Source organism: [Pantoea] beijingensis, from assembly GCF_022647505.1.
GTDB classification, from domain to species: Bacteria; Pseudomonadota; Gammaproteobacteria; order Enterobacterales; family Enterobacteriaceae; genus Erwinia; species Erwinia beijingensis.
The window spans coordinates 2,129,744-2,591,116 of the sequence record NZ_CP071409.1; the positions used below are offsets into that span (position 1 = coordinate 2,129,744).

411 protein-coding genes, 9 tRNA genes, 13 pseudogenes and 1 other annotated feature (2 of these 434 only partly in view) are annotated in these 461,373 nt (G+C 50.4%); of the genes and pseudogenes, 168 read left to right on the plus strand and 265 right to left on the minus strand.

The annotated features are described in order from the left end of the window. A protein-coding gene (locus J1C60_RS09550) for a fimbria/pilus outer membrane usher protein (RefSeq protein WP_259393833.1) crosses the window boundary here: on the plus strand, positions 1-2,044 show its 3' portion. The gene continues 149 nt to the left of window position 1, outside the view; 2,044 of the gene's 2,193 nt are visible here — the last part of the coding sequence; the start codon falls outside the window, past its left edge; it ends in the stop codon at positions 2,042-2,044. Between the two features lie 37 nt (positions 2,045-2,081). On the opposite strand, the gene pdxY is transcribed toward J1C60_RS09550, so the two are convergent. From pdxY to anmK, 5 genes are all read right to left on the minus strand, one after another. After that, positions 2,082-2,942, minus strand: coding sequence for a pyridoxal kinase PdxY (gene pdxY / locus J1C60_RS09555; RefSeq protein WP_128174344.1), 861 nt, complete (start codon positions 2,940-2,942; stop codon positions 2,082-2,084). A 123-nt stretch (positions 2,943-3,065) separates the two neighbouring features. Continuing rightward, the gene (gene tyrS, locus J1C60_RS09560) at positions 3,066-4,340 is read right to left on the minus strand and encodes a tyrosine--tRNA ligase (RefSeq protein ID WP_128174342.1); all 1,275 of its coding nucleotides are present in this window, start codon (positions 4,338-4,340) and stop codon (positions 3,066-3,068) included. A gap of 250 nt (positions 4,341-4,590) precedes the next feature. Then, a complete protein-coding gene (gene pdxH, locus J1C60_RS09565; protein ID WP_128174340.1) occupies positions 4,591-5,247 on the minus strand; it encodes a pyridoxamine 5'-phosphate oxidase in 657 nt (218 codons plus the stop codon). 69 nt (positions 5,248-5,316) lie between these two features. Continuing rightward, entirely contained in the window at positions 5,317-5,637 is a 321-nt protein-coding gene (locus tag J1C60_RS09570; protein ID WP_128174338.1) for an MliC family protein, read from the minus strand. A gap of 36 nt (positions 5,638-5,673) precedes the next feature. Beyond that, the gene (gene anmK / locus J1C60_RS09575) at positions 5,674-6,786 is read right to left on the minus strand and encodes an anhydro-N-acetylmuramic acid kinase (protein ID WP_128174336.1); all 1,113 of its coding nucleotides are present in this window, start codon (positions 6,784-6,786) and stop codon (positions 5,674-5,676) included. Between the two features lie 396 nt (positions 6,787-7,182). Here anmK and J1C60_RS09580 point away from each other — a divergent pair, with 396 nt between their 5' ends. After that, positions 7,183-7,650: an outer membrane lipoprotein gene (locus J1C60_RS09580; protein WP_128174335.1), complete on the plus strand. Its 468-nt coding sequence runs from the start codon at positions 7,183-7,185 to the stop codon at positions 7,648-7,650. 60 nt (positions 7,651-7,710) lie between these two features. Here J1C60_RS09580 and slyA read toward each other — a convergent pair whose 3' ends face one another. After that, on the minus strand, positions 7,711-8,154 hold the full coding sequence (gene slyA, locus J1C60_RS09585; protein ID WP_164877252.1) for a transcriptional regulator SlyA: 444 nt from the start codon (positions 8,152-8,154) through the stop codon (positions 7,711-7,713). 149 nt (positions 8,155-8,303) lie between these two features. Between slyA and J1C60_RS09590 the strand changes: the two genes are divergently transcribed. Genes J1C60_RS09590 through J1C60_RS09600 form a run of 3 tightly spaced genes read left to right on the plus strand, consistent with a single transcriptional unit; the run spans position 8,304 to position 11,432 of the window. Further along, positions 8,304-8,540, plus strand: coding sequence for a DUF1656 domain-containing protein (locus J1C60_RS09590; protein ID WP_128174331.1), 237 nt, complete (start codon positions 8,304-8,306; stop codon positions 8,538-8,540). Positions 8,541-8,544: 4 nt separating this feature from the next. Further along, positions 8,545-9,402 carry an efflux RND transporter periplasmic adaptor subunit gene (locus tag J1C60_RS09595; protein ID WP_128174329.1) on the plus strand — a complete coding sequence of 286 codons (858 nt, stop codon included), beginning with the start codon at positions 8,545-8,547 and terminating at the stop codon, positions 9,400-9,402. A gap of 8 nt (positions 9,403-9,410) precedes the next feature. Further along, positions 9,411-11,432, plus strand: coding sequence for an FUSC family protein (locus tag J1C60_RS09600; protein ID WP_128174328.1), 2,022 nt, complete (start codon positions 9,411-9,413; stop codon positions 11,430-11,432). 4 nt (positions 11,433-11,436) lie between these two features. Here the strand turns inward: J1C60_RS09600 and sodC are convergent, their stop codons facing one another. The 3 genes from sodC to J1C60_RS09615 form a co-directional block, all read right to left on the minus strand. Next, the gene (gene sodC, locus J1C60_RS09605; protein ID WP_128174326.1) at positions 11,437-11,958 is read right to left on the minus strand and encodes a superoxide dismutase family protein; all 522 of its coding nucleotides are present in this window, start codon (positions 11,956-11,958) and stop codon (positions 11,437-11,439) included. A 315-nt stretch (positions 11,959-12,273) separates the two neighbouring features. Beyond that, complete coding sequence (locus tag J1C60_RS09610) at positions 12,274-13,170, minus strand: aldo/keto reductase (RefSeq protein ID WP_128174324.1); 897 nt, start codon at positions 13,168-13,170, stop codon at positions 12,274-12,276. 73 nt (positions 13,171-13,243) lie between these two features. Further along, positions 13,244-13,483, minus strand: a complete 240-nt coding sequence (locus J1C60_RS09615; RefSeq protein ID WP_128174322.1) for a DUF1289 domain-containing protein — start codon at positions 13,481-13,483, stop codon at positions 13,244-13,246. A 271-nt stretch (positions 13,484-13,754) separates the two neighbouring features. Between J1C60_RS09615 and eptA the strand changes: the two genes are divergently transcribed. The 5 genes from eptA (at position 13,755) to rnt (ending at position 18,644) form a co-directional block, all read left to right on the plus strand. Next, positions 13,755-15,386 carry a phosphoethanolamine transferase EptA gene (gene eptA / locus J1C60_RS09620; RefSeq protein WP_128174320.1) on the plus strand — a complete coding sequence of 544 codons (1,632 nt, stop codon included), beginning with the start codon at positions 13,755-13,757 and terminating at the stop codon, positions 15,384-15,386. A 46-nt stretch (positions 15,387-15,432) separates the two neighbouring features. Continuing rightward, positions 15,433-16,026: a TetR/AcrR family transcriptional regulator gene (locus tag J1C60_RS09625; RefSeq protein WP_128174318.1), complete on the plus strand. Its 594-nt coding sequence runs from the start codon at positions 15,433-15,435 to the stop codon at positions 16,024-16,026. 57 nt (positions 16,027-16,083) lie between these two features. Further along, the gene (gene nemA / locus J1C60_RS09630) at positions 16,084-17,184 is read left to right on the plus strand and encodes an alkene reductase (protein WP_128174316.1); all 1,101 of its coding nucleotides are present in this window, start codon (positions 16,084-16,086) and stop codon (positions 17,182-17,184) included. Between the two features lie 261 nt (positions 17,185-17,445). After that, positions 17,446-17,853, plus strand: coding sequence for a lactoylglutathione lyase (gene gloA, locus J1C60_RS09635; RefSeq protein WP_128174314.1), 408 nt, complete (start codon positions 17,446-17,448; stop codon positions 17,851-17,853). A 125-nt stretch (positions 17,854-17,978) separates the two neighbouring features. Further along, a complete protein-coding gene (rnt, locus tag J1C60_RS09640; protein WP_182611398.1) occupies positions 17,979-18,644 on the plus strand; it encodes a ribonuclease T in 666 nt (221 codons plus the stop codon). Positions 18,645-18,690: 46 nt separating this feature from the next. Here the strand turns inward: rnt and J1C60_RS09645 are convergent, their stop codons facing one another. Continuing rightward, positions 18,691-19,029 carry a Grx4 family monothiol glutaredoxin gene (locus J1C60_RS09645; protein WP_128174313.1) on the minus strand — a complete coding sequence of 113 codons (339 nt, stop codon included), beginning with the start codon at positions 19,027-19,029 and terminating at the stop codon, positions 18,691-18,693. Positions 19,030-19,491: 462 nt separating this feature from the next. On the opposite strand from J1C60_RS09645, the gene J1C60_RS09650 reads away from it, so the two are divergent. After that, positions 19,492-20,271: a C40 family peptidase gene (locus J1C60_RS09650; RefSeq protein WP_128174311.1), complete on the plus strand. Its 780-nt coding sequence runs from the start codon at positions 19,492-19,494 to the stop codon at positions 20,269-20,271. A 142-nt stretch (positions 20,272-20,413) separates the two neighbouring features. Here the strand turns inward: J1C60_RS09650 and cydH are convergent, their stop codons facing one another. After that, the gene (gene cydH, locus J1C60_RS09655) at positions 20,414-20,503 is read right to left on the minus strand and encodes a cytochrome bd-I oxidase subunit CydH (protein ID WP_128174309.1); all 90 of its coding nucleotides are present in this window, start codon (positions 20,501-20,503) and stop codon (positions 20,414-20,416) included. A 358-nt stretch (positions 20,504-20,861) separates the two neighbouring features. Between cydH and purR the strand changes: the two genes are divergently transcribed. Then, positions 20,862-21,887 (plus strand): HTH-type transcriptional repressor PurR, encoded by a 1,026-nt coding sequence (purR, locus tag J1C60_RS09660; protein WP_128174307.1) that lies wholly within the window; start codon positions 20,862-20,864, stop codon positions 21,885-21,887. Between the two features lie 35 nt (positions 21,888-21,922). Here the strand turns inward: purR and punR are convergent, their stop codons facing one another. Then, positions 21,923-22,828 (minus strand): DNA-binding transcriptional activator PunR, encoded by a 906-nt coding sequence (gene punR / locus J1C60_RS09665; RefSeq protein WP_128174306.1) that lies wholly within the window; start codon positions 22,826-22,828, stop codon positions 21,923-21,925. A gap of 117 nt (positions 22,829-22,945) precedes the next feature. On the opposite strand from punR, the gene punC reads away from it, so the two are divergent. Next, positions 22,946-24,154: a purine nucleoside transporter PunC gene (gene punC / locus J1C60_RS09670; protein WP_128174304.1), complete on the plus strand. Its 1,209-nt coding sequence runs from the start codon at positions 22,946-22,948 to the stop codon at positions 24,152-24,154. 404 nt (positions 24,155-24,558) lie between these two features. Beyond that, a complete protein-coding gene (gene cfa, locus J1C60_RS09675; protein ID WP_128174302.1) occupies positions 24,559-25,707 on the plus strand; it encodes a cyclopropane fatty acyl phospholipid synthase in 1,149 nt (382 codons plus the stop codon). Positions 25,708-25,836: 129 nt separating this feature from the next. Here the strand turns inward: cfa and J1C60_RS09680 are convergent, their stop codons facing one another. Next, entirely contained in the window at positions 25,837-26,487 is a 651-nt protein-coding gene (locus J1C60_RS09680) for a riboflavin synthase subunit alpha (protein WP_128174300.1), read from the minus strand. A 325-nt stretch (positions 26,488-26,812) separates the two neighbouring features. On the opposite strand from J1C60_RS09680, the gene J1C60_RS09685 reads away from it, so the two are divergent. The 6 genes from J1C60_RS09685 (at position 26,813) to J1C60_RS09710 (ending at position 30,921) form a co-directional block, all read left to right on the plus strand. After that, positions 26,813-28,186 carry an MATE family efflux transporter gene (locus J1C60_RS09685; protein WP_128174298.1) on the plus strand — a complete coding sequence of 458 codons (1,374 nt, stop codon included), beginning with the start codon at positions 26,813-26,815 and terminating at the stop codon, positions 28,184-28,186. A 147-nt stretch (positions 28,187-28,333) separates the two neighbouring features. Beyond that, positions 28,334-28,410: transfer RNA gene (locus J1C60_RS09690), tRNA-Val, on the plus strand. 4 nt (positions 28,411-28,414) lie between these two features. Next, positions 28,415-28,491, plus strand: a tRNA-Val gene (locus J1C60_RS09695). A gap of 10 nt (positions 28,492-28,501) precedes the next feature. Beyond that, positions 28,502-28,578 (plus strand) — tRNA-Val (locus J1C60_RS09700). A gap of 391 nt (positions 28,579-28,969) precedes the next feature. Next, on the plus strand, positions 28,970-30,382 hold the full coding sequence (pykF, locus tag J1C60_RS09705) for a pyruvate kinase PykF (protein WP_128174296.1): 1,413 nt from the start codon (positions 28,970-28,972) through the stop codon (positions 30,380-30,382). A 302-nt stretch (positions 30,383-30,684) separates the two neighbouring features. Next, positions 30,685-30,921: a major outer membrane lipoprotein gene (locus J1C60_RS09710; RefSeq protein ID WP_128174295.1), complete on the plus strand. Its 237-nt coding sequence runs from the start codon at positions 30,685-30,687 to the stop codon at positions 30,919-30,921. A 155-nt stretch (positions 30,922-31,076) separates the two neighbouring features. On the opposite strand, the gene J1C60_RS09715 is transcribed toward J1C60_RS09710, so the two are convergent. The 7 genes from J1C60_RS09715 to sufA all read right to left on the minus strand — a co-directional run bounded on the left by J1C60_RS09715 (position 31,077) and on the right by sufA (position 37,858). Next, the gene (locus tag J1C60_RS09715) at positions 31,077-32,069 is read right to left on the minus strand and encodes a L,D-transpeptidase family protein (RefSeq protein WP_128174293.1); all 993 of its coding nucleotides are present in this window, start codon (positions 32,067-32,069) and stop codon (positions 31,077-31,079) included. A 190-nt stretch (positions 32,070-32,259) separates the two neighbouring features. Then, on the minus strand, positions 32,260-32,676 hold the full coding sequence (gene sufE, locus J1C60_RS09720) for a cysteine desulfuration protein SufE (RefSeq protein ID WP_128174291.1): 417 nt from the start codon (positions 32,674-32,676) through the stop codon (positions 32,260-32,262). Positions 32,677-32,703: 27 nt separating this feature from the next. Then, complete coding sequence (gene sufS / locus J1C60_RS09725) at positions 32,704-33,927, minus strand: cysteine desulfurase SufS (RefSeq protein ID WP_128174289.1); 1,224 nt, start codon at positions 33,925-33,927, stop codon at positions 32,704-32,706. Next, on the minus strand, positions 33,924-35,207 hold the full coding sequence (gene sufD, locus J1C60_RS09730) for a Fe-S cluster assembly protein SufD (RefSeq protein ID WP_128174288.1): 1,284 nt from the start codon (positions 35,205-35,207) through the stop codon (positions 33,924-33,926). The genes sufS and sufD overlap by 4 nt, the downstream gene beginning before the upstream one ends. Next, positions 35,182-35,928 carry a Fe-S cluster assembly ATPase SufC gene (sufC, locus tag J1C60_RS09735; RefSeq protein WP_128174286.1) on the minus strand — a complete coding sequence of 249 codons (747 nt, stop codon included), beginning with the start codon at positions 35,926-35,928 and terminating at the stop codon, positions 35,182-35,184. The genes sufD and sufC overlap by 26 nt, the downstream gene beginning before the upstream one ends. A 50-nt stretch (positions 35,929-35,978) precedes the next feature. Beyond that, a complete protein-coding gene (gene sufB / locus J1C60_RS09740; RefSeq protein ID WP_128174284.1) occupies positions 35,979-37,475 on the minus strand; it encodes a Fe-S cluster assembly protein SufB in 1,497 nt (498 codons plus the stop codon). Positions 37,476-37,483: 8 nt separating this feature from the next. Continuing rightward, the gene (gene sufA / locus J1C60_RS09745; RefSeq protein WP_128174282.1) at positions 37,484-37,858 is read right to left on the minus strand and encodes a Fe-S cluster assembly scaffold SufA; all 375 of its coding nucleotides are present in this window, start codon (positions 37,856-37,858) and stop codon (positions 37,484-37,486) included. Positions 37,859-38,248: 390 nt separating this feature from the next. Here sufA and J1C60_RS09750 point away from each other — a divergent pair, with 390 nt between their 5' ends. Continuing rightward, the gene (locus J1C60_RS09750; RefSeq protein WP_128174280.1) at positions 38,249-38,653 is read left to right on the plus strand and encodes a hypothetical protein; all 405 of its coding nucleotides are present in this window, start codon (positions 38,249-38,251) and stop codon (positions 38,651-38,653) included. Positions 38,654-38,746: 93 nt separating this feature from the next. Here the strand turns inward: J1C60_RS09750 and J1C60_RS09755 are convergent, their stop codons facing one another. Both J1C60_RS09755 and ydiJ read right to left on the minus strand, forming a co-directional pair. Further along, a complete protein-coding gene (locus J1C60_RS09755) occupies positions 38,747-39,172 on the minus strand; it encodes a hotdog fold thioesterase (RefSeq protein ID WP_128174278.1) in 426 nt (141 codons plus the stop codon). After that, positions 39,172-42,225, minus strand: coding sequence for a D-2-hydroxyglutarate dehydrogenase YdiJ (ydiJ, locus tag J1C60_RS09760; protein WP_128174276.1), 3,054 nt, complete (start codon positions 42,223-42,225; stop codon positions 39,172-39,174). Before ydiJ ends, J1C60_RS09755 begins: the two co-directional genes overlap by 1 nt. A 373-nt stretch (positions 42,226-42,598) precedes the next feature. On the opposite strand from ydiJ, the gene ydiK reads away from it, so the two are divergent. Beyond that, a complete protein-coding gene (gene ydiK / locus J1C60_RS09765) occupies positions 42,599-43,723 on the plus strand; it encodes an AI-2E family transporter YdiK (RefSeq protein ID WP_128174275.1) in 1,125 nt (374 codons plus the stop codon). Positions 43,724-44,127: 404 nt separating this feature from the next. Here the strand turns inward: ydiK and ppsA are convergent, their stop codons facing one another. After that, positions 44,128-46,503, minus strand: coding sequence for a phosphoenolpyruvate synthase (ppsA, locus tag J1C60_RS09770; protein WP_128174273.1), 2,376 nt, complete (start codon positions 46,501-46,503; stop codon positions 44,128-44,130). A 521-nt stretch (positions 46,504-47,024) separates the two neighbouring features. Between ppsA and ppsR the strand changes: the two genes are divergently transcribed. Both ppsR and J1C60_RS09780 read left to right on the plus strand, forming a co-directional pair. After that, positions 47,025-47,858 (plus strand): posphoenolpyruvate synthetase regulatory kinase/phosphorylase PpsR, encoded by an 834-nt coding sequence (gene ppsR, locus J1C60_RS09775; protein WP_128174271.1) that lies wholly within the window; start codon positions 47,025-47,027, stop codon positions 47,856-47,858. Positions 47,859-48,025: 167 nt separating this feature from the next. Continuing rightward, a complete protein-coding gene (locus J1C60_RS09780; RefSeq protein WP_128174269.1) occupies positions 48,026-49,072 on the plus strand; it encodes a 3-deoxy-7-phosphoheptulonate synthase in 1,047 nt (348 codons plus the stop codon). A gap of 95 nt (positions 49,073-49,167) precedes the next feature. Here J1C60_RS09780 and J1C60_RS09785 read toward each other — a convergent pair whose 3' ends face one another. The 17 genes from J1C60_RS09785 to J1C60_RS09865 all read right to left on the minus strand — a co-directional run bounded on the left by J1C60_RS09785 (position 49,168) and on the right by J1C60_RS09865 (position 64,543). Further along, positions 49,168-50,607 carry a protein adenylyltransferase SelO gene (locus J1C60_RS09785; protein ID WP_128174267.1) on the minus strand — a complete coding sequence of 480 codons (1,440 nt, stop codon included), beginning with the start codon at positions 50,605-50,607 and terminating at the stop codon, positions 49,168-49,170. 124 nt (positions 50,608-50,731) lie between these two features. Further along, complete coding sequence (locus J1C60_RS09790) at positions 50,732-51,511, minus strand: EAL domain-containing protein (protein WP_229655737.1); 780 nt, start codon at positions 51,509-51,511, stop codon at positions 50,732-50,734. Between the two features lie 317 nt (positions 51,512-51,828). Further along, positions 51,829-52,287, minus strand: a complete 459-nt coding sequence (locus J1C60_RS09795) for a C40 family peptidase (protein WP_128174265.1) — start codon at positions 52,285-52,287, stop codon at positions 51,829-51,831. 75 nt (positions 52,288-52,362) lie between these two features. Further along, the gene (btuD, locus tag J1C60_RS09800) at positions 52,363-53,112 is read right to left on the minus strand and encodes a vitamin B12 ABC transporter ATP-binding protein BtuD (RefSeq protein WP_128174263.1); all 750 of its coding nucleotides are present in this window, start codon (positions 53,110-53,112) and stop codon (positions 52,363-52,365) included. After that, entirely contained in the window at positions 53,113-53,658 is a 546-nt protein-coding gene (locus J1C60_RS09805; RefSeq protein WP_128174261.1) for a glutathione peroxidase, read from the minus strand. Positions 53,659-53,697: 39 nt separating this feature from the next. Beyond that, on the minus strand, positions 53,698-54,681 hold the full coding sequence (gene btuC / locus J1C60_RS09810; protein WP_128174259.1) for a vitamin B12 ABC transporter permease BtuC: 984 nt from the start codon (positions 54,679-54,681) through the stop codon (positions 53,698-53,700). Positions 54,682-54,800: 119 nt separating this feature from the next. Then, positions 54,801-55,121 (minus strand): multidrug/spermidine efflux SMR transporter subunit MdtI, encoded by a 321-nt coding sequence (gene mdtI / locus J1C60_RS09815; RefSeq protein WP_128174257.1) that lies wholly within the window; start codon positions 55,119-55,121, stop codon positions 54,801-54,803. Further along, on the minus strand, positions 55,111-55,461 hold the full coding sequence (gene mdtJ / locus J1C60_RS09820) for a multidrug/spermidine efflux SMR transporter subunit MdtJ (protein ID WP_128174255.1): 351 nt from the start codon (positions 55,459-55,461) through the stop codon (positions 55,111-55,113). Before mdtJ ends, mdtI begins: the two co-directional genes overlap by 11 nt. Positions 55,462-56,076: 615 nt before the next feature. Further along, a complete protein-coding gene (gene ihfA / locus J1C60_RS09825) occupies positions 56,077-56,376 on the minus strand; it encodes an integration host factor subunit alpha (RefSeq protein WP_017802142.1) in 300 nt (99 codons plus the stop codon). A gap of 4 nt (positions 56,377-56,380) precedes the next feature. After that, positions 56,381-58,768, minus strand: coding sequence for a phenylalanine--tRNA ligase subunit beta (gene pheT / locus J1C60_RS09830; protein WP_128174253.1), 2,388 nt, complete (start codon positions 58,766-58,768; stop codon positions 56,381-56,383). Between the two features lie 15 nt (positions 58,769-58,783). Beyond that, positions 58,784-59,767, minus strand: a complete 984-nt coding sequence (gene pheS, locus J1C60_RS09835; protein ID WP_128174251.1) for a phenylalanine--tRNA ligase subunit alpha — start codon at positions 59,765-59,767, stop codon at positions 58,784-58,786. Positions 59,768-59,962: 195 nt separating this feature from the next. After that, positions 59,963-60,086: a sequence feature (Phe leader region), on the minus strand. Beyond that, on the minus strand, positions 60,037-60,081 hold the full coding sequence (pheM, locus tag J1C60_RS09840) for a pheST operon leader peptide PheM (RefSeq protein WP_106120997.1): 45 nt from the start codon (positions 60,079-60,081) through the stop codon (positions 60,037-60,039). Its footprint overlaps the feature before it by 45 nt. A gap of 120 nt (positions 60,087-60,206) precedes the next feature. Further along, complete coding sequence (rplT, locus tag J1C60_RS09845) at positions 60,207-60,563, minus strand: 50S ribosomal protein L20 (RefSeq protein WP_128174250.1); 357 nt, start codon at positions 60,561-60,563, stop codon at positions 60,207-60,209. A gap of 100 nt (positions 60,564-60,663) precedes the next feature. Next, entirely contained in the window at positions 60,664-60,861 is a 198-nt protein-coding gene (gene rpmI, locus J1C60_RS09850) for a 50S ribosomal protein L35 (RefSeq protein WP_004157374.1), read from the minus strand. Positions 60,862-60,956: 95 nt separating this feature from the next. Beyond that, positions 60,957-61,508 (minus strand): translation initiation factor IF-3, encoded by a 552-nt coding sequence (gene infC / locus J1C60_RS09855; RefSeq protein ID WP_040462415.1) that lies wholly within the window; start codon positions 61,506-61,508, stop codon positions 60,957-60,959. Between the two features lie 3 nt (positions 61,509-61,511). Beyond that, entirely contained in the window at positions 61,512-63,440 is a 1,929-nt protein-coding gene (gene thrS / locus J1C60_RS09860) for a threonine--tRNA ligase (RefSeq protein WP_128174248.1), read from the minus strand. A gap of 347 nt (positions 63,441-63,787) precedes the next feature. Then, positions 63,788-64,543, minus strand: coding sequence for a DUF481 domain-containing protein (locus tag J1C60_RS09865; RefSeq protein WP_128174247.1), 756 nt, complete (start codon positions 64,541-64,543; stop codon positions 63,788-63,790). Between the two features lie 488 nt (positions 64,544-65,031). Here J1C60_RS09865 and ghoS point away from each other — a divergent pair, with 488 nt between their 5' ends. Continuing rightward, positions 65,032-65,322, plus strand: a complete 291-nt coding sequence (gene ghoS, locus J1C60_RS09870) for a type V toxin-antitoxin system endoribonuclease antitoxin GhoS (RefSeq protein ID WP_128174245.1) — start codon at positions 65,032-65,034, stop codon at positions 65,320-65,322. Between the two features lie 104 nt (positions 65,323-65,426). Further along, positions 65,427-66,320 (plus strand): fructosamine kinase family protein, encoded by an 894-nt coding sequence (locus tag J1C60_RS09875; RefSeq protein ID WP_128174243.1) that lies wholly within the window; start codon positions 65,427-65,429, stop codon positions 66,318-66,320. A gap of 22 nt (positions 66,321-66,342) precedes the next feature. Here J1C60_RS09875 and J1C60_RS09880 read toward each other — a convergent pair whose 3' ends face one another. Beyond that, positions 66,343-66,882 (minus strand): YniB family protein, encoded by a 540-nt coding sequence (locus tag J1C60_RS09880; protein ID WP_128174241.1) that lies wholly within the window; start codon positions 66,880-66,882, stop codon positions 66,343-66,345. Between the two features lie 219 nt (positions 66,883-67,101). Between J1C60_RS09880 and hxpB the strand changes: the two genes are divergently transcribed. The 6 genes from hxpB (at position 67,102) to katE (ending at position 74,443) form a co-directional block, all read left to right on the plus strand. Beyond that, entirely contained in the window at positions 67,102-67,770 is a 669-nt protein-coding gene (gene hxpB, locus J1C60_RS09885) for a hexitol phosphatase HxpB (RefSeq protein ID WP_128174239.1), read from the plus strand. A gap of 193 nt (positions 67,771-67,963) precedes the next feature. Then, a complete protein-coding gene (gene kduI / locus J1C60_RS09890; protein WP_128174237.1) occupies positions 67,964-68,800 on the plus strand; it encodes a 5-dehydro-4-deoxy-D-glucuronate isomerase in 837 nt (278 codons plus the stop codon). Between the two features lie 52 nt (positions 68,801-68,852). After that, a complete protein-coding gene (kduD, locus tag J1C60_RS09895; RefSeq protein WP_128174235.1) occupies positions 68,853-69,614 on the plus strand; it encodes a 2-dehydro-3-deoxy-D-gluconate 5-dehydrogenase KduD in 762 nt (253 codons plus the stop codon). A gap of 206 nt (positions 69,615-69,820) precedes the next feature. Next, positions 69,821-70,411: a metal-dependent hydrolase gene (locus J1C60_RS09900; RefSeq protein WP_128174233.1), complete on the plus strand. Its 591-nt coding sequence runs from the start codon at positions 69,821-69,823 to the stop codon at positions 70,409-70,411. A 177-nt stretch (positions 70,412-70,588) separates the two neighbouring features. Beyond that, on the plus strand, positions 70,589-71,980 hold the full coding sequence (locus J1C60_RS09905) for an L-cystine transporter (protein WP_128174231.1): 1,392 nt from the start codon (positions 70,589-70,591) through the stop codon (positions 71,978-71,980). A 198-nt stretch (positions 71,981-72,178) separates the two neighbouring features. Further along, positions 72,179-74,443 carry a catalase HPII gene (gene katE / locus J1C60_RS09910; RefSeq protein WP_128174229.1) on the plus strand — a complete coding sequence of 755 codons (2,265 nt, stop codon included), beginning with the start codon at positions 72,179-72,181 and terminating at the stop codon, positions 74,441-74,443. 199 nt (positions 74,444-74,642) lie between these two features. On the opposite strand, the gene osmE is transcribed toward katE, so the two are convergent. Beyond that, the gene (gene osmE, locus J1C60_RS09915) at positions 74,643-74,981 is read right to left on the minus strand and encodes an osmotically-inducible lipoprotein OsmE (protein WP_128174227.1); all 339 of its coding nucleotides are present in this window, start codon (positions 74,979-74,981) and stop codon (positions 74,643-74,645) included. Between the two features lie 380 nt (positions 74,982-75,361). Here osmE and nadE point away from each other — a divergent pair, with 380 nt between their 5' ends. Both nadE and cho read left to right on the plus strand, forming a co-directional pair. Next, a complete protein-coding gene (gene nadE / locus J1C60_RS09920; protein ID WP_128174225.1) occupies positions 75,362-76,189 on the plus strand; it encodes an ammonia-dependent NAD(+) synthetase in 828 nt (275 codons plus the stop codon). 119 nt (positions 76,190-76,308) lie between these two features. Then, on the plus strand, positions 76,309-77,178 hold the full coding sequence (cho, locus tag J1C60_RS09925) for an excinuclease Cho (RefSeq protein ID WP_128174224.1): 870 nt from the start codon (positions 76,309-76,311) through the stop codon (positions 77,176-77,178). Between the two features lie 102 nt (positions 77,179-77,280). Here the strand turns inward: cho and spy are convergent, their stop codons facing one another. The 6 genes from spy to J1C60_RS09955 all read right to left on the minus strand — a co-directional run bounded on the left by spy (position 77,281) and on the right by J1C60_RS09955 (position 84,216). Next, positions 77,281-77,769, minus strand: a complete 489-nt coding sequence (gene spy / locus J1C60_RS09930) for an ATP-independent periplasmic protein-refolding chaperone Spy (RefSeq protein ID WP_128174222.1) — start codon at positions 77,767-77,769, stop codon at positions 77,281-77,283. Between the two features lie 308 nt (positions 77,770-78,077). Beyond that, a complete protein-coding gene (gene astE / locus J1C60_RS09935) occupies positions 78,078-79,070 on the minus strand; it encodes a succinylglutamate desuccinylase (RefSeq protein WP_128174220.1) in 993 nt (330 codons plus the stop codon). A 103-nt stretch (positions 79,071-79,173) separates the two neighbouring features. Beyond that, entirely contained in the window at positions 79,174-80,502 is a 1,329-nt protein-coding gene (gene astB, locus J1C60_RS09940) for an N-succinylarginine dihydrolase (protein WP_128174218.1), read from the minus strand. Beyond that, the gene (gene astD / locus J1C60_RS09945; RefSeq protein ID WP_128174216.1) at positions 80,499-81,965 is read right to left on the minus strand and encodes a succinylglutamate-semialdehyde dehydrogenase; all 1,467 of its coding nucleotides are present in this window, start codon (positions 81,963-81,965) and stop codon (positions 80,499-80,501) included. Before astD ends, astB begins: the two co-directional genes overlap by 4 nt. Next, a complete protein-coding gene (gene astA, locus J1C60_RS09950; RefSeq protein WP_128174214.1) occupies positions 81,962-82,999 on the minus strand; it encodes an arginine N-succinyltransferase in 1,038 nt (345 codons plus the stop codon). The genes astD and astA overlap by 4 nt, the downstream gene beginning before the upstream one ends. Then, positions 82,996-84,216, minus strand: a complete 1,221-nt coding sequence (locus J1C60_RS09955; protein ID WP_128174213.1) for an aspartate aminotransferase family protein — start codon at positions 84,214-84,216, stop codon at positions 82,996-82,998. The genes astA and J1C60_RS09955 overlap by 4 nt, the downstream gene beginning before the upstream one ends. 656 nt (positions 84,217-84,872) lie before the next feature. Here J1C60_RS09955 and J1C60_RS09960 point away from each other — a divergent pair. Genes J1C60_RS09960 through J1C60_RS09970 form a run of 3 tightly spaced genes read left to right on the plus strand, consistent with a single transcriptional unit; the run spans position 84,873 to position 87,474 of the window. Continuing rightward, on the plus strand, positions 84,873-86,291 hold the full coding sequence (locus J1C60_RS09960) for a cytochrome ubiquinol oxidase subunit I (RefSeq protein ID WP_128174211.1): 1,419 nt from the start codon (positions 84,873-84,875) through the stop codon (positions 86,289-86,291). Next, complete coding sequence (gene cydB / locus J1C60_RS09965) at positions 86,291-87,301, plus strand: cytochrome d ubiquinol oxidase subunit II (RefSeq protein ID WP_128174209.1); 1,011 nt, start codon at positions 86,291-86,293, stop codon at positions 87,299-87,301. Before J1C60_RS09960 ends, cydB begins: the two co-directional genes overlap by 1 nt. A gap of 11 nt (positions 87,302-87,312) precedes the next feature. Continuing rightward, positions 87,313-87,474: a DUF2474 domain-containing protein gene (locus J1C60_RS09970; protein ID WP_128174207.1), complete on the plus strand. Its 162-nt coding sequence runs from the start codon at positions 87,313-87,315 to the stop codon at positions 87,472-87,474. Between the two features lie 105 nt (positions 87,475-87,579). Here J1C60_RS09970 and J1C60_RS09975 read toward each other — a convergent pair whose 3' ends face one another. Next, positions 87,580-88,485: a bestrophin family protein gene (locus tag J1C60_RS09975; protein ID WP_128174205.1), complete on the minus strand. Its 906-nt coding sequence runs from the start codon at positions 88,483-88,485 to the stop codon at positions 87,580-87,582. 117 nt (positions 88,486-88,602) lie between these two features. Beyond that, positions 88,603-89,988, minus strand: coding sequence for a YchO/YchP family invasin (locus J1C60_RS09980; protein WP_128175027.1), 1,386 nt, complete (start codon positions 89,986-89,988; stop codon positions 88,603-88,605). 395 nt (positions 89,989-90,383) lie between these two features. Between J1C60_RS09980 and J1C60_RS09985 the strand changes: the two genes are divergently transcribed. The 9 genes from J1C60_RS09985 (at position 90,384) to J1C60_RS10025 (ending at position 100,464) form a co-directional block, all read left to right on the plus strand. Next, entirely contained in the window at positions 90,384-90,926 is a 543-nt protein-coding gene (locus tag J1C60_RS09985) for a YbhB/YbcL family Raf kinase inhibitor-like protein (protein ID WP_128175025.1), read from the plus strand. 481 nt (positions 90,927-91,407) lie between these two features. After that, a complete protein-coding gene (locus J1C60_RS09990; RefSeq protein WP_220485547.1) occupies positions 91,408-91,920 on the plus strand; it encodes an SH3 domain-containing protein in 513 nt (170 codons plus the stop codon). A 95-nt stretch (positions 91,921-92,015) separates the two neighbouring features. Then, positions 92,016-93,236, plus strand: coding sequence for a type IVB secretion system protein IcmH/DotU (gene icmH, locus J1C60_RS09995; RefSeq protein WP_128174201.1), 1,221 nt, complete (start codon positions 92,016-92,018; stop codon positions 93,234-93,236). Then, a complete protein-coding gene (tssM, locus tag J1C60_RS10000) occupies positions 93,236-95,248 on the plus strand; it encodes a type VI secretion system membrane subunit TssM (protein ID WP_128175024.1) in 2,013 nt (670 codons plus the stop codon). Before icmH ends, tssM begins: the two co-directional genes overlap by 1 nt. 101 nt (positions 95,249-95,349) lie before the next feature. Continuing rightward, entirely contained in the window at positions 95,350-96,039 is a 690-nt protein-coding gene (gene tagF / locus J1C60_RS10005; RefSeq protein WP_128174199.1) for a type VI secretion system-associated protein TagF, read from the plus strand. Between the two features lie 37 nt (positions 96,040-96,076). Beyond that, positions 96,077-97,246, plus strand: a complete 1,170-nt coding sequence (gene tagH, locus J1C60_RS10010) for a type VI secretion system-associated FHA domain protein TagH (RefSeq protein ID WP_128174197.1) — start codon at positions 96,077-96,079, stop codon at positions 97,244-97,246. Then, positions 97,243-98,019, plus strand: coding sequence for a PP2C family protein-serine/threonine phosphatase (locus tag J1C60_RS10015; protein ID WP_128174195.1), 777 nt, complete (start codon positions 97,243-97,245; stop codon positions 98,017-98,019). The genes tagH and J1C60_RS10015 overlap by 4 nt, the downstream gene beginning before the upstream one ends. Before the next feature lie 14 nt (positions 98,020-98,033). Then, entirely contained in the window at positions 98,034-98,984 is a 951-nt protein-coding gene (locus J1C60_RS10020; RefSeq protein WP_128174193.1) for a hypothetical protein, read from the plus strand. 61 nt (positions 98,985-99,045) lie between these two features. Continuing rightward, entirely contained in the window at positions 99,046-100,464 is a 1,419-nt protein-coding gene (locus tag J1C60_RS10025; protein WP_128174191.1) for a serine/threonine protein kinase, read from the plus strand. Positions 100,465-100,502: 38 nt separating this feature from the next. Here the strand turns inward: J1C60_RS10025 and J1C60_RS10030 are convergent, their stop codons facing one another. Together J1C60_RS10030 and chaB are read right to left on the minus strand one after the other, a co-directional pair. Then, positions 100,503-101,180: a gamma-glutamylcyclotransferase gene (locus tag J1C60_RS10030; RefSeq protein ID WP_128174189.1), complete on the minus strand. Its 678-nt coding sequence runs from the start codon at positions 101,178-101,180 to the stop codon at positions 100,503-100,505. 357 nt (positions 101,181-101,537) lie between these two features. Beyond that, complete coding sequence (chaB, locus tag J1C60_RS10035) at positions 101,538-101,765, minus strand: putative cation transport regulator ChaB (RefSeq protein WP_128174187.1); 228 nt, start codon at positions 101,763-101,765, stop codon at positions 101,538-101,540. Between the two features lie 444 nt (positions 101,766-102,209). On the opposite strand from chaB, the gene chaA reads away from it, so the two are divergent. Then, on the plus strand, positions 102,210-103,301 hold the full coding sequence (chaA, locus tag J1C60_RS10040; protein WP_128174185.1) for a sodium-potassium/proton antiporter ChaA: 1,092 nt from the start codon (positions 102,210-102,212) through the stop codon (positions 103,299-103,301). A gap of 235 nt (positions 103,302-103,536) precedes the next feature. Here chaA and kdsA read toward each other — a convergent pair whose 3' ends face one another. The 6 genes from kdsA to hemA form a co-directional block, all read right to left on the minus strand. After that, complete coding sequence (kdsA, locus tag J1C60_RS10045; RefSeq protein ID WP_128174183.1) at positions 103,537-104,391, minus strand: 3-deoxy-8-phosphooctulonate synthase; 855 nt, start codon at positions 104,389-104,391, stop codon at positions 103,537-103,539. Between the two features lie 90 nt (positions 104,392-104,481). Continuing rightward, on the minus strand, positions 104,482-105,291 hold the full coding sequence (sirB1, locus tag J1C60_RS10050) for an invasion regulator SirB1 (protein WP_128174181.1): 810 nt from the start codon (positions 105,289-105,291) through the stop codon (positions 104,482-104,484). Then, positions 105,288-105,686, minus strand: coding sequence for a SirB2 family protein (locus J1C60_RS10055; RefSeq protein WP_128174179.1), 399 nt, complete (start codon positions 105,684-105,686; stop codon positions 105,288-105,290). The genes sirB1 and J1C60_RS10055 overlap by 4 nt, the downstream gene beginning before the upstream one ends. Positions 105,687-105,699: 13 nt before the next feature. Next, entirely contained in the window at positions 105,700-106,536 is an 837-nt protein-coding gene (gene prmC / locus J1C60_RS10060; RefSeq protein WP_128174177.1) for a peptide chain release factor N(5)-glutamine methyltransferase, read from the minus strand. Further along, on the minus strand, positions 106,536-107,618 hold the full coding sequence (prfA, locus tag J1C60_RS10065) for a peptide chain release factor 1 (RefSeq protein WP_128174175.1): 1,083 nt from the start codon (positions 107,616-107,618) through the stop codon (positions 106,536-106,538). The genes prmC and prfA overlap by 1 nt, the downstream gene beginning before the upstream one ends. Before the next feature lie 45 nt (positions 107,619-107,663). Next, positions 107,664-108,920 (minus strand): glutamyl-tRNA reductase, encoded by a 1,257-nt coding sequence (hemA, locus tag J1C60_RS10070; RefSeq protein WP_128174173.1) that lies wholly within the window; start codon positions 108,918-108,920, stop codon positions 107,664-107,666. Between the two features lie 320 nt (positions 108,921-109,240). Between hemA and lolB the strand changes: the two genes are divergently transcribed. The 3 genes from lolB to prs all read left to right on the plus strand — a co-directional run bounded on the left by lolB (position 109,241) and on the right by prs (position 111,823). Then, positions 109,241-109,879: a lipoprotein insertase outer membrane protein LolB gene (lolB, locus tag J1C60_RS10075; protein ID WP_128174171.1), complete on the plus strand. Its 639-nt coding sequence runs from the start codon at positions 109,241-109,243 to the stop codon at positions 109,877-109,879. Next, positions 109,876-110,745 (plus strand): 4-(cytidine 5'-diphospho)-2-C-methyl-D-erythritol kinase, encoded by an 870-nt coding sequence (gene ispE / locus J1C60_RS10080; protein ID WP_128174169.1) that lies wholly within the window; start codon positions 109,876-109,878, stop codon positions 110,743-110,745. Before lolB ends, ispE begins: the two co-directional genes overlap by 4 nt. A gap of 130 nt (positions 110,746-110,875) precedes the next feature. Further along, positions 110,876-111,823, plus strand: coding sequence for a ribose-phosphate diphosphokinase (gene prs / locus J1C60_RS10085; RefSeq protein ID WP_013201847.1), 948 nt, complete (start codon positions 110,876-110,878; stop codon positions 111,821-111,823). 134 nt (positions 111,824-111,957) lie between these two features. Here prs and ychH read toward each other — a convergent pair whose 3' ends face one another. Next, positions 111,958-112,239, minus strand: coding sequence for a stress-induced protein YchH (ychH, locus tag J1C60_RS10090; RefSeq protein WP_128174168.1), 282 nt, complete (start codon positions 112,237-112,239; stop codon positions 111,958-111,960). A gap of 278 nt (positions 112,240-112,517) precedes the next feature. Here ychH and pth point away from each other — a divergent pair, with 278 nt between their 5' ends. Further along, a complete protein-coding gene (pth, locus tag J1C60_RS10095; protein WP_128174166.1) occupies positions 112,518-113,111 on the plus strand; it encodes an aminoacyl-tRNA hydrolase in 594 nt (197 codons plus the stop codon). An 83-nt stretch (positions 113,112-113,194) separates the two neighbouring features. Here the strand turns inward: pth and J1C60_RS10100 are convergent, their stop codons facing one another. Then, a complete protein-coding gene (locus J1C60_RS10100) occupies positions 113,195-114,676 on the minus strand; it encodes a SulP family inorganic anion transporter (RefSeq protein ID WP_128174164.1) in 1,482 nt (493 codons plus the stop codon). 343 nt (positions 114,677-115,019) lie between these two features. Between J1C60_RS10100 and ychF the strand changes: the two genes are divergently transcribed. Both ychF and J1C60_RS10110 read left to right on the plus strand, forming a co-directional pair. Beyond that, positions 115,020-116,111 (plus strand): redox-regulated ATPase YchF, encoded by a 1,092-nt coding sequence (gene ychF / locus J1C60_RS10105; RefSeq protein ID WP_128174162.1) that lies wholly within the window; start codon positions 115,020-115,022, stop codon positions 116,109-116,111. A 212-nt stretch (positions 116,112-116,323) separates the two neighbouring features. Then, positions 116,324-117,213, plus strand: a pseudogene (locus tag J1C60_RS10110) (tyrosine-type recombinase/integrase); the annotation flags it as partial. Between the two features lie 192 nt (positions 117,214-117,405). Here J1C60_RS10110 and J1C60_RS10115 read toward each other — a convergent pair. Beyond that, positions 117,406-117,516, minus strand: a pseudogene (locus J1C60_RS10115) (hypothetical protein); the annotation flags it as partial. Positions 117,517-117,820: 304 nt separating this feature from the next. Between J1C60_RS10115 and J1C60_RS10120 the strand changes: the two are divergent. Beyond that, positions 117,821-118,693, plus strand: a complete 873-nt coding sequence (locus J1C60_RS10120) for a cycle-inhibiting factor (protein ID WP_128174158.1) — start codon at positions 117,821-117,823, stop codon at positions 118,691-118,693. A gap of 322 nt (positions 118,694-119,015) precedes the next feature. Further along, a complete protein-coding gene (gene yajD / locus J1C60_RS10125) occupies positions 119,016-119,360 on the plus strand; it encodes an HNH nuclease YajD (protein ID WP_128174156.1) in 345 nt (114 codons plus the stop codon). 106 nt (positions 119,361-119,466) lie between these two features. Here the strand turns inward: yajD and J1C60_RS10130 are convergent. Together J1C60_RS10130 and J1C60_RS18765 are read right to left on the minus strand one after the other, a co-directional pair. Beyond that, a pseudogene (locus J1C60_RS10130) lies at positions 119,467-119,622 on the minus strand (IS3 family transposase); the annotation flags it as partial. A 532-nt stretch (positions 119,623-120,154) separates the two neighbouring features. After that, positions 120,155-120,235 (minus strand): annotated as a pseudogene (locus J1C60_RS18765) (integrase core domain-containing protein); the annotation flags it as partial. Positions 120,236-120,354: 119 nt separating this feature from the next. Between J1C60_RS18765 and J1C60_RS10140 the strand changes: the two are divergent. Then, complete coding sequence (locus J1C60_RS10140) at positions 120,355-120,837, plus strand: cold-shock protein (RefSeq protein WP_128174154.1); 483 nt, start codon at positions 120,355-120,357, stop codon at positions 120,835-120,837. 241 nt (positions 120,838-121,078) lie between these two features. Then, positions 121,079-121,429 carry a DUF1304 domain-containing protein gene (locus J1C60_RS10145; RefSeq protein WP_128174152.1) on the plus strand — a complete coding sequence of 117 codons (351 nt, stop codon included), beginning with the start codon at positions 121,079-121,081 and terminating at the stop codon, positions 121,427-121,429. Positions 121,430-121,508: 79 nt separating this feature from the next. Here J1C60_RS10145 and J1C60_RS10150 read toward each other — a convergent pair whose 3' ends face one another. Continuing rightward, positions 121,509-122,609 carry a mandelate racemase/muconate lactonizing enzyme family protein gene (locus tag J1C60_RS10150; RefSeq protein ID WP_164877251.1) on the minus strand — a complete coding sequence of 367 codons (1,101 nt, stop codon included), beginning with the start codon at positions 122,607-122,609 and terminating at the stop codon, positions 121,509-121,511. 359 nt (positions 122,610-122,968) lie between these two features. Here J1C60_RS10150 and J1C60_RS10155 point away from each other — a divergent pair, with 359 nt between their 5' ends. Next, on the plus strand, positions 122,969-123,433 hold the full coding sequence (locus J1C60_RS10155; RefSeq protein WP_128174148.1) for an RcnB family protein: 465 nt from the start codon (positions 122,969-122,971) through the stop codon (positions 123,431-123,433). Between the two features lie 91 nt (positions 123,434-123,524). Here the strand turns inward: J1C60_RS10155 and J1C60_RS10160 are convergent, their stop codons facing one another. Further along, positions 123,525-123,815: a hypothetical protein gene (locus J1C60_RS10160; RefSeq protein ID WP_128174146.1), complete on the minus strand. Its 291-nt coding sequence runs from the start codon at positions 123,813-123,815 to the stop codon at positions 123,525-123,527. Positions 123,816-123,973: 158 nt separating this feature from the next. Here J1C60_RS10160 and J1C60_RS10165 point away from each other — a divergent pair, with 158 nt between their 5' ends. Both J1C60_RS10165 and J1C60_RS10170 read left to right on the plus strand, forming a co-directional pair. After that, complete coding sequence (locus J1C60_RS10165) at positions 123,974-124,696, plus strand: response regulator transcription factor (protein WP_128174144.1); 723 nt, start codon at positions 123,974-123,976, stop codon at positions 124,694-124,696. A gap of 10 nt (positions 124,697-124,706) precedes the next feature. Next, positions 124,707-126,209, plus strand: a complete 1,503-nt coding sequence (locus J1C60_RS10170; RefSeq protein WP_128174142.1) for a sensor histidine kinase — start codon at positions 124,707-124,709, stop codon at positions 126,207-126,209. Between the two features lie 82 nt (positions 126,210-126,291). Here the strand turns inward: J1C60_RS10170 and msrA are convergent, their stop codons facing one another. The 7 genes from msrA to J1C60_RS10205 all read right to left on the minus strand — a co-directional run bounded on the left by msrA (position 126,292) and on the right by J1C60_RS10205 (position 134,368). Continuing rightward, positions 126,292-127,011: a peptide-methionine (S)-S-oxide reductase MsrA gene (gene msrA / locus J1C60_RS10175; RefSeq protein ID WP_128175022.1), complete on the minus strand. Its 720-nt coding sequence runs from the start codon at positions 127,009-127,011 to the stop codon at positions 126,292-126,294. 17 nt (positions 127,012-127,028) lie between these two features. After that, the gene (locus tag J1C60_RS10180) at positions 127,029-128,777 is read right to left on the minus strand and encodes a cytochrome c biogenesis protein DipZ (protein ID WP_128174140.1); all 1,749 of its coding nucleotides are present in this window, start codon (positions 128,775-128,777) and stop codon (positions 127,029-127,031) included. A gap of 101 nt (positions 128,778-128,878) precedes the next feature. Further along, positions 128,879-129,397: a peptide-methionine (R)-S-oxide reductase MsrB gene (msrB, locus tag J1C60_RS10185; protein ID WP_128174138.1), complete on the minus strand. Its 519-nt coding sequence runs from the start codon at positions 129,395-129,397 to the stop codon at positions 128,879-128,881. Positions 129,398-129,521: 124 nt separating this feature from the next. Then, on the minus strand, positions 129,522-130,214 hold the full coding sequence (locus J1C60_RS10190; RefSeq protein WP_128174136.1) for a hypothetical protein: 693 nt from the start codon (positions 130,212-130,214) through the stop codon (positions 129,522-129,524). A gap of 131 nt (positions 130,215-130,345) precedes the next feature. Continuing rightward, a complete protein-coding gene (locus J1C60_RS10195) occupies positions 130,346-130,876 on the minus strand; it encodes a fimbrial protein (protein WP_128174134.1) in 531 nt (176 codons plus the stop codon). Positions 130,877-130,930: 54 nt separating this feature from the next. Beyond that, entirely contained in the window at positions 130,931-133,612 is a 2,682-nt protein-coding gene (locus J1C60_RS10200) for a fimbria/pilus outer membrane usher protein (protein ID WP_128174132.1), read from the minus strand. After that, positions 133,613-134,368, minus strand: a complete 756-nt coding sequence (locus tag J1C60_RS10205; protein WP_128174131.1) for a fimbrial biogenesis chaperone — start codon at positions 134,366-134,368, stop codon at positions 133,613-133,615. It lies immediately after the preceding gene. 1,215 nt (positions 134,369-135,583) lie between these two features. Here J1C60_RS10205 and J1C60_RS10210 point away from each other — a divergent pair. The 6 genes from J1C60_RS10210 to J1C60_RS10235 all read left to right on the plus strand — a co-directional run bounded on the left by J1C60_RS10210 (position 135,584) and on the right by J1C60_RS10235 (position 141,799). Continuing rightward, positions 135,584-135,811, plus strand: a complete 228-nt coding sequence (locus tag J1C60_RS10210) for a putative hemolysin (RefSeq protein WP_128174129.1) — start codon at positions 135,584-135,586, stop codon at positions 135,809-135,811. Positions 135,812-136,089: 278 nt separating this feature from the next. Further along, positions 136,090-137,118 carry an ABC transporter substrate-binding protein gene (locus J1C60_RS10215; protein ID WP_128174127.1) on the plus strand — a complete coding sequence of 343 codons (1,029 nt, stop codon included), beginning with the start codon at positions 136,090-136,092 and terminating at the stop codon, positions 137,116-137,118. Beyond that, a complete protein-coding gene (locus J1C60_RS10220; protein WP_128174125.1) occupies positions 137,115-138,107 on the plus strand; it encodes a FecCD family ABC transporter permease in 993 nt (330 codons plus the stop codon). The genes J1C60_RS10215 and J1C60_RS10220 overlap by 4 nt, the downstream gene beginning before the upstream one ends. Further along, on the plus strand, positions 138,104-138,865 hold the full coding sequence (locus tag J1C60_RS10225; RefSeq protein WP_128174124.1) for an ABC transporter ATP-binding protein: 762 nt from the start codon (positions 138,104-138,106) through the stop codon (positions 138,863-138,865). Before J1C60_RS10220 ends, J1C60_RS10225 begins: the two co-directional genes overlap by 4 nt. Positions 138,866-138,867: 2 nt before the next feature. After that, a complete protein-coding gene (locus J1C60_RS10230) occupies positions 138,868-139,686 on the plus strand; it encodes a class I SAM-dependent methyltransferase (RefSeq protein WP_128174122.1) in 819 nt (272 codons plus the stop codon). Positions 139,687-139,846: 160 nt separating this feature from the next. Beyond that, positions 139,847-141,799, plus strand: a complete 1,953-nt coding sequence (locus J1C60_RS10235) for a TonB-dependent receptor plug domain-containing protein (RefSeq protein ID WP_235859139.1) — start codon at positions 139,847-139,849, stop codon at positions 141,797-141,799. 83 nt (positions 141,800-141,882) lie between these two features. Here J1C60_RS10235 and J1C60_RS10240 read toward each other — a convergent pair whose 3' ends face one another. From J1C60_RS10240 to J1C60_RS10255, 4 genes are all read right to left on the minus strand, one after another. Next, positions 141,883-143,064, minus strand: a complete 1,182-nt coding sequence (locus J1C60_RS10240) for an amidohydrolase family protein (protein ID WP_128174118.1) — start codon at positions 143,062-143,064, stop codon at positions 141,883-141,885. A gap of 354 nt (positions 143,065-143,418) precedes the next feature. Next, complete coding sequence (locus J1C60_RS10245; protein ID WP_128174116.1) at positions 143,419-143,859, minus strand: thiol-disulfide oxidoreductase DCC family protein; 441 nt, start codon at positions 143,857-143,859, stop codon at positions 143,419-143,421. A gap of 171 nt (positions 143,860-144,030) precedes the next feature. After that, positions 144,031-145,551 carry an acetaldehyde dehydrogenase ExaC gene (exaC, locus tag J1C60_RS10250; protein ID WP_128174114.1) on the minus strand — a complete coding sequence of 507 codons (1,521 nt, stop codon included), beginning with the start codon at positions 145,549-145,551 and terminating at the stop codon, positions 144,031-144,033. Between the two features lie 159 nt (positions 145,552-145,710). Next, positions 145,711-146,421, minus strand: a complete 711-nt coding sequence (locus J1C60_RS10255; RefSeq protein ID WP_128174112.1) for a glutamine amidotransferase — start codon at positions 146,419-146,421, stop codon at positions 145,711-145,713. A 341-nt stretch (positions 146,422-146,762) separates the two neighbouring features. Here J1C60_RS10255 and J1C60_RS10260 point away from each other — a divergent pair, with 341 nt between their 5' ends. Further along, entirely contained in the window at positions 146,763-147,653 is an 891-nt protein-coding gene (locus tag J1C60_RS10260; RefSeq protein WP_128174110.1) for a DMT family transporter, read from the plus strand. A 67-nt stretch (positions 147,654-147,720) separates the two neighbouring features. Here the strand turns inward: J1C60_RS10260 and J1C60_RS10265 are convergent, their stop codons facing one another. From J1C60_RS10265 to J1C60_RS10280, 4 genes are all read right to left on the minus strand, one after another. Beyond that, entirely contained in the window at positions 147,721-148,284 is a 564-nt protein-coding gene (locus J1C60_RS10265; protein WP_128174108.1) for a TorD/DmsD family molecular chaperone, read from the minus strand. Between the two features lie 35 nt (positions 148,285-148,319). Beyond that, positions 148,320-149,057, minus strand: coding sequence for a phosphatase (locus tag J1C60_RS10270; RefSeq protein WP_128174106.1), 738 nt, complete (start codon positions 149,055-149,057; stop codon positions 148,320-148,322). A 76-nt stretch (positions 149,058-149,133) separates the two neighbouring features. Then, complete coding sequence (gene ghrA / locus J1C60_RS10275) at positions 149,134-150,075, minus strand: glyoxylate/hydroxypyruvate reductase GhrA (RefSeq protein ID WP_128174104.1); 942 nt, start codon at positions 150,073-150,075, stop codon at positions 149,134-149,136. 61 nt (positions 150,076-150,136) lie between these two features. Next, positions 150,137-151,606 carry a peptide MFS transporter gene (locus J1C60_RS10280; protein WP_128174102.1) on the minus strand — a complete coding sequence of 490 codons (1,470 nt, stop codon included), beginning with the start codon at positions 151,604-151,606 and terminating at the stop codon, positions 150,137-150,139. Positions 151,607-151,839: 233 nt separating this feature from the next. Here J1C60_RS10280 and J1C60_RS10285 point away from each other — a divergent pair. From J1C60_RS10285 to J1C60_RS10295, 3 genes are all read left to right on the plus strand, one after another. Further along, a tRNA-Ser gene (locus J1C60_RS10285) sits at positions 151,840-151,927 on the plus strand. 495 nt (positions 151,928-152,422) lie between these two features. Continuing rightward, positions 152,423-153,331, plus strand: coding sequence for an acetamidase/formamidase family protein (locus J1C60_RS10290; RefSeq protein WP_128174100.1), 909 nt, complete (start codon positions 152,423-152,425; stop codon positions 153,329-153,331). After that, positions 153,328-154,671 (plus strand): APC family permease, encoded by a 1,344-nt coding sequence (locus J1C60_RS10295; protein ID WP_128174098.1) that lies wholly within the window; start codon positions 153,328-153,330, stop codon positions 154,669-154,671. Before J1C60_RS10290 ends, J1C60_RS10295 begins: the two co-directional genes overlap by 4 nt. Before the next feature lie 265 nt (positions 154,672-154,936). Here the strand turns inward: J1C60_RS10295 and J1C60_RS10300 are convergent, their stop codons facing one another. The 5 genes from J1C60_RS10300 to J1C60_RS10320 all read right to left on the minus strand — a co-directional run bounded on the left by J1C60_RS10300 (position 154,937) and on the right by J1C60_RS10320 (position 158,251). Beyond that, complete coding sequence (locus tag J1C60_RS10300; RefSeq protein WP_128174096.1) at positions 154,937-155,485, minus strand: hypothetical protein; 549 nt, start codon at positions 155,483-155,485, stop codon at positions 154,937-154,939. Between the two features lie 63 nt (positions 155,486-155,548). Continuing rightward, a complete protein-coding gene (locus J1C60_RS10305) occupies positions 155,549-156,055 on the minus strand; it encodes a surface-adhesin E family protein (RefSeq protein ID WP_235859138.1) in 507 nt (168 codons plus the stop codon). Then, on the minus strand, positions 156,055-156,651 hold the full coding sequence (locus J1C60_RS10310; protein ID WP_128174094.1) for a hypothetical protein: 597 nt from the start codon (positions 156,649-156,651) through the stop codon (positions 156,055-156,057). Before J1C60_RS10310 ends, J1C60_RS10305 begins: the two co-directional genes overlap by 1 nt. 123 nt (positions 156,652-156,774) lie before the next feature. Next, complete coding sequence (locus J1C60_RS10315; RefSeq protein WP_235859137.1) at positions 156,775-157,518, minus strand: hypothetical protein; 744 nt, start codon at positions 157,516-157,518, stop codon at positions 156,775-156,777. Between the two features lie 238 nt (positions 157,519-157,756). After that, entirely contained in the window at positions 157,757-158,251 is a 495-nt protein-coding gene (locus tag J1C60_RS10320; RefSeq protein WP_128174092.1) for a DUF2569 domain-containing protein, read from the minus strand. Positions 158,252-158,909: 658 nt separating this feature from the next. On the opposite strand from J1C60_RS10320, the gene J1C60_RS10325 reads away from it, so the two are divergent. Both J1C60_RS10325 and J1C60_RS10330 read left to right on the plus strand, forming a co-directional pair. After that, the gene (locus J1C60_RS10325; protein ID WP_128174090.1) at positions 158,910-159,188 is read left to right on the plus strand and encodes a SymE family type I addiction module toxin; all 279 of its coding nucleotides are present in this window, start codon (positions 158,910-158,912) and stop codon (positions 159,186-159,188) included. A gap of 30 nt (positions 159,189-159,218) precedes the next feature. Next, a protein-coding gene (locus tag J1C60_RS10330) for an IS3 family transposase (RefSeq protein WP_445684478.1) occupies positions 159,219-160,732 on the plus strand; the annotation gives its coding sequence in 2 pieces (ribosomal slippage) (positions 159,219-159,669 and positions 159,669-160,732; 1,515 coding nt in all). Positions 160,733-161,028: 296 nt separating this feature from the next. Here the strand turns inward: J1C60_RS10330 and J1C60_RS10335 are convergent. The 7 genes and pseudogenes from J1C60_RS10335 to J1C60_RS18700 form a co-directional block, all read right to left on the minus strand. Then, on the minus strand, positions 161,029-161,298 hold the full coding sequence (locus J1C60_RS10335) for a contact-dependent growth inhibition system immunity protein (RefSeq protein WP_277925157.1): 270 nt from the start codon (positions 161,296-161,298) through the stop codon (positions 161,029-161,031). After that, positions 161,295-161,683 (minus strand): annotated as a pseudogene (locus tag J1C60_RS10340) (VENN motif pre-toxin domain-containing protein); the annotation flags it as partial. The pseudogene J1C60_RS10340 and the gene J1C60_RS10335, both read right to left, overlap by 4 nt. 464 nt (positions 161,684-162,147) lie before the next feature. Further along, on the minus strand, positions 162,148-162,453 hold the full coding sequence (locus J1C60_RS10345) for a type II toxin-antitoxin system RelE/ParE family toxin (protein ID WP_128176612.1): 306 nt from the start codon (positions 162,451-162,453) through the stop codon (positions 162,148-162,150). Beyond that, the gene (locus J1C60_RS10350; protein ID WP_128176614.1) at positions 162,450-162,734 is read right to left on the minus strand and encodes a damage-inducible protein J; all 285 of its coding nucleotides are present in this window, start codon (positions 162,732-162,734) and stop codon (positions 162,450-162,452) included. Before J1C60_RS10350 ends, J1C60_RS10345 begins: the two co-directional genes overlap by 4 nt. Next, positions 162,706-162,975, minus strand: a pseudogene (locus J1C60_RS10355) (tyrosine-type recombinase/integrase); the annotation flags it as partial. The gene J1C60_RS10350 and the pseudogene J1C60_RS10355, both read right to left, overlap by 29 nt. A 407-nt stretch (positions 162,976-163,382) precedes the next feature. Beyond that, positions 163,383-163,748, minus strand: a complete 366-nt coding sequence (locus J1C60_RS18695; protein WP_375139795.1) for a transposase — start codon at positions 163,746-163,748, stop codon at positions 163,383-163,385. A gap of 153 nt (positions 163,749-163,901) precedes the next feature. Beyond that, positions 163,902-164,150: a transposase gene (locus J1C60_RS18700; RefSeq protein ID WP_413081138.1), complete on the minus strand. Its 249-nt coding sequence runs from the start codon at positions 164,148-164,150 to the stop codon at positions 163,902-163,904. Positions 164,151-164,244: 94 nt separating this feature from the next. Here J1C60_RS18700 and J1C60_RS10365 point away from each other — a divergent pair. Further along, a pseudogene (locus J1C60_RS10365) lies at positions 164,245-164,394 on the plus strand (transposase); the annotation flags it as partial. Positions 164,395-164,450: 56 nt separating this feature from the next. Here J1C60_RS10365 and J1C60_RS10370 read toward each other — a convergent pair. The 4 genes and pseudogenes from J1C60_RS10370 to J1C60_RS10385 form a co-directional block, all read right to left on the minus strand. After that, a pseudogene (locus tag J1C60_RS10370) lies at positions 164,451-164,648 on the minus strand (type II toxin-antitoxin system RelE/ParE family toxin); the annotation flags it as partial. Continuing rightward, positions 164,645-164,908, minus strand: a complete 264-nt coding sequence (locus J1C60_RS10375) for a type II toxin-antitoxin system ParD family antitoxin (protein ID WP_061770818.1) — start codon at positions 164,906-164,908, stop codon at positions 164,645-164,647. The gene J1C60_RS10375 and the pseudogene J1C60_RS10370, both read right to left, overlap by 4 nt. Before the next feature lie 125 nt (positions 164,909-165,033). Next, positions 165,034-165,256: pseudogene (locus J1C60_RS10380) on the minus strand (transposase); the annotation flags it as partial. A gap of 65 nt (positions 165,257-165,321) precedes the next feature. Further along, the gene (locus J1C60_RS10385) at positions 165,322-165,513 is read right to left on the minus strand and encodes a hypothetical protein (protein WP_128176616.1); all 192 of its coding nucleotides are present in this window, start codon (positions 165,511-165,513) and stop codon (positions 165,322-165,324) included. On the opposite strand from J1C60_RS10385, the gene J1C60_RS10390 reads away from it, so the two are divergent. Continuing rightward, positions 165,505-165,870, plus strand: a complete 366-nt coding sequence (locus J1C60_RS10390) for a SymE family type I addiction module toxin (protein ID WP_375139793.1) — start codon at positions 165,505-165,507, stop codon at positions 165,868-165,870. The genes J1C60_RS10385 and J1C60_RS10390 overlap by 9 nt on opposite strands. A gap of 58 nt (positions 165,871-165,928) precedes the next feature. On the opposite strand, the gene J1C60_RS10395 is transcribed toward J1C60_RS10390, so the two are convergent. The 3 genes and pseudogenes from J1C60_RS10395 to J1C60_RS18710 form a co-directional block, all read right to left on the minus strand. Next, positions 165,929-166,333, minus strand: coding sequence for a DUF6911 family protein (locus J1C60_RS10395; RefSeq protein ID WP_128176618.1), 405 nt, complete (start codon positions 166,331-166,333; stop codon positions 165,929-165,931). After that, positions 166,333-167,121 (minus strand): cytidine deaminase-like fold-containing protein, encoded by a 789-nt coding sequence (locus J1C60_RS18705; protein WP_422645788.1) that lies wholly within the window; start codon positions 167,119-167,121, stop codon positions 166,333-166,335. Before J1C60_RS18705 ends, J1C60_RS10395 begins: the two co-directional genes overlap by 1 nt. Positions 167,122-167,229: 108 nt before the next feature. Further along, positions 167,230-168,195: pseudogene (locus tag J1C60_RS18710) on the minus strand (VENN motif pre-toxin domain-containing protein); the annotation flags it as partial. A 149-nt stretch (positions 168,196-168,344) separates the two neighbouring features. On the opposite strand from J1C60_RS18710, the gene J1C60_RS10405 reads away from it, so the two are divergent. Next, positions 168,345-168,551, plus strand: coding sequence for a SymE family type I addiction module toxin (locus J1C60_RS10405; RefSeq protein WP_235859168.1), 207 nt, complete (start codon positions 168,345-168,347; stop codon positions 168,549-168,551). Between the two features lie 58 nt (positions 168,552-168,609). Here the strand turns inward: J1C60_RS10405 and J1C60_RS10410 are convergent, their stop codons facing one another. Together J1C60_RS10410 and J1C60_RS10415 are read right to left on the minus strand one after the other, a co-directional pair. After that, on the minus strand, positions 168,610-169,005 hold the full coding sequence (locus J1C60_RS10410) for a DUF6911 family protein (protein WP_128177356.1): 396 nt from the start codon (positions 169,003-169,005) through the stop codon (positions 168,610-168,612). Further along, a pseudogene (locus J1C60_RS10415) lies at positions 169,002-171,278 on the minus strand (cytidine deaminase-like fold-containing protein); the annotation flags it as partial. The pseudogene J1C60_RS10415 and the gene J1C60_RS10410, both read right to left, overlap by 4 nt. Between J1C60_RS10415 and J1C60_RS10420 the strand changes: the two are divergent. Continuing rightward, positions 171,276-171,653, plus strand: coding sequence for a SymE family type I addiction module toxin (locus tag J1C60_RS10420; RefSeq protein WP_375139796.1), 378 nt, complete (start codon positions 171,276-171,278; stop codon positions 171,651-171,653). The pseudogene J1C60_RS10415 and the gene J1C60_RS10420 sit on opposite strands and share 3 nt — an antisense overlap. 54 nt (positions 171,654-171,707) lie before the next feature. Here J1C60_RS10420 and J1C60_RS10425 read toward each other — a convergent pair whose 3' ends face one another. From J1C60_RS10425 to J1C60_RS10455, 7 genes are all read right to left on the minus strand, one after another. Next, positions 171,708-172,211, minus strand: a complete 504-nt coding sequence (locus tag J1C60_RS10425) for a contact-dependent growth inhibition system immunity protein (RefSeq protein ID WP_128177352.1) — start codon at positions 172,209-172,211, stop codon at positions 171,708-171,710. Next, positions 172,211-181,906: a hemagglutinin repeat-containing protein gene (locus J1C60_RS10430; protein ID WP_242080461.1), complete on the minus strand. Its 9,696-nt coding sequence runs from the start codon at positions 181,904-181,906 to the stop codon at positions 172,211-172,213. Before J1C60_RS10430 ends, J1C60_RS10425 begins: the two co-directional genes overlap by 1 nt. A gap of 45 nt (positions 181,907-181,951) precedes the next feature. Then, on the minus strand, positions 181,952-183,664 hold the full coding sequence (locus J1C60_RS10435) for a ShlB/FhaC/HecB family hemolysin secretion/activation protein (RefSeq protein ID WP_128177359.1): 1,713 nt from the start codon (positions 183,662-183,664) through the stop codon (positions 181,952-181,954). A 288-nt stretch (positions 183,665-183,952) separates the two neighbouring features. After that, the gene (locus J1C60_RS10440) at positions 183,953-185,269 is read right to left on the minus strand and encodes an MFS transporter (RefSeq protein WP_128177361.1); all 1,317 of its coding nucleotides are present in this window, start codon (positions 185,267-185,269) and stop codon (positions 183,953-183,955) included. Beyond that, positions 185,266-185,901, minus strand: coding sequence for a DUF4286 family protein (locus J1C60_RS10445; protein ID WP_128177363.1), 636 nt, complete (start codon positions 185,899-185,901; stop codon positions 185,266-185,268). Before J1C60_RS10445 ends, J1C60_RS10440 begins: the two co-directional genes overlap by 4 nt. A 35-nt stretch (positions 185,902-185,936) precedes the next feature. Next, entirely contained in the window at positions 185,937-187,286 is a 1,350-nt protein-coding gene (locus J1C60_RS10450; RefSeq protein ID WP_128177364.1) for an amidase, read from the minus strand. Between the two features lie 10 nt (positions 187,287-187,296). Beyond that, positions 187,297-187,980 carry a DUF2848 domain-containing protein gene (locus J1C60_RS10455; RefSeq protein ID WP_128177366.1) on the minus strand — a complete coding sequence of 228 codons (684 nt, stop codon included), beginning with the start codon at positions 187,978-187,980 and terminating at the stop codon, positions 187,297-187,299. Between the two features lie 114 nt (positions 187,981-188,094). On the opposite strand from J1C60_RS10455, the gene J1C60_RS10460 reads away from it, so the two are divergent. The 3 genes from J1C60_RS10460 to J1C60_RS10470 all read left to right on the plus strand — a co-directional run bounded on the left by J1C60_RS10460 (position 188,095) and on the right by J1C60_RS10470 (position 193,017). After that, a complete protein-coding gene (locus J1C60_RS10460; RefSeq protein ID WP_128177367.1) occupies positions 188,095-188,772 on the plus strand; it encodes a GntR family transcriptional regulator in 678 nt (225 codons plus the stop codon). A gap of 173 nt (positions 188,773-188,945) precedes the next feature. After that, positions 188,946-190,619 carry an alpha,alpha-trehalase TreA gene (gene treA, locus J1C60_RS10465; protein ID WP_128177369.1) on the plus strand — a complete coding sequence of 558 codons (1,674 nt, stop codon included), beginning with the start codon at positions 188,946-188,948 and terminating at the stop codon, positions 190,617-190,619. A gap of 298 nt (positions 190,620-190,917) precedes the next feature. After that, the gene (locus J1C60_RS10470; protein WP_128177371.1) at positions 190,918-193,017 is read left to right on the plus strand and encodes a TonB-dependent siderophore receptor; all 2,100 of its coding nucleotides are present in this window, start codon (positions 190,918-190,920) and stop codon (positions 193,015-193,017) included. Positions 193,018-193,086: 69 nt separating this feature from the next. On the opposite strand, the gene J1C60_RS10475 is transcribed toward J1C60_RS10470, so the two are convergent. The 7 genes from J1C60_RS10475 to J1C60_RS10505 all read right to left on the minus strand — a co-directional run bounded on the left by J1C60_RS10475 (position 193,087) and on the right by J1C60_RS10505 (position 198,744). Then, positions 193,087-193,335, minus strand: a complete 249-nt coding sequence (locus J1C60_RS10475) for a GlsB/YeaQ/YmgE family stress response membrane protein (RefSeq protein ID WP_128177373.1) — start codon at positions 193,333-193,335, stop codon at positions 193,087-193,089. 12 nt (positions 193,336-193,347) lie between these two features. Then, positions 193,348-193,545, minus strand: a complete 198-nt coding sequence (locus tag J1C60_RS10480; RefSeq protein WP_128177375.1) for an ElaB/YgaM/YqjD family protein — start codon at positions 193,543-193,545, stop codon at positions 193,348-193,350. Positions 193,546-193,833: 288 nt separating this feature from the next. Continuing rightward, on the minus strand, positions 193,834-195,294 hold the full coding sequence (locus tag J1C60_RS10485) for a 6-phospho-beta-glucosidase (protein WP_128177377.1): 1,461 nt from the start codon (positions 195,292-195,294) through the stop codon (positions 193,834-193,836). Between the two features lie 50 nt (positions 195,295-195,344). Continuing rightward, the gene (locus J1C60_RS10490) at positions 195,345-196,772 is read right to left on the minus strand and encodes a glycoside hydrolase family 1 protein (protein ID WP_128177379.1); all 1,428 of its coding nucleotides are present in this window, start codon (positions 196,770-196,772) and stop codon (positions 195,345-195,347) included. Between the two features lie 15 nt (positions 196,773-196,787). Beyond that, the gene (locus tag J1C60_RS10495) at positions 196,788-197,111 is read right to left on the minus strand and encodes a PTS lactose/cellobiose transporter subunit IIA (protein ID WP_128177381.1); all 324 of its coding nucleotides are present in this window, start codon (positions 197,109-197,111) and stop codon (positions 196,788-196,790) included. Beyond that, positions 197,111-198,424, minus strand: a complete 1,314-nt coding sequence (locus J1C60_RS10500) for a PTS sugar transporter subunit IIC (RefSeq protein ID WP_128177383.1) — start codon at positions 198,422-198,424, stop codon at positions 197,111-197,113. Before J1C60_RS10500 ends, J1C60_RS10495 begins: the two co-directional genes overlap by 1 nt. A 2-nt stretch (positions 198,425-198,426) precedes the next feature. Continuing rightward, complete coding sequence (locus J1C60_RS10505; RefSeq protein ID WP_128177385.1) at positions 198,427-198,744, minus strand: PTS sugar transporter subunit IIB; 318 nt, start codon at positions 198,742-198,744, stop codon at positions 198,427-198,429. Between the two features lie 334 nt (positions 198,745-199,078). Between J1C60_RS10505 and J1C60_RS10510 the strand changes: the two genes are divergently transcribed. Then, on the plus strand, positions 199,079-200,095 hold the full coding sequence (locus J1C60_RS10510; protein ID WP_128177387.1) for a LacI family DNA-binding transcriptional regulator: 1,017 nt from the start codon (positions 199,079-199,081) through the stop codon (positions 200,093-200,095). Between the two features lie 79 nt (positions 200,096-200,174). Here the strand turns inward: J1C60_RS10510 and emtA are convergent, their stop codons facing one another. Further along, positions 200,175-200,804 carry a membrane-bound lytic murein transglycosylase EmtA gene (emtA, locus tag J1C60_RS10515; protein ID WP_128177389.1) on the minus strand — a complete coding sequence of 210 codons (630 nt, stop codon included), beginning with the start codon at positions 200,802-200,804 and terminating at the stop codon, positions 200,175-200,177. 258 nt (positions 200,805-201,062) lie between these two features. Here emtA and J1C60_RS10520 point away from each other — a divergent pair, with 258 nt between their 5' ends. Together J1C60_RS10520 and ldcA are read left to right on the plus strand one after the other, a co-directional pair. Further along, positions 201,063-201,482, plus strand: coding sequence for an ASCH domain-containing protein (locus tag J1C60_RS10520; protein WP_128177390.1), 420 nt, complete (start codon positions 201,063-201,065; stop codon positions 201,480-201,482). 5 nt (positions 201,483-201,487) lie between these two features. Then, entirely contained in the window at positions 201,488-202,405 is a 918-nt protein-coding gene (ldcA, locus tag J1C60_RS10525) for a muramoyltetrapeptide carboxypeptidase (protein WP_128177392.1), read from the plus strand. A 91-nt stretch (positions 202,406-202,496) separates the two neighbouring features. On the opposite strand, the gene J1C60_RS10530 is transcribed toward ldcA, so the two are convergent. Next, positions 202,497-202,721, minus strand: a complete 225-nt coding sequence (locus tag J1C60_RS10530) for a YgdI/YgdR family lipoprotein (RefSeq protein WP_128177394.1) — start codon at positions 202,719-202,721, stop codon at positions 202,497-202,499. Between the two features lie 277 nt (positions 202,722-202,998). Beyond that, positions 202,999-203,178, minus strand: a complete 180-nt coding sequence (locus tag J1C60_RS10535; RefSeq protein WP_128177396.1) for a hypothetical protein — start codon at positions 203,176-203,178, stop codon at positions 202,999-203,001. 282 nt (positions 203,179-203,460) lie between these two features. Between J1C60_RS10535 and J1C60_RS10540 the strand changes: the two genes are divergently transcribed. Then, the gene (locus tag J1C60_RS10540) at positions 203,461-203,796 is read left to right on the plus strand and encodes a hypothetical protein (RefSeq protein ID WP_128177397.1); all 336 of its coding nucleotides are present in this window, start codon (positions 203,461-203,463) and stop codon (positions 203,794-203,796) included. Positions 203,797-203,931: 135 nt separating this feature from the next. Next, positions 203,932-204,228: a hypothetical protein gene (locus J1C60_RS10545; protein ID WP_128177399.1), complete on the plus strand. Its 297-nt coding sequence runs from the start codon at positions 203,932-203,934 to the stop codon at positions 204,226-204,228. Positions 204,229-204,248: 20 nt separating this feature from the next. Here J1C60_RS10545 and ymcF read toward each other — a convergent pair whose 3' ends face one another. The 5 genes from ymcF to icd form a co-directional block, all read right to left on the minus strand. After that, positions 204,249-204,437 (minus strand): cold shock small protein YmcF, encoded by a 189-nt coding sequence (ymcF, locus tag J1C60_RS10550; protein WP_422645789.1) that lies wholly within the window; start codon positions 204,435-204,437, stop codon positions 204,249-204,251. A gap of 77 nt (positions 204,438-204,514) precedes the next feature. After that, positions 204,515-205,240, minus strand: a complete 726-nt coding sequence (locus tag J1C60_RS10555) for a YoaK family protein (protein WP_128177401.1) — start codon at positions 205,238-205,240, stop codon at positions 204,515-204,517. A gap of 351 nt (positions 205,241-205,591) precedes the next feature. Beyond that, the gene (locus J1C60_RS10560; RefSeq protein WP_128177403.1) at positions 205,592-206,011 is read right to left on the minus strand and encodes a DUF1090 family protein; all 420 of its coding nucleotides are present in this window, start codon (positions 206,009-206,011) and stop codon (positions 205,592-205,594) included. Between the two features lie 457 nt (positions 206,012-206,468). Beyond that, a complete protein-coding gene (locus J1C60_RS10565; RefSeq protein ID WP_375139777.1) occupies positions 206,469-206,999 on the minus strand; it encodes a YagU family protein in 531 nt (176 codons plus the stop codon). 227 nt (positions 207,000-207,226) lie between these two features. Further along, complete coding sequence (gene icd, locus J1C60_RS10570) at positions 207,227-208,477, minus strand: NADP-dependent isocitrate dehydrogenase (RefSeq protein ID WP_128177407.1); 1,251 nt, start codon at positions 208,475-208,477, stop codon at positions 207,227-207,229. 102 nt (positions 208,478-208,579) lie between these two features. Here icd and rluE point away from each other — a divergent pair, with 102 nt between their 5' ends. After that, positions 208,580-209,230: a 23S rRNA pseudouridine(2457) synthase RluE gene (gene rluE, locus J1C60_RS10575; RefSeq protein ID WP_128177409.1), complete on the plus strand. Its 651-nt coding sequence runs from the start codon at positions 208,580-208,582 to the stop codon at positions 209,228-209,230. Between the two features lie 106 nt (positions 209,231-209,336). Continuing rightward, on the plus strand, positions 209,337-209,771 hold the full coding sequence (locus tag J1C60_RS10580; protein ID WP_128177411.1) for an NUDIX domain-containing protein: 435 nt from the start codon (positions 209,337-209,339) through the stop codon (positions 209,769-209,771). A 61-nt stretch (positions 209,772-209,832) separates the two neighbouring features. Here the strand turns inward: J1C60_RS10580 and J1C60_RS10585 are convergent, their stop codons facing one another. After that, positions 209,833-211,371, minus strand: coding sequence for a patatin-like phospholipase family protein (locus tag J1C60_RS10585; RefSeq protein WP_229655830.1), 1,539 nt, complete (start codon positions 211,369-211,371; stop codon positions 209,833-209,835). Between the two features lie 634 nt (positions 211,372-212,005). Here J1C60_RS10585 and mnmA point away from each other — a divergent pair. The 6 genes from mnmA to J1C60_RS10615 all read left to right on the plus strand — a co-directional run bounded on the left by mnmA (position 212,006) and on the right by J1C60_RS10615 (position 218,788). Then, positions 212,006-213,118 (plus strand): tRNA 2-thiouridine(34) synthase MnmA, encoded by a 1,113-nt coding sequence (mnmA, locus tag J1C60_RS10590; protein ID WP_128177415.1) that lies wholly within the window; start codon positions 212,006-212,008, stop codon positions 213,116-213,118. A 39-nt stretch (positions 213,119-213,157) separates the two neighbouring features. Then, positions 213,158-213,799 carry a high frequency lysogenization protein HflD gene (hflD, locus tag J1C60_RS10595; protein WP_128177417.1) on the plus strand — a complete coding sequence of 214 codons (642 nt, stop codon included), beginning with the start codon at positions 213,158-213,160 and terminating at the stop codon, positions 213,797-213,799. Between the two features lie 49 nt (positions 213,800-213,848). After that, entirely contained in the window at positions 213,849-215,219 is a 1,371-nt protein-coding gene (gene purB / locus J1C60_RS10600; RefSeq protein WP_128177418.1) for an adenylosuccinate lyase, read from the plus strand. Positions 215,220-215,340: 121 nt separating this feature from the next. Next, entirely contained in the window at positions 215,341-216,009 is a 669-nt protein-coding gene (gene phoP, locus J1C60_RS10605; RefSeq protein WP_128177420.1) for a two-component system response regulator PhoP, read from the plus strand. Positions 216,010-216,012: 3 nt separating this feature from the next. After that, positions 216,013-217,473, plus strand: coding sequence for a two-component system sensor histidine kinase PhoQ (gene phoQ / locus J1C60_RS10610; protein ID WP_128177422.1), 1,461 nt, complete (start codon positions 216,013-216,015; stop codon positions 217,471-217,473). Between the two features lie 190 nt (positions 217,474-217,663). Continuing rightward, the gene (locus J1C60_RS10615) at positions 217,664-218,788 is read left to right on the plus strand and encodes a ribosomal protein uL16 3-hydroxylase (RefSeq protein WP_128177424.1); all 1,125 of its coding nucleotides are present in this window, start codon (positions 217,664-217,666) and stop codon (positions 218,786-218,788) included. Between the two features lie 82 nt (positions 218,789-218,870). Here J1C60_RS10615 and pepT read toward each other — a convergent pair whose 3' ends face one another. The 6 genes from pepT to lolC all read right to left on the minus strand — a co-directional run bounded on the left by pepT (position 218,871) and on the right by lolC (position 225,470). Then, positions 218,871-220,097: a peptidase T gene (gene pepT / locus J1C60_RS10620; RefSeq protein WP_128177426.1), complete on the minus strand. Its 1,227-nt coding sequence runs from the start codon at positions 220,095-220,097 to the stop codon at positions 218,871-218,873. Positions 220,098-220,555: 458 nt separating this feature from the next. Then, on the minus strand, positions 220,556-221,389 hold the full coding sequence (gene cobB, locus J1C60_RS10625; RefSeq protein ID WP_128177428.1) for a Sir2 family NAD+-dependent deacetylase: 834 nt from the start codon (positions 221,387-221,389) through the stop codon (positions 220,556-220,558). A 10-nt stretch (positions 221,390-221,399) separates the two neighbouring features. Then, positions 221,400-222,308, minus strand: a complete 909-nt coding sequence (nagK, locus tag J1C60_RS10630) for an N-acetylglucosamine kinase (protein ID WP_128177429.1) — start codon at positions 222,306-222,308, stop codon at positions 221,400-221,402. A gap of 21 nt (positions 222,309-222,329) precedes the next feature. Next, complete coding sequence (lolE, locus tag J1C60_RS10635; RefSeq protein WP_128177431.1) at positions 222,330-223,574, minus strand: lipoprotein-releasing ABC transporter permease subunit LolE; 1,245 nt, start codon at positions 223,572-223,574, stop codon at positions 222,330-222,332. After that, positions 223,574-224,278, minus strand: coding sequence for a lipoprotein-releasing ABC transporter ATP-binding protein LolD (gene lolD, locus J1C60_RS10640; RefSeq protein ID WP_128177433.1), 705 nt, complete (start codon positions 224,276-224,278; stop codon positions 223,574-223,576). The genes lolE and lolD overlap by 1 nt, the downstream gene beginning before the upstream one ends. Next, on the minus strand, positions 224,271-225,470 hold the full coding sequence (lolC, locus tag J1C60_RS10645; RefSeq protein WP_128177435.1) for a lipoprotein-releasing ABC transporter permease subunit LolC: 1,200 nt from the start codon (positions 225,468-225,470) through the stop codon (positions 224,271-224,273). The genes lolD and lolC overlap by 8 nt, the downstream gene beginning before the upstream one ends. 276 nt (positions 225,471-225,746) lie before the next feature. On the opposite strand from lolC, the gene mfd reads away from it, so the two are divergent. Beyond that, positions 225,747-229,190, plus strand: a complete 3,444-nt coding sequence (gene mfd, locus J1C60_RS10650) for a transcription-repair coupling factor (protein ID WP_128177437.1) — start codon at positions 225,747-225,749, stop codon at positions 229,188-229,190. A 116-nt stretch (positions 229,191-229,306) separates the two neighbouring features. Here the strand turns inward: mfd and J1C60_RS10655 are convergent, their stop codons facing one another. From J1C60_RS10655 to yceD, 22 genes are all read right to left on the minus strand, one after another. Then, positions 229,307-229,843 carry a glycine zipper 2TM domain-containing protein gene (locus J1C60_RS10655; RefSeq protein WP_128177439.1) on the minus strand — a complete coding sequence of 179 codons (537 nt, stop codon included), beginning with the start codon at positions 229,841-229,843 and terminating at the stop codon, positions 229,307-229,309. A 318-nt stretch (positions 229,844-230,161) separates the two neighbouring features. After that, positions 230,162-231,466 (minus strand): NAD(P)/FAD-dependent oxidoreductase, encoded by a 1,305-nt coding sequence (locus J1C60_RS10660; protein WP_128177441.1) that lies wholly within the window; start codon positions 231,464-231,466, stop codon positions 230,162-230,164. 244 nt (positions 231,467-231,710) lie between these two features. Beyond that, the gene (ycfP, locus tag J1C60_RS10665) at positions 231,711-232,253 is read right to left on the minus strand and encodes an alpha/beta hydrolase YcfP (RefSeq protein WP_128177443.1); all 543 of its coding nucleotides are present in this window, start codon (positions 232,251-232,253) and stop codon (positions 231,711-231,713) included. 56 nt (positions 232,254-232,309) lie between these two features. Further along, on the minus strand, positions 232,310-233,365 hold the full coding sequence (nagZ, locus tag J1C60_RS10670; RefSeq protein WP_128177445.1) for a beta-N-acetylhexosaminidase: 1,056 nt from the start codon (positions 233,363-233,365) through the stop codon (positions 232,310-232,312). Between the two features lie 104 nt (positions 233,366-233,469). Beyond that, on the minus strand, positions 233,470-234,297 hold the full coding sequence (gene thiK, locus J1C60_RS10675) for a thiamine kinase (protein ID WP_229655747.1): 828 nt from the start codon (positions 234,295-234,297) through the stop codon (positions 233,470-233,472). After that, positions 234,281-234,880: a penicillin-binding protein activator LpoB gene (lpoB, locus tag J1C60_RS10680; RefSeq protein WP_128177447.1), complete on the minus strand. Its 600-nt coding sequence runs from the start codon at positions 234,878-234,880 to the stop codon at positions 234,281-234,283. Before lpoB ends, thiK begins: the two co-directional genes overlap by 17 nt. Positions 234,881-234,895: 15 nt before the next feature. After that, positions 234,896-235,261: a YcfL family putative periplasmic lipoprotein gene (locus tag J1C60_RS10685; RefSeq protein ID WP_128177449.1), complete on the minus strand. Its 366-nt coding sequence runs from the start codon at positions 235,259-235,261 to the stop codon at positions 234,896-234,898. Positions 235,262-235,281: 20 nt separating this feature from the next. Beyond that, complete coding sequence (gene hinT, locus J1C60_RS10690; protein WP_128177451.1) at positions 235,282-235,632, minus strand: purine nucleoside phosphoramidase; 351 nt, start codon at positions 235,630-235,632, stop codon at positions 235,282-235,284. Between the two features lie 250 nt (positions 235,633-235,882). Next, the gene (ptsG, locus tag J1C60_RS10695; protein ID WP_128177453.1) at positions 235,883-237,316 is read right to left on the minus strand and encodes a PTS glucose transporter subunit IIBC; all 1,434 of its coding nucleotides are present in this window, start codon (positions 237,314-237,316) and stop codon (positions 235,883-235,885) included. Positions 237,317-237,618: 302 nt separating this feature from the next. Further along, a complete protein-coding gene (locus J1C60_RS10700) occupies positions 237,619-238,410 on the minus strand; it encodes a metal-dependent hydrolase (protein ID WP_128177455.1) in 792 nt (263 codons plus the stop codon). 21 nt (positions 238,411-238,431) lie between these two features. Beyond that, positions 238,432-239,421, minus strand: a complete 990-nt coding sequence (holB, locus tag J1C60_RS10705) for a DNA polymerase III subunit delta' (RefSeq protein WP_128177982.1) — start codon at positions 239,419-239,421, stop codon at positions 238,432-238,434. Beyond that, complete coding sequence (gene tmk / locus J1C60_RS10710; protein WP_128177457.1) at positions 239,421-240,053, minus strand: dTMP kinase; 633 nt, start codon at positions 240,051-240,053, stop codon at positions 239,421-239,423. The genes holB and tmk overlap by 1 nt, the downstream gene beginning before the upstream one ends. Beyond that, positions 240,043-241,065, minus strand: a complete 1,023-nt coding sequence (yceG, locus tag J1C60_RS10715) for a cell division protein YceG (RefSeq protein ID WP_128177459.1) — start codon at positions 241,063-241,065, stop codon at positions 240,043-240,045. Before yceG ends, tmk begins: the two co-directional genes overlap by 11 nt. A 15-nt stretch (positions 241,066-241,080) precedes the next feature. Continuing rightward, positions 241,081-241,878: an aminodeoxychorismate lyase gene (gene pabC, locus J1C60_RS10720; RefSeq protein WP_128177461.1), complete on the minus strand. Its 798-nt coding sequence runs from the start codon at positions 241,876-241,878 to the stop codon at positions 241,081-241,083. 192 nt (positions 241,879-242,070) lie between these two features. Then, positions 242,071-243,312 (minus strand): beta-ketoacyl-ACP synthase II, encoded by a 1,242-nt coding sequence (gene fabF / locus J1C60_RS10725; protein WP_128177462.1) that lies wholly within the window; start codon positions 243,310-243,312, stop codon positions 242,071-242,073. Positions 243,313-243,401: 89 nt separating this feature from the next. Further along, complete coding sequence (acpP, locus tag J1C60_RS10730; RefSeq protein WP_013201680.1) at positions 243,402-243,638, minus strand: acyl carrier protein; 237 nt, start codon at positions 243,636-243,638, stop codon at positions 243,402-243,404. 154 nt (positions 243,639-243,792) lie between these two features. After that, complete coding sequence (fabG, locus tag J1C60_RS10735) at positions 243,793-244,527, minus strand: 3-oxoacyl-ACP reductase FabG (RefSeq protein ID WP_128177464.1); 735 nt, start codon at positions 244,525-244,527, stop codon at positions 243,793-243,795. Position 244,528: 1 nt separating this feature from the next. Continuing rightward, positions 244,529-245,458 (minus strand): ACP S-malonyltransferase, encoded by a 930-nt coding sequence (gene fabD / locus J1C60_RS10740; protein WP_128177466.1) that lies wholly within the window; start codon positions 245,456-245,458, stop codon positions 244,529-244,531. 16 nt (positions 245,459-245,474) lie between these two features. After that, complete coding sequence (locus tag J1C60_RS10745; RefSeq protein WP_128177468.1) at positions 245,475-246,428, minus strand: beta-ketoacyl-ACP synthase III; 954 nt, start codon at positions 246,426-246,428, stop codon at positions 245,475-245,477. Positions 246,429-246,434: 6 nt separating this feature from the next. Beyond that, entirely contained in the window at positions 246,435-247,469 is a 1,035-nt protein-coding gene (gene plsX / locus J1C60_RS10750) for a phosphate acyltransferase PlsX (RefSeq protein ID WP_128177470.1), read from the minus strand. A gap of 27 nt (positions 247,470-247,496) precedes the next feature. Continuing rightward, positions 247,497-247,667: a 50S ribosomal protein L32 gene (gene rpmF / locus J1C60_RS10755; protein WP_034939285.1), complete on the minus strand. Its 171-nt coding sequence runs from the start codon at positions 247,665-247,667 to the stop codon at positions 247,497-247,499. A gap of 14 nt (positions 247,668-247,681) precedes the next feature. After that, positions 247,682-248,203 (minus strand): 23S rRNA accumulation protein YceD, encoded by a 522-nt coding sequence (gene yceD, locus J1C60_RS10760; protein ID WP_128177471.1) that lies wholly within the window; start codon positions 248,201-248,203, stop codon positions 247,682-247,684. Positions 248,204-248,345: 142 nt separating this feature from the next. Here yceD and J1C60_RS10765 point away from each other — a divergent pair, with 142 nt between their 5' ends. Beyond that, positions 248,346-248,930: a Maf family protein gene (locus J1C60_RS10765; protein ID WP_128177473.1), complete on the plus strand. Its 585-nt coding sequence runs from the start codon at positions 248,346-248,348 to the stop codon at positions 248,928-248,930. A 159-nt stretch (positions 248,931-249,089) separates the two neighbouring features. Here the strand turns inward: J1C60_RS10765 and rluC are convergent, their stop codons facing one another. Beyond that, positions 249,090-250,040 carry a 23S rRNA pseudouridine(955/2504/2580) synthase RluC gene (gene rluC, locus J1C60_RS10770; protein ID WP_164877291.1) on the minus strand — a complete coding sequence of 317 codons (951 nt, stop codon included), beginning with the start codon at positions 250,038-250,040 and terminating at the stop codon, positions 249,090-249,092. A 574-nt stretch (positions 250,041-250,614) separates the two neighbouring features. On the opposite strand from rluC, the gene rne reads away from it, so the two are divergent. Further along, positions 250,615-253,998, plus strand: coding sequence for a ribonuclease E (gene rne / locus J1C60_RS10775; protein WP_128177479.1), 3,384 nt, complete (start codon positions 250,615-250,617; stop codon positions 253,996-253,998). 228 nt (positions 253,999-254,226) lie between these two features. On the opposite strand, the gene flgL is transcribed toward rne, so the two are convergent. The 11 genes from flgL to flgB all read right to left on the minus strand — a co-directional run bounded on the left by flgL (position 254,227) and on the right by flgB (position 264,144). Next, positions 254,227-255,195 carry a flagellar hook-associated protein FlgL gene (flgL, locus tag J1C60_RS10780; protein ID WP_128177481.1) on the minus strand — a complete coding sequence of 323 codons (969 nt, stop codon included), beginning with the start codon at positions 255,193-255,195 and terminating at the stop codon, positions 254,227-254,229. Positions 255,196-255,220: 25 nt separating this feature from the next. Next, positions 255,221-256,858 carry a flagellar hook-associated protein FlgK gene (gene flgK / locus J1C60_RS10785; protein WP_128177483.1) on the minus strand — a complete coding sequence of 546 codons (1,638 nt, stop codon included), beginning with the start codon at positions 256,856-256,858 and terminating at the stop codon, positions 255,221-255,223. 124 nt (positions 256,859-256,982) lie between these two features. Next, positions 256,983-257,927: a flagellar assembly peptidoglycan hydrolase FlgJ gene (flgJ, locus tag J1C60_RS10790; RefSeq protein ID WP_128177485.1), complete on the minus strand. Its 945-nt coding sequence runs from the start codon at positions 257,925-257,927 to the stop codon at positions 256,983-256,985. Beyond that, a complete protein-coding gene (locus J1C60_RS10795) occupies positions 257,927-259,036 on the minus strand; it encodes a flagellar basal body P-ring protein FlgI (RefSeq protein WP_128177487.1) in 1,110 nt (369 codons plus the stop codon). Before J1C60_RS10795 ends, flgJ begins: the two co-directional genes overlap by 1 nt. 9 nt (positions 259,037-259,045) lie before the next feature. After that, the gene (locus J1C60_RS10800; RefSeq protein WP_220485668.1) at positions 259,046-259,768 is read right to left on the minus strand and encodes a flagellar basal body L-ring protein FlgH; all 723 of its coding nucleotides are present in this window, start codon (positions 259,766-259,768) and stop codon (positions 259,046-259,048) included. Positions 259,769-259,823: 55 nt separating this feature from the next. Further along, a complete protein-coding gene (flgG, locus tag J1C60_RS10805; protein ID WP_128177488.1) occupies positions 259,824-260,606 on the minus strand; it encodes a flagellar basal-body rod protein FlgG in 783 nt (260 codons plus the stop codon). A gap of 17 nt (positions 260,607-260,623) precedes the next feature. Continuing rightward, complete coding sequence (locus J1C60_RS10810; RefSeq protein ID WP_128177490.1) at positions 260,624-261,382, minus strand: flagellar basal body rod protein FlgF; 759 nt, start codon at positions 261,380-261,382, stop codon at positions 260,624-260,626. Positions 261,383-261,402: 20 nt separating this feature from the next. Then, positions 261,403-262,608, minus strand: a complete 1,206-nt coding sequence (flgE, locus tag J1C60_RS10815) for a flagellar hook protein FlgE (RefSeq protein WP_128177492.1) — start codon at positions 262,606-262,608, stop codon at positions 261,403-261,405. A gap of 30 nt (positions 262,609-262,638) precedes the next feature. Beyond that, complete coding sequence (gene flgD / locus J1C60_RS10820) at positions 262,639-263,310, minus strand: flagellar hook assembly protein FlgD (RefSeq protein ID WP_128177493.1); 672 nt, start codon at positions 263,308-263,310, stop codon at positions 262,639-262,641. Between the two features lie 12 nt (positions 263,311-263,322). After that, positions 263,323-263,727 carry a flagellar basal body rod protein FlgC gene (gene flgC, locus J1C60_RS10825; protein ID WP_128177495.1) on the minus strand — a complete coding sequence of 135 codons (405 nt, stop codon included), beginning with the start codon at positions 263,725-263,727 and terminating at the stop codon, positions 263,323-263,325. A 3-nt stretch (positions 263,728-263,730) separates the two neighbouring features. Further along, entirely contained in the window at positions 263,731-264,144 is a 414-nt protein-coding gene (flgB, locus tag J1C60_RS10830; protein ID WP_128177497.1) for a flagellar basal body rod protein FlgB, read from the minus strand. Positions 264,145-264,299: 155 nt separating this feature from the next. Between flgB and flgA the strand changes: the two genes are divergently transcribed. The 3 genes from flgA (at position 264,300) to flgN (ending at position 265,883) form a co-directional block, all read left to right on the plus strand. After that, the gene (flgA, locus tag J1C60_RS10835; RefSeq protein WP_128177499.1) at positions 264,300-264,950 is read left to right on the plus strand and encodes a flagellar basal body P-ring formation chaperone FlgA; all 651 of its coding nucleotides are present in this window, start codon (positions 264,300-264,302) and stop codon (positions 264,948-264,950) included. Positions 264,951-265,146: 196 nt separating this feature from the next. Next, positions 265,147-265,455 carry a flagellar biosynthesis anti-sigma factor FlgM gene (gene flgM / locus J1C60_RS10840; RefSeq protein ID WP_128177501.1) on the plus strand — a complete coding sequence of 103 codons (309 nt, stop codon included), beginning with the start codon at positions 265,147-265,149 and terminating at the stop codon, positions 265,453-265,455. Then, positions 265,452-265,883 (plus strand): flagellar export chaperone FlgN, encoded by a 432-nt coding sequence (flgN, locus tag J1C60_RS10845; RefSeq protein ID WP_128177503.1) that lies wholly within the window; start codon positions 265,452-265,454, stop codon positions 265,881-265,883. The genes flgM and flgN overlap by 4 nt, the downstream gene beginning before the upstream one ends. A 34-nt stretch (positions 265,884-265,917) precedes the next feature. Here the strand turns inward: flgN and murJ are convergent, their stop codons facing one another. The 4 genes from murJ to rimJ form a co-directional block, all read right to left on the minus strand. Continuing rightward, on the minus strand, positions 265,918-267,456 hold the full coding sequence (gene murJ / locus J1C60_RS10850; RefSeq protein WP_128177505.1) for a murein biosynthesis integral membrane protein MurJ: 1,539 nt from the start codon (positions 267,454-267,456) through the stop codon (positions 265,918-265,920). 242 nt (positions 267,457-267,698) lie between these two features. Then, positions 267,699-268,622, minus strand: coding sequence for a Gfo/Idh/MocA family protein (locus J1C60_RS10855; protein ID WP_128177507.1), 924 nt, complete (start codon positions 268,620-268,622; stop codon positions 267,699-267,701). 1 nt (position 268,623) lies between these two features. Then, on the minus strand, positions 268,624-269,274 hold the full coding sequence (locus J1C60_RS10860; RefSeq protein WP_128177509.1) for a DUF480 domain-containing protein: 651 nt from the start codon (positions 269,272-269,274) through the stop codon (positions 268,624-268,626). 24 nt (positions 269,275-269,298) lie between these two features. Beyond that, on the minus strand, positions 269,299-269,889 hold the full coding sequence (gene rimJ / locus J1C60_RS10865; protein WP_128177511.1) for a ribosomal protein S5-alanine N-acetyltransferase: 591 nt from the start codon (positions 269,887-269,889) through the stop codon (positions 269,299-269,301). 308 nt (positions 269,890-270,197) lie between these two features. Between rimJ and mdtH the strand changes: the two genes are divergently transcribed. From mdtH to J1C60_RS10910, 9 genes are all read left to right on the plus strand, one after another. Beyond that, entirely contained in the window at positions 270,198-271,403 is a 1,206-nt protein-coding gene (gene mdtH, locus J1C60_RS10870) for a multidrug efflux MFS transporter MdtH (protein WP_128177513.1), read from the plus strand. Positions 271,404-271,606: 203 nt separating this feature from the next. Further along, positions 271,607-272,170 (plus strand): lipoprotein, encoded by a 564-nt coding sequence (locus J1C60_RS10875; RefSeq protein WP_128177514.1) that lies wholly within the window; start codon positions 271,607-271,609, stop codon positions 272,168-272,170. Between the two features lie 147 nt (positions 272,171-272,317). Further along, positions 272,318-273,364 (plus strand): dihydroorotase, encoded by a 1,047-nt coding sequence (gene pyrC, locus J1C60_RS10880; RefSeq protein ID WP_128177516.1) that lies wholly within the window; start codon positions 272,318-272,320, stop codon positions 273,362-273,364. 189 nt (positions 273,365-273,553) lie between these two features. Next, positions 273,554-273,799, plus strand: a complete 246-nt coding sequence (gene dinI, locus J1C60_RS10885; RefSeq protein WP_128177518.1) for a DNA damage-inducible protein I — start codon at positions 273,554-273,556, stop codon at positions 273,797-273,799. 265 nt (positions 273,800-274,064) lie between these two features. Then, positions 274,065-274,343 (plus strand): hypothetical protein, encoded by a 279-nt coding sequence (locus J1C60_RS10890; protein ID WP_128177520.1) that lies wholly within the window; start codon positions 274,065-274,067, stop codon positions 274,341-274,343. Between the two features lie 208 nt (positions 274,344-274,551). Continuing rightward, positions 274,552-274,806 carry a biofilm formation regulator BssS gene (gene bssS / locus J1C60_RS10895; RefSeq protein WP_128177522.1) on the plus strand — a complete coding sequence of 85 codons (255 nt, stop codon included), beginning with the start codon at positions 274,552-274,554 and terminating at the stop codon, positions 274,804-274,806. A gap of 234 nt (positions 274,807-275,040) precedes the next feature. Continuing rightward, a complete protein-coding gene (gene solA, locus J1C60_RS10900; RefSeq protein WP_128177524.1) occupies positions 275,041-276,156 on the plus strand; it encodes an N-methyl-L-tryptophan oxidase in 1,116 nt (371 codons plus the stop codon). Between the two features lie 480 nt (positions 276,157-276,636). Continuing rightward, positions 276,637-277,191: a cytochrome b gene (locus tag J1C60_RS10905; RefSeq protein WP_128177526.1), complete on the plus strand. Its 555-nt coding sequence runs from the start codon at positions 276,637-276,639 to the stop codon at positions 277,189-277,191. Positions 277,192-277,210: 19 nt separating this feature from the next. After that, a complete protein-coding gene (locus J1C60_RS10910) occupies positions 277,211-277,786 on the plus strand; it encodes a YceI family protein (protein WP_128177527.1) in 576 nt (191 codons plus the stop codon). Between the two features lie 184 nt (positions 277,787-277,970). On the opposite strand, the gene trhO is transcribed toward J1C60_RS10910, so the two are convergent. Next, a complete protein-coding gene (trhO, locus tag J1C60_RS10915) occupies positions 277,971-279,029 on the minus strand; it encodes an oxygen-dependent tRNA uridine(34) hydroxylase TrhO (RefSeq protein ID WP_128177531.1) in 1,059 nt (352 codons plus the stop codon). A 215-nt stretch (positions 279,030-279,244) separates the two neighbouring features. On the opposite strand from trhO, the gene J1C60_RS10920 reads away from it, so the two are divergent. The 3 genes from J1C60_RS10920 to J1C60_RS10930 all read left to right on the plus strand — a co-directional run bounded on the left by J1C60_RS10920 (position 279,245) and on the right by J1C60_RS10930 (position 282,202). Then, positions 279,245-280,339 carry an NADH:flavin oxidoreductase/NADH oxidase gene (locus tag J1C60_RS10920; RefSeq protein ID WP_128177533.1) on the plus strand — a complete coding sequence of 365 codons (1,095 nt, stop codon included), beginning with the start codon at positions 279,245-279,247 and terminating at the stop codon, positions 280,337-280,339. A 185-nt stretch (positions 280,340-280,524) separates the two neighbouring features. Further along, positions 280,525-281,445 carry a Kdo(2)-lipid IV(A) acyltransferase gene (locus tag J1C60_RS10925; RefSeq protein ID WP_128177535.1) on the plus strand — a complete coding sequence of 307 codons (921 nt, stop codon included), beginning with the start codon at positions 280,525-280,527 and terminating at the stop codon, positions 281,443-281,445. A 361-nt stretch (positions 281,446-281,806) separates the two neighbouring features. Beyond that, positions 281,807-282,202, plus strand: coding sequence for a MysB family protein (locus J1C60_RS10930; RefSeq protein ID WP_128177537.1), 396 nt, complete (start codon positions 281,807-281,809; stop codon positions 282,200-282,202). A 9-nt stretch (positions 282,203-282,211) separates the two neighbouring features. On the opposite strand, the gene J1C60_RS10935 is transcribed toward J1C60_RS10930, so the two are convergent. The 3 genes from J1C60_RS10935 to mdoG all read right to left on the minus strand — a co-directional run bounded on the left by J1C60_RS10935 (position 282,212) and on the right by mdoG (position 286,690). Beyond that, a complete protein-coding gene (locus J1C60_RS10935; RefSeq protein WP_128177539.1) occupies positions 282,212-282,454 on the minus strand; it encodes a YceK/YidQ family lipoprotein in 243 nt (80 codons plus the stop codon). A 143-nt stretch (positions 282,455-282,597) separates the two neighbouring features. Next, positions 282,598-285,162, minus strand: a complete 2,565-nt coding sequence (gene mdoH, locus J1C60_RS10940) for a glucans biosynthesis glucosyltransferase MdoH (protein ID WP_128177541.1) — start codon at positions 285,160-285,162, stop codon at positions 282,598-282,600. Beyond that, complete coding sequence (mdoG, locus tag J1C60_RS10945; protein ID WP_182611433.1) at positions 285,155-286,690, minus strand: glucans biosynthesis protein MdoG; 1,536 nt, start codon at positions 286,688-286,690, stop codon at positions 285,155-285,157. Before mdoG ends, mdoH begins: the two co-directional genes overlap by 8 nt. A gap of 273 nt (positions 286,691-286,963) precedes the next feature. Between mdoG and mdoC the strand changes: the two genes are divergently transcribed. Next, positions 286,964-288,109, plus strand: a complete 1,146-nt coding sequence (gene mdoC / locus J1C60_RS10950) for a glucans biosynthesis protein MdoC (RefSeq protein WP_128177545.1) — start codon at positions 286,964-286,966, stop codon at positions 288,107-288,109. Between the two features lie 87 nt (positions 288,110-288,196). On the opposite strand, the gene J1C60_RS10955 is transcribed toward mdoC, so the two are convergent. The 6 genes from J1C60_RS10955 to J1C60_RS10980 form a co-directional block, all read right to left on the minus strand. Further along, a complete protein-coding gene (locus J1C60_RS10955) occupies positions 288,197-289,657 on the minus strand; it encodes a phospholipase D family protein (protein ID WP_128177547.1) in 1,461 nt (486 codons plus the stop codon). Between the two features lie 131 nt (positions 289,658-289,788). Further along, positions 289,789-289,962: a hypothetical protein gene (locus J1C60_RS10960; RefSeq protein ID WP_164877290.1), complete on the minus strand. Its 174-nt coding sequence runs from the start codon at positions 289,960-289,962 to the stop codon at positions 289,789-289,791. 576 nt (positions 289,963-290,538) lie between these two features. Beyond that, the gene (locus J1C60_RS10965) at positions 290,539-290,787 is read right to left on the minus strand and encodes an acyl carrier protein (protein WP_128177549.1); all 249 of its coding nucleotides are present in this window, start codon (positions 290,785-290,787) and stop codon (positions 290,539-290,541) included. Positions 290,788-290,915: 128 nt separating this feature from the next. Then, a complete protein-coding gene (locus J1C60_RS10970) occupies positions 290,916-292,292 on the minus strand; it encodes an efflux transporter outer membrane subunit (RefSeq protein ID WP_182611431.1) in 1,377 nt (458 codons plus the stop codon). Further along, positions 292,292-293,383 carry an HlyD family secretion protein gene (locus tag J1C60_RS10975; protein ID WP_128177551.1) on the minus strand — a complete coding sequence of 364 codons (1,092 nt, stop codon included), beginning with the start codon at positions 293,381-293,383 and terminating at the stop codon, positions 292,292-292,294. Before J1C60_RS10975 ends, J1C60_RS10970 begins: the two co-directional genes overlap by 1 nt. Continuing rightward, entirely contained in the window at positions 293,380-295,071 is a 1,692-nt protein-coding gene (locus tag J1C60_RS10980) for an MFS transporter (RefSeq protein ID WP_128177553.1), read from the minus strand. The genes J1C60_RS10975 and J1C60_RS10980 overlap by 4 nt, the downstream gene beginning before the upstream one ends. A 592-nt stretch (positions 295,072-295,663) precedes the next feature. On the opposite strand from J1C60_RS10980, the gene J1C60_RS10985 reads away from it, so the two are divergent. The 3 genes from J1C60_RS10985 to J1C60_RS10995 all read left to right on the plus strand — a co-directional run bounded on the left by J1C60_RS10985 (position 295,664) and on the right by J1C60_RS10995 (position 299,195). Further along, positions 295,664-296,518 carry a LysR family transcriptional regulator gene (locus J1C60_RS10985; RefSeq protein ID WP_128177554.1) on the plus strand — a complete coding sequence of 285 codons (855 nt, stop codon included), beginning with the start codon at positions 295,664-295,666 and terminating at the stop codon, positions 296,516-296,518. Between the two features lie 182 nt (positions 296,519-296,700). After that, the gene (locus J1C60_RS10990; RefSeq protein ID WP_182611430.1) at positions 296,701-298,098 is read left to right on the plus strand and encodes an amidohydrolase family protein; all 1,398 of its coding nucleotides are present in this window, start codon (positions 296,701-296,703) and stop codon (positions 298,096-298,098) included. Positions 298,099-298,262: 164 nt separating this feature from the next. Next, complete coding sequence (locus J1C60_RS10995) at positions 298,263-299,195, plus strand: nucleoside recognition domain-containing protein (protein WP_128177558.1); 933 nt, start codon at positions 298,263-298,265, stop codon at positions 299,193-299,195. Positions 299,196-299,444: 249 nt separating this feature from the next. On the opposite strand, the gene J1C60_RS11000 is transcribed toward J1C60_RS10995, so the two are convergent. The 6 genes from J1C60_RS11000 to uvrY form a co-directional block, all read right to left on the minus strand. Continuing rightward, positions 299,445-299,531: transfer RNA gene (locus J1C60_RS11000), tRNA-Leu, on the minus strand. An 11-nt stretch (positions 299,532-299,542) separates the two neighbouring features. Next, positions 299,543-299,616: transfer RNA gene (locus J1C60_RS11005), tRNA-Cys, on the minus strand. 55 nt (positions 299,617-299,671) lie between these two features. Then, a tRNA-Gly gene (locus J1C60_RS11010) sits at positions 299,672-299,747 on the minus strand. Positions 299,748-299,898: 151 nt separating this feature from the next. Next, complete coding sequence (pgsA, locus tag J1C60_RS11015) at positions 299,899-300,447, minus strand: CDP-diacylglycerol--glycerol-3-phosphate 3-phosphatidyltransferase (RefSeq protein WP_128177560.1); 549 nt, start codon at positions 300,445-300,447, stop codon at positions 299,899-299,901. A gap of 71 nt (positions 300,448-300,518) precedes the next feature. Then, positions 300,519-302,351 (minus strand): excinuclease ABC subunit UvrC, encoded by a 1,833-nt coding sequence (gene uvrC / locus J1C60_RS11020; protein WP_128177562.1) that lies wholly within the window; start codon positions 302,349-302,351, stop codon positions 300,519-300,521. Further along, on the minus strand, positions 302,344-303,003 hold the full coding sequence (uvrY, locus tag J1C60_RS11025) for a UvrY/SirA/GacA family response regulator transcription factor (RefSeq protein ID WP_128177564.1): 660 nt from the start codon (positions 303,001-303,003) through the stop codon (positions 302,344-302,346). Before uvrY ends, uvrC begins: the two co-directional genes overlap by 8 nt. A gap of 785 nt (positions 303,004-303,788) precedes the next feature. Between uvrY and J1C60_RS11030 the strand changes: the two genes are divergently transcribed. Then, complete coding sequence (locus J1C60_RS11030) at positions 303,789-304,013, plus strand: DUF2594 family protein (RefSeq protein WP_128177566.1); 225 nt, start codon at positions 303,789-303,791, stop codon at positions 304,011-304,013. 87 nt (positions 304,014-304,100) lie between these two features. On the opposite strand, the gene J1C60_RS11035 is transcribed toward J1C60_RS11030, so the two are convergent. The 3 genes from J1C60_RS11035 to J1C60_RS11045 all read right to left on the minus strand — a co-directional run bounded on the left by J1C60_RS11035 (position 304,101) and on the right by J1C60_RS11045 (position 306,693). After that, positions 304,101-304,697: an acyl-homoserine-lactone synthase gene (locus J1C60_RS11035; protein ID WP_128177568.1), complete on the minus strand. Its 597-nt coding sequence runs from the start codon at positions 304,695-304,697 to the stop codon at positions 304,101-304,103. A gap of 127 nt (positions 304,698-304,824) precedes the next feature. After that, positions 304,825-305,547: an autoinducer binding domain-containing protein gene (sdiA, locus tag J1C60_RS11040; protein WP_128177569.1), complete on the minus strand. Its 723-nt coding sequence runs from the start codon at positions 305,545-305,547 to the stop codon at positions 304,825-304,827. A 447-nt stretch (positions 305,548-305,994) separates the two neighbouring features. After that, on the minus strand, positions 305,995-306,693 hold the full coding sequence (locus tag J1C60_RS11045; protein WP_128177571.1) for an extensin-like domain-containing protein: 699 nt from the start codon (positions 306,691-306,693) through the stop codon (positions 305,995-305,997). 374 nt (positions 306,694-307,067) lie between these two features. Here J1C60_RS11045 and cycA point away from each other — a divergent pair, with 374 nt between their 5' ends. Next, entirely contained in the window at positions 307,068-308,468 is a 1,401-nt protein-coding gene (gene cycA / locus J1C60_RS11050) for a D-serine/D-alanine/glycine transporter (RefSeq protein ID WP_128177573.1), read from the plus strand. A gap of 32 nt (positions 308,469-308,500) precedes the next feature. Here cycA and J1C60_RS11055 read toward each other — a convergent pair whose 3' ends face one another. From J1C60_RS11055 to J1C60_RS11070, 4 genes are all read right to left on the minus strand, one after another. Beyond that, entirely contained in the window at positions 308,501-309,481 is a 981-nt protein-coding gene (locus J1C60_RS11055) for a metal-dependent hydrolase (RefSeq protein WP_128177575.1), read from the minus strand. 76 nt (positions 309,482-309,557) lie between these two features. Continuing rightward, positions 309,558-310,193 (minus strand): HTH-type transcriptional regulator RutR, encoded by a 636-nt coding sequence (gene rutR, locus J1C60_RS11060; protein ID WP_128177577.1) that lies wholly within the window; start codon positions 310,191-310,193, stop codon positions 309,558-309,560. Further along, entirely contained in the window at positions 310,190-311,152 is a 963-nt protein-coding gene (locus J1C60_RS11065) for a DMT family transporter (protein ID WP_128177579.1), read from the minus strand. Before J1C60_RS11065 ends, rutR begins: the two co-directional genes overlap by 4 nt. Before the next feature lie 149 nt (positions 311,153-311,301). Continuing rightward, positions 311,302-311,466, minus strand: coding sequence for a con-10 family general stress protein (locus tag J1C60_RS11070; RefSeq protein WP_128177580.1), 165 nt, complete (start codon positions 311,464-311,466; stop codon positions 311,302-311,304). A gap of 506 nt (positions 311,467-311,972) precedes the next feature. On the opposite strand from J1C60_RS11070, the gene wrbA reads away from it, so the two are divergent. The 3 genes from wrbA (at position 311,973) to J1C60_RS11085 (ending at position 314,271) form a co-directional block, all read left to right on the plus strand. Then, entirely contained in the window at positions 311,973-312,572 is a 600-nt protein-coding gene (gene wrbA, locus J1C60_RS11075; RefSeq protein ID WP_128177582.1) for an NAD(P)H:quinone oxidoreductase, read from the plus strand. Positions 312,573-312,590: 18 nt separating this feature from the next. Beyond that, complete coding sequence (locus tag J1C60_RS11080; protein WP_128177584.1) at positions 312,591-312,821, plus strand: YccJ family protein; 231 nt, start codon at positions 312,591-312,593, stop codon at positions 312,819-312,821. Positions 312,822-312,894: 73 nt separating this feature from the next. Then, positions 312,895-314,271: an NAD-dependent succinate-semialdehyde dehydrogenase gene (locus J1C60_RS11085; protein WP_128177586.1), complete on the plus strand. Its 1,377-nt coding sequence runs from the start codon at positions 312,895-312,897 to the stop codon at positions 314,269-314,271. A gap of 67 nt (positions 314,272-314,338) precedes the next feature. Here the strand turns inward: J1C60_RS11085 and agp are convergent, their stop codons facing one another. The 3 genes from agp to J1C60_RS11100 form a co-directional block, all read right to left on the minus strand. Further along, the gene (agp, locus tag J1C60_RS11090; RefSeq protein WP_182611429.1) at positions 314,339-315,901 is read right to left on the minus strand and encodes a bifunctional glucose-1-phosphatase/inositol phosphatase; all 1,563 of its coding nucleotides are present in this window, start codon (positions 315,899-315,901) and stop codon (positions 314,339-314,341) included. 407 nt (positions 315,902-316,308) lie between these two features. Further along, positions 316,309-316,396 (minus strand) — tRNA-Ser (locus tag J1C60_RS11095). Positions 316,397-316,614: 218 nt separating this feature from the next. Continuing rightward, positions 316,615-316,702 (minus strand) — tRNA-Ser (locus J1C60_RS11100). A 288-nt stretch (positions 316,703-316,990) separates the two neighbouring features. Here J1C60_RS11100 and yccA point away from each other — a divergent pair. Together yccA and tusE are read left to right on the plus strand one after the other, a co-directional pair. Beyond that, positions 316,991-317,647: an FtsH protease modulator YccA gene (gene yccA / locus J1C60_RS11105; protein ID WP_128177590.1), complete on the plus strand. Its 657-nt coding sequence runs from the start codon at positions 316,991-316,993 to the stop codon at positions 317,645-317,647. Between the two features lie 231 nt (positions 317,648-317,878). Then, a complete protein-coding gene (gene tusE, locus J1C60_RS11110; RefSeq protein ID WP_128177591.1) occupies positions 317,879-318,205 on the plus strand; it encodes a sulfurtransferase TusE in 327 nt (108 codons plus the stop codon). A gap of 2 nt (positions 318,206-318,207) precedes the next feature. Here the strand turns inward: tusE and yccX are convergent, their stop codons facing one another. Next, positions 318,208-318,501 (minus strand): acylphosphatase, encoded by a 294-nt coding sequence (gene yccX, locus J1C60_RS11115; protein WP_128177593.1) that lies wholly within the window; start codon positions 318,499-318,501, stop codon positions 318,208-318,210. Between the two features lie 161 nt (positions 318,502-318,662). Here yccX and rlmI point away from each other — a divergent pair, with 161 nt between their 5' ends. Next, positions 318,663-319,853, plus strand: coding sequence for a 23S rRNA (cytosine(1962)-C(5))-methyltransferase RlmI (rlmI, locus tag J1C60_RS11120; protein WP_128177595.1), 1,191 nt, complete (start codon positions 318,663-318,665; stop codon positions 319,851-319,853). A 61-nt stretch (positions 319,854-319,914) separates the two neighbouring features. Then, entirely contained in the window at positions 319,915-320,232 is a 318-nt protein-coding gene (gene hspQ / locus J1C60_RS11125) for a heat shock protein HspQ (RefSeq protein ID WP_128177597.1), read from the plus strand. A 109-nt stretch (positions 320,233-320,341) separates the two neighbouring features. On the opposite strand, the gene J1C60_RS11130 is transcribed toward hspQ, so the two are convergent. Continuing rightward, positions 320,342-320,758: a CoA-binding protein gene (locus J1C60_RS11130; protein ID WP_128177598.1), complete on the minus strand. Its 417-nt coding sequence runs from the start codon at positions 320,756-320,758 to the stop codon at positions 320,342-320,344. A 328-nt stretch (positions 320,759-321,086) separates the two neighbouring features. Between J1C60_RS11130 and J1C60_RS11135 the strand changes: the two genes are divergently transcribed. Together J1C60_RS11135 and J1C60_RS11140 are read left to right on the plus strand one after the other, a co-directional pair. Continuing rightward, positions 321,087-321,731 carry a DUF2057 family protein gene (locus J1C60_RS11135; protein ID WP_128177987.1) on the plus strand — a complete coding sequence of 215 codons (645 nt, stop codon included), beginning with the start codon at positions 321,087-321,089 and terminating at the stop codon, positions 321,729-321,731. A gap of 89 nt (positions 321,732-321,820) precedes the next feature. Continuing rightward, complete coding sequence (locus tag J1C60_RS11140) at positions 321,821-322,282, plus strand: methylglyoxal synthase (protein ID WP_128177600.1); 462 nt, start codon at positions 321,821-321,823, stop codon at positions 322,280-322,282. 106 nt (positions 322,283-322,388) lie between these two features. Here the strand turns inward: J1C60_RS11140 and helD are convergent, their stop codons facing one another. After that, positions 322,389-324,443 carry a DNA helicase IV gene (gene helD, locus J1C60_RS11145; RefSeq protein WP_128177601.1) on the minus strand — a complete coding sequence of 685 codons (2,055 nt, stop codon included), beginning with the start codon at positions 324,441-324,443 and terminating at the stop codon, positions 322,389-322,391. A 144-nt stretch (positions 324,444-324,587) separates the two neighbouring features. Between helD and J1C60_RS11150 the strand changes: the two genes are divergently transcribed. Both J1C60_RS11150 and yccS read left to right on the plus strand, forming a co-directional pair. Beyond that, positions 324,588-325,034 (plus strand): YccF domain-containing protein, encoded by a 447-nt coding sequence (locus tag J1C60_RS11150; protein ID WP_128177603.1) that lies wholly within the window; start codon positions 324,588-324,590, stop codon positions 325,032-325,034. A gap of 14 nt (positions 325,035-325,048) precedes the next feature. Beyond that, the gene (yccS, locus tag J1C60_RS11155) at positions 325,049-327,187 is read left to right on the plus strand and encodes a YccS family putative transporter (RefSeq protein ID WP_128177605.1); all 2,139 of its coding nucleotides are present in this window, start codon (positions 325,049-325,051) and stop codon (positions 327,185-327,187) included. Here yccS and J1C60_RS11160 read toward each other — a convergent pair. Then, a complete protein-coding gene (locus tag J1C60_RS11160) occupies positions 327,179-327,811 on the minus strand; it encodes a TfoX/Sxy family DNA transformation protein (protein WP_128177607.1) in 633 nt (210 codons plus the stop codon). The two genes, yccS and J1C60_RS11160, sit on opposite strands and share 9 nt — an antisense overlap. A gap of 209 nt (positions 327,812-328,020) precedes the next feature. Here J1C60_RS11160 and sulA point away from each other — a divergent pair, with 209 nt between their 5' ends. Beyond that, entirely contained in the window at positions 328,021-328,527 is a 507-nt protein-coding gene (gene sulA / locus J1C60_RS11165; RefSeq protein ID WP_128177609.1) for an SOS-induced cell division inhibitor SulA, read from the plus strand. A 348-nt stretch (positions 328,528-328,875) separates the two neighbouring features. Then, positions 328,876-329,943: a porin OmpA gene (gene ompA / locus J1C60_RS11170; protein WP_128177611.1), complete on the plus strand. Its 1,068-nt coding sequence runs from the start codon at positions 328,876-328,878 to the stop codon at positions 329,941-329,943. Between the two features lie 79 nt (positions 329,944-330,022). On the opposite strand, the gene matP is transcribed toward ompA, so the two are convergent. Next, positions 330,023-330,481, minus strand: coding sequence for a macrodomain Ter protein MatP (gene matP / locus J1C60_RS11175; RefSeq protein ID WP_128177613.1), 459 nt, complete (start codon positions 330,479-330,481; stop codon positions 330,023-330,025). Positions 330,482-330,666: 185 nt separating this feature from the next. Here matP and J1C60_RS11180 point away from each other — a divergent pair, with 185 nt between their 5' ends. Together J1C60_RS11180 and fabA are read left to right on the plus strand one after the other, a co-directional pair. Beyond that, entirely contained in the window at positions 330,667-332,418 is a 1,752-nt protein-coding gene (locus J1C60_RS11180; RefSeq protein ID WP_128177615.1) for an AAA family ATPase, read from the plus strand. 67 nt (positions 332,419-332,485) lie between these two features. Next, entirely contained in the window at positions 332,486-333,004 is a 519-nt protein-coding gene (gene fabA, locus J1C60_RS11185) for a bifunctional 3-hydroxydecanoyl-ACP dehydratase/trans-2-decenoyl-ACP isomerase (protein ID WP_128177617.1), read from the plus strand. Between the two features lie 63 nt (positions 333,005-333,067). Here the strand turns inward: fabA and rmf are convergent, their stop codons facing one another. From rmf to rlmKL, 6 genes are all read right to left on the minus strand, one after another. Continuing rightward, positions 333,068-333,235: a ribosome modulation factor gene (gene rmf, locus J1C60_RS11190; RefSeq protein WP_128177989.1), complete on the minus strand. Its 168-nt coding sequence runs from the start codon at positions 333,233-333,235 to the stop codon at positions 333,068-333,070. 281 nt (positions 333,236-333,516) lie between these two features. Further along, complete coding sequence (pqiC, locus tag J1C60_RS11195; protein WP_128177619.1) at positions 333,517-334,095, minus strand: membrane integrity-associated transporter subunit PqiC; 579 nt, start codon at positions 334,093-334,095, stop codon at positions 333,517-333,519. Continuing rightward, on the minus strand, positions 334,095-335,735 hold the full coding sequence (gene pqiB, locus J1C60_RS11200) for an intermembrane transport protein PqiB (RefSeq protein WP_128177621.1): 1,641 nt from the start codon (positions 335,733-335,735) through the stop codon (positions 334,095-334,097). The genes pqiC and pqiB overlap by 1 nt, the downstream gene beginning before the upstream one ends. After that, the gene (pqiA, locus tag J1C60_RS11205) at positions 335,722-336,990 is read right to left on the minus strand and encodes a membrane integrity-associated transporter subunit PqiA (protein WP_128177623.1); all 1,269 of its coding nucleotides are present in this window, start codon (positions 336,988-336,990) and stop codon (positions 335,722-335,724) included. The genes pqiB and pqiA overlap by 14 nt, the downstream gene beginning before the upstream one ends. 19 nt (positions 336,991-337,009) lie before the next feature. Beyond that, complete coding sequence (locus J1C60_RS11210) at positions 337,010-338,920, minus strand: ABC transporter ATP-binding protein (protein ID WP_128177625.1); 1,911 nt, start codon at positions 338,918-338,920, stop codon at positions 337,010-337,012. A 5-nt stretch (positions 338,921-338,925) separates the two neighbouring features. Continuing rightward, complete coding sequence (gene rlmKL, locus J1C60_RS11215; RefSeq protein ID WP_128177627.1) at positions 338,926-341,040, minus strand: bifunctional 23S rRNA (guanine(2069)-N(7))-methyltransferase RlmK/23S rRNA (guanine(2445)-N(2))-methyltransferase RlmL; 2,115 nt, start codon at positions 341,038-341,040, stop codon at positions 338,926-338,928. Positions 341,041-341,184: 144 nt separating this feature from the next. Here rlmKL and J1C60_RS11220 point away from each other — a divergent pair, with 144 nt between their 5' ends. Further along, positions 341,185-342,294 carry a YcbX family protein gene (locus J1C60_RS11220; protein ID WP_128177628.1) on the plus strand — a complete coding sequence of 370 codons (1,110 nt, stop codon included), beginning with the start codon at positions 341,185-341,187 and terminating at the stop codon, positions 342,292-342,294. A gap of 35 nt (positions 342,295-342,329) precedes the next feature. Here the strand turns inward: J1C60_RS11220 and J1C60_RS11225 are convergent, their stop codons facing one another. The 3 genes from J1C60_RS11225 to pepN form a co-directional block, all read right to left on the minus strand. Then, positions 342,330-342,875, minus strand: a complete 546-nt coding sequence (locus J1C60_RS11225) for a cell division protein ZapC (RefSeq protein WP_128177630.1) — start codon at positions 342,873-342,875, stop codon at positions 342,330-342,332. A 524-nt stretch (positions 342,876-343,399) separates the two neighbouring features. Continuing rightward, positions 343,400-344,410 carry a quinone-dependent dihydroorotate dehydrogenase gene (gene pyrD, locus J1C60_RS11230; RefSeq protein WP_128177632.1) on the minus strand — a complete coding sequence of 337 codons (1,011 nt, stop codon included), beginning with the start codon at positions 344,408-344,410 and terminating at the stop codon, positions 343,400-343,402. A 261-nt stretch (positions 344,411-344,671) separates the two neighbouring features. After that, a complete protein-coding gene (gene pepN / locus J1C60_RS11235; RefSeq protein ID WP_128177634.1) occupies positions 344,672-347,287 on the minus strand; it encodes an aminopeptidase N in 2,616 nt (871 codons plus the stop codon). A 373-nt stretch (positions 347,288-347,660) separates the two neighbouring features. Here pepN and pncB point away from each other — a divergent pair, with 373 nt between their 5' ends. The 4 genes from pncB to J1C60_RS11255 all read left to right on the plus strand — a co-directional run bounded on the left by pncB (position 347,661) and on the right by J1C60_RS11255 (position 353,239). Further along, positions 347,661-348,881 carry a nicotinate phosphoribosyltransferase gene (gene pncB, locus J1C60_RS11240; protein WP_128177636.1) on the plus strand — a complete coding sequence of 407 codons (1,221 nt, stop codon included), beginning with the start codon at positions 347,661-347,663 and terminating at the stop codon, positions 348,879-348,881. A 191-nt stretch (positions 348,882-349,072) separates the two neighbouring features. Continuing rightward, a complete protein-coding gene (asnS, locus tag J1C60_RS11245) occupies positions 349,073-350,473 on the plus strand; it encodes an asparagine--tRNA ligase (RefSeq protein ID WP_128177638.1) in 1,401 nt (466 codons plus the stop codon). A gap of 301 nt (positions 350,474-350,774) precedes the next feature. Beyond that, entirely contained in the window at positions 350,775-351,860 is a 1,086-nt protein-coding gene (ompF, locus tag J1C60_RS11250; protein WP_277925158.1) for a porin OmpF, read from the plus strand. A 188-nt stretch (positions 351,861-352,048) separates the two neighbouring features. Then, on the plus strand, positions 352,049-353,239 hold the full coding sequence (locus tag J1C60_RS11255) for an amino acid aminotransferase (protein WP_128177640.1): 1,191 nt from the start codon (positions 352,049-352,051) through the stop codon (positions 353,237-353,239). A 50-nt stretch (positions 353,240-353,289) separates the two neighbouring features. Here the strand turns inward: J1C60_RS11255 and J1C60_RS11260 are convergent, their stop codons facing one another. From J1C60_RS11260 to cmoM, 7 genes and pseudogenes are all read right to left on the minus strand, one after another. Further along, positions 353,290-353,919 (minus strand): MBL fold metallo-hydrolase, encoded by a 630-nt coding sequence (locus J1C60_RS11260; RefSeq protein WP_128177641.1) that lies wholly within the window; start codon positions 353,917-353,919, stop codon positions 353,290-353,292. A gap of 44 nt (positions 353,920-353,963) precedes the next feature. Beyond that, the gene (mepK, locus tag J1C60_RS11265) at positions 353,964-354,512 is read right to left on the minus strand and encodes a peptidoglycan L,D-endopeptidase MepK (protein WP_128177642.1); all 549 of its coding nucleotides are present in this window, start codon (positions 354,510-354,512) and stop codon (positions 353,964-353,966) included. A 185-nt stretch (positions 354,513-354,697) separates the two neighbouring features. Continuing rightward, positions 354,698-356,362 (minus strand): annotated as a pseudogene (gene ldtD, locus J1C60_RS11270) (L,D-transpeptidase); the annotation flags it as partial. 283 nt (positions 356,363-356,645) lie between these two features. After that, the gene (gene mukB, locus J1C60_RS11275; protein ID WP_128177644.1) at positions 356,646-361,133 is read right to left on the minus strand and encodes a chromosome partition protein MukB; all 4,488 of its coding nucleotides are present in this window, start codon (positions 361,131-361,133) and stop codon (positions 356,646-356,648) included. Beyond that, complete coding sequence (mukE, locus tag J1C60_RS11280; protein WP_128177646.1) at positions 361,130-361,861, minus strand: chromosome partition protein MukE; 732 nt, start codon at positions 361,859-361,861, stop codon at positions 361,130-361,132. Before mukE ends, mukB begins: the two co-directional genes overlap by 4 nt. Continuing rightward, on the minus strand, positions 361,842-363,164 hold the full coding sequence (gene mukF / locus J1C60_RS11285; RefSeq protein WP_128177648.1) for a chromosome partition protein MukF: 1,323 nt from the start codon (positions 363,162-363,164) through the stop codon (positions 361,842-361,844). Before mukF ends, mukE begins: the two co-directional genes overlap by 20 nt. Then, entirely contained in the window at positions 363,161-363,946 is a 786-nt protein-coding gene (gene cmoM, locus J1C60_RS11290; protein ID WP_128177650.1) for a tRNA uridine 5-oxyacetic acid(34) methyltransferase CmoM, read from the minus strand. The genes mukF and cmoM overlap by 4 nt, the downstream gene beginning before the upstream one ends. A gap of 127 nt (positions 363,947-364,073) precedes the next feature. Here cmoM and elyC point away from each other — a divergent pair, with 127 nt between their 5' ends. After that, positions 364,074-364,859, plus strand: a complete 786-nt coding sequence (gene elyC / locus J1C60_RS11295) for an envelope biogenesis factor ElyC (RefSeq protein ID WP_128177651.1) — start codon at positions 364,074-364,076, stop codon at positions 364,857-364,859. Here the strand turns inward: elyC and J1C60_RS11300 are convergent. The 12 genes from J1C60_RS11300 to serC all read right to left on the minus strand — a co-directional run bounded on the left by J1C60_RS11300 (position 364,839) and on the right by serC (position 379,082). After that, entirely contained in the window at positions 364,839-365,732 is an 894-nt protein-coding gene (locus J1C60_RS11300; RefSeq protein WP_128177995.1) for a YcbJ family phosphotransferase, read from the minus strand. The two genes, elyC and J1C60_RS11300, sit on opposite strands and share 21 nt — an antisense overlap. Before the next feature lie 152 nt (positions 365,733-365,884). Next, complete coding sequence (gene kdsB / locus J1C60_RS11305; protein ID WP_128177652.1) at positions 365,885-366,631, minus strand: 3-deoxy-manno-octulosonate cytidylyltransferase; 747 nt, start codon at positions 366,629-366,631, stop codon at positions 365,885-365,887. After that, a complete protein-coding gene (locus tag J1C60_RS11310; RefSeq protein ID WP_128177653.1) occupies positions 366,628-366,810 on the minus strand; it encodes a Trm112 family protein in 183 nt (60 codons plus the stop codon). Before J1C60_RS11310 ends, kdsB begins: the two co-directional genes overlap by 4 nt. A 103-nt stretch (positions 366,811-366,913) precedes the next feature. Continuing rightward, positions 366,914-368,140: a winged helix-turn-helix domain-containing protein gene (locus J1C60_RS11315; RefSeq protein WP_128177654.1), complete on the minus strand. Its 1,227-nt coding sequence runs from the start codon at positions 368,138-368,140 to the stop codon at positions 366,914-366,916. Between the two features lie 141 nt (positions 368,141-368,281). After that, on the minus strand, positions 368,282-369,259 hold the full coding sequence (gene lpxK, locus J1C60_RS11320; protein ID WP_128177655.1) for a tetraacyldisaccharide 4'-kinase: 978 nt from the start codon (positions 369,257-369,259) through the stop codon (positions 368,282-368,284). Then, a complete protein-coding gene (msbA, locus tag J1C60_RS11325; RefSeq protein ID WP_128177657.1) occupies positions 369,256-371,004 on the minus strand; it encodes a lipid A ABC transporter ATP-binding protein/permease MsbA in 1,749 nt (582 codons plus the stop codon). Before msbA ends, lpxK begins: the two co-directional genes overlap by 4 nt. 35 nt (positions 371,005-371,039) lie before the next feature. Then, complete coding sequence (locus J1C60_RS11330) at positions 371,040-373,301, minus strand: ComEC family protein (RefSeq protein ID WP_128177659.1); 2,262 nt, start codon at positions 373,299-373,301, stop codon at positions 371,040-371,042. A 195-nt stretch (positions 373,302-373,496) separates the two neighbouring features. After that, a complete protein-coding gene (ihfB, locus tag J1C60_RS11335) occupies positions 373,497-373,781 on the minus strand; it encodes an integration host factor subunit beta (RefSeq protein WP_128177661.1) in 285 nt (94 codons plus the stop codon). A gap of 86 nt (positions 373,782-373,867) precedes the next feature. Further along, positions 373,868-375,544: a 30S ribosomal protein S1 gene (gene rpsA, locus J1C60_RS11340; protein ID WP_128177662.1), complete on the minus strand. Its 1,677-nt coding sequence runs from the start codon at positions 375,542-375,544 to the stop codon at positions 373,868-373,870. Between the two features lie 111 nt (positions 375,545-375,655). Continuing rightward, positions 375,656-376,345: a (d)CMP kinase gene (gene cmk, locus J1C60_RS11345; protein ID WP_128177664.1), complete on the minus strand. Its 690-nt coding sequence runs from the start codon at positions 376,343-376,345 to the stop codon at positions 375,656-375,658. Between the two features lie 210 nt (positions 376,346-376,555). Then, positions 376,556-377,842, minus strand: a complete 1,287-nt coding sequence (gene aroA, locus J1C60_RS11350; protein ID WP_128177997.1) for a 3-phosphoshikimate 1-carboxyvinyltransferase — start codon at positions 377,840-377,842, stop codon at positions 376,556-376,558. Positions 377,843-377,996: 154 nt separating this feature from the next. Next, positions 377,997-379,082: a 3-phosphoserine/phosphohydroxythreonine transaminase gene (gene serC / locus J1C60_RS11355; RefSeq protein ID WP_128177665.1), complete on the minus strand. Its 1,086-nt coding sequence runs from the start codon at positions 379,080-379,082 to the stop codon at positions 377,997-377,999. A gap of 503 nt (positions 379,083-379,585) precedes the next feature. Between serC and ycaO the strand changes: the two genes are divergently transcribed. The 4 genes from ycaO (at position 379,586) to pflA (ending at position 385,974) form a co-directional block, all read left to right on the plus strand. After that, positions 379,586-381,343: a 30S ribosomal protein S12 methylthiotransferase accessory factor YcaO gene (gene ycaO / locus J1C60_RS11360; protein WP_128177667.1), complete on the plus strand. Its 1,758-nt coding sequence runs from the start codon at positions 379,586-379,588 to the stop codon at positions 381,341-381,343. A gap of 411 nt (positions 381,344-381,754) precedes the next feature. Next, complete coding sequence (gene focA / locus J1C60_RS11365) at positions 381,755-382,612, plus strand: formate transporter FocA (RefSeq protein WP_128177669.1); 858 nt, start codon at positions 381,755-381,757, stop codon at positions 382,610-382,612. A 93-nt stretch (positions 382,613-382,705) separates the two neighbouring features. Next, positions 382,706-384,988: a formate C-acetyltransferase gene (gene pflB / locus J1C60_RS11370; protein ID WP_128177671.1), complete on the plus strand. Its 2,283-nt coding sequence runs from the start codon at positions 382,706-382,708 to the stop codon at positions 384,986-384,988. A 245-nt stretch (positions 384,989-385,233) separates the two neighbouring features. After that, the gene (pflA, locus tag J1C60_RS11375; protein ID WP_128177673.1) at positions 385,234-385,974 is read left to right on the plus strand and encodes a pyruvate formate lyase 1-activating protein; all 741 of its coding nucleotides are present in this window, start codon (positions 385,234-385,236) and stop codon (positions 385,972-385,974) included. A 55-nt stretch (positions 385,975-386,029) separates the two neighbouring features. Here the strand turns inward: pflA and J1C60_RS11380 are convergent, their stop codons facing one another. The 6 genes from J1C60_RS11380 to lrp form a co-directional block, all read right to left on the minus strand. Further along, positions 386,030-387,181: an MFS transporter gene (locus tag J1C60_RS11380; RefSeq protein WP_128177674.1), complete on the minus strand. Its 1,152-nt coding sequence runs from the start codon at positions 387,179-387,181 to the stop codon at positions 386,030-386,032. 369 nt (positions 387,182-387,550) lie between these two features. Next, positions 387,551-388,840 carry a serine--tRNA ligase gene (gene serS / locus J1C60_RS11385; protein WP_128177676.1) on the minus strand — a complete coding sequence of 430 codons (1,290 nt, stop codon included), beginning with the start codon at positions 388,838-388,840 and terminating at the stop codon, positions 387,551-387,553. Between the two features lie 103 nt (positions 388,841-388,943). After that, positions 388,944-390,287, minus strand: coding sequence for a replication-associated recombination protein A (locus J1C60_RS11390; RefSeq protein WP_128177678.1), 1,344 nt, complete (start codon positions 390,285-390,287; stop codon positions 388,944-388,946). A gap of 7 nt (positions 390,288-390,294) precedes the next feature. Then, positions 390,295-390,906 carry an outer membrane lipoprotein periplasmic chaperone LolA gene (gene lolA / locus J1C60_RS11395; protein ID WP_128177680.1) on the minus strand — a complete coding sequence of 204 codons (612 nt, stop codon included), beginning with the start codon at positions 390,904-390,906 and terminating at the stop codon, positions 390,295-390,297. A gap of 208 nt (positions 390,907-391,114) precedes the next feature. Continuing rightward, positions 391,115-394,549, minus strand: coding sequence for a DNA translocase FtsK 4TM domain-containing protein (locus J1C60_RS11400; protein WP_128177682.1), 3,435 nt, complete (start codon positions 394,547-394,549; stop codon positions 391,115-391,117). Positions 394,550-394,668: 119 nt separating this feature from the next. Next, positions 394,669-395,163: a leucine-responsive transcriptional regulator Lrp gene (lrp, locus tag J1C60_RS11405; RefSeq protein ID WP_006118610.1), complete on the minus strand. Its 495-nt coding sequence runs from the start codon at positions 395,161-395,163 to the stop codon at positions 394,669-394,671. Positions 395,164-395,680: 517 nt separating this feature from the next. On the opposite strand from lrp, the gene trxB reads away from it, so the two are divergent. The 5 genes from trxB (at position 395,681) to infA (ending at position 401,699) form a co-directional block, all read left to right on the plus strand. After that, positions 395,681-396,649 (plus strand): thioredoxin-disulfide reductase, encoded by a 969-nt coding sequence (trxB, locus tag J1C60_RS11410; RefSeq protein WP_128177684.1) that lies wholly within the window; start codon positions 395,681-395,683, stop codon positions 396,647-396,649. A 157-nt stretch (positions 396,650-396,806) separates the two neighbouring features. Continuing rightward, positions 396,807-398,573, plus strand: coding sequence for a heme ABC transporter permease/ATP-binding protein CydD (cydD, locus tag J1C60_RS11415; protein ID WP_128177686.1), 1,767 nt, complete (start codon positions 396,807-396,809; stop codon positions 398,571-398,573). After that, a complete protein-coding gene (gene cydC / locus J1C60_RS11420; protein ID WP_128177688.1) occupies positions 398,573-400,303 on the plus strand; it encodes a heme ABC transporter ATP-binding protein/permease CydC in 1,731 nt (576 codons plus the stop codon). The genes cydD and cydC overlap by 1 nt, the downstream gene beginning before the upstream one ends. Positions 400,304-400,401: 98 nt before the next feature. Then, on the plus strand, positions 400,402-401,094 hold the full coding sequence (gene aat / locus J1C60_RS11425; RefSeq protein ID WP_128177689.1) for a leucyl/phenylalanyl-tRNA--protein transferase: 693 nt from the start codon (positions 400,402-400,404) through the stop codon (positions 401,092-401,094). A 386-nt stretch (positions 401,095-401,480) separates the two neighbouring features. Continuing rightward, the gene (gene infA / locus J1C60_RS11430) at positions 401,481-401,699 is read left to right on the plus strand and encodes a translation initiation factor IF-1 (protein ID WP_002211347.1); all 219 of its coding nucleotides are present in this window, start codon (positions 401,481-401,483) and stop codon (positions 401,697-401,699) included. A gap of 188 nt (positions 401,700-401,887) precedes the next feature. Here the strand turns inward: infA and clpA are convergent, their stop codons facing one another. Further along, the gene (clpA, locus tag J1C60_RS11435) at positions 401,888-404,164 is read right to left on the minus strand and encodes an ATP-dependent Clp protease ATP-binding subunit ClpA (RefSeq protein WP_128177691.1); all 2,277 of its coding nucleotides are present in this window, start codon (positions 404,162-404,164) and stop codon (positions 401,888-401,890) included. Positions 404,165-404,222: 58 nt separating this feature from the next. Continuing rightward, positions 404,223-404,543: an ATP-dependent Clp protease adapter ClpS gene (gene clpS / locus J1C60_RS11440; protein WP_128177693.1), complete on the minus strand. Its 321-nt coding sequence runs from the start codon at positions 404,541-404,543 to the stop codon at positions 404,223-404,225. Positions 404,544-404,868: 325 nt separating this feature from the next. Between clpS and cspD the strand changes: the two genes are divergently transcribed. Further along, complete coding sequence (gene cspD / locus J1C60_RS11445) at positions 404,869-405,096, plus strand: cold shock-like protein CspD (protein WP_128177695.1); 228 nt, start codon at positions 404,869-404,871, stop codon at positions 405,094-405,096. Positions 405,097-405,223: 127 nt separating this feature from the next. On the opposite strand, the gene J1C60_RS11450 is transcribed toward cspD, so the two are convergent. After that, complete coding sequence (locus J1C60_RS11450) at positions 405,224-406,894, minus strand: ATP-dependent nuclease (RefSeq protein ID WP_128177696.1); 1,671 nt, start codon at positions 406,892-406,894, stop codon at positions 405,224-405,226. Positions 406,895-407,033: 139 nt separating this feature from the next. Here J1C60_RS11450 and J1C60_RS11455 point away from each other — a divergent pair, with 139 nt between their 5' ends. The 5 genes from J1C60_RS11455 (at position 407,034) to ltaE (ending at position 413,745) form a co-directional block, all read left to right on the plus strand. Beyond that, on the plus strand, positions 407,034-407,933 hold the full coding sequence (locus tag J1C60_RS11455) for a LysO family transporter (RefSeq protein ID WP_128177698.1): 900 nt from the start codon (positions 407,034-407,036) through the stop codon (positions 407,931-407,933). 116 nt (positions 407,934-408,049) lie between these two features. Further along, positions 408,050-409,696 (plus strand): hydroxylamine reductase, encoded by a 1,647-nt coding sequence (hcp, locus tag J1C60_RS11460; RefSeq protein WP_128177699.1) that lies wholly within the window; start codon positions 408,050-408,052, stop codon positions 409,694-409,696. A gap of 10 nt (positions 409,697-409,706) precedes the next feature. After that, positions 409,707-410,693 carry an NADH oxidoreductase gene (gene hcr, locus J1C60_RS11465; protein ID WP_235859169.1) on the plus strand — a complete coding sequence of 329 codons (987 nt, stop codon included), beginning with the start codon at positions 409,707-409,709 and terminating at the stop codon, positions 410,691-410,693. Positions 410,694-410,902: 209 nt separating this feature from the next. Further along, entirely contained in the window at positions 410,903-412,624 is a 1,722-nt protein-coding gene (poxB, locus tag J1C60_RS11470) for a ubiquinone-dependent pyruvate dehydrogenase (RefSeq protein WP_128177701.1), read from the plus strand. A gap of 119 nt (positions 412,625-412,743) precedes the next feature. Next, complete coding sequence (ltaE, locus tag J1C60_RS11475; protein WP_128177703.1) at positions 412,744-413,745, plus strand: low-specificity L-threonine aldolase; 1,002 nt, start codon at positions 412,744-412,746, stop codon at positions 413,743-413,745. A gap of 31 nt (positions 413,746-413,776) precedes the next feature. Here ltaE and J1C60_RS11480 read toward each other — a convergent pair whose 3' ends face one another. Together J1C60_RS11480 and J1C60_RS11485 are read right to left on the minus strand one after the other, a co-directional pair. Further along, positions 413,777-414,604 (minus strand): N-acetylmuramoyl-L-alanine amidase, encoded by an 828-nt coding sequence (locus J1C60_RS11480; protein WP_128177705.1) that lies wholly within the window; start codon positions 414,602-414,604, stop codon positions 413,777-413,779. Next, positions 414,604-414,924: a heavy metal-binding domain-containing protein gene (locus J1C60_RS11485; RefSeq protein ID WP_128177707.1), complete on the minus strand. Its 321-nt coding sequence runs from the start codon at positions 414,922-414,924 to the stop codon at positions 414,604-414,606. The genes J1C60_RS11480 and J1C60_RS11485 overlap by 1 nt, the downstream gene beginning before the upstream one ends. A gap of 374 nt (positions 414,925-415,298) precedes the next feature. Here J1C60_RS11485 and J1C60_RS11490 point away from each other — a divergent pair, with 374 nt between their 5' ends. From J1C60_RS11490 to artM, 5 genes are all read left to right on the plus strand, one after another. Beyond that, positions 415,299-415,841 (plus strand): lipoprotein, encoded by a 543-nt coding sequence (locus tag J1C60_RS11490; protein ID WP_128177709.1) that lies wholly within the window; start codon positions 415,299-415,301, stop codon positions 415,839-415,841. 206 nt (positions 415,842-416,047) lie between these two features. Next, complete coding sequence (gene artP, locus J1C60_RS11495) at positions 416,048-416,776, plus strand: arginine ABC transporter ATP-binding protein ArtP (protein WP_128177711.1); 729 nt, start codon at positions 416,048-416,050, stop codon at positions 416,774-416,776. 14 nt (positions 416,777-416,790) lie between these two features. Further along, positions 416,791-417,522, plus strand: a complete 732-nt coding sequence (artJ, locus tag J1C60_RS11500; protein WP_128178001.1) for an arginine ABC transporter substrate-binding protein — start codon at positions 416,791-416,793, stop codon at positions 417,520-417,522. Between the two features lie 7 nt (positions 417,523-417,529). Beyond that, positions 417,530-418,246 (plus strand): arginine ABC transporter permease ArtQ, encoded by a 717-nt coding sequence (gene artQ, locus J1C60_RS11505; RefSeq protein ID WP_128177713.1) that lies wholly within the window; start codon positions 417,530-417,532, stop codon positions 418,244-418,246. Then, on the plus strand, positions 418,246-418,914 hold the full coding sequence (artM, locus tag J1C60_RS11510) for an arginine ABC transporter permease ArtM (protein WP_128177715.1): 669 nt from the start codon (positions 418,246-418,248) through the stop codon (positions 418,912-418,914). The genes artQ and artM overlap by 1 nt, the downstream gene beginning before the upstream one ends. A gap of 82 nt (positions 418,915-418,996) precedes the next feature. On the opposite strand, the gene rlmC is transcribed toward artM, so the two are convergent. From rlmC to potF, 6 genes are all read right to left on the minus strand, one after another. Continuing rightward, entirely contained in the window at positions 418,997-420,124 is a 1,128-nt protein-coding gene (gene rlmC, locus J1C60_RS11515; protein ID WP_128177717.1) for a 23S rRNA (uracil(747)-C(5))-methyltransferase RlmC, read from the minus strand. A 59-nt stretch (positions 420,125-420,183) separates the two neighbouring features. Beyond that, a complete protein-coding gene (locus J1C60_RS11520; RefSeq protein ID WP_128177719.1) occupies positions 420,184-420,624 on the minus strand; it encodes a YbjO family protein in 441 nt (146 codons plus the stop codon). A 13-nt stretch (positions 420,625-420,637) separates the two neighbouring features. Beyond that, positions 420,638-421,483, minus strand: coding sequence for a putrescine ABC transporter permease PotI (potI, locus tag J1C60_RS11525; RefSeq protein ID WP_128177721.1), 846 nt, complete (start codon positions 421,481-421,483; stop codon positions 420,638-420,640). Further along, a complete protein-coding gene (potH, locus tag J1C60_RS11530; protein WP_128177723.1) occupies positions 421,480-422,436 on the minus strand; it encodes a putrescine ABC transporter permease PotH in 957 nt (318 codons plus the stop codon). The genes potI and potH overlap by 4 nt, the downstream gene beginning before the upstream one ends. A gap of 12 nt (positions 422,437-422,448) precedes the next feature. Then, positions 422,449-423,582: a putrescine ABC transporter ATP-binding subunit PotG gene (gene potG / locus J1C60_RS11535; protein WP_128177725.1), complete on the minus strand. Its 1,134-nt coding sequence runs from the start codon at positions 423,580-423,582 to the stop codon at positions 422,449-422,451. 166 nt (positions 423,583-423,748) lie between these two features. Beyond that, positions 423,749-424,858 (minus strand): spermidine/putrescine ABC transporter substrate-binding protein PotF, encoded by a 1,110-nt coding sequence (potF, locus tag J1C60_RS11540; protein WP_128177727.1) that lies wholly within the window; start codon positions 424,856-424,858, stop codon positions 423,749-423,751. A gap of 774 nt (positions 424,859-425,632) precedes the next feature. Between potF and J1C60_RS11545 the strand changes: the two genes are divergently transcribed. Beyond that, on the plus strand, positions 425,633-426,349 hold the full coding sequence (locus tag J1C60_RS11545; protein WP_128177729.1) for an SDR family oxidoreductase: 717 nt from the start codon (positions 425,633-425,635) through the stop codon (positions 426,347-426,349). A 124-nt stretch (positions 426,350-426,473) separates the two neighbouring features. On the opposite strand, the gene J1C60_RS11550 is transcribed toward J1C60_RS11545, so the two are convergent. The 4 genes from J1C60_RS11550 to J1C60_RS11565 form a co-directional block, all read right to left on the minus strand. Next, a complete protein-coding gene (locus J1C60_RS11550; protein ID WP_128177731.1) occupies positions 426,474-426,953 on the minus strand; it encodes a YbjN domain-containing protein in 480 nt (159 codons plus the stop codon). Positions 426,954-427,041: 88 nt separating this feature from the next. After that, a complete protein-coding gene (gene rimK, locus J1C60_RS11555) occupies positions 427,042-427,944 on the minus strand; it encodes a 30S ribosomal protein S6--L-glutamate ligase (protein WP_128177733.1) in 903 nt (300 codons plus the stop codon). A gap of 23 nt (positions 427,945-427,967) precedes the next feature. Continuing rightward, a complete protein-coding gene (gene nfsA / locus J1C60_RS11560; RefSeq protein WP_128177735.1) occupies positions 427,968-428,690 on the minus strand; it encodes an oxygen-insensitive NADPH nitroreductase in 723 nt (240 codons plus the stop codon). Next, positions 428,674-428,964, minus strand: coding sequence for a YbjC family protein (locus tag J1C60_RS11565; RefSeq protein WP_128177737.1), 291 nt, complete (start codon positions 428,962-428,964; stop codon positions 428,674-428,676). The genes nfsA and J1C60_RS11565 overlap by 17 nt, the downstream gene beginning before the upstream one ends. A 217-nt stretch (positions 428,965-429,181) precedes the next feature. Between J1C60_RS11565 and J1C60_RS11570 the strand changes: the two genes are divergently transcribed. Next, positions 429,182-429,445, plus strand: a complete 264-nt coding sequence (locus tag J1C60_RS11570; protein WP_128177739.1) for a GrxA family glutaredoxin — start codon at positions 429,182-429,184, stop codon at positions 429,443-429,445. Between the two features lie 83 nt (positions 429,446-429,528). Here the strand turns inward: J1C60_RS11570 and ybjM are convergent, their stop codons facing one another. Next, positions 429,529-429,891: an inner membrane protein YbjM gene (ybjM, locus tag J1C60_RS11575; RefSeq protein ID WP_128177741.1), complete on the minus strand. Its 363-nt coding sequence runs from the start codon at positions 429,889-429,891 to the stop codon at positions 429,529-429,531. A 344-nt stretch (positions 429,892-430,235) separates the two neighbouring features. Here ybjM and J1C60_RS11580 point away from each other — a divergent pair, with 344 nt between their 5' ends. The 4 genes and pseudogenes from J1C60_RS11580 (at position 430,236) to J1C60_RS11595 (ending at position 435,426) form a co-directional block, all read left to right on the plus strand. Beyond that, positions 430,236-431,924, plus strand: coding sequence for an aspartate:alanine antiporter (locus J1C60_RS11580; protein ID WP_128177743.1), 1,689 nt, complete (start codon positions 430,236-430,238; stop codon positions 431,922-431,924). 397 nt (positions 431,925-432,321) lie between these two features. Then, positions 432,322-433,062 (plus strand): annotated as a pseudogene (locus tag J1C60_RS11585) (phosphatase PAP2 family protein). Then, entirely contained in the window at positions 433,062-433,667 is a 606-nt protein-coding gene (gene ybjG / locus J1C60_RS11590) for an undecaprenyl-diphosphate phosphatase (RefSeq protein ID WP_128178003.1), read from the plus strand. The pseudogene J1C60_RS11585 and the gene ybjG overlap by 1 nt, the downstream one beginning before the upstream one ends. A 472-nt stretch (positions 433,668-434,139) precedes the next feature. Then, positions 434,140-435,426: an HAAAP family serine/threonine permease gene (locus J1C60_RS11595; RefSeq protein ID WP_128177745.1), complete on the plus strand. Its 1,287-nt coding sequence runs from the start codon at positions 434,140-434,142 to the stop codon at positions 435,424-435,426. Between the two features lie 63 nt (positions 435,427-435,489). Here J1C60_RS11595 and J1C60_RS11600 read toward each other — a convergent pair whose 3' ends face one another. Next, entirely contained in the window at positions 435,490-436,695 is a 1,206-nt protein-coding gene (locus J1C60_RS11600) for a serine hydrolase (protein WP_128177754.1), read from the minus strand. Positions 436,696-436,977: 282 nt separating this feature from the next. Here J1C60_RS11600 and J1C60_RS11605 point away from each other — a divergent pair, with 282 nt between their 5' ends. Continuing rightward, positions 436,978-437,634 carry an HAD family hydrolase gene (locus tag J1C60_RS11605; protein ID WP_128177756.1) on the plus strand — a complete coding sequence of 219 codons (657 nt, stop codon included), beginning with the start codon at positions 436,978-436,980 and terminating at the stop codon, positions 437,632-437,634. A 33-nt stretch (positions 437,635-437,667) separates the two neighbouring features. Here the strand turns inward: J1C60_RS11605 and J1C60_RS11610 are convergent, their stop codons facing one another. Next, on the minus strand, positions 437,668-438,780 hold the full coding sequence (locus J1C60_RS11610; RefSeq protein ID WP_128177758.1) for a PQQ-dependent sugar dehydrogenase: 1,113 nt from the start codon (positions 438,778-438,780) through the stop codon (positions 437,668-437,670). 428 nt (positions 438,781-439,208) lie between these two features. Between J1C60_RS11610 and rimO the strand changes: the two genes are divergently transcribed. After that, entirely contained in the window at positions 439,209-440,537 is a 1,329-nt protein-coding gene (rimO, locus tag J1C60_RS11615) for a 30S ribosomal protein S12 methylthiotransferase RimO (protein ID WP_128177760.1), read from the plus strand. A 41-nt stretch (positions 440,538-440,578) separates the two neighbouring features. Here rimO and gsiD read toward each other — a convergent pair whose 3' ends face one another. Genes gsiD through J1C60_RS11640 form a run of 5 tightly spaced genes read right to left on the minus strand, consistent with a single transcriptional unit; the run spans position 440,579 to position 446,880 of the window. Continuing rightward, on the minus strand, positions 440,579-441,484 hold the full coding sequence (gsiD, locus tag J1C60_RS11620; protein ID WP_128177762.1) for a glutathione ABC transporter permease GsiD: 906 nt from the start codon (positions 441,482-441,484) through the stop codon (positions 440,579-440,581). A 9-nt stretch (positions 441,485-441,493) separates the two neighbouring features. After that, positions 441,494-442,414, minus strand: coding sequence for a glutathione ABC transporter permease GsiC (gene gsiC / locus J1C60_RS11625; RefSeq protein ID WP_128177764.1), 921 nt, complete (start codon positions 442,412-442,414; stop codon positions 441,494-441,496). A gap of 54 nt (positions 442,415-442,468) precedes the next feature. Then, positions 442,469-444,007 carry a glutathione ABC transporter substrate-binding protein GsiB gene (gsiB, locus tag J1C60_RS11630; RefSeq protein WP_128177766.1) on the minus strand — a complete coding sequence of 513 codons (1,539 nt, stop codon included), beginning with the start codon at positions 444,005-444,007 and terminating at the stop codon, positions 442,469-442,471. Between the two features lie 32 nt (positions 444,008-444,039). Further along, positions 444,040-445,908, minus strand: coding sequence for a glutathione ABC transporter ATP-binding protein GsiA (gsiA, locus tag J1C60_RS11635; protein ID WP_128177768.1), 1,869 nt, complete (start codon positions 445,906-445,908; stop codon positions 444,040-444,042). 9 nt (positions 445,909-445,917) lie between these two features. Then, positions 445,918-446,880 (minus strand): isoaspartyl peptidase/L-asparaginase, encoded by a 963-nt coding sequence (locus tag J1C60_RS11640; RefSeq protein WP_128177770.1) that lies wholly within the window; start codon positions 446,878-446,880, stop codon positions 445,918-445,920. Positions 446,881-447,235: 355 nt separating this feature from the next. Between J1C60_RS11640 and moeA the strand changes: the two genes are divergently transcribed. Together moeA and moeB are read left to right on the plus strand one after the other, a co-directional pair. Continuing rightward, a complete protein-coding gene (gene moeA, locus J1C60_RS11645) occupies positions 447,236-448,483 on the plus strand; it encodes a molybdopterin molybdotransferase MoeA (protein ID WP_128177772.1) in 1,248 nt (415 codons plus the stop codon). After that, positions 448,473-449,234 carry a molybdopterin-synthase adenylyltransferase MoeB gene (gene moeB / locus J1C60_RS11650; RefSeq protein ID WP_128177773.1) on the plus strand — a complete coding sequence of 254 codons (762 nt, stop codon included), beginning with the start codon at positions 448,473-448,475 and terminating at the stop codon, positions 449,232-449,234. The genes moeA and moeB overlap by 11 nt, the downstream gene beginning before the upstream one ends. A 42-nt stretch (positions 449,235-449,276) precedes the next feature. Here the strand turns inward: moeB and J1C60_RS11655 are convergent, their stop codons facing one another. The 6 genes from J1C60_RS11655 to J1C60_RS11680 are packed head-to-tail and all read right to left on the minus strand — an operon-like array spanning position 449,277 to position 456,242. After that, on the minus strand, positions 449,277-450,920 hold the full coding sequence (locus J1C60_RS11655) for a dipeptide ABC transporter ATP-binding protein (RefSeq protein WP_128177775.1): 1,644 nt from the start codon (positions 450,918-450,920) through the stop codon (positions 449,277-449,279). Then, complete coding sequence (locus J1C60_RS11660) at positions 450,920-451,738, minus strand: ABC transporter permease (protein WP_128177777.1); 819 nt, start codon at positions 451,736-451,738, stop codon at positions 450,920-450,922. The genes J1C60_RS11655 and J1C60_RS11660 overlap by 1 nt, the downstream gene beginning before the upstream one ends. Beyond that, the gene (locus J1C60_RS11665) at positions 451,735-452,679 is read right to left on the minus strand and encodes an ABC transporter permease (RefSeq protein WP_128177779.1); all 945 of its coding nucleotides are present in this window, start codon (positions 452,677-452,679) and stop codon (positions 451,735-451,737) included. The genes J1C60_RS11660 and J1C60_RS11665 overlap by 4 nt, the downstream gene beginning before the upstream one ends. 15 nt (positions 452,680-452,694) lie before the next feature. Beyond that, positions 452,695-454,251 (minus strand): ABC transporter substrate-binding protein, encoded by a 1,557-nt coding sequence (locus J1C60_RS11670; RefSeq protein ID WP_128177781.1) that lies wholly within the window; start codon positions 454,249-454,251, stop codon positions 452,695-452,697. Continuing rightward, positions 454,248-455,372: a C45 family autoproteolytic acyltransferase/hydrolase gene (locus tag J1C60_RS11675; RefSeq protein ID WP_128177783.1), complete on the minus strand. Its 1,125-nt coding sequence runs from the start codon at positions 455,370-455,372 to the stop codon at positions 454,248-454,250. The genes J1C60_RS11670 and J1C60_RS11675 overlap by 4 nt, the downstream gene beginning before the upstream one ends. A gap of 21 nt (positions 455,373-455,393) precedes the next feature. Further along, positions 455,394-456,242 (minus strand): alpha/beta hydrolase, encoded by an 849-nt coding sequence (locus J1C60_RS11680; RefSeq protein WP_128177785.1) that lies wholly within the window; start codon positions 456,240-456,242, stop codon positions 455,394-455,396. A 289-nt stretch (positions 456,243-456,531) separates the two neighbouring features. On the opposite strand from J1C60_RS11680, the gene J1C60_RS11685 reads away from it, so the two are divergent. Continuing rightward, positions 456,532-457,200, plus strand: a complete 669-nt coding sequence (locus tag J1C60_RS11685) for a GntR family transcriptional regulator (RefSeq protein ID WP_128177787.1) — start codon at positions 456,532-456,534, stop codon at positions 457,198-457,200. A gap of 49 nt (positions 457,201-457,249) precedes the next feature. Here J1C60_RS11685 and J1C60_RS11690 read toward each other — a convergent pair whose 3' ends face one another. The 3 genes from J1C60_RS11690 to J1C60_RS11700 all read right to left on the minus strand — a co-directional run. Beyond that, positions 457,250-458,842: an ABC-F family ATPase gene (locus J1C60_RS11690; protein ID WP_128177789.1), complete on the minus strand. Its 1,593-nt coding sequence runs from the start codon at positions 458,840-458,842 to the stop codon at positions 457,250-457,252. Positions 458,843-459,034: 192 nt separating this feature from the next. After that, on the minus strand, positions 459,035-460,582 hold the full coding sequence (locus tag J1C60_RS11695; protein ID WP_128177791.1) for an efflux transporter outer membrane subunit: 1,548 nt from the start codon (positions 460,580-460,582) through the stop codon (positions 459,035-459,037). 1 nt (position 460,583) lies between these two features. Then, positions 460,584-461,373, minus strand: the 3' portion of a protein-coding gene (locus J1C60_RS11700; RefSeq protein ID WP_128177793.1) for a DHA2 family efflux MFS transporter permease subunit. The gene runs 779 nt beyond the window's last position; 790 of the gene's 1,569 nt are visible here — the last part of the coding sequence; the start codon falls outside the window, past its right edge — the gene reads right to left on this strand; it ends in the stop codon at positions 460,584-460,586.

Here is a 461,373-nt window from a genome sequence, read left to right on the forward strand (position 1 = left end):
GCCGCTGCTGGAAGAATGGGGGGTGCGAGCCGAAGCCACAGAAAAAATGACGTGGGATGAGAAAGGTTGCCTGAGTGCCGAAACGCTAAAGCAGCAAAATATTCGTTACTTTTATGATGACAAGGCGCGCATTGTTACCTTGTTATTTCCGCCCGCGTTTATTTCAGCAAAACAAAACGGTATCAGCACCAGCCGCTGGGATGACGGTATCAACGCTGCGTTTATCAATTACCATATGAACTATACCAATCAACAAGGCGCGAGATACGCTTATAACGACAATAATGAGAGCGCCTTTGCTGATTTTGATTCCGGTGCAAACTGGGGCCCCTGGCGCCTGCGTTATCAAAATAGTTTCTGGAAAGATAACTTCGGGCAACACGGCTCTTACACGCGCAATGGCTATCTGATGCGCGATATTCGGCGCCTGCGCGGACGTTTGACGCTTGGCTACGCAGATTCACCCTCAACCCTTTTCGATAGCGTTCCATTTCGTGGCGTCATGCTGGCAACGGATGATGGGATGTTACCTGATACCTGGCGCAATTTTTCGCCCTTGATTAAAGGCGTGGCACACAGCAATGCCGAAGTGACGTTACGTCAAGCCGGGATTGTAATTTACCAAACATTCGTTGCCCCGGGTCCATTCGAGTTAAAAGAGATTTATCCTCCCTCAGCCAACGGCGATTTAGAGATCACCGTCAAAGAGAGTGACGGCAGTGAAACCACTCGTCTGTTGCCTTATGCATCCATGCCGAACCTGACGCATCAGGGCCACTATAGCTATCAGATACTCACCGGTAAATATCGTGCTGACCGTAATACCACACAGGATGAGCCAAGCTTTGGTCAGGCTACGCTAACTTATGGTTTTCCCGCCGGTATTTCGCTCTATGCCGGAGGGATCAATGCCGATCCTTACCGAGGTTATGCACTCGGTATGGGCAAAAACCTCAATAATTGGGGTGCACTCTCTCTGGATGTGACACATTCACAGGCCAGCAATCCGCGTCACACGGTTCCCGATCGTGGTGAAATGTATCGCCTGCGTTATGCGAAAGCCTTTATCGGCACCAATACCAATGTTAATTTTCAGTTACGCTATTTCCCGGCAAAACAACGCTACCGCACGCTGAGAGAGACGATTCAACAACAAAAAATTTGGGCGTGGGATTTTGATGATGAGGGGCAATTCATTGGTGATGAGGACGCGGAAAAACGTTTGCGCTGGGAGCTCAACCTTAATCAAAATTTGTCGGATAATGCCAGTCTGTTTATCAACGCCGCTCAACAGCGCTACCGTCAGCATGGCGGTCTTGAGAATAACTTTCAATTAGGTTATCAGGATACGCGTAACGACATTGATTATAATATTTATCTCAGCCACAGCCGTTATCCAGGCGATGCTGCTCAGACTTCACTCAATTTTTCATTGAGTATACCCTTCTCGACGTTCACCGAGTCGAGTTTTCGTCATCTGAAACTCGATATCGATCAGACGCTGGCTAAAAACGATGTGAACTCGCGCACGGCATCGATCAGCGGAACCGCTCTGGAGGACTACAGCCTGAGCTATCAGGTAAGTGGCATACACAGTTCACAGAATAGCGATGAACTGGACGCAACGCTGGGATATAGCTATAACGCTGGTGAAATAGCGCTGGGCGTGGCGAAAGGGGCTACCGTGCAGCAATACAATGCGGATATCAGTGGCAGCGTGCTAATTCATAGTGACGGTGTCACGTTTGGCCAGCAGTTAGGCGAAACCATGGCGCTTGTGGAGCTTCCCAATATGCCCAATGTGGGTATTGATAATCAGTTTGGGGTAACTACGGATAAACGCGGATTTGCGCTGGTCAGCTATTTAACGCCGTACCGTGTTAATCATTTGACACTTGATACTTACTCTTTACCTGAAGACATTATGCTTCCTCAGCCAGAAGCCGAAGTCGTCCCCACGCGTGGTGCCATTGTTTTCGCCCGTTTCCTGCCACCAGAGCCCGTAGCCGAACAGGAAACAACAGATAAACCAAATGACTTTTAGCCGTATCCCTTACGAGCGACGGCTCCCAAAACCATTCTTATAACTTGATCGCTTGAAAATGATGCAAAGGCTGAGCAATTTCATTTTGCGCTGCCACCAGTTGCAGTTCGTACTCGCCCATTTGATGCGTTTTTAACATCACTTCATATACTGCTGCGGTAACGTGCTCAAGCGCGTGCTGCAGGGATGCACCATGCAACAGGTTCACCAGCAGTAAACCGCTGGTCAGATCGCCCACGCCAACCGGTTGACGCACGCCAAAATCCACCAGCGGGCGACTGATGTGAAATGCCTCATCGGCAGTAACCAGCAGCATTTCAAAACGATCGCTGCGGTAACCCGCACGCGCCAGGTGTTTTACCAGTACCACTTTCGGCCCACGCGCAATCAATTCACGTGCTGCAATAACCGCGTCATCAACACTACCCAGCGTTTTGCCACTTAGCATCTCCAGCTCAAGCAAGTTTGGGGCAATAATATCGCTGGCTGGTAATGCTGACTCACAATGAAATGTCGCAACGCCCGGCGCCACAATGCAGCCTTTTTCCGGATGCCCCATAACAGGATCGCAGAAATACCATGCATCAGGGTTTGCCGTTTTTACCTGTTTGACAATCTCCAGAATGTGTTCTCCCTGCTCGGCCGAGCCCAGGTAACCACTCAAGACAGCATCACAGGTTTTCAGACGATCGATATCAGCAATCCCTTTAACAATATCAGTGAGATGCGAAGCTGGCATCACCGCGCCGGTCCAGTGCCCATACTGTGTATGATTTGAGAACTGAACGGTATTAAGCGGCCACACATTTGCCCCCATTCGGCGCATAGGAAATTCTGACGCACTGTTACCGGCATGGCCAAACACAACGTGGGACTGAATAGAAAGAATATTTTTCATGGTGATGGGACCTGCTGCACCTGACTACCAATAAAATGGGCCGGTAAACCGGCCCTGAGTTGCCCGTATTATCTGAGCGTAAATCACCGCAGTGCATTTCTTACCGCGTAAATACCGTTGCCGTTATTTCCAGCACGCCAGACAGTAGTGTTTTTTACCGCGGCGAAGTAGCGTGAAACGGCCAAATAGTTTGTCAACTTGATTAAAACGATATTCGGCATCAGATTGTTTTTCGCCATTCACGGTGACCGCATTCGAGCCAATCATGGTGCGCGCCTGCCCGCGAGACGGGACCAACTCCGCGTTGACCAGCGCCTGTTGCAGGTCGTCTTCCGCTGTCAGCATAATGGTCGGCATACCGTCCTGCGCCAGCTGCTCGAAGTCTGCCTCAGTCATATCGGTCAATGAACCAGAAAACAGGCTCTGTGTGATGCGTTTAGCTGCCGTCAGGCCGTTCTCGCCATGCACCAACTTTGTGACCTGTTCAGCCAGCACGTATTGCGCACGTGGAGCCTTACCGCTGGTTTTGTCTTCCTCTTCCAGTGCAGCGATCTCTTCAACGCTCATAAAAGTGAAAAACTTCAGGAAACGATATACATCCGCATCAGCGGTATTAATCCAGAACTGGTAAAATTTGTATGGGCTGGTTTTCTTCGCATCCAGCCACACCGCACCGCCTTCGGTTTTGCCGAACTTCGTCCCATCAGATTTGGTGATTAACGGTACGGTCAAACCAAAGACTTGATTTTGATGCAAACGGCGGGTTAAGTCGATGCCGGACGTGATGTTGCCCCACTGGTCGGAACCCCCAATCTGCAACACAACATCATGGCGCTCATTGAGGCAGGCAAAGTCATAGCCTTGCAGCAGGTTATAAGAGAATTCGGTAAAAGAGATGCCCTGATCGTCACGGTTCAGACGTTGCTTCACCGCCTCTTTATTAATCATTTGATTAACAGAGAAATGCTTACCAATATCACGCAGGAAGGTCAGAACGTTCATGCTGCCAAACCAGTCGTAGTTATTGGCGGCAATCGCGCTGTTGCTGCCGCAATCAAAATCAAGGAACGGTGCAACTTGCTTACGGATTTTATCAACCCATTCGTTTACCGTTTCTGCGGTATTCAGCTTACGTTCGGCTGCTTTGAAGCTAGGATCGCCAATCATTCCCGTCGCACCACCAACCAGTGCAACCGGCTTGTGGCCGGCATCCTGAAAACGCTTCAGGCAAAGCAATGGCACCAGATGGCCCAAATGCAAGCTGTCGGCAGTCGGATCGAAACCGCAATAGAGACCGATTGGCCCCTGCGCCAGTCGTGCTGCTAACGCGTCTTCATCCGTTACCTGGGCAACTAAGCCCCGCTCTTGCAATTGTTGAATCAGGTTACTGCTGGCCATCAAAGACTCCATGTAGAAACGTCTGCACCTGGGCCGGTACACAGCTTTCCGCTTTGGTGCGGAGAAAAATAAGGGATCACCCCGGGTTTATTCGAGTTGCGGGACGCAGCCAACACCATCCGGCTCCGGAAGTTCTCTGCAGAGCCGGGTTGCAAACTGGAACCCACTTAAACGCAACCGGAAATAAACGGCGTATAGAATAAAACGCCGACGCATTCAGTGCCAGCGCTTAAGGGGATATTTCATCCATTCAGGGCGCTAACCGGTCGATTTTCCAACCTTCAGCTAAACGCTGGTAAAAGAAACGGTCATGCAAGCGGTGCTCACCACCTTGCCAAAACTCCATCGAGTCGATTTTCACACGAAAGCCCCCCCAAAAACTGGGCAACGGCACCTCACCCTGCTGAAATTTTTGCTTAAGTTCGAGAAATTTACTCTCCAGTACGCCTCGTGCTGAAATACGGCTCGATTGTTTCGAAACCCAGGCACCAATCTGGCTATCGCGTGGGCGACTGTGAAAATAGCGCAGGACTTCCAATGTCGATAATTTTTCTACACTACCGGCAACCATGACCTGACGCTCCAGCATATGCCATGGAAATAGCAGGCTGATGCGGGGATTGTTTTCTAACTGCCGAGCCTTACGGCTGCCAAGATTGGTATAAAATACCATTCCTTTTTCATCGTAGTGCTTAAGCAGCACAATACGCTGCCACGGCTGCCCGTTTTCATCAACGGTCGCAACGGACATAGCGGTAGGATCGGGCAACTGCGCGTCGCACGCCTGACGTAACCAACGCTCAAAGAGCGACAGCGGTTCATCAGGAAGATCGTTACGCCGCAACCCACCCCGCGTATATTCACGGCGCAGATGGGCAATTTGTTGCAAATTATCGCTTTCGGTCATGGGGCTGACTTCTGAAAAAAATAATAAGGTGACACCATTGTGCGCCTCACCCTGATGAACTTCAATGACTTAACCGGCTGATTGTCGCTGACAATCATTAACGATAATTTTGTCATTACGCTGAATAAAAGCGGCATCCCCTTTAGACCAGAATACATAGTTGCCATCGGTATAGCGGCTACCGGAAGCGGCAACGACCTGTTTAAGCTTCAACGGTGTGCCATCCATAATAAAACTAACCTGCTGGCGGCTATTGTCCTGAGTCACCGTCAGGGGCATTGTGCCGCAGAGATAATGCAACGTCTGAACCTCTTCGTGCGATTGGGATGACATCAATCCACAGCCCGAAAGAGTAAGCACCACCGCGCCAATCGCCAGTTGTTTCTTCATTCTGTGCTCCTTATTGGTTTCCCCGCCAGAAGACGCTCAGCTTCGACTTGCAGGATAAATTGCACCCAATACACTTGCGCACCGGGCACCGGTTACCGAAGGCAAATTACCGGGTTGCCCGGAGAGTGTACGATAAGCCAGCCATGCGAAGGCCAGCGCCTCCATATCATCACCGCTGATGCCGACCTGATCGGTCATCATCACTTCGGTGCCAGCTAAGTGCGTGGAAAGGCGTGCCATTAACACCGGGTTACGCCGCCCTCCACCACAGACCAGCAGACGTTCGCATCCTCCGCTTAGCATCACCTGTTCGGCAACCGATATCGCTGTCAGTTCCACCAGTGTCGTCTGGACATCCTGTGGCGATAGCCCAGGAAAACGCTGTAACTGTTTTTCGACCCAGCTAAGATTGAAATACTCGCGCCCCGTACTTTTCGGTGCCGGCAGCGAAAACCATGGGTCGGCCAGCATCGAGTGTAATAGGGGCAAAACCACACTGCCGCCGCTGGCCCATTCGCCATCATTATCGTATGTTTTGCCCTGCTGACGCCAAATCCAGGCATCCACCAGCATGTTGCCAGGTCCGGTGTCATAGCCCCGAACAGGCGTCCCCGGAATGAGCAGCGATAAATTGGCGATACCGCCAATATTCAGGACCATCCGCCGTTCATCCGGATGCATCAGCAGCGCATGATGGAATGCCGGAACCAGTGGTGCGCCCTGCCCGCCTAGTGCCATATCACGGCGTCGGAAATCACCGACGACGGTAATACCACTGGCAGCAGCGATCTGGTTGTTATCTCCAATTTGCAGGGTGTTCGGCGCATCACTTTGCGGTTCATGCCAGACAGTTTGCCCGTGACAGCCTATCGCCGTAACGTCATCAGGCTCCAGCCTGTGTTGACTCAGCATCGCTAATACAGCTTCAGCAAAAAGCTTACCCAATCGCGTATCCAACTGGCCTAGCTGAGAAAGCGTGAGGTTTTGTCCCTGGCAAATCGCCAGGATCGCCTGCCGAATATCGAGGGGGATAGGATGGCAGTAACTTGCCTGCTGCACGACCATTTCTTCATTAATTGCTGCCAAAACCACATCAATACCATCGAGGCTCGTACCGGACATCACACCTATATAACGCCCTGATTTCATTTGATTGCCTTACTTCCATCTTGGAAGGGAGAGATGATTCCCTTCAGCCTGGCAAAATTACTCCTGTAATTCTATGATTAATTGCTATTTTTGACCTGTCCAACACTTTTCATCACAGCCGATTTTTATGGGACGATTGAATTATTGTTTACTTCAGATGGTCTATGCTGCGTCATTGTCTGTTTTCGACTAGAATCGGAAACAGACCGATGCCACTTATGCAGAAATAACTTGATGTTATAGCCGGCGGATGTGTCCCAATGTGCTGACTGATATCAGCACGTTGGGTAAAATGGATGCGGCTAACACCGCTGCAATCTTAAGTAAGCAGGGTATAATGAAGTTATCGACGGCTGCACCTTCTGCGCAGCACAAGCAATTAAAGGAGCTTCAACAATGATTAAGCATTTACTTATCGTGGCATTAGCGGGGATGACGCTGGCAGGATGTACCAATACCGACACGCTTTCCGGTGATGTTTATAGCGCGAATGAAGCTAAACAGGTACAAAGCGTCACTTACGGTACGCTCGTTTCCGTCCGTCCGGTTAAAATCCAGGGCGGCGATGAAAGCAATGTCATCGGCGCTATTGGTGGTGCAGTGCTGGGTGGATTCCTCGGGAATACCATCGGTGGTGGTGCCGGACGCAGTCTGGCCACTGCGGGTGGCGCTGTGCTTGGTGGTGTAGCAGGCCAGGGCGTACAAGGTGCGATAAACAAAGCCGATGGCGTTGAGCTTGAAATCCGCAAAGACGACGGCAATACCATTCTGGTCGTGCAGAAACAGGCGGCAAGCCGCTATGCGGTTGGCCAGCGTGTAATGATGGCTTCAAACGGCAGCCAGGTGACCGTCTCCCCTCGCTAATACCCTCCGTTACCTTTTAAAACCGGCAGCATTCCGTGCTAGCCGGTTTTTTTATGGCATTCATTCGTCTTTATTTTGTAGTTCAAGGATGTTTTTCTCAAGGCGAGCGATCAATGTCACCAACTGTTTGACTTCCTGATCGGAAATTCCCGATAAGATATCATCACGGGTTGCGTCAATAACGTGCTCAACTTCACTGATGATAGGTTCAGACTCTTTGGTCAATTTGATACGTTTAGCACGTCGGTCATTGGTACAAATACAACGGGTAATCAACCCCTTCTCTTCCAACTGATCCAGCGTGCGTACCAACGACGGTTGTTCAATACCAATCGCCTTAGCCAGCTGGATCTGCGACTGCTCTGGCGGCAACTGATGGATGTTATGCAGCGTAACCCAGTGAGTTTGCGTCAATTCCAGCGGTTTAAGCCGCTGATCTATCAAAGCGCGCCAAATGCGCACTAAACGTGCCAGATCCGTTCCTAGTGGCGTGTCCAATTTCATCTCCTTATAATTAGCTTGCTACCTATCAAGCTTGATTCTAGACTATATTGCGAGTTTACAGGACAAAATACAAATTCATGAGACATGATTCTTAAGAAGATGTATTTACTTTCGGGTATGATTTAACCCGCAATAAAGGATGATGATTCGTGGCAACAACGCTAATAAGCTCCGCTGCTCCCCTCACCGACTTAGTTTTTGGCGCATCGCTGTTTTTTCCTCCCATTTTTAAAGCGGTACTGCTGGGATTCTTTATCTGGCTATTGTTGCATCCTCTCCTACGAGGTTGGCTCTACTCCGGTGAAATCTGGCATCCTACATTAATGGATCTTTCTCTGTTTGTGCTTTGTGTCAGTGTCTCCTTGTGGTGGATTAGTCGCGGATAAATTTATGAGACTGAATAGCTTAAAATATTTTTCTACCGTGATTGTTTTCGCTGCTGCGCTGTGTGCTGGCTGGTGGTTGTGGAATTACTATATGCAATCACCGTGGACGCGTGATGGTAAGGTCAGGGCTGAACTGGTCGATATTACGTCTCAGGTTTCGGGGCGAATTACTCAGTTGCAGGTTAAAGATAATCAATTCGTACGAAAAGGTAGCCTGCTCTTCACCCTTGACGACGAGCCATACCGCATTGCCTTGCTTAATGCACAGGCGCAGCTCAGCAAAGCACAGGCAGACCTGGCCAAAGCTCAGCATGAGGCCGCGCGTCGGCGCGGTTTGCCGCATAACGTTATCTCCGCCGAGGATTTGGACGCCGCTAACCTGAACGCCAATTCAATGGCTGCCTCTGAAAAAGCGGCACAGGCAATGCTGGAACAGGCGCAGTGGAATCTACAACAAACACATGTCTATGCGCCTGTTGACGGCTGGATAACCAATCTATCCCTGCGTCCTGGTAACTACGCAACCAGCGGTTCACCAGTTTTTGCGTTGGTTGATAGCCATTCCTTTTATATTGTTGGTTACTTTGAAGAGACCAAACTACGGCATATTCGTCAGGGTGCCAGAGCAGATATCGTCTTGTACAGCAACGACCGGCGACTGGAAGGGAAAGTGGAAAGCATTGGTCGTGCAATTTACGATCAAAGTGTAGAAACGGACAGCGGTCTGGTCCCTGATATCAAACCGAATGTTCCGTGGGTTCGCCTGGCCCAACGCGTACCGGTACGCATTGCATTGACGCAGGTACCTGAGGCTGTGCCGCTGGTTGCAGGTACAACAGCCACCGTCACTATCCTGCCGTAGTCGCGCCGATGAATCTCAACTGGCTGGAATGGAAGCAGCTCCCCTGGTTCAAAGCGACCGGGGGCCAATGGCGTTATGCCCTTCGTAACACGATTGCCATGTGCCTGGCATTAAGTATCGCCTACGCGCTCGATCTGGATGAGCCCTACTGGGCAATGACCTCCGCGGCGGTTGTTAGCTTTCCTACAGTAGGTGGTGTGATAGGCAAGAGTCTGGGGCGGATTGCCGGGAGCTTACTGGGCGCGGGCGCGGCGTTATTGATTGCCGGACACACGCTCAATGAACCCTGGTTATTCACCCTGACTATCGCCGGGTGGCTGGCGCTGTGTACCTGGATTTCAAATCACTATCAAAATAATGTGGCTTACGCTTTCTCGCTTTCCGGTTATACCGCTGCCATTATCGCTTTCAGCATGGTTAACGTCACGGATATTGGCAGCCTGTGGGAAATTACTCAGGCGCGCGTTTGCGAAGTCATTTCGGGGATTCTTTGCGGTGGCTTTATGATGATGGTGCTACCAAGCACCTCAGATGGTGAGACGCTGATCGCCTCGCTGAACGATATGCACGGGAAAATTCTGCAGCACGCCAGTTTGTTACTGCAAAAGGAGACGACCGAGAATATTCGCACGGCGCACGAAAAGGTCATTAGCCAGATTCTGACGATGAACCTACTGCGTATTCAGGCCTTCTGGAGCCACTACCGATTCCGACGGCAGAACAATGTGCTTAATTATATCCTGCATCAACAATTGCGATTGACCAGCGTTATATCCAGCCTGCGCCGGATGCTTGTGAACTGGCCTGACCCGCCTGAAGTTCTGTTCAGCGCCCTGCAACAGTTGCTGATCGAGTTGTCACGCAGCGATTGTGATAAGTATCGTCTGGCGCGTATCTTACAAAATGCCGCGCCGGGCGTGGAGGGTGACTACCGCCATCGCGCATTTTGGCATCGCCTGCGTTATTTTTGCTGGATGTACCTTAATTTGAGTCGCTGGCTACGTCAGTTTTCCCGGGCTGATGCCACTGTGCGTCTTTCGCCACCGCCGGTCGCCGCGCTGGCTCGCCACACCGATAGCGCAGAGGCCAGTTGGAGTGCGCTTCGTACTTTTTGCGTCATTGTCCTGGGCTGTACCTTCTGGATTAACACCCAGTGGGATGCAGGCAGCTCCGCACTTACCCTCACTGCCATCAGCTGTGTGCTTTACTCTTCAGCACCCTCGCCAACTAGCAGTACAACGCTACTATTAAAAACGCTTCTGCTGCTTTCAGTTTTTAGTTTTATGATGAAATTCGGCGTGATGGTTCAAATCGATCGGCTATGGCAGTTTTTAATCCTGCTCTTTCCGCTGTTAATCACGCTACAGCTGTTTAAGTTGCAGCAAAAAGCGCGGGCGGGCCTGTGGGGACAGTTTATTGTATTTATGGGCTCATTTCTGGCTGTGACCAACCCTCCGGTCTATGACTATCAGAGTTTCCTGAATGATAATCTGGCGAAGGTCTGTGGCGTTTTGCTCGCCTGGCTGGCGTTTCAAATTCTGCGCCCCAGTTCAGATAAGCGTAAAAGTCGACGCAATATCCGCGCGCTACGTCGCGAGTTTCTTGACCAGCTCGGACGCCGACCACAGCTTAGCGAAAGCCGATTTGAGTCAAAGATTTATCACCGAATTAGTCAGTTAAATAACAGCCGGGATGAGCACGCCCGCGTTTGGCTCCTGCGCTGGGGGGTGGTATTGCTTAACTGCTCACATATCGTCTGGCAGTTGCGTGACTGGCACGCTACGTCGCCAGCGTTGGCAAATATCCGTGATGCCAGCCTGCGAGGACTGCACCAGATTATCAGCGAGCGCGGCGTCCATCATTCATCACTTGATGAAACGCTTGATGCGCTACAAAGCATGATTGACGCCCTGCTCGCCGGACACGATAGCGGTGCCCAGGAGCTGGCAGGCATACTATGGCGTCTGTTCTGCTCATTATCACAATTAAAGCAGGCGCTGCCAGCAAGCGCGCAAGCCAGCAGTACTTAAGTCGTTATTTGATAACCCCGCAGGCGAAGCGCGCACCGCCACCGCCAAGAGGCTTGGGGTGATCGGCGTGATTATCACCACCCGCATGCACCATTAACGCTTTATTGGAGATTTCAGACAGTTTTTTGATGCGCGGAGCCAGTAGTGGATAGGTTGCCATTCCATCTGAGGTCACAAATAGTGCGGGAAGATCGCCTGCATGGCCATCCTGATAGGGGCCAAGATGCTTACCACTATTTTGTGGGTCGAAATGTCCTCCCGCCGCCCCTGCTGCCGTCATGTTGCCGTCGGTCATCGCGGGTTCGCAACTCCCTTTCGCATGGACGTGAAACCCATGAATGCCGGGGGGAAGCGAATTAAGATGCGGAGTAAACATCAGGCCATACTCGGTTTCATCAATCCTGACGCTACCGAGAGACTGCCCGATACCCTGTTCGGTTACACTATGTAATTCAACGATTTGACTCGCGGCCTGCGCGGAGCCCCATACCAGCAATGCAGCGGCTGCTAAACCATAACCTTTCATCCCAACTCCTTTGAATGCTATCGAAATCGTTTACGTAGAGCCTACCCGCCGAAAGTCTTTATTACTGGCAATGTGCACGCGGACAGCGCGTAATAAACTAAAGCACAAAGCAAGCACGGCGGTTTCGCACTATCCGACGGCAGAAGAGCTAATAAAATAGCGGATAGAAGCGACTTTAAGCCTGGACGTAATGTCGACGCCCTGCTGGATAAAAGGTTAGTTTTGCGTTAAAGCTCACTTTTTAGGTTTAAAAGCGGTTATTCGCGGGTACCTGCCGTCCCTGGCCGCAGACCACAACCGTGTTATTGCAGAGTATCAGGGGACATCATAACCAAGGGCTGCTTTACGGATGCGAAACCATTGCTGCCGCGATAGGCTGATTTCCGTTGAGCGCAATGCCGCACGGACGCGTTCAATTTTGCCGGAGCCGATAATGGGTAGCGGCTGGGAAGGCAGGCGCATGACCCACGCATAGACTACCTGTTCAATATTGTCCGCTCCCGTCTCCTGCATTACCGCGCTAAGTTCGTCACGCAGCGGCTGGTAAGCATCATCGCTAAAAAGCCGACCTCCGCCAAGGCAGGACCACGCCATCGGCTTAATACGTGCCTGTTGGCACTGATCGAGCGTACCATCCAGTATTAGCGGCTGATGCAGTGGAGAAATTTCCAGTTGATTCGTCACCAGGCCAAACGGTAACCGTGATTGCAGTAGTGAAAACTGCCCCGGTGTAAAATTAGACACACCCAGGTGCTTAACTTTGCCACTCTGATGTAGCTCAATAAAGGCTTCCGCCACGTCATCCGCATCCATCAGCGGGTCGGGACGGTGGATCAGTAAAAGATCGAGATAATCTGTATTAAAATAACGCAGGGAATTTTCAGCGCTGGCGATGATATGTGATTTTTCGGTAATGTAATGACCAATTTTGTTCTCAGGGTTGGCTTTGGTCGCGATACCGCATTTCGTTACGAGCTCAAGCCGCTGGCGCAACGCTGGCGCAAGACGCAACGCTTTGCCAAACTCGGCTTCACACTGGTAATCACCATAAATGTCAGCATGATCGACGGTCGTTACACCCAGCTCAAGATGCTGTTCAATAAAGGTCACCAGTTGTTGCGGCGTCATGCCCCACTCCATCAAACGCCAATAACCCATAATCAGTCGCGAGAACATGGGGCCCTGCGGCGCAATTGATAAACGTTGTAACATGTTTTTATTCTCCATATCGGCCATAAGCCGTTGAACAAGAATCTATTATTGAGGGTACGTTGCAGATTTGATATCAGAATAGTGAGGGTTGGTCCGGATCATCCTGCACGGCGTTTTTGCCACCGCGCTGAAGACGCTGAAAACGTTGACGACACAAACGCAAAACCTCACGTTTTTGTGCATCACTGAATTTGATCCAGTTAAAGCGCTCATCGCGACTGCGCATGCAACCGCGGCAATAGCCACGCTCGTCAGACTGGCATATCCCCCGGCACGGACTGGGAACCGGGAAAAACTCAAGCTGTTCGGCCACCGGATTTCCTCAAACACATCAACAGGCTTTATTGAATAGTGCTTATTCCCTGGCCGCAACCCCTGATGCAGCAATTTTGTGAAAATAGCCACGTCAACTCTTCATTATCTGCGTATTTCCCAGAAAGCGAGCGTCATTGATAGGTTTTGCTGTAGGCGACCTCTCGCTGGTTACTCTCACTATTAACAGGCGCACGGTGTTTAATCCAGATTAAGGTTTAGCTAAGCTTTTTTCATTATGCTGACGTCCACTCCATCACCCTGCCTGGTTTATGACATCCTTGATTAAATTACGCTGTAACGAAAAGACATTCACGCTAGGGACTGCTCTTTTTTTCGCTCTCGTCTCAAACGGTATTTTTATTATTCATGCATGGAAAGTCATTCTCTTTCGCAATCTGCATGATTATCTGTTTGCCGCCACCGTACCACTGGTTCTTTTTTGCGCGTTTATCATCATCGTTAGTGTTTTATCGCTGCCATGGTTGCGTAAACCGCTGTTGGTTCTCTTGCTACTGGCCAGCGCGGCGGCGAACTATTTCATGTTCAGTTTTGGTGCCGTCATTGACGCCAATATGATGCAAAACGTCTTCGAAACCAATATGCAGGAAGCCGCGTCGCTCTTCAGCTACCGCTATCTTTTGTGGATGCTGATCATGGGCATCATTCCTGCCCTCATTGTGTCATTAGTGAATATTGCGCACCCTCAAAAATGGCTATTTCGGCTGGTGTCGCGAGCCCTGTACACCGTTTGTGCGATCTCCGTGGCGCTGTTGATAGCCGCTTGTTTTTATAAAGATTATGCCTCAATGATTCGGAATAACCGCGGGCTGGTAAAGATGATTACACCGGTTAACGTAGTCAGTGGCACAGGGCATTATATAAATACGCGTTGGTTGGCGGGCGATCAAGCCTTAATTCCCATTGGTCTCGATGCTAAAAAAGGGGCTCTGGCAGTCGCGGAAAAGAAAAAAACGCTGGTGATCTTTGTACTGGGTGAAACCGGGCGAGCAGAGAACTTTTCGTTAGGCGGCTATTCACGTGAAACCAATCCGCAATTAAAAGAACAAGGGGTGATCTATTACAAAAATGCCACCTCTTGTGGTACAGAAACTGCTGTTTCTGTGCCCTGCATGTTCTCAAATATGTCACGCAATGATTATAACGCCAACCTTGCGCTTCATCAGGAAGGGGTCCTTGATATCCTTTCACACGCGGGCATTAACGTGCTGTGGCGAGAGAATGACAGCGGCTGTAAAGGTGCCTGCGACCGTATCCCGCACACGGATATGACGCAGTGGCAGGCCAATGCATTTTGTCAAAAGGGATATTGTCAGGACGGCATGCTGCTGTATCGATTGCCCGAATATATCGATAGCGTAAAGCAAGATACCCTCATCGTTCTACATCAAATGGGCAGCCACGGCCCGGCTTATTATTTGCGCTATCCTCCAGACATGCGCAAATTTACCCCCACCTGTGACACGAATCAGATCCAGGATTGCACGCCTCAGGCATTGGTAAATACTTATGATAACTCATTGCTGTATACCGATTCGATGCTGAGCGACACCATCAAGATGTTGAAAGCTTATAGCGATAGATTTAACGTTGCGTTGGTGTATCTCTCCGATCATGGTGAGTCTCTGGGTGAACATGGCATCTATCTGCACGGTACGCCATACGTCTTCGCCCCCAGCCAGCAAACACATATTCCTTTTTTATTCTGGATGTCGCCTGATTATACCCGTACGTATCGCGTTAACACGGCGTGTTTACGCCAAAAAGCGGAGCATGACAATGTTTCTCAGGACAACCTTTTTCATACGTTACTGGGAATGCTGAATGTGGAGACAAAAGAATATCAGCCAGGGCTGGATATGATGAAGACCTGCCGGTCATAGAATAACAGGGGTTGCATTAGACTGACTGGTCTATTACGCTGGGCACATGAATAAAACGACACGCCATGATACCTGTGAGCATCTGCTACTAACCGCCGAGCAACTTTGTCTGCAGCGTGGTTTTAACGGCATGGGATTAAGCGAACTACTGGGCGTGGCCGGTGTGCCGAAAGGGTCGTTTTATCATTACTACCGTTCTAAAGAAGCCTTTGGCGTTGCCATGCTGGAGCACTATTTCGCACATTATCTTCAGTCAATACGTGCATTTCTCGAAGAAGATATGGCTAATCCGCGCCAGCGCATCATCACTTATTATCAGCGAGCACATGACTCCTTCGGCGAAAACAACTGTGCGGATGCCTGTCTTTCCGCCAAATTGTCCGCAGAAGTTTGCGATCTGTCCGAATCTATGCGCGTAGCACTCGATAAAGGTTCCAGAGCGATCATTGCTGTGTTATCAGTGACGCTGCATCGAGCAGTTAAAGAACAGCAAGTTCCGCTATTTTCTTCGCCTGAAAACTGTGCCGAAATGCTTTATATACTCTGGCTCGGCGCCAGTCTGCAGGCTAAAATTCGCCGCGATAACACGCCACTGAAACAGGCTATTACGGTAATTCAACAAATGTTGCCTGACGTCTGATTCAAAAAAAACACATTAACTAGTCGACCGGTCTACTACGGTATCATTAAGGTTATTATGAAAATTACTCAGCTTTTCACCCCACTTAAAGTGGGCGCGATCACCGTTCCAAACCGAATTTTTATGGCCCCGCTGACACGATTGCGTAGCATTGAACCCGGTGATATCCCTACGCCATTAATGGGCGAGTATTATCGTCAGCGTGCTACCGCAGGCTTGATTATTACCGAAGCGACCCAAATCTCTTTCCAGGCTAAAGGTTATGCCGGTGCGCCAGGCTTGCATACCCCAGAGCAGATTGCTGCGTGGAAGCACATTAACGCCGGTATTCATCAGGCTGGCGGGCGCAGTTGTGTTCAGCTATGGCATACCGGCCGCATTTCCCACAGCAGCCTGCAACCCGAAGGTAAAGCCCCTGTTGCCCCTTCAGCCGTTCTCTCAGCAGATACCCGAACTTCCCTGCGGGATGAAAATGGTCTTACCATTCGTGTATCCACCTCCTCGCCTCGGGCACTGGATAAAGCAGAAATTGCGGAAATTGTGAAAGACTTTGGACAGTCAGCAATTAATGCACGTGAAGCCAATTTTGATTTGATGGAGCTACACTCAGCGCACGGCTATCTGGTTCATCAATTCTTATCGCCGTCAACTAACCAACGTGACGACGAATACGGTGGCAGCATCGAAAACCGCACACGTTTTGCACTTGAAGTGCTTGATGCTGCCATTGCTGGCTGGACCGCCGAGCGAATTGGCATCCGTATATCCCCTCTGGGTCCATTCAATGGTCTGGACAACGGTGAAGATCAGGAAGGGGCTGCGCTGTATTACATTGCCGAGCTGGCCAAACGCAACCTCGCCTATCTACACATTTCTGAACCTGACTGGATGGGAGGCCCGGCCTATACGGAGTCATTCCGCAAAGCTATCAGGGCGGTTTATCCCGGGGTAATTGTGGGTTCAGGTGCCTATACGGCAGACAAGGCAGAAACATTGATTCAACAAGGTCTGATCGATGCCGTGGCTTTTGGCCGTAACTTTATCTCTAACCCGGACCTGGTTGAACGTCTGAGGCAAAATGCGCCATTAAACACCCCCAAACCAGAAACTTTTCATGGCGGCGGTGCGGAAGGCTATACCGATTACCCCACCTTATAAGCGTGGGATAATCGTACTCGACGGCAGTAAATTAGCGCTGCCGGATGTCACATGATTATTCCTGTGACATCCGCTCAGTAAACTTTCGAACGTAAGTCAAACGCGAACGATAGGACAACCTGAGTAAAAGGTAATGGCGTGACTTGCAAAATATCTGTCTGCACCCGGAAGCGGTGCGCCCTGCTCTTTGAATATTTTGGGTATATACTGAGTACGTTTTTTCTGCTGTCTGATGACAGCTCTTAACTGGATGAGGAATTTATGCGCTTACTTCACACCATGCTACGTGTTGGCGATCTGCAACGTTCAATCGATTTTTATACCAAGGTACTGGGAATGAGGCTGCTGCGTACCAGTGAAAACACCGAATATAAATATACGCTGGCTTTTGTTGGATTCACTGATGAGAGCGAAGGTGCCGTCCTTGAGCTGACGTATAACTGGGGCGTTAATGAATATGATCTCGGTAACGCCTATGGACATATTGCGTTAGGCGTTGATGATGTTGCCGCAACCTGCGAGCGTATTCGTAAAGATGGCGGCACGGTTTCTCGCGAAGCAGGTCCGGTAAAAGGCGGCACAACCATTATCGCGTTCGTTGAAGATCCTGACGGCTATAAAATTGAGCTGATTGAAAATAAACAGGCAGACCACGGCCTCGGTAATTAATTGCCGCAGGGGGGTGTGTGAGAGTGCCTGTATGTGTATGGCGCTCTCTTGAACATCTCCCCGGCTGCATCCCTCCCTGAAATTTGCCATACTATGCGCTGCATTTTCCCGTCGACGAGATCCTGATGTCTGAATTGAAAGAATTGAATACCCTGAGCGATCGCTTTCGCGGTTTTTATCCGGTAGTTATTGATGTTGAAACCGCAGGTTTTAATGCAAAAACAGATGCGCTATTGGAAATTGCTGCCGTCACTTTAAAAATGGATGAAAACGGCTGGCTGGAGAAAGATGAGACGCTCCATTTCCACGTAGCGCCATTTGAGGGAGCAATTCTTCAACCGGAGGCACTCGCCTTCAACGGCATTGATCCCCATAACCCATTGCGCGGTGCGGTGAGTGAATATGAGGCACTGCACGCTATTTTCAAACTGGTGCGCAAAGGGATTAAGGATAAAGGCTGCAATCGCGCCATTATGGTGGCGCATAACGCGACATTCGATCTTAGTTTTATGAATGCCGCCGCAGAACGGGCCAGCCTGAAACGTAATCCTTTCCACCCATTTGTCACTTTTGATACTGCCGCACTTAGCGGGCTGGTTGTTGGTCAAACAGTGTTGGCAAAAGCATGTATCGCCGCGGGGATCTCTTTCGATAGCACCCAGGCACACTCTGCACTTTATGACACGCAGCAAACGGCCGATCTTTTTTGTGAGCTGGTCAATCGCTGGAAACGCTTAGGGGGTTGGCCTTTAGTGCCCGCAGAGGCGCACGATCAGGAAGTCGATAGCTAACACAGATGTGTAAATAAGGGCGGGAATCCGCCCTTATTCTCAGTGATTAGTTTTCTTCAGCGGGATATTTAGCCGCTGTTTCTTTAATCAGCTGCTGTAATTCCCCCGCCTGATACATCTGAATGACGATATCGCAGCCACCAACTAACTCGCCATCAACCCACAGTTGTGGGAACGTTGGCCAGTTAGCATACTTTGGCAGCTCGGCGCGGATGTCCGGATTTTGCAGGATATCCACGTAGGCAAAGCGTTCGCCACAGGCAGAGAGAGCCTGAACCGTCTGCGCAGAGAACCCACAGCTTGGCAGCTTTGGCGAGCCTTTCATGTAAAGCAGGATTGGGTTTTCTGCGATCTGGCGCTGAATTTTTTCAACAGTACTCATAATTGCCTTCCTTAATACGTTACTTCGTGTCTATTTATTGTAGCGATACTCGGCATCACCTGAAAACGACATTTTCATCATAATTGCCCAGTTTGAGCCCATTATGCCAAAAACATAGACTAGAATAACAACTGTGCCCAAATAATCACTGGTAGATAAGGCTATATCTTAAATCTTTATCGCGTGCTGTTACCTTCGCGAGAATGTAAACGGCTAACAATCCGGCTGGCGGAATGCACGGTTGACCGTTTTTTAAGTAGTAACATTTCGTCATAATAGTGGCGAGATAAGCGACTGATAATGTTTATTTATAAACCGGATTGCGCTAATCCACGTTTTAAGCAAAAAAGACCTTACCTTTTATAAATCAATTAGATTAGAATCTTTCATCGGCGCTGCTTTTGTTGGGCAGAATTTTATTAAGCCGCTCTCTGATGCGACGAGAGCATAACCTGTTGCGGGATCATGCGTTTACTCATCACACTCTTTATGCTGGCATTTGCACAGTTGTTCTTTAATATGGCGCACGCATCGCCACATGCTTCTGTTACCGCAAATCAGCATAAAAAAGTGGATAAAAGCAGCCCGCGTGAAGATGAGCGGCGCAAAAGACGCCAGGTTAAAACGTCGCCTAAAAAAGCACGTACAGCCTCGATTCAGAAAGTAAAGCTAAAGAAAAAGCCTTCGCTACAAACTGCAGCCGTTGCCACGCCCCACGTCATCTCCGGTAAGAAGCCACTGATAAGGCATTATGGTAAACAACGCAAAATCGCATCCAAAGCACCAACTCTGACAGAGAATGGCTCATTGACTCTCAGTACCGCTCACCGGGTGCGCTATCAGAAAGCGCGTGAAACCGCGATGAATAAATTAATGGGTCAGCTCGGGAAGCCCTATCTTTGGGGAGGTACATCGCCCCATACCGGTTTTGATTGCAGCGGTTTAGTCTGGTATGCCTATAAAGACCTGGTGAAGTTTAAAATTCCACGCACCGCTAATGAAATGTACCACTTACGTGACGCTGCAACGATAAATCGCGAAGCGTTGGAAAAAGGCGATTTAGTCTTTTTTCGGATTAATAATCGTGGGGCAGCGGATCACGTTGGAGTTTATCTCGGTAACGGCAAGTTTATCCAGTCTCCGCGCACCGGCAAAGACATACAGATAAGCGCGCTTGGCGATGATTACTGGCAACGACATTATGTAGGGGCCAGGCGCGTGATGACGCCCAAAACTATCCGTTAACGTGGTGTGTCTTACGTCTTGAACCGCAGTAGTAATGTCCACCAGTGTTGCGCAACTTTCCGAATCGAGCAATAACCAGAGAAAGAGAGGCCATCAGCATTTTCCGTTGTCTCCCCCCTTCCTCATACTTATGCATCTGTGATTAATGCATTACCGCCACCAGGCTAAACGCAATAATCATCAGCAATGCGCCAACGGTGGTCATCAGCGATAACTTCAGGTTAGTACACATATTACACCTCCTTAAATAAGATTCTGTCGATAAACTAACTGGCAACACGATCTGAATGTCAGAGACATCCTATCTCACAACATGAATTATGACGACAACCAATAGCGGTGAACAGATTTTCCTGACATGGCAGGTAAAAATCTCGTTTTCTGTTCACAGCCTTGATAGAATTCCTTTTTTTCGTTGCGCAACGACTGCAACGTCGCATCACTGGCCGTATCTCAAGACGTCAATTACCTTCCCGACGTCATTCAGACAGCAATGAATAAACGACTGCCGTCGGTAATGGTGATGCGGACGCAAACGTTTAACATCAAGCTTATCAACAAATTATGATAAGCGCAGGGGTAGCATTTTAATGGCAACAATTAAAGATGTGGCAAAGCGTGCGGGAGTCTCCACCACCACGGTTTCTCATGTCATCAACAAAACACGCTTTGTCGCGGAAGACACGCGGGAAGCAGTATGGGCAGCAATCAAAGCGTTACACTATTCTCCTAGTGCCGTTGCACGCAGCCTCAAGGTTAATCACACCAAATCAATTGGACTGTTGGCAACCTCTAGTGAAGCGCCCTATTTTGCTGAAATTATCGAAGCTGTAGAAAATTGCTGTTTTGATAAAGGCTATACGCTGATTTTAGGCAATGCGCATAACAACTTGCAGAAACAGCGCGCCTATCTTTCCATGATGGCGCAAAAGCGCGTGGATGGACTGCTGGTCATGTGCTCAGAATATCCCGATGATTTGCTGAAGATGCTGGAAGAGAATCGCAACATTCCGATGGTCGTTATGGATTGGGGAATGTCACGCGGCGACTTTACCGACACAGTCGTCGATAACGCCTTTTCCGGAGGTTATCTGGCAGGACGCTATCTGATTGACCGGGGACATCGGGACATCGGAGCCATTCCAGGCCAGTTGGAGCGCAATACCGGCGGCGGTCGGCACGCAGGATTCCTGAAGGCGCTGGCTGAAGCCAATATTACCGTCCGCGAGGAGTGGATCGTTCAGGGAGATTTTGAGCCTGAATCCGGATACCGTGCAATGCAGCAAATTTTATCGCAAAAGAACCGACCAACTGCCATATTCTGTGGCGGTGATATTATGGCAATGGGCGCGATTTGTGCCGCCGATGAGATGGGGCTGCGGGTTCCGCAGGATATTTCGGTGATCGGGTATGATAACGTGCGTAACGCTCGCTACTTCACCCCTGCGCTAACTACCGTTCACCAGCCGAAGGTGCAGCTTGGTGAAACTGCCTTTGAAATGCTACTGGACCGAATTACCAGTAAACGCGAAGAGCCGCAGACAATTGAAGTCCATCCTTCTCTGATAGAACGTCGTTCGGTAATCGATGGTCCTTTCAGAGATTACCGCCGCTAAGAGTTTGTGAATGCAGGTCCGGGCAACGCCCGGTATCACTCGCGTAGCCACTCTTCATTCATCGTTTCACTGCTTCCCAGATAATCCAGTAGCCAGCTTAATGCCGGCGACATACTCTGCTCAGCCCAACTCACGCAGCAAGGGCTGTCAGGGAAGCTTTCCGGCAGCGATAATTCACTTAGTGCTCCAGATGCTATTAACGGCGCGGCAAAATGCCCTGGCACCATACCCACACAGAATCCCGCCAGCAAACAATCAAAAGCAGTTTCCCAGTCGGGCGTAACCAGTCGTCGCTGATTGTCCAGCGTCCAGGTCGTCCGTTTTGGTAACGCACGGGAAGTGTCTTCCAGTACCAACGATGGCCACTCTCGTATCCGGTCATCCTCAACGGCACCTGAATGCCGCGTCAGCGGATGTCCTGCTTTTACAACGCAGCGCCAGTTCACCGCCCCCATGTCGCGAAAAGCAAATCGCCCACCCACGGGAATCGCCTGCGTCGCGCCAATAGCGACGTCGACGCGGCCATCCGCTAACGCATCCCACACGCCATTGAACACTTCAGACGAAACGTGCAACTCCATATCTGGAAAAAAACGGTAAAAATCAAGGACCAACTGCCGGGTTCGTTGCGGTTTAACAATACGGTCGACCGCAATACTCAACTGCCCCCGCCAACCATTAGCGACCTGTTGGCACTGTCTGCGGGTGGCAAGCATTTTTTTGATAACACCTCGCCCTTCATGAATAAAAAGACGACCAGCATCCGTCAGAATAACATCGCGGTGACGGCGCTCAAAAAGGCTAACCGCCAGCCACTCTTCCAACTGACGCACGGTATAGCTTACCGCTGAAGGTACACGGTGTAGCTCATTCGCTGCTGCACTAAAACTGCCGGTGCGCGCTACAGCGTCGACCACTTCAAGGGAATGTTCAGACCACACAATTTGCCTTCAATTATTTTGATAACAAGACGCAAATATTAGCGTTTCACAACGTGTATGGCACGCGTTTACACTCAGCCGCGTTAAAATCACCTGCTATATAAAAAGAGCTGTTTAATGATCAAGTCGAAAGGTTTCCTTATTTACCTGGCCGTGCTGAGCATGCTGGGATTTCTTGCTACCGATATGTACCTTCCCGCCTTTGGCGCCATGCAACAAGATCTCCAGACCAATCCGGGGGCTATTAGCGCCAGCCTGAGTATATTTCTGGCCGGTTTTGCCTGTGCTCAGTTGGTGTGGGGGCCCTTATCGGACCGTATTGGGCGTAAGCCAGTATTGTTAATGGGCCTGAGCCTGTTTGCGGTCGGCTGCGCGGGCATGTTGTGGGTTGAAAGCGCGCCACTGTTATTAGCGCTGCGTTTTGTTCAAGCGATAGGTGTTTGTTCGGCCGCAGTGAGCTGGCAAGCACTGGTTGTTGATCGCTATAGCGGCACTCAGGCAAATCGCGTTTTTGCTACGATTATGCCGCTGGTCGCCCTTTCTCCAGCACTGGCACCCTTGTTGGGTGCATGGCTTTTGAACCATTTTAGCTGGCGCGCTATTTTTGTTGCCCTGTTCGTCATTGCGATAGCGTTATTCATTCCAACACTACGTCTGCAAACCAAAACCGCCAGTACAGTACATAATAATGCTCAGGAGAAGGTCAGTTTCTTCACACTATTACAGTCTCGTCCTTACAGCGGCAATGTGCTGATTTATGCCGCCTGCTCTGCCAGTTTTTTTGCCTGGCTAACAGGGTCGCCATTTATTTTGGCCAATCTTGGCCTGACACCGGGCGATATTGGCCTGAGTTACGTTCCGCAAACGATCGCATTTCTGATTGGTGGATTTGGCTGTCGCACACTGCTTAATCATGTTGACGGGAAAACCATCCTGCCCTGGTTACTGCTGGGTTATGCTATCAGTATTACGGCAATTTTTTTGGTCGCGCTATCCGGCATCGTTACGTTGAGCGCACTCTTAATTCCTTTTTGTGGGATGGCGATGGCAAATGGTGCTATTTACCCGATCGTAGTCGCCAACGCCCTATTACCTTTTCCAAAGGCAACCGGTAAAGCAGCAGCCTTGCAAAATATGCTGCAACTGGGACTGTGTTTCTTTGCAAGCCTCGCGGTTTCATCACTTATTTCACAAGTATTGATAGTAACCACCGCCGTAATGTTGTTCACAATTTTTCTGGCCTTCATTGGTTTTGCACTACAATTTCAAGGGTGGCCAAAGAAATTACGCGACGGTGAAGTCGCCACACTGGGTAGACATTCCTGAGAAAAACGATTTAGTTAGCACCCTAACAATTTACCATTGAATATTGCCTCACGTGAGCATATACTCTTTTTGAGGCAATTTTTTACAACAAATTAGCAACATTTTTTTATTTTAGCCTGACAGGGTTGTCGTGGTGTTTTACGGCGTGGCATTCGTTGCGCTTCTCTGCAGGAAATACCCAACGTAAACGACGCCGTAGTGACTTGAGTTGGCATCTGTACGATCGTCCCTCAGGAATAAGTACCACTGTTGCGTTCTTAAGAAAGGTATATTCATTCAATTTCAATCCTCTGTTTAACGTCGGATATCTGACGCACGGATTTTTCCGTGGGTTTTCTCATAATACTGTAGAAATTGACTATTCTATTTCTCAGGTTCTAATCACAGAAGGTGATGGAGAAGCTATGAGTTCATCGTGTATAGAAGAAGTGAGCCTGGAAGAAAACCATTGGTACCGCATTGTCCATGAAATGCTCAATATTGCTGATATTGAGATTAATGGTTCGCGCCCGTGGGATATTCAGGTTAAAAATCCGGAGTTTTTTAAACGGGTTATCCAGGACGGCTCACTGGGGCTGGGTGAAAGTTACATGGACGGCTGGTGGGATTGTGAACGCCTCGATATTCTTTTTCAGCGCGTATTAATACATAAACTCGACCAGAAACTCCCTCACCACTTTAAAGATACGCTGCGCGTCGCGGCTGCGCGTCTCACCAATTTGCAATCCAAAAAACGCGCGTGGATCGTTGGTAAAGAACATTACGATCTGGGTAACGATCTCTTTTCGTTGATGCTGGACCCGCATATGCAGTACTCCTGCGGATACTGGAAAGAAGCCTATACGCTTGAGCAAGCACAAAATGCTAAGCTGAAAATGATTTGTGAAAAACTACAGCTTCAGCCCGGCATGTCCTTGCTGGATATTGGCTGCGGCTGGGGTGGATTGGCCGAGTATGCGGCCCGCCACTATGGCGTGAGTGTTTACGGTGTCACTATTTCTGCCGAACAACAGAAATTAGCACAGGCACGCTGTGAAGGTCTGGACGTCACTATCCTGCTACAGGATTACCGCGACCTTAATCAGCAATACGATCGTATTGTTTCCGTCGGCATGTTTGAACATGTGGGGCCTAAAAATTACGCCACCTACTTTGACGTGGTTAATCGTAACTTGAAGCCCGACGGTATTTTCCTGTTGCATACCATCGGTGCAATTAAAACCGATGTGAATGTAGATCCCTGGATCAATAAATATATATTCCCTAACGGCTGCCTCCCCTCAGTACGTCATATCGCTGACGCCAGCGAGCCCCACTTTGTTATGGAGGACTGGCATAATTTCGGCGCAGATTACGATACAACGTTAATGGCGTGGTATGCGCGTTTTAATGATGCCTGGCCACAGTTGGAAGAAAAGTACGGGGAACGTTTTAAACGTATGTTTAGTTATTACCTTAACGCATGCGCGGGTGCGTTCAGATCGCGCAGTATTCAGCTTTGGCAGGTCGTGTTTAGTCGTGGTGTAGAAGGTGGGTTACGCGTCCCACACTAAATGGTCAACCGCCGTTTCAGTAGATTACGCAGGAAACAGCAAGGGATAACGACAACGTACTGAGTATACTGCTCAACCCTATAGAAATATCACCAAACTCAAGGGTCGCAAGCGACCCTTTTACTTTACTCACGACTCTTCAGCCCGTTCAGCCGCCGTCAATAACGCGGCTTCACGCTGTGCTAACACCCGCTCGACCGTTTCGACAATGGCCTGAGTGTGGGGATCGATCTCGATATTGACACGTTGTCCCAACTTCTTCGTGCCCAGCGTAGTGCGAGCCAGCGTCTCAGGGATTAAATGCACACAGAACTTTGTTTTGTTAACATCCCCTACCGTCAAACTGATGCCATCAATGCCGATAAAACCTTTGTGCAGAATGTATTTCATCTGCTCTACGTCCCGAGGTTTAAACCAAATTTCGCGATTATTCTCTGAATTAATGATCTTACAAATTTCGGCCGTAGTCATAATGTGGCCAGACATCAAGTGCCCACCAATCTCATCACTGAATTTCGCAGCTCGCTCAACGTTTATCTTATCGCCCGGCTGAAGCTCACCCAAGTTAGTGATACGTAATGTCTCTTTCACCAAATCAAAACTCACGCGATCATTATTGATTTCCGTGACGGTTAGACAGCACCCGTTATGCGCAACTGATGCCCCCAACTCCAGGCCTGGCAAGAGTTCCGCTGGAAGTTTAACTATATGGGTACGGAAGTTGGTTTTTTCTTCGATAGACAGCACCTCTGCGGTGCCCTGCACAATACCGGTAAACATGCTTAAACCTCAGTCTGTTTTTTGGCAATATTACCATAGTCTGCCGATTTCCAGCATTGGGGCATGATCATCCCCTACCGGTTTAATGATCGTTGGATTAACGTATATCGTCCCGCTACACTAGTCCTGCGGTCCTGGAATTCATTGGCAAAAAAAAGCTGGATGATGATATCGGACCTCAATCCGTCACCCCAGTCCGATACTACCGGTGAGCAAAGCGGTGGTCTGTGCCGCTAACAGTTCCAGATACGCCAATAATGACGACGACGATATAGTCCGATGATCACGCGTTAAGGGATAAATATAATTAAAAAGGATATATTACGTGCAAAAATATATGACTGAGGCGCGACAATTACTCGCCCTCGCCATTCCCGTCATTCTTGCGCAAATTGCGCAAACTTCGATGGGGTTCGTCGATACCATTATGGCGGGTTCTGTGAGTGCAACGGATATGGCGGCTGTCGCGGTCGGGACGTCAATCTGGCTCCCCAGTATTCTATTCGGTCATGGCTTAATTCTGGCCTTAACGCCAATTGTTGCGCAACTTAATGGTTCGGGTCGTCGCGAGCGCATAGCACATCAAGTTCGTCAGGCTTACTGGCTTGCGGCCTTCGTTTCGGTATTAATTATGGTGGTGCTATTTAATGCGGGCCATGTTATTGGCGCGATGAAAAATGTCGATCACGATCTTGCTGATAAGGCGATTCGCTATCTGCGTGCTTTACTGTGGGGCACCCCAGGCTACCTGTTTTTTCAGGTTGCACGTAGCCAATGTGAGGGATTATCCAAAACGAAACCCGGGATGGTGATGGGATTTATCGGCCTGCTGGTCAATATCCCGGTAAATTATATTTTCATTTACGGGCACTTTGGCATGCCCGCCTTGGGCGGTGTGGGCTGCGGTGTGGCAACAGCCGCAGTTTACTGGGTTATGTTTATTGCCATGAAAATTTGGGTAAATCGCGCGGGATCGCTGCGGGATATCATAAATGCTACCCGATTCAGCACGCCTGATTGGCCAGTATTATGGCGAATTACTACGCTTGGACTGCCAGTTGCCCTGGCACTCTTCTTTGAAGTAACGCTCTTTGCCGTCGTAGCACTGCTGGTTTCCCCTATGGGCATCGTCAAAGTCGCGGGTCATCAGATCGCGCTGAACTTTAGCTCTCTCATGTTTGTACTGCCGCTTGCTTTAGGAGTGGCCGCCACGATTAGAGTGGGTTACCGGCTTGGCCAGGGCTCGGCTGAAAATGCACGGATTGCAGCATGGACGGCACAGGGGGTTGGGATCTGTATGGCTGCGATCACCGCAACCTTTACCGTCATCTTTCGTGAACAGATTGCCTTATTGTATAACGATAATCCTGAGGTAGTGATGCTGGCCGCACAGCTGATGTTTCTGGCTGCTATCTACCAATTCTCTGACGCTATTCAGGTAATTGGAAGCGGCATCCTACGCGGATACAAAGACACACGCTCGATCTTCTTTATCACATTTATCGCTTACTGGGTTCTGGGCCTCCCCAGCGGTTATATTCTGGCGATGACTCATTGGGTGGTGCCGGCTCTCGGCCCGGCAGGGTTCTGGTATGGGTTTATTATTGGCTTAACCTCATCAGCCGTTATGATGATCTGGCGAATTTGCCGGTTACAACGTTTACCGGCAGACGTTATTCTCGCCAGGGCTGCTCGTTAATCTATGGGCCTTTCGGGCCCATTACGTTTAAAAAAACGGCGGGTCGCACAGTTGCTCAGCAGTCGGTAACAAAAATCACGCTTTCCGCTTGCCAGCCGAGTAAGCTGCCGTTAATATTCGTCCCCGCTATCAGCTTAATAGCAAAATGCGTTCTTAGCTCAGTTGGTTAGAGCACCACCTTGACATGGTGGGGGTCGGAGGTTCGAGTCCTCTAGAACGCACCAAAGTGCGTCCGTAGCTCAGTTGGTTAGAGCACCACCTTGACATGGTGGGGGTCGGTGGTTCGAGTCCACTCGGACGCACCAATCGTTTTTTGCGTTCTTAGCTCAGTTGGTTAGAGCACCACCTTGACATGGTGGGGGTCGGAGGTTCGAGTCCTCTAGAACGCACCACATCCAGTACCCCCCGTTTATTCGTTACTTATACTGAACTCCCCTGTTTGCGCAACTTCACCTTTTATTGATCTGACACCTCTCCAAACTGTGCTTTTTAATTGGTTTTCTAGCACTTAGCGACTATAATAATCAACGTTGTTTTACTTGAATGGTTTCAGCCAATTGACGAGCCCCGACCTGCAACAACTACAGCTTGCGCAACACATCCCGGCGGCCATGCTGGACCATCCGCATAACTTCTTCTGCACGCTTTGTATCTGTCTCCTATTATTATTCAGTATTGTCACCCTTTATACCGTCCGTCTGATACACACAAATTTTCCCTTCGGTGCATTGCTCATCGAAAATACGCCTTAATCCTCCATCACAACTTATAGATAACTTGCTCATGAAAAAGACCAAGATCGTTTGTACTATCGGCCCTAAAACCGAATCCGAAGAGATGCTAACCCACCTGCTTGATGCAGGTATGAATGTGATGCGTCTCAATTTCTCCCATGGCGATTACGAAGAACACGGCCAGCGCATTACCAATTTGCGTGCAGTGATGAGTAAAACCGGGCATCAGGCCGCCATCCTACTGGATACTAAAGGTCCGGAAATCCGCACCATGAAGCTGGAAGGCGGCAATGATGCTTCCCTCAAAGCGGGTCAGACCTTTACCTTTACGACCGATCAGTCGGTGATTGGCAACGCAGAGCGTGTTGCAGTCACCTATCCAGGTTTCGCTGCCGATTTGAAAATTGGCAACACCGTGCTGGTAGACGATGGTCTGATCGGTATGGAAGTTATCGAAGTAACGGAAGACAGCGTCATCTGCAAAGTGCTGAACAACGGCGATTTGGGTGAGAACAAAGGCGTTAACCTGCCGGGTGTCTCTATTCAGTTACCGGCACTGGCTGAAAAAGATAAGCGTGACCTGATTTTCGGCTGTGAACAAGGCGTTGACTTCGTCGCCGCTTCTTTTATCCGTAAACGGTCAGATGTATTGGAAATTCGCGAACATCTGAAACAGCACGGCGGCGAGCATATTCAGATCATCTCCAAAATTGAGAACCAGGAAGGTCTGAACAACTTTGATGAAATCCTTGATGCCTCCGACGGTATTATGGTTGCTCGCGGTGACCTCGGCGTTGAAATTCCGGTTGAAGAAGTCATCTTCGCGCAGAAAATGATGATCAAAAAATGTAACCGCGCACGTAAAGTGGTCATTACCGCCACCCAGATGCTCGATTCGATGATCAAAAATCCTCGCCCTACCCGCGCTGAAGCTGGCGACGTCGCGAATGCCATTCTTGATGGTACTGATGCCGTAATGCTCTCAGGTGAGAGTGCAAAAGGGAAATACCCGCTGGAGTCGGTCACCATTATGGCAACGATCTGTGAACGTACAGACCGCGTAATGAAGAGCCGCATCGACTCTCAGCAAGATAACCGTAAAATGCGCATTACTGAAGCCGTTTGCCGTGGCGCGGTTGAAACCGCCGAGAAACTGGAAGCACCGTTGATCGTGGTAGCGACCGAAGGGGGTAAGTCAGCGAAATCCGTGCGTAAGTATTTCCCGAACGCGACCATACTGGCTTTGACCACCAATGAGCAGACCGCACGTCAGCTTATTCTGAGCAAAGGTATCGTGACGCACATCGTGAAAGAGATCGCTTCAACTGATGATTTCTACCGCATCGGTAAAGATGCAGCACTGGAAAGCGGCTATGCGCTAAAAGGCGATGTCGTGGTGATGGTTTCTGGCGCACTGGTACCAAGCGGCACCACAAACACAGCATCAGTTCATGTCCTGTAATTAAGAATGGCATTCTGTGCTAAAAAAGGCGCCTAAGGGCGCTTTTTTATTTTTTAATAAAAGAGGTTCAGAAAAACACCAATCGAAAAAAACTATTTAATCCGCAGAAATTCGAAGATTCGTCCGATTAAAACTGCCTGTTTTCTTTTATTTTTCTCTCATTTACCCCCTGACAGATGCTTCTTTGAGCGAACGATCAAATTTAAGCATGTTCTCATCAAAAATTTATTCTCATTGGAAAAAGCTTTGTGTAATACTTGTAACGCTACATGGAGATTAACTCAATCTAGAGGGTATAAATAATGAATCGTACTAAACTGGTACTGGGCGCGGTAATTCTGGGTTCTACTCTGCTGGCAGGCTGTTCTGGCAATGCTAAAATTGACCAGCTGTCTACCGATGTTCAGACTCTGAACGCTAAAGTTGATCAGCTGAGCAACGACGTGAACGCAATCCGTTCTGACGTTCAAGCGGCTAAAGACGACGCAGCACGTGCTAACCAGCGTCTGGACAACCAGGCTCGCTCTTACCGTAAGTAAGAGTTCTGGTAGTAAAAATGGCGCACATTGTGCGCCATTTTTTTGCCCTGATGTTCCCGTTATCCCCGATTTATTATTTCTAAACGTCCCTGTCGCGCTGTACGCATCCCTGCTGGCTTGGCGTTAATATCCTGACGAGGGCCAGCCGAACGCGTCTACTGTTGCTCTGCGTCGCCCTGCTGCTGCTGGATAGCCGAAAGCGGATTACCGTCCTCACCAATATCTTCGCCTCTACTGACTAATATCGGCATACCGGAGCGACGGACGATGGCCTGTTCAGACAGGCGCGTATCACTATCCTTACTGTTAATAAACGCAGATGCCGCTTTGCTCAACGGAATCTTCATCGTCTGTGGGTCGTCTTTTTCTGTATGTGATAGAGGCTGATGCACCTCAATGTAGCGCTTCCCATCGGGTTCCACTGCATATTTAATCGGTTGGTTAATTACCTGCACACGCGTTCCTTGCGGTACGTGGTTAAACAACGCCTCAATATCATCAGGGCGCAGGCGAATACAACCAGAGCTTACGCGCATACCGATACCAAAGTTAGCATTGGTGCCGTGTATCAGATATTGTCCCGTTCCTCGTGCCAGCCGTAGCGCAAACAGCCCCATTGGGTTGTCCGGCCCGGCGGGTATAACCGCAGGCAGCGTTACGCCTTCTTTGGCATAGCGTTTGCGGATATTTACCGTAGGTGTCCAGGTAGGATTAGGGATTTTCTGGCTAATGCGAGTCACCATTGTAGGCGTATTAGCCCCCAATTGGCCTATCCCAATGGGATAAACAATCACTTTATTCTCGCCCTTCGGATAGTAGTAAAGACGCAGTTCGGCAATATTGACGATAATACCTTCTCGTTTGGTATCGGGCAGTAGCATTTGGGTGGGGATCGTCAGTTCAGTACCAGCTTTGGGTAGCCAGGGATCGGTGCCGGGATTAGCTTCAAGCATGCCTAACAGGCCCACTTTATAGTTGGCCGCGACATCTTCCAGCGGCCGATTGCCGGCCGGCACGGTAAACGTGGTGTTCTCGCCAATCAGCCGGCTATTATCGGGGGGAAGCGGATACTCAGTGGCACTGGCAACACGCGTCCCGGCAATAAAACTTAGCAGTAAAAATCCAGCGAGGTTTAACACAGGTTTCATGCGGGGTTCTCTTATTGTGGACAGAAGTGATTCCCACGCTAAGTATATACCCGCCGTACGTCAAGTCGCAGGACACTGGCCATCGCGGCTAACCGGCTACGGCAAACGCCATTGTAGAGCGCTTGTTGCTCCTGACAGTGCGGCGGGTGCCAGGAGCAAAAACGGAGACAGGATCTTATAAATTAATGCGTTAACTCAGTGTTTGTGCTTTAAGACGAATTGCGCGAATCATCGCTTCAAGCCCCTGAGAACGGGATGGGGTAAGATGTTGTGTCAGCGCGAGCTGTTCAAACACAGGGCGTATATCGTAATCCAGAATCTCCCGTGCGGTCATCTGCTGATAAATAATAAAAACTATTGCTATCAATCCCTTAACTATCGCAGCGTCGCTATCGCCCTGCAGGTGTATAGTGCCATCCCCTCCCTGATTCATGACTATCCAGACCTGGCTCTGGCAGCCCGAAATGGTATTTTCGGGTTGATGCAACGAATCGGACAATTCTGGCAAGCGACCGCCTAATTCAATCACATACAGATACTTCTCTTCCCAGTTGGCGCAGCGGTTAAAATTACGCACCAGTCTCTCTTTGTCCGGCAGTGTTGCCATCAGTTCCTCCCTTGTCTGCCAGTAGAGTTAACCCCCCAGCAAACGATGAATACGTATCAGACCTGCAACCAGCCGATCTGCCTCTTCTTCACTATTATACAGAGCAAATGAGGCCCGGCACATTGCCGGAACAGCATAATGGCTCATCAGTGGCATGGCACAATGATGTCCGGTGCGGATCGCAATGCCATATTGGTCGAGAAAACTGCCCACATCATAGGCGTGATGGTTTCCGAGATTAAAGGCGATCACTCCGGCACGTCGCTGCGGCCCATATACAATCAGGTCGGGGACGGAGGCAAGTTTATCCAGCGCATAACGCATCAGCATCTGTTCGCGCTGCTGAATGTTATCCAGACCCAGTGTTTCAACCCAAGTCAGGGCCGCGCCGAGGCCAATAATTCCGCCGGTATTAGGCGAACCCGCTTCAAAGCGCCACGGCGCTGAATTAAACGTAGTGCCTTCAGGCAGCACGACATTGGCAATCATTGAGCCGCCGCCTTCCCAGGGTGGCATCTGCTCCTGTAAGGCTTTACGCGCATAAAGAACGCCGATCCCCGTTGGACCGTAGAGCTTGTGACCTGAGAAGACATAGAAATCACAATCGATATCCTGCACATCAACTTTATGGTGCATGACTGCCTGTGCGCCATCAATCAGCGTCACTATCCCCGCCGCTTTGGCCTGCGCCACTAGCGCTTTCACTGGATTGATAGTACCCAACACATTGGAAACCTGGGTAACCGCAAATAACCGCGTGCGATCATCAATTAGCGAAGCAAGTTGCCCGGTGTCAAGTTCGCCGTCTGTCGTCAACGGCAACACGCGGATTTCAGCCCCCACCCGTTGTGCAAGCATCTGCCACGGAACGATGTTGGCATGGTGCTCCATCTGAGTAATGACGATGTTATCACCGGCTTTGAGCTGGCTGCTGCCCCAACTATTGGCGACGAGATTGATCCCCTCCGTGGTGCCCTTAACAAAGATAATCTCGTCCTGTGAGGCAGCATTGAGAAAACGCGCGGCCTGATTGCGCACGTTTTCCATATCAGTGGTCGCCTCGGCGCTCAGGGTATGAATACCGCGATGTACTGCCGCATAGCCATGCTGATAGAAATGGCTTTCCGCCTGAATGACGGAAAGTGGTTTCTGGGCGCTGGCCGCGCTATCCAGATAGGCCAACGGCTGTCCGTTGACCTCCCGTGACAGGATAGGAAACTCCGCGCGGACGCGAGCCAGATCAAAATTCATTTGATGCCTCCGGGAAAGCGTTGAGCAATGCGTTGTAGCACGACCGTCTTCAACGTTTCATCTTCAATTGCCTCGGTCAATTCAGCAGCAAAAGCATAGATAATCATGCGCTGTGCCGATTCCTCATCAATGCCACGCGAACGCAGATAAAACATCTGCTCATCGTCAATACGGCCAATGGTGGCACCATGGCTGCACTTCACGTCATCCGCGTAGATTTCCAGTTGAGGTTTAGTATCGACTTCGGCCAGACGCCCCAATAACAGGTTATTATTGGTCATTTGTCCATCAGTTTTTAACGCATGCTTTGCCACTTTAATCATGCCATTGAAAACTGCGCGTGCGCGATCGCGGACAATGGTTTTATGGAGTTGTCGACTCTGACAATAGCCTTTGTTATGTTCCAGATAAGTCCGGGTATCACACACTTCTTTATCAATCGGCAATACCAGGCTATTGATATTCAACGTGGTATTTTCACCATTAAGCTGTGCGCTGGTGTTATGGCGCGTCAGACCTGCCCCTAACAGAAAGCTCTGGCTGATAACATTCGCGTCACGCCCTGAAGTAATGTCGTTGTGAGCAAAGTGGTAGCTGCCAACATTCTCAAATGCCAACTTAATATGATTCAGACGTGCATTATCGCCCACCGCCATCGTCAGGCGAGAACCGGTAAAGTGAACCGCATCGTGAAGACTGACGTAATGTTCAATAATTTGCGCTTCCGCGCCCTCTTCAACCTGAAGATGGTGCCGATAGTGCGAGGTGTTCATCTGCTCGCTACCACTACCGCTACTGATATGCAGCAAATAAAGCGGGCGTTGCGTCGCGCTGCCACGCGTGACCTGTAATGTGATCGCTTCTTCAGCCAGACTTTCGGTCAAATGCAGGAACATCTCGGCCTGAACAGGGGCGTCAAATGCCCGGCGCTCAGCAGCCTGTGAAACCTGTACGCCGTAGCCATCAAAAGTTTGATCACTGAGCTCAGCATTGAATTTGCCATCAATAAAGATCAGGCGCACCGCATCAATATTCAGCGCAATTTGAGCAATATCCTGCGCGGTAACGCGACTATTTTCCGGTAGCACAAAACTCTGGCTAAACAGGGATTCCAGCGGCGTATACTTCCAGTTCTCTTGCTTACGGGTTGGCAACCCTAAACGCATCAGTTGCTGCCAGTGCTGCTGTGCCTGCAGCGAGCGGCTTTTTCCACGCGATTCAAACAGGTGGTGCCACTGTTGCAGTGCATTATCACTACTCTTCGTCGGTAAGCCAGCCATAGCCTTGCTCCTCCAACTGTTTCACTAACGTAAAATCACCGGATTTCACAATTTTTCCCTGGTAAAGAACATGGACATAATCCGGCTTAATGTAATCAAGTATACGCTGGTAGTGGGTAACAATGATGAACGAACGCTTGCCGTCGCGCAGCGTATTAACGCCGTTTGCCACAATTTTTAATGCGTCAATGTCCAGACCCGAGTCGGTCTCATCAAGAATGCAGAGCTCTGGCTCCAGTGCCGCCATTTGCAGGATATCGTTGCGCTTCTTTTCGCCACCGGAAAAGCCAACGTTAACCGAACGCGTCAGCAAATCTTCCGGCATTTTTAGCAACTGGATTTTATCTTCAATGAAATCCTGAAAATCAAAGCGATCAAGCGGTTCATTATCGCGATATTTGCGCACTGCGTTTACGGCCGTTTGCAGGAAAAACTGATTGCTGACGCCGGGAATTTCAACCGGATACTGAAACGCCATAAAAATACCTTCACCAGCGCGATCTTCCGGTGATAACTCAAGCAGGTCTTTCCCCTTGAAGGTGACGGAACCACCAACGACATCATACTCTTCACGTCCGGCCAGCGTAGCGGAGAGCGTGCTTTTCCCTGAACCATTCGGTCCCATAATCGCATGAACTTCGCCGGGTTTAATCTCCAGGTCCAGTCCCCGCAGAATGGCTTTATCCTCAATACTGACCTGTAAATTTTTAATACTTAACATAGAATTTCCTTCGCATTGCTTTCCGGCAACGGTGTTCATCGCGACGCGGTTTAACCCACGCTGTGTTCCAGGCTAATCGCCAGCAGCTTTTGCGCCTCAACGGCGAATTCCAGGGGGAGCTCGGAGAAGACGTCTTTACAGAAGCCATTTACAATCATTGAAATCGCATCATCCTCGCTGATGCCGCGTTGCAGGCAATAGAAAAGTTGATCTTCACCAATACGCGATGTTGTCGCCTCATGTTCAAGCTGGGCGGTGTTATTGCGCGCTTCGACATACGGGAAAGTATGAGCACCGCAATCAGGGCCAATGAGCATGGAGTCACACTGCGTGAAGTTACGGGCATTGGTCGCGGTCGGCATAATTTTGACCAGGCCTCGATAAGTATTCTGGCTTTTACCTGCCGAGATGCCTTTCGAAATGATCGTCGATTTGGTGTTTTTACCAATATGGATCATCTTGGTACCCGTGTCGGCCTGCTGATGACCGCTGGTCAGCGCAACCGAGAAGAACTCACCAATCGAGTTATCCCCACGTAGAATCACGCTAGGGTACTTCCAGGTGATAGCTGAACCGGTTTCAGACTGTGTCCAGGACATTTTACTGTGTTCACCTTCGCACAACGCACGCTTCGTTACGAAGTTTAAAATACCGCCCTCAGCCTCACCACCGGCGAACCAGTTCTGCACCGTAGAGTATTTCACTTCCGCATTTTTGTGGATGATGACTTCCACCACCGCAGCATGCAGCTGATAACTGTCGCGCACCGGCGCCGAGCAGCCCTCAATGTAGCTAACGTAACTGTCTTCATCAGCGATCAGAATAGTACGCTCGAACTGACCGGTTTTTGCCGCATTGATACGAAAATAGGTAGACAACTCCATCGGACAGCGCACGCCTTTCGGAATGTAAACAAACGTTCCATCCGAGGCGACAGCCGAGTTTAGCGCAGCAAAAAAGTTATCATTGGCCGGAACCACCGTGCCCAGATATTTTTTTACCAGCTCCGGATGATCGTGAATCGCTTCGCTGAATGAGCAGAAAATAATGCCCTGTTCAGCCAGTTTATGCCTATAGGTTGTCGCGACCGACACGGAGTCAAAAATTGCATCCACCGCCACTTCCTGTCCTTCACGAACCGGCACACCCAACTGCTTAAAAGCGTTTTCCACTTCCTGAGTGAGATAGTTACTGGCGGGCTGGCCACCCGAAGCCTGCAAAGCGCCCGGTTCGGAAGCACAGCTGTCATCGCAGTGACCGCAGGACGGCGCGGAGTAATAGCTGTAATCCTGATAGTCCAGTGATTTGTAATTGGCTTTTAACCAGTGTGGCTCTTCCATCTGTAGCCAGGCTTCATAGGCTTTCAGACGAAACTCCAGCATCCATTCGGGTTCATTGCGCTTGGCCGAAATGGCTCGCACCACATCTTCATTGATGCCGTGAGCCATTTCGTCGGTTTGCAACTGGGTAAAGAAGCCCTCTTTATACTTTTGCTGGCCGCCTTCCCAAACCTGTACATCATCAGATGCGTCTGTTTGTCGTGACATAACGTGGGTTACTCTACGCCAAAGCTTTCACCACAGCCGCAGGCGTGTTGAGCTTTAGGGTTATTAAATTTAAAGATCTGATTCAGGCCTTCACGGACGAAATCAACTTCGGTACCGTCAACAAAGGGCATTGCCTGAAGCGGAACGAACAGCGTAGCGCCCTGATGACTATAGAGGAGATCGTCATCCGCCGGTTCTTTAACCAGATCCATAACGTAGCCGAACCCCGCGCAGCCGGACTGCTTCACACCAAGCCTTAATCCCTTAACATGCGGATCTTTAGCCGATAGCGCGATAATTTGCTGCGCGGCGCTATCCGTAAGCGTGAGCCCCTTCCAGACGAAATCGTCAGGAGAAAATGATGCAGGATTTGCAGTTTGCATATCAGTACCTCGCGATGCGATAGCCCGTGGGCTAATACCCCTATGTTAGTGATAACGATTATCACTTCAACCTCTTGTTTTACAGGGATAAGCGTAAAAGGGCTTTTTTCATACCTGTTTACTAAGGATAGACCCTGTGAAACGGATTGCGATCGTCACGGATGGGTAACGAGTCGAAGAGATAACCTTTTGAAAAAAATCATTAATATTTAAATGCATTTGGGAAAGGCGTAATGATTATTATTTTACGCCTTTGTGAATAGTGCACTATCGTTTAAACCAATTTAATTAACAGGCAGCATTAATCGATAAATTTGCTGCGGAATTTCATTGAAGATTTCGGACTTTATAATATGATAATGATTATCATTAGCGCAGCTGGGTAATCGAATGAACGTCTCAATGAGTGCATGGTTGCAGTATAAAATTGATGAATACAAGTTTTCCGTACGTGATGTTACCGTCGATTTTTATATGGCGCAGGCAAAGCTTAACCGCCCCGAATGCTCAGTCGAACAGCTGAGAAAATTTAACGATACCTGTTTAGATATGGCCGAATTGTGTCAACTCAATGGCGATGACCAAAGCTATCTCCACGCACTGGGTAAATTACATCACCGATTATTGCTTGAGATGAGTGACAGCCGGCGTGAACGTCTTTTTCGCATGCAGGCATGGCAACTGGCACGACATTCGCTGACCCTACTGTGTCATCAATTTGCGAACAATGGCGACTGGGATAAGGCAACGGCATTGCAAAGTGATTTCGTCAGACACGCCAGTTGGAACTTCTGAACGCCCCGCGCCGCAAAGAGGGTTACACGCCGCAACGCGGTAACCCTGCTTGCTTGTCATTCCATGCACAAATAGCGGTATTTCACTGAAGATTCAGGAAGAAGTCTGCATGACAGCCGTTGTAAGCCGCGAAGTACAACATAAGCGATTTTGCGCATCCATAACGTCGATTTGCCACACCTGATGAGTCCGCCCAAGATGAATTGCACGACAAACTCCCCGAACCTCGCCTTCACGCACGCTACGTATGTGATTAGCATTGATTTCAAGCCCAACAATATAGCTATCTCCTTCGGTACAAAGATAACCCGCCATCGATCCCAGCGTTTCTGCCAGTACTGCCGAGGCACCGCCATGCAACAACCCAAAAGGCTGCCGGGTACGGTGGTCAACCGACATCAACGCTTCAATCGCATCATCATGCAATGCAATAAACCGGATCCCAAGATGCTCAACCAGCGTTCCTGCGCTATGCTGGTTAAGCATGTCAAGCGTGGCATCTCGCGTCCAGATAGGCATCAAATCAGCTCCAACAGTACCTGCAAGGGATGACGCATCCCATTGCCTTCAATACGCTTGACCTGACTCCGGCAGGAGTAGCCCGTTGCCAGACAGCGCTGCCGTGGCAATTTCTGCAAGGCCTGGTGCCAGGACAGTTCATAAATTCCCAAAGAGTTATCCAGATTTTTGGTTTCATGCCCGTATGTCCCGGCCATGCCGCAACATCCTACACTGACATTTTCCAGCCTGGCACCAAAGCGGGCGAAAATATTGGCCCACTGGTTTGGTGTTGATGGCAACGCCGTGACCTCAGTACAGTGCCCAAAAAGGTACCACGCCTCCCCCGTTTGTGCAGGAGACTCCCGACGGTCAAGGGCCTGCTGCAGCCATTCGTGCACCAACTGGACGTGGAATTCCCCGCGTTTATCAGCGAGTACCTGCTGATATTCATCGCGATAACAGAGCACGAGCGCCGGATCGACCCCAACCATCGGCATGCCTAATTTCGCCACGCGATTGAGGAAATCAGCGGTTTTCTGCGCCGTCCGCGCGAAACGCTGTAGAAAACCTTTAATATGCTGAGCCTTACCATTCGGTGAAAAAGGTAACAGTACAGCACGATAGCCAAGCTTCTCAATCAACTGGACAAAGTCCGCCACCAACTGCGCTTCATAATAGCTGGTGAACGGATCCTGAACCACCAGCACCGTATTCTGCCGCTGCTCCGACGTTAGCGTTTCCAGATCTTCCAATGTCATACCCGCCGCACTGTGCCCCGCCAACTGTTGCTTTAGCGTCGGCGATGAGAGTAGCGGCAGATCGACCATACCGATATGTTTTTTGCTCAGCTCACGCAGCCATGGCTGACGCAGGAAAAAGTTGAAGGTTTTTGGTGCTCGGGCCATTAAAGGAGCATAGTTTTCCACGCCAGCAACCAAATGATCGCTTACTGGTCGCAGATAACGCGTGTGGTAAAGTTGCAAGAAGCGAGAGCGAAAACCCGGCACATCAATTTTAATCGGGCATTGCGTTGAGCAGGCTTTACAAGCCAGGCAGCCAGACATCGCCTCTTTTACTTCGTGCGAGAAGTCATATTCCCCTTTTCTTGCATGCCAGCTATTGCGGGTTCGTTCGATTAAACCACGTAAGCTAATGCCTGAAGCTGGCAGTTGCTTTTCCAATACCAGCGGATCAACCCCTTTATCAGCCAACAGACGCAACCATTCTCGCGTTAAGGTAGCCCGACCTTTTGGCGAGTGGATACGGTTGCCGGTGATTTTCATGGAAGGGCACATGGGGCTGCGCGCGTCAAAGTTAAAACACAGGCCGTTGCCATTACACTCCATCGCACCACGCCAGTCGGTGCGAACATTGACGGGGATCTGGCGGTCAAACGCTCCTCGCTTTTCAGCATCGACACGCATCATTGGCCGCTCAGCACCTTCTGGTGCACAGATTTTACCGGGATTGAGCCGGTTTGCGGGATCGAATGCCGCTTTGATGCGACGGAGTTCATTGTAGAGTACATCACCAAAAAATGCCGGACTGTATTCTGCACGAAAACCTTTACCGTGCTCACCCCAAAGCAAACCACCATAGCGCGCGGTCAGCGCCACAACCTCATCAGATATCTGTTTCATCAGCATTTCCTGCTGCGGATCGCACATGTCCAGAGCCGGTCTGACATGAAGCACGCCGGCATCAACATGCCCGAACATACCGTAACTGAGGTTGTGGCTATCCAGCAGAGCACGAAACTCAACGATATAGTCAGCCAGGTGCTGAGGTGGCACTGCGGTATCTTCAACAAAGGGAATCGGTTTCGCGCTACCTTTCGCGTTGCCCAATAGCCCAACGGCTTTTTTGCGCATCGCATAAATACGTTCAATCCCCGTAAGATCGTCACAAAGTTGGTAACCGATAACTCCGCCCTGTCGTTCCGCCATTAACATATCAAGACGCTGACACAGCGCCTCAACCTGGCCATCGATCAGTGCTTTATCATCGCCAGCGAACTCAACTATGTTCAGGCCCAGCATCTCACGATCGGGAACATCGGTAATCAGTTCCCGAACCGAATGCCACACAATGTCTTCTCGTGCCAGGTTTAATACTTTTGAATCGACGGTTTCCACCGATAATGCCTGCGCTTCCACCATAAAAGGCGCATTGCGTAGCGCCGAATCGAAAGCGTCATATTTAATATTCACTAGCCGGCGAACCTTCGGCAACGGCGTAATGTCCAGTTTTGCTTCGGCAATAAATGCCAGCGTTCCTTCCGCACCGCAGAGAATACGCGTTAAATCTACATGCTGTAGATCGTCACTCAGCACATGGCGCAAATCATAGCCGGTTAGAAAGCGGTTCAGTTTGGGGAATTTTTCGAGGATCAGCGAACGCTGTTCGCGGCAGCTCGCCAGCACAGTACGATAAATCCGGCCTTCCGCCGTAGTGTCCTGCGCCAGTTGTTCCGCAAGCGCTACCGGAATTTCACGCGTGTCAAGGATATCTCCGCCCAGCAAAACCGCGCGTAGTCCCAGCACATGGTCGGACGTTTTGCCATAAACCAGCGAGCCCTGACCAGAAGCATCGGTATTAATCATTCCCCCCAGCGTGGCACGGTTACTGGTGGAAAGCTCTGGCGAGAAAAAATAACCGAACGGCTTAAGGTAGGCATTAAGCTGATCTTTGATCACTCCCGCTTCAACTCTTACCCATCCCTGTTCTGGATTAATTTCCAGGATACGATTCATATGCCGCGACAGATCGACCACAATGCCCTGGTTAAGCGACTGTCCGTTCGTACCGGTGCCACCACCTCGTGGCGTAAACACCAGGCTGGTAAAACGTGACTCGCCGGCGATACGCGCGATGAGCGCGACGTCCGCAGTGGAACGTGGAAATATCACCGCATCCGGCAGCAACTGATAAATGCTGTTATCCGTTGACATGGTAAGACGATCGGCATAGCTGGTGGCGATATCGCCGGTGAAGCCCTGCTGCTCTAACGCTTGCAAAAAAGTGAGCACCAGTTGAACAAGACCAGGCGCCTGGGAAATCTGTGGGATCATTATCGGGTGACCAGTAAGTTATGTTAATCGTTTGCGTCGCGCTATAAGCGCATTATTCGTTTTATCATATTTTTTTATTACCTGCCTTTTTTTCAGGAAGACGGATAGCAGAATGCCAATATGCACTGTTGAAAAGCAAAAAAATGCACCATTATTAACAAGGTGCGCGATGCTTAACGGGTGAGGCTTCATCCTGCGCCATTTTATGGCTTAAACATTTTGTGTACGCGCGGATATAGCACGAATTTTATTTCCGCATCGATGGTTTCTGCCTGCGCCAATCAGCCGGTATACACTCGCCGACAACACGATTTAACACCGCTATTTAAGTGCGAAAAACAATGAAGGATTTATTTGAAGGATTAATGTTCATATGAAAAACCTGCAACGGGACGTGGATTTACCGCAGATTATCTTCACCTTGATGTTTGTCATCATCATGATCGTGGCCTGCTTTTGGATCGTGCAACCTTTTATTCTCGGATTCGCCTGGGCCAGCATGGTGGTTATTGCTACATGGCCACTGATGATTGCGCTGCAAGGTTGGCTATGGGGACGTCGTTCGCTGGCCGTGATTGTAATGACCCTGCTGCTGGTTTTGCTCTTTGTGATCCCGGTTGCGCTGCTGGTCAATAGCCTGATCGATAACAGTGGACCACTAATCAACTGGGCAAAATCGGGACGTTTGGTCATCCCCCAATTGCTCTGGTTACAGGACCTGCCTATGGTTGGCAATAAACTCTATAGCAGTTATCAAACGCTGATCGAAGGCGGCGGTGGCGCAGTGATGGCCAAATTACAGCCCTACGTTGGCCGTACTACCGGCTTCTTTGTCTCACAGGCCGGACACTTTGGTCGTTTTATGATCCATCTTGGTCTGATGCTGTTATTCAGCGTGCTGCTTTATTGGCGTGGAGAGCAAGTGGGCAACGGTATTCGTCATTTTGCCTTCCGCCTCGCATCTCACCGCGGAGACGCGGCGGTGCTGCTGGCAGGCCAGGCTGTTCGCGCTGTTGCCCTAGGTGTCGTCGTAACGGCACTGGTACAAGGTGTACTGGGGGGGATTGGGTTGGTCGTCACCGGTATCCCTTACGCAACGCTGCTAACGGTATTGATGATCTTATGCTGTCTGGTACAGCTTGGGCCATTACTTGTGCTGGTCCCGGCAATTATCTGGCTTTACTGGAGCGGCGACACCACCTGGGGAACGGTGCTTTTGGTCTGGAGTTGTGTGGTCGGCACACTGGATAACGTCTTGCGTCCGATGCTCATCCGTATGGGGGCTGATTTACCCATGATTCTGATTCTCTCCGGCGTTATCGGCGGACTCATCGCTTTTGGGATGATCGGATTATTTATCGGGCCAGTGGTATTGGCCGTCTCTTATCGACTGGTTTCCGTCTGGATGCACGAGGCCCCGGAACCAACAAACGCACCCGAGGGTGTTATTGGGACGCCGGCTGAATCACAGAGTGAGATTTCAACTCAACAAAAATAACCCCCATGACCATTGAGACAGTCGAAAGGAGTTGACTGTCTTATCAACCCAGCAATTTCATTAGCATTATTTATTAGTAACCCCCCTTTTTTCCTCCTGACAGTGCAAAAGCCTGGTCATTTCCCTCTTTCTCGTCGCTATTTTGGTAATTAATACATTTTTTGCGTCAAAAAAGATTATGAGCCTTAAACTATTAAGAGGATTCCTAATGACGAATGAATCGATGCTGCATACTATGAACGCCATGTTTAGAGTCACCTTTGATTTCAAAACACCCTGCTCCCTCAGATATCAGAATTGCTGTGTGTAGTCTTTGCCCATCCCAAGCGATGGGCTTTTTTTTTGCCCGCAAACTAAAAAAGGCCAGATAAACTGACCTTTTACTGAATATTAATAAAATGATGTTAGCTAATTTTTGCCAGGCTCAACCAGGTTTGAACTACGGTATCAGGATTAAGCGAAAGGCTATCAATGCCTTCCTGCATCAACCAGGCGGCAAAATCTTCATGATCGGACGGCCCCTGGCCGCAGATTCCGACATACTTACCCTGTTTCTTCGCTGCACGGATTGCCATTGATAGCAGTGCTTTTACTGCGTCGTTACGTTCATCAAACAGTTCTGAAACTACGCCCGAATCACGATCCAGACCTAATGCCAGTTGTGTCATATCGTTTGACCCAATGGAGAAACCATCAAAGTATTCGAGGAACTGCTCAGCCAGCAGCGCATTTGATGGAATTTCGCACATCATGATCAGTTTCAGACCGTTTTCACCGCGCTTTAGCCCCTGACGTTCGAGCTCTTCCACCACCGCTTTTGCCTGCGCTACGGTGCGTACAAACGGCACCATAATTTCAACATTTGTAAGCCCCATATCGTTGCGCACGCGCTTAACCGCCTCACACTCCAGCGCGAAACAGTCTCTGAAACGATCGGAAACGTAACGCCCTGCACCACGGAAGCCCAGCATCGGGTTCTCTTCTTCAGGCTCGTAACGTTCCCCGCCCACCAGATTGGCATACTCATTCGATTTAAAGTCCGACAACCGCACAATCACACGTTTTGGCGCAAATGCGGCGCCCAGTGTGGCAATCCCTTCGGTCAGGCGTCCGATATAAAATTCAACGGGATCGTCAAAACCTTTCATCAGGCCAGTAATTTGTTGCTGCAACTCGGGCGTTTGCTGATCGAATTCCAGTAACGCCTTAGGGTGCACACCGATCATACGGTTAATAATAAACTCCAGACGGGCCAGCCCAACACCTTCATTTGGCAAACAGGCAAAATCAAAGGCACGGTCAGGATTACCCACGTTCATCATTATTTTCAGTGGCAGCGTCGGCATCTCTTCTATTTGTGAACTGGTCACGTCAAAGTCGAGCAGTTCATCATACACATAGCCAGTATCACCTTCAGCACAGGAAACGGTAACCTGATGTCCCTCTTTTAACTTCTCGGTTGCATCTCCGCAGCCCACAACGGCAGGTATCCCCAGCTCGCGCGCGATGATCGCAGCATGACAGGTGCGTCCCCCCCGATTCGTGACAATAGCTGAAGCTTTTTTCATGATCGGCTCCCAGTCGGGATCGGTCATATCAGTAACCAGCACGTCGCCTTTTTCAATGCGGTTCATCTCACTGATATCATGGATGACCTTCACCGCACCGGCGCCAATACGGTGACCGATGGCACGCCCTTCAATAACCACTTTTCCGGTCCCCTGCAGGGAGTAACGTTCCATTACCTGACCGTTTGAGCGAACCGTTTCCGGACGTGCCTGCACAATAAACAGCTTGCCAGTATGGCCATCTTTCGCCCATTCGATATCCATAGGACGCTTATAATGCTTCTCAATTTCTACCGCCTGGTGAGCCAGCGCCTGTACCTCATCATCCGTCAGGCAAAAACGATCGCGATCCTGTTCCGGCACATCCTCGATTCGTACCTGTTCGCCATGCGTTTGTGAATCGGCATAGACCATACGAATTTTTTTCGAACCCATATTGCGACGGACAATAGCTGGACGATTTGCTGCCAGCGTTGGCTTGTGCACATAGAATTCGTCAGGGTTTACGGCACCCTGTACCACCATTTCCCCCAGCCCCAGCGCGGCGGTAATAAAGACGACCTGATCAAAACCCGATTCGGTATCAATGGTAAACATGACGCCGGAGGAGGCAAGGTCCGAGCGCACCATCCGCTGAACACCCGCAGACAATGCAACGCCGCGATGATCGTAACCTTGATGAACGCGATAGGAAATCGCACGGTCGTTAAATAAAGAGGCATACACATGCTTGACGGCAACCATCACCGCATCAATACCCTGCACGTTTAAAAAGGTTTCCTGCTGTCCGGCGAAAGAGGCATCGGGCATATCTTCCGCCGTCGCGGATGAACGAACGGCAAATGAAGCCTCGGCATCGTCAGACGAGAGTTGGGTATAAGCCTCAAGGATAGCTTTTTCCAGTTCAGGCTGGAACGGTGTGTCGACAATCCACTGGCGGATCTGTTTACCGGCTTTTGCTAACTCGTCAACATCGTCAATATCGGTTTTATCCAGCAGATCGTAGATACGCTGATTAACGCCACTTTGATCGAGAAATTGATTGAAGGCATCTGACGTTGTCGCAAAGCCGTTCGGGACGGATACGCCCAGCGAGGACAAATTAGTAATCATTTCACCCAGAGAGGCATTTTTGCCTCCCACCCGATCAACATCATGCATGCCAAGCTGGTTGTACCAGAGCACTAGCGGCAGTTCGCCTTTATTGGACATTGAAACAATCCTTTTAAGATAATTGGGGCACAAGGAAACATACTTTACATCGGGCATCGCCCCGACTGGTTAAAAACCAGCGAAGCATGCAGTATTACGCACCCTGAGCCTGGCACATTCGTTTGATAATAAGGAAGAGGTGAATCGTTCAAGCAGCTAAAAAAAAGGCTTTTTAAGAAAACTCCGCCAATAAATCCCCCGTTGCGCAACAACACGACATTTCAATAACACATTTATTTTCATAAAGATAAGTGATAACACCTCGAAAGCTGGCATTTTTGATTGCGCAACAGCGTGTGGGGGGAAATTAACCTTTACGTTGTGACTCAGATACGATATTTGACGCAATAAAAAAGAAACGCCATTTCACTTAGTTGTACTTTTAATTACAGCGCATTCCGGAAAAATAAAAAATTCCGTTTTTTATTCTAAGATTTTTTATAGGCTATGGTGCAGTCAATGCAAATTATGACGCGTTTTTTGACGCCGTCAGTAATCCCCCAAAGTTAGCAGGAGATAAAATGGACGTAGCGGGTGAAAGAAGTGTTTTCTTTATTTCTGATGGCACGGCAATCACCGCGGAAGTGGTAGGACACGCCGCGATGTCACAATTCCCGGTCGGGATAAATAGCGTAACCCTTCCTTTTGTTGAAAATGTACAGCGCGCTCAGGCCGTAAAAGGGCAAATTAACGCGCTCTTTCAAAAGAGCGGCGTTCGGCCACTGGTCTTTTTCTCGATCGTCACGCCTGACGTACGTGAAATTATCATGCAAAGTGAGGGCTTCTGCCAGGATATCGTTCAATCGTTGGTGGCTCCACTTCAGGAAGAGCTCGGCATTGCACCCGCGCCCGTTGCTCATCGGACTCACGGTCTTACCGCAAGCAATCTCGGTAAATACGATGCTCGCATCGCGGCGATTGATTACACCCTGGCGCATGATGACGGTATTTCATTGCGCGGACTTGAGGACGCACAGGTCATCTTGCTGGGCGTCTCCCGTTGCGGCAAAACACCGACCAGTCTTTATCTTGCGATGCAATTTGGTATTCGTGCGGCTAATTATCCTTTTATCGCTGATGATATGGATAATCTGAAGCTACCTCCCGCGCTTAAAGCACATCAGCATAAGCTTTTTGGTCTGACTATTGACCCGGAACGCCTGGCTGCAATCCGGCAAGAGCGCGCGGAAAATACCCGTTATGCTTCAATGCGGCAATGTCGGATGGAAGTGGGTGAAGTGGAGGCATTGTTTCGCACGCACCAAATTCACTACCTCAACAGTACCAATTATTCAGTCGAAGAGATCGCCGCTAAGATTCTCGATATTATGGGGCTTAATCGCCGAATGTACTGATCGATACCGTGCACAGACATAAAAAACCTGATGCAATGCCTTAGCGTCAGGTTAATCGTCCACTTTTATCGGTTTTTCGGTTGAATTCATGATGATTTGGTTTATTGTGATCGCCATCACTTCCCGGCACTACGGCCGTCGCGAAGAACACTTTTCAGAGAAAAGACATGAATAAAACAGATGAACTGCGGACCGCGCGCATCGAAAGCCTTATAACGCCTGCTGAGTTGGCGCAACGGCATCCGATAGGCGCCACCATTGCAGAAAACGTGACAGCGTCACGAAAACGTATCGCTCGCATCCTTGCCGGTGAGGATAAACGGCTACTGGTTGTTATAGGCCCCTGCTCACTACACGATCCTATAGCCGCAGTGGAATACGCACATAAGCTCAATACGTTACGTATCAAACATCAGGCACACCTGGAAATAGTGATGCGGACCTATTTTGAAAAGCCGCGAACCGTCGTCGGCTGGAAAGGATTGATTTCCGATCCCGATCTTGACGGCAGTTACCGCGTCAACCACGGCCTGGATGTGGCGCGAAAACTGCTACTGGATATCAACGCTCTCGGGATGCCTACCGCTACTGAATTTCTGGATATGGTTATCGGCCAGTTTCTCGCCGACCTGATCAGTTGGGGCGCCATCGGCGCACGCACCACAGAAAGCCAAATCCACCGTGAAATGGCCTCGGCGCTTTCATGCCCGGTGGGTTTTAAAAATGGTACAGATGGCAACATTCAGATCGCCGTTGATGCCATTCGCGCCGCACGCGCCAGCCATATGTTCTTATCATCAGATAAACTGGGGCAGATGACCATTTATCAGACCAGTGGAAATCCTTCAGGCCATATAATCATGCGCGGCGGCAAGCAGCCTAATTATCACGCTGAAGATATTGCCGCCGCTGCCGCCAGCCTGCGCGCTTGTCATTTACCGGAACAGCTCGTCATTGATTTTAGCCATGGTAACTGCATGAAGCAGCATCGGCGCCAGTGCGACGTGGCGGAATCGGTTGCCAGACAGATTCGTGAGGGGACCAATGCGATTGCCGGAGTGATGATTGAAAGCTTCTTACAGGAAGGTGCTCAAAAAGTTGTTGCCGACCGTCCGCTGGTCTATGGTCAGTCGATCACTGATCCTTGCCTGGGTTGGGACGACAGCGAAGCCGTACTGGCGTTGTTAGCCGACGCCACAGCAAGCCGTTTCTGAATTAAGGTTGGATTCCAGACCCGCTGCATGTTGATGGATACGGGCTGATACCCACGGGTATCAGCCACGCTGTACGCCCCAATGCCAATAACAGATTAACTTGAGCAACTTACCGTTATCTTTTTGCTCCAGTCTGGTGGCCGCTGCATGAAATCAGCAAATTCCGGCAGCGCCTCGAAAGGCCGCGATAACGCTTGGTGCAGGCGAGCCAATACGCTGATGTCATCCTTTTCCGCCCGCTCAATGGCTTCCTGCGCCAGGTAATTACGCAATACAATTGCCGGATTCGCCGATAGCATATGCTGCTGACGTTCAACGTCGCTTTTTTCATCCCGAAGCAAACGCTGGCGCCAACTCTCATACCAGCGGTCAAAGGCTGTACGATCTATAAACTCATCCCGCACAGGCGAACGCAACTGATGCTGCTCCGAATGGCTCAACAAACGGAAAGTTCGCGTATAATCGCTCCCTTCCTGAGCCATCAGCGCTAACAATTCCGTCAGGATATCGTTATCGCCTTTCTCCTGAGTCATCAACCCCAGTTTTGCTCGCATGTGTTCGCCCCAGGCACGCATTAGCTCCGGCTCATAATGCGACAACGCAGCCTTAAGTTGTTCAGTGCTCATTAACCCTGAGAGCGCGTGCGCCAACCGATTCAAATTCCATAAGCCAACGACTGGCTGATTATCAAATGCATAGCGCCCCTGATAATCAGAATGATTACAGATATAGCCAGGTTGATAGTCATCAAGAAAGCCAAAGGGGCCATAATCCAGAGTAATGCCCAGAATAGACATGTTATCGGTATTCATTACACCATGGGCAAACCCAACGCTCTGCCAATGGGCAATTAACCTTGCGGTACGTTTAACCACGTCGATAAACCATAGCGCGTAACGGTCAGTTGCATCAATCAGATGAGGCCAGTGATGACGAATAACATAATCAGCTAACTGCTGCAGTTTGTCAGGCTGCCCGTTATAGAAAAAATGTTCAAAGTGCCCAAATCGAACATGACTCTCAGCTACACGCAGTAGCATAGCGCCCTGTTCTGTGGTTTCACGGTATACAGGTTCATCGCTGGTCACTACTGTCAGCGCGCGTGATGTTGGGATCCCCAGGCTGTGCATCGCCTCTGAGGCAAGAAATTCGCGCAGCGTCGAACGCAATACCGCACGCCCATCGCCCATTCGGGAATACGGGGTTAATCCCGCACCTTTAAGGTGCCAGTCAAACTTGCGTCCATCGGGTAGCCGCTGCTCGCCGAGCATGATACCGCGACCATCGCCCAACTGCCCGGCCCACACCCCAAACTGATGACCGCTGTAAACCTGTGCCAACGGCTGCATGCCTGGCAATAGTTCAGCACCGCTCCACAGTGCAACCTGCTGGTGACTAAACCAGCGTTCATCGAGTCCCAGCTCCTGCGCCAGCGCTGTGCTGTGATACAGCAAACGTGGATTTTTAAGCGGCGTCGGTGACAGTGCGGTATAGAATCCTTCAAGCTCGTTAAACCAACTGTTATCAAACTGCATAGCAACTCCTGAAAAATGAGGCATGGCTGATAACATTCAGACTACTGTGTCTACGTCGCCCCAACCTGCTAAGTGTAAACCCAGGCCGAGGCAATAAACAGTCACCGAGGGTAAGGTTATTTATTTACCCACCGAAGAATTCCTGAGGAGGATAAATCAGGGCAGGCAACGACTCTTCGCCAACCGGTCTGAAGAGTGAGCTTTGGATACCGGAGAAACCCAAGGGTCGTACTTTTTCCATCATGGGTAAATCATCGATACCCTGCACGATGATTTGCTGGCAATGCGGAGATATATTGTTCAGTATTGCATTCATAAATGGAAAAAAAGAGGGGCGAGTAATATTATGCTGAATAAAACCTTTATCCAATTTAATTCGATAAAAGAGATTATCGTACACCGCTTTTGCGGGTGCTTTTCCGGCACCGAAATTACCGAGACTTAAAAAAAAGCGTTCACTTAGCTCAGCCAGCAGTGGATTATTTCTTCCAAGAGAAAAGTCGGCAAGACTTTCACTTAGCTCCAGTTCAAGATACGTAAATGTCCCCATTTTATGTAACAGGAATTCACTTTCAAGAATAGCCCACGCAAGCTGTTCATCAATCTTAATACCCACATGAAGTTGATGATGGATAAAAAAATCATGATATTTTTCGATAACATTGATTTGATTTTTCAAAAGCGTAAGTTGCTGCTCAAATGTCATTTGGGGAAACAGTATTTCCTGAGGAATAGCAACATTCGCGCTTTTATGCATATAGTGCGTCATGACCTCTACAGCAAGCAAATGCCCGCTAAAGCTGTATACCGGGTAAAATGCTGTAAGGCTGTGATAGTCTTCAGCTATATCTATTTTCATTTTTTTATAGCCGTTATATGAGTGGCAATTTTCGCGCCCTGCCAAGCATGCGCTGCCGACGTCCTGGTAAACAGGCCGAACGATTGAGCGAAGTAAATGACCGGACACGTCAGATTACCGCCGCACCCCGCGTTCACATTCCTTAAGGTATCTTTTAATTGTGGCCTGCCCGCTGTAACAGACCTGTATAGGAAGGCTTTTCGTTAAAATGAATAATTCTACAAAAAATTATTCAGGTGCGTGCTAAAAACGCACACTTTCAAAAATCAAGAAAACAATGCCAGATAATTATTTTTCCATACTTCCCATCAAGTTTAAATAAGTATTTTCTTAATTTTATCTAAGATATTACCCGGCATCAATTAAATACGTCGCGCTTGCCAAAATACTTTTCGCCAGTAAACATTATCCAGTGAAGAACGAATCACTCCCTGGCTGGTGGACGCATGAATGAACTGATTGTCAGTATCATAAATGCCGACGTGAAGACCATTCTCCCCTCTGCCGGTTTTAAAAAACACCAGATCGCCGGGCTGCAAATCGTCTTTATCGATTCGTGTCCCAATATCTGTTTGGGCAGCAGTCGTGCGTGGTAGTTGCATATCAAACCGATCGCGAAAAGTGAGATAAACAAAACCGGAACAATCTACGCCGCGCCGATTCATTCCACCATAACGGTATGGCGTGCCGTGCCACTGCCCGAGTTGTTCATTAAGTTGAGCGATAACGGTGATGGAGTCTGACAGGCGACCATCAGGGGATGGCGCATGGCGGCTACAGCCTGCGAGAATCATAACCACGAAGAAAAGCCACAACCGCATGCGAAAGCTTCCTGAACATGAATTTATATCGACATTTACTGTAGTCATAAACCGTTGATTTTGACAACGGCAATATTACGCCAGAGTGACCAGCATTTCGTGATCGCCAACGGCAAACTTATGAAAAGCAATTCCATATACCTGCTCCAGCACATCCGGCTGCATTACCTGCAGCGTATTTCCCTGCCGGATGACTTCTCCTGCTTGCAATAACCAAACCTGCTGAGCATAACGCAGGCTATGATTCAGATCGTGACCGCTCATTATCACCGTTACGCCTGACTGGCAAAGTGCGGTTAAGAGATTATCCAGCGCGGCCTGCTGCGCAACATCCAATCCTGCCATCGGCTCATCCAGCAGCAGCAGTTTACCGTGTACGTTGATCTCCGGCGATACTTGCGCAAGTACGCCAGCCAGACGCACACGCTGCCATTCCCCACCAGAAAGTTGATTTATCGGACGTGCCAGCTTATCGCGCAACAGTAATGCGTTAACAATTCGGGTCAGTGCCGGGTCTACAGCCTCTGTGGCATACAGCAGATGCTGCTGCAGGAAGTGAAATACCGTCAGCTGACCACAAGGAAGTTGTTGCTGATGCAGCCAGGCGCGATGGCGGGCAAGTGCAGCCCCTTCCCAGTGCTCAAGGGGTTTCCCCAGAAACGCAATCCGCCCATTGCCGGCGAGTAATCCGGAAAGTCGGGCAAGCAATGAGCTTTTACCCGCACCATTGGGCCCCAGCAGATGAATCAGCTCCCCCGCTCCCACTTGAGCACTAAAAGGCGCGAGCCGTCCCGCAACAGCCGCGCCGTCAATAGCTAACAACATCTATTTTGTCAGTGCCTGCTTAATGCTGTCGATCACGATAGCATTATCCGGTGTCATATCCGGCGAGAAGCGCTGAACAACCTTTCCGTCTCTGGCGATCAGGAATTTTTCGAAATTCCACAGTATATCGCCAGGCTGCTTCGGCGCCCGTCCCTTGCTGCTCATACGTTCAAAAAAACCGCTCTCTGCCGGCTCAATAGCCTTCGGCTGCGCTGCAACTAACTGTGTATACAGTGGATGGCGCTTTTCACCATTGACGTCAATTTTACTAAACATCGGAAAGGTGACACCGTAGGTAGTACGACAAAAAGTTTTAATTTCCTCGTTGCTGCCGGGCTCCTGTTCAAGGAAAGCATTACAAGGAAAACCTAATACATTGAATCCCTGCGCATGAAAGGTCTTTTGTAGTGCTTCAAGTTGCTCATATTGCGGTGTTAAACCACATTTGGATGCCACGTTGACCACCAGTAAAACATCCCCTTGCCAGTGGGCCAGGGTCGTATGTTCGCCTTCCAGCGTTTCCAGTTGTGTGTCAAATATACTCATATGTAGTTCCTGTTTTAGTAGCAGATTTGCCAGCAACCGCTAGCGACGATTATTCAGTAACAACCAGATGAAGACCGGTGCGCCAAGCGTGGCGGTGACCACACCGATTGGCAACTCGGCAGAAGTCAGTACGACTCTTGCCACAATATCAGCAATGAGTAATATACAGCCACCGGCCAGCGCACAACCAGGTAACAGTATGCGGTGATCGGTCAGACCATTCAGACGCAAAATGTGCGGAATAACCAACCCTACAAAGCCGATAGTCCCAGCCAGTGCAACGCTTACGCCGATCAACCAGCCGATGGCCATAACCAGCAAATTCCGCCACAGCACCAACGATAAACCAAGCTGGCGTGCCGAAGTTTCACCGAGGGCCAACAGATTAAGCGGACGCCACTGGCACACAAGCCATATCAGTACCGGTAATAAAGCAAGCATCAACCAGCGGTAATGCCAGTCAATACCGCTAAAGCCGCCCATCATCCAGTACATTAACTGTCGTAGATCGAGCGAGGTACTGAAATAAACCGCCCACGTCATCACCGCACTGCAGATAATTCCCAGTGCAATACCTGCCAGTAGCAATCGACTACTCGAAAGGTGTTTGCGCGCAAAACGCAGCAAGATGACGGTCACAAATAATGCACCGATAATTGACGAGAGACTTAACGTTAACGGGTGAGCACTTCCGAGCATCACGCTCATGACCACCCCCACGCCGGCGCCATTCGATACGCCCAGCAGACCGGGCTCAGCCAGCGGATTCTCAAATAACGCCTGCATTATCGCCCCGGCTACAGCGAGAGAAGCGCCAACCAACAACACTGCCAGCATGCGCGGCAAACGTAGCTGCCAGACAAATATCTCATTCTGTTGGCTGAACCATTTCGTTGGCGCGATCCAACTGTCACCTGCACAAAGACTGACGATGGCTGTAATCAGAGTCAAAAGCAAGAGTCCGATCAACCAGTGTCTGGCCCGACGTTCAGCACGCTGCGACAATTCGGATAGCAGGGACATCAGAGGCTCTTTATGAGATAAAACAGACGGTTGATTGTAGTCACTCTCACAGAAAAAGAAAGCATGGCTTCACGTATTACGCGTTTCGCCGCCTACCCTGGCCTGCGCTCATATTCCTGTCAGGCAAGCTTTAATAAAACCAGTCCAGCTAAGAGCAGCATCAAGCCAATCCATCCCTTTTTATTGAGTCGCTGGTTGAATAAAATCCAGCCAGCAGCAACCGTTGCAGCGATACCGAAACCACCCCATAGCGCATAGGCGACAGCTAAATCTATGCCCTTCACAGCCTGGGCCAGCGCACTGAACGCCCCTAATACAGCCAGCAGAGAAAGTATTCCCGGTAATCGCTTTCTAAAGCCATCAGATTTTTTTAGTAAAATATTGGCGATAATTTCCAGCATGACGGCAAGCGCGAGATAAAGCAGATGTTCAAACAGCATGCTTCACCTCACGTTGTGGCATTACCGTGCCGGACTTAACCAGAGCGATACCCGCTAATAACAGCAGCAGAGCCACTATTTTCTGAGGTGAGAGCGATTCACTAAATAGCAGGACGCTTAGCAGCGTAATAATAATGATACCTGCCCCTTCCCATAACGCATAGGCAACCCCTAACGCGATACGCTTTATCGCAACGGAGAGCAAAATATAAGAAGTAGCAATTAACAGATACATGGCAATGTGGCCAGCAACGCCCCCGTTTACGGTTGCGTATTTCATTGCCAGAGTGCCAAGGATTTCACAAACGATAGCAACAGATAAAAATATCCAATAAATCATGGGAGCCTCACAAAACAAAAAACGAGCAATGCCGTCGCTCATGTCAAAGCAGAGCGAAAGTAACAACAATTTGTTTTGTCAGGACGCTAGAGTTCGCTGCACCATGCCAGAACGCTGGCCATGACGGCAGTGATAAAGAATTGAGCAGTAGAGAGTGTTACAACCATTCCTTTGGCGAAAATCATCAAGTTTATGTTTTCGGCGGCAACCGTGCCAACCTCACATCCTTACGTGGCTAAGAAGAGACCATATTACCATTGATGCAGTATGCTACGCCAGAGCAGCCGATAATCACCATCTTTTTATCGGTTACAGGCGAAAGCAGCAGCGTTTTTCACCATACTCCCCACCATTCTCCCTCAGGAAGTAATACCTCAGACATGAAAAAGGCCGCATCCGCGACCTTTTGTTTGTTACCCGAGTAAGCTGAAGCTACCCGTATAGGGATTCTGATGGTGACTCCGGCCCCTCCGTGGGCAATACTCATTCGGGTTTACCGCAAGCCGTATGCATATTTGGTTCAAAACGCTCTGTCATCCCGGACGACCAGGCAAACCAGACCTGCCGGAATTTGCGCCTCCTGGCGTAATACAACTTCAATGTGTGTACAAAAACTTAGTCTTCTTTCGGCGAAGCATTTTCAACACGACTTTTGAGCTTTTGCCCAGGACGGAACGTGACCACACGGCGAGCAGTAATCGGAATATCCTCGCCTGTTTTAGGGTTACGTCCCGGACGTTGATTTTTGTCGCGAAGGTCAAAGTTGCCAAATCCGGACAGCTTAACCTGCTCACCATTTTCCAAAGCACGTCTGACTTCTTCGAAAAATAGCTCGACCAGTTCTTTGGCATCCCGTTTGCTCAGCCCCAGCTTCTCAAACAGGTATTCTGACATTTCAGCTTTTGTTAGCGCCATAGGTTCAATCCCTCAAGGTTGCCTGGAATCGCTCTTTTAACGCCGCAACACATGTGGCAACGGTCGCGGCAATCTCCTCTTCTTCGAGTGTCCGGGCGGTATCTTGCAAAATCAGGCTGATAGCGAGGCTCTTGAAACCTTCATTTACGCCCTTACCGCGGTACACGTCAAACAAGTTTACGCCAACTACCTGATTTACGCCAACTTTCTTACACTCCGCGATAATATCCGCAGCGGGAACGTTTTCGGCAACCACAACCGCGATATCACGACGGTTTGCCGGGAAGCGTGAAACCTCGCGCGCCGCAGGTAAAATGCGGTCCGCCACCTTATCCCACAGCAGTTCAAAGACTAACGTACGGCCATTAAGATCAAGCTTGCGTTCTAACTCCGGATGAACGACGCCAATAAACCCGATGCACTCATTGTGCAAATAAATTCCAGCACTCTGACCAGGATGCAGCGCCGGAATCACTTCTGCACGGAATTCAATTGCATCAAGTTTACCTGTCAAATCCAACACCGATTCAACATCGCCTTTCAAATCATAGAAGTCGACACTTTGGCGCGCCAGATCCCAGTGTTCTTCGTAGCGATTGCCACTCAACACACCGCCCAGCATAAGGTCCTGCCGAATCCCCAGATTTGCCTGCGTATCCGGGACAAAACGTAAACCACTTTCAAACAGGCGCACACGGCTCTGTTGGCGATTCTGGTTATACACCACTGCGGACAACAGCCCCGGCAGCAGGGACAGGCGCATAGCGGACATGTCTAGCGAAATGGGGCTTGGCAGTACCAGATTCTCTTCGCCAGGATGCAGCAATGCCTGAATCTTAGGATCGACAAAACTATAGGTAATGGCTTCCTGATAGCCTTTATCAACCAGCATGGCCTTCACACGCTTCAGAGAAAGATTGGCTTCGCGATGTTGAGTCATCACCAGGCTAGCTTGTACCGGCACGTCTGGAATATTGTTATAGCCATAAATGCGCGCAACTTCTTCAACCAGATCTTCTTCGATCTCGATATCAAAACGCCAACTGGGTGCTGTCGCTTGCCACTCATCCTGGCCCACAACCACATCACACCCCAGGCTTTGTAAAATTTCCGTCACACGCTCGTCAGCAACCACATGCCCAATCAGTCGATCAAGCTTTTCGCGATGCAGCGTAATGCGATGACGTGTTGGCAGAGAAGCCTCATGAGTCACATCAATAATCGGTCCCGCTTCGCCGCCGCAGATATCCAGCAGTAAGCGTGTAGCGCGCTCAATAGCCTTAAACTGCAGTTGCGGATCAACGCCGCGCTCATAGCGGTGAGATGCATCGGTATGCAGACCATGGCGTCGTGCACGACCCGTAATTGAAAGTGGACTAAAAAACGCGCACTCAAAGAGTACATTTTGCGTTTCTTCGTTAACACCGGAATGTGCTCCACCAAAGATCCCGCCCATTGCCAGTGCCTTATGATGATCGGCAATGACCAGCGTATCACTGTGCAGTTTTGCTTCAGTGCCATCCAGCAGCGTAAGCGTTTCACCCTCTTCGGCCATACGCACCACAATACCGCCGTCAATGCGGTCGAGGTCAAACGCATGCATTGGCTGGCCCAGTTCCAGCAATACATAGTTGGTAATGTCCACTACCGGATCAATAGAGCGAATACCGCAGCGGCGCAGCTTCTCTTTCATCCACAGCGGTGTCGCCGCTTTCACGTTTATTCCCTTCACCACTCGCCCCAGATAGCGTGGGCAAGCGTCAGCTGCATCTACGCGGATCGGGAAGGTTGCATCAATCGTCGCGGCCACCGCGCTAATTTCCGGCTGACTAAGCGGTAACTGATTCAGGACGGCAACATCGCGTGCCACGCCGATAATCCCAAGGCAATCAGCACGATTAGGCGTCACGCTGATTTCAATGGTATTGTCATCCAACTGTAGATACTCGCGGATATCGGTGCCCGGCTGTGCATCAGCTGGCAGCTCAATAATTCCACTATGATCGTCGGCAATCCCCAATTCAGAAAAAGAGCACAGCATCCCCTCTGACGGTTCGCCTCGCAGCTTGGCTGCTTTGATTTTAAAATCACCAGGCAGTACGGCGCCGATAGTTGCTACCGCAACTTTCAGCCCCTGACGACAATTTGGCGCACCGCAAACAATATCCAGCAGGCGATCGCCGCCCACATTAATTTTTGTCACGCGTAATTTATCAGCATTAGGGTGTTGGCCACACTCAACGACTTCACCTACCACGACGCCGTGAAATAGACCCGCTACGGCGTCAACGCCGTCCACTTCCAGACCAGCCATGGTGATTTGTTCGGCTAACGCTTCGCTATTAATCGCTGGGTTTACCCATTCGCGTAACCAGAGTTCACTGAATTTCATCGGTCAAACCCGCCTTTATTTAAACTGTTTGAGGAAACGTAAATCATTTTCAAAGAATGCACGTAAATCGGTCACGCCATAACGCAGCATAGTGAGGCGCTCCATACCCATGCCGAAAGCGAAACCAGAATAGACTTCAGGATCGATGCCGACATTCCGAAGCACATTCGGATGAACCATGCCGCATCCTAACACTTCCAGCCACTTACCGTTTTTTCCCATCACATCCACTTCCGCAGAAGGTTCGGTAAAAGGAAAGTAAGAGGGGCGGAAGCGGATCTGCAAATCTTCCTCAAAGAAATTGCGCAAGAACTCATGTAGCGTGCCTTTCAGATTGGTAAAACTGATGTTTTTATCTACGATCAGTCCTTCCATCTGGTGAAACATTGGCGTATGCGTTTGATCGTAATCATTACGATAAACACGCCCTGGCGCAATGATACGAATAGGGGGTTGCTGGTTTTTCATCGTGCGAATCTGCACGCCAGAGGTTTGCGTACGGAGCAGGCGCGTTGCATCAAACCAAAAGGTGTCATGATCGGCACGAGCAGGATGGTGTCCGGGAATATTGAGCGCGTCGAAGTTATGATAATCATCTTCAATTTCCGGGCCGGTCGCGACTTCAAAGCCCAGCTCACCGAAGAAAGTTTCGATGCGGTCGATGGTGCGCGTAACTGGATGCAGGCCACCGTTTTCGATACGACGTCCGGGCAATGAAACATCGATAGTTTCATCGGCCAGTCGGGCATTAAGCGCGGCAGATTCAAGGTGATCTTTGCGTGCGTTTAACGCTTCCTGCACCTGCTGTTTTGCTTCATTAATTACCGCACCCGCCGCTGGACGCTCTTCCGCTGGCAGTTCGCGAAGTGAGGTCATCTGGAGCGTGAGATGCCCTTTCTTACCTAAATATTCGACGCGTACCAGATCTAACGCGGCGACATCATGGGCATCATCAATGGCAGCCTTTGCACTGGCAACCAGTTCTGCGAGATGTGGCATTGTTTCCTCTTCTTCCAGCCCGAGAGGCTGGTCTGATTTATTGGGACAATAAGTCCGGGTGTCATGTCGCTATACACAAAATCATTCAGGATGCGTCACGCTGGCAAGTACATAAATCCCCGGCAGCCTAGTAAATCACTGACCGAAGAGGTGCACACAGCCAACAATGCGCAGCCTAAAGGATGATGGGTATAAAATAAAAAAGCCTCCACGAGGGAGGCTTTCAGCGCGATTTTTCGTTTCTCTTCTTATTGCGCAAAGCCCCCGATTCAGGCGCTAAAGTAAAAAAAGAAACGGAAAATAGCAGCATTCATGCTTGCGTTACCTTGTCATCTTAAAGAATTCTGCATGATGGACCGATCAGCAGCTATAGATATCAATATGTTGGAGAAGCTTACATAAAATAAAAGAGGGAGACAAGCTCCCTCTTTCATCTGACTTACGCCAGAGCTGATTTCGCTTTTTCGACCAGGGCAGAGAATGCCACTTTATCGAATACAGCGATGTCAGCCAGGATCTTACGGTCGATCTCAATAGACGCTTTTTTCAGGCCATTGATGAAACGGCTATAAGAGAGGCCGTTCTGACGAGCTGCTGCGTTAATACGCGCAATCCACAGCTGACGGAACTGACGCTTACGTTGACGACGGTCACGGTATGCGTACTGACCTGCTTTGATAACAGCCTGGAAGGCAACACGGTAAACACGTGAACGTGCACCATAGTAACCTTTAGCTTGTTTTAAGATTTTCTTGTGACGTGCGCGAGCAACTACACCACGTTTTACACGAGCCATTTAGCTCTCCTGTTTACTATTCTGATTGATACCCGATCTCCTTCTCACTTCCACGCAATGCGTAATAAGGGAAAAACGACCAGGCAGGGAAAAAATTAACTTATGCGTATGGCAGACAGGCAATAACTAAGCCCAGATCGCCTTTAGACACCATGCCTTTAGGGCGCAGGTGACGTTTACGTTTAGTCGATTTTTTGGTCAGAATATGACGCAGGTTTGCGTGCTTACGCTTGAAGCCGCCAGAAGCGGTCTTCTTGAAGCGCTTTGCCGCGCCACGTACAGTTTTAATCTTTGGCATTTAAAAAATATCCACTTCGCATTGTTAATAAAATGAACCAGACAGGTGAATCTGTCCGCATCGACCAGGCCGCTACGGACAGGTTACTTGATAACCTACTGTTTCTTCTTGGGAGCGAGCACCATGATCATCTGGCGGCCTTCGATCTTCGAAGGGAAGGATTCGACAATGGCCAAATCCAGATCTTCACACAAATCTTTACGGACGCGGTTAAGCACTTCCATACCGATCTGCTGGTGCGCCATCTCACGGCCACGAAAACGTAGCGTGATTTTAGCTTTATCGCCATCTTCCAGAAAGCGAATCAGGTTGCGTAGTTTGACCTGATAGTCGCCATCATCGGTACCAGGACGGAATTTAATTTCCTTAACCTGGATAACTTTTTGCTTCTTCTTCTGTTCTTTAGAAGATTTGCTTTTTTCGTAGAGGAACTTGCCGTAATCCATAATACGACATACAGGCGGTTCGGCGTTAGGGCTGATCTCAACTAAATCAACGCCTGCTTCTTCAGCTTTCTCGATAGCTTCACGCAGACTAACAATACCCAGCTGCTCGCCTTCGATGCCTGTCAGACGCACCTCTGTTGCACGGATTTCACCGTTAATTTTATTTGGTCGCGTCGGTAGAACTCGTTTTCCGCCTTTAATACTTTATTCCTCCAATTGATGAAGATTTCGGCTGCGAATCTCTTGCTGCAGCTTTTCGATAACATTATCTACGTCCATGCTTCCAAGGTCTTTACCACGGCGGGTGCGAACGGCAACTTTGCCTGCTTCCACCTCTTTATCACCACAGACCAGCATGTAAGGGACACGACGTAAAGTGTGCTCGCGGATTTTAAAGCCAATCTTCTCGTTTCTCAAGTCCGCTTTTACACGAATTCCCGCATTCTGCAGTTTACGGGTCAATTCTGTGACATATTCGGACTGACCGTCGGTGATATTCATAATCACCACTTGCACCGGAGCGAGCCAGGTTGGGAAGAAACCGGCATACTCTTCGGTAAGAATACCGATAAAGCGCTCCATGGAACCCAGAATTGCACGGTGAATCATCACCGGCACCTGACGTTCATTATTTTCACCCACATACGAAGCGCTTAAACGCCCCGGTAGTGAAAAGTCGAGTTGAACAGTACCACATTGCCATGCACGATCCAGACAATCATGCAGAGTAAATTCAATCTTAGGACCGTAGAATGCACCCTCACCCGGCTGATACTCAAACTCAATGCCATTTTCTTTCAGCGCTTCCGCCAGATCGAGTTCAGCGCGGTCCCACATTTCGTCGCTACCAATACGTTTTTCAGGACGCGTTGACAATTTTACCACGATCTTCTGGAAACCGAAGGTGCTGTACATGTCGTACACCATCTTAATACAGCTATTTACTTCCTCACGAATTTGCTCTTCGGTACAGAAGACATGCGCATCATCCTGAGTAAAGCCCCGCACACGCATCAATCCGTGCAATGCACCGGATGGCTCATTACGGTGACAGCTACCGAACTCCGCCATACGTAATGGCAAGTCGCGGTAAGATTTTAGCCCCTGATTGAAAATTTGCACATGGCCTGGGCAGTTCATCGGTTTAATGCAGTATTCGCGGTTTTCCGATGACGTAGTAAACATAGCCTCTTTGTAGTTTTCCCAGTGGCCTGTTTTTTCCCACAGCACGCGGTCCATCATAAACGGACCTTTCACTTCCTGATACTGATACTCTTTGAGCTTGCTGCGGACAAATACTTCCAGTTCGCGGAAGATGGTCCAGCCGTCGTTGTGCCAGAACACCATACCCGGTGCCTCTTCCTGCATATGATACAGGTCGAGTTGCTTTCCGATTTTCCGGTGGTCGCGCTTCGCGGCTTCTTCCAGACGGAGAAGGTAGGCCGCCAGCTGTTTTTTATCTGCCCATGCGGTGCCATAAATACGCTGCAGCATTTTGTTGCTGCTATCGCCGCGCCAGTACGCGCCGGACGTTTTCTGCAGTTTAAAATGGTGACAGAAACGCATATTTGGCACATGTGGACCGCGGCACATATCAACATATTCTTCATGATGATACAGGCCGGGACGATCATCATGGCTGATATTTTCGTCAAGAATCGTAGTTTTATAGCTTTCGCCGCGGGCGGCAAAAACGTCACGCGCTTCCTGCCAACTCGCTTTTTTCTTGATAACGTCGTAATTTTTCTCTGCCAGCTCGTGCATCCGCTTTTCGAGCAGTTCGAGATCTTCCTGGGTTAACGTATGGTCAAGATCAACATCATAATAAAAACCGTTGTCGATCACCGGACCAATCGCCATTTGGGTATCTGGCCACAATTGCTTAATGGCATGACCTAACAGGTGCGCGCAAGAGTGACGGATAATTTCCAGACCGGCTTCATCCTTCGCGGTAATAATAGCAACGCTTGCATCTTCGGTAATCGGATCGACTGCATCGACTAATTCACCATTAACGCGACCAGCAATACAGGCTTTCGCAAGGCCAGGACCGATATCCTGCGCGATATCCATCACGCTGACAGCATGGTCAAAAGAGCGTTGGCTTCCATCAGGAAGAGTAATAACGGGCATTTTACATCCTTAATTGCAGTGGTAACCCACACGAAAGATTACATGCAAATCATAGTTTATTTATATACAACAGGCGCTTGAGACTTGAAACCAACTTACATGTGTCAGTTTGGTACCCGGCCTGGTACACATATTCAAAAGTGTGCGTGAGCAAAAAACTTTTGACGGGGGAACATCTTACACGTCGGGTACAAGAAATGCACGGATTGGGCGACAAACGAAGCGTTCGCCGCTCGGTAAAAGCCACTTCCTTTACCGCTGATCTAACGATTCCGATGGCCTAAAGAGGACTCAATGCGCGAGACGTGTGAAAAGCATCAGGGCCGGAAAACCCGGCCCTGTGAAAATCACATTGCGTAGGACAATTGAATGGAGGTTTTGGTATCAGTTTTATCCGGCGCAGACTCTGGCGGATTCTGGTTCCAGGTGACGTTGTAAGCCAGTTTTAACGAGAAATGATCGTTAATGGCAACCTGCAAACCGGTTTCGGAGTTGACGGTCGTGTCGTCACTTCCCAGCACCGAAACACCCTGAATAAAGCGTGTAGTATCCGTCAACTGCCACTGGTAGCTCAGTGCACCATAAGCCAGCGCCTGAGTATCATGCCCCCCTTCGTGGAAGTCGTCGTAGCGCACACCCGGACCGGCTTCAATACGCAGTGAATGGATAGGTCCGTTCAGAATTTGACGACCATAACCTGCGGCGAAAATAGAACGTCCGTCATAACCGTTAAGGCGGTCACTTAACCAACTCGCCTGACCGAACAGGTAATCGTAATCAGTCATATTGTAACGGCTACGCGCGCCCACTTGATACGTTTCTGACGACCGCTCGTCGTTAGAAGAGGTATTTGATGCATTACCCCACAAGCTGTAAGCGGTTCTGGTTTGGTACCATGTCATATTCGTCGCAGCAGCCAGAGAAGAACTTTTTGTATTTCCCGTTTGCGCCAAATAGCCCGCAGACGCGCTACCTTCAAAAGGCTTTTTTGCCGTAGAAGGATCGTCCATGGAGGTAAAGACGGAGTTATCAGCCAGTGCCTGGTGACAGAATGTCCCCGCAGAGAGCAAAAGAACCGCAGACAGTTTATTAAGCGCTTTCATTGAATATATGACCCGTACGACAGTTTAAAAAAAGGTAGTCTGACGAAATTTAGAGCGTGTTCAACGTCATTTACGCCAGATATTGTAAATAAGTATTAATTCGCTTTTTTTGCCAGGCATCGTGCCCGTATCGCTTGCTGATTGGGATGATTCCCATTACTGGCGCGCATTATAGAGTGTAATGCACGCTTTCACATCCGCTTTTACAGAAGATTTTTCTGCCGACAACATGCCCGTTGGATCCACTACGCGGTATATTTTTAGGTGCCCGTGAATACATCTCTTTTTGCTTTCAGGCGTTGTCGTACTCCAGGCAATACCGCACGCCGATAATAGCCAGCCCCCCTTCGACAAGCGGTGGTGGACAGATAAAGGGGCAAACCGCAATCGCGCGCTCGTTCCCTTAACCGCGTAACGTTACGCGATCGCTCCTCTTTTCCTGCGGATGTACTATGCTAAAAATACTTTCGATAACAATGAGGTAAATCATGAGCTCAACGTCATTAACACGTTATGTCGTGACCTTTCATTATCAGGAAAATAGCTTGGGTGATATTAACAAACTCACCAGTACCCTGACTGAAGCTGGTTTTTCGGCCACGCTCAACGATGATGAAGGAAAAGTACATGAGTTGGGAACCAACAGTTTTGGTATCGTCAGTACCCTGGAGGATCGGGAAATCAGGGAAATGGCTGAAGGATTTGGTCAAATCGCCCTTGGTGACCGGCCTGAAGTCGAAGTACTGCAATGGGAAGCGTATCGGCAACGCGACAAATGAGTGTCTGATTGTGTAAAGAGGAGACTAACCCGTGCATGGACACTGGTTTTGGTTAATATTTAAGCGTTAGAATTAACTTCACGCAGCGAAATGAGGAAAGCCCGATGTGGTCAGCCATTAGTCGTCTGTTGAGTGAGCAGTTAGGAAACGCAGAGATTCACCAGCGTATCGAGCTGGCTGGCGGAGAAGTTCATTCCGCCTGGCATATTCGTTATGGTGAACATGATATTTTCGTTAAGTGTAACAGCCGGGATAGGCTCGCTCTTTTCACCTGGGAGGCCGATCAACTGGCGCTGCTATCACGAAGCCAAACGGTCCGGGTACCTAAGGTTTACGGTGTTGGCAGTGACCGTGATTACAGCTTTCTGCTACTCGAATATCTACCGGTTAAAGCGCTGGATGCACACAGTGCCCGGCAGTTAGGTCAACAATTGGCGCGCCTACACCAATGGAGCGAACAGCCGCAGTTTGGGCTCGATTTTGATAACAATATCACCACATCACCGCAGCCTAATAGCTGGTTGCGTCGCTGGTCAGTTTTTTTCGCTGAACAGCGTATTGGCTGGCAGCTCCAGTTAGCAGCAGAGAAAGGCATCCAGTACGGTAATGTCGAGCTAATCGTCAATTGCGTACAAAATGCACTGGCATCACATCATCCCCAACCTTCCCTGCTACATGGCGATCTCTGGCCAGCCAACTGTGCCGGAAGCCAGAATGGCCCATGGATTTTCGATCCCGCCTGTTACTGGGGCGATCGCGAATGCGATCTGGCAATGCTCTCCTGGTATGATGCGTTACCGCCGCAGATTTACGAAGGCTACCAGTCCGTTTGGCCGCTACCTACGGATTTTATGCAGCGCCAACCCATCTATCAACTCTACTATTTACTCAACCGGGCTAATGTCTTTGGCGGCGGTTGGTTAGGAGAAGCTCAGCGGGCAATAGGTCAGTTACTGGATGCCGATGAGCAGGGAAAAATCCAGGCAAGGCCAGCCTGATGCCCACGGCATCAGGCCAGAATCACTGAATAAAACCAAGGAGTTTAAGAATGAAATAGCCAGCAATCGCGATCGCAACGGGCAAAATATAGAGCGGGAATATTTGTAAAAAAATCGTATTGCGTGGTACCACGATCTTCTCTTCCAACTGCTGACGGCTCCGCCCTTCGCTGCCTTTCGCATTTTCCATAATCATCTGATCTTCGAGCCCCTCTTTAATATGACGCGACTGACGCCACATTCGCGCCCCGGAGGCCTGCAAAGCAATACCGACAAAAATCAGGATATAGATACACCAGAACAGCAGATTAGTGCTCCCGGAAAAATCCGGCACTGGCGAGTTTTTCCAGAACACACCAAGAAACGGTGTATTAAAGCGGATCATATCCACCATCACATGAACAAAATCCAGCATAACGGCATCAATGCCGGGACGTTTCTCGCTGTGCTGGAACATAAAGCTCAGCAGAGAAATGAGGGTGGACAGCAATGCCGGTATAAAGATAATCCAGCCAGCAAGGCGTTTAATGATGGCGACTCTGCCAGCTTGTTGATAAGTCATGGTTTCTCCTTCCCCTGTATTTGGCTGTAAGTCTACCCGTTGATGCACAAAACTGCCTGCAAAAAATAAACGCTAAATGCAATGCCACGTCATCCCTGTACGCTATCAAGCTAAAATCACGGTAGCAATGTCCCGCCAGACCAGCGTATTCCAGCCATATACCCTAAATAATTCGGCTTCATGCTAGAGTATGCCCAACCTGTTAAACGGAGCCGCTGTATGTCTTACAAACGACCTGTGCTTGCCGCAATTTTTGATATGGATGGTCTGCTGATTGATTCTGAGCCGCTATGGAATCGCGCTGAATTAGATATTTTTGCCACCCTGAACATTGACTTAACTCGTCGGAGTGAACTGCCGGATACGCTTGGTTTGCGCATCGATCAGGTGGTTCGCATGTGGTACGAAACCCTGCCGTGGAACGGGCCGGACCAGGCCGAAGTTACCCGGAGAATTATTTCCCGCGCGTTAAACTTAATTGAAGAGCTGCGTCCTATACTGCCCGGCGTTGAACACGCGCTGACACTATGCCGTACGCAAGGTTTAAAAATTGGCCTCGCATCTGCCTCACCGCGTCATATGCTTGAACGCGTATTGGAATTGTTTAACCTGCGTGATTACTTTGATGTAGTGGTATCCGCTGAGGCATTGCCTTACAGCAAACCGCACCCACAGGTTTATCTGGATGCGGCGGCACAATTAGGAATTGACCCGCTTAACTGTGTCACGCTGGAAGATTCATTTAACGGGATGATTGCCACTAAAGCCGCCCGCATGCGCTCGATCGTCGTTCCTGATGCTGAGCTGCGCGCCGACCCGCGCTGGACGTTGGCCAATGTCCAACTTGATTCTCTGCAATTGCTGACGCGTGAACATCTTTTGGGATAATCTCACTTTCAGGCCACGTCATATGGCCTGAAATTTTTTCTGCGGATGCAAATAATTGATCCGTGCTACAGAATAAATAAAACACCATTTCATTTTTATTGAATTAACATCCCATCCTGCCTATCATCTGCCTATCAGCCCGCGCTATCTGTCCGGGTATCTTGTTAACTGCAGACATGAGAGAGGCACCGACATGCAAGTCCGTCAAAGCATTCATAGCGACCACGCAAAATTGCTGGATACCAACGCATTACGCCGTGAGTTCCTCATCGAGACGATTTTTGACGCCGATAACTACACCATGACCTACAGCCACATTGATCGTATTATTGTGGGCGGCGTTATGCCGGTAGTAAAAAGCGTGACCATCGGCGCCGAAGTAGGCAAGCAGTTAGGCGTAAGTTATTTTCTGGAGCGCCGCGAGCTGGGCATTATCAATATCGGTGGCCCCGGCGTGATTGATGTCGATGGTAAAACCTGGGAAATCGATAACGAGCAGGCGCTGTATATCGGTATGGGCGCAAAATCCGTTATCTTTAAAAGCATTGATGCCAGCCATCCTGCCAAATTTTATTACAACAGCGCACCAGCACATACGCGCTATCCCGATAAAAAAATCACGCTGGAAGAGGCCTCTTCCTCGACGCTTGGCGATCCGTCCACCAGCAACCGTCGCACTATCAACAAATTTATCGTGCCGGATGTCTTACCAACCTGCCAGCTCACCATGGGGCTGACCAAGCTGGATGAGGGCTGCTTATGGAATACCATGCCGTGCCACACTCATGAACGCCGAATGGAAGTTTACTTTTATTTCGACATGGATGAGGAAACCGCCGTTTTTCATATGATGGGCCAGCCGCAGGAAACCCGACATTTACTGGTGCATAACGAGCAGGCGGTCATCTCCCCCAGTTGGTCAATACATTCGGGCGTAGGCACCAAGCGCTACACCTTCATTTGGGGAATGGTCGGCGAGAACCAGGTCTTTGACGACATGGATCACGTAAAAGTCAGCGAAATCCGCTAATTTTATTCGGCCAGTTCTGCTCTGGCTACACGTTGGAATAAGAGAGTAAAGAATGATTCTGAATGCATTTAACCTTGCAGGCAAAGTAGCTCTGGTCACTGGCTGCAATACGGGCCTCGGACAAGGGATGGCTATCGGCTTAGCGGAAGCGGGCTGTGACATCATTGGCGTTAACCGCTCCGGTCCTGATGATACGCAGGCACGTGTTGAAGCGATAGGCCGCCGCTTTTACGGAATTGATGCTGACCTTATCGACACCCAGTGTGTTCCTCAAGTCATTGAGGACGCCATTGCGGCCTTTGGTCGTATCGATATCCTGGTTAACAATGCGGGAATAATTCGTCGTGAAGATGCCATCGATTTCAGTGAACAGGACTGGGACGATGTGATGAACATCAACAGTAAAACGGTATTTTTCCTTTCACAAGCGGTTGCCCGTCAATTCATCAAGCAAGGCAGCGGCGGTAAGATCATTAATATTGCTTCAATGCTCTCTTTTCAGGGTGGCATTCGGGTTCCCTCTTATACCGCGTCGAAAAGCGCAGTGATGGGATTAACGCGCTTAATGGCCAATGAGTGGGCGCGCCACAACATTAACGTCAATGCTATCGCACCGGGTTATATGGCCACCAATAATACCGAGCAATTGCGTAACGATGAGGATCGTAGCCAGGAGATCCTTGGCCGCATCCCCGCGGGTCGTTGGGGCAAACCGGAAGATATGATGGGCGCTGTTGTTTTCCTCGCCTCGGCGGCATCAGACTACATCAGCGGTTATACCCTGGCCGTAGACGGTGGCTGGCTGGCGCGGTAAACCGCCCTTGACGCATCCGAATCATTAATCGTGACGGTTAGTGATTCGGTCAGCTCCCGCTTACGTGCAATGAGATTGCCAGGTTCTGCACCAGGCGTTTCACGGTGGGGTATTTTTTAAATATTGTTACAGCGTCACTCGTTCATTTTACTGGATATATCCCCTATACTGGATGCATTGACAGTTATTGCAGCCAGGTTACTCCCATGACGGCCGAAGGCCACCTTATTTTTGCCATTGCCAGTGCTATATTTGCGAAACGCGCCGAACTGACGCCAGAGTTGGCAAACGGCGACTGGTGGCACGTTATCCCGGCAGCTTTATTAACCTGTCTGTTACCGGATATCGATCACCCTAAATCTTTGCTGGGCCAGCGCCTGAAATGGATATCTCAGCCCATTGCGCGCGCTTTTGGCCATCGTGGCTTTACCCATAGCTTACTGGCAATTATCGCGGGGCTCGCCCTATTTCAGATCAATATCCCGCGCGGCTGGTTAGTCCCTGCAGATGCTCTGCAAGGACTGGTACTGGGCTATCTCAGTCATATTGTGGCCGATATGCTAACCCCCGCCGGCGTGCCACTACTTTGGCCATGCCGCTGGCGTTTTCGCCTTCCTTTGCTTAATAGTCAAAAAAGTAATCAGTTGGAGCGCGTATTGTGTCTCGCGTTGGTGGGTTACGCCATTTGGTTCCCGCCGGGAATGACACCTTTTGGTCCATCTGGTTGGCCCACACAGGTGATTAATACCGTACAGGGAAATCTCGATAGATTAATAAACAAACATATTGAACATTAATCACGCTAATTAATGCAAAAAGTAATAAACAATTCTATTTGAATATAATGGTGCACCATAACGAGCTGCTACCATGCACCAACATGGCGCGTCTGGAAACTTATTCCGCGCTGGTAATGACACAGCTTAAAAGCCGACGAGTTATAATACGAACGGCTGTTTTATGGAGAAATAAGGATGAACATACCGCTCATTCTCAATATTGTGGCATTTATTGCCCTGATATTACTTTTGGCAAAAACGGGGCAAACCCAGTGGAGTTTGTCTAAAAAAGTCCTCGCTGGTTTGGTTATGGGTGTCGCATTTGGACTGGTGCTGCAACTGGTCTATGGCGAAGACGCCCCGGTACTGCAAGAGTCTATCAATTGGTTCAATATCGTCGGTAATGGCTACGTGCAATTACTGCAAATGATTGTGATGCCATTGGTATTCGCCTCAATCCTTAGCGCGGTCGCGCGCCTGCACAACGCCTCTTCGCTGGGCAAGATTAGCGTATTGACCATCGGCGTACTGCTGTTCACAACGGCGATTGCATCGCTGGTTGGGGTGTTCGTCACACATCTGTTTGGTCTGAGCGCGGAAGGTCTGGTGCAGGGGGCGCAGGAAAATGCGCGTCTGGCTGCGCTACAGAACAACTACGTCGGCAAAGTCGCCGATTTGACCGTCCCACAATTGCTACTCTCCTTTGTACCCAAAAATCCGTTTGCCGACCTGACAGGTGCCAAACCAACGTCAATCATCAGTGTCGTTATTTTCGCCGCTTTCCTCGGCGTGGCGGCGTTACAGTTGCTGAAAGATGATGAAGTGAAAGGCCAGCGCGTCTTAACCGCGATTGACACATTGCAATCCTGGGTGATGAAACTGGTACGTCAGGTTATGAAGCTGACGCCTTATGGCGTTCTGGCTCTGATGACCAAAGTAGTGGCGGGATCAAGCCTGCAGGATATCATCAAGCTTGGCGGCTTCGTGGTAGCATCCTACCTCGGACTGGCGATCATGTTTGCGGTTCACGGACTGTTGCTTTCGGTAAATGGCATCAATCCAATGCGCTTTTTCCGCAAAGTATGGCCGGTGATTACCTTCGCCTTTACCAGCCGTTCAAGCGCGGCCAGTATTCCGCTGAGTGTTGAAGCACAAACACGTCGCTTAGGCATCCCGGAATCCATTGCCAGCTTCTCCGCCTCTTTCGGCGCGACAATTGGTCAAAACGGTTGTGCCGGGCTTTATCCGACCATGCTGGCGGTAATGGTGGCACCCACTGTAGGCATCAATCCGTTTGATCCACTGTGGATCGCGACGCTGGTCGGTATTGTGACGCTGAGTTCTGCCGGCGTCGCTGGCGTGGGCGGCGGTGCAACGTTCGCCGCACTGATAGTTTTGCCTGCGATGGGCCTCCCCGTGACTCTGGTCGCTCTGCTGATTTCCATCGAGCCCCTGATTGACATGGGCCGTACGGCGCTGAACGTCAACGGCTCTATGACAGCAGGTACGCTAACCAGCCAGTGGCTGAAGCAAACGGATAAAAGTATTATGGACAGCGACGAAAAGTCTGAGCTGGCACATCGATAAACGTCAGGGTCGGGCATCACCCGGCCCTTATCGTTCCGTGAAACAATTTTTTACCGCCTTTTATCGCCCTCATTTTCATGTCTGTCACCGCCATAATGTAATTTATCTGCCTTAATCCCTGCCCTTCACAGGCGTATAGCTGCGGGTGTTCTATAGTTAGGGATGTCTAAATGCGACATCAACAGGAGCACATGCATAATGTCGAAAGAAACCGATAACAAGGAACTCAGCCATAATGCACCAGCGACAGGCCCCGAATCTGCAAAGCCAGGCCTTGACTCGCTGGCACCCGCAGATGGGTCACATCAACCTGCGCAGCACCCTTCTGCACCCGGCAAGCAACCCACTGCACCGGGCAGCTTTAAGACACCGGATACGCATAATGCGAAAATCGATCAGTTGGAGAAAAACCGTAAAGGCGGCGAAAATTTCCCGCTAACCACTAATCAGGGAACACGCATCGCCAACGATCAGAACGCATTGCGTGCGGGTACCCGTGGCCCTACGCTACTGGAAGACTTCATTCTGCGTGAGAAAATTACGCACTTCGACCACGAGCGTATTCCTGAGCGCATCGTTCATGCACGCGGCTCTGCCGCGCACGGTTACTTTCAGCCTTACCGTTCACTCACCGATATCACTAAAGCGGATTTTCTGCGCGATCCCGATGAAATCACGCCGGTTTTTGTACGCTTTTCTACGGTACAAGGCGGTGCCGGTTCCGCTGATACCGTGCGGGATATTCGTGGTTTCGCCACCAAATTCTACACGCAGGAAGGCGTATTCGATCTGGTTGGCAACAACACACCGGTATTTTTTATTCAGGATGCGCATAAATTCCCGGATTTTGTTCATGCCGTTAAACCTGAGCCTCATAATGAAATGCCGCAGGGCCAAAGTGCCCACGACACCTTTTGGGATTATGTCTCGCTGCAACCCGAGACATTGCATAATGTGATTTGGGCGATGTCAGATCGCGGCATCCCACGTAGCTATCGCACCATGGAAGGTTTCGGTATTCATACTTTTCGCATGATCAATGCTGAAGGAAAAGCCACGTTCGTGCGATTCCACTGGAAACCTGTGGCGGGTAAAGCATCGCTGCTTTGGGATGAATCACAAAAACTCACGGGGCGAGATCCCGATTTCCATCGCCGCGACCTGTGGGAAGCGATTGAAGCCGGTGATTTTCCCGAATATGAATTGGGCGTACAACTTATCCCTGAAGAGGACGAGTTCAAATTCGACTTTGACCTGCTGGATGCAACAAAACTCATTCCAGAGGAGTTAGTGCCGGTTGATTTGATCGGCAAAATGGTTCTGAATCGTAACCCGGATAATTTCTTTGCTGAAACCGAGCAGGTCGCTTTCCACCCCGGGCATATTGTTCCCGGCCTTGATTTCTCCAACGACCCGCTGCTGCAGGGACGCCTTTTTTCCTATACCGATACCCAAATCAGCCGGCTCGGCGGCCCCAACTTCCATGAAATTCCGATTAACCGACCAGTATGTCCCTATCACAATTTTCAACGTGGTGGCATGCATCGGCAAGACATCGATACGAATCCGGCCAACTACGAACCGAACTCTATTAACGATAACTGGCCGCGTGAAACACCGCCCGGCCCGCATCGCGGTGGATTCGAAAGCTATCAGGAGAGAATTGAAGGCCACAAGGTTCGTGATCGTAGCCCGTCATTCGGCGAATATTATTCGCAACCGCGCCTGTTCTGGCACAGTCAGACGCCGATTGAGCAACAACACATTATTGACGCATTTTCCTTCGAATTAGGAAAGCTCTCTCGCCCTTATATCCGCGAACGCGTCGTCGATCATCTGGTGCGGATAGATATCTCGCTGGCACATGCCGTGGCAGAAAATTTAGGGATCGCGCTTTCGGATGAAAAATTGCACACCGCCCCCCCCAAAGACGTAAACGGGCTAAAAAAAGATGCCAGCCTCAGTCTGTACGCGGTACCAAGTGGAAATATCAAGGGACGCCAGGTCGCGCTTTTGGTGAGTGACGGCGTGAAGGCGGCCGATGTGCTGGAGATCCTGCAATCTCTCAAAGATAACGGTGTACACACGAAGCTACTGGCAGCGCATATGGGACAGATCCGTGCAGATGACGGTTCAGTGTTGCCGATTGATGCGACCTTTAGCGGACTACCATCGCTCACTTTTGATGCAGTCATTGTACCTGATGGCAATATTGATGCGCTGTTGCTCAGTGGCGATGCGCGTTATTACCTGCTGGAGGCATATAAGCATTTAAAAGTCATCGGCTTCAGTGGAGATGCCCGTCGTTTCAAGGCACAGTTCGGCCTTGCAGAGGGGGAGTTGGAGGAAGGGATCGTGGAAGATGACAAGGCAGAAGGTGTCTTTATCAGTGAATTTCTTTCCTTCCTTGCCGCACATCGAATCTGGTCACGCAGCCAGAAGGCATTAAGCGTGCCCGCTTGACGGACTTTTTCACGGCGGGCAAAGGATTCGCTCGCCGTTTAAATCCCTCTGCGCGGACGCTTTTCCGGACTTGCATGCAAAAAACAGCAGCATCACCCATAAAAAAAGCGACCATACACATGGTCGCGGAGCTTGATAATAACGGTATCGAAAAGCAGACCGGCATCACCCGGCCAATCTCGATAAGCGTGTCAGTCGCTTACTGCTGAGGCGCTTGTGGATCGGTATCATACTCTTTACAGCTCTGGAAACCGTAGTTCATCACGCGCCCCGTATCGCTGTAACTTACAAAATACGTTTGCGGCTGACCATCACGCTCGCCCAGTACATAAGTCTGGCAGGTACCGCGTGCGTGCGTCATCGTAATCTCAGTAGAAGGTGCACCCGCCACTTCACGCACCTGCTCGCGGGTCATGCCCTTTTTGACATCCTTCACCACCGGTTTTGTGACGTAACTTTCTGCACGATCATAGGCCGAACAGCCAGACAACACAGCCAGAGCCACTGCAGCACCAATAAATCCCGTTACTTTAATCATCTTTTTGTACCTCATTTATTATCCATGTAACTATAAGCCTGGAATATAAATGCTGATTTTTCAAATTTATGGCGCATTATAATGGCTTTTTAAGAGTCCGCCGATGTCGCCACAATCCTCAACTGGGTGCGCGTACTACACATTTACCACTGTGCCATCCACGCAGGAAGGCGGTTAAGACCACAGTCTCCTCTCTCAGAACGTCGCGCCAACCTTTTTTCTTCCCTGCCCTGAAGCCATTAGCGGTTGAACTGACTGATTTAGCAGCAGATGACCGCTAGCGCAGCAGATTGTTTCTTGTCGTTTTATCCGATGCGCGTTAGCTTAACGGTAATACTATTCGCAACGGCCCATCAGGCAACTGACGTGAGGAGAGGTTCATGGCACTGCAACAGAAAATTATTGAAGCACTTGGCGTTAAGCCAGTGATTGATGTCAAACAGGAGATTCGTACCAGCGTTGAGTTTCTTAAATCCTATCTGAAAACCTATCCTTTTATTAAAACGCTAGTGTTGGGTATCAGTGGCGGTCAGGACTCCACCCTGACCGGGAAACTGGCGCAAACGGCCATCAGTGAATTACGTGAAGAAACGGCGAATCCGGAGTACACCTTTATTGCCGTTCGCCTACCGTATGGCGTCCAGGCCGATGAGCAGGATTGCCAGGATGCCATCAATTTTATCCAGCCGGACCGCGTGCTGACCGTCAATATTAAAGAAGCTGTGCTTGCGAGTGAGAAAGCTCTGAAAGAGGCGGGAATTACTCTGTCAGATTATATTCGCGGTAATGAAAAGGCACGCGAACGCATGAAAGCGCAATACAGCATTGCCGGAATGAACGCGGGTGTTGTGGTCGGTACCGATCACGCGGCAGAAGCCATTACCGGTTTTTTTACCAAATACGGCGATGGCGGCACCGATATCAACCCTATTTTCCGGTTACATAAAGGCCAGGGAAAGATGCTACTGAAAGCGCTGGGCTGCCCGGAACACCTCTATCTGAAACAACCTACCGCCGATCTGGAAGACGATCGTCCGGGCCTGCAGGATGAAGTGGCTTTAGGCGTAACCTACGCACAAATTGATGCCTATCTTGAGGGGCAATCGATTGATCCCGCAGCCGCCAGGATTATAGAGGGATGGTATCAGAAAACCGAGCATAAGCGCCGTCCGCCAATTACCGTGTTTGATGAATTTTGGAAAAAATAGTGCTGCAGGGCGACCATACGTCGCCTTTTTACTTTTCGTTCGACCTTTTTCCCTCAGCCTCTTTTTTCAGCATACCTTGCCTGATACACTGTATAAAAACACAGCATCAGGATGAGTAAGTGGCAAAGCGAGTAGCAACCCACCGGCTGGAATTTGAACCCGCCGCGATTTATGAATATCCGGAACATCTTCGCCAGTATCTGGCGGATCTTCCAAACCTGCCCGGTGTCTATATTTTTCATGGTGAAAGCGAAGTAATGCCGCTCTATATTGGCAAAAGCGTCAATATTCGCAGCCGCGTAATGTCGCATTTTCGTACACCTGCCGAAGCAAAAATGCTGCGGCAGACAAAACACATCAGTTGGGTCACCACGGCAGGAGAACTTGGCGCGCTGTTACTGGAAGCACAGATGATTAAAAATCAGCAGCCACTTTTTAATAAGCGACTGCGTAAAAATCGTCAACTCTGTTCCTTGTGGTTGAACGACCAGCGGCCCGCGGTAGTGTACGCCAAGGAACTGGATTTCTCCTCGTCCCCTAACCTGTTTGGCCTGTTTGCTCACCGCCGTGCAGCTCAGGACACGCTGAAAAAAATCGCCGATGAACAGCAACTGTGTTACGGGGTACTTGGACTGGAGAGCGTTGGCGCTCATCGCGCCTGCTTCCGCGCCAGCCTTGGACGCTGCGCCGGAGCCTGCTGTGGTAAAGAAAGCCTTGAAGCACACCATCAACGTCTGCTCGCCGCGCTGGACAGGCTCCGCGTGGTTTGCTGGCCCTATGATGGCGCGATAGGTTTAGTCGAGCAAGGGCCAATGGAAACGCAGATCCATATTATTCATAGTTGGTTTTGGCTGGGTTCGGTCACGGAGATTGCCGATGCCCCAACGCTCGTTCGCACGCCAAAAGGGTTTGATAGCGACGGCTATAAGATTCTGTGCCGCCCGGTACTCAGTGGCAAATACCCCATCATCCCCCTACCGACACTATAAAACCGCCGGCGCTAACCACAACCTTAACAGGCAATATGGGTAACGTCGGCGGTCTCAATTTCACTGTGTCAGTGTCTGCGGACGATAAGGGTCACGCCGCCATTAGCCTGCCGCTGGCAGCATCTTTTTGCCCTGATGCTGTGGTTTTGCCGTCAGTTGCTTCTCGAAGTTGTCGTTGTACTGTTTTTTCTGTTCCGGCGTCAGCACGTTATACAACTTGTTTTGCGTCTCAAGCATCGCTACCGCATTCTCTTTAGCATTCGCTGTCAGCTTGTCTGCCTGCGCTTCCGCCTTCGCTTGATCAAAGCTATCCGCGGCAATAATCGCATGATTAGCGCGCCGATCGTCCAGCGACGGACGCTGCATTTTTTTATGGGACGCTTTCATGATGCTGTGCATCTGTTCTTTTTGCGCATCCGTCAAATTCAGACCGCTAAACAAGGTTTGCATATTCCGATGCATTGGCATTTTATGCTGGCTCTTTTCGCCTGCAGCCGGAGGAGGTGTCAGGTTATCAGCTGCAGCATGAACGATATTAGCCGCGCCCAGAGCCAACGTTGAAGCAACTAAGAGGGATGTTAATTTACGCATAATATTGTCCTTACTTTTCAGTTTTATAACGACAGACCGTGTCGCGAGTTCGACATCAATTGTAAAGCGCCGAACGTCAATTACTCAGAGCCAGAGTAAAACCCTGAAAGTATAAAACTCATAAAGAGAACAATCATGGAGAGAATGAGAAGAATATAAGGAGGTATAAGAAAAGATGTATCGCGATTGGATGAAACGGCGACAATAGTGCAGAAATTAAGGTGGAGTGTACCGCGTAGGGTCCAATCTAAAAAGTACCCATTTCTCTTTTAACTAAGTCACGGGAGCACATCGCGCCCGTTGTGGCCTCAGCCCAATACATCATTATGCGCATTATCCTCTACCAGCAGCAGCCCGGCGCGGAGCCCTGGCGCCACATTGGGATTGGGAAACAGCACATATTCTCGCGCCTGCTTAACGTAGTAGCGCGTATCTCCGTCCTCGGCCAACAGGGTTCCCTGTGGAAATGCGGTGAAGTTCAACGTGTCCGTATCCATATGCAGTTGAAATGCATTTGATGTCCGCGTGATCTGCTGTGACACGCGATAGCGGCGTGGAGCATGTTTACCCGCGGGTAACGCTTCGCCAAAGAGCAGTGATGCCAGCGCCTGTTTTGCCTCACTGAACTGGGTTAAATCATTTTCACCAAACGGTTGCGCCTTCCCCAGCTCCAGCGTGCAGCTGGATGCGCCGAAGTGTTCGCAACTATAATGCGTGAATGTGCCGCCAGGTGCGCGATGAAACACTAAAGCTTCCAGCCCTGCAGCGGTTAACCATTGCATAAACGCTTCAGGCCATGCGCGTTCATTGAGGGGTAATACGCCAAAGCGAGGATGATATGAGCCACGGATCGCAGTATGCAGATCGAGGTGCCACCCTATTTCTACGTTATTTCCCGCCTGCCAGAACGTTTCCAGCGCCTGTTCAAGGCGCCAGGCACGGCGTGCCTCCGGACAATCCTCATACTGTTGCCAGCGGCCGCCAAAAAGACGGTTAAGATCGCAACGTAAATAGCGCTTATTAGCCCTCAATGCCGCAGGATTACCCAATATCACCAGCAAACGCGGCACCAGCATCTTTTCGCCCTGCAGTAACAGGGTGACTAACTGATTCAGGATCTCAACCGGAGCGGTTTCATTACCATGAATACCGGCAGAAATAACAATCGCCTGCCGCGTTGGCTGATGAGGCGTTAACTCCAAAATCCCTTCGTCCAGCCACTGCCAGCGTAACTGATCGTTTTCCCCCGCCGAGGGATACGGTTTTTCGCCTGAAAGCGTATGCTTAAGAAAGTCCTGCATTCATGCCCCATATAGTTAACTGCACCGGGTAAGCGCCTGATGATAGCAGACGCACATTATCACTGTCTTACCTCTCAAAATGAGATCCCAGCGCCGATGCTTTTTACTGCTGAAAAGGATAGACGTTACCTAAGTCTAGCAGACGCGTTAACGCATCAAGGGCTTCGTGTCCTTCTATTAGAAGTTGCGGGTCGGCTAAGTCGTGTTGTGAAAGACGATCGCGGTAATAACGGTCAACCCAGCAATTCAGTTTAGTGAACAGCGTATCATTCATCATTACGGCTGGATTCACCGCAGCCTGCTCTTGCGCAGTCATCGCGACCCGCAAACGTAAACATGCCGGCCCCCCACCGTTGCACATACTTTCACGCAAGTCGAACACCTTCAGTTCGGCAATCGGCCCTCCGCTTTCCACCAGCTCGCTCAGATAATGCCATACGCCCGGATGCTGACGCGCCTCTTCCGGCAATACCAACAGCATTTTTCCATCATCGCGGCTAAGCAGTTGGCTGTTAAACAGATATGTCTCCACCGCATCACTTACCGATATCCGATGATCAGGCACTTCAATCGGGATAAAGCCTGAGACTTTCTCTTTAAGCAACGTCAGTAATTGTGCCTGCTGCATGAAAGCGTGCTGGTGGCAAAACAACACCTGCTGATTGCTGACAGCGATCACATCATTATGAAAAACGCCGCGATCGATCACTGCCGGGTTCTGTTGAGCAAACACCGTACGCGCGTCATCTAACTGGTGCAAACGCGCCACGGCTTCACTTGCCTCGCGGGTCTGGCGTGCCGGATAGCGCGACGGCCCCCGTGCGGTATCAGCACCTTCACGTCCGTAGATAAATAACTGAACGCCTGGATCGCCGTAATCACTGCCTAAACGGTTGTGGTTAGCGGCACCTTCATCGCCAAAAAGCGCCACCTGTGGCAACGCATCATGCACGGTAAAGTGCCGAGCATCGCGGAAAATGGCACGTAAGAGTGCCGCAGTTGTCGGCGCTTCTATCGCCCGGTGAAACTTGTTATTAAGATTTGCTACCGTCAAATGGACGCGTCCGTCAGCGCTGTCCGCCGATGGCGAAACCGTCGCGGCGTTTGCGACCCACATCGCAGAAGCGGAGCTGACAGCAGAAAGCAACTGCGGTGCCTGTCTGGCGACCTTTGCCAGTACCTGGGCATCACTGCCGCTAAAACCAAGCTGGCGTAACGCCGCGGTATCAGGACGTTCATGGGGTGGGATCACCGCCTGCGCAAATCCCCTATCAGCCAGCGCTTTCATTTTTAGCAATCCCTGTTGAGCGGCCAGTTTGGGATTGGATTGCTGATGCCGGTTGCGCGTGGAGGCTTCATTGCCAAAAGAGAGCCCGGCATAATGATGGGTTAACCCCACCAGCCCATCGAAGTTCACTTCACGCGCCGTCATGACCGATCTCCTGTATGAAAATCAAGCCCCGGCGAGAGTGTGGCGGGCAGCGATAGCGTTGGACTCTCCAGCGACGCCATCGGCCAGGCGCAGTAATCTGCTGCATACCATGCGCTGGCACGGTGGTTGCCGGAAGCCCCAATACCGCCAAACGGCGCACTACTGGAGGCACCGGTCAGCGGTTTATTCCAGTTGACAATGCCGGCGCGGGCTTCAAGCAACAGGTGATCGAACTTCTCACGATCGGGCGAAATCAGCCCGCAGGACAAGCCATAACGGGTATCATTAGCAATGTCGACCGCTTGCTGGAAATCGTCATAGCGAATTACGCTGAGCAGCGGACCAAACACCTCTTCGTCTGCCAGCGCCTTCAGGTTGGTAACGTCAATGATCCCCGGAGTAAGTAGCGCACGACTGCGGTCGGGCCAACACATCGTCAACAACGCCTCACCACCCGCCGCAACGCGCGCCTGCCATTCATCAAAAATACGTTCCGCCGCCTGCGGGGAGATAACACTTCCCATAAAAGGCTGTGGCTCATCATCCCAGCGGCCAATGCGTAACGTACGGCTGACCTCAACCAGACGCGCCAGAAAAGCATCCCCTGCCGCGCCGCGCTTCACCAGCATACGACGAGCACAGGTGCAGCGCTGTCCCGCGGTAATGAATGCCGACTGAACGGCGATATGTACGGCAGCATCAATATCCGCAGGATCTTCGACAATCAACGCATTATTCCCCCCCATTTCCAGCGCCAGCATTTTTTCTGGCTGACCAGCAAACTGCCGATGCAGTTGGTAACCCGTCGCGGCGCTACCGGTAAATAAAAGACCGTCAATTTGCCGATCCTGAGCCAGCGCCTGTCCGGTATCCCGACCACCCTGTAGCAGGTTTAATACACCGTCAGGAATACCCGCACGCAACCACAGATGCATGACTTTTTCCGCGGTAACCGGCGTCAGCTCACTTGGCTTAAACACCACTGTGTTACCCGCTAACAGTGCGGGTACAATATGCCCGTTAGGCAAATGCCCCGGGAAATTATAAGGGCCAAAAACTGCCATCACGCCGTGTGGACGATGACGCAGCGAACTTTCTCCTTCATTTTGCTCCCCGGTCCGGGCATGAAAGGCCTTTACCGAAATGGCAACTTTGCCAATCATCGCCTGCACTTCGGTCTGGGCTTCCCACCGTGGTTTTCCCGTTTCCTGTGCGATGGAAGCAGCCAGATCCTGTTTATGTTCTTCCAGCAGACGAGCAAAGGCTTCGGCAATAACCTGACGCTCGGTAAAAGGACGTCGTGCCCAGCCGGGAAAAGCAGAACGCGCGGCGTTGCAAGCAGCCATGACCTGCGACGCATCAGCAGCATTACCCTGCCAAAGTTTCTCTGCAGTAACCGGATCTGTGCGGGTAAAAGGGGCTCCGCTACCTGCAAGCCAGTGTCCATTGATACAGTGCGTCATGCTTTTTTCTCCTCAACACAAAGTTTTACCACCCGCAGATTTTCACCCTGCTGACATTTCATCTCTTCGGCCACCGCCGGGCTAATACCAATGCTTTCCGCTTTCGGATCCGCATGCAGCAGCATCACGCGGAACTGGCGATAATCGGTATTGGCGACCAGACAGAGTGGTTGTGATGCATCCGGTGGACCATCATTAATCTCAACGCGCAGTAAATGGCTTTTCCGAATCGCCCGTACGCGGTCAATGTCGCACTCCAGCGTCGGCCCACCATCAAAAATATCTACGTAGTTTTGATAGCAGAAACCTTCCGATTCCAGCACGGCACGTGCGGGTGCGGTTTGTGGATGAACTTGACCGATCACCGCCTGCGCCTCAGCAGACAAATAATCAATATAGAGCGGATGTTTCGGCATTAACTCGGCGATAAACGCTTTTTGTCCTGTACCACTCAGAAAATCTGCCGTGGAGAAATCCATGGAAAAAAAGCGGCTGCCCACGCTGTCCCAAAACGGGGAACGCCCTTGCTCATCGCTGATGCCACGCATTTCAGCGACCACTTTATCCATAAAGCGATCGCGAAATTCCGCCATAAACAGAAAGCGCGACTTCGATAATAAATAACCGTTTTTTCCATCACGATAATCCGGGTCAAGAAATAACGTACAGAGCTCGCTGCTGCCGGTGTGATCGTTACTGAGTGACAGCGTCGGCAGGTTATTGTAAACACTGAGTTCTTTTGAGGCATGAACCTGCGTTCCGACGCGAAAGTTATACCAGGGATCCTGTAACCCTACCGCGACCTCAATCGCACAGATCCCAACGGCCTTGCCCGTCTCGCTATCGGCCAGAACAAAAACATATCCCTGTTCCGCACGAGGCAAAGCATCCTGCCAGGTTTGGATTGAGCGTTCGATCCTCGCCGATAGCGTATTGCTATCGGCTGGCAGCGACGTCAGGCCACCGCCGGTTTTCCCCGCCAGCGCTAAAAGCTGCGGTAAATCGTCACGCTCAACGGGACGAATAAACATCATACGCGCGCTCCTTTTATTACCGCTTCGCAGGCACGTTCAAAGCGAACCAGCCCCTCTTTTACTTCCTGCTCGCCGATCACCAGAGACGGCGCGAAACGCAACACATTTGCCCCGGCAATTAATATCATCACCCCTTCTTCGGCTGCGGCCAGGTTGAATTGTTTGGCTTTACCGCTGTAATCAGTATTCAGTACACAGCCAATCAACAGACCCAATCCGCGAATCTCCTGAAAAATATGTAGCCGCTGATTGATCGCATTAAGACCATCAATAAACCAGCGGTGGCGCAGCCCCACACCATCCATGACATCAGGACGGTTAATCAGCTCGATCACCTTCCCTGCTACCGCGCCCGCTAGCGGATTGCCACCGTAGGTGGTGCCATGCGAGCCAACCACCATCACCGCTGCCAGCCGTTCCGTAGTCAGCATAGCCCCGATAGGGAAACCACCACCAAGCGCTTTAGCGGTAGTGAGCACATCCGGCGTGACACCATAATGCATATAGGCATATAGCGAACCGGTGCGACCTACGCCCGTTTGCACCTCATCAAAAATCAGCAACGCATTATGCTGGTCGCATAGCGCACGCAAACCGCGTAAAAACGCCGGTTCCGCCGGAACAACACCGCCTTCGCCCTGAATAGGCTCAACGATAACCGCGCAGGTTTCGTCGTTGATGAGCGCCGCTGCGGATGAAAGATCATTAAAGACTGCATGGTCGATACCGCCAGGCAATGGGGCAAAATCTTTTGAATATGCGGGCTGGCCGCCTGCTGAAACGGTAAACAGCGTACGGCCATGAAAGGCATTGTTGAACGCGACAATGCCGCTTTTTGCCGGACTAAATTTATCGTGGGCATATTTGCGTGCAAGCTTCAGCGCAGCCTCATTAGCTTCTGCACCTGAATTACAGAAAAATACCCGTTCGGCAAAGGTGGCATCAATCAGCTGTTTCGCCAGTCGTAATATGGGTTCATTGGTATAACCATTTCCGGTATGCCACAGGCGAGCGGCCTGCTGCTGTAGGGCCTGCTGCAGTTCAGGATGTGCGTGGCCTAAAGCGTTTACTGCAATGCCGCCAGCAAAATCGATATAGTCTTTATCGTTCTGATCCCACAGTGTGGAGCCTTCCGCACGTACCGGAATAAAATTAGCGGGTACATAGGTGGGAACAATCCATTGATCATAATTTTCACGCGATATTGACTGTTGCATAGCGTCCTCACTGGTTCACGGCGACATGGTGAATAAAAAGTTTAAATAATGTTAATGAAATGAATCATTGCAGCTCTACTCTAGATTGCAGCCTTCGTGCCAGCCAGCATTAAAAATGCATATAACGCACACATAAACGTAATATCAATAAGTTACAGCAGGTGGATATTCACAATAAATGCATAAAAAGTGAATAATAATACGATTCACGCGTGAAATCCGAATATAAAACAGAAAAATTATTCATATACAAAATAAAATGTTGCTTTTGTGATCTGTGGTGAAATTTGGTTTTATTTCAACGCCTTTTATGCCCAAACGCAGGGCATAATGCACCAATAAGAAGCATTACGCTGCCTGCCTGTTATAGGTCAAAATTAATTAACTGTGTCTGTTATAGATAGCGGTTCTATGTTTGACTGTCCCTCTCAGGGTGTCTGAATACTCCGGCCGCTCAACGCAGTGGGTTCCGCGGATAGCCAGCGGCTTCCGGCAGTGTTCAGAATAGAGGTATCGACTTATTCAGATAATTTACCGGAATGGGCAGATGAGGCAGCAGCTTGCTGCATCAAGGTTTACACTTGTACAGGCTGGTCAGCTGGTCATCCCAGTCTGGTTCTTAATGGAAGCATCGTAATGACAATAATGAGGTGGCTATGTTCGGTTTAGATGCATTCGAACTGGCAAGGATACAATTCGCGTTCACGGTCTCTTTCCATATTATTTTCCCCGCCATTACTATCGGTCTTGCAAGTTTTCTGATGGTGCTGGAGGGGCTATGGCTGAAAACTAAAAATGAAACCTGGCGCGATCTTTATCATTTCTGGTTGAAAATTTTCGCGGTTAACTTTGGTATGGGCGTGGTGTCCGGGCTGGTAATGGCTTATCAGTTTGGTACGAACTGGAGCGGTTTTTCAGCGTTTGCCGGCAGTATTTCCGGTCCGTTGCTGACCTATGAAGTATTAACGGCATTCTTCCTTGAGGCAGGTTTCCTCGGGGTTATGATGTTTGGCTGGAACCGCGTTGGACCAGGACTCCATTTCTTCTCCACTTGTATGGTCGCGTTGGGTACGCTGATGTCCACCTTCTGGATCCTGGCGTCCAATAGCTTTATGCAGACGCCCCAAGGATACGAAATCGTCAATAATCAGCTGATCCCCGTCGACTGGCTTAAAGTGGTCTTTAATCCCTCTTTCCCTTACCGCCTGTTGCATATGGCCACAGCATCATTCCTTGCAACCGCCTTTTTTGTCGGTGCCTCCGGTGCCTGGCATCTCCTCAAGGGGAACAAAACGCCAGCCGTGAAAAGAATGTTCTCAATGGCAATGTGGATGGCGCTGATCGTTGCGCCTATTCAGGCAGGAATTGGTGATGCACACGGCCTGAATACGCTGGAGCACCAGCCGGCTAAGATTGCCGCAATTGAAGGACACTGGGAGAATAAAGGCAGTGAGCCCACGCCACTGATCCTGTTTGGTTTACCGGATATGCAGGCAGAACAGACAAAATATGCGGTGGAGATCCCTTATCTGGGGAGCCTTATTCTGACCCACAGTCTCGAAAAACAGATCCCGGCACTAAAAAGCTTTGCGCCCGAAGATCGACCAAATTCGACTATCGTTTTCTGGTCATTTCGTATCATGGTCGGCCTGGGGTTACTGATGATAGCGGCGGGTCTCTGGAGTCTGTTATTGCGTTTTCGTCATCGCCTGTACGAACAACGCCTGTTTCATCGATTTGTATTGCTACTGGGGCCCTCCGGCCTGCTGGCCATTCTTGCTGGATGGTTTACAACTGAAGTGGGTCGCCAGCCGTGGGTTGTGTATGGTCTGCTACGGACGCGTGATGCGGTTTCTGCCCACGGGACTCTGCATATGTCGCTGAGCCTGCTGGCATTTATCCTGGTCTATGGTTCGGTATTTGGTGTTGGCGTAGTTTATCTACTGAAACTGATCAGTAAAGGGCCACAACCCTATGTCGAACACGCTGCGACAGGTGGGCCCGGTACACCGCGCACCGCCTCTCGACCACTTTCCGCGGCGGATGAGCCCCTTGACGATCGGAGAAACCACTGATGGGTATCGATCTTGCTTTGATCTGGTTCATTATTATCGTCTTTAGCATCCTGATGTATGTTGTCATGGACGGCTTTGATCTGGGTATCGGTTTGCTGTATCCCATGATGCGTAAAACCGCAGATCGCGATGTCATGATGAATACCGTCGCCCCGGTATGGGACGGTAACGAAACCTGGCTGGTCATGGGCGGAGCTGCCCTGTTTGGCGCCTTCCCTCTCGCATACTCGGTTATACTGGATGCGCTGGCGATACCTCTGATGGTGATGCTTATCGGCCTGATCTTCCGTGGTGTTGCCTTTGAGTTTCGCTTCAAAGCGACCCCTGCACACCGACCGTTTTGGGACAAGGCATTTATCGCAGGTTCATTTGTGGCCACCTTTGCGCAAGGTGTAGTACTGGGTGCTTTTTTGAATGGGTTCCCGGTTGATGGACGTCGCTGGTCAGGCGACGTGTTCGACTGGTTTACCCCCTTCAGCCTGTTTTGCGGCGTGGGACTACTGGTGGCCTACGCGCTGCTGGGATGCAGTTGGCTGATTATTAAAACGGAAGGCGAACTGTTAATCGCTATGCGTAAACTGGCACGTCCGCTGCTGCTGGCCCTGCTGGTGATCCTGGCTATCGTCAGTGGCTGGACACCACTTACACATGTGGCCATTGCTGAACGGTGGTTTACCTTGCCGAATCTGTTCTTCTTCCTGCCCGTACCAATTCTGGTGCTGCTGGTATCATGGGGATTGTGGCGTTGCGCGTGGGATCCGAATGCGCACTATGCTCCTTTTATCCTGACGCTGGTGCTGGTGTTCCTCGGTTTTAGCGGGCTGGGAATCAGCATCTGGCCAAATTTGATCCCTCCGGCAATCAACTTCAGAGACGCCGCCGCGCCGCCGCAAAGTTTGGGCTTTATGTTAGTCGGTGCTCTGTTCATTATCCCGCTGATTCTGGTGTACACCTTTTGGAGCTATTACGTTTTCCGCGGCAAAATTAAACCTGAACACGGCTATCATTGAGGAACGGTATAATGACCCTGATTCAACGGATGACGCGCAAGAGTGAGAAACAACCGCTTTGGAAAAGGCTCGGCTGGATGCTGCTAATTTGGACCAGCAGTGTGTTAGCGTTATTTCTGGTCGCCGCGCTGTTCCGGGCACTGATGACTGCCGCAGGCCTAAAACTTCACTGATCGTGAATGCGGATTTCCCCATTTGCTCTTCATAATGCAGAAACGCACTCCCTTGAAGCGGCGAATCCTCGCCGCTTTTTTATGAATGATCCGCAGCATAGGCCATCAGGTTAACCGGAAACGCACATCGGGGTGCATCGCCTCCGGCAAATCACGTTCCTGATTCATTTCACGCAGGTTAATTTCAATGTTGTTACACATCGCATCCATCGGCAGATGGTTTTTCGCATAGCCAAAAGGCGTTTCCAGCTCTTCCGCCAGCGTGTCCAGGGAAAGAAACGTGTACGAAATAAATACGGAAACAACTGGCGTCATATAGTGCAAATCAGGCACCAGGGCAAATGGCAGCAGCGTACAAAAAAGGTAAACCGTGCGGTGCAGCAATAAACCATAGGCAAAGGGCACGGGCATACTGGCAAGACGCTCGCAACCGCCCAAAACCTGGGTCAATTGGTTAAGATTCTGGTCCATATTGGTGTAGAGAATATCGGAGATCTGGCCATTACGCCGCTGCTCAGCCAGCCATTGCGATAACTGTAACTCAATAAAGTTAGTTGGCGCCCGGCGATGCAAAATTTTCTCGGCATTTTCACCCAGGAAGCGGGTGAGATCATGACGTGCGTCGGTGCCACGTAGCTGGTGCTTCATGCTGTAGCAAAATGCCAGCAGCAGCGATGTCACTTGCTGTGCTTCATGTGGACAAATGGCCAATGCCTGTCGCTGAATATTACGGCAGGCAATCAGCAAATTTCCCCACATCTGTCGTGCTTCGGTATAACGCGCATAACATACGCTGTTACGAAAACCGAGAAATATTGCAATGGAAACACCTAACAGGCTGAATGGGGCGAGCGTTAATTTGATGCCCAGAGACTCATACCAGCCCAGGCAAAAAATAGCGATAAGGGACATCGCCAGATTAAGACCGAGCCGAAACAGAATGCCTGGCAGCACTGAGCCCTGCCAGGCAAAGAGGCGGATAAACCAATGACAATTGGGACGAATGATCATGATATGCAGGTGATAATGATTTTCGCTGATTGTGGCAAAAACCTTATCACCTGCCTAGCTAATTTTGAGAGATTGATCACATTTATTTGCCGTATGAAATCGGGCACGAAACGCGTCTTACGGTGACATAATATTGAGTGAGTCCGCAGCAGGATGTTGCTGCAGCGATATAGGCGGTGCAAGTTTTAACGTGATCCAGTTTGAGGTTACGCGTTGTTGCTTGCTGTCTTCCAGCGTTACCGATAGACGATATTCATTGCTGGCTTCAGGAGCACTGTCCCACACGGGCATAATGACTGACCATCCCTGCGGGTCATTATTGTTCTCAGGTGGCGTCAAACTCAGCGCCTGCGTATCACCCTGCCAGCTTACGCGGATAATTTTATTCGCGGCACGGATCTGCAGCTTAAGTGGCAGATACTCGCCGGGCTGGACCTGCCACGGAGGCGTCGCAAGGAAAACACCCAGCGTTTTCCGCTGGCGAAACTCCAGCACTGGCGTGTTGCTACGTTCGACGCTGTTATAACGACTCCCGCGCAGCGAGTGGGCTTCAGCCACGTTATCGGCAGACAGTTGTTTGCTCAGGGCTACACCCGGCCGGTAGTTCAGCCGTAACCCGAGCTGATCCTGCGAGACACCGCCTTCCCCTTCTTTATGCGACGCCGTCAAGGTGATCAGCGGTACTGGTGTGTAATTAACGCCCAACTTAACTGCGACCGGATTATTATATCCACTGCCGTTATTAAACAGATCGACGCTGTTCCCAAGGTACTGCTCATACGTTACGGATAGACCTAACTGGCGATAAAAAGGGAGATAGCCTTGGGTTGTAATGTCGTAGCCGCGTGCCATCCTCTGTTGAGCACGGGCAGAGCTATTACGCCAACCTGAAAGCGGCGAATAGTAATTGGCGGAAAAGCGTAGGTAATCTCCCCATGCTTCAGTACCAACCGACGCTCGTTGTAATCCACTCTCTAAAAGACGATCGACAAAAGCGTTGTAGCCTAATAACCATTTCCCTGCGATCACGCGTTGACCCAGACCCGCATTCCCTACCGTGCCATCATCAGTCTGCTCAATGCCCAACTGGGTAAACGTCAGATATTGATACTTATCCTGCCAGGGCGTAAAAAGCTGCACACCACTGCCATTCAGATTACCGTCCATATCCACGTTAAGCGCCAGGCTGGCAGTGCCGTAAGGTGAAAGCAACGATTGCCCGGTGTTAGCAACCCGTTCAGCAATTTCATCACGAAAGTGATTAAACGCCCAGCGGCTTGCCTGCAGGCGCAATGAGTCATCACTGTTATGATTCATGCTGGCTTCACCGATACTTTTCGCAACCGTTGCCAGTTGTCTGGAGAACGCCTCGCTGTCGCTGACGTTTCCAAGCTCGGGCAGCGTGCTCTGCATGTCAGTAAAACGAGAAGGATTATCGAAAGGGTAGGCTTCAACCGTGGAGTCCACCTGCAGCGCATATGCTGCAGGGAAAACGTTACTCATGCATCCCAGCACCAATAGCACGACGTGCTTTTCTTTGGCGAATGACTTAACTGCACAGTTCATACTTAACATGGACAAACTATACCCTTAAACATTCAGGTCGCAGAGCAACGGCAAGGTCCGGGGACACGAGCCGAGACGTTGACCGAAGGATAAAGCAAGCAGCCAACTTACCTGCACTCTGCAACAGAACGTATGTTTTTAAGAATTTTATGATCCAGTTAACAGATTTTCATAAAAGAGTAATGGCTATCGTAACATATTGCCAGGTGGAAAATAAAAAACCGCTGAAATAGCCATATTCCCCAGCGGGTTATTGACCTGCACGGTGGCAATGTTCCCAATTACAGACCAGGCTTGAGTATATTTATCAACCATAAGAGTCTTTACCTATGATGCGAAAATGGCTTAGCAGTGCCCTGTTACTTGGCTGTTTCTCGGCCAGCGCTCAGGATATTTTTACGCTCAGTTCGCCTGACTTCACTGATAATGCAATGCTGGAGGTGAAATTTGCAGGTAATACGGCGAGTAATGCCAGTTGTACAGGTGAGAATGTCTCCCCGGCCTTAAGCTGGTATTACGCACCCGACGGGACAAAAAGTTTCGCACTCATATTGTTCGATCATGAAGGAGCCAGGGGGTTAGGCGTAACGCATCTTGTCGCCTACAACATCCCCTTTCAGCGCAGCAGTTTTGTACAAGGAGAATTAACCGAAGGCAAGGGTTACACTGGCGGTAAAAATACCCACGGCACGCTGCGCTACTCTGGTCCATGCCCGCCAGCAGGCAGCGGCGCACACCATTATGTCTTCACCTTAATTGCTACCGACCTGCAGGCTAACGCACTGCCAACAGGGCTCACGCACGGCGCGCTGTTAACCCAACTGAAAGGTCATACCCTTGGCGCAGTGAGCCTTATTGGTCGTTACGGTAATTAAACCTGACTATCTGGTATTCATTACGGACTCTCTGCTCAGGCACGCGTCGTACAGAAGGAAATGTGATCGATACGACGTTGTGCCCACTCAGTGATAAAAAATATGCGACTGTTAATCGTGTTTATTCATGGATAATGGTAAATTTATCTTATGTAAAAAAACACCACCTGTAATCAGGAGTACTGCATCGCCCTCGTCCTTCATTTCACTTATCGTCCTAAGTATAAATTCACTTAAACAGAAAGCCACTAAGCCAAGTCTGAAGCGGGTTTTGCCCTGCTCGTCATTTGCATTTAACACGATCATGTTTATCATGCAATGGTTTAAAATCCCAAAAGTGTCATGTAGACTGACCGCAACTTTATGTTTATGTAAAACTGAGTAATTTTTGAAGCAGGTACATTATGATCGCACCGAATAAAGCAACCTTCATTTCGGGCATATGTACGAAAACACGGCCTGAAATAGTTCAGGCTCACTGATGACATTCACGAGGAATATTGTGAAAACTGGTATCGCGTTAACATTGTTAGCTGTGCTTACCGTGGCCGGATGTAAGGCCCCGCCGCCACCGATGACGGATGAGACTATGGTGACCAGCGTTGTTAATGGCGTCACGTTGACCCATCGTAATGCGGTAAAAGCACCACTGGCGTTTACCCCGGTAAATCAAACCTATCGTGCTTTATATAACGCATCGGTTATGACCCTGCCGGATTATGGCGGGAACGTGGTGGAACACCTGGAGAATGGCAAACCTTTCACCGTTCTGGGTGAGGTCGAGAATCACTGGCTTGCCATTGCCAGAACCGATGACACACGTCTGATCGGTTATGTGCCATTCAAGGCAGGAGTCATCAGCGATCGGTATGAAGCAACGATCCGTAGCGATCGCCCACGACCACGTAAGTCAACCAAACAGGTTTGCGTCGACGTGGGGGGGACCAGCAAAGCGTGCCGGAAGAACAATACCGCAACCTGGATCCTCGAATAGCCCAGATCTCAGAGGGGCATCGAACCCTCTGATACCGTGCATTCCCTTTACATACTCTGATGGATCAGATGTTTCACCAGGATTTATAACATTCGATGACGCTTGAAACTTCTGCACATGATGAAAGTCCTGCAGGTTCAGAAAACCCATTGCTCAGTGCGGCTGCACCGCTGCTGAACGCAATTGTACAAATTCGTCTTGCCGCCACTCATGACGATCCGGCGGGGTTGCGCCATCAGCTTATTGAAGAAATCCGTCAGTTCGAAACGCGCTGCAAGAAAATGGCATTGCCCTTCGAGACGATCATCGGGACCCGCTACTGCTTATGCAGCGTACTGGACGAGGCTGCTGCACAAACCCCCTGGGGAACGCGTGGCGTATGGTCAGGTAATGGCTTGCTGGCGACATTTCATAATGAAAGCTGGGGTGGCGAGAAATTTTTCCAGTTGCTTTCGCGGATTTCGCAATCTCCCCATCAACATTTATGGCTGCTTGAAGTCATCCATTATTGTTTATTGCTCGGCTATGAAGGACGCTATCGGGGTGTCGAACACGGCCGGACGCAGCGCGACCTGATTCGCTCCCGGCTGGCACAGCTTATTGAAACCACTCGCGGTGTGTCGCACTACCAGCTTGATACACAAATTGTCGTGCGTCCATCACAGCAAAGCTTGTGGCGTCCCCCTATTCCCTTATGGGCATGCATTACGGTAATAGCCTTTCTCGGGTGTTTGATCTATACCGGGCTCAACTGGCGTCTGGGTAATGCAGCCGAACCCCTGTTGCGTGCTATTTATCAGACGCCGCTGCCCGACATGTCTACCAACCGGCGCGCCTCTCCCGCGCAGGCTTTGTTGGATCTGCATAACCGTCTGAATGATTTGGTTTCCACCGGACAAGCCGAGGTAAGCGATGGGCCTTTTGGCAGCCGTGTCATTTTATCCAGTGACAGGCTGTTTAACGACGGTGCGACCACCCTGAATACGCCAGGCCGCGCGTTAATCGCACGCGTGGCCTTCTCAATGAGAGATGTCAAAGGAATGGTCCTGGTGACTGCGTATACCGATAATGTCTTGCCCGGCAGTAGTCGCTTTGCCTCGAATTATGAATATTCGCTGGCGCTGGCCAACAGTGTGGCTTCCCAGTTAGACCAGCAACTGTCTCCGGGACATCGCGTTAAGCCCGAAGGCCGCGGGGACAGTAACCCAATCGCAACGAATGATAATCAGCAAGATCGTGCACGTAATCGTCGTATCGAAATTACACTGTTTGCCATGCCTACGGCCGGCAAACCGACTCAACAGGGAATAAGGTGATGTGTAGTAACCCCTTCTTTTCACTGCTCAATAGCCGCCTGTTTTGGGGTTTTATTGGGATCACCGCCCTGTGCAGCCTTATCTGGATGTTGGGGCCGTTGCTAACAATCAATGCCACGCAACCGCTGGATTCTCCATTTAATCGTCAGGCCCTGATTGGCCTCTGCTATTTTTGTTGGATACTGTTCCAACTTATTCCAAAGCTTTATAGTGCCTGGTTTAATGGCAAACTGTTAGATAACTTGCAGTACAAGACCGGCGATAATTCAGATTCCGCAGCAACCGAAGCGCTGCTGGCTGCTCGCTTTAGCGAAGCTGTCGCGATGCTAAAGAAAGCGCATTTCTATCAAAAATCGTCCTCCGCATGGTTTGATCGCTACAGCGCCCAATATCTGTATCAACTGCCCTGGTATATGATAATCGGTGCCCCCGGTGCTGGGAAAACCACGGCCTTAATTAACTCTGGCCTCAATTTTCCGCTAAGCGATAATCTGGGTAAACGTGCGGTACGTGGCGTAGGGGGAACACGTCATTGCGACTGGTGGTTTACCGATCGTGCCGTATTGCTCGATACAGCCGGACGTTACACGTTGCAGGAGAGCATTCGTGCACGTGATGCCGCTGAATGGCAAAGCTTTATTAAACTGTTGAAATATTATCGTGCCCGCCAGCCGATCAATGGTGTGATCATAACCATTAGCGTTGCTGACTTACTCAGTGATTCAGTTGAGGCTCGTTTTACACAGGCCTGCGCGTTACGCCAGCGTCTGAAAGAGCTTCATCGCCAAACCGGCATCCATTTCCCGGTCTATATTATGGTGACGAAAACTGACTTACTTAAAGGGTTTATGAGCTATTTTTCCGCTCTGGATAAACAGCAGCGCGATAAAACTTGGGGTTTCACCTTTCCCTGGGAGCCAAACCGCGTCAGCGAACATGCACTTAATGCACTTTTTGATCGACAGTTTCATCGGCTTTCATTACAGATATCAAATAATCTCGCCGAAAAAATGGCGCAGGAAACGGATTTAATCCAGCGGGCAGACTGCTTTCTCTTCCCCCAGGAGTTCGCCTCACTGCGCCCATTACTGGCCGAATATCTCGACATTATTTTTTCACCGGACGAGGAAGATGTTGCCTGGTCCGCGCGCGGACTGTTTTTTACCAGCGGCACGCAGGAAGGACTGCCTTTCGATCGCGTAATGGGCGCACTCACGCGTAAACTGCAGTTACCGCAGGCAAAAAACCATTCGATTGCAGCGTGGGATAGCGTAACCCGCACTGCCCCTATTCCCGCCAGCAAAGGCCAGAGTTTTTTTATCCATGACCTGCTCACAACCGTAGTGTTTAGAGAGTGTGGGCTGGCTGGCAGCAACCGGGCCTGGGAGTATCGTAACCGCCTGTTTCATTGGCTGGTCTATAGTCTGTTAGCCATTACGTTATGCGTCACCTCTGGCTATTGGGGGCTGAGTTATTATCAGAATAAGCGTTACCTGCAACAGATCGAAGCAAGAATGCCGGATATTTATACTCAAGGTAAAAAATTTGCCACCGGCAAACCTGAAAATATGCTCAGCCTGTTACCTTTTTTAAATGAGCTTGCTGCCCTGCCGCAACCGGACTATTTTTCACTTGATACGCCTCCGCTTAGTATGCGCGTGGGGCTTTATCGGGGTGACCAGGTCAGGGATGCTGCAGCAGTACTTTATCAGAATGCCCTGAAAACCCTGCTGTTGCCGTGCATCGCCGAGCAAATTACCGCGACGCTGCGAAATAACAACGGCGTTGATAGCGAATTCAGTCGTAATGCCCAGCGGGCTTATCAAATGCTGTATCAACCCCGCAGCTACGATGGTGAGTTTTTACATGGTTGGGTAATGCAGAATTTACAGCGGACACTGCCACCTAATGTGACCGCGCGCGATCTACAGCAGCTTGATGAACATTTGAGGCAATTACTCGACCGCCAGATTCAAAGCTCACCGTATGCGCGCGATAATACGCTTAATTAGCAAGCCGATGTCACGGTAGCTCAATGCCGGATTCGCTAACCATAGAACACCGACACCGGCAATATGGCATCCCGACAACTCAGGCTTTAAGGATTAAGGTTATGCCAGAAAAATGTAGCCCCGGCTGGTATGGGAAACTTCCCGTTACCGGGGACTTTCTTCAGCAACGGCTCACGGAACATATTGTTACCGGTTGGGCAAACTGGTTTCAGCAGGGGCTGACCCACTGGCATCACCATACAGCTGCCTCAACGACGGAATTCTTACGGGCACCGGTATGGAATTTTATTCTGCCATTAACCCCCGGCGTTCAGCGTGTTCAGATGGGCTGTTTATTACCCTCTTGCGATCGAATTGGGCGCGCCTGGCCCCTACTGGCACTCTGTAGCTTCCCCCTGGCCGACTGGTTTCCCGGTCAGCTCGCACTTTCAGGCGACTGGTATCAAAAGTTGGGCGGCATACTGCTAAAAGGCGTGCGTGAGAGACAGTCGCCGACGGAACTTGAGGCTAATCTGATCGCCCTGACGCCCCTTCCAACACGGGAAAATCAGCAATCCATGATTGTGGGGTATGATGATTTGCCCATTAGCCTGAGCTGGCGTGGCGTGGCCGATCATTTTGATCCACAGAAATCCATCAGCTACTGGTGGAGTAACCGCAGCGATGGTTATCCGCACGCAACACATAAACACAGCGGAACGCTGACGGCGGAGCTCTTTTCTCTATTATTTAATCCGGCGGCGGGGGCGCAGCCGGGGCGTAACGGGCTCTATCCGCCCATGTTTGAATAGCGTTATGCCATTACGGCCTTCTATTGCAGGAAAATTCATGCGATTTACCCTTATTCAAAACTACACAGAGATGCCGCTAACCACTGTTGATTTCTCACCTCCGGGGGGCACAATCGGTCGCAGCCTTGATAACGATCTGGTTCTGCCGGATGAAGAACGGGTTATTTCACGCCTGCAGGCACTGGTGCACGTTGCGAATAACGGAGAGTGTCGTCTCACCAACCTGGGTAGCGTAACGGCGGTTGTGCTGAATGGCACGCCGCTGGAACGTGGCCGTCAGGTCGCGTTACAGCACGCCGATCGGCTCGGTATTGGCGATTATACTCTTGAAGTTAGCGACCCCAACATCCCGGTATCACCGCAGGAAGATCCTTGCGACCCCTTGGTCCTTTTTGGCCAGCAGGAGGACTCGACGCTCGATCCTCTCGGAATTCTGCGACCTGCAGAACCGCCGGCCCATCCACCGATCGGTGACGAACCCGCCTCAGAGTTGCCTCCCGTTCGCAGCGCTAAAACCGGCGGTGCACGGTTAGATATCGATCCGTTACCGCACGAGGCCATTGGACGTAGCGGAGATGAAGACTGTACCGGCGATACGTTATTAGTTGAAGCGCTTCTTGAAGGCATGGGACTGGATCGTAACCAAAGCGCCATGCAGCTTACGGAAGAACAGATGCGGATGACGGGCCGAATGCTGAGTTTGTTTTCCCAGGGAACGGTCGCGTTGCTCTCTTCCCGCTCGATCCTGAAGCGCGGCGTAAAAGCAGAGATGACCATGATCCTCAATGAGGCAAACAACCCGTTTAAAATTTTGCCGTCCGGAAAAACCGTACTGATGCAAATGTATCAGAGCCAAATGCCCGGCTTTATGCAGCCTGAACAGGCAGTACGGGATGCGCTGGTTGATTTACAGGCGCATCAGTTGGGTATGATTTCAGGCATCCGCGCTATTATTGCCGCCATGCTGCAATCTTTTAATCCGCAACATTTAGAAGAAGAAGCAAAACGCAGCGGCGCACTACCGAAAATGGCCCTCTCCGCTTCACGTAAAGCGGCACTGTGGGACTATTTTATGCGCAATTATTGCCATACCGCTGGCGAGATAGAAGATGATTTCCATACGCTCTTTGGTGAAGCCTTTTTGCATGCGTATGACGTTGAAGTTAATCAGTATAAAGACTCACAAACGAAAGCGGATGACGAATGAATATCGCCTTTGCATCAACGTCACAAACCGGTGCCAGAGAGAGTAATCAGGATCAAATTGGAACTATGCTGGGAGAAAACAGCGCCTGTTTTATCGTCTGCGATGGCGTCGCGGGTTCACCTGGCGGCGGCGAAGCGGCAAAAATAGCGTGCCATACATTGTTGAGGACGCTGCAGGATAACAAACATTTTACCGCCGAGGATACCCGACTGGCGGTGGAAAAAAGTGCAAGAACCCTTCGGGAAGCACAAGGGATTAATCCGAAACTTCAGCACATGAGCACCACGCTGGCTGCCCTGTTTATCGATCGTGATTATTCGCTCTCATGGTGGGCGCACGCAGGCGACAGCCGCATTTACCACTTCCGACGGGGCTATATCAATCGCGTCACAAGTGACCATAGTCTGGCCCAACAGATGAAGGAAGCCGGTTATGAAAATACCGGAATTAACAGCAATTTACTTTATAATGCGCTGGGCGTTGATACCGCAGGTTATGTGGCCTTTAGTGAGATGCTTACGCTTGAAGATGGCGATGCTTTTTTAGTCTGTAGTGACGGATTTTGGCTGAGTCTGCAGGCAGAAGAGATGGAACTGGCATTACGGATGGTGAACTCACCCGATGAGTGGCTGACCCTGATGCTAAAAGCCATCGACCGGGGTGCCGCCAGCGATAACTTAAGCGCTATTGCGGTATGGGTTGGCTCCCCGCAGGAAACGACGTTGTTATATTCACTGGCTGATTCGGCGCGCTTGATGCCGCCACGCGATTAACACCAAGGAACGATATGAAATATTGGTTACCCGGGGTTGCCATGCTGTTGATGGCTTTTACTACCCACGCGGAAAATTATCGCGTTGTCTATTCACCCAATCTGTCGCTTGAGGTGTTTATTGATAACGTTGAGAGCAATGCGTTGCAGGACTGGTGTCAAAAATCCCTGCATCTGCGTATTGTTTCCGGTGCGCGTAATGAATCACAGATATTGGATAACTTTCTTCCCCGCGTCGGTAAGCTATTAACCAGTCAGTGCAGTAAATTGACCAATCTGTCATGGCAAATGACCAACCGGCAGGGTACGGCTCTGGCCAGCGGGACAGCGGATAATACCAACGACTGGAAACCGGTAGTGACCGCGGATGCCACGGCAACAGCGAATGCATCCAATGCGGCGCCATTAGATCTCTCCCGCCCGGCAAACAGCGCATCACTGCCACAATTTGAACTGCCCGGTGGTTGCCGTTTCAGGACCTGGTGGGATGAAAACAGTCAGTCAATATTTATACCCGACGATCGAGCCCTGACCTGTTCATCTGAAGGCTGGCTTGAAGGAAGTAGCCAGATTACGCGCGCGCACGGAGATAAAACGACGACAACCGTAGTCGACTTTTACCAGGGCTATCCGCTGGTCAATATACACGCGGCCAAGAACAGCATGAACGTTGTGACAGTCAACAATCAGCGGATGGTCGTTGCCGCTCAGGACGCTCCCGATAGCTGGCTGGTATTACCATTTAATCCTGCGTTGCATGCTTGGTCTTTCGGCGGCACGCTACTGGTGAAAATGGATAAAAGTCAGGCTGATGATGTTGCCCGTGTCAAAGCCCATGTCGATGCCCTCAAAAAAACCTGGACACCCCTGGTCGCTTCCGAAGTTAAGATGACCGTGTTACTGGTTGACGATCTTCATGCCGACCTCGCCGATCCGGCCATTGGGGCATACCGTACCGTTAATTAATTGCAGGCGTACCGCCTGCGACGATCAGGTTGCTAGCATTAACGCTCAGAGAGTGTCAAATATGTCGGGAAATGAAAATCAGAAAAACGTGCCTAATGCATTACCTGCCGGGTATCGTTTTAATGAGTTTGAGATTAAAGAAGTAATTGGTGGCGGCGGATTTGGCATTGTTTATCGTGCGTGGGACCATTTGCTTGAACGCTCTATTGCCATCAAAGAGTATATGCCGGTATCGCTGGCCATGCGAAACGATGACCTGAGCCTGACGCTGCGGGGTGAACGTCATCATAAAATTTTCACTGCTGGCCTAAATAGTTTTATTCATGAGGCGCGCCTGCTGGCCCGCTTTAATCATCCTGGCCTGCTGCACGTATTACGTTTTTGGGAAGAGAATGGCACCGCCTATATGGGCACGCTCTACTATAGCGGCATAACGTTAAAGGAGTGGCAGCAGAACAGCCCTGAACGCATTAATGAAGCATGGATAAGGCGACTACTGCCCCCACTTTTTAGCGCCATTAACACCATCCACCTCGCCGGTTACCTGCACCGGGATATCTCACTGGATAATATTCAGATCCAGGATAACCAATTGCCAGTTTTGCTGGATTTCGGTTCAGCCCGTAAGGAAATAGGCAACCTCTCCGATGAAACCGAAATCATGCTTAAACCCGGTTTCGCCCCTATCGAACAGTACAATGAAGGATGCGATAGCGAACAAGGACCCTGGACCGATATTTACGCTCTTGGCGCGGTATTACACGCACTGGTCACCGGTGCGCCACCACCAATCAGCGTCGTGCGCTGTATTGAAGATAATTATCAACCTCTGGTTGAACGTTGTCCCGATGGTTATTCACTGCCGCTACTGCACGCAATTGATCGGGCGCTGGCCCTGCAAGCTGATGAGCGCCCCCGCACCATAGATGAATTCGCCGCCCTGATTAATCTGCCAGTAAGCGATGTCCAACAATTGGTCACCGCGGTGGCGCCGCTCGTCAGTCTTGATGACAAGCCCGAGGTCGCCGAAGCCGTCGAGCCTGTTATTCTGGCCGTGAATCCGGCGGCAGGTGCGGCAGAAAATGTAGTCACTGGAAGCACACGCCGTCTGTCGCGTCCGCTGATAGCATTAAGCGCGCTTGCCGTCGTCATGGTTATTGGTCTGATCTGGTTGCTTGATAGTGGCAATGCACCGCAGCAGGAAGTCGGGCAAGCGGCTCTTTCGGAGGGTTCAACGCCATCCCATTCTGACGCAGCCGCATCACCAGCCCTCGCCACCGTCTATCTACAATTAAAAAACGGTGAGAACGTGCGCCTGAATGGCACCAGAGTCACCCCCCAACCCGCCAATCGCGGCTATGCCTCACTGCATCTGGCAGCAGGGGAATACACCCTTGAGATTGAACGTCAGGACGGCGCGCACTCACAGCAGTTGAAGATCGATCGGGCGGGTACCTGGCTGATTAACCCTGGCTTATAACGGCATTTACGCTATCCCCACGATGCTGGGGATAGGTATCATCCTGCCGATGACTGCTTGCAGGTTTGTAGCGCACGCACCCGCTGCACTAAATCTTTCAGGCAGTCGTCCTGCATACCCCGTTTAATTAACTCTTGTTCCAGCGAAAACAGATATTGTGCATTGGTCCCCAGTGGGCCACTGGCGTGCGCAATTAGGGGAGCAATAGTGCCCGGGCAAGAATCCGCTTCATAATGTGGATGACGCGGATCCATCACAAACACCATCGCCGTAACTTTACGCCCATCCTCAAGCGTTAGCTCACACCAGGTTGGCAAATAGCACCCGGTCACCATTTCGCGTTTCCACAACAGCGTCAACTCTTCGTGCAGCATCTCTTCCGGCAAACGAAACGCCAACCCGCTGGTTTTTCCCCCTGCTTTCAGGGCCAACATACGGCCCGGCTGAAGCGATGTGCCCCGCCCTGCAGTTAAGCGCAGGCAAAAGGCGCGGTGCCAACCCTCAAGGGTTCCGCTCGCCACCTCATCCGATTCAAAAACAGGATTCCACATCAGTGAGCCGTAGCCAAATATCCACACCGGACTATTATCAGGCCGGCATGCCAACGTCGCGGCCAAAGATGCAGCGCGTTGTTCACTACTCCACAGCAGCGATTCCTCAATAGTGCCATAAGCAGTTTTACAGTCTGCTTTCACCAGGAAATCACGCGTCAACATTTGAACCTCCTGCGCCACTGCTCTATTTCCCTGTAATAGATGGCCACTTTTATCATTGGAATAACATTATCTCACTTGCCATCACGTCAACCCGCCAATTATTCGGGCTGTAACGCAGCAACAAGTCGGTAAAGCTTACTCAGGTTATTTTGCCTATGTGCTCAGCCACAGCCAACAATGCTGTAACCTGTCGTAGGATGAGTATAAGAACTTATTCATTTATTCCGACACAATCAAGCCAGATTGTGACAACACAGGAAAAAATCTTAGTACCGCAAATAATTAGCGAATAAAGGACCTGTTCGCGATAACGTCGACAATGCAGACAGGACTCAGATACTCGCTGAAGCGGACTACTCACTTCTTATGCCATTTATCATCATCGCCTTTTTGATATTGATGTTTCACCGCAGACCAGGCAACTTTATGCGCGGTTTCCTCGCGCGAGTCATCACCTCGCCGGTCCTGCTTTTCTTTATATTCATCCCACGCGTGATTATACGCCTCTTTATAAATATCCTGAGCATGGTCGGGCAGAACGCGCTTTACGCTATCCGGTAACGCATTTTTCGTTTTATACGGCATTTCTCTCTCCTGAAGATTACATCCGCATTGCATGGCAGTGCCTAACAGCGCATGTGAGAAAAATTACGGTTATATCAGTGTGGCCTATCGTCACTAAAGTGCAAGCCGACATTTAAAGACAACTAAAGCAGAAAAATAAAAATAGACGCTATTTATCCATATAATCATAGCGATTTATCATTTTTATTAAGCAGTAATATCACTTTATAAAGATGCTAATCGCCTTAAAGATAGAATATTATTTCAGTTAACACGCAGTAATAGCCATTATTATGGTATTTAACAGTTAATCAGTAAAATAGCGTAAACAGAGAATCAATTTTTGTCACAACGTTCTATACTCTTTTGCTTGTAATATCGATGAAGCACAATAATGATGATAAGCCTGCTGCAGGTATATGCTGATTTAGGTGTTCAGGACACGTTAAAAGGAGAAAACCGCCTATGGGGGCACATGAAGGCTCGAAAACTCGCCACACAGAATATTCACTCATTCTTCCCGTCGCAGCATTAATTATTCTTGCTCTGTGGGGTTCAACTCAATCATTCCCGGTAGTCGTTAGCATTAACCTGCTCGCGCTGGTTGCCATTCTCAGCAGTGCTTTTAGTGTCGTGCGTCACGCTGACGTTCTCGCGCATCGTTTGGGCGAACCTTTTGGCTCGTTGATCCTGAGTCTTTCCGTAGTAATTCTTGAAGTGAGTTTGATCTCCGCACTAATGGCAACAGGTGATGCTGCACCTGCGTTAATGCGCGATACGCTTTACTCCATTATCATGATCGTCACCGCCGGGCTGGTCGGATTCTCTCTGCTACTCGGTGGACGTAAATTCGCCACGCAATACCTTAATCTGGCAGGTGTGAAGCAGTATATGATCGCCATTTTTCCGTTGGCTATCCTGGTACTGATTTTTCCGAACGCGCTGCCCGGCGGCAATTTCACCACTGGCCAGGCATTGTTAATTGCTGCCATTTCGGCCGCCATGTATGGCGTGTTTTTGCTTATCCAGACGAAGACTCACCAGAGCCTGTTTGTTTATGAGCACGAAGACGATGGAGACGATCCGCATCACGGTAAACCTTCTGCGCATAGCAGTCTACGGCATACGCTTTGGCTGATCGTGCATCTTATCGCAGTGATTAGCGTCACCAAGATGAATGCCAATCCGCTGGAGTTTTTGCTGACCGAACTGAATGCACCTAAGCAGTTTACCGGGTTCCTGGTCGCGCTGTTGATTCTATCCCCCGAGGGGTTAGGGGCAATACGTGCCGTACTGGCAAATCAGGTACAGCGCGCAATGAATCTGTTTTTCGGTTCAGTACTGGCGACCATCTCCCTCACGGTACCAGCAGTCGCTATTATTGCCACCCTCACCGATCAGCAACTGGTTTACGGGCTGGAGCCTCCGCAGATGGTGATGATGTCAGCCGTATTAATTCTTTGCCACATTTCGTTCTCTACCGGACGTACCAATGTGCTGAACGGCGCAGCGCATCTGGCACTGTTTATCGGTTACTTAATGACCATTATGTTATAAACAGGGACCGGATTACAGGCTCCTGCTGTGCGGCCATAAGAACAGATGTATGGCCGCTCTCTGCCAGATTCAATCAATTCGTGACATTGTCACATAGTCTCGCTTTGGCGTTCTGCCATTCCGCGGTCCTGTAACCGCGCTGTGTATCACAAACATCTTTGCAATAATGCTAAAGGCGCCCTGAGGCGCCTTTAGCATGTCTCTCCCCCAACATCCTTCAAACAGGGTGGTGAGATCAGTTACTGGTATCCAATTCGGGAAAGCTTTTCACCAAATCGTCAATCGCTTTCATTTGCTTCAGGAAAGGTTCCAGTTTATCCAGCGGTAACGCCGAAGGTCCATCACATTTAGCATTGGCCGGGTCCGGGTGGGCCTCAATAAACAAACCGGCCAGACCTACAGCCATTCCTGAACGCGCCAGTTCGGTCACCTGTCCACGACGGCCACCGGAAGCCGAGCCAAAGGGATCACGACACTGCAGCGCATGTGTCACGTCAAAAATCACCGGGCTTCCTTTTGAAGCCTGTTTCATCACGTTGAAACCCAGCATATCCACAACCAGGTTGTCGTAGCCAAAGTTTGCACCACGATCGCACAGGATAACTTTCTCGTTACCGCCTTCAGCGAATTTCTCAACGATATTCCCCATCTGTCCCGGGCTGACAAACTGGGGTTTCTTCACGTTAATGACCGCACCGGTTTTCGCCATGGCTTCCACCAGGTCGGTCTGGCGCGCCAGGAAAGCGGGTAGCTGAATCACATCAACAACATCTGCAACGGGCTGCGCCTGGCTTGCCTCATGGACATCGGTGATCACCTTTACGCCGAAAGTCTGTTTTAACTCCTGGAAAATCTTCATTCCCTCTTCAAGACCCGGGCCACGGTAAGAGTGAATTGAGGAGCGATTTGCTTTATCAAACGACGCTTTAAAGACGTAAGGAATGCCCAGTTTTTCCGTAACGGTGACGTAGTGTTCGCAAATCCGCATGGCTAAATCGCGAGATTCCAGTACGTTCATGCCGCCAAAAAGCACAAATGGCAGGTCATTCGCAACATTGATATCACCAATACTCACAACTTTCTGTTTCATGCCTTAATCTTCCTGTCTTAGGGGTCACATCGCGCTCATCAGAGCGAATTTATGTCTTTTGCTTCAGAGCGGGGTAAACATACCCGCCAGTTAATGCAGCGTGACGCGTTTATGCTGTATCGAATGGATTTGCACTTTAATCATCTCAATGATCGGATCTTCCGGACATTGCTCAACAAAATAAATGAGATCGTTTAATGCAATATGCTCACACTCAAGCTGCGCATAAATCAGCCCGCGATCGCGAATTTCATAAGGATCGTCAGGATCGATCTGCAGCAGCACATGGCTGACATTCAATGCCATTTCCATGCGTTTTTCTTCCATCAGCGCCGCTTTTAACGTATCAAGCATTTTACGGATCACCGTTGTCGGCTCCGCTTCGTCCAAGTCATCGTCATAGAGCTCTGCCGTTGGGCTAATATTGCCTTTTAACCACACTTCCAGCGTATGCTCGTCAAGCGTATCGCCGTTAAAGGGGTCGATCAGCCACATTTCGCCGTCCAGCCAGTCCGCCCGCAGAATGAGTTGCGTGGGAAAAATAACCGGCATCAGCGGGATCTCAAGCTCCCCGGCAACATGTAACAGGATCACGCCCAGCGACACCGCAGTTCCCTGGCGCGTTCTGAGTACGTTATCAAGCCAGAGCGTGTCTGAAAGGTTATAAATACCGCTCGCGTTACCGAATCCCCACTGGTGATAAAACAACTCCAGCAGTTTCTCCAGTCGCAGATCGATATTGTCCTCAGAGGCAACATATTCACGCGCTTCCTCAACCAAAGACTGCAGTTGAGATCCGACATATTCCGTTGGAAAATCATCGCGAATCGCCCGCGATGCGGCAATCACCGATGCAGAAAGCGGTGATTCAGTAAAATCAAATTTAGCTACGGCCGTCATACAATCCCCAACAGTGGCATTTTACTTATGGCCAGTTTAATGATCAGACAGACCACTATTATCGCGGCGAGGAAGGCGATCCAGCGTACCTTGCAGGAACGTGGACGGCGGCCAAGCGCGATAAAACCCAGCACGATATAGATAATAACGCCAAACAGCTTCTCAGTCAGCCAGCTACCTTGCGGTGTAAATGGATAAAAATGAGATATCCAGACCAACAGAATACCGGAAATGAGCAGCAGGGTATCGTTGATATGCGGAACAATGCGAACCCAGCGGCATTGTAAATGCAGGGAACGCTTCTGTAGCCAGTAAAATCGCAGGACAAACATCGCGATAGAGATCGCGACAGTCAGAAAATGAAACGCTTTAATTACGGGATACCAGGTTGCCATCGTGCTTCCTTGATTATGACTTAGCCTTCTGACCGAGCGTCACTCGATCATTACCGCCATAATCCTGACAGCTTTCAACACAAAGAAAATTGTTCTCACGCAAAATAGCCTGAACGGCCTGCGCTTGTTGCCAGCCATGTTCCAGCAGTAACCAGCCTTCAGATTGCAGATAATGCTGCGCCTGCGCCGCAATCTGCCGGATATCTGCCAGCCCATGCTCTTCCGCGACAAGGGCGCTTAAGGGTTCAAAGCGCACGTCTCCCTGAAACAGATGACAATCATTAGCATCAATATAGGGCGGGTTGCTGACGATAAGCGCAAAACGCTGTCCGTCAAGCGCCGAAAACCAGTCGCTTTGCCGGAAGGCCGCATTGCCGATCTGCAATTTATCGGCATTGTGTTGCGCAAGGGCTACGGCACCCGCAATACGGTCAACGCCGATCACCTGGCAATCAGGGCGTTCACTAGCCAGCGCCAGGGCGACAGCCCCGGTACCTGTGCCCAAATCAAGCAGCCTCGACGCCTCTGCAGGAATGCGTACCAGCGCTTGCTCAACCAGGATCTCCGTATCGGGACGCGGTATCAAGGTTTCGGGAGAGACGGTAAGCGGCAGTGACCAAAACTCACGCTCCCCCGTCAGATGAGCGACGGGTTCACCGCTGGCACGACGCGCGATCAGCACATCAAGTTGCTGTAACTGATCATCAGTCAACGCTGTTTCATCAAACGCGATTAACCAACTACGTGGCCGTTTTAACACCCAGCCCAGCAGAATTTCGGCATCTCGTTTGGGACTCTCACTTTCAGCAAGCGCCCCGATAGCCCCTTTTAACCAACGGCGGATTTCCACTAATCCTGCTCTGACAACGCGGCGAGCTGGTCGGCCTGATATTCCTGCACAATCGGCTCTATTAATGAATCCAGTTTGCCTTCCATCACTTCATCCAGACGATAAATCGTCAGGTTAATACGATGGTCGGTCACGCGACCTTGTGGAAAATTGTAGGTCCGGTTACGATCTGAACGATCGCCGCTGCCCAGCAAATTACGCCGCGTTGAGGCTTCTTCTGCCTGGCGTTTAGCCATTTCCGCGGCACGAATACGCGAGCCTAACACCGCCAGTGCTTTAGCCTTGTTTTTATGCTGCGAACGCTCATCCTGGCACTCCACCACAATCCCGGTCGGTAAATGGGTAATACGAATCGCAGAGTCGGTGGTGTTTACGTGCTGACCGCCCGCACCGGATGAACGGAAAGTATCGATTTTCAGATCGGAAGGGTTAATATCCGGTAATTCTGCCTCTGGCAATTCTGGCATGATAGCGACTGTGCATGCTGAAGTATGAATACGCCCCTGTGATTCGGTTTCCGGCACGCGCTGTACGCGATGCCCGCCAGATTCAAACTTCAGACGCCCGTATGCGCCCTCACCGATAACTTTGGCAATAACCTCTTTATAACCGCCATGCTCGCCATCATTTGCGCTCATGACTTCGACTCGCCAGCGGCGCATTTCCGCATAACGGCTATACATGCGGAACAGATCACCGGCAAAAATAGCCGCTTCATCTCCCCCTGTACCGGCACGGACTTCAATATAGCAATTACGCTCGTCGTCAGGATCTTTCGGCAGCAACAGTACCTGCAGCTGCTGCTCCAGCGTTTCGCTACGCTCACGCGCCTCTTGTAACTCTTCCTGCGCCATATCACGCATTTCGACATCGCTCAGCATCAGCTCAGCGGTTTCAATATCTTCCTGCACCTGCTGCCATTGGCGAAAACACTGGCTGACATCGGTTAACTGCGCATATTCACGCGACAGCGCCCGGAAACGTTCTTGATCGGCGATCACTCCCGCGTCACCGAGCATCGCCTCCACTTCTTCGTGGCGCTCCTGCAAGGCTTCCAGTTTGGCAACAATAGAAGTCTTCATGTGGTGTTTTTTACCTTGTAAATAATGGAGTTCAGATAAGAGTAGCTAGTCCAGTCCCAGGCTATCGCGCAGGATCTGCAGGCGTTCTTCGTCGCCATCGCGAGCGGCCTGCTGTAGGGATTTGGTGGGGGCATGTATAAGACGGTTGGTTAACTTATGCGCCATATCGCGCAGCACGTCCTGCGCATTTGCACCCTGCTGTAAAGCAGCCAGCGCACGGGCTTCCAGTTCGGCACGCACTTGATCGGCCTGCGAACGATAATCACGAATGGTTTCTACGGCGCTTTGTGCCCGAAGCCAGGCCATGAACTCACCGCTCTCCTGCACGACGATGCTTTCTGCCTGAATAGCTGCCGCCTGGCGCTGTGCCATATTTTTTTCAATAATCGCCTGCAAATCGTCAACACTGTACAAATAAGCGTTAGCCAGCTTGCCTACTTCCGGTTCAACATCGCGCGGCACGGCGATATCTACCAGCAGCATCGGTTGATTACGGCGGGCTTTCAACGCCCTCTCCACCATACCTTTACCAATAATTGGCAATGGGCTGGCGGTTGAACTGATAATAATGTCTGCTTCGGCCAGGCGCGCATCAATCTCGGCCAGGCCGATCACTTCAGCGCCGACTTCATCAGCCAGCGCCTGCGCACGCTCACGCGTACGATTGGCGATAATCAGTTTTTTGACGTCATGCTGACGCAGGTGGCGGGCAGCCAGTTCAATGGTTTCACCCGCGCCAACCAGCAATACGTTCACGGTCGAAAGGGATTCAAAGATTTGGCGCGCCAGCGTACAGGCGGCAAAGGCGACGGAGACCGCGCTGGCACCGATATCGGTTTCAGTGCGGACGCGTTTAGCAACGGAAAAGGTTTTCTGGAACATCCGCTCCAGCTCGCTGGACAGCGAGTGACCGCGCTGCGAATCCGCAAACGCTTTTTTCACCTGCCCCAGGATTTGCGGCTCGCCTAACACCAGTGAATCAAGGCCACTGGCTACGCGCATAAGATGACTCACTGCATCATTGTCATGGTGCCAGTAAAGACTTTTTTCCACATCATCTGCGCTGAGCTTATGATAGTCACAAAGCCAGCGAACCAGCTCTTCATGCAGATTCTCTTGCTGCTCCACACTAAGATAGAGCTCAGTGCGGTTACAGGTAGACAGAACGACGCCGCCTTGCACAAGTGGCTGTGCCAGCAGGCTATTTAGCGCCTGATCCAGCGTGTCCGGCGCGAAGGTCACACGTTCGCGCAGAGCAACAGGTGCTGTTTTGTGATTGATTCCCAGGGCAAGCAGCGTCATGGTAGTAAAGTCTGGTTATCCCACTGATGATAGGGTTTTATGAGGCGCATTCTACAAGATGCGCGAGATCAATTAAAGTCATACCGCGCATATGCCTGTAATAGGTAATGCCGCACTTACAATCGGTATTCTCGTCATTCCCCATTAACCTGATAAGATGCAGGTGCCGCACAGCGTAAACGATATTCACCACTAACTTATAGCTGAAGCGCGGTAAATAAGACAATTTGAGCATTGACGGCTTAAACGCGGATGGTTAGCGTTTAAAGGTTAACTGTGGGCAAGCATGCCCTGATTGTGTCTGAGGAGATGACCACGCAATGTATTCACCGTCCCTATCTCGTACTACCCGCCGTCTGATACGACTTCTCCCCGTTGCCAGCGTGCTGCTCGCTGCCTGTACGATCAATCAACCTCAGGAACCCGGTCAAAGCCCTGATTCAGCACAGTGGAAACAGCACCAACAGCGTGTCGCACAGATTAGCCAATATCAGACGCGCGGTGCTTTTGCCTATCTTTCGGATAAGCAAAAAGTGTATGCGCGCTTTAACTGGCAGCAAACGGCGGCAGACCGCTATCGCCTGCTGTTAACCAATCCATTGGGCAGTACTGAGCTACAGCTGGACGCACAGGGTTCCGTCGTACAGTTGGTTGATAACAAAGGTAAACGCTACGTCAGCGATGATGCAGAGAAAATGGTGTCACAGCTGACAGGCATGGATATCCCATTAAACAGTCTGCGTCAGTGGATGATGGGCTTACCGGGTGAGGCCACCGATTACACGCTGGATAGCCACTATTTATTGAAATCGCTGAATTATCGTCACAATGGTCAACAGTGGAAACTGACCTATCAGGGGTATGATAGCAAAGTTACCCCCCCGCTGCCGTCTAACCTGGAGCTGCAGGCAGGCGACCAGCGAATTAAACTCAGAATGGATAACTGGACCGTTAAATGATCGCAACCTGGCCCTCCCCGGCAAAGCTGAACCTTTTTCTCTATATCACTGGTCAGCGTGAAGATGGTTATCACAATCTGCAAACGCTGTTTCAGTTTCTGGATTATGGCGATAGTCTGACCATCACCCCCACGCGAAGCGGTGACATTATTTTACTGACGCCGATTGAGGGCGTACCGGACGAGGAAAACCTGATTGTCCGTGCCGCACGCTTACTGATGCAGCACGCGTCTGCGCGCCATACCTTACCCACAGGCGCAGGTGCAAATATCGCAGTAACAAAACGTTTGCCGATGGGCGGCGGATTAGGTGGTGGATCGTCCAACGCTGCGACGGTGCTGGTTGCGTTAAATCAGCTATGGCAAACCGGTTTTACGCTGGACGAGCTTGCTGCCATTGGTCTGACGCTGGGTGCCGATGTGCCGGTCTTCGTACAAGGCTATGCCGCTTTTGCCGAAGGCGTAGGCGAACGACTACGCCCCGTTAGCCCGCCGGAAAAGTGGTATCTGGTGGCACATCCCGGCGTAAATATTGCTACGCCCCAGATATTTAACGATCCCGAGCTAAAACGCGACTCGCCAGTGAGGGATATTTCCACCCTTTTGCAGGGTTCTTTCAGCAATGATTGTGAAGCAGTAGTAAGAAAACGTTTTCGTGAGGTTGAAGAGCTTGTTTCCTGGCTGCTAGAATACGCGCCGTCGCGCCTAACAGGAACCGGCGCTTGTGTGTTTGCCGAATTCGACACCGAGTCCGCTGCTCGTCAGGTGCTTGAGCTGGCCCCGAAGGGGTTGCGTGGATTTGTTGCACGAGGCAGTAATGTCTCATCGCTGCATCGCGCTCTTTCAGGGCACAAAGCGATTACGTGACAGGGTCACCCGTTCCTGATGCTGCACGTGGCGCATTAACACACCCGTATGAAACAGTCGTAATGGTATAGCGCCCATTGCCATTTACGATTATGTTCATTCTCTGGACGCAAAGCCTGAGGTTCTTCTCGTGCCTGATATGAAGCTTTTTGCTGGTAACGCTACGCCGGAACTAGCACAACGTATTGCCAACCGCCTTTACACCAGCCTGGGCGACGCCGCCGTCGGTCGTTTCAGTGATGGTGAAGTCAGCGTACAAATTAACGAAAATGTACGCGGTGGTGATATTTTCATCATCCAGTCCACCTGTGCCCCAACCAACGATAACCTGATGGAATTGGTTGTTATGGTTGACGCCCTGCGTCGTGCTTCCGCTGGTCGTATTACTGCCGTTATTCCTTACTTTGGCTACGCGCGTCAGGATCGACGTGTTCGCTCTGCACGCGTACCTATTACCGCAAAAGTGGTTGCGGATTTTCTTTCCAGCGTTGGCGTAGATCGCGTGTTAACGGTGGACCTGCACGCAGAACAGATTCAGGGCTTCTTTGATGTCCCGGTTGATAACGTATTCGGTAGCCCCATTCTGCTGGAAGATATGCTGCAGATTGGTCTTGAGAATCCGATCGTGGTTTCTCCAGATATCGGTGGCGTGGTCCGTGCTCGCGCTATCGCTAAGCTGCTTAACGATACCGACATGGCTATCATCGATAAGCGTCGTCCGCGCGCTAACGTTTCGCAGGTGATGCATATCATCGGTGACGTTGCGGGCCGCGACTGCGTATTGGTTGATGACATGATTGATACCGGTGGCACCCTGTGTAAGGCAGCGGAAGCCTTAAAAGAACGCGGTGCGAAGCGTGTTTTTGCTTATGCAACGCATCCAATCTTCTCTGGCAATGCAGTGGAAAACTTGCGCAACTCGGTGATCGACGAAGTTGTCGTCTGCGACACTATTCCATTACCGGAAGAGATCAAAGCACTGCCAAACGTACGTACGTTGACGCTCTCTGGCATGCTGGCTGAAGCCATTCGCCGCATCAGTAATGAAGAATCAATCTCTGCGATGTTCGAACACTAATCGACAGGTTCAGAGAATCGAAGCCGGGCTTGCCCGGCTTTTTTCATTTGGGCGGCAATACGCCTTCTGAGTAATATCTTACCTATAAAAAAGCCTCCGCAGAGGCTTTACAACAGATGGCAGGGCTGTTTACTTCAGCTATGGTGATGATGCGACTGGCGGCGGCAGCGTTGATCCCCGCAGTGACGCAGCCAATAATAACGATCGGCGATCTTTTCACGGCCACTGATACGCGCGCCCACCAACCACAGAAGCGCCCCCAGAAAGATGCTGAAAATCGCGCCGTGTGCCATATATTGAGGTAACTGCAACTGCGGCAGTTGATTAAGCACTGAATATCCGACGCCAGCAACCATGGTAAGCAACCCGAATCCCATCAGGATATTACCCGCAACATTCGCGTGTCTACGTTTCATATCTCACCTCCTTTCAAGCCGCTCAGACTGGCAATACAGGTATTGCCTTGTGTCATAAGTTTAGATAATGGCAAGCAACTTCATTGCGTGATAGATCACACAATTTGCTAAATTTTGACATTTCTTTACTTTTTAAGCGCCTGAATTTAGATAAAAAACATATTATTTCGGCAATGAATTATCGCTCTTATTTACTACCACGTCGGTGCTTTTGTATTCTCGTCCACGGCACAGTAAACTAGCGCTCTTTAATTCAGCTATTTCAGGAAAAAGAGCGCGTGAGTAGCATCAAACTGATCGTAGGTCTTGCCAATCCTGGCGCCGAATACGCCGCGACTCGCCACAATGCAGGGGCCTGGTATCTGGACCTGCTGGCAGAGCGCCATAATCAGTCGTTAAAGGAAGAGAGCAAATTCTACGGCTACACTGCCCGCCTGGCGATTGCTGGCGAGGACGTTCGCTTACTGGTTCCTACCACCTTTATGAACCTCAGTGGTAAAGCCGTGGCGGCGATGGCCACATTTTATCGCATCTCACCGGAAGAAATTCTGGTTGCGCACGATGAGCTGGATTTACCGCCTGGCGTAGCGAAATTTAAGCAAGGCGGTGGCCACGGCGGGCACAATGGCCTGAAAGATATCATCAGTAAGTTAGGCAATAACGTTAACTTTCACCGCTTGCGCATTGGTATCGGGCATCCCGGCGATCGCAATAAAGTGGTGGGATTTGTCCTGGGAAAACCACAAGCTAATGAGCAATCCTTGATCGATGATGCTATAGATGAAGCGGCACGCTGCACGGAAATCTGGCTGAAAGACGATCGCTTAAAAGCGATGAATCGGCTGCACAGCTATAAAGCTGGCACGTTATAATTATCGCGCATTAAAACGATATCCTATCGTAATGCGGCAGGGTTTATCCGCCCTGCCGCTCTGTTCATCGACGACTTTCCACCTCAAACATCATCTGCGGCGACCTTGTAATCGGGGTCATCCAGCTCATGCAGGCACCAGGGGCCTGCCTGTTTCAGCAAACTAATGCAATCCTCACTCAGATGACGCAGCAACAGGATTTTCCCTGCTTCCTGATAGCGCGTGCTGAGTTTATCTATGGCCTCAACGCCACTTGAATCCATCACCCGAGTACGGGCAAAATCAATCACCACCCGCTGCGGATCGCTGGCGGGCGTAAACAGCTCAGCAAAACCGGCAGCCGAACCAAAGAACAGCGGCCCTTCAAGCTGGTAGGTTTTTTCATTATCCTGTTCGGTTTGTTTCACAATGGTGATACGCGCATGTTGCCAGGCGAATACCAACGCCGAAATAATTACGCCAAAAATCACTGCCATGGCTAAATCGGTATAAATCGTCACCAGCGTAACCGCAATCATAATCACTGCATCGGCCTTTGGCATGCGTTTCAGGCGGCGGATCGAGCTCCATTCAAAAGTGCGAATGCACACCACAAACATAATCCCTGCCAGCGCCGCAACGGGCAGAAGCGCAATCCAGGATGACAGGCTGATAACAAACAGGATCAGCAGCAACGCACCTACGGCATTCGATATCCGCCCGCGCCCGCCGGAGGTAAAGTTGATGATCGATTGTCCAATCATCGCACATCCGGCAAAGCTGCCAAAGAAACCGCAAAGCGTGTTACCCAGCCCCTGAGCGACACACTCTTTATTCCCTGCCCCTTTTTTACTGCCCATTTCATCAAGTACCGCCATGGTCAATAGCGACTCAATTAATCCCACCAGCGCAATGACTACCGAATACGGCAGCACAATCTTCAGCGTTTGCAGGCTAAACGGCGCATCCGGCAGATGAAACATCGGCAAGTCACCGGCAATATCCGCAAGATCGCCTACCCGCTTGGTATCAAGATGAAAACCAATAGCAATGGCGCTAATCACAATCAGCGCGGCCAGCGAACCGGGTATCACTTTCGTAAATTTTGGGAATAGCCAGACGATCAGCATCGCCAGTGCCACTAGCCCGTACATCAGCGGCCCCTGGTTTTTAATCATCGGGATTTGCGCCAGGGCGATAACAATGGCCAGGCCGTTAACAAACCCGAATATTGCCGGCTGAGGAACTAAACGTATAAATTTGCCCAGCCGCAACACACCTATCGCGATCTGAATCAAACCGGCCAGAATAGTTGCCAGCAGTACATACTCGTAACCGTGCTGGTTAATCAAACTGATCAGGACCACGATAATTGAACCGGCTGCACCAGAAATCATGCCCGGCTTTCCGCCAAAAAATGCGGTAACCAGCCCCAACATAAAAGCAGTGTGTAGGCCAATTATCGGCGACAGACCCGCAAGTAAAGAGAATGCTGTGGCTTCCGGTATCAGCGCCACAGCAACAACAGAGCCAGCCAGCACATCATTTTTGACGTCCCGCGCCCTGAAGTGACTCAGGTTAAACATATCTATTCACTTATTTGGTTATAGTAGAAACTACTGCGCCGCCGAAAGGATCGGGAGCAGTCATGCCGTCAGAGCGACAGCCTGCGCAACTGGCGTTGCGTACTGGGGGGAAACTCAGGGTGGCGTAAGCTTCACGTTATTCATCCGCAGGCTACTCCGCTGATTAAAAGTCCGGGTAGTATCGGAAAATAAGATAGCGATCACAAGTATTAACACACCTCTGAAGGTGAAATCCGCGCCATAACGGCGAAGATTACGTGTATAATGCTGAAAGTTTTTTTCTACGACATCATTAAGGCATTTTTTAATGTCTTAATATTCAAGCAATTAAGGTGATTCAAACATGGGATTCAAATGCGGTATTGTGGGCCTGCCTAACGTGGGTAAATCCACCTTGTTCAATGCGTTGACGAAAGCGGGGATTGAAGCTGCGAACTTCCCTTTCTGTACCATTGAGCCGAATACCGGCGTGGTGCCAATGCCTGATTCACGTCTTGATCAGCTGGCAGCCATTGTTAAGCCACAGCGTATTCTGCCGACCACCATGGAGTTTGTTGATATCGCCGGTTTGGTGAAAGGTGCATCAAAAGGTGAAGGCCTGGGCAACCAGTTTCTGACCAACATCCGTGAAACCGAGGCCATTGGCCACGTCGTGCGCTGTTTTGAGAATGACAATATCATTCATGTTTCAGGCAAAGTGAACCCGGCAGAAGACATTGATGTAATCAATACCGAGCTGGCCCTGTCTGACCTTGAAACCTGCGAACGTGCACTACAGCGCGTGCAGAAGAAGGCCAAAGGCGGCGATAAAGACGCGAAAGCAGAACAAGCTGCACTGGAAAAATGCCTGCCACACCTCGAAAATGCCGGGATGTTACGTTCGCTGAAGCTGGATGAAGAAGAGAAAGCGGCTATTCGTTATCTGAGCTTCCTGACCCTGAAGCCAACCATGTACATCGCAAACGTCAATGAAGACGGCTTTGAAAATAACCCCTATCTTGACCAGGTGCGCGCAATTGCTGACGCAGAAGGTTCCGTGGTGGTACCGGTTTGCGCCGCGGTAGAATCTGATATTGCCGAGCTGGATGATGCCGATCGGGACGAATTTATGGCCGAGATGGGTATTGAAGAACCAGGCCTGAACCGCGTGATCCGTGCTGGCTATGCCCTGCTCAACCTGCAAACTTACTTCACCGCAGGCGTGAAAGAAGTTCGCGCATGGACGATTCCCGTCGGCGCAACCGCCCCGCAGGCTGCGGGTAAGATCCATACTGACTTTGAAAAAGGATTTATCCGCGCACAGACTATCGCCTTTGATGACTTCATAACCTACAAAGGCGAACAAGGCGCGAAAGAAGCCGGAAAAATGCGTTCAGAAGGTAAAGAATATATCGTTAAAGACGGTGATGTCATGAACTTCCTGTTCAACGTCTAAATAAAATTTGTCGTCTCATGAGGTTTTACTGAATCTCAGAATAACGTAAAACTCTATAAAATCCACGCCATTGCGTGGATTTTTCATTTCATAAAGTCTCAACTTATCTCGTAACAACGTAGTCAAAAATGAGGGCATGGAAGAGTACAGCATTCTTCCATCTTTATTTTAAGTGAGCACAATAACGGTATAAGAAATAAACAAGGCCCGTTATGCTCACTGATACGCAATGCCGCACAGCAAAAGCGAAAGAAAAGCTCTACCGCCTCAACAATTTCAATGGCTTATACCTTGAAGTCAAACCTAGCGGCAAGAAGACGTGGTGTTATCGATTTAAGCTTAACGGCAAATCAAGCATGTTTGCATTTGGTGAGTACCCAGCGGTAAAACTTCGTTGAAACGAGGGAGAAATGCGAGCAAGCGCGTAAGCAAGTCGCAGATGGAGTTAGTCCGACACAGGCCCGTCAGTTAGATAAGATCCGCAAGATTAACGACGCATCGAATACTTTTGAGCTGATCGCCAAAGAGTGGTTGCAGATGAAAGACTGGGCCGAAATCACCAAAACGCGGCGACTGGATATGCTTGAACGTGTGGTTTTCCCGCAATTGGTAAGCTCCCGGTCAGAGAGATCACTCCACACCATATACTTAAAATTCTTCAGGAAACGGCTAAGCGCGGCGCTCCGACCGTTGCCGCTGAAACCCGCCGCACCGTTTCATCCGCTTTTGAGCTGGCAGTTGCGACGCTTAGAGCTGATAGCGATCCTGTATGGCCTGTGCGTATGGCCCTCCCCACCAATAAGACACAGCACAAACAGGCACTGAATCCGCAGCAAATCGGGAAGCTATTAAGCTGTTTTGACAATAGTCGTGGCTCATATCAGGTTAACTATTGCATGTGGCTTATGTGGTGGACATTGGCGCGTCCTGCAGAAGCCACCGAAGCAGAATGGACAGAATTCGATCTTGATAACGCCCTATGGACCATTCCGGCAGCTCAAATGAAAGCCGAAGAGAATACGTTATTCCCCTACCCTTTCAAGCTGTCAGAATGCTACAAGGATTAACCGGGCAAACGCTGATTATTAAAGATTATTTTCCACAATAATATAACAACCACATTTTGACCTGAAATTATGTAACATTATGATTTTATGAACATTGTTTACTATATTCATTCAGCGTTATAATCCCTCTGTTTTCCATCCCTCTAATAACACAGGGCATCTCCATAAGCCGATACCATGTATCCAGTAGTGAAGGACAGTATGAGAAAGACTCTGGCGAGCAGATTTTGGCAAAGCGCGGTTCTGCCGGCATTCCCCCTTATTTCGGTTTCGATGGCATACAGTTCACCGATGCGTATTAGCGCTTCTTCCATCAGAGCAGACGGTGTCCGGACATGACTCACTTAGTCCCGTGTCTATTATTGATGGGTAAGATCACATCTTGCGTTAGAATATACTCACGGAAAAAATAGCTGCCGAAAAATAATGCGGACGGCAGTATTTAATTATAAAAACTACGCTTACAATTGCTGTTGACGACGGCATAGCGCCTGTTTTGAATTCAAGCCAGACGGTTTAGAATATCAGAACCCGACTTAGACCTGTACCTACATTATGCTGGTAAGATTAAATAACTTCTTGAGATTTTCGTGGTTATTTATTCGCCACTCAATCGTATTACAACATGTGGAACGTAGTAGCATGAGAAACACAATTAGCGCTTTCTATTCAACACAACCAGACCCGCATATGCAAATCGGAGGAAACCAGCAAAATAGGATTCAAAAAATTGAAGTGTCTACTCCACATCGTGTAAACAATCCGTCGACTTTGGCAGTGCAAGATTTTGCAAACCTGAGTGCTCGAAATTTGAAGGCTAACGTGTTGCTTAATAGCGATGACGACGAACAACCAATCCATCAAAAAAATCCCACAGCTTTACTTAAGGCTATTGATGATAACGTCACGCAGACGGCAATCGCATGGGGTCGCTCAAAGAAAGATGTCGAAGATATGATTGGGAGCAGTACACGTATTATGGATCCGGTCTGTGGCGTGTCAGCGAACAATTTAATGAAGTTGTTCCTCGATTCCGATCATTCAAGTTATGTCTATGCAAAGGCGCATCCGATATCTCTTTCTCAGCTTCAGCAGCAATTTGCTCATTTACCTGCAGATAAAAATTTCATCCTGCGTGTTAAGGATTCAGGGCTTGGGCACGCGTATGTAATTGATCTTCCAGCTAGTGCGAAATCTAAACGTGATGCATTTATTTATCAGTCTGATCTAGGAGAAGGAGCGGCTCGGCCCCTACGCCTGGAGGATTGGATGAATAAAAAAGCATCTTATCCGGTTTCACTGAATGATCTTGAAAACCATTTCATCAATATGTCGAACGGAAACATAGACCCAGAACACATAGCAAAATTGTTTGATATTGATAGTAACCCGAAAATGCTGCGCCCCGAACGACTTGATCTACGTAAAAATAAAGGATTCAATTTTCAACTAGCTGAATACGATCTGGGAAATCTCGAAAGAAATATCAATGCTGTTAAGGCGAACTGCATTTAAAGATACTTATCTTTAGCAATAGGTATCCTACGGCATACCCAAAGGTTTTCCTGATGTGCCTGTAAAGTTCTGCTACTAACAGGCACAGTGATCCTACCGCGTAATGTAGACAGGGTCTAAACCCTGATATCCGCTGCCCGCTCATAGCAACGCCGGTATTTTTATACACTGCCTGCATGATACGGGCCCGGAAGGGTCTGGATTATCTGCGGTGATTCAGCATCAACCAAAAAGTGTCCACTTTCAGTTCTCGTTCAGTTTCATTACGGGATATATTAGGAGCACTATCGTAAAATGATTTTTCATAACAGGTAACATCGCAATGGCACTGGTCCCCAAAAACTATACGCGTCTGGAAAGCGGCTATCGTGAGAAAGCATTAAAAATTTATCCCTGGGTATGCGGCCGCTGCTCCCGGGAGTTCGTGTATTCAAATCTACGCGAATTGACCGTCCACCATATCGATCACGACCATACCAATAACCCGGAAGATGGCAGTAACTGGGAACTATTGTGTCTGTATTGCCATGATCATGAGCACTCAAAATACACTGAAGCCGAGCAATACGGCACAACCGTTGTGGCGGGTGAGGATATACAAAAAGATGTCGCCGCCGCAACCTACAATCCCTTTGCCGATTTGAAGTCGATGCTTAATAAAAAGTAATAATATCATTTTGTTAGGTTATGAAATCTGGCAGAGCCACTAAAATTGCCTGCATACTGCCACACATTATTCATCGGATTTAAAAACCAAGATGACAAAACCCACCTTACAAGAGCAGATGCTCAATGGACTGACGCCGGGCCCGGTTGTAGAACACTTCAATGTAATCGAAGATATCCGCCCGGGCCAGATCCCGGGTTTTGTATATTCTCTTCCTGATGCGTTCTTTTTTCAGTGAACTGAAGAACATTTGACGGACGGCTTCTTCCTTAAATTCAGGTGTAAATCGTAGTTGCGCTCGAAAGACAGTTGCTATGCTCAAACTATAGAGCAGGATCGTTTACCTGAGCGGGGTCAGTCCACTTTGTGCCAAAAGCAGAAATTGGAGTGTCAGGGACTCTTTAAACGTGAATGGTTCATTTTACAGGGATACTTACAGTGGCAAAGATAAGAATGGGGGGCCGTAATAATTACAGAAGAGAATATAAATGAGTTACTTGAACAATCAATATTGCTAAGTGAGAAATTGTACTCTAGTTTGAATAAGGCTGTAGATGAAAAAACTGGCAGCATCGAAAGCGAATTTTGAAATAAAATCCTTTCAAATGGTGACCTGCCCTCAGGATTAGATACAACGCTCAGTAAGTAATGTCGGATCCTTCACTCTCAGCAGACCTTCAGCGCCACGTGCTTGCCCGCGCTGTGCCAGAAGCAAGCATTAAACCAATAAATAAGCTGTCCCCTTTTCCGCTTTGGCGAAGATCATTCCCCGCATGAACAACAGCGCTGAACTACCGCTCACTCAGGCTCTCGTCGATCAAGCACCCACTAAAATTTTCAATAAATCCGTTCTGCATCGGCTTGCCTGGTTGGACAGGTAACGCTGCCCGGCATTTATCGTTCCAATTTTAGCCAAAGACGTAGTGCGCGCAGGCATTGTGTTTTACACTGCGCGCTGCAAAAATTGAGTCGCTAAATGATTAGGTAAATGGTAATGGCAATGAACGGAACGATCACAACCTGGTTTCAGGATAAAGGTTTTGGATTTATCAAAGATGAAAACGGCGATAACCGTTATTTCCATGTGATTAAGGTCGCCAACCCTGAGCTGATTAAAAAAAATGCGTCGGTGACTTTCGAGCCTACAACGAATAGTAAGGGATTGTCCGCCTATGCGGTGAAAGTCGCCCAGGAAAGCAAATACATCTATATCGCAGGTGAGCGTCTTAAGCTCACGTCCATCAAGTCTTATCTGGTTTACAGCGAAGAAGTGCCTGCCGATACCCGTATCGATAAAGAAAATACGTTGCTGTCTGTAGGCGTACTGATGAGTAGTATCAGGCCAAAATCAACCGCCAAACCAGGTGAAATGCGCCCGTTGAAAAAACTGGCGATCACCACTTTCCAGGGAACGACGTTAATTTTCTCGGAAGATGAAATAGACATTGATACGACGGTAAAGCTGCTTAAAGTCTGAGATAACTCGGATGAACCCTGTGCCGAAGTCCTGCAACATGTATAAGCGCGATTTCGGCATCGCTCACCACGCCATCATCTATCTCGCTTTCCCAATACCTCAAAGTCTGCCACATGCAGATAAATGTCCCCCTTAAAAGTGAGCGATGCGTAAAATTCGGGTTTTATCATCCGAACATGCTGCTCTGCCCATCGTAATTATCTATACTCCCCTTATCCGTCTTCATTGAATAAGGCCTCCCGTGTTAGCCAATATTCTTGTCGTTGTTGTTGCCGTTATACATATTTATATCCTTGTTCTTGAAATGTTTTTGTGGAATACGCAAACAGGGCGCAAGGCATTTAATCTCAGTGCTGATTTTGCACGCGAAACCCGAGTACTGGCTGCGAACCAGGGATTGTATAACGGCTTTCTGGCGGCAGGTTTGCTTTGGGGATTATGGCTGGGGACAGGCGGAATCCAGGTTACCTGCTTTTTTCTGATCTGTGTGTTCGTGGCCGGAATTTTTGGCGCAGCCACGGCCAGTCGTAAAATACTTTATATTCAGTCTGTTCCAGCATTGGCCGCGTTGATTGCACTGCTGGTTCGCTAAAGGTGAAAAGATGTTGACCTGATGATGTCCCCCGGGTGCGCCCTGCAGAGGGGCACTAGGGGATATCATGCCACAAGCCCTACCTATCCTGGCGATAATAATTAAGCTTATGTTCATCAATATGTATGCCCATGCCAATGCTATCTGTCGGGATACGCATTTTACCCTCTTTAATTTCGAGAGCGTCAGCCTGTAAGTCATCGCGAATTTCAAGAAAGTTCGTTAGCTCTGCTGGTTTTTCACATGCATGTTTGAAGGCAGCACCGAAGTGCAAACTGTTTAATGTCCCGATTTGGGTATCGCCCTGATTCCCCACGTAGACGGGAACAGATAGACCTTCGCATAAATGCAGTATTTTAGTGGATTCGGTGATGCCAGTTCTGGCCATTTTTATACATATCATCGACGATATTCCATCAAAAATTTCCCGACTAACATCAGCTAAAGAAATACAACTTTCATCGCCGCAAACGGGAATCGCCATCTCCTTATTCAGTCGATGCCTGCCGATTCGATCGGCAGCAGGTGACGGCTCTTCAAAAAAAGCGAAGTCTAACTCTCGTATCGCGTGGTAGACGGAAATGGCCTGGTCTGCGCGCCAGCCATGATTGGCGTCAAGGTATAACGTAGCGTCCGGCAAGCATTTTCTTATTTCTGTACAGGCCTTAATATCCTTTCTATAGTCCTTACCCGTTTTAACCTTGAAACTGTTTATCCCGTATTGTTGACGCATCGCTAACGCCTGCTCAGCCATTTTTTCCGGTGAGTCATACCCAATCATATGGCTGACGGTTAATTGATTGCTCATGCCGCCGAACAACTGATGGCAGCTCATCTGTAGATACTTTCCCATCGCATCGTGAATCGCGAGATCGATAGCCGCTTTCGCGGTGTAATTTCCCACAACCCACGCCATCTTCTGGGCTATTTTCTCTTTATCAAAAATACGGAGATCTTTAATAGAGGGAAAAAGCCATTCATTGATAGCCGTAATGATCGATTGCTGAGATTCGCCGTAAATATAAGGACGTGAAGGCGCTTCCGCCTCCCCCATCACGCCGTCGGTAGTCCAGAGTCGGATCAGAACGTTTTCAACGTTATCAATACGTCCCGTAGCGAACGCCAATGGTGTGATATAGGGAATTTTATAAGGGATGGTTTCTATGCGTGCAATGTTCATGGTGAGGTCTCTTATAGAGGACGTAAACGTCATCGGGCAATTATTCTCCCGTTACCTAACTCGAATACTGCAAAATGTGCTGAGAGATGTTGGTCTGCAAATCGGAAAAGTTCAACGCTAAGGCTGTGTTGTCTCGCAATGGCTGCCGTGCCAAATCATCAGGTCCCGTTTCTCCGCCTGTCTGAATCTTTCGTTTCAATAAAGAAACCAAAATTCGGTTGTGCATCCGCTCTACATGGGTAAGATCACTAGCGTGTTGGCACAGCGTTGTGTGCAAGAAAGTAAAAACAGAATGAATAGACTTTTGTAGAATTGAGTGTGTACGCCTCATCGCTGACGGTGTCCAATAAGGAGAAATAATGAGTAAGACGATCGTATTTTTATCAGCAGTATTATTGAGTGCCTTGCCAGCGATATCGACTGCATATGCTGAAGGCCAGGAACCGCTCGTACAAAATTCACCCGACGCCACCGCTCAGGCAGACATCGATGCGCAGAATCAGGGCGTGACCTCCTCCGGCCAAACGCCTGATGTGCAAACACCTGCGGAACACGATCAGGATGATGAAGGAAAACCAGACCCCGCTCATCCGTATGCGGTTAAAACCTTCTTCGCTGATTTTCAGCGCTTCAGCATTGGCAGCATCGTCCCGGACCGCTATCGCACCAGGCAATATCAAGTCGTTGACTGGAAAACTCGCAATCTGCCACAGCCCACTGATGGAACACACTGGACTTATATGGGTGGCAACTATGTGTTGATCACCGAGGCCGAGGGTAAAATCGTACAGGCAGAATCAGGCGAAATTTTTTACCAGCAATAAGAAAAGTCACGGAAGCCTGCGTGCTTCCGTGACTGATTTCCCCGACTGCCGGCGTCACCTCAGCAAATCATTGATGGGGTAAACAACGGCATTACTGCCCTGTATCCGCTTTTTGTGTATCACTCTTTTTCATCATCATGGAACCCGGGCGTGGTTCGCTCTGCATCATCATCATTGAACCTGAATGACCAGCCGATTTCATCATCATACCCTGCGGCGCGCGTTCTTTGTCCCCGGCGCATTTGTTCATCCCCTCTTTTTGCAGGCAACCTTTCGAAGTCGCGCCAGATGACGTTTGCGGTACCGTAACTGCCGCATAGCTGATTCCCACCAGCCCCAATAAGCAGGCTGCCGACACGGCCAGCATCGCGTATTTATTCATTGCCGATCCCTATATTGTTGTCGAGATATCATTACGAGTGTTCAGCAAATTTGTTCCCCAAGGCTTCACCTGGAATTAAACAAAATGTGATATCTCAACGGCGGCGGATGGGGTTGTGTAAACTGCAAAAAAGCGAATGAGAAGAATAGAGGTGCAGCATGACAGGGGAAAAATTAAAAAAAATCCTGATTGTGGAAGATGATGGCGATATTGCCGATCTGCTTACCCTACACCTTCACGATGAAGGATATGACATTACCCATGCCAGCGACGGCAACCAGGGCGTCGAGCTACTGGCAAGGGATGACTGGGATGCGCTGATCCTGGATGTGATGCTACCCGGTATTGACGGGCTGGAGATCTGCCGTCGGGCACGCATGAAAACACGCTATACGCCAATCATCATTATCAGCGCGCGTTCCAGCGAGTTGCATCGCGTGCTCGGGCTTGAGCTAGGCGCCGATGACTATCTGGCAAAACCATTTTCAATGCTGGAGCTGGTCGCTCGGGTAAAAGCACTGTTTCGCCGCCAGGAAGCCATGCTTCACAATATGAAAATTGATGCGGGCACGCTGCGACTTTCCGGTCTGGTGATTGATCCCATAGCACGCGAGGTACACCTGGATAAAAAGCGGGTCGTCCTGACTCCACGCGAATTTGATTTGCTCTATTTTTTCGCCAAAAATCCCGGCAAAGTCTTTTCACGCATCAGCCTGCTTAACCAGGTGTGGGGCTACCAGCACGAAGGTTACGAGCATACCGTCAATACGCACATTAACCGACTACGGCTGAAAATAGAACGTAACCCGTCGGAGCCCGAGCGTCTGCTAACCGTGTGGGGTTTGGGCTATAAATTCGCTTCCACGGCCAAAGACGCATAAGAAGTCTGTTATGAAAAATATCACATTATCCCGGCGCCTGATGCTGGCTTTTACCGCGCTACTGCTGGCCTGCTGTGTGATCTCCGGTTATTTGCAGGTACGCACAGCCAATGAATACAGCCAGGGCGTCATTCAGCGCCTGTCGGCCAATCTGGCGGAGCAGATCGCCAGCCACAATCCATTACTCAGCCAGAATGGTCTGAATCAGGCCTCCGTCCATTCGCTCTTTGGGCAATTGATGTCGGTGAATCCCAGCGTTGAAGTCTATCTGCTGGACAAAGAAGGCAATATTATTAGCAGTGCGGCACCTGCGGGGAAAATCCTTAAGAAACGTATCGACTTAAAACCTCTTCAGGCACTCCTCCATGGCGCACCCATGCCAATTTATGGAGATAATCCGCGTGACCCACAAACGCGTCAGGTATTCAGTGTTGCACCGTTAAGAATGGGCAATACCGTCAAGGGCTATGTCTATATCGTGCTGCTCGGCGAACACTACACTATGTTGTCAAGCCAGGCGCAGTACCTCTCTGCTCTGTGGATAACGCTGCGCTCAATGGTGCTTGTTATCATTTTCGGCGGACTGGCTGGAATACTGGCGTTTCGCTGGATCACCAAACCGATGCGCCAGTTGACGGCACAAATCGCCAAGCTCGACAGCGGCGGAATGAGCGCCATTCAGGCGCTGGCGCAAAGTAAGTCCCCGACCGGTACGGCGCGTGACGAAGTGGCTCAATTGCAGCAGGCATTTATTAGCCTCGCTCAGCGCATTGACCAACAGTGGCAAAGTCTGAAAACCCAGGATCAGCTGCGCAGGGAATTTATTGCCAATATCTCGCACGATCTGCGCACGCCCCTCACTTCGCTGCATGGCTATCTGGAAACGCTATCGGTGAAGTCCACCAGTCTGGGTGAAGAAGAACGCCAGCGCTACCTGAATATCGCACTGAATCAAAGTCGCAAAGTCAGCCGACTGGCGCAGGAGCTATTTGAGCTGGCACGGCTGGAATACGGTGTCGTTAAAGCCAATAAAGAGCCCTTCTCGCTTAGTGAACTCCTGCAAGATGTGTTTCAAAAGTTTGAACTCACTACCGAGCCTCGCCAGCAAAGGTTGGTCGCCTCGATCGCGCCCGGACTTCCGCTGGTGAACGCCGACCTGGGGATGATTGAACGGGTGTTGACTAATCTGCTGGATAATGCAATCCGTCATACACCAGAAAACGGGCAAATAGACGTCCACCTCTGGCAACAACAGGATAATGTCGTGGTACGCCTGAAAGATTCTGGCCCGGGTATTGCTGATGAACTGAAAGGCAGTTTATTCGAACGTCCCTCAATTCTCAGTCAACAGAAATACCGACCCGGAGGGCTTGGGTTGATGATTGTGCGTCGGATTTTACAACTGCATGAAAGTGATATTACGCTGGTTGAGCACGAGGAAGGCGGGGCCTGTTTTGAATTCGCTGTCCCGGCGTCAAGCGGCAGGCCTGACCAGACACACGGACAAACGTAACTCACCTTGCGAACATACACTTAAACGCGAGATAAAATACCGCCGGATGGCGGCAATATAACCCGCGCATCGTTTAAAAACTTTACCCTTTAACCCGCGTTGGCTCGCTTTGCCACAGGGCCGGGAAAAGCGTTTTCAACTGCTCCACTTTTGGCAAATCATTGATAACAATGTAAGGGTAGTCTGGGTTGTCATTCAGGAAATTCTGGTGGTATTTCTCCGCCGGATAAAAATGGGCATTCTCCTCCACCGTAGTCACCAGCGGCGCGCTAAAGCGGTGGCTGTTGTTCAACTGGGCGATATAGGCTTTTGCCACGTTTTCCTGAGATTCACTCATCGGGAATAGGGTGGAACGGTACTGCGGACCATAATCCGGCCCCTGGCGATTCAGCTCGGTCGGATTGTGCACCACTGAGAAAAAAATTTGCAACAGTTGACCGTACGTGACCTTGTGCGGATCGAAGATCACCTCCACTGACTCCGCATGTCCGGTCATCCCCATGCTAACGGTAGGATAATTGGCGGTGCGAGCTTTACCACCGGTATAACCCGATGTCGCACTGGTGACACCCTTAACATGCTGAAAAACACCCTGCACACCCCAGAAACAGCCTCCGGCAAACACGGCGGTTTCCAGATGCGCCTTGCCTGGCACCTCATCCTCCTGCGGTGCGGGAATCACGATCGCCGTTTCGGTATCAGGCCAGGCGACGTTCTGGCATGCCATCGCGACAATCACTAACAGCGGTGCGCCAATCAACCAGACACGACCAGAAGCAAAAGAACGAGCACGTTGTTTCATCATGATAATCGCCTTTATTAACCAAATGTGAAGGCATATGCGTTCACGCCCGCATCTTCAAACTCAATGCTGAAGGTGTGTTCACCGTCGCCGCCGGACTGACGAATTAACTGGTACAAGCGCTGTTCGGTCACTGCACCGCGACCATCAGGTGCGACATCCGCGCCGTGCATTCCTCCCGGAGCCTTGCCATCAAGCAAGACGTGAAAGCGAACAGGTTTGCCATTTCCACCTGGCCCCATAACAAGATGCAGATCGCGGGCATGGAACCGATAAATAATTCGTCCTTTTTCCGCATTTAACGTGATGTGCTCTCCGCCTATGGTCCAGCGCCCTTCCAGCCCCCAACTGTTCAGCGGTAAGGCCAACGGCTGAAGGTAATTGGCCGGGCTATCACCGGTAGCCTTACCTGAAGCAAAGTTTTCCGCCCGCATATAGCCAAGGTATGCTTCGGGTGAAATATCGTCCTGCCCGCTGGCCGCTTGCTCAACGCCCGTTGCCGAAACCGTACTAATGCTGTCATTGACGTTTTTCGCCCCCGCTTGCTGCAAGAGTTGCTGGATCACCCGCTCAGACTGGTCATACTCACCCTCGCCAAAATGCTGGTAGCGAATATGTCCTTTCGCATCAATAAAGTAGTGTGCTGGCCAGTACTGATTGTTAAATGCCCGCCAGATACGATAATCATTATCGATCGCGATTGGGTAAGTTACACCCAACTTTTTCGCCTCTTTGGTTACATTATCGATATCACGTTCAAAGGCGAACTCCGGGGCATGAACGCCAATAACCACCAGACCCCGATCGCGATACTTCTCCGCCCAGGCTTTAACATAAGGCAGCGCGCGCAAACAGTTGATACAGGAGTAGGTCCAGAAATCCACCAAAACCACTTTGCCCCGTAACGACTCGGTGGTTAACGGCGATGAATTCAACCACTGCACGGCGCCGCTAAGCGGCGGCATCATGCCTTCATCGGTGAGTTGAGGTAGATCCCTGCTCCCGGAAGATGCGGTGACGGCAGCCGGTGTTTTTTTCGCACTGTCTGGCGACAGTTTTTGGATCAGCCTTTGTTCAATACCGCCCGTTGATGCAATCGACAAGCGCGCCAGTACACCGGTATCCAGGCCAAAGGTAATGGCGACCACACCCAGCAGCATACCCGCCCCCAGAATACGGCGAATCCACTCTCCAACCCCCAGCGAGCGCCTCATCGCGCTGAAAACTTTACCGCCAATCAGCAGCGCCAACGCCAGTGAGGTCATCGCACCGGCAGCGTAAGCCAGCAGTAAAAGAGAAGCGCCTATGCTTGCGCCCTGCAATGCGGCACCGGTCAGCACCAGTCCCAAAATCGGTCCCGCGCAGGGGGCCCACAATAGTCCGGTGGCAATGCCTAACAGCAACGAACTCCCCACACTGTTGGACTGTCCCACCGCAATGCGATTTGACAGTGAATTACCGGCAGAGACCAGCGGATGCATCACACGCTCCGCCAGATGCGGAAATAGCAGTGTGATACCAAATAGCGCCATTAGCACCAGCGCCACATCCCGTCCATATTGGTTGGTTGCCACAGCCCAACCGCCACCAACAGCAGCCAGCGTCGCGAATAGCGTGAACGTCAATGCCATCCCGGCCAGCAGCGGCAGGCTGGTACGGGTAAAAGATCGATCGGCGCGTGAAAAAACAAAAGGGAGCACGGGTAAGATACAGGGGCTGGCAATGGTCAACACCCCCCCCAAATAAGCAAGAATGATCACCAGCATAGTAAAAACCCTTCTTCCATCAGGAAAACCACCTGATATCGCCCGATAGTCTGCGTTGATGCATGACGCCTGCGGTCATATTTTGCGCGTGATAAGTCATGTTATAGTTTGTCCGGCCTGAACAGCATCGCTGCGCCATTCATGCAGTAACGCAGCCCGGTTGGCGGCGGGCCATCATCAAAGACATGCCCTAAATGACCGCCGCAGCGGCGGCAATGTACTTCCTGACGTACCACACCAAATGTGATATCACGCCGTTTCACTACCGCTTTTTCCAGCGGCTGCCAGAAACTGGGCCAGCCCGTGTGACTGTCAAATTTCGTCAGCGAGGAAAAAACCGGAAGGTCGCACCCCGCACAGAAAAAAATACCCTGCCGATGTTCGTTATTTAGCGGGCTGGAGTAGGGAATTTCGGTGCCTGCTTCACGCAGGATGAAATACTGCCCGGCCGTCAGTTGCTCGCGCCACTGTCTTTCGGTATGGGTAATGTCAAACTTTTCCACATCCGGCATCGTGGCGGGCGCAGTATTAGCGGCAAACAACGAGGGCATGTGCCCTGCCACCCACCCCACGGCGACGATACCCCCACTGCTCAACAAAAACTGTCGTCTGTTTAACATCACCGCCTCACAGGCCGTAAAGAGATAATGTCAATCTAATAAGAGAATGCTTACCAAATCCTCCCGAAATATTCACAAATTCGTGACAGCTTCCCAGTGATAGAGAGCTCGCACGTTCATCCGCTCACTCCAGCTCTAAACGCAGTTCCACGGAAGTATTCACGATGCCTGCTTTCAGACCGGTTACCCACAGAGAGCCATGCTCCACAGCGATGTTTGCAATACCGCCGCCATCGATCGATATGAGACTCGCGCTACTGGAAACGCCGTTAATGAACAGATCGCTGCCCGCAGGCGGAGCGGAGAATCCCGTAAAGCGTTTTGTTTCACCCACGCGTAGTACACCAAAATCGATCACGTCCCGATACTGATAGCTATTCCTGTCCCATCCGTGACGTGTCGCATAGTTACTGACTATGAGCGGAATCGTTATGTGGAGATTACCGGACTTCGGTGTGAAAGCGTCAAACGCCCCCGATACTGGCGGAGTATTAGACTGACATATAACCATGCCTGTCCCTGAAATCTGGAATATGGTGTCTGGGTGGAGCTCATAAGAGTGATTCTTACGGCTATCTTGAATCGACTGCTTGCCAGTGAAACCACTGGCTGAGAAGTGAGTATAACGCAAAGAACATATTTTTCCCTCTGCGTCTCTGACGAGGAAAGTAAACCGGTTCATTTCCGTCGGTGACAGCTCTACACTAAAGCTGAATGCTCCCCCATTTGTTTGACCTATCTCAATCTGTCCACAACTCCCGGCTGTGGAAAAAATCAGCAGCCACATCCCGGCACAGCTTCTTAAAAAAAGTGACATGCTCTCTCCTGTTGACTATTTACCGGACGCTATCGGTTAGGCTCTACCGTATACAGGCCGTTCACCTTCGGCATCCTGCGCTGCCGCCCGAACACGCGATCCACTGTGTTTGACGGCAGGCACTTTGACGATTACGGATATGTGATATCGAGGTCGATAGCAGACTCAAATCTTCCTGATTTGAACGTGTTCATATCCATTCTTAATGCAGGAGCCAGCACAATCGTGTTGAGTTTACCTTCTTTTTTTAGAGTAATGGCATCACTTTCCTGATTCATCACTAGCTCTTTATTGCCATTGAACAGTACCACCTCAACGCCGACAGCGGCCTCCGAACTATTAGCACTGTTGTTGCCAATGTTCCTCACCACGACTTTGACATTTTTTGCTTCTGTTCCACACTTCTCTAGCGTGATGACCTTTTGTTCCTTGGCCTTGTATAGGGCTGCCCTAAACTGAAGCTGGTTGATAGCACCCAAATCTATCGATTCGCCGTTAGCAATTTCACAGGTGTTTGCAAGTATCGTTCCCTTAATGGTAACTCTTGCCTTGCTGGTATCAGCCTGCGCCAACAGCGGTAAAGCTGACAGGGCAATAGTCAGCACGGCCGATTTAGCGATGTGACGCACGGCAGTCGTTTTCCGGGTAGTTGTCATTAACATTTTTTTGTTCTCCGTATCGTATTAAGTCAGTTGATATATTGATAAGCGCCGCCTTTAGCGGCAGTTTTCCGTTAGTTGCACAACGCTCACTTTGGCATGCGTTGGTAACTGATAAGTGACCGAGCACTGCTCTGCCGAGGTTCGGCCCCACTTTGCCTTCAGTTCACCAGCAGGAGGGAGGCCAGATAGATACACCTGCCCGTCATCCCCGGTAATACCGCTGGCGGTCCCGCCGGTAACCACGGTACCGAATGGCAAATATTTTCCGTTATGCAGCAGTGTCATAAGTACCCGCACACCCTGCTTTGTCATAAATTCCGTCCGGACAACCGCGCCCCGGGACGGTATAACCGTTTGTGATGCACCGTCAGAATCAAGATCGTCCGGCATACTGGTCACATCCAACGACAGACTGTTTTCCCGGTACGGCATGACCCAGGGAACCAGGGCGTATCCTCGTTTATCCAGCTTTACTCCAGATGTGTTGCTCACTTTCGTCCCTTTGCCGCCTTTAGCGGCAACCAACGCGGCACCGTCGTAAAACGATTGTCCCAGCGTCAACCCACCACCGTGCAGTATTGCTCCGCCATTAAAGCCGACGTCCATACTGTGGTAATGATCGCTATAGCTATATCCCATGTTGGCCGTCCCCTTTCCTCCGCGATATGTCAGGCTAACGTTTCCGCTCTCGCGGCCAGCGCGGCTATGTCCCTGTGACAAACTCCAGCCCAGTCGTTGTTCCTCAAGAGCCGTCCCGTTCAATCCAGTCTGTTGGCTAACACTCCCACTGTTATCCTCATTCAGGCTGAAACTGGCATTTAACATGCCGCCCGTTGCTCTGCGTTGGCCAGAAAAGAGCCCCTCCAGCGGAACAGAAAGAAAAAGCGAAGCCGATTTATCCGCATGGGGATGTTGATCCGACTGCTGGTAGCGTCCCCCCAGGTTGTAACTGATGCGGCCAACGTAACCACTGATTCCCGCCTGCCATGAGGCCGATGCGTTGCGCCCACTCCAGTAGTTCTCCCGCACACCGGTAAGATACAAGGACCCGAGCCTGCTTATTTTTTGCGTCACCGTCGCTTCCAGACGTCCTTTCCTGGCGCTGTACAAATTGTAATAGTCGTTATATGAAGAGCTAACGGGACGTGATCCGCCATCCTGACGATCATCGGCGTAGAGCCAGCCACGCATCCCTTTCAACGCCGTTTCATCCAGCGTGTGAAACCCTTGAGTGGAGTAGCGATAACCAACCAGGTTAAACGTGGTATCGGTCGCCTTCAGACGCCAGGAGTATAAAAAACGGGCCGACTGCCCCCGATGATGGCTACCGTCTGCCAGCATACTGTCGGCATGAGTCACATCAGCGGAAACCGCACCAACCTGAGCCAAATTGATCCCGACTCCCGCCGCCGCCGCCTGATAACGTGCCGATAGCTGCATACCGCCATAGGCCGTCACGCCTCCCGTTAGCCCCCACTTCAGTTCTCCCTGAACGAACAGCGGCGTCTGATAGTGCTCGCTGCTGCTACGTAGTTGTCCCACGGTCAGGCCATATTTCTTATATCCTTCACGAACCAGTACCGGTAAGGTGGAATAAGGGACGGTAAACACTTTACGGCTCCCGTCTGCTTCCTTTACCGTGACCTCAAGGTCGCCGGAGGTGCCGATTGCCCAGAGATCGCGGATGACAAAGGGCCCCGCCGGCACCGGTGTCTGATACACCACATATCCCCCTTGTCGAACGGTCACCTCCGCGCTGGAGTTGGCCATTCCCCGGATCACCGGGGCGAATCCGTGCAGACTGTCCGGAAACATCTCTTCATCCGTCGCAAGGCGTGCTCCACGAAACCCCAGCGAATCAAATACATCGTTTTCAGTTCGGCTATCACCGAGCGTCAGATTACTGCGGAAAGGGGGAATGGCCCGTTCCAGATAAGTATTGCTGTGCTGCCACTCGCTGACGTGATAACGCCGGCTATTCTGGTAACTCAGGGTCCGACCATCCCGTAAGCGCCAGGCTTCAATATTCAGCCCACTATCAAGATGCAGAATGTAGTCGCTGCTTCTGCCATAGCGCCCGGTACGTTCTCCCCCGCTCACGCTGTAATTCAACAGGGCTGCATTAATACCGTTATCCCAGCGGTCCGGAGAAATGTCCCCCCGAGCCCGCGCCGATAAATCCGCCTGAGGTATGCTGATATTCAAACGCATTTGTCCAAAATCAAACTCGGTAAAGGCATCGGGGATCTCATTACCCGGGACGAGGCATGCCCCTTGCGACACCGCTGCCAGTACCGGAAATTTTTCCAGCCTGAGGCCAAAATCCTGCATGTCCTGGCGGGTGAGACAGGGAACCAGCCCGGTGTTATCACGTATGGCCCCGGCATGCGGCGCGACAAACGGAGTTTTCCTCCCTGTTGGAAGCGGCGCCTCGTCCGTTGTAACAGCGTTTTTTGCAGGCATAAACGCGATATCTCTGTTACCGATAACCTCCCCGTTCAGGTAGATCGCCACAGCATATGTGCCGGGTAGTTGCCCTTCGGAGACATTAAAGGCTGAAAGATCGGCCAGATTTTCGTTAGCAATTACCCCTTCCGGTACCCAGAGTTCGCTTCTGGCGACGCCAGAAAGGAAACACAGCGTTACCACACCGAGCACTATCTTTACTTTTCGTATGGTTGAAGGAGTCCGGTGTCGTGATGAAAATGCAGCACGTTGCGAAACTATCCTGCTCATTTATGGTCCCTGTTTCACCGTCGCAGTAATATCTTCAGACTGCCCACCAAAATCATTAATCACGCTATATGTCACGCCTGCCGCGGCTTCTGGTGCAATAGCCATTCGGCTAAAGGGGGCGATCATCAAGTTCGTTACGGGTTTTCCGCCTGCCCGGATGTTGGTGAGCGTCAGGTAATATGGCGTCGGGTTTTCCGCGATCAGGTGATTTTTTTCGGCATAAAACTGTAATTTTTTTGCAGCCTCTCCGAAGGAGAGCGATAAGCCTTTTGGGCGCACAAACAGTTTTATCTTCGTATTGACCGTCACCAGAAGCGCGTTTTTGCCCTCCATCTCTTTTCTGTCAATAGCTGGAATACTTTTCACATTCAGGTAATAAAGTTGCTCACGATCGGGCCGCCCAACGGGACGCGTAGCGATAATTTTTAGCTGATTCTGGCTACCTGGCGCGCTGTTATATAACGGCGGCGTAACGATAATATCGGTCGTTTTATTCCCTGATTCATTTTCCACCCAAGACTGAATCAAATAACGCTTCGCTGTTGATGAATTTAAAACAGAAAGACTCTCACCCTTAGACTCAGCTGGATAAATAACCCGAGTACTGCCGAGAGAAATACCCCCCTCACCGGCCCATGACGATAGTGAAAATAACAGGAATACAATAAAAATCCCGATTATAGATTTGTTAACCTGGCTCAGAATACAATAAAGACCATATAGTTTAATTTTGAATACATTCATTTCTTTACCCATAAAATGGAGTGAAGGTATGGTGTTTAATAATCAATGCCGCTGAAAATAACACCCCTGTACATTAAATTTTAATTGAAAAAGCACTGATACTCATTCAATGCTCTCGCCACCCACGTTCATTTATGGGCGTTGACCTGCGAGCAGTGGAGAGAAAACACGACCCGGGCAAACCGTAAATCACGTCATCTGATGGTCAGACGCGCAATTCCACCGTTGAAATTAAGGCCATCTTCCGGCTAATAAAAGTAACGTTAAATATGTCACCACGACAATTCGAACCTCAGTTTTATCTGGTCCTGTTTTTCATGAAACAAGGCAATAAATAATATGGATGGATTTTTATATTCCTGCCACCGCGTCACATCCAGAATTGTTGGTCACTTCATCCCGCACAATGCACAAAAGGATATTATTAAATTACACCTGACGAAGATTATATAACTTTACCCGGCATCAATTTTCTTGAGACGCGAAATTTCACCTCACCACGCAATCAGATTAATTTTAAATCGTGATGATTTCGTAAAATATTATATATGCCCTGCTGTCGATGGGGTGCATTATCCATGCAAAGATCCTGGCGTCAATTACGTTTATTTTAACATTTATGAAACATTTGACATGAAATCCCCTCATCATTTAGAAGATTAAAAATGCAAACCGTAATTTTCTTTTCACCATTTCCCTTTGAAATAAAAAAAGTTATCGCCATTCATACTGCATTGCTTTTTTGTTAAAAAAAATTTAAATAAGTGTTAAAAATGAAATTTCACAACAAAAAATAAAGAAAGTTTCGTTGAGATATCATTTATATTAGCAATCGATAATTAAACAATAAACACCACAATCATTAACAATAAATCAACAAAACCAGATTAAAAAACAGCCAAAATTGATCTAAATCATATAAATCTTAGTCTTTATTAAGACACTTCTTAAGATTTGAGACACGTCTTAGGACTCAAAATAAATGTTAATTCGCGTGAATTATAAAAGGAAAGTGGAAAAGATCGCCTTAAAGGCTGCCTGTTTGTCGATAACATCGGGCACGTCATGCTGGCTAACGCATTCAAACCTGTGCGATGGCTTTGCCCTGCCCTCAACGTCAATTGCCTGAAGAGCCGACAACCACTCTGCTGCCGTTCAGATTTTTAGGGAGCCCCCTTGCAGCCTGGCAAACAACCGTTATAGTCAGCAGGTAAAAAGGAGCTATTTATGAAAGCAATCTCATTATTCATCGCAGCGATCACTCTGACTGCCTGCGCATCAGAAGCGCCCCAAAAAAACCCTATCGGTATGGCAAACCCCGCCTCGGTCTACTGTGAGCAACAGGGCGGTAAGCTTGATATGGCAGATACGGAGACAGGAACAGCGGGTTATTGCACCCTTCCTTCCGGTGAAAAAGTGGAAGAGTGGGCGCTATACCACCGCGACCACCGCTAAAAAAGTGCGTAGTTAGCGCGTGCTAATAATGACAGATACCGATGGTGGATTACCCGGCTGCAATATGAGCGATTGCGCACGCATACTAAGCCCGGCCGTTCAACGTGCCGGGAGTATCCTCTCCCCCTATCAGACTGACTTTTCGACAAATAAGTAGTAACGCCTTCTCCTTGTCAGAAATATTGATCGACATCAACGAGCTGGTGAATCGTTATGTACAAAATTATATAACGATTAATTAATCACCACCTCGTTTCATACGCTGACCGGGAAATCGCATGTTATTAACACGGAGAGTTTTTATACAGGCACTTGTCGCCGGCTTAGCCGCCGCGAGGCTGCCTGCCATGGCGGATGAGAATCCCACAATAATGACAATCGGTACCCTTCCTGCAGCCTCAGATATTACCCGCGTACTAAGTGCTGGCCCGCCTGCCGATATACTGATGCTCGCGGTGGCACCGGAAAAGCTTATCGGCTTTTCATCTTTTGATTTTTCCGGCAACGGCTGTGCGTGGTTGGGTCAGCCATACTGTCAATTGCCAAAACTGGGCCGTCTGGCCGGTCGAGCCAGCACGCTCCCGCTGGAAAAATTACTCCTCCTTGATCCCGAGCTAATCATTGATTGCGGCAATGTTGATGACACCTGGATATCTCAGGCGCGTCGCGTTTATCAGCAAACCGGGATCCCGTGGTTGCTCATCAAAGGCGAGTTAAAAAACACCGATCGCCAACTACAGGCTGCGGGGAACAGACTCGGTATGCCTGCAAGAGCGGCATTACAGGCGCAGCTGGCGCAGCGATTTCTGACAGAAGCACAGGCTTTTGCCCGGCGGCTCTCTTCACCGATCCGTTTCTACGCCGCCAGAGGAGCTCGGGGGCTGGAAACCGGGCTCAGGGGCTCGCTGCATACGGAAGCAGCAGAGCAACTCGGGCTGGAAAATGTGGCTGTCGTCGACGGGCGCAGCGGTATTGTTCAGGTATCAATGGAACATCTGCTGCTATGGCAGCCCGATATTATCCTGGTTCAGGATCGCGTGACGTTACATGCAATGATGACCGACCCACTCTGGCAACGCATTCGGGCGATTGCCCGGCAGCAAATTCTGCTGTTTAGCGGGCTCCCTTTTGGCTGGATGGATGCACCACCGGGCATCAATCGCTTACTTGGGATGCGCAAATTACAGGCCCATTTCGATCCCGCAGTGGCAGCCACCCTGAAGCAGGATATCGCCTTGTTTTTTAAGACCTTCTGGCATACGGCGCTGACGGCATCCCAGTGCAATACTGCAGGAGATCTTGCATGAAATCTCCCGTGTTATTCGGGCTGTTGTTGCTTACCACACTCATCTGTATCGGACTGGCCATGCTCGCCGGCCCCTATCCTTTTCCCTTCGCTCAGCTGTTTGCTGCATGGGCCCATCATGACAACGCTGCGGTACCTCCTCAGGCCGCGCTACTCTTTTGGCATATCCGGCTCCCGCGGATCCTTGCCGCCCTGTTGATTGGCGGCGCGCTATCTCTGGCCGGAGCAACTTTTCAGGGTATGTTTCGCAATCCTCTGGTGTCGCCTGATATTTTAGGGGTATCTGCCGGTGCTGGCCTCGGCGCCTGTTTTGCTATCTGGTTAGGCCTGCCGATAGTGATGATTCAGGCCAGTGCCTTTTGCGGTGGCGTCCTTGTGGTAACAAGCGTGTGGTTCATGACACGTAAAGCCCGCCGCCACGATCCGCTCCTGACTCTGATTCTGGTAGGTATCGCGCTGGGAACACTTTGCGGTGCAGGTATTTCATTAATCAAAGTGCTCGCCGATCCCTACACTCAGCTTCCAACCGTCACGTTTTGGTTACTGGGTGGGCTCTCCAGTCTGACGCTTGCCGACCTCGTGACTATCACCCCGCTTATTATTGTCGGGGCTGCCCCCATCCTGCTGCTGCGCTGGCGCGTTAACGTACTGAGTCTCTCTGATGATGAAGCGCTATCCATGGGCATCAATGTTACCCGTTTACGGTTGATTTTAATTCTCAGCGCAACGTTAGTGACCGCCAGTGCCGTTTCGGTTGCCGGAATGATCGGCTGGATTGGCCTCGCTGTCCCCCATATTGGTCGGCTACTTGTCGGCTGCAACCACCAGCGTTTGCTGCCTGTCGCCGCCGCACTAGGCGCAATCTTACTGCTTCTTACGGATACGCTGGCACGTTCCATCGCCAGTACGGAAATTCCGTTGGGTATTCTGACCGCCTTTATCGGTGCGCCCATTTTTCTGGTGTTGCTGCTCCGGGGCCGCAGAGTATGAACTTACAATTCACACATGTTTCGCTGGGCTACCCCGGACATTCCGTGCTGCATGACGCCTCATTTACTCTCGACTCCGGGACATTGACCTGCCTGGTGGGCGCGAATGGGTGCGGCAAAACAACCCTGATGCGGAGCATTCTTGGCGTACTCCCCGTGGAGAATGGCGAAATCCTGTTGAATGGCATTCCCATTGATCGGTTGTCGCCCGCCACGCGCGCAAAAAATATCGCCTGGGTGCCTCAGGCGCACGACGGGGCTTTTGCTTTTCGAGTGAGTGAGATGGTAATGATGGGCCTCACGCCATATTTGTCCGCGTTTACAACACCAGGGCACCGCGAGCAGGCACTGGCGTATCAGAAACTTGACGACATGGGCATTCGGCATCTGGCAGAAAGACGCTGGACCGCGTTAAGTGGAGGGGAAAAGCAACTGGTATTAATTGCTCGCGCGCTGGTACAACAACCGCAACTGCTGCTGATGGACGAACCCGCGTCCAGTCTGGATTTCGGTCATCAAATCAGGTTACTGGATACGGTAAGAACTCTCCGCTCACAAGGCATAACGATACTCATGTCGACGCATCATCCTCTGCATGCCCGCGCTGTCGCCGACAGCATTCTTTGCATCCAGCCCAACGGGGCAATAAACCAGGGTAGCGCTGTCGCACTGCTCGCTAACGACGCACTGGCGGTGCTTTATGGCGTATCACCCGGACAAATCGGCCGGCACCTCGGCCAAAATCATTCAGGAGAATAGTCATGCTAATTGATGATATTGATTTCGCGGCACTGTATCGCCAGCAGCTTCGTCTGGCGAGGCGTACCGAGAAAACCCCGGCGCATTGGGACAAACGAGCTAAAGCAATGGCTGAACGAGCGTCCCTCCCCCAAGACGGCTATCTGCAACAGCTGTTGGGTAAAATCGATTTACACGGTGCCCGGACCTTCTTCGATATGGGCTGCGGGCCCGGCAACCTTGTGCTGGCTGTGTCACCCCGGTTAGAACAGGTTTACGGTATTGACTACAGCCCGGGCATGCTGGCCGTCGCCACTCGGCAGGCCCAACGGCTAGGCGTCGCTAATGCGCACTGGATAGAACGCAGTTGGGACGAAACATGGGACGATTTGCCGGTATGTGATATTGCCGTCGCCTCCCGGTCCACGCTGCCAGCAGACCTGAAAGCAGCCATGCGGCGTTTAAACCGACAGGCGCGACTGCGGGTGTACACCACACATATCGTCGATCCTCTGTTTATGCCAGCGGCTATCCAGCGTGCTCTTGGCCGCGATGTTGTCGAGCTCCCTACCTATATCTACGCCATCAATATTCTCTATCAAATGGGGATAAAGGCACGACTGGATTTTATTCGCGGCAGTAATTATCAGGGTGATAACAGCACATTTGAACGTTTTTGCAATAACGTCACCTGGAGCAGCGGATCATTAAACGACGTAGAGAAAAAACGCTTATTGGTCTGGTATCAGCAGAAGATTAGCAATGGTGAACCTATCGTGACGCCGACACGCGACTGGGCGCTAATCTCATGGACAAGCGTTCCTGATGCGACGTTATCATGACGCGATTGATACGACCGATCGCTCAATGATGCGCCAGAGATATTCAGCGCGACAGCCAGCTACGCAATAAACATTCAGTGAAAAGTAAATCCGCCATATCACACCAGACGAGGTTAATAACAACCTTAATATATTATTCTCATTATATATGGATATAAAAATGAAGAAATATACGTTTTCTTTGACACTGCTACTTTCTGTCGGATGTTCCGCCTTTGCCGCAGAAGACAGTATGACGATTTGGTCCAGTCCCGTTTCCGCCACCAGCAATATTCTTGAAAAAGACACAATAAATAACCTGGATAAAAAAAGTGTTGCCAGTGCACTCTCATTAATACCTGGCGTGACATTACAAAAATCAGGTAGCCGTAACGAATTACAGGTTCGCGTAAGGGGCTTTAATAGTCGGCAGGTGCCGATATTTTTTGATGGGGTGCCGATTTACGTCCCCTACGATGGTAATCTCGATCTTGGCCGTTTTTCCACGTCAGATATTAGCTCACTGGAGGTTTCAAAAGGCTACAGCTCTTTATTACAGGGGCCGAACCAAATGGGAGGAGCCATTAATATCACCACGCCGAAACCCACCGCACCATTGGCCGGTAACATTGGCTTCCGTCAGGGCTGGGTTCGCAATCGTGATAACGTCTGGGATGCGCATGCTGCGTTAGCCATCCGCAACGATCTGGGTTATCTGCAACTCAATGGTAGCCGATTAAAACAGGATTTTCTCGGGTTACCTTACGGCTCGAATAATCGTGCCGGTCAACACGGTAAAATGAGCAACTCATCTACCGATGATAAGCGCGGCATTATAAAGCTGGGGTTTACCCCCCGCATAAACGATGAGTATATATTTACCTGGATAAGCCAGGATGGTGCAAAAAACGATCCCCCTTATAGCGGAACGGGTAGTCAAAACGCGCGTTACTGGCAATGGCCTGAATACAATAAACAGAGCTATTATTACCAGGGGACAACCCACCTCAATGGCGGTTTTACATTAAAAAGCCGTGCGTATCGTGATGAATTTGATAACACGCTGTTTATGTATAATTCTCTGAAAGATTTCCAGAACAAGCGTGGTAATTATAGCCATTATGCTGATTATACTAATGGTGCAGGCTTACAGCTTTCAGCAGATATTCGGGAAAGCGATTTACTCTCTTTCGCGATTAACTGGAAAGACGATGTGCACAGAGAAAAAGGCACGTTTAATGCCCCTTATAACCGCTACAAGGACAGAACCTGGTCTCTGGCCAGCGAATATCAGTGGGATGCTCTGGAGAACCTGGCGATCGTTACCGGCATCAGCTATGACTGGCGCGACAGCTTGCAGGGGATGAAATATGAAAAAACGGGGATCGTAAGGCACTTTGACAGTAACAGCCAGTCGGCCTTCAACTGGGAGATAATGGCGAAATATACCTTCGCCAGCCAGGACACGCTGTCTTTCTCCCTTTCAGAACGCTCCCGCTTTCCTACCCTGAAAGAGCGCTATACCACCGTTAAACCCGCTCACAACAAAACGTCCATAATTAACCCGTGGCTGAAGCCGGAACGCGCAGACAGCATTGACCTCACCTATTCCGGCACCGTCAGCCAACATTGGGGCTACGAAGCCAGCATCTATTACAACCGCATCAGCGATGCCATCTTATCTTATGACATTGATGCCAGTACCACTCAAAACAGGAACAGTGGGCGGGTGGATTACGCTGGGTTCGATCTGGGGATAAAAGGGAAAATACTCGACAGCGTTGATACGGGACTGAGTTACGGGCTGATTCACAGCGCTCCCAAAAACAATACCTCCGGTAAAATAACGGATACACCCATCCAGACCCTGAATGCGTGGATTAACGTTACGCCATGGAAGCCGTTGACCCTTACGATTTCGGAAGAAGCCCGATCGTCCACTTACAGTAATAGCCGTGGAACACAAAAGGCCGCAGGTTTCGCCACCACGCATGTGCGCGCCGACTATGATGTCGGATATGGACTGAGCCTGAATGCCTCAGTGCATAATCTCTTTGATACCGTCTATTATTACAGTGAAGGATTTATCGAGGAAGGGCGTAATTATTGGGCTGGCATCGAGTATAAATTCTGATCACCCCTCATGCCCGGCAAATACCGGGCATGAGGCAGAAAAAGATAACGTGGGATTTCAAACTGCGGTTAACGTTTGCATCCTTAATGACGGCGCATGCCCTTAATGGCCTGTCCGCGACGATAAACCTCACGTTCAACGGGCACGGTAACCACAGCCGCTGCCGCATTCGGTGCGTCGAGTACAACAAAATTTGCCTCGCTGCCCACCTGAATACCGTAATCGCGAATACCGAGCACCGCAGCCCCGGCATAAGTTGCCATATCCAACGCAATGCCCAGCTCTTCATCGGTATTAAAGCCACTGCGATAGCCAACCAGCATCGCGCGCTGTAACATGTCGCCGTTACCGTACGGCCACCAAGCGTCCCGGATATTATCATTACCGGAAAATACCCTGACGCCCGCAGCACGTAATGCCAGCACCGGCGGGAAAGCATGATCGCCTGGCGCATTCGTTAATATCGCTACGCCCGCCTCTGCCAGCGCATGCGCGGTTGTTTCAACCTGCGTCGCTGATACATCCCCCAGGGCATAGGCATGGCTTACGGTCACCCGGCCATTCAGCCCCAACGCCCGGGTGCGGTCAGCAATGCGCAACAACTGTGCAATACCTGTCTGGTCCGGCTCGTGCAGATGAATATCGACTTTTACCCCATAGCGCTCCGCCAGGCCAAACAGCGTATTTAGCTGTGCATCGGCATCACCGTCCAGCGTAGTCGGGTCGATCCCACCGATTACCTCGACGCCCTCTTTGAGCGCGGCTTCCAGCACAGCCGCGCTGCCCGGGCAAGAAATCACCCCCGCCTGAGGGAAGGCCACCAGCTCAATATCAATGATATCGCGCCATTTCTCGCGTGCGGCCATGACCGCATGCAAGTTATCAAGATGGGTCGTTGCATCCACGTCAACATGGCTGCGCATGGCCAGCGTTCCCCAGGATACCGCCTGCTCAATCAATGTATTGGCGCGGTCTTCAACCGCCCCCACCTGCGACAGCAATTTTTTTTCAATCGCTAACCGTTCACGCAGGCTGGAAACGGGAACATGTGGCTGCCAGCGCTCACCCAGAAAACTTTTATCCAGGTGGATATGTCCGTCAACAAATGACGGCAGCACTAAGCGTCCCTGTAAATCAATAACTTCCGCATGCGGCCGATTCAACGCTTGCCCGGGCTCAATCGCAATAAAACGGCCTTCACGGACATGCAGGTTCAGGGCGCTGCCATTGGCGGCCACGCCATTAATGAAAAGACGATCGCTCATGTGATTACCTTTGCTGAACGGAAAATATCACGTCAGGCAGGTTTGCGCTGGCGTAAAAAAACCACTATATAAACGCCATCCCTGAGTTCACCAATTAAATCTGGTGATAGTGACTATTGCCGCCGACAATACTCTTTTGTGCCCCGCGTTCAGCGCAGCGTTACCGTGTAGCTGGCTGCGCAGGCCATCGCCCTGGATCTGTCACTCATCACCCATATCACGACGTTGCACCGCACATTTATTAGCGTTAACAAAAACAGCAAAAACTGAGCGAAGGGTTTCAGGAAGTGGTAACAAAAATCTCAGACAAGCAATAATGGTTCCCGGATACGAGGAGAAAGCCGTAAGCCATGTTCAAGGCGGTGTTTTCTTTGACTGGATAACGCGTTGGGGATGGTCAGCTTCAAGACATCTACAGCTATCGTACCGGCCAAACAGACGATAACGATTAAGCGCAATCAAATCGTAGCAGCGGTTACTGAGTGCCGCAGGCAAAAAACGCAGCACACCCAGTACACGCCACGGCCAGGGTAATCCTTTCATCACCCGGAAAATCGCCTCGGCGCGTAGAAAAACCCGGCCATCGTCAATCAACACAATCGTTTTGACATTATTTGCAGCTAACCCCGCCCAGTTTAGTAGCGCCTCGCCCTCCACGGATTGCACGGCGGCCAGCCTGACGCTGTGATAGCGGTCGTGGCGAATAAGGAAATTCACCCAGCCATTACATAGCCGGCAAACACCATCGTAAATTACGGCTCGATCACCCGATTGCAGCCAGGGTGGTTGACTCATGCGTCTCTCCTGTTGGTGCAACCGCTATGGCTGCTATCGTGACAACGTCACATAAACTGACCTGACCTCTGGTGTATCAGCCATATTCGGTACATAAAAACGGGGCTCACTTCGCCCCGTGATACTCGTTGACACCGTATTATCAGGCAAAGAGAACAACAGACTGCTTTGTCAGAAAAAGCCCAGCGGTTGTATGCCGTAACTCACCAACAGATTTTTAGTTTGTTGATAATGATCGAGCATCATTTTATGCGTTTCACGCCCAATGCCGGATTTTTTATAGCCGCCAAAGGCCGCATGGGCTGGATAAAGGTGATAGCAGTTTGTCCATACGCGACCGGCTTTAATCGCCCGCCCAACGCGGTAAGCTCGGTTTATATCCCGCGTCCAGACGCCGGCCCCCAACCCATAGATTGAGTCGTTAGCAATGGCAATCGCCTCCGCCTCATCTTTAAACGTCGTGATACCAATCACCGGTCCGAAAATCTCCTCCTGAAACACCCGCATGCTATTGTTGCCTTTCAGAAGCGTCGGCTGTATGTAGTAACCGCTGGCCAATTCGCTATCCATCTCTTCAATACCGCCGCCGGTTAATACTTCAGCCCCCTCTTTTTGCGCAATATCAAGATAGGAGAGGATCTTATCAAACTGCTGCTGTGATGCCTGTGCGCCCACCATCGTTTCACTGTCCATCGGGTCACCGCGCTTAATGGTATTAACCCGCTTCATGACGGCCGCCATAAAAGGCTCGTAGATCGATTCCTGCACCAGCGCGCGCGACGGACAGGTACACACTTCTCCCTGATTCAGGAAACCCAGTACCAACCCTTCAGCCGCTTTTTCAATAAAGGACGGTTCGGCCTGCATAATATCGTCGAAAAAAATATTCGGCGATTTTCCCCCGAGCTCCACTGTTGAAGGGATCAGATTTTTCGCCGCCAGCTCAAGGATATGCCCGCCCGTTGCGGTCGACCCGGTAAACGCAACTTTAGCAATACGCGGATGTGAGGCCAGCGCTTCGCCCGCTTCACGCCCGTAACCATGAACGACGTTTAAGACTCCCGGCGGTAAAAGATCATTAATCAGCTCGGCAAACAGCGTAATCGATAACGGCGTCTGCTCGGCCGGTTTCAACACCACACAGTTACCTGCCGCCAACGCCGGTGCCAGCTTCCAGGCCGCCATCAGCAGTGGGAAGTTCCAGGGAATGATCTGCGCCACCACACCCAGCGGTTCATGAAAGTGGTAGGCCGCGGTGTGCTCATCAATTTCCGCCGCCGTCCCCTCCTGCGCGCGCAGGCAGCCAGCAAAATAGCGGAAGTGATCGACCGCCAGCGGTAGATCCGCGGCCAGCGTTTCACGTACCGGTTTACCATTATCCCAGGTTTCATTGACCGCAAATCTCTCCAGGTTTTGCTCAAGGCGGTCGGCAATTTTCAGTAACGTCAGAGAGCGGACCTGAACCGACGTTTTACCCCAGCCCTCTGCCGCCGCATGTGCGGCCTCGACGGCCTTATCAATATCTGCCGCATCCGAACGTGGAAACTCACCAATAGAAGAGCCGTTTACGGGCGAGGTATTGGGAAAATACTCGCCATTTACCGGCGGGATAAATTCACCATTGATGAAATTACCGTAGCGTTGTTGCAGTACGATCAGCGAATCTTTGTGTCCGGGATATGCATAACGCATGATCTTTCTCCTGTCCGGCCGGTGAAAACCAGTTAACAAATAAATAACCTGTTATTAACATTAAATGACCGAAACGAGGATGTCAGATCGCGCAGAATGAAAATGTGAAGTCGCTTCAAGGAACGGGGAAAGTTTCGCCAGCGGTGGCTGGCTGAAAGGTCAAAACACGTTTACCTGCGGTGTTATCGCACGGTGCAAAAACTGCACAAGCACACTTCTTGCCCAGTCAGGTGCCTGCGAATCATCATATGCAAACGCGGTATCTGCTGGCTGGCAGGCCGCCATAATGTGTGCATCAAACTCCGGATGAAACTGTACCGAAAGCGCCTCAGGTGTATAGCGGATGATCTGGCAAGCGTCCAATGGCGATCGTGCCAGCACCTGCGCGCCCTGAGGTGGAATTAGCACCGTTTGTCGGTGAGAAAGCCAGACGGGAAACTGCGTGGGTAACGACGCGAGAAGCGGGTCGCTATTCCCAAATTGCTCAACGATCACCCTTCCACGCTCCCACCCTTGAGGATTATCTGCCACGGTACCGCCGAGCGCATAGGCCATTAGCTGATGGCCGTAGCACACCCCCAATAAGGGTAATCGGTAATCAATTGCGCCACGAATCCAGGCGGCAGTGCGTTCACTCCAGTCGGCGTGGTCTGTTACCATTGCCCAGGAGCCACTAAGGATCGCCGCTGAAAGAGTGGCATAATCCGGCAGACTTTCCCCCAGATGGGGACGGATAATACAATATTCACCCTGCTGTAAGTTCAGCGCCTGAATAAACCAATCCGCCTGCTCACCAACGCGTGCACTGACGGCGGCTGGAGGTATACCCAGTTGAACAATTGCCAGGGGCGCCTTAGGAGAGTGCGGCATAACGAATGAAGATCCTTATTAAAAAGTGAGGATAACCCTAAATAATTCGCGCTGCGGGACAGCGTTCAGTCTTTAGCTTGGGCAGTGACATCGATAAGTTACCGGGCCGCCCAGACGAGGCGGACAAGCCCTGCTGCCGGGTGAAAAACACGAATAATTGACATTCAGTTTGCCACTTCTTCGATAACGCGTCTCATAACTTTTTATGCGTTCTTATGACTCAATGTAAATAAAAAATTAATCTGTTTCAGCCGCGAAATCGGCATATGCGTGTCATGATTAACCACGTAAAATAGGGCGAGCATAATGAGTATTAACGGGTTGCAACTAAGGATTTCGTCGTGGCACTGCGTCATTTTTTCTTAATTTTATTGGTCGTTTCGATCTGGGCATTTAACAACGTCGCAATAAAATGGGGCCTGACCGATCTGCCTCCGCTTTTTATGACGTTTATGCGTTTTGTGGTTGTCGCCATTATTCTGGTTCCATTTACCCGTGTTACTCGTGAGCAGCTTCGCTATCTGGTGCCGCTGGCATTTACCTTTGGCTTTATGCATTTTTCGCTACTGTTTGTCGGCATCAATTATACCGATGCGGGGACCAGCGCCATTGTTGTACAGCTTGGCACGCCCTTCGCAATGCTGCTGGCGATGCTGATTCTTAAAGAGAAGTTGACCCTGGTCCAACTGGCAGGCATTGCGATTTCACTGAGTGGCGTCGTCGTGCTGACCGGGAGCCCAACCATCCCTCGCTGGTGGGTATTGTGCCTGCTATTATGCAGCGCAGTAGGTTGGGCTATCAGTAATTTACTGGTTAAAAAATCCCCCCCCATCAAACCCCTCACCATGACAGGGTGGATCTCCTTTCTCGCGGTTCCGATTGTTGGCCTCGCCTCTTTATTGCTGGAGTCCGATCAGCTTACGGCAATCACACACGCGTCCTGGCGTGGCTGGTTTGGCATTCTTTACAGCGCCATATGTTCTTCGATTGTTGCTTACTCGCTATGGTATGGGCTATTGAAGAAATATAACGTTAATTTGATTATGCCCTATTCACTGCTGACGCCGGTATTAGCGGTGATTATGGGTGTGCTGGTACTGGGTGACAGCATGAACCTGTTTAAACTGACCGGGGCGCTGCTGGTGATTCTTGGTACGGCTATTTCAGTGATAAATCTGCGAAACCTGCGCATGCACGCGCGTTTTCCAAAATTCCCGCAACGCCGACGCTAAACGTCCATTTAACCAGAAAATATGGCTGCTGGCGCATTAACCAATAATGCGCCAGCAGCCAGTGGTGTTATTCCGTTTGCGTTCCACGCTCGTCTTCAAGCTCGTCGCGCATCGCCTGGATCGACTCACGGCTCATGGCCGCTAGCGTACGGTAAAAAGAGGTCGTCGCGTGCGCTTCAACTTTACCGAGAAAAGCACCACACCACGGCATCAGGTAGTCATCAAACAGCGCGATTTGTGCCTGAATTTCATCTTCTTCAGACTGGTCTTCCAGCCATGAAGCCGCAAGGAGCAAAGCGCCGATGTGGTCTGTTGGTGCATCGGTCAGTGGCATACCACGCGAACTCAGAAAAGCGCGCACCTCTGCCTCCTGCGGTCCCTGATCCCACTGCGAGCCGTAGGGAGAAACCTTACAGTCACTTCCAACAAACAGCGCGTTAAAGTCTGCAGCCAACGACTGGGGATCGCTATTTTTCTGTAGCTGTGCGAGCCGTTCATCCTGCTCAAGCGGCCAGTGTTGCTGCAATTTTCCTTCCCTGATCAGGGTAAAGAGCGGTACCAGCAGTGGGTCCTGCGGTTGGCGGTTAAACAGCGAACCAAGGATGCGGCAAATTACGGAAAACTCATTCATTCAATTCATTCCAGTCAGATTTAAAAGTGACATTGTCACATAACAGCAAATTCTTCTATTCGTTTTCCACCGCGCATTTCTAAAAAGTCTAATAAACGACGTGGGGTAACGTTTAATACGCGATCTTCAGGAAAATCCACTTCACGCATGATACGCAGGCAGTGATCAAAATGGCCCAACGTAAATGCTGTATGTGAATCAGAACCAAAAGAGAGGCGTCCTCCCGCATCCCGTACCGCCGCCGCAATTGCACGGCAGTTAGGTTCACTGCCTAAGCGCGAATGAGTAAACGATGAATTATTGATCTCAAGCGCAACATCATATTTTGCCGCGGCTTCAGCGATTGCTGGAATATCAACAGGGAATTTGGGATTGCCAGGATGGCTAATAATATGCACCAGGCCACTCGCCATCGCGGCAATCATCGCCTCGGTATGCGCGGTTTTATCCTGTGGTGGAAAAACTGGCTCATGGAACCCGGCCACAATCAGATCCATGGCATCCATCATCGGGCCGCTACAATCAATCTCACCCGCACTGTTTTTAATATTGGCTTCAATGCCGCGTAAAATGCCGATATCATCCACCATCCGAGGCCATACGCGCATATTGACAAAATGCCAGTAGTGCGGCGCATCCGCCATATCCGGGCCGTGATCGGTTATCGCAAAAAGTTTAATACCACGCTTTTTTGCCTGCGCGACGTAGTCGTGTAGCGTACTGTATGCATGGGTGCTGGCAACGGTGTGCATATGAAGATCAACAGGATACATGGTTTCCTCTCCTTAGTCATAGGGCAAGAATAGCACCTCCCTGCCCGCGATGATCGCTTTCCCGTAATCTGGAAAATTAATAACCCTTTTCGAGATCAACTCGTCCCGAGGGCATATCACCCGCCTCGCGCAGTTGAATCGCGCTGGCGATATAATCCATAGCCTCATCGGGTAATGTTACAGCAGCATTATGCGGCGTGATAGCAACACGGGGATGGAGCCACAGTGGATGAGTCGTTGGCAGAGGTTCGGTGATAAACACATCCAGCGCCGCCGCTTTAATATGGTTTGCATCCAGCGCGCTCAACAGGTCAGCTTCTACCAGATGCGCTCCCCTTGCCAGATTCAGCACAAAGGCGCCCGCGTTTAGCTGATTGAGAACCTCAAGGTTGATTATCCCTACCGTTTGCGGCGTATGTGGCAACAGATTGATCAGCACCTGGGTACCCGCGAGAAAATCACGAAACTGCCCGACACCGTGATAGCTGGCTACACCCGCAATATCTTTAGGTGATTGACTCCAGCAGCGTACGCTAAATCCCCAGCGGGTTAAGCTGTCAGCGACACTGCGTCCCAGTACGCCCGCGCCAAGAATGCCAATCACGAAGTTTTTACGGCTATAGCCAGGCAAGGGCTGCCAGCACACTTGCTGTTTTTGCAGCCGATAGTCATCAAAGCGGCGAAACCAGCCAAGGACCGTGTAAACGGCGTATTCCTGCATCTGCAGGCCCATTCCGGTATCTTCGAGGCGGAACAGAGGGACAGAAGGCGGCAACATAGCCGGATGTTTTTTCAGCGCAGTGAGAATATCATCAACGCCTGCCCCCAGGGCGAAAACACCCTTGAGGGCATGACGCCCTTGCAGCATCTCAATCGGTGGCATTCGCACCAATGCATAATCTGCCGCCCCGCTATCGCCCGGCAGCCATTGCCGCACATTCACACCGGGAAGACGCTGCTTTAACCCTCGTGCCCAAGGTTCGGCATCAAGCGTTGGATGGTAAAAAATAATGTCCATGCTTCCTCCTGTTATAAATCGCGCAGGGAAAGGCTACCGTTCAGCAGTCAACCTCTGCCGATTATGGCTGCACCTGAGTCTGCTGGATGAGCCTCCGCAGCAGGGGAATCAGGCAAACCATGACAAGCCCGACAGCCACCGATCCCCATCCTAACCCGCTGAAGACCTGACTATAGCCTGGGTTAGTCACAAGCGGCGTCGCGTCAACATTATCCGGCATTAGCCCTGAAACATAACCTGCCAGTACGGATGCAACGCCGGTAACCATCATCCAGCAGCCCATCATGATCCCCTGATAGCGTGCAGGAGCCAGCTTGCCGATCATTGCGTACCCAATAGGTGAAATCAGTAGTTCACCAATACTTTGCAGTACGTAGCTGATCACAATCCATTTGAAAGTCACCATGCCGTCGCCACCCGCCAGCATGATCCCTAACGGTAACACCAGCATACCAAGACCAATGCAGAACAGAGACGCAGCGAACTGCAGCGGAATATCGATACGCCAGCCACGTTCACGCAAGTTACGGAAGTACAGCGCCAGCAGCGGCCCACCAAAAACGATGACCAGCGTATTAAGGTTTTGAACCCATTGCGGCGCGATCTGAATGCCATAAACATTGAGATTGATATTATGTTCAATGAAAAGCATCAGTCCCATCGGAGCCAATTGATACAGAACCCAGAACACCAGCGAACCCAGCGCCAGCAGCAGATATGCTGCCATCCGGCGCTGTTCATCACGCGGACGGTGACGCAGCGTGGTCAAACAGAGTAAGAGAAAGATCAGAACACCAAGAGCAATAACAAAAGAGCCGGTAAAATCCGCGTGCGTCAGCATCACGCGGATGACAGGCACCAGTATCACTAAAATGGCGATACCCACTAACATCCGCTGCCGGAGTTGGGTGTGACTGACATGCAGCAGTGGTGTATCAATATCGGCCAGGGCCTTCCAGCGGAAAAGAGAGATAATAATCGCGAGGATATTACCAACGGTGGCAAAGAGAAATAGTGCGTGATAATGCTCAGAAAGTTGGAAATAGCCCGCGCCAGTGAAGCCGATGAAGAAACCGAGGTTCATTCCCGCATAGTTCCACAAGAATGCGCTTTCACGACGATTATCGTGCGGAGAAAAGCGCTGCGTCAGCATCATGTTGATGCAAGTGACATTCAGACCGCTGCCGGTAAGGAACATCGCCAGCCCCCAGTAAAGCCCTTCCGTGCTTTGTCCGGCCAGAACCCAGCACCCTGCCACCTGTAATATCATCCCCAACACAAACAGGTTGCGGTTACTCAGGAAGCGCCCGCCGAGATAGCCGCCAAACAGGTGCAGGCCATAATTAAATGCGCCAAACACCCCCATCATGGTGTTGGCTTCAGCATCGCTAAATCCCAGACGCTTGGTCGCATAAAGTACCAGCGTCGAATAAAGCACCGCAAAGCCGAGCGTGGCAAAAATCTGGATAAAAAATAGCGCACCCGAGCCGGCTGGAATGCCGTGGGATTGCGCATCAGTTGATTGTGTCACTCTGACCTCTGTGATTTTCACATCATAATTTGCGCATTATTATGCGCATAAAGCTTTGCTTATGCAGGCGAGAAAATGTGAATGAAGATGTTTATTGGACCAGTTGCTGATTTTATCATCAATATGCTGAAAATCTGTTTAAATGCGCCTGAATATAACGAAAGGACGTTGACTGGGTGTTGGGAAATCCCTACATTAGCGCCGTCGACAACCCGGTTGCCGATAGCAGTTATGGTGAGGTGTCCGAGTGGCTGAAGGAGCACGCCTGGAAAGTGTGTATACGGCAACGTATCGAGGGTTCGAATCCCTCCCTCACCGCCATATTTAAAGAAGAGCTCGCATGCCAATGCGGGCTTTTTTTATTGCCTGTCGCCCCCCTCACCGTATGGCCTGTTCCACGGAATACCCATTATGGTGCAATGCACCATAATGGGTATTCCGATGCACATATTTGGTGCGTAAGCTTTTTTATTAGCGTCATGCCGCTTTTCAGCGGGTGTATCAGTTCTGCATCAACACCGCCAAACACTGAGCGAGTACAGTTCATTGGCATCTCCTCCTGAAGGCGGCTCGCCTCTTTTATTCGATACATCCCCCGAGTGTAAAAAACCGTAAATTCGAGCATTTCCCTATAAGACATTAATAAAAACATAATAAAACCAAAAACAATAAAATTTAAAACCATAAAAAATGAAAATTTTATTATAAAACCCTGAGCAACCCTGTCTGGCAGGCTATATCCCGGCGTCTGGTCGGAACACTAATTGCATAAGTGTGAATGGCTTGTGCCTTTGTATATAGCTCGGAGAAAATGAGATGAGTACGGCCCCACTAACTGATTATTACTATAAATTTTCCGCAAATAACCCACCACAGCAGAAAGCAAACAGTGGCGATCATTTACGTTTTATTACCCAGGACTGTTTTACCGGACTGATCAACACGAAAGAGGACCTCACCACTGACTTCAATTACGACCGTGCCAATCCCGCATCCGGCCCGGTATTTATTGACGGGGCAGAAGCGGGTGACGTTCTGTTAGTGGAAATTATCGATATTCGCGTTTCCAGTCGGGGTGTTGTGACAACCCTGCCAGGATGTGGCCCCCTTGCCGAGTGGCAGGAGATCCGCACTAAACCGCTGACGATTAACGAAGGGATGGTGCAATTTAACGATCATAGTTTCCCGATTTCCCCGATGATCGGTGTGATTGGTGTGGCGCCTGCGAATGAGCATGTGCCCTGCGGTTTTCCCGGCCCCCACGGTGGCAATATGGACTGCAAGCTGATTAAAAAAGGCGCTAAAGTCTATCTTCCCGTTCAGGTCAGTGGTGCATTACTCTCCATCGGTGATTTGCATGGAGTAATGGGTGACGGTGAACTGTGTGGAACAGGGCTTGAAATTTGCGGGGAAGTGGACGTAAAAGTCACCGTACTTAAACAGCAGCCTCTTAGCTGGCCAGTGCTTGAAACACCCGATAAATGGTATGCCATCGCCTGCGCACAGGATTATCCAGAGGCCTTAAAACAAGCGTCTCGCCAGCTACAAACATTGATCGCCCGGCGCTATGAGTGGGACGAAACAGATACCTATCTCTATATGAGCCTGCAAGCAGATGTCGAGATATGTCAGGCCTGTAAACCCTGTGCTATCGACTTAATCGTACGCGTTGGTGTGCCCAAACGCGCCGATAAGCCATTGTTTCAGTCAGAGGTGAAATCATGAGTAAAGCGGAAAATTTATCGCTGAAACGCGTATTGAGCTATAAAGATCTGGTGATTTACGGCCTGGTCTTTATGGTGGTTATTGCCCCAATGAGTATTTTTGGCTTTGTCAGCAAATCCAGCCACGGCATGGCGCCATTAGTTTATATTGTGGGCGTCGTTTGCATTGTTTTTACCGCACTCAGCTACCGTAAAATGAGCCGCCGTTTTCATATGGCCGGTTCAATTTATACCTATGTCAACAAAGCGACGAATCCACATATCGGTTTTCTCGCGGGGTGGCTAATATTACTTGATTACCTGTTTGCCCCGGCACTGTTATATGCCTTAACGGCAAGTTGGTGTGCTGAATTGTTACCCGCAATTCCGGCCTGGGTATGGGTGATCGTATTTATTTCCATCAACACACTGATTAATATTCGTGGCATCGAAAAGACAGCAAAGGCTGACATCTTTATTTTCACTCTCTCCTGCATTGCGCTGGTGATATTTTTATACTTCGGTATTACCTACATCATGCACGGGGGTGGCACAGGTGCATTTACCCTGTCACCGATTTACCAGACCGGTGTGATTGACCCCTCATTCATTGGTACCGCAGTGACCATTGCCGCCCTGTCCTTTCTCGGATTCGATGGCATCAGTACGCTTGCCGAAGAAGCGAAAAAACCGGAGAAGGATGTCGGCAATGCTATTATCACTGCATTACTGATTATTGGTGGTCTGTTTATTGTCCAGTGCTACGTTGCTACCCTGATTCAGCCGGACTATACCAAAATGGATGATAACAACGCATTCTTTGATGCTGCTTATCTGGCTGGCGGCACGCCGCTGAAAGTATTTTTACTGATTGTTAATATTGTCGCGGTGGGTATCGCAAACACTCTGGCAGCACAAGCGGCGGCTTCGCGCGTAGTCTTCGGAATGGCGCGCGATCGCTTTTTACCGGGCATGCTGTCTAAAATCCATCCGACTTACCGCACCCCCTACATGAGCATTATTGCGATTGCGGTGCTTTCGCTGATTCTCGGTGTTTCCCTGTCAGTGGATTTTCTGGCAAAGCTGATCAACTTCGGCGCACTGACCTCATTTATTATTCTGAACATCAGCGTATTCTGGTTGTTTTTTATTCGCGATAAACAACGCAGCGGATTTATGAATATTCTGACTAACCTCATTCTTCCATTACTGGGGACACTTATCCTCTGCTATGTGTGGATTAATTTTGATAGCGATACGCTGAAGATTGGTTTTATCTGGCTGGCTATTGGGATCGTGATTGGGATTGCCAAAACGGGTTTCTACAAGAAAACCCCCACGGTTTACAATATTACAGAGTAATGCACTGCGATCAGCCATGCCCGCTTGGGTATGGCTGAATATTCCCCCAAGCGTAAACACGCGTGAGGGCAACTGCTGTCGCCGATGGTTCCAGAACACTCATCAACGACGTAAATATTTATATATTTCAACCGCCACCATCACTCATACTGTAGTGTTCAGCAAGCCGCAGCAATAAGCCGGTTGCTGACTGGCGCAAACGGTAAAATCTCGCTGGCTGATTTAGAGATTTTACCGTTTGTAACGGGATTATTGATCAGAACCGTTATTTGTTCTTACAGTCTCTGTCTTTCCACTCTTTGACACTTTCATGTGTGGTTAAATCACTGATAACTATATCTCCAGCACTTCTTATGTATTCCGGGGGTTTTGCATAAATCTCATATTCATGATTACTCTCCGGTATAAAAGATGTCCTTTTAGTATAAACAAGATTATTTCCAGAATAATCAGAAACAGTATTTGTGTTAGTAATTACGAAGGGTTGACCTGCCTTTATTGCATACTCCTTCACTTTTTTACTCCCAAAACTGCTTGGTGTTTTCATGTTTATTTTTTTCTCAAAACCAGTGCTGTAATCAGCAGAACTCAACAACGAAAAATGGAAGGCCGATGTTAACTTTCTGGTTTCAGTTGACTTGTAGCAATCACCATCCTTCTCATAAAAATCCAAACTGAGTTTACCCTCATCCAACACTCTTATTTTCGCCGCATCGCTTCCGTTATAATCCTCAACAGAACGTTTCATATCGAGTTGACATCCAGATAATAAAACCGCTAAAAATGAAACTACATAAATCTTCTCACACTTCATTACTTAATCCTTAATCCTTAATCCTTAATACAGATAAAAACACGAGGTAAAACATAGCGAAAACTAATTAAATTCCCCGAGTAGCGATGGGCGCGTATCCCTGGGAAGTTCAGACTTTAAATGGGTAGCATCAATACTGCAGGCAGCGCTGGCAACGATGCCAATTAATGACTCCGCGGGAAATACTTCCCACTGACCAACAGAACTCCGCTTTGCGATAACATCACCGTCACCCCAATAGCGGGAAAAGTATATCCTTTCAAATTGTGCCCTCATCTTAGTATCGCAGTTCACAACATTGATTACCGTTGAACTGGCAATATAAACAGGCGGATCAGTTTGCACACGGCGTGCATCGATGTAATTATTGATAAGAGAAAACCTCCGCAAATGTGTATTGCCCTGGTAACTGGAAATATTGCGCATATCTGCATACATACCACCAGTATCATCTTCCAGGAGCTTAACCAACCCTGTAGGACGTGGCTCAATTTGTTGACCCTGTAATTTACTCTGATTATTACAGCCAGCAAGTAATATCACTGCTGTGAAAAATATCAGTATTTTCATTATTTTTTATCTGCAAGATCAGGACGTAGTGGCAGTAAATCTGCCTGAGTTACACTCCCCTGAAGAGAACAGAGCAACCTCGATTTTCCTTTATACTCGTCCAGTATCAGTAGTTTCTCCAGACTGCCTTTCGAGGGCGCGATACCACTTGCCGCTCCTGTATTAATCTGCCATTCACGGTCGCCGATCTGTTTAATCATCGTATTCGCAAAATACTCATCACCTGCTTTTTTCCAGTTCACACCTGATAATGTTGCAATGACAATATCCGGGGATTCATCGATGATAAGCCCCCAAAAGTAATATTTCCCCAAGTCTTTCAAATCACTATTTTCCTGCCAATAGCCAGACAGCGTCAACTGCCCAACCTGGGCGGGGTGGATAAACCATGTTTCTTGACTATTATTTTTGTTTGAAAACCATGCATGGCGCGCCTTATCAATAGAAAGCGGCATGATTTTATTAAACGACGCCCGTTGCTTATATAATGTGCTGAAAAAATTGCTGTCACAACTCAGCAGGCTTTCTGGAAGCGTTTCAGCTTTAGCTATACCAACCAGACTTAAGGCTAATGCCAGTGTTATCAGGTATTTCATAATGCATTCTTGATATTTAAAAAAGAGGGGGAGTAGCGATTCTTGTCCCCTTAACATCGACAGGAATCGCGAATTCCAATTGTAAATGCTTAAAATTAATAATCAGATGAATATTTTCAGAAATTAATTAACTTCTTTTAGCCCTTCTGCATTAAGTATTCCCACACCTTGCCGATAATTATTTATTTTCAGATTATAAGATCCCACTACACCATGACTATCAAGGAAAACGCGCAAAACGGTGAGTTTAACATCTTCCGACCCTGCCAGCCCCTGAATAACCCCACCTACATTAGGTATCCAGCCATATTTGGTTTTATTTGAATCAGCATAGATATAAAGCATTACAGGATTACCGTCATCGTCAAAGGAGTTACTGTTTGGCTTGCCGTATTTTTTCTCAACATCTTGTCGGGTGGTTTTCCCTACTGTAATAAATGCATTCAAATCATTATCAGAAATTTTCTTCAAAAAACTGAAATCTGCACTTGATTTATGCCTGAGAACAGCATGCCTGATAACAATATTATTATCGACCAGCACACTGAGTACTGTGGTATCGGCAGTAAAACCAGAGCTCCAGCTCTGTTTCCAGTTGAGCACCTTTTTCCCTTGAAGGGTTTTTTCTGCTAACGGTTTATCACCATATAAAGCAACTAATTCTGATACTGTTGTTTTCCCATCCACAATACTACGATCGGTTTCTGCTACCTCTTTTTGAGACAGCATCCCGGCTTTGGGCATCAGACTACATCCTGTAAGACCCAGAGAAAAAATCAAAACCACACAAGAAAAATACTTCATAAAATCTCCTTTTGATACGCTATTTTTAACGTAGATGTCATTACATCCATTTAATTTTATCATTGTCAGCCCCTGCAATAAGGACTTAACCATGATTAAAGAACAGTCGAACACCCCAATAATTCGTGAGAATATTTTTCACAAGAGCCAAAAATCACTATAAGATCAACAATTAAAAAATAAATTACAATGTATCACCAGCACTCTACTAATTAAATTATTAAAATACCAAGCTCTACTATTTTTAATGTTATTTTTTAAATCACTATAGTTATATAACACCCCATAGAGCCCATAGAATTTACCTGATAAAGGTTTTTTTTACTCGAAGTGACACCAAAAAATAAGGTATCCAAATTGCAGCATGAAACATCCGCTGACCAATACGTTTAATATCATCTGCATTAACAGTCATTTTCAAAAAATAGTTTGCCATCCAGACGTCAGAGATCTCAAATACAATCATAAGAATAAGAAAAAAAATATAAAACTTAGGCAGCGTTCTTTTTCTTCTGAAAAACATACCTGCAATATAAATTCCAACACCTAACAGAATAAGCATCATTATTACATCATAATAAATTAACGCTTTAATTTTATTATCAAGAATACCATTAGCCTGAAAAAGGACCTGAACGGCACGTACTATACTAACAACCAGTGTACCGTTCATAAAGGCAAGCCCGGTTAAGGGCAACCAAAGCCAGCCGCCAGGCCTGCTAAAAATTTTTTTCTCACAAGCAGCACAATAATCAGACTCAGCAACAGCCTGCTCATTACATTTTATACATTCCATATATTCTCCTTTTCCATGGATTCTCAGATCTGGGGTGACAACACACTATCCTGAGGATATACAATCCTTGCGTATCCCTCTAACACACCGCTCAACGGTATAATATATATCTGATACCTTCAGATCGGAATGAAAGCTTCTTAGTTTATCGAAGGCTGGTTCTGAAGCTATGTTCAGAAGAACTACTAACATTCTGGGCTACAGGTATTTTCAGTTTATTTAAAAATCAATATCAGAAAGGATTTAATTTTACTTTCAGGTTTTTACATAAAAAGCGGGGTTCATAAAAAGAAGATTTTGTTACAGCAAAACACCCATCATTTTAAATGACATACCTATAATTAAAATGAATATTTTACCGTAAATCACCAGCCATATTCATACCGAACGTAAAAAAATAACCATATCAAACATTATGGAAGCATTATAGCATATGTGATCGATGACACAACACAAAACTTTAGAATATCTTTACTTTATTTGCCCTGTATTCAGGCATGAACGCCAGTCGTCCTTAACAAAAACCCCTTCTTCAGTAAGAAACATCAGCGTGGTAGGAAAATTCTTACAACTAAACATAATATTTTTTAACGCTAAGTGAAGAGGCGCGCTAATACCAACAGCCCGCTAACCACAACCAACTGAACAGGAGTTGATTATGGCTAAGCACGATACTAAGCCAGAAGTTGTTACAACTGAAGCCCCGGCACTAAAAACCCGCCGCTATACCGTGGGATATATCCGTGACTGGAAGACGCACAGCAAGGCCACCTCCATCACACTGAAGGGCGGCTGGCTGGCTGAGGCGGGGTTTAAGACCGGGATACCGCTCAAGGTTCGGGTGATGTCGGGTTGCCTGGTGCTGACCGCGCAGGAACCAGAGCCGGCACTGATGCAGGCCCTCCCTCAGTGTCAGCATAGTTGTCACCTCCTCTGAAAAATCAATCTGAGGGTGATGGAGTGACAGATGAAACGTATTTCCCCCGAACGAAAGGCCAGCGTGATGGCAAAACTGCTGCCTCCTTACAACATGACCGTTTCCGCCGTTGCGCAGATGGAAGGAATATCTGAAGCTACCCTCTATAACTGGCGTAATCAGGCTAAACAGGAGGGAAAACCGGTGCCCGGTGCAGACAGGAGCAGTGAACAGTGGCCTGCGGAGGCCCGCTTCGCCGCCATCGTGGAAACGGCCACGCTTTCAGAAGCTGAGGTGGCGGAGTACTGCCGTAAAAAAGGACTGTATCCGGAGCAGCTGACGCAGTGGAAGCAGGCATTTTTGCAGACCTCCGTGCCGGATGATAAGGCAGCCCTGAAGCAGAGCCAGAAACGCATCAGACAGCTGGAAAAAGAGCTGACCCGCAAGGAGAAAGCGCTGGCGGAGGCGGCCGCGATACTGGTGCTGCGAAAAAAGCTCAGGGATTACTACGGGGAAACCGACGGGGACGACTGACCCCAAAGAATGAACGTCAGCAGTTCATTGTGTGGATTAATGAAGCGGTAGCCACCGGAGCCCGGTGTGCCGTTGCCTGCCGGGAGGTCAATCTGAGCCTGCGCACCTGGCGACGCTGGCAAAAGCACCCGGAGGACGGGCGTCCGGCAGCTATCAGACCGGCTCCGGCGAACCGCCTCAGCGCAGAGGAGGAGATGCAGATACGGGACACCTGTCATCAGGCGGAATATGCAAGTCTGCCACCGTCACAGATAGTCCCCCGCCTGGCCGATAAGGGGATTTACCTGGCGAGCGAGTCGACCTTTTACCGGATACTGCGCCGTCACGGCGAAGTGCATTACCGGGGACGAAAGCGGCGGGCGGAACGGGTAACGCCGCCCCGGACATATACCGCAACGGGGCCGCGGCAGGTGTGGACATGGGACATCACCTGGCTGCCGTCGGTGGTACGGGGGCGCTGGTACTATCTGTACCTGATTGAGGACGTGTTCAGCCGTAAAATCACCGGCGCGGAAGTCTGTGAAACGGAAAGCGGCGAGCAGGCAGCGGTGCTGATGCAAAGGACGGTGCTACGGGAACGCTGCTGGCGACACCCTCTGGTGCTGCACGCAGATAACGGTGCAGCAATGAGGTCGCAGACGCTGCAGGTAAAGCTGGCAGAGCTGAAAATCACGCCGTCGCACAGCAGGCCGCGGGTGAGCAATGACAATGCGTACGTTGAATCACTGTTCCGGACGCTGAAATATGTGCCGCAGTGGCCGTCGTCGGGCTTTAAAACGCTGGATGAGGCGCGGGAGTGGGTGGATAAATTTACCCGCTGGTATAACGCAGAGCACCGTCACAGCGGTATCGGGTACGTAACGCCGGAGCAGCGGCATAATGGTGAAGACCGTACGCTACTGAGTCAGCGAGATATGCTGTACCGTGCGGCGAGAGAGCGCCATCCGGAACGCTGGTCGCGGGGAACGCGAAACTGGCAGCGGAAAGCGGAGGTTACCCTGAACCCGGAGCGAGAAAAGCAGGCCGCATAGTGAACGTCAGGGATGACAACTTCGTTGACACTTACCGCCCTGAAGAAGGTCTGTAAGCTCTCCGCCCGCAAGCAGCGCCAGGTCACGAAGTTGATTGGAGTCATCAGTAAGCCGCAGAGACAGAACGGTAACTGGCTGGTATATAAAGTAAAATCCCAGCCGTAAGGGTTGGGATTAGCATCATAGGTTTATCATGTTGATTTTAAAAATATCTTTTTTTAAATCATCATTAATATCTGAGGACGGTATGCGATTTATAATCTGTTGTATTTGGATAAAAGTATTTCTCTGATCTTTTAGATCATTTCTTTTATTGTCGACAGTGCAGCTATTAATTCCCCATCGTAATATTCTCCAGCCAATGGGTCATCAGTTATAACTTCCAACACCCTTGGCATCAGTTGAGATACATATAACTCCTGACGGATTGCACGACAAAGATCCTCTACCACCAGCTCTTCAATAGGTATATCAACGACGCGCTCGAACCATTGTTCAAGCGAGGATTGCTGGCTTGCTTCCTTAGTTACGTTGATATTTCCTATCAATTTACGGAAGGTCATCATATCCCATGTCCATTTAAAGCTGATTCAATTTTATTAATGACATGGTTGCTCTGCCATATGCAGCCTGTGCTTCAGGATTATTTACATTTTTTAACGTACCTGAATGATTTCTCAGTCCCCTGAGAGTATTTTGCATTTCCTGCATGTGATCCCAATACCCTCCGTTCTCTTTCGGAACTGGATTACTATCCATATCCTTGATAGTTCCTGTTATATCATGATCTTTCAGAGCATTTTTTATAGTAAAATCGATCTTCCTAATAGCACTTTCTTGCTTCTGATTGAGCTTTTCTACGGGCTTCCCGTTCTGCTGTTTAGGCTCATTTTCTGGCGGAGGCGGCGTTCCGGAACCTGAGCCACCTATCTCAGCCTTCTCCGAATCTGTCATATTTCCGGCAACATTCGGCTTCGATTCCTGACCTGTCTCATCCGATGAACAGGCACGTCCGAAGCTGCACTCGGTTGCCTTATCTATGGCATCAAGCAAACCATCAAGACCGGAAGCTATCTGTTTATCTGCATCCTGTTTCACCTGGTCGTCCGAGCCAACAGGGACGGCGGCCTGCTCCCCGCCTCCGAACGCGCTGGCGCACGCCATAATGCAGATTGTACGCAGTCGAGCGCACGGGAAGGGCTATGTGCGCTGCGCTGGCCCACCGCGAGAGTGCGTATAATCTCCCGCATTATGGTTAATGGACGAGCGGCGGCAACCGTGGATTTTATATTGCAGGCTGCCTGTGCCGCTGCACGGCCATTTACCCCGCGCGGCACTCTGTTGATGAAGGCAGATCGCAGCACGGACGCCGCGCTCTGCCGCACGGCGAACAATCCGCCTCACAGGTGACTCCGCTAACTTCTGCTGTAACGGCTTGCGACTTTCCGGGATGTATGCAGAACCCGCAGGATACGAACCACTGTTTCTTCCGCTACATAGACGATAATGAACGGGAAGTGGGGAACAACCAGTTTACGCTGTTTTGCTGTTCTCCCGGCTTTAACGCCTGCCAGTGGGTTTTCCCTGAGGATACTCACCATACTGACGAGCTTATCATCTGTCGCGCTGGCGACCGGCAGGCCCGCTTCCTGATATAAATAGCGGAAGATAGCCTCTCGGTCTGCCCGTGCCCGTATTTCCCACTGGACGTCTGATGTCACAGCTTGCCCCGCGCTGCCTGCGCTTTCAGTTCATCCATATGGCTGTTCATTTCGTCATTACTGATGAACTGGCTTTCACCTGCATCATAGCGATTGAACGCCAGGGCTATCTGCTGCTCCAGCCAGGCATCATGTTCACCATCCTGATACTGTCGTTCTTCTGCTGCCAGTTCTTCAGCCCGCTGGCGCATGAGTTCTGTCAGGCTCATCTTCTGGCGCTCTGCTGCCTGCATCGCCAGCCGTTTTGTTTCATCATCTATTCTGAAGTGGATCGTGCTCATCCCGCGCTCCTTTTGTGGTGTCAGGCGTGGTGTCATTATGACCGTTATTACCAAGCCTGTCAGCTTTCTCTTCCTTCCGCTGCTCTGCCGGATGCGTACTCGCATGCACCGCCTGCAGAGCCCAGATGTTCACCTGCGTGTAGATTTGGGTGGATTCAACGCTCCGGTGCCCCGGCATCGCCTGTATCCATCTGAGGTCTGCCCCGTTCTCCTGCATCTGCGTTGCCATCGGGCGTCGAAACCGGTTTTCGCAGGCGGGCTTTACGCTGGACATACCGATAAAAATCAGAGTGATCCTCGACTGTATCGTCATTACCACCAAGAACAGCCGCGAGCTGTGGGGCTGCACCAAGGGGTTAAGCTTCACCCACTTCAGCAGGAAGAAGATGAACCTGTGGATCAGGGCATTTCCGGGGGCGCTGAACGATACCGGTGATGTTCCAGTTATCAGGCGGGTGTCGCCCCGCTATGACTGCTTCAAGCGGAGCAAGAACTGACCGCTAAAAGCAAAATCCCCGCTTTTTTAAGACGGGGATGTGTCATTTAATCATATTTGAAGTCGATATTTATCTTGAGCGTTTCAACATTTACCGGGCTTTGTTGAATAAATCAGATTTGGAGTAAACATTCCCTTAGCCGGTCGTGTTTTCAGGCTATAAGCCCGCTTTCTGGCATGCCTGCCTCCGTCATTTTATTCAGCGCGCGCACCATAGACAAAGCCTCTGCAACCTGAGCATCGTCGTCCCGTAGCGTCAGTAAACCACCGAACAACTGCTTTACCCTGTACATCGCCGTTTCCGCTATCGACCGACGGTTATAACCTGTTGTCCATTTCCAGCGCGCATTGCTCCCGCTCAGCCGCTCGTTCGCCACTGCACGGTTGCGGTCTGCATACTCCCCGGGCCAGTAACCAGCCCTCTTTCGGGGCGGGATGAGCGCGTTGATTTTCTTTCGCCGAAGTTCATCGTGACGCAGTCGGGTGTCGTAAGCACCGTCCGCAGCGGCTGACCTGATTTTTCAGTGAGTCTGCCGGATTAATCCGGGGAAAGCCTCTGAGTCCGTCACGTTGTCCAGCGACAGGTCTGTCGCAGTTGATTTCATGTGTTTTTGCATCCACCGCAAGATGCAGCTTACGCCAGATACGACGGCGCTCTTTGCCGTGTTTTTTCACTTTCCATTCACCTTCACCGAAGGCCTTCCTGTGGAATCAATCGCCAGGTGCGCGATTTCGCCCCGGGTGGACGTTTTAAAACTGACGTTCACCGACTTTGCCCGCTTGCTTATGCAGGTGTAGCCTGGACAGCGAAGCGGGCTCTTCATCAGGGCGAAGATGAAGCCGCCAGGGACAGCGGCCACTCCCCGGCTCCGAACGCGGCGGCGCACGCCATAATGCAGATTATACGCAGACGAGCGCATGAAAAGGGGTATGTGGCGTTCTGTAGTGGCACACTGAATTTGGCCACCTGAATAGAGGTGATATCATCACCTCACAGTCAAAACAGGTGACATTATGACCGGACGTAACAGACGTAATTTTAGCCACGAGTTTCGCCTCGAAGCTGCCCAGCTTATAATCGATCAGCACTACACCGTTGCCGCCGCTGCAACGGCAATGAATGTCGGCAAATCCACGATGGACAAATGGATTCGACAACTGAAAGAAAGCAGCCGTTCTATTCGAACCTCAGTATCAAGTACCCTGAACACGATCAGCTAACGGCCATAAGCGCAACTTCTGATGCTTTGCCCCAGCTCCGGCCTTTCCCTGTAGATAACCGGTGACTCCACTATCAACAGGCACTGCTGGTACAGCTCTTCCGTGAAGCTCACCGCCCGTACCGGATTGTCCTGTGCGATATAGTCGCCGATAGCTTCCATATCCTGTTCTGCCAGTGGCGATATACCCAGTTTCATTTCGTCTGCTTACCTTCGGCCATACGCTGGTATTTGCGTGACAGACGCCCGAACACCTCTTCCGCGTTCCTGCTCTCCCCGCTGTTTATCCCTGCGCTGACCGCTTTTTGTAGTGACTCCAGCTTCATCTGCTGCTCCCGCTCTTCCAGTGCCCGAAGCCCGGCACGGATAACCTCGCTGGTATTGTTGTAACGTCCGCTTTCTATCTGTTCGCGGATGAACGCTTCGAAGTAGGGACTCAGGGCTACGCTGGTTGGCATGGTGGTTTCTCCGCTGGGTTACTATCAGTTATTAACTGTTAGTTAACTGCCTCATTTTTCATCGGCAACTTCCGGCGCATCATTCGCCCGATGCTCCGCCGGATGCCTACTCGCATAGGATCATTGAGCCGCTCTTCGGCATACATCTTTTTGAGGCGCGGTTTTGGTCTTCCAGCTCTTTCAGGCGCTCATCATGGACGCATCCATCCCGCCAAAGCGTGAGCACCACTTATAAAAACTGGCATTGCTCATACCGTGCTCGCGGCACAGCTCAGCCACCGGCGTTCCGGCCTCGGCTTGTTTCAGGATGGTCATGATCTGGCTGTCGGTAAAACGCAATTTTTTCATAGAATTCTCCCCGGTTCAGGTTACGAGAAAATTCTACTTATGAAGACACCGGTTTTTCGGGGGGATTACCGGGCGCTGGCCGACGATGCCCCATAGCAGAGCGGCGGCACGCACAGGCTGACGCCCGCACCGGAAGAGGTCTGTTTACTGTCATAGCTGGTATTGGAGATGCTGGATGCGGTGATAGCCCAGGTGGTACAGCAGGCAGGAACGGACAACTGAAAAAGATTTTTTAGTGCGAGCTGAGAGTGTCTCACCACCGACAGCCCGCTGGCCACAACCAACTAAAGCCAGAAGTTGTTACAACTGAAGCCCCGGCGCTAAAAACCCGTCGTTATACCGTGGGGTATATCCGCGACTGGAAAACGCACAACAAAGCAACGTCCATTACGCTGAAGGGCGACTGGCTGGCTGATGCAGGGTTTGAGACCGGGACGCCGCTTAAGGTGCGGGTGATGCCGGGCTGCCTAGTGCTGACCACGCAGGAACTCCCGCCACCTCTGCCGCCTGAACCGGAGATTATGCAGACGCTGCGTAAGGTCTGTAAGCTCTCCGCCCGTAAGCAGCGCCAGGTCACAGATCTGATCGAGGTGATCAGTAAGCCGCAGAGATAAAGTGGTAACTCGCTGGCAGATAAAGTAAATCCCAGCCGTAAGGCTGGGATTTAAGAAATCAATCTAATAATTCCCTACTAACATCACCAGTTTTATAAAATTCTTTAAATGCTTCTATAACCGAAGAAAATTCTTTAACTGTTGATGCTTCTGAATATGGTTCACCATGTATTAGTATAAAATCTTTGGAACTAGATTTATTACAAAATGTTCTGACATCTATATCGCCATCATCCATGCTTGTTGCAAGTAATATCATGAAAATTCCACTATCAGAATATAGTGTCATATTGTAAGGCATATGGTTATCTTCTTGATCATTATCAAGAACTAATATCCCATCATGGCTCTTCAATATATCTAAATAACTCATTATTTGAACTATTGATGGTTGCGCTATTAAAGGTAGTTGCACACGCTTACCATAGTCTAAATAATGCCCGCCCAGCTCAAAATTTATCATTATTTATTGATTTCCCTTATGGATTTCATGACTGGCTCCCAGATGTACGTTTTAGGTAATCCTGTTTTATCATCAACAGCATTTATCGTGACCGATTTCGCACCGGAAGCTTGAGCAGCAGCTATATAACCTCTGCAATAACTACAAACGTCTTTACCTGCTACATTAATCGTCAGGTTAGCATCTTGAGTCTTACCTGCATTATAAGCCTGCTGTATAGCACCTATTTCAGCATTAGCATTAGCCATATTACTGTTTGGTAAAGGTAAGTTATTTGTTTTTCCCTTCTCCACCAAGCTTTGCTCTTTAGATGTTACTCTGTCTGATATTAATGTAGGTTGATCTTTATTTGCCTGCTCTGCTAGTCTTGCAGTTTGATTTGTATCTTTAAATTTTTGACCATTTACTTCTAGTTCTGCTGTTACTGTAGGTCTTATTCCTGCATTTTCTTTCACTGTGGAATTTTTACCAGCTAACGAACCTTCGACAGCCTTTCCTGAACCAATACCTGCTATCCCGCCAGCGATATACATCGCACCCAGTTGATAGCCTACTGCCGATTTCGCAGACTCTTCACGCATACCCGTGCGCATGTATGCAGCCACCATGCCGTTAAACAGTTCCTGCGTCTGTTTCGCTTCCGGGCTGGTGCCGTTAAGTAGTTGCTGTATCTGCTGATAACCCGCCTGTGCTTCCTTCTGATTCTGATAACCCAGGCTCTGGTAGGTGTCCTGCTTCTCCAGCGCATCCTTCCGGGCTGCTGTACAGGCCGAAGCACTTCCACTCATACAGGCATCGACCAGGGTTTTACTGGTTTCCACATCCTTACGGTTAAGTGCATCCCTCTCCTGCTGTTCCTTCGGTGTCAGGCTCTGTTTGTGGTTCAGCTCCGTCTGGCGGCTCTTCTCCGTACTGCTCAGATAGTTATTCTCCACCGCATTCTTCACTGCCTGCGCACCCGCCACGGCGTCCGCCGAACTGCCGCCTGTCAGGCCGCCAGCAAGTCCCGCCGCAAGCGTTGCCAGCGCGCTGACCGTCTGTTTCTCCGTTTCACTCAGTTCGCTTACCGGTTTACCGTAGGCGTTGACGGCTATCATTCCGACAAGCTCTGCCGTCGCCGCTCCGGAAGCACCAACCAGCGCGTTATTTCCCTGTGCCACCGACAGTGCCGCATTTACCGCCGCGTGCGCCAGTATCTTACCTTTATCATCCAGCCCGCTACTGCCGATAACGTTCGCAATAAAAGGCGCGCTGCCTCCCGCTATCGCTTTCGAAAGGTCACCCCCCGCAAGACCCTGCACCGCCGCCGTCGCCGCCTGAATACTCCGCTGCAGCGTGCTGCCCGTCCCGTAAGCCTTCATGGTGTCCTGATAGGCCTTCGATCCCCTCAGCCCGGCATTATATGCGTCCCACTCTTTTTTCGGTGCCCCGGCATCCGGCTCTTTCGGCGCATCCCGTGATGCCTTCGCCGCCTTCAGCGCCGCAAGCTCACCCTGCGTACGCGCAATATCCGCAGCCTGATCCCCTATCTCACCGATAAGCTGCGCTTCCCTTAAACGCTTCTGCTCCTTCTCCTTGTCAAATATCGGGCTCAGGCCGTTCGCCGCATGCTCAGTATCGCGGCTGAGGTCCGCCACGTCCTGCTGCTGTTTCTCGCCGTCACGAACCCGTATCGTCCCTTCGCTTACCGCCGCGTGCGTCGTCGAGTCCGCATGCCCTTCGCTATTCATCCCCGCCAGCAGACCATTTGCCATGTTGCCCGCAAAATTCCCGCCAATGCCGCCGCCCGAGCTCACGCCCACGCTCTGGTGCTCAACTTTATAGTCCGCACGGTTGTCGATATCACGCCACCCCAGCGTGCCCACCACGTTGCTGCCCTGCACCGTCAGGTCATGACCCGCGCTCATTCGAACGCTGTTACAACTGAAGCCCCGGCGCTAAAAACCCGTCGCTATACCGTGACTGGAAGACGCACAGCAAGGCAACGTCTATCACGCTGAAGGGCGGCTGGCTGGATGAGGCGGGATTTGAGAGCGAGACGCCACTCAAGGTGCGTGTGATGCCCGGTTGCCTGATACTGACAACTCAGGAACTACCGCCACCTCTGCCGCCTGAACCGGAGATTATGCAGACGTTGCGCAGGGTGTGTAAGTTCCCCGCCCGTAAGCAACGGCAGGTCACTGAGCTGATCGAGGTGATCAGTAAACCGCAGAGATAACACGGTAACCAACTGGTAGATAAAGTAAAATCCCGGCTCGATGGTCGGGATTCGTGCATTAATTCAACAGTTCCGTTGATACATTGCCAGTATCGAAAAATTCTTTAAAGATCCTGACAACAAGATCAAAGTCTTTTGTTAGCTGACGAGCAGGCCAGTAATTACCGAGGATAATGATATTATCTTCTGATGATAACGTATTATCCCATATGGATCTTACATCACTTCCAGATTCATCATATTCCAACAAAGTAACAAGGTAAAAACCATTCTCGGCCTCAACACTCAGTCTTTCTGGTCCGACATCTGGAGCATTAGTAATCCTGATATTTACACTACCGCTGCTATTCCTCAAGGCATTTAAAAAATTCAATACATCAGACCACAGAGGAAATTCATTTCTGACATATTTCTCACCAGAACATAAGCGAGAAAGCTCGTATTTTACTGTCATTTTGCAGGCCCTCTATTTTCTATTTTTTTCATACCCTGCTGCCAGAATAGAACATTACCTGTTGATTCTTCATAAATTGTCAGTGATTTAAGCCCTGCTTTTTCTGCCATAACTCTTACATCACTCAAGCAATAGTTGCAGACTTCTTTACCTGCTACGCTCATTGCCATTTCGCGTCCCTGAGTCATTCCCTTTTCATAGGCTTGTTGAATTACGCCCACTTCCGCATGAGCAGTTCCCATATTTCCATTAGGTAGATTTCTATCTGGTCGCTTGTCTATCTTGGCCTGTACAACATCGTTAATCAGAGTTGGTTTGTTAAAGTCAGCTAACTGAGGTGGTCTTACCGTCTGATTCGTATCAGTAAACTTATTACCATCAACATTACCTTTCGCCACAACCTTAAGATTGGCATCAACAACTTTACTAAGCTGTTTTGCAGCCGCCGAGCCTAACACTGGCGTCACCGAAGCAACAATAATATCCATTCCTTGCTTGGTTTCTGCATAACCCTGAGCAGTCTGGCGATCTACTCCAAGCACATCCATCGCGTATTGCGTCAGCGCATCCTTCACCTGCTGCTGATTTTGCGCATCTGCACTGGTGATATTCAGCAGGTTCACTATTTGCCCGTAAGCATCGGAATACATCTGGCTGGCTTTTGAGTTGTAGTTACCAAAGCTTTCATATCCTTCTTTTGCTTCAATAACTTTCAGTCGTTCACCGGCACAGGCCGCACTGGCAGCCTGCCCATTGCCGCACGCTGCTATAACTGCCTTGTCACTGCTGATATCTTTCTCAAGCAGTGCATCATACTTCTGCTGCGCTTTATCACGCTCTGCTGGGTCTTTACTGTTTTTGAGTACCTGTTTCGCTATCTCAAGTTCAGTCTTCTCCGACACGTGCAGATAGTTATTCTCAACCGCATTCTTCCCGGTCTGCGCACCCGCAACCGCATCCGCCGTGCTGTCGCCTGCCAGACCGCCTGCAAGTCCCGCCGCCAGCGTGCCCAGCGCGCTGATGGTCTGACGCTGTTCTTCCGTCAGCTCGCTCACTTTCTTGCCCGGATACAGCTCCTTCATCACCAGTTGCGCCATCAGTTCGCCACTTACCGCGCCTGCGGCTCCGGCCAGGGCGCTGTTGCCTGATGCATGCGAGACCACCGCACCCACCACCGCATGTGCCATCGCCTGCGCCGCCAGGTTACCTCCCGTCAGCTTATGGATTTGCTCCGCTATGTAGGGATTCGCCGCGCCGCTGATGGCCTGCGCCAGATTCCCCCCCGCAAGACCCTGAACCACCGCCGTCGCCGCCTGGATACCCTGCTGAATACCACCACCGGTGCCCCATTTCCGGTCCGCTTCCCTGTAGGCGTCCGTCGCGGCAACCGCATTGTTATAATCCTTCCAGCGGCCCCGGTAATCCTTATCCGTCTCCCCGGCTTTTCTCTCCGGTTCGTGTATACCCTTTTTCGCCAGCGCTTCCCTGCCCGCCTTCAGCTTCGCAATCTCGCCCTTCGTCCGCGCAATATCCGCAGCCTGATCCCCTATCTCACCGATAAGCTGCGCTTCCCTTAAACGCTTCTGCTCCTTCTCCTTGTCAAATATCGGGCTCAGGCCGTTCGCCGCATGCTCAGTATCGCGGCTGAGGTCCGCCACGTCCTGCTGCTGTTTCTCGCCGTCACGAACCCGTATCGTCCCTTCGCTTACCGCCGCGTGCGTCGTCGAGTCCGCATGCCCTTCGCTATTCATCCCCGCCAGCAGACCATTTGCCATGTTGCCCGCAAAATTCCCGCCAATGCCGCCGCCCGAGCTCACGCCCACGCTCTGGTGCTCAACTTTATAGTCCGCACGGTTGTCGATATCACGCCACCCCAGCGTGCCCGTGTCCAGCACGTTTTTACCGCCGTCCGCCGTCGAGGCTATCACCGCCCCGTTCAGCTGCGTGTGCTCTCCCACGCGGATATCGTAACCGCCTTTACCCGCAAACAGCCCCGTCTGCTCCTGCACCGAGTCAAAGTTGCTGTGCATTTTGTCACGGCTCAGGTTCACACTGCCCGACCCCGTCATCGAACCAAAGGTAAAGCTGCCTCCCGCGCTCGCGTTCTGCTGCTTTGAATCATAACGGTCGCTGTCCTGCTCCGACGTCAGCGTCAGGTTGCGACCCACCTCCGCCACTATCTGCTCGCCGCTGACCTGCGCGCCCGTCAGCGTCGCGTCACGTCCGCTCTTCAGCGTCACCCGGTTACCGCTCTCCACCGTCGTTTCGCTGTGCGTCACCGTGCTCCACCACGTTGCTGCCCTGCACCGTCAGATCATGACCCGCACGCTGTCGCCGCTGTTACAACTGAAGCCCCGGAGTTAAAAACTCGCCGCTATACCGTGGGTTATATCCGCGACTGGAAGACGCACAACAAGGCCACCTCCATCACGCTGAAGGGCGGCTGGCTGGATGAGGCGGGATTTGAGACGGGAACGCCGCTTAAGGTGCGGGTGATGCCGGGCTGCCTGGTGCTCACCGCGCAGGAGCCAGAGCCGGCACTGATGCAGGCCCTGAAGAAGGTCAGTAAGCTCTCCGCCCGCAAGCAGCGCCAGGTCACGGATTTGATTGAGGTCATCAGTAAGCCACAGAGGCAGAGCGGTAACTGACTGGACTATAAACAAAAATCCCAGCCGCAGGGGCTGGGATTTCTATGATATTACTTAACCTTTACAACGACTGAGTGCCAACCGTAGTCCCGCACCAATTTCAGACGGGGAACTGTCTGTTGATAGAATAACATCTTCAATACCATCACCTTTTTCCCTTCCCCATCCTTCCAGTTTTTCATGGCGTGTAGGAGAGATAGTGATGACACCATTCACACAGTGAATGCCACAGTTTTTCATATCTTTGAACAGTGTTTTTTTAGATTTATAGCCATATTTTTCCATCAGCATTGCGACCCAAGCAACGTATTGTTCTTTGCCTTTTTCGAGGTCAAAAAAGGCTACACGCTCCTCCAGAATGTTCAATGTACGACTATCAGATAATGCCTGTAAAATTTGTTCACCAACAAGTTCATTCTCAGCAGAAAGAGGTAATAAACGAGATGGAAAAATAGGATCTCTCCCCGTTCGTCCTAATCCAGACTGAGTTTCAATGAGCAAAAATTCATTGGTACAGTAGCAGCTAGCCCAATAATCCTGATCTTTATTAAAGTCCATCATTTCACCTGCGTTACTGTCACTTTTACGCCCTGAGATTTACCATACTCAATAGCCCTGTTTATTTCCACCCACTGGGCTTTAGTTGTATTAGCCGGAACAGCTAATTGGATTTCTCTGTTAGCAATCATAGAAGAATTAAGTACTTGCCCTGATAATTCAGACCGTTCAAATTTCGCAGCCGCGTTAATATTGCCCTTAATCGAACTGTAAACCTGATTGGGATTACCCAGCTTCGCCATTGTCTGCGTGTCCATCGATTTGGCACTTACCGCTGTTTTGGTCGCACCGTCATAGTAATCAAAGGTTTTAAAGTTCTGCGGCAATCGGGCATCAGCAGACAATGATTTGCCGACATAATCCTCCCACGGCATTCCCTGCTTCATATTACCCTGACCCCATTTAATACCGACTTCTGCAGCGCTGACGGTAGCCGTTGCTGTATTCCGCCCCATGAACGAGATGGCCGCAGCACCCAGCTCTTTAGCCAGCAATCCGAGTGATCCTACCATAGCCTGGTTTTCCGGATCGGACGCAAACGCTGCAAACTTCGTCCAGCCAGGACTGTTAACATCAATATTTGCCAAATCCTGACCGTTCCACTGCTGAACATAGGCTTTGGCTTCGTCGCTGGTCATCACATCGACACCGGGAAGATTACCCAGCCAGCCCGGACGATTAGCCATGTCCGAACCACCCTGGGCAACTTCTTTATCCCAGACCTGTGCTCCAACCGGATCGTCTTTCAGCTTCTGATCGGTTTCTGCGCTTTGCTTATCGCTAATCTGCTTCCACTTATCAATCACCGCCCGGCAGTCACCTCCGGATTTCCGGCAATCGGACAGCTCTTTATCAAAACTCAGCGCCTGGCTGGCACTCAGCGCATTATTCTCCGCCGCATTCTTCCCGGTCTGCGCACCCGCAACTGCATCCGCCGTACTGTCCCCTGCCAGACCTCCTGCAAGTCCCGCCGCCAGCGTGCCCAGCGCGCTGATGGTCTGACGCTGTTCTTCCGTCAGCTCGCTCACTTTCTTGCCCGGATACAGCTCCTTCATCACCAGTTGCGCCATCAGTTCGCCACTTACCGCGCCTGCGGCTCCGGCCAGGGCGCTGTTACCTGAAGCATGCGAGACCACCGCACCCACCACCGCATGTGCCATCGCCTGCGCCGCCAGGTTACCTCCCGTCAGCTTATGGATTTGCTCCGCTATGTAGGGATTCGCCGCGCCGCTGATGGCCTGCGCCAGATTCCCCCCCGCAAGACCCTGCACCGCCGCCGTCGCCGCCTGGATACCCTGCTGGATACCACCACCGGTTCCCCATTTCCGGTCCGCTTCTTTGTAGGCGTCCGTCGCGGCAACCGCATTGTTATAATCCTTCCAGCGGCCCCGGTAATCCTTATCCGTCTCCCCGGCTTTTCTCTCCGGTTCGTGTATACCCTTTTTCGCCAGCGCTTCCCTGCCCGCCTTCAGCTTCGCAATCTCGCCCTTCGTCCGCGCAATATCCGCAGCCTGATTCCCTATCTCACCGATAAGCTGCGCTTCCCTTAAACGCTTCTGCTCCTTCTCCTTGTCAAATATCGGGCTCAGGCCGTTCGCCGCATGCTCAGTATCGCGGCTGAGGTCCGCCACGTCCTGCTGCTGTTTCCCGCCGTCACGAACCCGTATCGTCCCTTCGCTTACCGCCGCGTGCGTCGTCGAGCCCGCATGCCCTTCGCTATTCATCCCCGCCAGCAGACCATTTGCCATGTTGCCCGCAAAATTCCCGCCAATGCCGCCGCCCGAGCTCACGCCCACGCTCTGGTGCTCAACTTTATAGTCCGCACGGTTGTCGATATCACGCCACCCCAGCGTGCCCGTGTCCAGCACGTTTTTACCGCCGTCCGCCGTCGAGGCTATCACCGCCCCGTTCAGCTGCGTGTGTTCACCCACGCGGATATCGTAACCGCCTTTACCCGCAAACAGCCCCGTCTGCTCCTGCACCGAGTCAACGTTGCTGTGCATTTTGTCACGGCTCAGGTTCACGCTGCCCGACCCCGTCATCGAACCAAAGGTAAAGCTGCCTCCCGCGCTCGCGTTCTGCTGCTTTGAATCATAACGGTCGCTGTCCTGCTCCGACGTCAGCGTCAGGTTGCGACCCACCTCCGCCACTATCTGCTCGCCGCTGACCTGCGCGCCCGTCAGCGTCGCGTCACGTCCGCTCTTCAGCGTCACCCGGTTACCGCTCTCCACCGTCGTTTCGCTGTGCGTCACCGTGCTGCCGTTCTCTTTCCCCTTGCCGGCGTTCACGCTCGCCGACACGCTGAGGCCAAAACCGCCCGAGCCCACGCCTATCCCCACGCCCACGCTACCGCCGTGGCTGCTGTTGCTGCCGCTCACCGTTTCGCTGTTCGCCGATGACGACAGCAGGATATCCCGCGCGGCATCAAGCGTCGTGTCACGACCCGCCTTCAGCTGACTGCCCTCCACCGCAATATCCCCGCCCGTCGCACGAATACTCAGGTCACGTCCGGCGTTCAGCGTGCTACCCGCCGAAGTCTGCTGCTCAACCTTACGTTCCGATTTCGACGACTGGCTGCCGTAGCTCAGGCTCACGCCCACCGTGTTGTCATTCTCCGGATCGTTACCCATGACCCGATCCTTGTCAACCGCCTGCGCCGCGCTCACGCCGTTCAGCACCGCCTGGGTGCCCTTCAGCGCCGCCAGCCGTCCGTCATCCTCACTGCGTGCCGATTTCGCCTGCTGCGTTGCCGTGTTCAGCGCGCTGCCCGCCGTACCCGAAAGCGCCAGCGTGAAGCCGCTGGATTTTTCTTCGGTCTTTGTCAGCTCCGTGTGGCTGTTCTGCGCCGCCGTTATCTGCACCTCGCGTCCGGTGATACTCAGGTCTTTGCCCGCCACCACGTCGCTGCCGTGCAGGGTTGCCGTATTGCCGGCCGTCAGGCTGACGCTGCCCGCACTGCTGCCCACCGTGCTGCCTTTCTTCACGTTGCTGTCGCTGTCGGTGCTCTGCTTCTGACTGGCCGACCCGACCGTAAAGCCCAGGCCGCCGGTACTCATCAGGCCCGATTTCTTCTTCTGCGATATCTGCGTGTCGTGCTGCGACTCGTCGGCGGTGGTTAACGTCAGGTTATTGCCCGCCGCCAGCGCCACGTCCTTCGTGCCCACCACGTTGCTGCCCTGCACCGTCAGGTCATGACCCGCGCTCATCCGCACGCTGTCGCCGCTTACGGTGGTGCTCTGCGCCTCGCTGGAGGTGGTTTTGCCGTAAAACTCGTGCGTGGTCTTCGACATAAACCCTTTGTTGGTCCACTTGCTGCGCCCTTCGTGGTCCAGCGTCGATTCGCCGCTGGTCAGGTTGATATCGCGCCCCGCCTGCGCGGTTAACGCATCCTGCGCGTTGATATCCGCCGCGCGGGCGTTGATATCGCGCCCCGCAGCAAGCTGCAGGTTGCCCCCCGCGTCAATGCGGCTGCCCGCTTCTGCAGTCTGCAGCGAGCGGTCGTAGTGTTTGTCGTCGCGAGTGTAGTCGGTGCCGTGGCTGAGCTGACGCGTGTCCAGCGTCAGGTCCCGGCCCGCCGTCAGCCGGGTGTTACTCTCTTTGCCCCGGTTAACCAGTTCGCTGGCGGTCAGGCGGATGTCGTTACCTGCCTGCAGCGTTAGCTGGCCGCGGTCATTTTCAACATAAATACCGGCGCCACGTTCCAGCCAGGCTTCGCTTCCCTTGCTGCCGCCCAGCGTCTCGCTGATGATGTTATGTCCGGCCGCAAGCTGAAGGCTATCGCCCGCCAGCAGTTGGCCGCCGGTGTTAGTGATATCGTTATCCGCTAAGACCGTCAGTTTTTTGCCCTGAATAAAGCCTTCGTTGCTCAGGTTGCTGGCGCTGATTTGCGTCAGTTCCCGGCCCTGAATGCTGCCGCTGTTGGTGACGTCGCCGCTGTTGTCTATCAGCACCCGGTTGCCCGCCAGCAGTGCGCCATTGCCCGTCGCATCACCCGGTTTCACCCGGACATACAGCTGCGGCACGCTCACCACTTCGGTACGGCCATCCGGCAGGGTCACGGTTTTATTCACCATCCACACCATGTCGTTGGTCAACAGGGCGATCTGCTCCGGACTCAGTGCCACACCCGGCTGCAGCTGGTATTTCTCGGCAAACGACTTTCCGTTATTCAGCAGCCATTTATATTGTTCATTATCATCACTCATGCCTGGCAGAAAACGCTGCCCGGTCGCCTGAGTAAGCTGATCGCGCACCAGACGCTGTTCGTAAAAACCATCGCCCAGGCGTTTATGCAAGCTGTCGCCCCAGACATCCTGGCTACTGAGCCATTTTTTGCCGTTGGTATAACGACTGTCAGTCTCAACCAGGTAGCCATTGCCTTTACCCGGATGCAGTTCAAACAGGCTGTTGTCCGGCAGGGTGGTATTCGGTGGCACGACGCGCGCCACTAAATCGTCCGATTTGCCATCTTTCGAAATTGGAATCTCGATGATGCCGCCCGGCTGTGCCGGTGCCAACTCGCCCGCATCGTTCGGGCCATCAAGGCTGACATCAACCATCCCGCTCCCGTTAGCCTGGCCAGCGGCGGCGTTTTCCTTCTGTACCCCGTCTGCGTCGATCGTCGTTCCCTGGTTATGCTGGTCGTCAATATCCTGCCCCGCACCCTGCCCAGCCTGGGTTTCCACACTCATCAGATGCAGTGCTAATGCGCTTTCACTGTGTTTGCCATCGTAGTCATGCGTTGTCTGTCGGGTATGCCAGTTACTGCCCCCTTTATAGTGGGAAATGGCCTGGCCTTGTTCTTCGATGCGCTGAATACCCTGGGTCTCTTTATTGTTCAACTGGGCCGTCCGGGCGACGAGATCGCCACCTGCGATGATGCGGCTGTCCTGGTTGGTCAGCGTCCCGCCTTCAATCGTCATATTTTTGCCGCTGCGCAGCGTAGACGGATCTTTATGCACGACCTGGGTTTGCCAGGTTTTGGTCTGGTAGCGGTATTCATAAAAGTGCTTAGTCACCCCGCCAGGGATAAAAAAGCGCAGTCTGCTGCCGTTGCCTGCTTCTTTCTGCAGGAACACGCCCTCGATGCGTTTGCCATTGTCATCAATCGCATAACGATAACGCCCTTCCCACGGACCAAGCTTGTAACGTTTGCCATCGCCGCCAAAGCAGGCGCCGTCACCATCTCCCTGGCAGAACTGGAATTCCTCGACTTCATCAGAAATTGAAACCAGCACCGGTTCGTCACTGAGCAACAGGTGAATATCACGGTTGTCAATCTGCTGCGCAGCGAGATGCAAAGCGCCAATCGCTTCGATATCCGCGCTGAGGTTTTCCACTTTTTTAGCCAGGCCTGAAACCGTGCCATCCTGTGCCAGCTTTCCGCCGATCGCCATATCGCCGTCGCTGTATATCAGCGCGTGATCGCTGTTGGTTAAATGGTCCGTGGCGATGACCAGCCGCTGACGGCCGGCGATCGTGGCCGATTTATTTTGCTGCGGGTCTTTATCGTTGATAAGTCGGCGGGCATCGATCAGCAGGTTATCCGCATAGATGCGCCCGCTGCCGCTGTTATGTAGCCTATCCGCAACCAGACGGCTGGTTGCGCCATCAATCAGTCCGGTATTGGTTAACTGACCGGCCTGAATGTTCACCGACTGGCCATTGATTTCACCGTCGTTGCGGTTATTCAATTCTGGCGCACTAATCGCCAGCGCGCGCAGCGCCGTCAGAAGACCGCCGTTGGTCAGGCCACCGCGCGCATTGAGGGTTAGATCGCCGTTACTGGCAAGCGTACCATCCTGCAACAAATGCATCAGCGTGGTCAGGCTCAGCGTCTGCTGAGCGGTGATACGACCTACACCGTCGAGTTGATTGATCTGTGCGTTGAGGCTTTTCTGCGCCACCAGCTCGCCATCCTGGTTTTTTACCACCAGCGTGCCTGCGCCTCCGGCATTAATATCCAGTTGCTGCTGCGAAGAGATCACGCCCTGACGGTTATCCAGCACCGCCTTGATATCCGCAGCCAGACGGCTGGCGGCGCGGAGTGCCCCCTGCTGATTGTTCACTGTCCGTGCAGCAAGCTGCAGGTTGTTTGCTTCGATGCCTTTCCCGCTGGTGCGGGTTTGCTGGTTATCAAGGCTGTCAGCACTGAGACGCAGCGTCTCGTTGGCTTTAATAAAGCCCTGAGCGTTGTTGATAGCGGCAGTGACGTTAAGCTCACCGTTTTTCCAGGCAAATATTTTGCCCTGCTGATTGTTTACTGTGCTGGCGCTAAGCGTGAGATCGCCGCCGGAAAGCAGCTTGCCACTCTGATTATCAAGCTGTCCGCTATACAACGAAAGGGCACCATTTCCCTGCAGGGTTCCGCCCTTGTTGCTTAGCAGTCCGCTTAACAGCGTCAGCGTGTGGTTAGCCAGCATCAGGCCGTTCTGGTTATCCAGCGTTCCCTGTTGCATATCCACCCGCAGCGAGCCACCCGCCTGTAATTGTCCCTGCTGGTTGGTCAATTGGTTCCCGTTGAGTGCGATATCGCCCAGTGCGTTAATTTCACCGCGTTGGTTATTCCAGCGGCTGGCGCGGCCATCAAGCTGGCCTGCCGCCAGCAGGCCTTCGTGGTTATCTACCTCTCCGCTGTCCAGCGTCAGGGTGCCGCCCGCGCGAATACCGGTGGTGTTGCTGCGGGTATCGGTGTTAATCAGCCGCTGGCTACCGGTGGTCAGGTGAAGGTTGTGCGTCGCCTGTATCAGGCCGCGGGTGTTATTCAGTTCACCGCTTTTCAGCGTCACTTCATCGCCGACGATTTTTCCGCGCTGGTTATTGAGGCCATGCGTGTCGATGGCCAGCGCCCGCTGTGCCGCAATCCGGCCATCGGTGTTCGTCAGTTCGCCGTTCAGCGTCAGGCTGGCCTCGTCACCCGCCGACTGAATCACACCGCTGTCGTTGTTCAGGCTGGCGGCACTCAGAAGTAGCGCACGGGCGCTTTCCAGTACGCCATGCTGGTTGTCTGCCGCCCCGGAAATGAATAGCTTGAGTATGCCGAGCGAGGTACTGAAACGCCCCTGCTGGTTATTCAGTTGTGCAGCATTCAGTACGATCCCCTGTTTCCCGAAGATGCGACCATTTTGGTTGTCCAGGCCGCGCGCCAGCGCGATAGCCATGTCGCCACCGCCTGCCAGCAGCGTACCGGAGCGGTTATCCAGCGACGCGCTTTTAACCGTAATATTGCTGCCGCTTTGAACAGTGCCGCCCTGATTATCGATCGCCTCGCGTGCCGTCAGGCTGAGTGGCCCTTTGCGGCTGCTGATCAACCCTTCGCGGTTGTCCAACCCGGTGCCGCTAAGTGTCAGCGCCTGATTAGCACTGGTTTCGCCATGACGATTGTCCCAGCGGTGACCTTCGCCCGTGAGGATATCCGCCGCAATCAGACCGGACTGGTTGTTCACCTCACCCGCACGCAGCGTCAGCGTACCGCCTGCGCGAATACCAGCCGCATCGCCAAGCGTTTGTGTGTTATTCAGTTGCTGGCCCTGCGTGTCCAGCGTGATGTTATGTTTTGCCTGGATCAGGCCTGCCGTGTTGTTCAGCGCCTGGCCATTAAAGGTGATGACCGAAGCGTCAATTTTCCCCTGCTGGTTAGTCAGGGTTCCTCGCTGGTTCAGGCTGAGTGCGCCTGCGCCGCTGAGCGTGCCGTGCTGATTATTGAACGCGCCGCTGTTGATATTCAGGCCACCCTGGCTGACAATCTGTCCATTCGCGTTATCAATATCACCGCTGAATGTCAGATCGGCGGTTGTTCCACCGCGCTGCAGTATGGTGCCGCCGCGATGCGTCAGGCTGCCACCGCGTAGCGTGACCTGCTGCCCTTCGCTCCAGGCATTATTTAGCGATAAACGATCGCCGCGCAGCGTGAGTGCGCCTTCGCTAATGATAGCGCCATGGTCACCGGAAAAATTGCTGCTGGTGACGTTAAGCCCACCGTTTTTCTGGGCGATCAGGCGCCCCTGCTGGTTATCAATTTGTCCGGCATCAAGGGTTAACCCACCGTCAAAACTGCCGATTTGTCCCTGTCGGTTATTGAGGGAATCAGCAGTGAGTGACAGGCCGTTCGCCGCCGTGATCGAGCCAGCATCGTTATCGATTTGCTGCGATTTAAGCGTTAAAGCCGTACGCCCGGTTTGTGCCAGTGCTCCCTTACGGTTGCTGAGGCGTTTGACATCCAGCTGAAGCTTGTCCGCACTGAGATGTCCGCCGTCATTCTGTAACAGGCCGCGGGTGCGGGCGATCAGCGCGTTATCCGCAACCAGCGTCGCGTTACGTGTGTCGATATCACCGCGTTCGGCGGTTAAGGCGATGGTTTGTGCCTTTACTTGCGCGGTGTGCAGATCCAAGGACTGCCCGCTGGCCGCCAGTTGATGACCCGCCAGCAGTTTTCCCTGAGCGTCCAGTTTACCATCGGCACTGAGCGTCATCGTTCCCGCTCGCGTCAGTTTCCCTTGCGCATCTACACCGGCTGCCGTGACGCTGCCCTGCCGGGCGGAGATTGATGCGGCGGTAATCTGCACATCGCCCGCCGCCAGAGCGGTACCGCGTTGCGTAATCTGATTACGCGCGTTGAGCTGTATGCGGCTGTCGGAGGTGATACTGCCGCCATTGTCGATATCACTGGCGTTTAGCCGCACAGCCTGGGTCGATTTCATCAATCCGGTATTGGTCAGCCTGCCGTCTGCACTCAGCGCCAGTTCACCGGCCGCCGCACCGATTTCACCCGCGTTGTGCACACCAACGCCGCGCTCGGTGCCCACCAGGGTGATTTTGTTGGCGTACATGCCGCCTAATGCGGCTACATCAAGCGCAAACTCAGGTTTGTCTACCGCGTTATCCGCGCTGGCTTTCACCACGTTACCTTCCGCATCGGTCTGATTACGTCCGGTGGTGAGCTGTAAATTTTTTGCCTGCAGGCGGGCATTAATATTGACCGAACGGGCAATCAGTCGGGTGTAATTACTCTGGCTGTCGTTCAGCCCTTTGCCTTCAATGCGGATACGACCGTTGTTAACGTCGTATCCCTTGATGCGACCATTTTCAATCAGCGTTTTACCGGCGGCCAGCGTGGAGGTGTTAGCGTTGATAAAACCACAGCCGCTACAGGTAATCCCCGCTGGGTTAGCGATAATCACATCCGCCCGACCGCCGGCCACTTCGACAAAACCTTTCAGCTGGCTGGGGTTGCGGCTGTTAACTTCATTGAGAATCACTTTTGCTTCGCCACCGGCCAGCCAGGGGTTACCCGCGACCATCCCCGCCAGTTGCGTTTTGCTATTGCCCCGGCTGTTATTGAGGATTGCTCCACGTTCACCGACGTCGAACTGGCTATAGCGATTGTGCGACAAACCGTTTTTATTCGGTGCCTGGATATTGACCTGCGGCAGGCCGTTTGAGGTGTTAATCACGGTCGGCTGCTGACGACCTGGCGCGTTGCCATCCGCCACGATACCCGCAGCCAGCGCATCCTGTGCGATCAGCCCGCTTGCCAGCCATAACGAAAAGGTTAACGCTGAGAGTTTAACGCAGGCCAGTGGCGCAACGCCTGGGCCACGCGTTGACTCTCCGCCGTGCGCCTTAGCCAATTCCGATACCACCATTAACATCTGGCGAGCACGGTTAAATACAATTCGATAGCACAACTTATTCATTACTGTGACTCCCTGTCATTCTGCGACAAACGACAAAATCTGAACTTAATACTGCCAGTTAATACTGAAACCCAGCGTCACCGGATCGGTGCGAAAACCGCTTGGTTTAGAAAGTGGAATGCCTGCAAACATGTCATAACCCATGCCCACCGCGCTAATGTTGCCGCGCAGCCCGGTGACAGCGCCCGCCAGATGGCGCCCCAGCAACGAATAACCGTCCGCACGCCCCCCGACCTCACCATAATCTGCACCCGCATAGAGCTCCTGCTCAGGCAGCGGTGTTTGCCAGGCGAGCGTATTCTGCACGTACCAACCGTGGCTGCCGCTTAGCGAACGCTCGCCGTCAAATCCACGAACCGTCCAGCGGTTACCGATAGAGATCTGATCCTGCGGCGTCAGCGGTGTATTGCTGGTTTGGCGTAGCCAGCTAAGCTGGTAACGGAATCGCTGGTCTGCCAACGCAAAGGGCAGATTTAACGACGCGCTCCAGTTAAGGGTTTTGCCCAGCGCCGTGGCATAGTCATCACCGGGATTAGCCTCTTCATACGCAGGCATCGCACCAAACCAGCGCGTACCATGCTGGTAAGTAACGCCTGCATCCAGCGTCGCTGCGCCCAGATAATGACGATGATTGAGTCCCAGTTGCCAGGCACTGGTTCGACGACGCTGCATGTCCAGCTCGGTGTCGTTGATATAGTTGCGCGTTTCGCGATACAGCACGCCATAACGCAAGGTGGTTTTGCTGTTGCTCCCGCGTTGCACCACCCGGCTCAGCCCGGCATTCACATTTTTGCTTTGACCTGAATAGTGGATATCGCCGTTGAGTCCGGCAATGGTCTGTACGTAATCAGATTTCCCGCCGGTGATATCGAACTGGAAGTAGCCCAACGGCAGTGAGTAGTGTGCGTTAAGGTTGGTACTTTGTTTTTTGCCCTGAAAACCGAGGTCATGTCCCGCAGAGACATAAAACAGGTCGCTGAGCGCTAACGGATTATCCAGCGCCAGCATCACCCCACCCTGATAACGTCCGGTGCTTTCCGTTCCGGAATCATCCACCCAGCTACTGACATGCCAGAGGCGTGATTGCTTACGCGAAATCACAATGTCGCTTTCGCCCGGCTGGCTGCCTGGAACCAGCTCCATGCTGGCTTCAACGGTAGGCAGACGCTGAAGGTTTTCCAGCCCCTGTTCAATATCACGTAAATCTAATAGCTTGCCTTCCCTGACGGGCATTGCGGTGGCGATAAACGCGCGACTGTCCGCATCAGGCGTATAACGTATTGAGCGGACTGTCCCCGGAATGATGGTCAGGCGTAATGTTCCACTCCTCAGGTCCTGCTCCGGCGCTAATACCCGGCTGGTCACCCAGCCGTGATCGATAAGATTATTCTGTAGTCGACTGATTAACTGATTAATGCCGTTAATGCCAAGACAGTGCCCCACGCCGCCGTTAGCAATGCGTGAAAGCGGTGCCCAGTGAGGAAAAACTTGCGTGCCGGAGAGCGCCACGGCATCAATCTGGAAACAGGTTGTTTCGACCGGGAATGGCGCATCCGCATCCGGCACAGTTTCTGCCTGAAGGCGTACACCTGGTGCGTCTGGCGCCAGTTGCGCATCGCGTGCCTCCTGCTGTGCCTGCTGATGTTGCTGCTGCTGGTCAAAAATCGTGTTGTTATTGGGTGCCGCGCTAACGTGGAAGACTGCCCCAAGCGCAATAAGCAACGACGCTTTTAAACTGGATTGATGCGTAAACGCCATATTTCCTTCCCTGATGGCCTGACAGAATTGAAACACTTTCTTGCAAAAACGGGCCCATTATCGTCAAAAAAAAGCGCATTGCAACGATTTATACACAACAAGCTGCAACCACAGACTGATTAATATTAATAATGTGTTGGGCGTTTTTTTGTTCTCTCCACTTCGTTTATGTTTTCCAGATCAATACGGGAGCCGTTTGCCTGCACGGTCTCATGGCGTCTTAACTGCCCTTAATAAAAAAGCCTGAATGTGAATTCAGACTTTTTTACGTTTACCATAATGGCGTAATTACAACGGCTTATGTGCAGTTTCTTTCGCTTTCCACACCGAAAATAAGGTGATTAACAATGCGAGGGTGACATAAAGCGACACCCACAGCGTGCTGCCCTCTTTATAGAGCGAGGTGATAATTAACGGCGCAAATCCACCGCCAATGATCCCTGCGAGGGTATAAGCCAGTGAGGAGCCAGCATAACGCACATGGGTAGGAAACTGTTCAGTCACAAACGCCGCCTGCGGACCATACATCATGGCGTGAATCAATAGTCCCCCAATGACCGCCAGGCAAATCAGCCACGGCTGGGTGCTGTCCAACAACATAAAGAAGGCAAAGGCCCATATAACACCCAACAACGCCCCCAGGATATAGACCGGACGCCTGCCCCAGCGATCCGACAGCGCGCCAAACATCGGCACTGTTATCGCATTACCTAACGCCCCCGCCATGGTCGCCAGTAAGGCCAGCGGGCGTGGCAAATGCAAGACCGTGGTGACGTAAGTCAGCGTAAATACCACCACCAGTGCATAGAGCACATCGGAACCAATGCGTGAACCGCCCGCAATCAGCAGCGCTCGGGGATGCCGGGTAATGACCTCTTTCAGCGGCGTGTGCGTGGTTTGTTTGTTTTTCTCCATGTTGAGAAAAGCGGGCGTTTCCCCTACGCTACGTCTCAGCCACAGACCAAAAAACACCAGTGCCAGACTTAACAAAAAGGGAATGCGCCAGCCCCACGCCTGAAATTGCTCTGCAGAAATGAATACGGTGATCAGGGTAATAAAACCTGTACCCAACAGCGTGCCGCATGACGGTCCCACCTGAGCAAAAGAAGCATTACGACCGCGCTGGTGGTCCTTGCCGTGCTCCATGGACAGCAGTACCGCACCGGCCCATTCGCCGCCTAGCGCCACGCCCTGAATAAAACGTAGCGTCACCAGCAGCAATGGACTCCAAATCCCCAGCGTTGCGTAGTCAGGCAGCAGCCCCATCAGCGCCGTTGTCACGCCCATAATGACCAACGTGGTGACCAGCACAAACCGACGTCCCAGAACATCCCCGAGGTGGCCAAATATCATGCCGCCAATCGGGCGCGAGATATAACCCACCGCATAGGTGGAAAACGCCAGAATGGTTCCGACCAGCGGATCGAACGACGGGAAAAAGACGTGGTTGAAGATGAGTGCCGCCATAATGTTATAGACGGTGAAGTCATACCATTCGAGTGCAGTACCAATCGAGCTGGCCGCCGCGAGTTGTCCCGTATTGGGCGTTGCGCTGGCGTCTGCGGTGGTTTCCCGTGATGGGTTATCGGTTTGCAGTAGCGTCATGGTGCGATCTCCTGTTTGGTCAGTTGCCAGCTCATGGCGTAGAACTGTGCGCGGGTATTCAGCACCGCGCACGCCTGCGCGGCGAGGCGCTGGCTGGCCTCTGCGCTGCTGCTCTCGATCAGCATCATCGGCAGCAACTGGCGGTTTTCACGCGGCTCTTTTGGCAGCGGCGTGCTCAGTTCAACATCAGGTACCAGCAGATAAGAGGTGATAAAGCCCGCTTCTGCGAAAAGCGTTTCACCCAGTCGATGAACGGCTACCACATCGCTGCCGTCCGGCAATGAAATAATCGCCAGATGGCTGCCACTGCCAAAACCGACTTTCGCTTCAATCGCGCAGACGCGGCGCATCGGATTAACCATTTTACGCAGGTTAGCAACCGACCAGTCCGTCTGGCGGGTGAAGGCAGCGTGATAGGCTTTGCTGGTAAAATCAGCCAGAGAGGTGGTTTTATACAGACCGAGGTATTGGCGTCCGCTACCCAGCGATTGATAGCGGGTACCGCTGAGGAAACCGTCAATAGCGACCCGCTCTTCAACATGTTCGCGGTCATACCAATGATTAAAATCAGCCTCATCAGCGTGATTGATATCCGTTGCAACAAACAGCATCCCTTGTACAGAACGATTCATGGATCTTCTCCTGCAATGTGCCCGGTTAAAGGTGGTTACGCCCGCTTCAGAGCGTGTTCAATACTCAATGCCCAGCCCGCAAGACGGGCATCTTCTCCCGCTGATGCCGCAAGCATCAGGCCGACGGGTGCCGTGCCTTCTGGCTGGCACGGCAATGAGAACGCGCAGCCGTCAAGGAAGTTGATGACTGAAGAATTGCGCAGCATGGTGCCATTGACGCTGAAGTAACGCGCGTCGTCCGCGTCCAGTTCGGCAATGGTCGGGGCGATAGTCGGGACCGTTGGCATCAGCATGCCGTCGTAAGAGGCAAGTTTGGCGCTAACGCGGCGCTGCCAGTCGGTGCGCAACGCAGCCAGTGCGATCCCGTCGTCTTGTGTAAGCTCAGCGCCACGACGGATGCGCGACAGTACGCGGGGATCGTACTGTCCTGCCCCTGCCGCGATAATCTGCTGGTGCCACTGCCAGGATTCGAGTGCGGTAAAACCACCACGGGCATTGATGCCAGCCAGTTCGAGAAACTCTTCCAGCGGGAGCGTTTCCAGCGTAGCCCCCTGCGCTCGCAACTGCTCCAGCGCCTGGTAAAAAGCATGGGTCACGGTTTCATCCATTCCTTCCAGCACCAGGCTTTGTGGGATCGCGAACCGCGCCTTTGCCAGTACAGCGCGTTCCACAACCAGCGGGGAATCGGCAATAATACTGTCCAGCAGCAGGCAACTACTCACGTCATGGGCAATAACGCCAATCGAGTCCAGCGAAGGCGACAGCGGTTGCAGCCCGGCAGAGGAAATCCGGCGCGCCGTGGGCTTATAACCTGTCAACCCACAAAGCGCCGCCGGGATGCGCACCGAACCGCCGGTGTCAGTACCGACAGAACCCAGGCACATGCCATCGGTTATCGCGACGGCCGCGCCGGATGAGGAACCGCCGGGGATACGTTTGTTTTCACGATCGAAGGCGTTGGCAGGCGTACCGTAATGGGGATTGATCCCCAGACCGGAATAGGCAAATTCGGTCATATTGGTTTTGCCCATGATGACCGCCCCTGCGGCAAGCAAGCGGTCAACGATGGCCGCATTCTGCGCCGCCGGCGCGGCAGTGCTGAGTACGACTGACCCCCCCGTGGTTGCCTCGCCTTTAACATCAAACAGATCTTTTATCGAGACGGGCAGGCCATCAATGGCGCTGAACGCCTGTTGTTGCGCCCAACGACGGTCCGCAGCCTGCGCCTGCTCGCGTGCGGACTGCTGATAAGTCTGAATAAAAACGCGTTGACCTTCCCCCTGCTCATTATTGATGTGTGCCAGCGCATCCTCGACCAACGCCACTGCGCTGACGTTGCCCTGCGCGATCGCTTCACTGACCTGCCGTAAGCTGTACTGTTTCATCGCACAATCCTCAGGCCACAATCGGCAGCGTAACGCTGCGATAAGTGTGAGAAAGGGTGCGACCCAACGTTTCATCGATCAGTTCCATACGAAACTCACTGGCAGGCCGGATGCCACCTATTGTGCTCAGCGTGCCGCAACTCATCGCCAGCCCATCGGCAGGCAGCGATTGACCGCCGGTATAACGTTCCAGCAGATCGCCCGGCGTACGTAAACTGGCGAGCGATCCCTGCTGATAAAGTGTCCACTCATCATTTTCACGGATCCAGGAGCGCAGCATTAAGCTATCCCAGTGTTCGGCAACTTCTGCCATACGCCATGCCTGTTGAGCCACTGGTTTTACGCAGACCTGCTTTGACAGCGCCACGCTGTGGGCTTCCAGTTGCCGATCGGTATGGTCTGACGCCAGGGATACGTAAAGTTCTCCGTGGTAGGTGAAGATGAACGGTTCCGCTTCGCCGGATGTGTGCTCCCCAACAACTTCCAGCGTGTCATGCTGAGAAAGCTGGTTAATCGCGACACGATAAAACAGTGGAACTGCACCAGGTCGGGGCACCCCCAGCGCTTCCAGCTCACGGATATGGTGCATGACGGCGTGATAGTCACGACCAGCCCAACCAGCAATAACTAGTTGATTAACATCTACATTAATAGCTTCTTCCTGATGTGACTGTAACGTAAAACGCAGTTTCATCCTGTTTCCCTCGCTTTAAAATTACTGTGAAATTTCACTGTAGCTTAAAATAGGCGATTTTCGTGCCACCTTTTTGTGTAGAATGTGGATGAGTTCAAATCGCAGGAGATAAATGTGAATAATGCCGCCACGGAAACATATGAAGAAGAGACTGCAAAAACGCGCTCTATTTCGTTGAACGAACTGGCTTATTTGCGTTTTAAACAGGCACTGATTACCTTGAGCTACAAGCCGGGAGATTATCTGAATACTGCCCAGGTGATGGCCGACCTTGAAATGGGACGCACACCCATTAACCAGGCAATCCACCGACTGGCCGCTGAAGGGTTGTTGCAGGTCATTCCCCGCAAAGGCGTGATGGTTGCGCCCCTTTCCATTGATGATGCTCTTGAATTAATTGAGGTTCGGTTGGCCAATGAGTCGCTTTGCATTCGTCTCGCCTGCCCGCGGGTTACCGCTGCAGATATCGCGACCTTGCGCGCGCTTAACCTGAAGATTGCCGATGCCTGCAATCAACGCGACAGAATTGCGATGATGATGCTCGATCGTGAATTCCACCATCTGCTGGCCAGCATTGCCGCAAACGGGCGACTGAGTGATATTCTTAGCGTTATCCATGCACAGGCCCAGCGTTTCTGGGCAACGACGCTGTCACAGGAGATCCATATGCAGGAAGTGATTGCCGAGCATAATGCGATTATCGACGCGCTGTCGATGCAGAATATGATGGCAGCAGAAGCCGCAACGCAGGAACATATTCTCTCGTTCAAACGCGCCTTGTTGGCGGGTTAATACGCAGATTGCGCTTTTTCTCCTGGCGTTTAGCGCGCCCGAATCGACTAAAAACCATTAGCCATCTCACATTTCATGCGCTGTTTCCTGCTAATTTGTAAAATCTCGTCTAACGTTTGTTGCATGGTCAATAACTTACAGACCATGTCAGGTCTGGACAAGGAGAACAGCCGATGATGAGACGAGCAGAAAACCGTCAATGGAAAAAGGCCCTGGTGTTGCCACTGATGTTAACGGGTATGCTGACGGGCTACGGGGCTTATGCGCAAACCGCTGATGCACCGCGCATGCTGGACGATACACCACAGCCACCCGATATCCGTCTGGGACCGCTTTACCATGCCGTACAATCGGCTGCGTTTTTCCCCGATCAGAAAACCTTTGCTGATGCGGTTCCGAAGTATGATCCCTCTTCTATTCTCGCCGACTGGCAAATGCAAAAAAACCAGAGAAATTTTGATTTGCGCCATTTCGTCAGCGCCAATTTTATTCTGCCAGCCGCAGGTGAAAAGTATGTCCCCCCTGCGGGACAAAGCCTGCGTGAGCATATTAATAGCCTGTGGCCCGTGTTGACTCGTACAACCGATAAGGTCGGACAGTATGATTCCCTGCTGCCATTGGCAAAACCCTATGTGGTGCCCGGTGGGCGTTTCCGCGAGGTCTATTACTGGGACAGTTACTTCACCATGCTGGGACTGGCGGAGAGCGGCCACTGGGACCGCGTGCAGGATATGGTGGATAATTTCGCACAAGAGTTGGACAAATACGGTCATATTCCTAACGGCAACCGCAGCTATTACCTGAGTCGTTCACAACCGCCGTTCTTTAGCCTGATGGTTGATTTGCTGGCAACGCACGGGGGTGAGGCGGTTTATAGCAAGTACCTGCCACAGCTGCAAAAAGAGTATGACTACTGGATGGCGGGTGCGGAGAAGGTATCGCCCGGTGAGGCCGACAGGCGGGTGGTGAAGTTAAAAGACGGCACCGTGCTTAACCGCTATTGGGATGCACGCGATGTGCCACGCACCGAGTCCTGGATGGATGATATCGCCACAGCCGAAAAAGCGCCCGATCGTAATAAGGCTGAGCTGTACCGCGATTTGCGCGCCGGGGCCGCATCCGGCTGGGATTTCAGTTCGCGCTGGTTTGATAAGTCCGGCGATCTTTCTACTATTCACACCACACAAATCGTTCCTGTCGATCTCAATGCGCTGCTGTTTCATCTTGAAAAAACGCTGGCTCACGCCAGTAAGGCCGCGAAGCAAAACGATGCCAGTACGCGCTTTGACAAGTTAGCGAAGTTACGTCAGCAGGCAATTAATAAAACACTGTGGGATGAGCAGGATGGCTGGTATGCAGATTATAACTGGAAGCAGGAACGCATACGTAAACAGCTGACCGCCGCAACCCTTTTCCCGCTTTACCTGCAGGCGGCAACGCCGGATAAAGCTAACCGCACCGCCGAAGCGGTAGAGAAACAGTTGGTTAAAGAGGGAGGGCTGGTGACCACCAATGTTAAGACCGGGCAACAGTGGGATGCGCCGAATGGCTGGGCACCGCTGCAGTGGGTCGCGGTTGAAGGCCTGAATCATTATGATCATCAGACGCTGGCACAAGATATTGGCATGCGTTTCCTTAACAATGTGCAGTCCACTTATGACAAGCAGCACAAGCTGGTTGAAAAGTATGTCGTTGAAGGCAAAGGAGCCGGCGGAGGCGGTGAGTATCCCTTGCAGGACGGATTCGGCTGGACCAACGGCGTGACGCTGAAATTGATCGATATGTACTGTCCAAAAGGTGTGACCTGCAATAACGTCAACGATATCAATCAGACAAAAGCCCAATAAGCGAGCTTTCCACGCCTTTGCCTTGTCGTTTTTCATCCCTTTGAATCAGGCCGCAGAAGTTTGCGGCCCGTGATTGTTCGACCCTGCATCCCTGGCCTGATGACTCCTTTTTTCTTCTAATCCCATGATTTTATTACGTGAACAGATAAATTAACTTTATCCTTGAAACCACAAAAGAGAAAGATAATAATTCTCATTCTTGTTTTAACAATGATTGCTATTCGTTTTAAATCATTTCAAATAATGATTATCACGAAGAGCTTCGCCTTTCATTTTGATAGAATTAAGGGATAAAAGAATGAGAATGGCCTCTTCCGTCAAGCGTTCCACTCTATTGTGTTCACTTGCCCTACTCGCGCCAGCGCTTTCTTTTGCTGCAGAGACACTCGTTGTAACAGCGCAACCTGCCGAAACGGCGCTGTCTCCCACTTCAGGCTACACCGCAAAATCCACTACCGGCGCCACCAAAACCGACCGGCCCCTAATCACCACTGCACAGTCCGTTTCAGTGGTAACACGCCAGCAGATAGACGATTTGGGCGCCACTAACGTTAATCAGGCGCTTAACTATACCGCCGGCGCTTTTACTAACTTCGCCGGGGCTGCATCACGTTATGATACGGTGTCGCTGCGGGGCTTTCATGGTGGCGACGTCGATAATATCTTCCTTGATGGCCTGCGCGTGATGAGTGATGGCGGGAGCTTTAACGTATTACAGGTCGATCCCTGGTTCCTTGAACGGATCGACGTGATTAAAGGCCCCTCTTCTGCGTTATATGGACAAACGGTGCCGGGCGGTTTGGTGAATATGACCACTCAGCGGCCGCAATTTGCCGAGGAAGGACATTTCCGCCTCTCTGCCGGCAATAATGCCACCACCAGCAGCGCATTTGACTATACCAATGCGATTAACGATCAATGGGCTTTTCGTTTGACCGGCATCACACGGCACAGTGATACCCAGTATGATCATACGCGGGAAGAGAAGTACGCCCTCTCTCCGTCGGTGTTGTGGCAACCGGATGACAATACATCGCTGGTGTTAAAAGCCTATCTGCAAAAAGATCCGTCCGGGGGTTATCACGGTTCGGTGCCGGGTGAAGGGTCGCTGTATCGCCACAACGGCTATAAACTGAGTCATGGTTTTTATGAAGGCGATACCTCGCTCGATCAATTCAAACGCCATGAGCAGATCTACAGCTATAACTTTTCCCATCGCTTTGACGATACCTGGTCATTCCGCTCCAATGCCAGCTATAGCCACTCTAACGTCGATCTTGATCAGGTCTATCAATATGGCTGGGTGTCGGGCACGGATCTCCTGAACCGCGCCTATTCCGGAGAACGTTCATCACTGGCTGCCTACGCTATTGATAACCAGTTAGAGGCCGATTTTGCTACTGGCCATTTGGATCACACCGTGGTGCTGGGCGCGGAATACCATCGCTATAAAAATGACCTCTTCGAGGCCAGCGGCACGCCTGGTCAGCTCAATGCGGTGACGGGGCAACCGGTAGGCCCAATGTCGCCTGTCACCTGGACGCCATCAAACCGCCGCTATTATCAGACCGGCGTCTATCTGCAGGACGAGATAAAACTGAATAAGTGGCATCTTGATGTTTCCGGGCGCTACGATCGTATCGTCGCCGATAATAGCAACGCCGCACGCAGGCAGGACGATCATGTCAGTGGACGGGCAGCGTTGCTCTATGCGTTTGATAACGGATTTTCACCGTATGTAAGCTGGAGTCAGGCCATCACGCCCTCCTCGCTGCCGGATAAAGATGGTAACCTGCTGAAACCGACCACCGCCGAACAATATGAGGCCGGCGTGAAATATCAGCCGCCCGGAACCGATGACCTTTATAGTATTGCAGCCTACGATCTGACGCAGAAAGATGTCGGTAACCGCGTGGTGCTCGGCTCCTATTATGAACCCGCAGGAAAAGTCCACTCTCAGGGGATTGAACTGGAAGCGCATAATCAGCTGACGCCGCGTCTGAGTACCGTGGCCTCCTGGACTCTGAATCGTGTGCGCTTTAAAGACGCGATTGACGGTAACAATGGCAATACGCCTTATGTTACACCCGACCAGATGGTTGCTGCATGGGGGCACTACAAATTCGATTACGGCATCAGCGTCGGCGCTGGCGTACGCTATATTGGCAAGCAGTGGGCAGATAATGAGAATACCCGCCGGGTACCCTCGGTAACGCTGTTCGATGCTTCAGTTCGCGCCGATCTTGGTATATGGAATTCATCGCTGAAAGGCGCTTATGTGCAGGTGAATGCTAATAATCTGACTGACCGTGATTATGTCGCGGCCTGTTACGGTACCGGCTATTGCTATTGGGGCGCTGAACGTTCTGTCGTTGCCAGCATCGGCTATGATTTTTAGCCTGTCGGGCTAAGATATACCGTAAAAAGGGGAGCGCCAGGGCTCCCCGTTTTTTTGTCTGGCTACCGCTTAACTTTTAACTTTACGGTAGATCCACAGCACCACGATAGCGCCAATAACCGCTACAACGAAGCTGCCGAAATTAAATCCATCGACTTTACCAAAGCCGAAGAATGTGCTGATCCAGCCACCAACAACCGCACCAATAATACCCAGGACGATGGTGATAATGAAACCGCCGCCATCTTTACCCGGCATAATCCATTTTGCGATGATACCTGCGATTAAACCAAAAATAATCCAGGACAGGATACCCATATAGCTTGCTCCTTATTTTTTGCTAATTAACACACCAACGATAAAGCCCAGCGCGGCACCAACGCCGACACCAGCCCAGGGATTCTCTTTGAGATACGCGCAAGAGTGACTTGCCGCGCTTTTAACACCCTCACAAACATCATCGCTCAGTTCTCGCGAACGATCCTGTGCATAGTCCAGGTTTTTACGGGCTTCACGTTTTGAAAACATACTGCGCTCTCCTTAAAATTATATCCCCTTTACAATCCAGATTGCCAAACGATAATGAGCTGCAATACCCCGGGAGTGTTGCTCACACTGCAACCGGGTGCACCCTATATCGCCAGCAACCCGCCGACTGAAGTATGACGACGAGTCAGAGACCTCATCTGGCACTTAATTATAGGTCAAAATTCTAACCTGGTGATTTAATTCCAAACTTTGATTCAAAAAAAACGCGTGAGTGAGGAATTAATGAGCGTTTGCGCCACCAGATGCCCAGTATTACAGCACATTGAGTCATGGGCAGCGCGGTGACCCTATATTTGCACCGTTGCTGGCAATGACCTGTTGATACCATGCAAAACTGCGTTTTCTTGAACGCGACAACGTTCCGGAACCGTCATCATGTTTATCAACATAAATAAAGCCGTAGCGTTTACTGTATTGGCCGGTGGTAAAAGAGACGCAATCGATACAACCCCAGGGGGTGTAACCGATGAGATCGACACCGTCCTCAATAACCGCTTTTTTCATTTGCGCAATGTGCGCCTGCAAGTAAGCAATACGGTAGTCATCATTAATATTGCCATCAGCATCCGGCGTATCGACCGCGCCAAAGCCGTTCTCTACAATGAACATTGGCTTCTGATAACGCTCATAAAATACATTCAGCGTGTAACGTAAACCAACCGGATCGATCTGCCAGCCCCAGTCGGAGGCCTTAAGATGTGGATTGGGCACCGCACCGTCGAAACCCGCAATCGCATCATCCGTGGCATTCTCTTTAGCCGCAAACTGCACCGCGTTACTCATGTAGTAACTGAAGCCAAGATAGTCAGCGCGGCCCTCGCGAAGAATCCCTGCATCCTCCGGCGCCATCTCTGGGGTGCTATGCTGGCGGGTCCATTCTTGTTGAATATAGGTGGGATAACTGCCGCGTAGCTGGACGTCACCAAACAGATAGCGCTCACGCATCGCCTGTTGAGCAAACATCACATCATCCGGATGGCATGACCATGGATAAAGCGGTACTAATGCCAGCATACACCCCACCTTAAAATCGGGGTTGATTTCATGTCCACGCTTCACCACTTTGGCACTGGCTACAAACTGGTGGTGCAGCGTCTGATACATCGCCTGTTCGGGATGCGGATAATCGGTAAATATCACGCCGGAACAGCAATAACCGAATAATGGATAGCCCCAGTTGCGCTGGTTATTGATTTCGTTAAACGTCATCCAGTATTTAACTTTGTGCTGGTAACGCTGCATCACTACATCGCTGTAACGCACAAAAAAATCAATCACCTGCCGATTGATCCAGCCGCCGTACTTTTTCACCAGATGATAAGGCATCTCAAAATGTGACAGCGTCACTACCGGCTCTATGCCGTGACGAATAAGTTCATCAAACAGGTCATCATAAAATTGTAATCCAGCTTCATTCGGCTGTAGTTCATCACCCTTTGGAAAAATACGCGTCCAGGCAATGGAGGTACGGAAACATTTGAATCCCATCTCGGCAAACAACGCAATATCTTCCCGGTAATGAGTATAGAAATCCACCGCCTCATGGTTAGGGTAGTAATAACCCGGTTTGATACCGTCCGTTATCTCGCGGTCCACGCCATGCGCGCCCCCTGAAAGAACATCGCAAATGCTGACACCTTTACCATCACGATCCCAGCCGCCTTCAACCTGATGCGCAGCCACTGCCCCGCCCCATAAAAAGCCCTGTGGTAATTGTCGTTCGGACATATTTCCTCCTTTTAATTTCCGCCCATGCTGCATGTCGCCGATTCCCGGGCTCAGTAATCCACCTTGCTATCAAGATGCTGACCATTGCTACGAATGACCTGTTGATACCAGACAAAACTTTTCTTTTTTAATCGTGCAAGATCCTTCAAGTCATGCTCATCGCGATTAACATAAATGAAGCCGTAACGCTTGCTGATCCCCTGGTGAGTGCTGACAAGATCGATAGCGGACCACGGGCAGTAGCCAATCAGATCGACCCCATCGCCAATCGCCAACTGAAGCTGCTGAATATGCTGCTGGAGGTAATCGATACGGTAATCGTCATAAATTTTATTCTCGGCGGTCAATTCATCAAATGCGCCCAAACCGTTTTCCGTAACAATCAGCGGTAGATGATAACGATCGTAGATTTCTCGTGCGGTGATCCGAAAACCTACCGGGTCGATATACCAGTTGAACTGATTTTTCTTCAGGTGGGGATTATTGGTGCCGACATATACCGTGCTATCAATGCCCGCGAGTTGCTGATCGTGCCGCTGTCGCCCTTCCGTTTCGCTCTGTATATCAGCACCAACGGTCGCTGACGCGTAATAATTAAAGGCGATAAAGTCGGGTTTTCCCTGCCGCAAAAGGGACATATCCTCTTCGGCTATAGTCGGCGCAATGCCCTTTTCCTCCATAAAACGCCAGGCAACGGCGTTGTAGCGGCCGAAGCAGGCCAGATCCAAATACAGCCAGTTGCGAATCGAGGTAAAGTTGTTCGCAGCCAGCACATCCTCAGGACGTGATGAGGCGGCATAAACGCAGGAAATATTGGGGGCCGGGCCAATTTGAGCGTCAGGGAGCATTTCATGGCAGGCTATTATCACTTTTGCCTGCGCCAGCATCATATTGTGATTCTGCTGATACAGCGTTTTCTCTGGGTCAGACGTGCCGGGCGGTAAGGTTCCTAAAATCTCCCCCTTGAGTATCATCATGTTCTGCTCGTTGATGGTCAGCCAATACTTGACGCGATCGCCATACAGCTCAAAAGCGGTACGAGAGAAACGCTCAAACGCCGCGATGGTTGCCGGGTTTGTCCAGCCTCCTTTTTCCTCAAGCGTCCAGGGCAAGTCAAAGTGATAAAGTGTCACCAATGGCTCGATATCGTGTCGTACCAGCTCATCGATCAGGCGGTGATAAAAGGCCGCGCCCTGCACATTGAGTTCACCCTCCCCTTCGGGATAAAGACGGCTCCATGCGATTGAAAAACGATAGGTTTTCAGGCCTAACTCGGCAAACAGTGCCACATCATCTTTAAAGCGGTGATAATGATCGCTGGTAACGGTAAAATCCGCGATTTTATCGCTAAAATGCGCATTATCAATTACAGATGGACCTTTGCCGTCGCTATTCCAGCCCCCTTCCACCTGGTAAGCGGAGGTTGAGGCTCCCCACAGAAAACCGGCTGGAAACGGCGTTAATGTCTGATGCTTCATCCTCTCCTCCTGGAATTAATGCTGTTTTAACGCGGCTATTTCCCGGTGTAACACAATAATCTCTTCAGCAAGTTCGCGGCATAGCATGGCGTTCATCAGATGATCCTGCGCGTGCACCAGAATTAAATTCATCGGGATCTTCCCGCAGCCCTCATCGGCGCCAATTAGCGTGGTCTGGATGTGGTGTGCCTGCTTTGCGGCGGCGCTTGCGGAGACAAGCATCGCATCAGCCGTGTGCCAATCGTAGGTACGGGCAGCACGCAGCGCTTCCATCGCGCAAGAACGAGCCTCACCGGCATGGATAATCAGCTCCATTACCGTTGTTTCATCAAGTTCCATTATTGACTCTCCGCGGGTTGCAGTTCGCTTTCACCCTTTTCCTGTTGCAGTAGCTGACGCTCATACATTTTGAAGAACGGGTAATAAATGAGTGTTGAAACGCTTATCAGCACCATCACCAGAATAATGGCGCGCACATCCCAGCCGGTTGACCATGCCGCCCCGATTGGTCCAGGGGTCGTCCAGGGCGCAAGCGCCACAACATGGTTGACCAGGTTGGTGCGTGTCGCGATAAACGCAATAATCGCATTGACCAAAGGCGCTGAGATAAAGGGAATGAAAAGTAGCGGATTCATCACTACCGGCGAACCAAAGATAATCGGCTCATTAATATTGAAAATACCTGGCACCAGTCCCAGCTTGCCAATAGAGCGCAGATGCGCCGAGCGGCTACGCAGGTAGAGGAACACCAGTCCCATTGTGGAACCAGACCCGCCAACCACAATAAAGAACTGCCAGAACGGCTCGATAAATACTTGAGTTACAGGCTCGCCCGCGTTCAATGCCTGCTGGTTAATTCCAAGGTTCGTCAGCCAGAAAGCCTGCAAAATTCCACCTACGATCACCGCACCATGTATCCCGGCAAACCACAGCAGGTGACATAACAACACGGCGATCAGGATCGCGGGAAGCGAATCAGACGCGGAGATAATTGGGCCAAAGAGCCCCATAATGGCCTGGGGCAGCAGCATTTCGAACTGATATTGAATATAGAGACTGAGTGGGAACAGCGTCAGGAAGATTGCCAGGATAGGGATCAGCAGGTCAAAAGACTGGCGAATTTTCGGTGGAACCTGCTCTGGTAGCTTAAAACCAATATTATGTTTTTGCAGGAAATGCATGACTTCTGTGGAATAGAGCGCCACCAGCATGGCGGTAAATATTCCCTCACCGCCGAGAGAACCCACCGGTAAAGCACCGTTACTCTGCGGTGCGGCCACCAGCAGAAACGCCATCAGCGATAAACACGCAGCCATAAACCCATTCATTTTATAGCTTTGTGCCAAATTGTACGCAATGGCGCTGGCGATATATACCGCCATAATCCCCATAGTCATGTTATAGGGCATCATAATTTGTTCGGAATGGCGTTCAATCACGCCCAGCCACCACTGTGCGAACGCCCAACTGCTGCTGGCGCTAAAGGGGGGGTGTGCAAATAGCAGCATAAACGATCCGACGATCAAAAACGGCATTGAGGATATGAATCCATCTTTGATCGCCACTACATGACGTTGACTGGATAGCTTACCTGCAATCGGGCTAATGCGATTTTCAATTATTCCAAATAATGATTCACTGAATGCGCCCATAGTTAACCCTCGCCCGACGCAATCATCGCCAGTGCATCGTTGAGAATTTTCTCGCCATTCATCATGCCATAATCCATTGGATTAATAACGGCAATGGGCTTTCCTGATTCATCAGCAATTTTTTTAAAATCCGCGAGTTTATATTTGATTTGCGGCCCAAGCAGACAGCAATCAAATTGCTCAATTTCACTGCTAAACTCATCAAAACTAATGGCTTTTATCTCTACTTCCAGCGCTTTTTCTTTTGCTGCTTTTTCCATTCTCTGTACCACCATACTGGTAGACATCCCAGCAGCACAACACAGTAAAATTTTATTCATCACTGTTTCCTCGCCTGTTGTTTAAATAGATTTAGGCAAAGCAATGAAAGATCTGCAACCGGTTTCATATTGCTTTTTATCTTTTGTGATTCGGATCGCAAATTCGGTAACAAAATGTAAAACAAAACAAAAAAGCACCTTATAAAAAAAGGCAATATAATTAATCAGTAAGTATCAGCATATTTCAAATAACAGAGATGCGTAATGAATAAAATACTTAGCCTTTAATATCCCCAGATACTATTTTATATCCATAACGATAATATCCTGCGGGCTATTAAAAAATCAGGATTACGGTAAAATATTTTCATGAATATATACTCAGGAAGTTAGTATGATCACCATGCTGGACGTCGCCAAAAAAGCGGGCGTATCAAAAGCAACGGTTTCGAGAGTGTTAGCAGGCAATAGTTACGTCAGTAAGACCACTCGCGATCGGGTATTTAAGGCAATTAACGAGACCGGCTACCGCCCAAATCTTCTGGCACGCAACCTGGCAACCCAAAAATCCCAAAGTATTGGTTTAGTGGTCACCAATACCCTTTACCATGGGCCCTACTTTAGCGAGCTCCTTTTCCAAACCGCCACGATGACGGAAAAGTATGGCCGACAGCTGATTCTGGCCGATGGCAAACAAAATGCACAGGATGAACGCCAAGCTATTGAGTTTTTGCTCGATTTACGCTGCGATGCCATCATTATTTATCCCCGCTTTCTGACCATCGATGAGCTTGATGAAATCATTGGTCTTCATGACCGTCCGATCATGGTGGTTAACCGCAAACTAAAACGTCATCAGCAAAATTGCGTTTATGCTGAACACCAACGTTATAGCTGCTCGGCCATCAGTTACCTGATTGCACAGGGGCACAGAGAGATCGCGTTTATTACAGGCTCCGCCGGTTCACCCACCAGTGACAGTCGGCTGGCGGGCTATAAGCAGGCGCTACAGCTAAATAATATTCCTTTCCAGAAGGAACGCGTGATTGAAGGGGCCTGGACACCGGAAAGCGGCCATGCTGCCGGTCAGCAATTGTTGCAACGTAATATCACCTTTAGTGCCGTTGTCGCCAGTAATGATGATATGGCAATCGGTGCTGCCAATGCGTTTACCCATGCGGGCATTAAAGTACCACAGGAGATCTCACTGCTGAGCTTTGATGATATTCCCATGGCGTCATTCTTTACACCGGCGCTAACCACCGTGCATGTCCCGGTTGCAGAGATGATTAAAAATACCCTGGAACGGCTGGTAAATATGCTGGATGGTGACACAGTCAGCCCGCTAACCATATTCGCCGGAGATTTGATCGTGCGGGATTCAGTGGCTCCCGGCCCCTGGTCCAGCTGAAACGATCGCTAAAAACGAAGTTTTGGTGTTGGCACAAGCAGAAACGCTGCCCCCCGCTGGGCGGGGGCGGTCGTGGAGACTAAATCGCGCGGTAGGCGGTTGTCACTTTCCATAAATAACGTGGTGCCTGAGCGGCCGGATGTTTACGCTGTACATGCTGATAAAACTCCTGCGGCGACATGTCATTGATCATCGCAATAGCCCGGTCCCGATTAGGTGAAAAAGTGCGTAGCAAGGCACCCGCACCGTTCGCATAAGAGACAATGGTCGCGTAGCGCAGCGTTTCAGGGTCATTAATACCCGCCAGTTGACGCGACTGCAATATGCTCAGGTAGGCAGTGCCAATATCGATATTTTTCGCCGGATCGCGTAGCTCTGAACCGCTTGGCTGGCCGTGACGGCCCTGAGCACGATAGACTTCGCGCCCCGCCGTTGAGGCTTTAATCTGCATCAAACCAACGGCATTCGAACGGCTGATCACCGTTGGGTTACCACCAGATTCTACGCTAATAATCGCATTAATCAGGCGTTCATCTACGCCGTAGTGACTGGCCGCATTTTCCGTTAGCATTGACCAGGCCTGCGACACTTTTTCCGGCGGGGCTTGCGTTAAAGGCGTTTGCCTTTCGGTTGTTATACGTTGCTGTGGCGTTTCGCTGGCGCATCCCGCCAGTAAAAGGGCACATAAAATCAGCGATCGTGTTTTCACGCTATTCTCTTCCTCGGAGCCACATGTCCACGTTCAATCATACTGACTGAAATTAGCTTAAAAATTGCCTTTTATCTGAATTACTGGATGAGTTGCCCCTATTTCGCCTTATCAGCAACCTGCTTCTCGCGTTTCTGAAGCTGGTCGGCTGGCGCAGGTTTCAAATCTGTCGGGCACTTTAATGCATCGGCGCGTCAGTCGTGACTTAACGCCCATTTTTCGTCATCATCAGCATCATTGGACAGTAAGGATACAAAAATGATTCAAAGTATGCTGATGAAAAAGTATGCACAGATCCCGAAATTGACCTTTGGTGACTCACCAGAACAGGTCAACACCTTATCTATGCTGGTGCTGGCCGGGATTAAAACAGCGAGCTGCTGCGCGTGGCAGCAGTGCGTTGAGCAAAATAATTTTCCACAAATAGGTGCATTGAGCCTGGTAACCGACAGTCGCGGACGTCCGTGCTGTGTCGTGCAAACGCTTAGGTTAGAGTGGGTCACTTTTGATTGCGTGACGCAGGAAATGGCATTTGCAGAAGGCGAAGGCGATCGCTCACTGGCAAGCTGGCGAGACGAACATGAGCGTTTTTTTACCGCCGCCGGTTTCTTTTCTCACACGATGCCCCTTATATTTGAGCACTTCAGCGTTATTGACCGCCTGGAAGGAGTTAACTAAACACTATGGCTGCCACATCGTACAGCATTCATCTCATCGCACCTTCCGGCTTTTGCCATAATCGCGTCGCCGCCGAACTTGGCGTTGCACGTCTGCAGGCAGCAGGGCACGCAGTCGAGAATCAGCAGGTTATACCGCGTCGCTTTCAACGTTTTGCAGGCACGGATGAACAACGTCTCAGCGATATTAATTCTCTGTCTACGCTTGATAAACTTCCGGATGTGGTGCTTGCCGTGCGCGGTGGGTATGGCCTGACGCGCCTGTTGGATCGCATCGATTATGCTTCCCTACGGCAGCTCTGCGGGAAGCCAGTTGCGCTGTGCGGCCATAGTGATTTTACCGCGTTACAGCTGGCGCTTCTCGCAAACAGTCAGATCATTAGCTTTAGTGGACCGATGTTAAGCGGTAACTTTGGCGCAGAAATCCTCTCTGATTTTACCGTTGAACATTTCTGGCGCGCACTCACCTCACCGACCTTTGCCCTTGAGTGGCAAACGGATTCACCGGATTGCCACGTTGACGGTACCGTCTGGGGTGGAAATTTGGCCATGATCGCATCACTCATTGGAACGCCTTATTTACCCGAAATAGCCGACGGAATTTTAGTGATTGAGGATGTTAACGAACATCCATTTCGCATTGAACGCATGCTATTGCAGTTGCATCAAAGCGGCATTCTCGCAAGGCAGCGAGCTATCGTTGCCGGCAACTTTACCGGCTCAAGGATTACTGGCTATGACAACGGTTTTGATTTTGCCAGCGTATGGCAAATGCTGCGAAATTTGACCGGGTTGCCCGTCATAACGGGCCTGGCCTTTGGCCATGACAGCGATACCGTTACACTGCCGCTTGGCGCCAGGGGACAATTGCACGTCATTAATGGCCGCAGTTCATTACGATTATCCGGCCATCCCACAATTTAATTGAATCACCTGACTGGCATCACCACCTTCTCGCCAGCGCATCAGCAAAAAGCCGGCATTAGCCGGCTTTTTACCGAATGAATCGGTGAACTTAATTCCCGACCTGTGACATATCTTTAATGTCAGATTGGTTTATCTGCTGCTCTTTGCCCGAAGCATCCGTGTAAGTGATCATACCGGTATCTTTGTCCACCTGCGGTTTGCCTTCCACTACGATGGTGCGTCCATCATTCGTGTGCATTACATGGTCGTTAGCACAGCCCGCCAGTAACAAGCCGATAGCAATGGTTGATGCAGCCAATATTGTCTTTTTCATGTGCGACTCCATATTTTCAGGTCCGTGATAAGGTTTAGCACAAGGTTAATGACTAACCGTCCGATTTTTTAGGGATTAGTGCGTATCGTTAACCTTTACAGATTTCTCTGAAGCGAAAAAAAAGCGGAATTGCAGCAGAGATACGCTCTCAGTCAGCTCTGACACTGATTCAGTATAGGGGTCACCAACAACAGAGGGGTACACTTAGTGCAGTAATGCTAAAGAATAAGGCCCGGAAAGGGCCAAATAATGAAAATAAGGTCGCGTTGCGAAAATATTATTGCGCTGCGACTTCAGCAGCTACCAGCATCAACGCAAGCCCTGCATCCTCAGCCTCATACTGGGCCATGACCTGCCTGATAGAAGCGATACAGGCGCTAACGCGCTGCTTTTGTGCCTCCGGCAATGAGGCTATGGCATTTTGTATGATCATCAGGCTCGCGTCTTCTTCTTTCATCCGGGAATGTCCTCGTAAATTTTCAATGATTTTAACGACAAGCATACCGTCAACCTCAGGTTGTCGTCATGCTTTATACCCTAAATAGTTAGGGTGACAACAACTCAGTAGCTGGTGGGCGGATGCGCATTGATGATCCGAAGGCGCGCACGCAAAGCTTCAGGCATCACAAGCACTCCCGATTATCCTTATTGCCATAGAAATCATCGCGTGATCGCCATCCATTTATCCGCTACGCTTACATGTGGTTCAAACGCTGGCAGGTTAAGGGAGAGTAACATCATGCGAAGATTGCGGGCCATCATTCTGGCTGGTTCACTGGCGTTAGTAGCCTGCTCATCTGATTATCGCGGCAAGGAATGCACAGGAAAAATAGAAAACCTGCAGGGGCAGCCTCTTGGTGAAACGCGGGCAAAAATCATCGACCGCTTTACCTCCTTTACCATCACCAGTGACGGGGGCAACGTTGACAGTGGCCCATTGCACAGCAAAGACAGAAGACTGTATTTCCCCTCCGCCGTGACACAAGAAGGTTTTTATGCACAGCGACTGTCAGACCAGCAATTTGGTCTGATTAACGCGCCGAAGAATCAGGTCATTATTTATACATGTCACTGATATCTCTACGCCATAACAACTCTGGACTTCAGCAAGCGAGGAAAGGTAATAAGTTACGTAGGTGAGGATTTAAACCACACGCAATTTGTAGCAGTGCCTATACTCAAAGTAATTTCCATAGTGACACGGTGATTTATGTTATGGCTTGAGCAAGGACTTTATTTAAAAGTGAACCAGCTTGAAAATGGACCGCGCCCTCTCCCGCTACAAAGTGGTTTTAATGGCGAGACTGCTTACCGGGTTTTAGGCTGTTTTAACCCGTCAGAAACTTCGGACGCGTATTACATTCTGTCTAACGATCGTGATGAAATTTGGTTTATTTGCAACCGTCATTTGCGCACCGTTGCCCTGACACAACATACGTGCGAATTCAGAATACCGCTCACCTCTACGCTTCCTTCAAGCGGGGATACCGGTGTGCGGTTCATGTAACGCAATGGATAATACCCTGCTCACAGGTGTCTGACGCGTTCCGGTGCCGGTTGGTGATGAACGATCATGCCAGATTTGCAAAAGATGCATACTGCACCATGAGGATTTTTAGCGGAAGAATCAAATCGGGAGAGGCGGTATTGGTTGCCGTGACAGCACGGACACTTGAATTTTAACGTTAAGATAAAGAACCTTCTTTTTTTGTCTATAGTGCAACCACACTACCATGCTTGCAGCCCTGCGTCTGTTTTATTTCGTTTAACATGATGCGCCGGGGCGAGGTCACTCATACCAATTTGACCTGTTTGAACGTGCTTAATACGGCATAAAGCGCCATGCATAGTAGCCCTCCGCCAATTAATATCAGGAAAAAGAAACCAATTAAATGATAGAGCCAGATCCCTGCCACGCCCCCCATTAAGAATGAAAAAATGGTATAGCAATGGAGTTTTAGCCGCGCGATAAATGCCGGGGCCTCTTTAGGTGATTCTTTACGTCGCAGAATATCAATTAACATTGCCAGCTCAATACCAATATCCGTAGCGGTTCCGGAAACATGGGTGGTGCGAACTCTGGCATTTGAAATCCGGGTAACAACCGCATTTTGCAATCCCATCAGAAAACTCAGACTCAAAATCAATATCTCACCCGCAGATTCTGGTTGGAACCAGAATTCAACGACACCCAAAGCAATCAGTGCAAGCGCTTCAAGGATAATATTGACGGCATAAATTGCACGTATGCCTCTTCGTCTTCCTGCGTTAATAACCATGGTTGAGACGGCGGCACCTGCAATGAAAAAGCAGACAATGAGGAGGAAGAATATCCCGGCATGACCATAGAAACGAGCGAGCTTATCTGATAACAACGAGACATTTCCTGTCATGTTGGCAGAAAAAAAACCAACAATTTCAAATGCTACCGTATTTAATGCGCCAGCAACGATAGCCAGGATACAGGCAAGTTTGCTATCTGTATTAATTGAACGTGCGTCATCAACGCTGATCAGCATCAGGTAAACTTAACAAGAGGGGAAGATATCCGTATTTTCTGCTTATCCGCAGATAAATACAACCCGATGTGCCACCTGCTCCCCTCGCATTTGATAGCCTATCAGGGCGGATAACTCACAGCCTGTTCCCTCGGCGTTGATTGTTACAGCCAATTCGAACCGGCCGTGCGGATCTGGCAGCCACGGCATGAGCTTGCTATTGCTAAGATGGCAGTCTGGTGAGCGGCGTGGAGGAAACAAGAAAAGCAATAACACAACCCTCATGACATTCTGAAACGGGCTGGTGCGCTCTTTAAAAGCAGGGGTTTATCTTTTTCATCAAGTGCGGGCTTGTTAGCCCGCACTTTCGGATTATTTCAAGCGCTCGACATCAGCCTGAGATTGCTCAAGTTCAGATTTAGCAGTCTCTAACTTAAGTTTCTTCTCTTCAACTTTATGCGTTTTTTTTGTAATTTTATCGGCGCGTCCGTCTGTCTTAGCCACATCCAGCTCGTGTTCAGCCTCTTGCAGCTCCAGTTCGGCTTTTTTTACCTTTTGTTCGTGTTTCGTTGCTTTTTCAGCAGCACGATTGGCTTGCCGCTCATCAGTACAGAATGTTTTTACCTGGCCCAGCGCCGTGTTTAATCGCGCAACCTCAGCGGTATTACCACTATTTTTTGCTATTTCAAGTTTTCCACTAATATCAGAAACCTGTTCTGAACATGAGTCGGTTGCAGCAAAACTGCCGCAGGAGAACGTAGCCAAGATAAACGTCAATGCAATTTTTTTCATTTTGTAGCGTCCATGTTAATTAATCTTATACTATTCAAAATAGCAATGAATTATATTCTGCCCATTTAAAAAATCAAGGATCATGATAATAAGCATCTGGTAAAAGTTAAAAAGTCAGGGAAATAAAAGACGGAGACAGAGGGTTAACGTTGATAATAATTAAGAAGTTTCTCAGAAATAAGGAATGAATAGAATAAATGTTAGGTTAGTTTGTATCTTTCTGAATAAAACCCTGAAGAGAAATAATTTGTTCCGTGCGTTTTTAATAAGTTACTCATAACATTCACCCATAATGGCTAGTGAAACCGGGTTTCAAGGACTCCGGTAGTGATTATCCACCGGAGTCCTTGAAAGTTAACGCTTTGAACTGTTCATTAAGATAATATCATGAGATATAACACTCTCAGTAGAAACAGAAAACCAAGAATATCACCTTGATTTAATTTATTTTTTTATCTTACGATTGAAATTCAGGATCGGATTTTTTGGTCATGCGATTTCTGATATCTCTGCGGAAGACTTCAATAGTCCACATCCACAGGATATGCCCCAGCGTTTCAGAAAATAGCTCAGCAGATGGCAGATCCCACATCGGTGGTGCCCAGCCGCCTAACGGCAGTACGATTCCATGAAATACGACGGTGACGACCAGAGCAAACAATACACCCTGCCACAGTTTTATTTTCGGAAAAATCTCCGCAACGAAACAGTAAAACATCGCGAATACAATTGAAAAAAGATGGTGAACACCCGCAACACCCCAATTAACAACGTGCCCGGAATAGTGGTAAACCAGATCGCTGGTTTTTATGCCTAAATCGTTGAGCATTTCCATGGGCGGAATGGCCCGGTCCGGCGTCCTTGGCGGTAGTGGGTTTTCTGTACCCCACTTTACGAAACTCGATATGTTTCCGCCAATAAATCCCGCAAATAAAGCAACACCATAATTGCGTGCGCTTTTCTTGGTTGTTGTAAATAATTCCATGATTAAAGCATCCCTTTTTATGTTTCACCCAAACAGTAAAGGAGAAATGCTTAATCGTCAGCAAGAAAAATGTAACATATGTTATTATAACCCACATTACGAATTGCATGCGCGTCACAGGCATAATCATGCTGAACACGCCGCGGTCACCGACAAAGCAGTGAAGCGTTTTTAAACCCATAAAAAAGGGAGCCCGCAGGCTCCCGTTGTCACATCATCAGCAAAGCTGATTACATGTGTTTAATCATTGCGTCGCCAAACTCTGAGGATTTCAGCAATTTAGCGCCATCCATCAGACGTTCGAAGTCATAGGTCACGGTCTTGGCAGCAATAGCGCCTTCCATGCCTTTAACAATCAGGTCAGCCGCTTCGAACCAGCCCATGTGACGCAGCATCATTTCTGCAGACAGAATGACGGAACCTGGGTTCACTTTATCCTGGCCTGCATACTTAGGTGCTGTACCGTGGGTCGCTTCAAACAGCGCACATTCGTCACCGATGTTTGCGCCTGGTGCAATACCGATACCACCAACCTGTGCCGCCAGGGCATCAGAAATGTAGTCACCATTCAGGTTCATACAGGCAATAACATCATATTCCGCAGGACGCAGCAGGATCTGTTGCAGGAAGGCATCGGCGATAACATCTTTAATGACTATCGCTTTACCGGTATTTGGGTTCTTGACCGACAGCCATGGACCACCATCAATCAATTCACCGCCAAACTCTTCTTTCGCCAGCTGGTAGCCCCAATCTTTAAAGGCACCTTCGGTGAACTTCATAATGTTGCCTTTGTGCACCAGGGTCACGGAGTCACGATCGTTGGTGATCGCATACTCAATCGCCGCACGCACCAGGCGTTTTGTCCCTTCTTCGGAGCAAGGCTTAATACCAATACCGCACTGCTCAGGGAAACGAATTTTCGTTACGCCCATTTCGTCTTTCAGGAATTTGATGACTTTGTCTGCTTCTGCAGAACCCGCTTTCCATTCGATACCCGCATAGATATCTTCTGAGTTTTCGCGGAAAATCACCATATCAGTTTCTTCAGGACGTTTAACCGGGCTTGGGGTGCCCTGATAGTAACGAACCGGACGCAGACAGATGTAGAGGTCGAGCTGCTGACGCAGAGCCACGTTCAGAGAACGAATTCCGCCACCGACTGGCGTTGTCAGAGGGCCTTTGATCGCAACGCGGTATTCTTTGATCAGTTCGAGGGTTTCTTCTGGCAGCCAAACATCCGGGCCGTACAGCTGGGTGGATTTCTCACCGGTGTAAATTTCCATCCAGGAAATTTTTCGCTCGCCGTTGTAGGCCTTCTGCACAGCGGCATCAACAACTTTGATCATCACGGGTGAAACATCAACACCAATGCCATCACCTTCGATGTAAGGAATGACCGGGTTGTTCGGAACAACCAGTTTTCCCTGATCCAGGGTGATTTTTTGACCTTCCGCCGGAACAACTACTTTGCTTTCCATTAACCTCTCCTTCGAGCGCTTTTTTTGTTAATGATTTGTAAGATGCGGGTCAATACTACTTGAATATTCCCCCCGCGCCAATCATCTCGGTTTTGCGTTATAATGCGCTTATTGTCACAAACTGCAAAGACCATGCATAAAACTCTCGTTAAAAATCACCGCGTTAAACGATTCAGCCGCCCCGCAGCCGCCAAAGAGCCGCGGCGGGTCATTATTTTTAACAAACCTTTTGATGTCCTGCCGCAATTTACCGACGAAGCAGGACGCACAACGTTGAAAGATTTTATCCCGATTCATAGCGTCTACGCGGCTGGCCGGCTGGACCGCGACAGTGAAGGTCTGATGGTGTTAACCAATGATGGCGCGCTGCAGGCGCAACTGACGCAACCGGGCAAACGCACCGGGAAAATCTATTTTGTGCAAGTTGAAGGAGTGCCGACTGATGCTCAACTTCAGCCATTACGCCGTGGAGTGACGCTAAAAGATGGCCCTACGCGACCAGCAGAAGTAGAACGCGTTGAAGCGCCCATCTGGCTCTGGCCACGCCACCCGCCTATTCGTGAACGGAAAGCGATCCCCACCAGCTGGCTAAAAATTACGCTTTACGAAGGCAAAAACCGCCAGGTTCGTCGTATGACCGCGCATATTGGCTTCCCTACCCTGCGGTTAATCCGCTATGCGATGGCTGCGCTGACGCTCGACGATCTTTCTCCCGGAGAGTGGCGCGAAATTAGCTATCCAAACGAGAAGTGATATCGACAGCTTCGCTGTCTCATAATGACCCACGCATCACCCACCCCGTTTGATTGTAAAATGCGATAACCGGGCTACGGTGAGGCCACAAAGAGAAGGTGGAAAGATGTTCAAACCTCACGTTACCGTTGCCTGCATTGTCCAGGCGGAAGGTTATTTGCTGGTGGTAGAGGAAACCGTTAACGGTCATGTTACCTGGAATCAACCAGCAGGTCATCTTGAGGCCAATGAGACTCTACAGCAGGCGGCCAGCCGCGAACTGCGTGAAGAAACGGGGATTCAGGCTCCGCCACAACATTTTCTCGGCGTTCAGCAGTGGACGGCACCGGATAAAACCCCTTTCCTGCGCTTTTTGTTTTCACTGGATTTACCAAGTCGCTTGCCAACCGCGCCGCAGGATAGCGATATCGATTGCTGTTGGTGGTTACTGCCGGAAGACATTATTCATGCGCCAAACCTGCGGTCATCGCTGGTTGCTGAAAGTATACGTATCTGGCAAAGCGGGATTCGCTATCCGCTGTCGCTGCTAAAAGCGTTTTAATCTTTTAAAGCGGTGAAATCCCCCGCGCCGTCAAATAAGCGCGGGAGAGATGTGAAGGGATTTATAAAGCGCCGGCAGTCACTAATTCAGGGCACATTTTCCTGACTCGCTGGTCAAGTAACGACAGCGTGGTTTCGCTTCCCTGGCTATCGGTCGCTGAACGCCTGAAAAATGCCTGAATATCCTGGGCGTGAGTGTGAGCACTCCAGCAGGCCGCAATACGCACGAACTGCGTGGAACAGTCATCAAGGTGGTAGTTAGTCGGGACGTTGGCCACGGCTCTTGATACTTGTTCTTTGCTGCTGAGTTGCTGATGACATCCTTCAGTATCTATCTTCAACTGACTGATATTCAGATCGATCGGTTTCATTGTTTTGATACTGATCCGCCTGACAACATTATCGCTGTTTTGGCTATCGCTCAGTTCCTGTACCACACTCCACAGGTCTTTTCGGAAACTATCGGCTCTAATTGACTGGATATCCGATAGTCTTGATGGATCGCGCAACAACACTTTGAAGCGGTTAGTCTGATCGGCAAACACATCGCCCGTCGCGTTAAAAGGCAGACTGGCATCAAAATCAAGTATCAATGCCCGACGCTGCGGCGAGATAAGCAACTTACGGATAAACAGTTGTAGTAATGATTCAAGACCAGAGTTGTCGGTTACACCGCCATCCACAATATGGAGAAGACGCTTTTTGTCATCATCAATCTGCCAGGCAACCGGCCCTAATGCCACAGGGAAAGAGCCGGATAGCGCGACGGCCTGCGCCAAACTGAAATCTTCAGATTTCACCGAAATACGTCGCGTTGTATAGAAGCTGTCAAAGCCTTCGGGCGTTAAGGAGTCATCACGCTGACAGTTATAAATCCATTTATAGTACATCGCATTGATATCCATACTCTTATTCATCGTAGCTTTGAATGAGTTCCGTAAGAAACCTTCAACATTCAGACAAAATTTTGAGCTGGGTATGGTGGTAATAAGAAATCGGCGGCCGGTATCATAATGTGTGGTATTAAAAATCAGATATGGCGATTTACCGCTGGCCTGCAGGTCGTCCAAATCTTTTAACGTCATGCCATGCGTAATCTGCTGGTCAATCGTATTGCTCAAATTATTAACAAAACCAGAGAACGGATTAATGCTCAACAAGTTACGCTGCCAGTTAAAATTCATCGTTTCATGATACTGCTGGAAAAACTGCGTCATTGCGGGCGGAGGCGGGTCTGCCAGTAAGGAACCATAATTTCCGGGTCCTTTCAGGCTAAAGTAGGCCGAAGCGAATCCGCCTCCTGAGACGCTCGAAATATAGCTAATCGTATTGAGCAAGCTTTCTTGTTTATCAACGGCAGGTTGGTGCGGATCGGGAACGTTAACGGGGATGCTGCCGAGTAATTCAAACAGGTAAGACGCATAAAGCGCCGAGCGGTTTCCCCCACCGGATATCGCAACCCCTACCAGCGGGCGATAGGCTGGTATATTTTGCTCTTCTTCATTGGTTTGGTTACTCTGAAAAACGCTTGGCTGGCCTGACGTTAATTGCTTAGGAAAGTAACATGCGCTGCACAGCGCAGATAACGCGCCGACCGCCACATAACGCAAGCTACGCTTTATTAAGTAAACGTTTATGATACTTCTCCCTAATTGGTGTTGGAATACCCGCATTTATTCGAATTGCCATTAAGGAGACATTTGTACAGGCGCAGGCCAGCTTCTGTCAGAGTTAAGGACAAGTCGAAAAAACAAATAAATACCCTAACTCATCCAGGTTGCATCAGAGTGAAAGTGAAAGACAAACCGCTGGCGGTTGGAATAGTGCTTGCGCTGCCCCACAGGCACACTTTCCCAACGAACCTGAGCAGATCGGGGATCACTTTCAATAAAGATGCAGCATGAAATATGGCAGGTATCAGGCGTGCCGAGCCGCGCTCAGCAAGCGTGGATAAGATACTAATGCGGTGAAATCCAATAATATAAGAAAAATCTGTGTTACTGAACCTTCCATATTTTATCCAGATGCAGTCATAGCCCACCGCTATTTTCCACCATGATTCAACCGGTTAGCGCCATAAAAAACGATACTTTCGCATCTGTGACCTTATACATTTTCTGTGCCACGCATAGAACGGCGCCATTAAAGGGATATCACCACCAGCAACAAAGTCGCACCCATGCATTACGCATGCTAGAATATGCCGCCTGTTTTATTCCTTATCGTGAGTGTGTCATGTCTGACAACAACCAGAAAAAAGTGATCGTCGGCATGTCCGGCGGCGTTGACTCTTCCGTTTCTGCCTGGTTACTGCAGCAGCAGGGCTATCAGGTTGAGGGTCTGTTCATGAAGAACTGGGAAGAAGATGACGGTGAGGAATACTGTACTGCTGCGGAAGATTTAGCCGATGCAAAAGCGGTGTGCGATAAACTCGGAATAACGCTGCATACGGTTAACTTCGCTGCGGAATACTGGGATAACGTCTTTGAGCACTTTCTTGAAGAGTACAAGGCGGGACGCACACCTAACCCCGATATTCTCTGTAACAAAGAGATTAAATTTAAGGCATTCCTTGAATTTGCCGCAGAAGATCTCGGCGCAGATTATATTGCGACCGGTCATTACGTACGCCGCCAGGATGATAACGGTAAAAGCCGCCTATTACGCGGCCTTGACGATAATAAAGATCAAAGTTATTTCCTTTACACGCTGGGCCACGAACAGATTGCTCAAAGCCTTTTTCCGGTAGGCGAACTGGCGAAACCTGAAGTACGCCGCATTGCCGAAGCGCTGGAACTGGTCACAGCAAAAAAGAAAGACTCTACCGGTATCTGTTTTATCGGTGAACGAAAATTCCGTGATTTCCTTGGGCGCTATTTACCCGCTCAGCCCGGCGCTATTGTTACCGTTGACGGGCAAACCATCGGCGAGCATCAGGGTCTGATGTATCATACGTTAGGTCAGCGTAAAGGTTTGGGTATTGGCGGCACTAAAGAAGGCAGTGAAGATCCCTGGTACGTGGTGGATAAAGATGTTGCAAACAATGTGCTGGTTGTTGCTCAAGGGGGAGACCACCCTCGTCTGATGTCGACAGGTCTGATTGCGCAGCAATTGCACTGGGTCGATCGCGAAGTAGTACGTACACCGCTACGCTGCACGGTAAAAACACGCTATCGCCAGCAGGATATCTCATGCCTGTTGGCTCCACTGGATGATGGCCGCATTGAGGTGCGCTTTGATGAGCCTGTCGCCGCCGTGACGCCGGGTCAGTCAGCTGTTTTTTATCTGGATGATGTCTGCCTCGGGGGCGGCGTGATTGAAGCACGTATACCGCTCGTGCAGCCATGATGAAGGGCGCTATCTGCCAGCGCGTATACTGGAGTAAACGTGGCTAAAAATTATTACGAGATTACGCTGGCAATGGCCGGTATTTGTCAGTCGGCGCATCTGGTACAGCAGCTTGCGCATCAGGGGCACAGTGATAGCGAAGCATTGAAAACATCGCTGGGTAGCCTGTTAGATCTTAACCCCGCCTCCACACTGGCCGTATATGGTAATGACGAAGCTAACCTGCGCTTTGGACTGGAGAGTATGCTGGCAATCCTCAATACCAGCAGTCGCCAGGGTGCGGGGGCCGAGTTGACACGCTATACGCTGAGCATGATGGTGCTGGAGCGCAAGCTCAGTAACAATAAAAGTGCACTGAACGAGCTGGCAAAACGAATTTCCCAGCTCGACCGCCAACTGGCGCATTACGGTCTTGAATCAGATACGGTGATTAGCGCTATGGCGGCTATCTATGTTGATGTTATCAGTCCGCTGGGACCCCGTATTCAGGTGACAGGTTCCCCTGCCGTACTGCAAAACTCACAGATTCAAAGCAAGGTACGCGCCTCATTGCTGGCGGGTATTCGTTCTGCCGTACTTTGGCACCAGGTTGGTGGGGGGCGTTTACAGTTGATGTTTTCACGTAATCGTCTCGCGACCGAGGCCAAAAGAATTTTAGCAAACCAGAGCCCGGCTATCTGATGCCGGGTGTTAGCCCAATCCATTATTAAACGATCCAGGAGTTGCACTGATGGAATTATCCTCTCTGACCGCCGTCTCACCCGTTGATGGCCGTTACGGCGACAAAGTCAGCCCGCTGCGCGCGATTTTCAGTGAATACGGTTTGCTGAAGTTTCGCGTTGAGGTTGAAGTTCGCTGGTTGCAGAAGCTGGCGCAGACCGCAGAGATCAAGGAAGTTCCTGCATTTGATGCTGACGCAAACGCTTACCTTGATGCAATTGTTGCGAATTTCACGGAAGAAGACGCTGCGCGTATTAAATCGATAGAGCGCACCACTAACCACGATGTAAAAGCGGTTGAATATTTTTTAAAAGAGCACGTCTCCACCGTACCGGCGTTACATGCGGTATCGGAATTTATCCACTTCGCCTGTACCTCTGAAGATATTAATAACCTGTCGCATGCCCTGATGCTGGAAACCGCCCGCCGCGATGTTGTGGTTCCATACTGGGAGCAGCTGATTAATGCAATAACCGATCTGGCGCATCAATATCGCGACATTCCCCTGCTTTCCCGTACACATGGCCAGCCTGCCACGCCGTCAACGCTGGGCAAAGAAATGGCAAACGTGGCTTACCGTCTGTCTCGCCAGTTACAGCAGTTACAACGCATTGAAGTGTTGGGTAAAATCAACGGTGCCGTAGGCAACTATAATGCGCATATTGCCGCCTATCCGGAAGTAGACTGGCATCAGCTAAGTGAAAATTTTGTCAGCTCGTTGGGTATCACCTGGAATCCATACACCACACAGATCGAACCTCACGACTATATCGCCGAATTATTTGACTGCATGGCGCGATTTAACACCATCCTGATCGACTTCGATCGTGATGTGTGGGGCTATATTGCGCTCAACCATTTCAGGCAGAAAACCGTCGCGGGTGAAATTGGTTCCTCCACCATGCCACATAAAGTCAATCCCATCGATTTTGAAAATTCCGAGGGCAACCTTGGATTATCAAACGCCGTGCTGCAACATCTGGCAAGCAAGCTTCCGGTGTCCCGCTGGCAGCGCGATCTGACCGATTCAACTGTGTTACGTAATCTTGGCGTGGGTATCGGCTATGCGGTAATTGCGTATCAAGCGACGTTAAAAGGCGTTTCCAAGCTGGAAGTGAACCGCGATCGTCTGCTGGACGAACTTGACCATAACTGGGAAGTGCTGGCGGAGCCAATCCAGACAGTGATGCGCCGTTATGGGATTGAAAAGCCTTATGAAAAACTGAAAGAGTTAACGCGTGGTAAACGCGTTGATGCCGCAGGCATGCAGACATTTATCGACAGTCTGGCGCTGCCGGAAGAAGAAAAAACCCGCCTGAAACAGATGACCCCCGCTAATTATCTGGGTCGTGCTGTTCAAATGGTCGATGATTTGAAATAATCAGTATAAGGGCCGATGAATGTCGGCCCGTGTTAACCTATTGTTTACCCGTACTCGCCTATACTCAGCAGCCTGTCAGGTCCCTTTCGTTTGTTACGATTTGTCATTTTAAGGAAGGCTTATGCGCGTATTGATTATAGAAGATAATGCATTACTGCGACATCATTTGGCGGTGCAGCTACGTGATATGGGACATCAGGTAGATGCGGCAGAGGATGCCATGGAAGCTGACTATTTTCTTAATGAACATACCCCGGATATTACGCTGGTTGACCTTGGGTTGCCGAATGAAGACGGTATGTCATTGATCCGTCGCTGGCGTAACGAAGAAGTGAAGCAGCCTATTCTGGTATTAACCGCACGTGAAGGCTGGCAAGCAAAAGTTGCGGCGCTGGAAGCTGGTGCCGATGATTACGTCACCAAACCGTTCCATATTGAAGAAGTGGTCGCACGGATGCAGGCCCTGATGCGACGAAATAGCGGTCATGCGTCACAAATTATTTCTCTGGCTCCTTTTCAGATCGATCTTTCACGTCGCGAGCTCACGATTAACGATCAACAGATTAAGCTGACCGCATTTGAGTACACCATTATGGAAACCTTGATCCGCAATGCGGGTAAGGTTGTCAGCAAAGACTCATTGATGCTTCAGCTTTATCCTGATGCCGAACTGCGTGAAAGCCATACCATTGATGTTTTAATGGGACGATTACGCAAAAAAATCCTCACCGAATATCCTGCCGACGTGATTACTACGGTTCGCGGCCAGGGTTATCGTTTTGATCTCTGATTAATGTTGTCACTACGCAAACTGATCCCACACTCTCTGCGCGCACGCTTTTTACTTGCAACGGCAGTAGTCGTTTTGATCCTTTCCCTCTCTTACGGGATGGTCGCCGTGGTGGGATATATGGTGAGCTTCGATAAAAACACCTATCGGGTGATGCGCGGTGAAAGTAATCTTTTTTTCACTCTCGCGCAGTGGCAGGATGGCAAATTAACCATTACCCAGCCAGAACGCATGACGCTGAATTTCCCTACGCTGGTTTTCATCTATAACGAGCGTGGCAAGCTGCTGTGGCAGCAGCGGGATGTGCCTGAAATTCGTAACAGGATTAAAGCAGAGTGGCTGAACAAGCCTGACTTTTACGAAATCGATACCAATAATCTGATCAGCCGGGTGGCATTGGGTAACAATACCGCCGCTCAAAACAGGCTTCACGCCTACGATGATGATGGCAACGATACCTTTACCCACTCAGTGGCCGTAAACCGTTACGACGCCACCACCAACCTTCCCGCATTAACTATTGTGGTGGTGGATTCTATCCCACAGGAATTACAGCATTCCGACGTGGTCTGGTCATGGTTTAACTATGTTCTGCTGGTGAACTTACTGCTGGTGATCCCACTATTGTGGCTGGCGGCACACTGGAGTTTACGCCCAATTGAAGCCTTAACCAGCCAGGTACGTGAGCTGGAAAGCGGTCAGCGTGAAACGCTGGATCCTCATCCGCCTCAGGAGCTACGCGGTCTGGTGCGTAATCTCAACCTGCTACTGGATAACGAACGCCAGCGTTATACGCGCTACCGCACTACGCTTTCTGATTTGACCCACAGTTTGAAGACACCCCTGGCGGTGCTACAAAGTACATTACGCTCATTGCGTGGCGGAAAAACGCTCTCTGTCGAGCAGGCCGAGCCCATTATGCTTGAGCAGATCAGTCGGATATCCCAACAAATCGGCTACTATCTGCATCGTGCAAGTATGCAGGCCGACCATAACCCCTTAAAACGCGAATTGCATTCAGTCTCTGCTCTGCTTGATAGCCTCTGTTCTGCGCTAAACAAGGTTTATCAACGTAAAGGCGTTTCATTGACGCTGGATGTGTCACCCGAAATATCATTTATCGGTGACCCAAATGCTTTCATGGAAGTGATGGGAAACGTGCTCGATAACGCTTGTAAATATTGTCTGGAGTTCGTCGAGATCACCGCGCGCCAAACCGAAAATGCGCTGCACCTGGTCGTTGATGATGATGGTCCCGGTATCCCGGAAAGTAAGCGCGACATCATTTTTTTACGGGGGCAACGTGCGGATACCCTACGTCCCGGACAGGGGCTGGGGCTGGCGGTAGCCCGTGATATTCTTGAAGAGTATACGGGTGAAATTATTGCCACCACCAGCGAGTTAGGTGGCGCGCGTATGGAAGTGGTATTTTTACGTCAGGAAGTCTCACATAACGGCGAGTAGAAAAACGTTGGCGCTGTTATACTTGCTGCAATTTGCTGGCATACGCTGGCATACGCTGGCGCATAATATTCGTTTGGCTCAATGCTGGCTGTAGTCCGTTTCAAGCACACCTTTCCCGCAGAACTGGCTGACGTAAGCCTCCGGGAGCGTAGGTATGGTGCAGCCGTGAACATCAAGTAAGAAGGGAATTATGGATTATCAGCTCGATCTCAACTGGCCTGATTTTGTTCAGCGCTACTGGCAAAAACGCCCCGTCGTATTAAAACGTGGCTTCAAAAATTTTGTCGATCCCATCACCCCTGATGAGCTTGCAGGCCTGGCGATGGAAAATGAGGTCGATAGCCGTCTTGTCAGCCACCAGGCTGGTAAATGGCAAGTCAGCCATGGTCCCTTTGAAAGTTTTGACCATCTTGGAGAAAATAACTGGTCATTACTGGTTCAGGCGGTCGATCACTGGCATGAACCCTCCGCGGCACTGATGCGCCCTTTCCGCTTTTTGCCTGACTGGCGCATTGACGATCTGATGATCTCTTTTTCCGTGCCGGGTGGCGGTGTTGGCCCCCATCTTGACCAGTATGATGTGTTTATTATCCAGGGAACCGGCCGCCGCCGCTGGCGTGTGGGTGATAAAATCCCGATGAAGCAACACTGCCCGCACCCCGACTTGCTACAGGTCGCCCCCTTTGACGCCATCATTGATGAAGAGATGGAGCCCGGAGATATTCTCTATATCCCACCGGGATTCCCGCATGAAGGTTATTCGCTGGAAAATGCGATTAACTACTCGGTGGGCTTCCGTGCCCCCAGCGGTCGCGAATTGATCAGCGGCTTTGCGGATTATGTATTAGCACATGAGTTGGGCAGCTACCGCTATAGCGATCCGGAAGTGGTCAGTCGGGAAAATCCTGCTGACATTCTGCCGCAGGAATTAGCGGGGATTCGTGACATCATGCTTGACGTTATTAATAAACCTGAGCACTTCGAGCAATGGTTCGGTGAATTCATTTCACAATCCCGACATGAGCTGGACATCGCGCCGCCAGAGCCACCTTATCAGCCGGATGAAATTTATGATGCGTTGCAGCAGGGCGACAGGCTGACCCGACTTGGTGGTCTGCGCGTCCTGTGTCTGGGTGATGCCGTGTTCGTCAATGGAGAACGCATCGAAAGCCCGCACCGTGCAGCCCTGCACGCTCTGGCTAATACGCTATACCTCGGTCAGGAGGCTTTTGATACCGCTTTGGACGATCCGGCGTTTCTGGCACAACTGGCCGCGTTGGTAAACAGCGGTTACTGGTATTTCGGTGAGGAATAACGCTTAGCAGGCGAATAAACCTGTATTACCGAGATATCAACGTCGACCCTGTCAACCAGCGATAGGGTCGACGTAAGCCGTGTTACTTCTCTTCTGCTGCCAACTCCGCAATACGCACAATCACCTGTACCGCTTTTTCCATACCGTTGAGTGAAGCAAATTCATGTTTACCATGATAATTATAGCCACCGGTAAATATATTCGGGCAAGGAAGTCCCATAAAAGATAAGGATGCGCCATCCGTACCGCCACGAATCGGTTTAACGTCCGGCTCAATATCGCAATCACGCATAGCCTGTAGTGCCAGCTCAATAATATATGGGTGAGCCGCCACTTTTTCCCGCATATTGAAATAACTGTCTTCAACCAGCACGTCAATATGACAATCCTGATGAATCTCTTCTGCTAAACGTTTTCCAATCGCTGTTAAGTTTTTTTTCCGCCATTCAAAAGCATCACGCTCAAAGTCACGCACAATGTAGTGTAATTCCGCGTGATCAACGCAGCCTTTCATATTATGCAGATGATAAAAACCCTCATAACCAGCGGTTTTCTCCGGCACCTCTTGTTCCGGCACTTCAGAATGAAAACGAAACGCCAATTCAAGGGCATTGACCATTACGCCTTTTGCGGAACCGGGGTGGACGTTATTCCCCACGATTTTCACCGTTACCGAAGCTGCATTAAAATTTTCAAACTCAAATTCGCCAATCCCGCCGCCGTCCATGGTATAGGCCCAGTCAGCACCAAAAGCTGCAACGTCGAAGAATTCGGTTCCTTTGCCAATTTCTTCATCAGGCGTAAAAGCAACGCGAATATCGCCATGAGGCGTATCTCCCGAAGCAAGACGGGCCAGTGCGGTCATAATTTCCGCAACTCCGGCTTTATCATCAGCCCCAAGCAATGTTTTTCCATCGGTCGTGATTAATGTGTGCCCGATAAGCTGGTGCAATACAGGGAACATCACTGGCGATAGCTCTTCGTCACCGTTACCCAACGCAATATCACCGCCACGGTAGTTTTCGATAATCTGTGGATTAACATTTTTCGCGGTAAAATCGGGCGAAGTATCCATATACGCAATAAAACCCACAACGGGCGTTTCACGATCAACATTCGCAGGCAGGGTTCCCATCAAACATCCGTGCTCGCTGAGCGTAATGTCTTTCAAACCTAGCGCTTCCAGCTCTGATTGCAAAATGCGCGCCAGCCGCCATTGCCCTTGCGTACTGGGAACCTGCCGGGCATGGCTTTTTGATTGCGTATCACAGGAAACGTAGCAGAGAAAGCGATCGAGTAATTTATTCATCTGTGATCCTTCATATAGACATAACGCTACCGCTTTTTATAAGGGCGGCAACAAACCGGCTGCTTGAGATATGGCGGGTATCATTATGTTAAGGCATTCACTGAAGAGTATTGCGTAAAATCATAGTGGATGGAATTTAATCGAAAATCTATGAACCTGGCGGTCCATAATCGCTTAAGCCAGGCTATATACCTTAGCGAGTAAGACCATTCTGGCGCCCTCGGGGGGGTGGTTCGAACACCCTGATTTTCTCCTCTCGCGGCCATTCTGTACCTTTGTGCTAAAACCAGTCTGTTCTCAGCACCGCATATATCGCCAAAAGAACGACGAGAAGTCCGTGAGGCATGAGGCCGGTATCAGGCATTGAGCAGACATCGAGCTCTCCGGCTTCCTGGCGAACTCGATGTGCCACCGACAACAGAGCAACGGCTAATACTGCCTGCCCCAGCCCCCTTCTGTTATTTATACAGCCCTAACAAAAAGGTTCTCACATAAAGCGGAACAATTTTACTGGCCAGGCCGTACTTCTTCTCTTCAAACTCACTGCCGACCTGGCTCGGTTCCAGATTCAATTCCACGGTATGCGCACCGTTAAGCTTCGCCTCATGGACAAAGCCCGCCGCAGGATAAACATGGCCTGATGTGCCAATCGCGACAAAATAATCGGCTTGCTCAATCGCCTGGTAGATCTCATCCATCCCCATCGGCATCTCACCAAACCACACGATGTGCGGGCGCAGAACAGAAGGAAACTGGCAGCAGTGACAGCGATCGTTTGGCTTAACATCCTCGGTCCAGTCCAGCACCTGCCCACTGACGGCACAACGCACTTTTAATAGCTCGCCATGCATGTGGATCACACGCTGACTGCCTGCTCTCTCGTGCAAATTATCAATATTCTGCGTGACCAGCAAAAAACTGTCGCCTAACACCGATTCAAGCTCAGCCAGTGCCAGATGCGCCAGGTTAGGATGAATCTCCGGCTGTTGAAGCTGACGGCGGCGTGCATTATAAAATGCCTGCACCAGCGCCGGATCGCGCGCAAATCCTTCCGGGGTAGCCACATCTTCCACTTTATGCTCTTCCCACAGGCCATCCGCAGCACGAAACGTTTGGATCCCCGACTCAGCCGAGATGCCCGCCCCGGTCAACACCACAACTCGAGGTAACGGATTCGCGGCCAGTTCGGCGCTACGGTCGCGTTCAAAAATACGCTGACGGAAACGCTGATGAATTTGGCGCTTGGTTTTCTTGTAGCGAGCAAGTCGCAAACGGCGACGGGGTGTGCGCATAAAAACTCCTTTAACGTAGGTGCAGGAATGCGGCGCCGCGCATTCCACCAGCATCACCATGGCGAGCTTTTTCGAAGCGTGGTGGCTTGGCCACCGGCAGCAAATATTTCACTACGCGTTCGCTTAACCCGTCATAGAGCGCATCAAAATTTGACAGACCACCGCCGATTACCACCAGATGAGGATCGATAATAGTCAGCAGATTGCCAAGGCAGGCAGCCAGTAATTCACAGTAAACTTCAGTATGCGAGATTGCCTGCTCATCCCCCTGATAATAACGGGCGATAATGTCAGGTGCGCTAAGGGTGTGTTGGTATCGCTGTTGCCAAAGCCAGGCGAATCCGGTGCCGGAAAGGTAGGATTCAATGCAACCATGTTTACCACAACCGCAACGCTGGATGGGAATATTACGGCCAAGCCCCTCAAGAGCATCAAGCGGTAGCCGCATATGCCCGAACTCACCGGTAATAGCATTGCGTCCTGTGAGAGGCTTGCCATCAACGATAATCCCTCCGCCTACGCCCGTTCCCAGAATTAAACCTAACACCACTGGATAGGCGCGGAACTCATCATCCCAGGCTTCAGAAAGTGCAAAACAGTTTGCATCGTTCTCGATACGCACATCTCGGTTCAACCGGTGAGAAAGATCGGCTCGCAGCGTTTTCCCTCGCAGGCAGGGAATATTGGCGGTAAAGAGGGTGCCATCATCAGGCACAGGTAGCCCGGGCACACCAATACCAATACTACCGCGCTCCTCGCTTAGCCTGTCGGCTTCTTCCACCAACGCCTCAAGCTCCTCCAGCAGTTGCGGATAATCGTCCCGTGGGGTCGGTACACGTTTGCTCCAGAGCAGGTGGCGTTGTCTGTCATAAACGCCAATGGCAATTTTTGTACCGCCTATATCGAAGCCATAATACATGCGCTTACCCGTTCAGTGCTGCTACTGCCCGCTTAACACGCGGGCTGGATCGATGCGGCTGGCACGGCGGGCCGGATACCAACTCGCCACCAGGCTTAGAAGGATTGCCGTGGCCAGCACCGATATGACATCCACCCAGTGAAGTTCCGACGGCAAAAAATCAATAAAATAGATATCGCCAGAGAGAAAATGATGGCCAAGTAACGTTTCAACTCCACGAATAAGGCCTGTCAGGTTTAACGCCGCCACCACGCCGACCACCACACCGCTGATACTACCCAGCAAACCTGTCATCAGGCCATACCAGACAAAGATGGCACGAATCAAGCCATCTTTCGCCCCCAGCGTACGCAGCACCGCAATGTCGCCACTTTTATCTTTCACTGCCATCACCAGCGTTGAAACGATATTAAAGCAGGCCACGCCGATCACTAATATCATCGCCAGATACATGATGGCGCGGATCATTTGGATGTCTCGATACATATAACCGTAACTGCCAATCCAGTTGCGCAGTGAAACATAGGCATCGGTAACCTCGCCAGCATCACGCACCAATTGATTCGCATTAAACGGGTCGTTCATCTTCAATGCAATACCCGTGACGTTGTCACCCATACCAAGATAATGCTGCGCATCTGCAAGCGGCACCATGGCCAGGCTGTGATCCAACATGCCACTGAGTTGTAAAATACCGCTCACCTGCAAACGAATACGCTTAGGTTGCAAGAGCTTATGGTCAGCATCACTGTTAGGGATCATTACGGTAAGCCAGTCCCCCTGTTTCAGGTTGAGCGATTTCGCTGCTCCGCTACCGATAATAATCTGCTGCTTATCCGGCTGGAATTGAGACCACGCGTTATTCTGAACAAAACGGGGTAAGGCACTAAGATGCGTTTCCAGTTGAGGATCGACGCCTTTAACCTGAATGGCTTGCAGTTTCGTGCCGCTCTCAATCAGCCCGGTGAAGTTAATATAGGGTGCGGCGGCCAGAATACCCGGAACGTTTTCCACTCGTCTCAGTACGCTTTTCCAGTCTGCGAATGGCTGGTTAATCGGCTCAATTTCACCGTGCGGTACAACGGCCAGGATACGATTGTTTAATTCCCGCTCAAATCCGTTCATGGCACTTAATCCCACTATCAGTACCGCAACACCTAATGCAATGCCGACGGTAGAAATCACTGAAATTAACGACACCATACCGCCACGACGGCGGCCACGACTGAAACGCAGGGCAAGCAAAAAACTTAACGATGACGGCATTACAACGCTCCTGCCAGCGTAAGTTCATTGCTAAGCTGGCCGTCGCGCATCTCCATCTGCCGATTCAGGCGCTTTGCGAGATGCATATCATGAGTAACCACGAGGAAAGCCGTCCCCTGTCGTACGTTCAGTTCGCCCAACAGGTCGAAAATGGCATCAGCGTTGCGTGCATCAAGGTTACCCGTGGGTTCATCGGCAAGTACCAGCCGGGGATTGTTCACCAGTGCCCGGGCAATAGCCACGCGCTGGCGTTCACCTCCGGAAAGTTCGGAAGGACGATGCATTGCACGTTTTTCCAACCCTACAGCCGCCAGCATCGCGCGCGCGCGCGCCTGTGTTTCGCCTTTATCCACTTTGCCGATCAGTAGCGGCATCGCCACATTCTCCAGTGCGGTAAAATCCGGCAACAGGTGATGGAACTGGTAAATAAAGCCCAGTTCCCGATTACGCAATTCCGCTTTTGCGGAAGATGACATTGCATTCAGCGATTTACCATTAAAGACCACGTCACCTGAAGTGGGTGAATCAAGGCCGCCTAACAAATGCATCAGCGTACTTTTACCGGAACCGGAACTTCCGACAATCGCCATCATTTCGCCCGGCTGAACGCTAAAAGAGACATTGCGCAACACATCGGTCTGCACGCTGCCTTCCTGGTAGCGTTTGCACAGATCGTTACACTGCAACAGGATCGAATTACTCATAGCGTAAAGCCTCAGCGGGTTGTACGGCGGCAGCGCGCCAGGAAGGATAAAGCGTTGACAGCAGTGCGACGGCCATCGCCGTTAATGCAATAACAATCACCTGCCAGGGTGAAATTGCGACCGGCAACGCGGCACCATCGAGAAAGAGGCCAATAACTGGCATCAAATTATTCAACTGACTGGCGAGTAGCACACCGAGCAGCGTCCCCAGTAGCGCACCAATAATACCGGCGCTAGCGCCCTGCACCATGAAAATCAACATAATTTGACGGCGGGTTAAACCCTGAGTTTGTAAAATGGCGACTTCACCCTGCTTTTCCATAATCAGCAGACCAAGCGAGGTGATGATATTAAACGCCGCCACGGCAACGATCAGGCTTAATAGTAAGCCCATCATATTTTTTTCCATGCGTACGGCCTGAAATAACTCCCCTTTGCGCTCGCGCCAGTCTTTCCATACCAGCCCCTCTGGCAGACGCTGCTGGCTGAGGGTATCGACGTCCAGAGGTTTATCCAACCACAGACGCCAACCGGTAATATTGCCGGCCGGATAACGCATTAAACGAGACGCATCTTGCTGATTAACCAACATCTGGTAACCATCAACTTCACTGTTAGCGGCAAAGGTACCAATAATGGTAAACAGACGCTGGCTTGGTAGACGCCCCATAGGGGTAAACTGACTGGCAGAAGGCACCATCAGCCTAATGCTATCGCCGCGCCTTACGCCGAGCTGCCCCGCCAATTGCTCGCCGAGAATAACATTGTACTGTCCGGGCTGCAGATCGCGCTGTTTGACATTCACCAGCCAGGGTGTGAGAGGATCTTGCTCATCGGGATTCACGCCAAGCATCACGCCAACGGCCACACCGCGGGCGCTTTGCAGCACCACATCACCGGTGGTTAGTGAAGCGATACGCTTAACGCCCTGCAGCTTCAGGTCGTTCGCAGGGAGCTTCTGAGGATTAATGGATCCGTTATCGCTGGTCACCAGCGCCTGCGGCATCAATCCAAGAATATTGCCTTCCAGCTCACGCTCGAAGCCGTTCATCACTGATAGCACGGTCACCAGGGCCAACACGCCGAGCGTGATGCCGATGGTAGAAAGCCAGGAGACAAACCGGCCGAAGCGGTCTGACGCTCGTCCACGCATGTAGCGCAGACCGATAAATAACGCAACAGGTTGATACATGTCGTCCGTCTTGTGGCGGTTACTGAAGCTAAGTAGTGAGGGATGATAAAGGAGCGGCCCGCTTTATGGAACCACTAAGCCACTGACTCTGCGGGAAAGATGAACATGGAGGCATTCCCGCCGCGTCGAACGGACAAAAAAACAGCAAATTGCCAGCGAACAATACATCCCCTTCTCCCCATTAGTGGTAAACAAAGCTATCACAGTAGGTGATCCTCGCCCCGTTCTGTGGAATCATTGTGCCAGGCATTTAATGAAGAGAACGTCGAACCGACTATGTCAGAACAGACCCGCTATTCCCTGCCAGAGAAAGCCGGCGATCAGCGCCAGCTTGGACAGCTTACCGGCGCGGCTTGTGCCGTTGAATGCGCTGAAATCGTGGAGCGCCACCGTGGCCCTGTCGTGCTGATTGCACCTGATATGCAGAGTGCCCTGCGTTTGCAGGATGAAATTCAACAATTTACCGATGAACCCGTCATGGGGTTGGCCGATTGGGAGACGCTGCCCTTCGACAGCTTTTCACCCCATCAGGAAATTATCTCCTCACGACTTTCCACACTTTATCAATTACCGACGCGGCAACGGGGAATCCTGATTCTGCCGGTCAATACGCTGCTGCAGCGTGTTTGTCCACACAGTTTTTTGCACGGGCATGCTCTGGTGATGCAGAAAGGCCAGCGCCTCGCACGCGATACACTGCGCCGTCAGTTAGAACAGGCAGGCTACCGTAACGTCGATCAGGTCATGGAGCATGGCGAGTTCGCCACGCGCGGAGCGCTTCTCGATCTCTATCCGATGGGAAGTGAACAGCCTTATCGTATCGACTTCTTTGACGATGAAATCGACAGCCTGCGCCTGTTTGACGTTGATTCACAGCGTACTCTGGAAGAAGTTGACGCCATTAACCTGCTCCCCGCCCATGAATTTCCTACCGATAAAGCCGCGATAGAACTGTTTCGCAGTCAATGGCGTGAAAAATTCGATGTGCGCCGCGAAGCAGAGCATGTTTACCAGCAGGTCAGTAAAGGCACACTGCCCGCCGGTATTGAATACTGGCAGCCGCTGTTTTTTGATAAACCCCTGCCGACCCTTTTCAGTTATCTCCCTGATAATACGCTGTTAGTGAACACTGGAGATATAGAAAGCAGCGCCGATCGCTTCTGGCTGGACGTCACCTCTCGCTACGAAAACCGCCGTATTGACCCCATGCGGCCTTTACTGCCGCCCGAAAACCTGTGGCTACGTACAGATGAATTACACGCAGAACTCAAGCGCTGGCCACGTATCCAGTTAAAGGATGAGATGCTGGCGTCTAAAAGTGCGAATACCAATCTCAGCTATACGCCCCTGCCCGATCTGGCTGTGCAGGCGCAAGCCAAAGCACCGCTGGATAACTTGCGTCACTTCCTTGAAGATTTTACTGGCCCGGTGATTTTTTCCGTTGAAAGCGAAGGCCGCCGAGAAACGCTCCAGGAGTTATTGGGCCGTATTAAGGTCAATCCCGTCGTGATCCAGCGTCTGGATGAGGTCGGACAACGCGGAAATTACCTGATCGTTGGCGCTAGCGAACGTGGTTTCATTGATGGATTACGCCAGCGCGCGCTGATTTGTGAAAGCGATTTACTGGGCGAACGCGTTAATCGTCGGCGGCAAGACAACCGCCGCACCATCAATCCGGATGTGTTGATTCGCAATCTGGCCGAATTACACGCGGGCCAGCCCGTGGTACATCTGGAGCATGGTGTTGGCCGCTATATTGGTTTGACTACGCTGGAAACCGGGGGAATAACGGCAGAATATCTGATGCTCGCGTATGCCGGTGATGCCAAGCTGTATGTTCCCGTCTCTTCACTACATCTTATCAGCCGCTATGCCGGCGGTGCCGATGAAAACGCCCCTCTGCATAAGTTAGGCAGTGATGCCTGGTCGCGCGCGCGGCAAAAAGCCGCCGAAAAGGTGCGCGATGTTGCAGCCGAACTCTTAGATATCTATGCCCAACGTGCGGCAAAAGCGGGATTCGCCTTTAAGCACGATCGCCAACAATATCAGCTGTTTTGCGAAAGTTTCCCGTTCGATACCACTCCCGATCAGGCACAGGCTATTAATGCGGTACTGAGCGATATGTGCCAGCCTCTGGCTATGGACCGCCTGGTCTGTGGCGATGTTGGCTTCGGTAAAACCGAAGTCGCCATGCGCGCCGCCTTTCTCGCCGTCGAGAATAACAAGCAGGTCGCGGTTCTGGTGCCGACCACGCTGCTGGCGCAACAGCACTTTGATAACTTTCGCGATCGTTTCGCCAACTGGCCGGTACGAATTGAAATGCTCTCCCGCTTTCGCAGTGCAAAAGAGCAGTCGCAGATCCTTGAACAGGCCAGCGAAGGCAAAGTCGATATTCTGATCGGCACGCATAAACTGTTACAAAGCGAGATTAAATGGCGCGATTTGGGGCTGTTAATTGTTGATGAAGAACATCGCTTTGGGGTTCGTCACAAAGAACGCATTAAAGCCATGCGCGCCGATGTGGATATCCTGACCCTCACCGCCACACCGATTCCTCGTACCCTGAATATGGCAATGAGTGGCATGCGTGACCTGTCGATCATCGCCACGCCACCTGCCCGTCGCCTCGCGGTGAAAACGTTTGTTCGCCAGTATGACGATATGGTGGTGCGTGAAGCGATGCTGCGTGAAATTTTACGTGGTGGCCAGGTCTATTATCTGTATAACGACGTGGAAAATATCGACAAAGCCGCACAGCGCCTGGCGGAACTGGTACCGGAAGCACGCGTGGCCGTGGGACACGGACAAATGCGGGAGCGCGATCTGGAACGCGTGATGAACGATTTTCATCACCAGCGGTTTAATGTCCTGGTTTGTACCACCATCATCGAAACCGGGATTGATATCGCTACCGCCAATACCATTATCATTGAACGAGCCGACCATTTTGGGCTGGCGCAGTTGCATCAGTTGCGCGGGCGCGTAGGCCGCTCGCACCACCAGGCGTATGCCTGGCTGCTGACGCCGCATCCCAAAGCCATGAGCAGTGATGCACATAAGCGTCTGGAAGCGATTGCTTCACTGGAGGATTTAGGCGCTGGCTTTGCACTGGCAACGCACGATCTTGAAATCCGCGGTGCCGGTGAGTTACTGGGCGAAGATCAGAGCGGGCAGATGGAAACTATCGGTTTCTCGCTGTATATGGAGCTGCTTGAGAATGCCGTCGAAGCCCTTAAAGAGGGACGGGAACCCTCTCTGGAAGACCTGACCAGTAATCAAACTGAAATTGAGTTGCGGATGCCTTCGCTGTTACCTGAAGCGTTTATTCCCGATGTGAATACGCGCCTCTCCTTCTATAAGCGTATTGCCAGCGCTAAAGACGAAAGTGAGTTGGAGGATCTGAAGGTTGAGCTCATCGATCGCTTTGGTCTGTTGCCCGATCCTGCCCGCAATTTGCTGGACATTGCGGCACTGCGCCTGATGGCACAACGAATTGGGGTACGTCGCATTGAAGGCAATGAGAAAGGTGGTTTTATTGAGTTTGCCGAGAAAAACAAGGTCGATCCTGGCTGGTTAATTGGTCTGCTGCAGAAAGATCCTCAGCACTGGCGGCTTGACGGACCCACACGGTTAAAATTCATCCGTGATTTAGCTGAGCGTAAACAGCGGATGCTGTGGATACGCGAGTTTATGGGAAAAATGCTGGAGAATGCAGCCTGAATAATTCGGGCTACAACGCGGCGGCAGGGCCATGCATTCTCGGGAGCTTACCTGAGTAAGCGACCAGGATGAATGAGTGCAGCCAACAAAGTTGTAGCCCGAAGTATGACGGGAAATTACGCCTGATTATTTAGCACCAACTGCCCATTCCGATCTAACGGAATACGCGTGCCGGGATCGTTTTCCATTCGTACTTTGCCCTGCTGATCGCCAATTTTATAGGTCACATCGTAGCCGAGCATTTTTTCCTGTTTATCATAAACCGTTTTACAACGCTGTTCAGTGGTGGTGTAAGTATCACGATCCTGTAGCGCACCCTGTACCTGGTTGCCGCCGTAACCGCCTGCCAGTGCGCCAGCAACAGTTGCCACATCGCGCCCGCGTCCCCCACCAAACTGATGGCCTAAAACGCCACCGGCTACGGCACCCAATACGGAGCCAGCAATACGGTTTTCATCCTGAACCGGACGACGATGCGTCAATGTGATATTACGGCATTCCTGCCGTGGATTTTTCGTGGTTTGTTTGATTGGTGTGGCGGAAAGAACCTGCGCGTATTGTGGACTGTTATTGAAAACGCTACCCGCAACAGCCGCAATACCTAACGCAGCCGCGACACCGATACCTACACCCGCTAACATTGATTTGTTCACAGGAAAATCCTCCTGATAGTGTTACCGCGCATTCTTGCCCCTGCATATGCCCTTGCAGTCCAGCATACTCGGCGTGCGCGACGCGCCGTGGTAGTCGAGGAAAATTTTGCCGAAGGTTGCACAACGGAACAATCAGACAATCGGACGAAAAACGCCAATTGCGTATAAGTCAAACTTTTTCAGAGAGTTCTTACCCGGGGACTTTACAGCGGATTAATCAGAGGAATTTACCGTAAAGAGGCAAATTACCGATTGGCAGGAAGAGAGAAAGCAAGAGCGGGCATTCAGACAACATAGTCATTAGCCCGCGCTTCTGATTTAGTGCAGTTTCAGGCGAGGACGAATAACCCGATTAATACTGCCTACCAGCATCATCAAGCCGGTTTTGCAGTAGCCATGCAGCGCCACCTGATGCATGCGGTAAAGGGAGATATAAACAAAGCGTGCAACACGCCCTTCTACCATCATAGAGCCACGCATCAGGTTACCCATAAGGCTACCCACGGTGCTAAAGCGCGATAAAGAAACCAGAGAGCCATGATCTTTATATACATAAGGCTTCAGGGTGTGGCCTTTCATTTGCGCCATAATATTGTCCAGCGTGCGTGATGCCATCTGGTGTGCCGATTGCGCACGTGGCGGAACGAAACCTCCGGAAGGTAATGCACAGGAGGCACAATCGCCAATAGCGAAGATATCCGGGTCGCGTGTGGTCTGCAGGGTATCGGTGACGACAAGTTGATTAATCCGGTTCGTTTCCAGGCCGCCAATCTCTTTCATAAAATCGGGAGCCTTGATGCCCGCCGCCCATACCATGAGGTCCGCCTCAATAAACTCACCGGATTTGGTATGCAAGCCGCCAGCATCAGCACTGGTTACCATAGTTTGCGTTAACACCCGCACGCCTAATTTATTCAGTTCCTGATGCGCCGCGGCAGAGATACGCGGCGGTAACGCTGGAAGAATGCGCTCTCCCGCTTCGACCAATGTCACATTCAGCGCCTGGTTATCAAGCCCTTTATAACCATAGCTGTGAAGCTGTTTCACCGCATTATGCAGCTCGGCTGATAACTCAACGCCGGTCGCGCCGCCGCCGACAATCGCAATATTGACTTTGCCCTGTTCACCACCGCTGACGGAGAATTTAAGGAACAAATTCAGCATTTCATTATGGAAACGCTGTGCCTGCCGCGGGTTATCGAGAAATATGCAATGGTCTTTAACACCCGGCGTACCGAAATCGTTGGAAGTGCTCCCCAGAGCCATGACCAGCGTGTCATAAGGCAGCTCGCGCTCGGGCACGAGTAACTCACCTTGCGCATCGCGGATTTCCGCCAACTGCAATGTTTTACTGTCACGGTTAAGATTGGTTAACGTGCCAAGCTGGAACTGGAAGTGATGGTTACGCGCATGCGCCAGATAACTTAAGGCATCAATGCCTTCATCAAGGGAGCCCGTTGCAACCTCATGTAATAAGGGCTTCCACAAATGGCTGTGATTACGATCAACCAGCGTAATTTCAGCCTTTTGCTTACGGCCCAGCTTATGTCCAAGCTGGGTTGCCAGTTCCAGCCCGCCGGCACCGCCGCCGACGATGACAATTTTTTTCATTGATGTAGTCAAAAGACCCCCTCAAAATGTGAACCAATAGTTAATTAAAAGTTAAATAATATCCTTAATTAACATCAGGTTGGATAATTTAAATCGGTATCTGAGAGGGAGAATAACATGCTCAGGTTATTTGGTTATACCAAAATTGATCTACATCAATTTTTCAGACATTTTGACTTATCAAAAGGACTCTATTTGTACTGCGGATGACCAGGCAGGGCCGGTCGGCGTCGGCTCTGCCCCCCTCCGCGCCCTCTTACCCCATGGTTTTAAATGCCTTAATTCTCTGCAGATGCGGCGAGATATTTTTAAATTTATGCGTTTGCTCCTCGTCCCACACGATTTCATAGTAACTGTGTAGTTCAGCAGAAATACGCTGACTATCGAGTACCTCATCATGGCGGGAAAGCAAGGCCAGACAGCGATCACGATTCTTTTCGCGAAAGTTGCTAACGCATTTAGTCGCAATATCCAGGTACTCTTCCGGTCGATCAATTTTCCCTGACATATTCTCAAAGGGAAACAGATTAGGATTGAAGATCACCTGACGGATATCACAGAGAAAACCAATACGTTCAGCCCAATATCCGCCTAACCCAACGCCACAGATCAGTGGGCGTTCATCAACGTTGAGCTGTAACATTTTATCCGTCTCTTTCAACAGATGCTGCATATCATGTTTCGGATGCAGCGTGCTATAACTCAGCAGACGCACATCAGGATCGATAAACTGCAGTTGCAGCACCTTCTCGTGATTGCCCGGACTCGTTGAATCGAAACCGTGTAAATAGACGATCATCGTTATCCTCGCCTTTAATGACGCTTTATCAGGCCGACATCCCTTGCGTTTGGCCGTTACCGGCCAGCTTCGCCCGATGCTTTATACGCCAGCCACCGTTCATGCAATGCACTGAGCTCGCGATTCGCCGCTTTCCAGCGCGGTGATTGCAAAAGCTGCTGACGAGTGAATGAACCCTGATGATACAACCTGCGAACGCGCTCGGCTTTGACCGGTGACAAATGATCCAAAACGCTGACGGCTCCTGCCCGATTGTTACATACCAGAATCATATCGCAGCCTGCATCCAATGATGCTTGTCCGCGTTCAGCATAACTGCCCATGATGGCGGCGCCCTCCATCGACAGATCGTCGGAAAAGATGACGCCATCATAGCCAAGCTCACCGCGCAGTATCGTTTTCAACCAGTGCTCAGAGCCACTGGCTGGACGCGGGTCAACTTGAGTATAGATAACATGCGCAGGCATAACGGCATCCAACACACTTTCATTAATCAATTGCTTGAAGATCTGCATATCATGGGCGCGAATCGTTGCTTCATCACGCTCATCACGCGGGGTTTCTTTATGCGAGTCGGCGCTGACCGCACCGTGTCCCGGGAAATGCTTACCGGTAGCCTTCATCCCTGCCTCATGCATACCCGCAATAAAACGGCGTGCCAGCGATAATGCCGTCGCAGGATCCTGATGGAAGGATCGCTCGCCAATTGCCGCACTGATGTGACCAATATCCAGTACCGGCGCAAAGCTGATATCGATATCCATTGCAATCATTTCTGATGCCATCAGCCAGCCTGCCTGCTGTGCCAGCTCACCAGCCACCTTCTCTTCATTTAGCGTCGCAAAGGATTGCATCGCCGGGAGAGTAGTAAAACCTTCACGGAAACGCTGAACACGCCCGCCCTCCTGATCAACTGCCACCACTAAGCGGCTACGTGATGCCTGACGAATCTGGCGCACTAATTCCCGCAGTTGTTCAGGGTCGTGATAATTACGGCTAAATAAAATCAGTCCGCCCACCAGCGGATGCTGCAAAATTTCACGTTCTTCCGCATCCAGTTCATATCCTGTAACGTCCAGCATTACCGGACCCGGCGTTGATAATTCCGTCATTAGTATTCCTCTTCAAAAGCAGAACGCCATGATAGGCGCATGCAAAATATTTTAGGATGGAGTAAGAAGATCGCCGTTACCGCATCCCCATTCGATATGGTTTATCACAGCATTTGCCAGGCCGTTCGGGCCTGCTGGTGCATCGCTTCATCCTGGCTTTGCTCTGCACGTAGCTGGAACCAACTGGCCATCAGTAAACGCAACCAGGGCTGCCAGCGGGTAAGTTGCCTGCGTAGTTGACGCTCATCCAGCTGGTTGCGTTCCGCATAGTCATATAGCAAAGCATCGCGCTGCTGCGCAGGAAACCCATTCGATGCTATCAGCGCGGCCAATTCCAGCGCGATATCCCCATCACCAGCATATTCCCAGTCAATCAAGCGTAACCCTTGCCGCGTGCTGATGAGGTTACCGCTATGAATATCCATATGAAGCATGGCAAGCCGCAGTGGCTGGGGTTCACCCTGCCGTTGAAGCGTCTGCAGGGCCCGTAGCCAACCAATGTGGCGATTCAGGCAAAGCTGCCAGTAACGTTCCAACATGGGCAATAGCGGAATCCGATAGCCGCTGAGCGGCTGGTGGTGGAGGTGCGTAATAAGCGACACCAATTCCGGCAATCGCGTCTGCAACTGCAGTTGAGTTATCTCCGTACCATCCAGCCATTCCATCAGCAACCATTGTCGATTGCGCCGTAATCCTCGTGGTGTCAGACCACTTGTCGCAAGCTTTTTTAGTAGGTTGAATTCACGCTGGCGGCTGATAAAAGGAATGGGTTGAGGGGCTTCTCGTCGGGCAAGGAATACCCGATGCTCAGATATGACTTTAGCGCTCAGCCCGGTGAGTCCAGGAAGCGTAATGACAGAAACGGCGGCCTGAGCCGCCGGTACTTGCTGTTCAATCAGCGTTTGCAGCGCAGGATCAAGGATGGATTTCACCGCTACCAGACCAGATTATTTCCCCCGTCTGCACTAGCATCAGTTGCATTCGTAAATCGGGTGATTTTACATCCCCTCGCGCATTACTATACAGCACATACTGCGCACCTACGTAACGCGCCAGACCAATCGCCTTGCTGGGTGATGCCAGGCTATCGTCCGCGGAAAGCCCCAGGGTTTGCTTTGCAACATTCAACTGTTGTGTAGAGACCAGTGTAAAAGTACCGTTGTTAGCCAGCGCGTTAGTGAGCGCAGCCGTTGCTTTCGACGTTTGCAAACTACCATTCGTGCTGTTCTTGATACGATCAACCAGTAGCACACTGCCCTGCGTAATACCATCAGCGCGCAACATCTGGGCGATCAGCGGTTGCACACTGCCATCCCAGTCAAGAGTACGAAGTTTTGGCGGCTGAGGAACTGATTCGGTTGGCGTTGGCGGCGGCTGTGTCGGTTCTACAGGCTGCGTGGGTTGCGCAGGTTCAACAGGTGCAGGCTGTTGCGTTTCCTGTTGGCGGTTAATACAGCCGCTCAGAATCAACGCCAGCAGCAGCACGCCGGATAGTTTATGCATACTTCTGATCAAAATATTCCCCTTCTTTTAGAGATAGAGATAAAGTCGCACTTTGCTGGCCGTCAGGTTGCCTATCTGAGAGGCAATTTCAACCTTCGCATGTGCAGGCACGACAATCATTTTAGGGCTTTCGAAGGGACGAATTTCCAGCCCTTTATCGTCATACCAGTAAAAACGATAATTAACCTGAACCGGCTTTTCCTGCTCATTATATAAAACCGTTGCGGCACGCTGCTGGCCGTCTTTTTCGCTGATAGCCGGCTCATCGGTGGTGATACCCGCAGACAATACCGATGATTCCATCACCAGTGACTGGGAGGTTGTGATCATCGGTTGTTCTCGGCTACAGCCTGCGAGCGTCAGCAGCGTGAGTCCTGCAACAATCATCCGCATAATGGTATCCCGGTGAGCAATCATTGAGAGAGCATAGGCCCAAGCGGGCGGCCCCCCACCAGATGCATGTGAATATGATAGACCTCTTGTCCACCATGCTGGTTACAATTGATGATTAAACGATAGCCGTCCTCGGCAATGCCGTCATCTTTTGCTATTTTCGCCGCAACGGTAATCATGCGGCCCAGTGCATGTTCATGTGCTTCAGAAACATCATTGGCAGTCGGTATCAGCACGTTGGGAATGATCAACACATGAGTGGGCGCTTTAGGGGAAATATCACGAAATGCGGTGACCAGGTCATCCTGATAGATGATATCGGCCGGGATTTCCCGACGGATGATTTTACTGAAAATGGTTTCTTCAGCCATGATGCATATCCTTAGCAGAGAGGTAAGTGATGGCAGTATGAGCGAGAAATTTGTTTACTTTCAACCTCCAGATACGTTTTCTTTTCTTAACTGGCGGTGTTTACGCCATTTCTTAAACAAAAACCGCGGTTCGCGCGTATTTTCGGGAAACGGCATCCGTGATGATGACGCCGACAGAAGATAAGCACGCCAGAGCACCTATATAAAAAAAGGGAGCTTTCGCTCCCTTCCGTCACACCCCTAATCCGGATTAATGATTACGGATGTAATCATCCATTTCAGTTTTAAGGTTGTCGGATTTCGTGCCGAAAATAGCCTGAACGCCGGAACCTGCGACCACAACACCCGCTGCACCCAGTTTTTTCAGGCCAGCCTGGTCGACTTTTGCAACATCGGCCACGCTAACGCGTAAACGAGTAATACAAGCGTCCAGATTGGTGATGTTCTCTTTCCCACCAAAAGCCGTCACCAGGTTACTTGCCATTTCGCCTGCCACGCCTGCAGTTTGTTCAACGGTGACGTCTTCACGACCCGGCGTTTTCAGATCAAACTTGGCGATCAGCACACGGAAGATAGTGTAGTAAATCAGGCCATAGATAATCCCGATAACCGGGAACAACCAAATTTTGCTGCTGTTACCACTCAGTACGATAAAGTCGATCAGACCATGTGAGAAGCTGGTTCCATCACGCATACCCAACAGGATACAAATTGGGAATGCCAGACCGGCCAGGATCGCATGAATCGCGTACAGCACCGGTGCCACAAACATGAATGAGAATTCGATCGGCTCAGTAATACCCGTTAAAAATGACGTCAGCGCAGCGGAGATCATAATACCGCCCACTTTGGCACGATTTTCCGGCTTAGCTGAATGCCAAATGGCGATAGCAGCTGCAGGCAAGCCATACATTTTAAACAGGAAGCCACCTGACAATTTACCTGCCGTTGGGTCACCTGCCATATAGCGAGGAATATCACCGTGGAATACCTGGCCAGCCGCATTGGTAAACTCACCAATTTGCATCTGGAAAGGGACGTTCCAGATGTGATGCAGACCGAATGGCACCAGTGAACGTTCCACTACACCGTAGATACCAAAAGCCACTACCGGGTTCTGATAGGCCGCCCACTGCGAGAACTCCTGGATAGCCGTCCCCACAGGAGGCCAAATAAAGGAGAGCACCACACCGAGGAAAATCGCCGTCAGGCCTGAAATAATCGGCACAAACCGTTTTCCGGCAAAGAAGCCCAGATACTCAGGCAACTTGATACGGTAGAAACGATTAAACATGTAGGCCGCGATAGCACCGGCGATAATCCCACCCAGTACACCGGTATCCGCCAGATGTTTCGCTGCAATTTCATCGGCAGGCATGTGCAGCACCAGCGGCGCGACAACCGCCATGGTTTTCACCATAATGCCGTAGGCCACAACGGATGCGAGCGCCGAAACGCCGTCGTTATTGGTAAAACCTAACGCGACACCAATGGCAAAGATGAGCGGCATGTTGGCAAACACTGAGCCGCCCGCTTCAGCCATCACATTCGAGACGACCGCGGGTAACCAACTGAAGTTTGCTGAACCCACGCCCAGCAGGATACCGGCAATCGGCAAAACCGATACCGGCAGCATTAGCGATTTACCGACCTTTTGCAGGTTTGCAAATGCATTCTTAAACATATTGTGGTGCTCCTGAGTATGATTGCTTTTTTATCGCGCAGTGCGCGTTGCAAAGGGGGGAGGATCCTTTGCGGGTGGAGCGTCTGAGCGCTCTCTGGATTTATTACGAAGAGTAAAATAAATCCATTTTATTTTATTTGATGGCTATCACGTTTCCACCATGGCGTCCTATTTTTTTAGGAGATATCTGACGGAAATCGTCAGGCCAGACGCTAAAAAAAGTGCATCTCCTTTTTTGAGGCGATGCACTTTACGATTTTTGGTTATTAATTACGAGCTGTAAAACAAATACTCCCGATTAACTAGCCGCCAAGCCGGGAAAGGGGAACATGAAATAATCTGGAAAAATTACTCGTGGTTGCAGCGGCGAATGTTTCGATATCCACCCCCTTTAATACCGCCATATACTCGGCAACATCCCGGGTCCAGGCTGGCTGATTCTCTTTGCCGCGATGGGGTACAGGAGCCAGATAGGGAGAGTCGGTTTCCACCAACATGCGGTCAAGAGGAACATAACGCGCGGCCTCTCGGAGCGCCTCTGCATTGCGGAAAGTGATAATCCCCGAGAACGAGATATAAAAACCCATATCAATGAGTTTGCCTGCCGTTTCACGATCTTCGGTGAAACAGTGTAATACCCCGCCACACCCTTCAACTTGCTCTTCCCGCAAAATCGCCAACGTATCATCACGCGCATCACGAGTATGGACGATAACAGGTTTATTTAATGCACGCCCAATGCGGATATGCTCGCGGAAAGACGCCTGCTGGCGTTCTCGCGTCTCTTTTTGATAAAAGTAGTCGAGGCCTGTTTCACCCAATGCGACCACGCGAGGATCTGCAGCCAGCTGTCGCAACTCGGCAAAGTCGTAATCTTCTTCCTGGTTCAGCGGATGAACACCGCAAGAATAAGCTACCTCAGGGCGGTCACCGATGAGTTGCGTCATCGCTTTATATCCCGGCAAGGTGGTGGCCACCGCCAGCAAAAACTTGACCTCACGCGCAGCGGCTTTTGCAATGACATCATCCAAATCCTGATGCAACGTTTGGTAATCCAGACTGTCAAGGTGACAATGGGAATCAACTAAAAACATAACGATTACTCTCTCATACATTTACCCAGCAACAGCCGGTTTGAATATGCGTTCCCAACTCAGTAGCTGCTCGGTTAATAACAGTTCACGATTTACCGCAACAATGTGCAACAACCTGTCGCGACACAGCATCCAGCTACGGACGCTGCTATCAATCACTTCAGCGGGCAGCCGCCGGGCAATTTGCTCGACCAGTGGAGCGCGATCGACATTAACAATAAAGTCACCACCGCCCTGTTGCCACTTTGAGGCATCGATGAGCAGGGCACAAAGCCAGCCTATCCGCATCGCAGCATCATCATGGTTCAGCACCAACAACAGGCTGAGAAGATCCTGCTGCAGCGCCTGTGAAAAGGTTGAGCATAACGCGTCGCGCTGCGACCATATTTTTTCGTCCAGTAACGCTAGCGCCGCCGCCGGTGCGCCGCCGCTTAGTCGCAGAGCAGCAATACAAGCCAGTTCTGAAGCCTGAGTCTGTTTGTGCAGCCAGGCCAGACTTTGCGCCTCATCAGGTGGAGACAGATGCCAGTTAAGGCAACGGCTGCGCAAGGTTGCCAGCAAACGGTGAGGCTCACGGCTGCTAAGGAAAAACCAGGTGTTTTTTGGCGGCTCTTCCAGCGTTTTCAGTAATGCGTTAGCCGCTGCTTCTGTAAGTTGTGCGGCATCAGGTAACCAGACAGCCCTGGCTCCGCCCTGTTGAGCATGATGGTAAAGTTTTTCGCTGACGCTGCGTACGGCATCCACGCCCAACGTACTTTTACCCTTCTCTGCCGCTAACAAGTACCAGTCAGGATGAGTACCAGCCTGCATAAGTTGACAACCATGACACTGGCCGCAACTCTTCAGTTGTTGCGGATGCTGGCACATTAACCAACGACTAATCCCCCACACCAGGGCATCATCGCCCATTCCCGGTAGCGCCTGGATCAGCAATGCATGGTGACCGCGCTGCTGCTGATATTGACTAATAATTTGGCGATAAGGTTGGTTAAGCCAGGGATACCAGTTCATCACGCCTGTTCTCTCAGCCACTGTTCCAGCACCCGAACAAGTGACAGCGTCACTTGTTCGATGTTTTTCGTCGCATCGATTATTTTAATTCGCGAGTCTGCAACGGCCAGTTCCAGATAGCGCTGACGAGTGCGCACAAAAAAATTCAGCGATTCTTGCTCAATCCGGTCCAGTGCACCGCGCGCACGCGCACGGTTCAGGCCAATTTCCGGAGTCACATCAAGATACAGCGTTAAATCGGGAGTAAAATCACCCAGCACGGTATCCCGCAGCGTCATCATAAGTTGCTGGTCGATTCCTCTGCCACCGCCCTGATAAGCCTGTGAGGAGAGATCGTGTCTGTCACCAATGACCCAGGCACCCCGTGCCAGCGCGGGTTTAATGACGGTATCAACCAATTGAACTCGCGCAGCATAGAGCATCAACAGTTCTGCTTTATCGGTGACCTGCTCACCTTCAATTCCCTGCTTTATCAATACGCGCAGGGTTTCGGCGAGCGGTGTTCCTCCCGGTTCACGGGTAAAAATCACGTCCTGGATACCATGCTGACGCAGGACTTCAACCACGCAGTTTCGCGCGGTGGTTTTTCCTGCCCCCTCAAGACCTTCAATGACGATAAATTTACTGTCCATTCTTTTCCTTCAGCGCCAGACGGTAAGCCTGCACGGCGCGGTTATGGCTGGCCAGATTGGTGGTGAAGGTATGCCCGCCCTTACCATCAGCCACAAAATAGAGATAATCACTTTTCAGCGGGTGTGCTGCCGCTTCCAGTGATGCCTTACCCGGCATCGCTATCGGCCCCGGCGGCAGGCCATTGATAATATAGGTATTATACTCGCTCGGCATCTCAAGATCTTTCCGCGTCAGCGTACCATTATACTTTTCACCCATACCATAAATCACCGTAGGATCGGTTTGCAGTCGCATGCCCAGCCGAAGACGGTTGATAAAAACGGAGGCGACTTTATTACGTTCTTCGTTAACCGCCGTCTCTTTTTCAATGATCGAGGCCATTGTCACCAGATCAGCTTTGCTCTTATATGGCAACCCGTCTACTTTATGGCTCCAGATTTCGTCCACCAACGCGACCATACGCTGATGCGCGCGCGTTAATAGCGCAATATCCGTAGTATTTGCGGTATATAACCAGGTATCAGGATAAAACCAGCCTTCCAGCGCCTCGGAGTTATCCAGCCCTAATGCGGTGGTAAGAGTCGTAAGCGGGTCATCAGCCAGCGTGTGCTTGATGTAAGGTGCGCGCCGTACCTCAGCCAACCACTCCTGTAAACGCAGTCCTTCGACCAGTCGAAGAGGAAACTGTGCCTCCTTCCCGCTGGCCAAAAGTAGCAACATTTGTCGTACGCTCATGCCGGGTTTCAGACGGTAGGTTCCCGCCTTAAATTTTGCCAGTTCGGGTTCCAGCTTGAGTAACACGCCAAACCACAAGCTGTTACTGACAATACGCTTATCTTCGAGCTGCGCTCCCAGCGAAACCCGCCCGGTACCGGCGGGTAGTGTGAAGAGCGTCTCCTGGTCAATCATCAATGGCGAAGCGGCAAACTGGCGAATCTGCCAGTAACACATGGCGATAATCAGCGCCAAAACAACTATCGCGCCCGCGATAATCTTTCGCTTTTTAGACATGTAGAATCCATACAATTAACAATGGGGGATTATCTGGTTGAACAACTGTCGGGATGAATAGGACCAGTCCCCAATTTGACAAACCGGCAAAACAGGCATTAATGCGTTACAAATCAGCACTTCACTGGCATCTGCAAGATGATTTAACTCTGCCCGAACCTCCTGACAAACATACCCTCGCGCCTCTAGTAGCGATATTATGTGCTGGCGCATAATGCCCTGAACCCCGGAAAAAGTGAGTTGTGGCGTAAAAACCTGGTTTCCTTTACGCCAGAACAAATTTGCCGCACAGCATTCCACCAGCTTACCTTCAGTGTCAAGCACCAGCGCTTCATCAGCAGCCGCCTGCTCAAACTGCGCACGAATCAGTACCTGCTCAAGCCGATTAAGGTGTTTGATACCCGCTAAAAGAGGGTTCATTGCCAACCGTACGGGGCTCACTACCAGCCGCGCTCCCGCATCACGAAGGTGAAGATAATGTTCAGGGTAAGGAGACAATGAAACAATTCGCGTCGGTTGCTGACAGCCCGTTGCACTGTAGCCTCGCCCTCCAACGCCGCGAGAAATAATCACTTTCAGTACACCCTCATGCTGGATGCTAGCTGCCGCGAGCATTTCGCCCTTCAGCGCCTGCCAGTCTGGGTCAGCGATCAACAACCGTTCACAACCCGATTGCAAACGCTTTAAATGCTCAGCCAGCAGTTCGATGCCGCCGTTACGGACGCGTGCAGTGGTGAAACAGCCATCGCCGAACTGAACGGCACGATCGCAGACACTGAGATATTCCTGCGCTTCACCATTGATCCAAAACATAACCTCACCTTTCGTGGTTTCTGCTGCTCGCCAGGATGACCTGCCTGATGAGGAACAATCATCCGAATACGCGCAGGAAGAGATATCCTTCTTAATTCTCGTTGTCGATTTGTCAGCTGCAACATGAATGATTCGGATGCAGAGATGAAAAAGGCCCGCAATTGCGGGCCTTCACTGGTCGACGCCGGTGGGTTATACCTTACGGAAAATCAGAGAACCGTTAGTGCCACCGAAACCAAATGAATTACACAGTGTATATTCCATATTGGTAACCTGCCGCGCCGTGTGCGGAACAAAGTCGAGATCGCAACCTTCATCAGGGTTATCCAGATTAATGGTTGGCGGAACAGCCTGATCGCGCAGTGCCAGAATCGAGTATATCGATTCGACAGCGCCTGCCGCGCCCAGCAGGTGCCCCGTCATGGATTTAGTTGAGCTAACCATGACGTTTTTAACTGACGCACCAAATACCGCTTTCACCGCCTGAGCTTCTGCTTTATCGCCCGCAAAAGTGGAAGTGCCGTGCGCATTCACATAGCCGATCTGCTCTGGCGAAATTTGCGCATCTTTCAATGCATTTTCCATAGCCAGCGCTGCACCCGCACCATTTTCTGGTGGAGAAGTCATGTGATACGCGTCGCTACTCATGCCGAAGCCAACAACCTCGGCATAAATTTTCGCACCGCGCTTTTTGGCATGCTCGTACTCTTCCAGCACCACAATACCCGCACCATCACCGAGCACAAAGCCATCGCGATCTTTATCCCATGGACGACTTGCTGCCTGAGGATTATCGTTACGCGTTGACAATGCTCGTGCGGCACCGAAGCCACCAATACCCAGTGGAGTACTGCCTTTCTCGGCACCACCTGCGAACATGACATCAGCATCGTTGTAAGCAATAATGCGCGCCGCATGTCCGATATTGTGCACGCCGGAGGTACAGGCTGTTGCGATTGAGATACTAGGGCCTTTGAGGCCAAACATGATTGTCAGGTGACCAGCAATCATATTCACAATCGTGGAAGGAACAAAGAACGGACTTATTTTCCGCGGTCCGCCTTTTACCAGCGAAGCGTGGTTTTCTTCAATCAGTCCTAAACCGCCGATACCCGAACCAATAGCAGCCCCAATGCGGCTTGCATTCTCTTCGGTAACGGTCAGGCCAGAATCCTGCATGGCCTGAATGCCAGCAACAATTCCATATTGAATGAAAGAATCCATCTTGCGTTGTTCTTTACGCGAGATAAATTCATCACAGTTAAAATCCTTTACTAAGCCAGCAAAACGCGTTGCGTAGGCACTAGTATCAAAATGGTCGATCAGGCTGATGCCACTCTGACCGGCAAGGAGAGCACTCCAGGTGGACTCTACGGTATTGCCGACAGGAGACAACATGCCAAGACCGGTCACAACTACACGACGCTTAGACACGTTCGTCCTCCAGGGAGGGAAAATATTGACACTATGTGGGACGTACAAATAAAACTCAGGCGGTCAAACGACCGCCTGATGATGTTCAATTAAGCCTGGTGATTATTGATATAATCGATGGCTGCCTGAACGGTAGTGATTTTCTCGGCTTCTTCATCCGGAATCTCAGTGTCGAACTCTTCTTCCAGAGCCATTACCAGCTCAACGGTATCAAGAGAATCAGCGCCCAGATCTTCTACAAAAGAGGCAGTGTTAACGACTTCTTCCTGCTTAACGCCAAGCTGCTCGCCAATGATTTTCTTAACGCGTTCTTCGATAGTGCTCATACTATTAAATTTCCTATCAAAACTCGCTTTCGCGATGGTTTTCGTAGTGTATAAAATGTTGAAAAAGATGCAACTAAATCCCGGCTGGTCAAACCACGATTTGACGCTATTTTGCGGCTTTTACCGCAAATAACGCAAATAATTTTCGCGATTATTAGACCATATACATTCCGCCGTTGACGTGCAGCGTCTCACCAGTGATGTAAGCTGCTTCGTCAGAGGCTAAAAATGCAACGGCATTGGCGATTTCCTGCGCGTCACCAAGGCGACCTGCAGGCACTTCCGCCAGAATGCCCGCGCGCTGATCTTCACTCAACGCACGCGTCATGTCCGTTTCAATAAAACCCGGAGCCACAACGTTAACGGTAATGCCACGAGACGCAATCTCACGCGCCAGTGACTTGCTGAAGCCGATCAAACCCGCTTTTGCTGCAGCGTAGTTTGCCTGGCCCGCATTACCCATGGTTCCGACAACGGAACCGATGGTAATGATACGACCTACACGTTTTTTCATCATTGCGCGCATTACCGCTTTGGAAAGGCGGAATACAGAAGTGAGATTAGTATCCAGGATATCCTGCCACTCATCATCCTTCATACGCATCAGAAGATTATCACGTGTAATGCCTGCATTATTGACCAAAATATCCACTTCGCCAAATTCAGCGCGGATATTTTCTAATACACGTTCAATGGAAGCCGAATCGGCAACGTTTAGCATCATGCCTTTGCCGTTGTCACCCAACCAGGCGCTGATATCATCCGCACCCTTTTCGCTGGTTGCGGTTCCCACGACTTTAGCGCCACGTGCTACCAGCGTTTCCGCAATAGCACGGCCAATGCCGCGGCTTGCGCCTGTAACCAGCGCAACTTTTCCTTCGAAGCTCATGTTATTCCTCAATCGCCGCTGATAGCGTAGCCGTGTCGTTAACCGCAGCGGCCGTCAGGGTGTCAACAATACGTTTCGTCAAACCGGTCAATACTTTACCCGGACCAACCTCAAGCAGCGAATCCACGCCCTGCTGCGCAATAAATTCAACGCATCCCGTCCAGCGTACCGGATTATATAACTGGCGCACCAACGCGCTACGGATTGCCGCTGGCGTAGTTTCGCATTTAACATCGACGTTATTTACCACAGGAAACTGAGGTGCATGAAACGTAATCGCGTCCAATGCAGCCGCCAGTCTGTCCGCTGCGGGTTTCATCAATGCGCAGTGAGACGGCACGCTAACAGGCAGTGGTAATGCACGCTTCGCACCAGCCGCTTTACAGGCAGCGCCTGCGCGTTCGACGGCTTCTTTGTTTCCGGCAATAACAACCTGCCCTGGAGAATTAAAATTCACCGGTGCAACGACCTGCCCCTGAGCTGATTGCTCACAGGCCAGTTGAATCGCAGCATCATCAAGGCCAATAATTGCCTGCATCGCGCCGGTACCTTCAGGTACGGCTTCTTGCATCAGCTTACCGCGCAATTCAACCAGCTTAATCGCGTCAGAAAAATCAATAACTCCCGCACATACCAGCGCCGAGTACTCACCCAGGCTGTGGCCTGCCATCATCAGTGGCGCTTTGCCACCCTTTTGCTGCCAGACACGATAAATGGCGACGGACGCGGCCAGCAGTGCTGGCTGGGTTTGCCAGGTTTTATTCAATTCTTCAGCGGGTCCTTGCTGTGTCAACTGCCACAGGTCATAACCCAGCGCATCGGACGCTTCACGAAAAGTGGATTCGATTAACGGGTGTTCAGCAGCCAAATCGGCCAACATGCCCACCGTTTGCGATCCCTGTCCCGGGAATACCATTGCAAATTGCGTCATCTTAAATTCCTGTTAATCAAAAACGGACCAGCGCCGAACCCCAAGTGAAACCACCACCGAATGCTTCCAGCAGTATCAGCTGGCCGCGTTGGATCCGGCCATCACGTACAGCTTCATCAAGCGCCAGCGGAACCGAAGCCGCAGAAGTATTACCGTGACGGTCCAGCGTGACAACCACTTTTTCCATTCCCATACCAAGTCTCTTCGCCGTTGCATTAATAATGCGCAGGTTAGCCTGGTGCGGAACCAGCCAGTCAAGCTGGCTACGGTCAAGATTGTTCGCCGTTAAAGTCTCATCAACAATGTGGGCCAGCTCGGTTACCGCGACTTTAAAGACTTCATTACCCGCCATCGTCAAGTAGGAAGGTTCAGATTGATGTGCACGGTCCTGATAAGGCAGCGTCAGTAATTCGCCATAGCGGCCATCCGCATGAAGGTGGGTAGAGATAATACCCGGCTGCTCACTTGCTCCTAAAACGACCGCACCTGCACCATCACCAAACAGGATGACCGTTCCGCGATCTTCTGGATCGAGTGTGCGAGCCAAAACATCGGAGCCGATGACTAGCGCATTTTTTACCACACCGTTTTTAATATACTGATCGGCCACGCTCAGCGCATAGGTGAAACCCGCGCACGCGGCGGCAAGATCAAATGCGGCTGAATCGCGGATGTCCAGCATCTGCTGGATCATGCACGCCGAACTGGGGAACGCATGGCTCGAGGACGTGGTTGCAACAATAATTAGTCCGATATCATTTTTATCAACGCCGGCCATTTCAAGCGCACATTCAGCTGCGTGAAACCCCATTGTTGCAACAGTCTCATCAGGACCAGCAATACGGCGTTCACGGATTCCTGTGCGGGTGACAATCCACTCATCGGATGTCTCTACCATTTTTTCCAGATCGGCGTTAGTCCGCACCTGTTCGGGCAAATAGCTACCCGTACCGATTATCTTCGTATACATGTACGCTCAGTCACTCTTCGGTAATACAACCTTTAGGCGGGCAGCAATTCGCTCGGGAACTTGCCGCCGCACCGCCTGCTCAGCCTGTTCGATTGCCGCCACAAATGCATCGCGATTTGCGGCTCCGTGGCTCTTAATCACGATACCACGCAATCCTAACAGACAAGCGCCATTGTACTGGTCGGGATTAAGCTGGCCAAAACGTTGCAGCAGGCGCGTTTTCATCCAGCGCCCCAACAGTTTCATCCACCAAGCCCGCTTTTTACCTTCGCCCTGTGGTTTCAATAGCGAAAGGAACATTCTTATCACGCCTTCCATCGTTTTCAATGTGACGTTACCCACGAAGCCATCACAAACTAGCACATCCGTTTTACCGGTAAGAAGGTCATTACCCTCAACGTAGCCAATATAATTCATATCCGGCAAGGTGCGTAGGGTAACAGCCGCATCACGAATGCTGTCAAGACCCTTGCTCTCTTCCTGCCCAATATTTAACAGGGCTACACGTGGCACTTTAATTTCAAGCACCTGCTCCGCCATAACGGCACCCATAATGGCAAACTGCACCAGCATGTCGCTATCACACTCGATATTAGCCCCGAGATCCAGCACCACGGTTTTACTCCGCTGTTGGTTTGGCAACACCGACATTAGCGCCGGTCGTTCAATGCCATCCAGCGGTTTGAGTAATAATTTCGCCAACCCCATTAAAACGCCGGTATTACCAGCACTAATGCAGGCCTGTGCCTTTCCTTCCTTCACCAATTCAAGCGCGATGCGCATTGAGCTACCGCGACTGTTTCGGATAGCCTGAGAAGGTTTAGCATCACTGGCAATAACCGATTCGGCAGGAATAATCTGCAAACGCTTAACCACAGCAGAATCAGCTTTGGCGAGTAATGACGAGATTTTGTCGGGATCGCCGACCAGAAGAAGTTGTAGTTGCGAATTAGAGGCCAGTGCCTGCATTGCAGCAGGCACTGTCACGCGAGGACCAAAGTCCCCGCCCATGGCATCTATCGCCAGGGTCAAACGTGTCAAAGTAATCGCCGCACTCGGCCGCAAAAATTACTTAACGATGACCTTGCGACCGCGGTAGTAACCATCCGCAGTGATGTGGTGACGCAGATGCGTTTCGCCAGAAACTTTATCTACGGAAAGAGTGGTTGTGGTCAGCGCATCGTGTGAGCGACGCATGCCACGTTTTGAACGGGTTGGTTTATTCTGTTGTACGGCCATGGACCTTACTCCTATTACTTACGCTTTAAACTGGCTAATACGGCAAATGGATTTGGTTTTTCTACCTCTGCAGGCAGCTTCCCAAAGACCATGTCCGCCTCGGACACTTCACAGTGTTCAGAATCATGCACCGGAACGACCGGCAAGGCGAGGATGATTTCATCTTCCACCAATGCCAGCAGATCAATTTCGCCAAACTCGTTGACGTTGATCGGCTCGTACGCTTCCGGCAGTGCTTCAGCCTGCTCGTCAGTAACGACCGGGCTAAAACAATACGTTACGTGAACATCATGTGGGAACGACTGTCCGCAACGCTGACACGACAATGTTACAGCGACTTTGGCCGTACCGTTAAGCACCGCTAAGCGCTGATTGTCGATCGCGAACGACATATCGCATTCTACATCACTGTCCACACTGACGACCGACTCGGCGACGCGCTCCACCTGTTCAGGTGTATAAATGCCCTGATAATCAAGGCGTTTTTGAGCCGTACGGACCGGATCAAGAGTCAGGGGTAATTTTACCTTTTGCATAGGGCGCGCATATTAACTTTGTAACGACATAGAGTCAAAGAAAAAGGCCGTTTTACAGCATCTTTCACCCATTATTCGCATCCAGTGCGGCGCATAGTTTAAAATGCCTTTATCTGATTCGCTATATATTCTGAAAAAAAATATGACTGATTTAGTTTTAGCTTCCACTTCACCCTTTCGCCAGTCACTGTTAAATAAGCTGGGGCTCCCTTTTATTTCCGCTGCACCGCATGTGGATGAACATGCACACGAGGGAGAAAGCGCCCCACAGTTGGTTTTACGTCTCGCCGCCGCGAAGGCCTATGCCGTCGCAGAGCACTACCCTTCTCAGTTAATAATAGGGTCAGATCAAGTTTGTGTACTCGGGGGAGAAATAACCGGCAAGCCGCATACTGCAGCTAACGCCTGCGAACAATTACGTCGGGCCAGTGGCCAATCCATTATTTTTTATACCGGACTCGCTCTTTATTCAGGCAGAGAAAAGCGACTTGAGACAATCTGTGAAACCTTCACTGTTCATTTTCGCCACTTAAGCGAGGAGGAGATTTTGAATTACGTTCGCCTGGAACAGCCGTTGCAGTGTGCTGGGAGTTTTAAGAGTGAAGGACTCGGCATCACGTTATTCGATCGGCTAGAAGGTCGCGATCCCAATACTTTAATTGGTTTGCCGCTCATCGCCCTATGCGAAATGCTGAGATCGTTCGGCGTGAATCCGCTGCGAGGATAAAGTAGAAGCCTGGCGGCCTCAGGAATCGCACACGGTGCGTCAGAAAAGCGGTGGTTTCGCCCGCGCCTGCGTAGCGAGTGAAAGGGCTGTTGGAAAGTGTGGGAGCAGGGCCGGCGCTAACCGGTCCTGCCTGGCTATCCCAAAGATGACTGCGCCTTTTTATTTTTTGCGTAATAACATCAGGCAACGTTTCAGCTTCTCATCCAGTGGGGCCTCCACACGCATCACCTCCCCCGTATGCGGGTGCGTAAATCTTAACGCGGCCGCATGCAGGAACAGACGATTCAGGCCGGTTTCTGCAAGTTGACGATCAAATTCACGCTCACCGTAACGATCGTCAAAAGCAATCGGATGGCCCGCATGCAAAGTATGTACACGGATCTGGTGCGTGCGCCCGGTGATCGGACTGGCTTTTACCAGGGTCGCTTGCTCATAACGCTCTTCGACTTTAAAACGTGTCTCCGACGGTTTCCCCTCGCTGCTCACCCGTACAACCCGCTCTCCGCTTTGCAGAATATTTTTTAGCAACGGCGCCTGGACGGCCTTCAGATGCGAAGGCCATTGCCCCCGCACCAACGCCAGATAATCTTTCTGCATCCCCTTCTCACGAAGTTGCTCATGCAGTGAACGTAGCGCTGAGCGTTTCTTCGCAACCAGCAAAATACCGGATGTATCACGATCGAGTCGATGTACTAATTCAAGGAAACGCGCGTCTGGCCGTAAGGCGCGTAGCCCTTCAATCACGCCAAAACTGAGGCCACTACCACCGTGAACCGCAGTACCCGACGGTTTATTCATCACCAGAATATACTCATCCTCATAAAGGATGGCGTCGGCGAGAGAAGCCACCTTCGCCAGTTTAGGCGAGACGGCGTCTTCTTCACGCTCAGCAACGCGCACAGGAGGAATACGCACCTCATCCCCCGGTTCCAGCTTATATTCAGGCTTAATGCGTTTTTTATTTACCCGAACTTCGCCTTTACGCAAAATTCGATAAATCATGCTTTTTGGTACCCCTTTGAGCTGGGTACGTAAAAAGTTATCAATGCGCTGTCCCGCTTCATCGGCGGAGATAGCAATAATCCTGACGGAAGGCGTATTCGTTTTCATGGTCGGCGATTCTAAATAGTGAGGTGCCATAGCGCCACCTCTTTTTCTGTGCTTAACTGACAGTCTGCCTGATAACGTAGTGTTTATGCGCGCTTTTTATTCGGATTGCCGGAAACCACGGCAAAAGACCGATTTAAAACGGGAATAAACTTCTCAAGGCGGTAAAAGTCACCTTGCTATAACAAGGTGAGCAATGGAATAATGCTAGCGTTTTTCGCTTTATACCTTGACGACGCGGGTAGCTAGCGAATAAAGGAATTTTGCCGGATAGCACATACACGCAGCAATGGCGTAAGACGTATTGTGACATCAGGCATTTAGCGGGCTGCGGGTTGCAGCCTGGACGAATAAGACGGGATTGATTCTCTCTGGTGATTCAGTAGCGGTTCCCCCTCGTAAAAGCGCTGTTTTTTCCGTATGAAAAACAGGCTGCCGAGATTTTGCGCCCCTTGAGCCACCGACAACCGTGAGGTTGACGGTTTTGCGATGAGACACGGGGCCATCGGTTGTTCCTCGTCCAGCGTTACCATGCCCGTAGCTTTGTCACTAATGTAAGAATAATGAGTAAGTTACGATGAAAAGAATGTTGATAAACGCGACTCAGCAGGAGGAGTTGCGTGTTGCACTGGTGGACGGACAGCGCCTGTACGACCTGGATATAGAAAGCCCGGGACACGAACAGAAAAAGGCCAACATCTATAAAGGCAAGATCACTCGCATTGAACCCAGTCTTGAAGCGGCATTTGTTGATTACGGTGCTGAAAGACACGGTTTTCTTCCTCTGAAAGAAATCTCCCGCGAATACTTCCCTGCAAATTACAACTCACATGGTCGTCCTAATATTAAAGACGTACTACGTGAAGGACAGGAAGTCATCGTTCAGATAGATAAAGAAGAGCGCGGAAATAAAGGTGCTGCGTTAACTACGTTTATTAGTCTGGCCGGTAGCTATCTGGTTCTGATGCCGAATAATCCTCGCGCTGGCGGTATTTCACGTCGTATTGAGGGTGACGATCGCACAGAACTGAAAGAAGCGCTCTCCTCGCTGGAATTACCCGATGGTATGGGGTTGATTGTGCGTACCGCCGGCGTGGGAAAATCAGCCGAGGCACTGCAATGGGATCTCAGCTTCCGCATGAAACACTGGGAAGCAATCAAAAAAGCTGCAGAAAACCGCCCTGCTCCATTCCTGATTCATCAGGAAAGTAACGTTATTGTCCGTGCCTTTCGCGATTATTTGCGCCAGGATATCGGCGAAATTCTCATCGATAACCCGAAGGTTCTTGAACTGGCACGCCAGCACATTGCAGCACTGGGTCGGCCAGATTTCACCAGTAAAATTAAGCTATATACCGGTGAAATCCCACTATTCAGCCATTACCAAATTGAATCGCAAATTGAATCTGCATTTCAACGTGAAGTGCGCTTGCCTTCCGGTGGATCCATCGTCATTGATACCACCGAAGCTCTAACCGCGATTGATATCAACTCCGCCCGGGCAACGCGCGGTGGTGACATCGAAGAGACGGCTTTCAATACCAACCTTGAAGCAGCAGATGAAATTGCACGTCAGCTGCGTCTGCGCGACCTTGGTGGTTTGATCGTTATCGACTTTATTGATATGACGCCGGTTCGCCATCAGCGCGCGGTAGAAAATCGTCTGCGTGAGGCCGTACGTCAGGATCGTGCCCGTATTCAGATAAGCCATATTTCGCGCTTTGGCCTGCTCGAAATGTCGCGTCAGCGCCTTAGCCCGTCGCTAGGAGAATCGAGCCATCACGTTTGCCCACGCTGTAGCGGTACCGGGACCATTCGCGACAACGAATCACTTTCGCTCTCTATTTTACGCCTGATTGAAGAAGAGTCGCTGAAAGAGAACACCAAAGAAGTGCATGCCATCGTGCCGGTGCAGATTGCATCCTATCTGCTCAACGAGAAGCGTGATGCTGTAAGCGCGATTGAGAAACGCCAGGGTGGTGTTCGTGCCATTATCGTGCCAAACGATCAAATGGAAACGCCGCACTACTCCGTACTGCGCGTACGCACTGGCGAAGAAACGCAGACACTGAGCTACCATCTGCCAAAGCTGCATGAAGCCGAAATGGCATTGCCTTCCGAAGAGGAACATGCCGAGCGTAAACGCCCTGAACAACCTGCTCTGGCTGCTTTTGTTATGCCAGATGCGCCGCCGTTGCCACAGGAAACGGCGTCTGCTACTGAGCATAAAGCGACCGTTAAACAGCAGCCTTCGGTGGTCGCAGCGCAGAATACTCAGCCAGGCTTTATCAGTCGTCTTTTAAGCGGCTTGAAAAAGTTCTTTGCCGGCGAAGAACAAGGCACTGTTGCCTCTGTGACCGCTGAAAGCAGCGAACAAAAAGCAGCAGAGGCTACTCAGCAGCGTAATGAACGTCGTAATAATAACAATCGTCGTAACAATAATCGCCGCGACCGTAATGGTGAACGCAGCGAGCGTAACGGTGAACGCGGTGAGCGTAATAACCGCGACCGCACAGGTGAAAGTCGCGATGGCCGCGATAATCGGGACAACCGGGACAACCGTGACAACCGTGACAACCGGGAAGATAATCGCCGCAACAACAAGCGTCCTGTAGCTAACACAGAACAACGCGATGAGCGTCAGGTTGCACAAACAGATGAAGCCCGTAATCAACAACGTGATGAGCAACAACAGCAACGTCGCGATCAGCGCGCAGAGCGCCAGCGCCGTCGTCAGGAAGAGAAACGCCAACAGCTGCAGGAAGTTAAAGCTGAAGAAGCGGTTATCATCGATGACGTGAGCGAAAAAAGTGTGGAAAGCGAGGAACGTGTTCAGGTCATGCCTCGTCGTAAACCACGTCAGTTGAACCAGAAAGTTCGCATTGAAACCGAGGAACAAACGGCAGCACGTCAGGCAATGCCGGATGAGCCAGTTGCGCGCAGCGTTGATGAAGAACCGGTTGCACCTGTTGCAGAACTGCCCGCTCCTGTTGCGAGCTACGTGGACGAGCAGGAAGAAACAGACAACCGCGATAGCAATAGCATGCCACGCCGTTCGCGCCGCTCACCTCGTCATCTGCGTGTCAGCGGCCAGCGTCGTCGTCGCTATCGCGATGAACGTTATCCGACACAGTCACCGATGCCGTTGGGCTTTGCCGCCGCGTCTCCTGAAATGGCATCCGGTAAAGTATGGATAAGCTATCCGGTAGTACCGGCGCAGAACGAGTTTGCCGTTAACCCTCAACAGGAAAACGCGCCAGATTACGCACGGGAAGAGATCGCGCCAGCCATCTCCCTTCCGGACAGTTATTCTGAGGCTCCTACCGCTGATCAAGACGTAGCCGAGATTGCACCTCAGCATGTACCTGAAGCTGCAGGAATGCTGGTTGAAACAGAAGAAACGGCAGCAATTGATGTGCCGGTTAGCGAAGAGCCAACCGTTATTTCTGCTGCAGATGCAACGATCGCAGAAGAGACCGTCGCCACTGCTGAACCTGCTGATGAAGCAAGCGAAGCCGTAGCGGAAGCGTTCACGGCCGTTGAAGAGGCACCAAAAGCCGTTGAAGAGGTTACTGAAGCCGTTGATATTACGCCAGTTGCTATGGCAAGTCATATTGCCAGTGAAAATGTTGCAGGCGTCAGTTCTTCAACCGCATCGCAGGTTGAAGCGCTGTTAACCGCACCAGAAGCCCTCGCTGAGGAACCGGTTCAGGTCAATGAGCCTCATGCTCCAGTACCCGCGCGTGACGTGCCTCCGGCAACCGCCGTCGTGGCTGCTGCATCGACCAACTGGAAGCATCATGCTACCGCACCGATGACCAAAGCCCCCGCACCGACCTACCAGCCGGAACCTGTTCGCCACAGTGAATGGGTACGTCAGCCGTTTAATTTCGATGGTAAAGGTGCTGCCGGTGGACACACCGCAACGCATCAGGCTACAGCACCCGCCACCAAGCCTTAACGGGTTTCATTATCGTTTTGGCAAAGCCCCGGTGTTTTCACCGGGGCTTTTTTTATGTTATTCCTTCTATGCACCTCGCAATTTCGCCGGCAAAAAAAAATCCCGTTACCGACTTTGGTGAGATCGGGAACGGGATAAAAAACGTACATAACTTACGCACGCTCAAATTCTTTTTAACCTGACAGACATTTATATATCGGACAACGCAAGGGGTCTTATTATGGTGCGTTATCTATTAAGTTGAAAAAGCGACATGCCAGACATATCGCTAAATGTCTTGTAGGAAGCCTGTAACGCGGTCTGCTGCATCATATAGGATGAGATAACGCTATTATAATCAACGTCGACCAGATTGCTCATTTGATTACTGAGAATAAGATTACGATCACCCGCCTGAGCGTCCAGTTTGTCCAATTCATCGAGTTGCGTTCCCAGCTCTGAGCGTACACTTAACACATTATTAAGTGAGTTACGCAGACCACGGTTTGTCTTATCGATCGCAGCAACAGCTGCATCTTTAGTCGCCTGATCGGCATTGGCAACTGGCGTACGTAATGCCGCAATCGCGCCGTCCAGCATATTGAAAAGATTCGCTTCGCTGTCAGCAGGATCGCCACTCGGCTCTTTTACTGCATTCCCTGTAATTGACATAAAAACTGCCTCGCCGGTATGGCTGACCGTCATGGTACGGCTGATATCAACTTTCTGGGTGATCGCCTCTTTGCCGCCGACGTAACTCACGCCACCGTCAACATCAGCAAATGGCGGCAGATTACTGCTATAACCGGCAAAAATATAACGGCCATTGCCATCTGTGGTGTTAGCCTGATTCAGGAGTTGAGCTCGTATTCCTTCAAGCTGCGTGGCGACAGAGGCGCGATCATCGTCGCTCAGGGTTCCATTTCCTGCAAAAACAATCAGCTGCTGCGCGTCCTGGATGCTGCTGGTGACATTAGAAAGTACATTCTCTTCCAGAGAGATATTCTGCGTGGCAAACGTGCGCGCCAGGCCATATTGACTACTTTCTGCCTGCGCCTGCGCCAGAACCACCGCCCGGGATGACGCAACGGGATCGTCCGATGGATTGATTACCCGTTTCCCGGTGGAGAGTTGCTCCCCCACTTTCATCCAGGCTGATTGCGCATCAGAAATGCCCTTCATCTGCTGGTTATACATCATGCTGGTACTGAGTCGCATCACCATTAATCCTTAGCTAATTTAATCAGCGAATACTTATCAACGCGTCAAAAATCGTTGATGCTGCTTGTAAAACCTGCGCATTTGCCAGGTAATACTGTTGGAAACGCTGTAAATCACCATACTCTTCGTCAAGGTTAACCCCTGAGATAGATTGCTGACGATTGGTCAACTGCGTGACAACATTGCCCTGGGTCGTATTGGCAGTTTTCAGCGTGCTGGTTTTATTTCCAATATCACTTACGAGGCTTGCGTAGGCCTCAGATAAGGTGCTATTTCCATTCACGACATCTTTATGTTGCAGATCGAGTAGCTTTTGCGCGTTGCGGTTATCACTTTCGCCACCCGCAGCAGAAGCCGCGGCGATTTGTGACTCATTGGTGATAGCGACCCCCATATTCACTATCGCACTGGCGACAGGCTTGACGATGAAGCTATCTTTTGCTGACGCCGTACCGCTGATATCGACCTGCAGGCCATCAAAACTGAGTGATTGACCCGCCTCAGTGACCGTTGCGTTTACGGAAGTATTGTCGGACAGACGCGTCACATTCCATTTCTCGCCGTCAAAGCTGACGTTATAATCTGTCGCCTGCACTTTACTGGTATCACTCCAGGCCACCTTTAGCGTAGCGTCCCCGACATTTTTGCTATTACTGATTGTCGTAGGGCCCCCGATATTGAAAAAATCTTTACCGGGATTGCCATTGCTGTCGACACCCGCTTTATGCTGAACGTTAAAACTGTCAGCAAATGCCATCGCCAGTTGTCCGAGACGATTACGTGCATCATCGAGATTTTCTCTTCTGAAGGTCAATACTCCCCCCAGCGAACCATTCGTAATCGTTTTTTCCGGGATCTCTACGTTGCCTGCTGCGGCATCCACATAACCAACGGTGGTACGCCCCGGATCGCTGCTGGAGGGCATCGCGACCAGTTGACGAGAAAGCGTTCCGGTTACCAGATTAGTGCCATTACCCAGTGAGATATTTACGCTACCATCCTGACGAGACACGGTGACACCCACAATATCATTCAGCTGATTCACCAGTTGATCGCGTTGATCTAACAGATTATTCGGTTCAGCGCCGGCCCCCGCTCCCTGTAGCTTGGCAATCTGCTCATTAAGTTTTGCGATTTGACTGGCGTAGCTGTTAATTTGATCGACGCTCGAAGCGATGTCGGTATTAATACTGCTGTCCATGTTGCGCAGATATCGGTCCGCGGTCTGAAATTGATTGACCAGACCATCAGCCTTTCCCAGCAGCGTTTGACGTGCTGAAGGATCTTGCGCATTACTGACAACGTTTTGTAGGTTAGTAAAGAATCCCTGCAGCGTACTGGCCAGGCTAGTCGACGAAGAAGCCAGCAAATCGTCAATATTGGAAATTTGATCGTACTGCGTGCCAATAGCGCTATTCTGCGCGCTGGCGCTACGCAATTGCGAAGTAATGAATTCGTTATATTCGCGGTTAACCCCCGTTATCGCCACGCCATTACCGTAATAACTGTTACCGTTCAGGGTGCTCTGCGACTGGGCCAGGATGATATTCTGACGCGAATAGCCTGCAACATTATAGTTGCTGATATTATTACTGGTGGTACTCAACGCAGCTTGGGCGGCGTTCAAACCGCTCATGGCGGAGTTAATTAAGCTGGACATGTCGGTTCCTTTTTATCCCGGACACGCATACGAGCCGGCATTAGGCCAAACGGGTGTCGGACGAGCGCCTCCGCTCTCCGACTTGATAAGTATCGACGTCAGTGAACGAAACTTGAGTGGAAAATCAGAACAAATTACTGAGGTCATGGCTGTAGGCGTGTATCACCTTGTCGCTAATATTCCGGAACTGCTGGATCATACCGACCAGTTTTTGCGCATAATCAGGGTCAGTGGCATAACCCGCGGCCTGCAACGCGTGAGCACCCTGCTCTGCTGTTTGCGCACGGGTTACCGCCGCGTACCGCGGGTTGCTACTCAGCAATTTAACGTAATCGGTCAAAGCATCAGACCAGGAGTCGTAGACGCGAAAACTGGCTTTCACTTTTTTTGCCACGCCGTGCTGATATTCGGTAGTGGTGATATCCGTTTTTTCTCCCAGCCAACTGCTACTGGCTTTGATACCAAACAAGTTATGGCTCGGCCGCCCGTCCGCTGTCATAATTTGGCGCTGCCCCCAGCCCGATTCAAGCGCAGCCTGCGCCAGAATCAGGTGATGTGGAATGCCGCTTTTTGCGCTGGCTTGTTGCGCTGGCGTTGCCAGTTGTGCAATAAATTCACGGTTATCCCCGCTAAGTGGCATGGCCGATGCCGGTAATCTTGGTATCGCTCGTTGCACCATCTGCTCAAGCTGGCGCGGCGCTATCGTATTAATAAACTGATTATCCAGTGGTAACGGCACTTTTCCTGCCATTTCATCGGGTTTAGCCGCGGGTACCATCTGTTTTACAAGAGTATCAGCAAGCCCCAACCCTTTATCAGCAAGTTGTTGCGCAATTTGCTGATCGTACATCGATGTATACAAACGGGTTTGCTCCGTACTCAACATGCCGTCCTGCGGTAGCGCCTGCCGCATGCTCTTCAGCATCATCTGAACAAACATGCCTTCGACCTGCTTTGCAACTTGCCGGGTTTGTCCCTGCGGATCGCTTCCGGCCTGGCGTTTGAGTTCATTCAGTGACTGGCTGTCCCAGGCAGCCCCCAACATTGAGGACGGTGATGCAGGCTTCATTAGATAATTTCCAGTTTGGCGCGCAAACACCCGGCGCTCTGCATCGATTGCAAAATGGACATCAGATCAATCGGCGTGGCTCCTAAGGCGTTAAGCGCCCGCACCACATTATTCAGGTTAGCGCTGGCTCTGACGCTTTGCAGCGCACCGCCTTCCTGCCGCAGATCAATTTGTGTTTGCGGCGTGACCACCGTTCGTCCCCCCCCAAATGGCGTATCGGGTTGGTTGACATTTTGGGTCTGACTTACCGTAACAGAGAGGTTGCCTTGTGCCACAGCACATGCGCCCAGCGTAACTTCCCGATTCATTACAACCGAACCAGTACGCGAGTTAACGATCACTTTCGCATCCTGCAAAGGTACAGAAACATCAATATCCTGGATCTCCGCCAGCAGGCGAACCTGCGAGCTTTTATCCGGTGATGTACGCACCTGTACCGTACGCCCGTCCAGTGGCTGCGCTGAACCATAGCCGCTTCGGCTATTGATAGCATCGCTGATACGCTGAGCCATGCTGAAATCTTCGTCATTCAGTTGCAAGTTGATCACATTTGCACTGCCGAAATTACTGGGTAATTCGCGTTCAATGGTGGCTCCGCCGGAAATGCGGCCGCCATTGAGCTGATTAACCTGTACGCTACTTCCCCCAGCAGCAGCACCGGCACCACCAACCAGCAGATTCCCTTGTGCCAGAGCATAGACTTGATTATCGACGCCTTTTAGCGGCGTCATCAGTAAAGTTCCTCCCCGCAGACTTTTCGCGTTGCCCATTGATGACACCACCACATCAATTTGTTGCCCCTGCCGTCCAAATGCCGGTAATTTGGCCGTTATCATCACTGCCGCCACATTTTTAAGCTGCATGTTGGTACCCGGGGGCACCGTTATCCCCAGTTGCGATAGCATGTTGTTCAGGGACTGCGTGGTAAATGGCGTCTGCATCGTCTGATCGCCCGTCCCATCAAGCCCCACCACCAGACCATAGCCGATCAATGAGTTATCGCGGACACCCTGCACCGTGGTTAAATCACGGATACGGTCTGCGGACGCTAATGCGCTGAACAGCACCAGCAGAGAAAACAGCAGGCGAAGGGAAAATAAACTGCGCATGAAAACCTCTTACATCGGTGACACATTCAGGAAGAAACGCTGCAGCCAACCCATATTTTGCGCTTCATTAATATAGCCGTTGCCGACGTATTCAATACGGGCATCCGCTACCTGCGTAGAAACAACCGAGTTATTGCCGCTGATGGTGCGTGGATTCACCACCCCCGAGAAGCGGATATACTCTGTACCCTGATTGATCGCGATCTGCTTCTCTCCAACGACCTTGAGATTGCCATTGGGCAATACCTGATTAACGGTCACGGTGATCGTACCGATAAACGTATTATTAGCAGAGGCACCGCCTTTCCCGGTGAAGTCATTTTTACCACTGCCATCAACCGCTAATTTATCGCCTCCCAGCAGACCATCAAGCGATGACGGCACAGTGGCCAGACCAAAGCTGGTGCTGCCACCGCGGCTTGCATTGGCCGATGAATTCTTGCTGGCACTGACGTTTTCCTGCAGCGTAATGGTGAGCGTATCGCCAATGTTGCGCGGGCGACGATCTTCAAACAGTGGCTGATAGCCGTAGTTCATCGGCATCACTCCCTGAAAAATCGATCCATTAACCACCGGTGGTGAAGCAGGCAGAGGCTGAGCCGTTGTCGCGCCGTCCACTAAAGGCGTACGCGGAATTAAGGCGCAGCCATTAAGGGTCAGCAGCATGGTTGCTAACAATAAACGTCCGGGCTTGATATGTAATTGCTCCGCCACGACATCACGACCTTTCATCATTTCATTAAAATAATATTCTGAGGGCCGAAGATATCCGGCCCAACGCTCTTCATTACAGCTGCGTAAGTTTTTGTAGCATCTGATCGGATGTGCTGATTGCCTTACTGTTAATTTCATACGCGCGCTGCGTCTGGATCATACTGACCAGTTCCTGGGCAACGTTCACATTGGACGTTTCCACATAGCCCTGATACAGCAGTCCCGCACCGTTTAGGCCAGGCGTGCTATCCGTAGGCGCACCTGAGGCTTGAGTTTCCTGATAAAGATTTTCACCCACGCTCTCCAGACCCGCATCATTAACAAAGGTACTCAATGTCAGTTGTCCAACCTGAACCGGCTGCGCCTGCCCCTGTTGCGTGACGCTGACGATACCGTCACGTCCAATCGTCATACTCAGCGCATTCGCTGGAAGGGTAATGGCGGGCTGTACCGGGAACCCTCCGTTGGTCACTAGCTGGCCGTTCTGATCGGTCTGGAAGGATCCATCACGGGTATAGGCCAGCGTGCCATCCGGCATCTGTACCTGAAAGAAGCCCTGTCCATTAATCGCCACATCTTTTGATGAGTCGGTTTTAGACAGATTACCCTGGCTGTGCAGGCGTTCAGTAGCAACAGGACGTACGCCGGTACCGATTTGTAAACCGGAAGGCAGTAGGGTCTGTTCAGATGATTGTGCGCCTGGCTGGCGCAATGTTTGATACATCAAATCTTCAAACACCGCACGCTGGCGTTTAAAACCATTGGTGCTGACGTTAGCCAGGTTGTTGGCAATGACATCCATATTGGTTTGCTGGGCGTCAAGGCCGGTTTTGGCTATCCATAATGAGCTGATCATTCTTTTTTCCTCTGACCTTAACCCGTGATGCTAAGGATCTGATTTGCACGCTGTTCATTCTCATCGACGCTGGAGATCACTTTCATCTGCATCTCAAAACGTCGGGCATTCGCAATCATATCGACCATCGTGGCGACCGGTTTAACGTTGCTGCCTTCTAATACCCCCGGCATAACCTGTACGGTCGGATCGTTGGGCAACACGGCACCACGTTGCGCTGCCGCATTCGCAGTGAGACGAAACATTCCGTCGTCCCCTCGCGTCACTTCCTGAGCACTGGCTTTTATCAACTTCAAACGCCCAAGCTGCACCGTTGCATTGGGCGGGTCGCCGGGATTTAATGCCGTGATGGACCCATCAGCAGCGACAGTAATCTCCGCATTTTGAGGGATCGCAATCGGCCCGTTATCGCCCAACACCAGATTCCCCTGCACGGTGAGCTGGCCCACAGGGTCAACCTGCATATTGCCATTGCGCGTATAAGCTTCCGTGCCGTCTGCGGTACGTACTACCAGCCAGCCATCTTGCTGTACCGCGACATCTAGCGGACGCGAGGTATAATCCATCGCCCCCTGGGACATATCCGCCCCCGGCGTGGATGCCGCAACCAGCGTCCGCGTAGGCAACGAAAGACCTTCAACAGGCACCGCCCGCAGCGCATTAAGCTGCGCACGGAAACCAGGCGTCGAAGCATTGGCCATATTATTGGCGGTAACCGCCTGCTGATTGAGCGTCTGGCTGGCAGCGCCCATCGCGGTATATATCGCGTGGTCCATAAGACAATCTCGTTAGCGACTTAGCGCAGGTTCACCAGCGTGTTAAGGATCTGATCCTGGGTTTTGATGGTCTGCGCGTTGGACTGGTAGTTACGCTGTGCAACAATCATATTCACCAGTTCTTTACTCAGGTCGACGTTAGAAGACTCCAGCGCACCTGCGGTTAAGGTGCCAAGATTCCCCGTACCCGCCAAGCCAACGGAGGGTTGTCCTGACGCATTGGTCGCTGCCCAAACATTGTTCCCCTGCGAAGCTAACCCTTCCGGGTTCGCAAAGTTTGACAGCACAATCTGCCCCAGGACCTGACTTTTCTCATTGGAGTAATTACCTACAACGGTACCGTCATCATTGATCTGGTAGCTGGTTAACTCGCCCGGCTTGTAACCATCCTGCGCGGGGTTACCGAAGGTATTGCTGCCACTGTTTTGCTGCATGCTACCGAGAAAGCTCAGATTAAAGGTTTGTGCATTGGAACCATTCAGCGCGCCCATGTTGATCTGCTGAACCGCTGGCGACGTCATGGTGCCGTTCGCGTTAAATGTCATGTTAAAAGCATCAGTCTGTTCACCTGTGCTTGAGTCGACCGGATGCACTGCCCAGGTATTACTTTCAGTACCGCTTTTCACGAAATAGAGATCGATAGAATGCGCATTGCCTAGTGAGTCATAGGTTGTCATCGTACTTTTAGCGTTATAACTATCGGGGTTGGTGGTACTGAAAGGCGAAACTTTTGGTGTGCCAGAAGATGAGTTGAGATTGGCTACCAAGCCGCCAACCGTGGTCGCTCTGGCAGCCATTTGGGTTGTAGGAACAGAAAGCGGAACCGGATCGGCACCAACCTGTACAGTGGCAGGCGAGCCCGTTGCCGGATAACCTGTCAGCGCCAGCCCCTGCATATTGACGATATTGCGGTTCTGATCCAGCGTGAACTGCCCATTCCGCGAGTAATAGACTGCACCGCTGCTATCAGTCATGCGGAAAAAACCCTGTTGACTGATAGCCACATCAAGCCCGCGGCTGGTTGTGGTTGGCGTACCGTCGTTAAAATCCTGGATCACCCCTGCAACTTTAACGCCCATCCCCACATTGGAGCCGGCAAACATATCAGCAAAAGAGATGGTGCTGGATTTAAAACCCGCGGTCGCAGAGTTCGCAATATTGTTCCCGATGACGTCAAGATTATTGGACGCGGCATTTAAGCCACTGACTGCCTGTGAAAATGACATATGTCACTCCTGAAAAATGTGAAATAGCAATTAAAGGATCTGACGAATATTATTAAGCGTGGTGCTTCCCATCGTGCCAAGATCGAGCGTTGCCCCACCCGCAGCAGTCGTTACCCCGTTAACCAATGCGTAATTCAGCGGCTGAGAGACTAATGGCGCGCCACCATTACTGGCTGAGATCGATACCGTATATTTTCCATCCGGTGCTTTGGTTCCATCCGTCAACGTGGCATCCCAACTGAAGGTGTGAACGCCTGCGCTGAGGCCACCAATTTCAATCGTGCGTACGACGTTGCCGCTGGCATCAGTAATCGTGGCCGTGGTTTTATCCGAAGCGCGCTGCAGCTCAACGCCAAACGGCGTGGTATCTCCCTTCCCTGCCAGAATTTGCGTGCCGGGGATCATTACGCCATGACCAATCAGCGCAGATGCCTGCAGGGACTGGTTGCTGTTAATTTGACCGGAAATCGCGCCAAGCGTGGTGTTGAGTTTCTCAATCCCGCTAACGGTATTAATTTGTGCCAGCTGCGTGGTGAGCTGGTTATTATCCATTGGATTCGTAGGATCCTGATTTTTTAACTGCGTAACCAGGAGTGTTAAAAAGCTATTCTGCAGGTCGGCTGCACCGCCACTTGCGGCACTGCTGGCACCGTTGACCGCGTTGATATCCTGCGGTGGATTCACATTGACGGCTATGCCCATAGACGTTCTCCGTTATTGTCCGAGGGACAAGGTTTTCATCATCATTGATTTGACGGTGTTGAGGACTTCCACGTTGGCCTGATAGCTGCGCGATGCCGATAAAGTATTAACCGTCTCACCGACCACATCTACATTAGGCATCCTGACGTAACCTTTGGCATCCGCCATCGGATTACCCGGCTCATAGACCAATTTCGCGGGTGTGGGATCATCAACAACCTGCGCCACACGCACGCCACCTGTTGCCTGACCAGGTACCGCATTGACCTGGAACACCACCTGTTTCGCCACATAAGGCTGACCATCCGGACCGGTAACGCTGTCAGCGTTTGCGAGGTTACTCGCGCTCACGTTGATCCGTTGCGACTGTGCGGTCATTGCTGAACCGGCAATATCAAAAATATTGAGCAGTGCCATTGATTATTGTCCCTGGAGCACGTTCATCATGCCTTTAATCTGGCTACTGATAAGCGTCAGATCGGTTTGATATTTCAAACTATTATCGGCGAACTCTGTACGCTCGCGATCCATATCCACCGTATTACCATCCATCGCTGGCTGGTCAGGAATGCGGTATAGCAGCTCATGCGACGGTGGCAGCTGAGTTTGCGCCGGAATGTGACGCGCCGACGTTACCGCCAGTGATAGGCCTGTCCCTTGGGCACGTCCCTTTTCCAGTACGCGATTTAGCTCGCTGGAAAAATCGATATCGCGCGCCTGGTAGCCTGGCGTATCTGCATTGGCGATATTGGATGCCAGGATCTCCTGACGTTGGGCCCGCAAATTTAGCGCTTCTGTGCCAAATCGTAGCGCTGCATCCAGTTTGTCGAGCATGCTGCCTCCAGAAAATGAGAATTTTGAGCAGACAGAATAAGCTGGCTCCCGGAAGTGTTATCGAGTGAATAGCGCTAAAAAGCGTCGCTATTTTCTGGCTTGGCTTGTGTTCCATGTAGGTAGAATCACTTCCACGAAGACAAGGGGAGACGAGGATGCGCAGGGCTCTATCATTGATAGTCGGAATGCTTAGTCTGCAGACACATGCCGCCGATTTACCCCGACAGTTGGAGCAGTTTTTTAAAACACGTGATGTCGTGCACGCTGCTGAGCTTAGCGTTGTCATACGTACACCAGCATCACAATGGCCACAGTGTCCGACTCCGCAATTTTCACTGCCCGGTAATGGCCGCCTCTGGGGCCATATGAGCGTGGCGGTAAACTGTGATCAGGAACGCCGTTATTTGCAAGTGGAGGTGCAAGCCACCGGGGAATATCTCGTCGCAGCGCAGCACGTTACCCGAGGTACCGCAGTCAGTGCAGCGGATCTTCGACTAAAACAGGGTCGACTGGATAGATTACCGGCGCGGACATTGCTAACCCAGGGAGAGGCGCTGAACGCTATTTCATTGCGTGATCTTCAACCCGACCAACCCATTACTGCCGTAATGATCCGTCAGCCGTGGCGCGTTAAAGCAGGCCAACAAGTCACGGTTATCGCCCGGGGGGAAGGTTTTAGCGCCGTGGCGGAAGGTCGAGCGATGAATAACGCAACGGCCACGCAGGCAGTACGAGTCAGAATGGGAAATGGGCAGATCGTCAGCGGTAAGGCCACCGCGGATGGGAATATTCTGATATCGTTATAAATCACTAAAGTACAGCATCATCTCGCCGATAGTGACTGTAAGCATGCCGCTGCAGGCATCAACCGCAGACCACAAAAGGCGAGGTCTGCACGGGCCAGGTAACGTTCAGGCAAACCATCGGGCACCTGACGCAATACTCCCCCGGAACCGGACTTTATCAGGCATCTGCCCCCGCCTGAATTACAGGAGCCAGTTAATGAGCATTGAAAGAGCACAACCTCTGAAACCGGTCAGCACCATTCAGACACGTGAAAATAGCGATATTGCTTCAAACAAAGTACGCCAGGCTGAAAGCGACAAAAGTCGTGACGTCGCCACTCAGGTAAAACTTAGCGCAGCACAGGCACAACTGATGCAGCCAGGCAGCCAGGATATCAATCAAGCACGCGTGGAAACGTTAAAAACCGCGATTCGTAATGGCGAACTGAAAATGGATAGTAGCAAAATCGCGGATGCGCTGATTCAGGAAACCAAAGACTGGCTGCAGAGTAACCGACCCCGATGAATCGATTATTGGCCGTACTGGATCAAATGCAGGACGTGCTTTCGTCATTATCAGACGTGATGACTGCTGAGCAGGAACAGCTTTCTGCCAGTCAGGCTAATCCCCCGCTTCTGCAGCGCATCACTGAAGATAAAAGCTCGCTGTTGAACACTCTGAATTACGTCGATAACATGCGGCGCGAAGCAGAAAACGCGGCCAGCTTGCACGCGCCTTATGTCAGTGAAGTGGAATTGGCGCAACGCTGGCAGAATATCCAGTCGCAAACGCGCGCCCTGCACGATATAAATATGCATAACGGCCTGCTGCTGAATCAGCAAATGAGCCATAATCAGCAGGCACTGGCGCTGCTGAAACCCCATCAGAGCCGGGCGTTTTATGGCCCGGACGGTCAAACGCTGGGTGAAGCCGTTATCAGTCGTAAACTGTAAACGCGATGGCGGAATCCTCCGCCTGCGTGATGCCTTAAGCTACGGTACGACGCGCATAATCGCGTAAACGGAATCCCAGCAGACCCAGCATAGCAAAGTAAACACCGCCCCCCACTGCGCAGACGCCGGCTAACCGCAATAATCGCCAGGCCATATTACCTACGGTCCAGTCCGGCATCACACTATTCATTCCAACTAATGCTGCAGCCATCATCAGCACTGCAATCAACAGCCTGAGCAGAAAACTGAACCAGCCCGGCTGAGGTTGGAAAATTTTCTGCTTCCGCAGTTGCCAGTAAAGCAGCCCGGCATTAAGACAGGCCGCCAGGCCAATAGAGAGCGATAGCCCTGCATGTTTTAGTGGGCCGATAAACGCAAGATTCATTAATTGCGTCACGATGAGCGTGATAATCGCTATTTTTACGGGTGTTTTAATATCCTGACGAGAATAGAAACCTGGCGCCAGGACTTTCACCACAATCAATCCCATTAATCCTACCGAGTAGGCTATAAGCGCACGCTGGGTCATAGATGCATCAAACGCAGTAAACTTTCCATACTGAAACAGCGCAACGGTGAGTGGTTTCGCCAAAATCCCTAATGCCACCGCGCTTGGCAACGCCAGCAGGAAACAGAGCCGTAAACCCCAATCCATTAGCCGCGAATATTCATCATGGTTACCGCTGGAAAAGCTTTTTGCCAGCGATGGCAACAGAATCGTTCCCAGCGCAACACCCAGCACACCAGAAGGAAACTCCATCAGGCGGTCGGCATAATACATCCAGGAAACCGAACCAGAGACCAGAAATGAGGCAAAGATGGTATTAATGATCAAAGAAATTTGGCTAACGGAAACGCCCAGTATCGCCGGTCCCATTTGTCGCATTACACGCCATACGCCTGCATCTTTCAAATTCAGTCGCGGCATGACTAACATACCAATCTTTTTCAGGTGTGGCAGTTGATAGCCCAACTGTAAAACACCACCCACCACCACCGCCCAAGCTAAGGCTAAAACCGGTGGATGAAAATGCGGGGCAGCAAACAACGCAAAACCAATCATACTGACGTTCAGCAACGTTGGCGCGAAGGCCGGCACAGAGAATCGATTCCATGTATTAAGGATCGCTCCCGCCAGCGAAGCCAGCGAAATCAACATGATATAGGGAAAGGTGATACGCAGCAGCGAAGAGGTTAAATTGAATTTATCCGCCGTATCGGCAAAACCCGGTGCAGTGACCAGGATCACCCAAGGCGCAGCAATCATGCCCAGGAAGGTAACAAGCGCTAATGCCAGCGTCAGTAACCCTGAGACATAGGCGACGAAAACCTGCGTTGCCTCCTCTCCCTGCTTACTTTTATATTCAGCGAGGATCGGTACAAAGGCCTGAGAGAAAGCCCCCTCAGCAAAGATACGACGCAGCAAATTAGGAAGTTTAAAAGCAACAAAAAAGGCATCTGTCGCCATGCCAGCACCAAAGACACGCGCAACGATAGCATCGCGGGCAAAGCCCAATACGCGGGAAAAAAGGGTCATAGAACTGACCGCAGCCAATGATTTCAACAGGTTCATGGTTTACTGCGTTTCCTGAAAATGAGAATAAGGCAAAACTTGCCAGTAGCGAGCATGCCTCGCCTCAAAAACAGTACATAGAGACGAAATAATGCGTGCCGTAGTATGGGGGACATAGTCTACTGATATGAAGGGAAATATACTGCAAAAACTTCGCCTGCTCAGATGGCGCGGCGGGACAGTACCAGCGTTGATGCAACGTCAATGCCGAACAAAAATTCGTAACTCTTTATTAATAAAAATCATTCCCTATCTGCCTCTCGCCATATTTTCTCAACGACCCGCTGCGCCATCAGAGCCTGCTCCCCGGAAACATACGGCTGGGTCTGATTTTTTGCGCACGCTATAAAGTGGTGTGCAGCACCGGTGAATCCACGCTGTGTCAACGTGCTTTCCCAACCAGCGACGGGATCGATAACCCGCTTGCCATCACCTTCCTGCTGCCAGTCACGCATATCGTTCACCTGGATAACGCCTCCGTCGTAAACTGCCAGTACCGATTCCCGCTGCGTACCCGCGCGGCGGTGCATACTGGTCGTGATTTGCGTATCACCAACGCTGAAATGGTGTTCGGCATACACCATTTCCCCTCTTTCATTAGTTTGTAATATACCGTTATGCAACATGCTGCGTCCTTCTGCCAACCACAGTACCGTATCAATCACATGCAGATAATCATCCAGCAATGTAAAGCGCAAATCGTTTGGCCCTACGCTGTTATTGCGATGTTTATCCATGCGAATGGAGGCGGCTGGGGTCAGTTGCATTTTAAGCTGCAGATAACGCGGCACAAAACGGCGATTAAATCCTACCATTAATTTACGTCCACGCTTTTCCGCCAGTTCCACCAGTTGCTCCGCTTCCCGCAGCGTCCCGGCCAATGGCTTATCAACGCATACATCAATCCCTGCACGTAACAGCTGGCTAACTACCGCAAAATGCGTGGACGTGCTGCTGTGAACAAAAACTGCATCACTGTGTGCAGCCAGTTCATCCAGTGAAGCAAAGCAAGGCATTCGATAGCTATCGCATATCTGCCGGGCTTTTTGTTGGTTTGGTGAAAATGCGCCTGCGAGAACCCAGCCATCAGTCTGGCTCACAACGGGTAACCACGCTTTTTGTGCAATCCCACCTAATCCTACAATTCCAACACGTAGCAAAGACATATCAGACTCCTTTATCTGCGAGCAGCGCCGCCAGTTGTTGTTTCAGTTCAGCGACTTGCTGTTCAAGTTGGCTCACACGCGGACCAAGGGCATCAATGTCACGATCAGCGCCAGGAATGTCGTTTTCATCAACAGCGGTTACGTCGCCACTAAACAGATGCATATACCGGCTTTCACGCTTGCCTGGCTCGCGCGCCAGCCGTGCGACAAACGGACCATCTTCCCGGAGGCTGAGCTGCTCCAGCGTCTGTTCAACGTCAGCGACATCAACGAAGTCATGCAGGCGAGCACTGCGGGTCCGCAGTTCGCCTGGGGTCTGCGCACCACGCAGCAACAGTGTCGCTACAATAGCAACTTCAGCGCTGTTCAATTTCAGGGTGCCAAACGCCGAATTACAGAATCGCTGTTCATACTTCACCACTCGGTTACCCGCACCAGAAAGCATGCTGAGCTGATGCTTTTTCACCAGTAAATCAAGCGTATCCTGTACTGCATTTTCACTAAGTGACATCACGGGATCGCGATTAGATTTTTGGTTACAGGCGGCCACTACGCCATTTACCGACATGGGATATTGGTCCGGCGTGGTGATCTGTTTTTCCAACAGGCTGCCTACGACACGCGCCTCTGCGGGCGTTAGCACGATTTTCATGATGGTATTACCCTCAAATGATTATTATCCGCGGCGATCCGGCATCCACTCATGATAGGTCAATGCTGTTAGTACATGATCCTGCCAGTGACCATCAATAAGCAGGTAGTCTTTGGCGTATCCTTCTTTCTCAAAGCCAAGCCTCGCCAGAAGGTCCCCACTGCGCGTGTTATGCGGCATATAGTTTGCCATAATCCGATGCATGCGCTGCTGTCGCTGCATATAGCGGATCGCCGCCTGCAGCGCTTCAAACATCATACCCTGCCCTTGCCACTTTTCGCCTAGCGAATATCCCAGATAGCAGGCATGAAAAGAGCCGCGTAAGACGTTGCTGAAATTAGCCACGCCACGAACTTCCCGCTCTTCCGGATCCATGATGATGAAATACCAGGCCGAACCCTGTTTATGCATATCAGCAATCAGTGCGAGCCGCGCCTGCCAACCAGAGGGGTAACAGTGACTCTCGTCCCGTACAGGTTCCCACGGCTTAAGAAAGACACGGTTTTCCGCATAATAATCTGCCATGCGCCAGGCATCACGTTCGTGGACAAGGCGCACCACTAACCTGTCAGTTGTCAGGCGCACTTTCGGCGCAGCAGAACGATAGCCAAACATCTTATCTCCTGAAATCCTCGGCCGATAAAAGAAATTGATTAAGAAACCAGCCAGCACGCAACAACCTGAAGAAACGCTGTGATTCGTCTCATTCAGACAACCTGCCTTCACTATAACCGCCATCTCTACTCCGGGTAAAATCCTGTGCGACAAAAGACGCTTTTATCGTGGCTTACCGGCTGAAAACGTGGCACAAAATGGCCAATGACGATGAAAAAATATCATCCCACAATCGCTGTGAAAATAGACATATTGAGAGGAAAATAGGCCGTCCAGATCACCTCCCTCATTTTCGCTTAGGAAGAAGCATGTCTCGGGTTGCGCGGGCACGAAGCCTCGGTAAATATTTTTTGTTATTTGATAACATGCTGGTTGTACTGGGATTTTTTGTTGTATTCCCCCTCATTTCAATACGTTTTGTTGAACAGCTCGGTTGGGCCGCGTTGATGGTAGGCATCGCGCTCGGCTTGCGCCAGCTTGTTCAGCAAGGGTTGGGCATTTTTGGGGGAGCCATCGCCGATCGTTTTGGCGCTAAGCCAATGATCGTCACAGGTATGCTATTGCGAGCCGCCGGTTTTTTTTCAATGGCCGTTGCGCATGAGCCCTGGGTTTTGTGGCTCTCCTGCATTCTTTCCGGTCTCGGCGGTACACTGTTTGATCCCCCGAGGACCGCGATGGTGATTAAGCTGGTCCGACCTAAAGATCGGGGACGTTTCTTTTCACTCTTGATGATGCAAGACAGTGCCGGTGCCGTTATCGGCGCACTGATTGGCAGTTGGTTGCTGGCATATGATTTTCGTTTGGTGTGTTGGGTGGGTGCGTTGGTCTTTGTGCTGGCCGCGTTGTGTAACGCCTGCCTGCTGCCAGCATGGCGTATTTCAAGCATACGTACGCCAATGCGCGAAGGTATGCTTGCGGTGCTGAAAGACAAACGGTTCTGCACTTACGTTCTGACGCTGACGGGATATTATGCACTTTCAGTGCAGGTGATGCTGATGCTGCCTATCGTGGTCAATCAGATCGCCGGCGCACCAGGTGCGGTGAAATGGATGTATGCTATCGAAGCCACGCTATCGCTGACGCTTCTTTACCCCATTGCGCGCTGGAGCGAAACGCGTTTTCGCCTCGAACATAGACTAATGGCAGGGTTGTTGCTGATGACGTTAAGTTTGATCCCAATCGGCATCGCCAGCACGCTGCAGCAAGTATTTATATTGATTTGCACCTTTTACATTGGTTCAGTCATTGCGGAACCCGCGCGCGAAACCCTTAGTGCCTCGCTTGCCAGTGCCCGGGCACGCGGAAGCTATATGGGGTTCAGCCGTTTAGGGCTGGCTCTCGGTGGCGCAGTAGGCTATAGCGGGGGCGGCTGGATGTTTGATACCGGCCGTACGTTAGCGATGCCGGAATTGCCGTGGTTAATGCTCGGCTGCATCGGTTTTATCACACTTTTTGCTCTTTGGTGGCAATTCAACCAGCGAACTGTGGCTCCAGCGATCCTGACACCAAAGTGATAAAGCCAGCAACACAGCGCTCAGTCCATTTTTCACGTGCGATCGCATCGCGTGACCACAAGGAACCGGGCTGCTCATCCAAATGCTTGTCACATTGACTTGTTTATTTTCTCATTTCTTTCGGCAACATCCTGGTGACTCTTTTTCTTCTCTGAGGCATGCTTTGCCGTTGTGGAAGGACGAATTAACTACCGAGGACAACAATGAAAAAGTTTTTTCTGGCGCTAAGCGCGCTTCTGTTAGCCGGCCTACTTGCCGGTTGTACGCCCCTCACCCAGTACACCATCAGCGAGCAGGAAGTTAATCAGGCTCTGCAAAAACACAATAATTATGAAAAACAGATTGGCGTCGCAGGGCTGATAGATGCCCATATCGTATTGAGCGATCTCGTAAGCCAGATCGGACGCGAAGAGCCAAATAAAGTGACGCTGACGGGGAATGCGAACGTGAATATCACTTCGCTGTTTGGCCCACAAAAAGCCGATATGCATCTGACAATGAAAGCTCAGCCGGTTTTTGATAAAGAGCAAGGTGCCATTTTTCTGAAGGATCTGGAGATCACGGAGACCACAGTGCAACCTGAAAAAATGCAGAAAATCATGAAAACCCTGACGCCTTATCTGAATGAGTCGCTGAAAAGCTATTTCAATCAGAAACCCGCTTATATTCTGAGTACTGACCGCAGTAAAGCAGAGTCACTGGCGAAAAAATTTGCCAAAGGACTTGAAGTCAAACCCGGCGAACTGGTCATTCCTTTTACCAACTAACTTGCCGTGTTGCTTATATAGCCCCTGTCATGGGGCTTTTTTATGTGTGCGATAATAAAGCGAGTGCAATCGGTTGCCTTTACCCCTATGCTTAGTACCCGGCTCAAAACCACACGATGAATTCCTTTCTTAGCCGGAGCATACTTCATGACTGCACAACCCCAGCAATTAATCATCCGCCGCCCTGACGACTGGCATATTCATCTGCGCGATGATGAATTGCTACAGACAGTGTTGCCCTATACCAGTGCGGTGTGCGGTCGCGCAATCGTGATGCCCAATTTAGTTCCGCCGGTGACCAGCGTCGACAGTGCTATCGCCTACCGCGAGCGCATTCGTGCTGCCATTCCCACCGGGGATCGTTTTGAGCCGTTGATGACCTGCTACCTGACTGACTCACTCGATCCTGACGAAGTGGAAAAAGGCTTCAGTAATGCAGTATTTACCGCAGCCAAGCTCTATCCCGCCCATGCCACAACCAACTCAAGCCACGGCGTGACGAATATTGCCGCGATTGCCGCCGTGCTGGAGCGTATGCAAAAAATCGGTATGCCTCTGTTAATTCATGGAGAAGTAACAGAGGCGCATATTGATATTTTCGACCGCGAAGCCCGCTTTATCGAAACGGTTCTGGAGCCACTGCGCCAGCAATTCCCCGAACTGAAGGTGGTATTTGAACATATCACGACGAAGGAAGCCGCAGAGTATGTGCAGCAAGGCAATCGTTATATCGCCGCCACCATTACTCCACAGCATCTTATGTTTAACCGTAACCATATGCTGGTCGGGGGCATTCGCCCACATTTATACTGCCTGCCCATTCTTAAGCGTAATATTCATCAGCAAGCATTGCGCCAGATTATCGCCAGCGGGCACGATCGTTTCTTCCTCGGTACGGATACCGCCCCACATACTCGGCAGCGTAAAGAAGCCAGTTGCGGCTGCGCCGGTGTATTTAACGCCCCGAGCGCGCTGCCGGCTTATGCCACCGTATTTGAAGAGATGAACGCACTCCATCACCTTGAGGCCTTCTGCTCAGAAAATGGTCCACGTTTTTATGGTCTGCCATTAAATGAAGATAAAATCACCCTGGTTCGCCAACCTTATACGGTTGAAGAGAGTATTACCTTCGGTGACGATACGTTAGTACCGTTCCTGGCAGGTGAGACTCTCAACTGGCAAGTTATCGTCTGATCCTGCCGAGGTTAGTTACGGGAAGACCTTACTTCTCGTAACATCTTACTAACCGTCACGCGGCTCATCAGTGGATCTCAGCGTATCGCTCTGCAGTTTTACTCACAGCGATAAGTGTTACATGTGGTTTCCCTTGCTTTACTGTTTTTATAACTGTATAAACATACAGTAAACATATCGGAGGCTCTCATGCGTGTTGAAGTCACTGTAGCAAAAACCACTGTTCTTCCTGCTGGTGCACTTGAAGCACTGACGGATGAATTAGCCAAACGTATCGATAAGCAATTCCCGGAAACGGATAATCGCGTATCAGTTCGCTATGCCAGCGCAAATAACCTGACGGTAATGGGCGGCGGTAAAGAATCAAAAGATCGCATTAGCGATATTTTGCAGGAAACCTGGGAGAGTGCTGACGACTGGTTTATCACTGATTAACCGACTACGCAGAGCTAATCACCGCGTGCTGCATGTGCATTACTGTCGTAAAAACCGCCGCACTGCCGGATGCGCCAGTTAGCGCGTAAATATGCAAAACACCAAATTAATAAAACTACTGTAAATGCTATTGTTGCCGGGTGTCGCTATCCGGCTTTTTTGTCTTGCCGCCAATAAACCTATGGCTTGACATGTCGAGGGTATAGACTGTCAAGGTGAGATCACATATCCTTGCCAACATCACGTTTTACTGGAGGTAGTTACCGTGACCACAGATAAACCTGAAGAGGCGATGACGTTTGGTGAACTGCTCGCGTTGATCAGCGATCAACAGCGCCGCCTAACCGTCCTTGAAAATGCTTTTTCCTGGCTCTCTTTTTGCCTGGATGAAAAATCGAACCAATTATTAATTCACAGTTTACGTCTGGAATCGCAAAATCAGAATCGTGACGAGATCATGCAACAACATTTTGCCCGTCTCGCTGATGAGCTGGAAAAACGCAATGGAATTGTAAAAGTTCAGGCAAACGTCATACCCGAATAAATTCTCGTCAACGCGCGAGAATTTATTTAAATCCATACGCAATCTTTATTCTGCTCAAATATCATCCAAAAACATTTCATTATACTTTCGCTGCATTTTCATCCTGCTTATGATAAATATGATGTTATAGTTAACACGCTGTATGTAAAAAAAGCTGCATTGAACCTCGATAAATCGCTTCGTTTTCACGAGTAATAAGGGGGTTATAATGGACAGAAACAAAGATGTTATCCAAACACATCCCCTGGTTGGGTGGGATATCAGTACGGTCGACAGCTATGACGCCATGATGATTCGTCTACATTCGCTTTCATCCGCTACGCAGCAAGCTGATGAAGCTGAAGTGGGGCAAACTTATTGGTTAACAACTGACGTTGCCCGACAATTTATATCCATTCTTGAAGCCGGCATTGCAAAGATAGAAGCAACTGAATACCAGGATCGTGACTACAAGAAGCACTAAATTTTGTACGGTTTCTTCAATGGCTGAATTGCTAAACGGCAGCATGAGAACATATTCCGATGAACAGGTTATAACCGATGATTCAGGAATAAGTCAGCGCCGTTAATACACTCGACAACTTCAGCCGCAATACATATTTTTTTGTATATGGCACCCTTTATGGGTGCCTTTTTATTGCCAGCAATATTTTGCTATCCTGCTGAAACTTGACGTTGTTTTGAGGAGTGAAGCGCAATGATTTACGATTTGATCGTGGTGGGAAGCGGTTCGGTGGGCGCCGCTGCCGGATTTTACGCAACCCAGGCGGGCCTGAAGGTTTTGATGATAGATCGTGCCCATCCCCCCCATCAACAAGGGAGCCACCACGGCGAAACCCGTTTAATTCGTCATGCCTATGGTGAAGGTTCTCGCTATGTACCTCTGGTGCTTCGTGCCCAACAGTTATGGGATGAACTGGAGCAGCTTAGCGGTGAACGCATTATGCAGCGCAGCGGCGTGCTTAATCTCGCCCCTCTCGACTCCCCTTTTATTCATAATGTCATCGACAGCGCTTCACAGTTTAATCTCAACATTGAGGTTTTAAAGCCCGCGGAGGTTTGTCAACGCTGGCCTGAATTCAAAGTACCGGATGGCTATCTTGCCGTTTTTGAACCACGCTCAGGCTATCTCAAGTCGGAAGTTGCGATTCGCAGTTGGATTCAGCTCGCGGAAAAAGCTGGCTGTGCCCAGCTATTCAACTGTGCGGTAGACGCTATCGATCGGGAAGGAGAACTTAATAGAGTCCAAACGGCAGAAGGTCCTTTTTATGGACGTAAGCTATTACTGAGCGCAGGCACCTGGATTAAAACACTCCTTCCTGAACTTCCTGTTACACCGGTGCGCAAAGTTTTCTCCTGGTATCAAGCCGATGGTCGCTATAGCGAAAACAATAAGTTCCCTGCTTTTACCGCTGAGATGAGCGACGGAACCCATTACTATGGTTTCCCTGCTGATAATAATGCCTTAAAAGTGGGGAAACATGACGGTGGCCAGCATATTGACACACCGGAACAACGCAAACCATTCGGGGCTTATGCCGAGGATGGCAGTGAAGTATTTAATTTTATGCGCCATTTCCTGCCCGGTGTAGGTGTGTGTCTGCGCGGCTCCGCCTGTAGTTATGATAATTCACCTGATGAAGATTTTATCATTGATACGTTGCCAGACCGGCCCGATACCTTGTTGATTAGCGGTTTAAGCGGCCATGGATTTAAATTCGCCAGCGTTTTAGGTGAAATAGCCGCGCAGTTTGCCGCCGGGAAAAGCAGTAAATTCGATCTCTCACCTTTTTCATTATCCCGTTTTAACTAATTTATTTCGATATGGCGGAATATCGCCGATGGTAAAGGTATCGGGCAGCCAGGAACAATAAACTGGATCTTGATAGTCAATATGACGTTGCCCGGATTTTCCGGGCCGTTCAGCCGTGTGTTGGGATATCTACACCGTTATACTCTCGGCGCGCGGCGTCCAGCCTGAAGAAAGAGACCCAATAATTCCTGCTGACATAAATTGGCCATTAACTGACGCGTATGTTAACTCCCCTTCCCCGATGAATGAAACGGTTACCATCTGATTCACTGTTAATTCAAACCATTGATTTAAAACATATAATATAAATAACTGAATGATAGTGTAAGTTCTTGCGATCTAACCGAGGATATGCACTGGTAAGAATTCAAAAAAATTGCTCAAGTCTAATCAATGTGTTATCAACATATGAATAAATATTGCTGCTCTATTTAAGCTTATACAAGCTCATTACCGTTAGTGAATATAAGGAGCTTTATCATGCTATGGAAAAATACTTCAACGCATTTTGGACATATCTCAATACTAATACACTGGCTGGTCGCGGCCGCTGTCTATGGTATGTTTGCACTGGGCTTATGGATGGTATCACTGGGTTATTACGACGACTGGTATCATAAAGCACCAAACCTTCATAAAAGTATCGGTATCACCCTGTTCGCAGTGATGATTTTTAGACTGGTCTGGCGCTTTATTTCTCCCCCACCTAAACCGCTAAACAGCTACTCGGCGCTGGTGCGTATTAGTGCAGTGGTGGTCCATTTGATGCTATATGCCGTACTTTTTGCCCTATTTATTACTGGTTATTTAATATCCACAGCCAATGGCAAACCCATTGAAGTCTTTAGCCTGATTTCTGTCCCTGCTATCCTGGCTGGATATGGAGAGCAAGCCGATCTGGCTGGCGATATTCATCTTTATCTTGCATGGAGCATCGTGATTCTGTCCATACTGCATGGGCTCGCTGCATTGAAACATCACGTTGTCGATCGTGATATCACGTTAAAACGGATGCTGGGTCATCGCATCGATTAACCATTCAAAGGGGATTAGTATGTTAAAAAAAGCACTGACTGCAATCGCGATAGCAGCTACGCTGATGGTGACAGCGACGGCTGGCGCAGCTGAATACAAAATAGATAAAAAAGGGCAGCATGCCTTTTTACAATTTCGTATTAGTCATCTTGGTTACAGCTGGATCTATGGCCGCTTTAATGACTTCGATGGCCATTTTACCTTTGATGAAGAAAATCCTGCTGCTGATAAAGTGACCGTCACTATTAACACCGCCAGCCTGGACACTAACCATGCAGAACGCGATAAGCATCTTCGCAGCAGTGATTTTCTCAACGTCAGCAAATACCCGCAGGCAACTTTTGTTTCAAATCGCGTAGAAAAAGAGGGCGATGAGCTCAAAATCAGCGGTAATCTGACGCTGAATGGCGTAACGAAGCCTTTAACGCTGGAAGCAAAGAAAATCGGGGCGGGTGAAGATCCCTGGGGTGGCTACCGTACCGGATTTGAAGCTGAGGGTAAAATCGCGTTAAAGGATTATAATATTCTCACCAAACTCGGACCAGCCTCACAGGAAGTTGACCTGATTATTTCCCTCGAAGGCGTACGCCAGTAGGCAGAGCACTTCGCTGGCAAACGACCAGATAAATATCTGCCCGCCGGTTTCACGTGAGATGGCAAAGAGCGTACCTACACCCTGACAGTGCAGCGTGGCGTGGCGCATGCTGCCGGTATTTACCGGGCGCTTTATGCACCCGGCGTTTTTCTTACCGCCGACATGACATCCTGTACTGTGTTCGTTAACGATCATCTTCCGGTGTCGGGATCTGCAACGTCATATTTAACAAGCCACGCGATTTATTAAATATTTTATTGCCATTCTCACGACCGGCGCGTCGAGCGCGCTGCTCTTCAGGTGAAAGCACTAATTCTTCCATACAAACCGGACTGCAGCAGTGTTGATATTTCTCAGCACAGCTCGGACACTGAATAAATAGCAGATGGCAACCGTCATTTTTGCAATTAACATGCGTATCGCATGCCGTTCCACACTGATGACAGTGGGCAATGACGTCGTCAGAAATCCTTTCGCCCATTCGCTCATCAAAGACGAAATTTTTGCCTTTAAACCGCACAGGTAATCCCTGTTCGCGCGCACGGCGTGCATACTCTATGATGCCGCCTTCAATGTGATAAACATTCTCGAAGCCATTGTGCTTCATCCATGCGCTGGCTTTCTCACAGCGAATACCGCCAGTACAGTACATGACGATTTTTTTGTCTTTTTCGCCTTGCAGCATATCTACGGCCATTGGCAACTGGTCGCGGAAAGTGTCCGCAGGGATCTCCCTCGCCCGTTCAAAGTGGCCAACTTCATATTCGTAATGATTACGCATATCAACAAATACTGCGTCAGGATCGTCCAGCATGGCATTCACTTCAGCCGCTTTCAGGTAGTTCCCAACATCGCTGGCATCAAACGCGTCATCGGCAATACCATCAGCCACAATACGTTCACGCACTTTCAGCCGCAGAACCCAAAATGACTTTCCGTCATCATCAAGTGCGATATTCATACGCAAATTATTTAATGCCGGATCAAATGCATACAAGGTTTGCTTCATCTGCGGATAAAGACTGGCCGGAACACTAATTTGTGCATTGATCCCTTCTTTGGCGACATACACGCGTCCAAATACCTTCAGCGCGACAAACGCCTGGTACAGTGCGTCACGGAAAGCCTTAGGATCTTGAATGGTAAAATATTTGTAGAAAGAGACCGTCGTGCGCGGCTCGGTTTCAGCCAACATGCGCGCCTTCAGCTCTTCATTGGAAACAAGGTTATGTAACACTGGCATGGTGTACGTTCCTTTCATGCAATAAGAGAGAAATTTTAGCGGCGACATGATACCTGATTTAAGGTTAATTAATAGCGCGAGGCCGGTTTTAATTACTCTCCATTCTGCTCTTTGCTCTGGCTGACCGCACATCCTGCCTTGACCTTTGCAGGATGATCAGTGCATAAAATTAGCGCCCTTACTATCACCACTGTGATTAAAAATGGAGAATCAGCATGAGTAAATTATTTACCCCCATGAAAATGGGTGGCCTGACCCTTGAGAATCGCATAATCATTGCTCCAATGTGTCAGTATTCTGCCGAAGAAGGTCAGGCGAGCGCCTGGCACCGTATCCATTTGGGTCAACTTGCCCTTTCTGGTGCAGGACTCCTGATTATTGAGGCTACAGCGGTTGAACCTGAGGGACGTATTACCCCGCAGGATTTAGGGCTGTATAACGACGCCGTTGAGAAGGCGTTAGCGCAAGTGCTGAGTGACATCCGAAAATACTCTACCATGCCATTGGGTATACAACTTGCCCATGCGGGCCGAAAAGCATCGACTGATATGCCATGGCATGGCGGTGGTTTTTTGCGCCCGGACCAGGGTGGCTGGCAAACATCCGCACCTTCCGCTATTCCGTTTAACGACACTGATGATGCGCCTGTCGCATTGACCAAATCACGCATTGAAGAAATAAAACAGGCATTCGTTGATAGTGCTATTCGTGCCGATCGCCTTGGGCTGGACCTGTTTGAACTTCACTCCGCGCATGGTTATCTTTTACATGAGTTCCTGTCCCCGCTCTCTAATCATCGCGATGATGAGTATGGTGGCTCTCTTGAAAACCGTATGCGACTGACGCTGGAAGTCTTTAGTGCGATACGCGAGGCGATTCCTGCACATAAGCCTGTTGGTGTACGCATTTCGGCATCAGACTGGGTCGATGGCGGCTGGGATCTTGAACAATCTATTGTGCTCAGCAAGGCACTGGAGGCTCTGGGGTCTGCTTACATCCACGTCTCCAGTGGTGGGCTTTCCCCGCATCAGAATATCAGTGCCGGCCCCAATTACCAGGTGCCTTTCGCACAGAGTATTACCCACGAAGTGGAAATCCCGGTGATCGCCGTCGGCTTAATCACCGAGCCTGAACAGGCTGAAGCGATTCTGGTTGAAGGTAAGGCCGATGCCATAGCGCTGGCACGCGGGATTCTTTACGAACCTCACTGGCCATGGCGCGCAGCCGCACGATTAGGCGCGCAAGTTAAAATACCGGAACAGTACCGTCGCAGCCAGCCACATGATCTGAAAAACCTCTTCAAATCATAATCCTGTGCGCTGCGAAGACTTTTCGCAGCGCCTTTTTATACGGTTAACGCCTCGCATTGACGTCGAATCTCTCAGATAAAAAGTCGCTTATTTCAGTGTGCGTTAAAAAAATGGCACAATAGGTCATAATTAACAGGAATGAGGACCGCGATAATGGCGACCTCAAAATTAGACGCTGGATAAAAATGACTCAGTTGCCAAAATTTTCTCGCGAATTAATGCATCCTCGCTATTGGTTCACCTGGCTTGGGATTGGCATACTTTACCTCGTTGTACTCCTGCCCTATCCGGTTTTGTATCACATGGGGTGCGGGCTTGGCCGCCTTTCGATGCATTTTCTTAAACGTCGTGTTTATGTGGCGAGGCGCAATCTTGAGCTTAGCTTTCCCGCTATGCCAGAAGCCGAGCGAGAGGCAATGGTCGTACGTAATTTTGAGTCGGTCGGTATGGGCCTGCTGGAAACCGGCATGGCCTGGTTCTGGCCTGACTGGCGGATCAAAAAGTGGTTTGCCGTGAGCGGATTGGAACATATTGAGCAGGCGCATTTGGAAAAAAAAGGCGTGTTGTTAATCGGTATGCACTTTTTAACGCTGGAACTTGGCGCAAGGATATTTGGTATTTATAACCCCGGAATTGGCGTTTACCGTCCCAACGATAATAAGCTTCTTGACTGGTTGCAGACCTGGGGACGAATGCGTTCCAACAAAAGCATGCTGGATCGCAAGGATTTGAAAGGCATGATTCGGGCGTTAAAAAATGGTGACATCATCTGGTACGCTCCTGACCATGATTATGGCCCGCGCAGCAGTGTTTTTGTACCCTTTTTCGGTGTACAGAAAGCAGCCACGACCAAAGGAAGCTATGTTCTGATTCGTACGGGTCAGCCTGCAATCATTCCTTTCGTTCCGCGGCGCCTTCCTCATGCCAAAGGCTACGAAATGGTTATCCTGCCGGCAGTTGCCGATATGCCGCTGGATGATGAGATCACCACGGCAGCCCGGATGAATCGCGTTGTTGAAGAGGGGGTATTAATGGCGCCCGAGCAGTATATGTGGTTACATCGCCGTTTTAAAACACGTCCTGACGGCGAAACTTCCCTCTATTAGCATTCTTGCCTACCTCTCACCGAACACGAATAACGTCCCGGAATTTTGCTATGGCATGCAGCCGGGACATTGATTATCGTCCATTTCATTTATCTTCCCGACATCGCACTCAGCACGCGTGGAAGATACAGGCATCGGTTTACCTATAGCTTGGGCTCACCGCATCCATACGCTATAAATTTTGACACGACTTTCTCTCTCATCTGACTTGCAACTTTTATTATAGCGACGACACTTAACGAGTGCTGGTGGGCTGTCACAATGGCCCTCGCCCGTTACCCTCTCTAATAGTGTGAATCGATAGAAGCACCGAGCATGTTACATGCCGAAAATACAGTAAATATGAATAAGGAGAATATTCATGAGTATGTACACGACACTGGAAGAAGCAATTGACAGCGCACGTGAAGAGTATCTGGCAGCTAATCCCGATTTAGAGGAAGAGGAAGCGTCTGTCGCGCAATTCAACCTGCAAAAATATGTGATGCAAGACGGCGATATTATGTGGCAAGCCGAATTTTTTACCGATGAAGGTAGTGAGGGCGAATGTTTGCCAATACGCAGCGGTGAAGCGGCACAGTCCATCTTTGACGGTGACTTTGATGAAGTAGAACTGCGGCAGGAATGGCAAAAAGAGAATACGCTACATGAATGGGATGAAGGTGAGTTCCAGTTGGAACCGCCAGCTGACAGCGAGGAAAGCCTGGCTGCAGCCGGAGAGTGGGAAGATGATAATAGCGATTATGAAAACGAGTGAGATTCTACGCTAATTATAAGGGCCATGCCCTGCGTCAACCGGCAATAGCAGTGTGTCGGCTAACGCTGATAGTGGTACATCTATAATGGTCAGAAATCGCCAGGGTGTATCACGTACATCCCATTGTACACCGGGATAATATTGATTACCGTGTCCCTGGCCGGGCACGGTCCGACTAATAATGCTGCCACACCCCGTCAGCATCGTCATGCAAATACATATTATACCGAGGCGATACCCTTTTCCCATCATGCGACTTCTCATCTGTAATTACGTTCAATACTTTATTTTATCCTGTACACGATGACAGGCAACGCCGCTATCTTTCTATGTGCGTCGGCACGCATGGCAATACAAGTTTCAAAAAGAAAGGCGGCATCGCTGCCGCCTTTCGCTTATTTCGCTGATGGTAACGCCAGCGGATTAAGTTTCAATGCCTGATAATGCTCAACCCAGTCATGATACTTATCGGCGTTCTGCCACAAGCGGTAATGCATACGCGAGAGCGTTACCGGATCGCTGAGCAGCGTCAGGCGCTGTTCGCGATCAAGTTTGGTTGGCACATCACTTAGTGCCTGCTCAACACGGCGATCGCGGGCATATTCCAGGAGATCGCTTTTAAGGTGACGAGACGTTGCCATCGCACTCGCCAGCGCATTAAAAGAGGGATGGAATAGCGCATGCATAAAGCCATTTTTCAGTGCGCGCTCACGGTTCTGTTGCAGATAGGTATCGGTATCTAGCAGCTCTTTTGGTGGATCATACTCTTCCGGGATCAGGAACAGTTTAGCCCGTTTTGATGCCAGACCCAGCGTCGCACGACTGGAGAATACCGAAACAAACGGTGACAGAATCAGCGAGAAAACGATTGGAGCCAACCACCAAAGGAAGTTGAGATCCAACCATCCCATTCCCGCCGCCCAGACGATACCTAATAACATCTGTGAACCATGCCGTGCAAACGCTTCACTCCAGGGTGTTGCATCGTCATCACGCTGTGGTGAATTCCACACCACTTCCCAACCGAGGAATGCGCTCACGACAAACACTGTATGGAACAGCATGCGTACGGGTGCCAGCAGCACCGAGAACAGCATCTCAAGGATCAGCGAGAACAACAGGCGTATCGCGCCACCATAAGCTTTCGCCCCCTTACACCAGATCAGCACAACACTCAGCAGTTTGGGTAAAAATAGCAGCACCAACGTAGTTGAGAACAGCGCGATCGCCAGTTCAGGCCGCCATTGTGGCCATACGGGGAAGAGCTGTCTTGGCTGCAGGAAGTATTGTGGCTCCATTAAGGTATGCACGACCTGCAGGGCTGTCGATAGCGCGAGAAACATAAACCACAGCGGCGCAGAAAGATAGGACATCACACCGGTCAGAAACACCGCGCGGTGCACCGGGTGCATACCTTTCACCAGAAAGAGCCGGAAGTTCATCAGGTTGCCATGACACCAACGGCGATCGCGTTTTAGCTCATCCAACAGGTTAGGCGGCAGCTCTTCGTACGATCCTGGCAAGTCATACGCGATCCATACGCCCCAGCCTGCACGCCGCATAAGCGCGGCCTCAACGAAGTCATGCGACAAGATGGAGCCCGCAAACGAACCTTCTCCTGGCAGCGGCGCCAATGCACAGTGTTCAATAAACGGTTTAACGCGAATGATAGCATTATGACCCCAATAGTGGGATTCACCCAATTGCCAGAAGTGCAGGCCTGCGGTAAACAGCGGACCATACACTCGCGTGGCAAACTGCTGGCAGCGCGCATACAACGTATCCATTCCCGATGCCTTTGGCGAAGACTGGATAATCCCCGCATTGGGATTGGCTTCCATCATGCGCACCAGACCGGTCAGGCACTCACCGCTCATCACGCTATCGGCATCCAACACAACCATGTAGCTGTAGTTGCTTCCCCAGCGACGGCAAAAGTCATCGATATTACCGCTTTTGCGCTTCACACGGCGGCGACGGCGGCGATAGAAGATTTTGCCTTCGCCACCAACGTCTCGCACCAGTTCCATCCATGCCTTCTGCTCGGCTACCGCAATATCAGCATCGTAACTGTCGCTCAGAACATAAACATCAAAATGTTGCTGCTGCCCGGTACGCACGACAGATTCCCAGGTCGCACGCAGACCCGCGAATACACGTTCCACATCTTCGTTGCAGATAGGCATAATTAACGCGGTGCGATGCTCCGGGTTAATCGGCTCATTGCCGGTCGTTGAATAAGAGATACTGTACTTATCCTTGCCAATCAGCAACTGCAGGAATCCCATCAGCGCGGTCCAGAAACCGGCAGAGACCCAGCAGAAAAGGATAGCAAACAGGAACAGGATCCCGGTTTGCAGTACATAAGGTAAAATCTGCAATACCGACTGCTGCCAGTTCTGATTGATCATATCCATGGGATCAATCAACGCCCACCCTTGATAAGGGAGGATTGTTTTCATATACCAGGTCGCAATGACCGTTTGTAACAGCGTTAAAATAAGCAGTATATAGCGTCGGATAGAACCAACATGTCGCCAGTTATCCTCGGATTTCTGCTCTTCCGCGCTGGCATAGCGATGGGTTGTTTTACGGCCACGCAGTGAATCCCAGGCACGAGCGACCGGATTGGTACGCCAGGCTTCTGGGAACATCAGCGAGCGCTTTACCGGCGGCATCGCTTTAAGCGTGGTGCGATCCAAAGCATCTTTGTCAAACTGTTCCCCATCCGCTATAGCGTCTTCCCATGTCATGCCAATACGGGATCTAACCGACTCTAACGGTGCGTCATCAGGACGTGATTCAACCGGGCCGCCTTGGCCCAGTTGATGATGCAGTTCGCTGTAAACTTCCGCTTGCTCATCCTCTGCAGGTAGGGCGTGCTGAAGTGCTGCTTTATCCTCAACAGAAAGGGGCAGCGTATCGATATAATCTGCGGGTGTAACGATAGACTTATTCATTGGCAGGCAACTGATAGCTCCAGGTTTCCGTCAACGTTTTATCGCCATTCACTAATGCGGCGCGCATCTCGGTAGCCTGCTTGTTATCTTTCACTCGCAGACGTAACACTAAGCGCCAACCTTTAGTCACGGGATTGTAACGTACGCTTTGCTCCACGACTTCACCGTTCTCACCCACACTCACCTGTGGCGTGACCGGCGTGTTGCCAGGGAGCGCACTCATTTCTGTACCGACAAAGTCAACCAGAAAAGCGATGGTTCCATCCGGTTGACGCACCAGGTTGGATTGCTTCACGTCACCCGTTGAACGTAAGGTGCTCTTCACATAGGCCATTTCCGGTGAATGCAGTTGATCCTCATCCCGAGTAAAATGCAGACGATATTTGAAATTCATCTCTTTACCCGGATCTGGCAACGCTTCAGGTGTCCAGAAGGCAACGATGTTATCGTTGGTTTCGTCCGCCGTTGGGATTTCCACCAGCTCAATGTGTCCTTTGCCCCAATCGCCCTGTGGCTCAACCCAGCCGCTTGGTCGCTGATCATAACGATCGTCAAGATCCTGGAATTGCTCGAAATTACGTCCACGCTGTAACAGTCCGAATCCTTTCGGATTTTCCACGGTATAAGTACTCACCGCGAGATGCTTCGGATTATTCAACGGCCGCCAAATCCACTCACCATTACCTGCATGAATAGAGAGACCATTCGAATCGTGCAGCGCCGGCCGATAGTTGACTACTGACGATGGCTGATTTGGGCCAAACAGGAACATACTGGTTAATGGGGCAACACCCAACTTACCTACTTTGTCACGCAGGTAAACTTTGGACTGCACATCCACCACGGATTCCTTACCCGGATTGATGACGAAACGATAAGCACCCGCCGCGCGTGGCGAGTCCAACAGCGCGTAGATCACCAGGCGTTTATCCTGTGGTTTCGGGCGCTCAATCCAGAACTCTTTAAAACGCGGGAATTCTTCGCCTGAAGGCAGTGCGGTATCAATCGCCAGGCCGCGTGCGGAAAGGCCATAAACCTGACCCGCCCCGATTACACGAAAATAGCTGGCCCCCAGGAAACTACTGATTTCATCTTTTTTATCTTTACTGTTCAGTGGATACAGCACTTTAAAACCGGCATAACCCAGATTTTTAACCGTTTCCGGATCGTGTTTAACATTACCGAAATTAAAATAGTCCGGGTTATATTTGATCTCACGTACCGTTGTCGCCGTAACTTCGTTCAGTTTCACGGGCGTATCGAAATACATGCCCTGATGATAAAATTCAAGCTTGAACGGGGTTTTCAGCTTGCTCCACCAGGCCTTATCATGGTTGAACTGAATTTGTTGATAATCCGCAAATTTCATATCACGCAACTGGGAAGGCAGGTTGCTTTTTGGCGCTTCAAATCCCTTCCCTGCTAAATCTTTTGCCTGCTTAGCGACATCATCAATGCTAAAAGCCCAACTCGAACTTGCATACATGGACAGTAAAACTGCTGCGCTAGCCCAGCGCAATTTCATCAGTTTTGGTTTATTTTTCATTTTAATCAGCACATCCCCCCCTTTCGTGTGCTTAAATCAATCCTATCCATACTAATGGATTATTCAGGTTTCCGACAGCCTGACAGCGATTTTGTTCCTCTATTTTGGAGGTTTAGACGCCGATTTTTCAGGCGCTTAGACGATACGGATTTGGCTGATAGTATTACCCGATATAATAAAGATAGAGTAAGCCTGTGGCTTTAGCCGGATTCAGGGCGAACCCGGTGTGTTAAACGTATCAATCACTGGATAATTATGAGTACAAAAACACAGCAGCGTGAATATTTTCTCGATTCGATTCGAGCTTATTTGATGTTATTGGGTGTGCCTTTTCACATGTCACTGATCTACTCCAGCCACCAGTGGGCAGTTAATAGCACCGAACCCACGCTATGGCTGACAATATTAAATGACTTTATCCATGCCTTCCGCATGCAGGTATTTTTTGTTATCTCGGGCTACTTTTCCTACATGCTCTATCTACGCTATCGTCCCGAGCGCTGGCTGAAAGTACGTGTAGAGCGAGTTGGCATTCCCATGCTTACCGCAATACCACTGCTGACGCTCCCACAATTCTTTATGCTGAAGGCATGGACCGCGACGGCCAATGGCTGGAGTGGATTCTCACTGTATGAGAAGTTCAATACCTTGGTGTGGCACCTGATCTCGCATTTATGGTTTTTGCTGGTCCTGGTGATTCTGACTAGTCTTGGGATGATTTTGTTCAGATTTCTACGTGATGGACATCGTAGTACGAAGGCTAAGGCAGACTATTCCGACCTTTCATGGGGCCGGCTCACCCTTGCCTTTCTACTATTTAGTTTCGTCTGGGGCGCGATTCGCCGGGCGACTTTTATTTTTCAGCCGAATCTGCTGATGGACGGGCTGTTCAACTTCGCCGTCATGCAAACCCTGTTTTATCTGCCTTTCTTTATGCTAGGGGCTATGGCATGGAAATATCCGGCGATTAAGGCACTCTTTGTGAAGCCTACGCCCTGGACTTTTATTGGTTCGGCTCTGGCTTTTGTCGCATATCTACTCAATCAGCGCTATAGCGTGGGCGAAGGCTGGCTTTATGAAATTGATACGATAATTACCATGCTCATGGGCCTGTGGATGGTTAATGTCGTCTTTACGCTGGGCCATAAAATGTTGAATTCACATTCGCCACGCGTCACTTACCTGGTGAATGCCTCACTCTTTATCTATCTGGTTCACCATCCGCTAACACTGCTGTATGGTATTTTTATTACCCCCGTTATCAACAATGATACATTGGGATTCTTTGCTGGTTTGTTATTCGTTTTCGCCATCGCGTTTATGTTGTACGAAATCCATTTGCGCATACCGCTGTTACGATTCCTTTTCTCAGGAAAACCACAGGCTACCCATCATGCGTAGGATAAACCGGTTATAGCCATCCGTTGCTGAGTGCAGCGTGGCTGCCGTTACAGAAACCTGGGTTATCTCACGCACAAGGGTTTCTGCTTACAGCAGCCACTCTACCGGTAACCGCCATACTAATCGAACAAGCAGGCGCTGGATAAAGCGCGTTCTCGGCTCGTGTCTGTGGACCATTTCCCCTGCTTCGCCTTCATATTCGACCCAGTTTATCCGTCCCCATTTATCGAGCCTCAGTTTCCAGGCACGATCGCGCATACGTTCGACAAAGCGCTGGTGTACGGAAGTCGCCAGGGTTTCACTCTCAATAAGAAAGCCCATTTCGGTATTGAGTACCGCAGAGCGTGGGTCAAAATTAAACGAACCGATAAAAACCTTCTCGTTATCCACGCTGAAGGTCTTCGCATGCAGGCTCGATCCTGAATTACCGGTCAAGCCACGATCGTGCGGCATATCCTGGGCATCGCCGTGGGGCTTTAACTCATACAAAGTAATGCCGTGACGCAGCAACTTTTTCCGCCATTTAGCATAACCGGCATGCACCACAGAAACATCATTCGCTGCCAGTGAATTGGTCAGGATGGCAATTTTCACCCCACTACGCACCAGCGAAAGCAGCTGCGCAACCCCCGCACGCGTTGGAACAAAATAGGCGGAGATAATATCAAACTGCTGTTGCGGCCTCCCCAAAAGCGCCATCATGCGTTGAGGCAGCATCGTTGAGGTTTTAGCACGTCCTAATCCTTTACGCGGATCGTCACTTAATAACCGCGTACGTGCCCAAATAAGCAGCAGTTCGCCACTTTCCAACTGTGAAACAAATTGCGAGGCATTAAGTCGGGACAGATACTGCTGCACTCGGGGGCTATCACGCCAGTCCTGCGGTAAACTCACGGCAAAATGGGTATTATTTGTTTCTTCGTCAACCACCGAATTCAATGGCGAAACAGCACGGCTGTGCCAGTAGCGCTCAAAATCGCGTGTGACCTCTTCGACAACCGGCCCAATTGCCAACACATCCAGATCGGTAAACAGAGGCTCATCCCCGGTGCCAAAATATTCATCCCCTACATTACGTCCCCCCACGATGGTTGCCACCCCATCGACGGTGAAACTTTTATTATGCATGCGCCTATTTAGTCTCGCAAAATCCGTGAGATAACCAAGGGCTCGCAGCGTGCGGAATGAAAAAGGGTTAAATAAGCGGATTTCAATATTAGGGTGGCGATTTAATTCACTTAGCGTCTCATCCAGCCCCATCGTGTTGTTGTCATCCAGCAATAAGCGGATAAACACGCCTCTTTCAGCTGCTGCCAGCAGGGCACTGAACAGTAAACGTCCGGACATATCGTTTTGCCAGATGTAATATTGCACATCCAGCGTACGTTCAGCCATTGAGGTCAATAAGTAGCGAGCCGCAAAAGCATCCATTCCATCAGACAAAGGATGCACACCACTAACATGGGGATGTCTGTCGGTTAGCGGCGTTATGGCACGAGCAAGACGCGTCGCGCTAAGGTGATTATCACAGTCAGCCGCTTGAGTCATTATGATTCCTGTTATCCGGTAATACAGCGGCGTTCAAAGGTTATCAGTATCTGCTTCTGCTTTATTCGTGATGATTATCATACGACTCATCCGATTGCCGCGATTGAGCAAATCAAAATGAAACGTGTCGTTCAGGAGCGGGAAGTTTGGCTGGAATCCATGTAGCAGGACTGCACGTCTACGCTTTGTTCAGGAGTATGGCGGACATCAGAAAGCCAGGTCATAGTAAACAGAAAAACCACAGTAATCAGACAGGCAGAGAGTAAACCAATGAGCGCAATGAGCTTATCATCTCTGTTTTCCATACTTTTTCTCCTTTTAAACCGTCAACTGACACCGGGATAATTTTCAACTCATCCACAACGTGATCGCCAGGACGAAGATTATAAGAGTAAAAGAGGTCACTGCAAGTACCACGATCGCAAACTGGGCATCGTCGAGCGGTTCACGCCGCTGCTTTTCTGGCTCTGGAGGCGTCTGATTTTTCATTTTTTCATAGCGAGTGACAGGAACTCAGCGAGTTCAACAAGAAAAATAACCGCAAGCAAATATAATAAGTTGCATCAATGAACGGTTAACATACTGATAACGTACCCAATGATACCCATGCAGCACGATACATTAAAAACCATTTATTATCATAATGTTATGCGAAATTAAATTAATCGGCGCAGTACGATATTTCAGCCTTAACTCTTAAATTTATCATAGTAACCTATCGAAATAAATTAACCAGGTGGGAGTGCCGCGGCTTTCAATACATCCGTTTCGAGCACGCGTAGCCTCTCGGTGCTTTGACCGATTACGAGCGTAGACTATAGAGAGAAAAATGCCAGGAAACTTTAGAGATAAGTTTTTATCAAAAAAACATCAAAGGAGGATCAATCTTCGTAAATAAGCAGACAGACAGCGTCCACGACGTCCTGCACGGTACGGACGGATTTAAAGATTTCTGGCGTGATTTTTCGCCCGATACGCTTCTGCAAATGTACGACCATATCAACGGCATCAATACTGTCGAGGTCCAAATCTTCATACAGCCGTGATTCAGGCTGAATATGACTGGCATCAATATCAAACAGTGCCACCAGTAACCCATTGACTTCCTGATATATTTCTTGTTTTTTCATACCAGACTCATTATGTCAATTACCAGAAATGCATGCTAAGCGCCTGCCGATAAGTAAATATATCATCGCATACTTGACCGCTATATGGCGCTAAAGGCTATCGGATTTAGCTGTATTTACGTCGTCGATCAAGGTTTCCATCCACCGCCTAAAGCACGATAGAGATCAATTTGTGCAAGCAGCAGGCTATTTTTCAGTTGTACAACGCTAAGTTGAGTGCTGAACAACGTACGTTGGGCATCCAGCTCATCTAAATAGGAAGCATAACCGTTTTGGTAACGATTACGGGCAATACGTAACGCTTCGCTAACGACTTCTTCCTGTTTCTTCAACTCGTTAAGTTGCTCCTGGGTTCGCTGGATAGCGTCCAGATCATCATTGACCTCGCTGAAAGCGTTACGCACCACTTTCTCGTAGCTATAAAGCGCCTGATTACGCGATGCCATGGATACATCTACCTGGGCCGTTAACGCCTCACGATTCAACAATGGCGCAAGCACGCTGCCGCCGACACTCCACAACCGAAAAGGGTTTTCAGCCAATTGATGCAGCACCGAACTTTGCAACGTGCCGCTGGCCGTAAGGTTGAGCGAAGGTAGCAGTTGGGCTTTTGATGAAGCCAGCGTTCGATCAGCAGCCAACAGCAGGCGCTGCGCCTGCACGATGTCCGGCCGGCGTTGCAATAATTCGGAGGGCAAAATTGAGGGCAGCGGTTGTGGAATGATCGCTGCAAAATCACTTTTACGTGAGATATGACGCGGGTTCATCCCAACCAAAATACTAAGTGCATTCTCCTGGCGGGTAATTTGATGTTGCAGCTGAGGAATTTGCGCCTTTGCCGTCTGATATTCAGATTCGGCCTGTACCCATTCTAACCTGGAGGTATATCCCATCTCATACTGGCGTTTCGCAAGATTCAGCGAATTATTCCTTGAAGCGAGTGTTGCTTGCGTAACCCGCAGCTGTTCGTCCAGCGAACAAAGTGTCAGATAACCCGAGGCAACCGACGTCGCCACCGTCAGCTCAGCCGCAGAAGCCGCCGCACGCTGTGCTTCCAGTGAATATCGGGCCGCGCCGATACTGTTGCTCCGCGCCCCCCACAGATCAACGTCGTAATTAGCCTGGAGCAATCCGCGAAAAACAGTGTTTTCAATTGGCAACCCGCTGGCAGCAGATAGCGTACGCGCACGCGTCGCACCCACCCCAACATCCAGAGTCGGATAGTTATCCCCCTGCGCAGCGCGCAGTTGGGCGCGATATTGATCGACACGAGAACGCGCTATCAAAATGTCCGGATTATTACGCAACGCCTGAATCACCAGCCGGTTCATATCTTCTTCGCCAAACGCTCGCCACCAATCCTCCTCAGGTGCGGACATTGGCCCTATCTGATTACGCCACTGTGGGGGGATTAGCAGGGAATCCGGGGCCTTATCGACTTCCGTAGCGCATGCTGCCAGCATCAGCGGGAGCAAAAGTGCCAACAGACGTTTCCGTATACGCATTACGGTGCCTCCCGTTCGTGCGTACCGGAAGTATCAATATTGAGTTCAACCGACATACCCGGACGTAAACGCGATAAATCGTCGCTGGTAATTTTAATTCGTACCGGGATACGTTGGGCAATTTTGACAAAGTTACCGGTAGCATTGTCAGGCGAAATAGCACTAAACTCAGAACCTGCCGCCGGAGAAATGTATTCAACTTCCCCCTGAAAAACGTCGCCATTAAGTGCATCAACCGAGAACGATGCAGGTAAGCCAGGTCGGATGCGCGCCATTTGAGTTTCTTTCATATTAGCAATTACCCACCGCTGCGCTGGCACCAGCGACGTTAGCCGCGTACCCGCGGTAACATAAGCGCCCTGCCGTACCGCAATCTGTCCCAACTGACCATCACGTGGGGCGATAATTTTGGTATTATCCAAATCAATACGCGCCAACTCCAGTGCTGCCTGAGCACTGGCCACATCTGCCTCCAGCGACGCACGATTGACGATGACTGTTTGCAGGTCCTGGCGTGACACATCAAGTGTTGCTTTCGCCTGCTGAACATCCGCGACCGTTTGACTGTTACCTGCACGTGAGGCGTCGCGCTCACGTACCGACACTGAACCATCAGCGGCCAGGTTCTCCACACGCTTCAGGTCCAGTCCGCTTTTTATCGCCTGGGCATTGGCATTTTTGAGGGCCGCTTCATTTCGTACAATCACAGCCTCGGCGCTACGCCGTTGCTGAATGATGTTGGCCAGCGCTGCTTTTTTCATTTCTAATTGCGCCTGAGCCTGATGTACGCGTTGTTGATAGATACGATCGTCAATTGTCATCAGCACATCACCTGCACGTACGGGCTGAAAGTCGAGTGCATTCACAGTGGTCACATAACCATTTACCTGAGGACTGATAAAGGTAACCTGACCGCGTACATAGGCGTTCTCTGTACTTTGCACCGCGCGAGTGAAAGGCCACAGCTGCCACGCATATAAAATAACTAACACCCCAACGATAGCGATACCGCTACCGACAGCGATCGATAAAATGCGCAGTTTATTATTCCTCTCGCGCTCAGAGGCCTGCACTTGTTCATGCTGACTCATCGTTTGTCTATGCCCGCTTCAGTTGTTGCAAGGTTATGTTGTTCCGCCGCCTGACTGTCACGTTTTGCCTGCTGCCAGTTGAGGTAGCGTAGACGTGTTAAACGCCATAACACCCACATTAGTGTCGCCAGCGCCATGGCAGCCGTCAGTAAATAGGTATCGTTCCAGGCGAGTACATTGGCCTGTAGGGTGGCAACATTTTGCAATTGCACTACGCCTTGCGCTGCGCGCAAGGTTCCATCGCCAATTAGATCGTTATACATCGCTCCGTATTGATTGAGCCGCTCGGTCACATTGGGATCAAGAAGAGACAAGCGGTCGCCAAGATGACTTGAGTGATATTTCTCACGCCATGTCTGGAAAGTCCCCAGTATCGCCGATCCAATTAACCCCCCAAGATTCTGGCTCATGCCGAACAACACCACAAAGCTGACAAGATTTTTCGGTTGCGTAACAACACTACCGACACCTAACAGCATCGCTGGTGCCAGGAAAAAAGCGCTACTGAAACCAAGCAAAAACTGGCTAAAGTACATATTGGCAGGACGCGTTAATGGGTTGGAGTGCGCATCCAGCAACGAGGCAACAATCATAACCAGCAACGACATGACGATCGGCCAACTGAGATGCGTCGGTTTGATAGTTAACGCACTGCCGACAATACCTAAAATCACACCGGCAATAATCGCCAGTGACAGCCCCTGTAGCTGATCATTTTGCAAACCAACCTGCTGCAAAAATCCAACGGCACCCGTGTTTTGCTCAGCCAACACCACTCGCATCATGATCATAACCAGCCCAAGGCGAATAATGGCGCCGCTCCCCAACCAATGGGTATTGATCAATGGGTTAACACGATTATGTTCAATCACCACCGCCGTCACCACCAGCACTAACGCAATAGCAAGACAAACCCCCAACCACGGTGTGGTAAACCACCACTCAATGCGTCCAAGCGACAATACGCCACAGATCAGCGCCATTCCCGGCGCCAATAGAATAAAGGTGATAAAGTCCATTTTTTCAAACACTTTATTGCGATCGCTCGGAGGTAATTTCACCAGCAATACGCCGCCAAGAGCAATCAATGCCAGCCCGAGTTCAAACAGATATAATCCACGCCACTCGTTAATTTCTAACAATTCTGACGAGAACAGTCGCGCGAGTGGGATAGCCAGCTGTGAAGCACAAATACCAATCGTCAGCGCTTTAAGGCGATGTTTTGCTGGCCAGGCCTGGATTTGATAATAGATGCCAAGTGAACTAAGCGCTGCGCCGACCATACCATGGGCAGCACGTACCACAATTGCCGAGCTGAGATCGTTGGCAAAAAGATGGAAAAATGCCACCAGTACGTAGAGCACTAAAAACGCTTCGGTAAAAATACGCAGACCAAACTGCTGGCGAAACTTCACGAGCAGCAGGTTAATAGAAATGTTTCCCATCACGTATACGGCGGGTAACCAGGCGATTTCATTTGAATAGATCCCAAATGTGCCTTGTAAATTAGCAAGATTCGCGGTCACCAGCGCATTGCTCAGGGACCCCGTAATCGAAATCAACAGGCCAAGAATGCCAAAAGCAATACGCTTATTGTTCGAATGAATCGGCGTCGACGGCGAACCCGGCAACATCGGTTTTTCATGGGGTAGCCACTCGCGTGGCGCATATGGGTTGCGCTTCGACACGTTACATTACTCCCGTGGACGTCAGTATCGGGGTAACACGTGCCGAGTCATCGCCGTCCAGCTACTCAGGCTAAATACGCCATCTTGCAGGCGTGGTTCAATCACACGGTACCCGGCTTGTGCGCTTAAAGACGGTAATCGCGAAAAGTTACGTTCCCGGGAATCCAAAATGTTGCCCCCTAATCATTAGATAGCTGAATAAGTGCGAGCGTAATTATTATACGCATCGGGTAAAATCGATGGGAAGAACGTAACGCTATTATCGTAAAATATCCTTAAGTATATGAGTAAGTTTGGCGCATCCCACAAATAAAAATAAAAAAGATACGGTGCTCAAAAAACAGCGACCAACAAACCTGCGATCGACGAAATGATGAAGATAAACGGGTACACTCAATACCATCCCCTGTTGATGTTTATTATCGCTCAACATGGTATTTACCCTATATGGCTTGCAGATAATTGCTGTTAAGCCCACTCTTTTGGGATGTTTTATGATGATAAACTCTGTTACGAAAGCATATTGTCACCCTCCTTTCCTTGCCCGTAATGTAAAACCAGCGATGTACCATTCTGTTGAGATCGACTTATCATGACGCGTTATCCCATGTTTGGTCCGCAACAGTTGCTCAGCTTTGTTGCTGTTTGCGAAACGGGCAGCTTTACTCGTGCCGCCGATCGCGTATTTCTTTCGCAATCTACGGTAAGCCAGCAAGTGCGGCGCTTAGAAGAAAGTGTGGGCAAGGCACTCCTTGAACGCTCATCACATCAGGTTTTGTTGACCGAAGAAGGCGAAAAGTTGCTGGGGTACGCACGGCGGATTATTGCGCTTAATAGTGAAGCACACGATGCTTTAAGCGATAGATGGCGCGATGGTGTTGTACGTTTAGGCGTGCCTGAGGATTTTGCCGCACTGACGGCCCCCCTGCTGGCCGAGTTTAGCCGCTCTCACCCCCATCTGCGACTTGATGTCTCCAGCGGACTAAGTAATGAATTACGCAGTGCCTGGCAGCGAGAAGAGTTAGATATTATTCTGATCAAGCAGACCGACGGTGAGAAACCGAAGGCGTCACGCGCCGAACCGCTATTGTGGCTGGACAGCGCCACATGGCCTGCCTTCGAAGCATCACCGGTGCCGCTGGTGCTTTTCCCTCTTAACGGGCTTTACCGCGAAGCGCTGTGTCAGGCACTGGATGCAATGGGCCGCAGTTGGCGAATCAGTTACAGCAGCGCCAGTCTGGCCGCGCTGGTCGCGGCCAGCGCTTCCGGTTTAGGGATTACTCTTCTCCCTGCCAGCTGCCGCCTGCCTGAACATCGGGTGTTGGGTGTGGAAAGCGGCCTGCCTTCCATTGATAATGTTGAACTGGCGCTGTTTTATCGCGATAACGCGACTCCTGCTCAGTTGGCGCTGGCAGAGAAATTACGCCAGTTTTGCCAGTTATCCTGAGCAGTGGAATTTCCACTGCTCAGGAGTGGAAAATATCACAGCCGTCCAGGACGGCATCTTTTATGGTGAAACGGCAGTATATACCCTGAAAAAATCACGTTACGCCATTGCAGGCTGCATTGGCGCTGCGATGAACAGGATGGGTATATCCCCTTTCCGCTCGTCACATAAAGGACATCGAAGTGCAAAACCCTCAACAACAAAGCCGCAGAAGCTTTCTGTCAAAAACCGCAAAATTGACCGCCGGTGGTGCCCTGGTCGCCTCTGGCTTTGCCTCCGCCGCCTCTTCCGCCCAGAGTACCGCTGAACAAAGCCCTGATACGGATAAAATGACGAAGATTGATGCAACCCACTATCTACTCCGTAATGTGCGTCTGGAAGAAGGGTTTGAACGTGAAGGCGATATCGTTACTGGAACCCAGACCGGGCTGTATAATGTCGAAATCAACGCGGGCAAAATCGTCGCATTCAGTCCGGTGAAAAGCGGTGACACGCCATTACTGCCGTCTTTTGATGCCCAAGGGCTGCTGCTGCTGCCTGCCACTCGTGATATGCATATTCACCTTGATAAAACGTTTTATGGCGGCCCGTGGGAAGCGCCGCGTCCACGCAAGGGCAAAACCATCATGGATATGATTGCTCGCGAGCAGATTCTCATCCCACAGTTGTTGCCAAAATCTGTTGAGCACGCGGAAGCGATTATCGGTTTACTGCATTCCAAAGGAACAACCGTGGCCCGCAGCCACTGCAATATCGATCCCGTCAGTGGCCTGAAAAGCCTTGAGCACCTTAAGATCGCCTTAGAGAAGCATCAGCAGGATTTCAGCTGTGAAATAGTCGCCTTTCCACAGCATGGCTTACTGCATTCAAAGGTTGACGGGCTGATGCGTGAAGCGATGAAAATGGGTGTACAACACGTTGGCGGACTGGATCCGACCAATGTAGATGGCGACATGAAAAGATCACTGGATGCCATGTTCCAAATCGCACTAGATTTTGACAGAGGCGTTGATATTCACCTGCACGAAACGACACCTGCCGGGGTTGCAGCGATTAAATATATGATTCAGACCGTGGAACGTAATCCGCAGTTAAAAGGTAAGGTGACGCTGAGTCATGGTTTTGCACTTTCAACACTGAGTGGTTCAGAACTGGATAGCGTCATTAACGGCCTTGCTGAGCAGCAATTTACCCTGGCCTCAACGGTCCCTATCGGTAAGCTGGCTATGCCATTGCCCCAGTTGAGCGAGAAAGGCGTATTTGTCATGACCGGTACCGACAGCGTCATTGACCACTGGTCACCTTTCGGAACAGGTAGCATGCTGGAAAAAGCCAACCTTTATGCACAACTTTATGGTTACTCAGACGAATATAGCCTCACCCGTTCACTGGCAATCGCCACTGGTAACGTTCTGCCGCTGGATGAAAACGGCAAGCGCCAGTGGCCCGCGGTCAATGATGATGCGGAGATGATATTAGTAGAAGCCAGTTGCTCCGCTGAAGCAGTCGCGCGCGTTTCACCGGTTAAAACAACCTTCCGTCAGGGAAGAGTGGTCTTTGGCGGGTTACAGAAAATCTGAATCCCATTAGTGGCCGTTACGGCAAGAGATATGAACAAGGCCCATGGAGGGGCCAAAAGTCACAGCCCCGGTGAGAATATCTCGCCGGGGAAAGCGTATCATTTCTTTTCCCCCACGATTATTATATCGCCCGAACCCATTCCCTGTGCCTGTTTGAGAACTAAATGGACGTCATCAGTATTATTATGTCAGCGGGGAAATCCTCCGTTAATGTCGCACTTTATACGCTGTTACCGATTATGGTCGTCATGCTAATTATCATGAAATACCTTGAGGTTCGCGGCGTACTGGATGTGGTTGTCCGCTGGATCGCGCCGTTGCTCAGACCTTTTGGCCTAACCGGAATGAGCGCTTTCGCGATGATTCAAATAAATTTCGTTAGCTTTGCGGCTCCGTTGGCCACATTATCGATTATGGACAAACGCGGCGTCTCAGACCGGCAAATGGCCGCAACTCTCGCGATGATTTTTGCTATGGGACAGGGTAATGTCTTCTATCCTTTGACGCCTTTTGGCCTGCATTGGCTGGCGTCAATCATCATCTCTGTTATCGGTGGCCTGTGCGCGGCGGCTGTGACCTGGTACTTTAGCGGCCGTAAGCTATCCATTGCGGAGAACGCGCGTGCAGAAGAGTTGCCAAATGCGGAACAAAATAGTCAGGGGCTGATTTCCGTTATTAATAGCGCAGGTTCCGATGCGATTCGCCTTGCACTCGGCGCGGTACCGATGCTGATCCTGTCACTGACTATCGTCGGTTTTGTTGAGGCCGCGGGCCTGATTGATATGCTCCAGCGCCTGCTGATGCCGCTATTGTTGTGGTTGCATGTGCCGCAAAATTTCGTGCTTCCCGCACTGGTAAAATGCGTAGCCGGCGGTACCGCCTATTTCGGGGTTATCTCTGAATTGATTCAACAGGGTAAAGTCACCGTAAGCCAAATTAACGCCTCCGCCGGATTGCTTATCCAGACATTCGATCTTCCCGGAATTGGCATTTTTCTTGGTATCAGCTCGCGCTTTGTACGCCTGTTTCGTTTTGCTGTTCCTGGTGCTATGGTCGGCATTCTGATTCGGTCCGTTATACATATGACGCTATTTTAACGCGGCAGACAGGCCGATATCGGATGTGCAGAGTAAATACCGCATCCAGCTACATCTTGTGAGAGATGCAAAGAGAGTTTGCCCTTCGATGGCGGTTTGCAACACATTATAAAGCCATCGAATTCTCCCGAGCATCGGACGCGGCAAGGGTGGATAAGTGGTAAATCGGTAAGAATAAAAACAAAAAAACCGCCCTTGGGGCGGTCACGACATTACTGCTAATTGCTTGTTTTTATTTGGTATAGAATATGGTGCCCGGGGCGGGACTTGAACCCGCACAGCCATAAGGCCGAGGGATTTTAAATCCCTTGTGTCTACCGATTTCACCACCCGGGCAGGGTATAAAGTGGAGGCGCGTCCCGGAGTCGAACCGAGGTAGGCGGATTTGCAATCCGCTGCATGGCCACTCTGCCAACGCGCCTTAATACTGCTTACCTTTTCAGGTTGTTATCAGATAAGGTTCTGATAACAAAATCTGGAGCGGGAAACGAGACTCGAACTCGCGACCCCGACCTTGGCAAGGTCGTGCTCTACCAACTGAGCTATTCCCGCTTCGTCAGCAAAATCTTCGAACTTGCTGATTTACTTTATCTTATGGCGCCTTAGCTGCCGTTCGATGCGTTGCATTCTACTGACCTGAAGAAATGAGTCAATAAAATTATCCTTACTTAGCATCTGTTTGCTGCTTTTTAAATCGCATCGATCATCGTTCAAGCAAATCACCGCGTGCGGCGCTCAAATACTGGAACATTGACCAGAAGGTTAGCACCGCTGCGATATAAAGCGCGATGACACCGATCCCTTCTACCATGTTGTCCGGGCGCCACAGCAAAGCGAACAACGCTAACATCTGCGCCGTTGTTTTCACTTTACCAATCCAGGAGACTGCTACGCTGCTACGTTTGCCAATTTCAGCCATCCACTCACGCAGTGCAGAAATAATGATCTCACGAGCAATCATGGTGGCCGCCGGTAAGGTAATCCACCAGGAGTGAAAATGTTCGGCCACCAGAACTAACGCCATCGCCACCATCACTTTATCCGCAACGGGATCAAGGAAAGCACCGAAGCGGGTACTCTGGTTCCAGCGTCGTGCCAGAAAACCATCAAACCAGTCGGTTACGGCTGCTACGATAAAGATCAATGCGCAGGCCAGCGGAGCCCAATGGAATGGCAGATAGAACGCCAGTACAAAGAACGGAATAAGAATAACGCGAAACAGGGTGAGCCAAGTCGGTATATTAAATTGCATATGCTACGGTAACTGTCTGGCCAGAGTAGGATTTACCTGTATGTTCCTACATTGCCGCTGGGTATTCAATGCTAGTGTTTCAGTGAATAGAAGATTTTTTCCGCAAGTGCGTGTGAAATACCGGGCACATTCGCAATTTCATCGACGGTAGCGCTCATCAGAGGTTGCAAGCCTCCCATGTATTTAAGCAGCTGCTGACGGCGTTTTGGACCAATACCCTCGATAGATTCCAGTGCGCTGGTATTCTTCACTTTCGCACGTTTATTTCGATGCCCTGTAATTGCATGATTGTGAGAGTCATCACGAATATGTTGAATCACATGCAGGGCAGGCGAATCCGGCGGCAGAGAAAAGCCCTCACCTTCTGGCTCAAAAAAGAGTGTTTCCAGCCCCGCTTTGCGGTCGCTACCCTTCGCTACCCCTAATAATATCGGACGCTGCTTATCCCATGGAACATCCAACTCGGCAAAGACAGTTTTTGCCTGTGCCAATTGGCCTTTTCCTCCGTCAATCAGGATCAGATCAGGAATTTTACTCTCTTCCAGCGCCTTACCATAACGACGACGTAGCACCTGATTCATCGCTGCGTAGTCATCTCCGGGCGTTATACCGCTGATATTATAGCGGCGATATTCAGCACGCACCGGTCCGTTACTATCAAACACCACGCAGGAAGCGATAGTTTGTTCACCCATGGTATGGCTGATATCGAAACATTCCATTCGATTGACGGTCGGTAATTTAAGCATTTCCGCCAGTGCCTTCAGGCGTTGGTGAATGGTAGATTGCTGTGCCAACTTTGTAATCAGAGCCGTCGCCGCATTGGTTCGCGCCAACTTGAGGTAACGAGCACGATCGCCGCGAGGCTTACTTTGAATGTTAACGCGCCGCCCCGCCAGCTCCGTAAGAGACTGAGCCAGTAGATCACGTTCAGGCAGGGAAAAATCCAGCAAAATATCGGATGGTAAGCTGCGCGCTTCACTACCCTGCAGGTAAAATTGCCCGACAAAGGTTTGTACCACCTCGGCCAGCTCCGTTCCACCCGGTACTTTGGGGAAATAGCTACGGCTGCCTAACACCTTACCCTGCCGGATAAACAGGACATGCAGACAAGCCATCCCGGCATCAAAGGATACGCCAATGACATCCAGGTCCTCACCTTGATTGGAAACAAACTGCTTCTCCGTCACGCGTCGTACCGCAAGAATTTGATCGCGCAGCCGCGCCGCCTCTTCAAACTTCAATTCATTACTCGCGGCTTCCATACGGCTAACCAACAAGTTCAACACCTGGTCGTCTTTCCCTGAGAGGAATAGACGCACGTATTCGATCTGTTGTGCATACTCCTCTTCACTGACCAGACCTGCGACACAGGGCCCCAGACAGCGGCCAATTTGATATTGCAGGCAGGGCCGTGAACGATTGCGATAAACGCTGTTTTCACACTGACGAACCGGAAATACTTTTTGCAATAGCGCAAGCGTTTCTCGTACCGCATAACCATTTGGAAATGGGCCGAAGTATTCGCCTTTAGCATGCTTAGCACCACGGTGCATCGCCAGCCGAGGATGCGTATCGCTGCTCAGAAAAATATAGGGGTAGGATTTATCATCACGCAACAGCACGTTGTACCGCGGCTGATAGAGCTTGATATAATTATGCTCCAGCAGCAATGCTTCCGTTTCAGTATGCGTGACGGTAACGTCAATCTGATTGATGTTACTCACCAGCGCTTCGGTTTTTCGGCTTCCCACATTACCGCGAAAATAGCTGGAGAGACGCTTTTTCAGGTCTTTGGCTTTGCCTACATAGATGACGGTGCCTGCAGCATCATACATCCGATAAACACCCGGCTGGCTGGTAACTGTCTTCAAAAAAGATTTGGCGTCAAACACATCACTCACTGCTGATCAACGACTCCGCATTAAACATGCCATGACGAATGGCTAAGTGGGTTAACTCAACATCACCGCTGATATTCAGCTTGCTGAACATCCGGTAGCGATAACTGTTAACGGTCTTCGGGCTGAGGTTTAGCTGTTCGGAAATTTCGGTTACCTTCTGTCCCTTAGTGATCATCAGCATAATCTGTAGTTCACGCTCAGACAAACAGCTAAATGGCGATTCCGCTTTTTGTGGTTCAATCTGGCTAAGCGCCATTTGTTGTGCGATATCAGAGGCAATATAGCGTTGCCCCGAATTAACCGAACGAATCGCATTCACCACTTCCTGCGGCGCAGCACCCTTGCTCAAATAGCCAGCAGCACCCGCCTGCATAACTTTGGCCGGCAATGGATTTTCGGTGTGGATAGTCAGCATGATGATTTTGATATCCGGATTGAAGCGCACGATCTTTCGCGTTGCTTCAAGCCCACCAATGCCCGGCATGTTCATATCCATCAGGACAACATCGACGTTGTTTGAACGACACCATTTAACCGCATCTTCACCGCACTTTGCTTCGCCGGCAACCAGAATGCCTTTGATATCTTCCAGTATGCGGCGAATCCCTGCGCGTACCAGTTCGTGGTCATCAACAAGAAGAACGCTGATCAAAGAGATCTCTCCAGAGTAGTCGAAGCTGAATTAGGACAAACGGCTAAAAATTAGATAACCGATGGTACTCTTTTTTGCCTCGGGAATGAACAACATTAATGCAGGAAACGTCCTGTATAATTTCATTTACACGCAATGATAATTAAAAAGAAAAGACATATTACGTGACTTTAATGGCGCAAAAAAATATCCAGAAAAGATCACCGCGTTCCTTGTCCTTCAAGCCATCCACGGACTACCCGTCCTCTTTTTCCCTCACGTACTCTCTGAAATCAACGGTTAGTGATTCACTCAATTCCCACGTTACGGCTACTCGTATTGTTGAGATTATATAATTTTTCATAATGATTAATAAGATAAAATTATATCTAAATCAACGTACACAAATATCCATAATGTTACCAATCGTTGAATTCCATCGCGGTAACTATAAATAACAGAATAGCGCTCAGGAGCCGTCTGATAAATTATGGTATACTTTTCCCGTTTTTTTATTCATGTGTGAGACGGGATTATATTTACACCACCTCACGGACATTACCTCACGCGAACAAAAAAACGGCAGACTCGCTAACGGTCGCCACCGCATTTGCCAGCCTCTTGGGTAAACCTGCTGGTACCTTGGGTACCGGCTTGCCCTTTTTCAGGCGATTTGCCGAAAGCAGCGTTGGCATAAACTATTTTACTCTTGTACCCTGGCCCAAAAGCACGGGTTTGCTTACACAGTTAATTAGCCGGCCTTCCAGGGCACACCGATATTGATAACTATCATCAAGGAGACAGCAATGAGCCAAATCGACTTTTCAACCTCACAAGAAACCCAGGCGCTAGCAGATGAGGTAGCCTGCCTGAAAGCGATGGTTACGCTGATGCTGAAGGGTATGGGGCAGGCCGATGCGGGAAAAGTGATCATCAATATGGAGCGTTTTATTGCTCAGCTTGAAGATCCACATCAGGCCGATGTATTTAGCAATACGATTAAGCAAATCAAGTTTGCCTACCGCCAGTAACATATCAAGTAAGCCCACGTTTTTTGTTTTGTTGCCATACTCACACGCTTTACGCAACCGAACGCTCCACTGGGCTTACTTATCAAATCAACTGTCCGCCGCGTTCCAGTTCACTGAAACGCCGAGAGAAGGCAGCACTTCCTCCGGACTAAAGCTACGTACTCCCTGAAATTTTTCAGCCAGCGTGTCCTGTTGAACCGGTATTTTTACCGCAAACAAATTATCCTCAGCCTGAAGCGATCCCGGAGCCAGCGGCTCAAAACGAACCTGATACTGCTCAAACATTTTCTCCAGCATCGGTGTCGTAGCCCCAACCACATACTGAATGCCCGAATGCGCGGCCAGCTGTAACACATGCCAGAGAATGGTTAACGGCAATTCACTGTCAACTTCCAGTCGCGCGGAAAACCGCGACATTTCCCATACGCTTTCGGTGTAGTGCGATGCTTCAGGCTCTCGCCATTGCATCAGCCGTGCACAACCACTGATTCCATGTCGCGCGCTCCAGGCAATGAGCCAGGTAACGTCGGAACGATCGTATCGATCATACTCCTGCCCCGGTGTTCTCAGCCGGGACGGAATGGACCACCCTTCCCCACGAGCAAATACGTTATAGCGATAGCTGCCCAATTCGGCCAACAAAGAGGATGGCATATCCTTGAGTTGAGTTTGGATAATTTTCATCAATGATCCCCTGTCGCATTCCCTCGTTTCAACCGCGCCCTCGCGGCGAGTGGGCTGTTACCCCGGGCGAAGGGTAGACAACCGTTTAGCAATACGAAACTACCAAATCTGGTAGTTGTAATACACGTCAGATTAATCCGACTGCAGCAGCGTAGCAGGCCAACTGTGTTTTGTTAGCAGCGTTGAACCTCTTTTGCATATTTTTTTGATGAAAATTCACGGTATGTTCGGAGATCGCCAGAATCAGTGATATTTCCATCGCGGTTTTCCCCTCTGCAGTCCATTTAATGATTTCCAATTCCCGATGGCTGAATTCGATATCGAGAACGGACATTGATACATCAGCAATCCGTTCCAGCGTCAGTAAATAAAGTTCTGTCAGGTACTGCAGTTTATGCTCAAACTCCGCCCTGAAAGCAATGCTTTTAAGCGGATTACGTGATGAGGCAGATAATATGCCAATGGCCCTGTTTTTCGCCAGCACCGAACAAGAAAAACCGGCCAGTAACCCGAACGCATTGGCTTGCTGCCTGAATGTTTCTTTACCGATGAACAGTTGATCGTTCCATTCAATTATTTTCCCGGGAAACTGGCAGATTTCGATAATCGGGTCAATCTCAATAAAGTTCTCTTTTCGATATAACTTCTGCCAGCGCAAGGGAAAAGTGGTGTAAATAGAGGTTTTAGGACGCGTAAAGGGGACGGGATGCCGGATAAGCATGGCAAAATAATCGAAACCCAATTGTTCAATCTGATATTGAATAAATTGTGTTAATTGACCCGAGCCGCTTACCTCTTCTGAAAGCAAAAGCACTTCATCTCGCCAGCAAAAGTAATTAGTGGACGTCATTGATGCCTCGCCGATACGTGAATACGCCTCGCGCCTTGTTTAACCTTTTGATTGTCATGACTGAAGTACGTATGAATGAAAAACCGGGAAATATTCCGCACTCGCAACAGAGGTAAAAAGATATCCTACTGCTGACTATCTGCGCTATGCGCATCGCGACTTCCGACAAATACTACGCTAAAAACGTACGTTCATTGTGCAGGATGATAAAGCCGAAGGGTGACGCTAAGCGCACTCTATCCCGGGCCAGAAAAAGAATAAGATTTTTCCTATAAATATTCAATGAATTTGACTTAATTTATTATTTTTATCTTCCAGGTGAGTTAAATTGCAGTACCCCTCCATGAGGGAAGATGATAATTACTTATAAAACAAAGCATTAAAGAATAAAGATCAGATTAAATAACTGCGTATTAGCGAAAGCAATAAATCGATAGACATCATGCGCTATCGGCATAGACCATAACCCCGCAGACCAAAATGAAAATGACTGGCATGTGCCGCATTATAATCGGGACCCAGTGAATTGCCAAAATAGCCGCAACTCTGTTGAAAAGTCTGATGCAACCAACGCGCTTTCCCTTCCGGCCGTTTCCAGTTGCGTTGCACGCCGATCTTTTCACCACTTTTAAACTGAAAATCTGTTACATCCCAGGCTTCGGCTGTTGCATGTTCGCTTAAACGCCCCTGCGCACGGTGATAGATATTGCGACAGGCATAACTTCCGACATGTTCAATACGCATCAGCGGCGAAAACGTCGTATTTTCTCCATTTTGTTTTGATAGCTGTAAAACAAACATTGCACTACGCACCGCCATTGGGCAACTGGCCAGAAAACTGCTGCTCAATTCAATTTTTCCAAAGCGCTGAATACGGACAGGATGTGAGAGTGGACAATTTCCCCGTATGGCTGGAGGAAGGCTGAAGGTAATCTGTCCGGCGCTACGCGCACGTTCAAGTACTGCCATACACAATGGCAAATTATTTGTCAGTTTTTTCAATTTATAACGCGTAATAAAAGTGGCAGGATCGGTGATCGATAAAGGTATGAAGGGATTATATTGTGAGGGCACATACCGTTTTACCCACGGTATTGTCGCTGTAAGACCTAACACAGCAATAAGCAGACCGATAAAAATTTTCACCTTAAGCGGTTTCCTCTGAGAGCGATATGTATCCCACCCTTTTAATTAATACGCGTTCGGTAACTGATAAAACGGCAGACTCATTGCCAGGGTGATAACCATCAACTGCATTATTATAGTGGTGTATCGTTCAGCGGATATTTTTTCACCATTACCGGACATCATTTCGTTTCTGCTGGTGGTTTTTCTCCCCCTACCGTTGATATTTCCCTGTCGATAGCAGCCATTTAGTCGATATTCCTCACGTATGTTAAAAAACAATTACCAAACAATAGTCCAGGTACACTATCTTATGCCAGGTTACCCCTGAGTAAGCCAGATTAAATAACAGCCAGCAGAGCTGACACAACATCACTGACAAGACAGGAACCGTTATGGTCGACCAATCAAAAGAAACAATTCTCAAGGACGCAGGGCCAGATAAGCTCCAGCGTAATTTGCATAATCGCCACATTCAGCTTATTGCCATCGGTGGCGCTATTGGTACCGGCCTGTTTATGGGGTCAGGTAAAACGATTAGTCTCGCTGGACCATCAATCATTTTCGTTTATATGATTATTGGTTTTATGCTGTTTTTCGTCATGCGCGCCATGGGAGAACTGCTGCTCTCCAACCTGGAATATAAATCCTTTAGCGATTTCGCCGCCGATCTGCTCGGCCCCTGGGCTGGCTATTTTACCGGTTGGACCTACTGGTTCTGCTGGGTAGTGACGGGGATCGCAGACGTGGTCGCGATTAGTTCCTACTTCCAGCTTTGGTTTCCTGATTTCTCGGTATGGATGAGCGCGCTGCTCTGCATCGCAGTATTTCTGGCACTGAATATTGCTACCGTTAAGCTGTTTGGCGAGATGGAATTTTGGTTTGCAATTATAAAAATCGTCGCCATTGTCGCGCTCATTGTCACCGGTATCGTGCTGGTTGCCATGCACTATCCTTCTCCCGGGGGCGGGAGTGCCTCACTGAGCAATATCTGGGATCATGGCGGTATGTTCCCTAAGGGTATCAGCGGCTTTTTTGCCGGTTTTCAGATCGCCGTATTTGCTTTTGTCGGCATAGAACTGGTGGGAACCGCAGCAGCCGAAACTCACGATCCGAAAACCGTACTGCCGCGCGCGATTAACGCCATTCCCATCCGCATCATCTTTTTTTATGTGTTGGCGTTGATCGTCATTATGGCGGTTACGCCGTGGAATCACGTTGTGGCTGACCGCAGTCCCTTCGTAGAAATGTTTGTATTAATTGGACTGCCTGCAGCGGCAAGTATCGTTAACTTCGTAGTACTCACCTCAGCGGCCTCATCGGCAAACAGCGGCATCTTCTCTACCAGTCGCATGCTATATGGTTTATCACAGCAAGGTGTTGCACACCGGAGTTTTGGTCGTTTATCTCGTCGCGCTGTTCCTACTACCGGGCTATTTTTTTCCTGCCTGTGCTTGCTAGGAGGGGTTGCACTGATCTATCTGATCCCGAATGTGATGACAGTATTTACCCTGGTAACAACCGTCTCAGCCATTCTGTTTATGTTCGTCTGGACCATTATTCTCTGCTCTTATCTGGCTTATCGTAAGAAGAGCCCTGAGTTACATCGAAACTCTACGTATAAAATGCCGCTGGGCAAATTTATGTGTTGGGCCTGTATGGCATTCTTTGTTTTTGTCATTGTACTACTGACTCTGGAAGAGGATACACGCCTGGCGCTAATGGTTACGCCTGTTTGGTTTATCATTTTGGCTATCGGCTGGTTCCTGCGTTGCAGAAAACAAGCCAACGCGTAATGGCAATGAGCCGGAGTATTCCGGCTCATTGACTACAACCGCTGCCACAGCATCCTGAATGACGCACCGATAGCAGGACGTTGCATTTCAATCCGCCGGGGTTTGATCTGCGTCTCAGACAGAAGATCGCGTCCAAGATCGAAGGTAAAAGTATAGTCAGGCTCCTCCCCCATGCGCAGATCCCGGATAAAAATCTGCCCGTTCTGCTGATACATTGAAAAAAATCCGTGACTAAACCAAGCCACCCGCGCGACATACCAGTTATTTTTCAATCGCTGATGCAGTGCTGCTCCTCGCGCGTGATACGTCAGTTGCAGTGGCCGTTGTGGAGAAAGCAACGAATAAAATCCTTCGGCATACCCTTCTGGCGTCATCACCACAACACGCCAGACCAGGGTATTGAAGGCGGTTGGTGTGACAAGGATATGATCAGCCTGATGCCTTAACTGCGCAATATGCATTTCTACTCGCTCAGTCACATAGCTTTGCGCCAGAATACTCCAACCGAGATAAAGCGTGCTTAGACACAGCCCCGCGCCATTCCACCTTAAGCCAATCAGCCCACGCTGACACAACGCAATCACAAGGCAAATCAGTAACGGCAAGGTATAAAAGGGGTCAACAATATAAATGCTGCCGATCGCGAAAGGATAGTCAGTAAACGGGATGCCAAGTTGGGTACCGTAAACCGTCATCAAATCCAACAGTGGATGTGTAATCAGTGCCAACCAAACAGCAAGCCACCAGCGAAGCCACTGTGCTTTTTGCCGACAAATAACGGCAATGAATCGACCTAACAGAGGCGAAATAATCGTTAGCCAGAACAACGTATGGCTTTCAGTACGGTGAAACGTCATATTACGGATCGCATCACCATGATCGATAAACACATCCAAATCCGGTAACGTGCCACAACATGCGCCAATCAGCGCCGATTGCCAGAGCGGGGCCTTACGTCCCATCGTCGATATACCAACCGACGCGCCCAAAACAAATTGCGTAATGGAATCCATAATTGCTCCATGAACCTGATTTTTTTAACGCTGGCGCTTACTGCACAGGCGAGGTAAAAAATTCATGCACCCATGTTTAACGGGTACGGATACCGTCAATCACCATACGCTGGATATTTTCTAACGTAGTTTCAAAAAAGTTTTCATCTGTGAGCGTCTGACCGGTGATGGCTTCTACCTGGGTCGAAAAATCCGCGTAGTGCTGTGTGGTCGCCCATAACATAAAAATGAAATGATGAGGCTGGACCGCTGCCAGACGCCCCTGGTTTATCCATTCTTCAATTACTGCGGCTTTCTCATCGACTAATGTTTTCAACTCTCCTTCCAGCTCGCCTTTTAAAAGTGGCGCCCCCTGAAGCATCTCCAGGCAAAACAGCCGGGAGGCCTGCGGGTAATCCCGTGAAACCTCCAGCTTTAGTCGAATATATTGACGTATCGCTTCCAGCGGTTGCAGAGCGCCTTGTAGCGCGCGTAGCGGCGCCAGCCAGACATCAAGGATATCTTTAAGCACCGCAACGTAGAGCCGCTCCTTTGAAGGGAAATAGTAAAGCAGATTGGTTTTAGAAACCTCTGCACGCTCAGCGACCTTATCAAGGCTCGTACCGTGCATACCAAACTGCGAAAAAAGGGCTAATGCCGCCTTTAATATCGCTTCACGTTTGGCCGTAACGGCCCGGGAACGCCGTGTAGGGTGTTTTTCCTGTGGCTTCACTCAGATTCCTTATCAGTCAGTTGCCGGGATAGAGTAACAAACGGATTGTCCTGCTGTTCAGGTGGCGCTTCTCTCACCTTATCTTTTTTAAATCGTAACTCGCTGATAATAACACCCAGTACAATCAGCCCTCCGCCCAGCAGCGCTATGCCCGGCAAACGTTCACCGGCAACCCGGCCAACAATACCTGCCCAAACGGGTTCCCCTGCGTAGATCACTGTCGCACGCGTAGGTGAGACGTGCCGTTGAGCCCAGTTCATGGTGACCTGAATGACGGCGCTAGCGCCTCCCAATCCCACCGCGCTAAAAAGCAGTGTTGCCGAGTATTCCGGTACCGATTCGCCATTTGGCAGCATCATGATGAATGCGCAAAGAGACGCGACGACCAGTTGTACAACCGTTACCCTTTTGACATCCACTTTTCCTGCACAGGCTCCGATGAGGATAATCTCGGCAGCAATAGCCAGCGTACTCACGAGAGTAGCGATTTCGCCCTGGTTAAATTTCAACGTACCACTTTCAGGCCCGGCCACCAGCAGTAGTCCCAGAAATGCCAGTACCACCCCAATACACGACATCAGCCCCGGCATTCTGCCGAGAAATAACCACTGCAGCAGCGGAACAAGCGGGACATACATCGCGGTAATAAATGCGGATTTGCTACTGGAGATAGTTTGCAGTCCGTATGTTTGCAGACCATAGCCACAGGCGATAGAGAAACCAATCAAGGCCCCGGCGATACACTCCGGCAACGTAAGTCCGCGCAGTGTTTTGCATGAGAATAACCCCAGCAATAATGCTGCTGAAGCAAAGCGCAACCCGACAAAGAAAAATGGACCGCTCACGGTCATTGCATGATGAACGACGAGAAACGTCCCGCCCCAAATCATCGTAATCAAGAGCAGAACACCTTCCTGCTTTTTAATAGCAAATTTGTATCGAGAGAGAAAAGCCAACATACCGCAACTCAGAGCGAAGATTTTGGGCGCTAGTGTGCGCGGGGGAATCACACAGGTCAATGGCTTGTGGCCAATCCACTTCAACCGCCGGGCCCGACCGGTGGTCAGGGAGGCATTTTTACGTTTACGCGATGCGCTGCTGCGAAAAATTACGCTTTACCGCTGCTGCGTCCTCCTTTTTCACCGGCTTTGGCCGCACGCTGCGGATCATTTTTAAAATTTCCGCCACTGTTTCTACCGCCCTTACGGCCTGCTTCTGATGCTCTTTCACGATTCTCAGCGAAATTACCAGATCCACCTCGATGCTCTGCCATTTCTTACCTCCGATAAGCGATCATTCTGTGTAACATGCCCGTAGCATGGGTAAACGCTCATTCATCGCGCATAAGTCTTTTTTAGCCTTAGCCCGTGCAGCCAGCAACGAATAAAGTTTAGCCAGGTATACGCTGGCATTGCCCACCATTTATATTTCGATACAAACAATAAACCAGTGAATACGCTATCAGCAGCAGTTTTGTCTTAACCCACTCTAAGCGTTATCAAAATCATTAACGAAAAAATTATGACATTTTCTTATCGCATTTTTGCTCCCGGCAAGCTGTTGCATATCTTCTATACTCAATTTCATGCTTCTCAAAACACAGTATTTACAGAGGGTGAACATGGCAAAACAATCGCAGCATTCGAGGCACTCTTCCCGGTCCCCTGTTTGCCAGGCTGATTACCTGTCGGACAGCGAGTCGCCACGTAAAGCAGAATGACAGGTATAACCTCACCCTTATTTTCTTCACCGGCATAACAGCGAGTCGCAGGTAAATCTATGGCAAAGATTTTAGTACTTTACTATTCGATGTACGGACATATAGAAACCATGGCTAACGCGGTGGCCGAGGGCGCGCGGCGGGTTAAAGGTGCAGATGTTACCGTTAAGCGCGTACCAGAAACGATGGATGCGGTGCGTTTTGCTCAAGTCGGCGGAAAAACGCAACAAACAGCACCGGAAGCCACGCCGGAAGAGTTACCGCAATACGATGCCATCATCTTTGGCACGCCAACGCGATTTGGCAACATGGCGGGGCAAATGCGGACCTTCCTCGACCGAACGGGAGGGCTTTGGGCATCGGGTGCGCTGTACGGCAAGCTGGCAAGCGTTTTTTGCTCTACGGGTACGGGTGGAGGCCAGGAACATACGATCTCATCGACCTGGACGACACTGGCTCACCACGGCATGGTTATTGTCCCTATCGGCTATGCGGCGAAAGAGATGTTTGACATATCGGAAGTCCGGGGCGGTACGCCCTATGGTGCAACAACTATAGCGGGTGGCGATGGTTCGCGTCAGCCCAGCGAAGACGAACTGAATATTGCTCGCTATCAGGGCGAATATGTCGCCGGACTGGCGAATAAACTCAACGGATAATTGCGTAAAGGAGACATTATGGCAACGCAACAATCGAAAGCACACCGTGTAGGAGAATGGGCCACCCTGCGTCATACCTCAACTGAGATTGCCGAGGCCATTTTTGAATTAGCCAGTTATGACGAAAAACTCGCCGAACAGATTTGGGAACAACAAGGCAGTGACGAGGTATTACTACGCGCCTTTGAGAAAACCGATAAAGACCTACTGACTTGGGACGGTAAATCCGTTGAACGAAAAAACGTTTGAACGCTAAGTTTACCGTTTCTCCCGTTCCCCCTGTTTTAGCCAGTATTCTGGCAAATAACCAAGGAGTGTTTTTATGCCTTCATATCAGACAATCAATCCCGCAAATAACAAACTCATTAAAACCTGGCCAGATCACGATAAACATTATGTTGCTAAAGCACTGGATACCGCTTCAATGCTTTATCAATCCGCATGGAGTAAAGGCGATATTCAGCCCCGTCTCCAGGTACTAAAAAGTCTGGCGGACATTATCGATGGGCGTGTCGATGAGCTGGCGAAAATTGCCAGTGTCGAGATGGGAAAATTAATCGATCAGAGCCGAAGTGAAGTTAAGCTATGTGCACAAATTGCACGTTATTACGCGGAAAACGCCGAACGTTTTCTTCAGCCAACGCGTTACCCATCAGATTTGGGGGAGGCATGGGTTGAACATCATCCTATTGGCGTACTGGTTGCCGTAGAACCATGGAATTTCCCTTTTTACCAGTTGATGCGCGTATTGGCGCCAAACCTTGCGGCAGGCAACCCGGTGCTGGCAAAACATGCGGGGATTGTTCCGCACTGCGCCAGTACCTTTGAACAACTGGTGCTTGAAGCCGGTGCGCCTGAAGGTGCCTGGACTAATTTGTTTATTTCCAGCGAGCAGGTTGCCGAACTTATTGCAGACGATCGCATCCAGGGCGTAGCACTTACCGGTTCAGAAAAAGCCGGCAGTGCCGTCGCATCCCAGGCAGCTAAATATCTGAAGAAATCCACTCTTGAACTCGGTGGAAATGATGTTTTTGTCGTACTTGATGATTGCAATCTGGATGATGCGGTTAAGCAGGGGGCAGCAGCGCGATTGAACAACGCCGGACAGGTATGTACCGCTGCCAAACGTTTTATTGTGCATGAAAAAATCGCCAACCGCTTTCTTGAAAAATTTACCGCGGCATTTGATGCAGTAAAAATTGGCGACCCGCTGGATGCATCCACCACATTAGGTCCACTCTCCTCTGCCAGTGCGCGCGATGGACTGGCCGAACAGGTTAAAGCAGCGATTAAGCACGGTGCTACGCTGCATTTTGGTGGCAACCCCGTCGCTGGCGAAGGCTGCTTCTTCCAACCTACAATTCTGACCGGTATTTCCCGTGATAATCCAGCGTATTTTGAAGAGTTCTTTGGGCCTGTTGCGCAAGTTTATGTGGTTAAAGATGATGATGAAGTGGTGAAACTGGCCAATGATTCTCATTATGGCTTAGGTGGAGCAATCTTTACCGGCAATATTGAACGCGGTAAGCAACTTGCCTCACGCATTGAAACCGGCATGGTATATATCAATTCACTGACCGATACCGCAGCGGAATTGCCCTTCGGTGGCATTAAGCGTTCAGGTTATGGTCGTGAACTTTCTGACCTCGGTATTAAAGAATTCGTTAACCAAAAGCTGGTCGTTGTCGCGGCATCGTGACTCCTGCAAGCTTAAGTAAAAAGGCCGACATGATGTCGGCCTTTTTATGCATGGCATATCCAATAAGTTATGCCGCTTTATTCCCATTCTCTGGAGTGGGTTGTGCTTGTTCTTCGGCTGGTTTAGCAGGCTCTGCCTGAGCCGCTTTGTCCTGCTGCGTACTACTTGCCGCCGCTTTATCTTTGGCCGCCTGATCTGCAGCAGCTTTATCCGCGACCACCTTCTCCTCAGCCGCTTTCGCCTGCGCGGCTTTATCCGCTGCGGCTTTATCAGCGGCCGCTTTTTCTGCCGCAGCTTTTTCAGCAGCGGCCTTATCAGCGGCCTCGTTGGCATCATTATTTTCAGATGGAGCAGCAGCCGGCATCGCCTGTTGCGGTGGCGTGCCTTGTACAGCCGTATTCAGTACCTGAGAAAATTGATCCCATGAGCAATAACCATTCGCATCAGTCTGGCAACCGTTCATCTGTAACGTCACACGTTTTGCCGGATTTTTGAGCGACAGGGGTTCGGTATTACGGATTTGCTCCGTGCTCTGGTAAACATACTCAACTTTTACCAGGTCTTTATTATTTTTCGCATCGTGCCAACGTTCAAACACGATCTGCCCACCGATTGGCGTTCTTTCGTTTTGCTCCGGTAGCGTATAAGGTTTGAAATCCAGTGCGGTCAGTAACGACCCAATATTAGAATCATGCCCCACCATCAGTATCACTTTAGGTGCATTCGCTTTGTCCTGGTCAACCAGTTGGCTACGAATGTAGTCCACCAGCGGTGCGGCAACATTACGCGCCACTTCTGTAGAGGTAAATAACGCATCCTGATAACCATTTTTGATCGCAGACAACTCTTTCCACTGCTCAGGCGTTTTGATTTGTCCCCAGGCAACTTGCTCCAGTGGCATACCTTCATAATATTGCAACATGAAAGCATCAACCAGCGAGTTCCCTACTTTTAAGGGGCCTGAAACACCGGGTTCTTCACCACTATTTGCTGAAAATTTATTCTGATTATCACTGCTCAATGTGCACTGCTTTTGATCTTTGCAAGCCGGTGCGTTTTTATAATCGATAATTCTGTCCAGACGCTGGAAAGCGGGCTTCAGGCTCAATTTTTCGCCTTCTGCATTCATCGCAGCCAGCGCCTTTTTGTTGAAGTCTTCACTGCCGTTAGTGATTACCGGATTAAAAATCGGATCCATCGCCCCCATTTCATCCTGATGTGTCACCGCAATATCACAGCCAGGAAAAGCGCCAGTAACAAAGAACTGCGCGGTAGCGACAGTACGCTGTATGCTATTTGCATAAGCAAAAACATCATCGGACGCCGGACATTCTCCGCTTTTGACCACGCCCTGCTGCGCCAGCCATTCGCGAGTATAATGGCCCATATAGGCCTCAAGCACCCCACCTTTAGTCGTGAGTTGCCCTCCTGGTACTTCCCATGTAGGCCAGGCCTTTTTAGTCGACTGCTGCAACACGCTGCCATTATCGGCCAGCGGTGCACGCAAATTGTGACGGCTCATGATTAATACTTGCTGCAACTGCAAATCGCCATCAGCGGCCAGAGCAGAAAAACCCACGGGTAAAGCTGCGAGTACGGATAACGCGCAGAGGGTGTACTTTTTGATCATTGTGTGTATTCCATTGATTCAGATGATGAATATCCCAGCGATCGATTTCACTGCCAGGCCGTAGTCCTGTGACTGCATAGGCATTGGAACATCTTAACCCTGCTCCGTTACATAAACGCCAGGTATGTGCAGTGGAGATCAGTGTTAGCAATATAGCAGACTCTTACCCCTGCGGTTTAGTGGCTTTAGTTGTTTGAAAGCAACCTGATAGTCTTTCAGACTCAATGAAGAGGACTATGTTCCCCATTTCCTTGTCGAATGGGAAAATAAGCGGCCAGGAGGCAGATGGAGTTGATGATTCCAGAGGTAAGGCAAGCATAATGAGACAAGCAGGAAACAGGCTGCGGAGGCAGACAGGAAAATCAAAAAGCAAAACGGGCTAGCCTAAGCTAACCCGTTGAATTTGATGGCGGAGGAGCAGAGATTCGAACTCTGGAACGGTTTCCCGTCGCCGGTTTTCAAGACCGGTGCCTTCAGCCACTCGGCCACCCCTCCGCAATGACGCGCACTATACAAGATCTTTATCGCGCTGCCAACTTTTTTTTTGATATAGTTTGTTGATTTTATGAGCATTGTTGGCACAAAGTTAAATAATTAGCGTTGCATCAAGATATTACAAAGAATAAAACCTGCCAAACGTGACGTCGATAAACAACGGGGAAAAGGTAGAAGGAAAAAAAACGGGCTAGCCTAAGCTAACCCGTTGAATTTGATGGCGGAGGAGCAGAGATTCGAACTCTGGAACGGTTTCCCGTCGCCGGTTTTCAAGACCGGTGCCTTCAGCCACTCGGCCACCCCTCCGCAATGACGCGCACTATAAACATCCCTGTCAGCGATGTAAAGGCCGTGCTGATTCATTCGGATGAAAAACAGTCAAAACATTTTCATTTGCCGTTATTCTCACCATGTCGTTTATATATTCCACAAAAAACAGGCGCATTGGCAACACGCTACGGCACGCCAACCCGAAACGGACACTCCAGCGCTATCCTCAGCCAGTTACCAGGTAAAGAAGGGTAAAACGCCTTTCAGCAATACTTCTGACTCTCTATGCTCCGGATATAGTCGTGACCCGATAAGAGGCGCTTTATGGATCGTATTGTTTCGTCTACACGCGAAAGTTCACTCATCAGTACCAACAAAGTTTTACGTAATACCTACTTCCTTCTCGGAATGACGCTGAGTTTCTCTGCGTTAACGGCCACCGTCAGCACAGTATTAGCATTACCCGCACCGGGACTTATCCTGATGCTGGTCGGATTTTATGGCCTGATGTTTCTGACACATAAACTGGCCAATAGCCCGACGGGTATTCTTGCCGCTTTTGCTTTTACCGGTTTCCTCGGCTACTGCCTGGGCCCAATTCTTAACAGCTTTTTATCAGCAGGCATGGGCGATGTCATTGGACTGGCCCTTGGTGGTACCGCATTGGTGTTCTTTTGTTGCTCAGCATATGTGCTCACCACCCGCAAAGACATGTCATTTCTTGGCGGCATGATGATGGCAGGCTTTGTGGTTCTGCTGGTTGCCGTTGTGGCGAATCTGTTTCTGCAAATTCCTGCACTACATATGGCCATCAGCGCCCTGTTTATTCTGTTCTCTGCCGGCGCTATTTTGTGGGAAACCAGTAACATTATTCATGGCGGCGAAACTAACTATATTCGTGCAACCGTCAGCCTGTATGTCTCCCTCTACAATATTTTTGTGAGCCTGCTGAGTATTCTCGGGTTTGCACGTAATAATTAACCGCAAGGGCGTATTTGCATAAAGTACGCACTGTCTTGGTTGTTACGGTTCTTATTGATAAAGCTCCGCAACTTTGCGGAGCTTTATTTTGTCGGCAAAAACAACGCAACCTTACTATGCCAAAATTCCTGCCTTCGAACGTTTAGCCGGTCCGGTATGCGTAACACCGCTGTCGTTTACCCCACGGTCGGTATAAAATGCAGTGCGTATACGGATTAACGGGGTAAAAGCGTGTTATTTGAAGGTAAAGAGATTGAGCGTGATGCTCAGGGTTATTTGAAGAATATTGATGACTGGAGCGATAAACTTGCATTGCTACTAGCCGCTGAAGAAGCGATTGAACTAAGCGAACCCCACTGGGAAGTCGTGCACTTCGTGCGGGCATTTTATTTGGAATTTAACACCTCGCCTGCCGTACGCATGCTGGTCAAAGCCATGGCGCAAAAATTTGGTCAGGAAAAGGGTAATAGCCGCTATTTATTCCGCCTGTTTCCTGAAGGTCCTGCGAAACAGGCAACAAAAATTGCTGGCCTGCCAAAGCCGGTAAAATGTCTGTAAGGCTAGCCGGTTGTAAAGTCGTGCGGTTCTTCTTCCTGTGAATGCCAGGGTTCGGTCAACATCTTATCCACTCTGGCACTATGCGGCCCGCCTGCGTTTAACCACGCAACCAATTCATTTATCTGTGCGGTATCACCGCAGGCCAGCACTTCTACGCTGCCATCGTCAAGATTTCGCGCATATCCTCTTAGTGACAATGCCCGCGCTTTCACTTGCGTGCTGTAACGAAAACCCACACCCTGAACGCGCCCGTACACCCATATTTTTAAACCTTTACTGCTTTTTTCTTGAGTCATACCCCCTCCCGTTGACTATGAATACTGATGGGATACCCATCAGTATAGAGGCTCACCGCCCACAGGCTAAGAAATGACAGTACGATATTATGCTAATTGCAATTTGCTCTTGGGCACCCGACAATGGCGCCAAACTTTCTATTGAATAAGTACCATAAAACATGAGCGCTCGATTAATTCTCGCTAAGGGACGCGAAAAGTCCCTGCTCCGTCGCCACCCATGGATCTTTTCCGGAGCAGTCGTGCGCCTGGAAGGTAAAGCACAAAGCGGTGAAACCATTGATGTATGTGACAGCCAGGGCAAGTGGCTGGCACGTGCGGCCTGGTCACCGCAATCACAGATTCGCGCTCGCGTCTGGAGCTGGAATCAGGATGAAGCTATCGACATTGCTTTTTTTGTTCGTCGCCTGCAGTCTGCTCAGCATCTCCGTGACTGGCTCGCAGAACGTGACAATCTCGACAGTTATCGTCTGATCGCCGGCGAATCCGACGGTTTGCCCGGCATCACTATCGATCGCTTTGGCAATTTTCTGGTATTACAACTCCTTTCCGCTGGCGCAGAATACCAACGTGCCCCGCTGATTGCCGCATTAACACAATGCTATCCTCAGTGCGCAATCTACGATCGTTCTGATGTGTCCGTACGTAAAAAAGAAGGGCTGGAGTTGACCCAGGGCGTTGTGCTCGGTGAGCTCCCGCCTGAGCACCTGCCGATTACCGAACACGGTATGAAGCTGCTGGTAGATATACAGACCGGTCATAAAACCGGTTACTACCTCGATCAGCGCGATAGTCGTTTTGCTACCCGCCGCTATGCAAAAGACCGGCGCGTATTGAACTGCTTCTCTTATACGGGGGGGTTTGCTGTTTCTGCTTTGATCGGTGGCTGTACAGAAGTCGTCAGTGTTGATACATCACAAGCCGCACTGGATGTTGCACGTCAAAATATTGAGTTGAACGGGTTAGATGTCAACAAAGCAACATTCCTGCGCGATGACGTCTTCAAGCTGCTGCGCACCTATCGCGATAGCGGAGAGAAATTCGATCTGATCGTAATGGACCCCCCTAAATTTGTCGAAAATAAGAATCAACTGGCAGGTGCGTGCCGCGGATATAAAGACATCAATATGTTGGCGATGCAGTTGCTGAACCCTGGTGGAATGCTGCTCACGTTTTCCTGTTCAGGGCTTATGGCAACTGATTTATTTCAAAAAATTATCGCTGATGCCGCATTAGATGCCCACCGTGATGTACAGTTTATAGAACAGTTCCGTCAGGCCGCTGACCATCCGGTCATTGCAACCTATCCGGAAGGTATGTACCTGAAAGGCTTTGCCTGTCGCGTGCTGTGACTTGAAAATGCTGAAATCGCCCCCATTCTGAAAAAAGAGCAACGTTTTTCAGGAGGTCGCGATGATTGCCAGTAAATTTGGTATCGGTCAACAGGTCCGGCATAAGCTGCTGGGCTTTCTGGGGGTGGTCGTGGATGTCGACCCGGAATATTCGCTGGATGAACCCGCAGTTAATGAAGTGGCGGAAAGTGAAACGCTTCGTACCGCGCCCTGGTACCACGTGGTGATGGAAGACGATGATGGCACAGCGGTTCATACCTACCTTGCTGAAGCACAACTGGCGTGGGAAATGCAGGGGGAGCATCCTGAACAACCTTCGCTTGATGATTTGGCTGCGTCTATTCGTAAGCAATTGCAGGCTCCCCGTCTACGCCTCTGATAAGACCCCGCGAAGCGGGGTTTTTTTATTTACCGACACGCTTAAGACTCAGATGCCGGACTCACGCTTTGCGTGCCGCCATTCTTACCGTTGCCGCGATCATATAATTTTATTTTTTTTCCAACCCCAGTCTGGGGATCTCGATTTTAGGACAACGATCCATAATTACGGTCAACCCTGACTCTCCAGCCAGTACCGCGGCCTGCTCATTAATTACACCCAACTGGAGCCAGAGTATGTTGGCGCCTATCGCAATCGCTTCCTGCGCAACGCCATAAGCCGCTTCAGGATTGCGGAAAACATCAACCATATCCACCGGGTATGGGATCGCTGCCAGCGTGTCATAGACCTTCTGTCCCTGTAACGTCTGTCCGGATAATTTAGGGCTAACCGGCGTTACGTTATATCCCTGTGCCAGTAGATAAGCCATGACACCGTAGCTTGGCCGAGTGGGATCATCACTTGCGCCTACCAGCGCAATCGTTTTTGTTTTCTGCAAAACCTCTGCAATTTTTGTATCGTTCATATCCTTCTCCGCTTATGTTGCCTGCCACAATTTTAGGCGATCTGCCACTTGATGAAGGAACTGATTTGCTTCATTTTACTTTCTAGCTTCATAGCACGAATAAATATGTTTAAATGTTAATAAGCTGCCATAATGTAAGAATTTGATACATACGCCGCATTATATACCCAAAATAATTCGCGTTGCTGGGCGACAGCAAGCATTGGCCCGGAGTGAGCGCCGAAGGCGCATAATCCACGGGAACTTCCTCAGGTCAGGTAAGTGACCGGGTGACTGAATATAGCCGGGAGTACAATGATATAGTTGTCTTTCGCGCCATGGAGTGATGATGAAACTGCATTTGGTCCTGTCGGGTTTACTTGCCCTGTTGGTTGCTGCTTCCTGCCAGGCAACCACGCTTAAGCTGGCACCTGAAATCGACCTGTTAGTGCTTGATGGGCGAAAAATATCTGGTTCTCTGTTAAGAGGGGCGGAAGGTTTGGAGTTGGAACGCGGTGAGCACCAACTCCTTTTCCGTGTAGAAAAAACGCTGCATCAACCTCCACATAGCGTGGAGAAACTTTACGTCTCTGTTCCACTCATCGTCACCTTTGACACACAGGTGAAATCCGTCTCGATTCAGTTACCGCCACTGAATAACCTGCGCGATGGTAAGATATTTAATAAAGCCCCAACCTTTCATTTAGTCGATGAAAGTAATAACGTGCTCGCCACCAAACGCGATCGCCTGATGCTTGCTCCCGATGTGGATGTGGAACAGGCAATGGTTGCCTATAACCGCGATCAGAAAGTCGCTTCTGTTCCTCGCTTTGCTGTCCCGCAATCGATTACACATGTTCAGCGATTCTTCCCGACAGATATAGCGTCAAATGCCTCTTCCGCAGAGCGTTTGCTACAGCTTTGGTATCATCAGGTTGATACGGCAACTCGCCAACGTCTGATTTTATGGATGAAGGCGCTGCGGGCATGTTGATGTTGACCATTTGGCAGCCGTAAACTCAATGACGCGGATAACTACCTTGTCTTTACGTTCATTACTCTATGCAAAATCAGGATGGCTTAATGGAGCAGACCCAGCGGACACTTCCGGCATTAAAACATATTGCGTTAGTTGCACACGATCACTGTAAAACCTCGCTATTGCAATGGGTTGACGCACACAAGCATGCGCTTGAGCCTCATGAACTTTATGCCACCGGCACCACCGGCAATTTGATTCAGCGTGAAACAGGATTAGAGGTGAACGCCATGCTCAGCGGACCGATGGGGGGCGACCAGCAGGTCGGTGCTCTTATTTCTGAAGGAAAGATCGATCTGCTGATCTTCTTTTGGGATCCTCTGAACGCCGTTCCGCACGACCCCGATGTCAAAGCCCTACTGCGTCTGGCTACCGTATGGAATATTCCGGTGGCTACCAACCGCTCTACCGCGGACTTCATTATCCACTCTCCACTATTTGCCCATGAAGTAGATATCCAGATCCCTGATTATCCGCGTTATCTACAGCAGCGCCTCAACGCTTAATTTAGGCGCTCGCCTGGCTGGGAAACAGCGAATGATGGGCCATGATGGCCCACCTTGTTACCTACCCCACATTCTCTGGTTTTATTCATCTCAAAACTTTTATTTTTTATGGCTTACGTAGTATCGGTACGCCCAGGCGTTTGAATTGTTCCACAAATACCGAAGGCTGCTGGCGATCAAACAATAACCAGACCTGCTGCTTTGCCCGGGTTATCGCCACATAAGCGAGTCGCCGTTCTTCCGCATCGGGAAAATCTTCCGGTTGCGGGAGTAATCCCTCTTCCATCACCGATTCTCGTACTGCCGCAGGGAAACCATCTTTACCCTCCTGCAATCCGAGAATAATCACAAAATCAGCCTGTTGCCCTTTACTGGCATGTATCGTCATAAAATCAATCGTGAGTTTTGGCCAGCGTGTTTTGGCCCTGTCCAGTATTTCCGGGCGCAAATAATGGTAACGCGCCAGAAGCAGTACGCGTTCCTCCGTCAAAGCATAGCCGCTGATTTTATTTAACAATGCGTCCAGTTGATCGTTTGGAAGTAGAGAAATCGCTTTTTTATTGCCTTTTGTCAGGCTGTTGAGTGGCTTGCGCAGCTGATGTGGATTTTCCTGAATAAAGGTGTTCGCGATCTCACCAATACGCTGATTAAAACGATATGTGGTATCCAACACGCAGCGTTCACCCTCACCAAAATGGTGATGGAAATCGGTAGTCAGGGCCATTTCCGCACCGCTAAATCGGTAGATTGCCTGCCAGTCATCACCAACGGCAAACAGTGTCGTCTGTTTATTTTGCTTACGTAATGCTGCGAGCAAAGCAGCTCTTTGCGGTGAGATATCCTGAAATTCGTCGACCAGAATATGTTTCCAGGGACTGATAAAACGACCTTTCTCCAGAATATTCACCGCCTGATGAATCAGCCCGGAAAAATCGACAGCCCCCTCTTCTTTCAGTGTCGTCTTCCAGGCCTTCAGAAGCGGTGCCATTAATTTCACTCGCTTCGAAAACAACTCACGAACGGATTCTGGTGCTGAATCAATCATCGCCGCCTGTGCTCCGCCATGCATTCGCATCAATCCCAGCCAATGTTCCAGCCGACCGGCTACTCGCTGCGCAAGCTTATCATTTTTCCAGAACTGTTCTTCTTCCACTTCCCAACCCAACTCATCCTGCAACCAGTGGCGCCAGCCACTAGCCTGTGCTTTTTTCTCACTACATTGTTGCCGCCAGTGAGTAATCAGCATACTACGCCGGTGCTTGCTGTCGGTTTCAAGCTTACTAATCGCCGGGGATTTATTACTGCCATGCTGGATAATATGTAATGCCAACGCATGAAAAGTTCTGGCCTGAATCCCCTCAGTGCTGAGACGAGATTGGATCCGATCATTCATCTCTTCTGCTGCCCGGCGTCCGAATGCCAGCAGCAAGATTTGCTCCGGAACCGCCTGCTTACGCATTAACAACCACCCGACACGCGCCACCAATACCGACGTTTTGCCGCTCCCTGCTCCTGCAAGCACCAGCAATGCATCCTCACCGTTAACCACTGAGCGTGCCTGAGAGATATTCAGTGGCGAGGTTTCAACACGACTGAAAAAATCCGCATACTGTTTCAGCATCCGGGCACTCCATTCGTCGTTACGCCTTGCCATCAGCGATTCACCCTCGTTAAGCCAGTTCAAGCAGGTATGCCAGGCTTCACGGCAATGGTCAAATTCGTCAAGACGCTCTACCGGTAGCGGCAAAGCGTCAAACGCACGATTAATCGTGCGCCGAAGTTCGCTAAGCTCACTACGCCGCAACCACTTATCCTGCTGCTCAACGTTCTCAAGTGTGTCGATGACCTCCTGCAGCACCTGCGCGCTAACGTCGCTCATCTCGTCACTCCATGCCTGCCACACTTTGGTCAAATAATGGTAAAAGCGCTGCGTTTCACTCCATTCAGTGCCGTGTAAACGCACCACTTTGCCCTCTGGCAGGCTAAACTCCAGCTCCCCCCAAACCAGCCCACGCTTACATTCAATGGAGAGCAGTTGATTGAACGGGATCAGATACTCGTGTTTTTCACCACTGACCTCGACGCCCGCCGTTAGCAGTCGCACCTTGTTATAGGGATGTTGTGCCAGATGTTTACCCAGCGACGTTGATTTAAGTTCCATTCGGCTCGACCCTGGCTGCACGTTTATTATTCGTTAGGTAGTTTACCGGTCAGGAGTTTACCGCTCCACCGTTAAAACACGTTACAATCAACGAATTGTCTGATTGCCGCTTTCGCTCACTTATTTAAGGGAAGGATGTCGTTTATGCGTACCGTACTTAATATTCTCAACTTTGTTCTCGGCGGCTTTTTTACTACGCTCTCCTGGCTTCTGGCTACGCTGGTCAGCATTATCCTGATTTTTACATTGCCGCTTACGCGCTCCTGCTGGGAGATTACGAAGCTATCACTGCTCCCGTTTGGCAATGAAGCGATACACGTTGATGATCTTAACCCGCAAGGCAAAAATGTGCTGATGAATACGGGGGGAACTCTGCTTAATATTTTGTGGTTTATCTTCTTCGGCTGGTGGCTGTGTATTTCCCATATAATGATTGGTGTCGCACAGTGCATCACCCTAATTGGCATTCCGGTTGGTATTGCAAACTTTAAAATTGCAGCCATCGCACTGTGGCCCGTCGGTCGCCGTGTTGTATCCGTCGAAGAAGCCAGAGTCGCTCGTGAAGCAAACGCACGTCGCCGTTTCAATTAAAAGAGCCTCTAAGCATGTTTGCCATTAATCCGTCCCTGCGCCGATACGTATTTAATAGCACCTGCCTTTATAATGTACGTATTTTTCTGGCGCTGGCCGGAACCGTTGGCGTTCCCTGGTGGCTTCAACAGGTGACATGGACTATTCCACTCACCCTCGGGGTTGTTGCCGCAGCACTCACCGATCTTGATGACCGTCTTAGCGGGCGATTGCGCAATCTGATTATTACGCTGATCAGTTTTTGTATTGCGTCAGTGTCTATTGAACGTCTTTTCCCCTATCCCTGGCTATTTATTGTTGGATTAGCCGTATCAACTTGGGGATTTATCCTGCTTGGCGCATTAGGGCAGCGCTACGCCACCATTGCGTTTGGTGCGCTACTGATCGCCATTTATACTATGTTAGGCATCGGGCTTTTTCCGCAGTGGTATTTACAGCCGGCACTGCTGCTGATCGGGGCCATCTGGTATAACCTGCTTACGCTCACCGGCCATCTGCTGTTTCCGATACGTCCATTACAGGAAAATTTAGCCCGCAGTTTTGAACAGTTGGCACATTACCTTGAGGCAAAAGCCAACCTTTTCGATCCGGACATAGAGGAAGATGAAGATGCACCGTTAATTGACGTTGCAATGGCTAATAGTCAGTTGGTGGCTGTTTTAAACCAAACCAAAAATTCCATCCAGTCACGGTTGCGTGGCGATCGAGGCCAACGGGGCACCCGACGCGCACTCCATTATTACTTTGTTGCCCAGGATATTCACGAACGAGCGAGCTCGTCACACGTTCAATATCACCTGTTACGCAGAGCCTACCGCTACAATGAAATTTTGTTTCGCTTCCAGCGGCTACTCAATATGCAGGCAAAAGCCTGTAACCAGTTGGCTCGATCAATATTAAGACGCGAGACTTATCAGCATGATGCTCGTTTTGAACGCGCCTTCGCTCATCTGCAAATGGCGCTGGAGCGTCTGCCTGTCAATGCCGAGGGGGCAGGCGATATAAAAGCAATGCACTACCTGCTTAATAATTTAAAAGCTATTGATGCACAGCTGGCGACCATTGAATCAGAACAGGCACTGGCGCATGAACATATTAATAGCGAAAACAGCCTCTCAAGCGAAGGCCTTACCGGCTGGAGCGACATCAAGCTGCGTATCAGCCGCCACTTAACGCCGGAGTCAGCCCTCTTTCGTCATGCAGTAAGAATGTCGTTAGTGCTGTGTGTGGGGTACGCTTTTATTCAATTGGCAGATTTACAACGGGGTTACTGGATCCTGTTAACCAGTCTTTTCGTTTGCCAGCCTAATTACAATGCCACCCGGCGGCGCCTGGCACTTCGCATTGCGGGCACACTGGCAGGAATCGTGTTGGGCTTACCCATCTTATGGCTGGTTCCCTCCGTTGACGGCCAGCTTATTCTTATCGTACTCAGTGGCGTTCTTTTCTTTGCCTTTCGCAATATACGCTATGCACATGCAACCATGTATATCACACTGCTGGTTCTGCTTTGTTTTAACTTGCTTGGTGAAGGATTTGAAGTCGCTATTCCGCGTATTCTGGATACTCTTCTGGGGTGTGGACTTGCCTGGTTTGCCGTCAGCTTTATCTGGCCAGATTGGCAATTCCGTCGCTTGCCTGCTGTAGCCGAACGCACACTTAGCGCTAACTGCCGCTACCTTGATGCCATTCTGGTTCAATACCATCAGGGCAAAGACAACCGATTAGATTATCGTATTGCCCGTCGTGATGCCCATAACGGAAATGCCGAATTAGCGTCAGTGGTATCGAATATGTCGACAGAAACAAGAGGCGATCCGGCACGGCTGGACGCCGCATTTCGTCTGCTTTGCCTGAATCACTCTTTTCTGAGTTATATCTCCGCACTGGGGGCGCATCGGGAAAAAATCACACGTTCTGAAATGTTGGCATTACTCGATGACGCCGTTTGTTATGCTGATGATGTACTGCAAGTGGATGATGTCACCGACCAACAGGCTGAACATATGCTTGATACGCTGACCCAGCGCATGGCTAAGCTTGAGCCTAGCCATGACACCACTGAATCATTGATTTTGCAGCAACTGGGCTTGCTGATCGCACTTTTACCCGAAATCTCGCAATTAAAGAAACAGATCGTACATTCATTCTAATTCTGAATGTTCTCTCTTTCCTGCCCCGTTGTTTGCGTGATTAAACCAGTCTCGCAGTTCTTCCTGGATTGCGACGGGAAGCGCTGCGCGGTGGTATCCTGAGATCGCCCCCTCCAGAGCAAAGAGCGTGTTGATACCGATGTTTTTATTGACCGCTTTCAGCTTTAGCCAACTACGCCTCGCGCCCGTTTCCCGCAACATTTTCACGCTGCAGATTCCCACCTGACGTAATAGCATCTCAAGCCGCACGCACATATTGGGCAGGTCTTTGACTCGGAGGTTTAGGCGTCGGGTTTTCCCTTCCCGCTGAGCATGCTTCAGCGCCCCCTGCGACAGTAATAGTAATTTTTCCGGCTGCTGCCAGAGCGCTTCATTCACATGGTAATACGCCAGTGATATCGGCATGCCACGTTTATTAAAAATCAGCGGAGCCATGCTTCCCTCAATGATATAGGGTTGGATTTGCTCACACGCGCGCAGATAAAGTTCACCTTCGGCTATCACAGCAAAAACAACTTTATTCACCGCGAGGCTATACCCCCCAAACTGCGTGCGCGCATCAATTTTACCCAGCGAAGCCAGACTGCGTATAGATTGTTCTACCCTCTGTTTCGAGTTTTGCATCTCTCTCTCCTTGAACAGAAAACACTCCATAAAACACTTTATTTACAATCAATTAGAAAGTATGCAATTCACGTAACCTGTTCAATCAATAAATGCTTTAGGGATCTTTTACATTCTCAATCTGCGATCTGTTTTCCGAAAATGAGGTTGATCTTTGCGCACAACCCATATACTGTACATTCATACAGTGTCATCGTGAGATATAAATTATGCGCACTCATTTCCTGAAAAGTTACTCTCCACGTAGTGGTATCGGCCTTCCTTCCACCCAGCCCTCTCTACACACATCGGCAAGCGGTTGGGTGAGCGAACTTAGCTACAGAGAAGATCAACCGGGCATGACGCAAATGCTCCTGTTACCACTGCTTCAGCAGTTAGGTATGCAGTCTCGCTGGCAGTTGTGGTTAACACCCCCACAGAAGATTAGTCGTCGCTGGTTAGAAACATCAGGCTTACCACTTGATAAAGTGATGCAGCTTCCGCAAATGGGTCAAATCAGCACTGTTGAGGCGATGATTAAAGCTCTGCAAACAGGAAACTATAGTGTCGTGTTAGGCTGGATACCGCACGATATGAATTCAGAAGATCGACGCAGGTTGGATGAAGCTGCTGCTATGGGCCAGGCTTTAGGCCTGATCATGCGCCCACAATTTTGCCTTTCGCCCTCTGCCGGACCAGAAAGTGGGATAAAAATTCACTCTACTTTGTATCATTAAGTAAAAATAAGATTTATCTCAGGATTCTCTACCGTGACTCTTGCCTTGGTTCGCTTATTCTACTCTGGCGCGGCTTAGCAATGAATTTGCCGCCCGGAAAGCGATTTTTCAATGAACAGAAACGCCCGGTAAATGTTAGCAAATATGTACGAAACGCTTTTTTTTTGCTGGCCATCGTCACATCACACTTGTAAGTTTCCCGGTACGTTGTAGACTTTATGTCGCTAGGGTGCTCAATAACCTCCGTTTTTCGGTAGAGTAACAATCGAGCTTATTACCCGGCGAAGGATAAACCAAGGGCTTAATTTAAAGCTCATTGCCTATTTGGATGATAACGAGGCGCAAAAAATGAAAAAGACAGCTATCGCAATTGCAGTGGCACTGGCTGGCTTCGCTACCGTAGCGCAGGCCGCTCCGAAAGATGACACCTGGTATACCGGTGCTAAACTGGGCTGGTCTCAGTACCATGACACAGGTTACTACGGTAATGGTTATGAAAATAATGATGGCACAACACATGAAAGCCAGCTTGGCGCTGGTGCATTCATGGGTTATCAGGCTAATCCTTATTTAGGTTTCGAGCTGGGCTATGACTGGCTTGGCCGTATGCCGAACAAAGGCAGCAACATAAACGGTGCTTTCAAAGCGCAGGGCGTGCAGTTGGCAGCTAAATTAAGCTACCCAATCACAGACGACCTGGACCTGTACACCCGTCTGGGTGGTATGGTTTGGCGTGCTGATGCAACACAGAACAACAACGGCAATCGCATCAGCGATCATGACACCGGCGTTTCTCCGCTGGCCGCTGTTGGTGTTGAATATGCGCTGACCAAAAACTGGGCAACCCGTTTGGATTACCAGTGGGTTAACAACATCGGTGATGCAAACACCGTTGGTGCTCGTCCAGACAACGCCATGCTGAGCCTGGGTCTGTCTTACCGTTTCGGTCAAGACGATGTAGCTGCTCCAGCTCCGGCTCCAGCTCCAGCTCCGGCTCCAGTTGTTGAAACCAAGCGTTTCACTCTGAAGTCTGACGTTCTGTTTAACTTCAACAAAGCTTCTCTGAAGTCAGAAGGTCAGCAGGCTCTGGATCAGCTGTATACCCAACTGAGCTCACTGGATCCTAAAGATGGTTCCGTTGTTGTTCTGGGTTATACCGACCGTATCGGTTCTGAGCAATACAACCAGAAACTGTCTGAGCAGCGCGCTCAGTCTGTGGTTGATTACCTGGTCTCTAAAGGTATCCCAGCTGATAAGATCTCTGCACGTGGCGAGGGTAAATCTAACCCAGTTACTGGCAACACCTGTGACAGCGTTAAAGGCCGCAGCGCCCTTATCGACTGCCTGGCGCCAGACCGTCGCGTAGAAATCGAAGTTAAAGGCATCAAAGACGTTGTAACTCAGCCACAGGCTTAAGTTATATCGCGTTAATAAAAAAACCCCGTTTATACGGGGTTTTTTTATATCTGATGATAATCCAGAGTTACTGTTTATCTCACTCTTCCGGTTTACCTAAAATATCTTTCAGGTCCTGTTTCAGTAAAGACATCTGGCTGGCATATTTCTCTTTGCGTTCAGCGTCTTCGATCAACTGGACGATTGTTTCAGAAAGTGTGCTGTGGCGGCGATGCGCCAACCCCGCCAGACGCTGCCACACCAGATATTCCAGATCAATAGACTTCTTGCGTGTGTGCTGATGTTCAGCGTTAAAATGGCGTTTCCTGCGCGCACGTATCGTTTGCTTAAGACGATTCTCAAGCACAGGATTCATATGCTCAGCAATCCATTGCAGTACCTCAACGGGCCGGTTTTCTAAAGCCAATAACGCTTCTACCGCCTCCTGAGCTGCACTAAATTCGATATAACGCGTAATCAGCTCACCTTCCCGGTGTTTTTTGACCAGATATTTCCATTTCCATCCACTTTCAAGGTTTTCGAGTTGCTGATATTTCATCGGGATCTCATCGTGACCACGTAACAAGTTAAGAATAACAGTTTTTTTCCAGCATGCGGCACTGAAAATGTTTTGATCTTACAGGTTAAAACATCCGTGTACCGCTAAATGTATCTCTACGGTGCTTAACCGGCTGAAATCTTGTATAATCACGCTTTTCCTCAATTCAGATAAATACGATAACTTTGACCAGCAACCAACTCGAATGGCGCGCCCTACAGCCTGATACTGACAGCTTCCAGCACATTTTTTCACGTTCTTTTACTGGCGACAGTGATAGCCTTGCCGAGGTTCAACCTCGTCTGGTCAATGCGCTAAGTTTGCTGCAGCAATCTTCGATTAATTCGCCATTGATGCTGGTAAAATGTGCGGAAAATAGTGAATATCTGCCACTACTATCTGGAGCCCTACAGCACATTGCTGTTGCACAAGACGTGATTTTTGGTGGACGTTACCTTATTAATGGGCAACAAATAAGCTGGGAGCCAGCACTATCCGCCGATGATGATTTCGCTACCCGGGGTGAAATCCGGTTTGCAGACTGGATTGAGGCCGAACAGCTTTTTGGCTGCGTGCGGGTTTTCAACGACCGCATTCAATTACAACCGGGACTGCTCCATCGTGTTAACGGCGGTACGCTGGTGCTGTCACTGCGCACGCTGCTCGCTCAGCCGCTGTTGTGGCTTCGTCTGAAACAGATTTTGACCCGACAATCGTTCGACTGGCTTTCCCCTGACGAGACCAAGCCTCTGCCTGTTGCGATCCCATCAATGCCGATGCATTTTAAGCTGGTGCTGTCTGGTGAACGTGACGCGTTAGCGGATTTTCAGGCCATGGAGCCTGAACTGTCCGCGCTATGCATTTACAGTGAATTTGAAGAAAACTTACAGCTTGTCGAAGCTGAAGATATCTCGCTGTGGTGCCAGTGGATCGCAGATATTGCCGCGGAATTATCCTTTCCAGTTATCGAAGCAGATTTCTGGCCGGTACTCATGCGGGAAGCCGTACGTTATACGGGCGATCAGGAAACACTCCCGCTGTGCCCTGCCTGGATAGGTCGACAACTCCGCGAAACGGCATTATATGATGAGGCAGGTAAACTCAACGGCGATAGCCTGAGCGCCGCGCTGGAAGCCAGAGAGTGGCGGGAAAACTACCTTTCAGAGCGAGTGCGTGATGAGATCCTGCTTGAGCAAATACTGATTGAGACGGAAGGTGAGGCTATTGGCCAAATTAATGGTCTGTCAGTAATTGAATTTCCAGGACACCCTCGTGCTTTTGGCGAACCTTCGCGTATTAGTTGTGTCGTACATCCCGGTGATGGCGAGTTTACCGACGTTGAACGTAAAGCAGAGTTGGGCGGTAATATCCATGCAAAAGGCATGATGATAATGCAGGCTTATTTAATCTCTGAGCTGCAGCTGGAGCAGCCACTCCCCTTTTCGGCTTCCGTAGTTTTCGAACAATCGTACTCTGAAGTTGATGGAGATAGCGCGTCACTGGCTGAACTCTGCGCATTGATTAGTGCGCTCGCCAATCAACCCATCAACCAGCAAATTGCGGTCACAGGTTCGGTGGACCAGTTCGGTAATGTTCAACCTGTTGGCGGGTTAAACGAAAAAATCGAAGGCTTCTTCGAAATTTGTCGCCAGCGCGGATTAAGTGGTAAGCAAGGTGTGATTATTCCGGCGATAAACGTTCGCCATCTTAGCTTACAGCCGTCCGTTGTTGATGCGGTACGTAAGGGAGATTTTCACTTGTGGGCAGTAAGTCGTGCTGATGAAGCACTACCGCTGCTCACGGGTGTTGAGTGGGATAAAGAGCAAGGCGCTTGTCTGCTGCGTTCGATTCAGGAGCGTATTGCTCAAATTCACCAGCAGGACGCGCGCCAGCGTCCCTGGCCGCTGCGTTGGCTAAACTGGTTTAACCACAGCTGATCGGACTTGTTCAGCTTACACCTGTTAGCTAACCTTCGTGATTCACTAAAATAAGGCTTATTTATACATGGTAGATAAACGCGAATCCTATACCAAAGAAGACCTGATCGCTTCCGGTCGTGGTGAACTGTTTGGTGCTGAAGGTCCTCCGTTACCAGCAGGTAATATGTTGATGATGGACCGCGTCATTAAAATGACTGAAGATGGTGGCAACTACGGAAAAGGTTTTGTAGAAGCCGAGTTAGATATCAATCCCGATCTTTGGTTCTTTGGGTGCCACTTCATCGGTGACCCGGTAATGCCAGGTTGCCTGGGTTTAGATGCCATGTGGCAGTTAGTTGGATTTTATCTTGGCTGGTTGGGTGCAGAAGGCAAAGGCCGTGCGCTCGGCGTAGGCGAAGTAAAATTTACCGGACAGGTTTTACCTTCCGCGAAAAAAGTGACTTACCGCATTCATTTTAAACGTGTAATCAATCGGAAGTTGGTTATGGGCGTTGCTGATGGCGAAGTGCTGGTTGACGGTCACGTAATTTACAATGCCACCGACCTGAAAGTTGGCTTGTTCAAAGATACAACGGCATTCTGATTGCTTAAAATGAAAACCTCCGCGTATAGCGGAGGTTAACTTCCCTTGTTGATAGACAGTCAGTTACGCGGTAACCGCCCTGTCCTCCATGGCTTGTCGCCAACCTCCCAACCAGTGAGATCTCGCATCAATCATCTGGTAAGGACACATCTCTTTTGAGCGTCCGGTGATTCCCGCTTGATAACCTCGTGAATGAGCCCGTTCCAGCCGATCACGTTTCTGTCTCTTCATCATGCCTCGTTTCCCTCATTTTGGTCTGGTGGAATCTGGTTTCAAAGAAAACAGTGGTCACACTTCATGCAGCCACAATTAAGTTCTACCTGCTAAAACTTAAAAGATCAATGCGCAAAATTCACGCCAATGTCATAAATGTGAAGCACCCTTCACGGCTATCCTGATATATCCATGTAGTGGAAATCAATTTATGTCCCTGAAATACAAAAAAAAGCCAGAACATGTTTTTTATGCTCTGGCTTGCGTAATCAACGACTTAACGCTTCGTGCATTTTTTTCTAATTGATGCCACTTAGCGCATTAGCAATCTGCTGCGCCTGCTGTCGCCATCCTTCCGCCAGCGTCCGGACAAGAGCATCATAGCCATCATCGTCCTGTGCCAGCGAAATCATGAAAGGACGTTTAATCAGCTCCCCCTCATGTTCCAGCACCCACTCACCGCTGATAATAGCTTTACCGTCGTAACGCCCATGAAAACCGGTCACATTGACGTTCAGCGTATCATGCTGCTGGCCCAGAGGTGATGATGAAATAACCCAGCTCGGCAGTGATGCGCTCAAATTACTTACCAGCGTCTGCTGAAGCTGTTGGTCAAGGGGACTCGCCCATAAATTGTTCGCCGCAATCACGTACTGTACATCATTGGTTTGGTACACAACGCCATTACCCGCCAGATAATCCGGCACCGCGACATGTTCAATCCACAAGACATGTCTGCCAGAGCCAGCCTCCTTAAGCAGGCTGGTGTTAGCCGGCACGCTATGCGCTAACGCAGGAAGTTGATAGTACGTAGTTTCGGGTGTACGGCTACAGGCGCTGAGTAAAAGCACCATGGCTACGGGTATCCATTTCATCATTATTTAGCCCTCTTTGGCTGCGGATCCTGACCGGGCTTCGCCTCAAAGACCAGTGCATTGCTTTTACTGTTCAACGTTTTCAGTACCGGCTGGAGCTCACGCAGAACCTGATCGAGACGCTGCATATCTCCTACCATCTTCGAATAGGCTGGTGAGCCCGGTTGGAAGCCTTTCATGCTGCGATTCAACTCACGCAGTGTTTTCTGCATGTCTTGTGGGAGATCTTTCATCGACTGACTGGATGTCAGTTGGTTAAGATTATTCAGCGTTTTTTGTAACTCACGCATCGTACGTTGACTTTCAGCAAGCGTATTTGTGGCCTGGTCGATCATCGGATTCAGCGGCAAAGCATTCACTTTGTCCAGCGCTGCAACTAATTTTTGCTGAATCTGACTCAACCCCCCGCTGGTAGTTGGAATAATTTCATAGCCACCAATTGCATTGGGTCCGGTATAAGGCTGTACGTTTTCATAAAAATCGAGGTCCACATACAGGGAACCCGTTAGTAAGTTACCGGATTTCAACGCAGCACGTAAACCGCGTTTTTTGCCATCCTGAAGATGCTGTTCAAGATTGAAATTTCCTCCCAGTCGATTAATAAAGCGCTCAGGTTCAATGCGAATCAGCACCGGGATGCGATAGTCAGTATTAAGTTGCTGGTTGGTTCCTGGTACCAGGAATGGAACCTGAGCCACTGTGCCAAGGCGGATCCCGCGGAATTCAACAGGTGCGCCCGGCTGCAGTCCACGAATCGAATCATTAAAGAACATGACAAAATCCTGGTGCTCAGTAAACAGTGAGTCCTGGATGCTGCGCTGATCGTCAAACAATTGATATTCAGCATTATTCTGGGCTGGATGCCCCAATTCGCGACCATCGGGCACATCAAAACTGACACCACCACTGAACAGTGTGGTGAGCGATCCCATCTCTACACGCATACCAGAAGCCGACATGTCGACAGCGATACCACTGTCTTTCCAGAAACGGACGTTAGTCGTAATCAGACGATCATAGGGTGCGCTAATAAATAGCTGATAACGCATCGCTCGCTTATCAGCATCAAAATTGCTGGTTTCAACGCTCCCCACGCGATAACCACGGAACAGGACTGGATCTCCCGCATTGAGCTGTCCCGCTTTTTTGCTGTCGAGTGTGATGCGCACACCTTTTGCATCCGGCGGCGCCAGTGGCGGCGCGTCCAGCAGCTGGTAATGCTCCTGGTTAGCACCTTTAGTTCCGGGTTGTAATTCTATATAAGCACCCGATAGTAAGGTGTTTAATCCTGTGACACCTTCACGCCCTATCTGCGGCTTTACCACCCAAAAGGCACTGTCACCATGCAGTAGCTTTTCCATCCCGGAATTAAGCCGAGCTTTGATTTCAACATGGTGCAGGTCATCACTCAACACCGCACTTTCAACAATACCGACATCCACGCTGCGGCTTTTGATGGTGGTTTTCCCCCCCTCAATCCCTTCAGCATTGGTGGTTATCAGGGTCACTTCTGGCCCCTGATGGCTAAAATGGTAAAACAGGATCCATGCACCGATCAGTACGGTAACAATAGGAATGATCCAGACGGGCGACCAGCGTTTTATCTGTTCGACTCTGGCGATGCCGTGATTATTTTCCGTCAACGCTCGGCTCCTTCAGGCTCTTTTCTCGTACTCGATCCCAGGTTAAACGTGGGTCAAAGGCCATAGCTGCAAACATGGTCAAAATAACCACCATCGCAAACAATAGCGCACCCACCGCAGGATAAATACTCATTAACCGCCCCATGCGCACCAGCGCAGAGAGTACGGCGATCACAAACACGTCAATCATTGACCAACGTCCAACAAATTCGACTACTTCATAGATCAAATGCATTTTTTCACTATCGCGCCGTCCATGCCCTTGAGCATCCCAACACAGCCAACCAATCGCCAACATTTTTAATGATGGCACCATAATACTGGCGATAAAGATCACCAGAGCGACCGGAAATGACCCTTCACTCCACAGTAAAATAACCCCAGCCATAATTGTGGATGTGATTTTGCTCCCGAGAACCTCAGTCACCATAATTGGCATGATATTCGCCGGGATATAAAGAAATAGCGAGGTAATGAGCAGCGCCAGAGTCCATTGTAAACTGTGTTTACGACGCGCATGGCCACGGCTACCACAGCGGGGACAGACGAGCAGGTCCTCCGGTAAAATCGCGGTACAGCAGCGGCAAGATCGTAGCCCTTGCTGCAAGCCACTGATGCCTGCCTTAGGTGGATGCGGCAATTTCGGTACAGGAGCAACACTTTGCCATAACCAGCGTCGATCGACACACTGGAAGGCAAGCAATTGCAGTACGCAAAACAAACACCAGGGAATAAAGCTACTGCCGATACCAATATCGCCATAGGCCATTAACTTAACAAAACTGACCAGTACACCCGCCAGGAAAATCTCTGCCATCCCCCAGCTTTTTAACTGAAAAAGTACGCGCGCTATGCCACGGCGGAGGGTTGACGGTAACCGCACCTGGTTAACCAACAGCAAAATAGCGATCATGCAGAATGCCGGAACACCCTGTACAAACAGTAAAAATAACGTCGCAAGGCTAGAATAATTCTCCGATACCATCACTGCCGGGATACGCATCAGTGAAATTTCGCTGCTTAATCCAGAAACGTGCATATTAACGAACGGGAATAAGTTGGCCAGCAGTAACATAAATAGCGCCGCTAGCGCATAGCCAGTAGGCCGTTTTTTTGGCTCAACCCAATTAGTAACTAATGTTGTATGACAACGTGGGCAACTTGCCTTGCTGCCGGAAGCAATTTCCGGCAGCTGTGTCATCAGGTCACATTGGGGACAGAGCATCCATTGATGCACGTGGTCCGACGAACACATACGCGTACTCCCTTAACGATCAGGTGCCATTTTTCAGGGATTCAAGATATTCCCAACGCTCAAAAGCAGTTTCCAGCTCCTGCTCAGCCTGACTCAAAGCGTCCAAAACTGGCTGCGTTTTATCGAGAGGCTGACTGAAAAAGTTGGCATCGCCCATCTGCGCTTGCAAATTACCGATGGTCATTTCAAGCGCCTCAAGCTTCTGCGGGAGTTGCTCGAGCTCACGCTGCAGGTTATAGCTTAGTTTGGCTGGAGGACGTTTAACCGCCTCTGCTTTTGCATTCTCTGGCTTAGGTGCCGCCACGGGTTTTGTAGCCGCTCGCGACTGTTTAAACGCCTTCCGCTGGAGCTGAGCATCATGGTAGCCACCAACAAAACTACCAATCTCGCCGTTACCTTCAAAAATCCAGCATTCAGTGACAGTGTTATCAACGAATTGACGGTCATGGCTGACCAGCAGTACGCTGCCCTGGTAACCATCAATTAATTCTTCGAGTAACTCCAGCGTTTCAACATCAAGGTCGTTTGTGGGCTCATCGAGAATTAACAAGTTACTGGGTTTAAGAAATAATCGCGCCAGTAACAGTCGGTTGCGTTCCCCCCCGGAAAGCGCGCGTACCGGCGTCATCGCCCTCTTCGGATGGAACAGAAAGTCTTGCAGGTAGCCCAACACGTGACGAGGCTTACCGTTAACCATCACTTCCTGTTTCCCCTCGGCCAGATTATCCATCACCGTTCGGTCGGGATCGAGTTCAGCGCGATGTTGATCAAAATAGGCCACTTCCAACTTAGTACCAATGTGAATCCGACCGCTATCGGCTTTCAGTTGTCCGAGCATCAATTTTAGCAAGGTGGTTTTACCACAGCCGTTTGGACCGACCAGCGCAATTTTATCGCCCCGCTGGAGCTGCACGGAGAAATTATCTACCAGCTGCTTGCCATTAATGGCGTAATCAACATTTTCCAGCTCGAATACAATTTTGCCGGAGCGTGAGGCTTCTTCAACCTGCATATTGGCTTTGCCCATCACTTCACGCCGCTCGGAGCGTTCCCGCCGCAAAGCTTTCAGTGCACGCACACGTCCTTCATTACGCGTACGACGCGCTTTAATTCCCTGACGTATCCAGACCTCTTCCTGGGCAAGCTTGCGGTCAAATTCTGCGTTTTGCATCTCTTCGACACGCAGTGCTTCCTCTTTACCCAGTAAATATTGGTCGTAATTACCCGGCCAGGAAACCAGTTTCCCGCGATCGAGATCAACAATTCGCGTTGCCATATTGCGAATAAATGAACGATCGTGGGAGATAAATACGATGCTGCCCTGGAAGGTTTTCAAGAACGTTTCCAGCCAGTCTATAGTTTCAATATCAAGGTGGTTCGTTGGTTCATCCAGCATCAATACGCGTGGGTTACTTACCAGCGCCCGGCCAAGGGCCGCCTTACGCAACCAGCCACCGGAGAGCGATGACAACTCAACATCAGCTTGTAAGCCAATCTGCTCAAGCACATCGTTGATACGGCTCTCCAACTGCCATAGGTTTTGATGATCGAGGATGCTTTGCAGCCGTGCCATCTCATTAAGATTTTTATCACTCGGGTCATCCATCACCTTGTGGGAAATCGCATGATAGGCTTTGAGATGCTCGGCTTGTTCAGCCACCCCTTCCGCGACAAAATCGTAAACAGATCCTTGTACATGGCGTGGCGGATCCTGCTGCAGACGCGCAACGATCAAATCTTGTTCATAAATAATACGACCATCATCAAGCGGCTGTTCGCCATTAATGATTTTCATTAAGGTCGATTTACCGGCCCCGTTACGGCCAACCAGACAAACGCGCTCATTTTCTTCAATGTGCAGTTCAGTGTTATCCAACAGCGGCGCATCGCTGAACGAAAGGTAAGCGCCATGAATACTGATCAATGACATAAAACTTATTCCTTACCGGCGTGAGTGATCAGCCAGCAGTTATGAATTTGACGATTACGGGCAAAATCCTGTGACTGGGTTTTGCCGGTGATTTCCTGTGCATTAAGATCGAGCAAAGCGAGTCCTTGATGATCCATCTTAAATCCGCGCTTATTATTGGAAAACATGATGGTGCCGCCTCTGCGCAACAAGCGTTTCAGATCGCGCATTAGCGCCAGATGATCGCGCTGGACATCAAAGCTCTCTTCCATCCTTTTCGAATTGGAAAAAGTAGGTGGATCGATAAAGATCAGATCGAACTGTTCATCGCTTTCGTTCAACCAGCCGAGGCAATCAGCCTGGATCAGGCGATGTTGCCGCCCGGTTAATCCGTTGAGTCGGAGATTACGTTCCGCCCATTCCAGGTAAGTACGCGACATATCAACGGTCGTGGTTGAGCGTGCCCCACCAAGCCCGGCATGAACGCTGGCACTGCCGGTGTAGGCAAACAAATTGAGGAAGTCTTTCCCCTTGCTCATCTGCCCCAGCATTTTACGTGCGATGCGGTGGTCAAGGAACAACCCCGTATCGAGATAGTCGGTCAGATTCACCCACAATTTGGCGTTATACTCAGCAACTTCGAAGAAATCACCTTTCTCGCCCAGTTTTTGATACTGATTTTTCCCTTTTTGCTTTTCGCGTGTTTTCAGTACTAATCTGTTGGCTGGCAGGTCCAGTACGCTTAAGGTTGCAGCAATAACGTCAAACAATCGCTGGCGTGCTTTACCGGCATCAATAGTTTTTGGTGCGGCATATTCTTGCACCACGACCCAATCAGCATAGCGATCGACTGCTACATTATAATCAGGCAGGTCAGCGTCATAGATGCGGTAGCTTTCAACCCCCTCCTGACGGGCCCACTTTTCAATTTTTTTCAGATTCTTGCGCAGCCTGTTCGCATAATCCTCAGCGATTTGTCCCGCCGCAGAGGCACTGTTTACCGCCAACTGATAGTTCTTCTGCACGCAGTCCAACGGGCCATTCTTTGCTTTAAATTGTCGATCGGCACGTAGTGACAGGCAGCTCAGCAGTTCCGGAGAAGCACTAAAGAGTGATAGATTCCAGCCACCAAAATGGCTTTTCATAATACGTCCAAACTGGCTATGCAACGCGATCAACGCTGGTTCGCTTTCGAGACGTTCACCATAAGGCGGGTTGCTAAGCACGGTTCCGGTCGGGCCATCCGGCAACGGATTACTCAGTTTGATGACATCCTTTACGGTAAAGGTGATTAAATCTGCCAGTCCGGCGTGCCGTGCATTAGCACGTGCCCGTTCAAGCACACGTGAATCATTATCATATCCGTAAAAGCGTGAGGTTGTTTCCGTCAAGCCTCGGCGTGCGCGCACCTGCGCCTCACTGCTGATTTCGCGCCAGAGTGCCTCATTATATTTATTCCAGCCGGTAAAGCCCCAACGTGTACGATGTAAGCCCGGAGCACGATCGCTGGCAATCATTGCCGCTTCAATCAATAGCGTCCCTGAACCACACATTGGGTCAAGCAGAGGGGTCCCTGAACTCCAGCCGGAACGCAGTACAATCGCAGCGGCCAGATTCTCTTTGAGCGGGGCTTGTCCCGCCATCTGGCGGTAGCCACGCTGGTGCAGTCCATCACCGCTAAGATCCAACGCAATATTGGCAGTGTCTTTATTTAACCAGACATTAATACGGATATCCGGTTGCTCGCGATCAACATTTGGACGCGGTAAATTTTTCCGGGTGAAGCAGTCAACAATGGCATCTTTTACCTTTAACGCACCAAACTGACTGTTACGGATTACTTCGTTGGTGCCGCTAAAATGCACCGCAAAGGTTTTATCGCTGTCAAACATGGACGTCCAGTCAATCACCTGAGCGCCAAGATAGAGATCGAGGTCGCTGTACACACCGCACTCACTGAGTGGCAGTAGAATACGTGAGGCAAGACGGCTCCACATCAGGCTTTGATAGAGTAAACGATCGTCTCCCTGAAAATGTACGCCGCCCTGGACGATCTGACAGTCGTGTGCTCCCAGCGCTTCCAGTTCATTTTTTAACAGCTCTTCAAGCCCACGCGCCGTACTGGCAAACAGAGAATTCATATCGTCACTTACTGTCTTGAGAAAATTGTTGCGCATTATAGCTAATCACAGGCGCATGTCATAAAGTTAGCTTCTTTTCCGCCGGTGTTTTCTCGGCTTTTTCCTTTTTCAGTCCAGAGATCGCCGTCAGGCATGGAGCGCAGCATGATCACCTTGTCACGCTTGTTCATTCATCCAGTCAAGTCGATGCGTGGCCTTCAGCTCTCGCATGCACAGACACTGGAAAGTGGGCTGGCTTTCGATCGCATATTTATGATTACCGAGCCTGATGGCACCTTTGTCACCGCGCGTCAGTTTCCGGAAATGGTATTGTTCACGCCGGCAATCATTTACGACGGCCTCTACCTCCGCGCACCTGATGGCAGTAGCGCCACCGTATGCTTTCGTGATTTTGTGAACGACGCTTCCCCCACTGAAGTTTGGGGAAATCACTTTACCGCGTTAATCGCTCCTGAAAATATTAATCAATGGCTGAGCAGCTTCTTCCCGCGTCCTGTTCAGCTACGCTGGGTCGGTCCGGAAATGACTCGCCGGGTGGAGCGATATCCACAGGTGCCGCTGGGATTTGCCGATGGTTTTCCTTTTCTCCTGGTTAACGAAGCCTCGTTATACGACCTGCAACAGCGCTGTTCTGCCAGCGTAAAGCTGGAGCAATTCCGGCCCAATCTGGTGGTCACCGGTTCCGCGGCCTGGGCTGAGGATAGTTGGTCGGTCGTGCGTATTGGGGAGATCACTTTCGATATTATTAAGCCCTGTAGCCGCTGTATATTGACAACAATCAGCCCGGAGCGAGGACGTAAGCATCCCACCGGCGAACCTTTTACTACGTTGCAACAGTTCCGTACAGCCAGTGATGACAGTGGCGATATCGATTTTGGTCTTAATTTAATTGCGCGATCCAGTGGCATCATTCGCGTTGGTGATGAAATGCATGTTCTTAAAACTAAACCATCTCGCCCTTACGGCGCGGGTAAAGAGATAACAGCACTGGAAGTGGTACAGCAACATGACGGCGCAGTGAGCATCACATATTTAGGTGATACGTTTGTGGGAAATAATCAGCAGGTGCTGCTGGAACAATTAGAGATGCGGGGACATCGCATTCCTTACTCCTGCCGCGCTGGCATCTGCGGTAGTTGTAAGATCAAATTAATATCAGGAGAAATCAGTGCATTGAAGCAGAGCGCAGTATGCGGTGATGGCGGTATCCTCACCTGTAGCTGCATTCCTGCTGGTGATCTTCTATTGGGTTAAAGCAGGGGAAAAGTCCGGAGTTTTTATACCAGCCATTATACTGCCCGATCAAAAGCCACTGCTTCAGCTTTTGTCAAAGGCAACAGGCGATCATGCATTATTTTAATTGCATCACCCAGCACCATATTCCGCCCCGACACGGTCAATTGAGCCTGTGCTAACAGGCAAAGTGCAGCAGCGTCTCCGTTCTCTACCACCAGCAGACGTGCATGCTCTCCATTTTCGCACAGCTTCACGCCCACCATATCACCTTCATCCGGGCGCCATTCTTCATGACGATAACTTTCGAAATGCCAGCTTTTAGGCATCAAAGGTTTTAAAAAACGTGTCGCGACCAACGCATTCAGCACCAGCTCTGCACGCTGGTCAACACTGAGATCGGCCTGCCTACACTTCTCATCAAAGGAGAAGAACAAAGCCGCATCATCAACACAAAAGCCTGAAGAATCAAAAGCATCTGGCGTTAACATTTTTCGAGGAAAACGAGAACGAAACAGCATGCCGTCTGCCAAATCGAGCATCATACGATCGTGCTCAGCGTCAAAAAACCAACGCCAATTGTCATCTGGTTTAATTCTCATCGTGCATCCTGTTAAAAATAAGGGTGATTCATTATCTGAAATTTACCCGGGCACAAGATGTAAAAGGATGTAAATATATCCAACATGTGCGTCAGACTTGCTGGCTGCACACCCTCATCTTGTTTCAGTTATCATGCTGCGAAAATTTATTCATTTGACCGTCATGCACCTCAGATTATTTATGTAATAAACGCAGCGGCAGACAAATTCAGAACAAATAATGACTAATCGGGATAAAATATAAACGAGCTGGCGCCAGAAATAAAGCTTATGGCTTATTTAAGTGAGAAAGGTCGCAGAATAACGTACATCCGATCATTATTGATGTCGTCAAAGGGGCCGGGGCAACACAGTGCCACGCTGACGGCCCAACATCCAGTTAGCCTACGGACGTGAAAAAGACCGTGTACTGAATCACGAGCGCAGCCACTTCTTGTCATCTTATTACGATTTTTTTTACAGATTTACCAGGCTGCTGAGGGTGACAAACCCGCAGCCTGGTGAATAAGGACGCTTTTTGATCGTTAAAGTCCGGTCACAATATCTTTAATAAGTGATGGGCCTTTATAGATAAAGCCAGAATATATTTGCACCAGCGTTGCACCTGCCGCCATTTTCTCGCGCGCTGCAACCAGTGAATCAATGCCTCCCACACCGATAACAGGAAGACGTCCCTGCAGTTCATTGGCCAAACGTCGGATAACCTCGGTACTCCGCTGCTGTACCGGCCGACCACTTAAGCCACCGCCCTCCTCACAATACGGCAGCCCGCTGACTAATGAACGATCAAGTGTCGTATTAGTCGCAATAACGCCGTCAATATTATGGCGAACCAGACTATCTGCAATTTGAACCAATTCTTCTTCAGAAAGATCCGGCGCGATCTTCACGGCCACTGGAACATATTTCTGATGGATCCTTGCAAGATCCTTTTGCTTTATTTTGATCGCAGCAAGAAGGTCATCCAGCGCTTCACCATATTGTAAGGTCCGCAGCCCTGGCGTATTCGGAGAAGAGATATTAATGGCAATATAACCCGCCCACGGATAGACCTTTTCCATACAAATTAAATAATCTTCTTTCCCTTTCTCGACAGGCGTGTCTTTATTTTTACCAATATTAATGCCGAGAATCCCATTGAAATGCGCTCGTTTAACGTTCTCCACCAAAGAATCAACGCCATGATTATTGAACCCCATGCGATTGATGATCCCTTCAGCTTTGACAATACGAAACATTCTGGGTTTATCATTTCCCGATTGGGGACGCGGCGTAACCGTGCCGATTTCGATAAAACCGAATCCCATCGCACCAAATGCATCAATACATTCACCATTTTTATCCAGACCAGCGGCAAGACCTAACGCATTCTTGAAGGTCAGCCCCATACATTTTACTGGATGAGATGGAAGTTTTTGACGAATGAGCGTTTCCAGCGGCGTACCCGAAATCCGACGCAACTGCTGTAGGGTTAGTTCATGCGCCCGCTCTGGATCGAGCTGAAACAATGCTTTACGAACGAAGGGATAGTACATGCACGCTCCTGAATTCCCGAGGACAAATCGGGGCCGTATTATCCGGTATAAAAGCCAGAAAGGGTAGGATCTTCTCTATCCTAAATAATTCTCTCTGCTTCACTTCTCGCTGTCCGCCGTTGTCCTGGTCGAAACGCCTCCGGTTTCACTTTCCGGTCACGCAAGTTAACGCACTCGCCAGCCGCAATAGTAAAACGTTGAAAAGGGCGCAAGCGCCCTTTAGTAATGAGATATGCAGGAGGGATACTTTCCGCCCGTCAGCTATGCACTCAGTGCTTTGCTGATTTTTTCATACAAATCACCCGATAACTTATCCAATCCTTTTAGCTGTTCCAGCGCCTTACGCATTAACGCCTGACGCGTTGCATCATAGCGTTTCAGGCGAATCAGTGGCTCGATCATCCGCGAAGCAACTTGTGGGTTACGCGTATTCAGATCGGTCAGAATTTCCACCAGGAACTGATAGCCACTGCCATCAATAGCATGGAAAGCCGAAGGATTTGCCTGAGCAAATGCACCAATCAACGAGCGAGTACGGTTGGGATTGCTCAGGCTGAACGAGCGATGGTTAAGCAGTTCACGCACGCGTGACAACACATCTGCTGCCGGGCTGGTCGCCTGCAATATAAACCATTTGTCCATCACCAGACCATCCTGGTGCCAGCGTTCATCAAAGGTCGTCATCAGAGCTTCACGACACGGCAACTGCGCCGCAACTGCCGCTGACATCGCAGCCAACGCATCGGTCATGTTGTTAGCATGTTCATATTGCATTTTCACCATGTTATCAGCCCGCTCCACATCGCCAAAAGCCAGATAACTCAGACACACGTTTTTCAACGCGCGCTTGCCAATATCCGCATGCTCGACGCGATATTCCTCGCTGTGATTTGCATGGTAAAGCGCGAGGAACTCATCCGCCAGTTCCGTCGCCAGCGTTCTCTGCAATGCATCACGTACAGCAGCATTGGCTTCTGGATCGATAATATCGAACAGTTCTGCAATCTCGTTTTCACTCGGCAATGAGAGGATCAGCGCCATGAGTGCAGGATCGCCCTTCTCATCCAGCAGCACCGCACGGAATGCGTCCGCAACATGCAGAGGGAGCGACAGGTGCTGTCCTTGCTGATAACGTGCAACATTCAGTTTGATATAAGTGGCAAGCAGACTTTGCGCCGCATCCCAGCGAGAGAAATCATTGCTGGCGTGACGCATCAGAAATGTCAGTTGCGCATCACTCCATTTATAATCCAGTTTGACTGGCGCAGAGAATTCACGCAGTAACGATGGTACGGGCTGGAATCTAACATTATCAAAGACAAAGGTCTGAAACTCTTCGGTAACATTCAGAACATGGTGTACAGGATGCCCATTGTGCTGCAATGGAATAACGTTACCTTCACCATCATACAGTTCAATATCCAGTGGGATATTCAGCGGCAGCTTCTCTTTTTGATCGGCCGTCGGCGGCGTTATTTGTGTGACATGTAACGTATATTGCTCGAGTTCGGGATTGTAATCATCGCGCACGGAAAGTACCGGCGTACCGGACTGGCTATACCAGCGGCGAAACTGTGACAGGTCCACATTTGAGGCATCTTCCATCGCCTGAACGAAATCGTCGCAGGTCGCTGCGCTGCCATCATGACGTTCGAAATAGAGCTGGATGCCTTTCTGGAAGTTTTCTTCACCCAACAATGTGTGCAGCATCCGAATAACTTCCGACCCTTTCTCGTAGACCGTCAGGGTATAGAAGTTATTCATCTCTATGACCTGTTCGGGACGAATCGGATGCGCCATCGGGCTGGCATCTTCCGCAAATTGCGCGCCGCGCATCACGCGGACATTATCAATACGGTTAACCGCACGCGAACCGAGGTCGGAACTAAACTCCTGGTCGCGGAATACCGTCAGCCCCTCTTTCAGGCTTAACTGGAACCAGTCGCGGCAGGTCACGCGGTTACCGGTCCAGTTGTGAAAATATTCATGGCCGATCACCGCTTCGATACCGAGATAATCTTTGTCGGTCGCGGTTTCTGCTTTCGCCAGCACATATTTCGAATTGAAAACATTCAGCCCTTTGTTTTCCATCGCCCCCATATTAAAGAAGTCGACGGCAACGATCATAAAGATATCGAGATCGTATTCGAGGCCAAAACGCTCTTCATCCCATTTCATACTGTTTTTCAGCGAGGTCATCGCCCAATCAGCACGGTCCAGGTTGCCACGGTCAACGTAGATCTCCAGCGCAACGTCACGGCCTGAGCGGGTTTTAAAGCCGTCACGCAGTACATCAAAATCGCCCGCGACCAGCGCGAACAGGTAACACGGTTTGGGGAACGGATCTTCCCATTTCATCCAGTGGCGACCATCGTCCATAATACCACTGTCAATGCGATTGCCGTTTGATAACAGGAATGGATACCGCGCCTGGTCAGCAATAATAGTCGTGGTAAAACGTGCCAGCACGTCCGGACGATCCAGATACCACGTAATATGGCGGAAACCTTCAGCTTCGCACTGGGTACAGAGTGCTTCACCGGACAGATATAACCCTTCAAGCGCAGTGTTTTTGTCCGGATGAATATCATTAACAATCTTCAGTGTGAAATTTTCTGGCAGTTGTTCCAGAAACATCCCATCAGCTTCGATTCGGTAGTGACGCCAGGGGCGATCGTCGACCTCCAGTGAAACCAACGATAAATCTTTCCCGTCCAGATACAGTACGGCACTGCTGTCGCCCAGGCGCTTAATACGACTAATGGCCGTGACGCGCGTACTGCTGGCATCAAGATTAAAGGTCAGATCAATATCCGTAATTGTATAATCAGGTGCACGGTAGTCATGGCGAAACTTAGCTTGTGGCAATTGCGTCATAGCGTCCTTCTCACGTCTTGAATAAAATTAATCAGCTATACCTAATAATTCGAGTTGCAGGGCGGCGGCAAAGAAACGAATCCCGATCAACAGACTTGTGTAAGTGATTCGGGTGAGCGACAGTAGCCCACAAACCTGCAACTTGAAGTATGACAGGGGTAAAGTTTATTCCTGTTATAGGCATGTTGCCATGAAGATTGCTTTTCAATGCCCTTAATAAGTACATGTCGTTAACAAAGGCACATTTTAACCTCGACCTGACGGCCCAAATTGTGGTGTGATCAGGTTCAACAAATGAGTAATCAGGTTATACTCCTGCCTCTTTTTTGAGACATTTTTTACAGACACCTAAGGAAACGCTCTCCGCGAGAGGATGCTGAAACGCACCATGACACGACACGCTTCCCCAATTTTGACCACGCTGCTGGATACTGATGCTTATAAGCTCCACATGCAGCAGGCCGTGTTTCATCGCTATCACGACGTTTCCGTTGCGGCTGAATTCCGCTGCCGGGGCGACGATCTGCTGGGAATTTACGCCGACGAGATTGCAGATCAAATCGCTATGATGGCAACGCTGGCACTAAGTGATGATGAATATCGTTATCTGGCAGCTTTACCTTTCTTTGAAACGGATTATCTCAACTGGTTGAAAGAATTTCGCTATGACCCGTCTCAGGTTCGCGTGCGTAACCATCATGGCAAGCTTGATATTCGCATCAGTGGCCCCTGGCGTGAAGTGATTATGTGGGAGGTGCCACTGCTGGCATTAATCAGCGAAGTGGTGCATCGGCATCGTTCCCCGCAGGTGAAGACCGAAATGGCCGTTGAGCATCTACACCACAAATTAGCTGATTTCAAATCGCTGACTGCCGATCTCGATATGTCACGCTTCAAGCTAATGGATTTTGGTACGCGGCGTCGTTTTTCCCGTGATGTACAGTTCGCCATCGTCAGCGAGTTGCATGATGCATTCCCGTGGCTGGTCGGTTCCAGCAACTATGCGGTAGCGCGGGAACTCAATATTATGCCCGTCGGCACCCAGGCGCATGAGTGGTTCCAGGCACACCAGCAGATTAGTCCGGTATTAGCGAATAGTCAGCGTGCAGCGCTGCAGGCCTGGCTTGACGAATATAATGGCCAATTAGGTATTGCACTGACGGACTGCATTACTATGGATGCATTTTTACGGGATTTTGGTCCGGGGTTTGCTCATCGCTATCAAGGGTTACGTCATGACTCTGGCGATCCGGTTGAATGGGGGGAAAAGGCGCTCACGCATTATCAGCGGCTAGGTATCGATCCCCAGACTAAAACCCTGGTATTTTCCGATAATCTTAACCTTGAAAAAGCCGTAAGCCTTTATCGCCATTTTGGTCAGCGAGCCAACGTGATCTTCGGTATTGGTACGCGCCTTACGTGCGACATTCCTGAGGTTAAGCCCCTGAATATCGTGATTAAACTTGTAGAGTGCAACGGCAAACCTGTGGCTAAGTTGTCCGATAGTCCAGGTAAAACTATTTGTCAGGATAAAGCCTTTGTCCGCGCATTACGTAAAGCCTTTGATCTACCTTTGGTAAAAAAAGCCAGCTAATCTGTCAGATCGGAGGGGAGAACCATTCACCTCCGATCTGGCCTTCCGCGCTATTTCATTCAATCCTCTCAAGAAATCTCGCCTCCGACAGTGAATTCTTCTTGTGTCCTGCCCGACGGCAAGTAACATAGCAATACCCCAAATTTCAGGGGCATTTTTTTAAAATCAGATCATATTAAAGAGAGAAATTTATGAGCGTAGCGCCTGTAGCGGATGTACTGCATGGCCGAGTCGCGGTGGATAGCGAAGTCACCGTACGCGGCTGGGTACGTACCCGAAGAGATTCAAAAGCTGGTATTTCCTTCGTCGCCGTTTATGACGGTTCCTGCTTTAATCCCGTTCAGGCTGTCGTAAATAATTCTCTGAATAATTATCAGGAAGAAGTACTGCGCCTGACCACTGGCTGCTCTGTCATCATTACCGGGAAAGTCGTCGCCTCTCCTGGTGAAGGTCAGAGCTTTGAAATTCAGGCAACATCGGTTGAAGTCGTGGGTTGGGTTGACGATCCCGATACCTATCCGATGGCGGCTAAACGTCACAGCATTGAATATCTACGTGAAGTCGCGCATTTACGTCCGCGTACCAATTTAATTGGTGCCGTTGCCCGTGTTCGCCATACGCTGGCTCAGGCTTTGCACCGTTTCTTTCATGAAAACGGCTATTTCTGGGTGTCCACGCCGTTAATTACGGCTTCCGACACCGAAGGTGCCGGTGAAATGTTCCGTGTTTCCACGCTGGATATGGAAAACCTGCCGCGTGATGCACAGGGTAAAGTCGATTTTAGTGAAGACTTCTTTGGTAAAGAGGCTTTCCTGACGGTTTCGGGTCAGTTAAACGGCGAGACTTATGCATCAGCGCTATCCAAAGTATATACATTTGGTCCAACGTTCCGTGCTGAAAACTCTAACACCAGTCGACACCTGGCTGAGTTCTGGATGCTGGAACCTGAAGTTGCATTTGCCTCACTGGATGATGTTGCCGCACTCGCAGAAGCAATGCTGAAATATGTTTTCAGGGCCGTACTGGATGAACGCGCTGATGACATGGCCTTTTTTGCCGAGCGTGTGGATAAAGAAGCCATTTCTCGTCTGCAGCGCTTTGTAACCACAGATTTCGCGCAGGTGGATTATACCGACGCTATTGACATTCTTCTGGCATCAGGCCAGGCGTTTGAAAATGATGTTGCATGGGGCATCGATCTTTCCTCCGAGCATGAGCGCTATCTGGCCGAAAAACACTTTAAAGCGCCGGTAGTGGTAAAAAACTATCCCAAAGATATAAAAGCGTTCTACATGCGCCTGAACGATGACGGAAAAACAGTTGCCGCGATGGACGTATTAGCCCCGGGAATCGGTGAAATTATTGGTGGTTCCCAGCGCGAGGAGCGGCTTGATGTGCTTGATGCTCGTCTGGACGAAATGGGACTTAATAAAGAAGACTACTGGTGGTATCGCGACCTTCGCCGTTACGGCACCGTTCCTCATTCTGGATTCGGATTAGGTTTCGAACGGTTAATCGCTTATGTCACTGGCGTACAAAATGTAAGAGATGTTATCCCTTTCCCACGTACACCTCGCAATGCAAGTTTCTAATATTCAGCATTAAGTATAATAAATTCATATATATAGTAAGGCCAGCTCTGCTGGCCTTTTTTTATTTTTGTAAATTTTGAATTGTCTCACAAAGTTCCTTGTTTTTTACATTTAGAAATACAAATTTTCTTTATGAAACAAAGTTGGGATATTTGTAGCACTTTGTGGGTAGATTAAGCGTGCTTTGAATGGAAAGATGCCTTCAGACACAGGAAGACACCAAACTATCTTCATGGTTCTGTAAAGAATTTTTGACGGCAGTGGCAGGTGTCCAATAAACTCCAATGAGGGTAATAATTAAATGATGAAGCGCAACATTCTCGCAGTAGTAATCCCCGCCTTATTAGCTGCCAGTGCAGCAAATGCAGCAGAAATCTATAATAAAGATGGCAACAAACTGGACCTTTATGGTAAAGCCGTAGGCCTGCACTATTTTTCTGATAACGATAGTAACGATGGCGATACATCTTACGTTCGTTTTGGCTTCAAGGGTGAAACACAAATTAATGATCAACTGACCGGTTATGGTCAGTGGGAATACAACATCCAGGCAAACAACTCCGAAGGTTCTGACGCGCAAAACGGTAATAAAACTCGTCTTGGCTTTGCTGGCCTGAAATTTGGTGACGCGGGCTCTCTGGATTATGGTCGTAACTATGGCGTGATCTACGATGCGCTGGCCTGGACCGATATGATGCCAGAATTCGGCGGTGACTCAGCCTATTCCGACGGTTTCCTCGCTGGTCGTTCTACCGGCGTAGCCACTTATCGTAACAGCAATTTCTTTGGTCTGGTTGATGGCTGGGATTTCGCCGTACAGTACCAGGGCAAAAACGATCGTCCGGATATCCGTCGTGCTAATGGTGACGGCTACGCTCTGTCAACCACTTATACCTCTCCAATCGGCGTCGCTATTGTCGGTGCTTATGGCGAATCTGACCGTACCGATCTTCAGAATGCGCCAACTGCTCTGGGCCATGGTGATAAAGCACAAAGCTGGGCAACCGCGCTGAAATATGACGCAAACAATATTTATCTGGCTGCTATGTACGGTGAAACCCGTAACGCAACGCCAATTTCTGGCACCATTAACACTGCCGAGGTTAACGGCTTTGCCAATAAAGCACAAAACTTCGAAGTAGTTGCTCAGTATCAGTTCGACTTCGGCTTACGTCCGTCACTGGGATACGTACAGTCTAAAGGTAAAGAGATTGAGGGCGTTGGCGATGCTGACCTGATCAAATATATCGATATTGGCGCAACCTACTACTTCAACAAAAACATGTCTACTTATGTTGATTATCAGATCAACCAGTTGAATGACAACAACCCTCTGGGTCTGAACACCGACGACACCGTTGCGGTTGGTTTGGTTTACCAGTTCTAATTGCGCATTCTGAAGGTGAATTAACGCTTTCTATTCGCTGAATAAGGCAGGACTTCGGTCCTGCTTTTTCTTTTATGCACAGCGATATTTTTCTTATTTTCTTTTTATCGCAAACGGTTGGCATTTACGCCTTCTGGCGTTAACCTGAGACTTCATTTCGCTTTAAATTACGCTTATGGACCTCTCCTATGTTTGAAAACATTGCAGCTGCACCCGCCGATCCTATTCTTGGTTTAGCCGATCTTTTCCGCGCCGATGACCGCCCTACTAAAATTAATCTCGGGATTGGCGTCTATAAAGATGAAACAGGCAAAACGCCAGTGTTAACCAGTGTGAAAAAAGCAGAACAATTCTTGCTGGAAAATGAAACCACCAAAAACTATCTAAGCATTGATGGTCTTGCCGATTTCGCCAGTTGTACTCAGGTTCTGCTCTTTGGTAAAGATAACGCGATCATCGCCGATAAACGCGCCCGCACTGCACAAACGCCAGGAGGTACCGGTGCCTTACGTGTGGCTGCTGATTTTCTTGCCACCCAAACGCCGGTTAAGCGCGTGTGGGTAAGCAATCCGAGCTGGCCAAACCATAAGAACGTCTTTGCATCAGCCGGATTGGAAGTCTGCGAATATCAGTATTATGACGCAATCAATCATCGACTGGACTTCGATGGCATGGTTGCCAGCCTACAAGCAGCAAAAGCAGGTGATGTCGTCCTGTTCCACGGATGCTGCCATAACCCAACGGGTATTGACCCAACGGCAGAACAATGGGCGAAGTTGGCAGAACTCGCCCTGGCAGGCGGATGGCTCCCGCTGTTCGACTTTGCATATCAGGGCTTCGCACGGGGTCTTGAAGAGGACGCGGAAGGCCTGCGCATCTTTGCTGCAAAACATAAAGAATTGATTGTAGCCAGCTCTTATTCTAAAAATTTTGGTTTATATAATGAACGTGTAGGCGCATTTACTCTGGTCGCGGCACAAGCTCGCGAGGCCGACACCGCTTTTAGCCAGGTGAAAGCGACGATCCGCGCTAACTACTCTAATCCACCGGCACATGGCGCCGCCGTTGTTGCAACTATTCTTGGTAACGATGCACTTCGTGCTATCTGGGAACAGGAACTTACCGATATGCGTCAGCGTATCCACCGTATGCGTCAACTTTTCGTCAATACGCTGCAGGAGAAAGGGGCAAACCGCGATTTCAGCTTTATTATTAACCAAAATGGTATGTTCTCATTCAGTGGGTTAACCAAAGATCAGGTTATTCGCTTGCGTGAAGAGTTCGCGGTTTATGCGGTTAATTCAGGCCGTGTGAATGTCGCCGGCATGACGCCAGATAATATGGCACCGCTGTGCGAAGCGATCGTCGCAGTTCTGTAAGGCACAGAGATCGTGACAGGGAAAATGGGCCCTAATCAAGGGCCTATTTTTTATTGCAGAAACGGGTTAGAAATCCGCTCATGGCCTAACGTTGACATCGGTCCATGACCAGGAATAAAAGTCACATCATCCCCTAACGGCAGCAGTTTATTCGTAATGGATTGTATCAGCGCTTGATGATTGCCCTGAGGGAAATCGCTACGTCCCACACCACCGTTGAAAATGACGTCCCCGGAGATTAACAGACGTCCTGGCTTGTCGTAAAAGACGATATGGCCCGGCGTATGCCCTGGGCAGTGTAATACATCTAGCGTAATATTCCCCACCAGCACCCTGTCGCCCTCTTCCAGCCAGCGATCCGGCGTTAACGGACGACATTCAGCCAGACCAAACATTCGGCTTTGTGCAGGTAAACCATCCAGCCAGAAGGTATCCAGCTTATGCGGACCAATGACTTGCACACCATAGTGTGCAGCTAATTCTGCCGCAGCTCCTACATGGTCAAGATGCCCATGCGTGAGCAGAATTTGCGTGATCTGGACACCTTGCTGGTTAACTGCATCAATGATTTTCGCCGCGTCACCGCCGGGATCAACAATCGCCGCCTGGCGGGTGTCTGCACACCAAATAAGTGAACAATTCTGGGCAAACGCCGTCACCGGAATAATTTGATAATCCATACCTCTCCATTACCGACAAAACTGCATTGTCAGGTTTTACTACCCTACCAGGTTCTAACCGGGCCGGTATCAATATGCACAAAGTTACTGCTGGGGTAGTATCCTACACCACCAGCCCGCATTTTTAATGCAGCTTTGCGAACATTGCTCAGAGAGATGCCTTCAATGTGGAAATCCATTGCCTGTCCTAGCGTATGGTAGCTGTGCTTTGCGACGCCCTTACTGTGTGATCGTAGTTTATTGTTGGTCACCAGCGAACGGTAGCCAGAAACTAACTGTACGGGTTTACGTGTATCCAGCATGGCCTGCAGGCGATATAACTGATCAAACAACGAAGGATCGATACTTTTAATCTTATTTGCCCGGTAATCGCGAAAAAAATGATTCAGACGCGCCAATTCATCCTTGTCATAGCTTTTCCCATTGAAAAACTCAGTTTTGAGGCTTTCACCGGTATGGAGGTTATTAAGGGTGAGAACGCGCGGACGTGAAGTGGATAATGATGCTAAAGCCTTACTCGGAAGTAATGCAACGCCAAGCGCCGCGCCGCCTAACGCCAGCCACTTACGACGATATGGATCAAATGTATTCATGAATTGCGATTACCTGCAGAAAAATAAAAAAATGTGCAAAAAGTACACAAAACCGAACCTTAACGCCCAGATCAGCATTCGTCATCCCGTCGAACAGAAAAGTAGCGCAGGATCCCATTTCAGCGCGTTTTTTCAGGATCGGTGTTAAGAAGGCCGCTGTGCAACAGCGGCTGTATTTTCAACAACTAAAGCAACAGTTGCCCTGCGCGCGCCAGCACCTGAGCGCCGGATCGGGCCGTTTCATCATAATTGTAAATATCTGTTCTGAACTGGGGTTTGCCGTCATCAGCAACCCATGCCGTCAGGTAATAGAGATTGACAGGGATACGATGCCGAATAGACACGTACTGGGTATTCCCTTCTTTGAGCTTGCCGGAAATTCGCGTGTCATTCCAGCCAGCGTCCTGCAACAGTAAATTTGCAAGGTCTGACGCTTTATTTACCCTGACACAGCCAGAACTTAACGCCCGAATATCCCTCTGAAAAAGGCCATGATTTGGCGTATCGTGAAGATAAATCGCATCAGAGCTAGGCATATTAAACTTGTAACGCCCCAACGAGTTGGTCGCCCCCGGAGCCTGGCGTAGGCGATACGGGAATGAAGATGCAGAAACCATGCTCCAGTCAATCATTGAAGGATCGATAACGCTGGCATCACTACTCCATCCTGACAACATCGTGTAGCCATGTTTATACAGATAAGAAGGGTCCTGTTTTACTTTCGGAATAATATCGCGCCGTACCAGAGAGGTCGGAACATTCCACGGCGGATTCAGCACGACATTATTCAGCGCACTACGCATCAGTGGCGTTTTACGATCCGGGCGTCCGACAATAACCCTTGAGGATAAAATTTCATTACCATTAGCATAATAGACCAGCGAATAATTAGGGATATTCACCATGATGCCATTATGCATATCATCCGGCAGCAAACGAAGACGCTGAATATTCAATGCCAGCAATGATGCACGAATCTGAGGCGAAACATTCAGCCACTCACGTGTTCTTACCCCAATAGCACCGTCGCTTTCCAGTCCTTGCCACTGCTGGAAACGCTTCACACCCTCAACCAAATCTTGAGTGTAAATATTATCGCCCACACTGCTTTCTACCGCTGGCGAGGCTTCTACGTTACCGGCACTGGCTGGCGTATCTGCCGCCAGATCGTTGGTATCAGTTGCCGATGGTGCAACCACCGTATTTTCGGGTTGCGGGCTGTCGATACCATCCTGGACAGATTTATGAACAATGCTGCTGTCCGAAAGCATACCTGTACGCTGCAAAATCTCTCGCAGTGCCGGGACATCCTGGCTGAGTTGCCCCGGACGTAACGTCTGTTTATCCATGAGCTGAGGCCAGGGATGGTTATCCGCAAGCATCGTTTTTAGTGCCTCGTGCATACGCGAATATTGCGGGTGCTGTGGCGCTAGAGTGAGTACAAAGTTGCGTAAGCCACTGGAGACCGCGGCGGACTGCCACTGGTTAATGACAGAAACCGGCGGCAGCCCCATTTTATAAGGCACATTACTGTAGAGCCAGCTTTCCCCCTGTGTCGGTACGCTGGAGACAAACTGTAGATAGCCGAGCATGGCGTCTGACAGCACAATATCCCGCGCCATACCGCTGATTTCGGGATTAGTTAACTCTTTGATCCACTGCGTAAATTGAGGCTGAACACCGGAAATTGCGACCTCAGCTAACTGCTGCTGAAATTGCTGAACGGCGTCCCGATCCTGCCACATTGGCTGCATATTATGCGCCGCATACAGCGAGGCAAGGGATCCCAGGTAAAAAGGTTTACTACCCGTCGGCATCGTAGCAACTATTTTCGACTGACTCTGAGCGACAGTCATCTTACTACCAGCTATCGCTGAGGCTGAAGTTGGGGTTGAGTTGAGTGCAGCATCTGCGCTGTACGCATGAGTGAAACTGAGTGCAATGCAACACCCCAGAACCACTTTTTTTAACGACATAAAATGAGCCAGCAACATCCTTTGCCCCCTGTTAACTGTAATACCGACATTTCTCGTCGAACCATTCATCATTGTTGTAAGTATAGGAACGAAAACGGCATTTGCGTGGATTAACGCAAATGCCGTTAAGTAGATTAATACCTGAACGAATGTTTTACTATATCTGTGCAGATGATTTTCCGTTTTCCAGACCCGGTAGGTTTGCCGCGTCTGATGATACGTGGCCCGGAGCAGGATCGGCAGAGAAGCCTCTCAGCCCAACAACATGCACATGCTCGGTGTTTTGGAAAACCTTACGTACGAGTTTATACGTCGTTCCTTTCTCCGGACTAATATTTTCCGGCGCTGCAATAATTAACTGCATTTCAAGCCGGTCACAAAGCTCAAATAAGGTTGCAATGGATTTTGCATCAAGACGCGCCGCTTCATCGAGGAACAGCAGGCGACAAGGCGAAATATCCTTACCACGCAAACGACGAGATTCCTCTTCCCAACTTTGTACCACCATCACCAGAATCGACATCCCGGTCCCAATCGCTTCACCCGTTGATAACGCGCCACTCTCTGCACGTAACCAGCCGTCGGACCCTCGGTTAACCTCAACTTCCATTTCAAGGTAATTGCGGTAATCCAGAAGCTCTTCACCGATGGTCTGCGGCGTTCGCTGCCCCATATCAATGTGTGGGTTCAGGCGTTGATACAGCTTGGCCAGTGCTTCAGAGAAGGTCAGGCGATTACTGTTAAACAGATCCTGATGCTGCTCATGTTGTTCAGAAAGCACATCCAGTAGGACAGAGTGTGCCTCACGCACATTGACGTTCAGACGCACGCTGCGCACCTGACCAAAGCTGACGCTTTGCAAGCCCTGGTTCAACTGACGAATACGGTTCTGTTCACGCTGAATGGTTTTACGAATAATATTCGATGCACTACGAGTGCTGATCGCCAGCATCTGTTCGCGTGCAGTGAGCTCTTCGGTCAGGCGATTAAGCTCAATTTCCATCTGCTCAATCGCTTCCACAGGATCGTCTGTGCGGATGATATCCTGGCGAATACGCTCACGCAGGTGCTGATAGACCGCAATAAAAAACTGAATCTTACGCTCAGGCCGTTTAGGGTCTTCCGACATGCGTAAAACATCACGCAGATGTTCATTATCCGCCACCGCCAGACGCAGCGCCCCCAACGCCTTATCCGACATTGAGCGCAGTTCATCTCCACCCATATATGCCAGTTCACGCCGGTGCAAACGACGCTCGACACCGTTGTCTTTCACCATACGCATCACCGCGCACCAGCCCGCTTTCGCTGTTACGACCTGCTCACGATTCTGATGATAATCGCGTTCCAGCCGGCGTAATTTCTTCTGAAGCGCATCCATCTCCGCTTCACAGAACGTCAGCTGTTTTTCCAGTTGATTACGGCGGGCACGGTTATTACTCAGCGCGCTGTATAATTCGTCACGGCGAATACGTGCCCGCTCTTCGGCGGAAGCATCAGCCTGCACGCCGATATCCAGCATTTCCTGATTCAGCTCTTTCAGCATATCTCGCTTCGCATCATACGAGCTTTTCAGAGAAGCCAGCACCTGCGAATATTGCGTCAGCTGAACCTGATGCTGCCGCAGGCGATCGCGTGCACGGGCACGCTCCGCTTCTGCCTGCTCAAGGCGCTGGCGCAGTTTCTCGTTAAGATCGCTGGTGCCGGTTAGCATGCCGGCAGAATCAACATAGCTGAAGTGGGCACGACGCTGCGTCACTTCAGTCAATGCAAAGGCTTGCTGTCGGGCATCACGTTGTGTCTGTTGCGCTTGCTGATAATCTGCCTTCAGCTGCTCATGCTGCTCGGGATCGCTTTGCAGTACTGAGACTATAGGCTCCAGCCGCGCCAGGTTATTACCCTGCTGCTGGATAAAGCGCGACGCTTCCTGGGACTCCTCCAGCCGCTCGCGAATTTCCTCACAGCGGTCCGGTAACGTTTCATCATTCAGCAACGTGACGCGCGGCAGTAACCGGTTTAATTGCGCGACACCCTCTTTCGCCATCTCAAACTGGTGGCGCTGCTGCTGATTCTCACTTTCATGGCTGGTTAATCCACGCTCAATCTCGGTGCGACGCGTATTAAGCTGGCGGATCTGCACTTCAGGATCGCTTTCGAAAGCAACCGCAAGGTGACTGCCAATAAAACGACTAAAGGATTGATGTAAACGCTGGGTTTTCTGCACATCGAATGACAGCGTGGCATAAGTTTCAGCCAGCTGCTCACGCTCGACATGCAATAACTCAAGCTGGTTTTCACGCGCTGCCCGACCAAACAGCGGGATTTTTGGGAAACGCGAGTAGCGCCACTGACGTTCAGCAACCTTAACCACCACCGCTTTTTCAAGCTCTTCCACACTAAAGACGCTGTCATCAAAGGATTGCGGATCCCCTTCAATCAGATAAAGGTCTTCAGGGCACTCATCCAGTCCATCCAGCTGTTCACGTACCAGCGACAGATCCGGCACCACAATCGCATGCCGGGACGGGCCATAAAGCGCCGAGAAGTAAGGTGCGTCATCAATGGTGACATCATCATAAATTTCGGACAGCAAGACGCCGCCGAAACGTTCGGCCAGGGTATTCAGCCTTGCGTCTTCCGCACCGCCAGGCTGACTCAGGCGCTCGATCTGTTTTTCAATATCACGTTTACGCGCCGCAATCTCATCTCGTTCTACCGTACTTTCACGTTCGCGTTCCAGCAACTGCTGCATAAACTCGGTGACCTGCTGGCTACTTTCCAGCGGCTGCCCGGTCTGCTCACTTAGCTGCGTCAGGATTTCCTGAGCCGCGAGCCAGTGCGGCGCACGAGCGGTCAGAGTGTTGACGCGTTCGCGGATCTGATCGAGTTCCTGACGCATCAGCATCCGACGTTCACCCGCATCAGAAACAGTTTGTGTAAGTTGCTCAATCTGTGCCTCCAGCTCCCGCTGGAGGGACTCAAGCTCACTGGCGTCATACTGCTGGCCCTGGCGCTTGCAGAATTCATTGAGTAAACGCTCTGCTTCTTGCTGCTCACGGAGGCGCTGCTCCATTTCGCTAAGGCGCATGCGCAGTGACTGAAGTTGCTCAGCATGATGACGCTGATTTGCCGCATCACGCAGCAGCTCACGGCCCGTTTGCCAGGCCTCACTGCGGCTGACCGGACCGGCAATTTTATTCACCAATTCAAACGCCTGCTCAAACTGGCTGTGCGCAGCCTGCGCCACGCTCATTTTTTGTTCAAGCATCAGCAACTTATCTGTCGCTTCCTGCTCTTTCGCCTGGAACGTTTCCAGCCACTCGTCTACGTTATCAATGGAGAGTTCAGGGAGGTTACAGAGAGATTGCGCACGTTGTAAGGCCTGCAACGCCTGCTGATACTGAATCGCGCGGGTTTGCTGCACGTCAAGTGCCTGCTGATAATCCGCAAGTTGGCTCTTCAGCTCATCGACTTCCAGCTCCGCCGCTTCTGCCCGGGCTTCGTTCTCTTCCTGTACGTCACGGGCTTCACCAACGACTTCATTCTGTTCTTCCAGACGATAAGTCAGCTCATCGAGGTCGGATTCATAGCGCTCGATTTTTTCCTGCTGCCGCATCGCGGTCTGCACCAGATTGAGATGATCGCTGGCACCTTGATAATCGGTTTCCAGGTCGCTCTCCGCGCCATTATGCTCGGCCAGTTCCCGTGCCATCTCAATATGGCGGAACTGTTCCGATGCCAGCTGTTTACGGCTGGTAAACAGATCGCTACGCAGCAGCAATGCGCCATCCAGATGAATACGCCGCTCGTTGGCATGACGCATATAATCGGCAGCAACATAGCTGGTCGCTTCAGAGATCAGATGCTTAAACAGATCGCGATCGGACTGCGTGACACGAATCGCTTCAAGCGTCATGCGATTTTCCCGCAGCGCCGCCTCCATATCCTGAAACGCTTTGCGAACACCGCCATTTTCAGGCAACAGGTAATCGCGCAGTGAACGGGTAATCGCACTGGAGATGCCGCCATACAGCGAGGCTTCAATCAAACGGTAATATTTACTGCGATCGCCAGCAGAGCGCAAACGGCGCGCCACAATCCCCAAATCAAACATCAGCGAGTGATAATCGGTGATCGAGTTAAACTGTTTGAATTGCACGCCTTCAATAGCTTCAAGGCGCTCTTTCAGCTCGCTCAATGGTAATACACGGGCCTGACGTTCATTAACCGTTTCAGTCAGAATTTCTGTAGGATTCAGCGACGAGGGCAGACCGTGAATGCTGAACGGTTTGATATCGACTTTCTTATCGCGTCCAGCCACCTGCTGCAGGCGCACCCCAACGATTACCCGCTGATGACGCGAGTTAACCACCTCCAGCGTGGAGTAACAGACGCCGGCACGCAATTTACCGTGCAAGCCTTTATCACGAGAACCTGAAGTCGCTCCGGCTTCTGTGGTGTTACGAAAATGCAGCAGCGTTAAATCAGGAATTAACGCGGTAATAAAGGCCGCCATGGTCGTCGATTTACCGGCACCATTTCCGCCGGAGAGCGTCGTAACCAGCTCGTCCAGGTCAAAGGTGCGTGCAAAAAAACCATTCCAGTTAATCAGCGTCAGCGAGCGAAATTTTCCGCGTTCAATCATTCCTGTTCATCCTCCGGATTGTCTGCCGTATTGCCGTCGGTTTCGGTTTCACCCTCTTCCTGATCCTCACGCGGGGCCGCATCGTTTTCAATCGCCATCGCGTCACCATCACGGATCATGCGCAGCTGCGCTTCACGTGGATCATCACCGCTGCGGACATCGGCCCCGAAGCGGAATACCGACTCGGTAATGCGAAATTTGCTGCTGTCATTACCCATAAACCACACCATGCCAAGACGGCGCAGGCGATTTAAGGATGCGCGCATTTTTTCCTGCAGTTTTTGGCGATCGAGATCAGAACCGGTGGAACGTTGATTGACCAGCTTTAACAACTTACTTTCATCTGCCAGACTCAGTAGTTCATCGTATAGTTCTTGCTGGGTAAAAATTCCCTCATTAGCCAGTCGCTCAGGACTGAGATAGAGGTAGCAAAGAATTTTGCCCACCATCATATCGAGCTCAGAAAGCACCGAGCGAGAGATAAGCGTGGTAGAACGTGGGCGTAAATAGAAGAAACCTTCCGGTGCACGGATCAACTCAACGTTATAACGCGTATAAAACTCTTCCAGATACTCCTGATAATCCATCAGGAAAGCGTGATTATCTAACTCGTCAATGCCAATATGCCTTCCCGCACGAAGCTGACTGTCCAGCGCTGGAAAAATCGGATTTGCCAGGGCCTGCGCCAGCTTAACCGGCATCACTTGTTCAATATTTGTCGATGACATGTGCCTGTACCTTGGCTCCGTAATCATTAATGGCCTGCCACTCTGCTGGCAAGCCTGAGAAATCTGCTTCCGCCACGCCTAAACGCACGGCCTGATCGACAACAATGCGCGCCACGTCAAAATGACGTGCACGCGGATATTGCGCCAGATAATCACGCATCACCATACCCAGATTGAGCGGTTTTTGCTGTGCTTTATAAATCTTCAATGCTTCTTCAATCATGGCTGCAAGCTGTTCGCGAATTTCATTGAATTCTTCGTACTCAAGCTCAGAAGGCAGCTCGCCAGTCACCTCTTCGTTTCGCAGTGCCAGCTCTTCGTCGCGCATATCGAACAGACGGTCAGCGTTCGCATAGGTCAGTGCCCAGGGATGCTCAAAGTAGTTCTGCACTGACAAACGTAAGCGCTGAGCAAAGACACGGTTTTTATCCATATCGATAGCGGTGCGAATAAATTTGTGCACGTGACGATCGTAACCTATCCACAGGTCGATTGCCTGTTGTCCCCAACTGATAATCCGATCCAACTTGTTCTGTAGATCAAATACCAGCTTATCGACAAAGCCCAGATCGGGACTGTTCAGGGTCGCGTCCTGGATACGCAAAAGGTTGGCCTGCAGCTTGTCGCCAGCAGCTTCCAGCGTATCCTGTAGCTCGCGTAGCGTGCCGGAGGTTTCAGAGAGCAGCAATTCACAGCTGGAGATCGCCGCCCGCCAGTCCTGGTTGAGCAACTTAGCGATGTCGTCTTTCACCGCCTGCTGCTGCTCGTCCATGATGCGCTGTGTCATATCAATACTGTCAAAAATTTCGGCTACCGAATATTTGAGCGGGCCAAAAACGTTACGATGCCAGTGGAACTCATCGCCGTCTTCTTCCGCAGCATCCGCCGCCCGCTTTAGTTCCTGCGCCACGATCGACAGCTGCAACGACAGACGTAAGGTTGAAAACTCACGCTGCCGAATATAGTAATCGGTGATGCCAATAGCCAGCGGCGTAAGACGATAAATGGCATGGCCTTCGGTCAGCTCGCTGGTAAAGCGGTTAAGCAGACGCTGCCGTACCATATCATTGATAGCATTATTGGCGCGCACCAGTACGGTTTCGTGGGTCTGCTCAAACGCTTTGCTGACATGGCGAAAGGCATCGATCAATTCGCCTTCGCTCATTTCGCCATCCATACGTTCGCCATTGAGCGTGGCGATGGCCAGCAAAAATGCCAGACGTTCGGTAGGCAGGGAGACGGAAAAATCATTTTTTCGCGCCCAGGCAACCAGTTCCGGTACAGTCTGGGAAAATTCACTCATAGTACGTCCTTCTGAATGGGTTTCCGCGCTGTGACGTGGATATAACGCCCTAAACTTAAGAATGGCTCCTGCCGGCAAAATCGCTTCTCCATTGCCAGTACATCCTCAAATCGTTCGATCTGCTTCTCTTTATCACGCATGTAGTCATGGAATACACGAATACCAGCACGACGCTCAATGATAAAGCCAATTTCGCGTAGCCATGCATAGACCTGATCGGGATCTCGCGGATAATCGGGAGATAAGGTTTTTCTCTTACGCTTGCGCAGGTCAGCCTGTAAATAGCCGAAATTACCTAACGTCAGCGTACGCAGCGTTAAGCCATGCAGATTGTAAAACATCAGGGATAGCACGCCACCCGGCTCCAGCACCTTATACAACGCCGCCAAAACCTCCTGCGGCTGAGCTACCCATTCAAGCACCGCGTGAAACAATACCAGATCGACTGGCTTATCCAAATGTTGACCGACCTGCTGCGCGCTAATTTGTTTAAATTGCATGTTGTTGCTCACACCTTTTTCTTCAGCATGAGTCCTGGCGCGCTGCAGCATCTCCGCTGAAAGGTCGCAAAGCAGTATCTGGTGTCCTTGCTCAGCGAGTTTACTGGCGGTTTGCCCCTCACCACCACCTGCGTCCAGCACGTTCAACGGACGCGGAGGTAGCGTAGTCAATAACGCATCCAATTCTTGCCACAGGATCGCCTGACGAATACGGCCTTTAGTGGTACCGTAAATGTTTTGTGAGAATTTCTCAGCAATATCATCAAAATTGCGATCCTGCATGGGCTTAGCTCCTGAGATTTCGCCGTCAACAAAGCGGCTATTTTGGCATACACTGACGAAGAATGAACCTTTCAGTCATCGCTTCGCTTTTAGATGATGTTTTTTCGGACAAAAGGAGTCCGTTTTCATGCTTTTTACGCTCAAAAAGGTCATTGGTGCAGCGCTGCTCCCCTTGCCTTTTCTACTTATAATTATGGCAATCGCGATTTTTCTGCTCTGGTTCAGCCGTTGGCAGAAAACGGGTAAAATTATACTCTCTTCCGCCTGGTTAATCCTGCTGTTAATCAGCCTGCAGCCCGTGGCGGACCGTCTGCTGCTCCCCCTAGAGGATCGTTACCCCACCTGGAACGGTGGTCAAAAAGTGGATTTTATCGTGGTTCTCGGGGGCGGCTATACCTGGAATCCTGATTGGGCACCCGGCTCAAACCTGATCGGTAATAGTTTGCCCCGATTGGTTGAGGGCGTGCGCCAGTGGCGAGAGAATCCTGGTGCGACATTAATCTTTACAGGGGCACCGGCAAAAAATAATCCGGTGAGCACTGCCGAGGCAGGTTCACGCGTGGCACAGTCATTAGGGGTACCGGCTGGAGCGATTATGACGCTAAATAAACCGCGTGATACCGAACAGGAAGCCTATGAAGTGAAGAAAGCGATCGGCGATCGCCCCTTCTTGCTAGTAACATCAGCCAATCATATGGTTAGAGCGATGCGTTTTTTTCATGATGAGGGACTGAATCCCATTCCTGCTCCGGCGAATCAGTTGGCGATCACCTCACCATTAAACGGGTGGGAAAAAGCGATTCCTGCACCACTCTGGCTTAATCATAGCGATCGTGCCGGGTATGAAACATTAGGCCGTTTATGGCAATGGCTCAAACGCGATGATATTCCCTCACCCCAACCAGGGGAGTAGTGCAGCAGCGGCCACATTGAATCGATGACGGTCAAATTCGCCGGTGTGAACAATTCGGGCGACGGACTCCCACAGGGCATAGAGCCAGCGACGACAAACGAAGGATTCCGCCACCGGCATGCGTTCGAGGTAGCGATTGAGCAGTGCTTCGGGGGCTCCAGCCTCACACAGACGAAATAGATCGTACTCCCGTGGAGCCCACAGCACCATGCCCGGGTTTATCATCGCTAACAGTTGGTCGCTATGGACGTCTTTTAGCATACTTCCCAGTGTTAAATTGCCATGGACCAGCACACACCCGTCATCAAAATCGGTAAACAACAGCGATAATGCGTCACGACTGCGATATAAAATTTGGCGATCGGCGAGCGTTAGATATGGTGGACTCAAATTACTCAACGTTGACCAGAGCACTTCAACACGCTGTTTATACCAGTTTGCCCAGCCATTTTCCTGGGTACTGTCAACGGTGCCAACCAGTCCATGGCTGTCAATACGGTGCCATCCCTGAATTCCCTCGACAATTTGCTCTTGTAACTGCTGCCACCGCTCGGGTGTTCGCGCCGGAGCCTCCACGGAAACGCCGCCTATCCGCTCAATGAGCAGAATTTCATGCCGGGGCTGATGCTGGCTCAACACCATGCCATATACCCCGGGCACTTTTACCGCCCCGTCACGCGCCAGCATCGAGAGCTTACAGGCCTCTTGTGCGGCGATCCCCTGGCTGCGAAAACACTTTGCCATCAACGGCATCGCATTTCCGTTACGGTCATAGAGCGCATAAAGACGGGCAAAAGGCGGCTCGGATATTGGCTCCAGCCGGCTTATCTGTTCACCTAATACCAGCGTTAACTCGGCGCGTAAATGTTCCATATGACCTTCCGTCAGCATCATCATATTGTCCATCATGTGCCAACGAGTGCGTGGCGTCATCGCTGCAGATCAAATTCGTCACAAAAAGTGGGGGATAACGCAGAGCGTAATGATGTTAACATCATGCTCGGGGCCAGAAAGGCCCCGGTAGATTACTGCATCGCTGCACGTACGCGCAGCAAATCTTCAGGCGTATCGACGCCCACGCTGGGTACTGCCTGGGCAACATCGACATGAATTTTTTCGCCATACCAAAGCACTCGCAGCTGTTCAAGCAGTTCGATTTGCTCCAGTTGGCTTGGTTCCCAAGTCACGTAACGGCGGATAAAACCGGCGCGATAGGCATACAGCCCAATGTGGCGCAGGAACGCATTCCCGATAATTTCACGAGAAGTTGCAAATTGCTCACGATCCCAGGGGATGGTTGCACGTGAAAAATAAAGTGCGTAACCCTGCGCATCCATCACCACTTTAACCGCATTTGGATTGAAAGCTTCTTCGGCCGTCTCAATTGGCACGGCAAGCGTCGCCATGCCTGCGGATGATTTCGTCAGATTATTGGCCACCTGACGAATAATCACCGGGGGGATCATTGGCTCATCGCCCTGTACGTTCACCACCACCGTCTCATCCGAAAAAGCATAATGCTCAATAACCTCTGCAAGCCGCTCGGTGCCTGAGTGATGATCGACACGCGTCATGCAAACTTCTCCACCTGCAGCTCTCACCGCCGCCGCAACATCCACGTGATCGGTAGCGACAATCACCCGATCGGCGCCGGATTCCATTGCTCGTTCCATAACATGAACCACCATCGGCTTACCATGAATATCAACCAGTGGTTTACCCGGCAGGCGAGTGGAGGCGAAGCGGGCAGGAATAATAGCAACAAAACTCATGGATTCGTCTCTTCCATTGTCATTGTGCGAGCTTCAACCTCCAGCAACACTGGAATACCATCACGTACCGGATAAGCCAAGCCATCCGGCTTACAAATTAATTCCTGCTGCTCTTTGTTGTAATACAACTTGCCGTTACAAACCGGGCAAGCAACGATTTCAAGTAAACGGTGATCCATGGTTCCTCCGTAATGGACCCAGTTCGTCAGAAGGCAAAGCATAACATAGGCGAGCATCGGAAAGTTATTGCCCGCAATGCACCAGGACAAGAAAACAACCGCACTACTCTTTTTCTGGATTAACAATGCGCCATTGCCGACTGCCGTGCGTGAAAAACGCATCGGGTGCATAATCAATACAAACGCGCTCCGCGCCCTGCCATTGGGCGAAGCGGGTTATCACCTGGCAGATATCCCTCACCAGCACAGATGTCACTTTTATCCCTTCCTCTATCCATAGCCCTTTGATTAGCAGAATTTTTTCTTTGCGGTGCATTTTTGCATCCAGCCGACCTTTTAATGCACCACGATGTAAAATTGGCAGTACAAAGTAACCAAATTTTCGCTTTGATTCTGGAGTGTAACATTCAAGGCGATAATCAAAATCAAACAGTTCCAGTGCCCGACGCCGATGCCACACTACCGGGTCAAACGGTGACAAAATCGTACTATGCGTGGCACGAAGCGGTTTATCCAACAACGGAAGCAGGCTGTGATGCAAATACATCTTCCCTGCTTTTTCAACATTGGCCACAATCACCTCACCACTCTCCAGCCATTTCGCAAGGGTGGCGGCGATCGGGGCACGCTTCAGGCGATAATAATCCGCCAGCCATTCAGCCTTAAAGATGCCAAGACTCTCTGCACTGTTGTATAACATTTGCTGTACTGCATCCTGTTCGCTCAAGCTATGCAAAACATCATTCCAGTCAGGAAGCACGCGCGTACGCAGATCGTACACCCTCTGGAAATTGCGCCGCTCACTGACCATTAACTCCCCGGCGGTGAACAGATTTTCCAGGTGTCGCTTATAGGGTTTCCATGCCCACCATCCGTTTTTTTGTGCTGTGGTCGTGGAAAAATCAGCGGATCTGACCGGCCCCTTCGCTTCTATATGCTCCAGTAGCGCCTTAATTTCTGCGCTATGTTGCTTAACCCAATCGGTATTATATTTCCAGCCCTGGCTAGCAGGATTCAGCATGCGATGCCGCAGCAGAGCAAAATCGCCTGTTGGAATGAGACAGGCCTCATGTGCCCAGTATTCAAATACCTTACCTTCTTTTAATACCTGCTCGAGCCAAGCTTCGGGATAGGCGCCTAAGCGACTGAACAGGACTAAATAAGGACTACGTGCCACTACATGAATGGTATCGATTTGCAACAGTGACATTTGACGAATTGCGGCCAGAATATCCGGATACTGTGCTTTTTCAGGGGGTGACCGGAGCAGAGATTGTGCGGCGAGATGAAGATGACGCGCGCTGGCCAATGAAAGTTCGAGTGTTGACATCGTTCATCCCATTGCAAGCTGCGTTGTTCTGCTTTCTCCGGTAACAATATGCATTTTGTTACCGGAGGCAAGGCATGTTAAGCAGGCAACGCGTTTAGTGTGATCTTTCGCTTATGGCCTGACTGAGCGATGACAATACTTTCAAGCACATAATGTTTTGATTTGTGAGATCAGTGATGCGGCAGCGCCGTCAGAAAACGCTGCATCAACAGGCACATACCACCAATTTTCATGCGCAAAATGATGGCATTTCACAGCATCTTTTTCTGTCATCAGCAGCACCTCCTTGTGGGGGGTGAGTGCGGCAAGCTCTGCCTCACTCAACGTTTGATGATCGGCAAAAGCAACCTTTTTAATACACCTGACACCTTGCTGCTCTAAAGTCGCAAAGAAACGTGGTGGATGACCAATGCCGGCCATTGCCACTGCCGGTGTTAATTCACTCAGCGGTTTAGCTTCACGTGTTTTAAGGTTGATGGCTGCCCGTGGTTGCAGTTGCATAGCAAGTTCTCCCGATTTTGCTCGCCCGCCATTCACGATAACGGCATTAACATTTTTTAACCGCCCTGCACGCTCCCGCATAGGACCCGCGGGAAGCCACCAGCCGTTGCCGAAACGCCGTTGCCCATCCACGACCACAATTTCAAAATCACGCGCCAGTGCGTAGTGCTGTAAACCATCATCGGTGATGATGACATCAACCTTACCGCTAGCCTGTAGCACTTTAACGGCATCGCTTCGTATTGGTGATACCGCTACGGGCACGCCTGTACGCTGAAAAATGAGCACGGGCTCATCGCCTGCTTGCGCCGTTGTCGTTTCGCTATCAAGCAGTAAAGGATACTTCGCTCCTTTACCGCCATATCCCCGTGAAACCACCCCAGCCCGTATGCCTTCCTGCTTTAAACGCTCAACCAACCACACCACTACCGGCGTTTTACCATTGCCGCCAGCGGTCAAATTCCCCACGACGACGACCGGCAGCGAGGCTCGCCAGACGCTGCGAAAACCTGACTGATAACTTAAGCGAATGAGATTACTGATTAGCCCGTAAAGCCAGCTAAGAGGCAGTAACAGCAAATAAAGCGGCGAACGCCCGCTCCAGATACGCTCAATCATTGACCAAACTGCATCTTGTGGAGCTGAGCATAGGCACCGCGCATGCTGAGTAACGCTTCATGAGTTCCGCGCTCGACAATATAACCATCTTCTACAACGACAATTTCATCCGCTTTTTCGATTGTGGATAAACGGTGGGCGATGACCAGTGAAGTACGGTTTTTCTGCAGCTCATCCAGTGCTGACTGGATTGCACGCTCGGATTCAGTATCCAGTGCGGAAGTCGCCTCATCCAGAATCAGGATTGGGCAATCACGCAGCAGCGCGCGAGCAATGGCAATACGCTGGCGCTGACCGCCGGAAAGCAGTACGCCATTTTCACCAATGACAGTATCCAGGCCATTGTCCATTTTTTTGATGAAATCCATCGCGTGAGCCATGATGGCAGCCTGCTCAATTTCTTCGCGGCTATACTCTTCGCTGCGGGCATAGGCAATATTATTGGCGATGGTGTCGTTAAACAGATGCACATTTTGTGACACCAGAGCAACCTGGCTACGCAATGAAGAGAGCGTGTATTCCCGCAGATCACAGCCATCCATTAAGATTTCACCTTGCTGAATATCGTAAAAACGGGTCAACAAACTGGCCATGGTTGATTTTCCTGAGCCTGAACGCCCGACAAGTGCAATGGTTTTACCTGCAGGAATCGTCAGGTTGATATCACGGAGCGCGGGCGTGTCCCGGCCAGGGTAAGTAAAGGTCACATTGCGGAACTCAATATCGCCCTTAGCGCGTTCGATTTCACGCTTGCCGGTATCGACTTCCTGCTCACTATCCAGAATAGAGAACAACGTCTGGCATGCTGCCATACCACGCTGGAACTGGGCATTGACATTAGTCAGCGACTTTAGTGGTCGCATCAATGCAATCATTGAGGAGAAAACCACCGTAATGGTCCCGGCCGTTAAGGTTGCCATCACGCTAGGGAAACTGGCTGCATACAGAACAAATGCCAATGCTAAAGAGGCGATTAACTGGATAATCGGATCGGATATTGATGAGGCAGAAACCAGCTTCATACCTTGCTGACGCATTCTGTTGCTCACCTGGGCAAAGCGATTGCTTTCAACCTCCTGCCCACCAAAGATCAATACCTCTTTGTGGCCTTTGAGCATTTGCTCAGCGCTGGTTGTCACCTGCCCCATGGTGTTCTGCATATTTTTGCTTATATTGCGAAAGCGTTTTGATACCAGGCGGATAGCGAAAGAAACAACGGGTGCTAGCACGATCAGAATTAGCGACAGCTGCCAGCTATACCAAAACATCATGATGAATAAGCCTATGATCGAGGCACCCTCACGTACAACCGTTACCAGTGCACTTGAAGATGAAGAGGCGACTTGCTCCGAATCATAGGTTATCCGCGACAGCAACGTGCCTGTGGATTGCTGATCGAAGAAGGCGACAGGCATGCCCATCATGTGGCTGAACAGGTTACGGCGCATGTTCATAACAACATTACCCGACACCCATGAGATACAGTAACTGGAGATGTAGCTCGTCACACCGCGGATCAGCATAAGGCCAATGACGGCCAAAGGCATCCAGATAAGTACGGATTTATCCGCTTTCCCAAAACCGTCATCGAGTAAAGGTTTCAGCAGTGACAACATTAGAGTATCGCCAGCCGCGTTGATGATCAGCGCTATTGCTGCCACCATCAACCCCGTCTTGTGTGGCGCGATCATCGGCCAGAGGCGACGGAATGTTTGCCATGTCGAGAGATCTTTATCTTGATGCATTATATAACCAGCATTGTTTGAAATAGCCGCTCATTCTACCTGGATTCCCTGGGTACGCCAAACCACTGATGATACCAACGTGGCAATATTTGCTCTCTCATCCCCATAACCTGCCATTTTTCGTTGAAAAAACGAACGCTTAATTGTCCTGAAAGTGCAGTATCACGCCATTGATAGTCATTTTCCTCGTAACGATGAATAATTTTTTTTGCTGGCAACTTCCAGGCGTTAAAGCGCGCAACCGATGCCAAAGCAACCTTCCCTTTCACAGCACGTAGTAACGGTGCAGAGGAAGACGTTCGACTTCCGTGATGCGGTACCTGGATGATGTCAGCCTGCAATAGTGATCGATACTTTGCCATGAGTTTTAGTTCTGCCGCCGCTTCCAGATCGCCTGTTAATAAAACCCGATGTTTCCCGTCATCAATCAATACAACGCAAGAGTCATTGTTGCCTCGGCGTACACCCAGCGCTTCAGGCCAGAGTACGCGGAACTGTAACCCTTGCCATTGCCATTTCTCTCCCTCAATACAAGGCAAATGCTCGTCACGCAGCAGTGCGCTTCGAACACGTAGCCGAGGGTAGGCACGCTGTATACTCTCCAGCCCACCAGTATGATCAAGGTGATCGTGACTGAGGATTACTTGCTGCGGCTCAATCCCCTGCCATCGTAACCAGGGCACGATCACCCTCTCACCGATATCGCCCGACGGCCAACGATTCCCTGTATCATAAAGAATCGCTTTATTTTCACGCGAAATGACCAGCGCCAGCCCATGCCCAACATCCAGCATATCAATACGCCAATCGGGTTTTGGCAACTGATACCTCCAGTAAAACGAAACCAGTACCAGACTGCCAAGCGTGATCGGAGCGCTATGCCACCAGCTAAAACGTAGCGCAGCCAGTAGTAGCCAGCAAAATACGCTGAGAATGGCCCCATCGTGATTTATCGCAATCCATCCCGCAGGAAGAGCCTGTAACCCCGTAAAGATCACCGCAATCGAACGATCAGCCAGCCACCAAAGTAAGGGTCCCACAGGAGAAACCGGCAGCAGTATAGCGGTAAGAATGAGGGGGACCGTGATAAAGGTGACAACAGGAATAGCAAACATATTGGCGATCAGCGCGGTCAAACTGACGCCATGAAAAAGGTAAACCTGTATAGGCATCAATAAAAGCATGATACCAATTTGCAGATGTGCAAGTTGAAGCAGGAACCAGCGTTTTTTAAAGGCAAGGGCTTTAGGTAGGGGAAACCACTGATACCAAACTAGTAGCGAGGCCACGGCTAACGCCGAAAGCCATAAACTGTCGGAAATAATTGTTAGCGGCTCGAATAGCAGAATTCCTCCAATGCACAGGCTCCAGACCTGCCAGCTATTGCAGTTCATACCGGACAAGCGAATTATTCCCCATATTGATAGTGCTGCCATTGCACGTACCGAGGGAGGATTATTACCCGCCAGCCATGCATACCCCGCAGCCGCCAGCAAACTGACGATAAAAGGAAAACGGTATCCCAGCCACACCGCGGGGAAAAAAAATTGTATACCCCGCGCCGCCATCCAACCCAGTACGGCAGCAAGTCCGATATGCATGCCTGAAATCGCCATCAGATGCGCAGTCCCCGTTTCACGCAACAGCTGATTTTGCCGCGTGGTAACGTCACTACGCTCACCAAAGGCCAGTGCGGTAAGGATGCTATGCCAAGGGCGATGCTGGTATTGCGCCTGTGCCTTCGTGATAATTCTTTGTCGCCAGCCACAATAGGCGCTGAGTTGTTTCGCCTCCACGATTCGCCCAGTAAGTGGGCTATTTCTGGCAAGGCTGAAACGCTGGCGGTCAAACTCGCCTTCATTCAAGCGTGCGTGGATGGGCCGCAAACGCAACGTCATTAACCAACGCTGTCCAGCGCACAGTTCAGCGTCAAGCCGTACATTATTTAATGTTACGTAAAGGGGAGGAAAAATAATGCGCTGGTTGACCCGGATTAAACGTACAGACATTCGCTCGTTGTCTTTCGTGAAGCTACCGAGCTTTACCTCCGCGACGATTGGCTGACGGGTCAGCGCTGTAATTGAGGTCAGAACCTGCTGTGCTGAAGTTGCTGACCATATAAACATCATCAGGCAAAGCGCTAACGACCGGCTGATTTGCCATGGTGTTAACCATAACAGCACTACGGCAATAGCCAGCAGACACATCTGCTGCTCAGTAGGTAAGACAGGCAGGACGCTTATCGGTAAAGTACCGAGGATAATGCTCAATGATAGCTGCGTGAAAGTTGTTGCCATTGCGCAATCCCTGCAGTGATAACGTTTCAGCAAGGGTGACAAAAATAGCTCAGGTAAACATCCACCGCCGCACTATTATACGGGCCGTATTCAGAAGAAAAAATGCAATGCCGCGCTGTGGACACGCATGATGCGAGAAGCAGCGCAAAAAAAAACGACACCTGAGTGTCGTTTTTATTTCCGCTTAGCGGCTGCTTAACCGTAGATATTTGCTCGGTCGCGCAACTCTTTACCTGGTTTGAAGTGGGGAACGTATTTACCTTCCAGATCCACTTTGTCACCCGTTTTAGGGTTACGACCAGTACGAGGCGCACGATAATGCAAAGAAAAGCTGCCGAATCCCCGGATTTCAATGCGCTCGCCTTCAGCCAACGTGGTGGCCATGTGCTCAAGCATCTCTTTAACCGCATCCTCAACGACTTTCGCCTGAATATGAGTCTGCTGGCCGGCAAGTCTTTCAATCAGTTCTGACTTGGTCATAAATCCTCCGGTTAATCCCTAATGGAAAAGGTCTGACAGCTAACTACCGATTTTGGGTGGCTTACACCACCCAATACGCAGGACGATTACTCGCCTTTCGCAGCTTTGAATGCTTCAGCCATAGCGTTAGAGAAGTTGGTAGTCTCTTCCTGTTTGTTGTTAACAGTAGCGATAGCATCTTTCTCGTCAGCTTCGTCTTTTGCACGAACAGACAGGCTTACAACGCGGTTTTTACGATCAACACCAGTGAATTTGGCTTCAACATCGTCGCCAACGTTCAGTACCAGAGTTGCGTCTTCAACGCGGTCACGTGAAGCTTCAGAAGCACGCAGGTAGCCTTCAACGCCATCAGCTAATTCAACTGTAGCACCTTTGGCATCAACTGCAGTGACTTTACCGTTAACAATTGCACCTTTCTTGTTCAGAGAGATGTAGTTGTTGAACGGATCTTCTGCCAGTTGCTTAACGCCCAAGGAGATGCGTTCGCGCTCTGCGTCAACCTGCAGAACCACAGCTGCGATTTCGTCGCCTTTCTTGTATTCACGAACGGCTTCTTCTCCGGTTGCGTTCCAGGAGATATCAGACAGGTGAACCAGGCCGTCGATGCCGCCGTCCAGGCCAATGAAGATACCGAAGTCAGTGATAGACTTGATTTTACCTTCAACGCGGTCGCCCTTGTTGTGGGTTTCTGCAAACTGCTGCCATGGGTTAGATTTGCACTGCTTCAGACCCAGGGAGATACGACGACGTTCTTCGTCGATATCCAGAACCATCACTTCCACGACATCACCAACGTTAACAACTTTGGATGGGTGGATGTTTTTGTTGGTCCAATCCATTTCTGAAACGTGTACCAGACCTTCAACGCCCTCTTCGATTTCAACGAAGCAGCCGTAATCAGTCAGGTTGGTAACACGACCAGTCAGTTTGGTCCCTTCTGGATAACGCTTAGCAATAGCAACCCATGGATCTTCGCCCAGTTGCTTCAGACCCAGAGAAACACGGGTACGCTCACGGTCGAATTTCAGAACTTTGACATTGATTTCATCGCCAACATTGACGATTTCGCTTGGATGCTTAACGCGTTTCCATGCCATGTCAGTGATGTGCAGCAAGCCGTCAACACCACCCAAATCAACGAATGCACCGTAGTCAGTGAGGTTCTTAACGATACCTTTAACTTCCATGCCTTCCTGCAGGTTTTCCAGCAGCTGATCGCGCTCTGCGCTGTTCTCAGATTCGATAACCGCACGGCGGGAAACAACAACGTTGTTACGCTTCTGGTCAAGCTTGATAACTTTGAACTCAAGCTCTTTACCTTCGAGGTGCAGTGTGTCACGAACCGGACGAACGTCAACCAGTGAACCTGGCAGGAACGCACGAATACCGTTCAGCTCAACAGTGAAGCCACCTTTAACTTTGCCGTTGATAATACCGACCACAGTTTCAGCTTCTTCGTAAGCTTTTTCCAGCGTGATCCAAGCTTCGTGACGTTTAGCTTTTTCACGGGACAGCAGGGTCTCACCGAAGCCGTCTTCTACTGCATCCAGAGCAACGTCAACTTCGTCACCAACCTGGATTTCCAGTTCACCGGCTGCGTTTTTGAACTGCTCTGCAGGAATTGCAGATTCAGATTTCAGGCCCGCATCAACCAGAACAACGTCTTTGTCAATAGAGACAACAACGCCACGAACGATGGAACCCGGGCGGGTTTCGATTGTTTTTAAGGATTCTTCAAATAGTTGAGCAAAAGATTCAGTCATATTGATAATCTTATGGATTCTTCAATTTAACGTCCACCTGACATCCTGACGGGTGGGGTTGTTTCACATGCCCCATGACGTCCATATCACAGGGTTCTAAAAACGTTGCGACTAAGCCTGCGGCAAAGCGAGCTTCTCGCGAGCATATTGTAGTGCTTTTTCGATTACCTGCTCGATACTCATACTGGTTGAATCCAGAATCAGAGCATCTTCTGCGGGCCTCAGAGGCGCAATGGCCCGATTACGGTCGCGATCGTCGCGTTCTTTTATCTCAGATAAAAGGCGCTCAAAGTTAACACTAAAGCCACTTTCCTGCAACTGTAGCATACGTCGGTGTGCACGCTCTTCGGAGCTGGCATCTAAAAAGATTTTTACTGGCGCATCAGCAAAAACCACCGTCCCCATATCCCGACCATCAGCAATTAAGCCGGGCGCGTCGCGGAATGCACGCTGGCGCCGCAGGAGAGCCTCACGTACGCGGGGAAACGCCGCCACTTTAGACGCAGTATTACTCACGTTTTGGCTACGGATTTCGGCAGACACATCTTCGCCTTCCAAAATCACCTTCATAACGCCGTCGGTGGATAAAAAACGCACATCTAAATGTGCTGCAATCGGCACAAGAGCCTCTTCCGATTCGATGTCCACCTGATGGTGCAGCGCAGCGAGGGCTAAAACACGGTATATCGCGCCCGAATCCAGCAGATGCCACTGCAGCGCTTCAGCCATTGCTTTGCACAGCGTGCCTTTACCCGCACCACTTGGACCATCAATGGTGATTACCGGGGCTATTGCCGTCATCTTTTTCTCCTGTCGCTATAAATCTCATGGCTATCTGCATGACAGCCAAATATCGCCGCGCATTATACGCTGCTATAGGGCCGATAGTTACCCTTAAGCATAGACTTGTATGAAATAATCGGCAGATTCAGATGAGTTCGCGGTAGGGAAGCAAATAAGGTTGTTCAAAAACGTCAACCGTCGCGGGTGGAACCACGACGGTTTGAGTATTTAAACCTGCTGACTAATGCGTGCTAACTGTTCAAAATAATCCGGGAAGGTTTTTGCCGTGCATTTTGGATCGAGAATGGTGACCGGTGTTGCAGAAAGTGCCACTAACGAAAAGCACATTGCCATACGGTGATCATTATAGGTACCGATCTCAGCGTATTTAATCGTCTCTGGGGGCGTAACACGGATATAGTCGTGCCCCTCTTCTACTTCAGCACCAACCTTACGCAATTCAGTCGCCATTGCAGCTAAGCGATCGGTTTCTTTGACACGCCAGTTATAAATATTGCGCATCACCGTGGTACCTTTTGCAAACAGAGCAACTGTTGCAATCGTCATCGCGGCATCAGGAATATGGTTCATATCAAGATCGATGGCATTCAGTTCGCCACGCTGGCAGGCGATATAATCATCCCCCCATTCAATGACTGCGCCCATTTTCTCCAGCACGTCTGCAAAACGAATATCGCCCTGGACGCTATTGCGGCCGATCCCGGTAACGCGTACGGTGCCACCCTTGATTGCCGCTGCGGCAAGAAAATAGGAGGCAGAAGAGGCATCCCCTTCAACAAGATAATCACCCGGTGACTGGTATTGCTGTCTACCGCGGATGTGGAATGTCTTATAATCATAGTTATCGACATTCACACCAAAGGATTTCATTAAATGCAGCGTGATATCAATATAGGGTTTCGAAACCAGATCCCCTTTAATGACAATCGTTGTATCCCTTGGGGCCAGAGGGGCAGTCATTAATAACGCCGTGAGAAACTGGCTGGAGACACTGCCATCTACGGTAACTTCACCACCGCTAAAGCCGCCTTTAATACGCACTGGCGGATAATCCGCTTGCTCAAGATAATCTACCCCAGCCCCCCCCTGGCGCAGCGCATCCACCAGGTGCCCAATGGGACGCTCTTTCATGCGCGGTTCACCGGTCAGTACAATATCATTCGCCCCCAGGCAGAGTGCGGCAGCCAGTGGGCGCATAGCCGTGCCGGCATTACCTAAAAACAGTTCCAGTGGTTTATCAGCATGCAATGGACCGCCATGGCCGGTCACTTCGCAAAAAGTACGATCGTCGGAAAGCGTATAGGTTACCCCAAGCGCGCTCAGCGCGTTGAGCATATGTTTTACGTCATCGCTATCCAGCAAATTCGTCAGGCGAGTGGTCCCCTGAGCCAGTGCGGCGAGCAGTAGTGCCCGATTTGAAACGCTTTTAGAGCCGGGTAAATTAACGGTGCCGTCAACACGCGAAATGGGTTGTAACGTCAGGGATTCCTGCATCCGAAGCCTATTCTCCATATAACAATTGCACTCCAGCCATAATGTTTAAAGTGGCATAACACTGTGGCAGAAGAGCATCAGACCGATTTACCGATGAAGTAACAAACCTCGCAGCAGGCGAGGTTTGCTTCATTAGCCAGTGATTTAACAGTTATTAGCCACGGCGGCGCTCAAAATCCGCCATAAAATCCGTCAGCGCCTGCACACCTTCCAGCGGCATCGCATTGTAAATGGAAGCACGCATACCGCCAACAACACGATGCCCTTTCAGTGCATGCAATCCTGCCGCAAAGGACTCTTCAAGAAAGAGCTTGTCCAGGCTGGCATCAGCCAGTTGGAATGGCACATTCATGCGTGAACGATTCGCCACTGCAACATCGTTGCGATAAAAATCACTGTTATCAATAATTCCATACAGCAGGTCAGATTTTTGCTGGTTGTGTTTATCAATTTCACCCACCCCGCCCTGCTCTTTTAGCCACTTAAAGACCAGACCAGAGAGGTACCAGGCAAACGTTGGCGGTGTGTTAAACATCGAATCATTTTCTGCAAGCACGCGATAGTCGAGGATTGATGGCGTTTCCTGGCGGGCTTTGCCCAGCAAATCTTCACGGACAATCACCAATGTCAGACCAGCTGGACCAATATTTTTCTGCGCGCCAGCGTAGATCACGCCATAACGCTCCACATCAATTGGGTGGGAAAGGATAGAGGAGGAAAAATCGGCAACCACGACTTTCTCTCCAAAATCAGGTTCTTCGTGAATCGCGATACCGTCGATGGTTTCATTTGGGCAGTAATGCACATAAGCAGCATCATCGCTTAGCTGCCAGCGGTTCATCGAGGTAACGCCACGCAGACCATCAATAGTGGTTTTTGCGTCGATCACATTCGGCGCGCAGTATTTAACAGCCTCTTTTACCGCGCTTTGTGCCCAATAGCCGCCGTCAACATAGTCAGCAGTTTTTGCCAGCCCTAACAAATTGAGTGGCACAGCAGCAAACTGCGCGCGCGCGCCGCCGTGACAGAATAAAACTTTATAATTGGAGGGGATTTTCAGCAGATCACGAAAATCTTTTTCTGCCTCTTCTGCAACCTGGATAAATTCTTTACTGCGATGACTTATTTCCATCACAGAGGTCCCTAAACCTTGCCAGTTGCGCAATTCTTGTTCTGCACGACGAAGCACTTCAACCGGCAGCATCGCTGGACCGGAGCTAAAATTGAAAACCTGAGTCATTTCCCCTCACCACTGTCAAATCTAACGATTATGCATCTTCCATTCCCACCGCTAAATTCAGGCTATAGCAACGCTACGAATCCCCGAGAGTCAGTTCGTGAAAACGACACCAGGATAAACAATAAACCTGTAAACAACAGATCTAAACGTTTTATGCTGCATCCCTGAAACGGATAAAACCAGGAAGAGCCGGATAACGTAGCCAGCGCGCAGGAAACCTGAAGTATGGCGGATGTATCGGTTTTATCACTGCACACCGGTGGCTGCAATCATTTATCGGCTACAGATCACATTTTTGCCCTCTGTCTCGCAACAGCTTGTAAGGCAATTGCAACATACAACGATATTTTGTGGTGTGCTTCCGACATCCATTATTCCCGAGGGCATAATGACCTTGAAAATAGCATAATAGGCAGCAGGAATATTCATGTAACCGGATAGCGAACAAAGCATAAAACCCGTATCATTGCGCGCTTTAAGGCCATCATTAAATAGTGGGCAACATGACTCAAACTTACATCCCAGGTAAAGATGCCGCGCTGGAAGATTCCATCGCACGCTTTCAGCAAAAACTGCAGGATCTTGGTTTTAATATTGAAGAAGCCTCCTGGCTGAATCCGGTACCACATGTTTGGTCAGTGCATATTCGCGACCGAGATTGCCCACTCTGTTTTACAAATGGTAAAGGGGCCAGCAAAAAAGCAGCATTGGCCTCCGCGCTGGGTGAATATTTTGAGCGCCTTTCAACCAACTACTTTTTTGCCGACTTCTGGCTCGGTGAATCTATCGCCGGCGGCGATTTCGTTCACTACCCCAATGAAAAATGGTTCCCGCTCACGGACGATGAAAGTTTGCCTGCGGGCATTCTTGATGCGCGTTTACGGCAGTTCTACGATCCGGAAAACGAACTGAGCGCCAGCGATTTGATTGATCTTCAGTCGGGTAATGCCGATCGGGGTATCTGTGCACTGCCGTTTACCCGCCAATCTGATAATCAGACTGTCTACATTCCCATGAATATTATTGGCAACCTGTACGTTTCGAATGGGATGTCTGCAGGGAATACCGCGAATGAAGCGCGTGTTCAGGGGCTATCAGAAGTTTTCGAACGCTATATCAAAAACCGTATTATTGCCGAATCCATCAGCCTCCCCACCATTCCGCAAGAAGTGCTCAGTCGCTATCCCGGCGTAGTTGAAGCCATTAATCGACTGGAAGCTGAAGGCTTTCCTATTTTTGCGTACGATGCTTCTTTGGGGGGGAAATATCCGGTTATCTGCGTCGTGTTATTCAATCCCGCTAACGGGACCTGCTTTGCTTCTTTTGGGGCGCATCCCGATTTCGGCGTTGCCCTTGAGCGTACCGTAACCGAGCTCCTCCAGGGACGCGGCCTCAAGGATTTGGACGTTTTCACACCGCCAACGTTTGATGATGAAGAAGTGGCTGAGCATGCTAACCTGGAAACACATTTCATCGATTCAAGTGGCCTTATTTCATGGGATATGTTCAAAGACGATGCCGATTATGCGTTTGTTGACTGGCGTTTTGATGGCTCAACTGAAGAAGAATTTGCCACTTTAATGGCGATCTTCAAAGCTGAGGATAAAGAAGTCTACATCGCTGATTATCAGCATCTGGATGTCTATGCCTGCCGCATTATTGTGCCTGGCATGTCTGATATTTATCCTGCGGAAGATCTGCTCCTTGCCAATAACAACATGGGCAGCACATTGCGCGAGACGCTGCTCTCCTTGCCTGCCAGCCAATGGGAAAAAGAGAATTACCTCGCCCTTATCGCGCAGTTAGATGAAGAGGGACACGATGATTTTACCCGTGTCCGTGAACTACTCGGCATCGCAACGGGTAAAAATACTGGCTGGTATACTTTGCGCATCGGTGAATTAAAGGCAATGTTGGCGTTAGCTGGTGGCGATCTCGAGCAGGCGTTAATCTGGACCGAGTGGACCATGGAATTTAACAGTTCGATCTTTACGCCAGAGCGTGCAAATTATTACCGTTGTCTGCAAACATTATTGCTGCTTTCTCAGGAAGAAGAGCGCGATCCTCTGCAGTATCACAATGCTTTCATGCGGATGTATGGCAGCGATGCCTTAGAAGCCGCCTCTGCCGCTATCAGTGGTGAAGCGCCTTTCAATGGGTTACAGGCTGTCGACAGCGATCTTCAGGCCTTCCCGGCTCACCAGGCTCTTCTCGCAGCTTACGAAAAGTTACAGAGAGCCAAGCGGCAGTACTGGAAATAAAAAAGAAGCCATCGACCAACGTAAAGTTATTGTTTGCGTAGGTTGCAGAAGCAATGAGGTTCATGGATGAGCCTCATCTTTCAGGACACAAGGTTGCGCTGAAGTCCCCTGCTAACGTTGCCACTTATGCAAAGCGTTACTTTCGAATTGCTCACCAGCCGCGCGTTTTTTGTCAATATGATACAACATTACTTTTTATGTTTATGCTGTGTTGCTTACCCCCAACTTCAAAAATATTCATACATATTAAAATATTTTTTATTGTTTATTTTCAATGAGTTAGTCAAAAAAACAACCTTACCATGGGGTGTTTTGCAGTATATTCTCAGGGGCAATATGATCCACATCAATTTATACCCTATACTCCTTTGTTAGTATCTATTTGCTGACTAATTTCAGGAGTAAGTTAGTGTGAAAACTGACAATCCGTTTATTCTTTTATTACCCGCAGCAGTGGCGAAAGTGGCTGAAGAAGCGGGGGTTTACAAAGCCACAAAGCGCCCTCTTACCACATTTTTTCTGGCCATTACTGCCGGTGTCTTTATTTCCATCGCTTTTGTTTTCTATATTACGGCCACAACCGGCACCGCTAACATTCCTTATGGCCTGTCAAAATTAGTTGGCGGCATTTGTTTTTCCCTTGGCTTGATGCTGGTAGTGGTGTGCGGCGCAGACCTTTTCACATCAACAGTACTTATCGTTGTCGCAAAAGCAAGTGGTCGTATTACATGGGGGCAACTGACCCGTAACTGGATCAACGTTTACGTGGGTAATCTATTCGGCGCGCTGTTTTTTGTCAGTCTTATCTGGTTTGCCGGGCAACATATGGTGGCAAACGGCGCATGGGGATTAAACGTTCTCCAGACCGCCGATCACAAAATGCATCATAGCTTCATCGAGGCCGTATGCCTTGGAATACTAGCGAATTTGATGGTTTGCCTGGCAGTATGGATGAGCTATTCCGGCCATACGTTAATGGATAAAATGTTTGCAATGATTCTGCCCGTCGCGATGTTTGTCGCCAGTGGTTTTGAACACAGCATCGCCAATATGTTTATGATCCCGATGGCAATCGTCATCCGCGATTTTGCTTCACCCGAATTCTGGCATCTGACCGGGGCAACCGCAGCACAATTTCCCAGTCTGAATGTCGCTAATTTCATTACTGATAATCTGATTCCCGTAACGATTGGCAACATCATCGGTGGTGGTTTGCTGGTCGGACTGACCTACTGGGTTATTTATCTCCGCGGTGACGATAAGCACTGAGTGCATCGTGCCTGACATGATTTGATTTGAAACTGGCCATTCTTCACTGATATGGCCTCTCAAAAGAACTCCACAAAATAAGGTAGGTATCACATGACCGAGCATAATGAAAAAATGGCCTCCGCCTGGGCAACCTTTGCCGAAGGTGAATGGCAGAATGCCGTCAACGTGCGTGATTTTATCCAGAAAAACTATACCCCATATGAAGGGGACGAAACCTTTCTGGCTGGCGCGACTGCTGCAACAACGGCTCTGTGGGAAAAGGTTCTGGAAGGCATCAAAATTGAAAACCGTACGCATGCACCGGTAGACTTTGATACCGATTTAGCATCCACCATTACTTCGCATGATGCAGGTTATATTAATAAAGCGCAGGAAAAAATAGTCGGTCTGCAGACCGAGGCTCCGCTGAAACGTGCCCTAATTCCATTTGGCGGTATCAAAATGGTCGAGGGATCCTGCAAAGTTTACGGTCGCGAACTGGACCCGTCACTGAAAAAAGTTTTCTCCGAGTACCGTAAAACGCATAACCAGGGCGTCTTTGACGTCTATACGCCAGATATTCTGCGCTGCCGTAAATCAGGTGTGCTAACCGGATTGCCTGATGCATATGGCCGTGGGCGTATCATCGGTGATTATCGCCGTGTGGCGCTATATGGCATCGATTTCCTGATGAAGGATAAGCTGGCACAATTTACTTCTTTGCAAAACGACCTGGAAAACGGCGTTAAACTGGAAGCGACCATTCGTCTACGTGAAGAAATCTCCGACCAATATCATGCGCTGGCACAGATTAAAGAGATGGCCGCGAAATATGGTTGTGATATCTCGGGCCCTGCAACGAATGCGCAGGAAGCCGTACAGTGGACCTACTTTGGCTATCTGGCTGCGGTTAAATCACAAAATGGCGCGGCAATGTCTTTTGGTCGTGTCTCCACGTTCCTTGATATCTATATAGAACGTGATTTGAAAGCAGGCAAAATCACCGAGGAAGAAGCGCAAGAGCTTATCGACCACCTGGTGATGAAACTGCGTATGGTACGTTTCCTGCGTACCCCTGAGTACGATGAACTCTTCTCCGGTGACCCAATCTGGGCAACAGAATCTCTTGCAGGTATGGGGGTTGATGGCCGTACTTTGGTTTCTAAAAATAGCTTCCGCTTCCTGAATACGCTATACACCATGGGCCCTTCACCGGAGCCAAACATGACCATCCTATGGTCGGAAAAACTGCCGCTGAACTTTAAGAAATATGCAGCGAAAGTCTCTATCGACACCTCATCCGTTCAGTATGAGAATGACGATTTGATGCGCCCGGATTTCGATAACGATGACTACGCGATTGCCTGCTGCGTAAGCCCGATGATTGTCGGTAAGCAAATGCAGTTCTTTGGTGCGCGCGCCAATCTGGCAAAAACCATGCTCTACGCCATTAACGGCGGCGTGGATGAAAAATTGAAAATGCAGGTCGGTCCAAAAGAAGCACCCATGATGGATGACGTTCTGGATTACGATAAAGTGATGGAGCGTATGGATCACTTTATGGACTGGCTGGCGAAACAGTATGTTACCGCGCTTAATATCATCCACTATATGCATGATAAATACAGTTATGAAGCGTCCTTGATGGCGTTACATGACCGCGATGTTTATCGTACTATGGCCTGTGGTATCGCAGGTCTTTCGGTCGCAGCCGATTCACTGTCCGCTATCAAATATGCAAAAGTTTCCACCATTCGTGATGAAGATGGACTGGCTGTTGACTTTAAAATTGAAGGCGAATATCCGCAGTTTGGTAATAATGATTCACGCGTTGATGACCTTGCCTGCGACCTGGTTGAACGTTTCATGAAGAAAATCCAGAAACTGCAGACCTACCGTGATGCCGTACCGACCCAGTCGGTGCTGACTATCACATCTAACGTGGTTTATGGTAAGAAAACCGGTAATACACCGGATGGCCGTCGCGCTGGTGCGCCATTTGGACCAGGCGCTAATCCGATGCACGGACGTGACCAGAAAGGTGCCGTAGCGTCACTGACCTCCGTTGCTAAGCTGCCGTTTGCTTACGCTAAAGATGGTATTTCATACACCTTCTCTATCGTACCAAACGCGTTGGGCAAAGATGATGATGTGCGTAAAACGAACCTTGCTGGCCTGATGGATGGCTACTTCCACCATGAGGCTAATATTGAAGGCGGACAGCATCTGAACGTCAACGTCATGAACCGTGAAATGCTGCTGGATGCGATGGATCACCCTGAAAAATATCCGCAGTTAACCATCCGTGTTTCCGGCTATGCGGTACGTTTTAACTCGCTAACCAAAGAGCAGCAAAACGACGTAATTACCCGCACATTCACCCAATCACTGTAATTTTCCACAGTTTCAGGGTAAATAAAGGCTCCCATTGTGGAGCCTTTTTATCAGCCTGCTTTGCCAGAAATCGCTGTTCTGATGCTGCCCGCGGACAATACTGCTACACGGTCCAATCTACCTGCAACTTCGTGTTTGACAGGTATATACTCAAGGTATCTGGCAAAACAGACTCAAACTTAACGCAGCAGAAAAAGACTGCGTAACCTGCTGAGCAGCAGAACCACTTTGGAGATATCATCGCAATGTCAGTAACCGGTCGCATTCACTCTTTTGAATCCTGTGGTACCGTAGATGGCCCGGGTATCCGTTTTATCACTTTCTTCCAGGGTTGCCTGATGCGCTGCCTTTATTGCCATAACCGCGATACATGGGACACACACGGTGGCAAAGAAATTACCGTGGAAGAGTTAATGAAAGATGTGGTGTCTTACCGCCACTTTATGAATGCTTCAGGCGGAGGGGTAACTGCTTCTGGCGGAGAAGCAATTCTCCAGGCAGAGTTTGTTCGCGACTGGTTTCGTGCCTGCCATGCGGAGGGTATCCACACCTGTCTTGATACTAACGGTTTTGTACGTCGCTACGATCCCGTTATTGATGAATTACTGGAGGTCACCGATCTGGTGATGCTCGATCTCAAGCAGATGAATGATGATATTCACCAAAACCTGGTGGGCGTATCGAACCATCGTACGCTGGATTTTGCCCGCTATATCGCGAAGAAAGGGATCCGCACCTGGATTCGTTATGTAGTGGTGCCCGGTTACTCTGACGATGATGCCTCCGCACATCTGCTGGGCGAATTCACCCGCGACATGGGAAATGTTGAAAAGATCGAACTGCTGCCCTATCACGAATTAGGGAAGCACAAGTGGATCGCGATGGGTGAAGAGTACAAGCTGGATGGTGTCCATCCCCCCAAAACCGAAACCATGGATCGGGTCAAACATATCCTTGAGGGATATGGCCATAAAGTAATGTATTAACCAGCACCGCGTGATGATCAAACAGGGCGCCGTTTGGCGCCCTGTTTGTTAGTAATTACGCATGCGCAATCGGTGTAGCATGGCGGTCGGTTTTGCGTAGCAGCATCACCAGATACACCAACGCCACCACGGCAATCATCACAAACAACAACCGGTCATTGTAGTTCTGCATCAGCATGGACGTCATACTGGGCCCGGCGAGGCTACCGATTGTATAGCTTAATAACAGGGCCTGATTCATCGCCACCAGTTCATGATGAGCGACAGTTTCACATGCCCACGACATCGCCACGGGATAGAGAGTGAAACCTGCACACCCGAGAATAAACAGCGTCGGTGCCATTGCCGTATTACTCAACATCGCGATAGCGCCCAGGATTACCACAAATACCTGGACACGTAGCACCAGCAAGCGGCCAACGCGATCGGCTAATCGTCCAATAGGCCACTGTCCAACAATACCGGAACTCACCAGCAATGCCATCCAGTATCCCACGTTCGCATCGCTCATCCCTTGATGAGAAAGATAGAGCGGCATCAGCCCATATAGCGATCCCAGTACAATACCGGAAATGATACAGCCATTGATGCCCAACCGTGCGCTACGGCGGCGTAACATTGGCCACATCCGTCCCGGGGTGGCATCTTCATCCTCACCTTTGGCCGTTACTCTTGTGAAGACTAACGGTAATATTGCGGCTATGACTACACCAGTTACCCACGGCAGTACATTCAGCAGTTCCGTTGAAACTTTACTGACCAGCAATTGGCCCACTACTGTGCCAATGTAATAGATAATCATATATGCAGCCAACAACTGGCCGCGATTACGCAATGTCCCGCTACACAGTAAGGCACTTTCCACCACCACCCAGATTAGGGCACATCCGATACCGGCCATAAAGCGCCACAGCGTCCAGACCCAAAATCCGCTACCTAGCCCTAATGCAGCAGTTGCTAGCGCGAAAACGATGGTAGCCAGATAGTAAGTATTATTAAACCCCAGACGTTTGATCAGTTTGCCTGCCATCAATGTCCCAAGCAAATTCCCGGTATAATAGGACGAACTGACCATACCCACCTGCCAGGTTGGTAAAAGCTCATGTGTCAGCCATAGCGGAACCAGAGTATTAAGCACAGCGATAGAAACTGTCAGCAAAAGCAGGCCGCAAAGCAGCAACACGACAGGGCGTGACCAAGTGGACATAGGGTAGAAATGCCAAAATGAGAGGATAATTTGCGCGCATATTGCCATTACTCAGGCTAATGTCAACGCGCAAAAATCGACCACAGCACGATTTGCCCGCCACCGATTTATTTTTTTTATCTATGATCGCATGGAGAGTCATTACTCACCCAGTAATAATAAAGTAACCCAATGATTTTATTTAAATAAAAAAGGATTGCTGTGTTCATATCCATAATATTTATTGCTGGTGAAAATATTTCTTTATGGTCAAAAAAAGGTACTGCAGAGGCCCTGATCGCCAAAAGCTGGCGGTAAAAGAGATATCCATTTGCATAAAAAAGCCCCCGATTTACATCAGAGGCTTATTCACTGCTCGCTCAGAATCTATCAGCCGATAAACTCGAGCCCTCTCATATAAGGACGCAGAACTTCAGGAACCGCAATGCGACCATCCGCCTGCTGATAATTTTCCAGTACGGCGACCAACGTACGTCCTACCGCCAGCCCGGAACCATTTAATGTATGCACTAAGCGAGGCTTCTTATCGGTCTTGCTGCGGCAACGCGCCTGCATACGGCGGGCCTGGAAATCACCCATGTTAGAACAGGATGAGATTTCACGGTAAGTGTCCTGCGCCGGTAACCATACTTCCAGGTCATAGGTTTTACTCGAACCAAAGCCCATATCGCCAGTACACAGTAATACTTTGCGATAAGGTAAGTTTAGCAGTTGTAAAACTTTTTCTGCATGCCCAACGAGCTCTTCCAGCGCATCCATTGATGCTTCCGGACGCGTGATTTGCACCATCTCAACTTTATCAAACTGGTGCATACGGATCAGGCCGCGCGTATCACGACCGTACGATCCGGCTTCCGAGCGGAAACATGGCGTATGCGCCGTCATTTTCAGCGGTAGCGCTTCCTCTTCCAGAATCTCATCGCGCACCAAATTAGTGAGTGGCACTTCCGAGGTAGGGATCAATGCGTAGCTGCTTTCAGACTCTTCTTCAAGCGGGCGGGTGTGAAACAGATCTTCGCCAAATTTCGGTAGCTGGCCAGTACCATACAGTGAAGCATGGTTTACCAGATAAGGCACATAGGTTTCCAGGTAACCATGTTGCTCCGTATGGAGATCAAGCATGAACTGGCTCAGGGCTCTGTGCATTCGGGCGATCTGCCCTTTCATCACCACAAAACGCGAACCGGTCAGCTTAACTGCGGAGGCAAAATCTAACCCGCCAAGTGTTTCACCCAAATCGACGTGATCGCGTACCGTAAAGGCATACTTGCGCGGTTCACCCCAGCGACTGATTTCCAGGTTCTCAGAATCATCTTTCCCCTGAGGAACACCGTCGGCCGGGAGGTTGGGAATCGTCAGGGCGAAATCGCGGATTTCATTTTGCAAAGCATCCAGCTCACTTTTAGCCGCATCCAGCCTTTCACCCAAGGTGTTGACTTCCTGACGCAGCGGCTCGATATCTTCCCCACGCGCTTTAGCCTGGCCGATGGATTTGGATCGGGCATTACGCTCAGCCTGCAGAGTTTCAGTTTCGACCTGCAACACTTTACGACGCTCTTCTAAGGAGCGCAGGGTGTCCACATCCAGTTTAAATCCTCGGCGTGCCAGTTTTTCAGCGACTGCGTCTGGCTCGTTACGCAGCAGATTGGGATCGAGCATGCTTATCCTGTGCTTATTGTAATTGAATTAAAGAAAGGTGGGACGCATCCGCACTTTCTGCGAATGCGTTGAATTCGTTGCTAACCTTACCGCAACACCCGTTTTAGCGGTAGCGTTTTGTCGGGCTATTTTGATCCTGCTCAGTTAGCCAGGCGAGCTTTTCACCAATTTTGCCCTCAAGCCCTCTGCTGGTCGGCTGATAGTAACGCGTTTGCGACATTTCCTTCGGGAAATAGCTCTCACCAGCGGCGTAAGCATTAGGTTCATCATGCGCATAGCGATACTCGGCCCCCAACCCCATCTCTTTCATGAGTTTAGTCGGGGCATTACGTAAATGCTCGGGGACATCGTAGTCAGGACTTTCACGCGCATCATGCATTGCCGCTTTAAACGCGGTGTAGACCGCGTTACTTTTCGGCGCACAAGCAAGGTAGACAATCGCCTGAGCAATCGCACGCTCCCCTTCGGCAGGGCCGACGCGTGTGAAACAATCCCAGGCCGCAATCGCCACCTGCATCGCGCGCGGATCTGCATTACCTACGTCTTCTGAAGCGATCGCCAGCAGACGACGCGCCACATAGAGCGGGTCGCCACCTGCAGTAATGATCCGCGCATACCAGTAAAGTGCGGCATCAGGGGCCGAACCGCGGACCGACTTATGCAAAGCCGAAATAAGATCGTAGTAACGGTCGCCTTTATTATCGAATCGCGCGCTACGCTCACCGGAAACTTCATTCATTAACTTTGGTGTCAGTTCCCGTTTACCCTGCTCATTGATTTCAGCCATATCGGCCATCATCTCAAGCGTATTCAGCGCCCGACGTGCGTCACCATTTACCAGTTCAGCAATCATGCGGCGGGTGTTCTCAGGCAATACGATATCCTGCTTGCCATATCCACGCTCCTCATCCTTCATCGCCTGATCCAGGACGGTTTCAATATCATCACTGGTGAGCGATTTGAGTAAATATACACGCGCACGCGACAAAAGAGCCGAGTTCAATTCAAAGGAAGGGTTTTCAGTGGTCGCGCCGATAAAAGTGATGGTGCCATCTTCAATATGCGGCAAGAATGCATCCTGCTGGCTTTTATTAAAGCGGTGCACTTCATCAACAAAAAGAATGGTACGACGGCCCGCATTACGATTCTGCCGCGCCCGCTCAATAGCTTCACGTATCTCTTTAACCCCGGATGTCACGGCTGAAATACGCTCTACATCTGCATTACCATAATGTCCAATAATTTCCGCAAGCGTCGTTTTCCCCGTCCCTGGAGGCCCCCATAAAATCATCGAGTGCAGATGCCCGGCCTCAATTGCTCGCGGCAGCGGTTTGCCTGGTGCTAACAGATGCTGCTGACCAATGTAGTGCGCCAGCGTCACTGGCCGCATACGGGCGGCCAGTGGCTGAAACTCATTATGGGAAAAATCCAGAGACAGATTACTCACGCAAACCTCACTGACGCTGATCGTCCACCGTCACACCTTTCGGTGGCGTAAAGGTAAATTTATCGGCACTGACGGCACCATTTTGCTGTGTTTTAAGCGTATACGCGCTGCGCTGATTATCTTGTTCTACCGCGCTGAACTGATTAATGGTGCCATTTGCCGAAACATTAATCGTGAACTGTTTCAGGTTTCCATCGCTGGATTTTGGTGTCAGCTCAAAATTATCACCCTGCTGTTTAATATTGTATTGCTTCCAGTCGCTGGACTGGTTACGGGCAATCAGCATAAAGGGGGTGTTGCTGGTGGCATCTTCCAGGGACGTCACGCTCACCTGCTCAACAAAAGGATTATAAAACCACAGAGCTTTACCATCTGAAACTAAAATACTTTCATCAGGCGTCGTCATATGCCAGTTGAATAGATTTGGACGCTGAACCCAGAGTTCACCTTCGCCATCCTGAATTGAAGCACCTGTCGCATCGGTAACCTTTTGGCTAAAGCTGGCATGAAAGCTTTTAACTTTATCCAGGCGCTGCTGTAAATCACTGGAAGCATCAGCCAGCGCACCAGCAGAAATTAAGGACGTCAGCAGGCAGCAAGAGAGCAATATTTTTTTCATTACAACAGATTCCTTATTGACACTATTTTATCCCGCGAATAAATGCGGCATGGCCTGAACAAACATAGCCAGGGTTGTGCGCCCCTGACAGGAGAATTTGCTGAAATCGTTCCTGAACAGATTATGGGGACAAAACCCAGATAAGCAACGGGCCAGGCAAGCCTGGCCCGAGGGCACTACAGGTTAAGACAGTGCGTTGGGTGATTTATCACATTTCATGTGACGGCGGAGCCAACACCTCACGGTTACCATTATGCCCGGGCGATGAAACAATACCCTGAGCTTCCATTTGCTCAATGATACGTGCCGCACGGTTATAACCAATACGGAATTGACGTTGTACTCCTGAAATTGACGCACGCCGTTTTTCCACAATAAAGGCAACAGCCTGATCGAACAACGGATCCAACTCTTCACCGCTGTCAAGACCGGCACCGCCACCTTCGCTTTCATCGCCCGCAGTAATACTGTCGATATATTGTGGACGGCCTCGCGCTTTCCAGTCCTGCACCACAGCATGCACTTCCTGATCGCGCACAAAAGCCCCGTGAACGCGCACTGGAATTGACGAGTTAGGTGGCATATAAAGCATATCCCCCATCCCTAATAGCGATTCCGCCCCCGCCTGGTCGAGAATGGTGCGCGAGTCAATTTTACTGGAAACGGTAAAGGCAATACGTGTTGGTATATTGGCTTTAATCAATCCGGTAATTACATCAACCGAAGGCCGCTGCGTCGCCAGTACCAGATGGATGCCGGCGGCACGTGCTTTTTGTGCCAAACGCGCGATCAATTCCTCCACCTTCTTACCAACTGCCATCATCAGGTCAGCAAATTCGTCGACCATCACCACGATGTAGGGCAGTTTCTCCAGGACTGGCGGTGTCATATCCATGCTATCGCCAGGTTTCCAGAATGGGTCCGGAATGGGACGCCCCATCGCATCCGCTTGCTCAATTTTTTCGTTGTAACCAGCCAGATTACGTACGCCGAGCGCCGACATCAATTTATAACGACGTTCCATCTCACCTACGCTCCAGCGCAAGGCGTTGGCGGCATCTTTCATATCAGTAACCACTTCCGTTAACAGATGTGGAATACCTTCATAAACCGACAATTCGAGCATTTTCGGGTCTATCATAATAAAGCGCACCTCTTCCGGTGTCGCTTTGTACAGCATACTGATAATCATGGCGTTAACGCCAACCGACTTACCTGAGCCGGTAGTCCCCGCAACCAAGAGATGGGGCATTTTTGCCAGGTCAGCCACTACAGGTTGGCCGGCAATATCTTTGCCCAACACAATTGCAAGCGGTGATGGATTATCCCGGAACTTCGCACAATCAAGCACTTCACGCAAATAGACTGTCTGACGATGCTTGTTAGGCAACTCAAGACCTACATACGGTTTACCCGGAATCACTTCCACCACACGCACCGCAACAGCGGAAAGTGACCTTGCTAAATCACGTGAAAGGTTAGAGATACGCGCGGCTTTAACGCCAGGAGCCAGATCCAATTCAAAGCGCGTGATCACGGGGCCAGGGGAAATGCCCACGACTTCAGCCTTCACGCGGTAATCGCCTAAGCGTGCTTCTACCAGACGCGCTGTTTGCTCCAGAGCAAACATATCAACCGGCTCTTCCTCTTCAGGTGGAGAGGTTAGCAGATCAAGCGTCGGTAAAGGCGTGGTTGGTTTCTCCAACGGTTGCTCATGACGCATCAGGAACGGATGAATCAGACTGTTAGGCGCAGGCGCTTCCGGGACAGCAGTTTGCTCAGCATGTCGCATAGTTTGCGGCGCTTGTATTGCTGGCTGGGGCACCTGGATTGGCTGCGCTACCTGAAGTGGCTCAGGCGTCTGAGTTTGCTGCCAGTTCGAGGGTGATGCCACAGGCTGTGGCGCATCAACATCAGGCACCGCTGCAATCGTAAACAGTGGTTCACTCGGTCCTTTATCAACCAAGTCATCCATCGGCGAAAAATTGAACGCATTTGAAGTATCCAGCGAGAAAGCAGAAGTCTTATCCTCCTCTTCCGGCACTGAATAACGCTGCTGCTGTTGCTGCGCAAATTGGCGAGCCAGCGCAGCCTGCTGCAATGCTTCTTCATCGTCTTCTTCTGATGTAAATGTTTCACCATAACGTTGCTGTTGCTGCGCCTGCCAGGATTCCCGTAATTGCGCCTCCTGGATTGAATCATCCTCTTGCTCGGTCAACGATGCTGGTTGCTGACGGCTCTCCTCCTCTCTGGCACGCTCTTCCGCCATACGCTGAGATGGCAACTTGATACCGAAGGAAGCCAGTTCCCGACGCGTCGGGAGCTTAACCGGATTAGGACGCGGCAATTCAGGTCCAATGCCTTGCTTCACTTGAGGATTACTGTCCGCCACACTGGTGGCGCTAAAGCCAGGCATAAACGGTGCCGCCGCCGCGCCTCCCGCCATTTTTGACGCAGAAGAAAAATCACTGCCCTTTTCGGCAGAAAACGGAAGATCAACCGCATCCGTAGCAGGTAACGAAAAATCGAAAGGAGAAGCGTCGTTAACCGGGGGGTCATCGCGCCAGTTCCCCATGCGCGGGCCTTCATCTTGCCGATTATATCCGGACGCAGGTACCTCTTCAGGGATTTCAAAACGATAGACAGGGGGTTCTTCAGGCTGCGTACTCAATTGTGTTGACGCGACGGCTGAATGTGCCTGTGTAGTCGGCGTAACAATCGGGTTCTCAGTTGTCGCTACTGAAGGTACCGATGCCAAATTATCTACCGGCAGTTGTTCAGCAGCAGCGGCGCTGGTAGCCAAAGCCGTCGTGGTGGCAGTTGCGGCCTTAACCAACAGAGGATCCGCTTGATTGAGCAGCTCTTCATCTTTAGCTATATCTGTTGTAACAATTGCATCATCAACGATTTTTTTCGGCGCCGCGAGCAAAACGTCATCGTCATCATCACTGGGCGTCAACGCACTATTGATGACGGGTTCCTCAGCGTGTGTATCAATCTCATCGTCATGCCATTCATCTTCGCGACGTGAGCGATTACTGGCGAAGGTCAGAACCCCCATCACGGCGCCACCGATTTTTTCCGCAATCGTCAGCCAGGACCATCCGGTATATAGCGTCAGGCCAGCAGCCCAAACGCACAGCAGCGTCAATGTGCCACCCGCGCCACTAAACCACGGAGCCATCGCGTTACTCATCAAGCTGCCAATCACACCGCCGGAGGCAAAATACCAGATATCGTCCGCATTCAGTGCCGCAAGGCCACAGGTAGTCACCACCAGAGCCAACACGCCGATCAAACGCAGGGCAACAGCAAAATAATCGATATAGTCCTGGCTATCGCGCTGACGAAAGGTAATCCAGCATAGTCCAAGAATGACCGGTGGAATGGCATAGGCCATTACACCAAAGATGAACAGTAGCGTGTCCGCAAGCCACGCCCCTACCCCCCCACCCAAATTATGGATAGGCTCATGCCAGGCGGTCTGTGACCAACTGGGATCGGAAGGGTTAAAGCTCACTAACGCCACCATCAGATAGACGGCGAAAAGAGCCACAATAATTAACAACGCTTCGAGTAAACGACGTCCACTACTCAGCGGCTGTAACGAAACTTCTTTATCTTCTGTGTATTCCTGGCTCAAGAGAACTCTCCAGGTGCCTGTAAACTATGAAGGCAACAGCGCCGGGCAAGCCCGACGCTGAACCTGTATGAATTCACAGGAGTGTACCGAAATCTATCAGGTTTTGCACCTGCCCTGTGTTATCGCGTTTTAATCACTAAGCGATTACTTTGTTTCACTTCTTCCATGACCACGTAAGTGCGCGTGTCATTCACGCCCGGCAGACGCAGCAAGGTTTCACCCAATAGTTTACGATAGGCCGACATATCTGGCACGCGCGTTTTCAACAGATAGTCAAAATCACCGGAAACAAGGTGACATTCTTGAGTTTCCTCAAGTTTTTGTACCGCGGCGTTAAATTGTTCGAACACATCTGGTGCACCACGATTCAGAGTAATCTCAACAAAAACTAACAGTGAAGCGTCCAGGTAGTGTGGGTTGAGCTGGGCGGTATAGCCAAGGATAAAGCCTTGCCGTTCCAGACGACGAACACGTTCAAGACACGGTGTTGGGGATAATCCCACCCGTTTAGAAAGTTCAACGTTCGAAATACGACCATCCTTTTGTAATTCATTCAGGATATTACGGTCGATTCTGTCGAGATCTTTACCAGGACGTTTTTTATTGTCTACCATTATTATAGTCTCTCTTAATTCCTTCCCTTAACCTGCCATCCCCTGAACAACATCACTGTTACAGGGTTCTTTGAAGTGAAGACATTGCGCCTGTTGCCCGTAAAAGCGCTCACGTGTTATGGCGCATGTTGTCTGTCCGGACCATGCGTCATTACCAATGACAGGCTGAGTTTATTCGGGAAAAAAACGCGTAACATGGCATCAAACCCTGCTGTGGCATCCCAAAAACCCTCTGCTTCTTACAATGTTTTCGCAAAAGCGCAGCCGATTGTCAAAGTAAAACAAACAAAATCAGTACAACATGCCAAATCGCTGGCTGCATAACTGTTTTTTAATGGATATTTTTGCTTTTATTCTTTCGGGTAAACGTACGATTGTGGCCGCTGCAGCGAAAACCCATCACTCATCGGCAAAAGCTCTTACAGTGATTGCTAACAAAACTGCGGAATACTTTTTTTGCGACGCTAAATTCCATACAATCTCTAATCATGTTTGCCAGTTAACCAATGAGGATCTCATGAGCACGGCCAAACACAGTAAACTATTAATTCTGGGCTCTGGCCCGGCGGGCTATACTGCCGCAGTGTACGCCGCGCGCGCTAACCTGAATCCAGTATTGATTACCGGCCTGGAGAAAGGCGGTCAGTTAACCACAACCACTGACGTCGAAAACTGGCCTGGCGATCCCAGCGAATTGACCGGCCCATTGCTGATGGAACGCATGCATGAGCATGCTGTTAAATTCAATACGGAAATTATTTTCGATCACATCCACACCGTAGACCTGCAAAACAGACCATTCCGTCTAACAGGTGATAGCGGCGAATATACCGCTGACGCGTTAATTATTGCGACGGGTGCATCGGCTCGCTATTTGGGTCTGCCTTCAGAAGAAGCATTTAAAGGCAAAGGCGTTTCCGCTTGTGCCACATGTGATGGATTTTTCTATCGCAATCAAAAAGTTGCAGTTATTGGTGGCGGAAACACTGCGGTTGAAGAAGCCCTGTATCTGGCTAATATTGCCGCTGAAGTCCACTTAATCCATCGTCGCGACAGCTTTCGTGCAGAGAAGATCCTAATCGATCGTCTAATGGAAAAAGTGAAAAATGGCAATATCGTGTTACATACTGACCGTACCCTGGAAGAAGTCCTGGGCGATCAGATGGGTGTCACCGGTGTTCGGTTACGTTCGGTTCATGAGCAAGAACATACCGAGCAGCTTGACGTAGCCGGACTATTTGTTGCCATCGGCCACAGCCCTAATACAGCTATTTTTAACGGCCAATTAGCGCTGGAAAATGGATATATCAAAGTGCAGTCCGGTATCCAGGGCAACGCAACGCAAACCAGTATTCCTGGCGTGTTTGCCGCAGGCGACGTGATGGATCATATCTATCGTCAGGCAATTACCTCGGCCGGTACTGGCTGTATGGCTGCGCTGGATGCGGAGCGTTACCTTGACGGCCTGGTTAAAAACGATAAGTAACTTGTTAATAACTTGATCGAAATTAGCTCTGGCGACTGTTGAACAGTCGCCTTTTTATTATCTGCGCTGTAACATTGCCTGCGCCTGCTGCTTGGGTCATTCATGTGGCATTGCCGATCGGCTGCCAGTTTCGTTTTTTCGACAAGAACGGCATTTGATGAATAAAACGCGTCAACAAGAACTCACCCGCTGGCTGAAGCAACAAAGCGTGTATGCGCGTCGTTGGCTAAGGTTCTCTTTTCTGCTTGGCCTGGCGGCAGCGCTACTGATTATTTTGCAGGCATGGCTGCTGGCATCATTACTGCATAATCTGATCGTGCTGCAATTGCCTCGCGCCAGTCTGATCCCTGATGTTCTCTCTTTACTGCTCTGCTTCGTTGGTCGTGCCATTATTGCCTGGCTACGTGAGCGCTGTGGTTTTTATGCCGGCAAGATTATCCGCCGCACGCTACGTAAAGCAGTGCTCGATCGACTGGACGCACTCGGCCCTGCCTGGATCCAGGGAAAACCAGCCGGAAGTTGGGCCACGCTGCTATTAGAGCAAATAGAAGAGATGCAGGATTACTATGCGCGCTATTTACCGCAGATGACGCTGGCAGTGTTAATTCCCTGCTTTATATTGATCGCTATTTTTCCTGTTAACTGGGCTGCCGGGCTTATTTTACTGGCAACTGCGCCGCTAATTCCGCTGTTTATGGCCCTGGTGGGAATGGGGGCTGCCGACGCAAACCGACGTAATTTCCTTGCTCTTTCACGTCTTAGCGGTCACTTCCTCGATCGCCTACGTGGGATGGAGACATTGCGCCTCTTTCATCGCGCTGACGCAGAGACTGAAAGTATTCGCCAGGCCTCGGAGAGTTTTCGCCGCCGCACCATGGAAGTGCTGCGTCTCGCTTTTCTTTCATCTGCCGTTTTAGAGTTTTTTGCCTCAATTTCCATCGCCATTGTGGCGGTCTATTTTGGTTTTTCCTATTTGGGTGAACTGGATTTCGGTCATTACGGAAATAGCGTTACCCTGTTCGCCGGTTTCCTTGTCCTGATCCTCGCTCCTGAATTTTTTCAACCTTTGCGCGATTTAGGTACTTTCTATCATGCAAAGGCGCAGGCGGTTGGCGCAGCAGATGCATTGCACACTTTCCTGAAACAGAGTGACGATCGCGTTATGCAGCGGGGTGTTCAACCTTTCCCGGAGGCCCCGACATTAAGCATTGTGGCACATGAACTCACAATCTTGTCACCGTCTGGTGCAACGCTCGCCGGCCCGCTAAGTTTTACACTCGGAGAGAGGAAACGCATTGCATTGGTCGGACAGAGCGGAGCCGGGAAAACCTCGCTACTCAATGTACTGCTGGGTTTTCTTCCTTATCAGGGGTCGTTGACCATAAATGGCATTGAACTGCGCGACATTTCCCCCGAAAGCTGGCAACAGCGACTGGCATGGGTCGGACAAAATCCTCATCTCCCTGCACGGACGCTACGGGATAATCTGACAGGCGGTACAGCGGGTGATATCAGCCTGAACAACGCGTTGCAACAAGCCAGCGTTGATGAGTTTCTGCCCCGCCTGCCGGAAGGACTTGATACAGAATTGGGAGAGGATGCGGCTCGTCTTTCGGTCGGCCAGGCACAGCGTGTGGCGGTTGCCAGAGCATTGCTCAAGCCCGCACAACTTCTGCTGCTTGACGAGCCGGCAGCGAGTCTTGACGCCGATAGCGAGCAACGCGTGATGTTTGCATTGCAGCAGGCTTCTTACCAACAAACCACGTTATTGGTCACGCATCAATTGCACCAGCTCGCACTTTGGGATGAAATTTGGGTCATGCGTGATGGTTTGTTGATCCAGCAGGGGCACTATGACGAATTGTCCGCCGCTCGCGGACCTTTTGCCAGTTTGCTGGCCCAGCGTCAGGGAGAAATCGAATAATGAAAGCCCTCCTTCCTTTTTTAAAACTATACCGCCGCCATACCTGGCTGCTGGCATTGGGCGTGATACTCGCCGCGGTCACCCTGCTGGCCAGCATCGGCTTATTAACCCTTTCTGGCTGGTTCCTTGCAGCATCATCATTGGCAGGTATCGCTGGCCTCTATAGCTTTAATTATATGCTGCCGGCTGCCGGCGTACGTGGTGCGGCAATCACGCGCACCGCCGCACGCTATTTCGAGCGTTTAGTCAGCCACGATGGTACTTTCCGGGTGTTACAGCATTTGCGCGTATTTACTTTCAGTAAGTTGCTACCGCTCTCGCCCGCGGGGATCGCCCACTTTCGTAAGGGTGAACTTCTTAATCGTCTGGTTGCTGATGTCGACACGCTCGATCATCTCTATCTGCGCGTTATTTCCCCGCTGATTGGGGCATTTACGGTAATTGTGGTCGTGACTTTTGGCCTGAGCTGGCTCGATATAAACCTGGCGCTCACGTTGGGGAGTATTTTATTGCTTACGCTACTGTTTTTGCCTCCACTATTCTATCGAGCCGGGCAACCTGCCGGTGCGGCAATAACTCAACTTCGCGGCCAGTATCGTTTGCAGCTAACCCGCTGGCTGCAGGGCCATGCCGAGCTGAATATTTATGGCAGCGCGCAGGATTTTCGTCGTCAGTTAGAGAATTCTGAACAGCAGTGGCAGCAAGCTCAGCAACGGCAGGCCAACCTGACCGGATTGTCACAGAGCGTGATGATGCTTATTAGTGGTGCCACTGTTATCCTGCTGCTATGGCTGAGTGCGGGAGGCGTCGGTAATTTTGCATCTCCGGGGGCGTTCATCGCGCTATTTGTTTTTTGTACGCTCGCCGCCTTTGAAGCACTGGCCCCCGTTAGCGCTGCGTTTCAACATTTAGGTCAGGTTGTGGCATCCGCGCTACGCGTGTCGCAGATTATCGATCAACAACCCGATGTTGTTTTCCCCGATCGCCATACAACGGTTTCGCCCGGCGCTGCGGTGCAGCTTACTGATGTCAGTTTCCGCTACGAGCATACAGTTGAACCGGCTATTCAGCATCTTTCATTGACCGTCGCCACGGGTGAAAAAATTGTGTTACTCGGACCTACCGGCTGTGGTAAATCAACGTTGCTCCAATTACTCACCCGAGCATGGAACGTACAAAGCGGCAGTATTCAGCTCAATGGCGTAGCGTTGCCGCAATGGGATGAAACCTCGCTACGCGCGCGTATCAGCGTTGTTAGCCAGCGCGTCCATCTGTTCAGCCAGACGCTACGGGATAATTTACGCCTCGCCGCACCGGACGCTGACGATAGCAAACTGGAAGAGATACTGCGCCAGGTGGGACTGAATAAGTTACTGGATAACGCTGAGGGATTGAATGCATGGATGGGGGAAGGCGGCCGTCAACTTTCCGGTGGTGAATTACGGCGGTTGGGCCTGGCACGCGCGCTGCTGCATAGCGGTGAGTTACTACTCCTGGACGAACCGACAGAAGGGTTAGATGCAGAAACTGAACATCATATTCTGGCTCTCCTTGCTAAGCTGACCGCCCAAAAAACGGTTGTGATGGTAACACATCGACTGCAGAGCCTTGACACGTTTGATCATATTTATGTGATGGATCAAGGCACGATTATTGAGCATGGCAATCACCTGCAATTGCTTGAGGCCCGGGGGCGCTATTGGCATTTTCATCAACGTTTGGCGTTATAATTTTTTTGCCAGAACACCTGGATCTGGCAAGCGCGTATAATCAATGTCATCCGGACATCTGCCATGCCCGTGTTATCACCGTCAGGGAATAACCCACTATGCGATTGATTCAGCTATCCCGCGAATCACTAAATTTTCCTCCACCAGAAATGGCGTTGAGAGAGCCTAATGGCCTGCTCGCTATCGGTGGCGATCTTAGCCCTTCTCGTCTACTGGCAGCTTATCAGCGAGGGATTTTTCCATGGTTTTCCGCAGGCGATCCTATTCTGTGGTGGTCACCTGATCCGCGCGCCGTGCTGCTACCCGAAACATTTCACCTGAGCCGCAGCATGAAGCGCTTTCATCAACGTTCACCTTATCGTGTGACACTTAATCAGGCATTTAAGACAGTCATCGATGGCTGCGCCAGCGAACGCGATGAGGGGACCTGGATTACACCAGAAGTAAAACATGCCTGGCTCAGGCTATTTGAAATGGGTAAAGCGCAGTCGATAGAGGTATGGCAGGATGATGAAGTCGTTGGCGGTATGTATGGCCTGGCATTGGGGCAAGTATTTTGTGGCGAATCCATGTTCAGCCGCCGTGAAAATGCATCTAAAACAGCGTTGCTGGTTTTTAGCCGCTATTTCCATCAAAACGGTGGGCGCCTGATTGATTGCCAGATTTTAAACCCACACACTGCCTCACTCGGTGCGCAAGAGGTTTCACGCGCGGTCTATCTTAATAGCTTGCAGATGCTGGGGCAGCAGTCCGTTGCAGAAGATTGCTGGCAAGTCAAAACGCTTTTTTGACGTCAGTAAACGATGTTTTCCGCGCAATTGCTGATAAGAGTGGTATAATATGCGCGTTTGGTATGTCGTCCGCACTTTGCACCCACCACGCAGGCAGTTTGAATTTGGGCAGCGCGGAAAATCTGCACGAAATGCGTGAGGATTTCGTGCTCTGTGCAGGTTCAAAATAGCAAGTAAAATAGCCCTAATGGGACAGGCTCTTAACCCGCTATTGCCCCCGCTGACGTCATCATCACACCCAATATTTACGCTCTCGTTTCTCACTGCGCATTATGCGTAAAGTGCTAACGAACGCTGGTGAAATCACCAACAATTCTTTACATAATACTTGAAATTCGGCATTATCTTGCCGGTTCAAAACTAAGGTAGTCCACCCAGAGGATTCGATGGCCAAAGAAGACAATATTGAAATGCAGGGTACCGTACTTGATACGTTACCTAACACCATGTTCCGCGTAGAGTTGGAAAACGGTCACGTGGTTACCGCTCATATCTCCGGTAAAATGCGCAAAAACTATATCCGCATCCTGACGGGCGACAAAGTCACTGTAGAGCTGACCCCGTACGACCTGAGCAAAGGCCGCATTGTCTTCCGTAGTCGCTAATTTGCCCTATTCCGTGTCAGTGCCCACAGGCAATTGGCGCTCATAAAAAAAGGCCGGATAATTATCCGGCCTTTTTCATTACGTTATCTGTTCACCCTTTTTCAGAATGAAGCTCAGGATGTAATCTATGCCAGCCAGGCAAAGGCGCCTTACCCGCACGCCATTTGCCATCTGCTGTACGCGATAACTTAATGCACCGTTCCTTCCGTTTTACGCTTCTGCGCGCTCAGGAAGTGATAGGTCAGTTGGTTGCTCTCTTTATCAAGCGCAACCGAAACCGAGCCACCATCTACCAACGAGCCAAAGAGTAATTCATTTGCCAGCGGTTTTTTCAAGTTTTCCTGCACGGTCCGTGCCATTGGGCGTGCGCCCATCGCTTTGTCGTATCCTTTCTCAGCCAGCCAGTCTCGCGCTTCATCACTGACCTCCAGTGATACACCCTTCGCATCCAGCTGTGCCTGCAGTTCGACAATAAATTTATCAACCACCTGATGGATAACTTCCTGCGACAGATGCTTGAACCAAATAATATTATCGAGGCGGTTACGGAATTCAGGCGTAAAGATCTTTTTGATCTCTTCCATTGCGTCAGTACTATTGTCCTGCTGAATCAGGCCAATAGATTTACGTTCGGTTTCACGCACGCCAGCGTTGGTGGTCATCACCAGCACCACGTTGCGGAAGTCCGCTTTGCGGCCATTGTTATCGGTCAGCATGCCGTTATCCATCACCTGCAGCAACAGGTTGAACACGTCCGGGTGCGCTTTTTCAATTTCATCCAGCAGCACAACCGCATGTGGATGCTTGATCACCGCATCAGTCAGCAAACCACCCTGATCAAAACCAACATAGCCCGGAGGTGCACCGATTAAACGGCTCACCGTATGACGTTCCATATATTCCGACATATCAAAGCGCAGCAATTCAATACCCAACGCTTTCGCCAGTTGAACCGTGACTTCAGTTTTACCGACACCAGTCGGGCCTGCAAACAGGAAAGAACCAACCGGCTTCCGATCCTGGCCCAGCCCTGCACGGCTCATTTTGATCGCCTCGGTCAACGCCTCAATAGCATTATCCTGGCCAAACACCAGCATTTTCAGGCGATCGCCCAGTGTCTTAAGCGTATCGCGATCGGTTGCCGAGACACTCTTCTCTGGTATACGCGCAATACGCGCTACCACAGTTTCAATGTCCGCAACGTTAACGGTTTTCTTGCGTTTACTAACCGGCATCAGGCGGCTGCGGGCACCGGCTTCATCAATCACGTCAATCGCCTTATCAGGCAAATGACGATCGTTGATATATTTCACCGCCAACTCAACCGCTGCGCGAACCGCTTTCGCGGTGTAGCGCACGTCGTGGTGTGCTTCATATTTGGTTTTCAGGCCATTGAGAATCTGCACAGTTTCATCAATCGACGGTTCAGTGATATCGATTTTCTGAAAACGACGTGCCAGCGCACGATCTTTCTCAAAGATATTGCTGAATTCCTGATATGTAGTTGAGCCCATCACGCGAATTTTGCCACTCGACAACAGAGGTTTAATCAAATTCGCCGCATCCACCTGCCCGCCGGAAGCCGCACCAGCGCCAATGATGGTATGGATCTCATCAATAAACAGAATGCTGTTGGTATCCTGCTCAAGCTGCTTCAGTAACGCTTTAAAGCGTTTCTCGAAGTCGCCCCGGTATTTAGTACCGGCAAGCAACGAACCGATATCCAGTGAGTAGATGGTGCAATCTTTGATGATTTCAGGCACATCCCCTTGCACGATACGCCAGGCAAGACCTTCCGCAATCGCGGTTTTACCGACACCGGACTCGCCCACCAACAGCGGGTTGTTTTTACGACGACGGCACAGTACCTGAATCGCACGCTCCAGTTCTCTGTCACGCCCGATAAGCGGGTCGATACCGCCGACGCGAGCAAGCTGATTAAGGTTGGTGGTGAAGTTTTCCATACGCTCCTCCCCGCCCGCTTGCTCTTCGTTTACCGGATTTTCTGCGCCAGGCGCCTGACTTGACTCATCTTTACGCGTACCGTGGGAAATAAAATTCACCACATCCAGACGACTCACTTCATGCTTCCGCAGTAAATAAGCCGCCTGTGATTCCTGTTCGCTGAAAATAGCCACCAACACGTTCGCGCCAGACACTTCACTGCGTCCGGACGACTGCACGTGGAAAACCGCACGCTGCAGTACGCGCTGGAAGCTGAGCGTAGGCTGTGTGTCGCGCTCCTCTTCACTGGCAGGCAGCACCGGTGTCGTTTGTTCGATGAAGGCTTCGAGTTCCTGTCGCAGAGCAACAATGTCCACCGTACAGGCTTCCAGTGCCTCTCTCGCCGACGGGTTGCTGAGCAAAGCCAGCAACAGATGCTCGACGGTCATAAACTCATGACGGTGCTCACGCGCTCTGGCGAAAGCCATATTTAAACTGAGTTCCAGTTCTTGATTGAGCATTAGGCACCTCCCCCAATTATTGCCCTACGGACCGCTCCCGAATGGCGCGGAAAACCGATCAGGCTTCTTCCAGCGTACATAGCAACGGATGCTCATGATCTTTCGCATAACGATTCACATGTGCGACTTTGGTCTCAGCAACTTCAGCGGTAAATACTCCACAAATTGCTCTCCCCTGGTAGTGAATCGCAAGCATCAGTTGCGTTGCACGTTCAACATCATAAGAAAAGAACTTTTGCAGAACGTCAATAACAAATTCCATAGGCGTATAATCATCATTGTTCAGTATAACTTTATACATCGAGGGTGGCTTTAACCCCTCACGCAGTTTATCTTCTGCAAGATGCTCAAAGTTAAGCCAATCGTTAGTATTTCCCATAGTAATCCGTCGTTATTGTGCATTACGTTCTGGCAGCAGATTAGCATGCCCTGCATTAAGTTTAACACGCCCGGCCATCTGGCCTGCGTGAGTGAAAATTTATCCCATTTTTCCTATACGCGACCTTCATCACAAAATTCTCAATAGCGTTAACTGCTTCAAATTTTTATGATTTCATCTCCATCCGAGGCCGCCGATTGCTTGACGCTAAGACCATTTTATCTACATTGTACAGGCATAAGCTGAATGAGTTTTAAGCAGCTTGGGCTAAAAGTCAGATTACCTCACTCACTCATATAAAATGTCTTGCGAGGGATGTAGAAGCATGGAGACGGGTACTGTTAAATGGTTCAATAATGCCAAAGGCTTCGGCTTTATCTGTCCAGTTGGTGGCGGCGAAGATATCTTTGCTCACTACTCTACCATTCAGATGGATGGTTACAGAACGTTGAAAGCCGGGCAACAAGTCCAGTTTGATGTGCATGAGGGGCCTAAAGGTAACCATGCCAGCCTCATCGTCCCAGTAGAAATGGCCGCCACAGTCAATGCCTGACCCTTTCTCTCTTCATTCTGTACAACCTTACCCAAAAATGCCAGCTGCACCTGCTGGCATTTTTATAACTCAATCATGCTGACGTTTAATTAAATTGGGCTGCTTTTATCCTTTTCAAGTCCCTGAGTTAATCCGCCTGACCACGTGCAAGTTCCAGCACGCGTTTAAACATATTACGCATAACGGAAGGTATTGATTCCGTTCCGCGCTGTGCCGCCTCCAGCGCGACGGCAATTGCCAGCTCAGGCTTGGATGAGCGCTGTATCGCTTTCGCGATGATGCGCCGTAGATTCATCGGAACACCCGCAGGTAATTGTGCCATACGGTGATAAACATTACTGAAGCCGTGCTTATACAGAAAGTGCTCCATATCCAGTGCCGGCAACATCGTTAAGTGCAGCGACTCATCCTCTGAAAGATGGTTTAACATGCTGCGTGCGGTCGCCGCATACTTTTTCCCGGCGTCGTCGCCATCGGTAAGCACATGCCATTCAATTCCCATACGCTGTGCGAACTTAAGTAAAGGCCGTAGGCCAGACTGAGCAAATTCAATGACTTTTATGCCCTCGGCTTCAAAATGATAACCACACTGCCTGGCGAGTTCGTTCATCACCCAAACTTCGGTTTCGCCTTCGACCAATAACCAGCAGCGAGCGAACAATGACGACGGGCGGCTAAAACGGATGTGAAAAGCGATACGGCGGCTATCTTCCGCGCTCATGCCGCCCGGGCCAATACGCCAGCTTGCCACACGTTGCGACTCGCGCACCAGGCGGCATACTTGCTCAACCGGCACCTGCGATAGCAGCTCGGCAGAATTAGTGGTAATGACTTTCTGGATCGGCAATAGCGTGAGTAAACCCCATGCAACTGAAAGCATAATCGGGTGCAGTCGCGTCTCTGGATCTTCCACCAGTAATAAAGGTCTTGCATTGGGATCAAGCGCGGTTTCACCACGCGCACGGGCCAGCAGGGTAAACATACGAAGCAAGATTAGCTGACGGCTGCGGCTATCCGCATCGGCAATCAATTGATTAAGCGTATTGAGGTGTTGCCATCCCTGATTGAGTTCACGCGCCTGGGGGGTCATTCGTCCGTTCAGCACTGACTGCTCAGGTTGCTGTAATGAAAAATAGTGAGCCAGCAACTGCTGCATCGTTTTTAATCCTTCCTGCAGCGCGTGGTCGGTGAGATTTTGTGGTCGGGTGATCAACTCTCGCGTCAGGTTTTCCAACTGCCCGGCGAAGGCTCTCATATCCGGGATGTTCTTGTACGCCTCATCAGCATCAGCGCGTCCCCGCCGTGTGAAACGAGCATCGCGCAAGCGTAACACCGGCTGCAACCGGACCAGCGCGACGCCCGCATGCTCCGCGCATTCGTGCGCGATAACGGCGTTGCTGTCGTCGATAAAATCGCGGAGGGTGGTAACCGGGCTACCGGGCTGCCACTCTCCGGTGATGCACCAGCGCAACCGATAAAGCGCGCGCTCACCACGTCGCCAGAAGGGCAACAACGCCTGATAAGGCGACATAAGACGTTCATCGAGTTCACTTTCACAAAAAGTAAAGACTATCTGCACATGGTGCTCGCGCTCATGCTGGTTACCCGGCGGGAAATGAAAGTCATGCAGTGTAAAGCGATAAAGCGTATCCCCCGGTGTTAGCAACAACGTCAACGCATCCAGCAAGCTCGATTTACCCCAGGCATTTTCACCAATCAGCAGATTGTTATCTTCCAGTGCCAGCGATAATCGATTGATCCCCCGGAACCCAACAATATTGATATTTTCCAGAAACATAAGCGACCTTCTCCGCGACTTTACTTGAGGATGATCGTTACCCGCCGATCGGTCAAGCTGCAAACATGAACAATGCTTTACTCAACGGTTATTTTTAGCTAGCGTTGCCACACTTTTGCTTAAGGGACTAACGGCCACAATGTATTCAGGATTACTCATCATTCTTCTGCCACTGGTCATGGGATATCTTGTTCCCTCCCGGGGCCCCGCGCTGTTGCGATTAGTCAACCAGCTATTAAGCAGCATGGTCTACGTTATTCTGTTTTTTATGGGCATTGGGCTCGCTTTTCTGGATAACCTTAGCCGCAATTTGTTGGCGATACTTCATTACTCGGCGGTCAGCGTTATTTGCATTATGACTTGTAGCCTGCTGGCTCTGGCCTTACTCGAAAAACGCCGTCCCTGGCATCATCCACACAAGAAGGAAAAGTTACCCTCACGAATACATATGGCGCTGGACTCACTGAAACTTTGCGGCGTATTAGTGAGTGGTTTTCTGTTAGGACTGAGCGATTGGGCGCCGCTGCATTTTGCCCCGCGCGCCAGTGAATACGCGCTCTATTTCCTACTGTTTCTGGTGGGACTCCAGCTGCGCGGTAGCGGTATGTCCCTGCGTCAAATTCTGCTTAATCGTCGCGGTACACTGGTGGCGATGGTCGCCTGTTTTGGCGCCTTGACGGGCGGATTGTTAACGGCACTGCTGCTTGGCTTACCGCTAAAGACCGGTTTAGCCATAGCCTCTGGTTTTGGTTGGTATTCACTCTCCGGTATTATGATGACGGAGGCCTTTGGCCCGGTGATTGGCAGCGCGGCTTTTTTTAGCGATCTCATACGTGAACTGCTGGCTATTATGCTAATTCCTGGCTTGATACAGACGCATCGCTCCATGGCACTTGGCATCAGCGGCGCAACCTCAATGGATTTTACGCTGCCAGTATTGCAACGCAGTGGCGGTATTGAAATCGTTCCTGCCGCTATCGTACATGGCTTTATACTTAGTCTGCTGGCTCCCTTGCTCATCGCTTTATTCTCCACTTAACCTTAAGGGATTTGAGCAAGATCAAAGCTCATCGTGTTTTTTGCAGTAACCGCTTTCGCTCGTTAGCTCTTTCGCTTTAAAGTTGCATTACAAATACAACTTTAAAGGACAACACGATGTTTTGTATTCAATGTGAGCAAACAATTCGTACTCCCACCGGAAGTGGTTGTTCTTACGCACAAGGAATGTGTGGTAAAACGGCGGAAACGTCCGACTTACAGGATTTATTGATCGCTGTACTGCAAGGGCTTTCCGCCTGGGCTTTAGAAGCACGGCGTCACGGCATAATCATTCATGATATTGACAGCTTTGCACCCAGAGCTTTTTTTGCCACCCTGACGAATGTGAATTTTGATTCACAGCGCATCATCAACTATGCCCACACTGCGGTTCATTACCGCCAACAACTTCAGGCCCGCTGTCGTGAGATCGCCCCTTCCGCTTCTCTTGCCCATCCGTTGGCGGATCTGGCACTTAATAGCCGTGATATACAGACATTACAGCAGCAGGCAGCGGACTATGCGCTGAATCGCGGCGAAGATAATAATGATATTCTCGGCGTACGTCTGCTGTGCTTATATGGCCTAAAAGGCGCAGCGGCCTATATGGAACACGCCCATGTGCATGGCCGTTATGACAATGCCATTTACCAGCAATACCACGAGATTATGGCCTGGTTAGGTACGCAGCCTGATGAGCTGAATGAGCTACTGGAAAGGGCCATGCAAATTGGCAAAATGAATTTCGCCATTATGGCCATGCTGGACGAGGCGCAAACCACAACGTATGGCAACCCGATCCCCGTATCGGTCAACGTTCGCCCCGTTGCTGGTAAAGCCATTTTGATTTCTGGCCACGACTTGAAAGATTTGCAACTGTTGCTGGAACAAACTGCCGGTAGCGGTATTAACGTCTACACACACGGCGAAATGTTGCCGGCTCACGGTTATCCCGAGCTAAAAAAATATTCGCACCTCGTGGGTAATTACGGCAGTGGCTGGCAAAACCAACAGGAAGAGTTCGCTCGTTTTCCTGGCCCAATTGTGATGACATCAAACTGCATTATTAATCCGTTTGCAGGCGATTATCAGACGCGGATCTGGACACGCAGTATCGTCGGTTGGCCGGGTGTCAATCATCTACCAGATGATAACTTTACCCCTGTTATTGAACAAGCACACAGCCTGCCCGGCTTCCCATGGAGCGAGATCCCCCACAACATCACCGTGGGATTTGGCCGCAAAGTGTTACAGGATGCCTGCGACACTCTGATCGATTTGGTCGCGCAGAAAAAATTACGACATGTTTTTCTGATTGGCGGCTGCGATGGCAGCCGCGAGCAGCGTAGTTATTTCACCGACCTCGCCACCGCCGTTCCCAACGATTGCCTGATCCTGACGTTGGCCTGTGGAAAATACCGCTTTAACAAACTCGATTTTGGCACGCTTGAGGGGCTACCACGCCTTCTGGATGTAGGGCAATGCAACGACAGCTATGCCGCCATCATGCTGGCAGTGAAACTGGCCGAAAAACTGAAGTGTGGCGTTAACGAGCTGCCTTTGTCGCTGATACTCTCCTGGTTTGAGCAAAAAGCGATTGTGGTACTGCTGACGTTGCTGTCCCTCGGAGTGAAAAATATTCGAACTGGCCCAACCGCCCCTGCTTTCCTCAGTGAAAATGTCATGGCGCTGCTGCAACGCGAATTTGGTTTACAACCCGTCACCGGCGTTGAAAACGATCTCGACACTATTTTGCTGCACTAAGGAGACGACAATGCCATCTCATTCTCTTTGCCCGTGGCGTATGCAGGTTCACCACATACAGCAGGAAACCCCTGATGTCTGGACCCTCTCGCTAATTAATCATGATTTTTATTGCTGGCAAGCCGGTCAGTTTGCGCTGGTAAAAGTTGCAAAATCTGATCGGTTACGTGCCTATACCTTGTCATCAACCCCAGGTCAGAGTGAGTTTATCACGCTGACCGTACGCCACATTAACGGCGGGAAGGGCTCCGGCTGGCTCACGCAGGAAATTAAAGTTGGTGATTACATCTGGCTATCCGATCCTCAGGGCGAATTTACCTGTGAAAAACATCCATCAAGTCACTATTTGATGCTATCTGCCGGCTGCGGCATCACCCCCATTATGTCAATGTGCCGCTGGTTACATCATCATCACCAGGAAAGCAGTGTTAAGCTCATTTACTGCATCCGCTCACGGCGTGATGCGATATTTTATCAGCAACTGATTGCGCTACAGCCCTGGCTCGATCTGACATTTATCATGGAGGATGAACCCACAGAGGCCCTGCCAGAAGGAAGGTTGACGCAACGCTACCTCAATATACAGGTGCCTGATATAGCCAAACGTACCGTCATGATTTGTGGCCCACAGGTCTGGATGGAGCAGGTAGAGGGCTTCTCTCGTTCGCTTGGCGCAAACGAAATATGGCAGGAGCGGTTTACACCCGTCGCCACTGATGCGATCGACGAGGATGGCGAATCTTACTCGTTGCGCTCATCAACACATCCGCGCGCTGTTTCTTTTCCTGCCGGCGCAACGCTGCTGGCCGCGATGGAAAAAAATCATCTGCCTGTCGAGAGTGCCTGCCGCTCTGGCGTCTGCGGCTGCTGTAAAACTCAAGTCGTGCGTGGCGAGTATAAAACGCAAAGTACACAAACCCTGACTCATGAAGAGATCGCCGCGGGCTACGTGCTGGCATGCAGTTGCATACCGGCCAGTGATATCGAACTGGCCTAATCGGCTGGGTGCGAGGTCTACACCGGCCTCGCACAGGCAACACCTCGTTTTCTGACTTCTCGACTATGCTTTTTGTGACGCAATAAGCGAAATAACACCTTGCGGATGATGGACACAGATACGGCACATCCACCACTGCAGCCTGAAGGATGACCTCTCTTTCACGCGAGGGGAACGATAGCTTTCTGCACGAAAAAGGAGTCAGAAGTATGAAACAAACTGTAGCTGCCCTGGTCGCAAAAACATTAGAAAGCGCGGGTGTAAAACGCATTTGGGGCGTAACCGGCGATTCACTCAACGGGTTAAGCGACAGCCTGAACCGTATGGGCACCATTGAATGGATGCCGACCCGCCATGAGGAGGTTGCTGCCTTTGCAGCCGGGGCTGAGGCCCATATCAGTGGAGAGTTAGCTGTGTGTGCGGGCTCCTGCGGGCCAGGTAACCTGCATTTGATTAACGGTCTGTTTGATTGTCATCGTAACCACGTACCCGTACTGGCGATTGCCGCTCATATACCCTCCAGTGAGATCGGCAGTGGTTATTTCCAGGAAACCCATCCAACTGAACTGTTTCGCGAATGTAGCCATTACTGTGAACTCGTCACTAATCCCGAGCAACTTCCTCAAGTTTTGGGTATCGCGATGCGCAAAGCTATTTTGAACCGAGGCGTTTCCGTTGTGGTGTTACCGGGCGATGTCGCACTAAAACCTGCGCCAGAAGATGCAACCTCTAACTGGTATCCACCTCAGCACCCGATTATTCAACCTAACCAAAGTGAGCTTGCCAGGCTGGCACATGTCCTGAATGAAGCCCGCAATATTACATTAATGTGCGGCAGCGGCTGCGCAGATGCGCACGATGAGGTGGTGCAACTGGCTGCCACGTTAAAAGCCCCGGTGGTGCATGCGCTGCGGGGAAAAGAACATATTGAATATGACAATCCCTACAGCGTGGGCATGACCGGACTGATCGGCTTTTCATCGGGCTACCATGCGATGATGAACGCCGATACGCTGGTATTACTCGGCACGCAATTTCCCTACCGTGCTTTTTATCCAGCCGATGCACATATCATTCAGATCGACATCAACCCCGGCAGTATTGGCGCACACTGCCACGTTGATATGGCGTTAATAGGCGATGTTAAAAGCACGCTGACGGCGCTGTTACCGCAGCTTGAAAACAAAGTTGAACGTGATTTCCTGGATAAAGCGCTGGAACATTATGCAGATGCGCGCAAAGGACTTGATGATTTAGCAACCGCCAATGATAAGCAGGCGATCCACCCGCAATATCTTGCACAGCAGATCAGCCACTACGCCAGCGATGATGCCATATTTACCTGTGATGTCGGTACGCCAACGGTATGGGCAGCGCGTTATCTGAAAATGAATGGTAAACGACGCCTGCTAGGCTCGTTCAGCCACGGTTCTATGGCCAATGCGATGCCGCAGGCGCTGGGCGCGCAGTCACTCAATCGTCAGCGGCAAGTCATTTCACTCAGTGGTGACGGTGGTTTCACAATGCTGATGGGCGATTTCCTTTCGGTAGCACAGCTTAAGTTACCGATAAAGATCGTGGTATTTAATAACAGTGTGTTGGGATTTGTCTCAATGGAAATGAAGGCTGGCGGCTACCTGACCGACGGGACTGAACTGGAGAATCCAGATTTTGCCGCTATTGCGCAAGCCTGTGGCGTCAAAGGCATTCGCGTAGAGAAAGCCTCTGAACTCAACGGCGCGCTGGAAGAGATGTTCGCGCACGAGGGGCCAGTCCTACTGGATGTCATCACCGCGACGGAAGAGTTAGCAATGCCGCCACAAATTAAAATGGAACAGGCAAAAGGATTCAGTCTTTATATGCTACGCGCGATTATCAGCGGGCGCGGCGATGAAGTGGTTGAACTGGCGAAAACCAACTGGCTACGGTAAAACTGTACTCAGCCATATTGCCAATTTATCCGGAGCGCGCGCTCACGCGTTACCAGCAATCTGACGATCCGTTTTTATTTTTGGGCGCTGCGGCGCCCGTTTTGATCAGGAGAAGCTCAGTGATTGATTTACGCAGTGACACAGTAACCCGTCCAGATGCCGCGATGCTGGCAGCAATGATGTCGGCGGAAACGGGCGATGATGTCTATGGTGATGACCCAACAGTGAACGCGCTTGAAGCTGAAGCCGCTCGATTAAGCGGGAAAGAGGCCGCGCTGTTTCTTCCCTCAGGTACTCAAGCAAATCTTGTCGCCTTACTCAGCCATTGCCAGCGCGGTGAGGAATATATCGTTGGCCAGCAGGCCCATAATTACAAATATGAAGCCGGTGGGGCAGCAGTACTTGGCAGCATCCAGCCTCAACCGATTGATGCTTCGGCGGATGGCACTTTACCGTTGGATGTGGTGGCATCGGTGATTAAACCTGACGATATACACTTCGCCCGAACCAAACTACTTAGTATTGAAAACACCCATAACGGCAAAGTATTACCACTGGCGTGGCTTCAGCAGGCGTGGGAATTCACTCGTGAACGTCAGTTAGCGCTGCATATAGATGGCGCACGTATTTTTAATGCGGCTGTTGCGCTGAATGTGCCACTGGAGTCCATTAGCCGTTACTGCGATACCCTGACTATCTGCCTGTCAAAAGGGCTTGGCGCGCCGGTAGGCTCAATACTCTGCGGGCCCGCCACCTACATTCAGCAGGCCCGCCGCTGGCGAAAAATGACCGGTGGAGGCATGCGCCAGGCAGGCATTCTTGCGGCTGCCGGGTTATACGCACTGGCGAACAATGTTACACGATTAAAAGAGGATCATGACAATGCTGCATGGCTGGCAGCCGAGCTGGAGGGTATTGGCGCGGAGGTTTTGCGTCAGGATACCAATATGCTATTCATTCGCATGTCCGGGCAAAAAGCAGTCTTACTGAAAAGCTATATGAAACAGCGAGGTATTCTGATTTCTACCGGCGCGATTACCCGTTTAGTCACGCATCTTGACGTTGATCGTCATGCGCTGGAAACACTGGTTTCACACTGGAAGGCTTTTACCGCAGCCTGATGCTATCAGGCAGTGACAGCAGTGCCGGACGCTATATTCTTGTAGGATATTTTTCCAACAGCGCCTCAGCAATGGCTTCGGTTTCTGCATCCGGCAGACCACGGTAGTCCGCCGGACGGAAATGCATCTGAAATGCAGCGATCACTTTTTGCTGCTGCCGCGGCGTCATATCTGGCGTGACGTCGTAGCCATAACGCGCCAGCACGTCGAGTACATCCGCCACCGGCACGCTCTCTCCAGGGGCACGTCCATTGAGCCAAAACTGCACCCTATCAGCATCAGGCCAGGCACCGATGCCCGCATCAGCTAGTTGTTGCCAGGGGAACAGCGGGCCAGGATCCTGTTTGCGCTGTGGCGCAATATCGCTGTGACCGACAATATTCGATGGTTCGATGCCGTAGCGCGCGACAATATCCGGGATCAATCGTTGCAGTACGGCAATTTGTTGGGCGGTAAAAGGTGCCCAGCGCACCCCTTCCATTGTACGGTAGTAGCCATCATTGACAATTTCAATGCCGATAGAAGTGTCGTTGATACGAGTGGCTCCGCGCCAGAAACTAGGCCCGGCATGCCATGCCAACTGCGCTTCCGGCACCAATTGCCAGATGCGTGGAACGCCAGATTTCTTTGGTTGCTGTTGTGCCGGGATCAAATAATGTGCGCTAACCTGACGCGCGGTCAGCGTGGAAAGCGAGGAAGGAAAATCCTCAGCGGTGTAGTGGATCACCAACATTTTAATGCGCGGTCTGGCGCCGAAGGCCTCTTGACGCCGATCCACTTCGTAGCCTTTATGTTGTTCGATTCCCTTTGTACCGCAAGCGGTGAGCAACATCACCGCGATAAGAAGCCAATAGCGCATCAGCGTATTTTTACGGCTGTGCCGCTTACGCTGACCATCAGCATACTACTGTCTTTGCCGACGGTTTCATAATCAATATCAATGCCGACGATGGCATCAGCGCCCAGCGCTTTGGCCTGTTCTTCCATCTCTTCAAACGCTACCAGACGTGCTTTGCGCAGCTCTTTTTCATAGGCACCCGATCGACCGCCGACGATATCGCGGATACCGGCAAAGAAGTCGCGAAATATATTAGCACCGAGAATCGCTTCTCCCGTGACAACACCGCAATACTCGGTAATAGGTTGCCCTTCCAGCGTGGGGGTTGTTGATAGTTTCATCGTGTTCTCCTTTTCCGAATTGTCGGTAAGTATATCCTAAGTAGCACAATTTACCGCAAGGCCGCCGGGCCTAATCGCTGTGCGCAGCCAGCAAACGCATCCCGATGAGCTTACACCTGTAAGTGATTCGGGGGCGTGCGCGCAGCCAACGCAGAGGTAGCAGCAGATTGAAGGCAGCCAAAATAGCTGGCGTTGCATCAAGGCGGCCAGCAAACGCATCCCGATGAACTTACACCTGTAAGTGATTCGGGGGCGTGCGCGCAGCCAACGCAGAGGTAGCGTCAGATATGAAGGCTATAGCTCTTGCGAACAAAAACCATGGCTATACTTTATGCTAAAAACACACCTTGCCTGATAACAATAAGGAAATAGAGATGAAAAACAAAGCGTTTGCCGCACTACTACCGGCTGCGTTACTGCTGAGCGCCTGCACGACGGTGGAGCCTGTTTATAAGGATATTGGTAGCCGCGTGTCACCTTGTGTTGATGGCGGCCCCGATAGCGTGGCGCAACAATTTTACGATTTGCGCACTAAGCAGCCGACTCAAGGCCTGCCGAATGCGGAGTTACTGGCAAAGTATCGCCCTTATCTCAGTGATGCGCTCTATCAAAAATTACTTAAAGCGACCTCGGCAAATGATAAGGTCGCTTCGTTACATCAGAACGATCTTTTCTCCAGCCTGCCTCAGGGACCGACGTCAGCAAAAGTGGCTGATGCCTCGACGATCCCCAATACCGATGCGCGTAATATCCCATTACGCGTTAGCCTGAGCCGCTCGGGTGACAAAACTGTAAAATGGCACGACGAAGTGCTAATGGTGCGTGAAGGCCACTGCTGGGCGATAGACGATGTGCGCTACGTTGCCAGCTGGCAACGTCCTGATGGGGGTTCGCTAAGCCAGGTACTGGAGAAATAGTTCCCTCGCGGGGCCGCCGTTAAAAAGCGGCGCGCTCCAGCGTACGATAAAAACCTCCCTGAGCCCCTCTCATCCCTTGACGGCGCTATCTTGTGCTACGCTTTACGCATATTAACGTTCAGATGTAAATTTTAACGCACGATGATTGCATAGCTATGCTGTCAACGTTAAGATTTGCGACATCAATTGCTATTCAGTTTACGCGCATGAGTATTCAACTAAACAATATAAATTGCTTTTACGGTGCTCATCAGGCGCTGTTTGATATTCAACTCGAATGCCCTGAAGGTGAGACACTGGTGCTACTCGGCCCAAGTGGCGCCGGTAAGAGCTCACTTCTGCGCGTGTTAAATCTACTGGAGATGCCGCGTTCCGGCACATTAAGCATTGCGGGTAATCGCTTTGACTTCCGTAAGACCCCGGCCGATAGCGCTATTCGTGAGTTGCGCCAAAACGTCGGCATGGTGTTTCAGCAATACAATCTTTGGCCCCATCTCACCGTTACGCAAAACCTGATCGAAGCTCCCTGCCGCGTTTTAGGTCTGAGTAAAGACCAGGCGCATGCGCGGGCCGATAAGCTGCTGGAGCGTCTACGCCTTACGCCGTATGCCGATCGTTTTCCGCTCCACCTCTCAGGTGGTCAGCAACAGCGCGTGGCAATTGCCCGTGCGTTGATGATGGAACCTGCCGTCCTGTTGTTTGATGAGCCGACCGCGGCACTCGATCCGGAAATCACAGCACAAATTGTCAGTATTATTCGCGAGTTGGCACAAACTAAAATCACACAGGTAATTGTGACGCATGAGGTTGAAGTTGCCCGTAAAACCGCCAGTCGCGTGGTTTATATGGAAAACGGATACGTCGTAGAACAGGGTGATGCCAGCCGCTTTACACAGCCGCAAACCGATGCGTTTGCCCACTATCTCTCGCACTGATGCAGGACATAATGATGAAAAAAGTCGTACTTGCCGCGCTCCTGACGAGTATAAGCCTGAGCGCCACTGCAGCACAGACTATCCGTTTCGCCACCGAAGCATCCTATCCTCCGTTTGAGTTCGTTGATGCCGATAATAAGATCCAGGGTTTTGATGTCGATTTAGCCAACGCTTTGTGTAAAGAGATCGACGCCACCTGTACCTTTACCAATCAGGCTTTTGACAGCCTGATTCCCAGCCTGAAGTTCCGCCGCTTCGATGCCGTAATGGCCGGTATGGATATTACTCCCGATCGCGAAAAGCAGGTGTTATTCACTCAGCCTTACTATGACAATTCCGCGCTGTTTATTGCGCAAAAAGGCAAAGTGGCTGATATTGCGGCGTTGAAGGGAAAACGCGTTGGCGTGCAGAACGGCACCACTCACCAAACCTATCTTACTGATAAGCAGGGTGAGGTGACGATAGTCCCTTACGACAGCTATCAAAATGCCATCCTGGATCTAAAAAACGGGCGCATTGATGCGGTATTCGGTGATACTGCCGTGGTGAACGAATGGCTGAAGCAGAATCCTGGCCTTGCCAGCGTTGGCGAGAAAGTGACGGATAAGGCTTACTTCGGTACCGGATTAGGTATCGCTCTGCGTCTGGGCAACAGTGAATTGCAGGGCAAGCTTAACGCCGCGCTGGATAAAGTGAAGGCTGACGGTCGTTGGAAGACCATCTATCAGAAATGGTTTCAGCAGTAATTAACTAATGAATGAGCTGATTATTTTAGCACGTGCCGCCGGGATGACCGTCGGCCTTGCCGTTTGTGCTCTAATTGCAGGGTTAATCCTGGCAATGATTTTTGCCGTGTGGGAATCCGCCCGCTGGCGCCCCGTTGCCTGGCTGGGGACGGGCCTGGTGACGTTGTTCCGTGGTCTGCCTGAAATTCTGGTCGTGCTGTTTATCTATTTTGGTGCCTCGCAACTGCTGCTGACGCTATCCGATGGTTTTACGCTTAATCTTGGCCTGTTTACGCTACCCGTAAAAGTTGAGATCGAAAACTTTGATGTCAGTCCGTTTCTGTGTGGCGTGATTGCACTGGCAATCCTTTATTCATCTTACGCCTCGCAAACATTACGCGGTGCGCTTCAGGCCGTTCCTGCCGGACAATGGGAATCAGGTCAGGCGCTGGGCATGACGAAAACCGCCATCTTTTTTCGCTTGATTATGCCGCAGATGTGGCGACATGCATTGCCAGGACTGGGCAATCAATGGTTAGTTCTGCTGAAAGATACCGCGCTGGTTTCACTGATTAGCGTGAACGACCTGATGCTGCAGACCAAAAGTATTGCCACCCGCACCCAGCAACCTTTTACCTGGTATGTGGCTGCCGCTGTGATTTATCTGCTGATTACGCTACTCAGCCAGTTTGTGTTGAAGCGTATTGAGCGCCGTACCACCCGATTTGAACGGGGTAATAGCTAATGCTGGCGTATTTACCTGAGCTTCTGAAAGGATTACATACCAGCCTAACGCTAACTGCCGCAGCACTGCTGCTGGCGCTAGTGATGGCAATCCTGTTTACCGTCGTGCTGGCACTTAAAATACCGGTCTTAAACCCGATCGTTAGAGGATATATTACGCTGTTTACCGGTACGCCATTACTGGTGCAGATCTTCTTGATTTACTACGGCCCTGGGCAGTTCCCGTCAATCCAGCAAGTGCCGTGGCTATGGCATTTGCTGTCACAGCCCTGGCTCTGCGCGATGCTGGCACTGTCTCTGAATAGCGCGGCCTATACCACCCAGCTTTTTTATGGTGCAGTACGTGCAATCCCTGCGGGACAATGGCAATCCTGCGCCGCGCTGGGAATGAACCGCAAAGCGACACTGGGTATTTTGCTGCCCTATGCGTTTAAACGGGCCCTCTCCTCTTATTCTAACGAAGTAGTGCTGGTGTTTAAGAGTACATCGCTGGCGTATACCATTACACTGATGGAAGTGATGGGGCACGGTCAGCTGCTGTACGGACGCACCTATGATGTCAGCGTATTCGCGGCTGCCGGCTTGATCTATCTTTGCGTCAATGGATTGCTGACCCTGCTGATGCGATTAATCGAACGTCGTGCGCTGGCGTTTGAACAGAGAAATTAGTCAAAAAGGCGAGCATCTCTCGCCTTTTTTCATGGTCCCGACCTGAACCCGTTCAGCAAAGCCCTTCACCTCCGACGTTCTTTCAGGATCTCAGGGTCAATAGTGTCAGCACTTCATAATGTGCAGTATGGGGAAACATATCGAACAGCTGCACACGCTCGATCTGATAATTGGGTAAGCGCGCGATATCGTCAGCCAGCGTCTGCGCATTGCAGCTGGAATAGAGTATCCTGTCCGGCGCCATCTGGTGCAGGTATTCACACAGTGCCTGTCCCAACCCCCGCCGTGGTGGATTAACCAAGACCAATTGCGGGACTTCCTGCTTCGATAGTGCAAAGTGCGTTGAGTCAAGCGCGGCAAACTGAACCTTGCTGAGTCCCATTTCCGCTGCTGAGCGTTGCGCGCAGGCGATAGCCTGCGGGCTAATTTCAATGCCGGTTAATGTCATGTGCTCATGTGCACAATGCAGGCCAAACCCACCAACGCCACAGAACAGATCCCACATTTGCGAGATATTGTGTTCGCTGACCCACTCACGAGCGGTAGCATAGAGCGTAGCGGCAACCTCCGGGTTGGTCTGGAAAAAACTTTGCGGACGGATCCACAGCGGCACATGATTCAGTTGCTCAGCCAACGCCTGGTTTTCCGTTAAGATAATCTCCTCTTCCCCTTCCAGGACCGCCATGGGTACCGGCTGAATGTTGGCCGAGATCACGCTCAGCGCAGGGACCTGCTGCTGTAGCCAGGGCAATGCAGCTTTCAACTGAGCTAACTTGCTGGTAGAACGCAGTACAAAACGCAACATAAATTCGCCACGGCTGCTTTCAGTCAACAAAATATATTTCAGTTCGCCGCGTCGACGCACCACATGGTAAGGCGTTAGACCCGCACGGGCGATAAACGGCTTCAGGAGAGCAAAAATCGTCGTGAATGACACCGGATAGAGTGGGCACGCCGTCAGATCCACCGCCGTCCCGTCCCGGTGCAGCATCCCCAGCAATGGTCGCTCAACACTCCCACTGACCACCATTTTCGCCTTATTACGGAAATGTTGCTGCCGTGAAAGGACCGGCTCTCGCCATTGCGCGACCGGATGAGCCACTAGCAGTTGCTCAAGATGAGATTGTTTATCGGTGATTTGCTGAGGATAATCTTTTTCCAGCCACTGGCAAGAGCGACAGCGGTCAGCATCATAGAGCGCGCAATGCATGATAAAGCCTGTGTTATTCAGTCGGACAAAATGCGGAGCGGAATTGTAACATTGCCGCCTTAGCGGCGGCGAAAAAAATGTCGGCTGCTGATCGGGATAAACAGCAACAGCAACACCACTACATCCGGGAATTTTTGCAGCAGCAATGTGTGCACAATTTCCGCGTTCGTTTCACCACTGACACTGAATATTTCCGGATGCACCCAGCCGAACGACGCCACCAGCATATACAACATTACCAGCGCCTGAGTCATCGCATAACCCCAGCGCCCCCAGTTAGCACCACGCATCAGTACCATCGCACAGCGCAACTCAAGGAAGAAAATCAGTTGGCTGGCAATAAAAATCAGCGTGGAATCCCATGTCTGTGCGCTACGATGGATGAAACTCACAATTTCATCATAGCCCAGCTCATTGGCCAGCAGCAGCAGACTCAGGCAGCGTGTAGCGATAATGGCCGTGCCGGCAATCAGTACCGGCACGGGAATGGATGAACGCATTTTTAATACCGTATTAACCACGTCGAGCCTTCTGAATATCGCTAATACGTTGTTTTTCTTCGTGAGCCATAAAACGCCAGGCGATAAAACCCACAAGACCCACAACAAACAGAATCAATGACGCAAGCGCATTGATCTCCGGGTTAACCCCACGACGCACGGTCGCAAAAATTTGCATGGGTAACGTGGTTGCGCCAGGACCGGTGACAAAGCTTGAGATCACTAAATCATCCAGAGAGAGTGTAAACGCTAATAACCATCCGGTCACGATCGCAGGCGCAATCATCGGCACCGTAATAACGAAAAATACCTTCAGCGGTGTCGCGCCAAGGTCCATTGCGGCTTCTTCAATCGAACGGTCCAGTTCACGTAAGCGGGAGTTGATCACCACCGCCACATACGCGGTACAAAACGTGACGTGTGCCAACCAGATAGTCAGCATGCCGCGATCGCTCGGCCAGCCCAGCGCATGCCCCATCGCCACAAACAGCAGCAACAGCGACAAACCGGTGATCACATCCGGCATCACCAGCGGCGCAGTCAGCATAAAAGCAAATCCGGTTGAGCCGCGAAAGCGGCCAAAACGCACCACAACCACGGCAGCAAGTGTGCCTAATACCACCGCCATCGACGCTGTCAGTGCCGCGATGCTGAGGCTCAGGCTGACCGCGCCGATCATCGCATCATCCTGAAACAACACCTTATACCAGTGCAAGGTGAAACCTTCCCATACGGTCACCAGCAGGGAGCTGTTGAAGGAGTAGACCACCAGCAGCAGCATGGGTGCATAGAGGAAAGCAAAACCGAACAGCAGAATGATCTTCCGCCACGGCGAACGAATCGCAGGAAGTTGATTCATGCTTTGTCCCCCATCTCTTTATTCTGATGCTTATGAAACCAGATAATAGGCAGGATCAATATCAGCAGGATAATCACCGCCAGCGCTGAGGCGACCGGCCAGTCTCGATTGTTAAAGAACTCCTGCCAGATAATACGTCCAATCATGATGCTATCCGGGCCGCCCAGGAGTTCAGGGATGACATACTCGCCCACCGCAGGAATGAAGACCAGCATCGAGCCTGCGATAATGCCCCCTTTGGTTAACGGGACGATCACATGGAAGAACGTTTTCAGGGGGCGCGCGCCCAGATCCAGCGACGCTTCGACCAGTGAATAATCGATACGCGTTAATGCGGTGTAGATCGGGAGCACCATAAACGGCAGATAGCAGTACACAATGCCAATATAAACCGCCACGTTGGTATAAAGGATCACCAGTGGATGATCAATAATACCCAGCCACAGCAAAAAGCGGTTAAGAATACCGTTATTGTTCAACAATCCCATCCAGGCATAAACCCGCACCAGAAAAGAGGTCCAGGAAGGCAGGATGACCAGCAACAATAGCACGCTACGCATCGACGGCTGGCTGTGCGCGATCGCCCAGGCCAGTGGATACCCGATGGCCAGGCAGATCAGGGTAGAGATTGCCGCCACTTTCAGCGATTGCAAATACGCATCCGCATAGAGTGGATCATCAGTCAGCGTAAAATAGTTACCGAGGTTTAGCACCACGCTGAGCTGATCGTCAGCCCAGCCGATCAGCTCAGTATAAGGCGGGATCGCGCGGGCAATATCGGCAAAACTGATTTTCAGTACGATCAAAAACGGCAACAGAAACAGCAGCGTCAGCCACAGATACGGTAACGCAATCACAAATTTCCGACCGTGTTTCATTTGCAATCGCGTCAGCAGAGAACGGCCTGCCGTGACGCTGGGGGGCTTGCCGGTATGTTCAGTTTGTTGGCTCATGTTTCCCTCAGCTTATACCGTCAGAACCACACAGCTGTCGGCATCCCAGCAGAGACGCACTTCATCGCCCCAGGTGGGCGCGCCTTTGCGGAAGCGGTGGGCGTTTTGCAGCTGTGCGCTAATCATCTGGCCGCTTTGCAGGCGGACATGATAGATAGAGAGATCGCCCAGATAAGCAATGTGCACCACCTCACCGAAAGCAAAATTACAGCCATCCTCCGGGACGTCATCGCATAGCATGACTTTTTCCGGGCGTAATGCGATGAAGATCGGCACATTATCAACAACCGACGCATCAGAATCGATTTTGAGTGGATGAATCAAGCCCGGGCTGTCGATAATCAGGCCATGGTCCTGCCGCTCGCGCAGTACCCCTTCAAAGACATTGACTGACCCGATAAACTCCGCGCTGTAGCGGCTGGTTGGGTGTTCGTAGATCTCTTCGGGCTCGCCAATTTGCACAAATTTTCCGCGATTCATAATGGCGATTCGCCCTGCCATGGTCATCGCCTCTTCCTGATCGTGAGTGACCATGACACAGGTTGCGCCAACGCGCTCAAGGATATCGACCACTTCCAGTTGCATCCGGTCACGCAGCTTTTTATCCAGCGCACCCATCGGCTCATCCAGTAGCAGTAACTTAGGCCGTTTAGCCAGGCTACGCGCCAGAGCAACGCGCTGGCGCTGACCGCCAGAGAGCTGGTGCGGTTTCCGTTTGGCAAACTCCTGCATATGAACCAGCGTCAGCATCTCTTCAACCCGGTGCTTAATTTCATCCTTCGGCAGACGGTCCTGTTTCAGTCCAAACGCAATATTTTGCTCCACTGTCATATGAGGAAACAACGCATAGGACTGGAACATCATGTTAATTGGCCGCTGGTAAGGCGGAACGTGCGATAAATCCTGCCCGTCGAGTACGATCTGCCCCTGCGTGGGTGACTCAAAACCGGCCAGCATACGCAGTAGCGTTGATTTGCCGCAGCCGGATGCCCCGAGCAGCGCAAAAATCTCGCCTTGATAGATGGTCAGGCTGACATCATCCACGGCATGTTGGCCTTCGAATGATTTGGTCAGGTTACGGATTTCCAGCAGCGGGGTAAGCGCTTTGGCTGGCTTAGGATGCGGACGAGGGATGGCGTCGTTCACTAACAATACTCTCCGACACTAAACGGACACAGGCGATTGCCATCACCCCACCTCACCGCTCCGATCTTGGCCAGCGCGATGAGGAAAAGGATGACAACAATGCCGTTAGGTTTTACGCCTCCATCACAGGAAGCGATTTATGGGAACGTCAGGCGATAACAACGAATTATTTACCGCTTTTTACTTTGGTCCAGGCGCGGGTGCGGACACGGTCAAGCCTTGGATCCTGTACTTTCAGCACGAACAATTTGCTCATGATGTCCGGCGTCGGGAAGATACCAGGATTGTCACGCACGCTGGCATCGATCAACGGAACCGATGCTTTGTTACCGTTAGCGTAGAACATTTTATTGGAGATATCGGCGATCACCTTCGGTTCCATCAGATAATTGAGGAACTGGTAGGCTTCATCGACATTTTTAGCATCTTTCGGGATCGCTAACGTATCAAAGAAAGCCAGTGCGCCCTGCTTCGGGATGCTGTAGGCGATGTTTACGCCATTTTTCGCTGCCACCGCACGGTTTTTCGCCTGCAGAACATCCCCTGCCCAGCCGATCGCCACGCAGATGTTACCGTTCGCTAAATCATTAATGTACTGAGAGGAATGGAAATAGCGGATCGACGGACGCAGTTTCAACAACAAATCGGTCGCCGGGCCGGAGTAATCTTTCGGATCGCTGCTGTTCGGATCTTTACCCAGATAATTCAGTACAGTAGAGAAAACTTCTTCCGGCGCATCCAGGAATGACACACCACAGCTTTTCAGTTTTTCCAGGTTTTCCGGCTTCAGCACCAGGTCCCAGCTGTCCACTGGCGCGTCCTGGCCCAGAACTGCTTTGACTTTATCGACGTTATAGCCAATACCGGTGGTAGCCCACAGATAGGGGATGGCGTATTTATTACCGGGATCGTGTTGCGCCACTTTTTCCAGCAGTGCCGGATCAAGGTTTTTGTAGTTTGGCAACTTACTCTTATCCAGCGGCTGGAACACATCTGACTGAAGCTGGCGCGCCAGGAAACTGGAAGACGGCACCACGATATCGTAACCGGTGCTTCCCGCCATCAGTTTGCCTTCCAGCACTTCGTTAGAATCAAACACGTCATAGACGACGTTAATCCCGCTCTGCTTCTCGAAATTCGGCACCGTATCGGCAGAGATATAATCTGACCAGTTATAGACGTGCAGCGTCTTTTGTTCTGCTATGGTGCCGGCGGAAACCACCATCAACGCACCCGCAACTACACCTGACAACCATTTTTTACGTTGGTTGAACATGTCTTCATACCTCCAGAATAGGGCTTAATAAAATTCTGCAGAACAAGCAAATCGCTCGCGCGTCAGCAAACGGTAAAAATATTCCCACCGTACTTTAAGTCGCAGGTTTTCAGCTGCGGCCAAATTAGGTTGGTCACCAAAAGCTCAAGACCACAATGAATGAATATTCACGATAGCCGCTAACAGGAAAAACGATTACCTCAGTAACTTGCATGACATAGCAGTAATCAATTTGTCCATCTCTTGCGCGAAAGCATCATGCCAGGCAGCGTAATCAGCGCACCTGGCGTTACGCGCCCGATAGTGCCCCGCAAGCATAGCCCCCAACACACTTACAGACCATACCTCAGCGTAAAAAACGCCTTTTATCGATTAATTATGCACGTTTCTTCTCTGTGATATGCCAGATACGGTATAAACGACGAGAAAAATCTGGCAATTAAGGGCAAAATGCAGAATAAAAAATGGTAGTGAAGGAGCAGAAAATATGGGTAAACCCTACGATTAACGTCCAATACACCGCGTCGCGCTCAGCAAGGTTATTAATACTTTCGCTATAATAAGCTAAAGACAGACTCAGCTTACCCATTACTCTGATTAATCCATTTCATCATAGCTCGCATCCGCCTTTCCAGCCTGGTATGTTCATCGGCAGCGGCGTATATGACATGACATGGGAAATAGCTAACAAAATGAAACTTACTGTGTAGCACTTCTCTTCATTGCCATGAAAGAAGTGTTGCCCAATACAGGCAACAGTAGAGAGTAAATATAATGAAAATTGAAGGAAGTATTGCTCTGGTAACCGGCGCTAGCCGGGGTATTGGAAAAGCGTATATCGAGGCTCTGATTAAACGTGGAGCAAAAAAGATTTATGCAACGGCGCGTGATGCTGACGCCATTAAACACGCAGGGGTTGAGCGTCTTTCGCTGGATATCACTAAACCTGAAGATATCGCCGCCGCAGCGGCCATCGCCAGCGATGCCACGATCCTCATTAACAACGCAGGCATAGCGACTAATCAGCATCTGGTAACCGGTGATTTGGATCTAATTCGTCTCGAGATGGATACGCATTTCTATGGTTTGCTCAATATGGTGCGGGCATTCTCTCCGGTGCTGGGAAAAAATGGCGGAGGCGCAATCGTGAATATGTTGTCTCTGACCTCCTGGTTCAGCTATCCTGGCGCAGAAGCCTATTCGGCAGCCAAAGCCGCCGCCTGGAGCTTAACGAACAGCGCACGCCTGGAGCTGGCCAGCCAGGGCACTCAGGTGATCGGAGTTCAGCTTGGTGCAACGGATACTGATATGATGAAAGGGATTGATATGCCCAAAAATGATCCGGCCAATGTCGCGAATGCTGCACTGGATGCAATTGAAAATGGCGACTGGGAAGTGCTCGCTGATGAAGCGACGCGTCAGGTAAAAGCAGGGCTTTCTGTTGATCCTAAATTGCTTTACGCCGGATTGATGAACTCTGCATCGTCATAACTTACGGTCAACATATACCGTTTATGCCACCAGATGATCTTTTTGCTGGCATTGAGGTAAGTTCCCCAGTGTTCCGGGGAACTTACCGCCATCGTACGGCCTGAAACAGACCGCGGATTGCGGATTAATGCAGCACCGAGTACCGTTCCGTCATCGAAGAGAGCTCATCATCTTCACCCACCACCAACAAATTATTCGCAAAAGCTTCCACGATTACCATGGAGATTTGTTCTTCACTTTGCTGCATAAAGTGTGAAAATTGCGCGAAAGTCAAACCGACTGCGGTACTGATTGACTGGCAAACGATCAGTTTGGGCAGGTTGTCATCCTGGATATCGAGAAAAGCCTTAACTGTTAGCGAGCTGGCGTTAATCTGCGATAAATCACCGGCCAATGGAATCAGTGCTGTCGGCTTTACTTCAGCCAGAGCAGAAAACAGGACGACCCCATCAACCAGATCTATCTTGGCATCGAAAACGCCATCAAAATTTTGCATATGCGGCAGATGAAGTGCCTGGCAAGCATCGCATTCAAACCAGGTAATGCTTTGTTGATCCAGCCAACGTCGCAACACGTCAATATCTGGAACGACGAGTGAATCCATAACCAACTGCCTCATGCTACCGTTAAAGAGCGCACTAGCTTACGGAAAAACCGTGGCGAACACCACGCCTGTACCATAAATATGCTATTTACCCGCCGGTTTTAAGGCGGAAACCCGGCTGCGCGTGCTGCTCAATCCACGCGATCATCATCGAGGCAATATCTAAACCAGTTGTTTTTTCAATACCTTCCAGTCCAGGCGAAGCGTTGACCTCCATGACCAGCGGCCCACGTTTGGCACGTAAAATATCGACACCGGCAACATCCAATCCTAGCGTCAATGCTGCCTTAACGGCAATTTCACGTTCACGTTCGGTGATTTCAACACGCTTTGCAGTACCGCCGCGATGTAGATTAGAACGGAAGTCGCCCTCTTTCGCCTGCCGTTCGATAGCCCCAACCACCTGTTGTCCAATCACCAGGCAGCGAATGTCCCGCCCGTTTGCTTCTTTGATATACTCCTGCACCAGGATATGCGCATTAAGGCCGCGAAAAGCATCAATAACGCTCTCTGCGGCCTGCCGCGTCTCCGCCAAAACCACGCCAATGCCCTGTGTCCCCTCAACCAGCTTCACCACCAACGGCGCACCGCCGACCATATCAATCAGATCGCGGGTATCATCGGGAGAGTGAGCAAAGCCGGTGACGGGCATATCAATGCCTTGACGTGCCAGTAGCTGTAAAGAACGCAATTTATCGCGAGCCCGGGTAATGGCTACGGACTCATTCAGAGGATAACTGCCGCACATCTCAAACTGCCGTAGCACTGCGGTACCATAGAACGTTGTCATGGTACCGATGCGCGGAATAACAGCATCAAAGTGGCCTAGCGGCCGACCGCGGTAATGCACCGCTGCGGATGCCGGGTTGATATTCATATAGCAAGAGAGTGGATCAATAATCTCAACGCTATGCCCACGGGCAATAGCTGCTGCCCGCAGTTGTTTGCAGGAATAAAGGGATCCATCCCGCGATAAAATAGCAATTTTCATTCACGCTCTCCGGCTGGCAGCGCCTAACGCGTTGCCCACCCCTGCTGATGTAAGTAATCGAGAATGAAGGGGCGACTTTCACGCACAATAGTGCGTTTAATCTGCTCGCTCCAGCTGTCCTGTCGCTGGTTACTGCCACGCGCCATATAGTATTCCACCAGTTCGCGATCGTACTCTTCCAGCAACGCCGGCTCTATCGGCTGATAGCTGTTCTCATGCACCATCATTTTCGCGGGCATACGGGGTTTCACATCAGGCTGCTGAGCGGGCCAGCCAAGACACATACCAAACAGTGGGAGAACATGCTGCGGAAGATTCAGTTCGTGGGTAACCTGCGCAATATTATTACGAATGCCACCGATACAGACACCGCCAAGGCCGAGTGATTCCGCCGCCAACAGCGCATTCTGCCCCATCATTGCGGTATCAACACACCCCAGCAGTAGCTGTTCAGCCAGTCCCAGTTCTGCCTGCGGGCAAATCTGCAAATGGCGATTAAAATCGGCGCAGAAAACCCAAAATTCGGCGGCCTGTGCCACGTATCGCTGTTCACCCGCCAGATGCGCGAGTTTTTCGCGTAGCGCACGATCGGTAATCCGAATAATAGAAGAGCACTGTAGAAAACTTGAGCTGGAAGCCGATTGAGCCGCAGCAATAATAGCTTCACGCTGTTCATCCGAGAGGGGTTGTTCGGTAAAAGCACGGATTGAACGATGAGCACGCTGTAAATCAATGGTCGGCGTCATGTGAGTCTCCGGATTGGGGGTTATTTTTGCCACGTTTTGCTCTGCCAAACAGCTCGGGAGCCAGTGCTTGTGCAGTGCGCCACATCAGCGTAATCGCCGCAGGCAGCATCAGAACGATACCGGTAAAAAACATCAGTGTTGCCGGACCTTTACCGCTTAGCACGGCGGGCATGACTCCCCATCGGTTAATCGACAACATCGCCAGTGCCAACAAAAAGATGCCCATAACTTCAAGCACCAGCACTGGTTTTGATAGCTCGCCAAACGAACGCATGTTTGCTCTCTTCGCTAAAAATCCTGAATGTTACGGTGCCCCTGCTGCACAACCGCCGCTCTATTAAAACCCAAATATGGCGTTTGTGCATAGTCTCTGCTAATTGGATTAACAGGCATTTCCTTCTTCCTTTCTCCCATCGAAGCGGGCATCATAAACGCATTAGTTAGTATATTGTGACTTACATCACATAAAATCTCACCTTGAGGAGAAACCTATGTTTGCAGTAATTTTTGGGCGCCCGGGCTGTCCTTACTGTGTTCGCGCGAAAGAGCTGGCGGAAAAACTGACCGAAGAGCGTGAGGATTTTAACTTCCGTTATATTGATATCCATGCCGAAGGCATCACCAAGGCCGATCTTGAGAAAACCGTTGGTAAGCCGGTAGAAACCGTACCGCAGATTTTTCTCGATCAGAAGCACATCGGCGGCTGTACGGATTTTGAAGCCTACGCGAAAGAGCACCTGAATCTTTTTCAGTAATAAATAACGCGTAGTAAAAAACGGACCTGTCGTATGACAGGTCCGTTTTTTTGTATCTTTTACCGGTAAATTTTCCCAAGGTGTCACATCGGGGAAAAGGCGCGCCACAGCAGCACACCTACTGCACCAGAGCCACACCAGAATGTAGCACTGATATGATAAGCCAGCTCCTGCCAAAAACCGTGATAGTGGGTTAAACAGGCAGAAAACGTTAACAGGCATAACGGCGTGGCCAGCAATGCTCCAAGTAACGACGTACCAAGCGCACCTTTGCGATTGAATAATGCCGTGCCGATACCGGGCAGTATAAATAATAAAAGTCCAGGCTGACTTTGTGATGTCTCATCGCTGAACGTTGCCACAGTGGAGTGCGCGGCAATGTAAACCAGCCAGTAAAACATCATGCAGCTCATCAGGCCAGGCAGTCGGATGCCCTGCAATAACATAATTTCACCTCAATCATTTTCGCGTTAATAGTGAATCATTAACTTCCGAGAACGCCTGACTAAAAATCAACCAGGTGACGATTTGAAGGCGGGTATCACGATCCAGGTGGTGCGAATCATCAAGCCAATACTATTGTGATTTGCAGAATAACAACCACAGGAAAAAGTTAAAATTATGCTGGCTTTTTGTGGCTGAAATAATAATTAATGCTTAAAATAAACACCCGCTTTATTTATCCCATTGCGACGGAACGCAAGCACCAAAGCGACGTCATCAATCAGATAAACATTAGCGCATAAAACCATTGATCTCAACAAGTTACTAGTAAACAAGAAGTTAACTCGTGAATATAAACGTCGCAAATTTGTTAAGCGGAAATTACATCCTGTTATTATTCGTCGTACTGGCGATAGGGTTATGTCTGGGGAAATTACGCTTAGGGTCCGTACAGCTGGGTAATTCCATCGGCGTACTCGTCGCTTCACTTCTTTTAGGGCAACAACATTTCTCCATAAATACTGATGCACTTAATTTAGGATTTATGTTGTTTATTTTTTGCGTGGGTGTCGAAGCCGGGCCCAATTTCTTTTCGATTTTTTTCCGCGACGGTAAAAATTATCTGATGCTCGCCATGATCATGGTCGCCAGCGCATTGTTAATGGCATTGGGGCTGGGTAAGCTGCTTGGATGGGATATTGGCTTAACGGCAGGTATGCTCGCGGGCTCAATGACGTCAACGCCTGTGTTGGTTGGAGCAGGCGATACGCTGCGTCAAACCATCAGTGACAACCAAACACTGGGTGCAATGCAGGATAATCTCAGTTTAGGCTATGCCCTGACCTATCTCGTTGGACTGGTGAGCCTTATTTTTGGTGCGCGCTATTTGCCAAAATTACAGCATCAGGATCTGCCAACCAGTGCTCAGCAGATTGCGCGTGAACGCGGGCTCGATACCGACAGTCAGCGTAAAGTTTATCTTCCGGTTATTCGTGCTTATCGCGTTGGCCCTGAACTGGTCGCCTGGGCTGATGGGAAGAACCTGCGAGAACTGGGGATCTATCGCCAAACGGGATGCTATATTGAGCGAATCCGCCGTAATGGAATCCTCGCCAACCCCGATGGGGATGCCGTGCTGCAGGTGGGCGATGAAATTTCGCTGGTGGGATATCCGGACGCGCATTCAAGGCTTGATACCAGCTTCCGTAACGGTAAAGAGGTATTTGACCGTGATTTGCTGGATATGCGCATCGTTACCGAAGAGATTGTGGTGAAGAACCACAATGCGGTCAATAAACGTCTCGGACAACTGAAGCTAACCGATCATGGTTGTTTTCTTAACCGCGTGATCCGAAGTCAGATTGAGATGCCCGTTGATGATAACGTCATGCTGAATAAAGGCGATGTGCTGCAGGTTAGCGGGGAAACCCGTCGGGTGAAAACCGTCGCCGACCGCATCGGATTTATCTCCATCCACAGCCAGGTTACCGACCTGCTTGCCTTCTGCGCCTTTTTTATTATCGGTCTGATGATCGGCATGATCACCTTTCAGTTCAGCAGCTTTAGTTTTGGCATTGGTAACGCTGCCGGCCTGCTTTTTTCCGGCATTATGCTCGGTTTTCTCCGCGCGAATCACCCCACCTTCGGTTACATTCCTCAAGGTGCGCTGACGATGGTGAAAGAATTTGGTTTGATGGTGTTTATGGCTGGCGTCGGCTTAAGCGCAGGTAGCGGTATTACACATGGTCTGGGTCTGACAGGCCTGGAAATGCTGGCAGCAGGCTTAGCGGTCAGTTTGGTTCCGGTAGTGATCTGCTTTCTGTTTGGTGCTTACGTATTAAAAATGAATCGTGCCTTACTTTTCGGCGCCATTATGGGAGCGCGCACCTGTGCACCTGCCATGGAGATTATTAGCGATACGTCACGCAGTAATATTCCTGCACTGGGCTACGCAGGAACCTATGCCATTGCGAACGTTCTGCTGACCCTGGCAGGGACCTTAATTGTTATCATTTGGCCCATTTTCGGCGGCTGAAAATATTTATAAATTTTGCAGAACTTTTATATCGCGACACAGTCTTAATTTATGCCACTGCTTTTCTTTGAAATTCCCAAATTGTGGAGCCCGCTAGTCTGATGATTAGCGGGTTTTTTTATTCCTCAAATATATACCCAATGTACCGACGGCTGAGATTTTAACGCGCCTTCATTCTTATGCATCAAATTAATTACGCTGTGCAATGCTGTTAGTACCGAACGCTATCTTCACACGCATCTCATTATCACGTCCGGAGTAAATAGATAACCGCTGGTTATTGTTCTGTATTCAAGTCAGCGAACGGGCCGGGTATCCAGCCTGCGCAGGCGCTTAATGTTTCCTTAAGCGAAACACGTCAGCATACATAATCTGTTTCCTCGCCCATAAAAATGTCATGATTCCGTCATCTAAGTTAAACAAACACACAACACCTGCGCCGATTAAGATAATCTCTCTTTACCCTTTATCCACCACCTTTTACGCTATCCACTTCGTTTTACTGGCTTTTTCGGGCCTGCTGTTCATCTGGTTATCGCGTAGTGAAAGCTAGGATCTGATGATTTCATATCACTGGTACGATCCCGTTACCCGACAATTTCCGTGGAAGGATAGCGTCTGGCTTGACGCGATCAACCACCGTTTGCTGAAGGATATCATCATCGCCCTGGCGGTATGCATGCTGTTAACCGGGTTGTTCCGCCGCCGATCGCGGTTCATTTTGGTGGCTTTATTGATCGGGGTCGGCGCAGCGGTTATCGGCCTGCTGAAAGCCTCGAGTGCGCACTCCTGCCCGTGGAGTCTGGTGGAGTTCGGTGGTCATGCTGTTTCCTGGCCTCTTTTCGGCACGCCCCCGCTAAATAGCGGGCCGGGGCACTGTTTCCCTGGCGGACATGCTTCAAGTGGCTTTGGGATCATGGCCCTGTTTTTTTTATTTTATCGCGAACGTCCCGTGCTGGCTTGGGGCTGCTGGCTGGCTGGAATCATATTAGGTTTGACGATGGGTTTTGGGCAAGTGATGCGCGGTGCGCACTTTTTCTCCCATAACCTCTGGGCCGGTTGGTGGGTTTGGCTGGTGCAGTTGACCACTTACGGATGCGTTACATATTTATCTCACAAAAAGAGGAAAGAGTCATGATGGAAGAGTTGAACCGGATGTTGTTTCTCTGGATCAACGCTACGCCAGATTCGCCACGATGGGCGATTGCGCTGGCCACGTTTTTGGCAAAAGATCTGATTGCCATTGTCCCACTTCTGATCGTGGGACTTTGGCTATGGGGACCCAAAGAACACGTGACCATTCAGCGGGAACTGGTGCTTAAAACCGGTATTGCATTACTGTATGCGCTGACTATTTCATGGTGTTTGGGAATGCTGTTTCCTCATCCACGCCCTTTTACGCTCGGCTTTGGCTTCCAGTTTCTCAGCCATGCACCGGATGACTCCTACCCAAGCGATCATGGGACAACGATATTCACCTTCGCGTTATCCTTCCTTTACTGGCATCGCCGTTGGTCGGGCATCGCGTTAATGGCCACCGGCGTTGCCATTGCATGGTCACGTATCTATCTGGGTGTGCACTGGCCGCTGGATATGCTTGGCGGGTTGTTAGTTGGCATGCTCGGCTGCCTGTTTTCCCAAATGGCATGGCGCTTATACGGCAGCAGGATGCTAAAATTGTTAAGCGTGCTTTATCGCGTCATTTTTGCTTTGCCAATTCGTAAAGGCTGGGTCCAACGCTGACTCGCCGTGTCGAACAGCAACAGAGCGATATCGACAATGACAAGTTAATACATCTTCAGGCCTTCATGACCGGAGGCCATTTTTTATCCCGGAAAACCTCCACGATGGACAAGTTATATCAATATAACTAAACCATTTCGCTCAAAAAACAACCAATTCGAGCAATATTAAATATCCCCCTACCCCTAAATATTCAGTCAATTCGACCACGACAAATCAATAATGCAGCACCATAAAGTGATTAAAGCCGAAAAATTAAGTCTATAAACCCAGAAACATTCACACAGTTGTGATCGGCATCACCCGTAATTGTTAATTGCCCGCTGTTAACTCTTTTTCCCGATGGTAGAGTGAGCCCCACAAAAAAGTAAGGATTAACTGAAAACACAACGCGGGATTGTTTTTCCCGAAAGAAATAATCATCAGTTACGTTTTCATTTCTAATTTATTTGCAATAACACTGGAGAAGGTTATGGATTCCTCTCACGCTGCCGTTATTACTGACGAGAAACAACAGAGCGCAGCAATATGGCGTAAAAGTGACACAATGTGGATGTTGGGTTTATATGGCACAGCAATCGGTGCCGGTGTTCTGTTTCTGCCCATCAATGCCGGCATCGGCGGTTTAATTCCCCTTATCGTCATGGCAATACTGGCATTCCCCATGACTTTTTTTGCACATCGCGGTTTGTGCCGCTTTGTGCTATCGGGCAGCAAACCCGGTGCCGATATTACCGACGTTGTCGAAGAGCATTTTGGTGAAGGGGCCGGGAAACTGATCACATTCCTCTATTTTCTGGCCATCTATCCTATCCTGCTGGTATATAGCGTTGCGATTACCAATACCGTTGACAGTTTTATGACCCACCAACTGCATCTGCAATCACCACCGCGCCCCCTGCTGGCGCTCATTCTACTGGTGGGTCTGATGACGATTGTGCGCTTTGGCAAAGAGATGATCGTTAAGACAATGAGCGTGCTGGTGTTTCCATTTGTCGCCATATTGATGCTGCTGGCGCTCTGGCTAATCCCTCACTGGAGCAGTGCCATTTTTGAACATGTGAACGTGAGTGGCAGCGGTAATAACATTATGATGACATTATGGTTAGCTATCCCGGTGATGGTGTTCTCGTTTAACCACTCACCGATTATCTCCGCTTTCGCCGTCGCGAAAAAAGAGGAATATGGCGAAGATGCTGAAAAAAAATGCGCGCGTATTCTTAGCTTCAGTCACCTGATGATGGTCATTACCGTGATGTTTTTTGTGTTTAGCTGCGTACTCAGCTTGTCACCGGAGAACCTGGCAGAGGCCAAAGCGCAAAACATCTCAATTCTGTCATACCTTGCTAACCATTTTAATACGCCGATGATGGCGTGGCTGGCCCCTATCATCGCAATTGTCGCCATCACAAAATCATTCCTCGGCCATTATTTAGGTGCGCGTGAGGGCTTTAACGGGCTGGTGAATAAATCCCTGCGCCAGCGCGGCAAACAGATTAGCGAGCATAAACTTAATCGCTTGACTGCCCTATTTATGCTGGTGACGACATGGATTGTGGCAAGTCTGAATCCAAGTATTCTCGGCATGATCGAAACGTTGGGCGGCCCAATTATCGCCGTGCTGCTGTTCCTGATGCCGATGTATGCCATCCACAAGGTTCCGGCCATGCGCAAATACAGCGGTGCCGCCAGTAATATCTTTGTGGTGGCAGTGGGATTAATCGCCATTTCAGCGATTGTTTTCAACCTGTTGGGCTAAATCAGACACCCGGCTGGCCTGAGTGCCAGCCGTCATTATCGCGGACGTCCCTCGCCTGAGCATTTATGCAAACCACCGAGCAAACAGGGCATCCAACTTCATCATGACAAAATCCCATATGCGATTAAAGAACCCCCCCTCTTTCACTTCATCCAGAACAACCAACGGACGCTGCGCAATTGTTTTTCCATCCAGTTGGAAATCAATCGTACCCACCGCCTGATTTTTTTTCAGCGGTGCAGTCAACTGCGGTGAACTCAGCGTAAAACTGGCCTTCAGTTTTTTCATCTGACCTTTAGGGATAGTGATCGCGGCATCTTCCGCGACGCCGAGATTAACCTGTGAACGTTCACCGAACCAAACCCGCTGCGTTGAAAACGCCGTGTTTGCTTTTATTGGCGTGACGGTTTCATAAAAGCGGAATCCCCATACCAGCAGCTTTTCACTTTCACGAAAACGAATCGCATCGGTCGCAGCGCCCAGCACCACCGAGATTAACCGCATATTGCCTTCGGTAGCCGAAGCAACGAGATTGTTACCCGCTCCCGAGGTATGCCCGGTTTTGATACCGTCGACACTCAGGTTGCTGCTCCACAACAACCGATTGCGGTTTTGCTGACGAATATTATTGAAAGAGAACTCTTTTTCTTTGTGTATCGCATATTCTTCAGGTACATCCCGGATCAATGCTTGTCCAATCAGCGCCATGTCGCGAGCAGTGCTGTATTGTCCCGCGGAATCAAGACCATGTACCGTTTTGAATTGGGTGTTTTTCAGGCCTAATGCCTTAACATAATTGTTCATCAGCCCCACAAACGATTCCTGGCTGCCCGCCACATACTCTGCCAGTGCAATACTGGCATCATTACCTGACTGGATAACTATCCCTTTATTAAGTTCCGATACGGGGATGCGATCGCCAGGTTTCAGGAACATCAGCGAAGAGCCGCGCAGTACCGGATTACCGGTCGCCCAGGCATCCTGCCCTACCGTCACCATGTCGTCCTTAGTAATTTTTCCTGATTTAATTGCCTGGCCAATAACGTAGCTGGCCATCATTTTGGTAAGGCTGGCGGGATCAAGACGAGCATCGGGTTGCGACTCAGCCAGCACTTTTCCGCTAGCATAATCGAGGAGAATCCATGCCTTAGCATCAATTTGCGGCGCAGCGGGCGCCTGTTCCGCTAAGACGGACGAGGTGGCAAACAGAAACAATGTTGTGGTGGCAACTCGTGCCCTGACACCAGCAAAGAAAGAGGTTTTATTCATGACGCGACCAGAGTATCCATTTAAAAGATCAAAGGTTTCATGATGTTATCAGGCATCACTCCACCTGTTACGCTAACCTTTCGGCTCACTTAAAAAAACAGTATGACCGTAAAGTTTTTTAGAGTTTATTAGATAAATCTGTGCTTTGCCGTCGAATAGGTTTTAATTCCATGTTTGCGAAGTTGTCTGCAAAACTGCGTGATATTCTGAATTTTCGTTGAACAGTTAAGCTCGTCACAAAATTCCGCTAATCTACCTTGAGTTGATCTGAGGAGAACGACGATGGATTTAGCCCTTTTCGACCTGGATGAAACCCTGATATGCGAGGACAGTACCGGCCTGTGGCTACGTTGGCTGGTATCTCAAGGCTATGCACCCGTAGAGCTAATTGAGCAGGAGCGCGCCTTGATGGCGCACTATTATCAGGGGTCGCTCTCGATGGAGGAGTATATGAATACGACGCTGGCACCGCTGGCTGGTATGGGCACCCTTACCGTTGCAGGATGGATTCGTCGCTTCGTGCATCGCGATATCATGCCGCGTGTATACCCTGCAGCACGCGAGCGCATTCGCTGGCATCAGCAGCGTGGTGATACCGTGATGGTGATTTCCGCCAGTGGTGAACATCTGGTCGCTCCCATCGCGCAACGACTCGGCGCTCATGGTGCGTTAGCTATCGGCGTCGAGATCGTTGATGACCGGTACAGCGGTAAAACCTACGGCACCATGACGTATAAAGAAGGCAAGGTAACACGGCTTAGCGACTGGAAAATGCTACAAAAAGAGAGTGCTTTTCATCGTACCTGGGCCTACAGCGATTCAATGAATGATCTGCCAATGCTTGAGTATGCCGATCACGCATATGTTATTAATCCGGACGAACGCCTCAACCAAGAGGCACTAAACCGCGGCTGGGAAATATATCGCTGGGTGAAATAGCGATGATTGGGCCGATCGCTATCGGCCCTGACGTTATTTTAACCCCACCTTGAGCAGCTTACCGTCCCGCTCATCCGTAAGGACATACAAATAACCATCCGGTCCAACGCGTACATCGCGGATACGCTCATTACGACCGTTTAGTAGCCGTTCTTGTCCTGTTACTTTATCGCCATTTAACGTGAGTCGGATCAGGTTTTTCTCTTTCAGCGCACCGATAAAGAGCGAGTTTTTCCACATCGGGAACTTCGCACTATTATAAAACGCCATACCGCTAAGCGCCGGAGAAACCTCCCAGTAGTAAACAGGTTGTTCGGTGCCCTCAACGTCTCCCCCTTTGGATTCCGGTACTTTTTGACCACTGTAATCAATGCCCCAGGTTGCCAACGGCCAACCGTAATTTTTGCCCTTCTGCGGAATATTGACTTCATCACCACCGCGCGGCCCGTGCTCATTTTCCCACATTTCCTGGGTCCATGGATTCAGTGCCAATCCCTGCGGGTTACGTAGTCCGTAGGACCAGATTTCCGGACGGGCATTTGTTTTACCGACAAACGGATTATCTTTTGGCACTTCGCCATCGGCAGTCAGCCGTACCAGTTTGCCCTGTAACTTGCTGAGGTCCTGGGCCGATGCACTCTCAAAATGGTCGCCCAGGGTGATAAATAGATAGCCATCACGATCAAATGCCAGCCGACTACCGACGTTTGTCCCGGACAATAATGTCTGCTCTTGGCGGAAGACAACTTTAAAATGAGAGAGCTGCTTATTGTCATCGCCTAATACACCGTAGCCGACTGCAATTCCCCCCCGTCCCTCGCTTTCCACTGCGGTATAACTCAGCCACACACGGCGGCTTTGCGCGAAGTCAGGGGCTAGCACCACATCCAACAACCCCCCCTGGCTACGTGCCCATACTTCAGGTACGCCCGAAATGGGCGCAGACAAGCCATTCTGAGGACTCCACAGCCGAAGCTGCCCTGCGCGTTCGGTGATTAACATACTTTGGTTATCCGGCAGGAATGCCAACGACCAGGGGTGATTCAACTTATCCTGCAACTGCTCCACGGTAACATCGGCCGCCATTAGCGGAGCGGAGAAAAGTAATACGGTACTGACGGTAAGCGTCGATAACAGGCGTCGCATGAGATCCTCCTCTCAAAGTGAATCTACTAAATTTAGCGGGCAGTCAGGCACTCAGGTTTATATTTACAAAACCTTAATAATCATCGCGACTCCCTCTTTAAGCGCCCGGGTCCAGTCGCGACGGTCACGTTACTGAGTTGCAATAACATGAACCCGAGCATCGGCTATTACATTAATCAGACTTTTCAAATCATCAGCATTAACAGGTCCAGCACTGTCCGGCGCACGTTTAATTCTCGCCTATGCGCACCGCGTCAACCAAAATAATGCGTTAAGAAAGAAATTCCGTAACCGGTTGAAGCTGCGAGACTCTCCTCTGCAGGACCCATAAGGCAGTAAAGTAAGGAAGGATAGCTATACAATTTCCCTCCGGACATCTGTAGAATCACTGCCCTATAAACCATAAACATGATGAATTTTTAAACCCTATGAGCAATGTTAACTCTCAGGCACCGCGCGTTGGATTTGTGTCTTTAGGCTGCCCGAAAAACCTTGTTGACTCTGAACGCATTCTGACCGAACTGCGAACGGAAGGTTACGAAGTCGTACCGCGCTATGACGATGCCGAGATCGTGATCGTCAATACCTGCGGTTTTATTGACAGTGCCGTACAGGAATCGCTGGAGGCAATCGGCGAAGCCTTGAATGAGAATGGTAAGGTGATTGTCACCGGATGCCTCGGTGCGAAAGAGAACCAGATCCGTGAAGTGCATCCGAAGGTACTGGAGATCACGGGCCCGCATAGCTACGAACAGGTGCTATCACACGTCCATCAGTATGTCCCTAAGCCACAGCATAATCCGTTCCTGAGCCTGGTGCCGGAACAGGGCGTGAAGCTCACGCCGAAACATTATGCCTATCTGAAAATTTCCGAAGGCTGTAACCATCGCTGCACCTTCTGCATCATTCCGTCTATGCGCGGTGATCTTGATAGCCGCCCTATCGGTTCTGTGTTAGATGAGGCGAAACGCCTGGTTGAAGCCGGTGTGAAAGAGCTGCTGGTGATCTCCCAGGATACCTCTGCTTACGGCGTTGATGTCAAACATCGCACCGGTTTCTGGAATGGCTCCCCGGTTAAGACCAGCATGGTCAGCCTGTGCGAGCAGTTGGCCAGACTGGGTGTCTGGGTTCGCCTGCATTACGTTTACCCCTATCCGCACGTCGATGATGTTATTCCGTTAATGGCCGAAGGCAAAATTCTGCCTTATTTAGATATCCCATTGCAACACGCCAGCCCCCGCATTCTGAAGCTGATGAAGCGCCCGGGTGCTGTTGAACGCACGCTGGAACGCATCAAGCGCTGGCGCGAAATCTGTCCGGATCTCACGTTGCGCTCAACATTCATCGTCGGTTTTCCTGGTGAAACGGAAGATGATTTCCAGATGCTGCTCGACTTCCTGAAGGAAGCAAGACTGGATCGCGTCGGCTGCTTCAAATACAGCCCGGTCGAGGGTGCCACCGCGAATCAATTGCCGGATCAGGTATCGGAAGAGATCAAAGAACAACGTTACGACCGCTTTATGCAACTGCAGCAGGCAATCTCGGCAGAACGTTTGCAAGAAAAAGTGGGACGCGAAATTCTGGTACTGATTGACGAAGTGGATGAGGAAGGCGCGATTGGCCGTAGTATGGCCGATGCGCCGGAAATCGACGGTGCGGTTTATCTCAACGGTGAGAAAAAAGTTAAGGTCGGCGATGTCGTGCGCGTAAAAGTGGAAAACGCGGATGAATACGATCTTTGGGGTAGCGCAATCTAATCGCGGCAGGGCCTGGTCCACGACCCGGCCCTGTATTATTTTCAGGTTTTCAGCTTCGGATCTAACGCATCACGTAAACCATCGCCCAACAGATTAAAGGCCAGCACGGTAAGAAAAATTGCCAGGCTCGGAAATATCGCTACATGCGGTGCAATAACCATATCGGCCCTCGCCTCGTTAAGCATCGCGCCCCACTCTGGCGTCGGTGGCTGTGCGCCTAACCCAAGGAACGAAAGGCTGGCAGCAGTGATAATCGAGGTGCCAATGCGCATCGTAAAATACACCACGATCGATGACACCGTGCCGGGAAAAATATGGCGCGTGATAATCGTAAAATCCGATGCGCCAATACTTCGTGCCGATTCGATATAGGTTTGATGCTTCAGCACCAGCGTATTGCCGCGAACCAATCGGGCAAAGGCTGGAATACTGAATATGGCTACAGCAACGATCACATTGGTCATACCGCTGCCCATAATAGCGACGATGGCGATGGCCAACAATATCCCCGGAAAAGCAAACAACACGTCGCAGATACGCATAATAACGCGATCCCACCAGCCTTCGTAGTACCCCGCAAGCAGACCAAGTGCTGTGCCAATCGCGGCACCGATTGCTACAGAAAAGAAACCGGCAATCAACGAAATACGCGTACCAACCAATACCCTGCTGAAAATATCACGCCCCAGCGAATCCACACCCAGCCAGTGCATTATCGATGGCCCTTCGTTGAGCCGGTCATAATCAAAGTAGTTTTCTGCGTCAAATGGGGCTATTGCCGGGGCAACCACGGCCAGCAACAGCAGTACAAGCACAAATAACCCGGCTATCATTGCCACATGCTGCCGGCGAAAACGCCGCCAGAATTCCCGCCACGGCGTACGTACGCGATTTTCTTTTACCGTTGGCATCGCGTTAAGTGCCGCTTCACGTCGCCAGTTTTTCATTGCGACTCCTTATTTGTAACGAATAGCGGGATTGATCGCCGCATAAAGCATATCGACAATCAGGTTGATCAAAATAAACTCCAGTGAAAACAGTAATACCTCCGCCTGAATCACCGGGTAATCACGCATTTCGACCGAGTCAACCAATAGCCGCCCCAGTCCGGGCCAGTTAAATACCACTTCAACAACAATAGAACCACCGAGTAAAAAACCAAACTGCAGTCCCATCATGGTAATAACGGGTATCATGGCATTACGTAATCCATGTTTTACCACCACCAGCGACTCGCGCACGCCTTTCGCGCGCGCGGTGCGCATGTAATCTTCTTGCATCACCTCAACAAAAGAAGCACGGGTAAAACGTGCCATCACCGCAGCCACAGCAGCGCCCAGCGTGACGGAAGGTAAAATATAGTGCCGCCAGCTATCGGCTCCCACGGTGGGCAACCAACCAAGCTCCACGGAGAAGACCTGCATCAGTAACATACCCAGCGCAAAGGCCGGGAAAGAGATACCGGATACGGCCAGCGTCATACCCAACCGATCGGGCCAACGATTGCGCCAGACGGCAGAGACGATCCCAATCGCCATACCAAAAATAACAGCCCATACCATGCTGCTTAGCGTCAGCCATAGCGTTGGCATAAAGCGTGAGGCAATCTCTTGCGAGACCGGACGTCTTGAAACCAGCGACTGACCGAAATCCCCCTGAAGGGCATTCAGCATAAAATGCCAGAACTGTTGTGGCAACGGCTGATCCAGCCCTAACTCCTGACGTACCATTGCCACTGTTGACGCATCCGCGTCCTGTCCGGCAATCAGGCGTGCCGGATCGCCAGGCAACAAGTGAACAAACAGGAACACCAACACCGCCACGATCAGCAGCGTGGGAATCAGCCCCAGTAAGCGTTTAATAAAATAATTAAGCATGCATCATCCTGCGCGTAGCAACACCAGCCCGCAACGGGCTGGCGTCGTTCAGCCTTACTTCAGATCGGCATCATCGAAGCTGAAGGAGGTATCAGGCATCACATAGAAACCGGTCAGCGATTTCGTGTTTGCTGAAACCAGTTGCTCGATGACCAGAGGTGCCCACGGCCGATCGTTCCAGATTCGATCCTGTGCATCCTTATACAGCTGCGCCTTCTGTGCGCGATCGGTAGTTTTTAGTGCATCGGCAAGATCTTTATCCACCTGTGGATTACTGTAAAACGCGGTGTTAAAGATCGTTGGCGGCCAGGAGGTCGTAGCAAACAGCGGCGTCAGCGCCCAGTCAGCTTCGCCGGTGGAGGCTGACCAACCGGTATAGAACATACGTACGCCACTCTCTTTCTGACCTTTGCTCTCTACCTGGGCCGCTCTCTGGCCAGCATCCATCGCGGTGACCGTCACTTTGATGCCCACCTGCGCCAACTGCTGCTGGGTGAACTGCAACACTTTCTGCGCGGTGCTATGATTATGTGAAGACCATAATGTCGTACTGAAGCCATTAGGGAACCCCGCCTCTTTCAGCAACTCACGCGCTTTGGCAGGATCGTAGGCGATAGCCGGATAGGTTTGGGCGAAATCAATGGCCGGCGGCACAATACCGGTTGCCGGGGTGGCATAACCAGAGAATGCGACTTTTGCCAACGCCTGACGGTTAATCGCGTAGTTAATCGCTTCGCGTACTTTCGGGTTATCAAACGGCTTTTGCGTCACGTTAAAGCTAATGTAACGCTGCATAATCGAAGGCGACGTCACCAGATCAAGCTTGCTGTTACCGGCCAGCACTTTCGCCTGCTCGAACGGTACCGGGAAGGCGAAGTTGGCTTCTCCAGTTTGCAGCATTGCCGCACGAGTATTGTTATCTACGACCGGACGCCAGGTAATCGTATCCAGCTTCGGATAGCCTTTTTTCCAGTATCTTGCCCACTTTTTCACCTTCACGAAATCAGTCTGATTCCAGGTGACGAACTCATACGGCCCGGTGCCTACCGGGTGGAAGCCAATATCTTTACCATATTGTTTCAGTGCCGCAGGGGAAATCATTGCCGCTGCAGGATTGGCGAGATTGTTAATTAGCGCCGAGAAGGGCTGTTTTAACGTGATTTTTACCGTTAAAGGATCAACTACTTCGGTAGCCGCGATAGATTTAAACAGCGTATAGCGTTTCAGATGGCTATCCGGATTACTGGCGCGATCGAGGTTCACCTTCACCGCCTCAGCATTAAAATCACTATCATCCTGAAACTTCACGCCCTGACGCAGTTTAATCGTGTAGGTCAGTCCGTCAGCACTGATCTGATAGCTCTCTGCCAGTACATTAGTCAACTTCATCTCTTTATCGAAGCCAAATAGCCCCTGATAAAAGGATTTTGCTACCGCCTGCGACAGGGTGTCGTTAGCATCATAAGGGTCCAGCGTGGTGAAGTTAGATGCAACAGCAATCACAGCATCTTTCGCCGCCCAAGCCGGTACCGCAGCGAAGCTACCCAGTAAACCGGCCGTAACCAGCCACTTACGTGTTTGTGTAATCGTCATGCTACGTTACCTTTGTTATACGAAAAAATGGGTTAAGCCCCGCTAATTGCATGTCGCGCAACATAGTGTCCGGCACTGACCTCAACCAGCGGTGCCACTTCCGGCTCATCGCCCAACGCGCGAATGGGACTGGGAATTTCATCCACCAGCAGCGCGCGTTCGCGACGTCGATGTTGCGGGTCCGCTACCGGCACCGCCGACATCAATTTACGGGTATAAGGATGCTGCGGATGCTCAAATACCGACTGTCGCGGACCAATTTCCACAATTTGGCCAAGGTACATTACAGCAACCCGATGGCTGATACGCTCCACCACCGCCATATCATGGGAAATAAACAGAAAGGCGATGCCAAATTCACGCTGCAAATCCAGCATCAGATTCACAATTTGCGCCTGGATAGAAACATCCAGCGCTGACACAGACTCATCGGCAATTACCACTTTCGGATTCAGCGCCAGCGCGCGCGCGATACAGATACGTTGACGTTGGCCACCTGAGAACTCATGTGGATAGCGCTGCGCATGCTCCGGCAACAATCCCACCCGCTCCAGCAACCAGGCGACACGCGCCTCGGCCTCACGGCCTTTCATCACACCATGCACCAGCAGGGGTTCCATAATGGAGAATCCCACGGTCAGTCGAGGGTCGAGCGATGCATAGGGGTCCTGGAAAATAAACTGAATATCGCGACGCAGATGCGATAACTCGCTATTTTTCAGCCGATCAATACGCTGACCATTAAAGGTGATGCTGCCCCCCTGCGTTTCAACCAGCCGCAACAGCGAACGCCCGGTTGTGGACTTTCCACAGCCTGACTCCCCCACCAGCGCCAGTGTTTCACCGGGATAGAGATCGAAGCTCACTTTCTCCACCGCATGTACCCGGCGTGTGACCCGATTAAAGATGCCGCTGCGTACGTCAAAACGGGTGACCAAATCGCGCACTTGAAGGATCGGTGCAGCTCCCGCTTGCACCGTATTTTGAGGTTTTGCCTCTTCCGGCGCCGCATTAGCCCTTAATAACGGGAATTTTGCGGGTAAGTGCTGTCCGCTCATTGAGCCCAGTTTAGGCACCGCAGCGAGCAGAGCACGGGTATATTCCTGCTGCGGATGGCTGAAGAGGGTTTCTACCGGCGCAGTTTCCACCACTTCACCCCGATACATTACCTGCACGCGATCCGCCATCTCTGCCACCACTCCCATATCATGGGTGATGAAGATGACGGCCATCTCCATCTCTTTCTGCAGTACACGGATCAGTTGCAAGATCTGCGCCTGAATCGTCACGTCCAGCGCGGTCGTAGGCTCATCGGCAATTAATAGCGCAGGGCGACAGGATAATGCCATGGCGATCATCACACGCTGCCGCATTCCCCCCGAAAGTTGATGTGGGTAACGCCCCAGCACATTCTGCGCTTCGGGGATACGCACTAAATCTAACATCCGCCGCGCCTCGGTTAAGGCCTCGCGATGATCCTTGTGTTGATGCTGGCGGATAGACTCAGCTATCTGTTCACCCACGGTAAACACCGGATTAAGTGAAGTCATTGGTTCCTGAAAAATCATCGCCATATCGGCACCACGGATGCCCCGCATCTGCGACTGTCGCAGCGTCGCCAGATCAAGCGGCGTACCATTACGCCGACGCAGCCAAATCTCACCGCTATCAATTGTGCCGCCGCCCTGCTCAATTAATCGCATCAGTGCGAGCGAGGTGACTGATTTACCCGAACCAGACTCCCCCACAATCGCCAGCGTTTCACCACGCTGCACGTCAAGCGATAGCTGGCGGACTGCGTGGGTCGTCGCGCCGTCATGTGTAAAGCTCACACTAAGATTACGTACCGCCAGAACCTGCTGTTCAGGCAACAACAGCCCGACACTCCGGGAGTCACTCATGTTGCCTCCTTATATGTCGCGATAGATGCCGACAACGGCATCGTCACCAACGTAACCATAACCACGGTACATCCCCTCGCTGTTGAACGGTAAAGCGACGTTACCCTCGCGATCGACGGCGATAATGCCACCACTCCCGCCTAAGGCCGGGATTTTGTTCAACACCACACGATCGCAGGCCTCTTTAAGCGACAGCCCTGCGTACTCAATCAAAGCCGCAATATCATAGGCCGCCAGTGTGCGCATAAACACTTCACCCGTGCCGGTGCAAGAGACAGCAACATTGGCATTATTGGCATAGCATCCCGCACCGGGTAGTGGCGAATCTCCCACGCGTCCGGCCTGCTTGTTGGTCATCCCACCGGTTGACGTGGCGGCCGCCAGGTTGCCCAGTAAATCGCAAGCGACAGCACCAACGGTGCCTAATTTACTATCAGGATCGATGGGCTCACGGGGCTTAGCCTGTGGATCATCATGATCCAGTACGGTCTGCTGCGTCTGCAATGCTCTCTGTAACTGCTGCCAGCGCGCAGGCGTTGAGAAAAAATCTGCCCTGACTTGTTCCGCCCCCTGCTGGATAGCAAAGGCTTCCGCCCCTTCACCAATCAGCATCACGTGTGGGCTGTTTTCCAGTACTGCGCGCGCCGCAAGAATAGGATTACGAATACGGGAAACACCCGCGACAGCCCCCGCATCGAGCGAACGGCCATCCATCACACAGGCATCCAGTTCATGGGTGCCCTGATGGGTAAAAACCGCACCTTTTCCCGCATTAAATAGTGGGCATTCTTCGAGCTGACGTACGGCTTCTGTTACCGCATCCAACGCGCTACCGCCAGCAGCAAGAATAGCCTGCCCGCTGGCAACGATGCCTGAAAGTGCCTGAATGTACTGCTGTTCTGACTCAGCACTCATCGCCGCACGCGTAATCGCGCCTGCTCCGCCGTGAATGGCGATCACTGCTCTCCCCATAACTCGCCTGCCCTGTGCATTAAATCAGCATGAAAAACACTGAGTTAGCTTACGTTTATTAAATTTTCAGCGATTTTGACTATAGGTAGCCTGTAAAGCAATGTAAAGCGGAATGTTAACAGTCGGGTTATAACTATCTGTTGTATCTAATATCCTAAATATATTAGACAAAAAGCAGCGACCGAACTGGCGTGTTTCGGAAACTCACTAAGCCAGTAAAACGATACCCCGAAACCCACCATAGCGGGACGTTTCTCTCGATATCGCCAACGCAGGTGACCGTACCGAAAAATCACGCCATAATAAGCCCATCTGAATCTAGCGCAGGCTACGTTTTGCCAGTTAAGGAGACACTATGGAAAGGTTTACCGCAGGGCTAATTTCTCTCGAAGAGGCACAAAGCAAGATGCTGGCGGAGATTGCACCGATTCACGATAGCGAAATGCTCGCCATCACCTCCGCTGCTGGCCGGATAACCGCCGAGGCGGTTATCTCACCGATTAGCGTTCCCCCTTTCGCCAATTCCGCCATGGATGGATATGCAGTACGCAGTGCTGATCTCGCTGCGGCTCGCTTACTGTCCGTCGCAGGCAAAGCCTTTGCCGGCACCCCTTTTGTCGACGCGTGGCCAGCCGGTAGCTGTATTCGTATTATGACCGGTGCTGCCATTCCCCCGGGAGCAGATGCGGTGGTGATGCAGGAAGAAACCGAAACACAGGGCGAGTGCATTCGTCTCACCGCAACGGTAAAAACCGGACAAAACATTCGGCTGGCGGGGGAAGATATCCAGCAAGGTGCCGTCGTGCTGGCAGCCGGAACCCGGCTAGGAGCGGCAGAATTACCGCTGCTGGCTTCCCTTGGAATTAGTCACGTCAAGGTATTGCGCAAGCTACGCGTCGCGGTGTTCTCCACCGGAGATGAATTGCAACCCGTTGGGCAACCGTTGGCTGCGGGACAAATTTACGATACCAATCGTTTTGCGGTTAGCCTAATGCTTAACTCACTGGGCTGCGACGTGATCGATCTCGGGATCATCAAAGACGATCCTGATGCGCTACGTAACGCTTTCGCTCAGGCCGATGACGCTGCCGATGTGGTCATCAGCAGCGGTGGCGTCTCCGTCGGAGAGGCGGATTACACGAAAGCGATGCTGGAAGAGCTTGGCCAAATCAGCTTCTGGAAATTAGCCATGAAGCCCGGCAAACCTTTCGCCTTTGGCCGTCTGCAAACAAGTTGGTTTTGCGGCTTACCCGGTAACCCCGTCTCGGCTGCGGTCACTTTTTATCAGTTAGTGCAGCCACTGCTGGCGAAATTAACCGGCCAGCAGACGCCCGCACTGCCCGCTCGTCTGCGTGCACGGGCCGCTGGCTTGCTAAAAAAAGCGCCGGGGCGCCTCGATTTCCAGCGAGGACTCTTCAGCCGCGATGCCGAAGGGGAATTGACGGTACGCAATACCGGGCATCAGGGTTCTCACATTTTTAGTTCCTTTAGCCAGGCAAACTGTTTTATCGTGCTGGAACGCGAGCGTGGCACAGTGCAGCCCGGTGAATGGGTTGAAATAGAGCCGTTTAACGCACTGCTGGGAGGCCAGGGTGTTGCCTGAACTCACCGACAGCGAAATATTACGCTATAACCGCCAAATCGTATTACGAGGGTTTGATTTTGACGGGCAGGAAACGCTAAAGGCTGCACGCGTACTAATCGTTGGCTTGGGGGGGCTGGGCTGTGCGGCAAGCCAGTATTTAGCGGCTGCCGGCGTTGGCAAGCTTACGCTGCTCGATTTTGACACGGTATCGCACTCTAATCTTCAGCGCCAGATTCTGCATACCGATGCGCAAATTGGTATCGCGAAAGTCGATTCAGCTCAGCAACGGTTGGCGGCGATTAACCCACTGATCGTTATCAATGCCGTCAATGCTCAGCTCGATGATGACGGCCTGCAACAGCACATAGCCGACTGTGACCTGGTACTCGACTGTACCGATAACGTTGCGACGCGCGAGCAGCTAAACCGTCTGTGCTTTGCCAATAAAGTGCCGCTGGTTTCCGGCGCGGCAATCCGTATGGAGGGACAGATTAGCGTCTTCACCTGGCAGGAAAACGCCCCCTGCTATCGCTGTATCAGCCGCCTGTTCGGTGCCAGCACGCTGACCTGCGTCGAGGCGGGGGTCATGGCACCGCTGGTCGGCATAATCGGCTCTCTACAAGCCATGGAAGCGATTCGCCTGCTGGCACATTATGGTCATTCCGTTGCTGGTAAGCTGCTGTTGTATGATGCGATGACGCTACAATTTCGTGAAATGAAGATAATGAAAGATCCCGCCTGCGAAGTGTGCGGCCATCCTCATGATTAATCGTTGTAGCGGGTATCTCGCCGCCCGCTACCTCATTTCCGTTCAGGCGCTTTTCTGTTTCAGTTGGTAACCCCCGCTGGCCAGCGGTTTTAGCATGGGTAAGCACGAAAGCAGCCGACGGGTATACTCATGCTGTGGCTGGTCCAGCACCTCGTCACTCCAGCCACTTTCTACTAAAACCCCCTTTTCCATCACCATAATGCGGTCGGCAACCTGCTCGACAGCGCCAAGATCGTGGGTAATAAACAGACAGGCAAAACCATAACGTTGCTGCAATGTTCGCAGCAGGACAATAATCTGCTTTTGCACCGTCATATCGAGCGCGGAAGTGGGCTCATCGGCAATGATAAAGGCTGGTCGCCGGATAATGGCCCGTGCAATCGCCACACGCTGACGCTGCCCACCGGAAAGCTGATGCGGGTAACGGGCCAGGAACATACCATCAAGGCCGACCTCCTCGAGAACCTCTTTAATTCGCTGCTGCCGTGCACGCTTATTTAGCTCAGGCAGCAGCAGCAGCGGCTCCTCCAATACCTGGGCTATTTTCATGCGTGGATTAAGCGATGAATAGGGATCCTGCTGGATCATCTGGCATGCCATACGCCATGCATGCCGCTGTGCTTTACTTGCATTTTCCAGTGGTTGCCCCATAAATGCCAGCGATCCGCCGCTGGCGTTCAGCATGCCGGCGATCAGTTTCCCCACGGTAGTTTTGCCTGAACCACTGGCTCCAACCAGCGCCACCGTTTCCCCGGTCCGCACGGTAAAACTCACGCCATTGACGGCGCGGGTGGCCGTGCTGGATTTAAACCAGGCTTTACGGCCCGGGTACTCAATCACAATATCTTTCATTGCAATAACCGGTTTAGCCGCGAAAAGCGCATGGCGGTCAGGAGGCGCTTTTCGCACGGGTAATGCATCCAGCAGCCGACGCGTATAGCCATGCTGTGGATTGGCGAGCAAAGCATGACTCTCGTTTTGTTCCACCAGTTCCCCCTGCTCCATCACCATAATGCGCGACGCATAATTAGCCACCATCGACAGATCGTGGCTGATCAAAATCACAGCGCTACCCTTTTCAGCCGTCAACGCCAGCATCAGTTCCATCACCTCATGCTGCACCAGTACATCCAGCGCAGTGGTCGGCTCATCCGCAATAATTAATTTCGGCTCTAACAACATCACCGAAGCAATCATCACCCGCTGGCGCATGCCACCGGAGAACTCGTGCGGGAAGCGTGACAGCAGCGATTCGGCGTCAGCTAATCCTACCCGCTCCAGCATCGCAATAATTTTCGCCTTGCGCTGTTGGGCAGTTAAAGACGTATGCAACGCCAGCCCCTCATCCAGTTGGCGACCAATGCTCATCGCCGGATTAAGTGAGGTCATCGGCTCCTGGAACACCATACCAATCCCCGCACCACGAACCTCGCGCAACTGCTCTACACTCAGATGCTGCATATCATGTCCGTCAAATTGCATCCCGTCGGCACGCCAGCTGATATTTGACGGTAGCAGCCCAATCAGTGAGCGCATAGCCAGCGTTTTACCACTGCCAGACTCGCCAACCACTGCCAGTACCTCGCGTTCAGCCAGTGAAAATGAGATCCCTTTTACTACCGGGCGATCGCTGACGCTGACCTGCAGATTACGCACTTCCAGCAGATTTTTTGCCTGTATATTCATCAATGCATCCTCGGGTCGAGGTAATCACGCAACGCGTCACCCACAAGGTTAACGCCAAGCAGCGCGACAGAAATACAGGCTCCGGGTAATAAGGCCAGATAAGGCGCCTGCGACAGATAGGTACGACTGGCAGCCAGCATATTGCCCCACGTTGGCTCAGGTGGCGGCACGCCGAGTCCCAGGAATGAGAGTGCGCTTTCAGCGATCAACACCCAGCCCAGCATAGAAGTCGCCAACACCGTCAGCGGCGCAATGCAGTTGGGTAATACATGCCGTGTCAGGATAAACAGTTCGCGATGTCCCATTACGCGCGATGCCTCAACAAAATCCGCTTCACGCAGTCCCAGTACCGTACCGCGTACAATGCGTACAACCGAAGGCGTATAGGCCAGCCCAAGCGCAAGAATGATCCCGTAACGGTTATTGCCAAGAATACTGAGTAACCCTAAGGCCAGCAGAATACCAGGGAAGGCCAATAACGTGTCGGTGAGCATCATGATGAGCCGATCCACCACGCCACGTAAATAACCGCTGATCAACCCCAGTAATACCCCAACTGCCAGCGCGAATGCGACGGTGGTAATAGAGATAATTAAACTGGCGCTGGCCCCCAGCAATAAACGGCTGAAGACATCCCGTCCATATTCATCGGTACCTAACCAATTTTGGGCATCCGGGGGATGCAAACGCGCCAGGATATTTATTCGCCCGGGATCAAAAGGTGTCCAGAAGAAACCAATAATGCCCGCGGTAGCAATGATACCGACCAGAAAAATGCCAATAATGGCGTTGGGCGCAAGCGCCATGCGAGGTTTCATGAGGCGACAATCCTCGGATTAAAGAGTGGGTAAAGCGCATCGATCACCAGATTCGTCAGCACATAGATTCCGGCAATAAACAGCATACACCCCTGAATTACCGGATAATCACGTGCATAGATAGAATCAACCAGTAGCCGTCCCAACCCCGGCAGGCTGAACACCGTTTCAGTTACCGCGACCCCACTTAACAAATTACCGAGCGTGATACCGATTAGCGTCCAGGTGGGGCCAAATGCGTTAGGGAAAACATGCCGTGAAAGTACGGTACGTTCACGAAGGCCTTTCGCTCTGGCATGAGAAACATAGTCCAGACGGAGTACTTCCAGCGTACTGGCACGCATCATGCGCACCAGTGCACCAACCTCCACTAAAATCAATGTCAGCACCGGCATCAGTAGATAGAGCAATCCCTGCTGCAGATCGGTGCCGACAGAGACATAACCCACCACCGGTAACCAGCCAAGCTGCAATCCCAGCGTCAGTAGAATCAACAATCCCATCCAGAAACTGGGGATCGACAACAGAAAAGTCGAGAACATGACCAATCCAACATCCAGCTTGCTGTTTTGCTTCCAGGCGGCCAGCATCCCCACCGGTACCGCCAGCAAAGAAGCAACCGCTATCGCCGCCAGCACCACACTTAGCGTGACGCCAAAACGTTGGAAGATCAGCGGTAGCACCTGTTGCCCACTTTGGATGGATTGGCCAAAGTCGCCCTGGATGATATGGCTGAACCAGATGATAAATTGTTCAGGCAGCGTTTTATCCAGCCCCATACTATGGCGCAAATCCGCCAGACTGGATTCGGTTGCGAGATCGCCAAGCATAAGCAGGGCCGGATCGCCCGGAACTAAACGCGTTAACAGAAAAACCAGTACCGTCACCAGAAACAGCGTGGGAATGGCGGCCAGCAGACGTTTTATTAAAAATTGCAACATGGCCACGCTCTCCTGTCAGGGTTGAATGCCAACATTCCACAGCCGCGCCGCATGTGCCAGCCAGCTTTTATCACCGACGATCGTTTTTCGGTGCGCCATGATGTCCATACCGGGATAGAAGAACATCACCGGCACTTGCTCAATCATCATGGTGTGTAACCGATCGACGATAGGCTGAATTTTTGTCTTATCATCCAGTCCGGCCAGTTGCTCGGTCAGGGCTATCGCCTGCGCATCACCCCAAACTTTCCGCTTCTCTTGTTTTTTATCACCGACAATTTGTTCAAATGCCAGCGCCGGGTTATAACGCGCCGAATAGGTAAAGGCCATCATCTGGTAGCGCCCGGACTGATAGCGCTCCAGCTGTGTTGCCCACTCCATCGTCGTGACTTTGGCGTTAATACCCGCAGCCTGCAGCATCGCCTGGGTAATAATCGCCATATCGAAACTCGGTACGCTGGCGCGTTTATTGGCAATAATCTCGATCGTTTCGCCTTTATAGCCCGCTTCTTTAAGCAGTTGGGTTGCTCGTGTCGGATCGTATTTAAAGCCCTGTTTTTCAACATCGCCATAAAATGCCGATGACGGCGACAGATTGGCATTGCTTGGGGCTGCCATCCCCTGACTCGTGCCCAACGCAATTTGCTGAGAATCAATAGCGGCCGCAATGGCCTGACGCAACTTGACGTTTTTCAGTAAAGGATCGTCGGTTTGAATCAAAATACCGTGACGCTGCGAGTTTGGTGCTGACGCAATGTCGACGTTTGCATCATTTTTCAGATCGCCAGCTTCGATCGGGCTAACTTGGGAAATATCCACCGCGCCAGAGCTAAGCCCGGCTTTCACCGTCGCGGAATCAGGGATCGTGATAAAACGCACTTCGTCCACCATTGCCTTTTTACCACCAACAACCCCGTCAGGTTTACCCGGCAAGGAACGGTAGTTGGCGAAACGCATCACCGAGACATATTCCCCCCGTTTCCATTCCCCAAAACGAAATGGCCCGGTGCCGATGGGGGCAATCCATTTGCCGCTAGCATCAACAGATTTCGGGCTGATGATAGCGGTGCTACCGCAATCTGCACGCGCAAGCGTGTCGAGGAACAGCGCTGCCGGTTTCTCAAGTTGCATCACTACTGTTTTAGCATCAGGAGCCGTTACTGAAGTCACATGAATCGGACCGCTGCCATCAAATTCGCGTAAACACCGCCATTGGGTTTTCGGATCGTTCCAGTGCTGCCAGCTCCAAAGAACATCCTGTGATGTCATCGGATCACCATTATGGAACGTGACACCTTCGCGCAGATGGAAACGGTAGGTTTTCCCTCCTTCACTACGTTCCCAAGAGGAAGCCAGCATCGGGCCAATAGTGCCATCATTTTTGTATCCCACTAACCCCTCAACCACATGTAGCATGACATCATCGGTATTACCGTCCCGATTAACACCCGGCTGCGAACTCCGAATATCCTGGTTTAAGGCATAACGAATGACCCCCGGGCTGGCAGCCTGAGCTGACATCATGACCAACAGGGGTAATAGACTGGCGACGCCGGTAAATATATTTTTCATAAGGCCCCCGAATAGGCTGCATCCAACGAGTAACGTGTGAAAGTGCGATTAATGGCCGGAAGGGGGGCAACCTCCATCACGCCCTGAGCCGGAGTCATAACAATCATCGCCACCGTGGCGGAAAGATCGGTGCCAAACCCAGGCCGAGGCGGACGGCACACGGAATAAGGCGTACCAAAATCGTCAAAGAAAGCCTGTTTCATGTCTTCGACGCTAAGCAAGGATTTTGCATTGAGTAACTGGCTAACGCGCCAACTGCGATAGAGTGAGTCGGGTGAGGTTTCAATTCCCTGTTCCTGGAGTTTGTTTTTCGCGGTTTCACTCTCCCAGTGATTGGCATGAACTAATAAGCCGTTTTGCGGATAGATCGCAAAACTCTCATCCGGCGCGCATTCGAAATCGATGGCAAATCCCTCTTTAGTACTGAGGATCATGTTATTCGAACAAGACTTTGCGGTGGTGGCCACAACACGCATTGCGAGCGCCATATGCTGCTGTTCAAGCGCCTTCCGACGAATCAGCGATAGAGGCACGCCAAACTGGCGGTAATCGCGCTCGCAGCGCAAATAATTTGCCGTGATGGCAATTCCCGCACTATTGAGGCCACTGCGGGCAAGTCCGCCCGCTTCAACAAAGGTCAAAATATCCGGACCATCGTCACGTCGGATCCTTAGCACCACCGACGTTGCAGCACACTCAGCCCGCCAATCCCAATTTTGTCCATGAATCAGTTCACCACGAGTACTCCGATCCGGCATAATTACCGCACCACTGCAACCATCCTTGATTGCGTCATCGTGAATATCGTGACGTGCTTTGAGCAGCCGGGCTTTAGCAATCACTTCTGTACGCGCATTAATCATAATGATCGCTTCCGGTGCCACATTGGCGCTTTCTGCAATTCCATACATCTCATCCCAGTAATCGGGATCAAACTGCCGGATAATGTGCGAAAAAGTGGTAATGATGCGCTGCTTTTCTTCCTGCGTGATGCCGAGCTCAGCCAACTGATCGCCATAGATCGCCACGCTGGCATGAATGCGTTCCCGAGCCTGTTCGCCATATTGCTGCCCACGCTGACGTGGCGTACCCGAAATATCAATTAAAGGAAATGGAGTCATGTGCTGTTCCTGAAGATGAGATTAATGCGACGACTTGAGGAGAGAAAGAAAGAAATCTTTAACTTCATCAAGGACCTTCATTCCATCATGGCCAACGTTAGGGACAATATCCTGTGTTGCCCGTATGCCATTCGCACGCAGGTTATTCAGCAAAGAGTTATTGCGCGCCACGCGCGTTTCACCTGCGTCATTGCACCCCGGTTGATAATATTTTCCGCCCGGCAGATGCGTAATTTCCCAGGTTTCCATATCCACTTTTCCCACGACTAAATGGACAGAAACATCACGTAGTGCTTCATAATTAAGCGGCTTCCCAAAAATAGCCTCGAAATTTTTTACCCCAACCCACCACTCTTTTTCATTATCCAGCAGCGTTACAGAGCCTGGCGCGCCGACGCACACGCCCAACAATTTTTCCGGATGGATGTACAAAAAACGATGGACAAAATGTCCTCCACCGGAATAACCGAAGAGCAGAAAACGCCCGAAGTCATAGCCCAATGATTCACTGACTTCTTCAATCATTTTCAGCAGTACAAGGTCGTAACGGATGTCTTGTTCGACAATGTATTTGAAGCCGTGTGAGTTACCATCACCTAGCGGTCCAACCGGAAAAAGGGGGGCCAGTATCACGCAGCGGTTATAGCGGGCAAACTCAGCAAACGCATCACGATATTCGCTCATTGAACGCCCGGTTCCGTGCATTAACACCACCAGTTTGTGTCCGATAGGTTCTCTGTCAAAACTGGGTGGAACATACATGCAGTACTGAAAACGCGGATCAAAACGACAGGCAAAAATGGTCGTGCTGCCGCGGTAATAGAGGGCGCGACTCCGCTGTTCGATTGCCTGCGCGTCGGTTATCGTCATAGTCTTTCCCGATTGGCTAAGTAATGTTCAATTTTGATTCAAACATAAAACCAAAATTGGCGCCAATTTAAATAACAATTTATTCACAAAACCTCTGGTTCATGTCACAATTCTGCAAAATGTTGCACCAGCAAAAAAGGCAATACGGACTAATATTTTGTTTTAAAAGGAAGTTATAAAAACACGCCAAGGTAGAAGCAGATCGTTTAGCAATGACATCGTGCTTGTGTTTGCCCGTCAGCGCGAAAATACGCCCCGTTTTGCTGCCAGAGTGAGAAAAGGATCGGAGATGAAATATCGAAAAAGCGCGTTACTGGTTAATGTCGCAAACAGCCTCGCGATGGATATTAATACCGGCGAATTCACCGCGGGTATGTGGTTGAAACAGGTAGAACTTGCAGAGCGTTATGGCTGTACGCGTAGCGAGGTGCGCCGTGCGCTCGATCAGTTGGTGATCGAGCGACTGGTCCAGCACGTACCAAACCGGGGTTATCACGTGTATTCCCCTAATGTTCAGCAACGTAAAAATATTTCTGCGATCCGCGCCGTACTGGAGAGCGCATCAGCTAAAGATATTATCGCCAATACCAGTGACGAAGATATGCGAGTGTTAAAAGCCTGCGCGGCTAAATTCGAACACTGCACCTTACACGGTAATATTCTTCAGCAATATGAAGCCAATATGGCCTTTCATCGCGCATTATTAGCCCCCTGTGCAAATCAGGAAATGGTGGAATTAATTTTTGATTTGCGCAGCCGCGTGCCTTCAGCTGCGCTGGGGCAATGGAGCTCCCACGCCCGAATCGTCCAGTCTTCACAGGAACATTTTGCTATGGTGGAGGCAATTGAGCAGAAGGATGAAGCGAGGCTTGCGCGTTTAATTACACAGCATATTTTGCAGGAAAACCGTGAAGGTAAAGCGATCGCATCGCGGGCATCAGATGATGCCGCACGATAATCGCTGGCGAAGCGTTCCTGTATGACGGAACACTTCGCCACAGCATCAATTATACGACGCCTTTACTGCTGAGATAATCTTCGTAGTTGCCAGTGAAATCGATAACTCTGGACGGGGTGATTTCAATGATACGACTTGCCAGCGAACTGACGAATTCGCGGTCGTGAGAGACAAAAATTAGCGTGCCTTCATACATTTCCAGCGCCATATTTAGTGACTCAATGGATTCCATATCCAGGTGGTTAGTTGGCTCATCCATAATCAGGATATTCGGGCGCTGCATCATCAATTTACCGAACAACATGCGCCCTTTTTCACCACCTGACAGCACCTTAGCAGGCTTTTTGATATCATCCTGACTGAACAATAAGCGCCCCAGAATGCCGCGCACCGCCTGCTCGTCATCTCCTTCCTGCTTCCACTGGCTCATCCAGTCGAATACCGTAAGATCGTCATCGAAATCGTGAGCATGGTCCTGCGCATAGTAACCGATCAGGGCATTTTCCGACCATTTCACCGTACCCGCATCCGGCAACAAATCGCCAACCAGCGTTTTTAACAACGTGGTTTTACCAATGCCGTTGGCACCAAGGACCGCTACCTTATCTCCCACTTCAAGCAGCATATCCAGCTGTTTAAATAGCGGGCCGTTATCAAAACCTTTTGTTAGTCCTTTCAGTTCCAGCGCATTACGGAACAATTTCTTGTCCTGCTCGAAGCGAATAAACGGGTTTTGACGGCTAGAGGCTTTAACTTCTTCAAGCTTAATTTTGTCGATCTGCTTAGCGCGCGAGGTCGCCTGACGGGATTTCGAGGCGTTAGCACTAAATCGGCTGACAAACGACTGCAGCTCATTTATCTGGGCTTTCTTCTTGGCGTTATCCGCCAGCAGACGTTCGCGCGACTGGGTCGCCGCCGTCATGTATTCATCGTAGTTGCCAGGATAGACACGCAGCTCGCCGTAATCAAGGTCCGCCATATGCGTACACACCATATTCAGAAAATGGCGGTCATGCGAGATAATGATCATGGTGCTGTTACGTTCGTTAAGCACCTGCTCAAGCCAACGAATAGTATCGATATCAAGGTTGTTCGTCGGTTCATCAAGCAGCAAAATTTCCGGGTTGGAAAAGAGTGCCTGAGCCAACAACACACGCAGTTTCCAGCCTGGAGCAACTTCGCTCATCGGGCCATAATGCTGCTCGAGTGGGATCCCCACCCCCAGCAGCAGTTCTCCCGCACGCGCTTCCGCGGTGTAGCCATCCATTTCCCCGTATTTAACTTCCAGATCGGCAACTTTATAGCCATCTTCTTCGCTCATTTCCGGCAAAGCGTAAATACGGTCGCGTTCTTCCTTGACCTCCCACAGTTCGCCATGGCCCATGATAACCGTGTCGAGTACGCTGAATTTTTCAAAAGCGAACTGATCCTGACGCAGCTTACCGATGCGTTCATTAGGATCGAGAGAGACGTTGCCTGCGGACGGAACTAAATCGCCGCCCAGGATCTTCATAAAGGTTGATTTACCGCTGCCGTTAGCGCCAATCAGACCATAGCGGTTGCCGCCGCCAAATTTGACAGAAATGTTTTCGAACAGCGGCTTACTGCCAAACTGCATGGTGACGTTGCTGGAAACTAGCACAGGATTGCCTTACGGTTGGATAATGAGAATGTGAGTCAGCGCGCATTATGCCATAAAAAAAGGGCTGACGAATACCGTCAACCCGGGAAGATCGCCCCCTCCCCCTGATTGGCCGATTTTCCCCTTTAGCCTGGCCGCGCCAGGCAAGAAAAAACTTGCTGGTAAGAGCAGGCATCCACGAAGAAACGGGGTTTACTGCACTGAAGCAGCGGAACCAAACACCGGATAGTTTGGCAGTTCAACCCGCTGCCACGGCTCCCAGCCACCGCCCAACGCTTTAAACAGCGCCACCAGATCCAAGCTGGTTTGTACTTGAGCCTGAGCAACCTGCTGCTGTGCCTGAGTGAGCTGCCTTTGGGCATCCAGCGTATCGATAAAAGTTGATATGCCCTTACGGTAGCTATCATCGGCCAATTCGAAGGCATCCTGTAATGCGGTGACCGTCTCTTCCAGCGCCACCACTCGCTGCTGATCCGTGCGATAGCTGACAAGCGCGTTTTCCACATCCTGCAACGCTGTCAGCACCGTTTGACGGTAACCCAGAGCCGCACTAGCCTGCTGCGCACGCGCTAATTTGACGCTGGACACTAAACGCCCGCCCTGGAAAATGGGGATCGAAAGCGACGGCCCCACGCTGTAAAAATGGCTACTCCAGTTGTCTAAATAGCTGGCATCGGTGTTGCGCACCCCAAGTTGTCCGGTGAGGGATAAGCGGGGAAACAGTTCAGCCACCGCCACGCCAATATTCGCCGTAGCGGCATGCAGGCTGGCTTCGGCCAAACGGATATCCGGACGACGTCTGGCCAGCTCAGCGGGCACACCGACCGGCACAGCATCAGGCAGCGTCGGCAATGGCTTACTGGCGATGAGCTCCGCATCGAGCGCACCCGGCGCGTTTCCAGTCAATACGGCCAGGCTGTTCATCGCCCGGCGTATCTGAGCCTGAAACTGCGGGAGTTGCGCGCGCAATGATCCCAACTGCGCTCGGGCATTCTCCACGTCCATTTGTGGCGCAAGACCATTACGCTGCTGACTCTGGGTTAACGCCAGCGTCTCCTGCGCAAGTCTTATCTGGGTTTCCAGCGTCCGGTTAATGGATTGCGCGCCACGCAGTTGCAGCCAACTGCGCGCCACCTCCGCTTCTAATGACACTAATGCATCGTTGCGGTTCTCAATAGACTCTTGCTGCTGAGCATTTGCCATCTCGACCTGCCGGCGTACTTTTCCCCACAAATCCAGCTCCCATGCGGCATCAAAACTCCCCTGGTAGAGGGTGATAGGTTTTGACAGATTATCGAGTGAGGCACGTAAATTGGGATCGACACCCTCAACTGCATCATAAACACCGTTGGATTCAAGCTCGCCCTTCACACCTAATTGCTGACGCGTAACGCCTGCTGAAGCGTTAACCGAAGGAAACCAGGCACCGCGAGCCTGGGTCAACTGTTCACGCGCACCCGCAATTCGCAGCACCGCTTGCTGTAACGACAGATTTCCCCTGACAGCACGCTCAATCAGGCTATTTAGCTGTGGGTCATTAAAGGCAGTCCACCACTGCGGGTTGGCCGACACCTGCTGCGGTTTAGACGATGCGCTCGATTGCATATCATTAAAACTGCCGGCTGTTTTTGGCTCAGGCATATGGTAATCGGGGCCGACCGAGCAGGCACTCAGCGCCAGCACCAGTGCCACCGCCAGGGCGTGCCGTGAACACCAAAGTTCGCGATAAACAACGTTCATGTCAGTGCGCTCCTGCGCTGCCTTCGCTTTTAATCGGCGAAAGCAGTAAACAAAACGGAATCAAAATAAAGGCCACGAGACTTAGCCCCATAAACACATCGACGTAGGCCAGAATGCGTGCTTGCGCTATCAGCTCCTGGTAGAGCTTGCCGGTGGCTAACGTCACGGGATCGCCCACTGCTGATGTAAAATCACGGATCCCCTGCGCCCAGCGTTCTACGGTCAAATTAAATGGCTCATTCAACGGTGACATACTGTGGACCATATGCGCGCTGCGCGCTTGCGCACGTTCAGTGATTGCCGCCGTCGAGAGCGAGATGCCAATAGAGCCAGCAACGTTACGAAACATGGTAAATAGTGCGGAGGCATCCGCATTCAATCGCTGCGGGATGGTGACAAATGCAATAGTGGTTAGGGGAACGAACAGAAAACCCAGCCCTATCGACTGCGCACTGCGCATCAGGACCAGCGTTTTGAAATCGATATCGGGGGTTAGCGTGGATGAATACAGGAATGCCACCGCCAGACAGGTAAAACCAAAGGCAATTATCCAGCGAGTCTGCACCACCGGCATCAATTTAATCACCAGGGGAATGGTCAGCACAATCAATACCGCGCCTGGTGACAGCACCAGCCCGGCCCATGTGGCGGTGTAGCCTAAATCTTGCTGTGCCAACTGCGGCAGGACCACAGAACTGCCGTAGAGGATCATCGCCATCCCGGCCATCAATAAGCTGGAGATGGCAAAGTTACGATCTTTGAGGCAGAGAATATCTACTACCGGTTTTTTT

Bases quoted from the DNA above. Each gene is read 5' to 3' on its own strand.
- solA (WP_128177524.1), top strand. From the start codon at position 275,041: ATGATTTACGATTTGATCGTGGTGGGAAGCGGTTCGGTGGGCGCCGCT.
- nfsA (WP_128177735.1), bottom strand. From the start codon at position 428,690: ATGACGCCGACCATTGATTTACAGCGTGCTCATCGTTCAATCCGTGCT.
- J1C60_RS11225 (WP_128177630.1), bottom strand. From the start codon at position 342,875: ATGAGAATTAAACCAGATGACAATTGGCGTTGGTTTTTTGACGCTGAG.
- J1C60_RS09905 (WP_128174231.1), top strand. From the start codon at position 70,589: ATGAACATACCGCTCATTCTCAATATTGTGGCATTTATTGCCCTGATA.
- J1C60_RS10170 (WP_128174142.1), top strand. From the start codon at position 124,707: ATGAAAAATATCACATTATCCCGGCGCCTGATGCTGGCTTTTACCGCG.
- yajD (WP_128174156.1), top strand. From the start codon at position 119,016: ATGGCACTGGTCCCCAAAAACTATACGCGTCTGGAAAGCGGCTATCGT.
- kdsB (WP_128177652.1), bottom strand. From the start codon at position 366,631: ATGAGTTTTGTTGCTATTATTCCTGCCCGCTTCGCCTCCACTCGCCTG.
- J1C60_RS10535 (WP_128177396.1), bottom strand. From the start codon at position 203,178: ATGAAAGAAGAAGACGCGAGCCTGATGATCATACAAAATGCCATAGCC.
- J1C60_RS11070 (WP_128177580.1), bottom strand. From the start codon at position 311,466: ATGGCAGAGCATCGAGGTGGATCTGGTAATTTCGCTGAGAATCGTGAA.
- J1C60_RS09625 (WP_128174318.1), top strand. From the start codon at position 15,433: ATGAATAAAACGACACGCCATGATACCTGTGAGCATCTGCTACTAACC.
- pabC (WP_128177461.1), bottom strand. From the start codon at position 241,878: ATGTTTTGGATCAATGGTGAAGCGCAGGAATATCTCAGTGTCTGCGAT.
- gsiD (WP_128177762.1), bottom strand. From the start codon at position 441,484: ATGAAAAACTGGCGACGTGAAGCGGCACTTAACGCGATGCCAACGGTA.
- serS (WP_128177676.1), bottom strand. From the start codon at position 388,840: ATGCTCGATCCCAATCTGCTGCGTAACGAGCCAGACGCAGTCGCTGAA.
- J1C60_RS10810 (WP_128177490.1), bottom strand. From the start codon at position 261,382: ATGGACCACGCGATATATACCGCGATGGGCGCTGCCAGCCAGACGCTC.
- J1C60_RS11330 (WP_128177659.1), bottom strand. From the start codon at position 373,301: ATGGCAACAACTTTCACGCAGCTATCATTGAGCATTATCCTCGGTACT.
- mdoH (WP_128177541.1), bottom strand. From the start codon at position 285,162: ATGAATAAGTCTATCGTTACACCCGCAGATTATATCGATACGCTGCCC.
- nagZ (WP_128177445.1), bottom strand. From the start codon at position 233,365: ATGACGGAATTATCAACGCCGGGTCCGGTAATGCTGGACGTTACAGGA.
- btuC (WP_128174259.1), bottom strand. From the start codon at position 54,681: ATGTCCCTGCTATCCGAATTGTCGCAGCGTGCTGAACGTCGGGCCAGA.
- ihfA (WP_017802142.1), bottom strand. From the start codon at position 56,376: ATGGCGCTAACAAAAGCTGAAATGTCAGAATACCTGTTTGAGAAGCTG.
- J1C60_RS10305 (WP_235859138.1), bottom strand. From the start codon at position 156,055: ATGAAAATACTGATATTTTTCACAGCAGTGATATTACTTGCTGGCTGT.
- J1C60_RS10430 (WP_242080461.1), bottom strand. From the start codon at position 181,906: ATGAATAAGTTGTGCTATCGAATTGTATTTAACCGTGCTCGCCAGATG.
- pepT (WP_128177426.1), bottom strand. From the start codon at position 220,097: ATGAATAAATTACTCGATCGCTTTCTCTGCTACGTTTCCTGTGATACG.
- J1C60_RS10910 (WP_128177527.1), top strand. From the start codon at position 277,211: ATGTTAAAAAAAGCACTGACTGCAATCGCGATAGCAGCTACGCTGATG.
- J1C60_RS10140 (WP_128174154.1), top strand. From the start codon at position 120,355: ATGGCAATGAACGGAACGATCACAACCTGGTTTCAGGATAAAGGTTTT.
- J1C60_RS10470 (WP_128177371.1), top strand. From the start codon at position 190,918: ATGAGAATGGCCTCTTCCGTCAAGCGTTCCACTCTATTGTGTTCACTT.
- J1C60_RS10245 (WP_128174116.1), bottom strand. From the start codon at position 143,859: ATGAGTCAACCACCCTGGCTGCAATCGGGTGATCGAGCCGTAATTTAC.
- J1C60_RS10210 (WP_128174129.1), top strand. From the start codon at position 135,584: ATGAAAGCAATCTCATTATTCATCGCAGCGATCACTCTGACTGCCTGC.
- lolA (WP_128177680.1), bottom strand. From the start codon at position 390,906: ATGAAAAAAATATTGCTCTCTTGCTGCCTGCTGACGTCCTTAATTTCT.
- mepK (WP_128177642.1), bottom strand. From the start codon at position 354,512: ATGAATACATTTGATCCATATCGTCGTAAGTGGCTGGCGTTAGGCGGC.
- treA (WP_128177369.1), top strand. From the start codon at position 188,946: ATGATGAGACGAGCAGAAAACCGTCAATGGAAAAAGGCCCTGGTGTTG.
- J1C60_RS10025 (WP_128174191.1), top strand. From the start codon at position 99,046: ATGTCGGGAAATGAAAATCAGAAAAACGTGCCTAATGCATTACCTGCC.
- J1C60_RS10615 (WP_128177424.1), top strand. From the start codon at position 217,664: ATGGATTATCAGCTCGATCTCAACTGGCCTGATTTTGTTCAGCGCTAC.
- J1C60_RS10530 (WP_128177394.1), bottom strand. From the start codon at position 202,721: ATGAAAAAGACAATATTGGCTGCATCAACCATTGCTATCGGCTTGTTA.
- potF (WP_128177727.1), bottom strand. From the start codon at position 424,858: ATGTTCAACCAACGTAAAAAATGGTTGTCAGGTGTAGTTGCGGGTGCG.
- sodC (WP_128174326.1), bottom strand. From the start codon at position 11,958: ATGAAAGGTTATGGTTTAGCAGCCGCTGCATTGCTGGTATGGGGCTCC.
- astE (WP_128174220.1), bottom strand. From the start codon at position 79,070: ATGCAGGACTTTCTTAAGCATACGCTTTCAGGCGAAAAACCGTATCCC.
- chaA (WP_128174185.1), top strand. From the start codon at position 102,210: ATGGGGGCACATGAAGGCTCGAAAACTCGCCACACAGAATATTCACTC.
- J1C60_RS11210 (WP_128177625.1), bottom strand. From the start codon at position 338,920: ATGTCATTGATCAGTATTCATGGCGCTTACCTTTCGTTCAGCGATGCG.
- J1C60_RS10930 (WP_128177537.1), top strand. From the start codon at position 281,807: ATGAGTATGTACACGACACTGGAAGAAGCAATTGACAGCGCACGTGAA.
- kduI (WP_128174237.1), top strand. From the start codon at position 67,964: ATGCAAGTCCGTCAAAGCATTCATAGCGACCACGCAAAATTGCTGGAT.
- J1C60_RS10800 (WP_220485668.1), bottom strand. From the start codon at position 259,768: ATGAAAGGTCGTGATGTCGTGGCGGAGCAATTACATATCAAGCCCGGA.
- J1C60_RS10225 (WP_128174124.1), top strand. From the start codon at position 138,104: ATGAACTTACAATTCACACATGTTTCGCTGGGCTACCCCGGACATTCC.
- gloA (WP_128174314.1), top strand. From the start codon at position 17,446: ATGCGCTTACTTCACACCATGCTACGTGTTGGCGATCTGCAACGTTCA.
- ychF (WP_128174162.1), top strand. From the start codon at position 115,020: ATGGGATTCAAATGCGGTATTGTGGGCCTGCCTAACGTGGGTAAATCC.
- rne (WP_128177479.1), top strand. From the start codon at position 250,615: ATGAAAAGAATGTTGATAAACGCGACTCAGCAGGAGGAGTTGCGTGTT.
- flgD (WP_128177493.1), bottom strand. From the start codon at position 263,310: ATGGGCATAGCCGTCAATGTGAATCCACCGCAGGATATCAACGCGGTC.
- ompA (WP_128177611.1), top strand. From the start codon at position 328,876: ATGAAAAAGACAGCTATCGCAATTGCAGTGGCACTGGCTGGCTTCGCT.
- J1C60_RS10395 (WP_128176618.1), bottom strand. From the start codon at position 166,333: ATGATAAATTTTGAGCTGGGCGGGCATTATTTAGACTATGGTAAGCGT.
- cmk (WP_128177664.1), bottom strand. From the start codon at position 376,345: ATGACGGCAATAGCCCCGGTAATCACCATTGATGGTCCAAGTGGTGCG.
- J1C60_RS11600 (WP_128177754.1), bottom strand. From the start codon at position 436,695: ATGAATAAAACCTCTTTCTTTGCTGGTGTCAGGGCACGAGTTGCCACC.
- J1C60_RS10030 (WP_128174189.1), bottom strand. From the start codon at position 101,180: ATGTTGACGCGTGATTTCCTGGTGAAAGCAGACTGTAAAACTGCTTAT.
- J1C60_RS10520 (WP_128177390.1), top strand. From the start codon at position 201,063: ATGATTCAAAGTATGCTGATGAAAAAGTATGCACAGATCCCGAAATTG.
- J1C60_RS10195 (WP_128174134.1), bottom strand. From the start codon at position 130,876: ATGTTAATGACAACTACCCGGAAAACGACTGCCGTGCGTCACATCGCT.
- J1C60_RS11300 (WP_128177995.1), bottom strand. From the start codon at position 365,732: ATGGAACATTTACGCGCCGAGTTAACGCTGGTATTAGGTGAACAGATA.
- J1C60_RS09755 (WP_128174278.1), bottom strand. From the start codon at position 39,172: ATGCCTATCTGGACGCGAGATGCCACGCTTGACATGCTTAACCAGCAT.
- ptsG (WP_128177453.1), bottom strand. From the start codon at position 237,316: ATGTTTAAGAATGCATTTGCAAACCTGCAAAAGGTCGGTAAATCGCTA.
- hcr (WP_235859169.1), top strand. From the start codon at position 409,707: ATGCCATCTCATTCTCTTTGCCCGTGGCGTATGCAGGTTCACCACATA.
- yccA (WP_128177590.1), top strand. From the start codon at position 316,991: ATGGATCGTATTGTTTCGTCTACACGCGAAAGTTCACTCATCAGTACC.
- J1C60_RS10480 (WP_128177375.1), bottom strand. From the start codon at position 193,545: ATGTTTTCAAAACGTGAAGCCCGTAAAAACCTGGACTATGCACAGGAT.
- matP (WP_128177613.1), bottom strand. From the start codon at position 330,481: ATGAAATATCAGCAACTCGAAAACCTTGAAAGTGGATGGAAATGGAAA.
- J1C60_RS10240 (WP_128174118.1), bottom strand. From the start codon at position 143,064: ATGAGCGATCGTCTTTTCATTAATGGCGTGGCCGCCAATGGCAGCGCC.
- J1C60_RS11670 (WP_128177781.1), bottom strand. From the start codon at position 454,251: ATGAAAAATATATTTACCGGCGTCGCCAGTCTATTACCCCTGTTGGTC.
- J1C60_RS10300 (WP_128174096.1), bottom strand. From the start codon at position 155,485: ATGAAGTGTGAGAAGATTTATGTAGTTTCATTTTTAGCGGTTTTATTA.
- astB (WP_128174218.1), bottom strand. From the start codon at position 80,502: ATGACGGCGCGTGAAGTGAACTTCGATGGGCTGGTGGGGTTAACCCAT.
- tagH (WP_128174197.1), top strand. From the start codon at position 96,077: ATGCGATTTACCCTTATTCAAAACTACACAGAGATGCCGCTAACCACT.
- msrB (WP_128174138.1), bottom strand. From the start codon at position 129,397: ATGTTAAACAGACGACAGTTTTTGTTGAGCAGTGGGGGTATCGTCGCC.
- holB (WP_128177982.1), bottom strand. From the start codon at position 239,421: ATGAACTGGTATCCCTGGCTTAACCAACCTTATCGCCAAATTATTAGT.
- serC (WP_128177665.1), bottom strand. From the start codon at position 379,082: ATGACTCAGGTTTTCAATTTTAGCTCCGGTCCAGCGATGCTGCCGGTT.
- J1C60_RS10445 (WP_128177363.1), bottom strand. From the start codon at position 185,901: ATGAATCGTTCTGTACAAGGGATGCTGTTTGTTGCAACGGATATCAAT.
- ompF (WP_277925158.1), top strand. From the start codon at position 350,775: ATGATGAAGCGCAACATTCTCGCAGTAGTAATCCCCGCCTTATTAGCT.
- J1C60_RS11660 (WP_128177777.1), bottom strand. From the start codon at position 451,738: ATGAAACCTCGCATGGCGCTTGCGCCCAACGCCATTATTGGCATTTTT.
- rnt (WP_182611398.1), top strand. From the start codon at position 17,979: ATGTCTGAATTGAAAGAATTGAATACCCTGAGCGATCGCTTTCGCGGT.
- J1C60_RS11685 (WP_128177787.1), top strand. From the start codon at position 456,532: ATGAAATATCGAAAAAGCGCGTTACTGGTTAATGTCGCAAACAGCCTC.
- J1C60_RS10500 (WP_128177383.1), bottom strand. From the start codon at position 198,424: ATGGGCGCATTCAGTGAATCATTATTTGGAATAATTGAAAATCGCATT.
- elyC (WP_128177651.1), top strand. From the start codon at position 364,074: ATGCTTTTTACGCTCAAAAAGGTCATTGGTGCAGCGCTGCTCCCCTTG.
- J1C60_RS10215 (WP_128174127.1), top strand. From the start codon at position 136,090: ATGTTATTAACACGGAGAGTTTTTATACAGGCACTTGTCGCCGGCTTA.
- spy (WP_128174222.1), bottom strand. From the start codon at position 77,769: ATGCGTAAATTAACATCCCTCTTAGTTGCTTCAACGTTGGCTCTGGGC.
- mukB (WP_128177644.1), bottom strand. From the start codon at position 361,133: ATGATTGAACGCGGAAAATTTCGCTCGCTGACGCTGATTAACTGGAAT.
- pheT (WP_128174253.1), bottom strand. From the start codon at position 58,768: ATGAAATTCAGTGAACTCTGGTTACGCGAATGGGTAAACCCAGCGATT.
- J1C60_RS11520 (WP_128177719.1), bottom strand. From the start codon at position 420,624: ATGCGTTCATCCATTCCCGTGCCGGTACTGATTGCCGGCACGGCCATT.
- ydiK (WP_128174275.1), top strand. From the start codon at position 42,599: ATGAAAAACCTGCAACGGGACGTGGATTTACCGCAGATTATCTTCACC.
- moeA (WP_128177772.1), top strand. From the start codon at position 447,236: ATGGAAAGGTTTACCGCAGGGCTAATTTCTCTCGAAGAGGCACAAAGC.
- J1C60_RS10150 (WP_164877251.1), bottom strand. From the start codon at position 122,609: ATGAACATTGCACGCATAGAAACCATCCCTTATAAAATTCCCTATATC.
- pgsA (WP_128177560.1), bottom strand. From the start codon at position 300,447: ATGCAATTTAATATACCGACTTGGCTCACCCTGTTTCGCGTTATTCTT.
- flgK (WP_128177483.1), bottom strand. From the start codon at position 256,858: ATGTCCAGCTTAATTAACTCCGCCATGAGCGGTTTGAACGCCGCCCAA.
- astD (WP_128174216.1), bottom strand. From the start codon at position 81,965: ATGACGCACTGTATCAATGGACACTGGCTTGCAGGTAGCGGAGCCCCT.
- pdxH (WP_128174340.1), bottom strand. From the start codon at position 5,247: ATGACCGAAAGCGATAATTTGCAACAAATTGCCCATCTGCGCCGTGAA.
- J1C60_RS11255 (WP_128177640.1), top strand. From the start codon at position 352,049: ATGTTTGAAAACATTGCAGCTGCACCCGCCGATCCTATTCTTGGTTTA.
- ispE (WP_128174169.1), top strand. From the start codon at position 109,876: ATGATCGCAACCTGGCCCTCCCCGGCAAAGCTGAACCTTTTTCTCTAT.
- J1C60_RS10925 (WP_128177535.1), top strand. From the start codon at position 280,525: ATGACTCAGTTGCCAAAATTTTCTCGCGAATTAATGCATCCTCGCTAT.
- pncB (WP_128177636.1), top strand. From the start codon at position 347,661: ATGCTGAAACGCACCATGACACGACACGCTTCCCCAATTTTGACCACG.
- pdxY (WP_128174344.1), bottom strand. From the start codon at position 2,942: ATGAAAAATATTCTTTCTATTCAGTCCCACGTTGTGTTTGGCCATGCC.
- J1C60_RS09985 (WP_128175025.1), top strand. From the start codon at position 90,384: ATGCGAAAATGGCTTAGCAGTGCCCTGTTACTTGGCTGTTTCTCGGCC.
- ppsA (WP_128174273.1), bottom strand. From the start codon at position 46,503: ATGTCCAATAAAGGCGAACTGCCGCTAGTGCTCTGGTACAACCAGCTT.
- J1C60_RS10235 (WP_235859139.1), top strand. From the start codon at position 139,847: ATGAAGAAATATACGTTTTCTTTGACACTGCTACTTTCTGTCGGATGT.
- J1C60_RS10905 (WP_128177526.1), top strand. From the start codon at position 276,637: ATGCTATGGAAAAATACTTCAACGCATTTTGGACATATCTCAATACTA.
- J1C60_RS10375 (WP_061770818.1), bottom strand. From the start codon at position 164,908: ATGCCAACCAGCGTAGCCCTGAGTCCCTACTTCGAAGCGTTCATCCGC.
- rimO (WP_128177760.1), top strand. From the start codon at position 439,209: ATGAGCAATGTTAACTCTCAGGCACCGCGCGTTGGATTTGTGTCTTTA.
- artJ (WP_128178001.1), top strand. From the start codon at position 416,791: ATGAAAAAAGTCGTACTTGCCGCGCTCCTGACGAGTATAAGCCTGAGC.
- rimK (WP_128177733.1), bottom strand. From the start codon at position 427,944: ATGAAAATTGCTATTTTATCGCGGGATGGATCCCTTTATTCCTGCAAA.
- pqiA (WP_128177623.1), bottom strand. From the start codon at position 336,990: ATGTGTTCGTCGGACCACGTGCATCAATGGATGCTCTGTCCCCAATGT.
- J1C60_RS11675 (WP_128177783.1), bottom strand. From the start codon at position 455,372: ATGACTCCATTTCCTTTAATTGATATTTCGGGTACGCCACGTCAGCGT.
- J1C60_RS11310 (WP_128177653.1), bottom strand. From the start codon at position 366,810: ATGGATCACCGTTTACTTGAAATCGTTGCTTGCCCGGTTTGTAACGGC.
- fabA (WP_128177617.1), top strand. From the start codon at position 332,486: ATGGTAGATAAACGCGAATCCTATACCAAAGAAGACCTGATCGCTTCC.
- tmk (WP_128177457.1), bottom strand. From the start codon at position 240,053: ATGGACAGTAAATTTATCGTCATTGAAGGTCTTGAGGGGGCAGGAAAA.
- J1C60_RS10425 (WP_128177352.1), bottom strand. From the start codon at position 172,211: ATGGACTTTAATAAAGATCAGGATTATTGGGCTAGCTGCTACTGTACC.
- J1C60_RS18700 (WP_413081138.1), bottom strand. From the start codon at position 164,150: ATGCGCTCGTCTGCGTATAATCTGCATTATGGCGTGCGCCGCCGCGTT.
- sufE (WP_128174291.1), bottom strand. From the start codon at position 32,676: ATGGCAACACTGCCGGACAAAGAGAGACTGGTGCGTAATTTTAACCGC.
- hspQ (WP_128177597.1), top strand. From the start codon at position 319,915: ATGATTGCCAGTAAATTTGGTATCGGTCAACAGGTCCGGCATAAGCTG.
- J1C60_RS10315 (WP_235859137.1), bottom strand. From the start codon at position 157,518: ATGATAAAATTAAATGGATGTAATGACATCTACGTTAAAAATAGCGTA.
- infA (WP_002211347.1), top strand. From the start codon at position 401,481: ATGGCCAAAGAAGACAATATTGAAATGCAGGGTACCGTACTTGATACG.
- cobB (WP_128177428.1), bottom strand. From the start codon at position 221,389: ATGCGCACACCCCGTCGCCGTTTGCGACTTGCTCGCTACAAGAAAACC.
- hxpB (WP_128174239.1), top strand. From the start codon at position 67,102: ATGTCTTACAAACGACCTGTGCTTGCCGCAATTTTTGATATGGATGGT.
- chaB (WP_128174187.1), bottom strand. From the start codon at position 101,765: ATGCCGTATAAAACGAAAAATGCGTTACCGGATAGCGTAAAGCGCGTT.
- flgL (WP_128177481.1), bottom strand. From the start codon at position 255,195: ATGCGACTCAGTACCAGCATGATGTATAACCAGCAGATGAAGGGCATT.
- anmK (WP_128174336.1), bottom strand. From the start codon at position 6,786: ATGAAATCAGGGCGTTATATAGGTGTGATGTCCGGTACGAGCCTCGAT.
- icmH (WP_128174201.1), top strand. From the start codon at position 92,016: ATGACGCTTGAAACTTCTGCACATGATGAAAGTCCTGCAGGTTCAGAA.
- astA (WP_128174214.1), bottom strand. From the start codon at position 82,999: ATGATGTTTATTCGTCCCGTTGAGCGTGACGATTTACCGCAGCTTTTA.
- tssM (WP_128175024.1), top strand. From the start codon at position 93,236: ATGTGTAGTAACCCCTTCTTTTCACTGCTCAATAGCCGCCTGTTTTGG.
- flgM (WP_128177501.1), top strand. From the start codon at position 265,147: ATGAGCATTGAAAGAGCACAACCTCTGAAACCGGTCAGCACCATTCAG.
- J1C60_RS10325 (WP_128174090.1), top strand. From the start codon at position 158,910: ATGGCTAAGCACGATACTAAGCCAGAAGTTGTTACAACTGAAGCCCCG.
- yccX (WP_128177593.1), bottom strand. From the start codon at position 318,501: ATGACTCAAGAAAAAAGCAGTAAAGGTTTAAAAATATGGGTGTACGGG.
- rlmI (WP_128177595.1), top strand. From the start codon at position 318,663: ATGAGCGCTCGATTAATTCTCGCTAAGGGACGCGAAAAGTCCCTGCTC.
- J1C60_RS09805 (WP_128174261.1), bottom strand. From the start codon at position 53,658: ATGAGTATATTTGACACACAACTGGAAACGCTGGAAGGCGAACATACG.
- osmE (WP_128174227.1), bottom strand. From the start codon at position 74,981: ATGATTAAAGTAACGGGATTTATTGGTGCTGCAGTGGCTCTGGCTGTG.
- artP (WP_128177711.1), top strand. From the start codon at position 416,048: ATGAGTATTCAACTAAACAATATAAATTGCTTTTACGGTGCTCATCAG.
- pyrD (WP_128177632.1), bottom strand. From the start codon at position 344,410: ATGTACTATCCCTTCGTTCGTAAAGCATTGTTTCAGCTCGATCCAGAG.
- J1C60_RS09750 (WP_128174280.1), top strand. From the start codon at position 38,249: ATGAACGTCTCAATGAGTGCATGGTTGCAGTATAAAATTGATGAATAC.
- J1C60_RS11490 (WP_128177709.1), top strand. From the start codon at position 415,299: ATGAAAAACAAAGCGTTTGCCGCACTACTACCGGCTGCGTTACTGCTG.
- tyrS (WP_128174342.1), bottom strand. From the start codon at position 4,340: ATGGCCAGCAGTAACCTGATTCAACAATTGCAAGAGCGGGGCTTAGTT.
- J1C60_RS10545 (WP_128177399.1), top strand. From the start codon at position 203,932: ATGTTATGGCTTGAGCAAGGACTTTATTTAAAAGTGAACCAGCTTGAA.
- mdtH (WP_128177513.1), top strand. From the start codon at position 270,198: ATGTCTCGGGTTGCGCGGGCACGAAGCCTCGGTAAATATTTTTTGTTA.
- J1C60_RS09960 (WP_128174211.1), top strand. From the start codon at position 84,873: ATGTTCGGTTTAGATGCATTCGAACTGGCAAGGATACAATTCGCGTTC.
- J1C60_RS11605 (WP_128177756.1), top strand. From the start codon at position 436,978: ATGGATTTAGCCCTTTTCGACCTGGATGAAACCCTGATATGCGAGGAC.
- J1C60_RS10335 (WP_277925157.1), bottom strand. From the start codon at position 161,298: ATGATGACCTTCCGTAAATTGATAGGAAATATCAACGTAACTAAGGAA.
- flgE (WP_128177492.1), bottom strand. From the start codon at position 262,608: ATGTCATTTTCACAGGCAGTCAGTGGCTTAAATGCCGCGTCCAATAAT.
- J1C60_RS10700 (WP_128177455.1), bottom strand. From the start codon at position 238,410: ATGTTTTTAGTTGATTCCCATTGTCACCTTGACAGTCTGGATTACCAA.
- dinI (WP_128177518.1), top strand. From the start codon at position 273,554: ATGCGTGTTGAAGTCACTGTAGCAAAAACCACTGTTCTTCCTGCTGGT.
- slyA (WP_164877252.1), bottom strand. From the start codon at position 8,154: ATGAAATTGGACACGCCACTAGGAACGGATCTGGCACGTTTAGTGCGC.
- J1C60_RS10490 (WP_128177379.1), bottom strand. From the start codon at position 196,772: ATGAAGCATCAGACATTAACGCCGTTTCCAGCCGGTTTTCTGTGGGGA.
- J1C60_RS11570 (WP_128177739.1), top strand. From the start codon at position 429,182: ATGTTTGCAGTAATTTTTGGGCGCCCGGGCTGTCCTTACTGTGTTCGC.
- J1C60_RS11550 (WP_128177731.1), bottom strand. From the start codon at position 426,953: ATGGATTCACTCGTCGTTCCAGATATTGACGTGTTGCGACGTTGGCTG.
- phoQ (WP_128177422.1), top strand. From the start codon at position 216,013: ATGTTGTCACTACGCAAACTGATCCCACACTCTCTGCGCGCACGCTTT.
- J1C60_RS10955 (WP_128177547.1), bottom strand. From the start codon at position 289,657: ATGACTCAAGCGGCTGACTGTGATAATCACCTTAGCGCGACGCGTCTT.
- eptA (WP_128174320.1), top strand. From the start codon at position 13,755: ATGACATCCTTGATTAAATTACGCTGTAACGAAAAGACATTCACGCTA.
- J1C60_RS09865 (WP_128174247.1), bottom strand. From the start codon at position 64,543: ATGAAAGCGCTTAATAAACTGTCTGCGGTTCTTTTGCTCTCTGCGGGG.
- J1C60_RS10995 (WP_128177558.1), top strand. From the start codon at position 298,263: ATGGACGTCATCAGTATTATTATGTCAGCGGGGAAATCCTCCGTTAAT.
- J1C60_RS10510 (WP_128177387.1), top strand. From the start codon at position 199,079: ATGATCACCATGCTGGACGTCGCCAAAAAAGCGGGCGTATCAAAAGCA.
- J1C60_RS10555 (WP_128177401.1), bottom strand. From the start codon at position 205,240: ATGCTGATCAGCGTTGATGACGCACGTTCAATTAATACAGATAGCAAA.
- J1C60_RS11455 (WP_128177698.1), top strand. From the start codon at position 407,034: ATGTATTCAGGATTACTCATCATTCTTCTGCCACTGGTCATGGGATAT.
- btuD (WP_128174263.1), bottom strand. From the start codon at position 53,112: ATGTTGTTAGCTATTGACGGCGCGGCTGTTGCGGGACGGCTCGCGCCT.
- sdiA (WP_128177569.1), bottom strand. From the start codon at position 305,547: ATGACGTCCACTAATTACTTTTGCTGGCGAGATGAAGTGCTTTTGCTT.
- J1C60_RS10960 (WP_164877290.1), bottom strand. From the start codon at position 289,962: ATGGAAAACAGAGATGATAAGCTCATTGCGCTCATTGGTTTACTCTCT.
- J1C60_RS11140 (WP_128177600.1), top strand. From the start codon at position 321,821: ATGGAGCAGACCCAGCGGACACTTCCGGCATTAAAACATATTGCGTTA.
- fabG (WP_128177464.1), bottom strand. From the start codon at position 244,527: ATGAGCTTCGAAGGAAAAGTTGCGCTGGTTACAGGCGCAAGCCGCGGC.
- sufD (WP_128174288.1), bottom strand. From the start codon at position 35,207: ATGGCTGGCTTACCGACGAAGAGTAGTGATAATGCACTGCAACAGTGG.
- mdtI (WP_128174257.1), bottom strand. From the start codon at position 55,121: ATGCTGTTTGAACATCTGCTTTATCTCGCGCTTGCCGTCATGCTGGAA.
- J1C60_RS10230 (WP_128174122.1), top strand. From the start codon at position 138,868: ATGCTAATTGATGATATTGATTTCGCGGCACTGTATCGCCAGCAGCTT.
- J1C60_RS10485 (WP_128177377.1), bottom strand. From the start codon at position 195,294: ATGTCCGAACGACAATTACCACAGGGCTTTTTATGGGGCGGGGCAGTG.
- J1C60_RS09795 (WP_128174265.1), bottom strand. From the start codon at position 52,287: ATGCGGTTGTGGCTTTTCTTCGTGGTTATGATTCTCGCAGGCTGTAGC.
- exaC (WP_128174114.1), bottom strand. From the start codon at position 145,551: ATGCGTTATGCATATCCCGGACACAAAGATTCGCTGATCGTACTGCAA.
- flgA (WP_128177499.1), top strand. From the start codon at position 264,300: ATGCGCAGGGCTCTATCATTGATAGTCGGAATGCTTAGTCTGCAGACA.
- purR (WP_128174307.1), top strand. From the start codon at position 20,862: ATGGCAACAATTAAAGATGTGGCAAAGCGTGCGGGAGTCTCCACCACC.
- J1C60_RS09600 (WP_128174328.1), top strand. From the start codon at position 9,411: ATGAATCTCAACTGGCTGGAATGGAAGCAGCTCCCCTGGTTCAAAGCG.
- J1C60_RS10290 (WP_128174100.1), top strand. From the start codon at position 152,423: ATGAGTACGGCCCCACTAACTGATTATTACTATAAATTTTCCGCAAAT.
- J1C60_RS10205 (WP_128174131.1), bottom strand. From the start codon at position 134,368: ATGGGTAAAGAAATGAATGTATTCAAAATTAAACTATATGGTCTTTAT.
- J1C60_RS11315 (WP_128177654.1), bottom strand. From the start codon at position 368,140: ATGTCAACACTCGAACTTTCATTGGCCAGCGCGCGTCATCTTCATCTC.
- J1C60_RS11640 (WP_128177770.1), bottom strand. From the start codon at position 446,880: ATGGGGAGAGCAGTGATCGCCATTCACGGCGGAGCAGGCGCGATTACG.
- rmf (WP_128177989.1), bottom strand. From the start codon at position 333,235: ATGAAGAGACAGAAACGTGATCGGCTGGAACGGGCTCATTCACGAGGT.
- ghoS (WP_128174245.1), top strand. From the start codon at position 65,032: ATGAGCTCAACGTCATTAACACGTTATGTCGTGACCTTTCATTATCAG.
- J1C60_RS10160 (WP_128174146.1), bottom strand. From the start codon at position 123,815: ATGAATAAATACGCGATGCTGGCCGTGTCGGCAGCCTGCTTATTGGGG.
- pykF (WP_128174296.1), top strand. From the start codon at position 28,970: ATGAAAAAGACCAAGATCGTTTGTACTATCGGCCCTAAAACCGAATCC.
- J1C60_RS18705 (WP_422645788.1), bottom strand. From the start codon at position 167,121: ATGAGTGGAAGTGCTTCGGCCTGTACAGCAGCCCGGAAGGATGCGCTG.
- J1C60_RS09595 (WP_128174329.1), top strand. From the start codon at position 8,545: ATGAGACTGAATAGCTTAAAATATTTTTCTACCGTGATTGTTTTCGCT.
- J1C60_RS10155 (WP_128174148.1), top strand. From the start codon at position 122,969: ATGAGTAAGACGATCGTATTTTTATCAGCAGTATTATTGAGTGCCTTG.
- pheS (WP_128174251.1), bottom strand. From the start codon at position 59,767: ATGCCACATCTCGCAGAACTGGTTGCCAGTGCAAAGGCTGCCATTGAT.
- J1C60_RS11655 (WP_128177775.1), bottom strand. From the start codon at position 450,920: ATGAATATACAGGCAAAAAATCTGCTGGAAGTGCGTAATCTGCAGGTC.
- J1C60_RS10795 (WP_128177487.1), bottom strand. From the start codon at position 259,036: ATGCGCAGTTTATTTTCCCTTCGCCTGCTGTTTTCTCTGCTGGTGCTG.
- cydC (WP_128177688.1), top strand. From the start codon at position 398,573: ATGAAAGCCCTCCTTCCTTTTTTAAAACTATACCGCCGCCATACCTGG.
- wrbA (WP_128177582.1), top strand. From the start codon at position 311,973: ATGGCAAAGATTTTAGTACTTTACTATTCGATGTACGGACATATAGAA.
- tagF (WP_128174199.1), top strand. From the start codon at position 95,350: ATGCCAGAAAAATGTAGCCCCGGCTGGTATGGGAAACTTCCCGTTACC.
- yccS (WP_128177605.1), top strand. From the start codon at position 325,049: ATGTTTGCCATTAATCCGTCCCTGCGCCGATACGTATTTAATAGCACC.
- msbA (WP_128177657.1), bottom strand. From the start codon at position 371,004: ATGCATCAAGATAAAGATCTCTCGACATGGCAAACATTCCGTCGCCTC.
- purB (WP_128177418.1), top strand. From the start codon at position 213,849: ATGGAATTATCCTCTCTGACCGCCGTCTCACCCGTTGATGGCCGTTAC.
- sufA (WP_128174282.1), bottom strand. From the start codon at position 37,858: ATGCAAACTGCAAATCCTGCATCATTTTCTCCTGACGATTTCGTCTGG.
- bssS (WP_128177522.1), top strand. From the start codon at position 274,552: ATGGACAGAAACAAAGATGTTATCCAAACACATCCCCTGGTTGGGTGG.
- msrA (WP_128175022.1), bottom strand. From the start codon at position 127,011: ATGAAACAACGTGCTCGTTCTTTTGCTTCTGGTCGTGTCTGGTTGATT.
- J1C60_RS11680 (WP_128177785.1), bottom strand. From the start codon at position 456,242: ATGACGATAACCGACGCGCAGGCAATCGAACAGCGGAGTCGCGCCCTC.
- cycA (WP_128177573.1), top strand. From the start codon at position 307,068: ATGGTCGACCAATCAAAAGAAACAATTCTCAAGGACGCAGGGCCAGAT.
- J1C60_RS10020 (WP_128174193.1), top strand. From the start codon at position 98,034: ATGAAATATTGGTTACCCGGGGTTGCCATGCTGTTGATGGCTTTTACT.
- J1C60_RS11695 (WP_128177791.1), bottom strand. From the start codon at position 460,582: ATGAACGTTGTTTATCGCGAACTTTGGTGTTCACGGCACGCCCTGGCG.
- J1C60_RS10440 (WP_128177361.1), bottom strand. From the start codon at position 185,269: ATGACGCTACTGCAAACCGATAACCCATCACGGGAAACCACCGCAGAC.
- cydD (WP_128177686.1), top strand. From the start codon at position 396,807: ATGAATAAAACGCGTCAACAAGAACTCACCCGCTGGCTGAAGCAACAA.
- J1C60_RS11260 (WP_128177641.1), bottom strand. From the start codon at position 353,919: ATGGATTATCAAATTATTCCGGTGACGGCGTTTGCCCAGAATTGTTCA.
- J1C60_RS11135 (WP_128177987.1), top strand. From the start codon at position 321,087: ATGAAACTGCATTTGGTCCTGTCGGGTTTACTTGCCCTGTTGGTTGCT.
- gsiC (WP_128177764.1), bottom strand. From the start codon at position 442,414: ATGCTTAATTATTTTATTAAACGCTTACTGGGGCTGATTCCCACGCTG.
- J1C60_RS10765 (WP_128177473.1), top strand. From the start codon at position 248,346: ATGACTGATTTAGTTTTAGCTTCCACTTCACCCTTTCGCCAGTCACTG.
- nagK (WP_128177429.1), bottom strand. From the start codon at position 222,308: ATGTATTATGGCTTCGATATAGGCGGTACAAAAATTGCCATTGGCGTT.
- pflB (WP_128177671.1), top strand. From the start codon at position 382,706: ATGACCGAGCATAATGAAAAAATGGCCTCCGCCTGGGCAACCTTTGCC.
- hinT (WP_128177451.1), bottom strand. From the start codon at position 235,632: ATGGCTGAAGAAACCATTTTCAGTAAAATCATCCGTCGGGAAATCCCG.
- J1C60_RS10920 (WP_128177533.1), top strand. From the start codon at position 279,245: ATGAGTAAATTATTTACCCCCATGAAAATGGGTGGCCTGACCCTTGAG.
- fabD (WP_128177466.1), bottom strand. From the start codon at position 245,458: ATGACGCAATTTGCAATGGTATTCCCGGGACAGGGATCGCAAACGGTG.
- clpS (WP_128177693.1), bottom strand. From the start codon at position 404,543: ATGGGAAATACTAACGATTGGCTTAACTTTGAGCATCTTGCAGAAGAT.
- J1C60_RS10455 (WP_128177366.1), bottom strand. From the start codon at position 187,980: ATGAAACTGCGTTTTACGTTACAGTCACATCAGGAAGAAGCTATTAAT.
- poxB (WP_128177701.1), top strand. From the start codon at position 410,903: ATGAAACAAACTGTAGCTGCCCTGGTCGCAAAAACATTAGAAAGCGCG.
- aat (WP_128177689.1), top strand. From the start codon at position 400,402: ATGCGATTGATTCAGCTATCCCGCGAATCACTAAATTTTCCTCCACCA.
- punC (WP_128174304.1), top strand. From the start codon at position 22,946: ATGATCAAGTCGAAAGGTTTCCTTATTTACCTGGCCGTGCTGAGCATG.
- J1C60_RS10220 (WP_128174125.1), top strand. From the start codon at position 137,115: ATGAAATCTCCCGTGTTATTCGGGCTGTTGTTGCTTACCACACTCATC.
- flgC (WP_128177495.1), bottom strand. From the start codon at position 263,727: ATGGCACTGCTCAATATTTTTGATATTGCCGGTTCAGCAATGACCGCA.
- potH (WP_128177723.1), bottom strand. From the start codon at position 422,436: ATGAGCCAACAAACTGAACATACCGGCAAGCCCCCCAGCGTCACGGCA.
- J1C60_RS11665 (WP_128177779.1), bottom strand. From the start codon at position 452,679: ATGTTGCAATTTTTAATAAAACGTCTGCTGGCCGCCATTCCCACGCTG.
- ycaO (WP_128177667.1), top strand. From the start codon at position 379,586: ATGACTCAAACTTACATCCCAGGTAAAGATGCCGCGCTGGAAGATTCC.
- yceG (WP_128177459.1), bottom strand. From the start codon at position 241,065: ATGTCTAAAAAGCGAAAGATTATCGCGGGCGCGATAGTTGTTTTGGCG.
- J1C60_RS10505 (WP_128177385.1), bottom strand. From the start codon at position 198,744: ATGAATAAAATTTTACTGTGTTGTGCTGCTGGGATGTCTACCAGTATG.
- hcp (WP_128177699.1), top strand. From the start codon at position 408,050: ATGTTTTGTATTCAATGTGAGCAAACAATTCGTACTCCCACCGGAAGT.
- hemA (WP_128174173.1), bottom strand. From the start codon at position 108,920: ATGACGCTGCTTGCCCTGGGAATCAATCACAAAACAGCACCTGTTGCT.
- acpP (WP_013201680.1), bottom strand. From the start codon at position 243,638: ATGAGCACTATCGAAGAACGCGTTAAGAAAATCATTGGCGAGCAGCTT.
- rpmI (WP_004157374.1), bottom strand. From the start codon at position 60,861: ATGCCAAAGATTAAAACTGTACGTGGCGCGGCAAAGCGCTTCAAGAAG.
- sufB (WP_128174284.1), bottom strand. From the start codon at position 37,475: ATGTCACGACAAACAGACGCATCTGATGATGTACAGGTTTGGGAAGGC.
- J1C60_RS09570 (WP_128174338.1), bottom strand. From the start codon at position 5,637: ATGAAGAAACAACTGGCGATTGGCGCGGTGGTGCTTACTCTTTCGGGC.
- J1C60_RS10190 (WP_128174136.1), bottom strand. From the start codon at position 130,214: ATGTCACTTTTTTTAAGAAGCTGTGCCGGGATGTGGCTGCTGATTTTT.
- J1C60_RS09955 (WP_128174213.1), bottom strand. From the start codon at position 84,216: ATGCAACAGTCAATATCGCGTGAAAATTATGATCAATGGATTGTTCCC.
- yceD (WP_128177471.1), bottom strand. From the start codon at position 248,203: ATGCAAAAGGTAAAATTACCCCTGACTCTTGATCCGGTCCGTACGGCT.
- cspD (WP_128177695.1), top strand. From the start codon at position 404,869: ATGGAGACGGGTACTGTTAAATGGTTCAATAATGCCAAAGGCTTCGGC.
- J1C60_RS10855 (WP_128177507.1), bottom strand. From the start codon at position 268,622: ATGTCTTTGCTACGTGTTGGAATTGTAGGATTAGGTGGGATTGCACAA.
- sufS (WP_128174289.1), bottom strand. From the start codon at position 33,927: ATGAATTTTGATCTGGCTCGCGTCCGCGCGGAGTTTCCTATCCTGTCA.
- kduD (WP_128174235.1), top strand. From the start codon at position 68,853: ATGATTCTGAATGCATTTAACCTTGCAGGCAAAGTAGCTCTGGTCACT.
- J1C60_RS09900 (WP_128174233.1), top strand. From the start codon at position 69,821: ATGACGGCCGAAGGCCACCTTATTTTTGCCATTGCCAGTGCTATATTT.
- aroA (WP_128177997.1), bottom strand. From the start codon at position 377,842: ATGCAGGAATCCCTGACGTTACAACCCATTTCGCGTGTTGACGGCACC.
- lolC (WP_128177435.1), bottom strand. From the start codon at position 225,470: ATGTATCAACCTGTTGCGTTATTTATCGGTCTGCGCTACATGCGTGGA.
- J1C60_RS10875 (WP_128177514.1), top strand. From the start codon at position 271,607: ATGAAAAAGTTTTTTCTGGCGCTAAGCGCGCTTCTGTTAGCCGGCCTA.
- agp (WP_182611429.1), bottom strand. From the start codon at position 315,901: ATGATCAAAAAGTACACCCTCTGCGCGTTATCCGTACTCGCAGCTTTA.
- J1C60_RS11085 (WP_128177586.1), top strand. From the start codon at position 312,895: ATGCCTTCATATCAGACAATCAATCCCGCAAATAACAAACTCATTAAA.
- J1C60_RS09610 (WP_128174324.1), bottom strand. From the start codon at position 13,170: ATGTTACAACGTTTATCAATTGCGCCGCAGGGCCCCATGTTCTCGCGA.
- J1C60_RS10985 (WP_128177554.1), top strand. From the start codon at position 295,664: ATGACGCGTTATCCCATGTTTGGTCCGCAACAGTTGCTCAGCTTTGTT.
- J1C60_RS09785 (WP_128174267.1), bottom strand. From the start codon at position 50,607: ATGCAGTTTGATAACAGTTGGTTTAACGAGCTTGAAGGATTCTATACC.
- sirB1 (WP_128174181.1), bottom strand. From the start codon at position 105,291: ATGACGGCCGTAGCTAAATTTGATTTTACTGAATCACCGCTTTCTGCA.
- potI (WP_128177721.1), bottom strand. From the start codon at position 421,483: ATGAATCAACTTCCTGCGATTCGTTCGCCGTGGCGGAAGATCATTCTG.
- pyrC (WP_128177516.1), top strand. From the start codon at position 272,318: ATGACTGCACAACCCCAGCAATTAATCATCCGCCGCCCTGACGACTGG.
- helD (WP_128177601.1), bottom strand. From the start codon at position 324,443: ATGGAACTTAAATCAACGTCGCTGGGTAAACATCTGGCACAACATCCC.
- J1C60_RS10965 (WP_128177549.1), bottom strand. From the start codon at position 290,787: ATGAAAAAACAAGAAATATATCAGGAAGTCAATGGGTTACTGGTGGCA.
- mukE (WP_128177646.1), bottom strand. From the start codon at position 361,861: ATGTCATCGACAAATATTGAACAAGTGATGCCGGTTAAGCTGGCGCAG.
- ybjM (WP_128177741.1), bottom strand. From the start codon at position 429,891: ATGTTATTGCAGGGCATCCGACTGCCTGGCCTGATGAGCTGCATGATG.
- J1C60_RS10435 (WP_128177359.1), bottom strand. From the start codon at position 183,664: ATGGCGTTTACGCATCAATCCAGTTTAAAAGCGTCGTTGCTTATTGCG.
- ybjG (WP_128178003.1), top strand. From the start codon at position 433,062: ATGGAAGAGTTGAACCGGATGTTGTTTCTCTGGATCAACGCTACGCCA.
- J1C60_RS10860 (WP_128177509.1), bottom strand. From the start codon at position 269,274: ATGAAAATCGTGCTAACGCCCGCAGAGGCGCGTGTCGTAGGCAGCCTG.
- murJ (WP_128177505.1), bottom strand. From the start codon at position 267,456: ATGAACCTGTTGAAATCATTGGCTGCGGTCAGTTCTATGACCCTTTTT.
- J1C60_RS10320 (WP_128174092.1), bottom strand. From the start codon at position 158,251: ATGGAATGTATAAAATGTAATGAGCAGGCTGTTGCTGAGTCTGATTAT.
- J1C60_RS10540 (WP_128177397.1), top strand. From the start codon at position 203,461: ATGCGAAGATTGCGGGCCATCATTCTGGCTGGTTCACTGGCGTTAGTA.
- sulA (WP_128177609.1), top strand. From the start codon at position 328,021: ATGCGCACTCATTTCCTGAAAAGTTACTCTCCACGTAGTGGTATCGGC.
- J1C60_RS10560 (WP_128177403.1), bottom strand. From the start codon at position 206,011: ATGAAAAAAATTGCATTGACGTTTATCTTGGCTACGTTCTCCTGCGGC.
- mdoC (WP_128177545.1), top strand. From the start codon at position 286,964: ATGAGTACAAAAACACAGCAGCGTGAATATTTTCTCGATTCGATTCGA.
- ychH (WP_128174168.1), bottom strand. From the start codon at position 112,239: ATGAAACGTAGACACGCGAATGTTGCGGGTAATATCCTGATGGGATTC.
- ycfP (WP_128177443.1), bottom strand. From the start codon at position 232,253: ATGATCGTCTATTTACACGGTTTCGATTCAACGAGTCCGGGCAATCAC.
- J1C60_RS11380 (WP_128177674.1), bottom strand. From the start codon at position 387,181: ATGTCCACTTGGTCACGCCCTGTCGTGTTGCTGCTTTGCGGCCTGCTT.
- J1C60_RS10450 (WP_128177364.1), bottom strand. From the start codon at position 187,286: ATGAAACAGTACAGCTTACGGCAGGTCAGTGAAGCGATCGCGCAGGGC.
- mdtJ (WP_128174255.1), bottom strand. From the start codon at position 55,461: ATGATTTATTGGATATTTTTATCTGTTGCTATCGTTTGTGAAATCCTT.
- lrp (WP_006118610.1), bottom strand. From the start codon at position 395,163: ATGGTAGACAATAAAAAACGTCCTGGTAAAGATCTCGACAGAATCGAC.
- rlmKL (WP_128177627.1), bottom strand. From the start codon at position 341,040: ATGAATTCTCTGTTTGCCAGTACGGCGCGTGGGCTTGAAGAGCTGTTA.
- J1C60_RS11220 (WP_128177628.1), top strand. From the start codon at position 341,185: ATGATCACCTTGTCACGCTTGTTCATTCATCCAGTCAAGTCGATGCGT.
- J1C60_RS09650 (WP_128174311.1), top strand. From the start codon at position 19,492: ATGCGTTTACTCATCACACTCTTTATGCTGGCATTTGCACAGTTGTTC.
- katE (WP_128174229.1), top strand. From the start codon at position 72,179: ATGTCGAAAGAAACCGATAACAAGGAACTCAGCCATAATGCACCAGCG.
- J1C60_RS09680 (WP_128174300.1), bottom strand. From the start codon at position 26,487: ATGTTTACCGGTATTGTGCAGGGCACCGCAGAGGTGCTGTCTATCGAA.
- prfA (WP_128174175.1), bottom strand. From the start codon at position 107,618: ATGAAGACTTCTATTGTTGCCAAACTGGAAGCCTTGCAGGAGCGCCAC.
- J1C60_RS11485 (WP_128177707.1), bottom strand. From the start codon at position 414,924: ATGAAACTATCAACAACCCCCACGCTGGAAGGGCAACCTATTACCGAG.
- J1C60_RS11150 (WP_128177603.1), top strand. From the start codon at position 324,588: ATGCGTACCGTACTTAATATTCTCAACTTTGTTCTCGGCGGCTTTTTT.
- nadE (WP_128174225.1), top strand. From the start codon at position 75,362: ATGGCACTGCAACAGAAAATTATTGAAGCACTTGGCGTTAAGCCAGTG.
- J1C60_RS11030 (WP_128177566.1), top strand. From the start codon at position 303,789: ATGAGCCAAATCGACTTTTCAACCTCACAAGAAACCCAGGCGCTAGCA.
- gsiB (WP_128177766.1), bottom strand. From the start codon at position 444,007: ATGACGATTACACAAACACGTAAGTGGCTGGTTACGGCCGGTTTACTG.
- J1C60_RS11545 (WP_128177729.1), top strand. From the start codon at position 425,633: ATGAAAATTGAAGGAAGTATTGCTCTGGTAACCGGCGCTAGCCGGGGT.
- J1C60_RS10410 (WP_128177356.1), bottom strand. From the start codon at position 169,005: ATGACAGTAAAATACGAGCTTTCTCGCTTATGTTCTGGTGAGAAATAT.
- lpxK (WP_128177655.1), bottom strand. From the start codon at position 369,259: ATGATTGAGCGTATCTGGAGCGGGCGTTCGCCGCTTTATTTGCTGTTA.
- mfd (WP_128177437.1), top strand. From the start codon at position 225,747: ATGTCAGAACAGACCCGCTATTCCCTGCCAGAGAAAGCCGGCGATCAG.
- J1C60_RS10975 (WP_128177551.1), bottom strand. From the start codon at position 293,383: ATGAGTCAGCATGAACAAGTGCAGGCCTCTGAGCGCGAGAGGAATAAT.
- lolE (WP_128177431.1), bottom strand. From the start codon at position 223,574: ATGCCGTCATCGTTAAGTTTTTTGCTTGCCCTGCGTTTCAGTCGTGGC.
- mukF (WP_128177648.1), bottom strand. From the start codon at position 363,164: ATGAGTGAATTTTCCCAGACTGTACCGGAACTGGTTGCCTGGGCGCGA.
- trxB (WP_128177684.1), top strand. From the start codon at position 395,681: ATGAGCACGGCCAAACACAGTAAACTATTAATTCTGGGCTCTGGCCCG.
- flgN (WP_128177503.1), top strand. From the start codon at position 265,452: ATGAATCGATTATTGGCCGTACTGGATCAAATGCAGGACGTGCTTTCG.
- J1C60_RS11565 (WP_128177737.1), bottom strand. From the start codon at position 428,964: ATGCGTTCGTTTGGCGAGCTATCAAAACCAGTGCTGGTGCTTGAAGTT.
- mnmA (WP_128177415.1), top strand. From the start codon at position 212,006: ATGTCTGACAACAACCAGAAAAAAGTGATCGTCGGCATGTCCGGCGGC.
- J1C60_RS10495 (WP_128177381.1), bottom strand. From the start codon at position 197,111: ATGGAACTTGATGAAACAACGGTAATGGAGCTGATTATCCATGCCGGT.
- J1C60_RS11130 (WP_128177598.1), bottom strand. From the start codon at position 320,758: ATGAACGATACAAAAATTGCAGAGGTTTTGCAGAAAACAAAAACGATT.
- J1C60_RS10270 (WP_128174106.1), bottom strand. From the start codon at position 149,057: ATGTATCCTGTTGATCTTCATATGCACACCGTTGCCAGCACCCATGCA.
- J1C60_RS11080 (WP_128177584.1), top strand. From the start codon at position 312,591: ATGGCAACGCAACAATCGAAAGCACACCGTGTAGGAGAATGGGCCACC.
- J1C60_RS11610 (WP_128177758.1), bottom strand. From the start codon at position 438,780: ATGCGACGCCTGTTATCGACGCTTACCGTCAGTACCGTATTACTTTTC.
- ydiJ (WP_128174276.1), bottom strand. From the start codon at position 42,225: ATGATCCCACAGATTTCCCAGGCGCCTGGTCTTGTTCAACTGGTGCTC.
- J1C60_RS10100 (WP_128174164.1), bottom strand. From the start codon at position 114,676: ATGTTTAACCTGAGTCACTTCAGGGCGCGGGACGTCAAAAATGATGTG.
- rluE (WP_128177409.1), top strand. From the start codon at position 208,580: ATGCGCTTATTGTCACAAACTGCAAAGACCATGCATAAAACTCTCGTT.
- J1C60_RS10295 (WP_128174098.1), top strand. From the start codon at position 153,328: ATGAGTAAAGCGGAAAATTTATCGCTGAAACGCGTATTGAGCTATAAA.
- clpA (WP_128177691.1), bottom strand. From the start codon at position 404,164: ATGCTCAATCAAGAACTGGAACTCAGTTTAAATATGGCTTTCGCCAGA.
- trhO (WP_128177531.1), bottom strand. From the start codon at position 279,029: ATGCCAGTGTTACATAACCTTGTTTCCAATGAAGAGCTGAAGGCGCGC.
- J1C60_RS10350 (WP_128176614.1), bottom strand. From the start codon at position 162,734: ATGAGCACGATCCACTTCAGAATAGATGATGAAACAAAACGGCTGGCG.
- cfa (WP_128174302.1), top strand. From the start codon at position 24,559: ATGAGTTCATCGTGTATAGAAGAAGTGAGCCTGGAAGAAAACCATTGG.
- phoP (WP_128177420.1), top strand. From the start codon at position 215,341: ATGCGCGTATTGATTATAGAAGATAATGCATTACTGCGACATCATTTG.
- lolD (WP_128177433.1), bottom strand. From the start codon at position 224,278: ATGAGTAATTCGATCCTGTTGCAGTGTAACGATCTGTGCAAACGCTAC.
- kdsA (WP_128174183.1), bottom strand. From the start codon at position 104,391: ATGAAACAGAAAGTTGTGAGTATTGGTGATATCAATGTTGCGAATGAC.
- J1C60_RS10310 (WP_128174094.1), bottom strand. From the start codon at position 156,651: ATGAAATACCTGATAACACTGGCATTAGCCTTAAGTCTGGTTGGTATA.
- J1C60_RS09970 (WP_128174207.1), top strand. From the start codon at position 87,313: ATGACCCTGATTCAACGGATGACGCGCAAGAGTGAGAAACAACCGCTT.
- gsiA (WP_128177768.1), bottom strand. From the start codon at position 445,908: ATGAGTGACTCCCGGAGTGTCGGGCTGTTGTTGCCTGAACAGCAGGTT.
- J1C60_RS09580 (WP_128174335.1), top strand. From the start codon at position 7,183: ATGATTAAGCATTTACTTATCGTGGCATTAGCGGGGATGACGCTGGCA.
- J1C60_RS10120 (WP_128174158.1), top strand. From the start codon at position 117,821: ATGAGAAACACAATTAGCGCTTTCTATTCAACACAACCAGACCCGCAT.
- nemA (WP_128174316.1), top strand. From the start codon at position 16,084: ATGAAAATTACTCAGCTTTTCACCCCACTTAAAGTGGGCGCGATCACC.
- J1C60_RS11035 (WP_128177568.1), bottom strand. From the start codon at position 304,697: ATGAAAATTATCCAAACTCAACTCAAGGATATGCCATCCTCTTTGTTG.
- cydB (WP_128174209.1), top strand. From the start codon at position 86,291: ATGGGTATCGATCTTGCTTTGATCTGGTTCATTATTATCGTCTTTAGC.
- J1C60_RS10745 (WP_128177468.1), bottom strand. From the start codon at position 246,428: ATGTATACGAAGATAATCGGTACGGGTAGCTATTTGCCCGAACAGGTG.
- rimJ (WP_128177511.1), bottom strand. From the start codon at position 269,889: ATGTTTGGCTATCGTTCTGCTGCGCCGAAAGTGCGCCTGACAACTGAC.
- ldcA (WP_128177392.1), top strand. From the start codon at position 201,488: ATGGCTGCCACATCGTACAGCATTCATCTCATCGCACCTTCCGGCTTT.
- rplT (WP_128174250.1), bottom strand. From the start codon at position 60,563: ATGGCTCGTGTAAAACGTGGTGTAGTTGCTCGCGCACGTCACAAGAAA.
- J1C60_RS10200 (WP_128174132.1), bottom strand. From the start codon at position 133,612: ATGAGCAGGATAGTTTCGCAACGTGCTGCATTTTCATCACGACACCGG.
- ghrA (WP_128174104.1), bottom strand. From the start codon at position 150,075: ATGGACATTATTTTTTACCATCCAACGCTTGATGCCGAACCTTGGGCA.
- J1C60_RS10580 (WP_128177411.1), top strand. From the start codon at position 209,337: ATGTTCAAACCTCACGTTACCGTTGCCTGCATTGTCCAGGCGGAAGGT.
- J1C60_RS11055 (WP_128177575.1), bottom strand. From the start codon at position 309,481: ATGGATTCCATTACGCAATTTGTTTTGGGCGCGTCGGTTGGTATATCG.
- artQ (WP_128177713.1), top strand. From the start codon at position 417,530: ATGAATGAGCTGATTATTTTAGCACGTGCCGCCGGGATGACCGTCGGC.
- rlmC (WP_128177717.1), bottom strand. From the start codon at position 420,124: ATGCATTGCGCGCTCTATGATGCTGACCGCTGTCGCTCTTGCCAGTGG.
- artM (WP_128177715.1), top strand. From the start codon at position 418,246: ATGCTGGCGTATTTACCTGAGCTTCTGAAAGGATTACATACCAGCCTA.
- J1C60_RS10180 (WP_128174140.1), bottom strand. From the start codon at position 128,777: ATGCTGGTGATCATTCTTGCTTATTTGGGGGGGGTGTTGACCATTGCC.
- J1C60_RS09980 (WP_128175027.1), bottom strand. From the start codon at position 89,988: ATGAGTAACGTTTTCCCTGCAGCATATGCGCTGCAGGTGGACTCCACG.
- J1C60_RS10255 (WP_128174112.1), bottom strand. From the start codon at position 146,421: ATGCCGCACTCTCCTAAGGCGCCCCTGGCAATTGTTCAACTGGGTATA.
- J1C60_RS10935 (WP_128177539.1), bottom strand. From the start codon at position 282,454: ATGATGGGAAAAGGGTATCGCCTCGGTATAATATGTATTTGCATGACG.
- J1C60_RS09880 (WP_128174241.1), bottom strand. From the start codon at position 66,882: ATGACTTATCAACAAGCTGGCAGAGTCGCCATCATTAAACGCCTTGCT.
- thrS (WP_128174248.1), bottom strand. From the start codon at position 63,440: ATGCCCGTTATTACTCTTCCTGATGGAAGCCAACGCTCTTTTGACCAT.
- J1C60_RS11160 (WP_128177607.1), bottom strand. From the start codon at position 327,811: ATGCAAAACTCGAAACAGAGGGTAGAACAATCTATACGCAGTCTGGCT.
- J1C60_RS10015 (WP_128174195.1), top strand. From the start codon at position 97,243: ATGAATATCGCCTTTGCATCAACGTCACAAACCGGTGCCAGAGAGAGT.
- J1C60_RS09990 (WP_220485547.1), top strand. From the start codon at position 91,408: ATGACATTCACGAGGAATATTGTGAAAACTGGTATCGCGTTAACATTG.
- sufC (WP_128174286.1), bottom strand. From the start codon at position 35,928: ATGTTAAGTATTAAAAATTTACAGGTCAGTATTGAGGATAAAGCCATT.
- J1C60_RS09710 (WP_128174295.1), top strand. From the start codon at position 30,685: ATGAATCGTACTAAACTGGTACTGGGCGCGGTAATTCTGGGTTCTACT.
- rpsA (WP_128177662.1), bottom strand. From the start codon at position 375,544: ATGACTGAATCTTTTGCTCAACTATTTGAAGAATCCTTAAAAACAATC.
- J1C60_RS10970 (WP_182611431.1), bottom strand. From the start codon at position 292,292: ATGCGTATACGGAAACGTCTGTTGGCACTTTTGCTCCCGCTGATGCTG.
- J1C60_RS11065 (WP_128177579.1), bottom strand. From the start codon at position 311,152: ATGTTGGCTTTTCTCTCTCGATACAAATTTGCTATTAAAAAGCAGGAA.
- rluC (WP_164877291.1), bottom strand. From the start codon at position 250,040: ATGAAAACGAATACGCCTTCCGTCAGGATTATTGCTATCTCCGCCGAT.
- J1C60_RS09780 (WP_128174269.1), top strand. From the start codon at position 48,026: ATGAATAAAACAGATGAACTGCGGACCGCGCGCATCGAAAGCCTTATA.
- ihfB (WP_128177661.1), bottom strand. From the start codon at position 373,781: ATGACCAAGTCAGAACTGATTGAAAGACTTGCCGGCCAGCAGACTCAT.
- J1C60_RS09715 (WP_128174293.1), bottom strand. From the start codon at position 32,069: ATGAAACCTGTGTTAAACCTCGCTGGATTTTTACTGCTAAGTTTTATT.
- asnS (WP_128177638.1), top strand. From the start codon at position 349,073: ATGAGCGTAGCGCCTGTAGCGGATGTACTGCATGGCCGAGTCGCGGTG.
- cmoM (WP_128177650.1), bottom strand. From the start codon at position 363,946: ATGCAGGATCGCAATTTTGATGATATTGCTGAGAAATTCTCACAAAAC.
- pflA (WP_128177673.1), top strand. From the start codon at position 385,234: ATGTCAGTAACCGGTCGCATTCACTCTTTTGAATCCTGTGGTACCGTA.
- J1C60_RS10165 (WP_128174144.1), top strand. From the start codon at position 123,974: ATGACAGGGGAAAAATTAAAAAAAATCCTGATTGTGGAAGATGATGGC.
- icd (WP_128177407.1), bottom strand. From the start codon at position 208,477: ATGGAAAGCAAAGTAGTTGTTCCGGCGGAAGGTCAAAAAATCACCCTG.
- J1C60_RS10265 (WP_128174108.1), bottom strand. From the start codon at position 148,284: ATGAATGAGTTTTCCGTAATTTGCCGCATCCTTGGTTCGCTGTTTAAC.
- flgJ (WP_128177485.1), bottom strand. From the start codon at position 257,927: ATGAAGCCTGCATCACCGTCCTCAATGTTGGGGGCTGCCTGGGACAGC.
- ppsR (WP_128174271.1), top strand. From the start codon at position 47,025: ATGGACGTAGCGGGTGAAAGAAGTGTTTTCTTTATTTCTGATGGCACG.
- J1C60_RS09875 (WP_128174243.1), top strand. From the start codon at position 65,427: ATGTGGTCAGCCATTAGTCGTCTGTTGAGTGAGCAGTTAGGAAACGCA.
- J1C60_RS09975 (WP_128174205.1), bottom strand. From the start codon at position 88,485: ATGATCATTCGTCCCAATTGTCATTGGTTTATCCGCCTCTTTGCCTGG.
- J1C60_RS11595 (WP_128177745.1), top strand. From the start codon at position 434,140: ATGGATTCCTCTCACGCTGCCGTTATTACTGACGAGAAACAACAGAGC.
- rpmF (WP_034939285.1), bottom strand. From the start codon at position 247,667: ATGGCCGTACAACAGAATAAACCAACCCGTTCAAAACGTGGCATGCGT.
- J1C60_RS11480 (WP_128177705.1), bottom strand. From the start codon at position 414,604: ATGCGCTATTGGCTTCTTATCGCGGTGATGTTGCTCACCGCTTGCGGT.
- pepN (WP_128177634.1), bottom strand. From the start codon at position 347,287: ATGACGCAATTGCCACAAGCTAAGTTTCGCCATGACTACCGTGCACCT.
- flgB (WP_128177497.1), bottom strand. From the start codon at position 264,144: ATGCTCGACAAACTGGATGCAGCGCTACGATTTGGCACAGAAGCGCTA.
- pqiC (WP_128177619.1), bottom strand. From the start codon at position 334,095: ATGATGAAATGGATACCCGTAGCCATGGTGCTTTTACTCAGCGCCTGT.
- flgG (WP_128177488.1), bottom strand. From the start codon at position 260,606: ATGATCAGCTCATTATGGATAGCCAAAACCGGCCTTGACGCCCAGCAA.
- J1C60_RS10475 (WP_128177373.1), bottom strand. From the start codon at position 193,335: ATGGGTATCCTGTCCTGGATTATTTTTGGTTTAATCGCAGGTATCATC.
- lolB (WP_128174171.1), top strand. From the start codon at position 109,241: ATGTATTCACCGTCCCTATCTCGTACTACCCGCCGTCTGATACGACTT.
- J1C60_RS10055 (WP_128174179.1), bottom strand. From the start codon at position 105,686: ATGGCAACCTGGTATCCCGTAATTAAAGCGTTTCATTTTCTGACTGTC.
- J1C60_RS10685 (WP_128177449.1), bottom strand. From the start codon at position 235,261: ATGCGGATGATTGTTGCAGGACTCACGCTGCTGACGCTCGCAGGCTGT.
- J1C60_RS11450 (WP_128177696.1), bottom strand. From the start codon at position 406,894: ATGTTTCTGGAAAATATCAATATTGTTGGGTTCCGGGGGATCAATCGA.
- cydH (WP_128174309.1), bottom strand. From the start codon at position 20,503: ATGTGTACTAACCTGAAGTTATCGCTGATGACCACCGTTGGCGCATTG.